This is a genomic window from Ahrensia sp. 13_GOM-1096m, from assembly GCF_000620605.1.
GTDB classification, from domain to species: Bacteria; Pseudomonadota; Alphaproteobacteria; order Rhizobiales; family Rhizobiaceae; genus Ahrensia; species Ahrensia kielensis.
Window position 1 is genome coordinate 1 of the sequence record NZ_JIAX01000006.1, and the last position, 461,373, is coordinate 461,373.

The window sequence follows — 461,373 nt, forward strand, 5'->3', positions numbered from 1 at the left end:
AAGATCGATTTAGTGATACTCGATGAACTGTATTACCTGCCGTTCAGCACATCAGGCGGCGCTCTACTCTTCCACCTTCTCAGCAAACTTTATGAACGAACCAGCGTAATCATCACGACCAATCTTAGCTTTAGTAAATGGGCGACGGTCTTCGGTGACGCCAAGATGACCACTGCCTTGCTCGATCGGCTAACACACAGATGCCACATACTGGAGACTGGCAATGACAGTTACCGCTTCAAAGCCAGCGCTGAAATTGCAAAACAGAAACGAAAGGAAACAACACCATTGACCAAATCATGACGAAGAAAGCATAACGACTTAGCGGGTCAAATCTCGGTGACAATACCAGGTCAGTTCTAAGTGACATTCAACAATTTCGGCAATAAAAGCGGTGACACATATGCCGAATACGGCACCTCAAATCTCCAATGCCCAACGACAGACAACAATTCTGGGATAAGAATTTGTTCAAATCTTCATGTCTGGCTGGGTCCCAGATGGGATGCTTTTGCATCGGGCTGGAGCGCGGTAAGTTGAATTGGGGTGGGGTGATCAACGTCACACGGTATCCCAACGTAGGATGATTTTGCCTTTTGCACGGCCTGTCTCAAGATGTTGATATCCAGCGATGATGTCAGAGATTGGCAATGATTTGTCGATTACAGGTTTGATTTTACCCTGCGCCACTTTGTCCATGACATGTGCGATCCCAACCTCGTTTGGCTGTGCAATGGACCAACCATATTTACGCCCTGCCAATCCGTGCCCGATTTTTTTGCGCATGATCTGGCCAATCACCCGCAATGCACCAAGAATGAGGCCGTGATTGTCTGTGTAGGGCATGAGTTGGTGAACGATGGAAACATAGCCGCCGCCACGTTTGACCAATGCCGCTGTCGCTTTTTCATAGTCACCGCCGAGCGTGTCATACGCAAAATCCACATCGCTGACGATCTTGCGGTAGTCTTCGTCACGGTAGTTCACAACAACATCTGCGCCTAACTCTTTGACCCAATCGATGTTGGAAGGACCGCATGTGGTGGACACTTTCATCCCGAGTGACTTTGCCCACTGAATTGTAAAGCTGCCAACACCGCCAGACCCTGCATGCACAAATAAATGTTTGCCAGCCGCAGCCTCGGGATCAAATTTCAGCTTTCCAACCAAGGCGCTCCACGTTGTCATGGCCACATAAGGGATTGCAGCGACTTCATGTGCGGGAATATTGGTTGGGGCCTTTGTCAGGCCGGTTTCCGTAATTGCAGAATACTGGGCATGGCCCCCAATTTCCTTGATATCATTGATGCCCGCTACGATATCTCCGATCTTGAATTTGGTCGCATTGGGGCCAAGGCCAACAACTTCGCCGACGATATCGCGCCCTGCCACAAATGGGAATTCCTGCTTGGCCACCAGTTTGCGCAGCCGCGATCCATAGCCCTGAACCATGCGAAGATCGATTGGGTTCAGCGATGAGGCGATCATCTTGACCAAGACCTGCTGACCCGTTGGGACCGGTATCGGCAGTTCTTCAAACTTCAGGACATTTTCTGGCGCACCATAAGAACGCGCCACCCATGCATGCATCGTATTCATGACATAAAATCCTTTGAATGAATGGCCATAAGGGCCTTGGTTTTGACGGCATTTGGCACCAGCCCCATGACAAAATCGCGCAGCGCACAAAGCATGGGGTTGCTCAGGCCAAATACTTTGGCACCTTTGTAGGATTCTGCGTGCACGATCTTCAGGCGGGGCAGGCGGCGCGCTTCGAAACGGGCAAAGGCCGCGCTATATGTGGCATCGGTTTTCAAACAATCAGCCAGCACAAGCGCACTTTCTATCGCCATTGCGGCGCCTTGCCCAGTGTACTGAAACGCCGGGTGTGCAGCGTCACCGATTAACACAATGCGCCTTTTGGACCATCCCGTCTGAACGGGGCGGTCTTTGGGGTAATACACCAAAATATCCTTGGCTTTGACCAACTGAGTCAACTGGTCGATGCGTGGGTCAATACCCGCAAATTTCTGTGTGACATATGCCAGCAATGCCTCGGGATCGAGATTGCTTTCGACCTCCGCCTTTTTGACATTGTAGAAAATATTGTAATCTAGATCGCTATTCTGACCAAAACCGATGCTGCCCTTGGGTGTCACCACTTCGGTAAAAACATTATCTGGGGAAAGGTTGCCCACCAGTGCGCTATCACCTGCTGGTATCAGAGCCTGAAGGCTCAATTTGCCGTCGCTGCGGGCCTTTGTTTTACCCATGACCTGATCTCGTTGGGGGGAATAATAGCCATTCGCTCCCACCAGAAAATCTGCCTGCTCTTCACGCCCGTCTGCATAGGTGACAAGCAGATCAGCCTCCCGATCAACCACTGAGGCCACCTCAACCCCGTAGGATAGCCAGTTTGTGGGAACAACAGAGCGCAGCGTGCGCAGCATATGGGTGCGGGTGGTTGTAAGGGGACGATAGCCACTGCGTCTGTTAATCTCGTCCGCGTCGAGATAGGCAAGCTTCTTGCCATTCCGGTTTTGAATTAAGGCAGCTTTCCAAGGCCAGCTATGGCTTTCCAATTGATCTTTTATTCCCAAAAGATCAAAACCGCGCACAGCATTGGCACCCAGATTGATCGGGGCCGCCAGCTCAAGCTCATTCGGAGTGCTGGCCTTGTCCACAACTGTGACATTGGTAAAGCCATTCTTGTGGAGTGCGGCCGCACAGGACAGACCTGCGGCAGCGGCACCCACGATAATGATACGCGATGATGGGTCTATGCGATCAGACATTGAAACTGTTCCTAATGTTTTCTGAGGTGCTCAAGCACAAGCATTTGGGTGGTTTCTGGCGCCTGAAGCAGAGGCATATGGCCAATACTGTCCAGCACCACCAGGTCGGGCGTGCCAGACATCCATTCAATCAGCGTATCTGCGGCACCCACCGGAATAACGCCGTCCTGTGCACCCCAGATCATCTGGATCGGTATTTGGCCTGCATCCAGTTGTTCATATTCAGTCTGCATATTATGGGCGTCAAAATTTCGGATCGTCATGAGTACAGCCCGCCGGTAGCCGCGATATTGCTGAGCACTTTTGAATTGGGCGTTGAGCGAGGCGATTTCCGCGCTGTGTTTTTGCGGTTCGGGAAAGTATTTTCCCAGATTGCCGCTGACAAATCCGTTGCCGATCCACCACCAAGCGTAATCACCAAGCCATGGAATATCGAGAATGGCCGCAAAGGCAGGAAGCTCTGGCACATACCCAGCGCTGGCGTGAATAGAAAGTGAACGAACCGTTTCAGGGTGCGCAACTGCCCACGCCACAGATATTCCACCGCCCAGTGACTGCCCCACAACATGGATAGGTTGATCAATTTCCAGAGCGGCGAGCAGGCCGTCGATCTGGTTCACGAACATCTGACGATCATAAATCGCATCCCACGGACGGGCCGAGCCGCCACGACCGTAGATGTCAAATCGCAGCGTACGATAGCCGGCATTGTTCAGGAACCTTGCCGTCTCGTCAAAAAACTCAAGCGACGTTGTCAGCCCACCAACCAACATAACAATCTCGCCTTGATCGGGACCTTCCAGAACATAACGGATATGTCCGGTTTCAATATCAGCATAAGAGCCGGGAAAGACCGTTGAATCAGGGGCATTCAGAATTTTGGTTTCGGGATCACGTAACCATGGGGCACCAATCAAAAGGATGCCAACGAGGGCCGCGCCGGTGATCCACCTTCTGAAACCTTTAGTCATTCTGACACTCCTGAGATCTGATGAATTCTTTGGCGGCGGCAAGGGTGATCGCGGGGGCCTCAACTGTGGGGATATGGCCCAGACCGTTTAACCTGACCAATTCAACCCGCGGTAAATCCTCGCTAAAGCGTTGAGCACCGCACATATCGCTCCATTGGATTTGTGTCGGTTTGTCGATGTTGGGGATCTGATCCTGCAGAGTTTGATTGTCGGTGCGCAGGAATTTCAGAAATGCCGCACGGTTTCCTACGCGGCACTGACTCACCAGCAGACGTTCCAGAAAGGCATCAGAAATCGGCGCGCCATTCCCCCAAAGTTGTTGAAGGTTCTTGCGCAACATCTTTGTGGAGCCCAGCACCCGTATCAGCCAACCCAACTTCCCGCGGGCAAACTTGAAAATCATTGGCTGCTTTTTTTCAGGATAGCCGGTGGGGTTGATAAGGATGAGGCTTTTGACCAGATCGGGGTGGAGCAACGCCAGTCGCCACGCCAATTGCCCCCCAAGAGAGAGCCCCACCAGATGAACCGGTTTTTTTTGGACAGCGGGAATGAAATCGGCGACGAATGCCGTCAGGTTGGCAATCGCATAATTCCCGTCCTTAGACGGCCCCGTCAGCCCACAGCCGGGAAGATCGGGCACAATGACCGTGTAGGACTTGGAGAGCTCGTCTACCCAACTATCCCATACGCCGCCCCACATGCCAGAATTGTGGAGCAGCACGATCGCAGGACCAGAGCCACTCAAACGGTAATGCACGCGCCCCGAGGGCAGATCAAGCCAACGCGAGTTGATCCCTGCCAGAATGCTCTCGGCGCGTTTCGGCGAAATATCCAGACTTAGCATGGCCGTTCGCCACTATGCCGCTGGATGAATTCGCGCGGCATTTCAACTGCGACGAAAAATGCGTTGTAATATTGGTCTTCCAAAGCGGGTTCCCACATTCTGAAACCCCCACGGGGGCGGTCACATGTGCGATGCCTGATCTAACCAAACTGAGCATTATCGTTTGTTAACACTTTCCAACTTTTTTGCGAATTCGGCTGAGAGAAACAGGCGTAACACCAAGATACGAGGCAATGTAGTGCTGAGGAACAATCTCAAAAAGCTCAGGATCTTGTTCAATCAAATGGCGATACCGATTTTCAGGATTTTCCATTATCCGGTTAAGAAAAAGGTTTTGGTAATCGGCAACGCGTTTGACCATCCCTTTGAACATAAACGACCCAAATTCGGGGGATTGGTCAATTAAGCTATCATATGAGGCCTTATCCATAGCGTTGACGACCGTAAAAGTGACCGCCTCAATACTGAAATTGCTTGGTGTTGCATGAATAAAACTGTCGAGAGATGCAACGATTTCACCAGGCAGAAAAAACTGAACCGTGATGTCGGTGCCATCGTTATTGTGCCAGAGCCTCAGACAACCCTCTTGGACGACATACGCATGTTTGCTGACGTCGCCCTGGTGCAACAGAGTTTCCTTCTTGCGAAACTCAATCCGCTTCAACGACTTTAAAGAGCTAGCTTTCAGACTCTGTAAGAGTTCCATGCCACAACCTTGCTCAGCGACCTATATTGATTGGGTAGCATTAAATCCGATTGTCGAGGGAATTAAATTCGTGGCACTCCCAGCGGGAGCGATCTCTTCCAGATATTGGCCCAGTGCATTGTAAGCGTAACTTCGGGCGCTAAAGTTCGACGGTAGCAGCTGGTCGATGAGCGACGCGAGCATTGCCCAGTTTTGGGCGCCAGCGCCGTGGTCCGCGAAGAGCGCGTCACCCGTTGGGGATTTGCCCCCCGTGCGGGCGTGAGCCAGCCATGTTTTGAAGGCCGCAATCTTGGGTGCAATTTTGGATTGGTGCAGCGCCTGTTGATTTTCAGTAGATTTTGACCCATTTTTTCATTTGAACTTGTCACTCCTAAGCAGGCGCAACTAGTTACGGGTAAAAGGCTTTTCGAATTGAAGGTGGATCATTTCGAAACGACAAAATGGATCAATCTCACGTGACAAGCAACACGCAGACGTCTTCATGGCCGCAAAAACAATCGCTGCAATCGTCATTTGGTGGCTCTAATGAGTCCTGACCCTAGTCTATCCCTAGATACTCAGGATTCTTCTGTACAATCTTCGCTAGGCAAATGGCCAAAACGTTTTTTGTAATCTCGTGAAAATCGTCCGAGATGTGAAAATCCATTAGTATACGCAGCATCAGCAACCGATAATCTGTTACGACGAACTGTCAAAAAATAGCGCGCTGAATCAAGCCGCGCACCTCGCAGTACTTGCATAGGTGTCATTCCAAACGCTCGCTGGAAACCTTTTTGAAGTGTCCGTTCGTTCACCTTTGAATGATGGGCAATATCAATCAATCGTATCGGTTCAGATAGATTGGCATAAATATAGGCTAATGCTCGCTTCGTACCTGATGACATCGCACCATTATCAATCCGAGATAGCATGTGTGAAATGTTACTATTTTGATTGTTCAGTAGGGTCGTAACGAGTTCCGTTTCAACCCAACGATCTTGAGCAGCATTTCCTCCGTTAAACAAGGTGTGGTTTCCAGCCAAACGCGCTGTCTGTACCACCACACCTTTGATAATTTGACCCGCAGCACGGGTCAAATCTACCAACGGATCAAACCGGATCGGCCCAGGGGTCGGAACGCCGATTAGCCCTTCCGCAATTTTTTGCATGAAATCTTTGTTGATTTGAAGCAAGAGTTTACGGCAATCACCTTGCCAATGCATATGCGTTTCACGGTCTGGGTTCAACAAAGTCGCGGTCTTATTACTGGCACAGATATTTGCCTGACGATGCCGAACAAAGGCAGATCCACTCAATGGGATTTGCAGTAGATAAAATTTCTCCAGCATGCCCGGATCAATCTGTACACTCGCTCCATAATGAAGGTAATTTATTGAAACATTAGAACCGGAGACATGATTATGTGTGACCTCTAAATCATCATGCCTTGATGACATTACTAGCTTATGGTCACAAAATTTCTCAGTGACGGTCTGCCGCGCTTCATCGAGGTTACTCGTCCGCAAAAGCGGATAAGCGGATAAAAAATCTGTATACGCCGCAATTACCATTCAAATCCTCCCCATAGAAACTTTGCCCAATTCGCTCTTCAATTCAAGCAATAAGAGGGCACGCTATTGATGCTATAAAAACTTAGTTCGTTTTTTGGATAAAAGCCTAAGCAAGCTTGGCCCTATGTTGATCCATGGAAATGGAGGATTTTCTTATGGACAAAGGCATCATGCCCGCCGCAGGCGGGATTGAGGATATGGCTTGGAACGTGGTCGGACAGACCTATATTCCCAAACTACTAAGCCATAACACTTTTATATGGCACGCAGCGATACCCGCAGAAACTTTTGTGCCACCACACATACATACGACGCAAGATGAGTGGATTTATTTGCTGGAAGGCAATCTCGAAATAGAGTTTCTTGGGGACGTTCACAAAGCAGGCCCAGGTGACACAGTGCGCATGCCAATGGGCGAGGCGCATGGAATATTCAACCGTTCAGGCAAAGATGCAAAGTGCGTTTTTGGCGTTGCTCCTGCTCGCAAATTATTTGATCTGTTTGTTCAATTAGACGGTGTCACAGATCCTGCGGAATTGGTTCGTTTGTCAGCACTGCACGAAGTCGACTTCTTGCCACCACCGGAAGACGCTTAAGCGAGGAGACCAATATGACAAAGCGTAAAAAGGTTGCAGTCATCGGCGGTGGTGTCAGCGGGTTGGCAGCTGCCAAAGCGTTCGATGAAAAAGGCCATAGGGTCTGCGGATTTGAACGTAGTCATGATTTTGGCGGCGTTTGGGAACTATCGCGTTCTTATCCCGGTGTTCAGACACAATCTCCAAAGGATCTCTACTGCTATACCGATCATCCAATGCCGAATGATTACCCTGAGTGGCCAAAGGGGGCACAGGTTCACGCCTATCTTCATTCCTATGCCGAAAAGCATAATTTGGCACGGTTGTTTCAATTAAACACTTCAGTCAAAACAATGAACCGCCGCGCCGATGGTGAAGCCGGTTGGACATTAACATTACAGGCTGGCAGTCACAAATGGACTGAGGATTTCGATTTTGTGTCTGTCTGTACCGGGCAGTTCTCGGAAAAAAATATTATAACTCATCCAGGACAAGACGATTTTATCGCACGTGGTGGCTCAGTTATGCATTCATCCGAATATACAAACCCTGCCATATGTGTAGGCAAAGATGTCGTCATCCTAGGTGGTTCCAAATCGGCAACAGATATCGCAGTAAACGCTGCCCAAAATGGTGCGCGATCAGTGCGCATGGTTTATCTCGAAAATGTATGGCGCGTGCCTTACTTTATTGGAGGTATCAATTTTAAGCGCCTGCTTTACATTCGCGCACAGGAACAACAGTTCAACGGATGGGGTAAGAACGCCATAGTACGCGTGATTACAGCTGCGTTTAAACCATTGGTCTGGGCTAATTTTCGTGGCCTTGAGGCACTGTTAAAGTTCCAATTAAAGCTTAAAAAACATAATATGGTTCCAAAGAAACCGATAGAACAAGAAATATCCTGTTCCGTACCGATTGTAACGCCAAACCTAATCGCCTGTCTTGATAATGGTAGTATCAAACCGGTTTTGGGAACATTTGAGAGCTATACAAACGAAGGTCTAAAACTAAGCAATGGCGAGACTGTACCGTGTGATATTGCAATCCTTGCTGTAGGTTGGAAGCTTGGTGTGCCCTACCTGCCACAAGAATATCAAGAAAAATTGATTGAAGATGACAAGCAATATCGTGTCTACCGGTTGGCTGTTAATCCCGACCTACCGGAAATGGGTTTTGTTGGCTTTAACTCAAGTTTTTGCACGGTTTTATCAGCAGAAATGATCGCAAATTGGCTGGTTCGGTATGCCGATGGTCAACTCAAAAACCAGCCAACAACTGACGATATGAACAAGAACATAGACATGATGTTAAATTGGAAGCGCAACGAGCGGCCTGCGGCCCAAATTTATGGCGGCCTTTGCTCTGCACCATTCCACTTTAGGCATTTTGATGAACTATTAGCGGATATGGGGGCTACAAAAAGCAAGCGTGACAACCCTCTGGCAGAACAGTTTTCCTACCCTAACGCTGCGGCATACGGCACGTATCTTGCCTCAACGCCGCAATACCAAGCGAGCTAAATACTTATGCTAAAACCGAACAGAGACTGGGATGATGAATTCGCCAATATGGCTCATATTGAAGGATCGGAAAAATTGCCCGATCTCTGGGCAGATAACGCAGCTTCCTATCGCGCGAGCAGCGTAAGAATAGATATCGATATTGCATATGGCACCCACCCGCGCGCGAAATTCGACTTGGTCTGGCCTGATGAGACGCCCAAGGGGCTTGCTATTTTCATCCACGGTGGGTTTTGGATGCGTCTTAATAAATCCCATTGGACCCATTATGCTGAAGGCGCACGAGCGAATGGCTGGGCGGTTTGTTTGCCCAGTTATACACTCGCGCCTGAGGCGCGGGTCAACCACATGACTAGGCAAATCGGGGCGGCGATAGAAGCAGCGGCTAGTCGTATCACTGGACCTATTTGCTTGTCAGGACATTCCGCTGGCGGACATCTGGCAACAAGAATGATCTGCGATGATACACCACTGGCTAAGTCAACGTTGGAGCGCGTTGCGAAAACGCTGTCGATAAGCGGGTTACACGATCTGCGGCCTTTACTCCATACGAAGATGAACGATGTATTGCATCTTGATGAGACTGAGGCTTTTCACGAAAGTCCGGCCTTACACAGACCTGCAACTCCTATGCCCCTGACGTGCTGGGTCGGTGGCGGAGAGCGGCCGGAATTTATTCGGCAGTCTGAAATTATAACTCAAATTTGGGGCGGTCTAGGCACTCAAACATCTTGTGTCGTTGATACCCAACACAATCATTTCACTGTAATTGAGGCTTTAAAACAACATGATAGCCCAATAACTGAAACGTTTTTGGTCTAGTGCAAAGACTTTATAAATATGCTCGAAATGTGCATCTCTCTTCATGTCGTGAGCTCACTCACCATTATTTAGAGCATTTGGCGCGTGCAATTCCTGCGAAAGATACGTTGATAGTGATATAAGCCACTGGGTCTAAAAGTAGATCAACGGACGGCGATCGTTCTATTTTTCCACGATCATGATTGGGTGCCGACGATACTCAGCCACGCTCTGTTGTCTAAGGCATTCTACATCACCGCCCAAGGCAGCAAACGTGCTCAAGAAAATTTGATGCACCAGTTGTCATTATTAAAGGTTGCGCCGAAAGATATCTTAAAACTCAAAAGTCCAATAGGCCTTATCCCATCAGCACGAGAAACTCGTATCCTAGTCATTTCAGTACTTGCTGATATTCTAGCTAAATCCAAGAATTTGGTAAGTTAACAACAAGGAGACTGCTATTGGCAGCTGGTAATTCTGAATGTTTCTGACTTGCTCATACACTTATAGGGGGGTAGATTCATAAGTTCAACGGAAATGTCTTGCGAGTAACGAGATAAGTACAGTTTGAATCAGATAGTATTTATCATAGTGGATGTATGAGTGGCGGAATTCCAACATAAGGTTTGTGGCCTAAAAGAGGCTATTCCACCAAGGTTCATGGGCGCTTATTCATAGCGTTGATCATCGATATTCGCTGATCTAGACTTCTTTTGGGGGCGACAGGATATGTCAGAATTAACCGCGTTGACGTTTGGATAGATACCCGCTCCCCAGTTGGAGAAATAAACTCTTGTTTCGTTGTTGTTCGCCAGCGCATTTCGAACATGTCGATCAGCGCTTCGCATGCAAGACAGCCGTTTCCAGCTGCAAGGTATAACTGATTTCGCAATGGCGCGGGGAATGGCTCATATCTGTTTTGTCTTGAGATCATAAAGCTCAGGCCAATTAAGATGCTACTATCCAATGGTGCTAGATTAGGTTGCTGCTGAATTGGTGCAAGCTCATATTTGATTTTATTTAAGCGTCGTGGGTTTTTCCGTGTGGTGTTCCTAGGTTTATAATCGCATGCCTGACCAATTGTCGGTGCGCGCCTTTCTAAGTCATAAGAAATAAAATTATCAGTTGAGTTCAGCAACCTGAAGAGGTTACCAGATAATTCCTGCGGGAGTGCCTCCCCGCCGCGATCAACATATTGCGGAGGCACATCCTTAAAATGCCAGCTAAGGCTGCAAAAATATCGGCCCTTTTGAAAATAAACCTGTTTTTTACGAAATAGTTCGTTTGACATTTTCATGTTTGGCGGGCCGGCCGTGCAAAATAGCTAATTTTTACGTCTCGGCCTCAAGAAGCTGATCAGCTTATTGATTGGGCGCCTAATGCGCCGATAGGCCTTGATGATGTTGGGTGTTTGTCATCAAGGATTTATGGACAGATAGTAGCTTAATTTAAGCGAAGGTTTGGCGCTGATCTCTGTATTTTCTCTGCAAGGTAGGCATTACGTTTATCGGCCATCTCACATTTTCTGACAGCTTGCACTTCGGAATCACGAGCAATCGGAATTGTTAAGGGTTTGACCCTACTAGCGGTGGATCCTCGAACTCCTGCATAATGAATATATGCGGTATTATCTACGGCGTGCCCCATTAAAGCCGCGACTTCGCATGGTGTTAGATAAAGCTTCCAAATAGCTGCTGCGTGATGGCGCGCACTATACAAGCAAATATGCTTTTTTCGGCGCGGCCATATTTGGCGAGAAGCGTTTGCAAGTACTGATTGCACTTTGCCTAAGTAGTTAGAGTAAGCTTCTGGTGATGGAAATTCAATTCGCCGTTTTTTGATCAGAACTAACCATTCGAGAATTGTTGTGATGCTGTCATTCGGAAGATTATTCCAAGCTATATGTCTGAATTCACCATGCTCTCGTAAACTGCTAAATTTAGCATTTTTTACACGAAGTAAAAGACTGTGCTGTTCTCCTCCAAGTTTAGCTCGAATTGAAAATGTTTCAATCGGTCGCGTTCCGACCAACCTGCCTGCTTGCAGGTGAAGGACAACGTCCATTGCATACGGGGACTTAGAATTTGCGAAATGGTCGACCAATTTCACTAGATCGCTATCGCAAAGCCTCTTCATTTTGTGGTGCGATGTACCAGTAGGGCGCGCTGTTCCAGCTTGAGTTTCGTTGCTGAGGCGAACGAAGGCTTGCTCCAATTGTTCAGAATGCATGTCGGGCCAAATGCCGCCAGCGTCTTCCGTTAAGCCGAACAATGTTGCTGACTTATAAAGGTGCCAGGTTTGGGGGCTAATTGTTGGTTTAAGTTTCCAGCAAAGCCATTCCACGAAATGTCCGACGTCCATCATTGAACTGTCGAATAGCTTTTCCACTTTTTGCCATCGTCGGCGCAACCCTAAAGCACGGTTGTGGTATTGTAGTTCAGTTCTAGTTAAGGAGCTGATTTTTTTACTTTTTGTTGCATCTGGGTGCCTCTATTTCCCAGTGCCCAGTTTCATTCGGCGTGGTGCACCAACACACAACCTCGAAAGATACAATTATTGCAGTCGCTTAGTGTCGCTGTTTGTCGCCATGAATGCAATTGTAATTGAAATGTAAGCCTGCTTTTGGGACACGTTCTGCATTACGCGGGGCAACCAAAGTGCCGCTCGAAAAGTTAAAAAAACGAGGAGTACATTTATGTGTTATCCAGCGCAGATGGCCTAACGGCCAGTTTTCAGGTGAAGATACGAAGGTTAGGATTTCCAAAATTCAATAAAAGTTTTCGCGATCTAGAAACTGCAAAAGCAGCCGTGTAACATTCTCCAAGACCACTATCTTGCTAATCGCACAGACTAGGGAATTGCATCAAAGATTACACCACGGGGAATTCTTGAAGCTGCAAAAATGAACCTAGAACTGGGGCGTATTGAGCGCTCAGACCCAAGCTCTGATATTGGACGTCTAAAACGCTTTTTGAATGATGAGGAAATATGCGATTATCAATATAAGCGAAGCAGTGTGGCAGGACTTTATTATAAGCCGTATTTACCACTTTCGCATGGCATTGCCAGAGTTGATGATCGCCGTGTTCTCAGTGGTGTCATCTTTGTCATCTTTTGGAGCCGACTTGGCGTATTCAATAAGATACTAGCCGAGCTTGCCGGCAGGCAAGCAAAGCGCCGCCTCATTCATAAGTCAAGGGGGACGCACGAAAGGCGGCTTGAATTCCATATTGTATGCTGTTTGTGATGGAATGGGGAGGCATTGATGTTGGCCGCCACTCCAGACGCCAAAGCCCTGATTGGGGACAAGGGGTATGATGCAAACTGGCTCCGTCAAGCGCTGCAAGAACTCAGTATAGGACCCTCATTCGCTCTAAGTCCAATCAGAAAACCGAAATTCAATTCGACAAGGTTCTCTATAAAAGTCGCCACAAAATCGAGAATATGTTTGGAAAGCTCAAAGATTGGCGGCGCATCCACACGCGCTATGACCGTTTGCGCGCACGCATTCATGTCAGCTATCGCAATAGCGGCAATTATGATCTTTTGCATCAATCAATGAGTCTTGAGCCTAGGTCGTCGTAACTGTTAATTGAGGGCTTTTCAGAATTACAAAGCGGTCAAGATTGTATTCGGGACTCCTAACCTTATATCAAAGCCATCATCTTTTGTGGCGTTCATATCATGGAAGCAACAGGAGGCTTCCCATGGTTCGGCCGCCATCCAACTCCGCATGCGCTAAGGCGGCCTCCTTTAAGGGATATTAGCCGCCAATTTGTGCTGAGATGCCTACTTTCATGGCGGTAATGACTGCGGCCGCAGCGAATGGGTAGATATTTATGTCCGCTGCATAGGCCATGACGCTGGACCGAGCGCATCCACATCAATGTGCGGGATTGGACCTGCAGTTTGGCCAATACTAGCGACTGTCCCAAATGGGCGAACACAAGCAATCGTTTTCATGAGCATATCGTCGCCAATACCATCAATCGCTAAATCGACACCGACACCACTGGTTAAGGCGGCAACTTCAGAGACGATGTCTGCAGTACGACCGATAATCAGGTGGTCAGCTCCATAGATTTTGGCCTGCGTTGCTTTTTCTGCTGATCCAACCGTGCCGATGACCTTCGCGCCAAGGTGTTTTGCCCACTGCACCAGCAATCCCCCCAATCCTCCTGCGGCTGCATGAATGAGAATAGTATCCTCAGGGCCGACCGCGTAAGTTCGCGTCAGTAACATATGTTCGGTTAGTCCGCGCAACATCGATCCGGCGGCGACTTTGGAAGGTATCTCTGCAGGCAAAAGGATGGCCCTGCTACTGGGCAGCAATCGTGTTGAAGCGTAGGCCCCGACAGGCGCGCCAGCATAAGCGACTCTATCCCCGATTTTTACATTCGTGACGTTACTTCCGGCCGCTTCAACAATTCCTGCGCCTTCAACGCCGAGAACAGCAGGTAAGGCAAGAGGATACAGACCAATACGATGATAGATGTCTACGAAATTGACGCCTATCGCATCGTGACGAATACGAATTTCATTCGAGTTAGGTGTTTGAGGTTCGTGTGGTACGCACTCCAAACCGCCTGTGTCGCCGATGCGAGTAAGCCTGATTACCTGATCCATATATATTTGTCTCAATCTGTGTGTGAAGTGCGCAATGTTACGAATTGCCTGCGATGCAGTTTGATTAGTCCGATAGAATAGGCCGTTCAAAAACAACTTAAACGTTCACCCCTTTCATGCCTTCAGCCGTATAACGTTCGCCATGCGCAGCACCAGACGGCACCAATCTGTCGAGCCGGTCAAGATCGGCAGTGGTTAGCGTGACATCAAGCGCGCGCGCGTTCTCTTCGAGATAGGGAATGCGCTTGGTGCCCGGAATAGGCACGATGTCTTTGCCTTGCGCTAAGACCCAAGCGAGGGCGATCTGTGCAGCCGTGCAATCCTTTTCTTTGGCAAGCTGCTTTACATGGGTAACTATTGCGAGGTTGTTTTGGAAATTCCCTTCCGCGAAGCGTGGATGAGCACGGCGGAAATCGTCATCGTCCAGATCATCCGTAGTCGTCATCTGCCCTGTTAGAAAACCGCGGCCTAAAGGAGAATATGGCACGAAACCTATGCCGAGTTCGCGGCACATCGCCAGCACACCATCCTCGGGATCACGGGTCCATAGGGAATATTCGCTCTGCAATGCAGTGATAGGGTGAACGGCGTGGGCGCGGCGCAGCGTTTCAGTGCCGACTTCGCAGATGCCAATATGCAGTATTTTACCTTCAGCCACGAGCTTCGCTAATTCGCCCATTGGCTCTTCGATCGGGCGATTGGCTGCGACGCGATGAATGTAGAATAGATCGATTCTGTCCGTTCCGAGCCGTTTGAGCGAGGCTTCGCAAGCAGAGCGTACATAGGCGGGATCATTGTTCAGATCACGGGCATATAAACCCTTTTCGCGCTGAATGCCAAACTTGGTCGCAATCGTCATCGCGTCGCGGCCGCGCTCGGTGATTAGGCGGCTAATCAGCTCTTCATTATGTCCAAGGCCGTAAGTGTCAGCTGTGTCCAGAAAACTGATGCCGAGGTCGAGCGCGCGATTAAGTGTCTCCATGGATTGTATGTCATCGCGCGCACCATAGAATTCGCTCATACCCATGCAGCCGAGGCCAAGCGCAGATACCTGCAAACCACCATTAACGGAGCCTAGAGTACGGCTAGGGAAAGATTGGGAAATAGGCATGTTTGGTTCCTCATTATTCATCATGAATGATACTTAGCATTGCGCTGAACGTTGTTGAACGTTCACTGGTGCACTGCTATCCTGCAAATATGCAAAACATGGATTGGAACCTTGTGCGCGATTTTCTTGCTGTTGCGCGAACAGGTAGTTTAAATAGAGCCGCGCAAAAGCTTGGCGTAAACGCGTCAACCGTTGGACGGCGAATTGAGACGCTGGAGGGAACGTTGGGGGTTCATCTTTTCCAGCGCTCGCAGACCGGCTATGTGCTGACAGATGAAGGCGAAGGCCTCATCGCCCGTGCGGAGGCGTTTGAGGAAGCCAGCATAGCGTTTGAACGTCGGGCAGAAGCAAGCGGAAACGTAGAAGGCCGCGTAATATTGGCGACCACTGAAAACCTTGCAAATTTTTTGATCATACCCGCCTTACCTGATTTTCGCGTACAGAACCCTAAACTCAGGCTCGAAATTTTAACCGATATTCGGGCCGTAAACTTGAACCGCCGCGAAGCCGATTTGGCGTTGCGAATGGTTCGGCCAACACAAGGCAACGTATCCATTCGTAGGCTCGGCACGATGCATAATGGCCTCTATGGATCAGTAGATTACGTTGAGCGCAGGCAAGCCGAAAGCAAGGAAAAGGATAAGGGGCGTTTTGATGAAGATGAATTTATCTCATGGCCCGAACATTACGGCGACTTGCCCGCAGCACAGTGGATTAATCGAGTGCTACAAGGGCGAGCGCCTGCACTCGTGACATCAAGTTTGTACGCACAACTTGCTGCCGCACGAGCCGGATTGGGTTTAGCGGTTCTACCGTGTTTTATGGGAGATGCTGAACCTGTTTTGCGCAATGTTCCCAGTGATGCTGATGTAATCGTGCAGGAGTTTTGGCTCGCGATCCACACCGATCTTGTCAATTCAGCGCGCGTGCGCGTTGTCGCAAATTTTCTGACAGAACTTGTCCATCAGAACTCAGCCAGACTTTAAGGATTGCAGGCCCCTAAAGAAACAAATCGTTTGCTTCATTAAGCGACTTCTTCGTCTGTGCGAAAATCAACATGGATGTGATTGCCATCGGGATCATACACATTGATTTGTACAATCTTGAAATCTGGCAACTCGCCACGGCGGTATTCTTCTCCGCGTGACTTGAGCTTTTCTTCAAATGCAGCAAGACCAGTTGCGCTGAGAGCAAAATGTTCGAGCTTAAGCAAGGTTTCCGACCCTGCACCGGCATCATTTTCAACGCCGATCAAATGTACCACAGCGTTTTCGCCTGCGTAAATCCAAGCGCCTGGAAAAGGAAAGTTGGGCCTTGGTCCGCTTTTCATGCCCAAAACATCGCAATACCACTTCACCATTACATCAAGCTGAGTGGTGCGAATATTGACATGATCGAGCTTGGTAATTTGCATTGGTGGTTTCTTTCCGTGAAATCTACTGGTTTATGCGGCGTAGAAAGCGCTGCAAACGCTCATCTTTGGGGTCGCCAAACAATTGTTCAGGCGGCGCAGCTTCAACAATACGCCCTTCATCCATAAAGACCACGCGGTCAGCAATTTCTTTAGCAAATTGCATTTCATGTGTCACGATGAGCATGGTTTGTTTGCGCTCGGCAACACGGCGCATCAAGTCAAGCACTTCGCCAACCCATTCAGGGTCGAGCGCTGATGTTGGTTCATCAAACAACATGAGACTTGATTGCAAAGCCATCGCGCGGCCAATGCCGACACGTTGTTGCTGCCCGCCAGAGAGCGCCGATGGGTAGCTGTCTGCTTTATCTGTAAGCCCTGTTTCGGCAAGCACAGACATTGCGCGTTGTTCAGCCTCCGCTTCGGGCATTTTTTGCACCGTTACGAGTGCTTCCATAATGTTTTCTTTTGCCGTTTTGTTGGCGAAAAGAGCATAGTTTTGAAACACGAAAGCGGTGCTGCGTTGTAAAGCAAGAATATCTGATTTTGTGGCTTTCTTGGCATCGACTTGAAGATTGTCGATTTGAATTTGCCCGCTTTGGGGCCTGTCGAGAAAATTAATGCAGCGCAATAAGGTGGATTTACCCGTACCGGACGGGCCAATAATCACAACGCGTTCGCCATCTGCAATATCCAGATCAATTTCGTTCAGCACAGTTGTTTTATCAAAACGCTTTGTCAGCCCGCGAATGCTAATCATCGTGCATAAGCCTTGTTAAGAGAAATCTCCAACCGCTTTTGTCCTTGGCTTAAAACCTCGACCATAATCCAATAGATAACGGCAACCACGAGGAAGGCTTCGAAATATAAAAAGCTGCTGGCGGCCTCTTTTTGCGCAGCACCCATCATCTCTGTGACGCCCAATGTAAACGCGAGAGATGTGCTCTTAATCATATCAATAAAATAGTTGATCAGTGTCGGTGAGGCGACACGTGCTGCTTGCGGCAGAATAATCCGGCGCATCATCTGGGCTTGAGTCATGCCAACCGAATGAGCAGCTTCCCATTGGCTGCGGTCCACACCGGTAATTGCCGCGCGAATGCTTTCAGCCATATAGGCAGAAAAATGCAGCGTCAGGCCCAAAATTGCGGCTGTAACGCCGTTGATTTGCGTCAAAACTGACAGCACTTGCGGTAAGCCGTAATAGAACAAAAACAATTGTACCAGCAGCGGTGTGCCGCGGAAAAAGCTGATGAAGAAAACGACAAACCAATCAAGAACCGGAACTTTGACCACACGCTCTACCGCCAACAAAATAGCCAAGGCAAGCGCGAGTACCATGCTGGCGGCTGCGATGCCGATAGTGATGGGCACATAGCCCAAAATCACCGGCACCAATTCGAACATGTAGTAAAGATCCAGTCCTTGCATATTTAGTCTACTCTTCTAGGCGGGTAATGTCTGTGCCAAACCATTTCATTGAAATTTCGCTCAACGTACCATTTTCGCTTAAGGTTGTCAGTGCAGCATCGACCTTATCGTGAAGTGCTTTGCCCTGTTCTGTTTTGGCAAAGGGAAGGGCGTTGCGCAATTCAGAAAATGGCTTGCCGGATAGGGCCAAAGGCAAAGGGCTTTCTTTGATAAGCTGTGCGGATGAGACACGGTCCATGACGAAGGCATCAACACGGCCAAGCGCTACGTCTTGAGCAATGTTGGATTCATAGGTGCGAATATTGATTTCGTCTGCATAGGGCAGTTCTTTGAGCAGCTCTTCAAAGTTCGAACCAAGATTTACCGCGACGGATTTACCGCGCAAATCTTCGACACCATTGATCACATCATTGCCGCGCTTGACGACAACTTGTGCGCCATCAATTACATAAGCTTGGCTGAATTCAAACTTGGCTTCGCGCTCTGGCGTAATGGTAATCTGGTTGGCGATTGTATCAATCCGGCCAACATCAAGCGCACCAATAAGACCGGAAAATGACATTGTTTCAAACGCGATTTCTAATCCGGCTTCTTTGCCAACGGCGTTCATCACGTCGACTTCAAAACCTTGAAGCTCACCCTTTTGAACAAAGGTAAAGGGAAAATAGCCGCCGGACATGCCAACGCGTAGTGTTTTAGCGTCATCAGCAAAGGCGGACGTTGCCATTAAAACGGCAATCGCTGCCGCAGCTCCTAATTTCTTCAACATCGAATTATCCTTATGAGTAGAGACCGCCCACAGTAAGGTCTGTTGTGCTGTGAAATGCCAGACTATGCGCAAGCTGTTTGTTTTAGTAGGGTGGCATATAGGTATTCGTTGCGGGCTGTAAAACCAGCATAGAGAAGAAAGTTACATCATGTGTTTCGCGTGGGGATCTCAAGGTGCCCAAACATAGCGAGCTTGAGACTTTCTGCAATGCGTTCTGCACGCTCCATGAAATAGCCGATTGCCTCCTGTGATGGTGCTGTCTCTTCCAAGGTGCTGCGAAAAAGCATGAGCCATCTGTCAAAATGTTCCGGTGATATGCCGCTTAATTTTTGATGCGCCGGAACGGGCCTGCCGGAATAGCTTCCGGAATTTAGTGCAACGGATGACCAGAATTGCTTCATCTTTGTTAGGTGTGGGCCCCAATCACCTGTGATCTCGGCGGCAAATATAGGTCCCAATATTTCGTCTTTGCGAATGCGATTATAAAAGCTCTCCACAAGCAGTGAAATATAATCCTCATCGATGCCCAAAGAGCTAGCGCGGGCCTGAATCTCTGCACGCCGCTCTGCTGCCGTTTTGTGAACATAAGTTTGCATCAGGCAATCTCCTGAAAAAGTAGTTGCTTTAAATCATCATTGCCTTCGACGAGGTCTGCAATGTTGTAGTCATCAAGCACAGCTAGAAAAGCTAGTACCGCATTGTTGAGAACGTTCTTTAATTTGCAGGAGGGCGTAATAACGCATTTGTTGCATTTGCCGCCTTGGTGGCATTCAGCGACGGCGAAATCTGCTTCAATACTGCGCACGACATTACCGATGATAATTTGCTCGGCGGGTAGTTTTAGCTTTAGGCCGCCTGAGCGTCCGCGCACACTATGCACAAAGCCAGCTTTGCCGGTCAGATAGGCAACTTTGATCATGTGATTGTTGGATATTTCAAAATAATCGGCAATCTCGCGGATGGTGCAAAGCCGATCATTATTAACGGCAAGATACATCAGCTGCCGCAAGGCGTAATCGGTTTGAACATTCAGTCGCATAATGACATCCTATAAAGAAGTATATAATATATTGCTTTTAAGCTCGCTGCAAGCTATGACTATGAAAATCTTCATGAAGTTCGTGAAAACCAATAGGTGGAACTGCGATGACACAATTAGGCCAAATGCTACTTAATGCCTTTCTGTACCCAGGCGATCTCGTGCGACGTAAGATTGGTATGACTGTCGAAGAAGACGGCGGTATGTTGAGATCAATTGTTAATATGATCGTGTGGGGCACATTGGTTTTGCTCGTCTGGTTTCAGTTCTTCGCATAATCGCAAACAAAGCGACATCTGCTTAAAAATCACTTGTCGCCAAACGGATATTCTGACAGAACTCTTTATATGGTTCTGCGTACCCTTAAACGGGGAGCAGATTAAAAGGGAACATGGTGAGGTGTAGCCAACAGGCGCTAAATCCATGACTGCCCCCGCAACTGTGAGCGGTGAGTAACCTTGAGTTTGACCACTGAAACAAATGTTTCGGGAAGGTTCGAGGGAGCTGAGACCCGCAAGTCAGGAGACCTGCCATGTCAGATCAATTCAACCTGGGCGGGGTGTCCCAGCAAGGAGCATGGACATGTATAGCCGGTTCACCGGATCATCGTCAGTGATTACTTGCGCGCCTCCTGCTCATTGCGGAGGGCATCATGGCCCATTCAAAAAAATCAAATCATCGCATTACCGTTTGTGTCTCATGTAGACATAAAAATACAGATTGCCGGCCGGGCTACGAGCTAATTGAGCAATTGCGTAAAGCTATTGACGCTGCAGGCGATGCTGTATGTGAGGATTTTTCTGTTTCAGGTGTTGCCTGTATGGCGGGTTGTAGCCGCCCATGCACGGTCGCCTATCACGGTTCGAAAAAAGCGACTTATCTTTTTGGCGATATAGATCCCAATGAAGATATCGACGACCTTATCGCATTCGCAAATCAATACGCACATCTACAAGATGGATGGTGTTCTTCTACCGATAGGCCCGGCAAATTGCGCCATTCTACACTGGCGCGTGTGCCAGCGGCCATGATTGCGAATGAAGAGATGGAACAGGTTTTACAATGAGCGCAGCAAAGCTGAACGTAATGAATGCGTGCTGGAATACACGCAGCGGCGACCCAATTTTAAAGCCGCTCTCTTTAAGCTTGAATGCTGGGCGCGTCATGGGTGTTGTTGGCGCTAATGGCGCAGGTAAGTCCACATTTCTGCGCTTGCTGTATCGCTACCTAAAACCGTCGCAAGGGTCTATCGAGATTGATGGGCGTGACATCTGGTCATTGTCACCAAGGCTGGTTGCTCAAAATGTTGCGGCCGTTTTGCAAGAGCAGCCGACAGACTTTGCGCTGACGGTAAAAGAGATCGTTGAATTGGGGCGCACGCCATATCGCAGCGTATTATCAACGAAGAGCGAAAATGACTCTACCATTATAGATTCAGCACTGCGTAAACTTGAACTTTCGGAGTTCGCAAGTCGTCGCTTTGGCACTTTGTCAGGCGGTGAACGTCAACGCGCAATGGTGGCCAGAGCGCTCGCGCAAGAGCCAAGCCTGCTTATCCTTGATGAGCCTACCAATCACCTCGACATTAGGCATCAGTTAGAAATCATAGAGCTCATTCGCGATCTGGATATGACCATTGTTACCAGCTTACATGATTTGAACATGGCGGCAGGTGTCTGCGACGAGATTTTGCTTCTAAAGCAAGGTTCTGTACTTGCATTCGGGCCGCCTCAAACGGTGCTGACCAATCAATCGGTTTCCTATGCATTTAATGTTTCTGCACAATCCGAAAAGCTCATGCCTACCGATCGTCTTCATTTTACTTACACATTGATGGGAAGAACCTGACATGAATAAAACTGTACTCAGCCTTGCCGTATTGGCATTCACTTCAGCGGCCGCAATCGCCGAAACGACCGTTCAAAGTTGTAACCGCACGGTTACTTTTGATGCGGCACCAAAGCGCGCAGTTTCACATGATGTCAATTTGACCGAAATGATGTTGGTGCTGGGCCTTGCAGATCGTATGGTCGGTTATTCAGGTATTTCCGGCTGGACAAAGTTGGATGAAGAAATGCGGGCTGGCGTTAAAGAATTGCCCGAGCTTGCAAAGAAATATCCAACAAAAGAAGTCCTTATAGGCGCTGAAGCGGACTTCCTTTTCGCTGGTTGGAACTACGGCATGAAGGTTGGCGGTGAAGTGACGCCAGACACGCTGGAGCCATTCGGCATCAAGGTCTACGAGTTGACAGAGAGCTGCATTCATATCGGTGAAAAACCGAAAGTATCTATGGATGACATGTATAATGACTTGCTCAATCTCGGTAAAATTTTCGAGGTAGAAGAGCGCACACAAGAGCTTGTGGACGGCTATAAATCTGAACTTGAGGCAATTACCAAAACCTTGAAACAGGGTGCCACACCACCGCGCGTATTTGTATATGACAGCGGAGAAAGTACGCCGTTTACAGCGGGCCGATACGCCATACCAACGGCAATGATAGAAGCAGCCGGCGGGGTCAATATTCTTGAAGACCTTGAAAAAAGTTGGACAACGATAGGCTGGGAAGCTGTTGTTGAACGAAACCCAGAAATAATAGTGATCGTGAATTATGGCGATGTAACAGCCAAACAAAAGCGCGAATTCATGATGTCAAATCCAGCCTTTGCCAATCTTGATGCTGTGAAAAACGACCGCTTCATTGTTCTGGAATATATTGAGGCAACGCCGGGGCCTCGCAACATTAAAGCAATTAAAAAGCTCGCTTCTGCTTTTGGGAATAATTAGGCCATGAGCCAAGCAAGCAGTATAAAATCTCTACATGCATTGCCTGTGGTCTGGATCGCAGGTTTTATCGTGTTGCTGATTTCGGTAACATTTGCAATCAACGTTGGTGCCGTTTCTATCGCATCATCAACTGTTTGGGGTGTGCTGGCCAACAAACTCTATCCTGGTTTGATAAACGTAACATGGTCAGCAGGCCGTGAAGCGATTGTTTGGGATATTCGTTTTCCGCGAGCATTGTTAGCTGCAATGGTTGGCGCAGGGCTGGCCTTGGTCGGCGCCAGTCTCCAAGCGGTCACACGCAATCCTTTGGCCGATCCTCACTTGCTTGGCATTTCATCGGGCGGTGCTTTCGGCGCTATTTTGGCGCTTCTGCATACGGGGTTGTTTTTGGGTTTGCTCACCGTGCCATTATTGGCGTTTGCCGGTTCTCTTGCTGCAACGGCGATTGTTCTTGGCGTGGCACGTGTAGCAGACGCATCAACGGCAGACCGCTTGGTGTTAACAGGCGTTGCAGTCTCATTCATCGTTATGGCTCTTGCCAATGTTCTTATCTTCCTTGGCGACCCACGCGCGACGCATACTGTAGTTTTCTGGATGTTAGGCGGCCTTGGTCTCGCACAATGGTCTCAGCTGGTTTATCCGGCAGTTGTACTTGCAACGTGCGGCTTCTGGCTATGGGTGCGCGCAGCACAGCTCAATGCGATGACAATTGGCGACGAAACTGCGTCAACGCTTGGTATATCGGTTGCGCGGTTTAGATTGGAAATTTTCGTGATCGGTGCCCTGATCACAGGCGTGATGGTCGCATTTTCTGGCGTGATTGGATTTGTCGGCCTCATGGTGCCGCATGTTGTGCGCATGTTGGTCGGCGGCGATTATTACCGCGTTTTACCCATCAGCGCACTTGTCGGAGCGATCTTTCTTCTTTGGGCAGACATTATCGCGCGCACAATTATGGCACCAGAAGATATGCCCATCGGTATCGTTACCGGCCTGATCGGCGGGATATTCTTTGTCTGGTTGCTAAGACGCAATAGAATGTGAAGCAGCTCATGCTCAGTTAAACAGGTTTCCTTGCGACGATGAATACAGTCGCATCGTCTTTTGGGCGCCATGTGCTTTCAATTGTAAAGCCATGAGCCTTCATGCGTTCTGCCAATTCATCTGCTTTCAGCGGTAACACTTTTGGGAGTAAGCCAAGAGCACCAAAGGGCGCTAATGCAAGGTAAATAAAGGCACTCATATCGCCGAGACATACTGTTGATGAGAAAAAATATGCGCCGGGCTTCATCAATTTATGAACCTGCTCCAGCGCATCATCAAGATCGGGTAGCAAGTGAAGAATCGACATGCCGAGCACGGCATCATAGCGAGACCCGTTCTGTGGTTGGGGCCAATCTTGCAAAGTGGAAATGGAAAATTTCACATTCTGAATTTCCTCGGCGCTTGCCTTTTCGTTTGCAATCGCAATCATTTCAGATGAAAAATCAATCGCGTCAATATGTGATACACGTGGTGCATGGATGAGTGACGTTGTGCCGCTTCCGCAGCCAAACTCAAAAACCGTATCTGTGGGCTGTAAATAGCTCGCTGTAATGTCCAGTTTGTGCTGGTAGGATTTGGTATCTTTTACGCGGCGGCGTGCATAACCACGCGCCATAAAATTCCAAAACCGTGCAGGGTGAATAAGCATGTGAGTATCCTTTTAAACCACGCGTTTTCACCTGATCTATTCAGATCATAGGAAACACAAGGCCGTATGATAGTTGATTGAATCCATTTTGAACGCAGCGCTATCAGACGGCGTCTTCAATGTTGAACACTTCTTCCAGGGGCTTGCCAAAGACGCGTGAAATCAAAATTGCTAACTCAAGCGTAGGGGAATATTTGGCGTTTTCTATAGCAACAATTGTTTGGCGCGTTACGCCCACTTTTTCAGCTAAATCTTTTTGTGTCATTTCATTGGCGTCAAAACGAAGACGCCTAAGATTATTGGTGATGGTTAATTTGGCCATGTTTTAATAACCCCGCCGATAACTAATAAATTTTACAAAATCGGCAGTGAGCGAACCGAGCGCCATAGAAAAATAAATAATGTTGAACCCAACAACGGCAGACCAGCCCAAAGCAAGGGCAAGAATGGATGCGACAAACCCCAGCCCAATCAGCATGACGATGGCCATAGTGCCGCGTTGTTCAAACATCTTGTCACGTTCATCGACCAGAAGACTTGGGTTTTCATTTCCAGTTATAATGCCGTAGCCAATGTTAAATAAAATGGTGCCGATAATCGTAATAATGATCCCAATCGGAATCATCCAGACCACCATTTGCGCCCAAATATTAATGGCATCTGGTCCATCGAATTGACCTGCGGCGTTCATCTCAAAAAGCCGGAAGATGATGTAACCATTTACAGTTAAGCCGACAATGATCGACACGATATTGTTGCGATCTTGATAGTTCATGTGAGCCCTCGTCGAAAAGAAATGTTTTTGATAAGTCAATTATCTTCGACGGTAGGTATGAAATAAATTACACTATGTCAAATATTATTTACACGTCATGTGTTGTGCTGATGATTGTTATCAGGCTTGAAATGAAGTTATGGACGTCGTGTGGTGACGCATTTACCTTGCACTAATATGGAGTGCACGCGGTGCATGGATGAGTTCTGTTGTGCCGTTTCAGCGGATTATAATATTAGCCCTAGCAGATGCACCGCGCCATTAATCTGTAGTCAAAACCTATAATAGATATCCTGATCAGATCACGCCCATGGCACGCATTGCCTCTGCAACCCGCACAAAGCCGGCAATGTTTGCACCAATAACATAATCACCCGGTGCGTCATATTCCTCGGCAGTCTGCGCGCAAGCATCGTGGATATTATGCATTATTTCCGCAAGGCGATCTTCGGTCTTTTCAAATGTCCAACTATCGCGGCTTGCATTTTGCTGCATTTCAAGTGCCGATGTAGCAACTCCTCCCGCATTTGCTGCTTTGCCAGGTGCAAACATAATGTTTGCCTCTTGGAAGAGCCTTACCGCTTCAGGCTTACAAGGCATATTGGCCCCTTCGGCAACGACCATGATGCCGTTCTTTATCAAGGTTTTGGCATCATCCGCGTTCAACTCATTTTGGGTTGCGCAAGGCAAAGCAACCTCACAAGGCACATCCCATATCGACCCGCCTTTGATATAGCGGCAGCCTTCGCCTTTTAACTCGACATATTCAGCAATCCGGCCACGGCGAATTTCTTTGATTTCTTTAATTAGGTTAAGATCAATGCCAGCATCGTCCACCACATAACCATCGGAGTCTGAGCAAGCGACAACTTTGCCGCCAAACTTTTGGATTTTCTCTATTGCATAGATGGCAACATTGCCCGATCCAGAAACAACACATCTCTTGCCATCGAGATCAGACCCTTTCGTTTCCAGCATACGCTGAGTAAAATAAACAGTTCCAAAACCGGTTGCTTCTTTGCGCGCTCTTGATCCGCCAAAAGAAAGCCCTTTGCCAGTCAGAACGCCAGCTTCGTAACGGTTCGTCAGACGCTTATACATTCCAAACATGTAACCGACTTCACGCCCGCCCACGCCGATATCGCCAGCAGGCACATCAATATATTCGCCAATATGGCGATGTAACTCGATCATAAAAGACTGGCAAAAGCGCATAATCTCACGGTCAGAACGCCCTCTCGGGTTGAAATCGGAGCCGCCTTTACCGCCACCGATAGGAAGCCCCGTAAGCGCGTTTTTAAAGGTTTGTTCAAATCCTAAAAACTTGATGATACCGATGTTCACTGATGGGTGAAAACGGATGCCACCTTTATAAGGGCCAAGAGCAGAATTAAACTGAACACGAAAACCGCGGTTAATCCGAACCTGTCCGCTGTCATCGATCCAAGGTACGCGGAAAATAATCTGACGCTCCGGTTCGCAAATGCGTTCAATCAGAGCTTCTTCAGAATATTCTGGATGTTTTGTAATTACGCGACCAAGACTTTCAAGAACTTCACGGGCTGCTTGGTGAAACTCGGGCTCTCCAGCATTGCGGAGCTGTACCGTGTTGAGAATTGGCTGTAATTTACTATCAAGAAGATTCATTTGCTGACATAGCCTTGTTGTTTTGTAATCGTTTTTGATCCACGCAAAGTTCTAAAGAGTGCGGTACGAAAAACGTAGTACTCAACCAAGCCAGATCTATAAAAAATCAACATGCATATCATCGCCCCATATTCGTCAAGGTCAGTTTCAGCTCTTTCAATCGTTGATGAAAAATAATGCCAATTGTTTGAAAGAGCGTCGGAACCTAGCCAAGCAGAACCAAGAAAGCGCTTCATTGCCCGCGTTCTCACTGCATATCTCAGTCAAGGGCATTTGGTTGCGTCTTGTGGCTACGCAATTAAAAATTGCAAAACATATCTGCAGCAATCACATTTACGTGTTTCTCATGCCGATTGGAAAGTTTAATTAAACGATGGTGTCCGACCTACCTGCTTGCCTGCCCGAAAAAATACACCCGCCCAAAAAGGTGCCCTCAAGCGCGTTATAGCCGTGATAACCGCCGCCGCCAAAACCGGCGACCTCGCCTGCTGCAAACAATCCGGCAATCGGTTCACCCGCAGCGTTGAGCATTTGGCTGTTGAGGTCGGTCTTCAAACCACCGAGCGTTTTACGGGTGATGATGTTTAGTTTTATGCCGATCAAAGGCCCGTTCGCAGGATCAAGAATTTTATGCGGTTTGGCCGTTCTTTGATATTTGTCACCGCGATATTTGCGAGCGGCATGGATCGCCATGATTTGCGCGTCCTTGCTAAAAGGGTTGTCCATTTGCGCATCGCGGGCTTTGATTTCGGCTTCTATCTTGTCAAATGGCAACAAGGCATTGCCTTCGAGGGCGTTCATCTTGGCTATAAGTTCTGCCAAGGTTTCAGCCGTAACAAAATCCTCGCCATGCTCCTTGAAAGCTTCAACCGCGGGCGTCGCCTGCTTGTTGAAAATGCGCTGTTTGAAAACCTCTTTCCAGCTTTTTTGTTCAAAGTCAGGGTTTTGCTCTGAGCCGGAAAGTGCAAACTCTTTCTTGATGATTTTTTGCGAGGTGATGAACCATGAATAATCATAGCCCGTGTCAAGAATGGCTTTGAGTGTTCCAAGGCTGTCAAACCCAGGCAAGGCTGGCGGTGCAAATCGGTTCCCCTCAGCATCAAACCACATGGATGATGGGCCGGGCAAAATGCGTATGCCGTGATTGGGCCAGATCGGGTTCCAGTTTTTCACGCCCTCGGTATAATGCCACATACGATCACTATTAATCAGGTGCCCGCCAGCTTGCTGGCTGATTGACACCATGCGGCCATCCACATGGGCGGGAACACCGCAAAGCATGTTCTTGGGTGCAGGGCCAAGTCTGTCGGTCGGCCATGATTTGCGCACCAGATCGGCATTGCCGCCAATACCGCCAGACGTGATAATGACCGAGGCAGCGCGCAGTTCAAAATCGGCAACAATATCGCGGTTCGTCGATTGACCGCGAAGGCTGTTATCAGGGGCAAGTACCTCACCCGCAACGCCCTTTGCAGCACCATTTTCCATGATGATATTTGAACAGCGATGTCTGAATTTGAGTGTGATACGTCCAGCTTTTTCATGTTCGCGCACACGGCGCACAAACGGCTCTTGCGTGCCTAGACCAACGCCCCATGTTAAATGAAAGCGCGGCACCGAATTGCCATGGCCGGAAGCAAAGCCGCCGCCGCGTTCGGCCCAACCAACAATTGGAAACCAACGCATACCCATATTGTAAAGCCACGGGCGCATTTCTCCAGCAGCAAAATCCACATAGGCTTCGGCCCATTTTCGTGGCCAATGATCCTCGGGTCTGTCAAATTGTGCAGAGCCAAACCAGTCTTGCATCGCAAGCGCGCGACTGTCCTTGATACCCATACGTCGTTGTTCGGGTGTGTCGACCAACATCAATCCGCCAAGAGACCAGAATGCTTGTCCGCCTAGAAAAGCCTCTGGCTCCTGATCAATGATTGTTACGGATTTGCCGCGGTCAGCCAACTCAGCTGCCGCGACGAGACCAGCAAGTCCTGCACCGACAATAATGACGTCTGAATGTTCCATCTAAGTTTCCTTATTAACAAGGCTAGCTCATGCGGCGATAGACAAAAACGATTGGTAGAACGACCAGATACATAACAATGCTGTATATGGCCGATGGCAATGCATAGGCACTCATACCGACACCGCCGCCAACAATGATTGCCGCAACAGCAATGCCGAGTGTGCCGTTTTGAACGCCTGTCTCAATAGAAATTGTTTTGGCTTCAATTTGGCTTCGGCCCAGCAGACGCGCCATGAAATAACCAGCTACACTTAGAACGGCCACCAATGTGGCTGTCGCTGGACCTAGTAACCAGAAATTTTCAACAAACAGCGTCCAGTTCGCGGCAACAGCGGCGATGACGATAATCACAAACAAAGCAACAGCGATTTTCGATATTATGGGTTCGCTACGTATCATGGCCGTTGAAAATAATGACTTAAGTGTCATGCCAATAACAATGGGCACAACGGTTAAAGCAAATACGGCCATGCTCGCCGACACAATACTAATCTGCGGCGCGCTTTCGCCCATAAATGTGCTCAGAGAAAAACCTAAGATAATAGGTACGGTTATCATACTAACGATGCTGATCACTGCGGTAAGCGAAACCGACAAAGCGACATCACCCTTAGCCATGCGCGTGATGATATTACTGGTCACGCCGCCCGGGCACGATGCAAGAATCATAAAGCCAACGGCAATTTCAGCCTTGATGCCAAAGCTGACGACAAGAAAATATGTAACGACTGGAAGTAGAATAATTTGGCTAAATGCACCGACTAAAAATGCGAGTGGTTGTTGGCCAACCCTAATAAAGTCCTTGATGGTCAAGCCTAAGCCAAGTGAAAACATAATGAATGCCAACCCTAATGGCAGCACGACCGATACAAGTATTCCCATTTAAGCCCCCCCCCCAGCTGTTCGTCTCGATGTAATTATGAGCAGATTAAACTTTGAAAAGAGAGTTCCTTTAATCTGTTGTTTGAGACTATGCAGCCTGCTTGCAGTATTACAAGCGACATTTGTTAATGCTGCCTAGTAAGGTTTGGTTTGGATGCTTTTACTGCACCCATGAAATCACGTCTTGAGCGGCTCATCTGGTGTGCATAGCAGTAGGCGTTATCTGTTCTGATTGTGTGAGGTTGATACAGCGAGCATTTTCGCAAGCCTGCAAATGAAGCTATGGACGAAATGTGGCGACGCATCTATCTTGCATCATTATGGAAAGAACAGATGAAATATTGACGCTATTGCCTGCGCGCTTGAAAGAGGCGCGCCGTGCAAAGGGGCTGTCATTGGATGCTGTCACCAAGCTATCGGGCGTGTCGCGAAGCATGGTGAGTCAAATCGAGCGCGGTGAATCATCGCCGACTATATCGACACTGTGGAACCTGACGCGCGCGTTGCAGGTTGATTTTGCTGGATTGCTTGCCGATAGCCAAGGTGATCGCATTGAGGTGTTGCGCGGCGATGCTGTGCCAACGATTGAAAATCATGGCAATGGTTGCGCTATCCGTATTTTATCGCCGCCCGAAGAAGCTGGAAAGCATGAAGTTTATGAACTTCGCTTTGAGGCCGGCGGCGTGCTCGCCAGCCAGCCACATACCGCAGGTACGCGTGAGCATTTAACTCTTATTGAAGGTAAGCTGACGGTTGCCAGTGGATTGGCGAGCGATCATCTGATCGCTGGAGATACGGCGCGTTATCCAGCCGACGTTGAGCACAGCATTTCGGCTGATGAACCTTCCAGAGCCTTTTTAGTTGTGCAACATGGGTAGCGGCGTGATAACGGATTAATATCCGATATATTGAAATTTCTGTTTCACACGAATATCCATTGTGGTATTGGTGGGAAAACGGAGGTGAATATGAGCCAAGCATTTCTGAAACATATTAACGACACCCTTGCGCAAATTGATGCGGATGGGATGATGAAGCGCGAACGCATGATAACGTCGCCGCAGGGCGCAGAAATAAGCGTGGGCGGACGGCAGGTTATCAATCTTTGTGCCAATAATTATTTGGGCCTTGCCGATCATCCTGACCTTATCACCGCTGCAAAAGCTGCAATGGATCATCAAGGCTTTGGCATGGCTTCTGTTCGCTTTATTTGCGGCACCCAAGATCTTCATAGGGAACTTGAAACGCAGCTGGCGCAATTTTTAAATCAAGATGACAGCATATTGTTTGCAGCATGTTTCGATGCCAATGGCGGGCTTTTTGAGCCGCTCTTAGGACCAGAAGATGCGATTATATCTGATGCGTTGAACCACGCTTCTATTATTGACGGTATTCGTTTGTGCAAAGCAAAGCGTTATCGCTATGCCAATTCAGATATGAATGATCTTGAAGACCAGCTTAAGGCTGCCAAGGCTGATGGTGCGCGTTTCATCATGATTGCAACCGATGGCGTGTTTTCGATGGATGGTTATCTGGCCAATCTTCCAGACATTAAAAAGCTAGCTGAAAAATACGGCGCTTTAGTTATGGTCGACGATTGCCACGCAACAGGTTTCATGGGGCCAAAAGGCGCTGGTATGCCAGCACATTTTGGTGTTGATGTTGACATTGTAACGGGCACACTCGGCAAGGCGCTTGGCGGCGCTGTTGGTGGCTATATTGCAGGCCCGCAGCCAGTTATTGATTTATTGCGACAGCGCTCGCGTCCTTATTTGTTTTCCAACTCCTTGCCACCTGCCATTGTTGCTGCGGGAATAGAAGCGCTGCGTTTGGTGAGGGAGGGCGATGACCTTCGCGCTAAGCTTTTTGAAAATGCAGCCTATTGGCGGGCGGGTCTGACACGTCTTGGTTTTGATATTTTGCCGGGCGAACATCCGATTATTCCGGTGATGTTGGGCGATGCGCAGCGCACACAAGATATGGCACAGCGATTGTTTGAAGAAGGCGTTTATGTCAGCGGGTTTTTCTTTCCTGTTGTGCCGCGCGAGCAAGCGCGTATCCGCACGCAGATGAATGCAGCACTAACACGCGACGAGCTTGATCGTGCGCTACATGCGTTTGAAGTTGCAGGCAAAGCAATTGGAGCGCTCACATGACCAATGAAATGAAAGCGCTTGTCAAAGCAGAGCCGCGCGAAGGACTATGGCTACAAACAGCACCTGTGCCGGAAATTGGTCCTGACGATGTTCTGATCAAAATAAATAAAACCGGAATTTGCGGTACTGATATTCATATTTGGAACTGGGATGAATGGGCGCAAAAAACCGTGCCTGTGCCGTTGATAACAGGGCATGAATTTGCCGGTGAGATCGTTGAACTCGGCCGTGATGTCAAGGATATTCAGTTAGGGCAGCGCTGTAGCGGTGAAGGGCACTTGATCGGAAAGCACTCGCGGCAAAGCCGCGCTGGGAAATTCCACCTCGATCCTGAAACAAGAGGAATTGGCGTTAACGAGCAGGGCGCATTTGCGCAATATCTTCGCTTGCCTGCCTTTAATGTGGTGCCACTTCCCGATGAAATAAGCGATGATATTGGTGCAATCCTCGACCCGCTTGGCAATGCTGTTCATACGGCGTTGAGCTTTGATTTGGTGGGTGAGGATGTGCTGGTAACTGGTGCTGGCCCGATAGGCATAATGGCAGCAGCCGTTGCTCGCCATGCCGGTGCGCGTAATGTCGTGATTACAGATGTAAATGCGGAGCGTTTGGCATTGGCCGCCAAGGTTGCAGATGTGCACCCCGTCAATGTCGCAAAAGAAGATTTAAACGACATCAAAGCAAAATTAAAAATGAAGCAAGGATTTGATGTTGGGCTTGAAATGTCCGGCAATCAAACGGCGCTTGATCAAATGATTGAGGCGATGGTTATGGGCGGCCGCATTGCGATGCTCGGTATTCCGCCCGGTAAAAGTCCTGTGGATTGGAGCCGTATCGTTTTCAAAGCAATCACGATTAAGGGTGTTTATGGCCGCGAAATTTTTGAAACATGGTACAAAATGATCGCGATGCTGCAAAACGGTTTGGATGTATCAGGTGTGCTTACACATCGTTTCAAAGTGGATGATTTTGAGCAAGGTTTTGCCGCAATGAAATCGGGGCAATCCGGTAAGGTGGTCTTGGATTGGCGGTAGCATTTGATTGAAAGAGTGCTGATTATCTCTGACGAGTAAAATTAGATTTCTGTATGTATTCTGTAGCCTGGTGCAAAGACGAGCCGCACAGATGTAATCGCGCCTTCTTTTTCCCAAGTGCTTCTGTCTATCACGAATAGGCCTTCGCCTGTTTTGCAGGACAGCATTTCCGCTTCAAAAGCGCCCGCGCAAAGAGCAGAAAAAGCAATGTCGCCGGATGTGAAGGGAATGTTTTCGACAAGCCATTCATTGGGGCTTTGCTTGGAAAAATCGACATCGCGAACAGCTGGAACAACATTGGAGTTGATCCAGCGATTTTCAAAGACATAGGGCTCACCATTGGCCATATGCAGGCCAACAATGTGTAAGATTTTTTCATCTGGTTTAAGGCGCATACGGGCGGCCATGTCGCGGGGCGGAACGACAGTTTCGGTGCTGACAAGCGCATAGCGATAAGCATAACCTTTGCCTGTGATTTCCTTACGAATAATCGGAATATCAAGTGTTGCTTTGCGCACTGGATGGGTGGCAACACGCGTTCCAGCTTTGCGCCGCCGCTCCAGCAGGCCTGTGTCTGCAAGGTTTTGTAATGCGCGGTTCACAGTTGCCCGCGCACACCCAAATTCACTGGCAAGCTGGGCTTCATTCGGAATTAAATCGCCAGGCTTCCATAATTTGGAATTGATCCTATTGAGAACCTCTTGCTGAACCGATTGCCAGTTTTTGATTGCAGTTCCAGTCAAATTGCGTCTCCGAGTTGGCGCATAATTTCCTTGAAACGGTTTGTAATTTTCTCACGTTTCATATGTGCCCCATTGGTTACCACATGGCGGCCAGCAGACCAGACTTCTTTTACCATGCGGTCATCGCCAGCAAAAATATAAGTATCAAGAATAGTGTCACCGCTCTTGGCCGCCAGATCAACGCAGTCATAATCCAATGCGATCAAATCAGCCAGATAGTCCTTGGCAATGACGCCGCATTTTCTGCCTGCTGCAATCGCGCCGCCATGATTGGCAGCTTCAAATAATCTACGTCCGGTGGATAAGTTCGGCGTTGCTAATGCTGCACGCGTATTATCACGCAGGCGCTGGGAATAATCCAAAGTGCGCAGTTCTTCGCTAAGCGAAATGCGGATATTTGAATCAGAGCCAATGGCAATTGCGCCATTTTCGTTAAACCACCTAACGCCGTCAAATGTACCATCGCCAAGGCTGGACTCAGTTATAGGGCAAAGTCCGGCAACGGCGCCCGACTGCGCTAGTCCTGCGGTTTCATGTGGTTCCATTTGAGTGCAATGGATCAAGCACCAGTTTGGGCCGGGTTCACAGTTTTCCAAAAACCATTCGACAGGGCGTGCACCATAATGCGATTTTACTTCTTCGACTTCGGGAATTTGCTCTGCAAGATGCATATGGATTGGATGATTGCCAGCAAGTTCCAAAGCTTGTTTTATATCTTCTGGTGCGACAGCGCGAAGGCTGTGCGGCGCAAGACCAAAGGTGCAGTCATTTGGCATCAAGCCAATAATGCCGCGCGCCTGATCGTGAAGTTTTGCGAAACGCTCAAAATCATTGCCAAATCGAATTTGTCCCGCGCCGAGCGGACGCTTGTCGCAGCCGCCATATTGATAATGCACGGGCAGCAGCGTTAGGCCAATACCGGTAAGCGATGCTGCGGCGGCAATACGCTCAGACATTTCGGCAAGGTTGGCATAGGGTGTGCCGCCAGCTTGGTGGTGCAGATAATGAAATTCAACATTGGTTGCATAGCCCGCTTCCAACATTTCCATCTGAACAAAGGCTGCAATGCCTTCCACATGATCGGGCGTTAGTCGGTCCAAAAAGCGGAACATCAATTGACGCCATGTCCAAAATGAATCGGAAGGGTCAGGTCCACGCCGTTCGGTAAGCCCTGCCATAGCCCGTTGAAACGCATGGCTGTGCACGTTTGGTGGTGCGGGCAGAAGAACGCCCACTTTCGTGCCTTCTTCCGGTTGATCCTTTGTCGCCGAGATAATTTTACCACGCGTATCAAATTCAACTCGGACATCATTTGCCCAGCCATCTGCAAGCAAAGCTGTTTTGGCCCAAATCACGGTCATAAAATTCCTCCTTGACAGTTTATTATGTGCAGACATATAAATTATTGGAGCGCACTTAACAACGGTAAAATTTATGCTTCTGACCAACGCTACACTTGCCACGATGCATCAAGGCACCCCTTATGGGTTGCTCAAAAATGGTGCTGTTCTTGTTAAAGGGCGCATGATCGAGTGGGTTGGAGCGGGCGATGATCTTCCAAGTGAAGCAAGCGGTCATGAGAAAATTGATCTTGAAGGGCGGCTGATAACCCCCGGCTTAATCGACTGCCACACGCACATTGTTCATGGCGGCAACCGCGCCAATGAATTCGAAATGCGTTTAAATGGCGCGTCCTATGAAGAGGTCGCAAGAGCTGGCGGCGGCATTGTTTCAACCGTCACAGCAACCCGACAAGCTGATGAAGCGGCCTTGCTTGAGGATGCTTTAAAACGTGTTGATGCTTTGCTGGGTGAAGGTGTCACGACGATTGAAATAAAATCCGGTTATGGTTTGGATTTAGAGACCGAACTTAAAATGTTGCGTGTGGCGCGCAGCATTGAAAAACACCGTGAAATTACCGTCAAAACAAGTTTCCTTGGTGCGCATGCTGTGCCTGCGGAATATAGCGGAAACGCCGATACTTATATTGATGAAGTTTGTATCCCCGCACTTGAAACTGCGCATGCAGAAGGATTGGTGGATGCGGTCGATGGCTTTTGCGAAGGCATTGCTTTTTCGCCAGATCAAATTCGCCGCGTATTTGAAAAAGCGAACGCCTTGGGCATTCGCGTAAAACTTCACGCTGAGCAATTGTCTAACCTTGGCGGCACGCAGCTTGCGGCAGAATTCGGCGCGCTGTCTGCCGATCATTTGGAATATGCCAATGATGACGATGCTGCTGCAATGGCAAAAAGCGGAAGTGTTGCTGTTATTTTGCCCGGCGCATATTACACAATTCGTGAAACTCAAGCGCCGCCAATTGAAGCTTTTCGTAAGCACAAAGTTCCGATGGCGTTAGCGACAGACTGCAACCCTGGATCATCGCCAATAACCTCACTGTTATTGACCATGAATATGGCTTGCACATTGTTTAGAATGACACCGCAAGAAGCCCTTGAAGGCATCACGCACAATGCGGCTCTAGCGCTGGGCATTGATGATGCTGGTGTCATCAAAGCTGGCACCAGAGCTGACCTTGCCACTTGGGATATCGAGCATCCTGCCGAACTATCTTATCGCATTGGATTTAACCCGCTTTACAAACGTATGTTTGGAGGAAAACTATGAGCCTCGTTCTGACACCCGGATCAGCAACACTTTCTCAGTTGCGAGAAATCTGGATGAACAATCTATCGGTTACGCTTGATCCATCAGCGCAGCCCGCGATTAAGAAAGCCGCAGAGCTTGTTGCTAAATGCGCGGCCGGAACTGAGGCGGTTTATGGCGTGAATACCGGTTTTGGTAAACTCGCCAGTATGAAGATTAAACCTGAAGACACAGCCCAGCTTCAGCGTAACCTTGTGCTTTCGCATTGCTGCGGCGTTGGCGAACCGTTGGAAATTTCCACCACGCGTTTGATGATGGTTTTAAAATTACTCTCCTTAGGGCGCGGCGCATCAGGTGTATCATTGGAAACCATTTCGATGATCGAGAACATGCTTGAGAAAAGCGTAACACCTGTTGTTCCAGTTCAAGGTTCTGTCGGCGCGTCTGGCGATCTTGCACCGCTTGCCCATATGGCGGCCGCGATGATCGGCGAGGGCGAAGCATATTTTCAAAATGAAAGAATGACGGCGGCCGAAGCGCTGAAAAAAGCGGGCATGGCACCGCATGTGCTTGGTCCCAAAGAAGGTCTTGGTCTGATCAATGGAACGCAGTTTTCAACAGCATGCGCCTTGGTTGGCTTGTTTGAAGCGCGCAATAATTTGCAGCAATGTCTTGTGTCCGCATCATTGTCGACTGACGCAATCATGGGATCAACAGCGCCCTTGCTAGAAGAAATTCATGCGCTACGCGGTCATCGTGGTCAAATTCTGGTTGCTGCAGCAATGCGCGAATTGATGGCTGGCTCAGAAATTAGAGAAAGCCACCGCGAAGGCGATACACGTGTGCAAGACCCTTATTGTATCCGTTGCCAGCCACAGGTATCGGGCGCAGCGCTTGATCTGTTGGATTTTGCGGGACGCACATTAGAGATTGAGGCAAACGCTGTTTCAGATAATCCGCTGGTTTTGGTTGAAAGCGGTTTGATTGTTTCAGGTGGTAATTTCCATGCCGAGCCGGTGGCATTCGCAGCCGATCAAATTGCAATTGCGATCGCTGAAATTGGTGCCATTGCACAGCGCCGTGTCGCGTTGATGGTTGACCCGACACTCTCGCATGATTTGCCGCCATTTTTGACACCTGAGCCGGGCCTTAACTCAGGCTTTATGATTGCGGAAGTGACAACTGCAGCATTGATGAGTGAGAACAAGCATCTGGCTAATCCATGTTCAACGGATTCAACGCCGACATCAGCCAACCAAGAAGATCATGTTTCTATGGCAGCCCATGGCGCAAGGCGCTTGCTGCGTATGAATGCCAATCTGAATGTGATCATAGGGGTGGAGATGCTGTGTGCAGCTCAAGGAATTGAGTTCCGCGCGCCGCTCAAAACCAGCCCAGAATTGCAAAATGTAATTAAACGCATTCGCGCTGATATTCCTGCGGTCAAAGATGATCGCTTTATGGCGAGTGATTTGAAGTCTGTAACAGAGTTAGTACAGGCTGGTGCGTTGTCTCAAGCTGCAGGGCTAATGGCCTCGATTGATGAGGTGGCTGCATGAAGCCGGTAGACGTCAAACAAGGCGGCGGCCCTATTGTTCTGGGGCTTCCCCACACAGGCACATTTGTTCCAAAGCCCATCTATGATGAGTTGACGGATTTAGGTAAAACGCTTGCTGATACCGACTGGCATATTGATCGCCTTTATGAGGGCCTGTCATCAGATGTAACCTCAGTGCGCGCTTTGTTTCACCGCTATGTTGTTGATGCCAATCGTGACCCATCCGGCGTTAGTCTTTATCCAGGGCAGAACACGACCGGACTGGTTCCTTTGACGGATTTTGATGGTGAGCGCTTATGGCTCAACGATCCAACAAGTGCTGAAATTGAAGAGCGTAGATTAGCATGGCATGCTGTATATCATGCAGCGCTTGAGGCTGAATTGAAGCGTGTCCATGCGATACATGGTTTCGTGATCCTATATGATTGCCATTCTATTCGCTCAAACATCCCATTTCTTTTTGATGGAACACTTCCCGATTTCAATATTGGCACAAATGGTGGCTTAACCTGTGATACAATCATTGAGAAAACAGTCGTAGATATTTGTAAAAACGCAGACGGTTTCACCAGCGTTCTCAATGGCCGCTTCAAAGGTGGTTGGACCACGCGCCACTACGGAAAACCTGCTGAAGGCTTCCACGCTATTCAGATGGAATTGGCACAAGCCAACTATCTAGAAACAGAGCAATTGCCTTTCGATTATGATGCGCACAAGGCCAAGCGCCTGCGTGTCCATCTTGATGATATTTTAAAACAACTCGAAAAATTTTCACCTGCACAGGGAGAAAGAACATGAACACGCCGATCAATCCACGACACAATCAACGCGATATTTATCCGCCGACCGGAACTGAGATCACCTGCAAGAGCTGGTTGACCGAAGCGCCAATGCGCATGTTGATGAATAATCTACATCCCGATGTCGCGGAAAACCCACATGAACTGGTTGTTTATGGCGGCATAGGGCGCGCGGCCCGTACATGGAAGGATTTCGACCTTATCGTTGATAGCCTCAAAAAGCTGAATGAAGATGAGACCTTGCTTGTTCAATCAGGTAAGCCCGTTGCGGTTGTTAAAACCCATGTGGATGCACCGCGCGTCTTGATCGCCAATTCAAACTTGGTGCCGCATTGGGCCAATTGGGATCATTTTAATGAACTCGATAAAAAAGGTCTGGCGATGTATGGCCAGATGACTGCTGGATCATGGATTTACATCGGCAGCCAAGGCATCGTGCAAGGAACATACGAAACTTTCGCCGAAGCAGGGCGTCAGCATTATAATGGTGATTTGACTGGCAAGTGGATATTGACCGGCGGCCTTGGCGGCATGGGCGGCGCGCAACCATTGGCAGCTGTCATGGCCGGCGCTTGCTGTCTGGCGGTTGAGTGTAATCCTGACAGCATCGATTTCCGTCTTCGCACCCGTTACATTGATGAAAAAACAGAAAGCCTTGATGAGGCACTGGAATTGATTGAGCGCTGGACGAAGGCCGGTGAAGCAAAATCTGTTGCGCTATTGGGTAATGCTGCAGATATTTTCCCTGAACTATACAAGCGCGGTATCCGTCCTGATATCGTAACGGACCAGACCAGCGCGCACGATCCAATCAATGGATATTTGCCGCAAGGTTGGACAATGGCTGAGTGGCGTGAAAAGCGCGAAAGCGCTCCCAAAGAAGTTGAAAAAGCTGCTCGCGCCAGCATGAAAATTCATGTCAAAGCAATGGTGGATTTCTGGAATGCTGGTGTCCCGACACTCGATTATGGCAACAATATTCGTCAGGTCGCATTGGATGAAGGCCTAGAAGATGCGTTTGCATTCCCCGGCTTTGTTCCAGCTTACATAAGGCCTCTTTTCTGCCGCGGCATCGGCCCCTTCCGTTGGTGTGCATTGTCTGGTGATCCAGAGGATATTTATAAAACCGATGCCAAGATGAAAGAGCTGTTTCCCGATAATGAGCATTTGCACAATTGGCTGGATATGGCGCGTGATCGCATTGCGTTTCAGGGCCTGCCAGCTCGTATTTGTTGGATCGGCTTGGGCGACAGGCACAAAGCCGGATTAGCGTTCAATGAAATGGTGGCATCTGGTGAATTGAAAGCGCCTGTTGTCATTGGCCGCGATCATCTTGATTCAGGCTCCGTTGCCTCTCCCAACCGTGAAACAGAGGCCATGAAAGATGGCTCTGATGCGGTGTCTGATTGGCCGCTTCTCAATGCATTGGTCAACACAGCTTCGGGTGCAACTTGGGTATCCATTCACCACGGCGGCGGCGTTGGCATGGGGTTCTCACAGCATTCAGGTGTTGTGATTTGTGCCGATGGCACCGAGGCTGCGGCAAAGCGGTTGGAAAGAGTTCTTTGGAATGATCCAGCGTCCGGTGTTTGGCGTCATGCAGACGCAGGATATGAGGAAGCCATTGAGTGCGCGCGTGAACATAACCTTAATCTTCCAGCTATTCTCTAATCGCGCTGGCGATAGACTCTCAGCAAGTTTGAGGGTTAGCTGAGCGCATTAATGAAAAAAGGACATGAGATGATCGAGCGGATTGAAACCAATGCAAGAGCATCAAAAATAGTGAAGTATAATGGCGTGGCTTACCTCACCGGACAGGTGGGGGAAGGTGCAACGATCCAAGACCAGACCAAAGAATGTCTATCACGTGTTGATGCGCTTTTAAGCCAAGCAGGATCGTCACGCGAAAAAATACTTCGTGCTACGATCTGGCTTGCAGATATGAGCGATTTTAACGGATTAAACGAAGTTTGGAATGCATGGGTGCCAGAAGGCTTTGCGCCAGCGCGTGCATGCGGTGAAGCAAAGCTTGCACGGCCAGAACTAAAAGTCGAAATTATAATCGACGCTGCATATGACTGAATAATAACTGAAACTGGAGGAGTAAAGTTATGAAAAGAAGACAATTTATCACAACAGGACTTGCAGGGGCGGCTGCCGCTTCAACAATGGGTCTGGCTGCGCCGGCAATCGCGCAAGATATACGTCAGTGGAAAATGGTAACGGCATGGCCGAAAAATTTACCTGGCCCAGGCGTTGCAGCGCAAATGCTTGCTGACCGTATTACGGCTCTTTCTGGTGGCCGAATTGAAGTGAAGCTATTTGCTGCGGGTGAACTGGTTCCAGGCAACGGCGTGTTTGATGCCGTTAGCGAAGGAACTGCTGAACTCTACCATGCTGTGCCAGCTTATTGGGGTTCAAAGTCAAAAGGTATTTTGATGTTTGGTTCCCAGCCATTTGGTTTGCGCGCTGACGAGCAAGTCGGTTGGCTTGCCCATGGCGGCGGCCAAGAACTCTATGATGAAATGTATGGCCGTTTTGATTTGAAGCCATTTCTGTGTGGCAACTCTGGCCCGCAGTGGCAGGGTTGGTTTAAAAATGAGCTGAACTCGGTCGAAGATTTGAAAGGCTTGAAATTCCGCACCACAGGCCTTGCTTCGGAGATGTGTTCAAAGCTTGGTATGGCTGTTCAGGCTATGGGTGGCCGCGATATGTTTCAGGCGCTTCAATCCGGCGCTCTTGATGCTGGTGAATTTATCGGCCCTTGGTCTGATAGTGCGCTTGGCTTCCATCAAGTTGCCAAGAATTACTATTGGCCAGGTGTTGGCGAGCCTTCTTCTGCAGAAGAATGTGCGGTTAACGCGAAGGTATATAATGAATTGCCAGATGATCTGAAAATGGCCGTTAGCCTTGCGTGTGAAAGCCTCTACAACCCCGTCTGGACTGAATACACAACCAAGCATGCGCTTGCGCTTAAAAAGCTGGTTGATGAAGAAGGTGTTCAGGTCAAAAAGCTGCCTGACGATATTATCGCCGCGATGGGCAAAGCGGGCGAAGAAGTAATTTCTGATTTGCGCGATGATGATGATGAGTTGGTCAAGCGTATTGCTGAAAGCTTCGTTGCTTACCGCGATTCAGTTGGCCGCTACATGGTCTATGCCGATAACGGTCAAATGAACGCACGCGCATCTGTGCTGAATTACTGATTATAAAATCATTGCCGGCGACGTCAAAGTCGCCGGCATTTTGCCTTGGGAGAAGCAATGCAGAAGTTGATTGGAAGATTAGACGCCATCAATCGTAATGTGGGATTGGTTGTGCGTTGGGCTGCGATCCTTATGGTTCTCATTCAGTTCGCCATTGTTCTGTTTCGCTACGTTTTTGGCTTCAGCAGCATTGCTGTCAATGAAAGCGTTTTATACCTTCACTCGACGCTATTTATGTTGGGTGCTGGATATACGCTTCTGGTCGACGACCATGTGCGTGTCGATATTTTCTACGCAAATTCCGATATAAAACGAAAAGCCACCATTGATATATTCGGGCATCTCGTCTTGCTTATTCCTTCAATGGCCATTCTTGCTTATTGGTCGTGGCCTTCGGTCGCCAATTCATGGAAAATTTTGGAAGGCCCGATTTCTGTCGGCGGCATTCCTGCTTCCTTCTTGCTGAAATCGCTTATTCCAGCTTTTTGCGGCTTGCTCATTATACAATCCATATCATGCCTATTGGCAAATATTCTGCGTCGCAGAGGAGAAGCTTTGTGACCTTGCCACTTGATCTTCTTATGTTTGCAGCCCTTATCGGCTGTATCCTTATGGGCTTTCCCGTATCGTTCAGTATTTCAGGCATTGCGATCATTTTTGCCTTTCTTGGGTGGCTGACTGGTACAATGGATATCAGTCTTCTGGGCGCACTTGGGCAACGCGTGTTTGGTGTTCTAACCAATAGCGTTCTTATCGCCATTCCATTATTTGTCTTTATGGGTGTTGTGCTTGAAAAAAGCCGGATCGCCGAAGAGCTACTGGAAACGATGGGGCAATTGTTCGGCGGCCTGCGCGGCGGGCTTGGATTGTCTGTTGTTATTGTGGGCGCAATGCTTGCGGCCTCAACTGGCATTGTGGGTGCAACGGTTATCGCGATGGGATTGATCGCTTTGCCGACCATGTTGCGCAGTGGATATAATCCCAGATTAGCGTCTGGCATTGTGTGTACGTCCGGCACGTTAGGACAAATTATTCCGCCATCAACATTGCTGATCATCCTGTCAGATGTGATGTCTAACTCGTTTCAGCAAGCGCAATATGCGCAAGGCAAATTTAATATTGAGACAATTTCGGTCGGGCAAATTTTTGCTGGTGCATTACTGCCAGGCTTTATGCTGGTTTCGATCTATATAATTTACATACTGCTCCGGGCTTGGTTCATACCTACCGATGCGCCAGCAGCAACCGATCTGATGGAAAAGCCATCGCGTGAAGCAATCTTTACAGCTGTCGTGCCGCCGATCCTGTTGATCATAGCGGTGCTGGGTGCAATTCTTGGCGGCGTGGCAACACCAACCGAGGCTGCATCTGTCGGCGCTATGGGCGCATTGCTTATGGCTGGACACCGAAGCGGTGGCTCCGTGAAATTGATCTTGTTCGGCGCAGCAGCACTGTTTTTTCTAGGTATTGCTGCTGGTATTGCGCCTGTACGTTTCCAGCGTAATGATCTGGAAATTACAGACTTTCTATTGGGCGGCGTTTATATCATTCTTGCGATCATAGGCGTTGCAGCAATCATAGTTTCGCTTAGTCGTGCATGGCGCTCTGGTATCTTGCTACCTGCAATGACACAAACCATGACTGTCACGTCGATGATCTTTGCAACCATTGTGACGGCCAGTATTTTTTCGCTCGTTTTTATCGGCCTTGGCGGTGAAGAGCGGGTCGAAGAGTTTCTAGGACTTATGCCGGGTGGTCCTCAAGGGGCGTTGCTCTTCTGCATGGTGTTGATCTTTGTTCTAGGCTTCTTCCTGGATTTTGTTGAGATCACGGTAATCTTGCTTCCGTTGATTATCCCGCCGCTGATCTTGATGGGTCATGATCCTTATTGGTTGGCAATTTTGGTTGCGATCAATTTGCAGACATCGTTTTTAACGCCGCCTTTTGGGTTTTCTTTATTCTACCTGCGCGGTGCTGCGCCTAAGGAAATTACGACCGGTATGATCTATGCAGGTGTTGCGCCATTTATCGGTCTGCAACTGTTAGGCATGATGATAATTTGGTTCGTCCCTTCAATCGCCAATTGGCTGCCCACTGTTCTTTATTAAGAACGAACAGCATTGCTCGATGCGTATAAGGCGCGTTTTAAAACTGCGTTCTTGGGCCAGCACATGAGCTGCGCACAATGAGATCACCGTGCAAAAGAGCGCTCTCGATAGGAATGCTCCGATCAGGCAAATTATCCAGCAAATGGTTCATGGCCATTTCGCCGATTTGGCTGCGGGGCTGACGAATAGTCGTGAGCGACGGTGTTACATTGCTCGCAAAAGGTATGTCATCAAAGCCTATGACTGAGAAATCTTTTGGCACAGTGAGGCCGCGTGATTGAATAGCGCTAATCGCGCCGATGGCCGTATTGTCATTGTAGCAAAAAAATGCGGTCGGCAGAGTATCCTTGATAAACAGGCGTTCAATCGCAGCGCGCCCGCCTTCGCTTGTACCGTTTCCGCTAACTTTCCAAACCAAACTTTCGTCAAAAGCATTGGCAAGCGCCGCGCAATATCCTTGGTGGCGAAGCTCTGAAATCGTGTCCCCTTGCGGGCCTGAAATATAGGCGATGCGTCGGTGGCCAAGCGAAATTAAATACTCAACGGCGAGCTTCGAGGCGCTAAAATTATCAACGCCAACATAGCTTACATCGGCGTGGTCAATCGGGTGAGAGACAGACACCATAGGGGGCAATCTTTTCGCTGGACCGTGCCGCCAAGAAGACGTTGGCATGCTTCCTGTAAGCAATATCAAGCCATCGGCCATGCCAGATGCCATAAAGCGCGTGTAGTTTTCTTCCAGTTCAACATTGCCTTCGGTCGATCCAATAAGTAACCCGTAGCCGCGCGTATTTGCGACCCGCTCTAGTCCGGTTAAAATACCTGGAAAATTGGAATCAGAAATTGAACGCGCCAGCACCATGACCATCTTGGACCGCTGCATGCGAAGGTTTTGCGCCATTGCGTTTGCGCGGTAGCCTGTGCGTGCAATCGCTGCTGTAACTTTCTTGCGGGTGCTCTCAGATACTTTTTCCGGTAGGTGCAAAGCGCGGCTAACCGTTGCAATCGATACACCTGCAAGTTTTGCTACATCATCGATGGTCGCTTGTTTTGCAGGGATTTTATCCAATGCCGTTCCTTCGCTTTAATGGGTTTGAATTATGCCCAATCAAATCAGTTTAATCTATTGTATGCGTGCCGTGTCGAAAAAAGCATTCTTTTCCACTGCCAATAGAGTCTGAGGTGGTTATGTAAAGGTTTACATCACCAATGAAAAGGTTTACATGAGTTTGGCTAGCGAACGCTGACACCTTTGGGAGGAGGGGCTATGGAATACAGCGCAAATGCGCCTAAGTGTGTTTTGGCGGCCAATAGGATCAGTAAATCCTTCGGCGCAGTTCCCGTACTTTTTAGCGTTAGTTTTGATATATGCGAAGGTGAAGTTCACGCCCTGATCGGTGAGAATGGCGCTGGAAAATCAACGCTTATGAAGATTTTGGCCGGCTTCGAGCCGCCAACCTCTGGCAGTATTTTATTGGATGGTGCGCAGACCGATCTTCCGCCTAATGGCGAAGCAGAAGATTTAGGCATCGTTCTCATTCACCAAGAACTCAACCTTGCAGAACAGATGACTGTAGAGGAAAATATTTTCCTCGGCCGTGAGCTAACATCACGCGGATTTTTAGATCGCTTGACGATGCGCCGTCAGGTTGAAGTGCTGCTAGAGCAAGTTGGATTGGATATCGCGCCGACTGCGCGGATTTCTGATTTGTCTATTGCGCAAAAGCAAATGGTCGAAATCACGAAGGCGATGAACCGTAATGCGCGCATCCTTATTATGGATGAGCCAACCGCTGTTCTAACGCCGTCTGAAACCGAACTCTTTTTCCAGCAGGTTAAGCAGCTGAAAAAGCGCGGCGTTGGTATTGTCTTTGTCTCGCATAAGCTTGCCGAGGTGAAAGAGATTTCTGACCGCGTCACGATTATGCGCGATGGCCAATGGATAGGAACCAAGCCCACATCGACGCTGTCTTTAGACGACATGGCTCAAATGATGGTTGGGCGTGAATTGTCCGATTTGTACCCGCCAATGGATGAGGTGGATGTGGATGCGCCTGTCATTTTGTCAGCAGAAAATCTGAGCGCTGGTAAAGTCAAAAATGTCAGCTTCGATTTACGCAAGGGCGAGATACTTGGGTTCTCCGGCCTTGTTGGTTCGGGTCGTACTGAATTGTTTGAGGCGATTTGCGGCCTTCTTCCTGTTGATTCAGGTGTTGTTCGGTTCAACAACGAAGTCGTCAATTATAAATCCGTTTCACAGGCACGTAATGCTGGCCTTTCCTATTTGACCAAAGACCGAAAAGGTAAAGGGCTTTTGCTGGCGCAGAAAATGGCGCCCAATATGAGCCTGTTTTCGCTTCCTAAGTTCATCAAAAATATGATGATCGATCAGAAGGCAGAAGAAAAAGCACTTGCGCGTGGCATTCGCCGTTTTGATATTCGAACACGTGACGCAGATATAAGTGTGGGCGACTTGTCTGGCGGTAATCAGCAAAAGCTTTTGCTTGCCAAAATGATGGAAACTGACCCGCGCGTTATCATCGTGGATGAGCCGACGCGCGGTATTGATGTTGGCACGAAACAGCAGATTTATCACTTCATTGCAGCGCTTGCCGCAGAAGGTGTGTCGGTCGTCGTGATCTCGTCGGAGATGCCTGAAATCATCGGCATTTGCCATCGCGTATTCGTCATGCGGGAAGGACGAATAATGGGCGTTCTGTCTGGCAATGAAATTAATGAAAATGAAATTATGCGCTATGCAGCCGGCCTTAAGGAGGCAAGTTGATGTCCGATACTGAAGTCATAAATAAGCAAAGCAAAAGGGCATTCCGGCTTGACTTAAAAGCGATGGGTCCAGCGCTGGCACTGTTGATATTGTGCATTGTTGGCTACTCGCTCAATTCAGCCTTTTTGAGCGAAGGCAATATTACAAACTTGCTTACGCGTTCGGCTTTCATTGGCATTATTGCGGTGGGCGCAACATTTGTTATCACGGCAGGCGGCATTGACCTTTCTGTTGGGTCCATGGCAGCCGTTATTTCCGGCGTCATGATCATCATCATGAATAATCTAATCGGCACATTTGGCGCTGGCGTAACGACGATTTTAATCGGTTGCGGATGTAGCCTTATTTTGGGCGTTGGGGCTGGCTGGATTAACGGCGTACTGACGACAAAAGGTAAAATTGAGGCGTTTATCGTGACGCTGGGAACAATGGGTATTTACCGCTCGCTTGTTACTTACTTTGCGGACGGGGGAACCTTGTCGCTAAACTTTGATCTGCGCGGCATATACCGTCCTGTCTATTATGATAGTTTCGCAGGACTGCCGATCCCTGTTTGGGTTTTCATAGGCGTAGCTGTTGCTGGCTGGGTAATTCTAAACCGCACAGCCTTTGGGCGCTATTGTACGGCGATTGGGTCAAATGAGAGCGTTGCGAAATATTCAGCGGTTAATGTCGATCGCATCAAAACAACAACCTATGTCATTCAGGGGTTTTGCGTTGCACTTGCGACAATAATTTATGTGCCACGCCTTGGTTCGGCCTCTGCCTCAACGGGTGTTTTGTGGGAGCTGGAAGCAATCGCGGCGGTGATTATCGGCGGTACAGTCCTTAAAGGCGGCTATGGCCGTATTGGCGGCACCATTTTAGGTGCGCTTATTCTAACGACCATCGGCAACATTTTAAATTTTACAGATGTGATCTCCAACTACCTAAACGGTACGATGCAGGGCCTGATCATCATTACGGCAGTTTGGCTTCAGCGCGCAGACTGGAGCAAAAAGAAGGTTTGAGATTTTAAAAATTGCTTTGAGCGGGGCAATCCCCGTTCATCAATAGAGTGTGTTTCGTATTAATTTTGAACTTATGAGGAGGAAACTATGTTCAAAAAATCAATAATGGCTCTGGCCTTGGGTACCGCTGTGGTGCTTTCAGGATCAGCAATTGCTCAAGATAAAATCACGATAGGTGTATCTTATCCAACGCCAACACATGCATGGGCATCCGGCATGAACTGGCATGCAGAACAGGCTGAAAAGCGCCTAGAAGCGCTTTATCCCGATATCGATCTTGTGCTTGTGAATTCGCCAGATCCAGCAGCACAGGCGAGCGCATTAGAAGATATGGTTTCAGTCAACAAGATAGACGCGCTCGTTGTTTTGCCATTTGAATCCGACCCGCTTACGGATCCGGTTATCAATGTTAAAAATTCAGGCGCATTTATCACCGTTGTTGACCGTGGCCTGAGCAAAGAAGGCATCGAAGATATCTACGTTGCCGGCAACAATCCTGAACTTGGCCGCGTATCTGCGCAGTACATGAAAGGTCGTTTGGAATCAGGCGATAATATCGTGATCCTTCGCGGTATTCCGACAACAATCGACAATGAGCGTTATGATGCGTTCATGGCTGAAATTGAAGGCTCTGGCATTAATGTGCTTGACCAGAAATATGCAAACTGGAACCGTGATGATGGTTTCGAAGTCATGCAGGATTTCCTAAGCCGCTTCCCAGATATTGATGCTGTTTGGGCACAGGATGATGATATCGCTATTGGAGTTGTGGCTGCTCTTAAACAAGCTGGACGTGATGGCGATGGTATGTTCGTTGTCGGCGGTGCCGGCATGAAAGAAACAATCAAAGGCATCATGGATGGCAGCGAATTGCAGCCAATCGACGTGCTTTATCCACCAGCGATGTTGGCAACAGCAATGGATTTAACCGTTGCATCTTTCAAGTCTAATGGACCGGTTGCTGGCCGTTATATTCTTGGTGCCACACTCATCAACAAAGATAACGCTGAGCAGTTTTACTTCCCCGACTCACCGTTCTAAAATTAATGCTGCGGGGGCGCTGATGAACTGCGCCCCCGCATTTCACTCTTGGAGGATTTTATGAAAACGATCAAAGGCCCTGCGCTTTTCCTTGCTCAATTCGCTGGCGATGAAGCCCCGTTTAATTCTTGGGATGCTATAACAAAATGGGCCGCTGATTGCGGCTATAAGGGTGTGCAGGTTCCAAGCTGGGACGCGCGTTTGTTCGATTTGGATAAAGCGTCACAATCACGCGATTATTGCGATGAGTTTAAGGGTAAGGCGAAAGAAAACGGCATTGAAGTGACAGAACTGTCAACGCATCTGCAGGGCCAACTTGTCGCCGTTCATCCCGCCTATGACGCCGCATTTGATGGTTTTGCCGCGCCGCAAGTGCAAGGCAACCCAAAAGCACGTCAAGAATGGGCCGTTGATCAGGTCATGAAAGCCTTGTCTGCATCAAAGAACATGGACATTGCGCAACATGCGACCTTCTCTGGTGCGCTGGCTTGGCCTTATATTTATCCTTGGCCGCAGCGCCCTGCCGGATTGGTGGAAACCGCATTTGACGAACTGGCTAAGCGTTGGCGCCCTATCCTTGATCATGCCGATTCTTGCGGGGTTGATGTTTGCTATGAAATTCATCCGGGCGAAGATTTGCATGACGGTGTGACATTCGAGATGTTTTTAGAACGTGTGGGTAATCATGCACGTTGCAACATGCTCTATGATCCGTCGCACTTTGTTTTGCAGTGTTTGGATTATATCGATCACATCGACATCTACAAAGATCGCATCAAAATGTTCCATGTAAAGGATGCCGAATTTAATCCTACAGGCCGCCAAGGTGTGTATGGCGGATTTCAAAATTGGGTAGATCGCGCTGGTCGCTTTAGAAGTCTTGGCGATGGCCAGGTTGATTTCGGCGCAATTTTCTCAAAAATGGCAGCCAATGATTTTGACGGCTGGGCCGTGGTTGAATGGGAATGCTGTTTGAAACATCCTGAAGACGGGGCGCGTGAAGGTGCGCAATTCGTGAGCGATCATATCATTCGCGTTACCGAACGTGCATTTGACGATTTTGCTGATGGTGGGACGGACGAAGCCGCAAACCGCGCAATGCTCGGACTGGGGAACTAATTATGGCGATCCAAGGTCGAGACGAAAAGCATGAAGGCCCAATTCGTTTGGGAATGGTTGGCGGCGGCAATGATGCATTCATTGGCGGCGTTCACCGTATCGCTTCACGCATTGATGATAAGTATCGGCTTGTTGCTGGCGCTTTGTCATCAACACCTCAAAAAGCTCAAGCATCTGGGGTAGCATTAGGCCTTGCGCCTGACCGTATTTATGATGACTTTAAGCAGATGGCTATTCGCGAAGCGCGTTTAAAAGATGGCATTGAAGCGGTGGCAATCGTTACGCCGAACCATGTGCACTATGCGGCGGCACGCGAGTTTTTAAAGCGCGGTATTCACGTCATTTGCGATAAGCCGCTGACATCCAATGTCGCTGATGCCGTGAAAATGGTAAAAGCGGCAGAAGCTTCAGATGCGTTGTTTATTTTAACGCACAATTATACCGGATATCCGATGACGCGTCAGGCGCGTGAGATGGTTCAAAGCGGCCTGCTTGGCAAAATAAGGGTTGTTCAAGTTGAGTATGCGCAGGATTGGCTGGCAGAGCATCAAGACGTTAAACAGGCAGAATGGCGAACAGATCCAAGCCGTTCCGGTGCTGGTGGCTCAACGGGCGATATAGGAACGCATGCGTTTAATCTTGCCGCCTTTGTTTCAGGGCTTGAACTTGAAAGCCTGTCTGCTGATTTGCAAGCCTTTGTTGATGGTCGTCCGGTTGATGATAACGCACATGTGATGTTGCGCTACAAGGGCGGTGCGCGCGGGATGCTTTGGTGTAGCCAAGTAGCACCAGGAAACGAGAACAATTTACGCCTTCGCATCTATGGTGAAAAAGGCGGCCTAGAATGGGCGCAAGAAGACCCGAACTATCTTTGGTACACGCCATTTGGTGAACCAAAGCGCTTGATTACGCGCAATGGTGCAGGCGCTGGCGAAGCTGCAGGGCGCGTAAGCCGCGTGCCGGCCGGTCATCCAGAAGGTTATCTGGAAGGGTTTGCGAACATCTATAGCGATGCTGCAGAGGCGATTATTGCCAAGCGCAACGGTACTGCGTGCCCTGAAGGCGTGATATATCCAACGGTTGATGATGGGCTTTTGGGTGTTCGTTTTGTGGATGCCTGTGTCAGATCTTCCAGCCGTGATAGTAAATGGGTTGGCCTGACTTAAGTGTAAAAACAATATAAATTATCCGGCTATTTAGCATGCCGCTAGCCGGATAAATTTATTTTAATCTGCAGCATCCAACTGTAGCTATTTAGATATACTTGGCAATATTCGACGTTAATGTGACTAAATTGAATTGACACTCTCGCCTTTAGTAATGAATGCCCTATTCTTATTATTGGTGACGACTTGTCACATTCGATTTTGTTAAACATACACATTAGTTGAGAACCATGCGCTACATTCCGCCAGCAATAAAACAACGTCTCCAATCAATCCGGGGATTGGTCACCGTACCCGGCGGTATCGTATTGGTTTTGTGGATGTTTGCTGCATTATCTGTGCTGATAGACAGCTGGTTACGTACAGACATCTATTTAACAAAAACAAATGTATTCGCCGTTGATTATAACACAGCGCTTTCAGTTCTTGGTACGATTGCCGCTGGTGCAATCACAACCTTAAGCCTTGTTTATTCACTCATGCTTGTGGTTTTCACATTGGCTGCTGGCAACATCGCGCCGCGGCTTTTGCAGCGGTTTACCCGTGATAGCGTAAGTCAAGTAACCGCTGGTCTGCTCGGCGGCACATTCATGTTCTCATTGTCAGTCTTGCATCAAACAAGGCCTGATTTTGTGCCTGGTTTTTCAATTGCCGTTGCATTTGCCTTAAGTGCTATCTCGGTTCTCCAGCTTATTTACTTCGTTCATGAAGTGTCGCGCAGCGTTACGATTGATGAAGAAATAGCGGAAATATCCGTTGGTTTAGAAGAGCGGCTAAGCAAGCTGATTAATTTGGAGGCTGACCAAACCGCATCAGAAGAGGCGGAACTGCCTGCGCTTAATTATGAAATATTTGCACATAAATCCGGTTATCTAACAAATATGAACGAAGATGCGCTGCTATCGATGGCCGTTGAGCGCGACTTGAAATTTAAGATCATTGAAAAGCCAGGGGATTTTGTTCTGAAAGGACAAAAGATAGCGTGCTGTAATTTTGACGGCACCACTTCCGAGTTGGATGAAGATGCGTTTAGCGAGATCTTCTTGAATACGTTGACGATCGCCGAATCCAGAGGGTCGGCACATGATGATGTCGAGTATGCCATCAATATGCTGATAGAAATTGCATTACGCGCACTTTCGCCGGGCGTAAATGATACATTTACAGCGATTGCCTGCGTGGACCAGATGAGTGCAGCCTTTAATGGCATGGTCAGATCGCAACTTCGCAATAATGAACTTATTGATGAAGATGGCACCTTGCGCGTGGTGATTAACGGTTATGAAGCAGAAGATATATTCAACACTGCCTTTAGTTCAATCCGCCGTACTTGTCGGGATAATTTCTTGATGGCCCAAAATTTAGGGGATGCCATTCTTAGATTGCATAATGCAGCAACCAACGAGCACAAAGTGCTGCTTGAAAACCAATTAAAACTCTTACGACAAGAATGCGAATTAGCCTCATGGCTGCAAGAGGACCATGACTTTATTGCTAAGCGATACACTCTTTCTCAATAGTCAATTCCAGACTTGTTCAGACTTCAACACTTCAACACTTCAACACTGCGACACAATCCTGTGATGAAAAAACATATACTCAAGCCGCTTGCTGCATTCGATATTCTGCCAGATTCAGTAAGGCCAATTACGGATGATTGGCCGACTGTCAGTACGAATGTTGGTTATCGTTGGCTTCATTTGAAACGAAGCGAGCCAAGTGCTGAGGCGTGGATAAAAAGCAACCTTCCAACAATTGCTGGTAGAACTTTGCTGCAAGCTGAAACGCGCCCACGTTGTGACCGGCTTGATGATGGATTGTTGCTCAATCTGAGAGCTGTAAATCTGAATCCCAAATCAGCACCAGAAGATATGGTGTCACTGCGAATGTGGGTGACCAAGGATGGAATTATCTCTACGCGCGGCCGCAAAGTTTATGCCGCTGATGCGTTAAAAGAGGCGGCCCTCGCAGGTAATGCGCCGCCAACAGTTGGCGCTTTTATTGCCGACCTGATCCACAACCTGACCGACAGAATTGAAAAGATTTCAATTGAGCTAGAGGATCGAACCGACGATCTTGAAGAGCATATGCTTGAAGGGGCAAAGGTGGATACAGCAGAACTTGCCGATTTAAGGCAAGGGGTCTTGAGAATGCGCCGCTTTATAAACCCGCAGCGAGAAGCGCTAAGCAATCTGGCAACCATTAAAGATTGGATATTCTCCAAGGGAGAAATTGCAAGTTTGCGTGAGAGTAGCAATAGAACGCGCCGAATTATTGAGGAGCTGGATGCAGCCAAAGAGCGGCTTGCTTCTGTGCAAGATAAACTCGATGCGGATCATGCAAATGCCATTGGGCGTAACAGCTATTTGCTTTCTATTATTGCCGCTATTTTTCTCCCCTTAACTTTTTTTACCGGACTATTCGGCGTCAATGTAGGCGGCATGCCGGGGTTAGATTCGCCGTCAGCATTTTGGGTTTTAACGGCCACATCCATCATTGGCGGGATCGTGCTTTATCTGGTTTTCAAACTAGCAAAATGGCTGTGAGGATAAAGTCAGCCGCGAGACGATCATCGTTCTCAAAATACGCTCTTTGATCTCGATTTTAGTGCAGTAAATGCTTGGCTATATGGGTAAAACTGATATGACAAAATGAACGTTATGCAGAAAAAAATAAACGGGAGAGCATTTTGAAAAAAGACCAATTTTATTTGCCGGAAGGGGTCATCTATCTTGATGGAAACTCTTTAGGCCCAATGCCAAAGGCAGCATCATCACGCGTGAACAAAACAGTCGAAGATGAGTGGGGCGAAATGCTCATCAAGGGTTGGAATGACGCAGGCTGGATGAAGCAGCCAAGTATTCTTGGTGATAAAATTGGAAAGCTTTTGGGATGCGCGGCAGGATCAACTGTCCTCGGCGATACCCTGTCTGTCAAAGTATATCAGGCATTGGCCGCAGCACTGGCAATGCGCCCTGATCGCAAAATTGTGCTTTCTGACAGCGGTAATTTCCCAAGCGATCTTTATATCGCCGATGGGTTGTTGCGAACATTGAAAAGCGGACTTGAATTGCGTGTGGTCGCACCCGAAGATGTATATGATAACATCACCGAAGATGTTGCCGTTGTCATGTTGACGCAAGTCGATTACCGCACCGGACGCATGCATGATATGAATGCACTGACGAAAGCAACGCATGATGTTGGTGCCGTCTCGATTTGGGATTTGGCACATTCAGCCGGTGCCGTGCCTGTCGATATGGCCGCAAGCAATGCCGAGTTTGCAGTCGGTTGTACCTATAAATATTTAAATGGCGGCCCCGGTGCTCCGGCCTTTATTTACATCCGCCCCGACATTGCAGACAGTGTCGAGCCATCTTTGGCTGGTTGGCTTGGTCACGCGCAACCCTTCGCATTTGACTTAGATTACCGACCAGCTCCAGGCATCGAACGTATGCGTGTGGGTACGCCGCCGATTTTACAATTGGCTGCATTGGAAACGGCACTCGCTATTTGGGATGGTGTTTCGATGGATGATGTGCGTGCAAAATCAATCGCATTATCTGAATTGTTCATTGAAGGAGTTGAGGCTACTTGTCCGCAGCTCAAGCTTATAAGCCCACGCGATTCTAGTCAGCGCGGCTCTCAAATATCCTTCGCATTTGAGCATGGTTATCCAGCTATGCAGGCTTTGATCGCGGCAGGTGTGATCGGTGATTTTCGCGCGCCAGACACTATGCGTTTCGGGTTCACGCCGCTTTATCTCGATGAGAATGATGTAAAGCGCGCTGTCGAAATTCTAGCGGACATCATGAAAAACGATACATGGAAACAACCTCGTTTTCAAAAGAAGGGTGATGTCACATGAGCGATCAAAAACCATATGACCCATCCGCTGAAGGCGCTCAGATGGATTTCGACGGGCGCATGTCCTATGCCGATTATCTCGGTTTAGATACGCTGTTTGCTGCGCAAAAACCTTTGACGCAAACACATGATGAGTTGCTTTTCATTATTCAGCATCAAACGTCTGAACTTTGGATGCATCTCATCCTTCATGAACTCGTTACGGCACGCCAAGCGATCATTGATGATGAGTTTTCGATGGCGTTTAAAATGCTGTCACGGGTCTCAAAGATATTTGAACAGCTCAACAATGCTTGGGATGTTCTTCGCACAATGACGCCGAGCGAATATACAGCATTTCGTGATGATCTTGGTCAGTCTTCCGGCTTTCAATCTTGGCAATATCGTATGATTGAATATTCGGTTGGTAACCGAAATGCGGCCATGTTGAGCCCCCATAAGCACAAGAGCGAAACGATTGCGAAGCTTAAAGCAGAGCTCAGCGTGCCAAGTCTTTATGATGAAGCAATATCGGCGTTAGCGCGTCATGGTTTTGATATTTCTAAAGCTTGTTTGACACGCGATACATCCCAAACACATGTCTTTGATGAGACGGTTCAGGAAGCGTGGAAGGTTGTTTATCAATCACCCAAAACGCATTGGGAGTTTTATGAACTTGCCGAAAAGCTGGTTGATCTTGAAGATTACTTCCGGCGCTGGCGGTTCAACCATGTAACCACTGTGGAACGTGTGATCGGTTTTAAACGTGGAACCGGCGGTACAGGCGGCGTTAGTTACCTCAAGCGGATGCTTGAAGTGGAGCTCTTTCCAGAGCTATGGCGCGTAAGAACAATTTTGTAATGACGCTATGGGCGCTCAAGTATCATTGCGATACCTTGCCCGACACCAATACACATTGTGCAAAGGGCATAGCGTCCCTTTGTGCGTCGCAATTGATACGCAGCAGCCATAACCAAACGGGCACCCGACATACCAAGCGGGTGTCCAAGTGCAATTGCACCGCCGTTCGGATTTACATGTGGTGCATCATCAGGCAGCCCTAATTCTCTTAAACACGCAAGACCTTGGCTCGCAAATGCTTCATTGATTTCGATGACGTCCATTTGATCAATCGTCAGGCCAGTTAGTTCAAGCACTTTACGCGTTGCAGGCACTGGCCCAATACCCATGATACGGGGCGCTACACCAGCGACGGCTGTTGCCACGATGCGCGCGAGCGGTTCAAAATCCTGCGCAATCAATTCATTGGCAATCAGCAAGGCAGCAGCACCGTCATTGACGCCGGAAGCATTGCCCGCAGTAACTGATTTTTCTGCGCCGTTGATGCCTTTGAGTTTTGCTAATTTTGCCGCGTCTGTATCCGCGCGTGGATGCTCATCCTTGTCGAAGACAATAGGCTCGCCTTTGCGCTGCGCGATGGAAACCGCAATGATCTCATCTGCAAAATTACCAGCTTGCAGGGCAGCTTGATAACGTTGCTGGCTACGCGCTGCAAAAGCATCTTGGTCTTGCCGGTTAATCCCATATTCTTCAGCAACATTGTCTGCGGTTTCAGGCATTGAATCGATGCCATGCTCAGCTTGAATTTTTGGATTTACAAAACGCCAGCCAATGGTCGTATCGTATGTTTCACTCGAACGGGAAAATGCACTGGTTGCTTTTGGCGTGACAAAAGGTGCACGGCTCATGCTTTCCACGCCGCCTGCAATTGCCAATCGATAGTCGCCGGATTTTATCGCGCGCGCAGCCATAGCGACGGCATCAATGCCTGAGCCGCAAAGTCTGTTTATCGTCGTGCCCGGTGCTTCAACGGGAAGACCACCGAGGAGGGCGGCCATACGTGCGACATTACGATTGTCTTCGCCTGCTTGATTGGCATCACCCAAAATAACATCATCAATCTTTGACCAATCCATATTGGGATTGCGATCAATGAGTGCGCGAATTGGCAGGGCAGCCAAATCATCGGTGCGGATGGATGAAAGCATGCCGCCATAACGACCAATTGGTGTGCGTACAGCATCAAGAATATAAGCAGACATTCAGCAATCCTTACGTCGAGTTGTGCAATCTATAACGGACATTAAGCGCTAGACTTGGATTGATACATCGGGCCGCCGCGCCATTTGGGAAATCCGTATCCATTGACCATAACGACATCAATTGCTTCAGGCGACGCAGCAATGTTTTCACTTAAAAGTGCAGCGCCTTCATCGGCCATAACCGCTAGAAGACCATCCATGATTTCAACTTCGGTCATGGATGTGCGTGCAATTTTTTTACGCTTTGATTCAGCGATAACCAGTGCATCAATGTCAGGGTCATGTATCGGTGTTTTGCCGTCTTCATAAATGTAGAAGCCAGCGCCATTCTTGCGGCCTAAACGGTCCATACGGTAAATTTTGTCAGCAATATCGACATAGCGCTCATTCGGATCACGCGTAGCATCTTTGCGGCGGCGCATGGCATAGCCAATATCAAGGCCAGCTAAATCCTGCATTTCAAACAGGCCCATCGCAAATCCATAAGACTTCATCGCGGCATCAATTTGATGAGGCAAAGCGCCGTCCTCAAGCATATATTCAGCAGCACGGCGATAAGCTGACATGATGCGGTTGCCAATAAATCCATCGCAAACACCGGCAGGCACAGCGAGTTTTCGCAGTTTTTTCGCAAGTGCCATGCTGGTTGCGAAAACATCATCGCTCACATGATCTGTATGGATAACTTCAACCAGCTTCATAATATGAGCAGGTGAAAAGAAGTGCAGTCCGATGACACGTTCTGGGTGGGCGGTAGCAGCAGCTAGCGCGTTCATATCCAGATAGGAAGTGTTGCTCGCCAATATGGCCTCAGGCTTTACGACGGCATCTAATTTGGCAAAGACGTCCTTCTTAACATTCATGTCTTCAAAAACGGCTTCGATGACAAAGTCCGCATCCGCAATATCCATGTAATCCGTGCTGCTAGAAAGATTGCCTGTCAGCGCATCATATCGCGCTTGATCGATCAGCCCGCGTTTCATGCTCACGTGCAAAATTGCAACGATGCGCTCGACACCTTTTTCAAGCGATGCTGTGTCGCGCTCGATGAGCGTTACATTTAAATTAGCCAGTAAACATGAAGCTGCAATACCTGCGCCCATTGTGCCGCCGCCAATTATGCCGATGGTGGAAATTGGTTTTGTTATCGCGTTTTTTATCGATGGTATTTTTGAGACAGAACGTTCTGCAAAGAAAATATAGCGAAGGGCATCTGACTGCTCGTCAGCTTTTAATTTAAGAAAATTTTCCCGCTCAAGCGATAGGCCGGATTGCGCGTCTAACGCTTGAATAGCTAGCAAGGTTTCAGCTGCAATTTTCGGTGAAAGCTGCCCGCGTGATTTGGCAGCTAGCGCTTTTGATTTTGCACTGATCTCATCATCCGCCAGTGGTTCTTTGATAGGCTTGGCTGATAGCGCAAGCGGCCTTGGAAGATCAATAATCGTTTTCGCAAAGGCTACGGCATCACGCAGAAGATCTGTGTTAGAAACCGCATCAATCAAGCCCGTTGATTTAGCTGTGGCGGCTGTGACAGGCTTTCCCGATGTGATCATCGCAAATGCATCCGCCATAGGGATGAGCCGTGGCAGGCGCACGGTGCCGCCGGCACCTGGAATAAGTCCCAGATTAACTTCGGGTAGGCCAAGCATCGTGCCCATTTGCGCAATTCTGTAATGGCATCCAAGCGCCACTTCTAGGCCGCCACCAAGGGCGTTGCCGTGAATTGCTGCGACCCAAGGTTTTTGTGCGGCTTCAAGCGCTGTAACGACATCAGGAAGAAGCGGAGGAACCGCAGGCTTGCCAAATTCCTTGATATCCGCACCCGCCATAAAGGTGCTGCCATTACAAATAAGAATAACAGCACGGATATTGGCATCTGCATCAGTTTCCTGAATAGCAGAAACGATACCAGCGCGAACACTCTGTGAAAGAGCGTTAACCGGCGGGTTGTCGATACGAACGATGGCTATCGTGCCATCGATATCTATGTGAACCGGATTACTCAACACAGCGCCTATTGAAACGCTTGAAGGCCGGTCTGCCCACGTCCCAAAATTAGGGCGTGAATATCATGTGTACCCTCATAGGTGTTCACCGCTTCAAGGTTCATCACATGACGCATAACTGGATACTCATCGCTAATACCGTTGCCACCGTGCATATCGCGTGCAGCGCGTGCAATATCGAGCGCTTTTCCGCAATTGTTACGCTTCATCAAACTGATCAGTTCAGCTGACGCAGAGTGGTCATCAAGCATCCTGCCCAAGCGCAAGCTGCCCTGTAGCCCAAGCGAGATTTCAGTTTGCATGTCCGCCAATTTCTTCTGAATGAGCTGGTTTGCCGCAAGCGGTTTGCCAAATTGTTTGCGGTCCATCGTATATTGACGAGCAGCGTGCCAGCATGCTTCTGCAGCCCCCATCGCTCCCCATGAAATGCCGTAGCGTGCACGGTTAAGACAGCCAAATGGCCCCGCGAGACCTGAAACATTTGGCAATAGGTTTTCTTCCGGTACAAACACCTCATCCATCTGGATCATGCCGGTAATTGAAGCGCGTAATGAAAACTTACCTTCGATCTTTGGTGCGACGAGGCCCTTCATTCCTTTTTCAAGAATGAAGCCTTTGATCTTACCGTCATGGGCGTCAGATTTCCCCCATACAACAAAGACATCAGCGATAGGTGAGTTGGTAATCCAGTTCTTTGCACCAGAGAGCAAATAGCCGCCATCAACTTGCTTGGCGCGGGTCAGCATGCCGCCGGGGTCAGAACCGTGGTCAGGCTCGGTCAGGCCAAAGCATCCGACAAATTCACCTGATGCGAGCTTTGGTAGAAACTTATTGCGCTGCTCATCGGTGCCGTAAGCAAAGATCGGGTGCATCACCAAGGATGACTGGACGGACATTGCTGAACGGTAGCCACTATCAACACGTTCAACCTCGCGGGCAACCAAGCCATAGGAGACATAGTTTGCGCCAACGCCGCCAAATTCTTCTGGAATAGTTGCGCCGAGCAAACCAAGCTCGCCCATTTCGCTCATGATCTCGCGGTGGAAGATTTCATTGCGATTGGCCTCAATGACACGTGAAAGCAGTTTGCTCTGGCAATAATTTTCCGCTGTGTCGCGGATCATACGCTCTTCATCGGTCAACTGATTTTCAAGCAAAAATGGATCTTGCCAAGTCAGTGATGCAGGCTTGGCGCGTGCGCTTTCCGGTGTGGCTACTTCGTGTTCTTCCGAGTTGGTTTGCAACATGTTGAGTTCCTCGCACTGTTCTGGTGTGCATCATGGATGCGGATTTATTATATTTCAAGTAAAAATATTTTAAGCTTGAAATATAATAAATCTGTGTCTACGCTTTCAATTATTGGGAGCCTGCTCCCTGAAATGTCAACGTATCGGGAGACATTATGCGTATTGCATGCTTGGGAGGTGGACCGGCTGGTCTTTATTTTGCAATTTCTGCGAAGTTGCGTATGCCTGACGCTGAGGTCGTTGTTTTTGAACGTAATAAAGCAGACGATACTTTTGGCTGGGGCGTTGTCCTGTCCGATGAAACGCTCGGCAATTTGCATGCCAATGACCCTAAAAGCGCAGCGACGATTAAAGAACATTTTGCCTATTGGGATGATGTTGCACTGGTTCATCAGGGGCGTAAAACAGTATCTTCTGGTCACGGCTTCTGCGGCATAGGGCGCAAGCGCCTTCTTCTTATCTTGCATGAACGTGCAGCTGAACTTGGTATTGACCTGCGCTTTGAAACAGAAGTTGAGAGCGCCTCTAAATACGCCGATGAATTCGATGTTGTGGTCGCCTGCGATGGCTTGAACTCTAAAACCCGCAATGAATTTGCAGACGTTTTTGAACCTGATGTCGATACGCTGCAATGTCAGTTCGTTTGGCTAGGCACACACCAAAAATTTGATGATGCTTTCACATTCATTTTCGAGGACACGGATAAGGGCTGGGTTTGGGCGCACGCTTATCAATTTGATGATAAAACAGCGACATTCATCGTTGAGTGCAGTCAAGAAACCTATGATGCTTATGGATTCGCAAAGCTGAGCCAGCAGGAAAGCATCGCCATTTGCGAGAAAATCTTCGCAGACCATCTCGGTGGCCATTCGTTGATGACCAATGCCAACCATATTCGTGGTTCGGCGTGGATACGCTTTCCGCGTGTCATGTGCGAAAAATGGAGCCATAAAAATATGGTTCTATTGGGCGATGCTGCCGCAACAGCTCATTTTTCCATCGGGTCAGGCACCAAGCTTGCGCTAGAAAGTGCGATCAGTTTAGCAAAGCACGTAACGTCAGATGTGCCGCTTGAAACAGCCTTTGAGCGCTACGAAGAAGATCGTCGCTTGGAAGTTCTGCGCTTGCAATCAGCTGCCCGAAATTCCGTCAATTGGTTTGAGGATGTCGAGCGGTATCTGCATCTTGATCCTGTCCAATTGAACTATTCTTTGCTGACACGCTCACAGCGTATCAGTCATGAAAACTTGCGTGCACGCGATCCAAAATGGTTAAGCTCGGCAGAAAAGTGGTTTCAAGAGCAATCGGGCGTAGATGCGAATGCGCCTGTTCGTGCGCCCATGTTTACACCATTCAAGCTTCGCCAAATGCATCTTAAAAACCGCATCGTTGTATCGCCAATGGCGCAGTACAAAGCTGTTGATGGTGCGCCAACAGATTGGCATCTGATCCACTACGGCGAACGAGCCAAGGGCGGTGCAGGGCTGGTTTATACGGAAATGACATGTGTTTCAGCTGAAGGACGCATCACGCCGGGATGCCCTGGTCTTTATGCGCCTGAACATGAGGCCGCATGGAGACGCCTAACGGATTTCATCCACGCAGAAACAGATGCAAAAGCGTGTTGTCAGATCGGACATTCAGGCCGCAAAGGTTCAACCAATCTTGGTTGGGAAGGCATGGATTTGCCTCTTAAACAGGGCAATTGGCCACTACTTTCAGCATCGCCTATTGCTTGGTCTAGTAAAAATGCCACGCCGCAAGAAATGTCGCGTACGCAAATGGACGAAGTACGCGATCAATTTGTTGCAGCCGTTCAAATGGCGGATCGCGCTGGTTTCGATATGATCGAACTCCATGCAGCGCACGGCTATTTAATATCTTCCTTTATCTCGCCGCTCTCCAATATTCGCAGTGACGAATATGGCGGTTCGCTGGAAAACCGGATGCGCTATCCGCTGGAAGTTTTCAATGCAATGCGTGCTGCATGGCCTGAAAATAAACCGATGTCTGTGCGTATATCGGCCACGGATTGGGCGGGCGATGATGGCGTTACGCCAGAAGAGTCCGTAGAAATTGCAAAGCTTTTCCACGCCGCTGGCGCCGATATTATTGATGTATCGGCAGGTCAAACGTCGACTGAAGGCCAGCCTGTTTATGGTCGCATGTTTCAAACGCCGTTCTCTGATCGTATCCGCAATGATGCAGGCATCGCGACAATGGCTGTCGGCAATATTTTTGAGGCCGATCATGTCAATTCGATATTGATGGCTGGACGTGCGGATTTGGTATGTCTTGCGCGGCCGCATTTAAACGATCCATATTGGACGTTGCATGAAGCAACGAAACTTGGCGACCGTCACGAGGCTTGGCCAAAACCTTACGAAGCAGGCCGCGATCAGGCTTGGCGCTTGGCCGATAAACAGGCGCAAATGTCGGAGGATCAATCGTGACCAATCCGTCTAAACATGTTGTTGTGACTGGCGGTGGAACCGGCGTTGGTGCCGCGATTGCAGAGGCGTTTGCAGAGGCAGGTTTTAAGGTCAGCATAATAGGGCGGCGCGAAGAACCTCTTCAGCAAATCAGCGCTAAAACAGGTGCAGCCTATGCGGTTGGCGATGTGACGGATCGCGCTTCTATTGACTATGCTTTGGATAAACTTCGTGCGCAAAATGGCCCGATCACAATTGCGATTGCCAATGCAGGGGCTGCGTTAAGTAAACCTTTCGCAGCGATGTCACAGGCTGACATGTCAAGCATGCTCGATATCAATGTCACGGGTGTTTTTAATGTTTGGCAAGCTTGCTTTGCAGATATGCGTGATGAAAAATGGGGCCGTATGTTGGCCGTTGCGTCAACAGCAAGCTTGAAGGGCTATCCCTACGTTTCAGGTTACTGCGCAGCAAAACATGGCGTTTTAGGTTTAACGCGGGCCGTGTCGCTGGAAATGGCGAAAAACAACATAACGGTCAATGCTGTTTGTCCGGGCTTTGTTGAAACCCCAATGTTGGAGGCTTCAATTGAAAACATCGTTGAAAAAACGGGCATGTCTGCGCAGGCAGCACAAGACAGCCTTAAGGCTGGAAATCCAATGAAACGGTTTATTCAGCCAAGTGAAGTTGCCGATACCTTGTTGTGGCTCGCAAGCACTGGCGCTGCGTCTGTTAATGGGCAGGCGATTTCAATTAATGGCGGTGAGATATGAGCATGTCTTCAGCAGAAACGGCATACGCAATGTCGACAAAAACCAAACTTCGCCTTTGGTTGCGCCTGCTTAAAGTAACCCGAAGCGTCGAAAACGATATACGTGAGAAACTGCGTGTTGAATTTGATTCAACATTGCCGCGCTTTGATGTTTTAGCCGCGCTTTATCAGTTCCCAAAAGGTTTACGTATGAGTGAACTGTCCGGCCTTCTAAAGGTTTCCAATGGTAACGTGACGGGCATTGTCGATAGGCTTGTAAAAGATGGCCTCATCATAAGAACACCAGTCCCTGGCGACCGCCGTGCATTGCGCGTGAGGCTCACAAAGCGCGGCGAAGAAGAATTTGCACTTCAAGCCGCAGCACATGAGCAATGGATAGATGATCTCCTATCCGACGTGTCCATGAAAGAAGCTGAGAATATGATCAGTTCCTTCGACAGAATTTTGGTTGAAATGCACGGTACTAAAAGCGAGGAAGCATGACAGATTGCAAAACAGATGTGGTGCACTTTAATTGCCGTGTTGAAAACCGGATTGCACATATTTCACTCAACCGGCCCGAGCGCAAAAACCCGCTGACATTTGAAAGCTATGCAGAAATGCGGGATTGGTTCCGCGACCTTCATTACGCTGAAAATGTTGATGCTGTTATCATTGCGCCAAATGGCGGCAATTTTTCATCAGGCGGCGATGTCCATGAAATCATTGGGCCGCTGACTAAGATGAGCATGAAAGAGCTTTTGCAGTTCACACGAATGACAGGCGATCTTGTTAAAGCCATCATTAATTGCGGCAAGCCCGTCATATCGGCTGTCGATGGTATTTGCGTGGGCGCAGGTGCAATCATAGCGATGGCGTCGGATCTTCGTATTGCGACACCAGAGGCTAAGACCGCATTCCTGTTTGCCCGTGTGGGGCTTGCTGGATGCGATATGGGCGCATGCGCTATTCTGCCGCGCATTATCGGGCAAGGCCGCGCTGCTGAGCTGTTTTATACAGGTCGCTCAATGAGTGCCGATGAGGGTGAGCGCTGGGGTTTTTATAACAAGCTGACGAGTGCCGATACGCTAGAAGCTGAGGCACTTTCATTAGCGGAACGTATCATAGAAGGCCCAAACTTCGCACACATGATGACTAAAACTATGCTCCAGCAAGAATGGTCAATGTCTATAGACCAAGCCATTGAAGCTGAAGCGCAAGCGCAAGCGCTGTGCATGCAAACTGGGGATTTCAAACGAGCCTTTGAAGCATTTGCGAATAAGCAAAAACCAGTATTTGAGGGTAACTAATGGCAGACCGTAGCTTTCTTGATTGGCCATTTTTTGAAGACAAACACAGAGCTTTGTCGGCTGATTTAGAAGCTTGGGCAAGTAAGCATATTGATGCCATTGACCACACGGATACCGATGCTGCATGCCGCCAATTAGTCGGCGCATTAGGCGAGGCCGGTTGGGCAAATTATAGTGGTGTTGATCCATTAGATGAGAACGCAAAACTGGATGTGCGAAGCCTTTGTTTAATCCGTGAGACTTTGGCGCGGTATGATGGATTGGCCGATTTTGCATTCGCGATGCAGGGCTTGGGAACTGGCGCAATCTCGCTGTTTGGCAACAAGTCACAAAAAGAAAAATGGTTGCCCTTAACGCGGTGCGGTAAAGCAATTGCCGCTTTTGCGCTAACCGAGCCGCAATCAGGTTCCGATGTTGCAAATTCGGCAATGACCGCAACACCTGATGGTGATGATTATGTGTTGAACGGCGAAAAAACATGGATATCAAATGGCGGCATTGCTGACATTTATACTGTGTTTGCACGCACGGGCGATGCGCTCGGCGCAAAGGGGCTCTCGGCATTTATTGTGCCAGCAGAAACATTAGGGCTGAACATTGCAGAGCGGTTGGAAACAATTGCACCGCATCCTTTAGCGACATTGAAATTTGATGATTGCCGTATTCCAAAATCATCATTGCTTGGAAAATCAGGCGACGGTTTTAAGATCGCTATGTCTGTGCTTGATGTTTTCAGACCGACCGTTGCAGCAGCAGCGCTTGGCTTTGCGCGGCGTGCTTTAGATGAAGCTTTGGGCCGTGCGCAGTCGCGTGAAATTCAAGGGCAAAAATTATTCGATATGCAATTGGTGCAAGGCCATTTGGCCGATATGGCGCTCAATGTCGATGCGAGTGCCCTGCTGATCTATCGCGCCGCTTGGGCAAAAGATAGCGGCGCATCGCGCATCACGCGTGAGGCCGCTATGGCAAAATTATTCTCAACAGAACAAGCGCAAAAGATCATCGATCAAGCGGTGCAAATTCATGGCGGTGACGGTGTTAAATCCGGTCAAAAAGTCGAGCAGCTTTATCGAGAAATTCGCGCTTTGAGAATTTATGAAGGGGCGTCAGATGTGCAAAAAATCATCATCGCCCGTCAAACACTGGCACAGTTTCAGGGAGGAAACTAATGCTCGGACCTTCCAATCATATAGACAGTTTTGCGCGTGATAATCTGCCGCCACAAAATCAGTGGCCAGAATTTTTACTGAGCGGTTTTGAGTACCCTGATTATATCAATGTTGGTGTCGAACTAACAGACAAAATGGTTGAGCAGGGTTTTGGGGATAATACCGCTCTGATCGGAAATGGCCGCCGCCGCACCTATAAGGAATTGGCGGACTGGACAAACCGTATCGCGCATGTGCTGGTTGAAGACTTTGGATTGAAGGCGGGTAATCGCGTGATGATCCGCTCGGCCAATAACCCTGCAATGGTTGCGTGTTGGCTTGCTGCGACAAAGGCAGGTGCCGTTGTTATCAACACAATGCCCATGCTGCGTAGCGTCGAGCTTGAACCAATTGTCGATATGGCGCAGATCAGCCACATTTTGTGCGACACGCGGCTTATCGAAGAGGTTGCAGGCTTTGCGGCAGATAACAAACATGTAAAACATGTCATTGGCTTTGATGGCACATCAAACCATGAGGCAGAACTTGACCGACTTGCACTTGAAAAGCCGGTTAAATTTGATGCTGTGAAAACGGGCCGTGATGATGTTGCATTACTCGGCTTTACATCTGGCACGACAGGTAAGCCGAAAGCCACCATGCATTTTCACCGTGATTTGCTGATGATTGCTGATGGATATGCAAAAGAGATTTTAGGTGTTGTGCCAGATGATGTGTTTGTCGGCTCACCGCCATTGGCATTCACATTTGGTCTTGGCGGCCTTGCGATATTTCCGCTGCGTTTTGGCGCAACCGCAACGCTGCTCGAAAATGCCAGCCCGCCCAATATGATTGAGATTATTGAGAAATATAAGGCAACGGTCTGCTTCACCGCTCCAACGGCTTATCGGGCCATGTTGGCGGCGATGGCTGAGGGCGCAGATTTATCCAGTTTGCGCGCGGCTGTTTCTGCAGGCGAAACTTTGCCCGCACCTGTCTACGAGGAATGGATTGCTAAAACGGGCAAACCGATGCTTGACGGTATCGGGGCAACCGAGATGTTGCATATCTTTATATCGAACCGCTTTGACGATCATCGCCCCGCATGCACCGGTAAACCGGTCACAGGCTATGAAGCAAAAGTCGTCGATGATGAGGGTAATGAGGTAGCCGTCGGAACCGTGGGCCGCTTGGCGGTTCGGGGACCAACCGGATGTCGCTATATGGCCGATGATAGGCAGAGCAATTATGTTCAGAACGGCTGGAATATCACCGGCGATAGTTTCATGATGGATGCTGACGGATATTTGCACTTTGCCGCCCGCAATGACGATATGATTATTTCCAGCGGATACAATATTGCTGGTCCAGAAGTTGAGGCAGCATTGCTTGGGCACCCTGCGGTGCGTGAATGTGCTGTTATTGGCGTTCCGGATGAATCAAGAGGTGCGATCGTTCAAGCGCATATTGTTCTGAATGAAGGACAAAACGCAGATGATGCGCAAATCAAACACCTACAAGAGCATGTAAAACAAACAATTGCACCGTATAAGTATCCGCGATCTATTGTGTTTTGCACAGAACTGCCAAAAACTCAGACCGGAAAAATACAGCGATTTTTGCTGAAACAAACTGGTCAATAATTACCGCCTCAAGGAGACTTAAACATGCAGTGCGTATTCGTTCAAATTAGGTGCAAACCGGGGACTGGCTATGAAGTCGCCGATGAAATTGCCAAGCGCGAAATACATTCTGAACTTTATTCGACAAGCGGTGACTACGATTTATTGATGAAAATGTATCTGTCGGAGGACAAGGATATAGGCAAATTCATCAATGATCACGTGCTCGACATTAAGGGAATCGAGCGCACTTATACGACGTTAACGTTCAAAGCTTTTTAAGCGACTGAAACTGGGAGAGAGAAATGAAAATTAAATCGATATTACTGGCAGCAGCATCTGTTGCAGCATTGGCATCAAGCGCAATTGCGGAAGGTCATGGCAAATTAAAGGTTGGCATGATTACGACTTTGTCCGGCGGCGGTGCTGGACTTGGCATTGATGTGCGTGATGGCTTCATGCTTGCGATCAAAGAATCCGGCAATGATAATGTAGAAGTTGTGATCGAAGACGATCAACAAAAACCTGACATCGCCGTTCAGCTGGCCGACAAAATGATTCAGTCTGAAAAGGTTGATGTGATGACCGGTATCATCTGGTCAAACTTGGCAATGGCGGTGGTGCCGTCAGCTGTCGCACAGGGTAAATTCTATCTTTCGCCGAATGCGGGTCCATCTGCGCTTGCAGGTAAAGCCTGTAATCCGAACTACTTTAACATCGCTTGGCAGAACGACAACTTGCATGAAGCCGCAGGTGCCTATGCGACTGAAGCTGGCTTGAAAAATTCGTTTATTATGGCACCGAACTATCCTGCAGGCCAGGATGCGTTGAACGGCTATAAGCGCTTTTATAAAGGCGAGTTGGCAGGCGAAGTTTTCACCAAGCTTGGTCAAACAGACTACGCAGCTGAGATCGCGCAAATTCGTGCATCAGGCGCTGATAGCGTTTACTTCTTCCTGCCAGGCGGCATGGGCATTTCTTTCATGAAACAATATGCGGGCTCTGGCGTAGACATTCCATTGATCGGTCCAGCATTTTCCTTTGACCAAGGTATTTTGCAAGCTGTTGGCGATGCTGCGCTCGGTGTTAAAAACACATCGCAGTGGGGCAAAGACCTCGATAACGAAACCAATGTTGCATTCGTGAAAACCTTCCAAGCTGAGTATGGCCGTCTGCCATCACTTTATGCTTCTCAAGGTTTTGACACAGCAAATCTGCTTTTGAGTGCTATGGGCAAAGCAGACGTTAAGGATGCTGATGCGTTCCGTGCCGCGCTAAAAGAAGCTGATTTTAAATCAACACGTGGCAATTTCAGCTTTGGTAATAATCATCATCCAATTCAGGACATCTATGTTCGCGAAGTGATCAAAGAAGGTGATGTTTTCACCAACAAGATCATTGGCACAGCACTTAAAGATCATGCAGATGCTTTCGCAACTGAATGTGACATGTAATTAGTAAACTGATCAATCGGGCGCTTGCGTCCGGTTGATCCATTAGGCGCACATTATGTCCACCGTTCTCATTATCGAACAAATTTTAAACGGCCTGCAATTCGGCGTCATGCTATTTTTAATGGCGGCCGGCCTGACGTTGATTTTCGGCGTCATGGGTTTAATCAATCTCGCTCACGGCTCGCTTTATATGGTCGGCGCATTTGCTGCTGCTGCCGTTGCTGCATCCACAGGATCGTTTCTGTTAGCGCTTGCGGCCAGTCTTGCGGCAGCTGCTATTGTTGGTGCGGTGGTTGAGCTGGTTGTCATTCGCAGACTGTATGACCGCGATCATCTTGATCAGGTACTTGCGACTTTTGCTTTGATTTTGATCTTTTCTGAAAGCACGCGTTGGCTTTTCGGATCCTTTCCGCTTTTTCTTGATGTGCCTAAAGCTCTATCGGGCACGGTTACGTTGCCCGGCGGCATTGCCTATTCATCCTACCGCCTGATGATTATTTTGGTAGGCGTAGCAGTGGCAATCGGATTGTTCTTACTTATTTCAAAGACCCGCATTGGCATGCGTATTCGTGCGGGCGAAAATGACCGCGAAATGATTGGTGCACTGGGCGTTGATATTTCCAAGCTCTACACACTTGTCTTTGCGCTTGGCGCAGCGCTTGCAGGTTTGTCTGGGGCACTCGTCGGTGCCATTCAATCCGTACAAGTTGGCATGGGCGAGCCGGTGTTAATCCTTGCATTTGTCGTCATCGTTATTGGCGGCATTGGTTCAATCAAGGGCGCGCTTGTTGGCGCATTGCTCGTCGGTTTAACTGACACGCTTGGCCGCGTGATGCTGCCACTTTTCTTCGCAAATTTCATGGAGCAGTCATCGGCAACATCTGTTGGCTCGTCACTTGCTTCAATGTCGATTTACATTTTGATGGCTGCGGTTTTGGTTTTCAAACCAACCGGCCTATTTGGGAGAGCGTAAGTGATTAGCGAACGTTTTCTCAACTATACGGTGGCGCTTTTAATTCTTGGCATGGCTTTAGGCGCATGGGCCATGGATGAGCCATTTCTGATTACGCTGACCACGAAGGCCGTAATTTTGGCCCTTGCTGGCGTGGGCTTAAATTTAGCGCTAGGCCAAGGTGGATTGATCAGTCTTGGCCATGCTGCATTCTTCGGGCTTGGCGGCTATGCAATGGGTGTATTGGCGAGCCATACGCAGAATTTTACGCCCATCATGGAAACACCGTTCCTTATTGAAGGAACAAACTCAATGCCGATCATTTGGTTGGTTGCGATCGTTGTCAGCAGCTTCTTTGCATTCGTGATTGGTTTGTTCAGCTTGAGAACATCGGGCGTCTATTTTATTATGGTCACGCTCGCCTTTGGCCAGATGCTGTATTATTTCTCTATCAGCTGGCCTGCCTATGGCGGCGAAGACGGGTTGTCGATTTATGTGCGCAACAGTTTCCCGGGCTTAAACACGCTCGACCCAATCCAATTTTTTGGCATCTGCTTTGTTGTTTTGATGGTGGTCATCTACGGCGTGAACCGTTTGACCCATTCATCCTTTGGTTTAGCGCTTAATGGTGCACGTCAAAATGCGCAGCGTATTCGCACAGTCGGCCTTAATCCGTTTAAGATTCAACTCGTCGCTTTCACAATATCAGGGGCCATTACAGGCTTGGCTGGCGCGTTGTTTGCAGACCTCAATCGCTTCATCAGTCCGACAATGTTTAGCTGGCAAACAAGCGGCGAGATTATGGTGTTTATCATTCTTGGTGGTGTGGCCAGATTATATGGCCCCGTTGTAGGCGCAGCACTGTTCATCCTTCTGGAGCATTGGCTGGGGGGACTATCAGAATTCTGGCACATTTACCTTGGAATTATTTTGCTGTCTGTCGTTCTTTTCGCACGCGGCGGGTTGATTGGCGCTCTTTCTAAAAAGGAGAACACCAATGCCTGATATAGTGCTGAATATACAAAATATCTCAAAGTCATTCGGCGCACTAAAAGCCAGCGATGGTGTTTCACTTGATTTACGTGAAGGTGAAATCCATGCGCTTATTGGGCCCAATGGTGCAGGAAAATCCACGCTTATTTCTCAGATAGCCGGCAAACTAAAACCAGATACAGGCAAAATCGATTTACTTGGGTCTGACGTTACCAAGCTGTCTATTGCAGAGCGTGCGAAGCTGGGTTTAGGGCGCACTTTCCAAATCTCAGAACTGGCTATGGACTACACAGTTTTAGAAAATGTAATGCTGGGTGCGCTTGGCAAACGCGGCGGCGCTTTCCGCTTTTTTATGCCTGTTATGAAGGATGCAGAACTGCGTGAATGCGCCCAAAGTGCAATCGAGCGCGTAGGCCTAAGCCGTCACATGCATAAAGTTACTTCGGAGCTTTCTCACGGCCAGCGCCGGCAGTTAGAAGTGGCGGTTGCGCTGACGCTTGAACCGAAAGTGTTTTTGATGGACGAACCAATGGCTGGCATGGGCGCTGAAGGCTCAAAAATGCTCACAGGCTTTTTGGATGATTTGCGCCAACAGGCACCAATTCTTCTTGTGGAGCATGACATGGATGCGGTCTTTGCATTGGCTGATCGCATTAGCGTGCTTGTCTATGGCAAGGTGATCGCGACGGGCAATGTTGATTTTATCCGTAATCACGACGAAGTGCGCCGTGCTTATCTAGGCGAGGAGGCAGCGTAATGGCACTTCTCACGATCAGCGATATACAAGCTTCATACGGCGCGTCTCAAGCACTCTTCGGTGTTGATTTAGACATTGGAGACGGCGAAGTTGTGGCCTTGATGGGCCGCAACGGCATGGGAAAATCAACAACGATTAAAGTCATTTGTCGTTTGCTGAAAAATAGTAGCGGTACAATTGATTTTGCTGGAGTAAGCATCGCAAAACTACCCGCTCACCGCGTGGCGCGCATGGGCATCGGTCTGTGCCCAGAAGGTCGGCGCTGTTTTTCAAATCTTACAGTATATGAAAACTTAGTTGCTGCATCACGAAGCGGCGAATGGGATTTCGAGCGTGTAGTCGAATTATTCCCGCGCCTTGGTGAACGGCGTAATCAATATGCAAATTCCTTGTCAGGCGGAGAACAGCAAATGCTTGCAATTAGCCGCGCGCTTATGACCAACCCACGCTTGCTTATATTAGATGAAGCAACGGAGGGGCTTGCACCCGTGGTGCGCCAAGAGATTTGGGCCGCGATATCTAAGCTAAAGGCAGAGACAGGGCTTTCAATTTTGGTGGTTGATAAAACAATTGCGGAACTGGCTAATGTTGCAGACCGTGCGGTCATTTTAGAGCGCGGAAAAAGTGTGTGGTCAGGTGATTTCACCGCATTAACGCCAGAGATATCAGAACAATATTTGGGTGTTTGATGATGGTATTTAATTTTCCTCAAAAAGTTCTTTTCAAACATTGCGACCCTGCGGGGATTGTTTTTTATCCGCGATATTTTGAAATGATCAATGACGTCATTGAGGCGTTTTTTGCCGATGTTGTTAAAGCGCCTTTCGAGGAGATGCATCAGCATGCGGCAGTACCGACAGCAGAAATTCAATGCAAGTTTTTGAAGCCAAGCAGACATGGCGATCAACTAAATCTAAAACTTGAAGCACTCAGAGTTGGGCGTTCAAGTTTTGAATTGACTGTGGATGCTTATTGCGGTGATGAACATCGCTTTTCTTCAAGGTCTACAATTGTCTATGTGAATGAAAATGGACGGCCTACAGCATGGCCGGATGCTATGCGCATCGTATTAGAAAACAATATAAAAGGGGACGGTGCATGACACACCAAGTCATTCAACCTGAAGGTTGGCTAAAAGCGAGAGGCTACTCTAACGGTATCGTCGCATCAGGAAAAACTCTTTATGTGGGCGGCCAGATAGGCTGGAATGCCCAGCAAGAATTTGAAACCAATGATTTTATTGGGCAGATGGAACAAGCATTGCGCAATATCGTAGATGTTGTTGAAGCTGCAGGGGGCAAGGTGACGGACCTTGTGCGTTTAACGTGGTACGTAATCGACAAGAAAGAATATGTTGCACGCCAGCGCGAGGTTGGCGAGGCCTACCGCCGTGTGCTGGGCAAACACTTTCCTTCCATGACAATGGTTGTTGTGTCTGCATTGGTTGAAGACGCAGCGCTTATTGAAATTGAAGCAACGGCTGTACTGGCTGATTAATTTTGAAATCAATAATTACCGGCTCGTTTCACGTCTGAAATGAGCCGGTGTCATTGATGTCATTTTTTTGAACGAACGGCAAAAATAGGATGTGTCACTATATCCGAGTTCATGTGCGATTTCTGAAACAGATAGCCGGGTAAGCTTAAGCATGCGTTTGGCTTCAAGCACTCTTCTCTTTGAGATAAACCGCTGCGGCGACGAGCCTAAAATCGCGCGAGCGCGGCGGTTTAAAGAGGCTGGGGACATATCAACAGCGCTAGCATAACGTTCGGAAGTCCAATTTAAGCGGTAATTGTCTTCGACGAGTTGGCAAAATTGCCTCAATTGATCGTCTTTTTGCGATATTGGAAGTTCACGTGCAGAATATTTACTCGGTAAAGTTTGCCGGATAAGTGACACCAATATGGTCGTTATATCCGCTTTCAATGACTGCTTTCGTAAGGGATCAATATTTGAAAAATCTGTCACCAGATTCTGGTATGCGTTGAACGCAGCAGTAAATGAAGGGTCCGATTGCTTTAGGATACACCAGCTTTTTGTAAGAAAATGACTGTCAGGTAAATCCTCGAGCATGGCGTGCAAAACGGGGAACCGAATGCTGATTGCCCCACCAATGGCATTTTTTGGAAATTGAAATGCGTGCACGCAAAGCGGTGGGATAACGGCGAAGATAGGCTGTGAGGTGCAAATATCTGTTTCACCTAAACGTAATTTTGCACCTGGAGTTTCTACGTAAAATAATTGCCAAAGCGTATCATGTTTGTGCGGTTTTATTGACCAATTGTGCCCTGCGCTTCGGATACGAAGATGCTCAAAATGCAGTATATCATCGTAGCTATCTTCGAGATTTTCACCGTAAAGCGCATATGTTGGAATAGGTTGCATATTGGATGAAGCGTGCTCTTAAGTTGAATTAAGTGATCGAATAGTACTATTCTTTGTCCATTCTGTCACTTGAGAAGGCTTGTCGCTACTGCCTAAGTCTAAGCTAGGCAAATGGAAGATCGTTATGAAAAGTAAGAAGACGCAAGTTTGTATCATAGGTAGCGGACCTGCGGGCCTCTTGCTGTCGCAACTTCTGCACAATGAAGGCATTTCAAGCATAATTATTGACCGCCAGTCACGGGAACGCATTGAAGCGCGCGTGCGGGCAGGCGTGCTGGAATGGGGATCGGTCGAAGCGCTGGATGAAGCTGGTATTGGCGCGCGTATGCACAAAGAAGGCATTCCCCATGCAGGTTTTGACTTAGCATTTAACGGCGACAAGCACCGCATTGATATCAAAGGCCATACAGGCAAGGATGTCATGATCTATGGTCAAACCGAATTGACTATTGATCTCATTGCTAAGCGTTTGGAGCAGGGATGCGAGATTATCTTTTCAGCAGATGACGTGCAGCCTATCGATGTGAAATCAAGTTCACCTAAAGTGCGTTACTCACGCGGTGGAGAGAGTTACGAAATCGAATGCGATCATATTGCTGGATGCGATGGTTTTCACGGCGTTGCGAGAAGTGCGATTCCAGACGCTGTAATGAAAACTTTTGAGCGTGTTTATCCGTTTGGCTGGCTCGGACTGCTGGTTGAGAAACCGCCGGTTTCAGAAGAATTGATTTATGCAAATCACGAACGCGGCTTTGCGCTCAGTTCAATGCGCTCAGAAACCCGAAGCCGCTATTACATTCAATGTTCGCTCAATGACAAAGTTGAAGATTGGTCAGATCAGCGTTTCTGGGATGAATTTTCACTTCGCATGGGGCCGGAAATTGCAAGTAATCTGAAAACCGGTGCTAGCTTTGAAAAGTCGATTGCACCGCTGCGTAGCTTTGTTGCAGAGCCAATGCGTTACGGTAACTTATATCTAGCAGGGGACGCTGCACATATCGTGCCGCCAACAGGTGCAAAGGGTCTAAATCTTGCGATTGCCGATGTGCGTATTCTATCGCGCGCGCTTGTTGAGCACTATAAGAAAAACAACAATGATTATCTGGAACGCTACTCTGAGATTTGTTTGAAACGAGTTTGGAAAGTAGAACGGTTTTCATGGTTCATGTCGATGATGTTGCATCAATTTCCCGATATGAGTGCCTTTGAAAAACGTATGCAGCGCGCAGAGTTTGACCATATAGTGGGCTCCGAAACAGCATCGCGATCAGTCGCGGAAAACTATGTCGGCTTGCCGCTTGAAATGTGAGGATCGTGAAATGTCTGAAGCCAATAGTAAAGGAATGGAAACGCGCCGTGCTGTTTTAGGCGATGCACATGTTGATCGTGCCGAAGCTGCTAAGACAGATTTTGATGCTCCGTTCCAAACAATGATAACGGATGCTGCTTGGGGTAATGTCTGGTCGGGCGACCATTGGACAAAGCGCGAGCGCTCTATGGTGACGCTCGCGCTGCTGGCAGCGCTTGGACACTATGAAGAATTTGAAATGCATGTTCGGGCAACGGCGCGCACTGGCGCAACGATGGAAGATATTCGCGAGGCGTTGATGCATGTTGGTATTTATGCCGGTGTGCCCCATGCCAATCATGCGTTTAAAATAGCAAAAAAAGTGTTGGTCGAGATGAAGGATAGCTGATCATGAGTAGCTCCATTAAAGGCGTTTCACCGCGTCAGTATGATGCCCAGCCGGCGATGGATTACCCGGATTATCGCTCTACTATTTTGAGGCATCCCAAGCATAAGCTTGTCGCGGTTCCTCAAACACTTAGCGATGTAACAGGGCCCGCCTTTGGCGACATGGCTTTAGGTCAATATGATAGCGATCTGATCGTCAATTATGCGGAGGCAGGGCAAAGCGCCATTGGCGAACGCATTGTCGTTCATGGTCAAGTTCTTGATGAGGCCGCACGTCCAGTGCCGCATGCTCTGATTGAAGTGTGGCAGGCAAATGCCGGCGGCCGCTATCGCCATAAGAATGATGCCTATCTTGCGCCATTGGATCCTAACTTTGGTGGCTGTGGGCGCTGTGTAACCGATGCGGAAGGCCGCTATCAATTTCGCACGATCAAACCAGGGCCTTATCCTTGGCCCAATGGCGGCAATGATTGGCGCCCTGCCCATATACATTTTTCAATCTTTGGATCAGGTTTCGCGCAACGTCTTATTACACAAATGTATTTTGAGGGTGATCCGCATATAGCGATTTGCCCGATTGTGCAGTCGATTAACGATGCACGTGCTGTCGATCAGTTGACGGCGCGCTTGGATATGTCAAACAGCATCCCAATGGATTTGCGGGCTTATCGTTTTGATCTTGTCTTGCGCGGGCCAAGATCGACATTGTTTGAAAATAAATTGGAGGGCAATTAATATGGACCCTTTGGAAATCAGACGCACACGACCAGCAGAAACAAACACGCAAAATCCATTGCGGGAAACCGCGTCACAAACCGCTGGTCCTTACGTCCATATAGGTTGCCTTCCAAATTCCGTTGGCATCGATAAAATCTATGACAATGATCTAACGCATTATGGTGGGATCAATCATAAGGACCCCGTAACAATTCGCGGGCAGGTTTTTGACGGCGATGCGCAAATCTGCCGCGATGTTATGCTTGAGTTTTGGCAACCAGAGAATGAAGGCACTTGGCACCGTACAGGCATAGATTTTGAAACTGGATTTTATGAAATCCAAACATCTAAACCGGTTTCAATGCGTGATGAAAATGGTAACAAGATTGCGCCTTTCATTACAGTTTGGGTTACGGCACGCGGCATCAATATCGGCCTTGTGACACGCATCTATTTTTCGCAAGTTGAGGGAGATGCTCAACTTGAATTGGTGGATGAAAGCCGCAGGCACACGCTTATCGCTAAGCCACTAGACGAGGCAGGCGTCTACCAGTTTAACATTCACCTGCAGGGAGACCAAGAAACGGTCTTCTTCGACATATAATCAAAATCAACGGGATAATCGCATGAGCTATACATTTGGACCAAGTGCAATGCTCAATGCGTTTAACGACGATGCTGAGATTGAAGCGCTGTTTACGGCCAAGGCCGATATACGGGCAATGCTGGATTTTGAGTATGCTTTGATCTGTGCGCAGGCACAGATGGGCATCGTCGCTCAGGAACACGCAGAAATAATCAAGGTTGCAATCGAGAAATTTGAAATCGACGAGAATGCACTCGCCGCAGATTTCAAAAATGATGGCGTTGCACCGCCCTCGCTGGTTCGCCAACTGCGCGCAAAACTTGAAGAGAATGTGCGCCCTAGCCTCCATCTTGGCGTGACCAGTCAGGACCTCATTGATAGTAGCGTGATGGTGCGTTTGCGCCAATCGGTTGCAATTGTTGATGAGCGGCTTGCCGTCTTGGATCAGGCATTAGATGCTTTGGTTGCGCGTAGTGCAGACGGTCAGATTTTACAGGCCCGTACGCGCATGCAGAACGCGCTGCCAATTTCTGTGGCTGAGAAAGTTGGCAACTGGAAGTCTCAAATAGCAAATTTGAAACGTACAAAACCGGATTACTTTCCCGTTCAATTGGGAGGGCCGGAAGGCGCTGCGCGCAATTTAGGCAAGCCTTACGATGCGCTTTGCACATCGGTCGCAAATGCTCTGAATTTGGATGCGCCCAGCCACCACTGGCAAACGGATAGGCAGTCATTAGTCGCAATTGTTGTTTGGTTTTCAGCTGCTGCGAGTGCTATGGGCAAAATTGCACAAGACATCTTGATGATGGTGCAAACCGACATTGCGGAAATGACATTAGCCTCAGGTGGCAGCTCTTCTGCAATGGCACATAAGAAAAACCCTGTCCTTGCAGAGATCATCGTTGCGCAAGCCCGTTATTGCCATGCGCAGATGGCCGGACTTCATACGGCTTCTATTCATGAAAATGAGCGCTCTGGTGTCGCATGGACGTTGGAATGGATGCTTCTACCAGCCATTATAATCACGGCGTCTAAGAGCGTGTTGAATTTAAACGAGCTGATAGGCGGCGCGCAATTTCGAACGCCTTAGTGTAAATTAGAATTCCAGATATCTGTTTTGAGAAATATAAGCCGCATTTTAGCGGCCCGTTTCTTGTGTTTTTAACATCCGCACCCTATGAGAATTATAGCAAATAAGGGTGAATATATGTCGAAACCGACCATCCGTCTTCATAAGGGCGATCTATCCGATGAGGCTGTTGCCCTTTATACTGGTGACGTTGCCATAGATACAGAAACGCTGGGTCTAAACCCGCAGCGAGACCGATTATGTGTGGTTCAGCTTTCGCCTGGTGATGGGTCTGCTGACGTTGTGCAGATTGCACGTGGACAGAAAAAAGCACCTAATATTACGGCACTATTGAGGGACCGAAAGAAGACGAAGATTTTCCACTTTGGCCGTTTTGATATTGCGATCATGGAGCATGCCTTTGGTGTTCAGGCTAATCCTGTATTTTGCACAAAGATCGCATCCAAATTGACGCGCACTTATACAGATCGCCACGGGTTAAAAAATCTGACATCGGAAATGATCGGTGTTGATTTGTCCAAACAACAACAATCATCTGATTGGGCTGCTGAAAAGCTAACAGATGCGCAAATTGATTATGCGGCAAGCGATGTCTTGTACCTGCATAAATTGATGGACGCGTTAAAGCTTCGGCTTGAGCGTGATGGGCGCATGAAAGAGGCAGAAGCGTGCTTTAAGTTCTTGCCTACACGCGCAAAGCTCGATTTGATGGGCTGGCCGGAACAAGACATTTTCTCACATACATAAGCGACAATAATGTTCGATAAACCACTGATGATTTTCGACTGCGATGGCGTGCTCATCGATAGCGAAGTAATTTATCTCGAAGAAGAATTCCGGGTGCTAACATCCAAGGGCGTTGACGTGGATAAGGCTTGGTATGTCGGCGAGTTCATGGCACTGGCACAGCCGCTTTGGAAAGATAAGTTTGTAAATCTCATCAAAGAACGCGCAGGTGTTGATCTCACTGTTGATGAATTTGAGGCGATGAAAGCTCTGACAAGAGAACGTATAGCCGCTGAAATTAAAACGGTTAACGGCGTTGAAGATATGCTTTCCGCATTGCGCGTACCGGCCTGTGTTGCTTCAACAACGCAAATGCAGTTTTTGCCTAAGAAGTTAAACAGAACTAATCTTGCGCAATATTTTGGTGAAGGCGTTTATTCCGGTGATATGGTTCAAAACGGTAAGCCTGCACCCGATTTGTTTTTATATGCTGCGGATCAAATGGGCGGCACCGTAAAAAATGCTATCGTGATTGAAGACAGTGTAAATGGCGTGCGCGGCGGTAAAGCTGCAGGCATCTACACGATAGGCTTTACAGGCGGCTCGCACTGTTTTGATGGGCACGATGAGATATTGAAAGCTGCTGGCGCAGATGTGGTTTTACCATCGCATTCTGCATTGCTTGAATGGCTTTCTGTCAACACGAATGCACTCACCTAGTTTGTAATTATTTAGGTCGTTTGATCACGCCGACACGCGCCATAACATCTCTGGGAATGTCATAGGTGATGATCGGTGCGAAGGCCCAAATGGTCGCGCTGGATAAAGAGTGTCCATGCTGCATCAGCAGCTTCTTGAACAAGATCAGCGCGGTTGCGATTGGCACCGGATGTTGCATCATGGCGTCTTAAAGCCTCCAATGCCTTTTCTAACCTTTTGCCAATGCGCCCCAACGCAACGGCCGTTTCCTGTGCAGCCTCATAGGCCAGCGCATCCAGTGAATCGCTTCCCGTCTGTCCTTGAAATGCACGTGGCGGCTTTAGCATTTTTGTCCTCTTCAAAGCTCCAATATAGGCAAAGAAAAACCCGCCGCAACTTTTCAGCTACGGCGGGCTTGATCAACTAAAGATAGGACGACTTATTTGTCGTCGCCACCTTTCAAGGCTGCGCCAAGAATATCACCGAGTGATGCACCTGAATCGGATGAACCGAATTCAGCCACAGCGGCTTTTTCTTCTGCAATTTCAAGCGCCTTGATAGACACTGAAACCTTGTTGTCTTTTTTGATGTACTGCGTCACGCGAGCATCAACACGCTGACCAACAGAGAAACGCTCTGGGCGCTGCTCGTCGCGGTCACGTGAAAGGTCTGCACGGCGGATGAAGCTTGGTACGTCATGATCGACGAGTTTCACTTCAAGGCCACCATCAGTAACAGCTGTTACTTCACATGTGACAACTGCGTTTTTACGCAATGAACCATCTGAAGAAGGTGCGGCTGAACCTGAACCTTCACCGGAAAGCTGCTTGATGCCAAGTGAGATGCGTTCTTTTTCAACATCAACGTCAAGCACGATGGCTTTAACCATGTCGCCTTTGTTGTAGTCTTCGATTGCTTCTTCACCTGAACGGTTCCAGTCAAGATCAGACAAGTGAACCATGCCGTCTACATCGCCTTCAAGGCCAATGAAGAGACCGAATTCAGTCTTGTTCTTAACTTCACCTTCAACATGCTGGCCAACTGGGAATTGAGTAGCAAAGCTTTCCCATGGGTTGTCCAAAGTCTGTTTAAGGCCAAGAGAGATACGGCGCTTGTCCGGATCAACTTCCAATACAACCACTTCAACTTCCTGAGATGTTGAAAGGATTTTACCAGGATGTACGTTCTTCTTTGTCCATGACATTTCAGAAACGTGGATCAAGCCTTCAATGCCTGGCTCAACTTCAACAAATGCACCGTAGTCAGTGATGTTTGTTACGCGGCCAGTAATTTTTGCTTCAACTGGGTATTTAGCGTCGATGCCATCCCATGGATCGCTCTCAAGCTGCTTCATACCAAGTGAGATACGATGTGTATCTTGGTTGATGCGGATGATCTGTACTTTCACAGTCTGACCAATCGACAGGATTTCTGTCGGATGGTTCACACGGCGCCATGCCATGTCTGTGACGTGTAGAAGACCGTCGATACCGCCAAGGTCAACGAATGCACCGTAATCGGTGATGTTTTTAACCACACCTTCAACTGTCTGACCTTCTTCAAGGTTCTGAACAATCTCAGAGCGCTGTTCCGCACGGCTCTCTTCAAGCACTGTACGACGTGAAACAACGATGTTGCCACGGCGTTTGTCCATTTTCAAAATTTCAAATGGCTGCGGTGTGTTCATCAATGGTGTCACATCGCGGATCGGGCGAATATCAACCTGTGAGCGCGGCAAGAATGCAACTGCGCCATCAAGATCGACTGTAAAGCCGCCTTTAACCTGATTGAAAATTTGACCTTCAACGCGTTCACCAGCTTCAAACTTGGCTTCAAGTTTGATCCAGCTTTCTTCGCGGCGGGCTTTGTCACGAGACAGAACAGCTTCGCCAAGTGCGTTTTCAACGCGCTCAACATAAACTTCAACTTGATCGCCAACTTTTAGCGTTCCGTCTTTGGCTTTTGCGCCGAATTCTTTAAGGGCGATACGGCCTTCAACTTTAAGACCGACATCCACAATCGCCATATCTTTTTCAATGGCTGTGATTGTGCCGACAACAACTTGGCCTTCTACGGCGTCGTGTGTCTGGTAAGATTCATTGAGAAGAGCTTCAAACTCTTCCATTGTTGGGTTCATTTCTGACATTTAGGCTCCAAAGTACCGGCATTATATGCGGGCACAGGCGTCGGGGTTAGTGTTTCAAATGCTCCAAACAACAATCCGGCCCATCATATTTGGGGCCTTCCGACGCAGAATTGCGGTTTGAAGGTCGTCAATTTTTGATAGCTACAACATCTATGATGTTTTTGGCAGCTTCAAACGCCGCCTCTATAGTCATTTTTGACGTATCGAGCAAGTGCGCGTCTTTCGCTGGTTTTAATGGGCTGTCGGAACGCCCCATATCGCGTTCATCACGGACTTTTATATCGGCCAATATCTGCGCTTCATCGGCCTCATTCCCGCGGGCTAAGATTTCGTGATAACGGCGTTTTGCACGCACTTCTGGTGAGGCAGAAACATAAAGCTTCACGGGTGCGTCAGGGCATACAACGGTGCCAATATCACGCCCGTCCAGCACCGCGCCACCAGCCAAGCTGGCAAATTCGCGCTGCTTTTCTACCAGTGCTTGGCGCACACGCGGCATAACCGCTATTTTTGACGCAGCTTCTCCAATTGCATGAACGGCCAGTTCTTCACGCTTCATCGCGCCCAGATCAACGGCTTTGGCTACTTGTGCGGCAATGTCTTCATCGTCAAGCGTCAGCCCTTTATCTAAAAGTGCTTTGGCAACCGCGCGATAAGAAAGGCCGGTATCAAGATGCTTAAGGCCGTAATGAGCTGCGATCTTTTGCGATAAAGTGCCTTTGCCCGATGCGGCTGGCCCGTCTATAGCAATTACCAATCGCATTAATTAGCAACCTGAATATCTGCGCCCAAGCCGCGCATTAAATCCATAAACTCAGGAAAGCTCGTGGCAATCATTGTCGCATCATCAATATGAACCGCTTTTTCAGATGCCATACCCATCACGAGGAACGCCATGGCAATCCGGTGATCAAGATGGGTTTCAACAACAGCCTGTGCGGACAGCGCACCAAGCCCTTTACCGCCCGGTGAGCCCTTTACGGTTAGTGACATTTCACCTTCATGACATTCAACGCCATTGGCTTCCAAGCCGCGTGCGACAGCCGCGAGCCTGTCAGATTCTTTGACACGCAATTCGTCTAGCCCGTCCATGAAGGTTTCACCTTCTGCAAAGGCTGCCGCGATAGCAAGAACCGGATATTCGTCAATCATGGATGGCGCACGTTCCGGTGGCACCACGACGCCCTTAAGGTTAGATGCTCTAACATGTAGATCGGCAACATCTTCGCCGCCCGCATCACGCATATTGATGATGTCAATTTGGCCGCCCATTTCCTGCAAAGTCGTAATAAGGCCTGTGCGCGTTGGGTTCATCAAAGCGTTTTCGATGATAATATCAGAGCCAGGCACAATCAGCGCGGCAACAAGCGGGAAGCCTGCAGATGAAGGGTCACCCGGCACTTCAATCGTCTGGCCACGCAATTCACCTTGTCCGTGAATGTGGATATGGCGTGTCCCATCGGCATCTTCTTCAATTTCAATTTTCGCGCCAAAGCCTGCAAGCATTTTTTCCGTGTGGTCACGCGTCATCACCGGCTCAATGACCGTTGTAATGCCGGGCGTATTCAGTCCTGCCAGTAAAACAGCAGACTTAACCTGCGCGGATGCCATTGGCACGCGGTAGCTGATTGGATTAGCGGTGCGCGGGCCATGCAGGGTGATCGGGCAGCGGTCACCATCAGCGGCTTCCACTTGAACGCCCATTTCACGCAATGGGTTGAGCACACGGCCCATAGGACGTTTTGACAAAGATGCATCACCGGTAAAGGTGGTTTTCATATTGTAAGTTCCGACAAGCCCCATGGTTAGCCGCGCGCCAGTGCCGGCATTGCCAAAATCAAATGGTTCTTCCGGTTCAAGCAAGCACCCATTGCCTGTGCCGTTGATAATCCATGTGTCGCCTTCCTTGCGGATTTGCGCGCCCATGGCCTGCATCGCACGGCCTGTTGCCAATACATCGTCACCTTCTAAAAGCCCTGTGACACGGGTTTCACCAGATGCGAGTCCACCAAACATGAATGAACGGTGAGATATCGATTTATCACCTGGTACACGTGCTTTACCTTTAAGCGGCGGAGACTTGTGAGCCGAAGCTGGCTTGGGTGTATGATTGTGCATTTTTGACTCTGAGCTAATAGGCGGTTTTAAAATGGAACTAGGTGCCGATTATCATGGCATTAAGCGAAAATCACGCCTAGATGCCGCCAAACCTTCAAATAGTTTGCATATCACCTATAAAGATGAGCGATGCGAGAAGCATTTGGGCTTTGACTTAAAGCGTCTTTATCGGTATGCACCCCCGATCATCACGAAAATAATTTACGATGGATCCGGCATTTCGCTGTGAATCATGCGATAAAAGCAAGCATAACCGAGGTTTACATTGGCTAAAGCTGAACTTGGAACAAAACGTACTTGTCCTGAAACGGATAAGAAATTTTACGATCTCAACAAAGATCCGGTAGTTTCACCTTACACAGGTAAATCTTATCCGTTGTCATTCTTCGACTTGCCGACAGGCCCAAGCCGCGCAAAACCTGCGCCGCCAATTAAGGCCGTTCAACCTGCATCTGTTGAAGACGATGATGAGGATGATCTAGAGTTGGAAGGCGCTGATGTCGTTTCATTGGAAGATGCCGATGATGACGAAACAAGTGCAGACGACGCAAAGAACATGCCTGATCTCGGTGATAACACTGACGACGACATCGAAGACGTTGACATCGATGACGATGATGACGACGACACATTCCTTGCGGCTGATGACGACGATGACGACGATGACGTTACCGGCATTGTGAATGTTTCTGGCGACGACGACGACGACAGCTAATTATTGAAATATTATTTCGATAAACACTTGATATCGCCCGCATTGGGCGGTATCGGAAATTCCAGAATTTGTTTGTTTGATTATCTTTTAAAATCCTAAGATCAGGCAAACCCGCAATAAGATTTATTGCACTTTGGGGCCTTAGCTCAGCTGGGAGAGCGCTTGCATGGCATGCAAGAGGTCAGCGGTTCGATCCCGCTAGGCTCCACCAATTTTCTATCATGTCGCAACTTTAAGCTGCTGATTTTAAATAGATTTTTATTCTTCTACATTCCGGCTATCTTCAAAAGTTTGCAACCGAGTAACTTACCTTACAACGTAGCGCCGAACTTGTGTTCTCGTTCGCTAATTTTCCTGTTCGAGCAATCAACCGACTGTCATATGCGTATTACAATTAGAGAACAAAAGAGGGGAGTTAAACGATGGAGACGAAAATGATACCCAGCGCATTCACAGCGAGCGGCCAATTTTGGCGGGGCAATTTACATACACATTCGACAAATTCAGATGGTGTATTAACGCCGGAGGAAGTTTGCCGCCGGTATCAAGCCGAGGGCTATGATTTTCTTGCCTTAACGGATCATTTTATAGGCCTTTATAACTACCCAATTACGGACACAGCTGCATTTAGAGGCGATGGCTTCACCACCATTTTGGGCGCGGAGCTACACTCTGGCGCGATGAAGAATGGCGAGTTGTGGCATATACTTGCCGTGGGTCTTCCTTCTGATTTCGCTGCGCCTAATTCTCCAGCCTTTAGTCCTGTGGACGGACAGGAAACAGGCCCAGAAATTGCACAGCGCGCGCGCGATGCTGGTGCCTATGTTGCTATTGCTCATCCACAATGGTCTGGTCTGACGATGGATGATGCGCGTTCGATAGACGCTGCTCATGCTGTTGAAGTATACAATCATGGCTGCGCGATGGGATGTGACCGTCCAGATGGTTTCCACACGCTGGATCTGCTTCTTAGCGAAGGCAAGCAGCTGAATTTATGCGCGACAGATGATGCGCATTTCTACGAGCCTGATCATTTTGGCGGATGGGTCATGGTCAAAGCTGAGAAGAATGAACCTGAGCAACTTTTAGCCGCATTAAAAAATGGCAACTACTATTCATCTCAGGGTCCAAATCTACATCATATTGAAATCAAAGATCGTCAACTTCACGTTGAATGCTCTTCAGTTTCAGCCATTATCATCCAAGGTCAAGGGTCTGCTGCCGTTGCAAAGCACGGCCATTCAATGACAAAAGGTCAAATCGGCCTTGGACGCTTTGACGCTTCACCTTGGATTCGCGTTACAATTATGGATGCGGCAGGCAAGAAGGCTTGGAGTAATCCGATATGGTGTGACGAATTCAAGTAAACGAATGTGAATGAAGGTTGCCCGTTTTCTGAGATGGAACGCGGGCAATTAACATCAACATTCGAAAATGATCGTGTCTGCTTTAAGCTGGTAGCGCGAGAATATCTGAGCTGGCGAAATAAACGGATGTTTTGTCACCAACATCTGGCAGCATCAGGCTAGGATTGTTGAACATATCAAATGATATTTCACGTCCTTCAACGTCCATTACGGCACGGATGACCGAGCCAAGAAAATTTATGCTGGTCACTGTACCATCGAGAGATACATCCTTTGCAGCATCAGGGACGATTGAAAATGCCTCAGGGCGCAGTGCTAAAGAAACCATGCCGTCTGATTTAACATGCTCGATAGGATCGTTCAGCTGTATTTTTTTACTGCCGATTAGGACGGTGCCGTCATCTCGATTGTGAACTTTCGCATCAATGATATTGAGAGTGCCGACAAAACCAGCAACAAAACGTGTCGCGGGCTTATTATAGATTTGATTGGGAGTGCCAATTTGGTCGGCGCGCCCCCCATTCATAACCACGATACGGTCAGAAATCGTCAATGCTTCTTCTTGGTCATGGGTTACAAATACTGTTGTGATGCCAAGCTTTTTTTGAATGTCTCTAATTTCTTCGCGCAGTGAAACACGAATTTTTGCGTCCAATGCAGAAAGCGGTTCATCAAGTAAAAGTACATCCGGCTTGGGCGCTAAAGCGCGTGCTAGAGCGACACGTTGCTGCTGGCCGCCAGACATTTCATAGGGGAAGCGGCTAGCTAGATGGGTAAGGCCAATAAGCTTGAGCATCTCTTCAACACGCGCTGAAACAGCCTGTTTTGTCATGCCTGATATTTTTAGACCGAAGGCAATATTGTCGAAAACACTCATATTTGGAAACAGCGCATAAGCCTGAAAGACCATGCCAATATTGCGCTTATTGGGGGCAACGTTTGTTACATCTTTGCCGCCGATTGTGATGCTGCCGCTTGAAGGTGTTTCAAACCCAACAATCATGCGCAAAACAGTCGTTTTCCCACAGCCTGACGGTCCAAGAAAAGAAACAAACTCACCTTTTTCAACTGCCAGATCAAAGCCTTTGACAACAGTGTTGGTGCCAAAGCTTTTGACGACATTGGAAATATTGACAAAGCTCATGCTTCAACTTTCTTATATAATTTAATGCTGAGCCTTGGAAACCAGCGCGACCCTGGTTTTTTGACCGCAAATAGTTGCATGAGCGCCATACAGGCCCATGTGAAGGCAAAGGCCATAATTGCAAGGGCGGCAGGTTCGTAGGCGCGGTCTTGACCAAGCTGAACAAGGTAAGGGCCAAAGGCGGGGCGGTTGAGCAGGCTTGCAAGGACGAACTCGCCCAATGAAATTGAGAAGGTTAAAAATGCGCCCGACATGATTGCGCCGCGTACATTTGGAAAGATAACAAAAGCAATAGTGCGGATGCGAGAAGCGCCAAGGCTTTCCGCAGCTTCGGTGAGCGTTTTAATGTCAATGACGGACATGCCATTGTCTATAGCTCTAAACATATAGGGCATCGACATAACCACATAGCCAAAAACTAACAATAAGTTGGTGCCCTGGTCGCTGCCTGCTAATGGCAACCAAGAGTTAGAGCCAAAAACACGAATATATCCGAAAACCAAAACTACAGGTGGTACAACTAGCGGCAGCAGGCTGATGAACTCGATGACCGGTCTAATGTGTGGGAGTTTCAATCGAACCCAATAGGCCGTTGGCACGATGATAACAGTGCCAATAACAATTGCGCAAAGCGATGCAATGGTTGAAAATGTAATTGTGTCTATAAATATCGAACTGTTGAGCACTGAGCGATAAGAGGCAAAACTATATTCGCCGCGTGTCATCTTCAATGAAAACAAGAACGTGGCATACAGCGGCACGAGAAAATATAGCGCTGACATAAGCGCAATTAATGTCGGCATAATTGGAAAAGGCTTTTTCATTTTTGCCATCTTTCCGCGCGTGCTCGCAAGATCAAATAAAGCGTATTTGAAACACCCATTATGACCACCATCCCGAGCGCAACTGCATAGCCAAGATTTGGATTATAAAGAACATTTCCGCGAATTTGCTGGAACAGAATAATTGGAACCGCATCAAAGCTGGATCCGGTCAAAGCGTAAATCGTGGCCAAGGTTCCAAAGGCGTTGGCGAAAAGTAATAAAAAGCAGCCAAGAATAGAAGGCATTAACACCGGAAGCGCCACCATTTGCCAATATTGCCGGCGCGTTGCGCCAAGAGTTTCTGCCGCCTCTCTCCATTCTGCCTTTAGACCATCAAGCGCAGGCGTGATCATGAGAAACATCAAGGGCAGTTGAAAATACAGATAGGCGAGAGCAAGGCCAAAGAAGGAAAAAAGCGTGAAGCCAAGATCATTATAAATATTGATGCCAAATAAATCACGCATCAGAATTGTGACTAAACCCAAACGGCCCAAAGTTGCAATGAAAGCAAAAGCAAGCGGAACGCCAGCAAAGTTTGATGCAACGCCGGAAAAAGTCATAAAGGCATGGCGCACCCATTTTGGCAGGCCGCCTAAGATAACAGCACAGCCTAATAAAAGGCCGGAAAGAGCACCAATAAAGGCTGACACAAAGCTAAGTTTTATTGAAAGCAAAAAGCTGGCAACTATATTATCGCTGCCCAGAGCGATGATATTTGCGAAGGTAAAATCACCGTCGGTATTTTGAAAAGCGCCAGTTACCAAATAAAGCACAGGGCCGATAAGAAACATCGCAGCAAAGAGGAAAAAAGGCACAACGCCAAGCCAATTCAAGTCCGGTTTGACAAGGTTCTTTTTCGGGGGCGGGGTATGGCCAGTTTGCACGGCCTCATAGGGCATTGTCGCGTTAAATGACATTTGGAACTCGCTTGCGTTATGCAGTCGTGCAAATGGACGCCGACGAGAAGTCGGCATCCAAGATTAACAAGGACGATTATTGAGCGCCCATTTCCGTTGCCCAAGTGTCAGCAACAACCGCTTTAGCGGCAGATTGCTCTTCGAGGCTTGGAAAAATCGCGTTTGCATAAGATGCAGCGTCGGGGAGTTTTTCCATGATGTCAGCTGGAATAACATTGCGAGCATTCATATCGTTGAAACGGATTGGGTGACAGTAACCTTTTAGATATTCAATCTGACCTTCGTCAGAGTAAAGGAACTCCATCCAAAGTTTGGCTGCATTTGGGTGTGGTGCATAGGCTGAAATTGCCTGAACATAAACACCTGCAATGACAGCGTCAGTTGGGATCGTTACTTCAACGGGTGGGTTGCCAGCTAATTTGTCACGCATTGCAAGAATGTTGTAGTCCCAGTCTGCAATGACGGGGGTTGCGCCTTGTGTTAAGTTTTGTGCGTTGCCGTTTGCTGCAACAAGATTACCGCTTTCTTTTAGATCTTTAAAGTAAGCGATGCCAGCAGTAGCTGCGTCACCGCCAGCAGTTGCACCTGTTGATATGCCAGCGGCATAAACAGTCATCATTGTACTATTGCCAGTACGTGGATCACCTTGAATAGATATTGAATTTTTGAATTTAGGGTCTTTCAAATCTGCAAAGCTTGTTGGTGCTTCAGACACAAAGTCTTTGTTTGAACCAAGCGCAAGAACGCCGTAATAATCGCCATACCAAAAACCATCAGCATCTTTGACTGAATCTGGAATAGAGTCCCAAGTTGAGACTTTGTAAGCTTGGATCAAGCCGTCTTTTTTCGCGGCAGGGCCAAATGATAGACCAACATCGATAACATCTGGAGCCTGAGGCCCAGTATTGTCTTTATTTGCTTTGATTGCTTCGATTTCGTCACCCGAACTTGCGTTGGGGTTTAGCTCGTTTACTTCTAAACCATATTTGGCTTTGAATGCAGCGATAACGCCGGCATAGTTACACCAAGAGTGCGGTAGAGCGATTGTTGTTAATGTGCCTTCAGCTTTTGCTGCAGCAATAAGATCTTCCATGGTGTCAGCATGTGCAACGCCTGATGCTAAGATTGCCAGCGAGGTAGTTAGAGATAAAAGTTTTGAAAACTTAAGAACCATTTTCTGCTCCAATGGATGTCAGCGATGTTAATCCTCACAGGTATGCCTGCTACATGACATCTATATGAACGCGTGGATTCAAACAGCCTTGTTGCAAGCTGGACGTGTCACGGCATGAGCAATGCAAGCTTCTATAATTGACGTGCGAAATATGGCGGGATGGATGCACCCTTGATTTCACGCATGAAAGCGATGGATGACGAGAATAAGCGGCTCAAGAAGATGTGCGTTAAATCTCTGGCGGCTAAATGACAAAGAAAAAGCCCGCCACGGTTTGAACTGTGTGCGGGCTTGAATAATTTTACCGATTTGAAGTGAACCTTGCAGGCTCGATTTGAAATCGTTTCGCTCGGTCAGATTAGAATTTATATCCAAGGCGGAACGTATATGTGTTCATTGATGCATTGATGTCGACGGGCAAAGGTAGATCCGCAAAGTCATCGAATTCATGACGTTGATACTGTACGCCAGCATAGAGGTTTTCCGTCAAACCAACATCCAAGCCTGCGCCATAGACAAGCCCAATGTCACGGCCCTCTAATATCGTATTTGGAGATGTTGTATTGCCCATTGCGCCGCCAATAAATGCATAGCCGTGAAACCTGTCGATTGCATAACCTAAACGTGCTGTAACCGACCACATATCTTCAATTGTAACTCGATCATTGTCTCTAAACATCGTGTCGTATTTTTGGTACGAACCTTCAATGCCGGCAACAAAGTTTCCCATTTGGTGGCTATAACCGATAAAGGCGCCATATACGTCGCCTTCACCTTCTGCAGCCGCATAAACCGTGCCGCCTGGCAAAACCTGTTCGTCAGATTGTGTGCCATAGCCCGCAATGACACCGACATTAAAGCCGGACCAAGACCAGCGCTGGTCAAAATTAGCATCTGCTAGAGCAGATTGGCTATCTGCGGCAGATGCTGAACCTGTAGATAAAGCGGCGATGAGAAGGCCATATTTTAAAATATGCATAATCTTGTTCCAAATAAAATTTCTTGGACACAAAATGAATGAATATGGTTTCCAAACTATTAATTACGACACCTAAGAATTAGATAACGCATTTAATATTACGCAGCGGTAGTGCCTTTTATAGTTGCTGGAGGGCGTGTTGAAATTGCTTCGGAGAACGTGCGCAACAAAAATGCGGGAACTTCATCAACTGGAATAGGCTTGGAATAGTAATAACCTTGCGCCTGATCGCAGTGGATCGTTTTCAAAAACTCAACATGTTCTCGTGTTTCGACACCTTCAACAGTGATGTCGATGTGAAGATTTTCGCCGAGCGCAGAAATGGCATAAACAATTGCTTTTCGATTTTCGTTCTCTTCCATTCCCATAAGAAATGATTTGTCGATCTTCAATCTGTCAAATTTGAAGCGAGTCAAATATCCTAAGCTTGAATAGCCAGTTCCAAAATCATCCATTGCGATACTGACGCCCAGCGCCCGTAATCCGCTAAGTTTGGTGACCGTTTCACCGTTATTATCAATCAGAATGCTTTCGGTTATTTCAACCTCAAGCCTTGATGGCGTGATGCCTGATTCTTCAAGGGCGTGTCTTACATCGCCAACAATATCCGAGCGCATGAAGTGCATGCCTGAGATGTTGACCGCGACTTTCACATCTTCTGGCCAAGTAAGTGCAGTGTTACAAGCTGATTTTATTGACCAGCGTCCAACATCGACGATCAAGTTTGATTGTTCGGCAATAGAAATAAATTCATCTGGTGGCAGCGGCCCGCGAATTGAGTGGTTCCAGCGGATCAAGGCTTCCATACAGGTAACGCGCCCGCTTTGCGTGCTGATCATCGGCTGGAACTTCATCTCAAATTCATTGTCAGTTAAAGCCTGACGCATTTCTTGTTCGAGCATTCTGCGTTCGCGCTGTTCGAAATCCATCTGGGCTTCAAAATAGCGGAAGACACCGCGTCCATCATCTTTAGCGCGATACAATGCCAAGTCGGCATTGCGCAATAATTGTTCACGTTGCGTGCCATGTATCGGCGCCATCGCAATGCCAATACTCAGGCCAATATAAAGGGTCTCGTTTTCAACTTCATAAGGTTCAGAAACAATTTGAATGATGCGCGCCGCCAATTTGGCAACGAAAACGGGGTCATTGGTTTCCTGCACGAGTATTGCAAATTCATCGCCGCCTAGACGGCCAACAACATCTTTGTCCCGCAATACAGAGCGAATACGACTTGAAGCTTCTTTCAACAACGCATCGCCGACATGATGGCCATAGGAATCGTTGACGAGTTTAAATTTATCAAGATCAAGAAACAACAAAGTAAATGGTGTCGCGTATCGCTCAAGGCGGCGCACCATCGCGTCGATATCTTTATAAAAGCTTGTCCGATTGTGCAGTCCAGTCAAACCGTCAATAATCGCCATCTCGACAATTTTTTCTTCAGCCAATCTTGCCTTTGTGACATCTGCGCAAACACCTGCAAAGCCGCCAAATGAGCCATCATCTCGTGTGATCGTTCGCCCAGAAAATGAAACCCAATGTTTGCCATCTTCAAGGTCTATTCTTAATCCTAAGTCTTCAAAATCTTGGCGAGCGGTCAGTGCTGAAGATAAGCTGCCGCTATTGTCTGGATCAAAATCGGCAAGCTGTATGCTTGTGCTTGTGTCAGAGAATGCGCTATTTACGGTGCTAAGGAAACCGCGCAAATTATCAGAAGCACGTTCCAAATATCCATTTTCATCTGTTGCCCAGAACCAATCATGTCCGGTTTCTTCAAAGCGGTTTAAAAGCGCGTTGGATATTTCAGCTTCTTCATTGCTGTTAAGCTCATTTATGCAGCGTGTAAAAAACTCTTTCGATTGCTGCAAAACCATTGCTGGAACAAGCGTGTAATAGGCAAGGATAAGGCCGACGATATGAGCAATGCCAATGACTTCAGGGCGGCTAAAAAGGCCTAAAGCTAAGAAAACTCCGCTAACGGCAATGAAGGTTAAACTCGCCTGAGGAACGGATCGATAGCAAAATGACGTGATAAGCAGTGTGCCACCTAAAATCATGCCGCTAACAAAAAGATCCGCATTGTCGGCACTAGAAATTACGAGGTAGCACAAGCCGCCCCAGAGGACACCGTGCACGCCAGCACGCAACACGAGACGCTTAATGATTTTTACGCTGGCTTCTCTACGCGCTTCTTGTTGTCGCGCGACAAGGTAAGCGCGCAGCGCCATAAACTGATAAACAAAAATGAATGCAGATACGATTAAAGCAACTTTTACGACCGATGTTCCTTGCATCATATTCGTCAGCAAAAACACTGATAAAACTGCGCCTGCCGTTCCAATTGGCACCATTTCCAATAGGCCGTTTAACTGGCTAGCCATGAGTTGGCGCCGACGCTTACGGTCAATGCAATAGGGTGCAATCATACTATGCAGCCTTGACTTATAGTCATTGTATTTATTCATCGTGTCACCATCATATTCAGAGCGACAATATATTCGTGTCGTTAACCCAGCGTTTCTTTTGGGCTGACGTTAAGTCATAATTTTATACATTTCTGGATTATGATTAACGAATGGTTGCAAGTAACTGCTCGTTTTTATCTAACGGAGTGAATTTCAGTTTACCTCAATTTTTATCATTGTTTTCAGACGTTTACCCTATGTTTTAGCAATATAATAAAAGTGGGCAAATAAAGTTGGGCAAAATGATGGAAAATAATTCTAAAAAAATAACAAGTGAAGCGCTGCAGGGAAGCTTACGTGATTATCGCGCTTTCACAGGCACTGACATAATTCACCGTACGGATGGATTTTTTGATTGGCAGGAAATTCGCCGCGCTTCGGACCTTTGGCCTTATGCTAAATCGACAGCGACAGCACCAAAAACACATTGTGAAGCAAAAAATGACGATGGCTCATTGGTCAAAGGCGTCAATTTCGCTTCTCAAGATTATTTGAGCTTAGCGTCGCATCCTGATGTAAAAGAAGCTGCAATCGAAGCGATTAAAGAGTACGGCGTACATAGCGCTGGTTCAGCGGCTCTTCTTGGAAATACACGTCATTCATTGGCTCTTGAAAAACGTATTTCTGAATTTCTTTATGACCGCGAAACTGTTCTTTACCCAACAGGCTGGTCAGCGGGCTATGCTGCCATTCAGGGTTTTGTTCGCCCTGATGATCATGTTGTTCTTGATATTCTCGCGCATTCTTGCCTCCAGGAAGGTGCGCGTGCATCAACACGGAACATCCATTTCCATGGTCATTTGAACTTGCGCGCTTTGGAACGCCGTCTTCAAAAAATCCGTGCAGTCGATAAAGACAATGGCATTTTGATTGTCACTGAAAGCTTGTTCTCAATGCATTCAGATACACCGGATATCGGTTCAATCCGTGCATTGTGCGACGAATATGAAGCAACTCTTTTGGTTGATTGTGCACATGACTTCGGTTCAATGGGCGATGATGGCCGCGGCCATATGGGTCTTCAGAATGTATTGCAAGAAGTCGATATCATTATCGGAAGCTTCTCGAAAACATTTGCATCTAATGGCGGGTTTATTTCTGTCAAAGATCGCGCCACCGCTGAGTACTTAAAATATTATTCAGCAACACAGACATTCTCAAACGCCTTGTCTCCAGTGCAGGCCGCAACAGTGATGACTGCACTGAATATTGTTGATAGCGCCGAGGGGACAGCCCGTCGCCGCAAACTGATGGACAACATTCTCTATATGCGTGCTGAAATGGGCAAGGTAGGTTTGGAAACACTTGGTGATCCATCTGCTATCGTGCCAGTACTCGTTGGTGCTGAAGGCCTTGCTCGTATTGCATCACGCGATTTGAGCAATCTTGGTGCCATTGCAAACTTGGTGGAGTACCCAGCTGTACCGCAGGGCGGCGCACGCTTCCGTGTGCAGGTAATGTCTGACCACTCATTCTCTGATGTTGATGAGTTGGTACAACTTATGCTCAAAGCAATGCGTAGCGGCGAAAAAGAATACTTGATGCTTTGTGATCAACATCCATCACTTATCAAATCACGCTTTAGCATTACGAAAGATGCTGACGCTAGCGTACGGAACGCAGCATGATTGGGATTCGCCAACCAAGACTTCTAGCAATTGACGATGATGTGTCATCGGCTGAATTGATCGTTCGCGTTGCCGAACGCTGTCGATACGAAGCCTTTGCCACATCTGACTCTCGCGGGGTTTTGAATTTGGCGAGTGCATTAGCACCGGATGTTCTTTCAATTGACATTCGCATGCCAAATCTTGATGCAAATGACTTATTAATTCTATTGGCAAATGCAAAATACGCTGGGAAAATACTCATCATCTCGGGGCAAGACCCCGAGATACTTGAGGAAACGCGGGTTAAAGCAATTTCACTGGGATTAAATGCTCCTTTTGCATTGCAGAAGCCGATTGAGATTGCACAATTGCGCATGACTTTATTGTCGGATGAGGTGAATGCCGCAGCTTAGTTACGGTGTGATTGATCCATCAGGCAGACAGCCAATATTACAACAATGAAAAAGGCATGATAAAATTTATCAGGCCTTTTGTTTGATGCTTATTAGAAAAGATAAGTTGGCTTTTATTGAACCAAAAGTGCGCGGTTCATTTTAATGAGCAATCTTGGCAGATCGACCGGCTTTGTATCAAAGTCAATACAGCCAGCTTCTAATGCGCGCGTCCGGTCTGTTTCAAACGCACTCGCGGTCAAAGCGATGATCGGAATGTTTGTCGTAGTTGGGTTGGCTTTAATCCTACGTGTGGCCTCACAGCCATCCATTTCGCCAAGCCCTATGTCCATCAGTATGATGTCAGGGTTAAACTCTACAGCACCTTCCACGCCGGACGGACCGTCGACTGCGTAACGAATTGTGTAGCCCCGTTTTGAAAGGCGCCGTCCGATAATATCTCGGTTAACCGGATGGTCCTCTACAATTAGTACTGTTGTGCTCATAAAATTACCCTGTCTGGATGTTGCTTATGCAGCATCTCTCTTAAGCAAACTGTTAATACTTTTGATCAATTGCTTGCTGTCTATTGGTTTAGGAATAAATGCGTCTACGAGATTGCTGCTGCCAGTTTGCGGGCCATCGATCACACTTACCATCAAAAGTGGAATTGATGCTGTGTCAGGCGATGATTTCAATATTTCGACAACTGCCCAACCATCGATTTCAGGCATGAGGACATCAAGCATAATAAGTTGAGGCTTGACGGCTCTTGCAAGCTGCATAGCACTGGCTGGTTGATCGCTCAGAACAGGGCTGTACCCTTCTTTGCGCAATATACGATCAACGAGGTTCAAATATCCCTTATCGTCATCAATGACCAAAACTCTTGGCGCACTGTGTGGCGTTGCACTTGCCGATAAGCCCGCATCGCCTTCTTGGAATGCACGCAAATCAGAGGCAGCATTCGTCAAGGCCGCATCAGTCTGGCTGTGGTCTTCGTTTTCTTCTTCTTCGCTTCCTGCGTTATCAGCGACTTCAAGTGGAACGGTGATTGTAAAGACCGATCCTTCACCGATTGTACTGGTTGCGGTGATATCGCCGCCCATGAGGCGGCATAGATTTCGGCTTAGCGATAGGCCAAGGCCAGTGCCACCAAATTTGGCATTAACAGCTGCGTTGGCTTGGCTGAAATTCTGAAACAAGGTTGCCAGTGACTCTTCTGTGATGCCAACACCGGTATCTGATACCGCAATTTTCAACATCGGAACGTCGCCAGTAAAATCCTTCGTTGCGGTCAATATAATTTTACCATTCTGACAGAACTTAGAAGCATTAGACAAAAGGTTGAAAATGGCTTGGCGCGTTTTGGTCAAGTCAATTTTGGCAGCGCCTAATTGTTCGCTTTTCTCAATGACAAAAGTGTTGGTGTTTTTAGCTGCAAGCGGTCGAGCAGTCATCTCGATTTCGCTTATCATCTGATCGATGTCGACCTCTTCGATATACAGGTCGGTTTTGCCCGCTTCAATTTTTGAAATATCCAAGATGTCATTGACCATCGCAAGCAAATGCTTGCCAGCTGCACTAATCTTCTGCAAATCAGCAATTTGCTCACCATTGCCATCCAACTCGGCATCTTCCAGCAATATCTCAGAATAGCCCAATACTGCGTTGAGCGGCGTGCGTAGCTCATGGCTCATTTTAGCTAGGAAATCAGACTTTGCACTGTTGGCGCGTTCGGCTTCTTCTTTTGCAAACTTTAGATCATCGAGCGTTGCTTGGTGACGGGCGATTTCGCGTAGCAATCCTGATTGTGAGTCGACAACAGATGCATAATAGCTCGACATAAAGAAGATATACATCGAAGCACAAATCAACGATAGCATGGTCACGCCAACCATATCTTCAAGAGGAATGTGCTGCGGAAAAGAACCATCAAGCAAGTAGACCGTGTAGAAAACGCCGACGCCGCCAAAGATCTGTAAAAGCGTTGCCACGCTGGTTTTTATGCCGGAGCCTAAGTAGAAAAAGGCGAGCAGTGGTGTCAGCAAGAACCACATCAAGAACGGTGAGCTCGCACCGCCATATTGATATGCTGTAAACAGAATGATGAAGTTTAAGTTCACGGTCGAGGCGAGCGCAAGCGTGCTGTACCAATTAGGAAACAGTTTTAGTGCGATTATAAAAGCCCAGAACATAGCAAGTGCTGCTGTTGGGATGTGAACATGCGGCCATGGGGCCGGGTCATTTACAAATAAGAACAGGAAAATAGGGAAGCCTAAAAATGGGCCGAGCAAATGCGAGATAATAAACATTCGAACGCGTTTGAGCTCATTGATGTCGCCTCGCATCTCATCGGGAACAAGACGGTCTGCAAGATTAGCGAAGTGGTTCATCAAATTTGTCATTAGATAGGCCCTTGTTTTGCCGCAGCTGCGACTTCCTACTTCGCTTAATTTTTCATAAAATTGTAAATAACAGCTTAGCATTTGGTTGTTGCGAAGCTTTGCACCATTGTCGGCCAACGTCTCACAGGCCGTAGCATGCCGAAACATGTAGGGTGCGGGTCCAATGTGCACGTCCAATGTGCACGTCCAATGCGCGCGTCTATGCAGCGCTTCAAGACGGGATGCTTGGAAACGATTTCTGATTAGTTTCAGACGTTATGCGTATAGTTTGGTCGCATGATTGAAAAACGTTGACAATGGAGCAGGTTTACCAAGCAAGTAGCCTTGTGCATGTGTGCAGCCCGAAGCACGCAAAATATCATATTGCTCTTGCGTCTCGACACCTTCAGCCGTTGTTTCCATGCCAATATTGCGTGCTAATGCTGCAACGGCGCTAATGATGGCGCCTGATTGCTGATCCCGAAGCAGTTTCAGAACAAAAGAGCGATCAATTTTCAAGCGATCAAACGGGAACATATTAAGATAATCAAGCGTTGCAAAACCGGTGCCGAAATCGTCAATAGCGATGGTAATGCCAAGCTTCTTGAGCTCGATAAGCTCTTCCATCGCGCCGTTGACATCTAGCAAGACTGAGCTTTCCGTTAGCTCTAATTCTAATTGTGCCGGATTAACACCTGTGCGTTTTATTGCAGCTTTAACATGCGCCAAAAGTTCACCTTTACCCAATTGGAGCGGTGATACGTTGACGGAAATTTTTTCGGTTAACCCATAAGCCTTAATGTTGCTCAAGGCGCAGCTAATTGCATATTTGCCCAATAGATCAATGAGGCGGTGTTCCTCTGCAACGCTGATAATGCGGTCTGCAGGGAACCAAAGGCCGCTTTTCTCAGGCCAGCGCACAAGCATTTCAAACCCAATTCGGGCGCCTGTTTGAAAAGAACAGATAGGCTGAAAATGAAATTCTAATTGGTTATTGCGGCAGGCTTCAATAATCGCATGGTTTTCTTCATCTCTAAGCTTAAGTTCTGCGGCCATACGTTCATCAAAGATTTCAAACGAATTACCACCGCGCGCTTTGGCACGATACATAGCCATATCCGCCTGATGAAAAAGCTCTTCGCGTGTAATCTTGCCGCCTTGCCCAAATGCGCAGCCAATACTGGCCGCAGGCTTGATTGTTTGCCCGCGAATGAGCGCTTCACGCATGAGGCTGGCTTTTAGCTTTGTCAGATCAGCTTTTATTTTCTCAACATCTATGTGTTTCGTGACATAGGCTACGGCAAATTCATCACCGCCAAGCCGCGCAACAATAGCCAATTCACCGTAATGTTCACTCATTCTAAAGGCGAAGAGTTTGAGCAATTGGTCACCAGATGCGTGTCCATATTGATCGTTAACGGGCTTAAAATCATCAAGGTCAATGATCACCATGACAACATTAAGATGAGATTCTATCAGCTCTTTAAATTCGTTTTCGAACGCATGTCTGTTGAGCAATGATGTCAAAGAATCATGATGCGCAGCATAAGCTAGCTTTGTTTCTGCCTGCTTTGCTTCTGAAATGTCATGGTGTGTGCAAACCCAACCACCTTCCGGAAGTGGGCGGTTGATTGTTTGAATTGTGCGAAAGCCATTGATCGTCCCAGTTTGTACTGTGCCGTGATTGGCCGCCATGTCTTCAAGCAAGGCTTCACTAAATATTTTTGGATCGCCAACGAAATCGCCACGTTCAAACTCGCAACTAAGAATCTCTAGAAGGGTCATGCCCTCATAGATTTCGCCTTCGGGCTTGTTGAAAAGATCAAGATATTGCTGATTCCAGAACCGCAACCGGCCTTGGGCGTCAAACACGTTAAGTCCATGATCAACATTATCAAAGATTGATTGAAGCTTATTCAGCTCTTGTTCTGTGTCTTCAATGCTCTGAACTGTGCCGAAGATACGTAGATTATTCTGTGTATCAGTCTTAACTTCGCCAAGAGTACGGATGCGAATTTGTTCGCCGTCTGCTCTGATTATTCGCAGCTTTAAATCCCACGAAGATTGCTCCTCAATCGCGGTGGCGACAGCTTTTGCTATGATCACGCGATCATCGGGATGATAGAACTCGATTGCTGCTTCTATATTTGGTTCATAATCCAACGGCACGCCGTGTATTCTTTTGGTTTGGCTAGTCCACTCAAGTTTATTGTTCTTAAGATCCAATTGCCAGCCACCAACGCCGGACACTTCCATGATACGTTCGATTGTGAATTCTTCGATCAAGTCGTTTCACCAATAAAAAGCCGCACCAGAACAGTGACGGCAAAGTCCGAATTACATTTTGCCTTCTAGCGATCTTCTGTTCATGAAGAATCGCAGGCTTATTAAGCTGGACGCCAACCAGTTAGATAAGCGTTACCGCAACGGAATATTCCCGATGGGTGGCAAATAGAATTGTCATTTAAACCTTAAGATTAGGTCAACTGTAACGCAGAGTTCGGCTATAAAGTGCACATATCAACTGATATGGCACGCGACATGGTCTTGTACTGGTCATGCAGAACCATGCCGCGTTGTGCGTTTTGATATTTTACCGACCTGTAATTCCAGGGAATATGATCAGCATTGCCAGTGCCAAGATTTGCAATGCAATGAACGGCAGAAGCGATTTGAAAATTGTCGCCAGTGAAATGTCTGGCGGTGCAACGCTTTTCAAATAAAACGCAGCAGGTCCAAATGGCGGTGACAAGAATGATACCTGCATGTTCATACAGAACACCACACCAAACCAAACAGGATCGTACCCTAACTCTGAAATGATGGGCACGAATATTGGCATTGTCAAAAGCGCGATGCCGACCCAATCAAGGAACATGCCCAAGACGAACAAGATAAGCATCATGAAGAGCAAGATGATAACGCGGTTATCAGATATGCCTGTGATTAAATCAGACACGAAATTGATGCCGCCCATCAGGTTAAAGACGCCAACAAGGGCACTTGCACCGATACCGATCCAAACGATCATGCCGACCGTCTGAAGCGTTTGCAGCGCAGCACCCTTCAAAAGGTCTAGCGTGAATTCACCGCGAATGATGGTTGAAAGTAATACGCCAGCAACACCGACCGCCGATGCCTCTGTAACACTGGCAATGCCGCCATAGATCGAGCCTAAGACGCAGGCCACAACGAGAAGCGGTAGAATAAGCCCTTTTAAAAGACGAAGCTTCTCGCTCATAGGCGTTTCATCGTCTTGCTCAGGAATGGGGGCCATAGCCGGGTTTAAATGAGCCCGCACAAGGATATAAATTACATAGAAGCCCGCAAGCATAAGCGCTGGCAAAAATGATGCGGTGAATAGATCGCCGATGGAAACATTGGCTGTTAAGCCGTAGATGATCAGAACAATAGAGGGGGGTAGCATCGTGCCAAGTGCACCGCCTGCGCAAACCACGCCAATTGCCAGATGTTTGTCATAGCCAAGGCGCAGCATTTGGGGCAGGGCCACAAGCCCAAGCAGAACAACTTCGCCGCCAATAATGCCGCTCATGGCGGCCAAAATAACAGCAACGAAAATGGTTTGAATAGCAATGCCGCCGCGAAGACGGCCGCCAACAAGACGCATAGCATCAAACAGATCACGTGCGATGCCAGAGCGATCAAGTATTGCTGCCATAAGCACGAACATTGGCACTGAAACAAACACAAATGATGAAACAAACGAGTAAACGCGGCTTGTTATCAGGGGCACAGCCATAGGGCCAAACCAGCCGAGTGCGAAGATAAGTGCAACGAGGAGAGTAACATAGGCCAATGGAATGCCGGTTACGAGTAAACCCAGCAGCATGGCGAACATTAAAAATGTGCCGCCTCCAATACCGAGTTCTTGAAATGAGCCAAAGAATTCCACTAGTTGCGACCCCGCGCGTAATTATAGGCAAGAATAATAAATTGAACGGCCATCACAGCCATAATAACGAGTAGAAAAATCTTTACGGTTCCCGGAAAGATAGGGTCCCAAGCGCTTCCAGAGCGCTCTAGTCTTATGCTGCCGTCTGGTCGAAAAGCTGCACGCAAAACCATTGTATAGGCTGCCCAAGCAAACATGGCGCTAGCGGCGGCGCAAACAATAGAAATGATGATGTCAAAGATGCGCCGAATGCGCGGCGGTATGACATCGTAAATTAAAACGACACGGATGTGGCTGTTACGCGCGGTGCAATATAGCCCGCCATAGATGAAGGCCATCCCGCAAAGAAAAATCGTGGTCTCATGCGCCCAAATGGTCGGTGCATTGAATACATAGCGCAAGATAACTTCGTTCATCAGGATCAGTACGGATAGAACGATGCCAGTAGCAAAGATAATACCAATACGATCAATCCAGCGACCCAGCCAACCTGCTTGCTGAATGGCGCCCGGATCAACATTGTCATGAACCGTTTTTTCTGTTTTGGGCATTTTAGCCTCCCCGCATAAGAGAATCGGGCAAAATGCCCGATTCCTTGTTAGCCAACGCTTATTGCATTAGGCCGTTTTCTTTCAGGTATTTAGTCAAAACGTCATAGACTTTTTGGGAGTTTTCAGAGCGCTCTGCAACTTTCGCCCATTCGCCTGTGGCGATAGTACGGAATTTCGCACGTTCTTCCGCTGACCAGTTTGAAATGGTAACTTTGCCACCGGCTTTGGCAGCCTCAACAGCTTCCATGTCTTTAGCAGCAAGTGCCGCAACTTGGTTTTGCGCAAATTCGCGTACGCTTTCTTCAAGCATGGCTTTCGTTTCATCCGGCAAGGCGTCCCATTTTGCCTTGTTCATTGAAATTTCAACCAGTGGCATGGAGTGGAAGCCCGGATATACAGGGTTTGTTGCAACGTCATGCATGCCCTGCGCTTGGTTTGTTGAAAATACAGAATAATCTGCCGCGTCGATCACGCCCTTATCAAGCGAAGTAAACACTTCAGAGCCAGGTAAGTTCACCGGTGAAGCACCTGCGGCTGCAAATACTTGTTGAACAAGTCCTTCTGGTGCGCGGAGTTTTAAGCCTTTAAGGTCATCAACGCCGTTAAGTGGCACCTTGGAAACAAATGCTTCCAGACCTGGAGTTGTTGCGCCAATGAAATGAAGGCCATATGGCTCCAACAATTCATTCATTAGCTCCTTGCCGCCGCCTTCGTTCATGAATGTGAACATTTCTTCAGGCGCTGACCATGCGCCAACTGGGTTTGCAACTAGGCCAAAAGCTGGGTCTTTACCTGCGAAGTAAGATGTATCGGTAATATGGCCATCCAAAATACCTGCGGCTATGGCGTCTTGAGTTTCATTATGCGCGACGATCGATTCAACGGGCAATAATTCAATAGCAATCTTGCCGCCTGACTTTTCAGCAACAATCTCAGCCCACCCTTGTTGAAGGATGAAGTTCGGGTTGCCAGCAGGGTCTGAAGATTGGAACTTCAATGTCATTTCCTGCGCATAGGCAGAAACTGACATTGCTGCGCTTACTAAGCCGACAAGTGCGAGTTTTGAAATTTTGTTTATCATGCGGTTTTCCTCCGTTGCATGTGTTTTCGTTCTCAGCCAGTAAATTGTTGGCTGACATTGACCCTCAAGCCGTTTTTATGGGCATTATCGAGGTATGTGACGATCTGTTCTATGATCGTCGTCAAAGGCTGGTTGCAGTCGAGCGTTATGCCATTTTCCTCTTTTGCCAATGGTTCAAGAGAGGCCAGCTGGCTTTCAAGTAACGCCACGCCGACGAAATGAGATTTTCGCGCCTGTAGTCGCTCGGCTAAAATGTTACGGTCAGCGCTCAAATGTATGAATAGCGCGCCAGAAAGCTGAGTGCTGAGTAGCTCTCGGTATGAGCGCTTGAGAGCTGAGCATGCAATCACAGGATTGATGCCGTCATTCGCTGCAAGTGCAGTTTTAGCAACGGCTTCAAGCCACGGGGTGCGGTCTGCATCTGTGAGTGCGATACCGTTCGTCATTTTTGTGCGGTTTGAGGTTGAATGAAAGTCGTCCGCTTCAACAAATGGGCGATTTATATGTTTCGCCAAAGCTGCGCCGATAGCAGATTTACCTGCGCCGCAGACACCCATAATGATGATTGATGGCGATGTCGCGCTCGCATTCATTGTAAAATTTCCTCCATAGGCAATAAAATGGTAGCGCTAACATTTGTCAAGTGATAAATTACATACTAGATGTTGCCAACTGCGAGTTTCGAGCGCCGATTGGATTAGAAGTATAATGAAATCAACGGGGGTAACTATTGCAGATGTTGCGCGTGAGGCTGGTGTTAGCCCCATGACCGTATCAAGGTCGCTGCGTGAGCCAGAACGCGTATCAGCTAAATCACGTGAACAGATTGCCGCCGTTATAGAGCGTTTGGGTTATGTGCCCGATCCAGCAGCGCGGGCTCTTGCTGCTGGCCGCACAAACGTCATTGGTGTCATCATTCCGTCTGTGACCAATAATGTTTTTGCAGATGTGATGCGCGGTATTTACGGCGTGATTGAAGATAGCCAATGGCAGGTGCAATTGGGTAATTCACGCTATGTGGCAGAAACGGAAGAGGCGTTGACACGCACTTTTTTAAGCCAGCGACCTGCCGGATTAATTGTTTCAGGAATCGATCAAACCAACAAAACACGCGAACTCTTAAAAAATGCACCGTGCCGCATCGTTCAAATTATGGAAATTGGTGCATCGCCTATCGATATGATGGTGGGGTTTTCCCATAGCGACGGTGCACGCGCAGCAACACGGCATTTGATTGATCGCGGATATAAGCGTCCTGGGTTTTTGGCAGCACGAATTGATCCACGGACGCAGCGGCGCATGGAAGGGTTTGAAGATGTCACGCGGGCTGCTGGCATTTTTGACCCGAACCGCATTTTGACGACGCCTGCGCCATCTTCGGCTGCGCTTGGCCGAGATTTAATGGCTCGGTTGCTGGAGCATACGCCTGATACAGATGCCGTGCTGTGTAACAATGATGACTTGGCGCTCGGAGCAGTATTTGAATGTCTGCACAGAGGCATAGATGTTCCAAACAATATGGGAATTTGTGGTTTTAACGACCTAGAGATGATGGCCGCCGCTTACCCAGCGATTACCAGCGTCAAAACCTACCGCGAAGAAATGGGCCGCATGGCTGCAACAATGTTGCTGCAAACTCTGCAAGGTGATGAACCTGAAATGCCCGTTGTTGATTTAGGATATTCTGTGATGGTGCGTGAGAGCACAGCTCGAAAACCAAAGAGCTAACACGCGCCTAAATGAGGTCAGGGCTATGAGCGGTTATGCCATATAGCGAGATGTCCCAGATATTTGAATTGAGCTGCCTTTTTCGCCCGACAGAACCGCTTTAATGTGCGAGCGAGCGCCCATGTCCTCACCTTGGATGATGTTGATTTCCCTGCCCGACAATTTTCCGCTATCTCGCAAATATCCTGCAAAAGCAGCAGCTGCGGCTCCTGTTGCAGGATCTTCTAATACACCGCCAGAAGCGAAAGCGTTTCGAACATGAAAGAGCCTTTCACTTTCTTGCCAAACAAGCATGATGGTGGTGAGGCCCATCGCATTCATTAAAGTGCGTCCAGCATCAAGATCATACTGCATAGCGGCAAGCTTTTCGCGGCTATTTAAGCTAAGGACAATATGGTTGGCGCCAGCACTGATTGACATTGGGGGTATGTCCTTATCGAGGTCGTCAGCACCATATCCCAAAAGTTCTAGGATCGCGCCCAATGTCTCCGCCGCAATCTTGCTGTGTGATGTTGGCGGTGACTTTAGGGATGCGCTGTAGACCTTTCCGTTTTGGCTGCCTTCAATCGTGATTTCAGTATGACGTAAAGATAATGTCCAAACGTTAGGGCCAAATTGATCAGCCAAGGCGGCTCCCAAAGCGATTGTCGCATGCCCACAAAAAGGCACTTCGCTTTCAGGCGAAAAGTACCGCGTCATCCATTTCCCATCAGTTAGACGAGCTGCAAAAACTGTTTCTGAATACCCAACTTCAGCAGCAATCTTCTGCATCTGTGCTTCGCTTGGTAATGCGTCGGTTATCATAACGCCCGCTGGGTTGCCGCCAGTTTCCCCATCGCTGAATGCTGCCACTCTTAAAATCGTCATGTCATTGTTCCTGATTGATGAAGTCTGGCGTTAAGATAACAAATTGATGGAGCTTGTGGCCTGCATATTTCAAGGTATAATTCCAAAACTCTGTTTAAAATGTAGGTAGATTAAAGAAATGCCCTCTCAACATAAGGTTGTTGATAGCGTCGACTTAAAAATTCTTGATGAATTGGATAAGGCTGGGCGCATTTCTTATTCTGAGCTTGCCTCAAAGGTGGGCATGTCTAGCCCAAGCGTTGCCGAGCGCGTTAAGCGAATGGAAAGTGCTGGAATAATCAGGAATTTCACCGTTGATATCGATTATGGAGCGCTTGGTCAGGCGCTCGAAGCGATCGTTAGAATTAAGCCAAGGCCGGGCAATTTGCACATTATCAAGAACATGATCATCGAGGAGGCACGCTTCACAGCCTGTGATGCGGTGACAGGGGATGATTGCTTTGTATGTCGTTTGGTTTTCGGTGAGATGAAAGACCTAGACGCTATTCTTGAGCCATTTCACGAAAAAGCAGAAACAAATACCGCAATAATAAAGTCGTCGCCGGTGCGCCGTCGCCTACCGAAAATTAAAGCTTCATAGCTGCGCTAGGTATTTTAGTAAGCAATTTGTCGATGGTGTAAAAAGCACATTTATCGAACAGTGATTTGGTGCCCAGAAGAGGACTCGAACCTCCACACCCTTGCGAGTACCAGCACCTGAAGCTGGCGCGTCTACCAATTCCGCCATCTGGGCACGTTATTGGTGGGCCGATTTACGGTTTGGGATTTTGCAAGTCAATAAGCCAATTGCATCAAGCTCGCAAAAATCCTCTTGCTTGATGTGATTGATGCCTGACAATGAAAATGCATTCTGATAGCACGAGTGAGCATCATTTTAGATGGTTCTAAGAAGCTTCGTGAATGCTAAGTATGAAGGCAGAGGGATATTTATGATAATCGTTGTTGGCTCAATTAATCTTGATTTAATCGCCCGTGTTAAAAAAATACCTTTGCCAGGTGAAACAGTCTCAGGGTCAAGTTTTGCAAGTGCCCCCGGCGGGAAAGGTGCCAATCAGGCATTGGCCGTAAGGCGTGCAGGTGCAGATGTCGCAATGATCGGTGCCGTTGGCGAAGACGCAAATGCAGAACCTGCCTTGGCATTGCTTGAAAGCGCAGGCGTGGATTTGGGCGGTGTCGCGGCGATCACAGAGGGCGATATTTCTACTGGCGTTGCGATGATTTTGGTTGATGAAACCTCTGGGGAAAATCAGATTGCAGTCATCGCTGGAGCTAATGCTTGTGTCGGTGGTGACAGCTTAAAGGGCGCTTCGATTAAAGCGGATGATATTGTCGTGTTGCAGATGGAGGTGCCTGATGCGGCAAATCTTGCAGCCATCAAGGCTGCACAGGAAGCTGGCGCACGCTCCATTCTTAATATTGCACCTTACGGTGAAGGTGCCGTTGAACTTGCCAAGCACGCCGATATCACCATTGCCAATGAAACAGAATTTGACGATCTGAGCCAAGCTTTGAGCTTGAGCGGAAATGACCGCCGTGAAAAAGCGCACGCCTTTTGCCAAACCTTTGGTAAGGGCCTCATCATAACGTTGGGCGCAGATGGTGCCTTGGCGATCATTGATGGCAAAGAATATTCTGCAAAATCGCCAAAGATTGAAGCTGTTGATACAGTTGGTGCAGGAGATACTTTTTGTGGTGCGCTTGCTGTTGCATTGAGCGAGGGACAACCGGTTGAAGCCGCACTTAAATTTGCATGTGCTGCGGGAGCTTTGGCTTGTTTGCAGGCCGGAGCGCAGCCAGCGATACCGCTGCGCACCGACATTGATAAAATGATTGCTTAAAGTGTAGCAACGCGTTCGGTAATCAAATCAAAGAAGCCTTGTGCGTCAATTTGATTGAGAACCATCGCGTTCTTTTTGCGATCCGTCACACCCCACCAGTCAATCACAGTCATGCCCATTGTGAGTTCGGACTGAGTTTCGATCTCCACATTACACATCCGGCCAGAGAAAAGTTCAGGCTTGATAAGGTAAGCTGTCACACAAGGGTCGTGAAGTGGGCCGCCGTCGGTTCCGTATTTTTCTTCATCAAAACGTTCGAAGAAATCAACGAGATCAGCCGTGGCGTCGCATACTTTTGTGCCTTTAGCGCGAAGGGCATCAATACGCTCTTTTGTTGTCAAAGCTTTGTGCGTGCAATCAAGCGGCGCCATGACAATGGGTATGCCCGATTTGAAAACAATGTCGGCAGCTTGTGGGTCGACATATATATTAAACTCAGCCGCAGGGGTTATGTTGCCACCTTCAAAAAAACCGCCCCCCATCAAAACGATCTCACGTATTTTAGGGGCGATATCGGGCGCTTTTTGCAACGCGGTTGCGATATTTGTAAGCGGTCCAAGCGGACAGAGCGTTATGTGGCCTGCGTCATGTGCGCGAACCTGTTCGATAATGAAGTCAACGCCGTGTTTATCTTGAGGCTGCATTGTTGGTTCAGGTAAATCAGGGCCATTTAAGCCTGTATCACCATGAACATGCTCAGCCGTTAGCAGCGGTCTGCCAAGCGGACCTGCAGCACCGGGAAAGACTTTGGTATCTGTTTTGCCAGCCAACTCACAAACTTTGAGGGCGTTTTTAACGGTCAAATCAAGCGGAACATTGCCCGCGACGATTGTAAGCCCAAGCACATCAAGCTCAGGGCTCGCAAGAGCGAGTAAAATTGCAATTGCATCATCTTGGCCAGGATCTGTATCAATAATGATGGCGCGCGGATCATTGTTTGCCATTTGTCGTCCGTATCTTTCTTGAAAATGTGATTCTAAGTGACCATACTTAAGGTTGAAGCAAATGCCAGTAGGGTTTGTTTCTTATGTCGCTTAAAATGAGGGCATGGCCAGCGAAATCTGGTCTGATAGATTATGACACGTATGACCACTTTTTCCAGTCCGCTTCTTGTCGGGTTTGAAGCTATAGAAAAATCACTTGAGCGGGTTGCGAAATCTGCGGACGGCTATCCACCTTATAATATTGAGCGCATGCGCCATGAGGAAATGGATATCTTGCGGATCACGCTTGCCGTAGCGGGCTTTGCCATCGATGATCTTGATATCACGACCGAAGACAGCCAGTTGGTTGTGCGCGGCAAACAACGCGATGATAGCGATCGCGATTTCCTTCACCGCGGCATTGCTGCGCGCCAGTTTCAAAAAGCATTTGTATTGGCCGATGGTATGCGGGTTTTGGCAGCTGAGTTAAAAAATGGCTTGCTCATGATCGATCTTGATCGTCCACGGCCTGAAAAGCTTGTAAAAAAGATTGCGATTTCTCAGACAGATTAACCACAGCTGTTTGTATATCACTACTTTGTGAGTTGAGCGCTCTATTGGTGAATTGACCTTCGAGCGTTCTACATGTTCAAGATGTCTCATAATTAATTGGGGCATCGAAATGATCAAGAAAATTAGTCTATGGACCGCACTGGGCGCAGCGTCACTTTCTTTGACGAATTATGCCTTTGCAGGCACTGATTCCAAAATCTGGGATATGGTGGTTAAAGAAGCCGAAGGCCAGACGGTCTATTGGAATGCTTGGGGCGGATCGACCCAAATCAATGACTATATCGATTGGGTCGGGCAGAACCTTAAAGACACCTATGGCATTGAAGTTGTTCACGTTAAATTAGACGACACTGCAAATGCAGTTTCCGCAGTCGTTGCTGAAAAAGCTGCTGGCAAAGATGAAGATGGTTCTATTGATCTGATTTGGATTAACGGAGAGAACTTCGCATCCATGAAGAACCAAGACCTGCTCTATGGTCCCGATTGGGCGCAAAACCTTCCAAATTGGCAATATGTAGACGTTGAAAATAAACCAACGATTACAACTGATTTCACCATTCCAACAGATGGCATGGAATCGCCCTGGGGAATGGCAAAACTTGTCTTTTTCCACGATAGCGCCCGTACCAAGGCGGATGAAATGCCAGACAACTCTGATGATTTGCTTAAATGGGCAGAAAAGAATCCCGGACGTTTTTCCTATCCGCAGCCACCGGATTTTATTGGCTCAAGCTTCCTCAAGCAGATTTTAATTGAGCAGGTTGAGGACGTATCCTTGCTTCAGCAACCGGCCGAGGATGTGGACTTTGAAGCCGTCTCCAAACCGCTGTTTGATTATCTTGATAAGCTGCACCCAAATCTTTGGCGTGGAGCAAAGGCTTTTCCGCGTGACTATCCGTCAATGAGCCAATTATTGGCTGATGGCGAATTGGAAATAACATTTGCCTTCAATCCAGCAACCGCTTCAAGTGCGATTGCGAACGACGAGTTGCCCGATACCGTGCGGTCCTTCACATTTTCAGGCGGCACATTAGGTAATACTCATTTTGTTGCCATTCCGTATAATGCCAATGCAAAGGCAGGCGCTCTGATCTTAGCGAACTTTCTGATTTCACCAGAGGCACAATTGCGTAAGCAAGACCCTGCATTTTGGGGTGATCCAACCGTTTTGGCGATGAGTAAGTTGCCAGAAGATAAAGCCGCAGAATTCAGCGCACTTGATCTTGGCGTGGCAACACTTCGTCCTGATGAGCTTGGGCCAGCATTTGACGAGCCGCACCCAAGCTGGATGGCTATAATCGAAGAAAAATGGGCATCTCGATACGGTGTTGCCAATTAATTTCTTTTTGGTTGAGCAAGGGCGGGTAGGTTAATGCTGCGATATTCACCGCTCATTGCATTGCTGGTTCTGGCTGTGCCCGTTTTATGCGGGTTAGCTGGAACCGTGCTACCAGCATTTGGCTATTTGCCAGCTTTAGGGGGCGAAGATTTTTCGCTGCTTCCTTTTGAAGAGTTGTTTTCGCAAACGGGTATTTGGCGCTCTATTTCTCAATCGTTTTTTATTGGCGTAATCTCAACCGCTCTATCTGTTATGCTTGTCGCAGGCTTTGTGTCCGCATGGTATGGCACGCGCCTTTTTAAAAAAGTTCAATATCTTGTCTCGCCACTATTATCCGTGCCCCATGCTGCTGCGGCATTTGGCTTTGCATTTATGATTGCGCCTTCGGGGTTTTTCGCACGCCTGTTTTCACCATGGCTAACAGGGTGGGAGCGACCGCTAGATTTATTGATCGTCAATGATCAGCTTGGCCTTGCGCTGATTGCCGGATTGGTCGTGAAGGAAGTGCCATTTTTATTGTTGGTAACGCTTGCTGCCTTGCCGCAAATTGCAGCAATTAAATCGTCTCACCTTACGCAGTCTTTAGGGTATGGCCGCATGGCAGGTTTCCTGCTTTCGACATGGCCGTCGGTTTACAGGCAGATAAGACTGCCGATATTTGCTGTTATTGCCTATGCAAGCGCCAATGTGGATATGGCAATCATTCTAGGACCAGCAACGCCATATACTTTGCCGGTGCGGCTTGTCGGCTGGATGAATGATCCTGATTTAAAGATGCGCTTTATGGCTTGTGCCGGTGCGTGTGTGCAAATTGCAGTCACAGCTTTTGCATTATTGGTTTGGATACTCATCGAACGCTTTACCGGCGCTGCATCTCGAAGCTTGGCCGCAAAAGGAAACCGCTACACGCATGATTGGGGCTTTCGCGTTACGGCATCCGTTTTGATGACAGCATCAGCATTGATCGTTTTTGGCGGTTTGCTCGTTCTTGCCCTTTGGTCTGTATCGGGTCTGTGGCAGTTTCCAAACACATTGCCCAATACACTTTCGTTTAAAAACTGGATGCGAGCGCTTCCAGGCCTTTCGCAGCCATTGATAACAACGGTCATTATCGGTGCAGCGTCGGTCGCAATTTCCATAATAATCAGTTTGGCCTGTTTGGCACGCGAACAACAAACGGGGCGTAATGGTGGCAATCGTGCTTTGTTATTGCTTTATCTACCTTTGCTGGTTCCTCAAATTGGCTTTCTTTTCGGCCTTCAACTTTTGCTCCTCAGTGTGAATGCGATAGCCAGTTGGACAGCGTTGATACTGGTCCATGTGGTGTTTGTTTTGCCCTATGTGTTTTTATCGCTTTCTGCGCCTTGGCGCGCATTTGACAAGCGCTATGATTCAATCGGTGCAGCGCTTGGTTCCTCAAATTGGCGAATTTTCTGGCGCATTCGCACGCCCATGTTGCTACGCGCGATATTGGCTGCATGTGCCGTTGGTTTTGCAGTTTCAATCGGGCAATATTTACCCACTTTGTTGATTGGCGCAGGGCGCTTTCCGACAATTACAACCGAAGCTGTTGCACTTGGATCGGGCGGCAATCGGCGTATTATTGGTATTTATGCTTTCATGCAGATGATGCTGCCATTTATCGGGTTCTTACTTGCATCAACACTGCCTGCTTTGATTTTCCGAAACCGCCGCGGCATTACGGGTCTATAGAAAGAACATTGGTTTTCTTATGAGTTACGCTTCAACAGGTCTTAAAATCGATGGTGTGCGTATTAGCCTTAATGGGCGCGAGCTTTTGGCTGTTGATCATCTTATCAACCCAAAGGAAGTGTTGACGATCATGGGGCCATCCGGCTCCGGTAAATCCACATTGCTTGCTTATATTGGTGGTTTCCTCGATCCCGCATTCGAAGCGGAGGGCGATGTATATTGCAGCGACATGAATATTACATTGGTCAAGCCGCAGCAGCGTCGCGCAGGTTTGCTGTTTCAAGATCCGCTATTGTTTCCGCATATGTCGGTGGGGGGCAATCTGGTTTTTGCAATGCCAGCAGATATTCAGCCAAAGGCAGAGCGGCGAAGCCAAGCTGAACAAGCCTTAACCGATGTTGGATTGGACGGCTTTTTTGAGCGTGATCCCGATACATTATCAGGTGGCCAGAAGGCACGTGTCGCACTGGCCCGCGTGCTTATCTCACGCCCAGCCTTTTTATTATTGGATGAACCATTTTCAAAGTTAGACGCTGATCGCCGCGCACAAATGCGAGAATTAGTATTCGAAAATGCTAAGCGCCGCTCACTCCCTGTATTGCTGGTGACACATGACCGCGAAGATGCACTTGCAGCAAATGGAACCATCATAGAAGTCGGTTCCCAAACCGCAGGTCAGTAGGCTAAAAGCCCCTATGATGAAGTTTGATGACCTTCCGGTTTTGGATGTATTGCCCGAGATAAAAAATGCTTTGGGCAATCAGCGCAGTGCAATCTTAATTGCACCGCCAGGTGCAGGTAAAACAACAGCCGTGCCGCTTCAGCTTTTGGGTGAAGAATGGCTGGCGAATAACAAGATTATCATGTTGGAGCCACGGCGTTTGGCCGCGCGTACTGCTGCGCGCCGTATGGCGGCCAGCTTGGACGAACCGGTTGGCAAGACGGTCGGCTATCGCATGCGTTTTGATACAAAGGTCAGCGCCAAGACAAAAATCGAGATTGTCACCGAAGGCGTGTTTCAGCGCATGATTGTGGATGATCCTGAACTGGACGGCATTGGCTGCGTTATATTTGATGAATTCCATGAGCGCAGCCTTGATGCCGATTTCGGTCTGGCTCTGACGCTCGATGTGATGGAAGCGCTGCGCGACGACCTGCGCTTACTGATCATGTCTGCCACACTTGATGGCGCCCGTGTTTCTACCTTTCTCAAAGGTGCGTCTGTCATTGAGAGCAAAGGTCGTATGCATCCGGTGGATATACAATATCTGCCGCGCCGTGCCGATCAACGCATTGAAGATGCTATGGCGGCTGCGATACGCAAAATGCTGATGGAGGAAGAGGGAAGTATTCTAGCCTTTTTGCCAGGGCAGGCGGAGATAAGAAGAACGGCCGAGCGCCTAGAAGGAAAGCTGCTTGCAAACGCGTTCGTAGCGCCGCTTTATGGCGCGATGGACATACGAGATCAGGACTTGGCCGTTGAACCACCGCCCGCTGGAAAACGTAAGGTCGTGCTGGCAACATCATTGGCTGAATCGTCCATCACTATTGATGGCGTTCGTATCGTCGTTGACAGCGGCCTTGCGCGGCTACCATCCTTTGAAGCCAATCTTGGCATTTCACGCCTAGAGACAAAGCGTGCATCAAAGGCCAGCGTGACACAGCGTGCAGGTAGGGCGGGCCGTACAGCGCCGGGTGTATCTGTTCGGTTATGGCAAGAAGAACAAACCGCAGCTTTGCCGGATTTTGAATCGCCAGAAATTATGCAGGCAGACCTGTCTTCTCTGTTGCTTGATTGCGCAAGCTGGGGGGCAAGTGGGCCTAGTGCGTTACAATTTCTTGATCAGCCACCTCAAGCGCACATAAACGAAGCGCGAAAATTATTGTTTGAACTTGGCGCGCTTGATTCTAGCGGTGGGATTACACCAAAGGGCAAAATAATTGGCGCATTGGGCCTTCAGCCCCGTTTGGCCGCCATGATTGCCGCAGGAACATCGCAGAAAGATTGCGAACGCCGTGCAATGCTGGGCCTTCTGATCAGCGAACGTGGTCTTGGCGGGAACCATGTTGATCTTGCCAACCGTTTTGAGCGTATATGGCATGATGGATCGCCGCGTGCGCGTAGTGCAAAGCACATGGCCATGAATATGGCTAAGCAGGTCAAAGTGATTGCGAAGGGCGATGAGGTGTCTGTTGGCCTTATGCTTTGCGATGCTTTTCCAGACCGCTTGGCACGGCAACGTGATAATCAGGCTGGCAGCTATATTCTTGCCAATGGTCGCGGCGTCATGATTGAGGAAACAGAAGCCTTAGCAAGCCATAGATTCTTAGTGGTATCCGACATGATCGGATCGGCGACCAATGCACGTATTGTTTCGGGCGCTGCGATTGAAGAAAGCGATGTGCTTGAGCGTTTCGCAGATCAAATCATTGAGCGCGATAGTTTCACATTCGACAAGTCATCTTTGCGCTTAAAAGGACAGCGCACGCGCCAATTAGGAGCCATTACGCTGAGCGCAGCACAAGTTGCTGTTCAGCCAAGCGATGCGGCAACCGATGCTCTTATCGCTGCTATACGGCGCTATGGTTTGAATATCCTTCCTTGGAACAAGGCTTCCACCATGTTGCGCGCGCGGCTTGCCTGGCTTCATGTTCATCAAAATGATTGGCCGAATGTATCAGACGATGCATTATGCGATGCGCTGGAAGAGTGGCTTGCACCATTTCTAGTGGGCAAAACAAAACTAACGGAACTGTCCGATAATGATATTGTAAATGGACTGATGAGCCTTGTGCCATATCAATTGCATGCGCAGTTAGATCAACTTGCACCAACGCATTATGTGGTGCCGACGGGGTCGAAAATACCGCTGACATATAATGCCGATGGTGCTGCGCCGATTTTGTCCGTGCGGATGCAGGAGCTGTTTGGTTTGGCATCCCACCCTTCAATTTGTGATCGTAAAGTGCCGCTGACAATCGAAATGTTATCGCCAGCGCACAGGCCAATTCAATTAACACAAGACTTGCCCGGTTTCTGGTCGGGCAGTTGGCGTGATATGCGTGCTGATATGCGTGGTCGATACCCGCGCCATGAATGGCCAGAAGACCCTGCACAGGCTGCGCCAACACGCCGCGCCAAGCCTCGTAAATAATACGCTATGAGATGGCTGTTTATTTGGATGATTTAGCGCGACAATACGTGGATGGTAATGGATATTGATCTTGATGAAATAGACGGCTTTACAATCCGCCGTTTGCGACTTGCAACACTCACCGCCACGCGTTGGCTGGCTGTGCTTGGGCAAAGCTTGGTCTTGGCAATTGTTGCGGGCTATCTTGAGTTCCCGCTTCCGATAATGCCTTCCATTGCACTTATTGCGGCCTCGGCAATCTTAAATATCTTTGTTACTTGGATGTATCCAGCAAACCAGCGCTTGGAACCATATCAAGCGATGGCAATCTTGCTGTTTGACATTGTTCAACTTGCCGCACTGCTATATTTGACGGGCGGGCTAACAAACCCATTTTCGATTTTGCTCATTGTTCCGGCCATTATTTCGGCGGCAACATTGCCTGTTAGGTACACGTTCCTGCTGACTTTGATCGTCGCGGTTGCCGCTTCAATTTTAGGATTGTTTCATTTGCCGCTCCCGTGGGAGGCAGGTAGCTCTCTCATTATTCCGTTTGTATTTGTTGTTGGGCTTTGGGGCGCTTTAATCTCCTGTCTGTTGTTTGCAGTGCTTTATGTTTACCGCGTTGCAGCTGAAGCACGACGGCTATCAGATGCACTTGCAGCAACAGAGCTGGTCATTCAGCGAGAACAACATTTGTCAGCCCTTGATGGCATGGCCGCCGCCGCCGCCCATGAACTCGGAACGCCCCTTGCGACGATCAGCCTTGTTTCAAAGGAAATGGACCGCGCAACATTTGAAGACGATCCACTTAAAGAAGATATTACATTGCTGCGCACGCAGGCCGACCGTTGCCGTGAGATTTTAAGCCGCTTATCAACGCTTGGAACTGACGACGAAGACCCGATCACCCGTATGCCGATCATGGTGATGATTGAGGAAATCGTTGCCCCACACCGTGAATTCGGTGTTGAGATTTCAACGATTGTCACAACCAAAGATACACCAGAGCCAACAGTGCTGCGCAATACAGGGCTGATTTATGGTCTTGGGAATATCGTTGAGAACGCAGTCGATTTTGCTAAATCAAAAGTATTGGTTTTTGTAAGTTGGGAAAATCAGCGCATCACGGTTCATGTGCAAGACGATGGTCCGGGCTATGCGAGCGAGCAATTGACCAATTTGGGTGAGCCAGACATAAGAAATTTGCGCGGAGCAGAGCGCAGCCGTGAAGGTAGCGAAGGATTGGGGCTCGGCATATTTATTGCTAAAACGCTTATTGAGCGTGCCGGTGCCGATATAGTATTTGCCAATGGGTCTATCCCCGGCGTTGGCGCAGATGTAAAAGTGTCGTGGCCTCTTACATCCAAAAGCCGATTGAGCGCGTAGTATTTATGAAAGAAGATGCATGATGACAGATAATGAAAATACTGCGAATACAGATATTGGTCCTGATCCGACATTATTGCTTGTCGATGATGATGCGCCATTTTTGCGCCGTCTGGCACGCGCAATGGAAACGCGTGGCTTTATAGTCGATATGTCTGAAAGTGTTGCAGATGGTTTGGCGAAAGTGAAAAACCAGCCTCCTGCATATGCCGTTGTCGATCTGCGCTTAGAAGATGGTAATGGCTTGGATGTTGTGAGCGCACTGCACGAAAAACGCCCCGATGCGAAAGTCGTCGTTTTGACAGGCTATGGCAATATCGCCACGGCTGTAACGGCCGTAAAGCTGGGTGCGATTGATTATTTGTCAAAGCCTGCAGATGCAGATGATGTTTTCAATGCACTGTTAAACACTTCAAACGGCAAAGCACCGCCGCCAGAAAACCCAATGTCGGCAGACCGCGTGCGCTGGGAGCATATTCAGCGTGTTTATGAAGCCTGTGATCGCAATGTTTCTGAAACCGCACGCCGATTGAACATGCACCGCCGAACATTGCAGCGCATATTGGCAAAGCGCGCGCCGCGCTAATTTTGCTCTGGCAAAACATTGTAGCCAGCAAGTTCAGCCAAATGCAGCCGCTTAGCAGCAAATTGTGCAAAGCGAAGGGTAATCGCTTTGCGGCGCGCTGCATTAAGTTTTTGAATTGGGCAATCTTCAATAATGGCGGCACCGCGTGCGTCTGCAAGCATGAAACCTGCATCATCTGGAAACAGTGATTGGGGAACATCATCGAGCGTTGCAAAGAAGAGTTGATCACAATAGTCAAAATAATCGGGCCATTTATGGTCTGATTTGATGTCTTCTACGGATGATTTAATCTCGATAATCCATATCGTTCCATCTCTAAAGATCGCGGCTAAATCAGCGCGGCGTCCATTCGCGAGCGTTAACTCAGGCACATGTGCTGCTCCCATTTGAGATAGCAGTTTTTGCACGCCGCGCCTTACTGCAAGCGCACGGTCTGATTGCCGCCCGTCAATGAGAGGGTTCGTTTTATGAGGAGAAATTATCGGCATCTAAGCTCTTGTTTTCTAACTATGGGTTTACAAATCGCGCTGCTTGCCGCCAACTTAACATGATTGTGGCTATTGCAAGGCAAGCGTTAAATGACGTAACACTACGTAAGCTTATAGTCGGGCATTCGTCAGATAGGAAATCCACGGGGAAAAATATGCGGTCTAACAAGAAACTTCTTCTTGCGGCGATGATTGGTGCTTTAGCACTTTCAGGTTGCTCTACTATTTCAAATTCTACTTTATTTGCAAATGCTTACGCGTCAAAATCTGATGGTGCATACCGTTTGCCTGCTATCCCTGTATCGAAAGTTTCTCGTGAATTTCGCCGTCAGGAAGTTAATTATACTGGTGGTGAAAAGGTTGGTACGATCATTGTCGATACCGGTTCACGTCACCTGTTTTTGGTTCAACCCAATGGCAAAGCGATTCGTTATGGCATTGGTGTAGGCCGTGAAGGCTTTGAATGGTCAGGCACAGCCAAAGTAGGCTGGAAGCGCGAATGGCCAGTTTGGACCCCGCCTGCAGCAATGATTAAGCGCCAGCCTGAACTTGCCAAACACCGCGGTGGTATGAAGCCGGGTCTTTCAAATCCACTTGGTGCACGCGCACTTTATTTAACAAAGGGCGGCGGCGATACGGGATATCGTCTTCATGGCACACCTGAATGGTGGTCAATTGGTAAGGCGATGTCATCTGGCTGTATTCGCCTAATGAACCAAGATATTGTTGATCTTTACGAGCGGGCGAAACCCGGCGCGAAGGTTATCGTGCGTTAAACCTAGAATATTTCAGATATAAAAAGGCCGGTCGCAGCGATGCAGACCGGCCTTTTTAATAATAATTAGATGTTTTTAAACAGGCTCAACTTGCTGAACTTCAGGAATGAAGTGGTGCAGCAGGTTTTGAATGCCATGTTTTAAGGTTGCCGTTGACGAAGGACATCCAGCGCAAGCACCCTTCATGTGAAGGTAAACGGTACCTTCTTTATAACCACGGAATGTAATGTCGCCGCCATCTTGAGCAACAGCAGGGCGCACGCGCGTTTCAAGTAATTCCTTGATTGTTTCCACGATGCTTTCATCGCCTTCATCAAAGAATTCTTCTTTCGGCAGATCATCAACATCGCCCGAATTTCCTTCAGCCATAACAGGCTGACCAGCCATGAAATGTTCCATGATTGCAGCCAAAATAGCTGGCTTAAGATGTGCCCACTCAAGCGCATCTTCTTTCGTCACAGTCACAAAATCATAACCAAAGAATACACCGGTTACGCCATTTACATTGAAAAGCTTGGCAGCCAATGGCGACTTTCCTGTTGCTGTATCAGCATCACGAAAATCTGCGGTACCTGCATCCATAACCACTTGGCCAGGCAAAAACTTCAAGGTTGCCGGATTCGGCGTGGCTTCTGTTTGAATAAACATGATCGGCTCCAGTCAGCGCCATAGCGCTATGTCGATTGTCGACTTTAGAATACTTCCAAACTAAGCATTTGGTATGGCGCATTCAAGTCAAATCTGTTGCGAGCCGTTCAATTATATGAACAGCTCGCTTGATTATTTTATAAGGCCAACAATCTGGCGCACATCTGCCAGCGTTTCTGCGGCCATTGCGCTCGCACGTTCACCGCCATTTGCCAGCACCTGATCGATATAAGAAGGATCAGCCATTAAGCGTCTCATTTCGCTTGTGATTGGGCTAACAATCTCAATCGCAACTTCGGCCAAATGTGGTTTGAACTCAGAAAAAGCCTTGCCGCCATGATCGTTCAACACTTGCTCGGGTGTTGTGTCGGTAAGTGCTGCTAATATGCCGACAAGATTCGCAGCTTCCGCACGACCAGCAAGGCCTTCTACGTCAGAAGGTAGCGGCTCAGTATCCGTTTTTGCTTTGCGTATCTTTTTGGCAATATCATCTTCCGTGTCCGTTAAATTAATGCGGGACATGTCAGACGGATCTGATTTTGACATTTTCTTCGTACCGTCACGCAAGCTCATGATGCGTGTTGCTGCGCCGCCAATGAGAGGCTCTGTTAACGGAAAATAGCCGTTCACAACCTCGCGGCCCATTTCCATTTCGACGCCGAGACCAAGTTCTTTAATGCGGCTGGAATAATCATTATTAAATTTTTGGGCGATATCGCGTGTGAGCTCCAAATGTTGCTTTTGGTCATCACCCACAGGCACATGTGTTGCGCGGTAGACAAGAATATCAGCAGCCATTAACGATGGATAAGCAAACAGGCCAACAGAAGCATTCTCGCGGTCCTTGCCCGCTTTTTCTTTAAACTGGGTCATGCGGCTCAACCACCCCATACGGGCGATACAGTTAAACACCCATGCAAGCTCGGCGTGTTCATGCACGCGGCTCTGATTGAACACGATATGTTTTTTAACATCGATACCAGCAGCAATATAGGCCGCAGCAACAGCGCGTGTTGCGTTCATAAGATCTTTTGGGTCCGGAGCAATCGTCAATGCATGCAAATCAACAACGCAATAGATACAATCATGCGTATCTTGCAGCGCTACAAACTTACGGATTGCCCCCAGATAATTGCCGAGTGTCAAATTACCGGTTGGTTGAACGCCGGAAAAAACCCGCTCTGGAATCGTATTGGTCATAATGATGATACCTGGCCATAAATGCTATTTCTGTGCGCTTATGGCAGGGCCACTCATTCCATTCAAGACCTTCTACGGACAAGACTGCGCTTCAAAGCCTCACGGTCCAGCGCATCGGTAAAAATTGCCATTGGGAAATAAACAAAAATCGCGATCAGGATGAGCGAAAGTAGCAATAGAACGCGCAGCAAAATACCGGATTCTGCAAACAATACCCATCCATAATCTGCTGCAAAATATATGCAGATGCCCATCACGGCGCTGGATAATGCCATCATTAAACAACGCTTGAGTGTTTTCGGGGATGGCCTGAAATCATTGCGCCACCATAATGTGCCGCCAAGCAGAAGCGCTGTTGTCCATGCCGATACACTGGTTGCAACGGCAATGCCCACATGGCCGTAAGTTGGAAACAATAGGAGGCTAAGGCCAGCATTGATGATCAGTGAAACGAGCGAAAACCAAAGCGGTGTACGCATATCTTCGCGTGCAAAATATGCCGGTTGAAATACTTTGATGAGGACAAAAGAAGGGAGCCCGATTGAAAACGCAGCGAGTGCGGCTGCTGTTGCCTCGGTTGTTTCAGGCGTGAATTTACCGCGCTCGAAAAGAACCGCAACAATTGGTTCTGGTACAATCGCTAAAGCGACAGATGCAGGTAGGATGAGGGCAAGGGCAAATTCCATGCTGCTGTTTTGCAGCTTTAATGCTTCTGGCTGGTCGCCAGCCCTTAAAGCTCGCGAAAGCTCCGGCAGCAGGACCACACCGATTGCTATGCCGATGATACCAAGTGGCAGCTGATAAATCCGGTCGGCGTAAGATAAAAGCGCAATCGCACCGTCCTGTTGCGAGGCGATAATTTGACCAACCACAAGATTGATCTGAATTAAACCGCCGGTAAGCGCTGCTGGCGCTGCAAGCGCTAAAAGCCGTTTTATGGCCGGAGACATACGCGGTTTGCGCGGCTTGAAGCTAAAGCCAACTTTCTTCATGCCCAGAACCAAGATGCCAAGCTGCAACACGCCTGAAAGCAGAACGCCGATAGCAAGAGCGATGCCAACAGATGCTGCATCAAACTCTAAATAAAGGCTTGAGACCAAAACACAAATCAAGGTGATGTTCAGCAGGACGGGTGCAATCGCGGCTATAAAATAATCACGCAGTGAGTTCAAAATACCCGACAGCATAGCCATAAGTGACATGGCGATGAGGTAAGGAAACATGATGCGTGCAAGCTGTGTCGTTAGCTCAAACTTGGATGGTGTATCGGCAAATGCAGGGGCAATCACTGTCGAAACCAGAAAAGGCATGAATGCAATTGCAAGTACCGTGAGTACAAGCAAAATAATAAAGAGAACGGAGAATACCTCACCAGCAAATTTGGCAGCGCTTTCCTCGCCGTTTCCTTCCAACTCTTTAGCAAACAATGGAACAAACGCTGAGTTAAATGCCCCTTCTGCAAAAAGCCTGCGAAATAGATTTGGAAATCTAAACGCAGCGTAAAAGGCATCCGCAACGGGGCCAGCACCCAAAACAGATGCAATCAATGCTTCACGCACAAAGCCAAGCACGCGGCTGGCAGATGTTGCTCCACCAACGCTGGCAAACTTGCGAATCAAACTCATGCGCTAGGCATCCTTCGTTTCTTTTTTATTTGTTATGGCGGACGCATGCTGCGGCATCAATTTTTGGCGAAGGCTCTTTTTAATGCGTGTTTGGCGTGCTGTGTCGACAACCTTATGGCCGATTAAATCGGTTACATAAAAACTATCAATCACTTTTTCGCCAAAGGTCGTAATGTGTGCTGAGCGAATGTCGAGCTTTAAGTCAGACAATGTTTCGCAAAGTTCAGATAGCAGGGCAGGACGATCAAGACCTTCCACCTGAACAACGGAGAACCTGTTCGAAAGTGTGTTGTCGATTGTCACAACAGGTTCAATGACAAATGCCTTTGGCGTGCGGCCCAAGCGCGGCCGTGTTGCTTGCACCTCAGGTAAATAGCTCTTACCGGACAGAACATCTTCGATAAGTTTGCCGATACGCTTTGCGCGGCGAAGCTCGTCTTCATCCGCATCAAATTCACGCTCTAATAAAATTGTATCAAGCGCACGGCCATCGCCGGTCGTAAAAATATGCGCGCCATCAATTGATGCGCCTGCACTTGAACAAGCTGCCGCAATTACCGCCAACAGGCGTGGATGATCCTGCGCAAGAATTGTAATTTCTGTAATGGCTTGAAACGCGTCCGTTTTAACCATCGTATCGAGGTGGCGATCCGCAAGGTCAGCATCACGCACAAAATGAGCATGGCGAATTTGGTCGTTTAGAGAAACAGTGAGAATATAATTATCATAGTGCAGGTTCGTGTATTTTGCGCGGTCGGCATCATTCCATTCGCTGAGTGCATCATACAGCCGTTCGCGCTCACCTTCGGCGCGGCTTTGGCGATTGGTTTCTGAAAACCCGCCTGTAATCCAAAGTTCAGATTCTTGATAAAGTGTGCGCAGTAACTGGCCTTTCCAGCCGTTCCAAACACCGGGTCCAACCGCTCGGATATCACAGATGGTAAGCACCAAAAGCAGTTTCAGGCGGCGCATTGTCTGAACGGTTGCGGAAAAATCTTCGATGGTTTTGCGGTCTGATAAATCTCGTGACTGCGCCACCATGCTCATCGTCAAATGCTCTTGAATAAGCCAAGCAATGAGCGCTGTATCTTCTTTTGAAAAACCAAGCCGCGGACACAATTTGCGGGCAACTTCTGCACCTGCAATGGAATGATCTTGCGGCCGCCCCTTGGCAACATCATGCAACAGCAAGGTGATATAAAGGATTTTGCGCTCATGCTTCATTGAAGGCAGAAGCTTGGATGTAAGCGGATGCTCTTTAGCTATTTCGCCACTTTCAATGCGCTGCAATACGCCGACAGTGCGGATCAAATGTTCGTCCACCGTATAGTGGTGATACATATTGAACTGCATCATCGCGACGACCTTGCCAAAATCACGCAAGAAACGACCAAGAACCCCAGCCTCATTCATGCGGCGTAGATTAAGTTCAGGATTGTTGCCCGACGTCAAAATGTTCATGAACAATTTGTTGGCGTTCACATCTTGGCGTAATTTGCGATCAATCAGCTTTAGTGACTTGCGGATCAATTGCATGGCTTGGGGGTGATATTCGAGGCTGTAACGGTCAGCCAGATGGAATATCCTTATCAGATTGACCGGATCTTTTTTAAATACATCCGCATCGGCAACATTGATGCGCTGATTATCGATGACAAAATCTGTGATCCCCGCAATCTTTCGAACACTGCGCGTAAATGGCAAGGTTTGGAAAAACTTAGTAAGAGACGGGGCTTGCTTTAAATCCTGTTCTTCAAGCGCTGCGCAGAAGATGCGCGTTAGGTCGCCGACATCTTTCGCAATCAGGAAATAGTGCTTCATAAAGCGCTCAACATCCTGCAAGCCTGGATGCGACTGATAGCTCATGCGGGCCGCTAACTCGCGCTGAACATCAAATGAAAGGCGCTCTTCTGCCTTGCCCGTTAGAAAATGCAGATGGCAGCGCACAGCCCACAGGAAGTCTTCACATTTAACGAAAAGATTAAATTCCGAGCGCGTGAAAACGCCCTTTTTAATCAATTCTTTTCGGCGCAAAACTTGATATTGAAATTTACCGATCCAAAACAATGTTTGAAGATCGCGCAGACCACCTTTGCCGTCCTTGACGTTAGGTTCTACCACATAGCGTGTTTCGCCCATTCTTTTGTGTCGGTCGTCGCGCTCTTGCAATTTGTCTTGGATAAACTGTGAGCCAATTTTTTGAACAACGTCGCTTTGATAAGCTTTAACGAGCTCATCAAAAAGGTCTTTGTTACCGGTCAAGTATCGCACTTCGAGAATGGAGGTGCAGATTGTGTTATCGGTTTTTGAAAGCTTGATACATTCGTCTACGGTGCGTGTCGCATGGCCAACTTTTAGGCCTAAATCCCACAGCATATAGAGAATGTATTCGGCGATTTGTTCGCCCAAGGGTGTTTGCTTGTAAGGCAGAATAAAAAGAAGATCGACGTCCGATCCAGGTGCAAGCGTACCACGCCCATAACCACCAACCGCCGTCAGGGCCAATTTTTCTGCATTGGAAAGATTGCTCACTTTGAAAACATGGGTGAGTGCAAAATCATAGGTCGCACAAATGATTTGGTCTTGAAGGTGTGAAAGCCGCGCCGCGCAACCGCGCCCAAGACCATCTTCATAGAGCATCTTTTCTGCGCGATCACGGCCGTCTTGCAGAACTTTCTTTAAGTGCGTCACGACTTTTGCGCGCACATCATTGCCGTCAGCAGAACTGCCACTTGCAAGTGCAAAACCGTTAAGCGCTTCGTCTAAAGCCGTCCGGTCAACAATCTCATCGAGTTTAAGGTCTTGTTTCGCCAACAGGCTTTATTCCTTCTTAGCTGCAATCGATTTTAGCTTATATAGTGCTTCCATGGCCTGCATAGGAGTCATTTCATCAGGTGTCATATCGTCAAGCGCGGTATTGAGCGCATTGTTTGTCAGAACAGGCTTTGATGATTTGCTTTCAACAGCACGTGCGATCTCAGTTGAAAAGAGCGGCAAATCATCAATGAGCGTTGCTGTTTTGCTCTCGCGCCCTTGTGTTTCCAACTCTTCCAAGACGTGCTTTGCACGCGCAACAACCGCATCAGGCAGGCCTGCAAGCCGTGCGACCTGTACACCGTAAGAACGGTCTGCCGCTCCATGAATAACTTCGTGCAAAAAGATCACATCGCCATTCCATTCTTTGACCTTGATCGTAACATTCGCAAGGCGATTGTGGCGTTCACTCAAAGCGGTCAATTCATGGAAATGCGTTGCAAAAAGCGTGCGGCATTTGTTTTGCTCATGCAGATATTCGATGGTCGCCCAAGCAATTGAAAGTCCATCAAAGGTTGCTGTGCCGCGGCCAATTTCATCCAAAATAACCAGCGAGTTGGGGCCTGCCTGATTGAGAATAGCGGCAGTTTCCACCATCTCCACCATAAATGTCGAGCGGCCGCGCGCCAAATCATCAGACGCACCAACACGGCTAAACAGGCGGTCAATTGCGCCGATATGAGCTGCACCAGCAGGAACAAAAGAGCCGATTTGAGCCATGATTGCGATAAGGGCGTTTTGGCGCAGGAATGTTGATTTACCGCCCATGTTGGGGCCGGTCAGAACCCATATTGCGCCATGCTCATTATCGCCATCAGTGCGCGGTGATAAATCACAATCATTGGCAACGAAAGGCGCGCCCGCCTGTTTGCGAAGCGCCTGCTCAACAACGGGGTGCCTGCCGGCGGTAATGTTAAATACACGGCTATCGTCAACGATTGGTCGGCAATAACCTTGTCCACCTGCAAGCTCTGCAAGCGCAATGGTAACATCTAAGACAGAAGCTGCCTGTGCGCAGGCGCGCAAACCATCAGCTTCTGCAACAGTTGCATCGCGCAATTGATCAAACACACCAAGTTCGATGGCGAGGGCTCTACCTGCAGCACTTGCAATCTTGCTTTCAAGATCAGCAAGCTCTGTTGTTGTAAAGCGCATCGCATTTGCCAAGCTTTGGCGATGGATATATTTGCCTTTGGCTTCATCTGTTTGGGTCAGCGGACCTGCATTTAAAGCGGTAACTTCGATGAAATAACCAAGCACATTATTGTGCTTGATCTTGAGCGATTTAACGCCCGTGTCATCTGCATATTTTGCTTGTAACTCAGCGATAATGCGGCGGGACTGGTCGCGAAGGCCGCGCATTTCGTCCAACTCGTCATTATAGCCATTGGCCACGAAACCACCGTCACGTTTAAGCAATGGCAATTCATCGCCAAGAGCCCGTTCCAGCAATTGATGAATGTCGGCGGGAGCCATCGCTAAATTATCGGATGCCGATTGAATTTCCTGCGGCAGCATTTCGCACGCAGATAGAACGTCAAAAATTGAACGTGTAACCTTTAATCCGTTTGAAATTGCAGCCAGATCGCGAGGCCCACCGCGATTAAGCGACAAGCGCGAAATCGCGCGCGGCATATCCGGCATGGACTTTAGAAGCGTGCGTAACTTTTGGCCAAGGTCGTCTTCACTTAGAAAAAAGCTAACAGCATCAAGACGCTGATTGATGTCGCCGCAATCTGTGAGCGGTGCGCGCAAACGCTCAGCCAAAAGCCTAGCGCCGCCGCCGGTGACGGTGCGGTCTATCGATTTGAGTAATGATCCGTCACGTGAGCCGTTTAATGTTTTTTCAAGTTCGAGGTTGAGCCGTGTCGCAGGGTCGATGAATAAAAGTGAGCTTTCGCTTTCACGCTCAGGTCTTTGCAGTGAGGGGCGCTCAGCGATCTGCGTTTTCTCAATATAGGCAAGCGCACCTGCTGCAGCTGAAAGTTCAGCACGTGAAAAATCACCAAAGCTTTCTGTAGTTTGAACGCCGTAGAATTTAGCAAGCTTTTGCGCAGCCGTTGCGCTGTCAAATAGAACGGCAGGCTGCAATGAAACAGCGCGGCCAAAATGTTCAAAAGACGGTTTTAAAATTTCATCATGATAGACGGGCTCTGCCACAACAATTTCTTTAGGGCCAATGCGCATTAAATCTGGAAGCAGGCGCCGCGCATCTGTTTCCATCAACCTGAATTGTCCGGTTGTGATATCAATCCACGCAAGCGCCAGCACATCACCATTTGCTTTTACGCGGCCAACAGCAACGAGATAGGATGTGTCGCTCGGATCGAGTAGTTTTTCCTCGGTGATTGTCGCAGGCGTAACAAGGCGTGTTACATCGCGCCGAACCACGGATTTTGATCCGCGTTTTTTGGCTTCAGCAGGATCTTCCAATTGTTCGCAGACCGCGACACGGTAACCTTTTGAAATGAGCTTTTGTAAGTAGTCATCCGCGGCATGAACAGGGACACCGCACATTGGTATATCTTGATCAAGATGCTTGCCGCGCTTGGTCAATGCAATGCCAAGTGCTTTGGATGCTATCTCGGCATCTGAAAAGAAAAGCTCATAGAAATCTCCCATACGATAAAAGAGCAGCGAATCTGAATTCGCGGCTTTAATTTCGAGAAATTGAGCGATCATAGGCGTTGGCGCGCTGACGGGCTTTGCCGCATCTGGCGTTGATGTCTGTGGTGTTGACGTTTCTGCACTCATGATGACTTGCTGAACTGTTCGATTTAAATTCGCGCCTAAGCGCCGGATTAATCCGTTTATGCGTCTTTAAACGTCATCGAAACAGGGCAATTTAATGAAATCCCCTGCAAAGGTTGCAGAGGGTTCAGTGTAACGGGCTATATTAGAGCCTAAGCGGCAAACCGTTCGGCATTTTCGCCATAATAAGCTTTGTATCTGCCGGAGATATTTTCAACCGGCAAAACGACCATCACATCGATCGTGTTGAACTCATGGTCAATCACAGCGCCTTCGCCAAATTTAGCACCAAGACGAAGATAGCCCTTAATCAGCGGCGGCAGCGTGTTCAAAGCCGTTTTCATATTGATGGCTTCTTCAGGCATTAAATCCATCGAAACATGTCTGCCCGGTACTGGCGCAATATGCCATGAAACATCGGTGCGGGCGTGGTGATGCAAGAAGCTCAATGCTTCGGCATGTCTGGCAGGAACGGTTCCAAAAAAGGATGCGCAGCCAAGCATGACGTCAATTTTGTACTGTTGAGAATAAGCCCAAATACCCTGCCAAAGTAACTCAATAGTGCGTTTGGAGCGGTATTTTGGCAGAACGCATGAGCGGCCTAGCTCTAAAAAATTACGATCCTTGTGGCGCGTCATCAGGCTCGCAATGGCAAATTCACCTGCCGAATAATAGCCACCAGCAGATTGTGCATGTTCTTTTCGCATCAATCTGTAAGTGCCGACAATTTGCTCTTCACTTGAGCCGACAATTTCAGTGTCGAGCACAATGAGGTGATCGCAATGATCATCAAATAAATCTTGATCAAGGCCAGATGCGCTGCAAGACGGCGAAGCATGCGCACCAAATTCGCGGTAAAAAACATCGTATCGAATAGACTGAGCTTTCTTAATCTCAGCCTTTGATTCGGCTAGCCTAACGTGAAGCATGCCAATTTGACCGAGTAGTTTCCCGGTCTTATGTTCTTCAAATATTTGTGTTTTTTGCTTTGGCAAATTGCGTATGATCTGGTTCATATCACGCTTTCAAGTTTACTCTTGAACGTGAAATATCAATCTTTCACAACAAAATGGTGACAGCTGCGACTAAAGTCAAACCAAGTTTATCCCATCGATGCTGTTTTCGCCTCCAAAGCTATTTTTAAGGCATCAATATTAAATGGCTTTTCAAGAATGCCGGACGCGCCCGCTGCCATAATAGCATTATTGGTTGAAATTTGATTGTCGGCAGTAACGGCCAAAATGGTGGCCGATTTCTCACCGCGCTCTTCTTCATTTTGGCGGATCGCTTTGATTGCCGTTAGCCCATCCATAACAGGCATGTGAAGATCCATGAGGACAATGTCATAGTCATGTTGAGCGTTAAGCTTCTCAACAGCTTGTGCGCCATCGGTAACATGTGTGACGTGGCATGACGCCCGTTCAAGGAGCTTGCAGGCAAGCAATGCGTTAATTGGATTGTCTTCTGCAAGTAGCACTTTGTAGTTTTTCGGTTCGCTATTTTCAGTAACCGTTAGCGCAGCATTGTTTGTGTATTTGGCCATTGGAATTTCATTGGCAAACACTTGTAATGCAGTTGAAGGGCGCACAGGACGTGTCAGAAAACCATGTTCTGCTGCTTTAAAAGCTGCTCCAATTGTGCCGCGCTGTTCAGGTGTTATCAGTGCGATAATTTGGCAGTTGGGCAAAGCAAATTCGATTTGTTCTAAAGGCGCCATATCCGTCAGGCGTTGATCAATGATGATTTTAGATGGGTAGGGCCATTGATTTGCAATCTCACGCATCTCTGAAATGCTCGTCGTATGTAAGACATGCATGCCTGAACGTGCTGCGAGCTCACAAATGAGATCTGCTTCAAAGCCTTTGCGTGCACAAATCAGCACTGTTTCGTTCAGAAATTCTTTCTTTTTTGCTTCTATCAGCGGCGTTGCACGCACGCCCAATGTAAAGACAGAACCTTCGCCGACTTTACTTTCGAGAAAAATGTCACCGCCCATCGCATTTGCCATTTTTTTAGCGATGGAAAGCCCAAGACCAGCACCATCATGTGTGCGGCTAAAGGTGTTTTCAACCTGCTCAAATGGCTCAAAAACACTGGCCTGATGTTCCAATGCAATGCCTGGGCCTGTGTCCTCTACCCGAATCCTCAAGTGTTCATCACAAAAAGAAACATCAATGCGAACACCGCCTTTGCTGGTGAATTTGAGGGCATTGCCGATAATATTAAATAAAATCTGGCGCAGGCGACCTGCATCGATATTGAGCTTTTCCGGAAGGTCTGCGCTCAAGCCATAACCAAGATCAATGTCTTTTTTATGTGCTTTGTCCGCAAGTAGCTCTACAACACCTGCAATAAGCGGGGCAATAAAGGTAGGTTCGGGGTTGATGCGATTTGCCGCTATGTCCTCACGCCCGAATTGCAAAAGATCATTCACGAGAAGAAGAAGCGCTTCGCTGGAGCTAATCATCGATTCGGTATAGTTGCGTTGTTCGGCAGTCAGATTAGTATCGGCCAGCAAACGTCCCATGCCCATAATACCGTTCAATGGGGTGCGAATTTCGTGGCTGACCATCGCCAGAAAGCGCGACTTGGCTGCGTTGGCTTCTTCTGCTTGATGACGCGCTTCAATTAATGCCGCTTCGGTGTGCTTTTGCTGGGTAATATCGCGGCCAATGACCCTAATAAATATATCGCCATTTTTCGGCTCGCGCATGGAAAGTTGCAAACGGTCAAACCAAATTTCAGTGCCGCTTTGGGATGTTATTTTCTTTTCGCAGCGCGGGATTTCATTGTTGCGCAGAAAATCGAACTGTTCACATGGCTGACCAATTATTTGTTCAAGCGGCAGGCCAACGAGATCACCGAAAATTATATTGGCGCGTAGGATTTTTCCATCATATGTGCAGTCAACAACGACATCGCTCAACGCTTCAAATGCGGTATCACCAAGCGCGCTAACCTCAACGCTTTCCCATAGCTGGTCAGCATAAGCTTCCAACTCTTTATTGCTCTTCGGTTTTGCGCGCGCATTATCCATGCTCACGGCATAATCCTTTTGGGTTATTATGCCGTAAAACTAGAAGAAACAATTTTAGCGTTTGTACGCCTTATAAGGTCATATCAACGACAACGCGTCCCCGCACTTTGCCATCCAATATTCCTGTCGCCGTTTCAATGATTTCATTGAAGCTAATTGTCGTTGCGATGCTGGCAAGCTTTTCTGCATCCAAATCAGTGGAAAGACGAGCCCACGCTTCTTCACGCAGTGCTATTGGTGCCATGACACTGTCGATGCCGAGCAGTGAAACGCCGCGCAGAATAAACGGTGCAACGCTTGTGGGCAGATCCATGCCTTGCGCCAATCCGCAAGCGGTTACAGCGCCGCCATATTGGGTTTGAGAAAGAACATTGGCCAGTGTTGTTGAGCCAACAGAATCAATGGCGCCTGCCCAACGTTCTTTTCCCAGCGGGCGGCCAGGTTCAGACAATTCAGCACGGTCGATAATTTCAGATGCGCCTAGGTTCTTTAAAAACGCTTCTTCAGATGTGCGCCCTGTTGAGGCGATGACACGATAGCCAAGCTTAGCAAGTAGGGAAACGCTTACAGAACCAACACCGCCATTGGCCCCTGTTACGAGAATCGGACCGCTACCGGGTGTAATGCCAGCTTTTTCGAGTGCCAAAATGCAAAGCATCGCGGTGTAGCCGGCTGTTCCAATTGCCATTGCATCGGTGGGTTTCATGCTTTTAGGCAAAGCAATGAGCCAGTCGCCGTTAACGCGCGCTTGCTGTGCATAGGCACCGTAATGCGTTTCGCCAACACCCCAGCCATTTAAAATAATTTTGTCGCCAGCTTTCCATTTCGCATGGCTTGAAGAAACAACAGTGCCAGAAAAATCAACGCCGGGAATCATCGGCCAGCGGCGCACAACCGGTGACTTGCCTGTAATAGCCAAGCCATCTTTGTAATTGACGGTCGTTGCTTCAACGCGCACGACAACATCGCCGTCCATCAAGTCATCAAGCGTAATGTCTTCGATAGTGACGCTTTGTTTTTTATCTTCGTCGCGCGACACCATAATCGCTTTAAAAGTATCAGCCATTTTTATCTCCCATTTAGATAAGAACGTGGTGTTACTCTGGATTCCTGTCAATCATTTTAGTTTTGCGCCATGTTATCAATTCGTCCAAAATGACGAGGCCAGCGCCAACGCTTATGGCAACATCGGCAATGTTGAAAACGGCAAATGACCAGTTTTCCAAGTAGAACAAAAACATATCGACGACATAGCCATACATGACACGGTCAATAATATTGCCGATCGCGCCGCCTATGATGAGGCCAAATGCAAGGTGTGATAACCAGCGATATGAAGGGTTGGAACGCCAAAGCCACGCCACGAAACAGACGACCGCAACTGCGATCAAAACCAAAGGCCAAGGGCCAAGGCCCCGCAACATTGAAAATGCGATACCTTCATTATGGGTGCGAAACAGCGAAAAGAATGGAAGTAGTTCGATTTGCTGTTGGTATGCCATTTGGGCTTCCACCCAATATTTTGTTATTTGATCGATCACCACAACCAAAGTCACGATGAGAAAGCCACTCGCATATTTGTTCATATACGGCTTTCCCGCTCTTCAAGTGCAAGGGCATGGCGGCGCACTTCATAAAGACAAACACCAGTTGCAATCGCAAGGTTCAAGCTATCAGCTCGGCCAACTTGTGGAATGCGGATGAGCTGTTCGCACACGTCAACAAGCGGCGGCGGCATACCAGATTGCTCATTGCCCATAATCAATAATGTCGGACGGCCTGAATATTGTGGCGCGCGATAATCCACTGAGCCCGCAAGATGTGTGCCGACAACAAAACCGTTCCAGTTCTTGGCAAAATCAATGAATTCTGCTTCGCCTAAGCGGGCAACTGGTATCGCAAAGATGGAGCCCATCGTCGCGCGCACGGTTTCTGTGGCAAAGGGGTCTGTGGTTTCCCCAACCAAAATAATGCCTTTTGCGCCCACAGCGTCAGCCGTGCGCATAATCGTGCCAAGATTGCCCGGGTCGCGAATGCGGTCGAGAGCAATCCAAACATCTTCGGCTTCTGGTTTTATATCAGAGGCATCAAGCAATTGGCGCTCAAAAATGCCGACGACCATTTGCGGGTTGTCTCGGCGTGTGATGGTGCCAAGTACTTTTTCCGGCACAATCAAAACATCCGCGCCACCTGTCACAGCGCGTGTGGCAAGGTTTTTAACATTGTCATTTTCGCGGTGAGATGCTGCAAAAAGAAGTGTTTTCAACGTCCAGCCGCTATCAATGGCATCAATGATTAATTTCATGCCTTCTGCAATGAAGGAATTGGTTTCTTCGCGGTGACGCTTTTTTTCCAGCAGACGAATGTCTTTTATGATCGGGTTAGAGACGCTGGTGATCTCTTTTATGCGCCCGCCATTTGTGTGTTCGTCACTCATTAGAAGTCTCCGGCAACCAACGTGAGAACATGGAGGTGGAAAGCGCCCGCCCACGTAATTTTTCACGAATGATTAGTTCTCCTGATTCAACGCAGCCCTGTGTTTTGTAACCAGTAAAGCTGTCCATCATTGCTTCATGCATCGCAAAAAATGACGCACGTATGGCATAGGCCGTTAAAATCAGCATTTCAGGTTCATCGCTTAAAAGATCGCGGCAACCATCCAGCATGTCGGGGAGGTGATCAAATAACTGCCAGACTTCACCATTGGGTCCGCGCCCATAGGCGGGCGGATCAAGCAGGATGATGTCATATGTGTTGCCGCGGCGCACTTCGCGTTGCACAAACTTCATTGCGTCTTCGCAAATCCAGCGAACCGGCATCTCATCAAGACCGGCAAAGCTTTGGTTTTCGCGTGCCCATCCTATCGCTTTTTTAGAGGCGTCAACATGTGTGACATGGGCGCCAGCATCGGCAGCGACCAGTGATGCTACGCCAGTATAACCAAACAGGTTGAGAACCCGCAATTGCTTATCAGAGCGTTTAATTGTTTCGCGCATGGCGCGCCAATGGGCGGCTTGTTCTGGAAAGACACCAACGTGACGAAATGACGTAAAACGTCCCAAATAGCCAACACCGTCGAAAGCCATTGGCCATGTTTCGCCAAGTTGCGTGCCCGGAAAACGCCAGCGGCCCATGCCTTCTTCGTCGGTATCTCCTGTAAAGATCGCGTTTGCGCTATCCCAAAGCGCATCATCTTGGCTTCTGCCCCAAATAGCTTGCTGCTCAGGGCGTATAATTTTTATATCGCCATATTGCTCAAGCTTTAGCCCATCACCCGTATCAAGCAATGCGTGATTCTTGTCAGGCGCGGTTTCTAAAATGACAGGCAGTTTTTCCGACGGACGCTTGGCGGTCTTGCGTGGGCGAACAACCGGAGCACGGTTTTCTACATGATTGCCCGTTTTTGAGGGCGTTGCAGGTTTTGCTGCATGTTTAGGTTTTGGGCGAAATCCAGCTTCCGGTGCGGTGTTTTCAACCCTTGGGCCGCGCTGCGATTTGTTCTTATTGTTTTTGGATCGCGGTGGGCGCACATCTAATTCCAATTTGATAGACTGAATGGGTCAAAGGCTGCATAAGCAGCCTCTTCCTTTATTCATATGGAGGATTGAACGCGAAAAGCCAAGAACCACGGGCTTCACGGAATCTCTATGTTAGTTATTGCTCAATGCCAGAGCGGATGAAGCTGTTTTCTTTTCGCCTACACCGGCTTCTTTCATTTCATAACGCAAATGCTGAACTTCTTTTTTATAAGCGCGTTCTTTTTTGCGGTGTTTGCTTTGTGCAAGCCAGCTACCAATGCCGCCAACAATAACGCCAACAGCGCTGGCCGCGTACAACCATACGAAGAAGGGAGCATCAAAACTTAAAGCGCCATTGGATGGATTGAACACATCAAGATTAAGCGCAACCGTTTGCCGATTTGCAACCGTGAGTGCAATCAAGGCGATTGCAAGCGGAATGAGGATAAGCACAAAAACAATTTTGCGGATCATGGTTCTTTCCTAGAAAGTCTAAAGACTTTTTTATTTGTTTAGACGTTCGCGAAGTTCTTTGCCGGTCTTGAAAAATGGCACCCATTTTTCTTCAACCTGTACTGTTTCGCCTGTACGTGGGTTGCGGCCTTCGCGCGGTGGCCTGTTCTTGACCGAGAAAGCGCCAAAACCACGAAGCTCAACGCGATTTCCTGAGGCGAGCGTTTCTGTAATTTCATCGAGGATCGCATTTACAATATTCTCGACGTCTCTTTGATATAAATGCGGATTTCGATCTGCAATTACCTGCACAAGCTCAGACTTTATCATAACGTCCCCATGTACTATTCATCTAGTATTCTACTAATTCTTCTCAGCGCTTTGAACGTGCCAAATCGAGAGCATACCGTCAAGCGCAAGCCGTTTACCAAATTGCTCTGCAATTGGAAGAGATAGACTTTCGAGCCCAACTTGTTTCATGAACCATGCCATTGCAGCATTCGGCAATAAGAAATTGTTACGCTCTGGCTTCTTTTTCCAAAGTTTTGTGTCCAAATCTTGGTCAACGTCTTGTTCTATAAGCCAATCGCGAGCGACATCTTCGCCGCCCAATTGATCGATCAGGCCGTTTTCTAAAGCTTGACGTCCTGTAAACACGGAACCATCAGCAAGCTGGGCTGTTTTTTCCGGCTCAAAACCGCGGCGCTCTGTAACGATGCCTTTAAACCAATCATAACTATCCACAATCATGCGCTCAATCATTGCTTCTGCTTCTGGCGGCGTGTCGCCGTAGAAATTGGGCTCGGCTTTCATAGGCGATGATTTTATGGAACGCATATCAACGCCGAGATTATCTAAAAGACCTTCAAAATTCGGATATTGAAAAATAACACCAATAGAGCCGACTATCGACGATTTGCGTGCGACAATTTGGTCCGTGGCAGAGGCAATCATATATCCAGCAGAAGCGGCCAGAGTGCCAACTTGTGCAACAACAGGCTTTTTCTCGGCAATTTTGCGCACAGCTTCAAAAATAGCTTCGCCGCCGACTGTCGTGCCGCCAGGAGAATCAATGGAAAGAATAACGCCTTTAACAAAGTCGTCGTCTTCGATTTTTTCTAAGCGCTCAAGCAATTCTTCATCTTCGAATATGGTGCCATCAATTTTCACTTTTGCGATGTGATCATAGGCAAAGCCACTAGTCTCATCATCATTTGCATAGTAACTGGCAGCCCATATAACGCCGATCGCGGCAATGAGAATAGCTGCAATGCGCCAGAAAGTTACCTTTCGGCGAAGGCGTTGACGGTCAATAATGTCGTCTGCTTGCAATGCTCAATCCTCTTAAGTGGCGTATAAATGCGTTTTGATTGTAAAGTTTAAGTCAACGCGCATAGTTTTCAAGCAACAGCTAATATAGACCTGAAAGTGCTTTTCCAGTAAAATCGGAAGCATCCCATTAAAACCACATTAACCGCTTACCTGACCATTACTTCATTAAGCACAATCGGTAATTAAGAATATCATGTCCAAGGTCGTAGCCAAAGCCGCTTCAAATGACGCTTTTGAGCGGGCGCGCAGGCACTCTACAAAAGTGAGAGTCTTCAAGCGGCTTCTGCCGATCATTGCGCTTGTTGGTGTTGTGTTCGTGGGCGGCGTATTATTCATTTCTCGTATTGTACCAGATGGGTCCGTTGATCTTGCATCCAGCACGATCAGTGACGGAAAGCTCGTCATGGCCAGCCCAAAACTTAATGGTATGACAAAAGACAAGCGCCCATATCGCGTTACAGCGTCCCGGGCCATTCAGGACCTTTCTGGCGAAACAGCGATGCAGCTTGAAAAACTTGTTGCGAAAGTTGAATTGGAAAATGGCGCAGAAGCAGAGCTTAGTGCGCCCACCGGCAGTTTTGATGACCAAAAAAGCACTTTGTTGCTTGATCAGCAGGCTGTTTTGACCACAAGTGATGGTATGCGGGCCGTTTTAGGACGCGCTGATATTGATCTAGCGTCTGGAAATGTGTCCGCCAAAGACAAAGTTACAATCACACAAGAACTGACAACGATATATTCTGATAAGATGGACGTTTATGACGGTGGCAAGCGGATTGTCTTTTCAGACAATATCACGCTTGTTATGCAGCCAAGTGTGGTGTCTAAGGACAGTCAGAATATGGCAACCGCCCAAGAAGATGTATCCGCTATTGATACGAACTGAAGTTATGCTCTGGAAATATAAATGACCAAAATTCTGAAAGCTGTGTTCATTGCCTCTCTTTTGAGCTTGCCGATTACTGCCGCAGCTCAAGACAACTCAAGTTTGGCTCTTTCGTCAGACAAGCCGGTTCAAATTGATGGCGATAAGCTGGAAATTTTTGAAAATGACGGCAAGGCAATTTTCAGCGGTTCAGTCAGCGTTGTGCAGGATGACACGATTTTGCGCACATCCATTTTGACGATTTACTATGCGAAGGGCGGCGAAGGCTCTATTGCGACAGGCGCAGCTGATATTGATCGCCTATTGGCAACAGGCGGCGTTAACATTCAAAGCGGCAAGCAAGTGGCAACCGGTGAAACCGGCACTTATGATATGAAAACGGAAACCTTTGTGCTTTCTGGCAAGCGGGTCACATTATCAGAAGATGGCAATGTTGCGACCGGTTGTAAATTAACCATTACGCAGTCGACCGGACGGGCTAAACTGGAAGGCTGCGGTGGCACATCGCGTCCTACAGTGCTTATCCAGCCCAAAAACAAGAACTAAGAGAGCTCCCTTTGTTTTTCAGCAAAAAGAAACCTGAGCCCGACATTCACGTCGCTGATTTGGGCCTTTCTAATCCTGAAAGCCTTGATGGCACGCTTATCGCACGTGGTTTGAGCAAATCTTATCGTGGGCGACGGGTTGTGAACAATGCTGCTATGGCGGTTCGGCGCGGAGAAGCCGTCGGCCTGCTTGGTCCCAATGGTGCAGGAAAAACGACTTGTTTCTATATGGTAACAGGCTTGGTGCCTGTCGATACGGGCCAAATTTTAATCGATGGCAATGATGTGACCATGATGCCGATGTACCAGCGTGCGCGTTTGGGCATTGGGTATCTGCCGCAAGAAGCGTCTATTTTTCGCGGGCTAAGCGTTGAAAAAAATATTATGGCAGTGCTTGAGGTTGTCGAAAAGAGCAGTAAAGAGCGAAACCGAAAGCTCGATCAGCTATTGGAAGAGTTTTCGATTAGCCATTTGAGAAAAGCGCCTTCTATTGCGCTTTCTGGCGGTGAACGCAGGCGCTGTGAAATTGCGCGAGCACTGGCTTCCGACCCTCAATTTATGTTGCTTGATGAACCATTTGCTGGTGTTGATCCCATCGCGGTTTCAGATATTCAGCAGCTCGTTCGGCACCTGACAAAGCGCGGCTTAGGCGTCTTGATTACCGATCACAATGTACGCGAAACTCTAGGGCTCATTGATCGCGCATACATTATTCATGCGGGCAGTGTTTTAACCCATGGAACGCCTGCCGAGATCATAGCCAATAAGGATGTTCGCCGGTTCTATCTTGGTGATGAGTTCCGACTGTAATTTCCAAATTTTTAAGCGTTTTTACAACTTGCCGCGTCAGGATGGACTCGCTTAACTATTCTCCCCTAAAGTGGACCAAGCAAATTTCAGGCCAGTTTAGGGAATGGTGATTGTTGCATGGCTTTGAATGCTAGACTTAATTTGCGTCAAACGCAGTCATTGAAAATGACACCGCAACTGCTTCAGTCCATCAAACTGTTGCAGTTTACGCAGCTTGAGCTTGAGCAATTCATTGAAAGCCAAGTCGAAAGTAACCCGCTTTTAAGGCAGACTAGTACCAGTGATGATAGCTACACTGATCGTGATAATGGTGCCGCAGACAGTCAAAGCAATGCATCAGCCGAACGGAATACGGATTGGGACAATGCTGATCTGGAAGTGAGCGCAGCGGCAATTTCCGATAAGCTGGATAGCTCGCTTGAAAATATATTCCCAGATGATCCGGGTAACGGGGATGGCGCGCTGCCAGTTCAAATGCAGCATGATAATAATATTACGAGTTCGCTTCCTGGGCTGCCCTCATCATCAGCGCCCGATGATGATTTTCTGCTCGAAAATGTGGCTCAATCTCAGTTGACTTTGCGCGATGTCATTGAACAGCAGACGCCGTTTATTTTCAGAACAATTCCCGACCACGCTATTGCAAACGAGCTGATTGACGCGCTTGATGAGCGCGGTTACGCGGATTTTGATTTAGCCGGTATTTGCGAACGATTATCATGCGATCCAGAAGATGTTTTGGCTGTGCTAGAAAGTCTTCAAACCTGTGATCCAGCGGGCGTTTTTGCGCGTGATCTATCTGAGTGTCTACGTTTGCAATGCGCACGCAATGAGCGCCTTGATCCCGCAATGAGTACGCTGCTTGATAATTTGGATTTGTTAGCAAAACGCGATTTTAAGACACTGAGCCAAATCTGCGGCGTTGATGATAGCGATTTGCTGGATATGCTTGCTGAAATCAAACGACTCGATCCGCGCCCCGGTTTGCAATTTGAGTTAAGCGGAACACAGGCGATTGTTCATGATGTCGAGGTTACGCAAACTCCCGATGGCAATTGGCGCATAGAATTGAATTCTGATGCGCTGCCCAAGGTGATTGTTGATCGGCAATATTATAATGAAATCTCAGGGGCAAAGCTCAAAAAAGATGAGAAATCATTTATTGCTGATTGCTTAGCAAGCGCGACATGGCTAGAGCGCAGCTTAGATCAACGTGCGATCACTATTTTGAAAGTGACGACCGAGATCGTAAAGCAACAAGATGGTTTTTTCCTGAACGGGGTTTCCAGTTTGAAACCCATGACCATGAAAATGGTCGCAGATGCAATAGAAATGCACGAATCAACCGTCAGTCGTGTGGCTTCCAATAAATATATGATGACGCCGCGTGGTTTATTTGAACTGCGATATTTCTTTACTGTCGCCATTTCAGGTGTCGCTGGTGGAAGCGATGACCACTCCTCTGAATCGGTTAAGCAGCGGATTCGTGATCTAATTAAAGACGAATCTGTACAAAAAGTGCTTTCCGACGACGCATTAGTGGATGCTTTGCGTGAAGAAGGCATAGAAATCGCTAGGCGCACCGTCGCCAAATATCGCGAGGCAATGAATATCGCGTCCTCCGTGCAGCGCCGCCGTGAGAAAAAAGCCCAGCACACGTCAGATAAAAAACAACATTAAGCGCTTATTATTCGTGAAATAAATTTTGTCGTTTTGCTCTTCACAGCGGCGCGAAACTGGCACAAGCTGTTGTTACTGGGTCGCTGTTAGGTGATTCAGAATAATAATGAAAGAATGAGGTAAATCATGAGCTTACGTATTTCTGGGAAACATATGGAAATCGGCGATGCATTCAAAACTCGCATTGAGGATCGCATTGAAGACGCGCTTACGAAATACTTTGATAAAGGAGCGCAAGGTCATGTTACCGTCGAAAAATATGGCAATCGTTTTACCGCAGATTGCGTAATACATCTTGATACTGGAACCATGTTGCAGGCGAGCGGCGATGGTCAGGACCCCGACGCCAGCTTTGATTCTGCAGCTGAACGCCTAGAAAAGCGTTTGCGTCGTTACAAGCGTCGTTTGAAAAATCATCATACTCAAGAAGCTGCTGCGCGTACGGAAAATTACGCATACAAGGTATTAGAAGCGCTGCCGGAAGATGATGAAGAAGATCTGCCTGTCGATTACGCACCGGTTATTGTTGCTGAAACACAAATGAAGTTAACGACTTTGCCTGTGGCTTCTGCTGTTTTGCAACTGGACCTTCAGGACAACCCAGTCTATGTGTTCCGAAACGCGGGCAGCGGTGACGTGAATCTTGTCTATCGCCGTCCGGATGGAAACATCGGTTGGATCGACCCAGGCGCATTGAAGTGACGCCAAAGCCAACCGTCAAGCGTGCCTCTGGGTGGGCCGCCAAAAAACAATAGGGTAAGTGACATGGATCTTGGCGAATTTCTCGGCAAGGACGCAGTTGTTATCGACTTGAAAGCAAGCTCGAAGAAGCAGTTGCTTCAAGCAATGTCAGAGCGGGCCGCAGAGCTGACAAATCTGTCGGCCCGTGAAATCTTTGACACGATTTTACAACGCGAAAAGTTAGGCTCAACCGGGGTTGGCAACGGCATTGCGATTCCGCACGGCAAGTTTAACAATTTCGACAAGATATTTGGCATTTTTGCCAGACTTGAAACGCCGATTGCTTTTGATTCTTTGGATGAAAAAGATGTCGATATTGCATTTTTGCTGCTCGCGCCTGAAAGCGCTGGCGCAGATCACCTCAAAGCACTTTCACGTATTGCACGGGTGCTGCGCGACACGGACCGCCTCGCTGCGCTTCGATCTGCTTCAAGTGAAGATGCAATTTATGAACTCTTGACCAAGCCTGCTCATTCAAACGCAGCTTGAGTGATCTTCAAATTTAAAAAGCGGCCTTGATAATTTCAGGGCCGCTTTTGTTTGTATGATTTAGCGAATACGTTCCTGTGTATCCGCATCAAACAAGAATGCGCGCGCAGGATCGAATGACGCGCTCGTTGGTTTTCCTTGTTTGACGGAATGCCCTTCGGGTAGCTGTATTGTGAGAGGGGCAGCGCTGTCCGCGCCTGAATACGCAAAAGATGCGCCGCCTAAATCTTCAATCACATCAATCTGAAGGTCCAGTTTTGCCTTGCCTGCTGCGGTAAAGTGCTCTGGCCGAATGCCAAGTGTTACTTTTCGGTCCTTCTCAAGTTTCGTCGATATTGGCACGGCCGCTTTTGCGCCGTTGTAACCGTCGATCTCAACCGTTGCTTTACCTTTAGCATAAGCTGTGACTGTACCGCTCAAATGGTTCATTTTAGGTGAGCCAATAAACCCGCTAACAAACTGATTGTCTGGATCATTATAAAGGTGGAGAGGGGAGCCATATTGTTCAACACGGCCCGCCCGAAGTACAACGATCTTGTCAGCCAAGGTCATCGCCTCAATTTGATCATGCGTTACGTAAATCATGGTCGCGCCAAGATCGTTATGAAGCTTTGCGATCTCAAGCCGCATTTGTACGCGCAGTTCTGCATCTAGGTTTGAGAGCGGCTCATCAAACAAAAACACTTTAGGCTCGCGCACGATGGATCGCCCAATCGCAACACGCTGGCGCTGGCCGCCAGAAAGCTGTTTTGGTTTGCGATCCAGCAAAGCGTCGAGTTTCAAAATTTCAGCTGCTTTATTGACGCGCTCATCAATAAACGCGGTGTCATGGCCTGTCATTTTAAGGCCAAAACCCATATTTTCGCGAACCGTCATATGCGGGTAAAGCGCGTAGGATTGAAACACCATAGCAACGCCGCGTTCAGCTGGCTCGACATAAGTAACGTCTTGTTCGCCGATGGAAATTTTTCCAGAGCTCGCTTCTTCAAGACCTGCAATTAGGCGCAAGAGAGTGGACTTTCCGCAACCTGATGGACCAACAAAAACGACAAATTCACCAGATTTTATATCGAGATCAACGCCGTGAATCACATCAATCGGGCCGAACGATTTTTTAAGTTTATTGAGTACGACGTCTGTCATTAAAGTCTCCCTTGATCGCGAGGTTTTGCTAAGCTCGCGGCCCCAGTTTTATTGGTAATTCTTCCATGATGGCTTTAGCGACACTGCGAACATCCTCAGCCCATGATTCTAATTTTTCGATTGGCACGCGGTAGCAAGGTGCCGTCACCGACAGGCCGCCAATCACGCTGAAATTATTTGTAAAGATCGGCGCTGCGACACAGTGGATGCCCGGCTCATGTTCTTCGCGGTCATATGCGTTGCCAGAGGCACGAATCTGGTCAAGCTCGCTCATGAGTGCTTGCTCGCTCATCAATGTGGTTTCGGTGAACTGCTTGAATGATATGTTCGCTATGCGCGTTTCAATTTCTGCGTTTGGCAGAACAGAGAGTCCGGCTTTGCCAACGCCAGTGCAGTAGCACGGTGACGAATTGCCCACTTGGCTATGCATTCGCACGGCCTGTCGGGATTCAACCTTGTCGAGATAGATAACCTCGATGCCTTTGAGAATGCCAAGGTGGACAGTTTCGCCAGTTCGCTCGTGCAGTGCTTTGAGGTGGGGTTCTGCAATTTCACGAAAACCGCTGCCACTCCATGCGCGCGCAGCAAATTTCAAAAGACGGAAGCCTAAAGAATAAGACTGGTCAGCATTTACCTCTAATAAGCCTTCTTCAATAAGGTTGGAAACTTGGCGGTGCAGGGTCCCACGGGGCTGATCAATATGTGCTGCAAGATCGCGAAACCGCATAGGTGTATTGGATGCAGCGACAGCATCAAGAACGGCAACTGCTTTTCCAAGCGTGCCGGTATCATGATCAGGTTTCTCGCTAGCCATGTGCCCTCCAAATTCAGTCAGTGCTGTTCTGCGCAACACTGAAGTCTTGACATTATGGCAGGTTTACTACATCAATTCAACATAGTCAAATAGAGTTCCATTATGTGGAATGAGTGACTAATGCGAAATATCTTGCTTGTGATTTTTGAGCGAGATGAAACTGGGGCCTGATGGCCGAAACGACATGCGTGATGGTCGCGCTCATTATTCTTTTGGGAGGAAGTGTGAAATGAAATCTCTTTTTAAGTCCACAATCATAGGAGCAGCTGCAGCCGTTCTTATGGCGGGAACAGCATCCGCTGGCGATCTCGTGATCAACTTTGATGATCCGAATCCAGCGCCGAAAGCTGGCTTTGAAGCCGCTGTAGAAGCGTTCAAAAAAGCTAATCCAGATATCAATGTGACGGTCAATATCAATGACCGCGAAGCGCACAAAACGGCGATTCGGAACTTCTTATCTGCTGACGCTCCAGACGTAACATCATGGTATCCTGGTAACAGAATGGGCCCGTTTGTTGATGCTGGTCAGTTCGAAGATATTTCGGAGCTTTGGGCATCTGACGCAAATCTTTCAACTTCATTTGAGGCGATCAAGCCAACAATGACACGTGATGGCAAGCAGTGGGGCGTTCCTTACTCTTATTATCAATGGGGTATTTATTACCGCAAAGATATTTTTGAAACGAATAACGTTTCCGAGCCAAAAACATGGGACGAACTCCTAACCGCCTGTGATACGCTTAAAGAAGCTGGTGTTACTCCATTCACAATCGGCACAAAGTTCCTTTGGACAGCTGCTGGCGTGTTTGACTATTTGAACCTTCGCACGAACGGATATGACGTTCACAACGACCTGACTGCCGGTAAAGTGAAGTATACAGATCCGCGCATCAAAGAAACATTTGCAAACTGGCAGACAATGCTAGAGCGCTGTTCATTCGTTGATAATCACGCGACGATGTCATGGCAGGATGCTGTTGCACCATTCGCTAAGGGTGAAGCTGCAATGTATGTGGTGGGCAACTTTGCGGTTGCAGCGTTTAAAGATGCGGGCCTCACAGATGATCAGATCGACTATTTCCAGTTTCCGGAAATCACTCCCGGTCTTGCTCGTGCCGAAGAAGCGCCAGCGGATGCTTTCTTTATTCCTGCAAATGCGAAGAACAAAGAAGATGCAAAGAAATTCCTATCCTTCATAGCACAGCCTGAGATTCAAGCCGAGTGGAACAAGACAATCGGTCAATTGCCACCGAACTCTAAATCAGCGATTGCTGATGATAAGTTCATCCAAAAAGGCTTTGAAACAGTGTCAACAGCCTCTGGTCTTGCGCAGTTCTTTGACCGTGATGCGCCAGCTGAAATGGCGAAAGTCGGCATGGAAGGCTTCCAGGAATTCATGGTTAAGCCAGACCGTTTGGACGCAATTCTCGAGCGTCTCGATAAAACTCAAGAGCGCGTTTATAAATAACCGTAATTCAAACTTTAAGGCGGGTCCCATTTGGAGCCCGCCTTTATTGCCAAAAGACTAAACGATACAGCGCAGTCATAATGCGCGCAAAATATTTGGCCGAAGAACGGATCATGTGGGAGGGTTCATGTCTACTGTTGAAAGCTTAGACGATGCGAGCGTAGTTACCGCAGTCGATAATCGCAGTTGGTATAAAAAGAACCGTTTGGCGATTGCGCCTTGGTTGTTTCTGACCCCTGCAATTTTGTTTTTTCTTGTTTATGTGATCCTGCCAATTTTCCAATCTATTTGGATTTCATTTCATGACTGGGATGGTCTTGGCGAGGCGACTTGGGTTGGCCTTGCTAACTATGTCGAGCTGCTCGATGATGACCGTTTTTATACGTCGTTGTGGAACAACCTTTTATGGCTTTTCCTCTTTTTGTTAGCCGTACCTGCCGGTCTGTTCATCGCTTTATTCTTAAACCAAACTGTGTTTGGTATGCGGCTCTATAAGTCGTTATTCTTTTTCCCATTCGTAATATCGCAAGTTGTTGTAGGCCTCATTTTCACATGGTTCTACAATCCTAACTTCGGCATCATTGCTGAAATTTGGAATTGGTTTGGCGCATCACCGCCCTCTATATTGGGTGATGAGCGATATGTGACTTATGGCATTATTGTTGCAGGCCTCTGGCCGCAAATCGCCTATTGTATGATCTTGTATTTAACCGGTCTCAATAATGTTTCGCCAGATCAGGTCGAAGCTGGAAGGCTTGATGGTGCCAAAGGTTTGAAGATGCTTTGGTATGTGATTCTACCGCAGCTTTGGCCCGCGACCTTTCTTGCAATTGTCGTGACGGTTATCGGTGCGCTTCGCTCCTTCGACATGATTGCAATCATGACGCAGGGCGGTCCCTACGGCTCATCCAATGTTTTGTCTTACTTTATGTATGAGCAGGCATTATCAGAATATGGCTTCCGCATGGGCTATGGCTCAGCGATCGCCGTCGTGTTGTTCCTCATCATGCTTGTGTTCATTAGTTACTTCCTCTGGTCGATGTACCAAGAAGAAAAGGGAGGTCACTAAGATGTTCCCACGCCCTATAGAAAAATCATCTGTCGGTGTTCGAACTGCCTATAAAATATTTCTGCCAATTGCTCTATTCATATGGTTGTTGCCGCTTTTGGCAATTTTCATGACATCGGTGCGCTCGGCTGCGGATATCAATTCAGGCAACGTGTTTGGTTGGCCGTCTAGTTTCCAGATTATAGATAATTATACTGCGGTCTTCACGCAGTCCGATGCATTCACCTATTTTCTAAACTCGATCAAAATTACATTGCCGACTGTTGCGATTTCCGTCGCGCTGGCATGTTTGGCTGGCTATGCTTTGGCAATATATCGCTTCAAAGCTGCTCTGCCGTTGTTCTTCATATTTATTGCAGGCAACTTTGTGCCGTTTCAAATTTTGATGGTGCCGGTGCGCCAGCTTTCTGTTGAAACAGGGCTTTACAATACGGTCACTGGGCTCGTGCTTTTCCATGCAGCGTTTCAAACGGGTTTTTGTACGCTCTTTATGCGTAACTTTATCAGAGCGCTGCCAATGGAGCTAATTGAGTCCGCGCGTATTGATGGTGTTGGTGAATTTAGAATTTTCTGGCACCTCGTCTTACCACTTGTTCGTCCAGCGATTGCAGCATTATCTGTTCTCGTTTTCACGTTTATCTGGAACGATTTTTTCTGGGCAACAGTGCTGACAAACGGCGAGGCATCAAAGCCTATTACCGCTGGTGTGAGGGCGTTGAACGGCCAATTTGTGAGCCAATGGCACTTGGTATCTGCGGCATCATTGCTTGCAGCCGTGCCGCCAGTTCTCATGTTTTTCTTGATGCAGAAACACTTTATCGCCGGCCTTACGCTCGGCGCGACAAAAGGCTAAATAAAATTGTCTAACTACGAGAATACACTGCGACTTGATGGCTGGTCTACGACGCTTGTTTTTGCATGGAATGATGGCATTCCTGTCGTTATTTACCACGGTGAAAAGCTGCAATCCGGCATCGATCTTGGTGTTTTGGCGGACATTCATGCGCGTCCTTTCACGCAAGCATCGCTCGATGATAATTCTCCAATCAGCCTTCATCCAGAATTAGGCCGCGGCTTTCTTGGCCATCCGGGGTTAATCGGGCACCGGGTCAAAAGTGATAAGCCAGGCTGGGCAGGACAGTTTGTTTTTGCGCGCCGTATTGACCGTGAACATGGCGTTACCTTTGGCATGATTGATGCCGTGCGCGGCATGGAAATGGAGATCGTTTGCGATCTTGATCCGGAAACCGATGTCGCTGTTTTTGCCACAGAACTATTCAATGTTGGCGATTCTCCCGTGTCTGTTGATTGGTTATCCGCTCCGGTTGTTGTGCCAGCGCAGCAATATTCGCAGCACCTATCCTTTCATGGGCGCTGGTGTGCTGAATTTCAGATTGAGCGCCAGCCGATTCCAATGGGATTAACAAAGCGCGAAAACAGGCGCGGGCGCACATCGCACGAAGCATTTCCAGGCTTAATACTTCTCAATGCAAAAACGGATGATGAGTCTGGCCCATGTTTGGGCATGCATCTTGGTTGGAGTGGTAACCACCGCATTGTGCTTGAGCGCTTATCGACAGGCGATGTTCAGGTTCAAATGGGTGCATTATTGTTTTCTGGCGAAGGCATGATTAAACCCAAGCAATCAATGAAAACGCCGAGCATTTATGTTGCGCATTCTTCAAACGGACTAAATGCTCTCAGTCAGAAATTCCACCATCATGTACGCAAGAACATTTTAAAATTTCCAGTGCCGGACAAGCCAAGACCGGTCACTGTGAACACGTGGGAAGCCCTTTACTTTGACCATGATCACAGCCGACTATGTGCATTGGTTGATGCTGCCGCCGATATTGGCGCAGAGCGTTTTGTCTTGGATGATGGCTGGTTCCGTGGCCGTAATGATGACACTTCAAGCCTTGGAGATTGGTATCCGGATGAAACCAAATATCCAAATGGTCTTGGTCCTTTAGCCGAATATGTCCAATCTAAAGGCTTGGATTTCGGCCTTTGGATTGAGCCGGAGATGATCAACGAAAAGTCTGAACTGTTTCAAAAACACCCAGATTGGGTGCTGGGCTTAAACTCATATCCAAACATGACAGGCCGCAACCAGCTGGTGTTGGATATCGCTAACCCGCTGGTGAGCGATTATATCTTTGAAACCATCGCGCCATTGATCGAAAATCATCAAATTAAATATCTCAAATGGGATATGAACCGCGATCTAGTTTTACCGGGCGATCAATCAGGGCGCGCCAATGTCTATAATCAGACAGGGGCATTATATGCTCTTATGGATCGTTTCTTAAAGGCTTTCCCAACGCTGGAAATCGAAAGCTGTGCTTCGGGGGGCGGCCGTGTTGATTACGGTGTTTTGGCGCATACGCATAGATTTTGGACATCGGACTCTAATGATTCTGTCGAACGCGCACGCATTCAGACAGGCTTTTCTCATTTCTTCCCGCCAGAGCTAATGGGCGCCCATATTGGTCCTGCGTGGAGCCATACATCAGGGCGCGGGCTGCATGCTGGTTTTCGCGCACTTGTTGCAAGCTATGGTCACATGGGGATTGAGGCCGACCTTACCAAAATGTCGGACGAAGATCGCGAAATTATGCGTGATGCCGTGACGCGGCACAAACAAGATCGTGCGATTTGGCACACAGGAAAATTCTACCGTGTTCGCACCGTTGATTACGGGCTCATTGGCGCGCTGTCCGTGTCGGTTGCGCTCGATCAGGCACGAATGGTTTTGATGCAATTGGAGCGTCCACGTTCAACAATTCCGCCAAGAATACGTGTTCCAGGCCTCAATAAAAGCGCGGTATATAAAGTCCGTATTCAAACAATGACCGAGCAAGTGAAAAAAGCCAACCGGTCATTTCCAAATCCGATTTTCAATGGTGGTTTTGAGTTAACAGGCGCTGCACTTGAAACTGTAGGCTTGGGTTTGCCGTCGCTTTATGCTCAGACAGGCCTAGCAATATCAATTGAGCAAGTCGGAGAGCAATAATGTCCAATTTCCCTATATTCCCAGACTTGAAAGACGCTTCCGTTCTGATCACAGGCGGTGGTTCCGGTATTGGTGCGGCTTTAACAGAAGGCTTTGTTGCGCAAGGCGCTAAAGTAGCTTTCGTCGATATAGCGGATACCGCAAGCCAAGCTCTATGTGCCAAACTTGAAGCGGCCTACGGTGCTAAACCGTTATACATTAAAGCTGATCTTTCTGATGAACTTGCAATCACGGATGCTGTGAACAAAGCGGTGAGCGAAAACGGTCCAATTACAGTGTTGGTCAATAACGCTGCTTGGGATGATCGCCATAAAATCGCAGATGTGGACGCGGCGTATTGGGATAAAAATATTGCTATTAATTTGCGCCACCAGTTCTTCGTTATTCAGGCGGTCGTTGAAGGAATGAAATTTGCTGGCGGCGGTGCAATCGTCAATTTCACATCCACATCCTATATGCTCAACATTGGCGATATGCCTGTTTATACCGCTGCAAAAGGCGGCGTTGTGGGGCTGACCAAAGGTCTTGCTGGCAAGCTTGGTCCTGACAATATACGCGTCAACGCTATAGCACCTGGCTGGGTGATGACTGAACGCCAAAAAGAGCTATGGGCAACACCCGAAAGTGTCGCTGAGAATACGGCTCAACAAAGCCTAAAGCACGAATTGCAACCCCTTGAGATGGCTGGTCCTTGCTTGTTCTTGGCTTCAAAATCAGCAAGCGCGATTACCGCACAGGTACTTATTGCTGATGGCGGTATTTTGTGATGCAAAACCAAGCAGCCGTCATCGCTGTAGATTGGGGAACGTCGCATTTGCGAATGTGGCCGCTTGACCCATCTGGTAAAGCGCTTGATTGCCGTAAATCTGCTGATGGTATGCGCACGGTTGCAAAGAGCGACTTTGCTTCCGTGATGAATGGACATCTCAAAGAAATGGGATTGCCCGATGATGTGCCTGCGATCATGTGCGGGATGGTTGGCTCACGACAAGGCTGGCAGGAAGCGCCTTATGTAACCGTTCCCTGCCACATTGGTGATCCAGCATTAGGTGCTGTGAAGATCAACAATACATCGCGCGACATGCGTATTTTGCCCGGCATCGCAAATCGCAGCTTGGACAAGGCTGACGTGATGCGGTCTGAAGAAACGCAGCTGCTTGGCCTTAAAGAAAAAATGGGCAAGGCGCTGACCGGTCTGGTTTGTATGCCGGGAACACATGCCAAATGGGTGCACGTTGAAGACGAACGCGTGTTGGACTTTTTCACATCATTAAGCGGCGAGTTATTTGCGGCGCTAGGCGCTGCCTCTGTTCTCAAACACGCACTCGACGGTGCAAGTGGTCCTGTGGATGTGAATGGAGCAGCATTTATTGACGGTGTTCGGCAAAGTCTTGATGAGCCTGCAACGATACTCAATCGTTTGTTCTCGGTGCGCCCAAAAAGTCTATTACATGACTTAAATAATAATGAGGCTGCAGCGTTCATATCAGGAACAATTATTGGTCAAGATATTGCTGGCGCAAAAGCGCGATTTGGTGACGCCAGTTCGGTGATACTTGTTGGGAGCGGCCATCTAGGAACGCTTTACGCATCTGCACTCAACATTGCTGGATTGCCTTCACAGATGGTCGATGGGGATGAGCTCGCCGTTGCAGGGCTAGCGCATGCTGCTCGGCTGATTTGGCCAGATCGCTTTAACTTGAAATAACGGAGTGAATTGAAATGAGCGCGAACGTAACTGCCCAATGGCCGGACATGAAGCGTGGTTTGGTTGCCATTTTGCGCGGTGTCAAACCCGATGAAATAGAGCCGATTGCTGATGCACTCATTGATGCTGGTTTTGCTTGTTTGGAAATCCCGCTGAACTCTCCTGATCCATTCAAATCCATTGAGAAGGTTGTCGCTAAACATGGCGATAAATGCCTCATTGGCGCAGGTACTGTGTTAACCGCTGAAAATGTGGACCAATTAGCAGGTGCTGGCGGAAAGCTGATGGTGTCTCCTAATATTGATGAAGCTGTCATGGAACGGTGTGCACATCATAAGATGGTAACAATGCCCGGCGTTTTTACGCCAACAGAAGCATTCAAAGCGATTAAACTTGGCGCTTCAGGACTTAAGTTTTTCCCAGCCAGCGTCATCGGTGCAAGCGGGATAAAAGCCATGATGGCCGTGCTTCCTAAAGATTTGGCCATTGGCGCCGTTGGCGGCGTATCTGAGGTTGATTTTGCAGATTATGGCAATAATGGCATTTCAGTATTTGGCCTTGGTTCTTCAATATATAAGCCGGGTCTATCTGCAGATGAAATTAGCGCGCGCGCGATCAAAACCGTTGCAGCTTATGATGCGGTGTTTGGTTGATCATGGCTAATATCTCAATCCTATCTGAATATCGCTGTGACTTAGGTGAAGGTCCATTTTATTGCACGCGTCGCAACACGCTTTTCTGGTTCGATATTCTTGGCAAAACGCGTCATCAACATGACTTTTCAACAGGTGAAAACAGTGCGGTTGCCTTGCCTGAAATGACAAGCGCAATGGCTGTGCTTGATGATGAAAACGATCTGATTTTTACAGAAACTGGCCTTTGGAAGCGCAATAATGAAAGTGGTTCGTTAACGTCTATAGCGCCGATTGAAGCCGATAACAGTCAGACACGTTCTAACGATGCACGTGTGCATCCATCCGGTGCATTTTGGCTGGGCACAATGGGCAAACAAGCGCAAAATAAAGCTGGTGCAATTTACCACTATAGAAATGGCGTGCTGACAAAGCTTTATGCCGATATCACTATTCCTAATGCGATTTGTTTTTCGCCAGATGGTAGCAAAGCCTATTATACCGATACAATTTTAGCCAAACTGATGAGCGTTAGTGTCGATCCAGAAACAGGATTGCCAAATGCCGAGCCCTCAATTTTCCTCGATCATGGTGATAATGAGGGCGGGCTTGATGGTGCAATTGTTGATGCCGACGGCAATATTTGGATCGCGCTTTGGGGCGCAAGCGTCATCAATTGCTATTCTTCTGATGGTGTTTTGAAAGCTTCGCAAACTGTAAATGCAACACAGCCAAGCTGTCCTGCATTTATTAGCGGCGGAAAAATTGCTGTAACAACTGCAATGGAAGGCATGGATGAAGCCGCAAAACAAAGCGATCCAAATGCGGGCAAAACATTCGTGCTAGATGTTGCCGCCGTGCCTAAATTCGAACCCCTTGTTACCATTTAGATTTCAGGAAACTGATCATGATGAACCCAGCCAAACAAACCATTGGCGTTTGCTATTATCCCGAACATTGGCCTGAAAGCCGATGGGAGGAGGATGCGCGCCTTATGGTTGCCGCGGGGATCACACATGTGCGGATAGGTGAATTTGCGTGGAGTAAGTTAGAGCCAAATCCCTGCGCTTATAATTTTGATTGGCTGGATAAGAGCTTTGACGTTTTGCACCGTCACGGTCTCAAGGTTGTTCTCGGTACACCAACGGCAACACCGCCTAAATGGCTGGTTGACCGTATGCCTGATATGTTGGCGGTAGATGCTGATGGACAGATACGTGGGTTTGGTTCTCGCCGTCACTATTGTTTTTCGCATGAAGAATACCGCAAAGAATGCGCGCGCATAACAACCGAATTTGCAAAGCGTTATGGAAAACATCCAGCCCTGATCGCGTGGCAAACCGATAATGAATATGGCTGTCACGATACGGTCCTCAGTTATTCTGATGCCGCGCTTAATGGTTTTCGCAACTGGCTGGCACAGAAATACCAATCGCCTGATGCGATGAACCGCGCTTGGGGCAATATTTTCTGGTCCATGGAATATCGTAGCTTCGACGAGGTTGAGCTGCCAAATCTCACGGTTACCGAACCGAACCCTGCTCATGTGATGGATTTTAGGCGTTATTCGTCAGACCAAGTAAAATCATTCAACAGACTGCAAACGGATATCATCCGCAAACATTCTAATGCGCCTATCGGCCACAACTTCATGGGCTCCTACACTGATTTTGACCACTATGCCGTAAGTGAAGATTTGGATATCGCCACATGGGATAGCTACCCAATTGGATTTCTGGACCGTGATAGTTCTGATGATGAGAACAAAGCGCGCTACTTAGGCGTTGGTGATCCTGATTTGCAGGCGTTTCACCATGATCTTTATCGTGCTTGCGGTGAAGTTCGTAATGGCGCTGTTGATGGCCGTTGGTGGGTGATGGAGCAGCAGCCCGGTCCGGTAAATTGGGCACCCTATAATCCAGCGCCTTTTCCGGGCGCTGTAGAGCTTTGGGCATGGGAAGCATTTGCAGCTGGAGCCGAGCTTGTAAGTCATTTCCGCTGGCGTCAGCCATCCTTTGCGCAAGAGCAAATGCATGAAGCGCTTTTGTTGCCCAATGGCGAGTTCAATGAAGGCTACCATGTTTGCGAAAAAGTATCCAAACTGCTCAAGCAAATGGATTCCAAAGCGCAGGTAGTCCGTGCCGACGTCGCACTGGTGTTTGATTATGAAAGCCAGTGGGCTTGGGAAATTCAGCCGCAGGGCAAAGACTTTTCTTATATTGAATTGGTCATGCGCTATTATCGTGCTTTGCGCAGGCAGGGTATCAATGTCGATGTTATTCCGCCGACGAAAGAAGCGGTCACGGGCCGCAAACTCATCGCCATGCCCGGCATGTTCAATGTTTCAGAGGATTTCGCAGCAGCGCTCGAAAGCAGCAAGGCCGTAATTTTGGCGGGGCCGCGTTCAGGCTCTAAGGACGAGAACTTTCAAATCGTTCAAGATTTGCCACCGGGCGCTCTACGCAAATTGATCAACATCAAAATTACCCGCGTCGAAAGCCGCCCGCCTCATTCTCCAGTATTATTGCAAGATGATCTGGCCTTTGAAGGATGGCGCGAATTTGTCGTGCCCGAGGCAGGCGTTTCTGCTTCTATGAAGTCCGAAGATGGTCATGATGCCATCTTTGAAAATGATCGAATGATATATCTGGCAGGCCGCCCGAACGCTCCATTAGCCGATTATATTGTTACTGCCGCGTTGGATAAGGCAGGTGTTGCGGCAACGCGTCTTCATAGAGATATAAGGATGCGTGATAATAATAATGTTCGTTATATTTTTAACTATGGGCCTGAAACAGTAAATTGCAGTGAGCTTATCGGCGATGCGCAGCTTGTTTTTGGCGCAGCATCTTTGGCACCGCGCAGTGTGACGGCTTATAAATTATAATTCCTATTTAGAGCCTCACAACTATTGTTGAGTTGGCAAAAGCGCTTTAATTAGGGCTATGACCATTCTTGCCATTGATACTTCTGCTCATATTTGTGCTGCTTGTCTGTATGACCCGCAGAGTCAAAAGATACTTGCGCAAAAAAGCGAAGATCTGGGGCGTGGTCATGCCGAACGCCTGCTTAGTCTTATCGATGAGTGCTTTACACAAGCAGGGCTCACCCCAAGCGATTTGACGAAGATTGCAGTCAGTGTCGGGCCGGGGTCGTTCACCGGTATCAGGGTTGGTGTTGCCGCTGCGCGCGGATTGGCACTTGCTATTGATGTGCCAGTGGTCGGTGTTTCGACGTTCAAATCCATTGCATATGACTATGTTGAGGGCGGCGCTTCGGGTGATTTTGCTGTTCTTATCAAAGGGGGCAGGAGCCAGATATTTGCGCAGAAATTTGTAGCATCCGGCGCTGAAGATGAAGCGCCTTTCATTATTGCAGATGCTAGTGATCTTGAAGAATGCGCACCGCTAGAGCATTTGCAAAACCTTATTGGAAATGCCGCGGCAGAGTTTGATGCGGGCCGTGCTGTGGCTGGTTTTGATGCCGCAACAGGCTCTATTCAGGCCTATGCCCGATTGGGTGCTAAAAGCAATTTGCCACCTAAACCAATTTATTTGCGTTCTGCAGATGCCAAAATAAATGCAAATTTTGCACTGCCCCATGCTGCGGTATCTTGATTATGGCTTGGCCATTTACGAATCGTGATGTCGGGCGGCTTGGTGAAGAATCACTGAACTATGAACATGCACAAGCGCTGGCAGAAATTCATGCCTTAACCTTTCCCCACGCTTGGACAGATGGTGATTTCCTCGCATTGCTAAATAACAGGAATGTAAGCGGTCTATTGTTGCGCGAACCTTTATCTGATGGTGGACGCAATGTTGGGTTCGTTTTGGTGCGTACAGCGGCAGATGAAGCTGAAATTTTGACGGTGGCCGTGACGCCAAAATGGCAAAATTTTGGGGTAGGGCGCAGATTGCTCAACCGCATTATCGAGCGTTTGAATGCCGATAAGATTGCTTCTTTATTCTTAGAGGTGGACGAAAATAATAAAAGCGCCATCGCGCTTTATAAACGTTTGCGTTTTGAGCAGGTGGCAATTCGCGAAAATTATTATACTAAGGCTGGGGGACGCAAAGCCAATGCACTGGTGATGCGCCGCGAGAATGTTTGACTTATAATCCAATTCTATAGGTGCGAGTTGTCGGGAAAGCCGGAAACATCATTGGAAACTATGTTCGCTGATCGCGGCATGCGCATGACCGGACAACGGCGTGTTATTGCGCAAGTTATCGAAAATGCGAGCGATCACCCCGATGTGGAAGAGCTGTATAAGCGTGCATCGGCGATTGATCCTAATATTTCAATTTCGACGGTTTACCGCACGGTTCGTTTGTTCGAAGAGCTGCAGATCGTTGAAAAACACGAGTTTCGTGATGGGCGCGCGCGCTATGAGGCAATCCCCGAGGAGCATCATGACCATCTGATTGATGTGCGCTCCGGCAAGGTGATCGAGTTCAAAAATGATCGTATTGAGCGTCTGCAAGAAGAGATCGCGCGCGAATTGGGGTATGAGCTTGTTGAACACCGGTTAGAACTTTATGCTGTGCCCATCAATAAAGATGAAGAGTGCGATAAAAGTTGATGCTCTTTTTTCGTTTTGCGTGGGTCGCAACAGCGGCACTGATCGTGACGGCTGTTTTACTGCCCGCTCATATGATCGCCCGATGGTTGCGGCATCCGATACGCAAAAATATTGAACGGCGCTGGCACCGCGCAATTTGCAAAATTCTTGGTATTAAAGTTGAAGTGCGCGGCTCTATGGTTCAGCCTTCAGGCCACGGCGTTCTCATCGCTGCTAATCATATATCTTGGCTTGATATTATTGTCCTTGGCTCGGTTGCTCCTATTTCTTTTGTCGCAAAAGACGAAGTCAAAGATTGGGCTATATTTGGAACACTTGCTGTATGGCAAGAAAGCGTTTTTATTGATCGCACAACAAGACTTGGAGCCAAAGCTCAGGCGGAAATTATCAATAAGCGTCTACTTGATGGCGATAATATCGTTTTATTTCCTGAAGGGACGACATCAGACGGTAATTTTATCTATCCTTTTAAATCGTCGCTTTTTGGGGCGCTCGGTGTTGGCGCAGCAGCGATTAGCTCGCCAATTCAACCTGTTTCGGTTGCTTACAATAAATTGTGCGGACTGCCGATGGGGCGTTTTAAACGTCCTTTAGCCGCATGGCCAGGTGACATCGAAATTGTGCCACATTTGATAGGTGTTATCAGTGAACCGCATCTAGGCGTGGTTGTCTCTTTTGGAGAACCCGTGGAGCAATGTGAAGGCATGAACCGAAAAGAAATTACGCAAATCGTACAGGAACGTGTTGCAGAAATGACATCACTTGCCTTGCGTGGCAGATAGCCCACTTCTCAAGAGCTAGAAAAGCGACTAAAAGCCGAATTATGAGCGCACCAATTATTGAAAAACTACCATCTGCTGACACCAACACGGACACGAAGAAAGTCTTCGTGAAAACCTATGGCTGTCAAATGAATGTTTATGACAGCCAGCGTATGGCCGACGCCTTGGCAAAAGACGGCTATGTCGAGACATCCAGTATGGATGATGCCGATATGGTGCTGTTGAACACGTGCCACATCCGCGAAAAGGCTGCAGAGAAAGTCTATTCCGAGATTGGTCGTATCCGCATGGTGCGCGAAGAAAAACGCGCCAATGGCGGCGATTTAATGATCGGCGTTGCAGGCTGCGTGGCGCAGGCCGAGGGAAAAGAAATTATCAAACGTGCGCCAGCCGTTGATTTTGTGATTGGACCAACAACCTATCACCGCCTCGGCGAAGTGGTAGCAAAAGCGAAAACCGGCAAAAAAGTCGTTGAGACAGAATATGCCGTTGAAGATAAATTCGAGCATTTGCCCGCACCAGCTAAGAAAGTCATGACGAGCCGCGGTGTGACGTCTTTTCTGACGGTGCAGGAAGGCTGCGATAAGTTCTGCACCTTCTGTGTTGTGCCTTACACGCGTGGCTCTGAGGTTTCTCGCCCTGTATCTCAAATTATGGATGAGGCAAAACGCCTTGTCGACGCAGGTGTGCGCGAGATCACTTTATTGGGCCAAAACGTTAATGCTTGGCATGGCGCAGGCGGTGATGACCGTGAATGGGGCTTGGGCGAACTACTCTATAAACTCGCAGAAATTGATGGGCTAAAGCGCCTTCGTTATGTCACCAGCCATCCACGTGATATGGATGATGCGCTGATTGAAGCGCACCGTGATCTATCAATGTTGATGCCTTATCTGCATTTGCCGGTTCAATCGGGTTCGGATAAAATTTTAAAGGCGATGAACCGTAAACATACGGGCGATGATTATCGCAAACTCATCGACCGAATTCGCAGCGCACGACCTGATATCGCGCTTTCAGGCGACTTTATCGTCGGGTTTCCGGGTGAAACAGACCAAGATTTTGAAGATACGATGCAGATTGTGCGCGATGTCACACATGCTGCGGCCTATTCTTTCAAATATTCGACACGCCCTGGAACGCCGGGCGCAGACATGCCAAATCAAGTGCCTGAGGATGTTAAATCTGAGCGCTTGCAGCGCCTTCAGGCCTTGTTGACCCAGCAGCAGAAAGACTTCATGCAAAGTCTGGTTGGCAAGAATATGGATGTGTTGATTGAGAAGCCAGGCCGTGAAGCTGGCCAGATCGTTGGCCGCTCTCCGTGGCTTCAACCGGTCATCTGTCATGAAAGTGTCGGTGAAGTCGGCGATATTGTGAATGTAAAAATCAGCCAAGTGATGGTGAACTCCTTGGTTTCTGACACCATTGCCACTAAGTTAGGGCAGTAACAGAAAATAGGAAACGCGTTTGACCGCTAAATCAAATGTAAAGTCTGCAGCTGATGCTGCGCCACAACAGGCAAGCATCGTCCTTACCTTCGACAATAATAGCCATGCGCGTGCTCTTTTTGGTCAGTTTGAGCAAAATCTCACATTGATAGAAAATCGGCTTGGGCTTGATGTGCGTTCGCGTGGCAATCAGGTCTCAATCAAGGGCGATCCTACGGCTGCTGAACAGGCGCGCCGTGCGCTTGATTCGCTTTATGATCAATTGCAAAAAACAGGCAAAGATCCCGAAGCTGCAGATGTTCAGGGCGCATTGCGAATGGCAATCGCAGCCGATGATCAATTGCAGCTGCCCACAATGAACGGCAAGGAAAATATTGCGGCGGCACAAATTGCAACGCGTAAAAAAACCATTTTTGCACGCACGCCCAACCAAGATAAATATATGCGCGCGCTGGATCGCTGCGAACTTGTGTTCGGCGTAGGGCCTGCTGGTACAGGTAAAACATATCTTGCTGTCGCACATGCCGCGATGCTGCTCGAACGCGGCCATGTTGAACGTATTATTTTGTCGCGCCCTGCTGTTGAAGCCGGTGAACGATTAGGTTTTTTGCCTGGCGACATGAAAGAGAAAGTCGACCCATATCTGCGTCCACTTTACGATGCGCTCTATGATATGATGCCGGGCGAGCAAGTGGAACGTGCCTTAACAGCGGGCCTCATCGAAATTGCGCCATTGGCATTCATGCGCGGCCGCACTTTGGCAAATGCGGCGGTCATCTTGGATGAAGCGCAAAATACGACCTCCATGCAAATGAAGATGTTTTTGACACGGCTTGGCGAAAATGGTCGCATGATGGTGACGGGCGACCCAAGTCAGGTGGATTTACCACGCGGCGAGAAGTCAGGTTTGATCGAAGCATTGCAGGTTTTAGACGGTGTCGACGGTATTACCGAAGTGCGCTTTAAAGACGTTGATGTTGTCAGGCACCCACTCGTTGCTAAAATTGTAAGTGCCTACGATTCAGCTCATGGTGCTTATGAAGCTGCAGGGCGCGGCACCTATCCGCGCCGCCGAGATAAAGAAAGCGGCGATGCTAGTTGAAATTGATATAGCTGAAAATGCCGGTGATTGGCCTAATGTTAAAGACCTTGTTCAGCGCGCCATCACCCATGTTTTTGATATGCTTGAAATGGCAGATGTGGAGAGCGAGTTAAGTCTTGTGCTTACCGATGATACTGAGGTGCAAGGGTTAAATGCTGCTTGGCGCAAAAAAGACAAACCAACAAATGTATTGTCTTTTCCTGCATTTGAGATTGAAGCAGGCCAAAAACCTGGTCCAATGCTTGGTGATATCGTGCTTGCCTATGAGACGGTGAAGCGTGAAGCTGAGCAGGAATCAAAGAGTTTTGAAGATCATACAAGCCACTTGATCGTACATGGACTATTGCATCTTTTAGGCTATGACCATGAAAATGACACCGAAGCAGAACATATGGAAGGTTTAGAAACAACGATTCTTGGTAAAATGGGTATTGATGACCCTTATGCGCCAGATGATGTTGCTCGTTGAAAGTTGATGGAACAATCTGAAAGCGGCCATAGTCGCACACCTGACAAAGAACAAAGCACAGCACTCGTTGTTGTTGATCAGCCGATAGATAAATCTGAAACGCGTGGGCAACCCGGTTTCTTGCAGCGCCTTGTCTATCTGTTCCGGCCGCAATCGGGTTCGGTACGTGAAAGCCTGCACGATGCGCTGAATGCGCAAAGCGATAATGATGAAACAATCTCGCTCGATGAACGCGCAATGCTCAGCAATATTTTGCGTTTGCAAGGAATGCGGGTTGACGATGTTATGGTGCCACGTGCCGACATTGAATCATGTGAGATTAAAACGACACTGGGCGAACTTTTAAAGGTGTTTAAGACATCTGGTCACAGCCGTATGCCTGTATTCGCAGAGATTTTGGATGATCCGCGCGGGATGGTTCATATTCGTGATGTTGTAACGCATTTGATTACAACTGCAGAGAAAAAGCCACGCCGTCGCCGCAATAAGGCCGGGAGCGCAGATACTGCCAAAAACACAAAAAACGATACCTCGTTAGCCGCGCTAGCTGACATTGATTTGGGGCGCGTTGATCTTAGCAAGACCATAGAAGAACTAAAATTAATGCGCGACGTTCTTTTTGTTCCAGGCTCTATGCATGCATCGGATCTTATGGGCCGCATGCAGACGCAGCGTATTCAGATGGCGCTTGTCATCGATGAATATGGCGGAACAGACGGACTTGTATCGCTAGAAGATATTGTTGAGATCGTGGTCGGCAATATTGAAGACGAACATGATGATGTCGATGTTTTGATCGAAACTGTTTCAGACGGTGTTTATATTGTTGATGCGCGTCTTGAGTTGGAAGAAGCGTCAGCACTTTTGGGCCGAGAGTTTTTAACCAAAGCACAAGAAGAAGATGAGGATGTCGATACGATTGGCGGACTGATCTTCTCAATTCTAGGCCATGTTCCTGTGCGCGGAGAAGTTATTCCTTCATTTTGTGGGTATGAACTCGAAGTGCTCGATGCTGATCCACGCCGTATTCGCCGTGTTAAAATATCGATTTCGCGCCAATTGGCACGCAAGCGTCAGACGCGCCGCGAGGTCAATGCTGTCCACGAAGATACAGCGGCATCGGCAGAATAAATTACAATGTTCGCGCAAGTGTGCGAACACTGTTAATTCTATTGATGACGTGATTCGAATGAGGTGGACGTGCAGCGTCTTTCGCAAAAAATATTACTGCTTTCAGGCTGGAAGCGTGCGCTAATCGCGTTCATGATTGGCGCATTGACGGCGCTTGCGCTTGCGCCATTCCATTTTTTCTTCATCGGGTTTCTCACATTCCCTATATTGGTCTGGTTACTCGATGGCGCGGTAGGCCGTATTGAAGCTGGTCGCATTGCCCGCCATTTTCCGGCGTTTTGGACCGGTTGGTTCTTCGGTTTCGGCTACTTTGTTGCGGGCCTTTGGTGGATTTCAAATGCGCTTTTAGTCGAAGCCCCTGAGTTTGCTTGGGCTATTCCTCTTGCCGTTCTTGGGCTGCCTGCTTTGCTTGCAATTTTTTACGGCGCCGCAACGGTTTTAGCCCGAAGTTTTTGGTCCTCCAGTGTCGCGCGGATATTTGTGCTCGCAGCTTCATTTGGTGTCGCAGAATGGTTGCGCACCTTTGTTTTGACCGGTTTTCCTTGGAATGCATTGTCCAATACTATTCAGCCATCACCGCTCATGATGCAAAGCTCGGCCTTTGTTGGTGCCGACGCGATGAATGTTTTAGCGGTTGCCTGTTTTGCGCTTCCGGCAGCTTTTTTCACAAAGGGCCGTGAGCGTATTCTGGCACTTTTATGCTTTATGATCCTTCTTGGTGGGCATTTAGGCATTGGTGTATGGCGGTTGAACTACAGCCCAGAACCTGATGCAGAAGGCAGTATTGTGCGTATTGTTCAGCCAGCGGTTGATCAATCCACGAAGCTTGAACCCGGCGATGGCAAAGAGGTCTTTGATGCCCTTCTTGAGCTTTCTTCGCAGCCAATTGTCGATGAGACCTTGGCACGGCCGCGTTATATTATTTGGCCAGAAACATCAGTGCCATTCATTTTAACGCGTGAGCCTCAGGCTGTGGCGGCAATTGCCGACATGCTAAAGGTTGGACAAAGCTTGGTCGCTGGTGTGGTGCGCGAAGAAGTTGATGAAGACAGTGATGGCAGTCAGCGCCGTTATTATAATTCAATGCTGCTCATCAATGATGAAGGCATCATTACAAGCGCCGCAGATAAAACGCATTTGGTGCCATTTGGTGAATATTTGCCCTTTTCGGAACAACTGAAACAATGGGGCTTTAAAGCCGTAGCGGCGGCGGATCGTGGTTATTTTGCTGGCGCGCAAAGACGAAGCTTGCCTATCTCTACAGGGCTTACAGCAATTCCGTTGATCTGTTACGAGGTGATTTTTGGCGGCGAAATCAATCGTTTAGAAAAAACCGACGGGCTTATGATTAATGTAACCAATGATGCTTGGTATGGACATACACCGGGGCCATATCAGCATTTTCATCAAAGCCAAATACGTGCTGTCGAAATGGGTATGCCAATGGTTCGTGCCGCCAATAATGGTATTTCTGGCTTTATTGACGCGAAGGGGCGCATTAAAGCGAAGTTAGATTATGGGCAGGCAGGTGCAATCGATGCAGAATTGCCTGGTAGCCTTGCCGTTCCTTTTGGCAAGCAGTTCCAATCACAAATATTTTGGTTGCTGGTCGTTTTGTTTACAACTATTGGCATTATTTCACGAACAAGAGGCTGAGTTTGCATTTCTATACCAATACAGTCGTTTGACTCATCTGGTTAAAAATGGAAATTACTTGCCTTAGCGTTTTGCTAACATGCAAAGCCAACGAAATAATACCGCCTGAGCGGAGCAAATAATGCCGCCTGAGCGGAGTGAGGACGATGATGGCCGATACAAAGAAGGTCCCCAACCCTATTGATATTCATGTCGGGAGCAGAATTCGTCTGCGCCGTACAATGATCGGTATGAGCCAAGAAAAACTAGGCGATTCACTGGGTATTACATTCCAACAAATCCAGAAATACGAAAAAGGTTCCAATCGTGTGGGCGCGAGCCGACTTCAGAATCTTGCAGGTATTTTAAATGTACCGGTCTCGTTCTTTTTTGAAGATGCCCCCGGCAGTGATGCTGTTGTGCCCGGCGGACTTGAGGAGACATCGACAAGTTATGTCGTGAACTTTCTCTCCAGTTCTGAAGGTCTTCAGCTCAACCGTGCGTTCGTTAAGATTTCTGATCCAAAGATACGTCGCCGCCTTATTGATCTTGTAAAGACGCTGGCGGATGCCGCTGATGGGGATGAAGGTACAGTTTAACGTATAGATAAAACATATGCACTTATGTTTATATCTTTCTATTATGCTGTCTTGCCCTTGACCTTTATGCCTCAAACCAATATCCAAACGGCCAATATTCGGTGGCAATTGCCGCTATTACCCTATTTGCAGGATTACCGATATGAGCCGCCAAAATTACCTCTTCACCAGTGAATCTGTCTCCGAAGGTCACCCAGATAAGGTATGTGATAGGATCTCTGACGAAATCGTAGACATGATCTACAAAGAGGCCCGCAAAAACGGTGATGATGCATTGTGGAATGTGCGCGTGGCCTGCGAAACTCTAACGACGACCAATCGCGTGGTTATTGCTGGCGAAGTGCGTGTACCGGAAATTTTCTTCAAGAAAGACAAGTCTGGTAACGTGCTCAAAGACGCAGCGGGAAATCCAGTAATTGCACCGGGACGTTTTCGCTCTGCGGCGCGCCGTGCCATTAAAGATATTGGTTATGAGCAGGACGGCTTCCATTGGAAGACTGCGAAAATCGATGTTTTGCTTCATGCTCAATCAGCGGACATTGCGCAGGGCGTTGATAATTCTGCCGACCGTCAAGGTGAAGAAGGCGCAGGCGATCAGGGCATCATGTTTGGCTATGCGTGTGAGGAAACGCCAGAGCTTATGCCCGCTCCAATTTACTATGCGCATAAAATTCTTGAACTGCTGGCGACCGCACGAAAAACAGGTGAAGGCGATGTTTCCAAGCTTGGTCCAGACGCAAAGTCTCAGGTTACCGTGCGCTATGAAGATGGCTTGCCAAAAGAAGTAACATCGATCGTGCTTTCAACACAGCACCTTGATGCGTCATGGGATTCCAAAAAAGTACGCGCCGTATGCGAGCCATATATTCGTGAAGCGTTGACAGATTTGCCAATTGCTGATGACTGCATCTGGTACATTAATCCGACGGGTAAATTTGTGATCGGCGGCCCTGATGGTGATGCTGGCCTAACTGGCCGCAAGATTATTGTTGATACTTACGGCGGTGCAGCCCCCCACGGCGGCGGTGCATTCTCTGGTAAAGACACAACCAAAGTTGACCGCTCGGCTGCTTATGCATCGCGTTATTTGGCGAAAAATATTGTTGCTGCCAAACTTGCAAGTCGCTGCACAATTCAGCTTTCTTATGCAATTGGCGTGGCTCAACCTTTGTCAATTTACGTTGATACGCATGGCACAGGAAAAGTGCACGAAAACAAAATTGAAGCTGCAATCCGCGAAACTATGGATTTGTCGCCGGGCGGTATTCGTCGTCACTTGAACTTGAACAAGCCAATCTATGCGAAAACGGCAGCTTATGGTCATTTTGGCCGCAAGGCTGGGCGCGACGGTTCGTTCTCATGGGAAAAAACGGACATCGTTAAAGCGCTTAAAGCCGCTGTTGCTGCTGCCTGATCGGCGCATAGGTGATGAGCGAAGATAGACGAAGCCGTTCTACAGAGGCATTTTTTGGCAGAAGGCGCGGTAAGGCAATGAAGCCGCGCCAATCAGGCCAATATGAGTCGCAATTACCCAAATTGCGCATTGCTATCGATACAGACACAGCTCCCGCATCGATGTCGGCATTATTTGAACATGCACCAGCGAAGGTGCGCCTTGAAATAGGCTTCGGCGGCGGCGAGCATCTCGTTCATGAAGCGACACGCTTCCCTGATATTGGTTTTATTGGTGTAGAGCCGTTCGTGAATTCAATGGCGAAATTTCTTGCCAATGCTAGCGAAGCAGGTTTGGAAAATCTTCGCGTCTATGATGATGATGCCACCCAGCTTCTTGATTGGATGCCAGCAAATTCGATTGATGGCATTGATCTTCTTTATCCAGACCCTTGGCCAAAAAAGAAGCATTGGAAGCGCCGTTTTGTGAACCCGCAAAACTTGTCTCGTTTTGCTCGCGTTTTGAAATCGGGAAGCTTGTTCCGCTTCGCTTCAGATATCGACACATATGTTAATTGGACACTCAACCATTGTGATGAGCATCCAGATTTTGAGTGGCTGGCGCAAACCGCTGATGATTGGCATACGCCCTATGAGGCATGGCCTGGCACGCGCTATGAGGCAAAAGCCTTTAGGGAAGGCCGCACGCCTGCCTATCTAACATTCCTGCGAAAGTAGATTTGGCTGAATGTGTTTGAAGCACCCGCAATTGCAGGCGCTTCTCGTTGGTTGTTATTGTTTAATTATCAAGTAAGGCAACGGCCCCACCGGCACCGCGAGAAGGCTGTAAGTTGACGACTTTATAGCCATCTGCTTTCAATCGGCGAAGTAATGTCGGTAACATCGTGGCTGTGCGATTGTGAAGATCATGCAACAATATGATGCCGCTACCTTTGGCGTGTAAACGCTTCATCGTTTGCTCCACGACATGCGCAGGACTGACTTTAAAATAGTCTTTGCTATCAATATCAACGTCGAGAACGACTGTTCCGCGTGATGCGAGGTGGTCACGTAGTTTTGACGTGTTGCTTAAATATGGAAAGCGGAAGAAAGCAACTTCGCTCCCCGTGGCGGCTCTTACAGCGCGCTCGCCTCGGCGAATATTATCAATCGCGGAAGAGAAGCTTTGTTTGGCAAGGTTGTCGTGATTGTAGGTATGGCTACCTATAGCATGTCCTTGTTGTGCAACGCGCTTTGCTAGGGCTGGATTTGCCTTTGCCATCTGGCCTACCATAAGAAATGTTGCTTTGATGCCGTGCTGATCAAGCGCATTTAAAACACGTTCAGTTTTCCCGGGCGCAGGGCCATCATCAAACGTCAGGATAACCTCTTTATTCTGCAGTTTTATATCGCGTATTGATGAAGCGTAGATCGTCCGTCCGGCAAGGCCGTGGTTTGAGCTATAGTTGTTTTCATAGTCTGCTTTGGGTTCTTTTGGGCGGAAGATGAGAGGTTCATCTGCTTGGTATGACGATGCAGTGATTGGCCGATCTGTACTAAGGCTCGTAACTGGTTTGGGTTTGGATGCACAGCCCGCAACGATAAGCCCGGCAAGAACGCTGACAAAAACACTCGAAAAACGCATAATCAATTTACCTGTACAAAATAAATGAGCCGTAAGCGAAGCCCTTAATAAACATGGTAAATGCTCTTGGTTAATCAGCTGCGAACAAACGTGGTTAGCAAAAAGTAAACCGCAGACTTTGGCTGAATACCGAGAATTTCAACAGCGTCCTTGCAAATCCGTCAGTGTGGGCGTATATCAAATGAAAATCTTGATCGAACGAGCAAGAGTGGGCCCAACGGACCCGCTCTTTTTTATTACTTAAAGGGCCTATGACCGAACAAAACGCTTTACCTCCGGTGGAAAACTATGAGCCGCGCCTCATCACAGAGACGGGTGTTGATGCTCGTATTGCTTCCATTGTTGAGCCAGTCATTAATAGTGCGGGTTATGTTTTATGCCGCGTCCGACTAAGTGGTTTGAATGGCCTTACCTTGCAAATTATGGTAGAGCGGCCAGACGGCACAATGACGGTTTCTGACTGCGAAGAAGTCAGCCGCATAGTGTCACCGCTACTTGATGTCGAAGACCCTGTTGAACGCCAGTATTACTTGGAAATTTCGACGCCAGGTATTGATAGGCCGCTTGTGCGCAAATCAGATTTTGCAAAATGGGACGGGCATATCGTTAAGTTGGAAACATCGCGCTTGGTGGATAACCGCAAGCGGTTCCGTGGTACTATTACAGCGGTTACCGAGAGCGAATTCACACTGGTGCCGGACAAGGCAACTTACGGTGAAAACAGTTCAGTGGTGATCCCTCTCGATGCCATAAACGATGCTCGATTGATTTTGACAGATGAATTGATCCGCGATTCTTTGAAGGCGGAAAAAGCTGCGCGCATAGCGCGTGGTGAAACGATAGACGACGACACAGATAATAACGACAACTCTTAAAGTGAAATGCTGATGGCTTGGCGCCATCAAGGAGAACTTTCATGGCCGTAAGTGCAAACAAACTAGAGCTTCTTCAAATAGCGGATGCTGTTGCGCGTGAAAAACTGATCGACAAGGAAATTGTCATCGGTGCGATGGCGGATGCCATCCAGAAGGCAGCGAAGTCCCGCTATGGTCAAGAAACCAATGTGCATGCGGACATTAATGCCAAAACTGGTGAAATCCGGCTTGAGCGCTTGATGGAAGTTGTCGACGAAGTCGAAAACTATGACAACCAAATCCATATTGATTTGGCGCGGGCTGATAATCCTGAAATCGAAGTTGGCCAGTTCACGCGCGAAACATTGCCGCCGCTCGATTTTGGCCGCATTGCAGCGCAATCTGCAAAGCAGGTTATCGTGCAAAAAGTGCGCGAAGCTGAGCGTGATAAGCAATATGATGAATACAAAGACCGTGTTGGTGAAATCATCAACGGCACTGTTAAGCGTGTTGAATATGGCAATGTGATTGTTGATCTGGGCCGCGGCGAAGGTATTATTCGCCGTGACGAACTGATCCCGCGTGAGACTTACCGTTATGGTGAGCGCGTGCGTGCCATTGTTTATGATGTGCGCCGTGAACAGCGCGGCCCGCAAATATTCTTGAGCCGTACGCATCCGCAATTCATGGCGAAACTCTTCCAGATGGAAGTGCCGGAAATCTATGACGGTATCATCGAGATCAAATCCGTTGCTCGTGACCCTGGTTCACGTGCAAAAATCGCCGTTATTTCTTCAGATTCTTCAATCGATCCTGTTGGCGCATGTGTTGGTATGCGCGGTTCACGTGTGCAGGCCGTTGTCGCCGAACTTCAGGGCGAAAAAATCGATATCATTCCTTGGCAGCCAGATGCGGCTTCCTTTATCGTGAACGCATTGCAGCCTGCTGAGGTTGCTAAAGTGGTTCTTGATGAAGATGCTGAGCGTATTGAAGTTGTTGTACCAGACGAGCAATTGTCATTGGCAATTGGTCGCCGCGGACAGAACGTGCGTTTGGCATCGCAGCTAACAGGCTGGGATATTGACATTCTGACAGAGGAAGAAGAATCTTCTCGTCGTCAGAAAGAGTTTGCCGAACGCTCTGAATTGTTTATGCATGCGCTAGACGTTGATGAAATGGTTGGTCAGCTACTGGCATCTGAAGGTTTCTCTTCAATTGAAGAAGTCGCCTATGTTGATGCTGATGAAGTTGCGGCAATCGACGGTTTTGACGCAGATACTGCTGGTGAGATACAAACACGAGCAAATGAGTATCTAGAACGTATCGAAACAGAAAATGACGAAAAACGTAAAGCACTTGGCGTTGAAGACCTTCTGATCGAAATTCCTGGTATGACAACAGCAATGTTGGTCACGCTTGGTGAAGATGGTATCAAAACCATGGATGACTTTGCTGGCTGTGCCGTTGACGATCTGTGCGGATGGCGTGAACGTAAAGATGGTGAGACAAAAACATTTGATGGTCTCTTTACACTTTACGGAACAACACGTGCCGAAGCAGAAGAGATGATTGTTACTGCGCGCCTTGCAGAAGGCTGGATTAAGCAGGAAGATTTGGATGCAGACGTTGAGGCTGAAGCAACTGAAACTGATGAAGCAGAGGTATCGAACGCGATTTAACGATTTGCGTGACAATTATGACCAAGGGCAATGCATCTGATATGAATGACCGCAAATGTATTGTCACAGGTGAAAGTGGTGACGCGGACGTTTTGATGCGTTTTGTCATTGGGCCAGGTGATCAGGTTGTGCCTGATTTAAAGCGAAATTTACCTGGTCGTGGTTGTTGGGTGCGCGCTGAGCGCACATATATAGAGAAGGCCGTTGCAAAAGGGCTGTTTGCGCGTGGGTTTAAACAAAATGTTGCCGCGCACGCCGATCTGCCCGATCTGGTTGATCAGCTGCTTCAGCGCGCTGCCCTTGGTAGCTTGGGTTTGGCACGAAAAGCTGGAGCTGCAATTTTCGGTTCGGCGCAGGTCGATAAAGCGGTTCGCGCAGGCAAAGCATTGGCAGTTTTGCACTCTACGGCGGCAGCGCCTGACGGCGTAAGAAAGATAACGCAAGCCAGACGCGCAACAGTGCATCTGGGTGGTCCAAGAATAGAGTCGTTTACTTTATTTGGACGTGACGAAATGGATTTGGCTTTTGGCGGCGGAAATGTGATACATGCCGCAATAATGAATGCTGGACCGGGTGCAGCAGCGCTGAAAAGACTTAATGCGCTGAAAATGTATCGGCAGATAGCAGATGAACATGACATGCCAGAAGGACAAAGCTTCTGGGATGAGGAAGAAACGGACGAAGAATGAGCGATATGAATTCTGACGACAATAAAAAAGGCGGCTCTGGGCGCACTCTCTCTTTAAAGGGTAGTGGTTCAGGTACTGTGCGTCAAAATTTGAGCCATGGCCGCTCTAAGCAGGTTGTGGTTGAAACGCGCAAACGCAAGTTTCTAACGCCTAAAGAAAAAGCGGCTCAGGCTAAAGCCGAAGCCGATGCGATGGCAGCAGCAGCAGCGGCTGTTGCAGCCCGCATTAAAGAAACGGAAACGCGTGTGGAAACACCGCCGCCACCAGGTAAAGTGGTGCGCGAGACACCTGCTGTTGTTGAAGAAGTAGCACCAGTTGCGGAAGAAGTTGTTGCGCCGCAGGAACCTGAGGTTGCACCAGTTAAAGAGGTTGCTCCTGTTAAAGAGGTGCCAGAAGAAAAACCGGCGCCTGTTGAAGCTAAAGAGCCTGTAAAACCAACGCCGCCGCCAGTACAGATACCTGCTAGGGCGCCAGCGCCAAAGGCTGCGAAACCTGTTATCAATAAAACACGTGGACGCAACCTATCGAAGAATGAGATGGACGCTCGTATGCGTGCGCTCGAAAGTGCAAAAGAACGTGCTGCTGAAGATGAAGCACGCGCGGCTGAAATGACACGCCGACGTGCGGCAGAAGAAGATTTCCGCCGTAAGCAGGACGAAGAAGCTGCAAAACGCGCAGCTGATGAACAGCGCCGCGCTGAAGAAAAAGTACGCGCTGAAGAAAAAGCAGCAAAAGCGGCACAAATGTCTCCAGCTGATGCGGAAGCAGCTGCTGCACGTAGCGAAAGCAAACGTGGTAGCGCTATGCCAACGCCAGTGCGCCGTCCTGAAAAGGAAGATGCTAAACCAGCGCGTAATACACGCGGCACAGATCAGCGTCGTCGTGGTAAGCTAACGCTCGCCAATGCGACAGGTGATGGCGAAGGCCGATCACGTTCAATGGCAGCGATGCGTCGTCGCCAAGAGAAAATCAAGCGCGCGCAAAGCGGTCAATCTGGCCCGCGCGAGAAAGTAGCGCGTGAAGTGCAGCTACCTGAAACAATCACTATTCAGGAACTAGCTCAGCGTATGGCAGAGCGTTCGGTGGATGTCGTCAAGTACCTCATGAAAGAGGGACAGATGATGAAACCAGGCGATTTGATTGATGCCGATTTGGCGCAATTGATTGCTGAAGAATTTGGCCACACTGTTAAGCGTGTTACCGAAGCGGATGTTGAAGAAGGTATCTTTGACGTTCAGGACAAGGTCGAAGATCTTGAAACCCGTGCACCGGTTGTCACTATTATGGGCCATGTTGACCACGGTAAAACATCATTGCTCGATGCTATTCGTAATGCGCGTGTAACTGCAGGCGAAGCCGGCGGTATCACACAGCACATTGGTGCCTATCAGGTTGAGCAAAACGGTCAAAAGATCACATTCCTTGATACACCTGGCCACGCTGCGTTTACTGCAATGCGTGCCCGTGGTGCGCAGGCTACAGATATTGCGATCCTCGTGGTTGCAGCTGATGATTCGGTTATGCCGCAAACGATTGAGTCTATTGCTCATATCAAAGCGTCAGGCGTTCCGATGATCGTCGCAATCAACAAAATCGACAAACCATCTGCTGATCCGCAAAAAGTTCGCACAGAGCTCTTGCAGCATGAAGTGTTTGTAGAATCGATGGGTGGTGACACGCAGGAAGTTGAAGTTTCGGCTCTTAAGGGCACAAACTTGGACGGCCTTTTGGAAGCGATTTTGTTGCAGTCCGAAGTTCTTGAGTTGAAAGCCAACCCGAACCGTTCTGCAGAAGGTACAGTTGTTGAAGCCAAATTGGATAAGGGACGCGGTGCTGTTGCAACCGTACTCATCCAAACCGGTACATTGAAAACGGGCGACATCATTGTTGCTGGTTCGCAATGGGGCAAGGTTCGCGCATTGATCAACGATCAAGGCGAACAGATTGCAGCAGGTCTGCCATCAATGCCGGTCGAAATTCTTGGCCTCAGCGGCACGCCGCAAGCTGGTGACCGTATGGCGGTTGTTGATAGCGAAGCGCGGGCACGTGAAATCACAGATTACCGTCAACGTTTAGACCGTGAGAAAGCTGTTGCGCGTCAAACAGGTGCGCGTGGCTCACTTGAACAGATGATGGCTTTGGCTGCCGATAAGGATCGTGCCGAATTCCCACTTCTTATTAAAGGCGATGTACAGGGTTCTGTAGAAGCCATTAATGGTGCGCTTGATAAAATGAGCACGGAAGAAGTGATCGCACGTGTCATCCATTCGGGTGCCGGCGGTATTACAGAAACCGATGTTTCGCTTGCAGAATCAACGGGTGCTGCAATCATGGGCTTCAACGTTCGTGCCAATAAACAGGCACGTGAGGCTGCGGAAGCAGCTGGCGTAGAAATCCGCTACTACAACATCATCTATAACCTACTTGATGACGTAAGAGCTGCGATGGAAGGTCTTCTATCTCCAGAACGCCGTGAAACATTCCTTGGTAACGCGGAAATGCTCGAAATCTTCAACATCACGAAAGTCGGCAAAATTGCTGGTTGCCGTGTCACTGAGGGTAAAGTTGAGCGCGGTGCTGGTGTTCGCCTTATCCGTGACAACGTTGTTATCCATGAAGGTAAACTGAAAACACTCAAACGCTTCAAAGACGAAGTTGCTGAAGTGCCTTCTGGTCAAGAATGCGGTATGGCATTTGAAAACTACGAAGACATTCGCGAAGGCGATGTTGTTGAATGTTTCCGTGTCGAAGAGATCGCACGTAAGCTTGAAGCTTAATTAAAACTCACACCGGACGGTCCAATCCCGTCCGGTAGGGGAGCAATATGACGCTTGAATTCAAGCATAATTCCACGGCACATAAAGCGCCCAGCAAGACAAAGCTTGGCTATGCTTCACGTTTTTTAACGGGCGTAGCAAACGCTGCCGAAATACGAATTTCAAAACTCAACCTCAAGCTATGTTCTCATTATCAATGGAAGAGCGCAAATAACCTATGAGTAAAACAAACGAACCAAATCAGCGCCAGCTACGTGTTGGGGAAAATGTACGCCATGCATTAACGCAGCTTATTCAGCGCGGCGATCTGCAAGATCCAGCCCTTGATGGCGTGGTTCTATCCATTACCGAAGTGCGCATGTCGTCGGACTTAAAAATTGCAACAGCTTTTATCACGGCATTTGGCCAGCAGGATATGCAGCCCATTGTTAAGGCGCTCGCAGCAAATGCAAAATTTATACGCGGCCGTGTTAGCCCGCAATTGCGTGAAATGAAATATATGCCGTCATTTCGTTTTAGGCCCGATACGAGTTTTGACAATTTCTCGAAAATTGATGCTTTGCTGAAAAGCCCAGAAGTTGCACGCGATCTTAATGACGATGAGGGCGAAGACTAATGGCACGTCAACGCAAGAAAAAAGGCCGTCCTGTTTCCGGCTGGATTATTTTAGATAAGCCACTGGAAATGGGTTCAACCGAAGCTGTTGGCAAAATCAAATGGTTGTTTGGCGCGCAAAAGGCAGGCCATGGCGGCACATTAGATCCGCTCGCGACAGGTGTCTTGCCAATTGCATTGGGTGAAGCAACCAAAACGATGCCATATGTAACTGACGGAACCAAAGCATATCGGTTCAAAGTTGCATGGGGCGCGCAAACATCGACGGACGACCTTGAAGGCGAACAAATCAAAACTTCGGACAAGCGGCCAGAACGTGCTGAAGTAGAAGCCATTCTTGCCAATTACACAGGTGTGATTAGCCAGATACCACCGCAGTTTTCGGCCATCAAAATTGATGGTGCACGCGCTTATGATCTTGCTCGCGGTGGTGAGCAGGTGGACATTAAAGCCCGTGAAGTTGAAATTGATGAGATCAAGATCACTGAGCACGCAGCAGATGAAACCACTTTCGAAGTTGAATGCGGCAAGGGCACTTATGTGCGCTCCTTGGCGCGCGATTTGGGTATTGAGCTTGGCTGTTATGGCCATGTAACCGAGCTGCGCCGCACACTTGTTGAGCCATTTGACGAGGCTGATCTTGTGTCGCTGTCTGATTTGGAAGCTGCAAAGCCAGAAATAGTTGATGATGAAGCGGTCGATTATGGCGCGCTCGATGCGTTGCTACTCGATACAGGTGAAGCGATGGGTGGTTTGCCGCGTGTTGAACTTTCCGATGAACAGGCCCAGCGTATTCGTATGGGTAATCCTGCTTTGTTGATTGGCCGAGATGCGCCAATTGCAGAAGATGAGGCATGTGCTTTCATCAAAGGAAAACTGCTGGCTATTGGTGAAATCGGCAAAGGGACATTTCAGCCCAAGCGCGTATTTAATCTTTGATCATAGGGCTTTTTGTTTAGCGGCATTTAACCTACATTAGGGCTTCAAGACATGGAGCCCAAAATGATCGATAAGCGCAATTTTTATATCAATGGCAGCTGGGTAAAACCGCTCGTTGAAAATGATTTGGAAGTGATTGATCCTGCGACGGAAGAAGCGTGCGCGATCATCTCTTTGGGAGCTAAAGCTGATCTCGATCTAGCGGTAAAAGCTGCAAAAGACAGTTTCGATAGCTGGGCAGCAACGCCCGTTGATGAGCGCCGCGCACTTATCGTCAAGCTTGGCGAAATCATGAAAGAGCGCTTGAGCGAATTGGGCGAAGCCATCAGCCTAGAAATGGGTGCGCCGATTGACCTTGCCGCAAATGATCAGGCAGGTGTCGGGCCTTGGCATCTAAAAGGTTTCCTCAAAGCGCTTGATGATTTCGAGTGGGAAAAACCATTCCAAGACGGGCAGACAATTATACGCGAGCCTATCGGTGTCTGTGGTCTCATCACTCCTTGGAACTGGCCAATCAATCAAATCACCTTAAAGGTTATTCCGGCGCTTGCGACCGGTTGCACATGCGTTCTCAAGCCTTCGGAAATAGCACCCCTATCTGCCATGCTCTTTGCTGAGTTTGTTGATCAGGCAGGTTTTCCAAAAGGTGTCTTTAACCTTGTAAATGGCGATGGTGCAGGCGTTGGCGAAGCCATGTCAACGCATCCAGATATTGATATGATGAGCTTTACCGGTTCAACCCGCGCCGGAGCGCTGGTCACGAAAGGGGCGGCTGACACGGTTAAGCGTGTAACGCTTGAACTTGGCGGTAAATCACCGAATATCATTTTTGCCGATTGTGATCTGGAGAAAATGGTAACCGGCGGCGTTGAGCATTGCATGGAAAATACTGGCCAATCATGTAACTCGCCAACACGTATGCTGGTTGAAGAAAGCGTTTATGAGCAGGCGGTATCTATTGCGAAAGTTGCTGCTGAAAACGTGAAAGTAGGCTCTCCAAGAGAAAAGGGCAGCCACATCGGCCCGCTCGTCAGTCAGATGCAATATGACAAGGTTCAGGCGCTGATTGAAATCGGCATCAAAGAAGGTGCGCGGCTCGTGACAGGCGGCTTGGGTCGTCCTGAAGGCTTTAATCGCGGATATTTTGTCCGTCCGACCGTATTTGCGGACGTAACGCCGGATATGACGATCTACAAAGAAGAAATTTTCGGTCCGGTTCTATCCATGATCGCGTTTGACGGTTCAGAAGATGAGGCTGTGCGCCTCGGTAATGATACCCCATACGGTTTGGCTGCGTACTTAAGCACGGATGATAAAGAAAAAGGTGATCGTGTTGGGCGCCGCCTGCGTGCAGGTATGGTGCGCGTGAACCGTAAAGGACTAGGCATGGGCCATCCTTTTGGTGGCTATAAACAGTCTGGTAATGGCCGCGAGGGCGGCGCTTGGGGATTGGAAGACTTCACGGAAGTGAAAATTCTTTCGCAATAAAATGACCACACTAACGATCAAAGAAGATGATCTTATGGGATCAGAGATTGCCGCTCTCCTGCAGCGGCATCTCGACCATATGTTTGCGATTACACCGGCTGAAAGCGTTTTTGCGCTGGATATAGCTGCGCTTCGTGTACCTGAAATAAGCTTTTGGTCTGCATATTTAGATGGTGAACTGGTTGGGTGTGTTGCGCTCAAGGATCACGGCAATGGCTTGGGTGAGATTAAATCCATGCACACACTGGAAAAACATCGCGGAAAGCGCATCGCTTATCATCTGGTTAAACATCTCATTGATGAAGCGCAGAACCGTGGCTTGAAACGGTTGAGCTTGGAAACGGGTAAGACTGAGCACTTTATGCCCGCACAAAAGCTCTATGAACGCTTTGGGTTTACCGCCTCTGGCCCATTTGCGGATTATGGTCCGGATCCGCACAGCTATTTTATGACATTGGCGCTTGCTTAGTTTAAACAAAGCTCCCTCTTTCATTTCATGCCAAAATAGACTATGTGCAGCGCAATACAGCAAATATTTGCAGTATATGGCCCTTGCTGGACGACATCCCGGTCTGGGCGACCGATTAACCCTTCATATTAAGAAAGGACATCCGATGTCGATTACACCTGAGCGTAAAGCTGAGTTAATCCAGAAATTTGCCACAAAAGCTGGCGATACTGGTTCACCGGAAGTGCAAGTAGCGATCCTTACAGACCGCATCAACACACTCACAGGTCACTTCAAAGACCACAAAAAGGATAACCATTCCCGCCGTGGACTTTTGAAAATGGTTTCTTCGCGCCGTAGTCTTCTGGACTATTTGAAGCGCAAGGACGAAGCACGCTATTCAAAGCTCATTTCTGAGCTTGGTCTACGTCGCTAACTGAATTGAGAGCGGGCTTTGGCCCGCTCTTTTTCCAGTGGATTTAATTTCATTGGAAAGAAGAACGGGTTTGAATATGTTCGAGAAAGAAAGAACATATTCTATGGGGCAGGATTGCCGGTTACTTGTATTCAAGTGCCCAGTCGTCTTGCCCAAGCTCATAATGAAGAAAAAGCGCACGCGAAATGTAGCAGTGCGCATGCATGAACTTGAAAGGACAAGACATGTTCGATCACCATAAGGTGGAAGTTGAGTGGGGCGGTCGCACGCTAACACTCGAAACAGGTAAAATCGCCCGTCAGGCTGACGGTGCAGTATTGGCAACATACGGCGAAACAGTCGTTCTTGCGACAGTTGTATCTGCAAAAACAGCTAAGCCAGGCCAAGACTTTTTCCCGCTAACAGTAAACTATCAGGAAAAGACATTTGCTGCGGGTAAGATTCCAGGTGGTTTCTTTAAGCGCGAAGGCCGTCCTTCTGAAAAAGAAACACTAACATCGCGTCTAATCGACCGTCCAATCCGTCCGCTTTTCGCGGAAGGCTATAAGAATGAAACACAAGTTGTTTTGACCGTTCTTCAGCACGATCTGGAAAACGATCCAGATATGGTTGCAATGGTTGCTGGTTCTGCCGCGCTAACAATTTCTGGCGTGCCATTCATGGGCCCACTTGGTGCTGCACGTGTTGGCTACATCAATGGCGAATATGTTTTGAACCCACATATCGACGAGATGGAAGAGAGCAATCTTGACCTTGTTGTTGCTGGTACACAAGACGCTGTTTTGATGGTTGAATCAGAAGCTAAAGAGCTAGACGAAGAAACAATGCTCGGCGCTGTCATGTTCGGTCACAGAGGCTTCCAGCCTGTTATTAAAGCCATCATTTCACTTGCTGAAGTTGCTGCGAAAGACCCACGCGATTATACGCCTGAAGATTTGTCTGCACTTGAAGCTGAAATGGCTAAGATTGCAGCTTCTGATCTGTCTGCAGCATATAAAATCACAGACAAACAAGAGCGTTACAAAGCTATTGATGCGGCGAAAGCTAAAGTCAAAGAAGCAATGTTGCCGGAAGATGGTGAAGGCGAACATACGCCTGAACAAATCGGCGCTGTATTCAAATCATTGCAGGCGAACGTTGTTCGCGGTGACATTTTGAAAACAAAGAAACGTATTGATGGCCGTGATCTGGAAACAGTTCGCCCAATCATTTCTGAAGTTGGTGTATTCCCGCGTACACACGGTTCTGCAATCTTTACCCGTGGTGAAACACAGGCAATGGTTGTTGCAACTTTGGGTACTGGTGATGATGAGCAGTTCATCGACTCGCTCACAGGCACTTACAAAGAAAGCTTTATGCTGCACTACAACTTCCCACCATATTCTGTTGGTGAAGCTGGCCGCATGGGCTCACCGGGCCGCCGCGAAATTGGTCACGGCAAATTGGCTTGGCGCGCGGTTCATCCGATGCTCCCAGCACCGGAAGACTTCCCATACACTATCCGCGTTGTTTCAGAGATTACTGAATCAAACGGTTCATCTTCTATGGCTTCTGTTTGTGGTGCGTCATTGGCAATGATGGACGCTGGCGTTCCGATCAAAGCACCTGTTGCTGGTATCGCGATGGGCCTTATCAAAGAAGGCGATGATTTCGCTGTTCTTTCCGATATCCTTGGCGATGAAGATCACCTCGGCGATATGGACTTTAAAGTTGCTGGTTCTGAAAATGGTATCACTGCATTGCAGATGGACATCAAAATTCAGGGTATCACTGAAGACATCATGAAGATCGCATTGGAGCAGGCTAAAGGCGGCCGTATCCATATTCTCGGTGAAATGGCAAATGCATTGTCAGAGAGCCGCGGCGAGCTTGGTGAGTTTGCACCGCGTATCGAAGTGATGCAGGTTCCAGTTGATAAAATCCGGGATGTTATCGGCGCAGGCGGTAAAGTTATCCGCGAAATCGTTGAAAAAACAGGCGCGAAAATCAACATCGAAGACGATGGTACTGTGAAGATCGCATCTTCATCTGGCAAAGAAATCGAAGCTGCGAAAAAGTGGATTCACTCAATCACAGCTGAGCCGGAAGTTGGCGAAATCTATGAAGGTACAGTCGTTAAGGTTGCTGACTTTGGCGCATTCGTGAACTTCTTTGGACCTAAAGACGGTCTCGTTCATATTTCTCAGCTTGCCAGTGAGCGTGTTGCGAAAACAGCGGACGTTGTAAAAGAAGGCCAGAAGGTTTGGGTTAAACTGATGGGCTTTGATGACCGTGGTAAAGTTCGCCTTTCCATGAAAGTTGTCGATCAAGAAACTGGAAAAGAATTTCCAAAAGAAGAAAGCGAAGACTGATCTAACAGTCTCACTTGAAACTTGATACATAAGCGCGGCCCTGATTCAGTCAGGGCCGCGTTTTTTAATTATAGGAATAGATATGGCCGGCAGCGCTGATACACTCTTTATGCCCATTGAAAATGGTGAAGTGCCACTTGGTGATGGTAAATGGCTCTATCTTGGAGCCAAGTCCATTGAGGGTGGGTTTTCAGACGATTTACGCGCGGCACTCGTGTGCGAGCAATCAATGCGCGGCCCTTATATGGATTTGCAAATGCGCGGCATGGATGTCCATCCGAGCGTTGAAAGCAGTACTCTTTTCTCTGGTGCACTCATCCTTATCGGTAAGCACCGTGCAGAAAATGAAGCGATGATCGCGCGCGCATCGACAATGGTTGCAAGTGGCGCGCCGATATTGATTGCTGGTGATAAAACCAGCGGCGGTGTGCCTTTGCGCAAGCGCATGTCAAATTTTGTGGGCGTAGATGGCTCTCTTGCCAAGTACCACGCGACGGTGTTTTGGCTGCGCAATAGCGCTGAAATCGCGACCAATTTGAACTCAAATAAAGCCTCACCTGAGGGTTTTAAAACATCGGGCGGTATGTTCAGCGCTGGAAAAATTGACAAAGGTTCAGCGCTCCTTGCTGAGCATCTTGATGATAGCATACGCGGCGATATCGCAGATTTTGGTGCAGGCTGGGGCTATCTTAGTGCGGAGCTTCTTAGCCGTTTTAATCCTCGGACCGTGCATCTTTATGAAGCACACTGGGCATCATTAGAAGCTGCAAAAGAAAATCTAAGCAGTTATGATCAGGGGCAAATTAGTTATTATTGGCATGATCTTGCCAGAGAGCCTGTTGGCAAAAAGTTTGATTGGATCATCATGAATCCGCCCTTTCACACGGCTCGTAAAACAGAGCCGCAGCTGGGGATACAATTCATTGAGACAGCCGCTAAATCTTTAAAGCCAAAAGGCGCATTGCTTATGGTCGCCAATGTGGCGCTGCCTTATGAGAAAGCTCTGCAGCAACACTTTACCAAAGTAACGCAGTTGGACCGTAGAGATGGTTTTAAACTGCTCAAAGCAATGAGATAATTACGCTGCCTGCTGAGTATCAAAGGTACGCTCTTCAAGAGCAAGCACTTCCTCAAATGGGAGTGGTTTGCCGAAGTGATATCCTTGAACAAGGTTACACCCAGCAGCTTTCAAGAGGATTGCCTGTGCTTCATTCTCGATGCCTTCTGCGATAACGCGCGCACCAAGCGAGTGGCCGAGATTGACAATCGTTGCAATCATCAGATTTCGCTCCTTGCTTTGATCAAGGCGGTCAATGAATGACTTGTCGATTTTAATTTTATCAAAGCAGAGTTCAGACAAATTGGTAAGGTTGGAATAGCCCGTACCAAAATCATCAATCGCGATTGCGACTTCCATTTGGTTGAGCTTTTTGAACAGACGACGCATGCGCATATGGTCTTTGATCAAAATATTTTCGGTTATTTCCAGCTCAAGGCGCGATGCAGGTAGACCAGTTTCAGCTAAAATCGCGTTCAAAGTTTCAATGAATTTCGGGTGTTCCAACTGAACCGTAGAAACGTTGACGGCCATTCTCAAGTCTGGTTGAAGCTGAACAGCATCAAGGCAAGCGCGGCGAAGCACCCATGTGCCTATTTCTTGGATTAAACCGCAATTCTCAGCAACAGAGATAAAGTCCGCAGGGGAAATCGCGCCCTTTTCGTGATGCGTCCAGCGTAATAGCGCTTCATACCCCTTCAAAGCACCGCTGTTGAGATCGTATTGTGGTTGATAGACAAGACGGAATTCTTCGCGTTGCAAAGCGTATGAAAGTTCACTTTCAAGCCATTGATTGTACGAGGCCTGATGGCTCATCTCTGGATGATAAATTGTGTATGATCCGCGCCCAGATTGTTTGGCATTTGTACGCGCAAGATTGGCATGGCGCAGAACTTTTTCAAATGACGTTCCACTACCTGTGTTGAGCTCAGCAATGCCGCCATTGGCATAAACAGGGTACGAGATAGTGCCAATGCGTACCGGCTTTGATAGAGCGCTCAATAGCGCTTCAACAGCCGCTTGAAGTTCAAGCTTATCATGGCCGACTTTTAACGCCACAACATACTCACTGCCATTTGTGCGCGCCAAAGGCCCTGCGTCCCCTACAAGTGAAGAAAGTCGGTTTGCAAGTATTTTTAAAACAGCATTGCCAGTCTCGGTTCCATAGACATTGTTGATGAGCTTTAGCTCATCAAAATCCATGCTGATGACATAATAATGATCCAGAGACTTGGATTTGTCGGATTTATCGACGAGTTCTTTTAGCGCTAATTCTAAACCAGTGCGTGAAAGCAGGCCTGTTACGACATCTGTACGCAGAGCTTTTTCAAAGTGGAGCGTTTTTTCATCGCCGCCTGCAAAATAGGCGTGCGCACAGCCAGCGCCAGCAAGTGCGGCTAGGCCAGCGATAATGGAGCCGGTGCTCGCAAAAGCTATCTGTGGGTCAATGCCTGAAAATGACATGCGTGTAGACCACAGCGCTAACGATGCAGCGCCAAAGCCACTCGAAAATACCGTGCATGCGCGAAAGAATAGATTTTTGCTCATATGACCTTACCTAGATGAATAAGGGTACTTATGAGCTCCTAACAAGGTATTTATATTCCGCGTTGGATTCAATCGATCGCAGGAATTCCAGCGTTATGGTTTATTTATCGTCAACGCTTTTTAATTGCTCTGGGCGCGGCATGGATGTGATGTTGTAGCCAGAATCAACGAAATGTATTTCGCCAGTAACACCGCCAGAAAGATCGGAAAGCAAATAAAGGCCAGATCCACCGACCTCTTCTTGCGTAACGGTTCGCTGGAGGGGAGCATTACGCTGTTGATGCGCAAACATAGCGCGTGCATCACCAATGCCTGCGCCTGCTAATGTGCGCATTGGGCCAGCGGAAATCGCATTAACGCGAATGCCGTCAGGACCAAGATCATTGGCCAAATAACGCACGCTGGCTTCAAGCGCCGCTTTTGCAACGCCCATAACATTGTAATTTGGCATCACACGTGTTGAGCCACCATAGGTAAGTGTCAGCAAAGAACCGCCATTCGTCATCAAAGGCGCAGCAAACTGGGCAACTTCTGTGAATGAATAGGCAGAAATTACCATTGTTTGGACGAAGTTTTCGCGCGTGGTTGCATCCACATAGCGGCCTTTTAATTCGTTCTTGTCCGAAAAGCCGATAGCATGAACAACAAAATCAAGCGTTCCCCACTCGTCTTTCAATGTGTCGAATGCAGATTTCACTGTTGCAACGTCAGAAACATCACATGGTAAAATGAGCGAAGCACCAACGCTTTCAGCGAGTGGTTTTACACGTTTTCCGAGCGCATCACCTTGATAGGTAAAGGCAAGTTCTGCGCCATGGTCATGTAAGGTTTTTGCAATACCCCATGCGATAGAGTTGCTATTGGCGACACCCATAATGAGGCCGCGTTTTCCGCTCATAATACCTTGCATGTTTTTTGAACTCATTCCTATCAACCGTTATAAAGCTGGAAAGCCAGCGTTGCATTCGTACCGCCAAAGCCGAACGAGTTCGTAATTGCCGCTTCAAGTTCGATATTATCAATGCGCTTTAATGCTATTGGCATGTCAGCAAACAGTGGATCGAGCTCTGTGATATGGGCACTTTCACACACAAAACGGTTCTTCATCATCAAGAGAGTGTAAATGCTTTCTTGAACGCCCGTCGCGCCTAATGAGTGACCTGTCAGCGATTTTGTTGAAGAAATATGCGGAATGTCATTGCCGAAAACAGCTCTGATGGCTTCCATTTCGCGCTCATCGCCAACCGGCGTTGATGTGCCATGGGTGTTAATATAGCCGATTTTTCCGTTTACGGTTGATATCGCCATATTCATGCAACGTGTAGCGCCTTCACCTGAAGGGGCCACCATGTCGTAGCCGTCAGATGTTGCGCCATAGCCAACGATTTCGCCATAAATTTTTGCGCCGCGCGCTTTTGCATGTTCTAATTCTTCAAGAACCAGCACACCAGCACCGCCAGCAATAACAAAACCGTCGCGGGTTTTATCATAAGCGCGTGAAGCTGTTGAAGGCGTATCATTATGTTTGGAAGACATAGCGCCCATTGCGTCGAACATGTTGGACATTGTCCAATCCAGATCTTCGCTGCCGCCAGCAAACACAATATCCTGCTTGCCCATTTGAATCACTTCATAGGCATTACCAATGCAGTGGTTTGATGTCGCGCATGCCGACGATATCGAATAATTGATACCTTTAATTTCAAACGGCGTTGCCAGCGTAGCAGAAGCTGTTGATGACATTGTTTTTGGCACAGCAAACGGGCCAATACGCTTTGGCGAATTGTTTTTCTCAGTCAACAAAGCTGCCTGATAGACAGTCTGAGTAGACGGACCACCGGACCCCATCACAATGCCTGTGCGGATGTTGGAAACATCTGATTTTTCTAAACCAGAATCATCAATCGCCTGCTGCATTGCCAAATAGTTCCAAGCAGAACCTTTTGCCAAAAAGCGTGTTTGACGGCGATCAAGAACTTCAAACGGATCGACTTTTGGTGCGCCATAAACATGGCTACGGAAGCCATGCTCGACCATGTCGGGTGAAGTTGTGATGCCTGATTTTGCATTGAGCAATGAATCAAGTACTTCCTCGGTGTTATCACCGATTGAAGAGACGATACCCATTCCTGTAACGACAACGCGTTTCATAAAATCTTCCCGTTTTTATCTGGTTGTGTAACCAATATAGTAAAGTTCGTGGCTAATTACGAAGCCTGATCTTGGAAAAGCGCAACACGCAAATCTTTTGCAGTGAATACGGTTTCTCCGTCAGCTTTGACAATACCATCAGCAATTCCAAGAACAAGACGTCCACGCATAACACGTTTAAAGTCAATTTCGAACTCAACCAACTTCGTTTCAGGTGTTACCATGCCGGTAAACTTCACTTCGCCAGTGGAAATTGCACGGCCTTTGCCAAGCTCACCAAGCCAACCAAGATAGAACCCTGTTAGCTGCCATAGCGCATCAAGGCCAAGACAACCGGGCATAACTGGATCGCCAATAAAATGGCAAGGAAAGAACCAAAGATCAGGATTGATGTCGAAAGCGGCGCGAATACACCCTTTACCGTGCTCACCACCTGTTTCGGAAATTTCAGTGATCCGATTAACCATCAACATCGGCGGTGCAGGTAACTGGGCATTGCCCGGACCAAACATTTCACCGCTTGAACAGGTTAGAATTTCTTCATAAGTGTAGCTGGATTTTTGTTCAGCCATCAATTTGCCCTCTTTTTCGTCTGCATAGCGTGCATAAAGTATCAATGCCATTACTATTGTTGTTACCGCAATGCCATCCCATCTATTGATTGGCGTTGATTATGCGAATATACCGGAAAATGTAAGGGCAATACGAATTTTTCCCTACTTCAACAGGTTTGAGTGATGATTAAGACGAACAAAGACGTCAAAATCAATGAGCGAAACGTCCGCGGGATGCTAAATGCCGCAGGATTGCGTCCAACGCGCCAGCGTTTGGCTTTGGCTGAAATGTTGTTTTTGGAAGATGATCGTCACGTCGCAGCAGAAGATTTGCATAAGCAGGCGGTTGAAAATGGCGTTCCGGTTTCATTAGCAACCGTTTACAACACGCTGCATCAGTTCACAGAGGCAGGTTTGCTTCGTATTCTGGCGATAGAAGGTCAGCGCACCTATTTTGATACCAATACAAGCGATCACCATCATTATTTTGTGCAAGATTCAAATGATGTGATGGACGTGCCTGATGGCGTGATCACTGTTGACAATCTTCCAATTCCTCCAGAGGGCATGGAAATTGCGAATGTCGATATCGTCATCCGCTTGAGGAAAAAAACAAGCTAATACAGGCTTTTGATAGCCTTAATCCTTAGTTTTCGAATTTTTCATCTGGGTACGCACCCCAAAGATCAGCTTGATCCGTAAAGCCGTGGATTTTTTTGCCATCGTTTAAGATTTCTAATTCGCACCAAGCACCGTCGCATTTTTGAACATTAGCCAGAACACCTGGCTCAACAAAAGCGACTTCTTTTGCACCAGATTTAGGGCTTTCATACACATTGATCGTCTCGTCTGATGCGCCTGCGCGCCACGGCGTCGTGATGACTGTTCTGTTGCCAGAAAGTAAAGAGCCGTGAATCCAGCCCATCGTTCCTTCTGAATCGCGCACACGGCGCCAATTGTCATATTCTTGAATGATTTCGAATGGTAAGCCCGATTTGAGATACATCCATGAAACAGCATAGTCTTTGCCTGGGCCGACCCGCATGTTCACGCGCTCTGATTTTAAGCTAACAAAACGCGGCAGCGGAAGCCCACTTGGCCCTCGATTAATAGAGGATGTTTGTTGTGCATGGGCATTAGGCACCGTTAACAAAGAACCGGATGCCAATAACGAAATTGCTGACAACACATTTAGTAACTTTATAAACTTGAACTCAACCATTTTTACCCCAACACTGTTTCAACACCGACTAAAAATGTGGCGTATCTAATTCATTGCCAATTGTGACTGTTTTTGGTTAATGGGTACTCAACAAATGATTACCAAACTGATATTGTTTGCATCTGTTGAGCGATCTACGCGAAAATAATTAACTGAATAATGGAAGCGCTCTTGAATAAAACACCTATTGTAATCGTGACACGCAAACTGCCGGAGACGGTAGAAACGCGTATGGGTGAGTTATTTAACGTCAAACTTAATGACGCAGATCAGCCCATGGATAGAGAAGCCTTAGCGCAAGCCATGCAAGAGGCTGATGTTTTGGTGCCCACTGTAACAGACAGAATAAATGCTGATCTCATTGATCGCGCGGGCCCTAAACTGAAACTGATCGCTAACTTTGGTAATGGCGTTGATAATATTGACGTAACCGCAGCCCATGCAAAAGGCATTGTCGTTACAAATACACCGAACGTTCTCAACGAAGACACGGCCGATATGACGATGGCGCTTATATTGGCAACGCCGCGCCGTCTTGTCGAAGGTGCATCGCATTTGCTTGGTGAGAACGAATGGTCGGGCTGGTCACCAACATGGATGCTTGGCCGCCGTATCTGGGGCAAGCGCCTTGGCATTATCGGCATGGGGCGTATTGGCGTTGCAGTTGCCCGCCGCGCCAAAGCTTTCGGCCTCTCAATTCACTATCATAACCGTGAACCGATTGATGATAGTACGCATAAAGAGCTTGATGCGACCCATTGGGATAGTTTGGACCAAATGCTGGCACACATGGATATTGTATCGGTAAATTGCCCTTATACGCCTGCCACATACCACTTGCTGTCTGAGCGCCGCCTTGAATTGCTTCAGCCCCATGCGTTTGTTGTGAACACGGCGCGCGGCGAAATCATTGATGAAAATGCTCTGATCCGTCTGCTTGAAGAAAACAAGATCGCCGGTGCAGGGCTTGATGTTTTTGAAGGTGAGCCAAAAGTTAATCCGCGCCTGAGTAAACTTGCCAAAGACGGGCGGGTGGTTCTGCTGCCACATATGAGTTCAGCAACCATCGAAGGCCGCATCGAAATGGGCGAAAAGATCATTATCAATATCCGGATGATGGCAAGTGGCGACCGCCCACCTGACCGGGTTCTTCCATCCATGATTTAGACAATAAAAAAGGCACCATAAGGTGCCTTTTTTGTTCTGAACTTATGCGCTTTAGCGCGGTTTTTTACCGAACACTTTGATGTATTCAGCTTCGCCGCCCTTAGCCAAGGCTTTTGCCTGTTTAATCCAATCGTCACGCTCAATACGGCCCTTGAAGGAAAGCTCATCATCAACGATAGCGATGTCGGCTTTTTTCCATTTAGCGATTTGACTGAAATGCCAGAAGCCAAGACCATTGAGCGTTTGCTCTAGTTTTGGGCCAACACCAGCAATCAACTTCAAGTCGTCAGCTTGGCCGTTAGGCTTGCTTAAGCGTTCTGGTCCTGCTGATGTTGATTTAGCCGCCGCAGGTTTAGATGCTGCAGCCTTTTTAGGTGCTGCTTTTTTGGCTGCTGTGCTTGATTTGGTCGTTGCTGACTTCGTCGTCGCAGATTTTGCAGCAGCAGGCTTAGTAGCCTTGCTTGTTGTTGCCGCTGCTGTCGCAGCAGCTTTGCTAGCAGCAGGCTTCTTTGTGGTTGCGGCTTTTTTAGGTGCAGCAGATGCAGTCGCCGTTTTAGGAGAAGCTGCCTTCGTTGCGGCAGCTTTGCCAGTTGTTTTTGGCGCTGCAGTCGATTTCGCTTTAGGCGTTGTCGTTTTTGCAGTGGTGGTTTTTGCGGCTGCCTTAGGCTTTGTTGTTTTGGCTGAAGACGCTGTCTTCGCAGCTGTCGTCTTTTTAGCTGTCGCCGGCTTCTTCGCAGGCGCTTTGCTCTTAGCCGTGTTTGATGTGCCCGCCATCAAACCAACAGCTTCCGCTGGTGGTAATTTAACGTCTGGTTCTGATGTTGCTTGTTCTTTTTCTACTGGTTTAGAAGTGATCGCGCCGGTCGTAGATTGAGCCGCAGGTTTCGCTGCTGCTGCGGATGATTGTGATCCGCCAGTCGAGTTTCCAGATGAATCTTTACCAAAATAGAAGTAGAGAAGAATTAGAATGAGAATAATCAGAATGATAAGACTGATTGCCATTAAGCTCATTACGATGCCCTTTAATATATACAAATGGCGCCGCCCCTCGACACCTTGGCCGTAACATGTAGCGAAACATTGCTGTGCGTCAAGTTTTACGCTTAAAACGCATTTTTTCGAACCGGCATTCTAGGGCGTCGTAAAGTAAAAGCTGCCCAATAAGTGGTGTCCCGATATGTGTAATGAGCTTGATTACTTCGGTTGCTTGCAAGGTTCCAATAACACCAGCTACTACACCAAGAATACCCGCCTCGGCACATGTTGGCACAACACCATCAGGCGGTGCTTTAGGGAATATGTCCCGATAACGCGGGTTATTTCCTTCAAAAGGCGTTAAAACGGTCAGTGAAGCATCAAATCGTCCAAGCGCCGCTGCAACCAATGGCAGGCCTAAAGCTTCGGCTTGATCGGCAACGAGGTAGCGCGTTTCAAAATTGTCTGAACCATCGACGATGATGTCATAGTCTTTGAAAATGCGCTGAGCATTGTCTGCATCTAAGCGCTCATTATGAGCGATAACTTTAACGTGCGGGTTGATGTTCGCGATTGTTTTTGTTGCGCTGTGCGTCTTTTTCTCTGAAATCTGATCTGTTGCGTGAATGATTTGGCGTTGGAGATTGGAAAGCGAAACCACATCATCATCGATGATGCCGAGCGTGCCAACACCTGCCGCAGCCAAATACATCGCAACTGGACTGCCAAGACCGCCTGCGCCGATAATGCAAACACGCGCGGCTTTCAGCTTTTGTTGGCCCGCTCCGCCAATTTCAGGCAATATAATATGGCGTGCATAACGCTCAATTTCTTCACCCGTCAATTTAGCATCTTTAGCCATCTTGTTCTCTGTTCAGGGTTCCGTTGTCGACGGTGAAATATTGCGCGCGATTACCAAGAGCGTCAAAGAGATTGCGGTCCGTTCCGGTCATAAATGCTTGTCCGCCGATAGCATGAATACGGTCAAATAGAGCTGCGCGCCTATCAATATCTAAATGAGCAGCAACCTCATCAAGCAGCATGATGGGGGCAAGTTTTGAAACTGTTTTTGTGAGCATCCCATGAGCAAGAACAAGGCCGATAAGTAGCGCCTTTTGTTCGCCGGTTGAGCAAAGGCCTGCTTCCATATCTTTTTCGCCGTGCCGCACAATTAAATCGGCGCGGTGTGGACCGGTGAGGGTTCGCTTTGCTGCACGGTCGCGGTAGCGCAAATCACGAAGCTTCTTTTTAAAGGTTTCTTCCAGATCAAAACCGTTTAAGCCTTCAGCTGCCATTGCCTCCAATGGGCCTTCGAGCGCTAAATGAGCCGTCGGGAAAACGCTTTGTTGGTTCGTGCTCAATTGCTGTATTAAGCCCGTCAATAAAGAGACAAGTTCATAGCGCGCAGAAATCATGGCAACGCCAAGCGAAGCAAGTTGATCTTCTGCCGCATCAAGCCATTGATCCGTTTGCTGGTTCGGCACTTCATCAAGCAGTCGGTTGCGATTACGCATCGCTTTTTCATAGTTGCTGGCACGGCGCCCATGGGCAGGATCAATCGCCAGCACCATGCGATCCAAGAATCGGCGCCGATCTGATGCTGCTCCCGTAAACAGCCCATCCATAGACGGCGTGACCCATATCACACGGCATAGATCAAGCAGCTCATCGGCGTTCTTCATCGGCGTGCCGTTGATGCGCACGCGGCGAACTGGCGTTGCGTATGGATCTAGCCCAGCCGTGCCCGTGCCAATCGCATAATCTTCATCGTCTTTGTTTAAAGTTGCAAAGACTGAAAAGCCGTCAGGTGCCGTTTTATGCCGCATCGAGGAAAGTGGCGCGCGGCGCAAGCCACGTCCAGGCGACATCAGAGAAACAGCTTCCATGAGATTTGTCTTTCCAGCACCGTTCGCGCCGGTTAGAACAACATGATGATCTGACAGATCAACACTGAGCTTTTCGTAATTGCGAAATGTTGTCAGCTTGATCTGGGATAGCCAAATTTGAGGGCGGTCGCCGACCATTTAGGATTTACCTTTATAATTCCAGCGACCAGCGCAGCGTTCTAAACGCGCATAGGCATTAAGACATAAAGTGCCAGCGCGTCGTTCGTATCCTCAATCAGCGTCGGTGAGCCTGCATCAGCGAGCAAAAACTTCACATCACTGCCAGATAGCTGATTGGCAATATCCAAGAGGTAGCGAGCATTAAAGCCAATTTCCATTGGCTCAGCATCATAGCTAACGGCCAATTCTTCTGTCGCTGATCCAGAATCAGGGTTGTTCACGGAAAGTGTTAGCAATCCTTCAGACAAAGCTAGCTTAACGGCGCGGCCCCGTTCACTGGATACGGTAGAAACACGGTCAACAGCATCTGTGAAGCTTTTGCGCTCAACCTGCATGGCCTTGTCGTTGCCTTGAGGAATAACCCGCTGGTAATCAGGAAATGTTCCGTCAATTAACTTGGATGTTAAAACCACAGCGCCAATTGTCATGCGGATTTTGCTGTCAGATAATTCGACAATCACTGCCACGTCAGGGTTGTCGACGAGCTTTTGTAATTCGCCAACTGTTTTGCGCGGAATAATAATGCCGGGCATGTTTTCAGCGCCGTCAGGTGCTTCTGTTTCACAGCGCGCCAATCGATGCCCGTCTGTCGCCACTGCGCGCAGTACGATCTTGCCGTCACTTTCAGCGCTGTGAATGAATATACCGTTCAAATAATAGCGGGTTTCTTCTGTTGAGATCGCAAATTGTGTGCGCTCAATCAGGCGGCGCATCGTTGCGCTATCAAGACGGAATGTGTGGCTAAACTCACCCGCAGCCAGCTGCGGAAAATCTGATTGCGGCAAACACTGCAATTTGAAGTGAGAACGACCAGACGCAACCGTCATCGTTGAGCCTTCAGGGTCAACCGATAGCATGACTTCCGAACCATCAGGCAGCTTGCGCACGATGTCATAAAGAAGATGCGCAGGAACTGTTGTGGCACCCGCTTGCTCAATCTGCGCTGGCGTTGCCTCTGTGATCTCGAGATCAAGGTCGGTGGCCTTAAGTTCAAGGCTGGCACCTTCAGCGTTCAAAAGCACGTTAGATAGAATCGGTATCGTGTTCCGGCGCTCTACAACACGGTGAACATGATTAAGTGATTTGAGAAGATTAGCTCGCTCGAGTGTCACACGCATGGCGTTCGTCCATTGGTCTATTCTGAATAATTATCGCCCACAGCTATGAAATCGCGCAGGCGTTTGGACGCCGAATGTGGCGCTTTAATAGGCTAATTGCAAGCTCAAGCGGGGCTGCAGGCGCACGATTAAAGCAAAGCTTGGGGAAAAACTGGGCGAAACCCCAAAATAGCAAAAGCCGCCCATGACAGGCGGCTTTCAAAAAGCAAAAAAGCTTATTCTTCAATTAGGCGGCGCAACAATTCCAACTCTTTGGAAAGATTGGTGTCAGCTGTTTTCATCTGCTCAACTTTGCGCACAGCGTGAAGCACTGTGGTGTGATCGCGGCCGCCAAATCGGCGTCCAATTTCAGGCAAAGAGCGCGGTGTCATGATCTTCGACAGATACATTGCAATCTGGCGAGGACGCACAACGGTACGCGTGCGGCGATTAGAGAGCATCTCATTGCGCGGCACATTAAAGTGTTGAGCAACGACCCGCTGAATATCTTCAATACGGATTTTCTTGCGCTCTTCGGCGCGGGTTAGGTGCCCAAGAATATCATCAACACGATCAAGTGAAATGTTCTGTTCAAATGATTGGCGGAAAATCAGCTGATTGAATGCACCTTCCAGCTCGCGGAAACTTGATGAAACTGTTTTTGCAACATGCTGCAAAACATCTTCTGCAATGTGCAGCGTAGCATCATCTTTGCGTGCATCATCCAAACGTTTTTGAAGCATCGCATGGCGCATCTCATAGTCTGGCGCTTCGATTTCTAGTGCGACGCCACCTTTAAGGCGCGAGCGCACGCGTGGATCAAGTGATTCAAGTTCAGAAGGTGGACGGTCAGCAGCTACAACGACTTGTTTTGCACTATCGAGCAATGTGTTGATGAGGTGACAGAACTCAGATTGAATTTTCTCGCCTTGAAGAAATTGCATGTCATCAATGATCAGAAGGTCAATTTCATTCAGTGCATCTTTGAAAACCAACGCTTTGCTGTCGCGTATCGCACTGGCAAAACGCCACATGAAATATTCAGCCGTTAGATAAACAACGCGCTGGTTCGGGTTTTTAGCTTTGGCAGCATTTGCGATTGCTTGAAGAAGGTGTGTTTTGCCAAGGCCAACAGAAGAATAGAAGAAAAGCGGGTTAAAGCGGGCAGCATTGGCACCTTTATCAACGGCTGTACGCGCAGCTGCAAGGCAGACATTGTTCGACGGGCCTTCAATGAAATTGTCAAATGAGTAGCGGCTATCAATTGGTGAACCTAGAACCGTGCCACGTGCGGCTTGTTCCTGAGCTGAGCCAATAATGGCTGTCTTGCTAACCGTCGAGCCTGGCATTGCCGGATGTCTGCTGGTTGTTGATGCAGCTTTAGCGGCCTGTTCTTTTTGGGCGAGAGCCTTGCTGGCATCTGCGCGCGCAGCGCTGCGCACAACGATATCAAGTTTTAAAACACTTGGTTCTTCTTTCTGCCAAAGAGCGAGCATGTCATCAAGGTAATGGCTGTTGATCCAAGTGCGCAGGAACGGTGTTGGAACAGATAGTGTAACGACACTGCTGCTGGATTGTTCAAGTTGCGCGCGGCCAAACCAGCTTTGGTAAACCTCTGCGCCAATCTTGGCTTTAAGTAGCTGACATACGCGATCAAAAATCCGCGTCTGCTCTTTTTTAGAAGTTTCGGTTGTCGCTGCCCCTGCAACTGATGCATCTGTCATTAAGCCAGTTTCCTCTATCGCATCGCATTCTTTCGGTTGCGCAATGCGGACATGCTTGGAGACGAGTGCTCCAATATTCATAGTGTCCACTTTATCTGATTTTTTTGCGCCGTTTAAATGCATTGTGCGAAGTTCCTTTGTTAATTTTATGTGCCGCTATTAGGCGTTTCTTATTATTCTTGCCGAACCCCGTCGGCATTCTTTCTCCAAATTTTGGGCGCAGAAACCCTACCGTGAAATTGTGGATTTCACGTTTTGTATCGTCTTAATTTAATGGCAATGATCGAAGAAAATCGATCCAGACTGAGAAGTGCTTATTGTTTGTACCAGCCTTGTTTTGCTGGCCTCATCCAAGATCCCCATCTTGAATGCCCCGTTAAGTTTTCTCGTTCTGTGGATAAGGATATACCGCCAAGAACGCGCTGTGATCAAGTCGCGTTTACTCAAATTTAACGAATCAAAACGCTTGATAATTGAGTTGAAATAGGACTCACCAAGCCCAAATGCGGCTAAACGTTTGGGATTCCACAGTTTCTTTTTTTGAGGTTGATTTTGAGCGAAGTAGAAAAAAATTTATAAAAATTTGCTTGACTCAGCCAGAGGCGGAGAGACTCACTTCGTGTTTAATGAGTGTTAAAATGTGAATGGCTAAGTTGTTGAAATATAACGATAAAATATTTCCGGCAAGATTCAGCGTGACATTTCAATGACATAGAAAAAAACGGCTGCTGACGTCAGAAAAACAAGCGATGAGCGTGACCGCAGTGCCGCAAAATTAATGCGTTGCAACAAAAAAGCCCGACCAAATGGCCGGGCTTTTTTAAAAATATATATAGTCAGTATTAAGCAGAGATTGCTTTTACACGTGATGCGAGACGGGACACTTTACGTGATGCTGTGTTCTTGTGGTAAATACCTTTACCAGCAGCGCGCATCAATTCAGGCTGAGCCGCTTTGAGTGCTTCTGCAGCAGCGCTTTGGTCGCCTGAAGAAATTGCTTCTTCAACTTTACGTAGGAATGAACGAACGCGTGAGCGGCGAGCTGAATTAACTTCAGTGCGGCGAGCGATTTTGCGTGTCGCTTTTTTAGCGGATGGTGTGTTTGCCATAGTTGCCTCAAATTGTCGTTCTTATGAACGAATAAACCTTAGCCAGCTTGCGTAACTTTAATGAAACGATTGTGGCACAAAAAAACATTATGGCGACCAAAGGCCGCCAAGTTGGTGTTGCTATAATACCAATGTTCTTGCACGTCAACGGTTTTTGCACATTGAGGTCGTACAGGATAGAAATTGTTAGTCTAGCGGTTTTTAAATGAAGGGGAGCGTTTCTCTATAAACGCTGTCATACCTTCTTTTTGGTCTTCTAACGCAAATGTTGAATGAAATGCTCGCCGCTCAAACCGAAGCCCTTCTTCAAGGCTCGTTTCATAAGCGCGATTAACGGCCTCTTTGGCAAGCATAACAGAAGGAAGCGAGTAATCGGCAATCTTTTGTGCCGCACGAATGGCTTCTTCCAATAATTCTCCATCAGCAACAATACGAGAGACCAGCCCGCAACTTTCAGCTTCCTCTGCGCTCATCATGCGTCCGGTGAGAATCATATCCATTGCTTTTGCTTTGCCGACAAAGCGTGCGAGGCGCTGCGTACCGCCAATACCCGGTAAAATTCCAAGTGTTATTTCTGGTTGGCCAAATTTAGCGCTCTGGCTGGCAATAATGAAGTCGCACATCATGGCAAGTTCACACCCGCCGCCAAGGGCATAGCCAGATACTGCTGCAATGATTGGTTTGCGAATGGCTGGAATATCGAGCCAGCCCGCCATGCTATCTGACATAAAGGCACCGGCGAAATCTAAATCCTGCATCTCTTTGATGTCAGCACCTGCCGCAAATGCTTTCTCAGATCCTGTAATGACGATTGCGCCAACTTTGGCATCGCTATCAAAGTCTTTCAGTGCCAAGCTTAGTTCTTCAAGCAGGGCAGCGTTGAGTGCATTCAGTGCCTTTGGGCGATCAAGCGTGATGAGACCGGCACGGCCACGTTTTTCAACTATTAAATTCTGATACGCCATAGGGTTCCTTTTTGGTGGGCTTTATTAGAGTAAAGGGCCAAGTCGTCTTATCTTTGACATGTAGGACAATAAAAAGTCGAGCGGCCACTTTGGACAATACGATTTATGGTGCCCCCACAATCCTGTTTTCTGCAAGGCATTCCTTCTTGGTCATAAACGGCAAAACTGTGTTGGAAATAACCGAGCGTACCGTCGGTCTGCGTATGATCGCGCAAGGATGATCCACCGGCTTGAATGGCATCGGCAATGACAGTGCGGATATGGCCCGCCAGCTCATTGCATCGCGCCGTAGGTTTGCCGTCCTTACGCACCAATGTGCCTGCTTTCCGTTTGGGGGATAGGCCAGAACGCCAAAGCGCTTCACACACATATATATTGCCCAGCCCTGCAATAAGCTTTTGGTCAAGTAGCGCAGCTTTCAAAGGGGCTGCTTTTCCCGCAAACATTGGGGCAAGGGCCTCTCCGCTCAATTGGTTGCCTGTTGGCTCTAAGCCAAGACCGCTCAAATGCGGGTTCTCATGAATAAGGTGCGCCTTATCCATGAACATAAAGCCAAATCGGCGCGGGTCATTATAGATAACCTGCGCTTGCTCGTCATTGCTTTGCTTTAGATGGAAAATGACATGGTCATGCGCTTCAATCTTTGCATGCTCATGATGACGTTCCCCAATATCGCTGTTTTGTGTTCGAAATGACCCTGACATGCCCAAATGACAGACGAGAACGAAGCCGTTGTCGAAATGGATCATAAGATATTTGGCGCGGCGCGACAGGCTGGTTATTTTTACGCCTTGAAGGCGAACTGCCATATTATCGGGAAACGGAAACCGTAGATTGGGACGGCGCAATTCCAAACGCTCGAGCATCGCGCCTTGCATCACCGGCTCAAGCCCGCGCCTTACCGTTTCAACTTCAGGAAGTTCAGGCATCGGTTTTTATCTTATCTATAAAGGACGTTCCATATTTGCCGGCCGGTACACCGAGATGAGCAGCAATCGTCTCGCCAATATCAGCAAAGCTTTTGCGAATGCCAAGTTGCGCGCCCTTGGCGTTAGAGCCTTTTAATAGGCCAACAATAGGAATGCGCTCACGTGTGTGATCAGAGCCAGTCCATGTTGGGTCACAGCCGTGGTCCGCTGTAATAATCATTAAGTCATCATGTTTAAGGGCGGCAATGAATTCAGGTAATCGTTTGTCAAAATGTTCAAGTGCAGATGCATAACCAGCAACGTCACGGCGATGGCCATATAGCTGATCGAAGTCAATAAAATTTGTGAATACCAGATCACCGTCATCCGCATGCGCCATAGCTTCTAATGTCGCATCGGCAAGGGCATCATTGCCGTTGGCTTTTGTAACTTCGCTAATGCCTTGGTGGGCAAAGATATCGCCAATTTTACCAACAGCAATCACGCGTTTTCCCGTTGATGTTAGTCTGTCCAGTAATGTTGGTTCTGGCGGCAGAACAGAATAATCACGGCGATTACCCGTTCGTACAAAATTGTCCGGCGCCTCTCCAAGAAAAGGCCGCGCGATCACACGTCCAATATTGTAAGGGTCAACAAGTTTGCGCACGGTTTCGCATAAAGCATAAAGTCTTTCTAAGCCGAAATGCGTTTCATGCGCAGCAATCTGAAAAACAGAATCAGATGACGTATAAAAAATCGGCTGCCCAGATTGAATGTGTTCATCGCCGAAATTGGTCAGAGCTTCTGTGCCTGAAGAATGGCAATTGGCCAGCGAGCCTTCAATGCGTGCTTCTTTATAAATGCTATCGAGAAGGACTTGCGGAAAAGTTTGTGCTTTGTGGGGAAAATATCCCCAGTCGAACGTAACCGGCAGCCCTGCAATTTCCCAATGCCCCGATGGCGTGTCCTTGCCGTTTGAAACCTCATCGCTAACGCCCCAGAAGCCGTATGGAGAAAGGGCCTGTTTTGTCTTGGCCAAAGGGTGATTGCTGGCAAGTTCAAGGGCGTGGAAAAAACCAAGGTCAGCAAGATTAGGACATTGAAGCGGCCCTTCACGGAGACCTGTTTTGTCAGCCTTACCGTCTTCTGTGTGTTCAAGAATGTGACCGACGGTATTTGAGCCTTCATCATTAAACTGCGCAGCATCATTTGCGCCGCCTAAACCGACGGAATCCATGACAAAAAGAAAGGCTCGGGCCATTTTAAATCCTAGTTATTATTATGTAGGGCTTTAAGTGTTTGTTGATTGCCCATAGTAAACAATTGATTATACAGGTTTGAAATGGGTCCGGTCCACAAATGTTTAAAGCCCCAATATCATGGTCACTGAGAAAATTCTCAAAAGCGGTTTCTTTAGGTTTGGTTATAGCGGCGTTGTCGTCCTCCCCCGTCTTAGCTGATTGGCGCAGTGACATGGGTGTTTTCCGTGTTGGTATTTCGTCAATTGAAGGTGAAGCATTGCGTGCCGGCACGTTTGATGAATTCAGAAAGCTGCTTGCAGACACATTAAATATGCCTGTTGAGATATTTCAGGCCAACGATGCGTCGACATTAATCGATGCGATGGCGTCTTCACGCATAGAATATGCGATATTGCCTGCTGCAGGCTATGCTACGCTTGATATTTTTTGCTCATGCGTTTTGCCTATTGCTGCTCCTATTGCAGAAAATGGCAGCGATGCGGTCCGTTCCGTTTTTATCACAGACCAGAACCGCATTGCTACTTTAGCAGATGTCAGCGGGCGTAGAATTGCTGTTGGGCCACCTGCGTCCTTGTCTGGTTTTATGCTGCCTTACGCTTTTTTCCAAGCATCAGGTAAATCGCTCGAAAATAGCGGCGCTATAATTGTTGAAACGACGAGCCAAACAGAAGCGGTAAAGCTTTTTCATGACGGAGAGGTCGATGGTTTTTTCGCGTGGGAAAGTACAACGCTTGGATCTGAAAAATCATATAAGAATGAATTTTTAAACACTGCAGATGAAAACAGTGAGCTGCGGCCAGTAATTTTATGGCGCTCTGAACCTGTACGTTACGGACCGCATGTTGTGCGCAATAATCTACCCAAAGAGGCCGTTGATGCATTATCAAGCGCACTTTTGTCGATGAATGAAAAAGCACCACTTGCTTATGATGCCGTTTCGCCTGAACTCGCAGGCGGTATGCAAACCGTGTCGAGAGATGACTATAATGTGGTTAGCACTATGGTGCGTGCGTTAGCAGAAAAGTAGTCAGCTGGGCTGGGTAAATAGAACTTAGCAATCCGTGCATTTGACGATATCGGCGATACGTGGACGCAACCAATATTCTTCGGACATATCCAGCGCCGTGTAAGTGTTACCGCTCGCATCTGTTTTTGACCCAAGTACCCATGTGACAATCGGGCGATACTCAATTTCAGTAATGACTTTGACAAGAAAAGTGCCGTCTATGCGCAGCCGTTCAGGCACAGCGATCTTTATGCCTTTACCTGAGCCAAAACCGCCGTCAAATTTACCTTTATCATAACGCCGTGACCAGATGATCTCGCCGCCATCGGGGTGCTTATCACGAACATCAACGCCAACAATCGTAATTCTCGGTTTGTCTGCCGTATATGGATACATAATCGCCGCACCGATTTCTAACATTGAATCGAGCGTCTTTTTGTCAACTTCTTGTTGCTGCGTAACCAAGTCAGCAACAGTACTGGCCACGCGCGCAGCCCGCTTGTTGACCGTTATGCCCGTCGAGATTTCAACTGTGCCAAGATACAACGCTAAAAGAAGCGGGACGATGAGTGCGAATTCAACCGCAGCAATACCGCCTTTATCCTTGCGAAATCTGCTTAAAACGCCGCTGAATCTATTTTGCTTGAATGCTTTTGTCATGCTCAATGTACTCAAATCGCGGAATTAAAAGGGTTCGTTCTGCCAAGTGGATGACGAATATAGGAGCGTTTTTCCGTTCTCCAACCCAGAAAGGTGTGACTTCATAATGTCCGTGATGACAGGCCAGCGGTAAAACACACGCAGATGGTTGATTGTGCCTGCACCGCCTGGTTCATAGCTGAAGCCGGACGTGTCTAGTTTTTTCGGATTCTCCATCGGAATTGTCGTCGGTACATCCGAAAATTTCTTGTACGATTTCAAATCGAATTCAAGCTCAGGGCAACCGCTTGAAACTAGGAGCTCTAAATCATGGCATATCATTGCCCGGAATTGATCTTTATTTGTGGTTTTCGGGTCAATTTGACCTGTGCGTACTTTGCGCGCTGCTTGGTCAACAGAATTGGCCATAACTTGCTGTGCTGTAAATGACAGTGATGTTTCGAGAACGGCAAAAACAATTAAAATAAAGGGAATAGCGAGAATACCGAACTCGATCGCCGTTGCGCCATCTTTATTATGCTTAAATCGGCTTAAAGCTCTACGGAGCTTGCCGATTTTTCCAAACCTATGCACTTTGTTTTTCTCCCGATACGCAGATCAAAAAGAGCGTAGTAGAAAAACCTTTAAAACTTCTTGCGCAAACCGCTAGAATGTTAGGCACGCATCAAATTGATACGTGCCTGTAATTTAGTAATTTAAAGCAATGTTTATTTGTCGTCATCATCAGTTTTGTTTGCTTCAGCCGTGGCAGCAATTGCTTGAAGTTCGGCTTCAGTAAGATACGCGCCTTCGCATTCAGGTTCACAGGACAGATTTTCAATTTCAGCGCGGCGGTACACCCGTACGATTGATGCGGTGTTCCGGCTAACAGCAATGCTTTCATCCAAGATAGGCGTGCCCGCTTCATCGAGAATAACAAGATTTGTTCGGCCAAAGCCGCGGCCCGTCAGAACAAGTGTTTGTGAATCCTGTATTGTTACGTCTGCAATTTCGGGGTTGCCGACAATAACGGTCGTTGCAGCGCGCGATAATTTTATAATTTTTGCATTGTTCAACTCAACTTTGATTCCAGCAGCGTTGGAATGTTTTTCGACCTGAGCTTCAGGGGCAGAATCTGCTGCATGAACAGTCGTAATGCCGTTCGTGCCAGCAATAAATGTTGCTAAACAAAGTAGTTTAATACGCGAGACCATGACCTAACTCCAAACATATCTGATGTCTAAAATTGCGCAGAAAGCTGAAGGAAGCATTAACCATAGAAATTTTGACTGATTTTTTGCAAACTGTTTACCACATTTGCGCGGAACGGGCATTAAGGTTTGAGCAACCTTGTTCGTTAAGTCGGTGGCAAGAGGCAATGGATAGGTTGGCTGCAATCGATCAGAAAATAATATCTGACGGTGTGCTGTTTAATTTAACGAATAAGAATCGCAGAGTATTCACACGTCCCATTAAAGACGAAACTGATGCAACTGCTATCTAATACGACCCGCTCTTCATTCGAGAGCGGGTCGTTTGTGTTTAGTTTACGCTTAGGTCGTATTGTCGGATTTAATTACAGTTTTGGCATCTAACAATTCGAGCATTCTATGAACGAGCTTTCCATCACACCTGTTATATTATGTGGCGGTGCCGGTTCACGTCTTTGGCCAATGTCGCGGGACGAAAAGCCCAAGCAGTTTCACGCATTGTTTAATGAGCGCTCTCTACTGACCAATACTGCCTCTCGCATTCCTGTCGGCATTTATAAGGGCCTTGCGATTGCGCCGCCCATCGTGCTTGGCAGCGCACAGCTTGAGCAAATGTTTCATGCGGCAATCAAAGAATTTGAAACGCAGCCAAGCGAGGTTTTGCTTGAGCCTTCTGTGCGTGATACCGCAGCTGCCATCGCAGCCGTCACAGCTTTTGTTTCAGCCCGAGATCCAGAACAATTAGTTGTCGTGTTACCATCGGATGCACGAATCGATAATCACGAAGTTTTCCTCGATACAATCGCAAAAGCCGCCCGTACCGCAGCAATAACAGATGCGATCATGACGTTGGGCATTTCGCCATCACGGCCAGAAACACAATATGGGTATATTCAGCAAGGCGAGCCATTTGAAGAAGGCTTTCGTGTGGAGAAATTCCGCGAAAAACCTGACTATGAAACAGCCCAAAAATACTTGGCTGATGGTAATTTTTTATGGAATGCGGGCATGTTTTTGTTCCGAGCCGGACGCATGGTTGAAGAGTTTGAGAAACTCCAACCTGAAATTTGGGACAAAGCAAAAAGAGCTGTGGAGTTAGCGCAAACGGATGGCTCGTTTATTTTCCTAGATAATGACAGCTTCAATGCGGCGCCCAAGCTTTCTATGGATTACGCTATCATGGAAAAAGCCGATAATATCGGCGTGGTTCCTGCAAGTTTTGACTGGGATGATCTTGGCTCATGGACCCAGCTTTATGATGCTGCGCATAAAGATGAAGCGGGTAATGCTCTTTATGGAGACGTTATCAACATTGATGCAAAGAATAATTATGTCCGAGCTGATGACGCACTTGTCGCTATAGCCGGTGTTGAGGGGCTGACTGTCATTGCAGAGGATAACAAAGTCCTCGTTGCGCGCACGGACATGGCACATCTCGTCAAGGACGTGACGACCGTTTTCAAGGCTGATTATGCCTATACGCGCAAACGCCATTGGCCGAAAAAAGAAATACAGCAATGGTTGTTTGAAAAAGCGCTGCCTCTATGGGCTGAAAAAGGAATTGATTATGAGCACGGCGGTGTTCATGAAGCGCTGACATTTGATGGCGAACCAGCGCCGCACCCACATAAGCGTTTGCGCGTAATCGCAAGGCAAATTTATTGTTTTTCTCATGCCTCATTGATCGGCTGGAAGGGCGATTCAGATAAAATTTTACGCCATTGCCTCGACACTTTGATCGAGACGGGATGGCATCCAGAAGGCGGCTTTATCCATCTATATAATCCTGACGGATCTGTTCTGGATGATTCCCGAGATACATATGATCAGTGCTTCGTCTTGCTTGGTCTTTCATGGCTTTATCGCGCCAAGGCTTGGCCAGAAGCGCGTGAATGGGCAGACAAAACGCTGGCCTATATGGATGAGCATCTCGCGGACACTGTAAATGGTGGTTATCTCGAAGATTCAAAAGGCTCTACACCGCGGCGTGCCAACCCGCATATGCATTTCTTAGAAGCAATGCTTGGCTGGTATGAAGCAACGCAAGACAAGCGATTTTTGGATCGCGCGCAAACGATGGTTCAACTCTTTGAGAAACATTTCTTTGATCGCATAACTGGATCAGTCATAGAGCGGTTTAATAATGATTGGTCGCTAATGGCGAGGGGAAAAGCTGATAATTCTGTCGAGCCTGGGCACAGCTATGAATGGGCATGGCTTTTGATGCGCTACAATACGCATCGATCAACGCCGCGACTTGAGGCTAAAGCCCGAGCAATTTACGCATCAAGCCGTGCATTTGCTTATCATGAAAAAACGGGCGCTGTCGCAGATTATATGCAGCCGGATGGAACCAATTTAAGTGACAATGCGCGGTGCTGGCCGCAAACAGAAGCGCTCAAAGCGGCCATTGTTTTTGAGAAAAATGGACTGTCAGTAGCCGCAAATCATCGCAAGAAAATGCTCGATGTTCTGTTTACGCGCTATCTCAATGGGCCGATTGACGGTGGGTGGTATGATGCAATCAACACCGAGGGAAAAGTGACGGCACCAGATATGCCGTCAAGTACCTTTTATCATGTCTTCTGTGCGCTCGCTGAGCATATAGAAGGCTAGCGCGACGCTGAAACTCTTAATCAGGCCGCTTGAATAATCAAGCGGTCTGTTTGTTTTCATCACTCAGCAGAGGATCGATCGCTGACGGGTGGAAAAGCACCGTTTCCGGATTTGTCCGAGCGATCTGGCGTTGAAGATTGGCTTCGGCGTCTGTGCCGAATGTCTGCTCCCATTGGCGCAGCGTATGCTGATATGTTTCCAATACATGCATAATGGCTGTTTTCTGTTCACGGCTCGCATGCGCAACCATATCAACTGCGATACAGAGAACATGATCAATTTCTGCGCTGTGCAGCCCAGTAACAGGGACGGCAACAACAGCCTCTTTATTGATGTAGCCACATGTTAATTTACGTGTATCAAGCGCCGCGCCTACAACACCTATTGGTGCTTTTCCGTCCTGATAAGCAGCTATGGCTTGTGGCAACTCGGCGCCCTTTGGTGCCTTTACGATCATGCCGTCATTTTTTTGCGTAAGGTCCATCAAGGCAACCCATCTAACGCTATCAATAACCCGTGAAACAGACGCGAGCGTCTTACGGTTGTCAAAAGACAAGCGGCTGTCTGCCAGTGCCAGCGAGCCAAGCGCATCACGTACCGCTGGAGACAGCGCGTCTTCAGGACGGCTTGTGCCAACGGTCACGGTTTTTGCTTGGTGGCGAATTGTGTCGATTGGCCGTGATGTTTCTTCAAATGCCTTGCGAATAGGTTCGCTTGCAGCTTCTGCAATGGCTTTCAAAGCGGCTTCATCACCTTTGTTTGCCATCAACTTACGTGCAATATTTGCAATTGTCGCCGTGTGGCTCGCACCAAGGCCGGAGTTGAATGCGCCTTTGATTGCCTCTTCTGTAAATGCATCAATCATATCAATGATTTTATCGACATTAGCATTGGCATCGCCCATGGCGAGAAACTCAAGCTCAACCATGATAAGTTTTAGTTTCTGGGCGCCAACATCAATCGCGCGGGCCGCATGAAATCCGAATAGGTGCCCCGCAACTGTCGCCAAAACAAAAGCAAGATCAGCACCAATTTTAGGCAGCGCAATGACGCGTTCGGCATAGTCGCCAAAAGCTTCAGCGTCAGCACCTTCGGTCGCAAAAACAATAGGGCGGCCATTATGTGCTTTGAAAATCGCAGCTTCTTTCACAACGTCGCCAACAAGATCGCCCGGTAGGTCATTGGCAATAACCAATGTTAACGGCTCTGTTGAAAGGTCGATGTGTTTTTTATCTTCTGTGTAGTCGACAGGAATGGATTTGTAGCAAAGCTCAGATAATTTAATGCGAATTTCGAGCGCGGCAACGTGGTTTACACCAGAGCCGGTAACCGCCCAATAGCGCGCATAAGGTGCAAGGCTTTGGGCGCATTCAGCAATATGTGCCTCATTGGCCAGAACAGAAGCAACATGGGCGGGCAGTTTTTCTAACTCGCCAATTTCATAGGCAAGTTCTACATCCGTCATTGTTTGCAATTGATCGGCCAAGAACATGGCTGTCAATTTACCGGCAGTGATCTGACTGTAAAACGCCTTTGTGGAGGCAACAGACATTTCCACATCGCGGCCATCAGACGTAAACAAAGCAGAATCTGCTTTGCGCACCAGATCGGAATTGCGACGGTTTACAATCGCATGAACAAATGCGCCTCGTTCTCTGGCAAGATCGACTGCACGGTTTGTATCGGTCGTGGTGCCCGATTGAGAAACGGCAATCACCAAGGCGCGGTCAAAATTATAAGCTTCAATATCAGCCGATAGTTCAGATGAGCGGATTGCCATAACCGGAACCTTGCGACGCGCATCGCGTCCAAGAGCCTTTTCGATCAAATGGCCAATGCCCACAGCTGCAACACCAGCAGTACCCTGACCAATAACATAAACGCGAGAAAGGCCGCCTTTTAGGTTCTCGCGAAGTGCTTGCCAGATATCTGTCGGTAAATCATTGAAGGCTACAAAAGAGCCTTCGCGGCGGTAACGGCCACGCAAAGTTTTTGCGACACTTGAAGGACCGTCATTGATTTCTTTTTCAAGGAAGTGGTCATATGCGCCGCGATAAATGTCGCGTGCGAAAATCTGGTTGCTTTCAGACTTTACTTCGACCGACTTGCCATCGGAAACCGTGCGCATATCGATAGTGTCGCTGCCGCCGACGAGCTTAATAACCGAGCCACCAGCAACAGATCGTGCAAGATTGTAACTTGTCAGCGCTGCGTTGCACAGGCCGTAAACCTCCGATGCAAATATCCAGCCATCATTCAGTCGGGCAGCGTGCAATCCTTGGCCAGAACCCTTTTGTGCCAGAAACACAGTGCTTGGGTGGAAGGGATCGATACAGCCTATCGCGACAGACCCATCAAGCCTGCGCGTGGCCGCACGGAATTGTTCCAAACGGTCATTGCCCATATTGGCGGATACGCGGTCAGTGATCGGAATGATTTTTGCATCCGTCGTAATCGCTGTATCAACGGCCAGATCGCGTTTCGTAACAAACTCTTCCAGCAGCTCCATGTGATTGTCGACATCACCATTAAGTGCGTACATCGCACCAAGTTGGGTGTCGGTGCTATCTTGCAAATCGCTCGTCAAAGAAGGGTTATGCGGGTGGCAATTGGCGACAGAAATAACACCATGCGAAGCCCATCGTGTGTGTGACAATATGCTGGCGCTCTTGGCATTGGCGGCGATTGACCAGAAAACGGCATCACCGGCAATGGATGCACGAAGGGCGGCGCCATTATCACCAAGACGTCCGACAAGATTTGCTGTCTTGTAAACAAAAGTCAGGCTGATGCCGCCATCATTGCGAACTTCCTGATAAATAGACATGTCTCCGGCATGCGTGTCTTTGCGCCGCTTATCAAAGTTCGTTTTCAAATCAGCGCTCATTGATGAGACACTATTTTCATCAACGTCAATTTGGATCGCAATGCCTGCTGAATCGCGTCCGCGCACTTCAAGCCGGTCTATAGAGCGCAACACATATTCGGCGGCAATGGCAACGTGTAGAGCCGTGCTGGATTGCAGTTCTGCTTTTGACACTAATTTTTCAGCCGCTTTTGCATGATCTGCCAATTCTGCATGAAGCTGCCAACCATAATCGCGAAGGCTCTCAATGAGTGGATCAAGGTCGGTGCGGCCAGCTTGTGATAATGCCGTCAGCGCTTTCTCATGGGTGGACAATATTTCGGATAATGTACGAACACTATCTTCAATATCCGCGTTAAGTGCGACTGCGCGCAGCGTTGCAATCGACATTAGATCGCTAAAGCGTTGTTCCAAAATTGTAACGATGGCAGACAGGCCGCCTGCGGCATCAACACCATCTGGCAAAGCTTTGCCGTTTTGAGTAAGGTCGAGTAACCACTTGAGATCAGCAGTTTCTGTAGAAAATTCATTGCTAATAAAGCCGGCAATTCCGCACATTTAAGTAGCGCCTTATGACTAAGAGTTGATGAGTGTAAATGATAACTCGTTACAGTGGTGCTTATAGCTATAAATATGTAGCTGACAAACCTCTCAATTGAAATCTGAGTGAAGCTCATCACTTGATATTACAATAATGTATTTTTGATGCAGGAAAAAAGTAAAGAAGATAGAGCGGTCAATAGCTGGAATTATGCTTAAACGCCCTTATTCTGCCATTTTTAGGCGCTTTTCTATCAATATAGCGGCCCTAAAGGTCGAATCTGGATCGATATCTCCCCAATATCGAACGCAGATTGGATGACGCCCACCCCATTTCTGTCATTCCAAAACATTAATAATACTGCCATCGTGCATATCTTTGCATGGTGGCTTTTCTTTATTGAGCCGTAGCTTTCTGACTTTGACAAATCTCAATGTCCGGCCCATGTATGCTGAAGATAATAGTCAGCTAAATGGAGCCCCTCATGTCCGCACCAAATTCAGTTCTAGAACATCTCGATGCTCAACTAGATGCCAGCGTCACGCATCTGTTTGAACTGTTGCGGATTAAATCCATTTCAACGGACCCTGCTTTTGCTCAAGACTGCCGTAAGGCGGCCGAATGGTTGGTCGAAGACCTCAAATCCATTGGTTTTGATGCAAGTGTACGTGACACTCCAGGCCATCCAATGGTGGTTGCTCATCATGATGGGCCTTCGCCGGATGCTCCGCATGTGTTGTTTTACGGACATTATGACGTTCAACCGGTTGACCCATTAAATCTATGGACCGATGCGCCGTTTGAGCCGAAAATCAAAGAACTTGATGGACAAAAAGTTATCACGGGGCGTGGGTCGTCCGATGATAAAGGCCAGCTAATGACCTTTGTGGAAGCATGCCGCGCGTTCAAAGCCGTTGAAGGTTCTTTGCCTTGCCGCGTCACAATCTTATTTGAGGGCGAAGAAGAAAGCGGCTCGCCTTCACTTGTGCCGTTTTTGAAGGAGAACGCCGAGGAGCTGAAGTCTGATTATGCTTTGGTTTGCGACACGAATATGTGGGATGTTGATACACCTGCGATTTCTGCTGGCTTGCGCGGACTGCTTGGAGAAGAAATCACGATCAAGGCTGCGGACCGCGACCTTCATTCGGGTTATTTTGGCGGTGCCGCTGCAAACCCTATTCATATTCTAACAAGGATTTTGGCTGACCTGCATGATGATAAAGGTCGTGTCACAGTCGATGGTTTTTATGATGGTGTTGAAGAAACACCAACGCAAATTCTGGAAAGCTGGAAAACGCTTGGTCGCACAGATGAGAGCTTTTTAGGGGCAATTGGCCTATCTAAGCCATCTGGCGAAGAAGGCCGCTCCGTATTGGAGCTAACTTGGGCGCGTCCGACAGCAGAGGTAAACGGTATAACAGGTGGTTACACAGGCGAAGGCTTTAAAACAGTTATCGCCGCCGAAGCATCTGCAAAAGTCTCTTTCCGTCTCGTTGGAGATCAAGACCCGCATGCCATTCGCAAAAGCTTCCGCAAATTTGTTCAAGACCGTGTGCCAGAAGATTGCTCGGTGGAATTTGAAGAACACGGTGCATCGCCAGGTATTCAGTTGCCGTATGATTCTGAATTGCTGAACAAAGCCAAAGAGGTTTTGTCTGATGAATGGCCAAATCCAGCGGTGATGATTGGCATGGGCGGCTCAATACCGGTTGTTGGCGATTTCCAATCTTTGCTGGGTATGGATTCGCTTCTTGTAGGTTTTGCACAATCCGATGACCGTATTCACTCGCCCAATGAGAAATACAACTTGAAGTCGTTCCATAAAGGTCAGCGTTCATGGGCACGTATCTTGGCGGCACTTGCCTAAAATAGCTCGCTTATAGATCGTTAAAATACGGCAGGTTGCATCAACTTGCCGTTAACGACCCCTTAAACGCCATATTCTATAGTCACACAAATACCGATTATGTGTTGAGTACGGTGAATCTGGCCTGATGATATTTCGAAAAAAACCGAAGCAACGTGTCGAGCCACGTTTTGCCGACCGCCCTTCAAAAAAAGCGGCGGCAGATTTCGCTGTGACGGAAGATGATCGCGCGGCACCGCCACCTAAAAAGCGTGCAAAGAAAACGACGGCACGCAAAGCACCGGCAAAATCTGGCCCTCAGCGCAGAAGCAACAAGAGGACTTCCAAAAGCAAAAAACAAAACCGTGGGCGGGGGCTCATTGGCGGGCTGTTTTATTGGTCATTCATTTTGTGCATTTGGGGCGGAATCGGCGTTGCCGGTATTTTTGCGTATTATGGCGCGCAGATGCCATCTGCTTCGACATGGGAAATCCCAGATCGCCCACCAAATGTTAAAATCGTTTCTGTAAACGGAAAACTGGTTGCCAATCGCGGCACAACTGGCGGTGCAGCCGTTGGGCTGCACGATATGTCGCCTTATATTCCTCAGGCCATTATCGCGATCGAAGACCGCCGTTATTACTCACACTTTGGATTTGACCATATTGGCTTTGGCCGCGCGATGATGCGCAATGTCATGTCCGGCCGTTTGGTGCAGGGCGGCTCTACGATAACCCAGCAGCTTGCTAAAAACCTTTTCCTATCACCTGAACGTACAATGGGCAGAAAAGTCCAAGAGCTAGTGCTGGCGCTATGGTTGGAGCAAAAATACTCCAAAAGCCAGATTTTGGAAATGTATCTCAACCGTGTTTATTTTGGCTCTGGTTCCTACGGTGTGGAAGCTGCAAGTCGTCGTTATTTTAGCAAAACAGCGCGCGATGTATCTCTTCCAGAGGCAGCCCTTCTTGCTGGTCTTGTGAAAGCACCTTCTCGATTGTCTCCTGCTAAAAACCCGCAAGCTGCCGAAGAACGAGCGCAAGTAGTGCTCAGCGCGATGCGCGCGCAAGGCATGGTTTCTGACTCTGAAATGACCGCTGCGCTTTCTGGTCCAACCACCAAGGCTGCGGCCTATTGGACGGGGTCTGAAAACTATGTTGCTGACCATGTCATGGATCAGGTGCAGGCTCTTGTTGGCGAAATCAAGCAAGACGTCATTGTTGATACAACGGTGGATCTGTCGCTGCAAAAATTTGGCGAAGAGGCCATCCGTGAGTTGATTGCGCAAAATGGTGAGGAATCAAAAGTCAGCCAAGGCGCGCTTGTTTCGATTGATGGAACAGGTGCCGTGCGCGCGATGATTGGCGGCTATGATTATGCCAACTCACAGTTTGACCGTGCATCGGAAGCGAAAAGGCAGCCAGGGTCCAGCTTTAAGCCATTTGTATTTTTGGCTGCGCTTGAAAATGGCATGACACCCAATTCGATCCGTAATGATGCGCCGATTAAGATCGGCAAGTGGACGCCAGAAAATTATAATGGAAAATATTATGGCGAGGTCACGCTAACGACGGCCCTGTCTAAGTCGTTAAATTCGGTTGCGGCTCAGTTAATCATGGAAAATGGTGCTGGTAATGTTGCCAAAACGGCGCACCGTATGGGCATTACATCGAAGTTAGAGGCCAACGCTTCGCTGTCTTTGGGAACTTCTGAGGTCACGCTGCTTGAACTAACAAGCGCATATACGCCATTTGCAACAGGCGGTTACCGCGCAAAGCCGCACATGGTTCAGCGTATCACGACGATGGATAGCAAAGTTTTATATGAACATATTCCCCAGTCAGCGCGTGTAATTTCCGCTGATGTTGCAGGCATGATGAATGCCATGATGTCACAAACCGTTGAAAAGGGCACAGCGCGCGGTGCGAAATTCGATCATCCAGCTGCGGGCAAAACTGGCACAAGCCAAAGCAATCGCGATGCATGGTTTATTGGTTACACACGCAATCTGACAACTGGCGTGTGGTTCGGCAATGATGATGGCGCACCAATGAAGGGCATTACAGGTGGTGGGCTACCAGTAAAAGCATGGCATTCATTCATGGTCAAAGCGCATGAAGGTGTACCAGTTTCAGATTTGCCAGGCTATCAACCGATATCAATTGTACCGCAGCAACGTCCTAATGATTTGCTGGTTCAGCGCCCAACGGCACCTGTTGGTAACAGCAGTGCCGCGAGTTTAGAGCAAGAGGTTCTGGACAACAGCGTAACAGCTTCCAATCCGCGACCAAAAGTCGGCGTGGGCGAAAATGGCACAAGCAACGGTAAATCGCGCTCTCTCGTTGATATTATATTGGGGCGCTGAGCGCCTCTTTAAGCGGCTCCAGCTTGGCTTCATAATTCAGCCACGCCTTTGAACTGGCTTGGTACATGCGTTTTCGCACTTGATGGGTACTTGCTGTGCGGACTGATCGATCATTCTCATGAAAATTGAGACAATTGTCTTGCCATTCTAGGTCGCAAGCTTGGATGAGTTTGAGGGTTTCTGCTTCCTGATCTTCCGTTAGTTTTTCATAGTCTACAGTGTAGATCTGATCTGGGAATTTCTTTTCCCAAAAATCCATCAAGTCAACATAATGATTATAATAATGCCCAAGTGCGTCCAATGACCATTGGTAATCAATGCCCTTTGATGGAAAGAGGTGGCGATAGATAGACCAGCACACGGCCATAGCATCACGTTTCGTATGGATGATTTTGGCTTCAGGTATCGCGCTCAAAATAAAGCCGATGAAACGAAAATTCATAGGCATTTTGTCTGTGAAAACAGGCTGTTCCAACTCCTTATCTAGTCGCTGGAAAAAAGAGTTACGTACTTGCTGCCAAGTTTCAGTTTCTGGGTACTCGCCATTTGTCAAAGAGGTGAAAACTGGTGCGGTTGCATGGGCAAGGTGAGGGAGTTCACCGCCACCATATACATTCGAATGGCTCGATATAATCTGTTCGACAAGCGATGTGCCAGAACGCGGCATGCCTAAAATAAAGATTGGACGAGATGGTAAAGTCTCGGTCTCAGCGTCGCTTAAAACCGTAACTTTATCGAAGCTTTGCTTAATATCTGCAAATGCTTTGTCGTGGCGTTCTTTTGAATAAAGAGACTGCTCTAAACCAATGTCGTTTGCTGCTTTGAATTCTTCGAACGCAGCATCATAATCGTTGATATCATCTTTTGCTTTGGCGAGAGCAAAGCGAATATGCATTTGTTCATGAGCATTATCAGCGTGGTGTTCGAGCGCAGCTTCCAAGTCCGCAAAAAGCGGATCTTCATGCTTTGACGGGTTGAGCATTGCCAAACTGCGTAAAATTTCACCAGAATGAGGCGCGACTTTGAGTGCAGCTTTATAATATTGTTTCGCCGCAGGCTTGTCCCCAATCTCACGCAATACATTCGCGATATTGGAAAGGGGCTGCGGAGCTTTTGGGGTTAATTCTGCCGTTTTCTTAAAACACTCAATTGCACGCTCAGTTTCTCCCATTTCACGCAGCACATTGCCAAGGTTATTGTGTGCTTGAGCAGAGTTGGGATCATAAGTGAGTGCGCGTTCAAGTATTTCCTTTGCAAGATCATACTGCCCTGCCACGCGAAGGCATTGACCATAATTGCCCAATATCTCGGGATCGTCAGGACGTAATTTTATAGCGATTTCATAATGCGCTGCGGCACGTTTTTGATCTCCTGTACGATCAAAAATTACGCCCAGAATATTGTAGATGAATACACTCGGACCGGCACTCTGAATGCACTTTTGAACGAGTGCGTGTGCATCGTTAAACCGGCGTTCATTGATGGCTTTAAATATAGTGTTTTTTTCATCGGCAGTAAGGCCGCGCTTTTGGCCGATAAACGGACCTTCTACCGAGCGGAAACCTTCGCGTGCACGCTGATTATTAGGGTACTTCTGCATAACAGCAGCATATACTGCACGTGCTTCGGCAAACTTGCCTGCTTTGGTCAAAGCCTTGGCTTTTTTAAAAGAACTTTCCACAAAGGTCACTGCTGCACTCCGGTCATTTATAACCGTTCTAAAAAAATAACCTTGTCCGTAGGTGTTTAATCCTCATCACTTCGTGTAAACGGAGGTGCTAAAGTCGGAAAAGACATGTTTTTTATGTCAAAACTGCAAAAAATCACGGATGATCAGCCTTGCGCCGCAAAAAAGGCTTTCTTATATACGCCGCAACGGTGTTCAGGGGGTCTGAGCATCAATAATATTTAAGCCAACTAGGGATTGTGCCAAGGGACGCCGTAACGGGTCCGCGCAGTCTGCTGAAAAAGAGGTCTAATAATGGCAAAAGTAATCGGTATCGATTTGGGTACAACAAACTCTTGTGTTGCCGTCATGGATGGCAAGGACGCAAAAGTTATCGAAAACGCAGAAGGTGCGCGTACAACGCCTTCAATGGTCGCATTTACTGACGATGGCGAACGCCTTGTTGGTCAGCCAGCAAAACGTCAGGCTGTTACCAACCCGGAAAACACTCTATTCGCGGTCAAGCGCCTAATCGGTCGCCGGTTTAATGACCCGACTGTGAAAAAAGACCAGAAAATGGTGCCGTTCAACATTGTTGAAGGTACAAATGGCGATGCTTGGGTTGAAGCTGGCGGTGAGAAACATTCACCAGCACAGATTTCTGCGATGATTCTGAACAAGATGAAAGAAACTGCAGAAGCTTACCTTGGTGAAAAAGTTGAGCAGGCCGTTATTACTGTTCCTGCGTACTTTAATGACGCACAGCGCCAGGCGACAAAAGACGCTGGTAAAATTTCCGGTCTTGAAGTGCTTCGTATTATCAACGAGCCAACAGCTGCTGCGCTTGCTTACGGCCTTGATAAAACAAATGGCGGTACAATCGCGGTTTATGACCTTGGTGGCGGTACATTCGACGTATCAATCCTTGAGATTGGTGATGGCGTATTTGAAGTTAAATCAACCAATGGTGATACATTCCTTGGTGGTGAAGACTTCGATATGCGTCTTGTTGAGTACTTCGCAGAAGAATTCAAAAAAGATCAGGGTATTGACCTGAAAGGCGACAAGCTAGCGCTTCAACGTTTGAAAGAAGCAGCTGAAAAAGCAAAAATCGAGCTTTCATCATCATCACAAACAGAAGTGAACCTTCCGTTCATTACAGCTGACGCATCTGGTCCAAAACACTTGACCATGAAGCTGTCACGTTCGAAGTTTGAAAACCTCGTTGATGATTTGGTGAAACGTACTGTTGATCCAATGAAAGCCGCACTTAAAGACGCTGGTCTTAAAGCTGGTGACATTGACGAAGTCGTTCTTGTTGGCGGTATGACCCGTATGCCTAAAGTTCAGGAAACGGTTAAAGGCTTCTTCGGCAAAGAGCCGCACAAGGGTGTGAACCCAGATGAAGTTGTTGCTATGGGTGCAGCAATTCAGGGCGGCGTTCTTCAGGGCGACGTTAAAGACGTTCTTCTTCTTGACGTGACACCATTGTCACTTGGTATTGAGACGCTTGGCGGTGTGTTCACACGCTTGATCGATCGTAACACAACAATCCCAACTAAGAAGTCACAAACATTCTCGACAGCTGAAGATAATCAGTCTGCTGTGACTATTCGCGTTTCTCAAGGTGAGCGTGAAATGGCGGCTGACAACAAAATGCTTGGTCAGTTTGATTTGATTGGTATTCCGCCAGCACCGCGCGGTATTCCGCAGATCGAAGTAACATTCGACATTGATGCCAACGGTATCGTGAATGTTAAAGCTGCCGATAAAGGTACTGGTAAAGAGCACGAAATTCGCATTCAGGCATCGGGCGGTCTTTCTGATGAAGAGATCGAACAGATGGTTAAGGATGCCGAAGCAAATGCTGAAAGCGATAAGAAACGTCGCGAAGGTGTGGAAGCTAAAAACCAGGCAGAATCGCTTGTTGATTCAACAGAGAAATCTATGAAAGAGCATGGCGATAAAATCGGTGATGAAGATAGAACTGATATCGAAGATGCTATTAAGGATCTAAAAGAAGAAATCGCCAAAGACGAGCTTGATGGCGACGCTTTGACTGCAAAAACGCAGACATTGGCTGAAGCATCAATGAAACTTGGTCAGGCAATTTATGAAGCTACGCAGGCTGAAGAATCTGCTGCTGCTGAAGCTGATGCCGCTGCCGATGCAGCTGGTGATGATGTAATGGATGCAGATTTCGAAGACATCAGCGATGATGATGACGATAGCAAAAAATCTGCCTAATCATCTCAGATAGAAGATTTAAAACCCCGGTGCTCGCGCCGGGGTTTTTGTTTGCGTACGCATTATGGTATTTACTATACCCGCAAAACCAAGCTAAGCGTAACTTATTTGTGATGGCTTGAGTGTAATGACGATGCCTTTAAGGGTGCGGTATTATGTTTAGGGGCGGGGGCGAATGGAAGAAAGCAGTTTAAGAAAAACGGCTTTGCCGGTTTTTCACAGCTTTGCGATGTGGCGTTTTATAGCTGCACTGTTGATTATGACTTACCATTTTATGCATTATTCTGAAAATAGTGAGGTATGGGTACGCTGGTTTGAGAACATGTTACCGTTGCTGGATATGTTTTTCATGATGTCAGGTTATTTGATCTATGATCGTTACCGAGAAAAGCTCACCGACACAGGTGAATTCGGTTCGTTTTTATTTAAACGTTTAGCAAAGCTATACCCGTTGCATATGATTACAACGGGCTTTTTTGTGTTTGTGGGGCTGGCTTGGCAATTGGGGTTTATAACCTCAAATGCAGGCGTGTTACGTTATGATTGGACATCTCTACCGAGCAATATACTGTTGCTACAAGCGTGGGGCACTCTTGATACTCTCACCTTCAATTATGTGTCTTGGTCGCTTTCAGCTGAATGGTTCTGTTATTTAATGATGCCGTTGATTTTGTTTGTTGCACTTCGCAGCGGCATTGTCGGTCTCTTGGTTGTTGCAGCTATATTTTATATGGGAACGGAATACGCAATCAGCCAAGATTGGCCCCTTGGAAAAACGATTGCTGACACAAAGACGTGGGGCGCATATCGTGCTTTTGCCTCCTTTGCGATTGGTGCTGCAGTGGTGCAATTGGTTGATATGCGTATCGTCCTCGTTCGCTCTCACTGTTGGGGCTGGGCTGTGATGGGTATAACGATTATTGCGATGTTTTTATCGGTCAATTTTTATCTGATTATTGCAATGATGGCCTTGGCACTTGTCTTGTCGGCGATTGCAGAACATGAAAATCCCCAAGGCCTTGCATGGATGAGACCTATATTGCCTGTGCTGGCAGTATCCTTTGGTATCTATCTTTGGCACCCAGTGGTTGAGACGGTGATGTTGTCTTTTATTTGGCGTCATTACCTTGGCGATATCGCGCCATTTGCAATAGAATGGTTCATGCTTTTGGCGGGCGTTATGAGTATTGCCGTTGCGCTCGCTTCGCATCATTTTTATGAAAAGCCGCTTGGGAATTGGTTGGTGGGGCATTTTGAGCGAAAAACAGCTTTAAAAATGCAAAATAAATCAGCTTAAGCGGTGTAATTGCAGCATTTTTTTTCATTGCTTATGGAAACCGAGCTTGACGACGTCTATATCGTGCAGGACATGTGCGGATGTCTGTTATGACATGATTGCGAATTATCGCGCGCCGCCTTAAATGCGAATTGCTCTGCGCAGCATGCTGACGCAGAATTAAACGGAAAGCTGGACGTATTATTTATGGCTAAGGCTGATTTCTACGAAACACTGGGCGTTGTTAAGAGCGCTGACGATAAAGAATTAAAAAGCGCTTATCGTAAAATGGCAATGAAGTATCATCCGGATAAAAATCCGGGTGATGCTTCTGCTGAAGCAAAATTCAAAGAATGTAACGAAGCATACGAAACGCTTAAAGATCCACAAAAACGCGCTGCTTATGACCGCTTCGGTCATGCAGCTTTCGAACAAGGCGGCATGGGCGGCGGTGGCGGCCCATTTGGCGGTGCCGCAGCGGGTGGTTTCTCCGACATATTCGAAGACATCTTTGGCGAAATGATGGGCGGCGGACGCCGTCAATCTTCAGGTGGCCGCGCACGCGGTGCCGATCTTCGCTATAATCTTGAGATTTCACTCGAAGAAGCATTTGCAGGAAAAACGGCTTCTATTCGGGTTCCGACCAATAAATCATGCGATACATGCTCTGGCACAGGTGCAAAACCGGGCTCTAGCCCGACGACGTGTACCACGTGTTCCGGCACTGGCCGTGTGCGCGCAAGCCAAGGGTTTTTCTCCGTAGAGAGAACATGTCCGACGTGTAACGGACGCGGCGAAGTTATTTCAGACCCTTGTACAGACTGTTCGGGCCAAGGCCGGGTTAATGAAGAGCGCACGCTGTCTGTCAATATTCCAGCGGGTATTGAAGACGGAACACGTATTCGTTTGTCCGGTGAAGGTGAGGCCGGCTTCCGCGGCGGCCCAACGGGTGATCTATACATATTCATTTCAGTGCGCCCACATGAGTTTTTCCAACGCGATGGCGCGGACCTTTATTGTAAGGTTCCGATCTCCATGACGACAGCATCGCTTGGCGGGCAGTTTGATGTCGGCACGCTTGATGTCTCCAATACGCGGGTTAAAGTGCCTGAAGGTACGCAGCCAGGCCGTCAGTTCCGCTTGAAGGGTAAAGGCATGCCTGTCATGCGCCATTCTGCGATGGGCGATCTATACATTCAAATTGCAGTGGAAACTCCGCAAAATCTTTCCAAGCGTCAACGAGAGTTGCTACAGGAGTTCGAAGAAATATCCGCTAAAGAGACCAGCCCTCAATCTTCTGGTTTCTTTTCGCGCATGAAGGATTTCTTCGATCTTGGTGAATAAGCGAAACACCGCGCCCTGTAAAAAAAGCCAATCGTCACGGTTGATGGAGCAGGTGCGTTTTTTCGGTGCTTGGGCAAGATCGCCAAAAACTGTAGGCGCAGTTGCGCCAACATCGTCGGAAACCGCCGACCTTATGGCGTCTTATATTACTTCGCCAAATGACTTACCTGTACTGGAACTTGGTCCTGGTACGGGCGCAATTACCAAAGCTATTTTTAGAAGCGGTATTGCTGAGCGCGATCTATATGCGGTGGAATATGACGTAAAATTTTGCCGCGATTTGAACCAGCGTTTTCCGCAAGCTTCGATCATTCAAGGCGATGCGTTTAATCTGGACGAAACGCTTGCTCATTTGGAAGGTCAGAAATTCGATTGCGTTATATCTGGGCTGCCACTTTTGAACTTTACGCCAGCAATGCGCTTAAAGTTTCTGCAAGGTGCGCTTGGTAACATTCCGCATGGTCGTCCGCTCGTGCAGTTTTCATATGGCATACGTAATCCAATAGAAGTTGATGACGCATCGATCTCTATTAATCGGAGCCGGTGGGTTTTTAACAATCTGCCGCCTGCGCGCGTGTGGACTTACAGCTATAAAATATAGAGTGGGTTTGAGCTTTAAGAGAGGAATTTCTTTTGATGTTGAAAAATCAGTTTAGAGCGCAAGTGCTAAAGCGCCACAGCGCGGGAATGTAATAAGCGGATGCAAAATTCTTCTTCGGGTATTTTGAAACAACTGCATTTCATTGGCGGCGTCATTCGTTCTCCTCAACGTTTAAGTGCGATTGCGCCGACTTCAAGTGTTGTCTCAGATGTTATTGCTTCTCATATTTCCAGCAATAGTGATTTGCCTGTTCTGGAGCTTGGACCCGGTACGGGGCCAATAACCGACGCGATATTAAGGCGCGGCGTTGCTGAACGAGACATTGTTGCCATCGAATATGATGAGACGTTTTGCAATGAGTGGCATATGCGTTATCCGGATGCGACGATCGTGCAAGGGGATGCGCTTAATCTTGATGAGGCATTGGCACATTTGGGGGAGCAGCAGTTTGACTGCATTATTTCAGCTATCCCGATGCTGAACTTTTCACAGGCAGATCAAGAAGTTTTTCTTAAAACGGCTTTCAAGCGCATTGCGCGGGGGCGTCCTATCGTTCAGATAACTTATGGGCGCCGCTCTCCGATCATTGTCAATGATAGCGATGTAGAGATCTCATCTAGTCGCCGCATATTGCGCAATTTGCCGCCTGCAAAAATCTGGACCTACCGTAAATACTGAAACTATCATCGAATGTTTGAAATTTAAGGCTCTCTTGGGGCTTAATGAACGGCAAGTGGAGCCATAATATGAACGCAAAAATTCTCGTCTTTTCAGGTTCGCTTCGAACCGGATCATATAATACTCAACTGGCAAAAGCCGCGATTAAGATTTTGAGCGCTGAAGGCGCAGAAGTTACCGAGATCACGCTTGCTGATTATCCACTGCCAATACTTGATGCAGATCTATTGGAAAGCGATGGAGCGCCCGAAAACGCGGTCAAGCTTGCTCAATTGTTTCAGGTTCATGATGGCCTCTTTATCGCGTGCCCTGAATATAATTCCTCCATTCCGCCTCTTTTGAAGAATGTGCTGGATTGGGTATCTGTAACCAAATCCGATGGAACGCATGATTTAAAACCCTATGCCGGATTGACGGTTGCTCTTGGTTCAGCATCGCCTGGCGCGTTGGGCGGTATTCGCGGTCTTTACCATGTACGTTCGGTATTAATGAATGTGGGCACGCAAATTATCACAGAGCAGTGTTCTGTGGCGAATGCAGGCAAGAGTTTTGCAGAAGATGGTATGCCGAGCGATGAGCGAACTTTATCATTATTGAAAAAGACATGCCGCTCGTTGCTTGAGCGCGTAACCGTGGGACGCGGCAGGGTTTAATTTCTGCCTTTGATTTTGAGACATGATTGCTGCTATGCGATTGAACGGTAGCAGAATTCAAAAAGGATTTTCCCATGCCAAACAATGCAAAAGACAGACTGATTGTTGCGCTGGATGTGCCAACAATGCTTGAAGCCGCTGGGATTGTTGAAAGCCTTGGCGATGACGTCTCATTTTATAAAATAGGGCACCAATTAGCATTTGTCGGCGGGTTGGATTTAGCACGTGAGCTTAAAGCCGCAGGCAAGTCTGTTTTCCTTGATATGAAATTGCTCGATATCGATAATACTGTCGCTAAGGGCGTTGAGAGCATCGCGCGGCTGGGTGTCGATATGTTGACGCTTCACGCTTATCCCAAAGCGATGGCTGCAGCTGTTGAGGCTGCAAAAGGTACGAACCTTACTTTGCTCGGCGTTACAGTTTTAACCTCAATGGATGACAGGGATTTGTCCGAAGCTGGTTATCATGATGATGCCGTTACATTGGTACTCAAACGTGCGCGGCAAGCGGCTCGAATTGGTATGGGCGGTATTGTTTGTTCAGCAGAAGAGGCTGAATCCGTGCGCGAGATTGTCGGCAATGATATGGCAGTTGTGACGCCAGGCATTCGTTTGGCTGATGGTGAAGCAGGCGATCAAAAACGTGTTGTAACACCCGATGTCGCTATTCGCTCTGGTGCAAGCCATCTTGTCGTTGGCCGGCCTATTATTGCCGCACCAGACCGCCGTGAAGCGGCACGACAGTTCCTTGAACAAATTGAAACAGCGCAAAGCGCATAATCAAAGGAAATACAATCATGGCAAAAGGCTATTGGATTGGACGTATGACTGTTCACGATGCAGAACGCTATAAAGACTATGTAGCAACAGCGACACCTGCTTACGAAGAATTTGGTGCAAAGTTTCTTGTTCGCGGCGGGGACATTCACGCCGAAGAAGGTGAGAGCAGATCACGCAATGTTGTCGTAGAATTTGACAGCGTAGAGACTGCCCTTGCTTGCTATAATTCTGAAACTTACAGCCGCGCCCGCGCTATTCGCCAAGAGGTTGCTGACGGCGAGATTATTGTCGTTGAGGGATTTGCTGGCTGATATCAGTTGGAGTAATTAAGTGATTTAAAAGCCCGTTTTGTAATGAAACGGGCTTTTTTTGTGTTTTTAACAGGCGTTGAGCTTGCTCGGTAAGGTTTAGACAAGGCGCTTTCAAATGAAATCATTAGGGTAAGTTCAATAGCTCTGGGTGATGGCAGTATGTCGCCGAATTATTTTAGAACGCCTCTAATGGCATGTTTTCAAATATTTTTTCGGATTGAGAGAAACGCCGTAATCTAGGCGATTTAAATGTAATAGCTGTGAATCTGCCCCAAACGCGGGGATGTTTTGAGTAAATGCACGACAAAGTTGAGACTAATAGACTTGAAATAATGCGTTTCGTTGCTTGATTTTGCAGTGCAACAAAGCAATTGTGCAGACCCACTCGCTGTATAATCGATTTAGTCGTCTGCTTGAGTGTTTTAAGGAGCGTAAGAAATGTTCTATAAGTTTTACGAAATGAATCATGCGCTAATGCAGCCTTGGCGTACGATGGCCGAAGCTACGGGCATGTTCTACCGCAATCCTGCCAATCCATTTTCGCAAACGAAGTACGGCCGCACAATGGCTGCTTGGGCGGAAGTGTTTGAACGCACAACCCGTCGTTACGGCAAGCCTGCATTTGGTCTCAACGAGACTATTATCGATGACAAGGAAGTTGCTGTTGTTGAAAAAAATGTATGGGAAAAGCCATTCTGTAAGCTCTTGCACTTTTCCCGTGCGCTGAAAAAGCCACGCGGAAACGATCCTAAAATTTTGCTTGTTGCGCCCATGTCCGGCCACTACGCAACTTTGTTGCGCGGTACGGTGGAGCGCCTGCTTCCTGAAGCTGAAGTGTATATAACGGACTGGGTTGATGCACGTGATGTGCCGCTATCCAAAGGCTCTTTTGATCTTTCAGATTATATTGATTACCTGATCGAAATGGTTGATCACTTAGGCCCAGACACGCACATTATTGGTGTGTGTCAGCCTTCAGTGCCTGTGCTTGCAGCGGTTGCTATGATGGAGAAGCGAAAAGACGCCGTGTCTCCCTTGTCTATGACCTTGATGGGCGGGCCAATTGATACGCGCCGCAATCCAACCGCGGTCAATGATCTGGCAGAAGAAAAAGATATCGAGTGGTTCCGCGATAACGTCATCATGGATGTGCCATTCCCAAATCCGGGATTAGGCCGCCAAGTCTATCCAGGGTTTTTGCAGCTTACTGGCTTCATGTCGATGAACCTTGATCGCCATATGATCGCGCAAAAAGATTTCTTCATGCATCTTGTGCGTGATGATGGCGATAGCGCAGAAAAGCACCGCGATTTTTATGATGAATATTTGGCTGTTATGGATTTGACCGCTGAATTCTATCTGCAAACAATCGAAGTTGTCTTTATTGAGCACTCTTTGGCCAAAGGCACGATGATGCATCGCGGCGAGAAAGTTGATCTTTCAGCGATTAAGAATGTTGCCCTCTTTACGATTGAGGGAGAAAACGACGATATTACGGGCCGCGGGCAAACCGAAGCTGCGCATGATTTATGTCCAAATATACCCGATGCTTTTAAACAACATTATGAACAACCCTCTGTTGGGCATTATGGCGTCTTTAACGGCTCACGCTTCCGCAATGAAGTTGCGCCGCGTATCCTCGACTTCATGTCAGAAACAAAAACGCGCAAAAGCCGCCAAAAGCCTGCCTTGCGTGCTGTGTCGTGATTTTCAGGTGATTGAGCCTAACTTTATCCACATGGTTTAAAATTATTGTGAATTGACTTTTAAAGCACCGCCGAAAGGCGGTGTTTTCACATGTGCCGAACTGCCACGCTTTAACCATATTTTAACCTTGCTCTTCGTGTCCATTGCGTTCGATGAATAGTCTGGTTAATCATTTGTTAATAAATAAAAGAGCCCGGCGGTCACACCATGAGACTAACGAAGATAAAAGTTGGACTATGCGCGACCGCGATTAGCATGGTGGCCTTATCCGCTGTCGTGGCCAATGCGTCTTCTATGATCACTGGAAAACTGACCTCGCAGCCAATCGGTCATTATGAATTTTGTTTGGCTTATTCAGAAGAGTGTCAGCAAGACCGCAAAGCGTCGTTGAAGCCTGTGCATTTAACACGCGAACTTTGGAAGAATATCGTCAATATTAATTCCGCCATCAATATGGTGATTGAGCCGCGTAGCGACCTAGAAATCTATGGCCGCGAAGAAGTTTGGGCTTATCCGGATATTGCAGGCGATTGTGAAGATTATGTTTTGTTAAAGCGCAAAATGTTGATCAAACAAGGCATTTCCCCGTCTGCACTATTGATAACAGTTGTGCGCAAGCCAGACGGCGAGGGCCATGCCGTTTTAACTGTTCGCACCGACCGTGGTGATTTTGTGCTGGATAATTTGAACAGCCAAGTCCGCGTGTGGGACCAGACACCCTATGAATATCTAAAGCGTCAGTCTGAGCGCCATGCAGGTCATTGGGTGACGATTGAAAGCCCAGACATGACAGTCGTTGGGTCGGTTAAGAAAAGCGACTAATTCGACGGTTTGAGCTGCCTAAGAAACCTTAAGCATTACCAATCAGCATGCCCGCTGCAAATACCAATGCGCCGCCCAGAACCACTTGGAATATTGCGCGGCCCCATGGGGTTTCCATATATTTGTTTTGTATCCACGTGATCGCAAAAAGCTCAATAATGACGACAGCGAAGGCGATAGCTGTTGCGGTCCAAAAATGTGGAATCAAATAGGGTAGGGCATGACCAAGTCCGCCGACCGTTGTCATGATACCTGTCGCTAAGCCGCGTTTGATCGGAGATCCACGGCCTGAAATGACGCCGTCGTCAGATGCGACCTCAGTAAAGCCCATCGATATGCCAGCACCAACGGATGCGGCAAGGCCGACAAGAAATGTGGTCCATGTATCATGTGTTGCAAAGGCGACAGCAAAAATGGGGGCCAGCGTTGATACTGAACCATCCATTAATCCAGCAAGGCCAGGCTGCACATAGGTTAAGATGAATTGCTTATGTTCTGCTTGGCTCTCAATTTCGCGAACATAGTCTGGGGTGTGTTCGGTTTCGAGTTGAATCGCCGTCGTGTGATGGCTGTTTTCAGCAATCGCCAACTCGCCAAGCAATAGGCGTGTATCGGCGTCTTTGGTTTGTTGCGCAGCACGTAAATAGAACCGATGTGCTTGTTCTTCCATTTGAGAGGCCATTGCGCGCACTTTTTCAATGCCGAGCGGTCGCACAAGCCAATCCGGTTTGCGCTCATAATAACCTTTTACATGCTCGCGGCGGATCAAAGGAATAGTGTCGCCAAACCGCTTCTTATGCATTTTGATAAGCATTTCGCGGTGCGTTTCTTCTTCCAAAGCCATTTCTTCGAAGATTTTTGCCGATGCAGGATATTCTTCTCTGAGGCCGTCCGCATAGGCTAGGTAAATGCGCGCATCGTCTTCCTCTGATGAAATGGCGAGTGCAAGAATTTCTTGCTCGCTAAGGGAGGAGAAATCACGACGAGAGGTCGGCCAGAAGCGGTTTAGCATACTATTATCTCTTTAGAATAATTCTAAACTAGAGATATGCGCTCTGCTTGTGAAGGTCAACCTTTTTGGCGTGAGATGAATTGAATTTGATTGTAGTTTATTTGTCGTGCATTGACCCCATATAGCAGTCGTGACTAATCATTAGACCGCAAGGAGTGACGCGGTGACACAAATAAAAGAGTCAATATTGGCACGTATAGGCACATGGATCGCGCAGCGGCTTGAGCGCGAAACATCCGGATACCAACCTTACACGCCATCTGATCCTGAAACCCTGTACCGTACGCTTCAGCCCGGTGACATATTGCTTATCGAAGGCAATCGCAAAATTTCAGCTGCGATTAAGTATTTAACACAAAGTACGTGGAGCCACGCTGCTCTTTATATTGGCGACGTTTTGGATGAAAAGAATGAAGAGGGGCATGCGAAGCGCTTGATTGAAGTTAATCTTGGGCGTGGTTGCACCGCAGAGCCGCTAGAAAATTACCAAACATTCAATACACGCATTTGCCGTGCGTCGGGCTTAACGCCAAAAGACCGCCAGAAGGTGGTGAATTTTATGATCTCTAAAATAGGCCTGCAGTACGACACAAAAAACATTCTTGATATGGCGCGATACTTGCTGCCTACACCGCCTGTTCCCGTGCGGTGGCGCAGGCGTATGATTGAGTTTGGTTCAGGTGATCCAACGCGTGCAATTTGCTCAACTTTGATTGCTCAGGCATTTCAGGAAATTAATTATCCTATTTTGCCCGAAATAACTGCGGCACCGGGGCGTGCCCGCGCAACGTCAGATTATTCCCGCCGTGAAATCTTGCATATTCGCCATTATTCCCTGTTCACGCCGCGTGATTTTGACTTGTCTCCTTACTTTCAGATAATCAAACCGACACTGGAATTCGGTTTCGACTATAAGAAAGTGATATGGGGCCCATCTATTAATGACAAAGAGGCAGAAAAGACTGAGCGCCTAATAGATACCCGCTAAGTCAGGCCGCTATTTCACGGTCTTTGGCTCAAATGCTGGCCGCCGTTGGAAACTCACAAACCAGTAAAATCTCCACTTCCATGCGGCGCAATTGCGCTCTATATGAAGCCTATGACAAACACGCCATTATCCAATATTCGCAACTTTTCTATCGTCGCTCATATCGACCACGGGAAATCCACGCTTGCCGACCGCCTGATCCAGCAAACTGATACGCTGCAGGCACGAGACATGAAGGATCAGATCCTTGACTCGATGGATATCGAGCGTGAACGCGGAATTACAATTAAAGCCAACACTGTGCGCTTGGAATATAAAGCGCAAGACGGCCAAGATTACGTTCTCAATCTCATTGATACGCCGGGCCATGTTGACTTCGCCTATGAAGTGTCGCGTTCGCTTGCAGCTTGTGAAGGCTCACTTCTCGTTGTCGATGCTTCGCAGGGCGTTGAAGCGCAAACGCTCGCGAATGTTTATCAGGCAATTGATAATGACCATGAGATTGTAACTATACTCAACAAAATCGATCTGCCCGCAGCCGATCCTGAGCGCATTAAAGAGCAGATAGAAGAAGTCATCGGGCTTGATACAACTGATGCAGTGGAAATTTCTGCCAAAACAGGCCTAGGCATTCCCAATGTTTTGGAAGCAATCGTCAAGCAGCTTCCGGCACCGAAAAGTGGCGACCGCTCTGCACCGCTAAAAGCTTTGCTCGTGGATAGCTGGTACGACACCTATCTTGGTGTTGTTGTGCTTGTGCGTATTATTGATGGCGAGATGAAACGCGGCCAAAATATTCGTATGATGGGCACCGACGCGAAATATTTAGTAGACCGTGTTGGCGTTATGACGCCGAAATTGGTGCCTGTCGAAAATTTGGGACCAGGCGAAATCGGCGTCTTTACCGGCTCGATTAAAGAGGTTGCTGATACGCGTGTGGGCGATACGATCACAGAAGATAAGCGCCCTTGCACCGATATGTTGCCAGGCTTTAAGCCGGCGCAGCCTGTTGTGTTCTGTGGCCTCTTCCCAATTGATGCAGATGATTTTGAGGACTTGCGTTCAGCTATCGGCAAGTTGCGCCTGAATGATGCAAGTTTCTCGTTTGAAATGGAAACATCCGCAGCGCTCGGATTTGGTTTCCGTTGCGGTTTCCTCGGGCTCTTGCACTTGGAAATTATCCAAGAGCGCCTAAGCCGTGAGTTTAATTTAGAGCTGATCGCTACAGCACCATCCGTTGTTTATAAAATGAACATGACGGACGGCAGCGAAACAGAAATGCATAATCCGGCGGACATGCCAGACGTCGTGCGTATTCGTTCGATTGAAGAGCCTTGGATCAAAGCAACAATTTTGACGCCCGACGAGTATCTAGGTTCAATCCTGCAATTGTGTCAGGAGCGCCGGGGTATTCAAACAGACCTTTCTTATGTCGGTACACGCGCTTTGGTGGTCTATGATTTGCCACTTAACGAGGTTGTGTTTGATTTTTACGATCGTTTGAAGTCGATTTCAAAAGGCTATGCATCATTTGATTACCAGCTCGCTGAGTACCGCGAAGGTGATCTTGTGCGCATGAGCGTACTTGTCAACGAAGAGCCGGTGGATGCGCTTTCCATGTTGGTTCACCGTTCGGCTGCTGAAAAGCGTGGCCGTGTTATGTGCGAAAAGCTTAAAGAGCTTATTCCGCGTCACATGTTCAAGATTCCGATTCAGGCAGCTATTGGCGGCAAAGTTATTGCGCGTGAAACCATTTCAGCAATGCGCAAGGATGTGACGGCCAAGTGTTATGGCGGTGACGTTTCGCGTAAGCGCAAGCTGCTCGACAAGCAGAAAGAGGGTAAAAAGAAGATGCGTCAGTTCGGACGCGTCGAAATTCCTCAAGAAGCGTTTATTCAAGTCTTGAAGGTGGATAGCTAATTTATGCGGTGGGTTGTGTGGTTCATCTTTGCGACAATGTCATTGATGAACGCGCAGGCCGCTGAGTGGAAAGCGACTGAGAATTTCACATATTATAATGTGTCGGGCACGACCGGCCCTGAACTTTATCGATCAATTGGTGCGGGCGGCCCCATTATCTCAGGCAATCGGCGCACGATAGCCGTGACCAATTGGGATCTAAAATGGCGCCGCAATTATCAGCCCGATGGAAATGCATGCGAACTTGTCTCCGCACTGCCTTTTGTAACCATTACATATAGTCTTCCCAAACCAAGCCAGAAATTACCGCCCGCAATTGCTGCTAAATGGAAGCGGTTTGCCGATAGTATATTGGCGCATGAGAAGGTTCACGGCGATTTTGTAAAACGCCTAGCGCAGCAAATCATTGATGCAACCGTTGGCTTGCGTATTGAAAATGATAAGGCCTGCAAAAAAATACGCGGCGAAGTTCTAAAACGAGTGGCCAGAGAGTTCGAACGTTATAAAGCAGATAATCGTTCATTCGAGCAATCTGAAATGCGTAAAGGCGGTAATATTGAACAACGCGTGCTTGATCTTGTGAATTAGCACGCTGTTTCCTCCGCTTGCAGTCTTTATCAAGTGTTTATTTACCATGCTCTACATAAGCGCGCATTAATATTTGAGAAACCTTGTTTATTAAGCGGGTGGCAAGAGCCTTGGGGTAATTTGTGTTCAAGCCGATCAGAGCAAAACAAAACTGACGGTGTGCTGTTTAATTAACACGAGTAAGGAACTCAATATGTTTACACGCTTTATCAAAGACGAATCTGGTGCAACTGCTATCGAATACGGCCTTATCGCTGCTCTTATCGCTGTTGCGATTATCACAGGCGCGACTGCAATTGGTACTGAATTGGATAAAACATTCACAACAGTAGGTACTAAGCTAACTACAGCTAACAAACCTTAAGTAATTTAAATTTTAAAAGCGGCCTGCTCCCTTTCGGGAGCGGGCCGTTTTTTTATGCCTTATGGACATCAGAAATATTATTTCGTTTATGAGAATTTAATTCTCACGCATTACAAACAAGATGTTGAGAAACGAAGGTTGTGCCAATGATTGCTACTATAATTTTTGTCGTTTTCCCTTTTGCTATGATTTATGCTGCTTTGTCAGACATATTCTCAATGACAATCGCCAATAAAGTGTCCGCACTTCTCATCGTTACATTTTTGGTCATTGCGCCATTCATAGGCTTAAGCTGGCACGATTTTGGATCGCATTTAATGGCATTTGCAGTGGTTCTTTCTGTTACTTTTGCGATGTTCGCATTGGGCGCTATGGGCGGCGGCGATGCTAAATTACTAGCGTCATCTGCTCTTTGGATGGGTTTTTCCGTTCATTTATGGAATTACATTTTAATGTCAGCAATCGCTGGTGGCGTTCTGGCGATTTTGATTATTCTCTTACGCAAAACATCAATGGCCGTTTATGCTGGCGAGTTACCCATGCTTCGCCAAGTGATCGATGCAAAGGGAATCCCATATGGCGTAGCTTTAGCTGTTGGAGGGCTTTTCGCTTTTCCAGATAGCCCCGCGATGGTCTTTGCGCTTAATTACTTTGCGAATTAAAGCTGTCTGCGGATAGATCAGATTGCTTATTTGCGCTGTTTAACTTGCGTTAAGTATAAATCTAACGACGTCATTAACCATAATTACACCATTAGATGTGAATGTTGATCCTGTAGCGGATTCGTCCGCCCAATAATTTGCAGGTGTTAGCATGTCTATGCGTTTCGTTATTCTTGGAGTTGCAGTTCTTGCCGCGGGGGGCGCTGGTTATTTGGCAATGAATTTGTCTGCACCAGCACCTGCTCCGATTGCAGACTTATTACCGTCAGCCCCTTCCATTGAACTCGATCAAGTGTTGGTTGCAAAAGAAACCATACTAACGGGTGGTAAGATCAGCGGTGGACTGGGTTGGCAGCAATGGCCAGTTGAAGCAATTGCGCCAGATTTCATAACTGAATCCAGTAGACCTGAGGCAATTGCTGAGCTTGAAGGATCAATTGTTCGCTCAACGATCATTCAAGGCGAGCCAGTTCGCCCTATAAAAATTCTTGGCGCAGATCAGAGTTTCATGTCTTCTATATTGCCTGCCGGTAAACGGGCAGTTGCAACGACCATTGCTGCAGACACATCAGCTGGCGGTTTTATCCTGCCAGATGATTACGTCGATGTAATTATGACAACGCGTGACCAGAATACCAATGCTTATATAACCGAAACAATTCTTGCAAATATCCGTGTCCTAGCGATCGACCAAACCATTCGTGAAGATGAAAATGGACAGTTGGTGCAAGTCGGGCAAACTGCAACACTTGAGTTAACGCCCAATCAAACAAAAATCATTTCAGTTGCACAGCAAATGGCTGATCGTCTGACGCTCGCTTTGCGTTCAATAAAAGACATTGAATCAGGTCGCTCAGAGCCGAGTGCTGATCACCTGATCTCAGGTGGTACGCGCGAGGACGGCTCCATTAGTTTGATTAAAAATGGTGAGAAAACAATGGTGCAAAGCCAATGACAAAGATGAGCGAACCGAAACAAGAATCCACAAATATAAAGAGCAGTCATATGTCCAAAGTTGCAAAAAGCTTTAAGATCTTACTCTTGGCAGGCACAGTTGTTGCATTGACGTCCGCAGTCCCAACAAAGTTTGCGCCGCTAGGTGTGACACCGGCGGCAGCACAGAATATTATCAAAGTGCAAAAACGCTCTTCTGGATCAGAAGAAGTTGTGCTTGGTTTGGACAAGTCCTTGGTGCTCGAGCTTCCAGAAGATGCGCATGATATTCTTGTTGCTAACCCAGAAGTTGCTGATGCCGTAACACGCACGGCACGCCGCATTTATCTATTTGGTAAAGAAGTCGGTCAGACGAATATTTTCGTTTTTGATAAAAACGGCAATCAGATGGTTAGTTTGCAGTTGCAGGTTGAACGCGATGTGGCTGGGCTCGATCGTTATCTTGAGCGCTTTATAGCAGGATCAAATATTAAAACGGAGATTATCAACGACAATATCGTGCTAACCGGATCGGTGCAGACACCGCAGGATTCAGCTAAAGCTGCAAAACTGGCCGAAATTTTCGTTAAGGGCGGCGATGCGACTAACAATGGCGCTGAGAGCTTCTTGGCTTTATTTTCACGCGGCGATAGTCAAATCGTCAATCTATTGGAAATCGCAGGCGGCGACCAGGTCACACTAAAAGTGACCGTTGCAGAAATTCAGCGATCTGTGATGAAGCAACTTGGTATGAACTTGATTGGTAATGGTTCATCTTCCGGACTTTCCTATAGTGGTATTTCCGAAACCATTGCTGGCGCACTTGGTAAACCGCTTGCCAATACAGGTGTTAGCCTTGGCGGCTCAATCGGCGGTTTGAATATCAACGCCTATTTCAAAGCAATGGAAGAGGCTGGGGTGATGAAAACCCTGTCCGCGCCAACTTTGACCGCAATATCAGGCGAACCTGCAAAGTTTTTCGCAGGCGGAACCTATAATGTTATTTCAGGGGCTAGCTTTGATGATGAAACCGGCCAAACCACATATGGAATCGATAAGATTGACTATGGTGTTAGACTTGAGTTCACACCTGTCGTTCTTTCACCTGGCCGGATTAGTCTGCGCATAAAAACTGAAGTGTCCGAGCCGACAACAGAGGGAAGCGTTCCTCTAGCTGCTGGTGCCAGCAGGGCCTCCGCAACAAATGTATTGTCTATTCGTCGCCGTGAAGCTGAAACAACCGTTGAGTTGCCATCTGGTGGCTCGATGATGATTGCCGGTCTCATCCGCGATGATGTCAGACAGGTTGTCAGTGGTTTTCCAGGATTGTCAAAGCTTCCAATTCTTGGGACGCTGTTTAGAAGCCGTGACTTTATTCGCAGCGAATCCGAGTTGGTTATCATGGTTACGCCGTATCTGGTGCGCGCTGTCGCAGCCTCACAAATCGCGTTGCCGACAGATAATTTTGCACCATCATCAGATTCAGTTGGCAACCTACTTGGCCGCCTCAACCGTATCTATGGAAGCACAGACCAACAAATGCCGACTGGCCGTTATCACGGTGCCGTTGGTTTCATTTACAAGTAATTGGAGTACGCAAACATGTTTGCCGGTAAATTAAAAACTTCAGCAGCGGCTGTGCTGTGCGTTTCTCTTCTTTCAGGATGCGCGGGGCTACAACAGCGCGATAATATGACTGTAAGCAGTGTCGCAAATGACTACACCAAGCGTCATCCAATCGTGCTTTCAGAGCAAGAGCAGGTTTTAGATATTCCTGTCGCATCCGGAGCTCAAAGACTGAACTACGCCGCGCTGAGTAATGTAGAGGCTTTTGCGCAGAGGTTTCAAACATCTGGCACGGGCACAATTGTTATGTTGATGCCTTCTGGATCTGCAAACAGTTCTGCGGCGAGTTTTGTTCAGGGACAGATTGTTAAAGCTATTGAAAAAAGTGGGCAACATCGCAACAACATTGCGATCCAATCCTATGACGCGTCACAGCATGGTTCATCTGCACCAATACGTTTGTCATTTCGCTCGGTAACTGCCTCCACGGGGCAATGTGGCCAATGGCCTGAAGACCTTGCGGAAACGCCTGAGAACGAAAACTATGCTGATTTTGGCTGTTCAACACAGAATAATCTTGCGGCACAAATTGCCAACCCAGGCGATTTGCTTGGGCCACGCAAAGAAACACCAATTGACGCAGAAAACCGAGGCAACGTGATCGCCAAGTATAAAACTGGCAGTTAAAAGCCTTCGCGCTTGTAAAATTAATGAACTAGACCCCTAGGGTGAAAAACAATGTCAGACGCTGCATTTAAAGACGAAAACGAAATGGCTGCCATGCCAAGCGCTAGCTTCGAGCCGGATGAATTGCAAAATGTGCGCCCTGTACCGCGCATAACAATTCAGGCATTTTGTGAAACGCAAGGGGTCTCTGGGCCTATCGAGCGTATGGCAGAAGACCGCCGCATGGCAAAAGCTCAAATGCGAACCTATATGGGCGGTATTGGTGCTGCTGTGGAATTTTATCAAACAGCACCAACTCCGAACTTGATCATTCTTGAGACTTCCGCTCGTCCAGATGAGCTCATGAACGGGCTTAATGAGCTTGCAGAAGTTTGTGATCCATCGACGCGTGTGGTCATCATTGGTCACCACAATGATGTTTCGCTATACCGCGACTTAGTTCGCAATGGTATTTCTGAATACATCGTAGCGCCGGTATCAATTGCCGATCTTATGGCGGTTATTACAATGCTGTTCATTGATCCTGATGCGGAGCCATTAGGTAAAACAATGGCTTTTATCGGCGCTAAGGGCGGGGTTGGTTCATCCACGATTGCTCATAATGTTGCTTGGTCTATTTCGACGCTTTTCCAAAACGAAGTCGTCGTCGCAGATATGGATTTGCCTTTTGGCACCGCCAATATCAACTTTGACCAAGACCCTGCGCAAGGTATTGCAGAAGCTGTTTTCTCACCGGATCGCATTGATGAGGTTTATCTTGATCGGTTGCTCGCAACATGTGCTGAACATCTTTCACTGCTTGCTGCGCCATCAATGCTCGACAAGGTTTACGACTTTGGAGCGGAAGATTTCGCACAATTAATCGACGTTGCTCAGCGCACGGCTCCTTCCGTTGTGCTTGATATTCCACATGTATGGAATGGTTGGACACGCACAACGCTTTCGCGTGCCGATGAAGTTATCATTGTTGCAACGCCGGAATTGGCAAATTTGCGTAACACCAAAAACATGGTCGATACGCTGAAGAAACTACGCCCAAATGATTTCGCGCCGAAACTGGTCCTCAACCAAGTGGGCGTGCCTAAAAGACCTGAGATTAGCGTCAATGATTTCTTGGATTCACTGGATATGGAAGCATCTGCGATCATTCCATTTGATCCGCATTTATTTGGCACAGCATCTAATAATGGCCGAATGCTGGCGGAGTCTGACAGTGCTAGCCCAATCGTTACAACGATCTCTGATCTTGCACATATTATAACGGGTCGCGGCGCAGTTTCAGCAAAACCAAAGGGCGGCCTAAAAGGCATTTTGGCAAAACTGAAGAAGAAGTAATTTCAAGTTCGAGTTACGAGGTAATTCAATGTTTGGTAAAAAAGGATCCGGGGGTTCATCCTTTGCGAGCGCTAAAACGCAAGCAAAACCCGTTATAAACGAACCGGCATCTAAACCGATGGAAAATGCTGTTGAAAAACAGCATGTGTCGGAAGCTTTGGCACCGACAGTTGATGCTCCCAAGGCACCTGCTAAAGAGACGCCACGTGCGAAAGTTGAAGCGCCTCCTATGTCTATGGAGCAGCCAACCCAAAAACGCCCTAATCGCGATGATGCCTATTATGACACCAAATCACAGGTGTTCTCTGCGCTGATTGAGACAATCGACCTGTCGCAGCTTGCAAAGCTAGACGCTGAAAGCGCACGCGAAGAAATTCGTGATATCGTCAATGATATCATCGCTATCAAAAACTATGCGATGACCATCTCCGAGCAGGAAGAATTGCTTGAAGATATCTGTAACGATGTGTTGGGTTATGGACCGTTAGAGCCCTTGCTTGCACGTGATGATATTGCCGATATCATGATCAACGGCCCAGATGCTGCTTATATCGAGGTAAACGGTAAGGTTATTGATGCGGGTATTCGCTTTCGTGATGGCCAGCAATTGCTTTCAATTTGTCAACGAATTGTGAGCCAGGTGGGCCGCCGCGTTGATGAATCTAGCCCAATCTGTGATGCGCGTCTTGCGGATGGTTCACGTGTTAACGTTATTGCACCGCCATTGGCGATTGATGGCGCTGCACTAACGATTCGTAAGTTTAAGAAAGACAAGCTCACACTTGATCAGCTGACAAAATTTGGTTCAATTTCGCCGGAGGGTGCAACGATCCTACAAATTATTGGACGTGTGCGATGTAATGTCGTCATTTCTGGCGGTACGGGTTCGGGTAAAACAACTTTGCTCAACTGTTTGACCAACTATGTTGATAAAGATGAGCGTGTCATCACATGCGAAGACTCTGCCGAACTTCAGCTTCAGCAGCCGCATGTTGTGCGCCTTGAAACAAGGCCGCCGAACTTAGAGGGCGAAGGTCAGATCACAATGACTGACCTTGTCAAAAACTGCCTTCGTATGCGCCCAGAACGCATCATTGTTGGTGAGGTTCGTGGACCAGAGGTGTTTGACCTTTTGCAGGCGATGAATACTGGTCACGATGGTTCAATGGGTACAATCCACGCTAACACCCCGCGCGAGTGTCTAAGTCGTATGGAATCAATGATTGCGATGGGTGGCTATACGTTGCCGCAAAAAACCGTGCGTGAAATTATTTGTGGGTCTGTTGATATTATCATTCAGGCTGCGCGTTTGCGTGATGGTTCTCGCCGAATTACCCATATTACTGAAGTCATTGGCATGGAAGGTGATGTCATCATCACGCAGGATCTCATGCTGTATGATATTACTGGCGAAGATGCTGATGGCAAATTTATCGGTAAACATCGCTCTACAGGCGTTGGCCGCCCTCAAATGTGGGAGCGCGCACGTTATTTCAACGAAGAAGTGCGTCTTTCTGAGGCACTAGATGCAATGGAGGTGATCGAATGATCTTCGGCCTATCATCCATTGAGCTAGCCGTTATGGCGCTTGCCGGGCTTAGTATCGGCGGCGTCATGTATGCATTGATGTTACCATCGTTGCAGGCGGAAAAAGTCCGTAAGCGCAGAATGTCAAAGGTCAAGTCTGTCAAGACGGACACAGTGTCGAAACGTGTTGAGGTTGACCGCGCTCAAGAAGGTCAAAAACGACGCAAACAGATCACAGAGTCGCTTAATGATCTTGAAGAGCGTAACAAAGCGCGCGAGAAAAATGCAACCAAACCAAACCTGAAGACGCAAATTCTGCAGGCGGGTTTGAAGCTCGATATTCGGATGTTTTATATTTACTCTGCTGCTATAGGCGGCGGTTCGGCATTTGCAGCATTGATCTTTGGCTTTCCTGCAATTTATTGCATTGGAATAGCATTCGCTGCAGGACTTGGTTTGCCGCGTTGGATTATTTCATTTCTCCGCAAGCGCCGGATCAAGAGCTTTTTAGCAGAATTTCCAAACTCGATTGACATTATCGTTCGCGCAATCAAGTCAGGTTTGCCATTGAATGATGGTTTGCGTCTTATTGCAACAGAGGCACGTGAGCCGGTGCAAACGGAATTTCGCCGGATAATTGAGTCGCAGCAACTTGGTATGTCAGTGCCTGAGGCTTGCTTGCGTATGTATCAAACTATGCCGTGTTCAGAGGCAAACTTTTTTGCAATCGTTATTCAAATCCAATCGCAGGCCGGTGGTAACTTATCTGAAGCTTTGGGCAACCTTTCAGGTGTGTTGCGTTCGCGCGCACAAATGAAAGCAAAAGTTGCCGCAATGTCGATGGAAGCAAAAGCTTCGGCAGCAATTATTGCCGCATTGCCGCCAATTGTTGCTATTCTGGTTCACTTTAGTAGTCCGGAATATATCGGGCTCCTTTTCACAACAGATCAAGGATTTCTCATTTTGGGTGTCTCTGCTGTTTGGATGTCCATCGGCGTATTCGTCATGCGCCAAATGATTAACTTTGAGGTATAGGGGAGCAGGTTCATGTCTTCAGATATTGTAGCACTACTCACCTCAGGGCAGTTCTTAATCGCTGTTCTGGTTTCTATTAGTGTTTTTGCCACTATTTTCACACTGCTTGCACCGGCACTGGGCGGCAACGAGCTTAAAAACCGGATGAAATCGGTCGCGACTGAGCGCGATGAAATTCGGGCGCGTGAGCGGGCTCGACTGGTATCTGAAAAACAGAACGGGCGAGCATCTTTGCGTGTTGATAGCAAGGATAAAGGCAGTGTTAAGTCCATCGTTGAACGTTTGGATTTGAAAAAAGCCCTTGCCGATGATAAAACAATTTCAAAACTGCGTGCTGCAGGCTTTCGCGGTCAAGGGCCGCTCAATTTGTTTCTTTTCATGCGCCTTGTTTTACCATTCCTGACTTTTGGAGCCGGGGTAGTTTACATGTTCGTATTTGATGGCTTTCCCGATAAGCCAACAAACATGAAGATTATATACTGCCTTGGATGTGCGGCCATAGGCTTTTATGCACCTAATTTTTATGTAAGTAACAAAGCATCACAGCGCAAAACCTCGATAACCAAAGCATGGCCAGATGCGCTTGATCTATTATTGATCTGCGTTGAATCGGGTATGTCTATCGAGGCTGGTTTCCGCAGAGTGGCAGCTGAGATAGGCATGCAATCGACAGCGCTTGCCGAAGAAATGGTGTTGGTTGGCGCAGAACTTTCGTTCTTATCTGAGCGCAGAAAAGCGTATGAGAACTTATATATGCGTACTGGCTTGGACGCTGTAAAAGGCGTTACACAAGCGCTCATTCAGGCCGAGCGATATGGTACGCCTGTGGGTCAAGCATTGCGTGTTCTTGCAGGCGAAAGCCGCCAGATACGTCTGAATGAAGCTGAGAAAAAAGCAGCGGCTCTACCGCCAAAGCTTACTGTTCCGATGATCCTTTTCTTCCTGCCTGTGCTCTTTGGTGTAATCCTTGGGCCTGCAGCTATTCAGGTTACGCAGCGTGGTGGTATCTTCTAAAGATAAGAAATAGTCCGCAAATTATGAAAATAAAAAACCCGCCTCTGAAGCTTCAGAAGCGGGTTTTTATTGTTAAGGTTTTTAAAAAGAAAGGAAGGCTTTTACTGAGCGCTCTTCTTGTCTTCTTCTTTTATCATGTTCCATGCATTTTGCTGCGATAGAATTTTGCGTAGATACTCAACATTGGCCTGTGCCTGCTGAGGTGAAAGTTCGCGCTGTGCAATGGCCATTGCCTCATCAAAGCGACCTTGAAGACCAACCACCATCGCAAGGTTTTGGCGCACACGGCTATCGGCTGTTGGTTGTTTTACAGCTTCACGCAAATAGCGTTCGGCGGTCGGAAGATCATTTACCAACAAGTGGCTGATCGCTATGTTTGATAGAATTGACGGCTCATTTGGGCGCATTTGCAGCGCTTTTTGATAAAGATCACGGGCTTCTTCTGGACGACCTGTTTGATCGTAGATTGCGCCTTCTGCCGATACGAGACGCCAATCTGGCCGCGTTGGGTCTTGCGCGCGCTGAATTGCATCGAGTGCCGCAGTAAATTGACCTGCGCCGGCAAGTGCTTTGCCATATGCTGCAAGAACATCGCGGTCATCGGGATGAAGAATGGCTGTTTTGCGCATGACAGCCACAGCTTGCTCATTGAGATTGTTAGACCGAAGAATTGATGCATATTGCATTGCAATAGCTTTGTTCTTTGGATCACGCTCATAGGCGGCACCATAGGAATCAACGGATTGTGCCAGTTCAGCGGAATTCATCCGTTCCACTGACTTGCCGTTTTTAATAGATCCTGTTGTGCGGCTGTCTGTTGCGCAGCCAGCGACTGTGGCACTCAGCAGCACAGCGCTTAGAACGGAAAGATATGCCCGTTTGCGTGCCTTAGGAAATGCCGATGTGCGTTCTTCAAGCCTCATGATGATCTCCTTGCTGCGAATCTTGCGAAACACAAAAATGTGGACGCAATGCCCCTTCAATTTAATCAATATTCTGTTAACCCTAATGGAAAGTTAACAGCCGTGCTCAGTACGGTGCGTAAAAAAGCAGGAGCCTTCAAGTTGAACAATATTTTTGTAAGCGCAGCGCAAAAAAACGAGAAAATATTGCCGGTGCATTGCGTGGCACAGTCGGACTTAGATGCCGTGCCAAGCGAAGCAAAAACATGGGCGTACCTAAATGGCTTTGATGGCGCCGTAGGCAATGTTCTGCTGGTTCCTGCTGAAAATGGGCAAAGTATTAATATGGTGCTGCTGGGCGTGGGAGATGCGACTGACCCATTCGTAACAGGGGCGTTGGCTAAGAAGCTGCCCAATACGCCGTTTACGTTTGCGTCATTAGCAGGGCTAGATCTTCGATTGGCGGCAATTGGTTTTGGACTTGGTAGCTATCGCTTTGATGTTTACAAAAAGTCGTCACAAAGAGTTCCGCAATTGGTTTTAGGCGACACGCTCGACCGCGATGAAATTCTGCGCCACGTCGAATCGAGCTGGCTGGCCCGTGATCTTATCAATACACCTGCCGAAGATATGGGCCCGGATGAGATTGAGGCCGCTAGCCGCAAGCTCGCAAAGTCCTATAAAGCGAGCATAAAAATCATCAAAGGCGATGCATTGCTTTCTAGTAATTTCCCGATGATTCATGCTGTTGGACGTGCTGCAACAAAAGCACCGCGCCTGATTGATTTCACTTGGGGTGATAAAAAGGCACCAAAGCTCACTCTTGTGGGTAAAGGCGTTGCCTTTGATACTGGCGGCCTGGACATCAAACCTGCAAGCTCAATGCGTAACATGAAAAAAGATATGGGCGGCGCTGCGAACATATTGGCGTTGGCACGCATTATTATGGACGCAAAATTGAATGTGCGGCTGCGGGTGCTCATTCCTGCCGTTGAAAATGCAATCGCCGGTAACGCGTTTAGACCAGGCGATATTTTAAGAAGCCGCAAGGGGCTAACGGTTGAAATAGGCCATACGGATGCCGAAGGGCGGCTTGTATTAGGCGATGCTCTAGCGCTGGCCTCTGAAGAGAAACCTGATCTTATTATCGACATGGCGACTTTGACGGGAGCAGCGCGTGTTGCACTTGGGCCAGAATTGCCACCTTATTATACAAATGATGAAGCATTGGCTGCGGCCGTTGATGAAGCTGCTGTTAGCGAGCGCGATCCGTTATGGCGTATGCCGCTTTGGCAGAATTACAATCAGGCTCTCGCGTCAACGGTTGCTGATCTGAATAATGTGACAACCGATGGATTTGCCGGGTCCATAACTGCTGGATTGTTCTTGCAGCGCTTTGTTGATCCAGCTGTGAGCTGGGCTCATTTCGACATTTTCGGATGGAACCCGAGTGCTAAACCACATTCACCTGTGGGCGGCGAAGCGCAGGGTATCCGTGCAATCTTCGCTTCATTGCAAAAACGCTATGCATAAAACGGTGCATGAGCGTGCTTGCGCTTGCGTAACAGGCTATATATCGCGCATATTAGTTCGGCCCCGTAATGGTACATAGCTGAGCTTCTATGCCGATAAATCTAAAACCGAGCCAAGCGCTCATGCTTTGGCATTCTGTCAACCTTGCCGAAGTGCGTGATAGCGCACCGGATTTGACGATGCGGCAAGCCGCAATCTTATTGACGATTTACCTTGATCCGCCGCCACATACTGTTCGCGGTTTGGCTGCGCATTTGGGCGTTTCCAAGCCGGTTATCACCCGTGCGTTGGATACAATGGGGGCGATGAAACTGGTGCGCCGTCAACGTGATCCGCGTGATCGTAGAAATGTTATCATTTCACGAACGGTTGAGGGTGCAAACTATCTGGAGCGTTTTGCTGATAATATCATTGCGAAAGGTAAGGAGCTGCCGCATTGAGCGAGAAACTGGATAGACGAATTCATGCATTTCGTGATGATCTTGCATCCGAAGCGCTCAAAGGAAAAATCACTGCAGGCAAATTTGTGCGTGGTGAACGTCGCCGCGTTTCATCTTCTGTTGTCGATATGCGCCCTAAACCAGATATCAATCTCGGCATCGATACTCAGATGATCTATGGCGACATGGTTCGTGTCTTTGATGTTGCGGACGGCTGGGCTTGGTGCCAATCATTGCGAGACAACTATGTTGGCTATGTTGCTGATGACCAACTTGCAGCGCGCGATATTACCGCGCCGCCTTCAACACATTTGATTTCAGCACCGCGCACATTTGCTTATCCTGAAGCCGATATGAAATCGCCGCACAGCAATATCTTGTCAGTGGGATCATCCTTGGCCATTGTCGGTGAAGCAGAAACGCGCGGCACTCGTTATTTGAAGTGTTCCAAAGGGCAATTCTATATTGAACGCCATCTCGTCCCAATCGATCAACCCGTCGATGATTATGTCTCGATTGCGGAAAAATTGATCCACACACCTTATTTGTGGGGCGGTTCTTCCGCTTTTGGTATTGATTGCTCCGGTCTTGTTCAATTGTCGCTGCTTTTGGCGGGCAAGAAAGTGCAACGCGATTCAGATATGCAAGCTGCAAGCATCGGTACAGAGCTCGGTTTTTCAGCGATGAATGGTGGGTTGCAACGCGGTGATCTGGTGTTTTGGAAAGGCCATGTCGGTATTATGCGTGATGAACAAGAACTCATTCACGCAAATGGGCACACAATGGATGTAGCCGTTGAATTGTTAGAAGATGCAATTGAGCGTATTGGCTACCTTTACGGATTTCCTACAACGCTGCGCAGACCTTAATATCCAGCTTTACGGTCAACGAGATTCTCTAGCGTTTCGCCGCGCTCATAAGCTGCTATCTGTTTGAGAATATGCGGTATCAACGCCAAAGGATTGGACGCCGCCGCCGCATGCGGTGTCACCGTCACACGCGGGTGCGACCAAAGCGGACTATCACCAGCCAGCGGTTCTTGTTCAAAGACATCCAGAGATGCTGCTGAAAGCGAACCATCATTCAGCGCAGCTAGAATGTCGGCCTCACTTTGAAGCCCGCCGCGACCAGCATTGATTAAAACGGGGCCACCCAGAGGCCCGTTGCGCTTTAATTTTGAAAGTAATTGCGCGTCAATAATGCCGCGTGTTTCATCTGTAAGAGGCAAGAGACAGACAAGGATGTCGGTTTGAGAAAGCATATCGTGCAAACCATCAGTGCCTGAAAACGTCTCGATTTCGCTATTGGTTTTTGGATTACGGCTCCAGCCAATAACATGAAAGCCGATCATTTTCAGCTTAATGGCCGCATCCATTCCCAAAGCACCGATGCCCATGATACCAACCGTTACGGCATCCGCAGCAGGTTGGGCTTTATCTTCCAGCCAGACATGATCCGCCTGTTGCTTCCGGTAGCGCGCGCCTTGACGCAAATGATCGAGCGCTTGCCATATGATGTATTCGCTCATTCGGTTTGTTAAATCGTCAGCAACAACACGCACGATGGGAGCGTCCGGCAATGTATGATCTTTAAAAATGTGATCCACACCAGCGCCAGCAGAAAATATGACTTTCAGATTTGGCAGCGCGCTTAATATATTGGGTCTCTGCTTCCAGACGATCGCATATTCTACATCTGCAGCATCATCTGTAATGTTGGTGACAACTTCAAGATCAGGCGCCATGCGCTCGATCTCTGCTTGCCAAAGCGCTTCGTCAAAACCGGTCACTGCAAGTAGAATTTTCTTGGTCATTAGTCTGCAACGATACCTTCTGGTGCCGCTTCAATATCAAATGCTGCCGCCATTAGCGCCTTAGTGTAATCTGTTTTAGGCGCGTCAAAAATCTGCTCCGCAGAACCGTATTCTACCACTTTTCCGTTGCGCATAACAACGACCTCATTGGCGAGCGCACGCACGACTTTCAAATCATGGCTGATGAAAAGGTAAGCCAGATTATGTTTCTTTTGCAGGTCGCGCAGCAGGTCAACGACCTGTGCTTGTACGCTCATATCAAGCGCGGAAGTAGGTTCGTCCAGCATGATGAATTTTGGTGTCAGCACCATGGCACGGGCAATCGCAATGCGCTGCCTTTGCCCACCTGAAAATTCATGCGGATAACGAAAGCGCGTTTCAGGGTCTAGGCCGACTTCCTGAAGTGCGGTCACAACGGCTTGATCGCGTTCGGCGCGTGAAAGGTGAGGGCTATGTATTTCCAAGCCCTCTGCAATAATTTCAGCGATTGACATACGCGGGCTGAGCGAACCGAATGGGTCTTGGAAAACCACTTGCAAATCTTTGCGCACGGGGCGCATGTCGCGGAATGATCGAGCGCCAATATCAGCACCATTGAAGGTGATTTTGCCTTCTGATGAAATGAGCCGCGAAAGGGCAAGACCAAGCGTCGTCTTGCCGGAACCGGATTCCCCGACAATGCCGAGTGTTTGCCCAGCGCGAACTGTTACATCAATGCCATCAACGGCTTTCACGTGGTCAACCGTCTTTCGCATGAAGCCTTGTTTAATGGGAAACCATACTTTTATGTCATCGCCTTGCATGACGACGGGCGATGATTTGTCGAGCTTGGGCGGACTGCCCTTTGGTTCGGCAGCAAGCAAGTGCTTGGTGTATTCATGTTGAGGATTGTTGAAAATGTCTTCTGTCGGGCCTGTTTCGACAATCTTGCCATTGGTCATAACGCAGACACGGTCCGCAATCTTGCGAACGATAGCCAGATCATGCGTGATAAACAGCATCGACATATCGAACTTGCTCTTTAGACCATCAAGCAATTTTAGAATTTGCGCTTGAACGGTGACATCAAGCGCTGTGGTTGGTTCATCGGCGATGAGCAGTTTAGGTGTATTGGCAAGCGCCATAGCGATCATCACACGCTGTCTTTGTCCGCCAGACATTTGGTGAGGATAGGCGGGCAGGCGCTTTTCAGCATCGCGGATACCGACCTGTTCAAGCAGGCTGATGATATGGCTGCGAACTTTTGCGTCTGGCACGGTCTGGTGCAGCCGCAAGATTTCGCCGATCTGCTTTTCAATCGAATGGAGCGGATTGAGCGATGTCATTGGCTCTTGAAAGATCATCGTGACATCATTGCCGCGAACACGGCGCAGCGCTGCGTCTGGCGCTTTCATCAAGTCTTGTCCGTCAAACCAAATCTCACCATGCGGATGGCTCGCCGCAGGATATTGTAAAAGCTTCAAAATAGAGTTCGCTGTGACGGATTTTCCTGAACCAGATTCGCCCACCAGCGCCACGGTTTCACGGGCACCGAGGTCAAAGGAAACACCATCGACGGCGCGTGTGGTTGCGCCGCCTTGCGTGAAATCAACCGCCAAATTGCGAACGGAAAGAAGCGGCGCTGCCGAAGTATTATTATTCTGCGCGCCGCTCATGCAAATGTCTTTCTTGGGTCAAACGCATCACGTGTTGCTTCACCGATGAAAATCAGGAGCGAAAGCATAATGGAAATCACAATGAACCCAGAGAAACCGAGCCAAGGTGCCTGCAAATTGTTTTTGCCTTGCAAGATCAATTCGCCAAGTGATGCCGAGCCTGGCGGTAAACCAAAGCCAAGAAAATCCAGCGATGTGAGCGTGGTAATCGAACCGTTCAAAATGAACGGCAGGAATGTCAATGTCGCGACCATCGCATTAGGCAACAGATGGCGGAACATGATCGTGCGGTTTGATACCCCCAGGGCGCGTGCCGCATTCACATATTCAAAATTGCGCGCACGCAAAAATTCTGCGCGTACAATGCCGACAAAACCAACCCAAGAGAACAAAAGCATAATGCCAAGCAATATCCAGAAGCCGGGTGGCAATACGGCAGCCATAATGAGCAAGATATAAAGCACAGGGATAGAGGACCAGATCTCAATGATGCGCTGCATAATCAAATCGGTCCAGCCGCCGAAATAGCCCTGCACAGCTCCCGCTGCCACACCAACAACAGCTGACAATGCGGTTAGAATTAAACCGAACAGAACCGATATGCGAAAGCCGTAAAGTGTGCGAGCAAAAACGTCCCGTGCCTGATCATCTGTGCCAAGCCAGTTGAAGTTTCCATATGTGCAGTTCGGATCGTTCACACCTTCTGCATAGCGTGCACAAAGCTCTTCGCGTGTATCAAACAGGAAAGCTGGCTTTGATGGTGCCGTTGTCGGTACTTCCTTGTTCACGGTTCTGTATGAAAAACGAACAGGCGGCCAGATCATCCAACCATTGGTTTCGATTTCTTCTTGTATGAAGGGGTCGGTATAATCTGTACGCGCAAGGAATCCGCCGAATTTTTCTTCCGGATAATTGACGAAAACAGGCGTCAGTATTTCACCCTTATACGATACGAGAATTGGCTTGTCGTTGGCTATGAATTCTGCACCGAGCGAAAGGATGAACAGTATGAGGAAAATCCACAGCGACCAGTAACCACGACGATTGGCTTTAAAGTTCTGCCAACGCCGCTGATTGATAGGCGATAGAAACGGACGCTTTGCCGGCGCTTGTGATGTCATGGTGGTATCAGCCATCAAACATCCCTCGATTCAAAATCAATACGTGGGTCCACCCAAGTGTACATCAAGTCAGAAAGCAGGCTGACGAGCAGTCCCATCAATGAGAAAATATAAAGCGTTCCAAAGACAACCGGATAATCACGATCAACGACCGATTTGAAACCAAGCAATCCAAGCCCATCGAGTGAGAAGATTGTTTCAATCAATAATGAACCTGTGAAAAATGCAGAGATGAAGGCTGCAGGAAATCCGGCAATGATAATCAGCATCGCATTTCTAAATACGTGGCCATAAAGAACCTTGTTTTCGCCAAGCCCTTTGGCGCGTGCTGTTGTAACATATTGCTTGCGGATTTCATCGAGAAACGAGTTCTTGGTGAGCAAGGTTGTGGTCGCAAATGCCGATAAAACAAGTGCTGTTAAAGGCAGCGCAAGGTGCCAGAAATAGTCGATGATTTTTTCATACCATGCAAGCTGCGCAAAATTATCAGACACAAGACCGCGCAGTGGAAACAGATCATAAAATGAACCGCCTGCAAAAAGAACGATCAAAAGGATAGCAAACAGAAATCCCGGTATCGCATAGGCAAGAATGATGATGCCGCTGGTCCATGTGTCAAACGATGAGCCGTCCGATATGGCTTTTTTAATGCCAAGTGGAATAGAGATCGCGTAAGAAAGTAACGTTATCCAGAGGCCAAGCGATATGGAAACCGGCATTTTTTCAATTATTAGATCAATAACCGATATGTCGCGAAAGTAGCTGTCGCCAAAATCAAAACGTGCATAGTTCCAAACCATCAGCGCGAAGCGCTCTAAAGGTGGTTTGTCAAAACCGAATTGCCGCTCGAGGTCAGCGATAAACTCCGGATCAAGCCCTTGCGCACCGCGATATTTAGAGTTGTTAGAGCCACCGCCCTCAATGCTTGAACCAATGTCGTTGCCGCCGCCAAGATCACTGCCGCCGCCAGTTATGCGGTCTGTCGCATCTCCGCCTTGGCCTGTGAGTTGAGCAATAACCTGTTCAACCGGACCGCCCGGCGCAAATTGCACAACGGTGAAAGATATCGCCATGATGCCCAAAATAGTCGGTATCATTAAAAGAAGACGTCGGAGGATATAAGCACCCATGCTTCAGCGCTCCCCACTGCTGGAAAGTGAACTCATGTCTGTGCTTTTAACCCTTGCCAAGCTTGTCAGCCTTTTCCTTGTCAATCCACCAGAGCGCTTCCACCTGCCAAAAATAATCAGGTTTTGGTTCTTTAAAGCCAAATATATCCCAATAGGCAACGCGGTGATTCGCTGATCTCCAATTTGGAATCCATTCGCGCGTCAGCCGCAAGACCCTATCGAGCACTCTCATGCTTGTTTCGTGTCTTTCTCGCGTTTCTGCGGCCCCAATTTCGTAAATAATAGCATCCACCAGCGGATTTGTGAGAGCAGGCCAGTTTCGGGTGCCTTCTATTTCTGCCGATTTTGACCCTAAAATCGTATCAAGGTCGCTTGCCGTCGGTGTTGGCGACCAGCCAAGAGCTAATCCTGCCATGTCAAAATCAAAACTGCTTGTCCGTGCTTGGTATTGGGCAGGGTCCACAAGCCGCAGTGACGCGTTGATGCCAACAGCGCGCATGGTTTCAACAAAAGGCCCATAGATGCGTTCAAAAACCGAGGCGGAAATGAGGAACTCTAAATCCAGTGTCTCGCCTTTGGCATTGCGCAAATAGCCTTTGTCGCCTGGTTTCCACCCAGCATCCGCCAGTAATTTGGATGCGCCGCGCAGTTTGTTTCTGTCGCGGCCAGAACCATCTGATGCTGGTTGCCGGTAGGCGTCATCATAAATGCCTTCAGGCAATTCATGATCAACGCTTAGTTTTTTAAGTAAATCTGTTTCCGCTGCATCCGGTGTGCCTGCCGCTTCATATTGAGAGCCAGCAAAAATCGAGTGCGAGCGTTCATTTAAACCATAGAATAGATTTCTATTGGTCCATTCAAAGTCAAAACATTGCGCAATCGCATCGCGCACCCTTTTATCTTTAAAGCGTTCGCGTCTCATATTGAGACACCAAGCCTGCATGCGAGGTCGTTTTTCAGCGTCAAAATGCGCTTTGATTACGCGGCCATCTTGTATGGCTGGAAAATCATATTCTGTCGCCCAACTCTTCGAAGTGAACTCTTGTCTAAACGTGGTGGCGCCTTTTTTGAAAGCTTCAAATCCAGCCTGTCGCTCTTTGAAAAAATCTATGCGGATCGTTTGGAAATGATTGAAGCCCTTAGCTGTGCCAAGCTCTTTGGCCCAATAATCATCGACACGCTCATATTCGATATAGACGCCCGGATTCATTCGCCCGACTTTGTAGGGCCCTGATGCCAATGGCGGCGTTAGCGTTGATGCATCAAAAACATTGTCTGTGTACCAAGCTTTAGAGATGATTGGTAAGCCTGCGATAGACAAAATATCTTGTGCAGCTAGGCTGCCGTCAAAGACCAGCGTAATGGTCATTGGATCATCAATGCGGGCTTCTTTTAAAGGAGCCAGCGGCAACGAAAGCTCTGGATGGCCTTGTTCTTTGATGGTTTTAAAGGAGAACGCCACGTCCTCGGCCGTAATAGGCGAACCATCGTGCCAATGTGCAATATCACGTATCTTGAAAGTGAAGCTGTTTCGATCATCTGAAATCACAACGCTTTCGGCCAAATGGCAATAAACAGCATCAGGTTCGTCATGTGATGAAACGACTAGCGCATCAAAGCACATTTCCATGCGCGGCGGCGCGTCACCTTTTCGCACAAAACTATTGAGCGTGTTGAAGGTCTGCACGTTCTGGTTAAAGTACCAATAAGCAGGTTGAAAAGCGAATGTGCCGCCGGTTGGCGCGTCTGGTGACGCATAGTCAAAATGCGAAAACCCTTGGAGGTATTTTAAATCTCCAAAAGCCGACAGACCATGTAGTGGCTTACCGGATGGGTTCTGCGCATATGAAAGTTTTGGCAATCCAGCAGCGCCAGCTATTACTGCACTGGTCATGGCTAAAAAGCGGCGGCGATCGATAATCATTTGCGGCTTTCTGGCTTTATCCACCATGAAGAAGTGTCGACACCAGAATAGGTCGGCTGCTTGTCGACAAAATCAAACTTGTCCCACCATGCAAGCCATTCTTCTGGCGAATGCCATTGCGGAATATAATAATAATTCCATAGCAAAACACGATCAAGCGCATGTGTTAATGCGATAAGTTCATCGCGGTTTTCAGCAAAAATGATCTTGTCCACCAAGGCGTCGACAACCGGATTTTTAATGCCTGACATATTGCGTGAATCAGGTTTATCTGCGGCTGTTGATGACCAAAAATCGCGCTGCTCATTTCCTGGAGATAATGATTGGGCAAGTTGCACCGTCGTTATATCGAAGTTGAAATCTTCAAGGCGCGAAACATACTGGCTGGCATCGACAATGCGGATGCTGGCATCGATACCAAATTTACGCATATCTTGTGTAAATTGCCCGGCGATAATGTTTGTAACGGGTGAGCCGCCTAAAATTTCTATGCTGAAAGGCTCGCCAGTTTCAATATTCGTCCAAGTGCCATTGCGTGGCTCCCAACCCGCTTCGCGCATAAGCTGGGCTGCAAGGCGTTGATTGTCACGGTTTTTAGCTCTGTCGCCGCCAACTGGGTTTTCAAAAGGGGCTGTAAATAAAGCTTCAGGCAGTTGATCGCTAAACTCCTGCAATATACTCAATTCACGGCCTTCGGGTATGCCGCTGGATTGCAGCTCGCCACCTTCAAAATAGCTGTCAGTGCGTGTTCTAAGGCCAGAGAGTTGCAGTCTGTTTATGGATTCAAAATCAAACAGATAAGAAAGCGCTTTTCGCACGCGCACATCTTTAAATTTGTCGCGGCGCATATTCATCGCAAACCCCTGCATGGGTTTTGAGCCCGTGGTTGGGAATGTGCGCTTTTTTACTTTTCCCTCTTTAAACGCAGGAAAAGTATATTCATTTGCCCAGCGCTGCGAACTCGTTTCAGTGTGAATATCCTGAATGCCACCTTTTTTAAACGCTTCCCAAATGGGGGTCGAATCAAGAAAATAGGTGTAGTTAAAACGATCAAAATTATTGCGGCCCTTATTAACGGGCAGGTCTGCGGCCCAGTAATCTTTGACCCGTTCCCACTGAATAAAGACCCCAGGGTCAAAGGACGCGATTTTATAAGGGCCAGATCCCAAAGGTGGCTCTAGGGTGGACTTTGAAATGTCACGCTTGTTGCCGTTAGCGTCTGTCCCTTCCCACCAATGCTGCGGTAAAACGGGCATGTCACCCAAAATATTAGGCAGTTCGCGATTATTCTTCTCATCAAAGCTGAATTTTATATCAGTCTCATTGACGATTTCTGCTGAGACGACGTTCTTGTAATATTCGCGATATAGCTGATTGTATTTCTTGAGAACTTCGAATGTCCACACAACATCCTGAGATGTGATTGGTTCTCCATCATGCCATTTAGCCGCTTTGTTCAAACGGTAAATCGCAAACGAGTCGTCTTCTGGGTAGGTAAATGATTCTGAAATCAGCGGATGGCTCGTTGATGGTTCATCAACCGATTGAGCGCGGAGCGTGTCATAAAGCAAACCACCGCCAAACCCGCCTGATGCAAAGCCGGCTGCAGGATTTCCCTTTAATATATAGGGATTGAAGCTGTCATAGGTGCCAAGCGCTGGCAGATTAACTGTTCCACCTTTCGGCGCGTCAGGATTGGCATGATCATAATGGGGAAAATTATCAGCATACTTGCTGGTCGCAATGAGAGAATCGGTTGTTACCCATCCACTTGCTTCTTGCGCAAAAGAAGCTGGCAGCGGCGCGATAAGCGCAATCACTGCAATAGGCACAACAAAACACTTCATCGTTAATTCTCCCATTGGAACGTATTAGAGGAAAATAGACGTAAATGCGTCAATTCAAAGTGCAAAAACTAAAAAAGCCCGGCAGAACCGGGCTTTTAAGATCACAATTGTGACAGATTATTCAGTTTTTTCAGCTTCGCTCTCAGCTGGTGCAGCTTCCTCAGAAGTCTCCTCAGCAGCAGCTTCAGGGGCTGCTTCTTCCTCGGCCGCAGCCTCAGGAGATGGCAGATCAAGAGGGCTTGCATTCTGCTGGTTCATGTAAGCGAGAAGATTTGCACGGTCTTGATCTTTCTTCATGCCTGCAAAGCCCATTGCTGTGCCTTTGATCCAGTCTTTTGGCTTGTAGATAAAGCCGTTCATCTCTTCAAATGTCCACTGCTTGCCTTCGCCATATGTTGTCATTGCAGACGAATATTTAAAGCCTGATGCGCTGGCGATGTCTCGGCCTAGAACACCAAAGAGGTGAGGGCCGATTTTATCCGCGCCGCCTTCTTCGATTGTGTGGCAAGCCGCACATTTTTTAAATGCAGTTTCGCCTGCAGCAAGATCAGCACTTGCAAGTAGGGCAGAAATGTCAGGAACGTCTGCGTCTTCTTCTGCGCCTGCAGCAGGGGCAGAACCTTCGGCAGCTTCAATGGCATAGCCGAATTGTTCGGGTGTTTCTGAGTGGAAGAGCGCATCACTAAGGATGCTAAGCGTCATAATCAAAACCGCGGCGGCCAAAAATGCGCCTGCATACATCGTTGTTTTCATGGATTCCATGGATTTCGTCACCGTATATTTGAATTTGCCGCAATGCGGTTCTTTAATTTGGCCGGAAACTATGTCTTTTACGTCCGCCATGCAACACCTATAAGACGTCTTACGATGAGACTTTTTGCCACTTCTAAAGATGGACGCTTATGAAACCGATTATAATTATACCTGCACGAATGGCCTCAACCCGTTTGCCAGGCAAACCAATGGCCGATATTGCAGGCAAACCAATGATCATTCAGGTTGCAGATCGCGCCCAAGAGGCTGATTGCGGGGACGTTCTGATCGCAACAGATACTGCAGAGGTTTTAGAGGCTGCGCGCGATCATGGTTATAATGCCGTAATGACAAGCGCAGATCATCAATCCGGTTCGGACCGCATATTTGAAGCCTTTACAAATGTTGGTGGTGATTTTGATACGATCATCAATGTTCAAGGCGATTTGCCGACAATCGCACCTGCCGATATTCGCGCTGTTTTAGCGCCGCTTGACAATAATAAGTGTGATATTTCGACTTTGGGTGTGGAAATTACCGATTCGGATGAAAAGACGAACCCCAATGTGGTCAAGATAATAGGCTCGCCAATTGGTGAAAATCTATTGCGGGCATTATATTTCAGCCGCGCAACCGCTCCTTATGGGGAGGGACCGCTATATCATCATATTGGTCTTTATGCTTATCGGCGCGCAGCATTGGAACGGTTTGTATCGTTAAAGCCTTCAACGCTTGAAAAGCGTGAAAGCTTAGAGCAATTACGCGCACTTGAAGATGGCATGACGATCCATGCCGCAATCATTGACACTGTGCCGCTGGGCGTTGATACACCGCCTGATCTCGAAAAAGCGCGCGGTATCCTTTCGCATAATACTGGAAACTAAAATGAACGACCAAAACAAGCTCATCTCGTTCCAAGGCGAAGCGGGTGCAAATTCGGATACGGCGTCACGCAATATGTTTCCGGACATGACGCCCTTGCCATGTGCAACATTCGAAGATGCGTTTAATGCTGTTGATAGCGGCCAGGCAGCGCTTGCCATGATCCCGATTGAAAATACGTTGGCCGGTCGTGTGGCTGATATTCATCATTTGTTGCCCCAGTCAGGCCTGCATATTATTGGCGAATATTTTCTACCCATTCATTTCCATTTAATGGTGCTGCCAGGCACAGACATTAGCCAAATAAAATCCGTGCATACCCATATTCATGGCATTGGACAGTGCCGAAATATTGTGCGCGAACATGGATGGAAAGCGGTTGTGGCGGGAGATACAGCTGGCGCTGCCAAAATGGTTGCAGAAACAGGCAATCCTTCAATGGCGGCTTTGTCGCCATATCTTGCCGCCGAGCTCTATGGGCTTGAGATTTTGAAAAAGAATGTTGAAGACACGGACAATAATGTCACCCGTTTTGTGGTGCTTTCAAAAACGCCTCAAAACTATGAACGCAAATCAGCAGGCGAGCTTGTTATGACGACATTTGTGTTTCGTGTTCGAAATATTCCTGCAGCTTTGTATAAAGCGATGGGCGGCTTTGCGACAAATGGTATCAACATGACAAAGCTTGAAAGTTACCAGATCGGTGGCCAATTTACGGCAACGCAGTTCTACGCCGATATTGAAGGTCACCCTGAAGACCCCAATGTAAAGCTAGCTTTTGAAGAGCTCGGATTTTTTACAGATATGTTTAACGTTTTGGGAGTATATCCTGCAGCACAGTTTCGTATCGATCAAAACAATACATAAAGTCACGCATTCGTGAATGTCGTTGGTTTGATTTCAAGGTCAAATACCTTCATATCGCATAACTTAATTTAGCTCATTTTATAGGGCGTATCAAAAAGCATTTTGCGCTTTTATAGGGATTGAAATGAAAAATAACACAATTACGCGCCGTAGTTTTGTGACCGGTTCAGTTGGCCTTATGGGTATTGCTGCAACAGGCTGTACATCGCTTAACGATTCGGCATTTTCGTCATTGCCAACGAAACCGGCTGAGCCAGCAATTCCTCAAGATTATGCATTGGCTTATGGTCCTAAACCAAATGAGCAGTTTCCAATTCCTGCGGTTGACTTGAAGAAAGTACCGCAGCGTTATTGGCGCCGTGAGATTGATTATGTGTCACCGCATCCTGTTGGAACCATTATTGTTGATACGACAGGTTTCTACTTATATTTGGTCATGCCGAATGACCGTGCGATGCGCTACGGCGTTGGTTTGGGTCGCCAAGGTTTCACTTGGTCTGGCCGCGGTAAAATTCAATGGAAACAAGCTTGGCCTAAATGGACGCCGCCAACAGAGATGATTGGCCGCCAACCAGAGTTGGAAAAATATAGCGCCGCTAATGGTGGTATGCAGCCTGGTATTGATAATCCACTAGGTGCGCGCGCCCTTTATATTTTCCAAGGCGGAAAAGACACGCTTTACCGGATCCATGGGTCTCCAGAATATTGGACAATTGGCAAAGCTGTTTCCAGCGGCTGTGTACGCTTAATGAATCAGGATATTGTCGATCTTTATGATCGCGTCAAAAGTGGTTCAACGCTCATCGTTGCCTGATACAATTGGATTACTTGATGCGCTTTTTTAAGCGCATCAAGCCGAATTAAGCCAGTGTAGGACAAGATTGCTGGCAATTGCGCCCTTTGGCGGCATAATAAAACCATCAGGATGTGTGCCGTTCGCAATTTGGCGAACCTCATCGCGTGAAAACCAGCGTGCATCTTCCAGCTCATCGTCCACAATAATGCTTTCTGAAGCTGCCACACCATAACAGCCGATCATCATTGTATAGGGAAACGGCCAAGGCTGACTTGCGTGATATGAAACACGCTCCACGTCGATATTGGTCTCTTCTTTGGTTTCGCGTCGCATGGCCATTTCGATTGTTTCACCCGGTTCAACAAAACCTGCCAGACATGAATAAACGCCTTGCGCAAAATGCGGGCTGCGGCCGAGCAGACACTTTTTGTTGTTCTGCGAAACCGTCAACATGATCACAACGGGATCAGTGCGGGGAAAATGCTCTGCACCGCAATTAGGGCAGACACGTTTATACCCGCCATCGCGCATGTCGCTTGCTGTCCCGCAGCGTGAACAAAACGCATGGCTTTTGTGCCAACTTAAAAGCGCACCGCCTTGTGCCAACATTCCAAGTTGTGCCTCTTCAAGCAGTCCTTGAATATAAACAGAGCGAAAATCGATTGCTTCAAAGTCATCAGATAGATTTTCTTCAGTGAAATCTGACGGCGCAATGAGCCAAGGCAGACCTTTTTCATCCCACCCCAATAAGACAATATTGCTTTCATCAACCTGAGCGGCTTTCAGTTCTTGTGGTGTGAAGATTGCATTGAGATTGTTCTCTTCTTTTTTTAAGAGAACCTTACCGTAGGCGACAACCAGTAATTTTGCGCCGCGCGCAGCAAGCGCTTCAGCGACGCAGTTTTGTGTTCGGCGTTCGGAAAAACGGTTTAACGGGTTGCCCGTAAATGCACAGCCTGCGGAATATTCAGGATAGGGGGCGTCAAATAGTGAGAAGGTCATATGTGTCCGGCTTGATTAGCTTACTTGCTGTAACGCAGACGAGAAGCGTTCGATGAAAGATTTCAATGGTTCTTTATCATAAGGAACTGCTTTTCCGGAACCCCAAACAGGGCCTGGCCAGGCTGCATCACCTTCATTACGGCCTATAATGTGGATATGAAGCTGCGGCACCATATTGCCAAGCGCACCGATATTGATTTTCTTGCATCCGGTGATGTCTTTTAGCAATTCGGATATTTGAGCGATTTCAAATGTTAACATCGTTTGATCAAGCGGCGTTAGTTCATGCATTTCGGTTATATCATGACGGCGTGGCACCATAATAAGCCAAGGAAAGCGCGAATCATTCATCAGTAATAACCGACATAAGCCGCTCTCGCCGATTTCCATCGTGTCGGCGCTCAATCTTGAATCCAGTTTAAAATCTGCCATTTGATTATCCTTTGAGCGCGTAAAGTTGTTGCGACTAAGATAAATACGCATTTGTTAAAATTAAATGTAGCACAAATTGCCTGCACAACGGATACGGAAAGCAGGCGCCACTGCATTTATGGCTGCTGAAAACGATCAAAAACTCTATTGATGCTTGCATTTTATGTCTGAAAGTCCGATATGGGCCTTGGAAGGTTGGCTGTGGACGTGTCACTCGCCAACCGGGTCAGGTCCGGAAGGAAGCAGCCCTAACGAATTCGACGCGGGTCACCGGTCCAGCCTTCCACCTTCCAAATTTCTTGCAGATTAATAAATTCAAGACTCGTCACTTGATCGCATTTCGCGTTACAAAGCTGCCATGAATAATGCACCTGAAAAAGCGACGCCGTATCGCGTTCTTGCCCGTAAATATCGCCCAAGTGATTTTACCTCACTCATTGGCCAAGAGCCGATGGTGCGTACACTCACCAATGCGTTTCAAACAGGACGAATTGCTCAAGCGTGGATGCTGACTGGCGTTCGCGGTGTGGGCAAGACGACGACTGCGCGAATTTTGGCGCGAGCGCTTAATTATAAAACCGATCTTATCGATCAACCAAGTGTTGATCTTTCGACGCCCGGCGTCGATTGCCAAGCGATCATGGAAGGGCGGCATGTCGATATTATCGAGATGGACGCTGCCTCGCACACAGGCATTGAAGACATTAAGCAGATCATTGATGGCGTGCGCTATGCGCCCGTTTCTGCACGTTATAAAGTCTATATCATTGACGAGATTCACATGCTGTCGGACAAAGCGTTCAATGCGCTTTTAAAGACACTGGAAGAGCCGCCGCCCCATGCAAAGTTCATCTTTGCAACGACGGAAATCCGAAAAGTACCTATTACCGTTCTGTCTCGCTGTCAGCGTTTTGATCTGCGCCGTGTTGAAACAGCCGAAATGGTTGCGCATCTGGCGTCGATTATTCAGCAAGAAGGGGTTGAGGCTGACGAAGCATCGCTGGCGATGGTTGCGCGTGCGTCAGAAGGCTCCGTGCGTGATGCGCTTTCTATTCTTGATCAGGCCATTGCCCATAGCTCAGGCAAGGTCGATGCAAGTACTGTGCGCTCAATGCTCGGCTTAGCTGACCGTACCCGTATTGTTGATTTGTTTGAGCATCTTATGGCTGGCCGTATCACGGAAGCATTGGCCGAGTTTCGATCTCAATATGATGTCGGTGCTGATCCGGCCGTTATTTTGACGGATTTGGCCGAGTTTACGCATCTGGTGACGCGCTTGCGTTTTGTACCAGGCGCTGCTGCCAATGATCCATCCTTGTCGCCGGATGAAAAAGAACGCGGCTTGGCATTTTCCGAAAAGATTGCAGTCAGTGTTTTGGCACGTACGTGGCAGATGCTCTTAAAAGGCATACCGGAGACACAAAGCGCACCGCGCCCTGTGGCCGCAGCAGAAATGGTTCTTATTCGGCTGGCCCATGCTTCCACCATGCCAACACTGGATGATGCGCTAAAAAAGCTTGATGGCGCGCCTAGCCAGAGCGCGCCGCAACCAAATGCAATGGCAGGTTCGAACACATCAGGTGGTCATTCCATGGCGCATGCCGTGGGACAAAGCAGCATGCCGTCCAATGGTGATGCGTCATCTGTAACAGCAAATATGGGGCAAGCTTCGCCTGTTCGTATGGTGGCAAGTAACCCGCAGCCGGAACAAAAGCCGCAAGCAGAACCAGCACCTCCCGCCGTGCCCGTGAATTCATTGGATGATATTGATGCGTTAGCGGAAAAAAATCGCGATCCTTTGATGAAGGTGAATATTCGCAAATGCGTGCGCCTTGTATCCGTTGCGCCGGGCAATTTATCGATCACCCTCACGGAGGATGCACCCAAATCACTTGCCGGTGATCTTGGCCGTAAACTGACCGAATGGACCGGTACGCGCTGGATTGTTTCCGTTAGCCGCGACGAAGAAGGCGGCGCGACACTGGAAGAGGTTTCAGACGACAAGCGCAATGCGATGTTAGCTGATGCGTCGCGTGATCCACAGATCGCAGGTATTCTTGCAGCATTCCCCGGGGCAAAAATTGTTGATGTACGCCTTGGCGCTGACGCATTGGATGACGATATAATACTTGATGACGGTGGATCATATGACGATGACGTACCGATTGATCCCGACGATTTGGCAGATTTTTAAATAAAGGAATTTTCACATGAAAGATTTGATGGGCCTGATGAGCAAGGCCAAAGAAATGCAGCAAAAAATGGCTGACATGCAAACGGAAATGGAAACATTGACCGCAGAAGGCAGCGCAGGCGGCGGTGTCGTTACTGTGACGATGTCAGGCAAAGGACAGTTGAATGCAATCAAAATTGATCCATCTGTATTTGCAGACCATGACGCTGAAGTCTTGGAAGATCTCATTATTGCTGCCCACGCTGATGCCAAGGGCAAAGTAGAAGCAATCATGGCTGAAAAGACAAAGGAAATGACGGCTGGATTGCCAATTCCACCAGGTATGAAATTACCGTTCTGATTTGATTATCACGCGTCTGTGCGCATTAAGCGCATTTGCTTTTTTGTTGGCTGCAATGCCGTTCGGTCTGGCGCAAGAATTGCCCATTCCGAACGAGCGGCCAATAAAACAAGACGACAAGCTGAATGGCTCTGGTGCGGTTTCAAAACCAAAAGAATTTGAAGCCGCTATCAAACCATTACGCGATTACGCTTGCGAAAAACGATTATCTGATCTTGGTATCAAATTCCGTGTTTTGCCGACTGAAAATGGTGAGGGCGCCTGCGGTGTTGCCTATCCGATTGCAATTGATACATTGGCTAATAATATTACGGTAAAGCCTGATACCGCATTGAATTGCAATGCGGTTGAAGCGCTAGCTGGCTGGGTAGAAAAATCAGTCATTCCTGCTGTCAGTGCATATGACAGCGATAAAAAGCTCACCTCCATTTCACAGGCTTCTACTTATGTTTGCCGTGGGCGCAATAATCAAAAAACCGCCAAATTATCAGAGCACGCTACAGGCAATGCGATTGATATTGTAGCTTTTGATTTCAGTGATGGCAGCAGCATTAAGATTGAGCCGCGTGACCGTAAAGGCTCAGATGAGGAGGCATTTCAAAAGGCTGTTCGATTTGGTGCCTGTTTGCATTTCACAACAGTTCTAGGGCCGGGCAGTGATGCTTTTCATGACGATCATTTGCATTTGGACGTGGCAGAACGGCGCGGTGGATATCGTTTGTGCCGATTCCCGCAATAGCTAAGCGGTAGCGCGGCGTTTAAGGACGCGTCCATCAACGAGAATAAGTCCCACAATGATAAGCCCTAGACCTGCTAAATGTCTTGGCAGAAGTATCTCACCTAAAAACACAATACCGAGGAATATCGCACTAACTGGCACGAGAAATGTCACCAGTGAAAGATTAGTCGCGCCGGCTCCATCAAGAATACTAAAAAACAGAATATAGGCAAAAGCAGACGATATGAGACCAAGTGCCAATAGCGCAAATATGCTTTGCGTGGATGGCATTGAAAGCGTCCACGGTTGATCAAAGAGCATCATAATGGGAAACATCATGATGGTGGATGCTGTGACCTGACCGGTTGCTACGGCATAAGGGCTGATCGCCATGCGTTTAAAGCGTTTTCCAAATACGCTTGCAAAGCCGTAGGAAATCGCAGCGCCGATACATGCAAATTGTGCAAGTGCGGTTGCGGCTCCGTCCGCAATAGCGCCGCCGCCGATCATGATGGCAACACCGATAAACCCTGCGATGATGCCGCTTACCCGCGTTACGGTTAGTTTTTCATCGGTTGTCAGCGCGTGAGCAATCATCACCGTAAATAGCGGGGTTGTGGCATTAAGGATTGATGCAACACCCGATGCAATTTGCGTTTGGCCCCAGACAATGAGCGAAAACGGAATAACATTATTCAGCAGCCCCATTGCAAAGAAAGCGAACCAAGCAGTACCCGTCCAAGGCATTTTGCGGCCCGTGACGCGCATGAAAAGATGTAAGGCGAGGGCTGCAATCAATACACGAAAAAAGACGATGGTTTTGGGTGGCATATCTTGCACAATCACCCCGACAAAAAAGAACGAGCCGCCAAAAACAACCGACAGGGTGATAAGCATAACCCATTCAATTGTGGTCATGGATGAGTTGATGGTTGGCTTGGACATGCGGCTCTCGCTTTGTTTCAAAAGCAATAGGTGTGATTATGAGAACTTGCCACCCGAAATATGCGCACAACCCGTCATGTCTCTTTCAAAGTTGGGTTTCCCGCACTAAATCTAGCACATGTCAACAAAACGAATCGCCGGTGCGGAAATTGAAAAACTGATCCAGTTACTGGCAAAAGTGCCAGGGCTTGGACCTCGCTCGGCACGTCGTGCAGCACTGCATCTGATCAAAAAGAAAGATCAGCTTTTAACACCTCTGGCCAGTGCAATGGCTGATGCGGCTGAAAAAGTTCAAATCTGCTCGGTCTGCGCCAATGTGGATACGCAAAATCCTTGTTCCATTTGCACCGACCCGCGCCGCGACAGTACTACAATCATTGTCGTAGAAGATGTTGCTGATCTATGGGCTTTAGAGCGGGCAGCAGAAATGAGTGTGCGTTATCATATTCTAGGCGGAACACTTTCCCCGCTCGATGGTGTTGGCCCTGATGATCTGAACATTAAGACATTGGTGGACCGTATTGTCGGCGGCGAAGTCAAAGAGTTGATTTTGGCTGTCAATGCGACTGTCGAAGGGCAAACAACGGCGCATTATATTACGTCGCAGCTTGAAGATCTTGATGTAAAGATTACGCGTCTGGCGCATGGTGTTCCTGTGGGCGGCGAGCTTGATTACCTCGATGAGGGTACATTATCGGCAGCACTTAGAAGCCGCACAATTTTTTAAAATCCGCTTTGCCTTGATCGCACCTGAATCCATTGCGTAAGCTATGATTATGATTCTTGAAATAGGGGCTTTTAATGCTGCGTTTGATCACCGTTTTATTCACATTGTTGATACCGGCATTTTCCTATGCGCAAAGCGGTAGTTTGGACACGCAATACAGCGCCTTTTTAGAAAACGAAATGTGGCCCAAAGCCAAAGCTGCTGGCGTTTCGCGCGGCACTTTTGATCGAGCGCTGGCGGGCAAAAAACTCAATCAGAAAATACCAGGGCTTGTCACGCCCGGTTCAAGCGGTACGCCTCAGAAAATCAGGCAAGCCGAATTCTCCCAGCCATCGAACTATTTCAATGAGCGAAATTTGGGCTCCATCGTTGCCACGGGGCGTGGTCTTTTGAACCAAAACGCGACAACGATTAAGGCGATTGAGCGCAAATATGGTGTGCCGGGCCGTATTTTAATCGCGATTTGGGGCAGAGAATCTGGCTTTGGCCGTGTAACCATTCCCCATGATGCGTTCGAAGTGCTGGGCACTAAGGCTTTTATGTCAACGCGGCCTGAACTGTTTCAAGGTGAATTGATTGCTGGATTGCAGATGGTTGAGCGCGGCTTGGCGACACCTTCGCAAATGAAATCATCTTGGGCAGGAGCGTTGGGGCAGCCGCAATTTCTGCCGTCGTCCTATTTGAAATATGCCGTTGATATAGATGGAAGCGGTAAAGCAGATATCTGGAATTCAACGCCTGATACGCTTGGTTCAATTGGTGCTTATTTAAATAAATTCGGATGGCAGGCAGGCCGCGATTGGGGTTTTGAGGTCACGCTTCCCAGTGCCATTTCCTGTGCGCAGGAAGGGCCAGATAACCGTAAAACCTTTGCAGAGTGGACACGCTTAGGCGTCAAACGCGTCAACGGAAAACCGTTTCCGAGCGCTGAGATGAATAAGCTTGGGTCAATTCTCATGCCTGCGGGACGTTTTGGACCAGCCTTTATCGTCACGCCAAACTTCTATGTCATCAAAGAATATAATGAGAGTGATCTTTACGCGCTTTTTGTTGGGCATGCGGGCGACCGTATTCAATATGGCAGCGCGGCTTTTAATGCAGGGTGGCGCAAAACGGATTCGATGTTGCGCTCTGATATCGCGTCGATGCAGCGTAATCTTGAACGTATGGGCATGGATGTTGGCGGTGCGGACGGTTTGCCGGGGTTTAAAACACGGCGCTCAATCGGCGATTGGGAGTCGGCACACCAGCGCCAACCGACCTGTTTTCCAAGCAATGATTTGATCCGCTCGATTAAATAGAGGTTATCCGGCACCCTTGAGGTTATGCAATCGTAACGCCAAATAGCCATCCAACACCTGCTGTAATCGCCATTGCAATGCTACCCCAAATTAAAACGCGCACTGCAGCAGGTATAATCGGTGCGCCGCCAAATTTTGCGCCCAATGCACCAAGCGTTATCAAGGCGATGAAGGTGGTAATAAGAACGGCAGTTATAATGGCGCTTGTGGGCGCCAGAAAAGCAGCAAGCAGAGGGAGTGCACCCGCCATACTGAAGGTGAAGGCAGAGGCAAATGCTGCCTGCAATGGGTTTGCCGAATGGTGCTCTGAAAGTCCAAGTTCATCACGAATATGAGCGCGCAAGGCATCATCTTCCGTGAGTTCATGGGCGACAAGTTCAGCCGTTTCACTTTTTAAGCCGCGCAGCTCATAAATCGCGACAAGCTCGTCAAACTCTTCCTTGTGGTTTTCTTTAAGCGCTTCGGCTTCCCGCTGAATATCGGCTTTTTCAATATCAGCTTGCGAAGAAACAGAAACATATTCACCCGATGCCATCGACATGGCACCCGCAACCAGCCCAGCTAATCCTGCAATAAGAATCGAGGTCCGATCAGCATTTGCTGCAGCAACGCCGACGATCAAGGATGATATGGAAACAATACCGTCATTTGCGCCAAGAACAGCAGCGCGCAACCATCCGCTACGGGAAATAAAATGAGGGTCTTCAGGATGAGCGGATGGAAAATCTGGGGACATGAGCGGTGCTTAGTTCAAATGAAACAAGGAGTAAATTAGTCATCGCCGTCTACAACACGCAAACGCAAATGGCCAGTTTTGCTAGAAGCAGTTTTCTCTTCGCTCTTATCTTCAACCGGCGTTGATTTGAACTCTAAACCTTCGATCCGTTGCCCGCGTTTTGTAAGCTTGCCCGTGGATACGAGAATATCGTCGATATCCTTGTTTGCCTGACCAAAGTGATTTTGCAATTTGTGAACGCGGTCATCGAGACGGCCAAGATCTTCCATGAGACGCATAACTTCGGTCTGAATTAAATGCGCCTGCTCGCGCATGCGGGCATCTTTTAAAAGTGCTTGAATGACCTGAATGGAAAGCATGAGCAGTGATGGCGAAACGATAACGATACGTGCCTTATGCGCCTTATGAACGATTGTTTCGTGGTGTTCATGAATATCGGCAAATATGCTTTCCGACGGCACAAACAAAAATGCTGTATCCTGTGTTTCGCCAGCAATTAAATATTTGCTGGATATGGCTTTGATGTGCGCATCCATATCATTACGGAATTGGCGCGCATGGTGATCTACTGTCGCACTGTCTTCGGCTTTGCGTATGGCGTTCCAGCTTTCCAATGGAAATTTAGCATCAATAACCAAATCGGGCGCATCGTTCGGCATTTTGATCGTACAATCAGGGCGGTTGCCATTTGATAACGTCGTTTGAAATTCAAATGCGCCCATCGGCAAGCCGTCAGCAATAATCGTTTCCATACGGCTTTGACCAAAGGCACCGCGTGTTTGCTTGTTGGAAAGAATGGACTGAAGCTCGACAACATTGCCAGCCAGTTGGCTAATGTTATCTTGCGCTTTGTCGATAACAGCGAGCCGCTCTTGTAATTTGCTCAAATTTTCATGCGTCGATTTTTGCTGTTCGCTCATCGAAGCACCAAGGCGCGTTGTCATAGATTCAAGCCGCGTATTGATGGACTCATTAAGTTCGCTTTGGCGCGAGCCAAAAACTTCGGCAATCGTAGAAAGGCGCCCCTGCATCTCTGCCTGACTTTTTAAAATATCTGCGACACGCGCTTCAGCTTCTATGGCACGAAGCCGGGATGCTTCGATCTCCGCTAGACGTATTTTTGAAGCGCGACGAGTTGCGATGATCAAAAACAGTAACAGCATGCCTAAAAGGCAAGCGCTTGTTATTGCTAACTGCCCGAAAGTGATCGCCATATTGCCGATCATGAAAGCTGTTTGTTCAAATATGCGTGTAATATCCATGTTTTCAGCTTACGTGATTCGCGTCTCGCGGTAATGCCTATAGACGAACAGGTACTTCTCCCGATATTGACGTTTCAAACGCGAAACTTTACGTGAAGCCCATGTCCATATTACCGCTCGTTATAATACCTGATCCTATCCTGCGCCAGAAATCAAAACTGGTCGAACGCGTCGATGATGATTTGCGCAAATTTGCCGACAATATGTTGGAGACAATGTATGACGCGCCGGGCGTTGGCCTTGCTGCGATTCAAGTTGGTGAAGCGCGTCGAATGTTGGTGATTGATGTGGCAGGTAAAGATGATGAACCCAATCCGCAGGTGTTTATCAATCCATCTATCGTCAAATCATCCGATACGCCCAATGTTTATGAAGAGGGCTGTCTTTCAATTCCTGATATCTATGCAGAAGTTGAGCGGCCAGCAGAAGTGACCGTTGAGTATATTGATCTGACTGGTAAGCAGCAGCTGATTGAAGCTGACGGCATGTTGGCAACCGTTCTGCAGCACGAAATAGATCACCTTGATGGAACATTGTTCATTGATCATCTGTCAAAATTAAAGCGTGAAATGGTGATCCGGAAATTTAAGAAGTTGTCGAAACAACGCGAACCGAAAATCTAAGCCAAAGCAGAAGAGCGCACCATGCGAATTATCTTTATGGGTACGCCAGATTTTTCCGTGCCAACATTGTTGGCATTGGTTGAGCATGGCCATGAAATTGTTGCCTGTTATTCGCAGCCACCGCGTCCGGCTGGTCGCCGTGGACTTGAGCTTAAAAAATCGCCAGTTCATGAAGCTGCTGAAAAGCTTGGAATTGAAGTGCGCACGCCAACATCGCTTAAGAATGATGAGCAAGCGCAAGCATTTGCTGATCTCAACGCCGATGTTGCCGTTGTCGTTGCTTATGGTCTTTTGTTACCGGAAGCCATTTTGTCAGGCACCGAATATGGTTGTTATAATGGCCATGCCTCTTTGTTACCGCGCTGGCGCGGTGCTGCGCCAATCCAACGTGCGATCATGGCCGGTGACAGCCATACGGGCATGATGGTCATGAAAATGGATAAGGGGCTTGATACTGGCGATATCGCAATGGGCGAACGCGTTGCTATCGGCGAGAATATAACCGCGGGCGAACTTCACGACACACTCTCTATCTTGGGTGCCGATCTGATGACACGCGCAATGTCAGCGCTTGAGCGCGGCAGTTTGCACCTAAAAGAACAGCCGACAGAAGGTGTGGAATATGCAGCCAAGATTGATAAGGCAGAGGCCCATATTGATTTTTCACTGGATGCGCAAACAACCCATAATCTCATTCGCGGGTTAGCGCCGTTTCCAGGCGCTTGGTGCGAAATGCATATTGCAGGCAAGTGGGAGCGCGTAAAACTACTGCGATCTATTGTTGATCCAGAGCTTGAAATTGCACAAGCAAAAACGACAAGTGACGAGCGCGGCCTTGTGATTGGATGTGCATCAGGCGCGGTGATTATTACAACTTTGCAAAAAGCTGGATCGAAAGCGATGGCTGCGGCAGAATTTTTGCGCGGCGCACCAGTAGAAGGCGTGCGCTAAATGCCACGCTACAAACTCACTGTTGAGTATGACGGCACACCCTATGTCGGCTGGCAACGCCAGAAAAACGGACGTGGTGTGCAAGCGGTAATAGAAGAAGCAATTGCGCGTTTCTGCAAAGAAGATATTACGATGCAGGTCGCCGGACGCACGGACGCAGGTGTTCACGGTCTTGGTCAAATTTGCCACGCTGATTTGACGAAAGATTGGCCGGAAAAAACGGTTCGTGACGCCATCAATTCTTATTTATTACAAAACGGTGAGCCGGTCTCGATTCTGTCTGCTGAAAAAATGACGGAAAAATTTCATGCGCGGTTCTCCGCCAAGGCACGGCATTACCGCTACCGCATCATCAATCAAGAAGCGCCAATTGCACTTGCCCGCAATCGTGGCTGGTGGGTGCGTCGCCACCTTGATGAAAACGCGATGCATGAGGCTGCACAAAACTTGCTCGGCACGCATGATTTCACAACGTTTCGCGCAGTTCACTGTCAGGCGCAATCACCGATAAAAACTCTGGATCGGCTGAATGTGACACGGCAGGGCAATGACATTTTCTTTGAAGTTTTTGCACGTAGCTTCCTGCATAATCAGGTGCGTTCTATGGTCGGCGCGCTTAAACTTGTTGGTGATGGAAAATGGACTTCCACCGATTTGGTCGCAGCGCTCGAAGCCAAAGATCATCAGCGTTGCGGAGCGCTCGCCCCATCATGCGGTCTTTATTTAATGCAAGTCGATTACGACTAAAGCAGCGCTGGCACGTGCAGTCCAAGCAAGCCCTCAACATTATAGACCAGCGTGTAAAGCACGATAATCTCGATAATGACAAATGCCGCTGCAAGTCCAGCTGAAGCATTCAAACTGATTTTGATAACGTGCGTCACAACGACGATAGAAGCGATCAATGTCGCGATCATCAAAAAACCTAAAGTTACGGTAATTGCTTCTGTTTTTGGAAGAAAAAACGAAATCAGAATAATAGCTGCGAAAACGTAATAAAGCACCAGATTCGACCAATTAATGGCGATGACAAGATGCGAGTAACGATGCGGACGGTTTAAAAATTTCAAGACAACTGGGTAGAATGCAAACGGCAAAACCCAAGAAATAATGTCTATTGGAATTCTCCGTATGAAGATTTGTCCCATCTGCAAATCAGAACCTTGAGAAATCAACTCCTGACTGCTTTCGACCCACATAAAAAATAGCGCAGGCAATGCAAATATAATCGTGCCGAATGAGCGCCAAAAACCATCTGTCGATATGTCCATTTCATCAAGCGCGTTTGCATCACCGCGCATCATTCGAAGCACGCGTTCGATATGATAAAATGCATAATCGAGACTGATCATCATGTAGCCTTTGAAGTGGCGGCCAAAAACCAGTCGCCGATAAATTGCTCATAAATTCGCGTCAATGTTTCCAGATCGTCAACCGCAACACATTCATCGACCTTGTGCATGGTTTGGCCAACAAGGCCGAACTCAATCACGGGGCAATAATCTTTGATGAACCGTGCATCAGAGGTGCCGCCGGTGGTCGACTGTTCTGGGAAGCGTCCGGTAATCTTCTCCACGCTTTTTCCCAATGTATCAATAAGCGCATCGTCACGCGTTAAAAATACATGGCTTGGCTGCTCACGCCATTCGATGTCGAAAACAGTGTCGTTGTTTTTTGTTGGGCGTAGTTTTCTGTCTTTGGCAGCTGCGTTCAAACGGCGTTCAATCTCCGCTTTGAGTGTATCAACATTCCATGTGTCATTAAAGCGTATGTTGAACACCGCGCTTGCTTTGGCCGGGATGACATTGATTGCGCCGCCGACAACATCCAGCATATTGACCTCGATATTGCTGGGTTGGAAGTTCTCTGTTCCTTCATCAAACGCTGGATAAAGCAGCGCATCAAGCAATGATACAAGACTACGTGTCGGGTTATCAGCCAGATGGGGATAAGCCGTATGGCCTTGTGTTCCGTTAATGCGCAATGTGCCTGACAGAGAACCTCGACGCCCGATTTTCATCATGTCGCCCATTGTGTCAGGGTTGGTTGGCTCACCTAAGATACAGCCATCCCATGTCTCGCCTTTTGCTGCAGCCCATTCGAGCAATTTCTTAGACCCGTTAATGGCTGGACCTTCTTCATCGCCCGTTATCAAAAAGGAAATCGAGCCAGAAGGATTGCCGTGTTTTTCCACATAGCGCGCAAGAGCAGCGACAAAACAGGCAATGCCGCCCTTCATGTCGACTGCGCCGCGGCCATACATCATGCCATCTTTTATTGCTGCGCTGAACGGTGGATTAGTCCATGCCGCTTCATCGCCAACAGGTACAACATCCGTGTGCCCAGCAAACATGAGGTGAGGGCCATTGCCAGAAAGCAGCGCATAAAGATTTTCAATGTCGGGTGTGTCTTCGTCGCTAAATACGGGACGCTCAATCGAAAACCCCATAGGCGAAAGCATGTCTGTTAATGCAGACAGCGCACCGCCTTCATCAGGCGTGACGGATGGACATTGAATAAGTGTTCTAAGAACAGCAATAGGATCGGTCGTGTTTTGGGTCATGCGATGGATGTAAAGCCGCACGCAATGTGCGTCAATCGCCTGATTTCATTTGCGCGGAAATGGCACTGGTCCATGCTCATTGGTTTCCTGCTTGGATGGGGCGATTGCAAGAAACAACCATGCAAAAAATGCAATGCCCGGAATGAGCAGCGTCACACCTAAAATGGCTGGTAAGCTCAAATCATGGAGCCGTTTGACTGTTAGTGCCAAAAGCGAGAAAGCCATGACCACCCAAGAAATAAGAAAAACCGCGCCGAATAGAGCAGCGCCCGCCTGTGCGCTATCGTCTTCAACACCATTGCCGTACAAAGACACTGCAAAGCTAAGCAAGGCCAACTGAATTAACATCAAAAACAAAGCGGCAAGCAGAAACGATTTGCGACCTATGCGCCCACGAAAACTAAACAGGAGCCATTTAACAGATAGTGGATGATTGAGAGAGGTCATTTGCATACCTGAATTTACGGTTTTGAAGTTTCGGCGTCGAAAACATTCGGACCTTTTGTTCCGCGCCCCAAAAACAAACTGACTTGACCAATTAGTATGAATAAGGCTGCCACACCAATCGAAATCCAGCGGATTAAATCTTGCTTGGGCCATTGCGTCTGGCTCATTAGCGCCTTTGCATCGGCGATAAATGTTTCGGGATTAATCAGTGGCGTGTCGCCTAATGCCTGCTGCGCGCCAAATAAAATTGCGGCGGGCAGCACAAAGTAAAAGAAAAACCCAAGCAGCGGGTGACGGCCACGGTCTTTGAAGCGGCGCGTTGTGCCTGCAAGATAGATAATCACAGGCACAACAGAGAGTGTTGTGATGAAAATTCCAGCGAACTTCCAATCTCCTAACTTTTGTTGAACGGCAAAAACGCCAGCCAGTGCCACAGCAACGCAGATGATGCTGATGACGTATTGGATACGCCGCATGCGTCCGACAAAAGAAAAGAGAAGGTCGCCCATCTTAATCAGTCCCGTAAAAGTTCGTTGATGCCCGTTTTTGAGCGGGTTTTCTCGTCGACAGTTTTAACAATAACGGCACAATATAAGCTTGGGCCAGGCTCGCCGTTTGGCAAGTTTTTGCCCGGCATTGTTCCTGCAACAACAACTGAGTACGGCGGTACTTCGCCATAGGAAATTTCGCCAGTCGCTCGGTTTACGATTTTTGTTGATTGGCCGATGTAAACGCCCATGCCAAGTACAGAGCCTTCGCGGATGATACAGCCTTCAACAACTTCAGAACGTGCGCCAATAAAGCAATTATCTTCAATAATGGTTGGTCCAGCTTGAAGCGGCTCCAAAACACCGCCGATACCAACGCCGCCAGAGAGGTGAACGTTTTTGCCGATTTGGGCGCAAGAACCAACTGTTGCCCAGCCATCAACCATGGAGCCTTCATCAACATAAGCGCCAAGATTAACGAAAGAAGGCATCAGCACAACGTTCTTGCCGACATATGAGCCACGGCGAACGATAGAACCGGGAACAGCGCGAAACCCTGCTGCACGGAACTGGTTGGCATCCCATCCTTCAAACTTAGATGGCACTTTGTCCCACCATGTGGACTGGCCATTGCCGCCCATGATGACTTCCATGTCATTCAAACGGAAAGAAAGAAGGACAGCTTTTTTCAGCCATTGATGCACAACCCAATTGCCCTCATCGCCGCGCGATGCAACGCGGGCTTTGCCGCTATCCAGCAAATTCATCGCTGAATTGACCGCATCACGAACCTCGCCCTGCGTGTTCACATTGATTTCGTCTCGCGCATCAAACGCGGATTCAATAGTTTTTTCCAAGGCGATTAGTTCTGAGTTGGACATTGTAACTTCCATTTTACTTTTCACGTGCATGTGAACTGTTAAGGTTTAAAAGGGCAAGCTGAGCAAGCCTTAAAAATTCAAGATGGGCGATTGGTATTCAATGCGTCGTTGAAAATCAACGAAAACGAGCAATGGATATTCTAAACAAGGGGAATAGTGGTGATTAAGCGTAAAGATAATGTCTGGGATCCGATTACAGGCTCACATGTTGACCGTGTTCGAGCTAAAGAGGTGCCAGATACGCCGCAGACACGTTCGCCTGCTTATCGTCTTGCATTTGATGATGCAGAATTTCTGTGCCGTGAAGAGTTACGTCCAATCCGCCTTCAATTGGAACTGCTAAAGCCAGAAATGCTTTTAGAAGAGGCAGGCATCAAGTCCACTGTGGTGATGTTTGGCGGCGCACGCATTCCAGAACCGGGCGGGGCTGCATGGGCAGCAAAAAACGAGGTTCAGAAAAAGAATTTAGAAGCGAATGCTCAATATTACGAAGAGGCGCGCAAATTTGCACGCATCTGCTCTGAACATTCAGCAACAACAGATTATAGCGACATGGTTGTTGTAACGGGCGGCGGTCCGGGCGTCATGGAAGCGGGCAATCGCGGCGCTCATGATGTTGGTGCACCCTCTATTGGCTTGAATATTGTGCTGCCACATGAACAAGCCCCGAATGAGTATGTAACGCCAGAGCTCAGCCTAAACTTTCATTATTTTGCAATCCGCAAAATGCATTTTCTATTACGTGCTAAAGCGATCACGGTGTTTCCGGGCGGCTTCGGCACAATGGATGAGATGTTTGAGGCGCTCACATTGATACAGACAGGACGAATGGAAAAAGTGCCATTTATTCTGTTTGGCAAAACCTTCTGGGACAACGCTATCAATCTTCAATTCCTAGCCGAGCAAGGAACAATTTCGCCGGACGATCCGGATCTTTTCCATGTTGTCGATACTGCGCAGGAAGCGTGGAAGATCATTGCTGATTATTACGAGCTTACTTCTTAAGCGGAACTTTTGCGTTAGCTGCTCGTTTTATTTCAAAGGAGCAAAAAATGTCATCCGATAAGATTATTCAGCAGCAATCAGAATTGTCAGACGCAAATGATGAACTAATACCTGCGCAGCAAAGACGTGATGCGCAGTCAGGTAAGCAAAGTACTGACCGCAAAATTATCTTAAAAAGACCTGCGCAGACAAAAGCCAAAGACGGCGAAAATGGATTGGTCGACATGAGCGAACGTTCAAAACGCGCGCGCAGCAGTGGATAAAGAGCTTGACCAAGTCTAAAGCAAATTATTTGCTGCCTATGCTGCCTATGCTGCCTATGCTGCCTATGCTGCCTATGCTGCCTTTATTTGACGATGGCTTTTAGGAACTGCGTCAAATCATCCGTCGTATAATCAACATAATCTGTTGAGCCATCATGTTCCCAGTGCTCTGTGAATGTTGGCTCGAAGTTGTTTGGAACGATGAGAACCGTCTTCATGCCCATTTCTTTGGGCACCTCAAGGTTTCGCGCAAGATCCTCAAACATCGCCGCTTTTTGTGTATCGACGCGGTGAAGCGCCTTGAACTTATCGTAGGTTTCACGCGCAGGCTTAGGGACGAGGTTGGCTGCAACGACATCGAAAATTTCATCGAAATGATCAAGAATACCCAGCTGCCTTGCCGTGTTTTCGGCATGCTTGGTATCACCATTTGTGAAAATCAACTTGCGACCCGGCAAAGCTTTTATCGCCTCGCCAAGTTCAGGGTTGGGGGCGAGCCATGAATAATCAATGTCATGGACATAGTTTAGAAATTCATCAGCGGAAACTTTATGGTTTGCCATAAGACCGCGCAGGGTCGTCCCATATTCAAGGTAGTATTTTTTTTGTAATGTGCGCGCTTCGTCTCTAGGGAGCTGCAATATGCGCGATACATAGTCCGTCATTTTCACATCAATCTGAGAAAACAGATTGGTGTGGTGAGGGTAAAGCGTGTTGTCGAGATCAAAAACCCACTCGGTAACATGGGAGAAATCTTCTGGCTTTGCTGCGTGTGTCGGTTTTATCATTCCTCATATATGGCATGAGAAAAGCAATTTGCCACGCCTCTATTGCCAAATTTTCTTGTGCGGCAGATAAGTGATCATGGAAATTTGGATTCTCATTACGATCGCAGCGGCCTTTGTCCAAAATATCCGCTCTAGCCTGCAAAAACATCTTCGCGGGCAAATGGGAACGGCAGGTGTAACTTTTGTACGTTTCGGTTTTGGCGTCCCTTTTGCTTTTATATTTTTAGCAATTGCGATTACCGCAACAGGCACCGAAGTCCCCGTTTTGCACGGCGTATTTTTTGGTTGGATCATTGTTGCCGCATTGGCTCAAATTTTTGGCCAAGTGCTGCTCATCATGCTTTTCGCAATGCGGAATTTTGCAGTTGGTTCTGCCTATATTCGCGTTGAACCTGTCCTTGCCGCTGCGTTCGGTTTTGCATTGCTTTTGGAAACACCAACATTGCCGCTTATCATTGCTGTGGCCGTATCAGTTCTTGGTGTGTTGCTGATTACTATGGCACATGTAAAGGCTGGTATTTGGTCGCTTGCTACAGCTGTCACAAAGCGCGAGGCTCAAATCGGTTTAGCTTCAGCTGCAATGTTTGGCCTTGCCGCTGTGTCTTTTCGCGGCGCCTCTCTTTCGCTTGGTGGTCCAAATTTTCTTGTCCAAGGCGGTGTTACGCTTTGTGTCGCTATAACGTTGCAAGCATTGATCATGGCGCTATGGATTGCCATTAAAGATCCAGCTGATTTCAAACGAATTGCGGTTAAATGGAAAACCAGCGCGATGGTTGGGTTCGTAGGCGCGCTTGCTTCTTTTGGTTGGTATACAGCCATGACGCTTGAGCAAGCAGCAGCTGTTAAAGCGGTTGCTCAAATCGAAATGTTGTTTGCATTTGCAACATCATATTTTGTGTTCAAAGAGCAGATGAACCGCCGTGAAATCACGGGATGCTTATTAATTGTATGCGGTGTTCTTGTTCTCGCATTAACACGCTAAATGTAAGGAAAATCGTTAAGATTTTTGATTTAGCTTACCTTTAGAGAGGGTAGGTTATGTCTATAATTCTAAAGGCTTTTTTGATAGGTACGGCAGCATTGCTTGTCACAGTCTTTATGATTGTGGGAACTGTGACCTTAACAGGTGATACCTATCAGCCGACAATGTTCATCAATAGTGTGATCGGTTGCTATGCGATTGGTTCAACTGTTTCATATTATTTTATGAAGCAGTCGGAAAAGTACCGGCAAGCTCTCGAAGAAAAAGAAGTGCTACATGTTCAATTAATAGATGCCCATGAAAAGCTAAGGCGGCATTCTCAATTGGATATTATGACAGGCTTGCTCAACCGCGAGGCTTTTTTTACCAAAGTGAATGGCCTGCAAGAGGCGTTCTCTGATCAGTCATCCAGTATGCTCATTTTGGATATTGATCACTTCAAACTCATCAATGATACATTTGGACATCTTGAAGGCGATAAAGCCATTATCATGGTGTCGAAGGTTTTGCGCACGATTGTAGATAAAGATGTTATCGTTGGCCGAATTGGCGGCGAAGAGTTCGCTGTGTTCATCAGAGATATTAAGGCTGAAAGCGTGCAAGTCGTTGCAGAAAGTTTGCGTGCTGCAATAGAGGAAATTGAATTTTATCCAGTGCCTGAAATACGTCAAAAGTTGACCGTGAGCATTGGTGCAGCGCAAGCCGAAAACACAGGTGTAACCACAGATTTGGTAAGACGTGCCGACCGCACATTGTACAAAGCAAAAAACGAAGGCCGCAATTGTGTATGCATGGATATGGCCGCTTGAGCCTTAAAGAAAATTGATCATACTTGAAAATATAATAACGGATCGCGGCTCTAAATACGCCGTTTCTGGCGGGGTGTGTCATACACCGGAAGAAGCAAAAACATTCATTGCTGAATTAAAGCGCAACAAGAAATTTGCGAAAGCAACGCATAATACTTGGGGCCTAATTTGCGATTCTGGTCCTGTGAAAAACGATGATGGTGAGAGCGGCGCGGGCATGGTTATCCTGCGCATGTTAGAACGCGAAGATTTGCACAATCATATCATTGTCGTGACACGCTGGTTTGGCGGCAAACAACTTGGCGGTGATCGCTTTCGCCATGTTCAAGAAGCTGTTCGCCAATATATGGCAACCTTATCGACTTAAGTTTGCCTAAGGTACGATCAGTGTTCCTGCACCATGCTCCGTGAAAAGTTCAAGAAGAACGGCGTGAGGGACTTTACCATTTAAAATCACGACGCCTTCGACACCTTCCTTGATCGCATGAATGCAATTTTCGATCTTTGGAATCATGCCGCCCGTTGCCGTGCCATCTTTAATCAAGGCTTCCGCTTGGCTGACCGTTAGTTCTTTGATGAGGTTGCCTTGCTTGTCCAAAACACCTGGAACATCCGTTAAAAACAAAAGTCGTTTGGCATGCGCTGAACCGGCAATGGCACCAGCGAAAGTATCTGCATTGATGTTGTAAGTGTTGCCGTCACGGCCCGGTGCAACAGGCGCGATGACGGGGATCATTTCTGATTTAGCAAGCAGATTGAGCAAGGTGTGGTCAATCTCTACTGGTTCACCAACAAAGCCAAGATCAAGCACACGTTCAATGTTGCTGTCAGGATCAATGATTGTTTTCTTGGCCTTCTCAGCAAAAACCATATTGCCGTCTTTGCCGCAAAGCCCAATGGCCCATTCGCCAGCTTCATTGATAAGCTGCACGATCTCTTTATTGATCGAGCCGGCAAGGACCATCTCTACGATCTCGACAGTTGCCTGATCTGTAACGCGCAAACCGCCTTCAAATTTTGACTCAATGCCCATTTTTTCGAGCATCTTGCCAATTTGCGGACCGCCGCCATGAACCACAACAGGGTTGACGCCTGATTGTTTCAGCAGCGCGATGTCTTGTGCAAAGGCTTTGCCAAGGGTGCTGTCGCCCATGGCGTGGCCGCCATATTTTACAACGATCGTTTTGTTCTCATAGCGCTGCATGAAAGGCAGGGCTTTCGCCAATACGGCTGCTTCAAATTCTGGTGCGCTGAGATCAGTCATGGGGATATCCGATAAACGTTTCGGGAAATTTCATAGCGATGTTCGGTGTGTGCGTCTAGCACTATGGATTGATTGCTTTGGCTATCGCTTCACGCAAATCATCCATACCGCGAGATTTTTCCGAAGAGGTTGCAATGACTTCAGGAAATGCCGCAGGGCTTTTTTTGATCTTTTCAAGCGTCTCGGCAATCATGCGCGGAATAGCTGGTTCTTTGACCTTATCGGTCTTGGTGAGGACCACTTGATAGGACATGGCCGCTTTGTCCATGAGCTTCATGGCATCAAGATCGTTTTGCTTTACGCCGTGGCGCGCATCAATGAGCAAAAAGATACGCTTGAGCGTAACGCGCCCGCGCATATATTCGAACACCAATTCAGTCCAACGCTCCACCATTTCTATCGGTGCTTTGGCATAGCCATAGCCGGGCATATCGACAACTGCCAAAGGCGGAAGATTATCCATCGCGCCAGAAAAACCTTCTGGCACGAAAAAGTTGAGCTCTTGGGTGCGGCCCGGCGTGTTCGATGTACGCGCCAGCCCGTTCTTGCCTGTTAAAGCATTTATGAGCGAGGACTTGCCCACATTGGAACGGCCCGCAAATGCGATTTCCGGTGGTCCCAATGGCGGTAAGAATTCCATAGATGGAACGCCTTTAACAAAAGCCCAGTTGCCGTGCGCCTTAAGGGCTGCAGTAACGGCTTCGCGTGATAGTTCTGTATCGTTGGTCATGCTTCTCTTTTCGCCGCTTTGAGTAAAAGATCAAGGTCGCCGCCACGTATTGCGTCGAGATTCTGAGAAATCTTATGTGCAGGCCAGTCCCACCAAGCGATATTCGTCAGTTTTTCAACGGTCTCGTTGTCAAATCTTTGTTTGATTGTTTCTGCAGGATTGCCGCCCACAATCATATAGGGCGCTATATCACGTGTTACGACAGAATTGGATGCAATGATTGCTCCATCGCCAATCGTAATGCCGGGCATAATCATACAGTCCATCCCGATCCATACATCATTACCGATCACCGTGTCACCGCGGCTGGCATCGGTCCAGACTTTCGGATCAAAACCAACTTCCCAGCCATTGGCAAAGATGTTGAACGGATAGGTCGAGAAACCGCTCATAGCGTGGTTTGCACCATTCATGATGAAGCGTGTTCCAGAAGCTATTGCGCAGAATTTCCCGATGATGAGTTTGTCGCCCAAAAAATCATAATGGTGCAGCACATTTTTCTCTTCAAAACGCTCGCCGCCATCAGGGTCGTCATAATAGCTATAGTCGCCAACGTCGATGTTGGGCTTGGTAATAAAGTTTTTGAGAAACAAAGTGCGGGAATAACCCGCAAGTGGGTACAAAGTATCAGGGCTAGGGCCGTGCATGAGAAAGCTCCATTTGAGATATGATTTCAAAATTCCCGCAAATATTGCGGATATGAGCTTATTTGTTCACTGCACTTACTCCTGTTGTGCTCAGCATATAAAATGAAATGATGTTAAAAACAAGAAAGGCCGCCAAAATGGCAGCCTTTCAATGTCGTTTGATGTAGCAGGCAATTAACTTGGCTTACTGCTGCCTTTGCCGAACATAGCTTTAACATTGTCCATCAAAGCGATTTCAGCGCCATTTTTCTTCATAATGTAGCCCTGCTGAATAATAGACAATGTGTTGTTCCAAGCCCAATAGATTACAAGACCGGCAGGGAATGTTGAAAGCATGAATGTAAACACAATCGGCATCCAACGGAAAATCATCTGCTGAGTTGGGTCCGGTGGGGCAGGGTTCATCTGCATTTGAACGAACATTGTAATACCCATAAGGATCGGCCAAACACCCAAAAGAACAAATGGTGGCAGAACATCTGCTGCACCCCATGGGATGAGGCCAAATAGCTCCCAGATGCTTGATGGGTCTGGTGCGGATAGATCCTGTATCCAGCCGAAGAATGGCGCATGGCGCATTTCGATTGTAATGTAGATCACTTTATAGAGCGCAAAGAAAACAGGAATCTGGACCAGCATTGGCCAACAGCCTGCGACCGGATTGATCTTTTCTTTCTTGTACAGTTCCATCATCGCTTTTTGCATTTTTTCGCGATCGTCGCCGTACTTCTCTTTAATTTCAGCCATTTTCGGCTGCATGACTTTCATGCGTGCCATAGACTTGTAAGACTTGCTGGCGAGCGGAAAAAATACTGCCTTCACGATGACCGTTGTAAGAAGAATGGCGATACCAAAGTTGCCGATCAACTCATACAAAGGGTTCATGATATATGTGAAAAGCGGCTTCGTGATGAAGTGGAACCAGCCCCAGTCAATCATCAGCTCAAACTGACGGATACCTTGGCTGTCTTCATAGGCATCAATGATGCTTGTTTTTTTCGCGCCTGCAAAAAGCTGGGCCTTAACCGTTGTTGTGGCGCCTGCCTCAACAGAAATGGCATCGGTCAAATAGTCAGACTGATAGCGCGGTGTGCCTTGTGTGAAATACGAATAGCGCGGCTGAAATGGTGTCTGCGCACCGCCGCCACCGGGAATAAGGGCTGTTGCCCAGTATTTATCGGTAATGCCGAGCCAGCCATCTGTCGATTTGTCCGGCGTGATGGAGCCGTCATCTTCCATTTCTGAAAATGTTGTTTCCAACAAGCCTTTTTCGCCCGTTACACCGACCATACCTTCGTGAAGAATGAAAATAGGAGCCGTGTCAGGTTTGAAATAACGTGTTGTGCGACCGTAGTTTTGAATTGAAACAGCTTCCGCGCCAGTGTTTTCCACAGCATCCGTAATTGTGAACAGGTACTGATCATCAATTTCGATTGTGCGGTTAAATGTCAGCCCGTTCGGTGCTTCATACGTCAGTGTAACGGGAGACGATGGTGTCAATGTCGCGCCTGATGGAGCTGTCCAAGTCGTGCTCGGGCCAGGTGCGCCATCAAAACCAGCATAGCCGAATTCAGCAATATAGGCGCGGTCGGCGCCTGCGGGCGTAAGCACGTCTACAATTGGAGAGCTCTTATCAACGGTTACATGGTAATTTTTAAGCGAGAGGTCGTCAAAGCGTGCGCCCTTAAGATTGATCGAACCTTTTAGAAGGTCTGTATCAATTGCGACGCGTTCGCTGCTTGCCAATACGCTCGCACGGTCTGCAATGCCATTTGCTGCAGAATCGGATGCAGCTTGCGGGATATCGCCGTTTGATGCGGCGTTACTTGTTGCGCTGCCGGCAGGAATGTCACCTGCTGCTGTACTCGAAGGTGTTGTCTGTGGGTTAGCAGCCTGCTGCGCGATCTCGGCTTGTCGCTGATCTTCGATGCGCGGATTGACATAAAAAATCTGCCAAAGCGACAAAATGCCGACCGACAGAGCGATAGTCAAAAAGAGGTTGCGGTTATTATCCATGGTTTACACGTCCGGTTTCGCATTTTGGGCAGCTGGGGTAGTGTCGAGCCGCTTGTGGGATTTTCGTATGAGGTCTGCAATGTCTGACTGCAATGTGACAAATGGCACAGTCAAAGCGTTAGGCTTTGCAATAAGCACATAATCATTGCCGTTGCGCATTTTAAGGTTCTTGATGCTTTGAATAGCACCGCGCATACGCCGTTTGATACGGTTGCGCTTAACGGCATTGCCATTTTTCTTTGTCACTGTGAAGCCGATACGCGGATGGTCGCGGCTTTCGTCAGTGATATGCGTTTCGCAGCGCAAAGCGCATGCTGTGGCGCGTGCGCCATTTCGCGCGCTGAGAAATTCAGCGCGCTTTCGCATCATGTGAGGAAAGTTGTGTTTCGCTTTTCCGGATTGTGCCATGCCCTAAAGCTGCTCAAAGCCGGTAAAACAAATTACGCAGAAAGCTTTTTACGGCCTTTAGCGCGACGACGCGCCAAAACATTGCGGCCAGCTGCTGTTGCCATGCGCGAACGGAAACCGTGACGGCGTGCGCGAACAAGGCGTGAAGGCTGAAAAGTACGTTTCGTTGACATGTCTATCTCACCGCACTTGAGCGATGACCTCTAATCTTGTTACTTGGAAGGACTAGATCGACCGGTGTAGGCGCAATATTTGCTGCCGCCGGACCCTTAAGCCCAATCGTTGGTGGCTTATGATCGACCAAAACCCGATTGTCAATGCAATCTGATCGATTTGCGGTCAATTCCTTGATGATAAAAAGCAAGATATCACCCTCGATTATTACGAGAAGATAGAGAATCCCGCTCGATAACGCGCGCTTCACGTGTTTGTTGGTTGTTGTTGATCACAAAAAACCGCATTTCCAATTGGCAATAAAGCACAGCAGGAACGCAAGTACGTTGCGGGAACGATGAAATGACTGATACATCAATGGTTATGACCCAAAAAGCAGAAGACGTTCGCGGCGACGGGATTGCCAAGCCCAAAACGGCAGCTTGGAAGCGCTATTTGCCTGTCGCTGTTATTGTTGGCGGGTTGGGTCTTGGATACGCTTTTGGGCTGAATGAATATTTCAGTTTAAGTTTTCTAGCAGAACAACGTGAAGCGCTAAGCGCCTATGTCGAAGCCAATTATGTGAGAGCTTTGCTGTCATTTGGTGCTTTATATGCGGTTGCAACGGCCTTTTCATTTCCTGCAGCTTCTATTTTAACGATTTTTGGTGGCTTTTTGTTTGGCTGGCTTGTGGGCGGCATCGTCGTGGCTATTTCAGCAACACTGGGTGCAACCGTTCTGTTTATTGCGGCTAAAACGGCTTTTGGTGATTTCTTGAAAGAAAAAGTTGGAGGTAGAGTTAAAAACCTCGCCGATGGTTTTGAGAAGAATGCTTTCAGCTATCTTATCGTTTTGAGGATTGCGCCCATATTACCGTTCTTTATTATGAATATCGCACCTGCTTTGTTCAATGTTCCACTGCGTAGTTATGTGGCCGGAACTTTTATCGGTATTTTACCCGGTGTTTTTGCCTATGCTTATTTGGGCCAAGGGGTCGAAAGCGTACTGATAGCCGCACAAGAATCTGGGCAGGAAGCAAGCGTTGCCGATTTGGTGACGACAGAAATTACACTAGCATTTGCAGCACTCGCAATTGTTGCCGTCATACCAACAATCGTCAAAAAATTACGCCGCCGGAATTGAGTATTCAATAAACATGTAGCGGCAAGCTCTATATTAAGGGGACGAAAATGACTGAAGTAATCAAACCAGATATTTGTGTTATCGGCGGCGGATCAGGTGGTTTGTCTGTTGCAGCAGCTGCAGCGGCCTTTGGCGTCTCAGTCGTATTGATCGAAAGCGGCAAAATGGGCGGCGATTGCCTGAATTATGGCTGCGTACCCTCCAAGGCCATCATTGCAGCTGGTAAAGCCGCAAGCACAATGCGTCATGCCGACAAATTCGGCATTAAATCAGTCGAGCCGGAAGTTAACTTTAAAAAAGTGCATGATCATATTCACAGCGTGATCGGCGCCATTGCACCCAATGATTCTGTCGAGCGTTTTACCGCGCTAGGTGTCAAAGTTATCGAAGCGCATGGCAAATTTGTCGACAAAGAAACTGTAATCGCCGGAGACTATGAGATTAAAGCGCGACGCTTTGTTGTTGCAACCGGATCATCAGCCTTTGTGCCGCCAATTCCAGGTCTGGATACAGTTGAATATTTGACCAATGAGACGCTGTTTGACCAAACGCGCCGACCTGCCCATTTGATCGTCATTGGCGGCGGACCAATCGGCATAGAGATGGCGCAAGCGCATCGCCGCTTAGGCAGCGAAGTGACCGTCATTGAAGGGTTCAAAGCGCTTGGTAAAGACGATCCTGAATTGGCCGAAGTGGTGTTGCGCAATGTCCGTGCTGATGGCGTTCAAATCATGGAGGGCACAAAAGTTGTTGAAGTCGCCCAAAAGACCAAAACAACAATCAAAGTTACTGTTGAGACAGAAGATGGAACCAAAGACGTTGTTGGTTCACATATTTTGGTCGCAACAGGGCGCGCTGCAAACATAAACGGTCTCGATCTTGAAAAGGCTGGGATTAAGTTTGAGCGCAGTGGCATCAAAGTGTCAAACGCGCTTCGAACATCCAACAAGCGCGTCTATGCGATTGGCGATGTTGCCGGTGGTTTCCAGTTTACGCATGTTGCTGGTTATCACGCAGGGCTTGTTGTTCAGTCTATTTTGTTCCGCTTACCTGGCAAAGAGAACCGCGATATTATTCCGTGGGCAACCTATACTGATCCTGAGTTGGCTCATGTTGGTCTCAATGAAGAAGCAGCACGAAAACGAAACGGCGATGTGACCATTCTGCGTTGGCCTTATGCTGAAAATGATAGAGCGCAAGCAGAACGCAAGACCGAAGGTCTGGTCAAAATCATTACGAATAAAAAAGGCCGGATATTGGGCGCATCGATTGCCGGACATGGCGCCGGTGAGATGATCAATGTCTTTTCCTTGGCCGTGTCGCAAAAGATGAAAGTTCAGGACTTGCGTGGCTATATTGCGCCATATCCAACAATGACGGAAATTTCAAAACGGGCAGCGACATCATTTTCTGCTCCAATGACACGCAAACCATTCGTGCGCCGTATCATTGGCTTCTTGCGCATGTTTGGTTAAGTTTAAATTGAATAACGGCACATAAAGAAGGTTCCTCAATGTCTGCTGATGTAGCCGATACAAACAAAATTAAAGTAAGCGCCACGCGTAGCCTTTCATCCAAATTGTTGGGGCTCACGATTTTATTCGTGCTGTTTGCAGAAATATTGATGTTTGTGCCTTCGGTCGCCAATTTTCGAATTGAATGGCTGAAGGAGCGCCTGAACACCGCTGGCGCTGCGAGTGTTTTGATTTCAACCGAAACAAGCGCAGATTTATCACGAGCAGCGCAAGATGAAGTGTTGATGGCCACTGGTGCAAAAGCAATCGCTTTGCGCACGGGTGGAGTTGCACGGCTGGTTGTTGTTGCTCAAATGCCGCCGCAAGTCGATGACATGGTCAACGTGAATAGTTTTTCGCCTATTGATGCAATTGTTGATGCGTTCGATACGATGGTTTTTGGCGGCGATAAAGCGCTGCGGGTTGTGGGGAAAATTGGCGATTCAGAACAAATAATCGAAATGGTTCTCAAAGATGACAAGCTGCGCGAGGCGATGCTGATTTATGCGCGCAATGTGGCTCTCATTTCCCTGCTGATATCTGTGCTCACGGCGCTGCTCGTTTTCCTTGCAATCAATCGCATCATGATCAAGCCGGCCCGTGCGATAACGCGTTCAATGTTAAAATTTGCCGCAAACCCATCTGCGCCTGATGCCATTACTCAGTTTAAAGATAGCAATGATGAAATGGGGATTGCCGCGCGCGAACTTACTTCAATGCAGCGGCAAATGCAGAATACGTTACGCAGCCAAAAGCGCTTGGCCGATCTTGGGTTGGCGGTTTCCAAAATAAATCATGATATGCGCAACATATTGGCCTCGGCCCAGCTCATGTCTGATATGCTGGCTGATAGCGATGATCCGGCAGTGAAACGCTTTGGTCCAAAACTCGTTCGCACACTCGACCGCGCCGTTAATTACACCAATGATGTTCTTTCCTACGGCAAGGCGCAGGAGCAGACCCCAGAGCGCCGCCGCATTGCGTTATCATCGGTCATTGAAGATGTCCGTGATCATTTAGGTGTTGCTGCGGATGAAGGCTTAGAGTTTGCATCGGCTGTGGATAATGCCTTTGAGGTGGATGCTGATCCTGAACAGTTGTTTCGTGTGCTTCACAATCTGTGCCGTAACGCCGTTCAAGCGATGCGTGATGATCAAATGCCGTCATCCATTAAGCGCCTTGATATATCTGCAACGAAAGACGGCGCAAATATCATCATTCACGTTGAAGACACAGGTCCCGGCCTTCCTCAAAAAGCGTTGGACAATCTGTTCTCTGCATTCAAGGGTTCTGCACGCCACAACGGTACGGGCCTTGGCCTTGCCATTGCGCATGAGTTAATCACCGCACATGGTGGTTCAATCAAACTTCGCGAAGGGCGCACGGTTGGTACTCATTTCGAGATTCATCTTCCGCAAATCTTGGGGGATAAGTTAGCGGCGAAGGAAACAATGACAGGGTTAAACCCGTCGGAAAACTGATTGGCGCGATAAAATTCAGTTTAGAGTGAAAAACCTGCAATTCTACACTTGCATTTTTGTTTTCGAAGGACTACCAACCGCCAAGTCGCAATGCAGTGCATTAGCGTCACGCACCCGTAGCTCAGCTGGATAGAGCACTTGACTACGAATCAAGGGGTCGGGAGTTCGAATCTTCCCGGGTGCACCATTTCCAAATAATTTAAGTAATTGCTTTGTCCGAGTAGCGGCGATGTAATGCTTGCTGTTTCAGCGTCGACGCTGATCAATAGGCGTTTATTGTGAATGGACAGGCAAGTCTGGTCCAGATGCCATGTAGAGGCTCCTCGACCGATTGACTGCCATATCCATTTTAGATGATGAAGTTAAAACTATGCTGCTTGTGGCGCACGTTGCCAATTTGGCAATGGGTCAGAAAGCTTGGTCCATAGTTCGGGTTCAAACTTGGTTTCGCTGCCTATCAATGCATTGTCGAGCGCAGCTGTAATGGCTTCCTTATCCATATCAGAGCCGATAAACACGATTTCCTGCCGCCTGTCGCCGAAAGCGTCGCTCCAATGTTTTTCAATATACTTGGAAACGGATGCCTGTTCCGGCCAGCTCTCTCTAGGAACGCTCGCCCACCATGTGCCCAGCGGCTTAATGCTGCTTAATGCGCCAGCAAGCGAAAACTCTGCAACCCATTCAGGCCTCGTGGCGATCCAGAAATGCCCTTTGGCGCGAATAACGCCAGGCAATGGGCCGTTGAGTATGTCGTGTATCTGTTGGGGAGCGAAAGGTCGCCGAGCGCGATAAACAAAAGACGAAACACCATATTCTTCGGTTTCTGGAATATGATCGGCAAAGCCATAAAGTTCCTTTGCCCAAAGTGGGTGCTCATGAGCGGTATCAAAGTCAAACAGCCCCGTATTGAAAATATCGTTTTGTTTAACCACGCCATAATCAGTTTCGATAATGCGCGCATCAGGGTTCAATGCCGTGATGATCTTGCGGGCAGCGTCTAGCTTTTGCGGTTCGGCCGCGCCCGACTTGTTCAGGATGACAACATCGGCAAATTCGATTTGGTCCACAAGTAAGTCGACAAGCGTTCTGTCGTCTTCTTCGCCAAGGCTTTCGCCGCGATCTTTAATGAAGTCATGGCTTGAATAATCATTGAGCAGGTTAACGCTATCAACAACTGTGACCATCGTATCAAGTCTAGCGACATCGGAAAGGCTAGCGCCTTGATCATCGCGAAACTCAAATGTTGCGGCAACGGGTAATGGTTCCGATACGCCTGTAGATTCGATGAGGAGATAATCAAACCGGTCTTCGTCAGCCAAGCGTCTTACTTCTGCCAACAGGTCATCGCGCAATGTGCAGCAGATGCAACCATTGGTCATCTCGACCAATTTTTCATCGGTTTGCGAGAGGTTAGACCCGCCTTCGCGTATCAGGTCCGCATCAATATTTACTTCGCTCATATCGTTCACGATAACAGCAACGCGGCGTCCTTCGCGGTTGTTGAGAACATGGTTGAGCAGTGTTGTTTTGCCTGCACCTAAGAAGCCAGAAAGTACAGTAACGGGTAAGCGTGCGTCATTGGATTGGGAAATCATGATTAGTCTCACATTGAGTTGACTATGTTTAATGTCACCGGAGGCAGAACTTTCTACCTCCGGTTAAGTGTTAGTGTTGGAGACCAGATCCACCGATGGCGGTTATGTTGAAGGGAAGGCCTTCAACTGTGATCGTTTTTTCTTCCTTAAAGCTCTTGCTATCAAGAAGACGGACAAGCCCTTTGCTCGGATCGGTAACGGCAATAATATCGCCCATCACAGCAATTCTTGGACGTGGATCGCGCCAATGACCATCCTTGCTATAAGGTTCAGTAATTTGAGCGGAATGTTCAAGCTTTCCGCTTAATATATTGAGTGCACTCAGCTTGCCGTCCTCGGTGAAAACATAGGCGATTTTCACATTTGCAGGATCAAGGGCGAAGCTGACATAACGTACTGGAAGGTTCACCACCTGATAGGGATTGACGGTAGAAGGATCGATAATGACGAGCTTGTCCGCGCCATAATTGCCCAAGAAGAATTGCATAGCTTTGCCGCCCGCAAGTGTTCCCACCTGTCCTTCAGGCATATCAACGCTATATTCTAACATTTTAAATTCTGGCACATTGCTGCCATCAACGCTGGCAATAATAACGCCTTCTTCACAACCAAAAGCAACGAGCCCAGCTGAATGGGCCTCACCATGCAGGCCGGTGCAGGTGGCAACATCGCGAGCCGTTTCACCATTTTTGTCTATGGCTTTTACGCCAAGACGTGGCGGCAGTTCATCGGCTTTGGTTTCAACCATAAGATTGGGTTCAGAAGCCAGAAAGTAGTCTCCCATCGGAACGACCACGCCGTGATGTGGCGCTGCCGTTTTGACGGTTTTATAATCTGCGTTACCCTCTAGAAGTTCATGTTCTGAATAGACTCTAGCTTCACCTTCACGGTCAAAGAACTGAACCATTTTATCACCGTGAGGGATCACATGCACAGGCCGCGCGCCTTCTAGTTTCATAGGTAATATTTTCGATTTTTCGATCTCAATATCGCTGTGATCACCGTGCCCTGAAAGGGAAATGCCGCTTGCAATGACATTGACAGCATCATGGTCCATTTGCACTGCAAACAGTGTTTCACCACTTTGGCTGGGCACAAGATGGGTCACATAGCCATCTGTCGTAAATTGCTGGAGGATTTTGCCTTCAGTAGGGTCGATAACCGTTACTTTGGACTCTGCTTGATCTGATACAAATAAACGCCAAACTTCTTTTGTTTCATCATCAGCCAACACTGTCGTGACTGATGCCGCTAACGATAGCGAAATTGCTCCTGAAAGAAGGGCGAGTTGATGACGGAATTTTAACATGAAAATCTTTCTGTAATGTTATACAGTAACATTTAATATTCATGTTTATCCCATTTGTCTACTCTGCAGCAGGCAATTGAACTTACATTTCAGATATAGAAAAGAGACTAGCTGTGTATACTTAAGCAGCGGGCAGGTGAAAACTGCTGCATGGTGATTAAATACAAGTCTTATTATTACAAAGTGTATGGAGCAGGCTTCGGCGTGGCAAAGATATCTGCTCCATAGCTATGATTTTTGAACTGTTGAACGTGTGAAACTAAATTTGCACGACGACCCTTTGATCATCTTCCGGCGCATCGAGCGGAAGGTGGGTCTCTTCAAGAACTAAAATGTTCTCTGCAGCAATAACATCGCTCTTGGTCTTGTAGCCGATAACGTCTTCAACCGGCATATCAAGATGGCGTGCCATCAGCATTGTTTCTTCTGAGGAGAAGTTTGTTAGGCCGCGCGCGACTTCCGTGCCGTCTTCATCATAGACATGTAGTACATCGCCTTTTGTGAATTCGCCTTGAATTGAAATTATATTGCTTCGGTTGATGCCACATTTTCCTGTTATCACGGCGGCTGCCACATCTTTAGGAACGACGAGTGTACCAGACACCTGCAATCGGTTGCTAAGCCAAATTTTGAGCGGCGTTGCCGTTTCACCAGTGACAAGGCAGCGCGTATAGCGCCGTTCATTGTTTAGGACCGATGAGATTGGACGTTCGATGATGCCATCTGCAATAATCGTTTCGACGCCCGCATGCTGCGCCATGCTCGCGGCCTGCATTTTGGTCAACATGCCGCCACTACCCAAAGCGCTGATGCTGGTGGTTGATTCTAGATGTTGGCTCACATCTTCCACTTCAGAAATAAATTTAGCATCGGGATCAGATGGGTCACGGTCATAAAGACCTTCTACACTGGTCAGAATGACCAATAGGTCTGCCTCAATCATCTGAGCGACTTTAGCCGATAGACGGTCATTATCTCCCACGCGCAAGTCATGCGTAGCAATGGAATCATTTTCGTTCACGATAGGCATGATGTCGCTTTCAAGTAGCCGCATCATGGTGTTTTTAATGTTCAAAAACCGCCTACGCTCCTCCATGTCGCCAGCTGTTACCAGCATTTGAGCAACACCCATTCCATGCTCTGAGGCAACTTGCCGGTAAGCGTTCATCAAGAGGGGCTGCCCGCAGGCCGCCGCCGCTTGCTTGTCCATGATGCCTGCATCTTCAGGACGCTTGCCAATCATGTTGAGGCCCAGCGCGACAGAACCCGATGACGTCAGAATGATGTCGTGGCCTTCTTTTTGCAATTGTGCGAGATCGCTCATCAAGCCGTTCATAAAGGCATATCTAAGCGTCAATCGATCGCTATTTGCTAATAGGCTGGATCCGATTTTGACAACGATTTTCTTTTTCTTTGGCACAGTGACCTCCGATAATATTCTGATTAACGGGCAACATATGTGCGTGATTTGCACCATGCGAAGCAAACTTACGGCAGTGCCCTTCAATTGATTCGCTGCTGTATAACATGCAGTCGGCACTAGAATGCAAATGGGTGAGCGGCTTGGTGAACAGAAACCGAGTTTGATGAGCAAGATTGCGCTCATCAAATACAGTTCAGATATCTTATGGGGAGGCCTTAAGTCTTTATATGTGAAGCCAAATTATGGCTCCACAATTGTATGTGCGGCGGGGCCGATCAGCCTAAAATTTCAATGATGGAAGCTTTTGTTGCCTCAACAATTTTATCCGCCTCTTCACGTGATAACGAGAATGGAGGCGCAAAGCCAATAATGTCGCCTTGTGGCATAGCGCGTGCGATGACACCGTGTTCCAGCATCTTACCAACAATGCGCGGTGCCAGTTTTTCCGATGCATCAAAGAATGTGCGGTTATCGCGGTTCTTGACCAGCTCGACAGCGCATAACATGCCTTCTCCGCGAATCTCGCCAACATGAGCGTGTTCGCCCAAAGCCTCAGCCATAGCTTGGTTGAGATATTGGCCAATGTTGCGTGCGTTAGAAACAAGATCAAGCTTGTCCAAAAGTTTCAAGTTTGCGACACCAGCGGCCGCGCCAATTGGGTGCGCAGAATATGTCCACCCATGTCCAATGGCACCATTCTCATCTGTACCACGTTCCAGCACGGCCCACATTTTGTCAGAAATGATTGAGCCTGATAATGGCGCATAGGCAGAAGTAAGCCCCTTCGCGATCGTGATGATATCCGGCTTCATGCCGTAATGATCAGAGCCCATCATTGTGCCGAGACGGCCAAAGCCAGTGACAACCTCATCGGCGATTAAAAGAATATCGTGTTTGTTCAAAATCTTTTGGATCGCATCCCAATAACCTTTAGGCGGCGGCACAATGCCGCCCGTGCCAAGAACAGGCTCGCCGATAAATGCAGCGATTGTATCTGCGCCTTCGCGTTCGATCATAGCTTCAAGCTCTGCTGCACAATGGGCAGAGAACTGCTCTTCGCTCATCGATAGATCATTGCGGCGGTAATAATAAGGTGCTTCGGTGTGAAGGATTTGGCTAAGCGGCAGATCAAACTTTTTATGGAAAAGCTCAAGCCCTGTCAGCGATCCAGTTACGAGACCCGAACCATGATAACCGCGCCAACGCGAGATGATCTTCTTCTTTTCAGGACGGCCAAGAACATTGTTATAATACCAAACCAGCTTGATGTTTGTCTCATTGGCATCAGAACCACCAAGTCCGTAATAGACATGATTCATGCCATCCGGCGCGCGTTCTGCAATCATCTTTGAAAGCGTGATAGATGCCTCGGTGCCATGGCCAACATAGGAATGATAATAGGCAAGCTCATGGGCTTGCTCGGCAATAGCATCGGCAATTTCCGTGCGGCCATAACCAACATTGACGCAATAGAGGCCAGCAAACGCATCAAGCGAACTGCGCCCTTCGCGGTCTGTGATATAAACGCCGTTTGCGCCTGTGATAATGCGGTTGCTCATTTCGCGGCGTGCAAACTGACCAAGATGGGTGGACGGATGGAAAAAGTGATCGTGGTCCCACTGCGTTAATTGATCATTGGTAAGCTGCTTATTCATCTCTTTTTCCTTTGTTTTAGCCCAGTCGCGGCAAACATATTTATTTCAGTAAAGACTTCCAAGTCGATGCGCGGCCCTTCGCAGCATATTGCGGTCGTTTAGTTTGGCGAATGCCGGATGTTAACGAGCTTGGACACATCAGCCTCAATTAGAAAGAAGATTGGTGGTCACAAACTATCATAACTGGCAGCGAAAATTATTCGCAGATTAGTCGTGTTTTCCGAAAATACATCGGAAGAAAAGCCTATTTCTGAGAGAGTATTTCAAAAGGCGGCGGCGCATCCTTGACCGGTTTTGTAACGATATAGCTATAATAGCGCTTTACGCCGGCCCGTTGCTCCAGAACATTATCAATCAGCAATTGATAACTGTCGATGTCGCGGGTGACGACTTGCATTAGATAATCATAACCGCCGCCAAGTGCCCAACAGCCGGTAATTTCATCGTGCTTTGCCATTTCGCGTTCGAATTGATCAAAGTCTTGTGCGCGGTGCTCACCAAGTTCAATCATAACGAAAACAGTGACCGTAGGGCCCAGTGCGCGAAGGGAAAACTCAGCGCGGTATCCCGTAATCACACCAGCTTCTTCAAGCCGCTGTATTCTTTCCCAGCATGATGTTGTGCCAAGTCCAACGCGGCGTGCAAGTTCGCTTTTGCTCAAGCGACCATTTCTGGCAAGGGCGGCCAAAAGGCTGAGATCAATCTTGTCGAGGCGTTGGGTTTTCATCGTCATATCGTTTCGGATAAGCCAACCTGCTTGTCAATTGCGGATGCTGGGTGCTTTGAAAGATACTCAAAATCGATAGGCAAAAACTGACCTTGACGTGGAGAAAATTTACACAGACCGTAAGCGAGCGGAGATGGGGAGGTACTTATCGCAAGTGCCAAATCGCTCCAACTCAAAACACACAATCACTGATCTGACCGGAGCCGGTGTTCAGGATATTGCGTTTGAAACTTGCCCCTGTGGCAATTAGAAAGGCACGGTTCGTCAGATGGCAACTTACGAGAAAAACTTCACGAATGCCGAATATCAGCGCCGTATTGCCAAAACGCGGCTAGCGATGTCTGCTGCTGGACTTGAGGCGATTGTCGTGTGCGACCCTTCGAATATGTCTTGGTTGACCGGTTATGACGGGTGGTCGTTCTATGTCTATCAAGGGGTAATTCTGACACATGAGGGCGACCCTATCTGGTGGGGCCGCGCAATGGATGTGCTGGGCGCACGCCGTACCGTGTTTATGGATAATGAAGATAATATTCGCGGATATGACGATACGTTTGTGCAAAATCCTGACAAGCATCCGATGCAAGAGCTCGCTATTTTACTGTCCGAGCTTGGTCTTGAGACAGCAAATATTGGCGTTGAGATGGATAATTATTATTACTCCGCCACCGCGCATATGAAGCTACTTGAGGGACTGCCTACAGCCAACTTCAAGGATTGTTCTGGCCTTGTGAACTGGCAACGCGCGGTCAAATCAGAGCGGGAAATTGAATATATGCAGCGCGCAGCGCGTATCGTCGAAGCGATGCATGCACGTATTTTGGAATGCGCTGAACCGGGTATGCGCAAGAACGATTTAATCGCGGAAATTTACGTGACTGGTATTCGTGGCGCAGATGGTTTTTGGGGGGATTATCCAGCCATCGTGCCAATGGCGCCGTCCGGTATGGATGCGACCGCGCCGCATCTGACATGGGATGATCGCCCCATGGAAAATAATGAAGCAACTTTTTTCGAAATAGCGGGCGCGCACCGTCGGTATCAATGTCCGCAATCGCGAACCTTGTTTTTAGGCGATGTGCCGCAGAAATACAGAGATGCTGAAAGCGCGGTACTTGATGCAATTGATGCGGGCTTAGCGCAAGCAAAACCGGGCAATCAAGCGCAAGATATTGCCAACGCATTCAACGCAACGCTTAATAAAGCAGGTTTTGAAAAAGACAGCCGCTGCGGATATGCAATCGGCTTGAGCTACCCGCCAGATTGGGGTGAGCGCACGATATCTTTTCGCCGCGGCGACACTACTATTTTAGAGCCCGGTATGACATTTCACTTCATGCCTGCGCTGTGGCTAGACGATGGTGGGCTGGAAATTACCGAGCCGATTTTGATCACCGAAAGTGGTCATGAATGCCTATGCACAACACCTCGGGAACTATGGGTAAAATGATGAGTAAAAATCCGATTAGCGCGACGATACCCTTTGATGAAGATGGTGCACATCATGGCTTTTTGAAGCTTCCCTATAGCCGCGATGATAGTGCGTGGGGTTCGGTGATGATACCGATCACTGTTGTTGCAAACGGGCATGGCCCGACCGCACTCTTAACAGGGGGCAACCATGGCGATGAATATGAGGGCCCTATCGCTTTGCAGGACCTTGCTGCATCCCTGCGACCTGACGATATAAAAGGCCGCGTGATAATTCTGCCAATGATGAATTTACCTGCTTTTTCTAAAGGGCTTCGCTGTTCACCGATAGATGGCAACAATATGAACCGCAGCTTTCCAGGGCGTCCTGATGGTACGGTCACACAAAAAATATGTCATTATATAGCCACTGAACTTGTGCCGATGGCAGACATCGTTCTGGACTTTCATTCAGGCGGGCGAACGTTAGATTTCCTTCCTTTTGCAGCAGCACATGTCTTGGACAATAAGGCGCAAGAACGAGATTGTATGGCAGCGATGCAAGCGTTCAATGCGCCATATTCTGTGCGCATGCTTGAGATCGATAATGTCGGCATGTTTGACACAGAGGTAGAGACGCAAGGCAAAGTCTTTGTCACCACCGAGCTTGGCGGTGCCGGAACATCAACTGCGCGCAGTGTGGCGATTGCTAAAAAGGGCATTCGTAATTTGCTTATTCATGCCGGAATATTGTCTGGCACAATTGAGCTTAGTGAAACGGTGCAACTTGATATGCCCGATGAGAGTTGTTTCGTTTTTGCTGAAACGGCGGGACTGATTGAATACCTTGTTGATCTTGGCGATGTTGTAAGTGAAGGCCAGCCAATCGCTCGCGTGTGGCCAAGTGATCGCACGGGCCAGCAGCCAGAAACTTTGAAGGCTAAGCGTGAGGGTATTCTCACCGCACGCCACGTTCCGGGTCTCATTAAAATGGGTGATTTTGTTGGGTTGGTTGCGGTTCAATTATAGTCGCAAAATCTAGCTGCCGTTTTAAAACTGGGTGACGGCAGCTAGATATAATTTGATTAGTCGACTGATGAAATTTTGGTCACGCCGCCATGGGCACCAGACCAAGTCAGTGGATCATCCAAAAAGCTTTCGACTTGCGCCAATGTTTCTTTGTCGAAGTAATTGTTCTTTTGGCATACAGCCAAAACATCGCGCCATGTGGCAAGGTAATGCAAGTTGAGGCCGATTGATTGAAGGTTCTCGACGGCTTCTGGGAAGATGTCATAATAGAACACAACAATTGTATCTGAGATTTCACCACCAGCTTGGCGTATCGCTTCACAGAATTTGATCTTGCTGCCGCCATCGGTTGTTAAGTCTTCAACCAGCAAAACGCGCTTGCCATCAACGGAATTGCCTTCGATTTGCGCATCGCGGCCAAAGCCTTTTGGCTTTTTACGTACATAATGCATCGGCAGTGCAAGGCGTTCAGAAATCCATGCCGCAAAAGGTATGCCTGCTGTTTCACCGCCAGCAACACTTTCGATTTGTTCAAAACCGATATCACGCAAAATCACGCCAGCGGCAAAATCCATCAATGTGCTGCGGATACGCGGATAAGAAATCAGCTTGCGGCAGTCGATATAGACAGGGCTCGCGAGGCCCGATGTGAGCATATAAGGCTCTTCGGGGCGAAAATGAACAGCGCCGATCTCCAGCAGCATTTTCGCCGTCATTTCGGCCATTAATTCGCGGTCAGGAAAGTTACTTGTGTTCATCATTGTGCCTTCTATAGGTCGCAGCGCTCAAATGGTGTCGGTGCTAATCTCTTCATGTTTCCAAAATAATGGAAAGCCGGGGTCAAATACAGTTACTTTGTCGTTTTGAACGTTTATTTTGTCTGGGTATGCAATAGGTGTTTCAGATTTGGTGAAACGAACGCGCTGATCGTTGGGCTTTAATCCATAAAATGCCGGGCCATTCAAACTTGCAAATGCTTCCAGATTTTCCAACTTTCCGTCCTGTTCAAACACATGGGCAAGACAGCTCAATGTGTTGAGGGATGTGTAAATGCCAGCGCAGCCGCATGCTGCTTCTTTTGCACCATCAGGATGTGGGGCAGAATCTGTTCCAAGGAAAAACTTCGCATTGCCAGAGGTTGCAGCTTTTCTAAGGGCAAGGCGGTGTTCTTCGCGCTTGGCAACAGGCAGGCAATAATAATGCGGCTTGATACCGCCCGCCAGATAGGCATTGCGGTTGATGATTAAATGATGCGTGGTGATCGTCGCGCCAATATTGTCGCCGCCAGACATTACATAATCAACACCGTCACTTGTCGTTACGTGTTCCATGACGACTTTGAGTTCAGGGACTTTGGTGCGAACTGGATCAAGCACACGTTCGATAAAAACAGCCTCGCGGTCGAATATATCAACCTGAGGATCTGTAACCTCACCATGCACCAAAAGAGGCAGACCTATTTCAGCCATCTTTTCCAAAATCGGAACGATCGTTTCGAAGTTACGAACGCCGCTTTCAGAATTGGTTGTTGCGCCTGCTGGGTATAGTTTTACAGCCTTGATAAGGCCGCTCTCAGCACCGGCAACGAGATCGCTCAAATCTGTTGTTTCGGTGAGATATAAAGTCATCAGCGGTTCGAATTTATGCCCCACTGGAACAGCAGCTTTAATTCTCTTCGCATATTCACTGGCTTGCGCAGTCGTAATAACTGGCGGTACGAGATTGGGCATAATGATGGCGCGCGCAAAATGCTCACTTGTATGGCCAACCACCGCTTTGAGCATATCGCCGTCGCGCAAGTGAAGATGCCAGTCGTCAGGCTTTCTGATGATGAATTCAGATTGGCTCATTGCTGGGTCTCCGTACCGATGGTCCAGATTATACTGTTCCGCAGGTAAGCGGAAATAAAATGGGTGTTTCTAAACTTGGTATGCGTGGAAATACCTGCATTGGGAAAAAGCGCAAGACCAAGCGCTTGTTCTATGTGTCAAATCCAAGGGTTTTACACCTTGCGCGAAGACATTTTGCTCCATAATCAGTCATTGCATCTCGGGGTGAATGATACAGTATGAATGTTGCCTAAATTATTTATAGGAGGGCGCTTTGACACGAATAGCTTTAGTTACAGGCGGTGGGTCCGGTATTGGTTTGGCATGTGCAAAAACACTCGCTCATAATGATTATACTGTCATTATCACAGGCCGAAATCAGGAAAAGCTGAACAAAGCCGCTGTAGAAATTGGCAATGATTGTGAAGCGATTGCCAGCGATATTACGCAGCCTGAGCAAGTTGACGCGCTTTTCGATAGCATCGAAAATAAATATGGCAGGCTCGATATATTGTTTAACAATGCGGGTAATAACGTACCTGCCGCACCGATTGGCGATGTGTCAGCCGAAGACTGGCTCAAAGTCATTAATGTAAATTTGAACGGTGCATTTTTATGCGCGCGCGGCGCATTTAACCTTATGCGTAAGCAAAAACCACAAGGTGGCCGTATTATCAATAATGGGTCTGTCTCTGCTTCAGCGCCGCGTCCAGGTTCTGCACCTTACACATCATCCAAACATGCGATTACCGGTTTAACGCGGTCAATCTCACTTGATGGACGCCCCTATAATATAGCCTGTGGCCAAATCGATATTGGAAATGCAGCATCTGATATGACCAAGGAAATGGTGGAAGGTGTTCCGCAAGCGGATTTATCCATAAAATCAGAACCTGTGATGGATGTTGCTCATGTTGCAAGTTCAGTTCTACACATGGCGAATTTACCACTTGGCGCTAATGTTCAGTTTATGACTGTTATGGCAACGAACATGCCTTTTATCGGTCGCGGATGAATGTTTCAATCAGCCCGCTGGGCAGCCTATTGGTCGTTTCTGTTGCCTGTTCTCTTTCACTAGCTTAAAGCCATGTTCAGGTTCGCTAAGGTATACGGTAATTTCCACAGGCAATCTCATTGCAGCTAAAGCTTTTAAGTGAAATCTGCGCTAAAAAATTGCTACTGCTCGCCGCGTGATGTTGAAGCGAGAAATTCGGAGTACAAGTTTGACCACCCCCGCGAAAAATCCTGAAAACCGTTATGTAAACGATCTGCGACGTCTCGAATATGGACAGTCTCAGTTTTTTGGTATGCGAGGAATTGTTGTCCCGCTTGGTTTGTCTGTGCTGTTTTTAGCAATTGTAGGCTTTCTGGTCGGCCATTTATATTCAGATTTAGGCAATGAAACGCTTATCGTTGTCATCGCTGCCATTGTCGGCGGATACATGGCGCTCAATATTGGTGCCAATGATGTTGCAAACAATATGGGGCCGGCCGTTGGCGGTAAGGTTCTAACCGTTCTTGGTGCCGTTCTTATTGCTGCTGTTTGCGAAACAGCCGGAGCTTTGCTTGCGGGCGGCGATGTTGTGTCGACTGTTTCCAAGGGTATTATCTCGCCAGAAAGCGGTGAGATTTCCACCCAGAATTTTCGCTTCCTTATGCTTGCTGCGTTGTTTGCAGCAGGTTTGTGGATCAATTTGGCCACGTGGCTAAGTGCTCCAGTATCAACCACACACTCAATCGTTGGCGGTGTGCTTGGGGCAGGGGTTGCTGCATCCGGCTTTGGCCTTGTTGATTGGGATACAATGAGCCTCATCGCTGCAAGCTGGGTGATTTCACCTGTGTTTGGCGGTGCAGTTGCCGCAGGCCTGCTTTACCTAATTAAAATCAAAATCCTGAACGTCGAAGACAGAATTACGGCTGCAAAAAAATGGGTTCCGATCCTGATCGCAGTCATGGCGGCTGCCTTTACGGCTTATATGGCGACAAAGGGACTGAATAAGGTTTGGAAGCCGTCATCGCTAGAAATCATAATCGCTTCCGCGTTCGCATTTGTAATCGCCCATTGGTTTGCAAAACCTCATATTGCTCGCAAAATTATCGGACGGAAAAATACCAAAAAAGACATGTACGGGCTTTTTGATGTGCCCCTTATTATTGGTGTTGCTCTGCTTTCATTTGCCCATGGTGCCAATGATGTGGCCAATGCTGTTGGGCCGCTAGCGGCGATCGTTTCCACGCTTTCAGGCACTGATGGGGTGGCAGGAGAGGTCGGTATCCCGATCTGGGTTATGGTTGTGGGGGCCTTTGGAATAGCAATTGGCTTGGCTTTGTTTGGTCCAAAACTAATCGCTGTTGTTGGTGAGAAAATCACACGCCTTAATTCACCGCGCGCATGTTGTGTTGCTCTTTCATCGGCTGTGACTGTGCTAATAGCGAGTAATTTGGGCCTGCCTGTAAGCTCAACACATATTGCGATTGGCGCCGTGTTCGGTGTCGGCTTTTTAAGAGAATATGTTGAAAATCCCAATAAGCGTAAATTGCGCCCTGGCCATAAACTCAACGCAACGGCTGACGACGCATTCGACGCAATTGCAGCACACAGAAAACGTCGTTTGGTACGCCGTAACTTTGCGCTGTCTATTGCTGCCGCATGGGTGGTGACAGTTCCAGCATCCGCGCTATTATCGGCTATTATTTATTGGCTTTTGCAGCTTCTTTGATTTTCGGTGCGAGACGTTTGAATTGTTTTATCACTTCAAGATAGTCATCGTGATAAGCAACGCGTGGCGCATCATCAAGTAATGCCCAGTGCCGCTCGCGGCTTTCCTTTTCCGGAAATTCATCAACTTGCTTGCGCACATACATTGGGTAATAAGTTACCGGAACGCGCTCGGTTGTGCCGTCGCCAATTGACTTGTCGATCATCACCGTCATGGGAAAGTCGGTTAGTACTTTGCCCTTAATGCCTGCTTCTTCGAAAGCTTCACGCAGTGAGGCTTCGTTATCAGTTTCGCCCTTTTTTGAACGACCTTTCGGCAAAATCCACCGCCCGCGGGTGTGCGACGTCACAAAAAGCACGGCGATTAAATCGCCGCGCACGGAGAAGGGAATAATCCCAACACGGTGGTCCTTTTTTTTATCACTCATGGATTTTCTTTTAAGTGCTTCCTATAGGTTTTCAACGCTCTTTAAATTTAAGGAGCGATAATTAATGGCTGTCGCGCGGAAGCCCAATCTTTTGGGCAATTGCTTGATATTTTGTCGCGTTCTTGAGCACCATACCCTCATCAAATTGATCAACAATACCGCGCTGAATTTCCTGCCAAGGCGTTTGCGAAGCGGGGTAAGGATAGCCTCCCTCAGCCGCCAACGCTTCTTTGCGTTGCTGTAGCTCAGCTTCATCCATCAAAATATTGACTTCTGCTTTGTTCAGATCGACACGAAGGCGGTCGCCCGTTCTCAAAAGTGCGATTGCACCCATAGCCGCTGCCTCAGGTGCACCATTGAGAATAGACGGCGATCCTGATGTGCCTGACTGACGCCCATCACCGATGCAAGGCAATGATGTAATGCCCTTTTTAATGAGGTAAGCAGGTGGCTGCATGTTAACAACTTCCGCTCCACCCGGATAGCCGATAGGGCCAGTGCCGCGCATGACAAGAATTGTGTTTTCGTCAATGCCTTCTGCTGGGTCATCAATTCGGTGATGATAATCTTCCGGCCCATCAAATACGATAACTTTGCCTTCAAAGGCATCGGGTTCATCAGGGTTTGATAAATAACGGTTGCGAAATTCTTCTGAGATAACGCTGGTTTTCATAATAGCAGAGTTAAACAAGTTACCTGTCAGATTTATGAACCCTGCATTTTCCATCATTGGGTTTGCGACGGTTTTGATGACATCTTCATTGGCGTTTTTAGCCTGCCCACAATTGTCACCCATTGTTTTGCCATTGGCAGTCAACGCTGATGGGTGCGGTAATAGGTTCGCTTTCATGAGCTCCATAACAACGGCAGGAACGCCGCCTGCGCGCGAATAATCTTCGCCCAGATACTCACCAGCCGGCATTAGATTTACCAGAAGTGGAATTTTGTGGCCGAGCTGTTGCCAATCATCATTTGTCAGCGGTACGCCAAGGTGCCGTGCAATTGCATTCAAATGGATAGGCGCGTTGGTGGAGCCGCCAATCGCCGAGTTGATGACGATTGCATTTTCAAATGCTTCACGCGTCATAATATCTGAAGGCTTGAGGTCTTCATGCACCATTTCGACAATGCGTTTGCCTGTCTCATAGGACATCTGGCCACGCTCGCGGTAAGGCGCAGGTATTGCCGCTGATCCCGGTAACTGCATGCCAAGCGCTTCGGCAAGCGAGTTCATTGTCGTGGCTGTGCCCATAGTGTTGCAGTAGCCAACGGAAGGCGCTGAAGCCGCCGCTGCATCCATGAACTCATCATAATCGATTTCGCCAGCAGAAAGCTTCTCGCGCATTTTCCAGATTACGGTGCCAGAACCTGCACGTTCGCCTTTCCACCAACCGTTCAGCATTGGCCCAACAGACAATGCGATGGCGGGAATATTGACAGTGGCTGCAGCCATGAGCATTGCAGGTGTGGTTTTGTCACATCCGATTGTCAGCACAACGCCATCAATTGGATAGCCGTAAAGTACTTCAACGCATGATAAATAAGACAAGTTGCGGTCGAGTGCTGCCGTAGGGCGCTTACCTGTTTCCTGAATAGGGTGCACAGGAAATTCAATTGGAATACCGCCCATGGCAATAATGCCGTCGCGCACACGTTTCGCAAGCTCAATATGATGACGGTTGCAAGGAGAAAGATCAGATCCGGTTTGCGCAATGCCGATGATTGGCTTTCCTGATTGGAGCTCTTCTCGCGTCAGGCCAAAGTTTAAATAGCGCTCAAGGTACAAGGCAGTCATGCCAGGGTTGTCAGGATTATTAAACCAATCTTGGCTACGTAAACGTTTGGGCGCTTTGCTCATCATTTCCTCTAAATTTTATATATAGTGTGATTATGCCATACGCTATTTTGCATCAAGCGGTTACTTTTCTTCTGTTGTAAATTCTAAGAGATCACCAGGTTGGCAATCCAGCGCTTCGCAGATTTTTTCCAATGTTTCAAAGCGCACACCACGTACTTTGCCAGATTTTAACAGCGAAACATTTTGCTCTGTAATCCCAATTATTTCTGCGAGCTCTTTTGAACGCATTTTCCGTTTAGCAAGCATGACATCAAGTTGAACAATAATGGGCATTACACAAACCCTTTATTTTCTTCTTCTATCGATGCGGCGATCGACAATACATGCCCCAGAACGAATAAGGTTCCAGCCATCAGTAATGCGAAAAGTTCGTTTGTTCCAAAGCCGATGACAAGCTCTCGCTCGCCGAATGGATTGTCATTGGTGAGGATAAGGATTGAGACTGTTCGGGCTGCAATGCCATAAATAGCGACGAATAAGAGGCAGAAACCTGCAAGGCGTAATTGGCCCGTAGAATGTGTCGTCAGCACTTCTCTTTGTTGAAGTGCCGCAAACAGGCTGGCAAGTGCAGCAAGACCTCTGCAAATGAATATAACAGTTACACTATTAATGAGGATGATCGTTGCGCGTGCAAAAATTGAAACATTTTCGGCAGAAAAGGAAGTGTTTGTATAATGGTCCGCCAAGGCTGTGCGTTCAAAGAACCATGTTGCGCCCGTAGCGATGCTTGCCAGTGCAACGAGGCATATGGAGAGCCAGCAAAGCCAGCGCATTGCACAGCTCAATTGGATCATTCGTGTAATTTGTTTGTCGATCATTATATTTCTCATCAAGTAAACGTTGCAATAATTATTGTTTTACAATAATAAATATCCGCATTGCAAGATTTTATTTGTGTAGAGGCGTTTAAGTGACTTTAAATACAGCAAAATTTCAACGGCAGGCGAGCATGCTCGCGACCTTCATATGCCTTGCACCGTTAAGCGGATGCATGACAACTCCAGTTTCCTCTATGGTGAAGCTCTCTCAATTATCGCCGTTGGATGCCAAGCCAAGCGATATGCGCTTCGCCGTGCGTAGTCCGCACTATCTGCGGGTTCGCAATGGAGATATCAGTGTTACGATGTCATTTGATGCAGGTGATGAGGTGACGCGTTTTGTTGAGGTTTATAAACCTGTGATCGATGAAAATGCTATTCCGGGGCAAGGCATCTCAATTGGTACGCAGGATGGCTCTCGGCTTGCCATAGCAAGGCTATCCGAAGAGGATGCGGTCTCCATGAAAGCCTTACAAACTCGCATCAAAGCTCTTAACGCTGCTGGCGTGGAAGGCGAAGGCCGTTTTTCAGTGAGTGCAACTGGCTGTGCAGAAAGCCAGATTCCTGATAAACCAATTTTGCTCACAACATGGATACGAAGGGCGCCATCGGAGGATTATTTTATCCTCACTCGTAATGTAGATATTCGTAAGTTGGTGTCGCAAACAGGGAGCAGTCCTGTAAATATTCCTTCGTGTAACTAGCGATTATCTAACGCATATTTGACGAGAGCTGCCGTGGAGCTATCCAGCTTGGCAGCGCCTTTACCTGTTTGCACAACGGGTAAGAGCGCTGTTGCAAGCTCTTTGCCAAGTTCAACACCCCATTGGTCAAAGGCATTGATTCCATAAAGCTGCGCCTCAACAAAAACGCGGTGCTCATAAAGCGCGATCAGGCGGCCAAGCGCAAAGGGAGTGAGCTTCTTGTAAACAAGTGTTGTGGATGGACGGTTGCCAGAAAACACCTTGTGCGGCGCTAGGCGGTCCGCTTCAGCTTTCGCCATGCCTTTGTCGGTAAGTTGTTGATGAGCTTCTTCAAGGGTGCGCCCTTTCATTAAAGCTTCTGATTGCGCAAAACAATTTGCAAGCAATAGCTGGTGATGCACGTCCATGCCGGTTTCATGGGCCGTGGCTGCAACAATAAACTCAACCGGTATTATGTCTGTGCCCTGATGGAGTAGCTGAAAGAAAGCGTGTTGGCCGTTTGTACCAGGCTCACCCCAAACGATAGGGCCCGATGGGCCGCTGACGCTTTGCGAATCCAAAGTGACACTTTTGCCGTTCGATTCCATATCGAGCTGTTGCAGGTAGGCGGCCAATCGTGAAAGGCGCTGATCATAAGGGATAACAGCGCGTGTTGAGTAATCACAAATAGCGCGATGATAATATCCGATAAGCCCCAGCATCATGGGAAGGTTTTTTCGGGTAGGTGCATCTTTGAAATGCTTATCCATCGCATGTGCGCCATCGAGGAACTCACCAAAACGCACTGCGCCGATTGCCATCATGACAGGAAGGCCGATAGCGCCCCAAAGTGAATAGCGGCCACCAACCCAATCCCAAAAACCAAAAATGCGGTCTTCATTAATGCCAAAGTCAGCAACCTTATCCAGCGCGGTAGAAACAGCACAGAAATGATGTGCAACAGCATCTTCGCTCAGCGCCTCAACAATTGCACGGCGCGCAGTTTGCGCGTTGGTCATTGTCTCGATTGTTGTAAATGTTTTTGAGGCGATAATGAAAAGTGTTGTCTCAAGCTGAACATTCTTCAATGTATCGGCGATGTGAGCGCCATCAATATTGGAGACAAAATGACAGCGCGGACCATCATGATAAGGGGCCAGTGCAAGAACGGCCATCGCAGGGCCTAAGTCTGATCCGCCAATGCCAATATTGACGATGTCTGTGAATTTTTTGCCATTTGAAGCTGTTATCTCGCCGGAGCGCACGCCTTCGCTAAATACGCCCATTTGATCGAGTACGGCGTTGACGTCATGCATCACATCCTTGCCGTCTTCGATAATAGGAAGGTTCGAGCGATTACGAAGCGCTGTATGTAAAACCGCGCGGTCTTCCGTAATGTTAATGTGCTCGCCATTAAACATCGCATCACGTTTGGAGGCGACGTTCTTTTCGAGCGCTAAATCTTCAAGCAAAGTCAGTGTCTGATCGTTGACGGCACATTTTGACCAATCAAGAAGCAAATCATCAAATGTGGCCGAGTTCTTTTCAAAGCGCTTGGGGTCGTTTGAAAAGGCAGCACGCATATCTTTGGGCGCATCGTTTTCAAAGTGGGATTTCAAGGCTTCGATTGCTTTGGATTTGCTGGTCATCATCGGCTCCATGTGTTGCCGTTGGCTTTAGCAAATTATTGTGACAGCGTGAAGCTAAATCGATTAAAATTTACGTTCAGTAGTGTTTTTGCTACGATTCTAATGGTTCAGGATGTTTCTTGGGGTGCTAAGGATAGTACGCAGATATGCATCAATAAGCATATCTGCGTTAATAGACATCGTTTTAGCGCTAAGCCTTCGTTTTGCTTAGCGCAGTTCTCGACGTAAAATTTTGCCCACATTGGTCTTCGGCAGGTCGTCGCGAAATTCTACAAGTTTCGGACGTTTGTAGTTCGTCAGGTTTGCAGCGCAGTGTTTTTTCACATCGTCTTCGGTAAGATTAGGGTCTTTCTTGACGACGAAAAGCTTGACGACTTCACCAGAGTGTTCATCGGCAACACCAACGGCAGCTGCCTCCAGAATGCCTTCATGCATCACAGCGACTTCTTCGACTTCATTTGGATAAACATTGAAGCCAGAAACCAAGATCATATCTTTTTTGCGGTCAACAATATGCGTTTCACCAGCTTCGTCCATATAGCCCATATCGCCGGATAGGAAGAAGTTGTCTTTCGTCATGACTTTCGCAGTTTCATCAGGGCGGTTCCAGTAACCAGCCATAACTTGCGGTCCGCGAATACAGATTTCGCCAACTTCGCCAAGCGGCATGTCATTGCCAGCCTCATCGCGAATAGCGATATCCGTTGAAGGCATTGGTAGTCCTATTGTGCCTTTAAATTCGGTCGCATCCATACGCATGCCTGTTGCAATAGGGGATGTTTCGGACAAGCCATATCCTTGTGTGATGAGGCAGCCTGTTAGTTCTTTCCAGCGTTTAGCAACGGGCACTTGAACGGCCATACCGCCACCAAATGTCATGCGAAGTTTAGAAAAATCTAGCTTTCTAAAATCCTCATTATTCATCAACGCTGTAAAGAGTGTGTTGAGGGCCGGGAAGCAGTGGAAATCGATTTTCTCGAGTTCTTTCACAAACGCAGGAATATCCCTTGGGTTGGTGATCAGCACATTGTGCCCGCCTTCTTTGATGCCCACAAAGGCATTCACAGTAAGTGCGAAGATATGATAAAGCGGTAGGGCGCAAATAAAGTTGATGGTATCTGGCTTGCCCATACTGCGATAACCGACATCGAACCACATTTTGGCCTGCACGATATTCGATAGAATATTGTTATGTGTTAGCGTTGCGCCTTTAGACACACCAGTTGTGCCGCCCGTATATTGTAGGAAAGCGACATCGGATAATTCCTGCGGCACAGGTTTTGCTGTCTTGCCTTTGCCGTCCGCTATCGCGTCCTTGTAGCTAATATGTGCGGGTAGGGACCAAGCTGGGACCATTTTCTTTACGTGGCGAACAACCATATTGACGATGTGGCCTTTAAAGCCAAGCGTATCGCCTATCGTGCCAACGATAACATGCCGAACATCCGTTTTCCCTATGACTTTTTGTAGGGTTCCGGCAAAGTTCTCAAGAAGGATAATCGCCTTTGCGCCAGAATCCTTGAGCTGATGTTCAAGTTCGCGCGGTGTATAAAGTGGGTTTACATTCACCACAACTAAGCCTGCGCGTAGTATGCCAATCATAACCACAGGGTATTGAAGTACATTCGGCATCATGATTGCGATGCGGTCGCCTTTAACGAACCCTTTCGACTGAAGATGAGCCGTAAATGCTTTTGCCTCAGCATCAAGCTGTGCATAGGTCATCATTTTACCCATGCATGTGAAGGCAGGTTTTTCGGCGAATTTTTTCAAATAAATATCAAAAAACTCGCTCAATGAGTTTTCAGACAATGGATTGATTTCAGCTGGCACACCTTTCGGATATGAATTAAGCCAAATGCGTTCCAATTTTTTCTTGGTCATGTTGCCTCCCTTGCGATTTTGCTCGCGCAGTCTCCCAACCGCACGGCAGCCTTAAGCTGCTCCGCATCCATGTGTCATTAAGAAGCATCCTAAAGAGCATTTTTTCAAACGCAAGAGATTTTGACGTTAACGTCAAACTTATACTCTAAAAAAGCCTGACATAAAAGGGCGGCATTAAATAAATGCGCTATTCATGTCAGGCTGAAAGCTATGTCTATTAATTAAACAGGGCGGCAGAGAGGATTATTCCTCTCTCGTTAAAGTACAACGACGCGAGCGCCAACAGGAACGCGGTCATATAGATCTTCAACATGGGTGTTGATCATACGGATGCATCCGTTGGATACGGAGCGGCCGATAGATGATGGCTGTGTCGTTCCGTGGATACGGTAATAGGTATCGCGCTTGCCTTTGTATAAATAAAGCGCGCGAGATCCGAGCGGATTGCTTGGGCCGCCTGGAACGCCGCCAGCGTATTTCTTATATTTGCCAGGTTCGCGGCGGATCATATTTGCCGTTGGGGTCCACGTTGGCCATTTGGCTTTACGGCGAATGGTTGCTGTGCCTTTAAAGGCAAGTCCCGCTTTACCAACGCCAACACCATAACGACGTGCACGGCCGGAGTTTTCAATTAAATAAAGAAAATGATTGCGTGGATCGACAACGATTGTACCGCGTTTGTAGTTAGATTTGTAACGTACCGATTGAGGTAAAAATTTGCGCGCAACAGTAAAGCCTTGCGCTTTGCTTTTTGCCATCGCTCCGCTTGTCATTGAAATTAGGGCGGAGGCTGCAGCGCCAAGTAGAAGGCTACGTCTTGTAATCATGTGAACAAATCCAGTTTTTAAACAGCGTAAGAAGCAGGTTCTCTTTGCCCGTCATTAAAAACGGGCAAAGCTACATATGAGAAGAGTGCTGGAAAGTGTTTAATAAATCCAGAACCTGCTCATCAAAGTTATGTGAACCCAATTGAACGCGTTCAAAAGGAAATGTTAATTATTGGCGAGTTTGGCTTTGGCCGCAGTATACTCTGTAGCAAGACGATCAACGAGATCCGCCACTGGTCCGACAGATTTGACTGCGCCAATACCTTGGCCGCAACCCCAGATGTCTTTCCACGCTTTGGAGCCTTCTTTAGAGGCTTCATCAAAATCCATCTTGGTCGGGTCAGCTTCGGGTAGATTTGCTGGGTCCATGCCTGCCTCTTCAATAGAAGGCGCGAGATAGTTGCCATGGATTCCCGTAAAGTAATTGGAATAAACAATATCTTTCGCTGCGCTATCAACGATCATTTGTTTGTAACCATCAGCCGCACGGGCTTCATCTGTGGCAATGAAAGGCGAGCCGATATAGGCCATGTCAGCGCCCATCGCTTGCGCTGCAAGCACGGCGCCGCCAGTTGCTATTGAACCTGATAGGAGGAGCGGACCGTCAAACCATTCGCGAATTTCTTGAATGAGCGCAAATGGTGACAAAGGTCCAGCGTGGCCGCCAGCACCGGCAGCAACGGCAATAAGGCCGTCTGCGCCTTTGCGAATGGCGGAATTGGCATGGCGATTATTAATCACATCATGCAGCACGATGCCGCCGTAAGAGTGGATTGCTGCATTGACTTCTGGCACTGCACCAAGCGACGAGATGACGATTGGCACTTTGTACTTCACGCACATGCGTAAATCATGCTCCAGCCTTTTATTTGATGGATGCACGATTTGGTTCACAGCAAAAGGCGCTGCAGGTTTATCTGGGTTAGCCGCGTTATGGTCTGCCAAACCTTCTGTAATCTCCGCCAACCATTCATCAACCTGTGCTTCTGGGCGTGCATTTAATGCTGGGAAGGAACCAACCACACCCGCTTTACACTGCGCCATAACAAGGGGCGGGTGAGAAATGATAAAAAGAGGTGCTGCCACAACAGGCAAACGCAAATTGTCTTTTAAAATCGCAGGCAGTGTCATAATGGCTCCTCATTGACGTTTACGTAAATGACAATTAAATCAACTCGCACTTTTAGGCAAGATAGTTTCTGCAATTAGCAGATTAGCTCAACCGTTAATAAATTGAGCGGAACCGATGATATTTCTGCATTGGCTTAGGAATGACGTTCATGGGGATTAAGTGTTGATCCACAGCGGTAAAAGTTCCTTATACTTTTCAATTATGTATAATTGTGCCATGTCCCAAAGACGTTATGGGCGCAGCGCAAATCGTTTGAGCCGAAAAAAGTAGGAATTGCTCTCGTGAGTAACTTGGAAACCGCATTGCGGGCCGCATTGAAAAAGGGCGATATTGATAGCCCTATTTTTAGACGTAAGGTTTATGAATCTGCGGCGAGTGCGATGCAACGCTCACTTGAAGCGCGGGGCAGCGTTACGAAAGAAGCTCTTGACGCACAGAACAAACGGTTAGCCGATGTTATTCGCACGATTGAAGCTGACTTAAAGGCTGCACCAAAACCTGCGGCTAAAGCACCGCCTGCGCCTCAACAAGCGCCCGTTGCACAACGCACAGAACCAACATTGGACGGACCGGTTACAGCGCCGCCGCCGATGAGAGATACTCGGGATGAGCCTTCACTTTATGTTGAGCCACGCCCTGAAATGGCAAGCGCAAAACCTTCGCCCAACTCAAGTGAAAAAAAAGGACGTAAAAAAGGGACAAGGGCACCGTTTGCAAAAATGCTCACGGCTGCAGTGTTGGTTTCCTTTCTAGGTGTTGGCTTCTTCTGGATATTCACGACCGATGGATTTAAGAGCGAGGAGGCACGCGATACATCCGTGCCAAATCCCAAGAAAGTTCTGGAAAGCGAAAGCTTTGAGGGCCGAGATCCGGGCACATCTAATGCGCCGGCAACGCTTGATAGCGCGGCCAATGATGATGAATGGGTGAAGCTCTTCTCTCCCAATGATCCGACAACACTTGGCCTTGTCGCTGGTGCGACAGCGGAGATGATGACTGATCCGTTTGGTGATTTCGTTTATCTTGTTACGCCCAATGATGAAGCTGAAGTTCAAATTGATGTGCCGCTCAGCTTGATGCAGCAAGCACCGGGGCGCACAATGCAAATCAGCTTTATTGCGCATGCTGATGATGATGCACCAACACAAATGTCGGTGACATGTGATCTTGGTGCGCTGGGTGATTGTGGGCGGCTTCGTTTTAATCTGGGGCAAGCGCCTCAAGAATATTTAATGCAGGTTCAGGTTCCCTCTGATGCTCGTGCTTCTAAGCAGGGTATTTTGAAAATTGTGACAGACATAGAAAATGAAGCGCGCGCTATTAAGCTCTTAGTGGCACGCGCGCGCCTGCTCAATAATTAGCTGCGGTTGGTCTCTTCAATGAAGTCATAACCTTGTCCAATGATTTTATCATTGGCTTTCCCGATGACTTTTTCAGATTTTCCTTCGTATTCCATGTTTGAAAGCACATGTCTTAAAACCTCCAAACGGCCGCGTCTTTTGTCATTATAGCGCACAATGTTCCAAGGAGCATTGTCGGTATGTGTCGCTTTAATCATCTGATCTCGCGCATTGGAATAATCATCCCATTTTGACATGCCAACAATATCGATGCCTGAAAGCTTCCAATGTTTTAGTTTGCTGTGACGACGGTCGTGAAAACGTTCCAGCTGTGTGGCGCGCCCAATATTGAGCCAGAATTTGAAGAAATGAATACCTTCATCGGAAATTACTTTTTCGAAGCCCGGTACTTCAAACAAAAACTTTTCATGTTGTTCTGGTGTGCAGAAACCCATCACAGGCTCCACGCCGCCGCGATTATACCATGAGCGGTCATAGATGGTGATTTCGCCAGAGGTCGGGAAATGCTTCACATAGCGCTGAAAATACCACTGCCCCTGCTCGGTCTCTGTTGGTTTTGACAGGGCGATAACATTTGTTTCGCGCGGGTTGAGATAGTCGGTCAGCACATTGATGGTTCCGCCTTTTCCAGCTGCATCGCGTCCTTCAAAAACGATGATCATGCGCTCGCCGGTTTTAACCATATGGCTTTTTAATTTGACGAGTTCTTCTTGTAGCGCTTCGAGTTCGTCCTCATAATCGCTCCGCTTGAGTTTTTTATCATAGGGATAACCACCAGCTATCATCGCATTGTCTTCGACCCAGTCAGGCATTTTAGGGTCGTCAATATCAAAAACATGATCCTTGCCGTCAAAAGAGATCGTGATCGCGCGGCTATCGTTCTTGGTGTTCATGATTGATCCGTCATTTATGTTTCACATAGGTTTGCGAAAGCTAGGGCTTCCGTTTTGGTTCGTCCAGCCCTAAGTATATAAAAGGAAACGCGATTATGAGCGCGCCGCAATTTCTTTTCGATCATGAAGAAGCAGGTGATTTGGACAGAGTAACGACCTATTACAGCCGCTTAAAGGCGCATCGCTGGCTTATGGTTGGCGCGTTGTTTATTTTCGCCTGCTTACTGCTCGGTGGATGGCTAAAGCCTATGCAGGCTTTCATAAGCTCATTTGCGATTATTATTCTGGCTATGCTTGCGCCTGTGCAATCACGCAAGGCACGGATTAATGCGGAAGCAAATGCTCTTAGTCAAACGGCGAACGACCGTCACATTCATGCGATCTCCAATGCGATCAATGATCCCATTATGCTTATTAGTTCAACAGGCACGCTTCTTTACGCCAATGAAGAGGCCGAGCGTGCGTTTGGCCGCATTGAAATTGGAACGCCCATTGTCCTGCGCTTAAGAAGCGACGAAGTTCGAACCTTAATTCGTTCAACGCTTGATGGTGTAAAAACAGGGACTATTGAGTTCGTTGAGAAATCGCCTTTGGAGCGATGGTTTTCTGTGTCGCTAAAACCTGTCTCAAGCGACGCAACGAAGCCGCAATATTTGATGCATTTTCATGATCTGTCGGAAACGAAGAAAACCGACAAAGTAAGATCAGACTTTATCGCAAATGCGAGCCATGAACTGCGCACACCTCTTGCTTCACTTATGGGCTTCATCGAAACCTTGGCTGGTCCAGCGCGGAACGACGAGGTCGCACGCGATAGATTTTTGAAAATTATGCAAGATCAGGCTGGGCGCATGTCTCGCTTGATTGATGATCTTCTCACATTAAGCAGGTTCGAAACCGCTTGGGGGCAGTCAAGTTTTGAAGAGGTCGAACTCAAAGCCGTGCTTACCCATGTAACAAATGCTCTGAGCCCTATGGTGAGCCAAACGGGTGCAACCATTAAGCTCTCCTTTGCGGGTGGGCTGGATGAAGCGCTCAAGCTGCGCGGTAACCGCGATGAAATTATTCAGCTCTTTGAGAACCTCATAGAGAATGCCATTAAATATGGAAAAGATAATGGGCAGGTAAATGTCGATGTGAGTGAGGATGCTGCGGGCCAGAATTTCATCGTCGAGGTGCGTGATGATGGTCCCGGTATTTCCGAAGAACATTTGCCGCGTCTCGTCGAGCGCTTCTACCGTGTCGATGTGGATACGAGCCGGGGCAAGCAGGGCACTGGCCTTGGCCTTGCCATTGTGAAGCACATTATACAGCGTCACAAAGGGCGTTTGAACGTGAAATCAAAGCTTGGACAGGGAACAAGCTTTTTTGTAGCGCTGCCAAAAATTCAAGCAAAATAGATGAGTTTGATATAGCTGTTTAAAAACAGGAACTTAAACTGTCATAAAAGGGCAATGCAAGTGCCCTAAAAACCCCGCAGCGACGGAACTGAAGTCGCTTTCACGTCGCGCCAAGCGACACACGGTATAAGCCCCACGGGAGCACATTATGAAATCTCTTAAACTCGCTCTTGCTGTCGCTATCAGCGCAACGGCAATGACTTCATTCGCACACGCACGTGACCAAATCCAGATTGCTGGTTCTTCAACTGTTTTGCCATATGCAAAAATCGTTGCTGAAAACTTCGGCGAAACTTTCCCGAACTTCAAAACGCCTGTTGTTGAATCAGGCGGTTCATCTGCTGGCCTTAAAGAATTCTGCCGCGGTGTTGGCGCTGAATTCATCGATATCGCAAACGCTTCTCGCGCAATCCGCGAAAAAGAAATTGCTGCATGTGCTGAAAACGGTGTTTCAGACATTCAGGAAATTCGCATTGGTTATGACGGCATTGTTTTCGCATCAGACATCAATGGCCCAGACTTCGCACTTGAGCCTGTTGATCTTTACAAAGGTCTTGCAGCTAAAGTTGTTGTTGATGGCGCTCTCGTTGAGAACCCATACAAAACTTGGAACGAAGTAAACCCTGACTTCCCTGAGTGGGAAATCGCGGCTTACATTCCAGGTGAAAAACACGGCACACGTGAAGTTTTCGAAGAAAAAGTTCTTCTTGTTGGCTGTGAAGAAGCTGGCGGCCTGAAAGCACGTATGGATGCTGGCATGGACGAAGACACTTCTGAATCAGATTGTTACGCAGTTCGTAAAGACGGCGCAGCTGTTGATATCGATGGCGACTACACAGAAACATTGTCACGCATTGATGCAAACAAAACAGGCATGGGTGTATTTGGTCTCGCATTCTACGAGAACAATACAGACAAGCTTAAAGTTGCAACAATGTCTGAAGTTGTACCAACAACTGAATCAATCGCTAAAGGCGAATATCCAGTTTCACGTCCGCTTTTCTTCTATGTTAAAAAAGCACACATCGGCGTAATTCCTGGTCTTAAAGAATATGTTGAGTACTTCGTTTCAGACGACATGACTGGCCCAGAAAGCCCATTGGCTGAATATGGTCTTGTTGCTGCACCTGAAGCAGAGCGCGAAATGGTACGTGAAGGCTTCACGTCCGGTAAAACTATGTAATTAGACATTCAATGTGGGCAGGTAGTAATTGTGCTACCTGCTTGCATTGGTCTCAAGTTTAGACTTTTTATATGCAAGCCGAATTGGGCTTTTATTTAAATGGTCTGAAATAAGGATTTGAAATGAGTCTCTCGGCGATCATTTTGGTGGTAGTTGTTCTGGGTGTTACCGGTTGGTTTATTGGCGTTAGCCGTTCAAAATCACTGGTCGCAGGTAATGTCAGTCAGCTTCATTCAAGACCCACTTATTACGGGTCGTATATTTTTGTTTGGGCCGTTTTGCCCGCTGCTCTTGTTGCTGCAATTTGGTCGATTGCCAGCCCTATCTATATTGATAATCAAGTGCGCGGCCATCTTCCTGCAGAAGTTATGGCGCAAGGGCAGACGCAACAAAATCTATCAATGAATATTGTTCAAAGCATTGCGCGTGGGCTCAATACACTCAGCAGCGAAAATCGTCCTGCTGATGATGTGACCATTGAAGATTTAAAGCCAATTCTAGCAGAGCAAGGTGTGGCTATTGCCGGTAGCGGCGAGACTTACATGATTGCCTCTGCGCGGCAGGTGAACTCAATGACGCGTAGCAGCGAAACCATGCGCGCGGTTGTCGCTATTGGGTTGTCGCTCATCGGCTTTGTGCTTGCTTATATGCAGATCACGGCAAAGATGCGTGCGCGTAATAAGGTTGAAGGCGTTGTAACCGGAGCGTTAATTGTCGCTTCGTCTATAGCGATTTTGACGACCGTCGGCATTGTGTTCTCAATGCTATCAGAAACAACGCGCTTCTTTAGCAGCGTGCCAATGGCGGACTTTTTCTTTGGTGTCGTTTGGGACCCTCGCTTTGCCAATGCCAGTGATCCAAATGCAGCAGGCCAGTTTGGTTTAATACCGTTGCTTGCCGGAACATTATATATCGCTTTTGTTGCAATGCTTGTGGCGGTGCCAGTTGGTCTTTTCTCCGCTATCTATATGGCTGAATATGCAGGTCCGAAGCTTCGTTCGGTTGCAAAGCCTTTGCTGGAGGTGCTGGCGGGTATTCCAACCATCGTTTATGGTTTCTTCGCTCTTGTAACAGTTGGCCCGTTCTTGCGAGACCTTTCAGCGCAAATCTCTGGCATTGTATCCGATGGCGGCAGTAGTTTCATTCAAGCGCAATCGGTTTTGACGGCCGGTTTTGTGATGGGCATTATGCTGATCCCGTTTGTTTCTTCATTGTCAGATGACATCATTACGCAGGTTCCAGGCTCTATGCGAGACGGCTCATTGGGGCTGGGTGCAACGCGATCTGAAACAGTGCGAAAAGTGATTTTGCCCGCAGCCCTTCCAGGTGTTGTTGGCGCGCTACTTTTAACAGCATCCCGTGCGATTGGTGAAACCATGATTGTGGTTTTGGCCGCAGGTGTTGCTGCGCGTTTGACGATTAATCCATTCGAACCGATGACAACAGTTACCGTTAAAATCGTTAGTCAGTTGACGGGCGATCTTGAGTTTAACTCACCGCAAACGCTTGTTGCCTTTGCGCTTGGTCTGACACTTTTCTTTATCACCTTGGCGCTGAACGTTTATGCGCTTTACATCGTCCGTAAGTACCGCGAGCAGTATGAATAATGGCTGATACATTCCCTACTGATAACAATACTGTAGCTCCAAGGCGCCGCGATATTGGTTTGAAACAACGTTATGCTGCTGAGCGTCGCTTCCAGCTTTATGGAAAATTAGCGATTGCATTTGGCTTGTTTTTTCTAGCCTTGCTTTTGTGGACGGTCGTTTCAAAAGGCTATACGGCGTTTCTGCAAACATCGATCAATCTCGACATAACGTTTGACGAGACTGTTATTGATCCAAAAAATGAACGCAATGAAAATCCGATGAAGTTGTTGACGGCCAATTATCCTAAATTGGCTGAGGCTGCTCTTTATCAAAAGCTTGGCATTGACCCGAAAGATAAAGCGCAGACCAAAGCTGCTGACGCGCTTATTTCAAAAGGTGCACGCACTCAGCTTCGCGACATGTTGGTGTCAGACCCAGACTTGATGAACAAAACTCAAAATGTTTGGGTGCTTGCTTCTGGCGAGGTCGACTCTGCGATCAAAGGTCAGTTTGACCTTTCGGTTGATGAGAGTCGCCGTAAGATCAAAGACAATCAACTTGAGATGATGGATCGCTTAAAAGCCGATGGTTCATTGGAAGGCCGCTTTAATACAGGCCTGTTCACAAATGGCGGCTCCAGCCGGCCAGAAACAGCAGGCGTTGGTGTCGCGATTATTGGCTCTGCTTATATGATGCTGATCGTGCTTTTGACATCACTTCCTATTGGTGTGGCCGCATCTATTTATCTTGAAGAGTTTGCACCAAAAAATAAACTGACAGACATAATCGAAGTGAACATCAACAATTTGGCGGCTGTACCGTCTATTGTTTATGGTTTGCTTGGACTGGCTGTTTTCATCAACTTTGCGGGATTGCCGCGCTCGGCATCGCTGGTTGGTGGCCTCGTTCTATCTTTAATGACCCTCCCAACGATCATTATCGCCACGCGCGCTGCACTAAAAGCAGTGCCACCATCAATTCGTGCGGCTGCGCTCGGTATTGGTGCTTCTAAAAATCAGATGGTCTTTCACCATGTTTTACCGCTTGCTGCGCCCGGCGTTTTGACGGGCACCATTATTGGTCTAGCGCAGGCTTTGGGTGAAACAGCACCGTTGCTTTTGATCGGTATGGTCGCCTTTGTGGTGGATGCACCGGCAACACCGCTCGATCCTGCAACGGCACTACCTGTTCAAATCTTTATGTGGGCGAACGAAGCAGAACGCGCTTTTGTGGAGCGTACATCAGGCGCAATTATCATACTGCTGGCATTTCTTGCGGTTATGAATATCACGGCAATCTTCTTACGCAGACGCTTTGAGCGTCGCTGGTAATGGGCGAAAAACAATGAAACACGATGTAATAAAAGAGTCGGAGATCATAAATATGAACGACGAGAGCAAAACGCCCAAAGTTAAAATGGCAGGTAAAGGCGTTGAAGTTTTCTACGGCGCAAAACAGGCAATCAACGGCATTGACTTGGAAGTTTATGAGCGACAAGTGACTGCGCTTATTGGCCCTTCAGGTTGTGGTAAATCAACTTACTTGCGTTGCCTTAACCGCATGAATGATACGATTGATATTTGTAAGGTCAAAGGTCTTTTAACGCTTGATGGCGAAGATATTTATGACCCTAATATTGATGTTGTGGAATTGCGCGCACGCGTAGGTATGGTGTTCCAAAAACCAAACCCATTTCCAAAGTCAATTTACGAAAACATCACTTATGGTCCGCGTATTCACGGCCTTGCAAAATCAAAAGCTGATTTGGATGTTATCGTCGAAAAAAGCTTGCGCGGTGCAGGTCTATGGGAAGAGGTGAAAGATCGTCTTTTGGAGCCTGGTACAGGCCTTTCCGGCGGTCAGCAGCAGCGTCTTTGCATTGCACGCGCAATAGCGGTTCAGCCTGAAGTCATTTTGATGGACGAGCCATGTTCGGCGCTTGACCCGATTGCAACTGCAATTGTTGAAGAATTGATCGGCGAATTGCGCGAGCAATATACAATCGTCATCGTGACGCACTCCATGCAGCAGGCTGCGCGTGTTTCACAGCGCACAGCCATGTTCCACTTAGGCGATTTGGTTGAAGTTGATGACACAGAGACCATTTTCACCAACCCTTCTGAAAAACGCACACAGGATTATATAACTGGCCGCTTTGGCTAAGTTTAATCTGTTCTGATTAGGAAATTGAAATGATAAAGCAACATACGGTTTCAGCGTTCGAAGATGAAATGCAGTTTCTCACGCATAAGATTGCGGAGATGGGCGGCCATGCTGAAAAAATGATTGGTCAGTCAGTTAAAGCACTAACGACAGGCGATGTAGACCTTGCACGTGCCGTTATCAAAGATGACATGCGCCTTGATGAAGGCCAGCGTGAAATTGATGATAAAGCCGTGCTATTAATTGCACAGCGCCAGCCAATGGCGAACGATTTGCGTGAAGTTTTTGCCAATATCCGTATTTCGTCTGATTTGGAACGCATTGGCGATATGGCAAAAGGTATCGCAAAACGTGTCAGCTCTGTTTCGGAATATTCACACGGTGTGAAATTTGCGCGCGGTATTGAGCATTTGAGCGAACTTGCCTCAGCGCAGCTCAAAGAGGTTTTGGATTGCTACGGCACGCGTTCGGTTGACGAAGTCAATAATATCATTGAGCGCGACGAAGAAATTGACGCAATGTACACGTCTCTATTCCGTGAATTGCTCACTTACATGATGGAAGATCCGCGTAACATTACAACATGTACGCATCTCCTGTTCTGCGCTAAAAATATCGAGCGTATCGGCGACCATGCAACAAATATTGCCGAGGCAACATATTACATGGTCAAGGGTCAAAAACTTGATGCAGCACGTCCAAATGAAGACAAAACACATAAAGTCAGCCTAGATTAAGCTGGTGGATACGAGGTGATGTGATGAGCGCAAAACCACGCATAATGGTTGTTGAAGACGAAGAAGCATTGAGCATTCTTCTGAAATATAACCTTGAGGCAGAAGGGTTTGAGGTTGAAGCTGTTAGTCGCGGCGACGAAGCAGAAGATATGCTGCGTGAAAGTCAACCTGACCTTTTGCTGCTTGATTGGATGTTGCCGGGTGTAAGCGGTATCGAGCTTTGCCGACGGTTGCGTGCACGCCGCGAAACCCAAGATATGCCAATCATCATGTTGACCGCACGCGGCGAGGAAAGTGAGCGTATTCGCGGTCTTTCAACGGGTGCGGATGATTATGTCGTCAAACCATTTTCAACACCTGAATTGTTAGCGCGTGTGCGTGCAATGTTACGCCGCGCGAAGCCGGAGGTTCTAGCTGATCGTTTAACAGCTGGTGACATTCAGCTCGATCGTGAGGCTCACCGTGTTTATCGCAATGAGCGCGAGCTAAAGCTTGGTCCAACTGAATACCGTCTGCTTGAGTTTTTTATGTTGGCTCCAGGGCGCGTATTTTCGCGGGTACAGCTTCTTGACGGTGTTTGGGGTGATAATATTTATGTTGATGATCGTACCGTTGATGTTCACATCGGGCGTCTTCGCAAGGCGATAAATATTGGCCGCGTTAAAGACCCAATTCGCACTGTTCGCGGGGCAGGTTATGCTTTGGAAACCGTGAAATAATACACTTGAATGAGTACAATTAAAAAAGGCGGCTTTTAAGCCGCCTTTTTGTTTTATCTATCTTTTAGCGCGGACGGCGCCGATCTTGTGGCTGCTGGAAAGCAAGCTTGCTGTGATATTTACAGTAAGGAGAACTTTCTTCATTGCCATGTCCACAGAAATAGAACTCACCTTGTAGTGGATCGCCAAACGGCCACTTACAGGTGTTTTCGTTGATATCAACGAGTTTCAACTTAAGCGGCATAGGCGCGACGACATCATCAGTGTCACGGTGTGGCGCTTTGTAGGCGACAACTTCGTGATCCTGTTTTAGCGCGGTTGCACCAATCGTGTGCGTGACAGATGGCGGTGTGCGTTGCGGCAATGTGAATGTGCCAACGCTCGAGCCGCCGCCCGAAGAGGAGCCACTGCTGCTTGCTGATGAGGACGCTGGACGCGAAGTGCCACCACTATTGGGTGTGCGGCGCACGCGCGGTGCAGCAGGCTTTGTCGATTTAGCTCGCCCTGAAAGTTTAAGGCGGTGGACTTTACCAATCACCGCATTGCGGCTTACGCCTCCAAGTTTAGCAGCGATCTGGCTTGCGCTCAGACCTTCTGCCCATAATTTTTTCAGCATTTCTACGCGTTCGTCGGTCCAACTCACGGTCGTCTCCATCCTGTTTATAGATAGAATCCCTCTCCGTTGCTCGGTCATAGATATTAGACCTGCGACGTACTCGATACATGAGGAACAGTTTACTATCTGGCTTTCTTGCCGTTTTTTTTAAACTACAATAGTGCTGGACTCTCGATCAAGAGTCCTGAGGCACTAACGAATCCGAATTCTCGGTTTTCCCCAACTTCAATGAAAAGTGAGTCAAAAATGCATCACAATCTTGATTTTCTTGAAGGTTAACCACAGGCTGCAGCGATTGACATCTGTGTTTAGCTCGCATTATCTGTCATTGCCGCTCATGAGGGCGGCATTTTTCATTTTCATTTATACCTTCTAGGCCAGAAACATGAATGCGCCGTCATCACTCTTTAATACTTATAACAGAGCACCCATCGTGGTCGAGCGCGGTGAAGGCGTTTGGCTGTATGATCAAACCGGCCGAAAATATTTAGATTTTGGCGGCGGTGTTGCGGTTAATGTACTTGGCCATGCCCATCCGCATTTAGTGGAGGCGGTAAAGGCGCAGGCTGAAAAGCTCTGGCATACATCGAACCTATATGAAATTCCGGGCCAAGCGCGCGCAGCTGAAAGGCTTTGCAACGCAAGCTTTGCTGACCGCGTATTCTTTACGAATTCAGGTGCAGAAGCGCTGGAGTGTTCCATTAAAACTGCGCGCCGTTACCATTATTCAAAAGGAAACCCTGAGCGGTTTCGTATTTTGACTTTTGAAGGCGCATTTCATGGCCGCACGCTCGCAACGATTGCGGCCGGTGGGCAGGAAAAATATTTGGAAGGTTTTGGCCCGAAAGTTGAGGGTTTCGATCAATTGCCATTTGGTGATCTGGATGCGCTCAAAGCTGCCATGACCCATGACGTTGCTGCAATATTAATTGAGCCAATTCAAGGTGAGGGCGGTATCCGCTCGGTGCCCACCCAGTTTCTTCAAGACATTCGCCAATTGTGCGATGAAAATGATGTCTTGTTGATTTTGGATGAGGTTCAAACCGGAATGGGACGTACTGGTCACCTTTTTGCCTATGAACTTGCCGGTATTGAGCCCGATATTTTAGCTTCTGCTAAAGCACTTGGCGGCGGCTTTCCTGTTGGTGCATGTCTTGCGACAGAAGAAGCAGCAAGCGGCATGGTCCCAGGTGTGCACGGCACGACATATGGCGGCAATCCATTAGCTATGGCTGCATGTAATGCCGTTCTTGATATTGTGCTTGAAGATGGTTTTCTTGATGACGTGAAGCAGAAATCTTTGCGGTTTAAGCAAGGTCTTGCTTCGCTGACAGATCAGTTTCCTGATGTGGTCGAGGAAGTGCGCGGAGAAGGTTTGATCTTGGGCTTGAAATGCAAGGTCAATAATCTCGACTTTGTCAAAGCATTAATGGAACAAGACATGTTGGCCATACCAGCTGGTGCAAATGTGGTCCGGCTTTTGCCGCCGCTTAATATCACCGATAACGAAATTTCAGAGGGTTTGGCGCGGCTAGAAAAAGCGGCCCAAAGTCTATCGCTGAAAACGCCTTAACGCGTATCAGCTAAACTCACAAAAGTTTGGAACAAAATCATGGCTCCTCGTCATTTTCTAGATATTGCTGCTATTGATTCAGGTGAACTTCGCCGGATCATGGAAGCTGCTGGCACACGCAAAAAAGCGCAAAAAGCTGGAACGGCCAACAAGCCTTTAGATGGTTTGGCACTGGCGATGATTTTTGAAAAGCCGTCGACCAGAACGCGTGTGTCATTTGATGTTGGAATGCGCCAGCTTGGCGGTGAAACAATCATGTTGACGGGCAATGAAATGCAGCTTGGCCGTGATGAAACTATTGCCGATACGGCAAAAGTGCTGTCACGATTTGTTGATATTATCATGATCCGCACAAAAGAGCATGACCGCCTTATAGAATTGGCTGATGCCGCAACCGTGCCTGTGATTAACGGCCTGACGGATGATACGCACCCTTGTCAGATCATGGCTGATCTGATGACTTTTGAGGAGCATCGTGGTCCTGTTGCCGGCAAAAAAATTGCTTGGACAGGTGACGGCAATAATGTTCTCCACTCTATGATAGAAGCCTCAGCACGGTTTGATTTCGATATGTCGATTGCCGTGCCTAAGGGCAGCGAACCTAATCAAAAATACATTGATTGGGCTGTGAAAAATGGCGCTAATGTTACCCTTACTCATGATGCAGCGGAAGCTGTGTCTGGTGCACATGCGGTTGTGACCGATACTTGGGTTTCTATGGGCTTTGAAGATAAGGCCAAAGGCCACAACGTGTTTCAGCCATATCAAGTCAATCAGGAATTGATGAGCAAAGCGGACAAAGATGCTTTGTTCCTGCACTGCTTGCCAGCCCACCGCGGCGAAGAAGTCACGGATGAAGTAATCGACGGACCACAATCTGTTGTTTTTGATGAAGCAGAAAATCGTCTGCATATGCAGAAGGCGATCATTGAATGGTGTGTGACAGGTCTTAAATAAGGCCATATTGTCAAATGAGCGCTTACTAAAACAAAGTGTGCGCCAGAAATGGAACTACCATGACCGAACTAAATGTAGCTGAAGGCGAGTTAACGCCTGTGCAGCTGGACGAAGTTGTGCCTTTTAACATCGATGTCTTAGACGCGAGGGGCCGTGCTGTGCTGCTCGGGCCATCATTGACCGCAATACTGGACCGTCACGATTATCCTGAACCTGTAGCACGGCTCTTGGGTGAGATGACTGTCTTGACAGTTCTGCTTGGCACATCGCTGAAATTTTCAGGTAAATTGATTGTGCAAACTCAAACAGATGGCCCTGTGTCGCTGCTTGTTGTTGACTTTGTAACGCCGGATTCCATCCGCGCTTATGCACGTTATGATGCTGACGCTGTTAATGCTGCGGTGGCAACGGGTAATACTTCGCCAACTGAAATGCTTGGAAAAGGCATGCTCGCGCTTACTGTCGATCCAGGCAAATATATGAGCCGCTATCAGGGTATGGTAAAACTTGACGGTTCGTCGCTGGAAGAGATTGCACACAATTATTTCAAACAGTCAGAGCAGATCCCAACGAAAATACGCTTGGCCGTTGGCAAACTGATTACGCGTGACAATGATGGTAACCAGCAAACAACGTGGCGTGCAGGTGGATTGCTTGCACAATTTTTGCCAGAGTCAGAAGATCGTGCTCGCCAAAAGGATTTGCATCCGGGCGAGGCACCCGCAGAAACTGATTTGTCTGTATATGAAGGCAATGACGATGAAGCTTGGGCAGAGGTCAAAGCGCTGGTCGGAACCGTTGCTGATAGCGAGTTGATTGATGAAGATTTGGGCGTTCATAAACTCCTATTCCGGCTATTTCATGAGCGCGGAGTGCGGGTTTTTGAAGGGCAGTCTGTTGTCGATCAATGTTCATGTTCGCGTGATAAGGTAGAAAGTCTTCTGCGGTCATTTTCGCCTGAACAGCGTGAAGAGTCGGTTGAGAACGGAAAAATATCGATCACTTGCGAGTTTTGTTCAACCAGCTACGAGTTTGAGCCAGCTGAATTAGAATAATTCTACGCGTTTTGTGAGTGATATTTAACTTGTCAGAACCACCACGCGTCTTAATGTTGATGTTATGGAGGCTTTGACAATGTTGCAATCGATCACCAAGGCAAGGCCGTCTGATGAGGATATTGCCCATGATGATGGGAAGCGGCACAAGCAACGCAGATTTCTTGTGCCGTTTGTTCGAGCGCTAATACAATTTGCGCTTATGGCAGCCGTTATCATTGCTGCTTATGTCATCATGGACCGCCTTATTGCCGCCAAGCCAGAGCGCACAGCGCGGCCAAAAGTCGATGTTCAAATACCTGTTCAAGCGGTAACAATAACGCTCGATGAACAACGTCCAACAATTAATCTGTTCGGGGAAGTTGCAGCTTCCCGGTCCTTGGAAATTCGCCCTTCAGTGTCTGGTGAAATCGTGTCAGTTAATCCTGACCTTGGCGCAGGGCAGCGCATTGAACAGGGCGTTGAACTGTTCTCCGTTGACCGGATTGATTTTGAAGCCGCTGTTGCAGAGGCCAAGGCGAACTTAGCGCAAACAGATGCAACGATTATTGAAAATCAAACCAATCTGAGTGCCGAACAAGGCCAGCTAGAATTTGCAGAAAGCCAATTGCTGTTGGCGCGCGCGGACTTAAAACGCGCCGAGCAACTACGCAAAAATGGAACTTTAACGCAAAAAGAAGTTGATGATCGTTCGCTTATCGCAAGCCAGCGCGAGCAGGCAGTGAGCCAGCGGCGCAATAATATTGCCGTTGCTCAAGCGCGTCTTTCTCAGCAGCAGGCCGTGCGTGAACGTTTAGAACTTGGCGTAGAGCGTGCGATCCGAGATTTAAACAACACAGTCGTGCGTGCGCCCTTTTCCGGTGTTGTGCGTTCCTCGAGTGTAGAAATTGGGCGCATTGTTTCGGCAAATGATGTTGCTGTGTCGATCTATGATGATGCGGCATTGGATGTGCGCTTCACATTAACAGATGCACAATATGGCCGTATCGCAGCGGACGGCGATCCCCTCATTGGACGAAATGTTGCCTTAAAATGGGCCGTTGGTGGCACGGACTATTCCTACACAGGAACAGTAACACGAATTGGCGCGGATATCGCTTCAGAGCGCGGCGGCGTAGATGTTTTTGCCCGCATTGATGAAAATGAGGAGCTGCCCGTTCAATTGCGTCCTGGCGCATTTGTGTCCATTGAAGTGCCCGACCGTCTTTATGAAAATGCGGCGCGTGTGCCCGAAACGGCTATCTTCGATTCCATTACGGCTTATATGATCATTGATGGAAAGCTGCAAGCGCGTGAATTGCACGTTGCAGCGTATGATGGTTCTGATGCGATTGTCACAGCTGGTCTGAGCCAAGGGGACCGGATTTTATCAACACGAATTTCAGAGATTGAAGAGGGACTGGCAGTACGCATCGTTGATGCAAATGGTGTTGCGGAAGAAGCCGATGAAATAGCAAAGCCTGAGCAAGGCAATCGCCCATCCGCAGAAGTCCTTGCTGCTGCGAAGAAAATCAGCGGTCTTTCAGATGCTGATTGGGAGGCTTTGCCGCGCCAGAAACGCAGGCTATTCATACAAGAAGCCCGTGAAGCGGCAGGCAAATAATGAATATGCCACACACCAATCCGCGCTCATTGATCTCAACATTTATTCGCCATCCCAATGCGGCGAATTTGCTGATGGTATTAATGATCTTGTTTGGTGTGTTTGCACTTGCGCGTATTAACACGCAGTTTTTTCCAACCATTGAAACTTCAAATATCAATGTATCAGTTTCTTGGTCTGGTGCCAGCGCGGAGGATGTAGAGCGAAACATTCTGGCGGTTGCTGAACCATCTGTGCGCTATATTGAAGGCGTCAAAGAAATGACCTCTTATGCAAATGAGGGGTCAGCGACGATTAGATTGGAGTTCCACGACGGCTATAATATGCAGACCGCAATGCGCGATGTGGAAACTGCCGTTAAAGCTCTTTCGACACTACCTGAAGATGCCGGTGATCCGAAAGTCAGCACCTCTGCTTGGTTTGACAGAGTGGCTTCCATTTCGATTGCAGGCGATATTCCCGAAGCAGAGTTACGAAAATGGGCAAAGCGTATACGCGATGATCTAATTGAGCGGGGAATTGAAAAAGTCAATTTCACAGGCCTTCGCGATCTTGAACTAAAAGTTATCTTACCCGAAAGCGAACTACGGCGTAGAAATCTGTCGATCAGCGATGTGTCACAAGCGATTAGCGCCAATAGCCGAGATCTTCCATCTGGCAATTTGGATGGCGGAATTGAACGGCAATTACGTACAGTGTCAAATGTCGATACAGCGCGTCAGCTTGCCGATATTGAAGTCAAAGCTTTTTCATCGGGCGAGAAAATTCGCATCGGTGATATCGCCGAGGTAACAGATGGCTTTGAAGAAGCTGGTGTTCGCGGGTTCTCCAATCAAAAGCTAGCGATTGAACTTGATATTCAAAGTGGCGCTACTGCTGATACGCTGCAAACCAATCAAATTTTGACAGACTATTTGAGTGAAATCAAAAGCGAAATACCGTCAACGATAGAATTGCAAACCTATGAAGTGCGCGCTGATGCCGTTTCAGATCGTATTTGGTTATTGGTTCGAAATGGCTTGTCTGGCTTGTTACTGGTCGTAATCATCCTTTTCATTTTTCTTGATGCACGCATAGCGCTTTGGGTGGCCGCAGGTATTCCTGTCGCGTTACTGGCAACAATCGGATTGATTTACGTGTTTGGCGAAACCATCAATATGTTTTCGCTGTTTGGTTTAATCATGATGCTTGGCGTTATCGTGGATGATGCCATTGTGGTTGGCGAACATACGGACACGATGCTTGGGCTGGGCGACGATCCCGTCACGGCAGCAGAAAATGGTGTCGGCCAAATGCTGACACCTGTGACAGCGGCAATCATCACCACCATTGCGGCCTTCGCGCCAATCTTGTTGATCACGGGCGGTATCGGCCAAATCATGGGTGTGCTGCCTATCGTGGTGATCGCTGTTGCTTTGTCGAGCATGATTGAGTGCTTTTTCATTTTGCCGGGCCATTTATCGCATGCGCTACGGGCTCAAAAAGCACCACGTTTTTCATTCTGGCGCATGTTCATCATTGCGTTGATCCTTGCACTTTTTGTCGGCGCTTTTCTGTCGCGTAACGCAGGCACAGGTATGACAGTTGCTGCATCGCCGATCATGCAGCAGATTGAAATCTGGCAGGATGAAACGGACCCATTGCTGTTTGCTACAGCTGTCGCATTGAGCGCGATGGTTCTAGCTGGCTTGGTCGAAGCCTGTGTTTTGTTTGTGCGAAACGGCTTTGGATTGCGCTCCAAATTACGCAGCGGCGAGCAAAATTGGTTTCGCCGCAATTTCGATCAAGGGTTTGAGTGGTTCAAGTCCAAGCCGTTTAACTGGATTGTGACACTGTCGTTCAAATGGCGCTATGTCACAGTAGCCATTGCCGTTGCCATGATATTGATTTTTGCACGTGGTTTAACGGCTGGCGGACATGTTGGTTTTGTATTTTTCCCATCGCCTGAATCAGAAAACATCTCCGGAAATATCACCTTTCACCCCGGCACACCTGAAAGCGAAACAATACGCGCCATTGCTAAATACGAGCAGGCGCTGCGTGATGCTGAAGCCAGTGTTGGCGGCGAGGAAAAATTAATCCGCGCAACATTTGTCACGCTTGGCTCATCGGGCCGTAGCCAAGGGGACAATCTTGCGCGCATCAAAGTGCAGCTTTCAAGCTCTGAAACACGAACGGTCAGAACGCCCGACTTTGTGCGTGAATGGCAGAAATTTGCACCGGACTTACCTTCGGTCCGGCGGTTCTCCGTGCGCCAAGGACGCGGCGGGCCACAAGGCGCAGATATCGATGTACAACTCAAAGGGACATCAATTGGTGTTTTGAAAGAGGCAGCTACTGAGGTCAGCGCAATTATCGCGGCTATTCCAGGTGTGTCTGGCGTTGAAGATGATCTGCCCTACGGCAAGCCGGAACTGCTCATGACGATGAAGCCGCGTGGCAGCGCGCTCGGCTTTACATTGGATGATGTTGGACGTCAGGTACGCAATGCGATCGAAGGTTCAATCCCGCGCAGATTTGCACGCGGCGACGATGAGGTCACTGTTCGGGTGATGCAGACAATGGGTGAAAATGGCACAGCGGCTCTGCGCTCAATGCAATTGACAAGTCCTGCTGGTAACAATGTCCCATTGCTGGAACTGGTCGATTTGCACGAGCAGCAAGGCTTCTCCACAATCCAGCGCAGAGATGGAAAAACGACAATTTCTGTCAGCGGCGATATTGATGCTGCGGTTAACACAACCGATGGTGTGGTTGAGCGCTTGACGGCTTCAGGTGCACTGGAAACAGTCGCGCGCAAATATGGCATCAGCTATGAATTTGGTGGCCGTTCACGCGAACAACGCGATGCGTTCCGTGACTTGCAGTTAGGTACGATCATTGCGCTCTCGGTCATCTATATCGTGTTGGCATGGGTGTTCGGATCATATTTTAAACCCTTTGCCGTGATGCTCATTATTCCATTTGGCGTTGTGGGTGCTGTCATTGGACATTATCTGCTGGGCTTTCAGCTCACTATCTTGTCGATGATTGGTTTGCTTGGCCTCTCTGGGATTTTGGTGAATGACAGTATTATTCTTGTCTCGCGATTGGATGAGCGGCAAAAAATGGGTGACAGCATTGCTGAAGCTGCAATCGGCGCGAGCCGAGATCGGTTGCGCGCAGTTCTGCTGACTTCGCTGACGACGATTGGTGGCTTGGTGCCATTATTGTTTGAAAAAAGCATTCAAGCGCAGCTATTAATGCCGATGGCGATCACTATGGTGTTTGGCCTAGCAACGGCAACGCTTTTGGTCTTGTTCTTGGTGCCTGCAATTGTTGGAATAGGCTACGACTTTACGAATAGTCTGGTCGCTATTTACGGCTCGCCCAAACAGCCTCGGAAAACGGATGGTCCGATAGCCGATGAGTAGGGCTAATTAAGAACCCGTTTCGCGCCGGGCAGATCAAGTGAGAAGGGCGGTATTTTAGCAACCAAGCTGTTGCCATCGTTCAAGCGCATAATGAAGTGGCCGAACATTGTGCCAGACGCCGTATTGAGCGGACAGCCAGATGTATATTGAAAACTATCACCCGGCCCTAAAACAGGTTGCTCACCAATTACCCCGAGGCCTGAAACCTCTTCCACTTCACCCGCAGCATTGGTTATCCGCCAGTAGCGCGATTCTAACTGAACTGTTCGCTCTGAGTGATTGGCGATGATGACGGTGTAGGCCCAAAACCAGCGCAATTGTTCACGCGCAGATTCCTCTTCGAGAAATTCTGGGCGCACTGTGATTTCAATTCCGTGAGTCGTTTGTCGGTACATAAGCTAAAAATAGATAAAGATTGAGACATTCGAAAGGCGCTTTGAGACAGATAACAATATTGTCAGAAGGGCATTTCCTGAGTGACACTGCGCTAATGCTGGCTTAAGCGCAAGGTAGATGGGAGACGAAAATGCTTGACGGAACTCTACGTCCCAAAATTGATCCAGTCTTAAACGCCATAGCGCGTAGTCTTGCAGCCAACGGCATTACGGCAAACACGCTAACGACAGTCGGTCTTTTGATAGGTGTGCTGGCCGGTGTTGCGATATTTTTTGAATATTATCTCGTCGGATTGGTTTTGCTTTTAACCAGCCGCCTATGCGATGGGTTAGATGGTGCTTTAGCGCGCATATCCGGTTCATCTGATTTTGGCGGCTATATCGATATTGTTTTTGATTTTGCGTTTTATGGCTTGATACCGCTGGCATTTATTTTGGCCAACCCATCGGCCAATGCTGTTGCTGGCGGCGTTCTGATTTTTTCGTTTTATGTGAACGGCGCAAGTTTTCTGGCTTTTGCGATCATGGCCGAGAAGCAGCAATTGAAGACAGAAAAGCGCGGCAAGAAATCATTTTTCTTCACCACAGGCTTGGCAGAGGCAACTGAAACATTTGCCGTTTTTTCAGCTTTTTGCCTGCTGCCTACCTATTTTTCGCAGATCGCTTATGTGTTTGCAGCCGTGGTTTTATACACGGCCGCAGTGCGTATTGGGCAGGCAAAAAATCTATTGAACTAAACAGCCTTCGATAGAGCCTGTTCAAGATCCCCGATCAAATCGGCTGTATCTTCAAGGCCAATTGAAAAGCGTACTGTGCCATCAGTGATGCCAAGTTCTGCGCGATCTTCTTCAGACAGATTTTTATGCGTTGTCGTTGCTGGATGTGTAATCAAGCTTTTTGAATCACCCAGATTGTTCGAAAGCTTAATGATCTCAAGAGCGTTTTCCATCGCAAATGCAGACTTCTTGCCGCCTTCCATCTCAAAGCAAATGAGCGTTGAGCCGCCAGTCATTTGCTTTGGAATAATGTTAGCTTGCGGGTGGTCGGCGCGGCCAGGATAAACGACTTTTTTAATGCCTTTATGCTCAGCTAGAAAATCCGCAATAACGCCTGCGCTACGTGTTTGTTCACGAACGCGAAGCGGCAGGGTTTCCAAACCTTTCAGCATGACCCACGCGTTAAATGGGCTCATTGAAGGGCCCGTGTGTCGATAAAAGTCAAAAAGTTTCTCATCGACCCATTCTTGATCCGCTAAAATGACACCGCCAAGACAGCGCCCTTGGCCGTCAATGTGCTTGGTTGTCGAGTACACAACGATATCGACACCAAGTTCCATTGGTTTTTGAAAGATCGGTGTTGCGAAAACATTGTCCAGCACAACCTTGGCGCCGCATGAGTGCGCGACCGAAACCACATGCGCGATATCAATCACTTCCAATGTCGGGTTTGTCGGGCTTTCAAAGAAGAATACCTTCGTATTGGGCCGAACAGCTTGTTCCCATGCTGCTGGATCTGTGCCGTCAATTAATGTTGTTTCAACGCCATAAGTCGGTAGTAGTTTTTCAATAATCCAGCGACATGAACCAAAGAGTGCCCGCGCAGCAACCACATGATCGCCTGCCTGTACTTGGCACAATATTGCAGCCGAAACAGCCGCCATACCTGATGCGGTGGCTTTTGCAGCTTCAGCACCTTCAAGGGCACACATGCGCTCTTCAAACATCGTAACGGTAGGATTGGCGTAGCGCGAATAGACGTAGCCATCATCTTCGCCTTTAAAGCGGGCTTCTGCAGCCTCAGCGCTGTCATAGACAAAACCTTGCGTTAGAAACATCGCTTCAGATGTTTCTCCGTATTGGGAACGGAGAATGCCGCTATGGACCATCTGTGTTGCAGGGCCCCATTTTTTCTGATTATTTGTCATCATGTACTCCAGACTATCCGGCAATAAAAAACCGGACCATGTCGCCATGAACCGGTTGCCTAAACAGCTCGGCCCTTTAGCAAGTTATTTTACGTGGCTGCAAGCCGACCGGCCAAATCACCACAATGAATAACTTGTCCATAAGCCCTCAACGATCTTGCGTCAACACATCGGGAAATTCTATCAAAAATGAACAAGAGGTAGTTTTATGAATATACGGCAGAGCGGCATTTTACCCGATCAGGATATTAAAGCCTTATTTGACAGTGGCGCGCTGAAAAGTGCACGCCCGTTGGATGCGGACCAAATTCAGCCGGCCAGTCTGGATTTGCGGCTGGGTGAGAAAGCCTTTCGAGTACGCGCGAGTTTCATGCCAGGTGCCAATCACCCAGTGCGTGATAAGCTTGAAACTTATAAGTTGCACGAGATTGATCTGCGCGAAGGTGCGGTGCTGGAAACTGGCTGTGTCTATATTGTCCCGCTTTTAGAAACATTGGCGCTCTCAAGTGATGTTGCCGCATCTGCTAATCCCAAAAGTTCGACAGGACGGCTCGATATTTTCACCCGTGTCATGACGGACAACGGCGTTGAATTCGACAAGATTATCCACGGCTATCATGGCGAACTATTTCTAGAGGTCTCGCCGCGCACATTTCCGATTGTTGTGCGCACGGGCTCGCGGCTCTCGCAAATCCGTTTCCGCACAGGCCATGCATTGCTCGATGGTGCCGCGTTAAACATTTTGCATCAGAACGATGTTCTCGTGGCTGACGATACGCCGAATATTACCGACAATGGTATCGCATTGTCGGTGGACCTTGAGGGTAATGAGGACGGGCTTGTTGGCTATCGCGGGAAGCGCCATACGGCGGTTATCGATGTCGATAAGCGTGATGCACATGACGTTCTGGATTTTTGGGAACCCGTATATGTTCGTGAACGCACAGAGCTAATCCTTGATCCTGACGAATTTTATATTCTCGTATCGCGTGAAGCTGTCCATGTGCCGCCGAATTACGCAGCGGAGATGACACCTTTCGATCCCTTGGTCGGTGAGTTTCGTGTTCACTATGCTGGTTTCTTTGACCCGGGGTTCGGGCACTCTGCCGCTGGCGGTACGGGCAGCCGCGCCGTTTTAGAAGTGCGCAGCCACGAAGTTCCATTTGTGCTTGAGCACGGCCAGATCATCGGGCGGTTGGTTTATGAGCATATGCTGAAAACACCGTCGGCACTTTATGGCACTGATCTTAAATCAAACTATCAGGCGCAAGGTTTGAAACTATCCAAGCATTTTAGAAGTAGCTAATCGGGTTGCTTTTTCAATTCTCTGATTTCTGCGCGTAAAGCCCTTAGCTCATTTATGATGACGACGTTTTCATCATGCAGTTCCTGACGCGATCCTGCAGCATCTTCATCATGCTCTTTTTGCATTGCTGAAACGACAACACCAATAAACAGGTTCAGAACGGTAAAGGTCGTACAGGCGATGAAAGGAATGAAAAATGTCCACGCCCAAGGAAAAGCTTCCATAACAGGGCGCACGATGCCCATAGACCAGCTTTCCAGCGTCATGATTTGGAATAATGTGTAGGCCGATGCGCCAAGTGAACCAAACCATTCCGGAAATGCATTTCCAAATAGTTTTGTCGCCATCACTGAAAACACATAAAACACCAGCGCTAGTAGCAATATGATTGAGCCCATGCCCGGTAGGGCATTGAGGAGCCCGCCTATTACGCGGCGAAGCGAAGGAACGACGGACACAAGACGAAGGACGCGCAATATGCGCAGTGCACGGAGAACCGAAAAAGCTCCCGCTGAAGGCACAAGCGCAATGCCCACAATGATGAAGTCGAATATTCGCCAAGGGCTTTTGAAAAAATCCTGTCGGTAAACAATGAACTTCGCAATCAGTTCGACGACGAACACGCCGAGTATGATTTTGTCGAGCCATATTAAAAGCGGTCCAAAGGCATTCATCGCAGCTTGCGATGTTTCCAAGCCGAGCGTGATCGCATTCACGATAATGAGCGCTACAATCGCGCGTTCAAATGTCGTCGATTGGATGAAGTGTTTAAGTGAGGTCATTTTTGCCAAGGGTGCTGAAAATACTTCGGCAGATATAGGGGCCTGCACTTCATATATAAAGCACTGAATTATTATTTTTTGTGAGGCGTATGGGCCGTCTTTTCCCATTTAAAAGGTGCGGTTTGTAATTGTAACATTGCACGCCAAGCAGCAAATGAAATGCCCAGCCAATATAGTGGCGTAAAGATAAAATGGTGACTGATTTTACGGCGCAATGGTTTTTCAGTTGAAACCCAGCACATCGCAATAAAGCCGATATAGCTTAGAACCACAGTGGCCCAGTCAATAAAAGTGATCGCAGTGATCCAGATCGTGTCGTAGTCACCGCCGCCTATAACGGAAAGGTAGATTGCTTTTGCCAAGACAAATGGGTGAAGAAGAGCAGATGCAAGCGTTCCGGTAAGCAAGATATTGAGAATAAATACGGAAGAAAATGATGCGTTCTGAGTGAGCTTTATAGGCTGCTTCATATGAACAAGCCAAGTTTGTATCCACCCCTTAAACCAGCGCGTTCGTTGAGGAATCCAAGTAGAAACGTTTAATGGGGCATCTTCGAGTGTGGGGCGGGTTATTGTATCGATATTATATCCGTGCCGCCAAAGCCTTATGCCAATATCGGCGTCTTCTGTGACATTGAACGGGTCCCATCCTCCAACTGCGATTAAGGCGTCACGGCGAAAATGATTGGATGTACCGCCAAGCATTATTGGCGCCTTGCGCCGCGCAAGCCAATGAATAAGCCCGTAAAAAAGCCCCGCATATTCAAAATGAAACATGCTGCTTATCGCATTATCTTCGGCATTGGCGATTTTTAGAGGCGCTTGCAAGCAGCCTAGTCTATCGTCTGCGTTCTCAAAACGTTGATAAGCTTCTAACAACTGTTCTGGGTGTGGTCGATCTTCGGCATCGTAAAGCGTAATAAATTTACCGCTTGTGAAACCAAGCGCATAACACAGCGCTTTGGGTTTGGTGCGCGGCATACTTGGGGGTACCTGAATAATCTCAAAGCGAGGATCAAGATCTTCGGCTTTTATCTTATCGATTGTTTTATAATCATCGGCTTCACAAACCAGTTTGATTTCAAGCTTTGAGCGAGGCCACTTCAGCATTTTGAGTGATGCTATTAGGTCGCTCACGACTTCAGCTTCATCATGAAGAGCGACCATGACGCTATATATCGGTTTGTCTTTGTGTGGTGATGGTGTGATTTTTGCTAAGCTTATGGGAGTGAAATTCGACAATGCAATTAAGCGAAGACCTGTACAACATGCAAAAAACATCGAAAGAATGAGATGAAATACAACGCCTGCTGCGCCATTGGATAAGCTAAGTGCCAGCGCTATTGCAATGACAATAATGCTAATGATGGCGCCTTGCCAAGCACTTGCACCAATGCGGGCAGACGCACTGGGCTTGGCAATATAAAGTTGATTTATTGCTGCGTAACTGAGCTGATCTTTTTGTTGTTCTATTGCCACAGAACGCAAAATGCAGGGCGCCGTAAGTGCAATTTTGACTTGCCGTTTATCGGCAGCGAGCATTTTTTCCAATCGTGTAATTTGCCGTGGATCAGGCGCTAGAATTGGTCTTAGAATACCTTGCCCCAGATCGCCCCATACAACTTGCTTTTGAGCAAAAGCAGCCATTGACGTTTCGCTCAAATCAACAAGTTTGACTATTTGAGCCTCTTCAATGAATTCTACACCCAGATGTTTGGCCAGTAATTGGTAATATTGAATTTCTTGAATGCCGTTAAAGGCGATGAGCTCTTTCGCACCGTAAGTGCCATTTTCTTCAGCAAGAGCCATTGCACGGCGCAACATTTTTTGAGGTAGTCCAAAGCGCAATAGAAATGCTATGGAGGGGTCGGTTATCTCTGAGCGAGATTTATCGAAGTTTTTTTCTTTGGAAATAGGGGGATGGGATGGAGCGTTCGAACGTATTAAGCTCGGTGCCTCAAGTATCAAGCGGCGAAGATCAGCGTCGAACTCATAACGCATGCGTTATTCCTTACTCTTACTCATACACTGCGGCACACAAACAACTTCGACTTTAGTAAACCTTCAATTTTAGTTAACGTAAAGTAAATTTTTAAGTAATGTGCAATATACGAGTAAAAGGGCCGGTTTATTGAAGAGTGGAATAAAATTTATCGCTGCGTTTATTTCCTTTTTGGGGGCGACATTTTCCCCAGTTCAGGCGCAAACACCGACATATTATGATCCCGAATGGCGCATCACGGCACCTTCATTAGCGGGGTTGCCACGGCTTCGGTTTTTAACAAGCCTTGATTTCCCACCGTTCAATTTTGCTGACGCCAATAAAAAACCAACGGGCTTTAATGTGGATTTAGCACGCGCTATTTGCACTGAACTCAAGATATCAGCGAAATGTGAAATTCAAGCATTGCCTTGGGCAGACCTTGAGCCCGCGCTTGAAGCGCGACGCGGTGAGGCGATTATTGCGGGCACAGCAATTACAGCTGAAAAGCGTGCTACTTACAATTTGAGCCATAGCTATTTTAAGTTTCCGGCACGCTTTATTGCCAATAAAAGCGCCGAAGAATTAGCGGGCAAAAGTTTTGTAAGCTCGCTCAAAGGAAAGAAAATTGCTGCCGTTGCAAATTCAGCCCATGCAGCAATGCTAAAAGCCAATTTTAAAGACATTGAAATTGTGCCTATGGGCGGCATTCAAGATGTTTATAGCGCGGTAAAAAGCAGTGAGGTCGATCTGGCTTTTGTTGATGGTGTCGCGGCTTCATTTTGGTTGTCATCTGCAAAAGCAGAAAATTGCTGCACCTATTTGAGCGGCCCTTATTACTCAGAGCATTATTTTGGTATCGGTATGGCCGTCGTCACCCGCAAGCAGGATGTGGATTTAAGCGTTGCGATTGATGCTGCGATGAAAAATCTGGAGCAAACTGGAAAATACAAAGAAATCTATCAGCGTTATTTTCCAATCAGCCCGCATGGTCAAAATTTCTAACCTTTGCGAAACGGCAATAATAAAGCCCATTTCAAGTTGGACGTTTTTGCGCCTTGGAAATCATTAAGGCCAATTTTCATGTCCTTATGACCAAGGCTAGGCTGCGCGATATAGGTTGAAAATATGCGGTCCCAGAAGGAAAAATTGAAGCCGTAGTTCGAATCCGTTTCCTTGTTAATTGTTGAATGATGCACGCGGTGCATATCCGGTGTTACCACCAGTTTGCGCAGCAGAGCATCGAGCCGCTTTGGCAAACGTGCATTGGCATGATTAAACATGGCCATGCCGTTCAACACAATTTCGAAAACGAGAACCGCAAAAACCGGCGCTCCAAGAAGAATGATGATAGCTGCCTTCCACACCATTGAGAGTACGATCTCCAAGGGGTGAAAGCGTAAAGCGGTCGTAAGGTCAAACCCTTGATCACTGTGATGCATGCGGTGAATACGCCATAGCAGCGGTATTTTATGACTGGCGAAATGTTCAAGCCAGACAGAAAAATCAAGCACGACAAAGCACAGTAAGCCAATGAGAATCTTAGGCGCATCAATATTGTTAAATAACCCATATCCATTGGATTGTGCCCAAATGGCTGTGCCGACGGCAGCTGCAGGAAAAAGAATGCGCAGAAATATGGATGAAATAATCACCATGGAGAGATTGATAAGCCAGCGCCGTGATTTAAGCGCGCCCGTCATTTCTGCGCGCTCCAGCTTTGGCGACCATAATTCATAAATCGCCATTGCGATGAAGATACTCAAAAAAGCTGCAAGTCGAATAGTCGCTTCTGACACGGCTTTATTCCTTATTTTTCAAACCCTTTTCCGATATTTCACCTACTGATTGCAAATCACAAGGTGTTGAATATATGGCGCCGTGTTTGTGCTAGGCATGTGTTTGGCGGCAGTCTCAATGCTTTTAAGGCGTTCGCACGCGCCATAGTTACGCAGTTCTTATATTGGCCCTTCTCATTGCGGCGGCGATGGGGTAGGAAATCGCGCAGTTTCAAACCTAGGAATTTTAACATGAGTGCCAATCCGGCTTTGCCTATTCTTGATGTAACACCAGCAGCTATTGAAGCCGCCAAGGTGAGCAAGGCTTGGCCGTTTGAAGAGGCGCGAAAGATAACAAAGCGTTTTGAGAAAACAGGTTTTCCTGAAACCGTTCTTTTCGAAACAGGCTATGGCCCATCTGGCTTGCCGCACATTGGAACATTCGGAGAAGTCGCGCGCACCACAATGGTACGCACAGCGTTCCGTCTTTTGACTGAAGATAAAGTCGCGACAAAACTCATCTGCTTTTCTGATGATATGGACGGCATGCGCAAAATTCCTGAAAATGTGCCCGATACAAAAGCGTTGGAGCCGTATCTGCACATGCCTTTAACCGCGGTGCCTAACCCGTTTGGCGGTGACTATGAGAGCTTCGGGCATCATAACAATGCGATGCTGCGCCGTTTCTTGGATCAGTTTGGCTTTGATTATGAGTTCGCCAGCTCAACGGAATATTACAAGTCGGGCAAGTTCGATGATGCGCTTATGAATGCGCTTAAGAACTATGATAAGATTATGTCGATCATGTTGCCGACCCTTGGCGAAGAGCGTCAGGCGACCTATTCACCATTCCTTCCGATTTCACCAAAATCTGGCCGCGTTCTTTATGTGCCAATGAAATCAATTGATGCCGAGGCTGGCACAATTACATTTGATGATGAAGAGGGCGAAGAGACAACATTGTCTGTTAAAGGCGGCAATGTGAAGCTTCAATGGAAGCCTGATTTTGGCATGCGTTGGGCGGCCCTTGATGTGCATTTTGAAATGTACGGAAAAGACCATGCGGCCAACTCAGTTATCTATGACCGTATTTGTAATGCGCTTGGCGGCAAAGCGCCGGAGCATTTCATTTACGAGTTGTTCTTGGATGATCAAGGTCAGAAAATTTCTAAATCTAAAGGCAATGGCCTGACAATCGATGAATGGCTGACTTATGCGCCAACGGAAAGTCTGGCGCTGTATATGTTCCAGAAGCCACGCACGGCCAAACGTCTGTTTTTCGATGTTATTCCTAAAGCCGTTGACGAGTATTTTTCTTTTGCGTCCGCATTTGAACGCCAAGATGATGCTGGAAAACTAAACAACCCAGTCTGGCACATTCATTCCGGCAATCTTCCACAGATCGACATGCCCGTGCCATTCTCGATGTTATTGAATTTGGTGAGTGCATCTAACGCAAGTAACCGCGATGTCTTGTGGGGGTTCATCTCCCGCTATGCGCCCGGTGTTACAGCAGAAACGCATCCGAAGCTGGATGAGCTTGCAGATTTTGCGATCCGTTATTTCAATGATTTTGTTAAACCGACCAAGCAGTTCTCAAAGCCAGATGATGAAGAGCGCGCAGCTTTAACCGATCTACACAAGGTTTTTGAAACACTCGCAGAAGATGCGGACGGCGCAACAATTCAGGATGCTGTTTTGAGTGTTGGCCGTAAATATGCACGCTATCATGACCCTAAGAAAACGGCACCAGATGGTTCGCCAGCCGTTACGGGTGAGTGGTTCAACGCACTTTACCGTATTTTGCTTGGTCAGGAGCGCGGCCCTCGTTTTGGGTCATTTGCCGCACTATATGGCGTCAAAGAAACGGCAAACCTTATTGCCAGCGCTTTAGATGGCTCGCTCTACGCTGAGCACAACTAAAGCGTTCATCTGAACTGCACTAGAGTTTTAGCACCTTATTTCTTTTCCAGAAGTAAGGTGCTTTCTTTTTGAAGCTTAGCTTTTATCGTTTCGGCCATGCCTGCAAGGAGCAGTGGTAGCATGACGGTAATGATGACATTTGTTTCATGCACATCCAAGCTGCCCTCAATAGTTTGGCCCATAGCGCGGGCATCAAAATGCATGGTGTCACTTTCCCAGCGCTGATTAATTGAGAGACCAAAACCAAGCCGGTCACCAACTTTTTGAAATCCGCCATCAATGCGTGATTTCGCAGCGTCTTTGCCAAGTTCATGAGAGATTGTAATCGTTACGGGTTTTGCCATGATTGCTCCAATGTCTTTAGTATTGAGATGGGGAGACAAATCGGCTTTTCAATGTTTGTGTAATTATTGGCTGGCCCATAATATGCGTGCCATCCACTCAATATCAGTGATCGCAAATGATCGATCTTCATAATCGCTGTTTATTGAGGACAGCTCGATAGAGGTGGCTGTTTTCCGCTTTAAGATTTTGGCCATCACTTCGCCGTCAATTGTTTTGGCAACAACGCGGTCGTCTTTGCGAACCGACGCTGTTGGTGAGACGATCACCACATCACCCTCGCGGTAAAGCGGCAACATGCTGTCGCCAGTAATTTCAAGCGCATAGGTGTTGTTGTCGGCATCCGCGCCAGGAAGTTGTACTTGGTCCCACCCTTGCCCAGCCGGAAAGCCTGCATCATCAAAAAAACCACCGCCGCCAGCTTGCGCCATGCCAACTACAGGCACATCGCGTAAGGCCATGTGATATGGACGGCTGGGTTCGGCTAGGCCAGCATCTGCACTGGTAATTGACTGAGTATAGTTCCCACCAGCCCCATCAACAAGATTTGTAAACTCGCGTAGGCTTGCACCGGTTGCTTCGATGATTTTGGATAAGGATTCAGTGGAAGGCCAGCGCGCGCGCCCATCAGAGGCAAATCGTTTGGATTTATTAAACGTCGTTGAATCCAACCCTGCGCGCTTGGCAAGGCCGGATGGGGTTAGATCATGTGCCTCTGCTAGACGATCAATCGCCCGCCAGATGCGTTCGTGAGATAGCATGGGTTAATCCTGAAGCTTCGGGATAAAGGAATAAATACCTTTAAATGAACCGTCACACAAGTGTTATTTATGCCGCCTAGGGCGCAAAAGGGGAGCGGCCGCTTGCGAGCATGTGGTCAAGCATTTCAATCCGGTCTTGCCCCCAGAAGACTTCGCCTTTGACAACGTATGCTGGAACACCAATGGCATCTGCCGCAATAGCATCCTTGGAATTTTGCTCGCGGATAGCAGCCACAGTTTCACTTTTCGCAGCGGTTAAGATCTCATCTGAGTCAAATCCGTTTTTCTTCAAAAGCGCAGTAAGTGTCGCTTCATCAGAAATATCTTGCTCATTGGCCCATGTTGCGGCGAACAAATCACGCATATAAGCGAGTGGGTTAGCGCCACCTGCAACGATTGCTGCAATTGAACAGTCTGCCACTGTGGCATCGACGGGAAAATGTGCTGGCTGTTTATTGATCGGCAAACCTTTGAAATCTGCGACCCGTTGTAATTCGATCAGACGGTAACGTTGACGAACGGCAGGTCTTTGAGCCGGTGGTACAGCGCCTGATATAGCCCACAGTGCCATCAAATTGACCGGCTTCACATTGAGCGTGGCTCCATGTTTTTCTGCAACATCAACAATCGCTTGATGGCCAAGATAGGTGAATGGTGAAGCAGAATAAAAGTAATAGTCAATCGTTGTCATAATACGCCTCGGTTCAGTTTTTCAAAACGTAGAGCACATGCGCCAATGTCGCCAGTGACAAAGACGTGAAAAACAACCAAGCTCAATTAGCTGAGTTTGATGAAAATGGCTTATTAAGCTGTGCTTAAATTGCCTGCTGCGGTTTTTCCGGAGCGTTCATCTTGAACCAACTCAAATTTGACTTTTTGCCCTTCGGTGAGGGACTGCATGCCGGCTTGTTGGACAGCGCTAATATGTACAAACACATCATTGCTGCCATCTTCAGGTTCGATGAAGCCGTAACCCTTTGTGGTGTTGAACCATTTTACTGTGCCGCTTGCCATCAGAAATCCTCTTCAACTTTTCGCAAACAGGTTTGCGGCAAATATGCCGCCTTAATCGATGTATAGGAAGGGAGTTATACGTGTTTCACACTCGTGAAATACTTGAGATATACCTATTCCGTTACACGATATAGACCCAAGATTAGCCATATAATGTTAGCGGTTTCAAGTGGTTTGCAACTGACCCATGAAATTGTGATCTAGCTGCCATGCAATCATCCAGCTTGACATTCTGCAGCTGGCAACCGATATAGCGATTATTGGTAGTTGCCGCGTGAGCAACGCTTTTCAAACAAAAGCTAATCGAAACAACTTATTTATTGTTCGAGCCAATTTAACACCGGATCTAATTAGACCGGCATATTAAAAACCAAGTTCCCATTTCACGCGGGGTTCTGTCGGGTAAACGGCAAATGGACATCCGGTCCGTTTGTGAGCTTCATCCCGCAACCGCAAGAGACTGTATGAGCACTCATTGGTGTTGATGCTTTCTAATTGTATTCGGCCGCATTTGCGCGCCGATTTGAAAGGTATGTCATTTTGACAAACGAACACGCAACGACTTTTGCAGACTTAGGTCTTTCAGAGTCGATTACAAAAACACTAAGCCAGCTTGGTTATGAAACACCAACGCCAATTCAGGAGCAGTGTATTCCGCTCATCCTGAAGGGCCATGACATCATGGGCTTGGCACAAACAGGTACTGGCAAGACAGCAGCTTTTGGCCTGCCTCTTATTGAAAACTTGATCTCGGTCGGCAAAAAGCCTGAGCCAAAAACATGCCGTGCGCTCATTCTTGCGCCTACACGCGAACTCGCAAACCAAATCAACGCCAATTTGCGTTCATATGTGCGTCACTCGCATCTACGTGTGCAAGTTGTTGTTGGCGGTGCGTCAATCAACATTCAGGCGCGTAACCTTACACCTGGCTGCGATATTCTTGTTGCAACACCGGGTCGCTTGCTGGATTTGATCGAGCGTAAAGCGGTTAGTCTGAACCAAGTTAAATATCTCGTCCTCGATGAAGCCGATCAAATGCTTGATCTGGGCTTTATTGTGCCGCTCAAAAGAATTGCAAAAATGCTTGCTGTGCCACGCACAACGCTTTTGTTCTCTGCAACGATGCCTAAACAGATCAATGATCTGGCTGGCGCATATTTGAATGAGCCGGTTCGAGTACAGGTTTCACCTCCAGGTAAAGCTGCTGATAAGATCACGCAATCTGTGCATCATATTTCAGGACGCTCTAAGGCTGACTTGCTAAAAGATTTGCTAACAGCGAAAGGCGAGGGCTTGTCGCTTGTCTTCTCACGCACAAAACACGGCGCTGAAAAGCTAAAGCGTCATTTGGTTGAACGTGGTTTTGCTGCTGAATCAATTCACGGCAACAAAAGCCAAAATCAGCGCGAACGAGCAATCAAAGATTTCAAATCTGGCAAAGCCCAAGTTTTGGTTGCGACGGATGTTGCAGCACGCGGTATCGATATTTCTGGTGTTTCCCACGTCTTTAACTATGACTTACCGGAAGTTGCAGAAGCTTATGTGCACCGGATCGGCCGTACAGCACGTGCTGGCGCGGAAGGTCAGGCTGTTGCATTGTGTGCACCTGATGAGATTCATCTGCTTCAAGCCATTGAAAAGCTGATGGGCATGAAAATTACGATTGCAAGCGGTGAGGCTCCACCTGCTGGCTTTAAGCCTGAGAAAAAAGGACGTGGCGGAGCGCCAAGCGGTCAGGGTCGCAAACGCTCTGGTGGCGCTCAAGGTCATCGCGGCCGTCGCAGCGTTGCTGACATTGGTGCGCCAGGTAAAAGCGGTGAGCAGGGTGGCGGTGACGCTCAACCTAAAGCAAAAAGCAAAAAGCGCGTAAGCCAAGGTAAACGCTTCAAGGCTGCTGATCCAAATGGCGGTCCTTCACGTTGGGCACGCGGCGAGAAACGCAAAAGCAAAGTTGCTTAATTCTTAAGAATTGAAGACAAATAAAAACCCCGGAAGCCTAAATGGTTTCCGGGGTTTTGTTTTAAGAAAAGTGCAGTTTAAGCCGCTTGGCCTAAACGCTTTGTCAGGAATGGCGTTGCGTCTTTTCCTTTGAGCGATTTTGCTGCAGCCAATACGGCCAGATCAACGAACGGTTCAATAACAACAACCAGCATGTACGCTGCGCCGAATGAAGCAACCGAAGAAATAACGCCGAAGCCTTGGCCGTAAATTGCCCAGAACGCGACCCAGGCTACGATACCCGCCTGATAGGCAGTAGAAAGCGCAAAAGCCTGTTTATAGGTAATGTCCACATAGGCTGTTTTTGGCGCAATGATTTTCTTCGCAAGAGCGCTAATCGCAAACAATGGTACGAGTAATGTTGTCAGGTTGACGGCATACATTGGCAAATCGCTTGGCGCGAACAACATCCCTTGAACCAAAAGACCAAGGGCAAGACCGATGGCAGCAGGGCCAGCACCAAGCATGAGCAATATTGTTGAGCCAAGAATGAAGTGTACTTCTGAAACGCCAACCGCAAAATGTGGAAGCACTTCAAAGAAGATAAACACTGCAAGCGTTGCAACAACAGAGCGAAAAACGAGGCCGGTTACACCACCATCATTTTTGATCGCATCCCATGCGAATTTAAGGCCAACACCAGCAGCAGTCGCAGCTGTCGCGTAAGCAAGAGTCATTTTTGCCGCGTCAACGACACCAGGTTCAATATGCATTTTATATCCTTCTGCACCCATCGTGCGAGTTAGTTTCACTATATCGGGCAGGTCTCCTGACTCACGCTTCACTGCTTGTTGCCGCCTTCCCAAGCTTTCGCTTAGTGGCATAGTGGCAGCAAGCTCAGCGCTTACAGTTGCGAGGGCAGTTACGGATCAGGCCCGCATTGGGTTGTCCCTACCGTATTCCCTTTTAATCCCCTTAGGCTTTGCCGTTCGAGAACCCGATATCAGGACATTATTCGCATATTATACTTTTGACAATTGTCCGTCTGAGACATTCCTTCGCTAAATATGTCAGGCACAAAAAAGCCCCGAAAGCGAAGAGCTTACGGGGCTTTGATTGAAAGTATTACTAATCAAGCAGCTTGATCAGTTTTTTTCGCATAGGGGTCAAACCGCGAATAGAATGTCTCGCCAGCTTTTGCCATATCGGTCAGCAATTTGGGTGCTTTGAACTGCGGTCCATATTTCTTTTGCAGCTTTTTAGACAATGCAACAAATTCCTCAACGCCCATGCCGTCAATGTAAGACAGTGTGCCGCCGGTATATGGTGCAAAACCAAAGGCTAGGATCGAGCCAACATCGGCTTCACGCGGGTCGGTGACAATGCCTTCACCCATGACGCGTGCTGCTTCCAATGCGATAACAACGAGGAAGCGCTGTTTTAGCTCTTCAAAGTCAATGTCATCGGCATTTTGCTGCGGATAAAGCGTTTTGAGTTCAGGCCACAGATGCTTTTTAGCTGGCTTGTCAGGGTAGTCGTAGAACCCTTTGCCGTTTTTGCGCCCATGACGACCATGTGTATCAACCATCGTGTTCACAAGCTCGATATGGCGCGGATCAACCACGCTTTCACCGAGATCTTTAACGGTTTGGTTAAGGATCTTTTGGCTAAGATCAATCGCTGTTTCATCGTTTAGCGCCAGCGGGCCAATTGGCATGCCAGCCAATTTAGCAGCATTTTCAATCATTGCTGGTGGAACGCCTTCGGCAAGCATATTGTAAGCTTCAGACATGTATTTCAGCACACAGCGATTGACGTAGAAACCGCGTGTATCGTTGACAACGATTGGCGTTTTCTTGATTGCGCGAACGAAATCCATCGCAACAGCCAGCGCTTTATCACCTGTTTTCTTACCCATAATGATTTCAACAAGCATCATCTTGTCGACAGGTGAGAAAAAGTGAATGCCGATAAAATTCTTGGCGCGTTTTGAATTTTTCGCCAGATCAGTAATCGGAATAGTCGATGTGTTTGACGCAAAGATTGCTGTCGCTTTCATGGTGTCTTCGGCAGCTTCTGTCGCAGCTTTTTTCACGGCAGAATCTTCAAACACCGCTTCGACGACAAGGTCACAACCATCAAAGTCCGCATAATCTGCCGTTGGCGTGATAAGCGAGAGGAGCTGATCTTTTTGCTCCTGTGTCGCACGGCCTTTTTGCATGGCTTTGGTGATCAAGTCTTCAGAATGCGCTTTGCCTTTTTCTGCAGCTTCCATGTTGCGGTCAAGAAGCACAACAGGAATGCCTGCTTTCGCCGTTACATATGCAATGCCAGCACCCATAAAGCCTGCACCAAGAATACCAATTTTCTTGAACTTCGTATCCGGTACACCTTCAGGGCGGCGGGCGCCTTTGTTAAGCTCTTGCATAGAAACAAACAGCGAGCGGATCATCATGCCAGCTTCTGTCGTTTGCAAGACTTGTGTGAAGTAACGCTGCTCAATTTTAAGCGCTAGATCGAACGGCACAAGCAGGCCTTCATAAACACATTTCAGGATCGCTTGAGCGCCCGGATAGTTCATGTGAGTTTCGCGGCGAAGGATAGCCGATGCGGCAGGCCAAAGTTGAGCGCCAGCAGGTGAGTAGATTTGACCGCCTGGCAATCTAAAGCCTTTTTCATCCCATGGCTGAACCGGTTTCAAACCATCAATAATCATCTGTTTTGCAGCAGAGATCAGGTCGCTTGCAGGAACAACTTGGTGCACAAGGCCCATTGCTTTGGCACGTGATGGTTTCAGGTTTTGGCCTGTTGTCATCATTTGAAGCGCGTCTTGAGCGTTGACCAAGCGAGGAACGCGCTGTGTGCCGCCAGCACCTGGGAAAATGCCAATTTTAACTTCCGGCAATGCCAGTTTCACTTTTGGTGAGTCGGATGCAACACGGCCGTGACACGCAAGAGAAAGCTCTAACGCGCCGCCCATGCAAACGCCGTTTATGGCTGAAACCCAAGGTTTGCCGCTTGTCTCCAACTTACGGAAGATACGGCTCATCTCGCCTGCACGGTCAAACAGCTTTTGCGTGCCAGCTTCATTGTCGCCGCTCGCTTTAGCTTCTTGTATCGTGTCAAACATCTGTTTGAGCAGCGTGATATCCGCACCACCAGAAAAAGAACCATCTTTACCGGATGTGAAAACTGCGCCGCGGATACCATCATCTGCGGTTACCTGATCAATAATTTTGTCAAGTTCGACCATCGCCTCTTCGGTGAAGACGTTCAAAGACTTGTCAGGCATGTCCCAAGTTACGAGCGCAATGCTGTCTGCATCCGTTTCGACTGTGAAATTTTTATATGTCATAGTGTCTCTCCCAGCCCTTAAACACGTTCAATAATAGTTGCAGTGCCCATGCCTGCGCCAATGCACAGAGTAATAAGCGCTGTGCTTTTGTCGCGCCGTTCCAGCTCATCCAGAACAGTGCCGAGGATCATCGCGCCAGTTGCACCCAGTGGATGCCCCATCGCAATCGCGCCACCAGCAACGTTCATTTTGCTATGGTCGATTTTAAATGCCTGCATGTAGCGAAGAACAACGGCAGCAAAAGCCTCGTTAAGCTCAAACAAATCAATATCATCGATTGTCATCTTAGCTTTTTTCAAAAGCTTCTCAGTCACATCAACAGGACCTGTCAGCATCAATGTCGGATCAGAACCGATATTGGCAAAGGCTTTGATCTTCGCGCGTGGCGCTTTGCCGATCATTTTAGCTGCTTTTTTCGAGCCAAGCAGAACGCCAGCAGCACCATCAACAATACCTGATGAGTTGCCTGCATGGTGAACATAGTTGATACGTTCAATTTCTGGGTGTCCAGCAATACCAACAGCATCAAAACCGCCCATTTCGCCTTGCATAACAAAGCTTGGGTTTAACTGGCCAAGAGACTGCATGTCTGTGCTTGGACGCATATGTTCGTCTGTCGCCAAAATTGTCAGGCCGTTCTGGTCTTTGACCGGAATGACAGAGTTTTTAAAGTGACCTTTTTCCCAGCTTTCCGCAGAACGCCTTTGGCTTTCTACTGCATAGGCATCCACATCATCGCGGCTAAAGCCGTATTTGGTGGCGATCAAGTCAGCAGAAACACCTTGCGGCATAAAGAATGCAGGGATGTTAACCGAAGGGTCCATATACCAAGCGCCGCCAGATGCGCCCATGCCAACGCGTGACATGCTTTCAACGCCGCCAGCGATAACAATATCATCGGCACCTTGCGCAATTTTAGCAGCGCCAAAATTCACAGCATCGAGGCCGGATGCACAAAAACGGTTGATCTGCATGCCGGGCGCTTCTGTCGCATAACCAGCTTCAAAAACAGCTGCGCGAGCAATGTCGCCGCCAGCCTCATAAACAGGGTCAACACAGCCAAAAATAACGTCATCTACTTTGGATGTGTCGAGTTCATTGCGGTCTCTAAGTGCTTCAAGAACCTTTGCGCCAAGGCGCGGTGTTGGTACTTCATGCAATGAGCCGTCTTTTTTGCCGCGTCCGCGCGGTGTTCGCACTGCGTCATAAATAAAGGCATCAGCCATTTTATTTCTCCCGTTTGCCTGCGATTTTCAGGACTTGTGATCGAAAATTGAATTTGGCGGGGACGTGCCCCGCCTTTCTATTGGCGCTTAAAACGCATCTTCCGGTATAGCCATCATGCTATCGGCACCGGTTGATATGCGCGCAAGATGCGCTGATGTTTCCGGCATAACCCGATCAAAGAAAAAGCGTGACGTTGCAATCTTGTTGTCGAAATATTGCTTGTCGCCAGCACCTTCCGCAAGCTTTTCCTGCGCTGCTTTTGTTTGCAATGCCCACATGTAACCAAGTGCGACCAAGCCAAACATATGCATGTAATCGTGTGAACCAGCACCCGCATTGTCAGGCTTTGCCATTGCATTTTGTACAAACCACATCGTGGCTGACTGCAAATCGTTAAGGCCTTTTTTCAAATGCTTTGTAAAGAATGCAAGATTTTCGTCTTCACGATTGTCTTGGCAAAAATCACCAACTTCTTTGAAGAATGCCTGAACGCCGCGTCCACCATTCATGCCAAGCTTACGGCCCACAAGATCAAGCGCCTGAATGCCGTTTGCGCCTTCGTAAATCATGGCAATACGCGCATCACGTACATATTGGCTCATGCCCCATTCTTCAATGTAGCCGTGGCCGCCATACATTTGTTGAGCCATGACCGCATGCTCAAAACCTTTGTCCGTCAAAACACCTTTGATAACCGGCGTAAGCAAGCCCATCATTTCTTCGCTTAGTGCAGCTTCTTCTTTATCTTCAGAGCGGTGTGCCACATCAGATTTAAGCGCTGCCCATAGGATGAAAGCACGACCAGCTTCGTTAAAGGAGCGGATTGTCATCAAATTACGGCGTACATCTGGATGCACGATAATCGGATCAGCTTTTTTGTCTGCATGCTTTACGCCAGACAATGAACGGCCCTGAATACGGTCTTTTGCGTAGATAACAGCGTTCTGATAGGCGACTTCCGAAATCGCAAGGCCTTGAAGTCCAACACCCAAACGCGCTTCGTTCATCATGATGAACATAGCTTTTAGGCCCTTATGTTCTTCACCAACAAGTGTGCCAACAGCATCGTCATAGTTCATCACACAGGTAGAATTGCCGTGGATGCCCATTTTTTCTTCGATAGAACCACATGAGACACCATTGGTATCGCCAACAGAACCATCTTCATTGATTGCAAATTTAGGAACGATGAAGAGCGAAATACCTTTGACACCTTCTGGCGCGCCTTCGATGCGGGCAAGAACCAAGTGAATAATATTGTCGCTCATGTCATGTTCACCGGCAGAGATGAAAATCTTCTGGCCTGTGATTTTGAACGTGCCATCGCCTTGCGGAACAGCTTTTGTGCGTAGCAAACCCAGATCCGTGCCGCAGTGCGGCTCGGTTAGGTTCATTGTGCCGGTCCAGATACCTTCAACCATTTTAGGAAGGTATGTCTGTTTTTGTTCGTCAGTTCCGTGAACGTGAATAGCTGCCATCGCGCCTTGTGTAAGGCCAGGATACATGGCGAATGCCATGTTTGCGGATGATAGATATTCACTGACAGCGGTATGAAGAACATAAGGAAGGCCTTGGCCGCCATATTCAGGGTCAAAGCCCAAGCCCATCCAGCCGCCTTCTTTGTACTGAGAAAAAGCCTCTTTGAAGCCTTTAGGCGTTGTTACGCTGCCATCATCATGGCGGATACAGCCTTCTTGATCGCCTACTTGGTTGAGCGGAAAGAATACTTCTTCAGCGACACGGCCAGCCTCACGTAGAACCGCCTCAACAATATCAGGTGATGCATCGGCAAAGCCAGGCAAATTGTTAAAACGTTCGTATTTTAAAACATCGTTCAATATAAATAGGGTGTCATCAATGGGTGCGCTGTAGCTCGGCATGTTTCCTCCAACCGTGGGCTAGTGCCTTAAATTCGGCATCTGAATTTTAGTTCAAGGTTATATATCAAATTTTGACGTTTGCGTAAACGTCAAAATTTGCGTGTGGGAAACATTGTACACTAATCTGACTGCGGGGCAGATTAAAATATCGGGTTAAGTGGTTTAGGTTCTCGGACATACGAAAAAAACGCAGCACATTTCTGCGCTGCGTTTCGTAGTGGTAAATTGGTTTTGTTGCTAAGTGTGTGTATTAAATCGTCAAATATGCGAATGACGCTTATTTTTTCTCGGCTTCCGCCAGCATGTTACGAAACGACACAATCGTTTTTTCTAGTTCGCTAATTGATGCATCAATTTGATCGCGCTCTAGCTGCAGTTTTGTAAGCTGCTCTTCGCCTTTTTCCAAGGAGACTTTCAACTGGCGTACATTGCCGGATTCAGGATCATAAAGAGCCAGAATTTCAGCAACATCAGCCAATGAAAATCCGAGACGTTTACCCAAAAGAATTATTCTCAAGCGAGCGCGGTCGCTACGAGAGTAAATTCGGGTGTTGCCGATGCGGCGTGGTGCCAATAGTTTCTTGTCTTCATAGAAACGTAGTGTTCGCAAAGTAACATCAAACTCTTCTGCGAGTTGACCAATACGGAATGTTTCTTCCGGATTGTTTTTGTCGAACCGTTCAAGCCCGTTCATAAATGCTCCATTTCGCACTGACGTGCATATTATTATTAAGGCCAAATAAGCTCTATTTGCCTTCAAATGTGGTTGGGATGGTCTTCTAGGTTTTTGCAGCGCCTAGAACAAGTAAGCTACTCCCTCTAAAGGTTGTTGGGTAAATTGAAAGTTACGTAATATTACGCGCTGTTACATTTTGGGTGGAAAATGCAACTTAGATGCCTAAACATGGTAAAAATGTTGAAAATATTCCAACAGTTAACGCGTTGTTTACCACGTTCGTTAAAAAGTTAACGCGCGGCACTGTGAGTCGATAAACGTTCGAGCCTTTTGTGGACATATATCGAATCGCACGGAATTTGCTCCGAGTTTGCCAAGAAGTTAACAAGAAGGCGCCAAAGGGCTGCCTTCGAGGGAAGCGGAAACATTATGGTCAACCGGCAAGATGATACGAACACTACGCTCAATCGCTTGAACGAAGCTCTCAGCAGTCTTGAGGGACGTTTACATGCTGCCAAGCAGCACTCAGGGCATGGGCAGAGCGCTAGATCTGAATCAAGTGAAATGAGCGATCTTGCTAAAATCAGGGCGCGGCAAGCTGCTCTGTCTTCATCTGGCCGTCACGCTCCTGCACATAGCGTCCCCACGCAGGCATTACCGCGTGATGCAGCGATAACCGCTGATCAATTACGCGCTGAACTTGATACAATTCGCAAAGAAATGGAACGCGAGATGAGCGGCAATTTTTCCGCAGGCTTCCAAACATTGCGTGACGATTTGCATGGTTTGAAAAGTTCCGTATCGACAGCAGGGCGTGATACTGCCGGTTCGGCTGCAGCTGGCCAATTGCGCTCAGATATCGCCTCATTGAAGGAAGATGTTGCACGCCTTGCACGTCAGGACACATTAGAAGAATTGCTGGACCGTTGGAGTGTTGTTGAGCGAGAAATCGCAAATCTGCCGCAGACACTGGGTTCGCGCGATGATCTTATGCATATGGCTGAACGCCTGGATCATGTGCAAAACGCATTAAACACGCTTCCACAGAGCAATGATTTGATCGCGATGGAAGAGCAAGTGCGCATGCTTGCCGTTGCAACCGAACGTATGGCGGAAAACGCTGGTGGTTCGCATTTGCCAATCGAGGGACTTGATTCCAGATTGGATGAGATTAGCCGCGCTGTTTCCGCGATACCGACCTCTCAGCCAAGCATGCCAGCGATGGATGCGGGTGCATTAGAACGTATCGAAGCGCGTATTGCACGCGTTGCTAAGATGATTGAAGAAGCGGAAGTCGCCGTCAATCCAAACGCTTTTGACGCGCAATTCTCTGAATTAGCCAATAGATTAGATGTTTTGCAGCAAGAAACATCGAACCTAAGGCAGGAAACGCGCTCTTCTTTCTCGCATGGTGCCATTGAGGCATTAGAAGTACAGATTTCTGGATTGTCAGCACAGATTGGTGCGGGCGGTAATGCGCGCAGTGAAGAAGTCAATGCAATCAAAGAGCTTGATGATCGCCTTTCTTATATCATTGAACAGGTCACACAAACTGCAAACCAGCAAGAAGAAACGTCACGTACTCTTGTGTCATCATTTGATGGCCGTATGGCAGAATTGTCCAGCCGCATTGAAGCCAATGAGCAGGGCGCAACGTCAGTGCCATCACTTGATCACATGGCCAGTCGCTTGGATGAAATTGCAGAAATGCTTGCATCAGGTGGCGGCGCGCAACCAGCACTTAACATAACCAATCTGGAAGCCCAGATTGCCGAACTCACAAAGAGCTTGAACACTGGTGCAACAGCGTTTGATGAACAAAGCTTGCTTTCAACGGCGCGTCTTGCTGCAGAAGAAGCCATTGCACGCGTCGGGGAATCGGGTGCAGCTAATGAAACATTGCATCATCTAACCGATGACTTGAAGATGCTTGAATCATTGGCGCGCGATAGTGATGATCGCAATAGCCGCACATTTGAAGCTATCCATGACACTCTTTTGAAGGTCGTAGACCATCTGTCTGGTTTGGAAGAGAAAGTGAGTTTTGCTCCTTCTGAAACGGCAAGATCGCAGCGCGTTGAATTGCATGATGCACCGCCGCTACAACCAGATGATGCTGATGGCCAAGATATTTCTTTTGGGAATCGAAACCGTGAATATGCCGATGAAGGTGTGTTACACGTAGCTGAGCAAACCCGCCGTCAAGCAAAGCCAGCCGCAGTCGCTGCAGCTGAAGCAGCGATGGCTGCGGTAAATGAAGGCAAAGCGCCGAGCGTTTCTCTCGCCGGCGAGCCGCAACAAGCCGAACAGCTAGAAAAAAGTAAGTCACTGCTGAAAGGCATGGCTCAAAAGCTGCGCCGCGGTGCGAAAACAGCAACACCTGTTGTTGACCATCATGATTTTCCAGAAGAGCCCACTATGGTTGAGGAGCCATCTGGCGAAATTGGTGTGCCTGTTTCTGATGAGCCGATTGAACCTGGTTCAGGAAACGCTGATTTAAGTGCAATCATGCGCCGTGTGCGTGAAGAACGTGCTGGCACAGTGAGCAATGGCTCACCTGCACCTATGCCAGCCGATGATGCCGACAATGGAAAGTCCGACTTTATTGCCGCTGCGCGACGTGCAGCGCGTGCTGCTGCTGCTGATGCAACAGTCGGCAGTCGCTCCGAGATGGGTAAAGGCGGGGATACTAAATCGTCGCTCGGTGCCATGCTTGCATCACGTCGCAAACCAATTTTGATGGGGGCAGGTGCAATCTTGCTCGCATTGCTGGCGTTTCCTTTGATTAAAGGATTTGTCGCACCAAGCGATCCAGTTGAAGTTCAAAGTGTGCAAGTTCAGCCAGAGCAAACGCTAGAGGAAGACGTTGCTAATACAGATGGTGAAGAAGAAATTCTTGCTAATCTTGAAGCGCCGAAAGTTCGTGATGTGTCTGAACAAGCAAGTGTTGAGGCAGATATTATGGGCGTTGGTGAACAGGACGAACCAATAGATATCGCTGAAGACGAAACAACTGATCTTGATGCTGAAAGTCAGGAAATTGTTGAAAACGACCTGACGCTTGAAGATATTCCAGAAGCTATTGGCCCTGTGGCCCTGCGTGAAGCAGCTGTAAATGGCGATGCAAAAGCTCTTTATTTGGTTGGTGATTATTATTTTGGCGGCGTTGCAGGTCAATCGGGTAACGATTTAAGCAAAGCGCTAGAGTGGTATGAAAAATCTGCCGATCTGGGCTACGCACCGGCACAATACCGTATTGGTAACTTTTATGAAAAGGGCTTTGGCGGTACACGCGATCTGACCAAAGCAAAAACTTGGTATCAGATGGCAGCTTCACAAGGCAATGCAGCAGCAATGCATAATCTTGCAGTATTGCTGGCAAACGGACCTGATGGCACGCCGGACTTTGCGTCAGCAACACGCTGGTTCCAAAAAGCTGCCGAGCTGGGTGTAAAAGACAGCCAGTTTAACCTCGGTATCCTTTCTGCGCAGGGTAATGGCATCGAGCAAAATCTAGCTGAATCGTATAAGTGGTTCTCTATCGCTGCAAAAACTGGCGACAAAGATGCAGCCACAAAACGAGACGAGGTGGCAGAAGCGCTGCGTCCTGAACAGTTAGAAATGGCGCGCGGTGCAGCGGAACTCTGGAAGAAAAAAGAGATGGTCGAAGAGGCTAACTTTGTAGATATTCCGGATGCTTGGAGCACTGATGCGGCTCAAACTGCTGCAACTGGCCCTGAACTATCACCAGCGGAAATGAAAAAAGCCGTTAGTAATATTCAAGCGATCCTAAACAAAAGTGGCTATGATGCAGGACCTGTCGACGGCGTCATGGGCGGCAAAACGATTGAGGCGATCCGCGCCTTCCAAAGCGCCAATGGCTTGAAACCAACAGGCGAAGTTACGCAGGAACTGGTCGCTAAATTGCTTGAAGTCGCTGAAAAGAAATAAAGCTTCAAAACAATCTTGAAAAGGCAGTGCTTAACGGCGCTGCCTTTTTGTTGGACCTTTGAAAAGCTTGAAGTTGCGACTGAATGGTTCAGCGCCGCAAGCCAATAATATTCTCAGATGAAATCGGAAAAATTTTATCTTTTCCTTGCATATAAGCGCGCAAGCTGGCGCTATGAAACAGACCGCCAAATGCACGGTTCGCAAGGTTGAGACCGCCAGTTAAAACTCCAAAAGAAGGCATGATCATTCGTGCGCCATCGCAGGCAAAGCAAGCACGGCGGACTCTTTTGCCGCGCACTTGAATTTGAGCGCAGGGGTGCAAATGTCCCGATATTTCATAGCCTTTGTATGAAATATCAGGAATATGGCGCAGCACGATTTTGCCAATTGCCAATTCCTCAAAGCATTGTCCAGGAAGGTGGCTTGGCGGGGAGGGGTCATGGTTGCCCGTAATCCACACCATTTGGCGCTCATGTGTCATGGCCTGAAGCGTTTCTAAAGTACTATCGCTCAAGCGATGACTTGCTTCATCATCGTGAAAGCTATCACCAAGACTGATGATAATCGAAGGATTATACTTGTCGACCAGTGCGGTTAACCGTGCAAGCGTGGCCGCTGTATCATAAGGCGGTAAAAACTGACCGCGCCGCGCAAATGAAGAACCTTTCTCAAGGTGAAGGTCAGCAACAACAAGCGCATTGATGCTCTTGATAATCAGAATGCCAGCTGGATCTAACAGCAGTGCGTCGCCGCCAAATGTGATTTCAAGCGGCCGTCCAGCCTGTGTGTCCTTTATTGTTTTAAGTCCGCTACGCACAAAAATTCCTAAAAATCGACGCCCATTGCTTCGCGTACAATATCATCACCATTCATCGACACTTCTTCCATTAACGCATCGCTGGTTTCATCGGATGCTATAGATTCCTTGCCGATTTCCAGCATCACTGGAACTGCCAAGGGAGAAATTCGTTCCAGATTCTTATGCACGATTCGCCCCTTGATACGCGATAGCAAAGAGCCAACCCGCGCAACATCCAGAAAACCTGCCCGCGCATCATGGCGTGTTGCCTGCATTAAAATATGATTAGGGTCGTGACTGCGCAAAACATCGTAGATGAGATCAGCTGAAACTGTAACTTGCCTGCCGGACTTTTCTTTGCCGGGGTGGCGCTTATCAATAAGGCCGGCAATCACGGCGCAGTGGCGGAAAGTGCGTTTAAAAATGAAGCTTTCATCCAGCCATTCTTCCAGATCATCGCCAAGCATGTCTTCATTAAAAAGTTCGTTGTGCGACATCTTTCCTGATGCAATCATGGCACCGAAATCTTTCATTCCCCAAATGGCAATCGCATAATCGGAAGCAACAAAACCGATCGGATGCGCGCCAGCACGTTCCATACGGCGCGTCAGAAGTATGCATAGGGTTTGATGAGCGAGCCGCCCCTCAAATGGGTAAGCAACCATATAAAACCGTTCGCCGCGCGGAAAGGTTTCAACGAGCATTTCGCCCGGTTTAGGCAGAACTGAAAACTGTTTTTGGTAGCCAAGCCACTGCGACACTTGTTCGGGTAGCTTGTCCCAGCTTTCAGGATTGTCGATCATCTTTCTGACCTGTTCAGACAGATAGGTCGTGGTCGGAAATTTGCCGCCTGCATAGGCTGGAATTTTAGCATCACTAGATTGAGCGTTTGATACGAAACATTCGTTTTCGCGGATGCCTTCAAAGCGAAGAACCTTTCCAGCAAACAAAAACGTATCGCCTTGCGTCAACATTTCTAAAAACAGCTCTTCGATCTTGCCAAGCATTGGGCCGCCGCGCATTGCTTGATTACCAGCTAAGCCTGATTTTCCGCGGTTGCGTGTCATACGAATATTGAGCATGGGCGCTTCGATAATCGTACCGGCATTTAAACGGTATTGCTGCGCAACAGACGGATGTGTAATGCGCCACGAACCGTCAGCAGTTTCGCGAATACGCGCATATCGATCATAGCTACGAAGAGCATAACCGCCATTGGCAACGAACTGCAGGCATTGGTCAAACTGCTCGCGCAAAAGCCGTGCATAGGGTTCTGCCGAAATCACTTCTTGATAGAGCGCGTCAGGGAAAAATGGTCCCGAACACGCAACGCCCAAAATGTGCTGACATAAAACATCAAGCGTGCCGTCACCAACAGGCGGCGTGTCCTGCGCGCCGAGATAATTAGCATCAAGCGCTGCCTGACATTCCATGACTTCAAAGCGGTTGGCAGGAACAAGTATTGCGCGTGATGCTTCATCCATACGGTGGTTTGCACGGCCAATGCGCTGGGCAAGGCGGCTTGCACCTTTGGGCGATCCGACATGGATAACAAGGTCCACATCGCCCCAGTCGATACCAAGGTCAAGCGTGGAGGTCGCAACAACGGCGCGCAAACTATTGGCCGCCATTGCTTGTTCAACTTTGCGCCTTTGGCTGACATCAAGAGAGCCGTGATGCAGCGCTATCGGTAGGCTATCTTCATTGATCGTCCACAATTCGCGAAAGATAAGCTCGGCTTGGCTGCGGGTATTAACAAAAATCAGCGTGGTTTGATGTGCCTTAATCGCATCCAAAACACCTTGCATGGCATAGCGCGCTGAATGGCCAGACCAAGGAATGCGTTGTTCGGTCTTCAAAATTGTAATGTCTGGCTTTGCGCCGCCATCAACTGTGACAAGTTCGCTGAGTGGTTTGGTTCTGCTGTTTTGCGGTACAAGCCACCGACGCAAATCGTCAGGATCAGCCACGGTTGCAGACAGGCCAATCGTTTGCACGTTGGGCACAAGCTGCCAAAGCCGTGACAAGGCCAACGATAAGAGGTGGCCGCGTTTGGATGTAACCAGCGAGTGCAATTCATCGAAAATAACATAGCGCAAATCACCAAAGAAACGGTTGGCATCTGGATGACTTATGAGAAGCGAAAGTTGTTCTGGGGTCGTTAGCAAAATATCAGGCGGATTGAGTTTTTGTCTTTGTCGTTTTGATGTTGGGGTATCTCCGGTGCGGGTTTCAACGCGCACAGGAAGATCCATTTCGCTCACCGGAGCACTCAAATTGCGTTCAATATCGACCGCGAGCGCTTTGAGCGGCGAGATATAGAGCGTGTGGATTCCGGGCTTGATTTGCCCCGTTTTGGGCTTTGGGCGCCGCGTTATATCAACCAACGCAGGCAAAAAACCAGCCAGTGTTTTACCCGCCCCTGTTGGCGCTATGAGAAGTGTTGATTGACCATTTTCGGCATTGCTGAGAAGTTCGAGCTGGTGCGCGCGCGGTTGCCAGCCCTTTTTTGAAAACCAATTGATAAATTGCGGCGGCAAATTGAAGGCTGCGCTGTCATTCTTTTTGCTGTGTTCAAAAAGGTTCATAAAACAGAGATAAGGCGAGAATGATCAAACGCCAAGACTAAAGAACTTTGTTTGGTAGGGTGGAATTCAACGGTCATAGTATCAAGCTTGCATTGCAGCTTGTTGGTCCTTATTTATCAGGGATAGAAAAGGCTGGATAATGCAAACAAATAGATTTTTAGGCGATACTGTCGGGCGCACTGTCATCAAACTGTTGGTGATCTCTGTGCTGCTTGGCATGGTCATGAGCGTGTTTAATATTGCGCCATTTGATGTGCTGTACGGTATTCGCGATTTCTTCGTGCGTCTTTGGGAAAGCGGTTTTGCTGCACTGGGACGTTTCGGCGATTGGTTGATTTTGGGCGCGAGCATCGTCATTCCGGTGTTCATTCTTATACGCGTACTGAACTACCGCAGGAGTTGAGCTTGATTTCCCGCCGTGCATTTGTGTTGAGTCTGCCGCTTGTTAGCATAATGCCTACAGCGGCATTGTCCGATGCCAGACGCTCAAGTGTCATTATTACTGGCCAAGCGATGGTCTTGGTCAATCGTTATCGCGCTTTGAACAACAAAGAGCCGTTGATTGTTGACGCGCGTGCCGAACGTGCAGCTTTACGCCATGCTGAAGACATGGCGCAGGCAGGTGCTTTAAGCCATGCTAATTTTAATGAGCGGCTATCTGAAGCGGAAATCACTTCACCCTCTGCTGAGAATGTCGCCGTTGGTCATGCTACGGTCGCGCAAGTGATCGACGCATGGCAAAAATCAAGCCAGCATAGTCGCAATTTACTAGGCAACTATAATCGTTTTGGAATGGCCGTTGCGCGCAATGCAAGTTCTGGAAATCGTGCCTATTGGGCGATGATCTTATCTGAATAGTTCACCTAAAAGACAAACTCTGTCGCAACGCGGTGTAAAATAGCATGGCGTTGTGCCAGTGCTTCAATGTCTTTTGAGTAGCCGCCGCCAATAACACCGCATACCGGAATGCCGCGCGATCTAAAATGGGAAATAACCAGCCGTTCGCGCTGTTCAATGCCAAAATCTGTCAGCGCTAACCTTCCCAGTTGATCATCTTTATGAACATCAACGCCCGCATTGAAAAAGACAATATCGGGATGGATTTGATTGCGTAATTTTTCCAGCGTCAGTGTCACTGTTTTCAAGTAAGCATGATCCTCCATGCCGTCAGGTAGAGGCACATCAAGATCAGATATTTGTTTGGGATGCGGGTAATTGTTTTCTGCGTGTAGTGAAACGGTAAAAACACGGGGCTCGTCTTTGAAAATCTCTGCCGTGCCATCGCCTTGATGCACATCTGTGTCGAACACCAATGCGCTCGATATCTCACTTGATTCTAAAAGCAGCCGTGCGGCAACACCCACATCATTAAATGTGCAGAAACCAGCACCCTGCTGTGAGTTTGCATGGTGGCTGCCACCAGCTGTATTGCAAGCAATACCAGCTTCTAATGCGAGACGCGCAGCCATGACGGTTCCCGTTGTTGCGCATTGTGCACGCACAATAGCTCTTTCAGTCATTTCAAAGCCAACAAGCTTTTGAATGTGAAGCGGAACATCAAAACCATAGACTTGGTCAACATATTCAGCGTCATGGGCCAGTTTTACCCAATTTATGGGCGCAGGGGCAGGAACGTGGAAACTATCTTTTGTTGCCAAACCATCGCGCAGAAGGACATCGGCCAAGAGCTTATATTTGCTCATAGGGAAGCGATGCCCTATGGGAAATCGCGCGTCATAGGCGGGAGAATGAACAATAGGTAATGTCATGCCAAGCACATAGCTTTCGCGTGTAAAATTGCAATGAGCGCTGGTCATTATCTGTCATTGGTTTAACTTTTACGCTCAATACAAAGATGAGTCGGCAGTATAATGACCACAACAACGCCCAAGCTTAATATCACAAACCGTATGGTGCTTGGCATCGCTGTGCCAATGACGATTGCATTTTTAACAGTGCCGCTTTTGGGGCTTGTTGATACTGCGATTGTAGGCCAGTTCGGTGATGCTGCGCTGATAGGCGGTTTGGCTGTCGGTGTGATCATCTTTGACATCGTTTTTACAACATTCAATTTTTTGCGTACCGGAACAACTGGGTTTATCGCACAGGCCTTGGGGCGGGGCGATGAGCGTGAGCAACAAGCGTGGTTTTGGCGCGCTATAATTACCGCTGCAATGATTGGTGTGCCGGTTCTGCCGCTTTCGCCTTTCATTCGCGAATTGGGACTGTATTGGATTAGTCCTGAAAGCGGTGTGCGAGATGCTGCAACGACTTATATGGCAATTCGTTTTTTAGGCGCGCCCTTTAGCCTGATAAATTATGCAATACTTGGAACGCTGCTTGGCCAAAACAGAGCTATGGCAAGCCTGGGTGTCCAGTCTGTCGTTAATGGCTTAAACATCGCTTTATCAGTCTTGCTTGGCCTTGTGCTTGAGTGGAACATTGTGGGTGTTGCTTGGGGCACAGTGATCGCAGAAGCGACAGTGGCGCTCGGCTCTTTTATCTGGCTGTGGCGTGGGTTTGATCAAAGCCAAAAACCAACATGGAAGGAAGTTCTGGACCGGTCGTCTTTGCTCAAAATGCTCAATGTCAATCGCGACATCATGATCCGTTCTTTCGCTCTCTTGATCGCATTCTCTTTGTTTGCGCGGCTTGGTGCCAATATGGGAACGGTAACGCTGGCAGCGAATGCAATATTGCTTAATTTCTTTTTCGTTTCATCGTACTTTTTAGACGGTTTAGCTGCTGCATCTGAACAATTAGCAGGTAGAGCAATTGGCGTGGGTTCGCGTTCTGCGCTGTGGCAAGCGATAAAGAAATCATGCGGCTTTGGTTTTGCATTATCCTTTTTCGCAGCGGTGCTTTTGTTGATTTTTGGAGATCAATTAATCGACCTGATGACGACAGCTGAAGATGTGCGCATCATTGCAAAAACATATTTGCCTTGGGCCGCATTAACCCCGCTAGCAGGCGTATTGGCTTTTCAAATGGACGGTGTTTTTATCGGCGCAACTTGGTCGGCTGATATGCGAAACATGATGTTGCTGTCACTCGCAGTCTTTGCTTTTCTTTGTTATACGATGCCCGCAATTTGGGGCAATCACGGCTTATGGCTAGCGCTTAATGCGTGGTTGTTCTTGCGTGGTGTAAGCCTGCTATTCGTGCTGCCTAAACGGGTCGCAGAGATTTGACCGAAATTTAGACAGTACGCGCTGCCCACTCTTCAAGCTTGCGATCACGCAATTGGCTAATATGGGCAAGGCCCAAATGATCGAGCTTTTGGCTCAAGCCACGGTTGATTGCATTGGCGATTGTTGGTCCTTCATAGACCATGCCCGTATAAAGTTGGATGAGGTCCGCGCCGGCTTCAAACTTATCCGCAGCGCTGTCAGCATTATGAACACCGCCAACACCAATGATGGTAAGGTCTTTGCCTGCCCTTTGCCGCGTTTTTGCAAGCATAATCGTTGAGCGTTCGTGCAGAGGTTTGCCTGATAGGCCACCAACTTCAGTATTGGGCTTTTGCAGTACCGAACGGTCAAGTGTCGTGTTGGACACAATGATGCCGTCGAGCTTTTTATCCAGCACTTCGGAAACGATATCATCGAGATCTGCTTCAGTAACATCAGGTGCGATTTTCAAAAACACAGGCACAGTGCGGCCAAATTCCTGCGCCTTTTCTGCACGGATTGCCATGATGCGGCTTAACAGTTCGGCGAGCTGGTCTTTCGCCTGCAAATCACGAAGGCCTGGCGTATTGGGCGATGAAATATTGGCCGTAAAATAGCTTGCCACTCCATAGAACTTTTCAATGCCCAGCACATAGTCGTTAAAACGGTCGTCGCTGTCTTTGTTCGCGCCAACATTGACGCCGACAAGACCTGTTTGAGCGCGCGCTTCAAGCCTCTTGAGTGCTTCCTCATGGCCTTGATTATTAAAGCCGAGGCGATTGATAACCGCTTGGTCTTCCACGATGCGAAAAATACGCGGCTTAGGATTTCCAGCTTGCGCAAGCGGCGTAATCGTTCCGACTTCGGTAAAGCCAAATCCAAGTTTAAGCAGCGCGTCGGGCACTTCAGCGTTCTTGTCTAAGCCTGCGGCAACACCAACCGGATTAGAAAATGTAAGGCCAGCGATAGATTGAGAAAGACGCGGATCACTGTGGATTTTGCCGCCGGAAATAGCGCCAGTTTTCAAACTCTTTATGGAAAGGCCATGAGCGGCTTCTGCATCCAATAAAAACGTGGCGGGCCGTCCAATTGCTTTCCAAAACTGCTTTAACATAAACTGTTTTAACCTTCGAAATTCTCTGGAAAAATATGTAACTGATTATCATCAAGCGGTAATTCAGCAGCCCAGATGACAGCGTTTAAATCGAGCTTGTCATAAAGGTGAGGGAACAGAGCATTGCCGCGCGAGACTTCATATTTAAGTTTGTCACCCAAAGCAGCTTCATCAACCGCAATGAGCAAAAGCGAATCTTGACCTGCAAAATGCTTGGCAGCCGTTTCGCGGACAGTCACAGCCGTCGAAAAATGAATGTACCCATCGGCAAGATCAATCGGAGCACCTTCAAAAAAGCCGCTTTTTTCAGCTTTTTCCCATTGGTCCCGTGTCGCGATTTTATAAATCAATTTCTGTGTCATGGGCACCTTTTATGGTCATTTCCCTGCTGTTGAAAGAGGACTGCGACGAGATACACGGATTATTGTCTAAATTCTGTCGCCTTGTAAGGATATGTGTCAGATAAGATAGTTCAGTTTCAAAAAGGGGCCATTATGATTTACCTGAAACAAATGATGACAGTCACAGGCATATTGACTGCCTTAATGTGCACGAGTGCATCGGCGGAAGGTCGCTATGTCATGGTGAAAGTCGATAACGGCTATGTGCGCATGGACACTCAGTCCGGTGCCATGTCGATGTGTCAGACACAAAATGACCAGATCATTTGCAAAATGGCTGCCGACGAACGTGCCGCTTTTAATGAAGATATTTCAGCCCTTGAAGATCGGGTAGCCGCTCTTGAAAAGAGGCTCTCAGTCGGCACCCCTTTGGCTAACAAAGAAGGTTTGCCAAGCGAAGAAGAGTTTGAGCGCGGACTTGGCTATATGGAAAAATTCATGCGCCGGTTCATGGGAATTGCCAAAGAGTTTGATGAGCCGAAAGCCGCGAACTAATTACGCAGATGCAGGCTTTGCTAAAACCTGCTCGATGATGTGTAAAACCTCGGCGCTTTCATCAAGCGGCATCACCGGATGTTCGGGTGATTTTTGCCCGAGCGCAGCCTGAAATGCGGCGGCTTGAAAATTAAGCCCGTGACTTTGCCGCGTAAATGTTTTGCGTGTTCCGCCCTGCAAAGAAAATTTGTTTCGAAGACGATTTACGAAGCTGCCGCTTGCTGGCGGTAAATGGCTTTGAGCGCCATGCCAGATGGTTGTTGAATCCGTGCGCAAGAAATGCCGATCAATCCGCAGCGCTCCTTTTTCGCCATATATGTCAAATGTGTTGCCCTGTTCTGGCCCAAAGCCCACATTGATCGTAATGGGCACAGCGCCGGATTTTAAATGGAGTGTCGCTGACTTGTTGACGCCATTGGGGGCAGCTTTCCACTCACTTGAAATCAATTCCAGCTCACCAAGCAAATATCTTGCCAGTGAAATCGGATAGACACCCAGATCATGCAGAACGCCGCCGCCCAAGGCTGGATCGTACAACCGATCAGATGGATCATAGTCGCGTTCGAAATAAAGACTTACCTCAGCGCGTTTTATTGCGCCAATATCGCCTTTTTGCAAAATAGCCTTGGTAAATTGCACGGCAGGTAGAAAACGTGACCATAGTGCTTCCATAACCAAAACATTGTGCTCGCTGGCGGCGGTTTTGATTTCTCTAACTTCGCTCGAAGTCATGGCGATGGGTTTTTCAATCAGTACTGCTTTGCCAGCTTTGATTGCAGCCAATGCCTGCTCGCGGTGCGCAATATGCGGGGTTGCAATATAAACGATGTCCAAATCTGGCTGCGCGAGAAATTCCTGCAAGTTGTCATAACTATGCGCGAAAGCGAGTTTTGATGCGAAATCATTGGCGTTTTCTAGCGTGCGGGAGAATATAGCTGCCTTTTTTGCGCCTGCTACATGACTAAGATCACTCGCAAATTTCTGGGCGATGGCCCCTGTGCCAATGATTCCCCAGTTCCACATTTGTTTATTAGCTTCAGTCATGGCTTTTCCCGCAAATATTTTGGCTATGTTAGGCTGCCAAGGTCAACAAATTGCAAAACTTTCTGCATTCGTGCTGAAAGACTGTATTTTCTTAAATGTTGCGGCTGGACAGAGTAAAATTTAGTGCTATAACCCGCCCACCTCACCAGCCAATCGGCTGAGTAGCCCGAGTAGCTCAGGGGTAGAGCAGCGGATTGAAAATCCGCGTGTCGGTGGTTCAAATCCGCCCTCGGGCACCACAACAAACCCAATAAAAACAACGACTTACAGGTTCCGGATTTTTAATAGTCCGTTTTCCTATGTTGCGCTTTGTTGCATCTGGTTCCCCTTGATTTCCAAGGGTTTTCAAATGGACACCGCAAATCCATGCAACATATATGCGACATGAATCAGTCGTACCGATATCGGTACAACTAAAATTCAACTGTGTTGATATCAACACGGTTGGTGGGCTTGCCATTGCTTGCGCTGTAATTGTCCATCAGATATTGCTTGTTCATTCGCTATTTGAAAGAGAACTAATGACTGACAATGACAGACCAGCTAACGGCGAAGAGCTAGACGCTATATTAAAGCAACTTGCAGAGATTTCGGCTATTGCCTTCTCACTCAAGCACGATTTGTCGCCACTGACGCCTGAGGACATACAAATGGGAGCTGCACCATTGGACCAAGGGCAAATTCAAGGGGCATTAGACGACATTCAAACAAGAATTGCATTTCTCGTAATGAACGACCTAAGAGCGACCAGCGAAGAGTGGTATGCAGCGAATGATAATGTTCAATAGTAAGAATAATATCGTTCCTAACTGAAACGATATCCATCACCCAAACACCGCATCAAATGCGCCTGTGTTGATCTGCTGTGAAGGTGCTTGCTGATCTGAGCGTGAATGCTTGATCCATGTCTCATCAAGTGCGCGGATAATGTCGATATGATGTGCTTCAAGAGGCCATCGGTATAAACGCATCCACGCTTCTATTTCAGACCATTGAAGCGGGTTTGGTCCATTCGCGTGATAGGTCCGCGATTTGCTGATCTGGCAAAAGAAAAACCATAACCATTCACCTGCCTCAGGTATTTTAGATTTAGCGCCTGATTGTAAATGTTGCTCCAATGCTTTTACAAGCTGAGCTTTCAATCTGCGTTGTGACTTTATCGATAAGGGTGCCATTAGTAAGAAACCCCTCGCGTGTTGCGCCTTTGGTTAATCGCGTTGACGTTCTTTGGAAGGTCGCGGTTCATCTTGGCAACAACACCTTCTAGGCGTGCAACGGCCTCGTTAGATGCCCCTCGATTGTCGATGTTATAGACAGGGGAAAATGTATTCTTGACGGTAGATTGCTGTGCACTGCTGTTTGCAGGTGCATGGCCTTTATTCATTGCTTCAAGCTGTGGCCTAAACTTAGCAGTAGCAGCAGCGTTAGCAACAAATTCTTGACCATGAACAATGCCAGTTGCTGTGTCCCGTGAAGCATTGCCAGTATAACCGCCACTTGAGAACAAGCCCAGTCCTGAGCCTATAACTGATACGGCTGAGAAGCCACCGCCGCCAAACAATCCGGCTAGTGGGCCTTTATTGAATAGTGCTGCTTGTGCTGCTGCTTTAGCTATATCCAATGCCAGCCGCTTAAATGCTTCGCCTGCATCATCTGCGCCAGTCACAACGCTTTCCAATGCGCTCAACCCGCCTTCAAAAAGGTACTGCATAGATTCACGGCGTGCCTCTATAGCCTCATTGTTGGCTTCAATAGCTGCACGCTCTTGCTCAATCTTTGTGACCAGATTTGCGATTTGTGCTGATTGTTCTTGTGTTGCTGCTGATCCAGCGCGACGTTGTGCATCTGCCACCTTGCGCTGTGTATCTGTCATGCCAATAGCATCATATTCAGCTTGTAGCTCGGCTATTAGCGTCTTGACCGCATCGGCTTCACGTATTGCTGCCTGAGCGCTCGCATTGCGTGTTGAACCACCACGGCCGTCAGATGATCCACCGCCTATCGTGCCAATATCGGTTGGCGAATTTTGTGCTTTAAGCTGTTCAAGCTGCGGACGCATTCCTTCCAAGGTTCTGCGCTTTAACTCTTTCATGATCTGATCGGCTTCGCCTTGCATATCATCAACGGAACGAGCGCCCGGCATTGTAAAGGTTAAGCCTTGCGGATTGTTCCTTGCATCGATGTTCTTATTCAGCCCATCCAATTGCCTTTTGAGGGATTGCGTTGATTTCTCAGATAGTCCGCGCATAGCATCTGTGATCGACCGGATACCGCTTGCAACGCTGCCAGCAATTCGGGCTATATCCACAAGCACGGGTGCAAGATCAATGAGTGCTGATTTAAATTCAACATCCATCACTTTGGAAGCGATCGACAATTCGTCTGTGAGTTCTTCTGATCGGGCAAGCAGGTCACGGTCAATGACAATGCCAAGGTTTTTTGCCTCTCGCTCCATTTCCATAAGTCCGGTTGCGCCACCTTGTAGGACAGGAATAAGCGCCTGACCGTTTCGCCCAAATGCTGCTGTTGCTATTGCAACGCGGTCTGTCTCTGACTTAGCCTGTTGAAGTGCATTTGAGACAAGCTTTAACTTTTCCTCTTGCGTGCCGGATGCCTGAATCTGTTTTAGTAGCTCAGGATTGACCTTTTGAAGCACAGTGAAGAGCGTGCCTTGATCGGTTGCAGCAAGCGCTGAATTACGCCTGAAAGATTGCATAGCCTTATCGACATCACCAACGGCAACGCCTGCTAGATCAGCACCAAACACAAGCGATTGATAAAGATCAGTTCCAAGGCCAGAAAGCTTTGCGGATTTGGCAACCTTATCAAAATCTTCTAGTGCACTCTTTGCACCTGAAATAGCAGCGCCAACGGAAAGCAAGCCGCCAAGCGCTGCGCCTATGGCTGACTTTGTGAACGCGCCTAGAAACGATCCAGCGCCCTTTGTGCCTGCTGCCAGTGAGCGATTGATCGAAAGCATCGATCTATTCATATCACCTTCCATTTGACGGGTAGCGCGGCGTGATCCGCTTTGCAGCTTATTATAGGTCTGCGTGCCTTTGCGCTCAGCTTTCGTCATTTGCTTCTCGAAGTCGTTTATACGTGCTTCAAGCTGAACGAATAGACGCTCTGTATCTTGTGCCATTAAAAGGCTCCCATTTCTTCGGGGTTGAACCATTCTGCGTCATATGAATTGGCTTGTTCGCCTGCTGCACATCGTGCAACGGCCATAGCGCAAGCCTGAGCGCCATCGATCTTGTTGCCAGACTTGCCCTTGTGAAAAGAGCGGTTGCCAGCCTTATCGGTTTCGACTTCCACGTTCTCAAAGTTCCATCTGAGAACCGGATGAGCGCCATGCTTGAACCGTCTTGCAATGATTGCACGTTCAAGCTCTTTGACAGCAGGTGCCATTGTCACCCATCCCTGCCTCATTTCAACTACCGGAAAGCCATCATCCATCAAACTAGCCATCATCACGCGGCCCATATGCGGATCAAAAGCAATCTCTTGAACGTTAAAACGTGCACATAACTCGCGTAAATGGTCCTCGATATGACGAAAATCCACCACATTTCCCTGTGTTGGCACAATAAAATCTTGTTCGGCCCATTCGGTATAAGGCGCATCGTGCTTATCACCGCGCTCTCTGAGGTTGTCTGAGGGGCAGAAAAACCAAGGGTGCACTTGATAGCCTTCGCCATCAGGCCAAGCAGCAACGATTGCTGTTAAATCTTCATTCTTGGATAAGTCCACGCCTATGAAGCATGGTGTTTGATCAGCTTCCAAATCATCAAGATCAACATGCGCTTTGCCTTGATCGTAAACTGTCATATCCACGAACGGGCTTGTCGATTGATCCAGCCACCTGTTCAAGTTGAATTGCAGAAAGCTATCTCTATCAGATGGCGAATGTTTTGCTTTGAGCGCCTTGTCTCTGAACGCTGCAAGATCAGGATAGCCGTGCTTTAGTCCAGGATTTACTTTGTGCCAAAGTTCCTCATCTTGCCAATCATCATCTGCATCTGAGGCAAAGATAACAGGCAGTGTTGCCGGATCATCGATCTCACCTTTCTGCACTTTCATCGCATAAGAAACGGTTTTCCAAGCAAGGTTTTCTTGTCCGCGTCCTGCTGTGGTAGCAACCACCATAAGCGTGTTAGGAACTTTAACGAGCGCACTGTCCAGCGCTTCCCATTGACGCAATCCAGCCGCTCCATTCCAAACGTGTAGCTCATCAGCAATCACTACATTTGGCGTTTTGCCATGCTGTGTCTTTCCATCGGATGCAACGGCAATATATCGGCTGCGATCCTTAGCAAAGGCGATCTGTGAAATGTAATCCCTGACTGACAGGTGCTTAGATAAACGCTGATCACTTTCGACAATCAATGCCGTTTCGCCATAAAGCTCTTTGGCTTGTTCATGGGCTGAGGCTGCTGACACAATAAGGTTGCCTGCTTGTCGCTCTGGTCCTATTAAATGCAGCAATGTGATGCCAGCACAAAGAGAAGTCTTGCGGTTGCCACGCGGCAAGAGAAGCACAATGCGCCTGACAATGCGTGTTCCATCCTCATTGCGCGGCCCATAGGCTTTGCGAATGATACGCTCTTGAAAATCATCAAGCTGGAAAGGATGCCCTTTAGCGGGGTTTTTAGGATGCTTTAAGCGGCGAAGCCATTGCACGGCTCTTTCACCATAGCCAAACGGATCTTCAATTTCTGAACCATCATCAATCCAAGAGGGAATCATCATCTTCTTGATCCCTTATGCTTGGCCGTGATCGGCTGACAGGTGTTAAGCCTAGTTCAGCAGCAAGCAGGCGTGCACGCGTCATAGCGTCCGATTGAATGCCTGTGGACGGGTTGCGCTTCATGTTGCCATCAACATCAATGACATGGCCGTGATCTTGCAGGTGCTTCTCACAATCGCGCACTTGACCGATTGCAATGCAATAGTTTTCCAGTGATGCCAGATCAGCGCGGGTTAGAATGCGTCTTTCAACCAAAAGATCGATTACGCGCTTCCACTCTTTCTTTGCTTCTGAGGATAGCCATGAAGGGGCAGACAGTGATTTATCAACTGCGCCATTATCCACGACCAAATGAGGCTTTGTTCCACGCATTAGCTTGCCGCTCCTGTTACTGTGACAGTGCGGATTTCCAAACCACGCTTACGGCCTATTTCTGTAAGCTCTCGGATATTGTGCGCCTTGCCACCATAGAGAACGCGATCAGAATTAAGCACATCATCAATAAAGCGGGTGCGAAAGATCACCAATGTTTCTTCAGCAGCGCCTTGGTTCTCAATAAATTCTTCTGTCGATTGCTGCACTATCTGAGCACGTGGTTCTGAATAGGTAGTCCATGCGCTGATAGGTGTGCCTGCATCGTCCACTGTGTCAGTAGATCGTTGCAACGCAATTTCCTTATCAAGCTTGCCAGCACGCATTATGAAGCCCTCCGCATAAGCGCTTCGACTGTCACCACGCCGTGACTTGTTTCGCCATCAGGATCACGCATCAAGCGGGTGTTAGACACCATCTGATCAACGCAATGCCATCCATCACGCTCAGGAAAGCGGCCATTTAAAACAGCATCAACGATCAACCCGCAAAGCTCATTCGTGCCAGCAAGTGAACGCTCTTTCATCCAAATATGAAGCGTTGAATATACGCGGAAAGATCGGCGCTTTAGATCATCACCCTCATCAAGCGTTTGAGCTTCACCCATAATGATAGACGGATCGGGCGCGGGTGTTTGATGCCTATCCAGTATCGAAGCGGCTGGAACAATGTCAGTGATTGCAGTCTTTGCCACAAGCCGTGCACGAATAGATTTCTGCAATGATAGGGCTGCACTCATCGGCTTCCCCATTCATCTTTGACAGCCTTGGAAATTGACCGCTTGATACGTCCTGTTATACGCTTCTTTGTGGTGCGAACAGCAGGCCAAAAGAACGGCTGAGCGGGTGCGTTCTTGCTGCCATACTCAACAAGGTGCGGATAGCGAACGTCTGAATTGCCAACCGTAACAGCGACTGCATGTTCAGGAACAATTGTTGAACCGCCGGGCTGCGAGTAAGGTGGTGTTTTCTGACCGCCTTCTGTCATCAGGATGCTATCAATCAGATCACCTGAATCGCGTGAAGCCTCAGCAAGAGTTCGCATAGTCGCCACCAGTTCTTGACCGGACTTGTTCAAAGCAGGTTTAACATTCTCTCTGACAGCCTTAGGAACGGCTTTCATTCGCTTCTGAAAACGGCTTAAACCACCATCACTTGTCATGAAAAACTCCACGCGCGGTTTTCTGCAACGATCTGCCAAACTGAAAATGGAAGTTCCTGAGCGCTGACACCGACAAGTGTTGCCTCTCGGTTTTCGTACCAGTGACCAACAAGCTGTAAGACCGCCTCTTTCAAATCCTCAGGCGTGTTCTCATCACCATCAAAATGCTCTGCAAAGGTATAGCCTAGAAGCTTCTCAATATGCGCTTGAGCGGCCACAATCTTGCGTTCAACGACGTTGGTTTCGCCACTGTCTAAGTTGAGGTGATCAAGCGCCTCTTGTATGCTTACGGCTGCCATAGGTAAAAAATCCTATTTCTTGCAAATGTTGTAAAAGGGTTCCCCCGCCGGTCCCTTTAGGTGGCAGGAAGTCTAAGACCACCCCCCTAGTCACCTGTGGCAGCGTTAACGCGGACTAGGTTGCTATTGATTGCAAGGCTGCTGTTGAGCTTCATGACGTTGTTAGCGCTGTCTAGTTCCTCAGTGGCACTCATCACCTTGGCAATGAAGTAACGCTCTGAGGGTGTTGGGTCTGATCCAGTTGCGGGTGCATCATCGAATACAACTTTGAATGCATAGTCATGTGGTTGTGCTTCTGCTGCTACCAGTGCGATCTGACCAGCGTCCGTCATGTCTAAGCCTGCCACGACTTCCATTGTAGGTGCGCGGCGTGTGCCTTTGAGTGTTTGGGTACGGTTGCGCCCAATAGCATCGAATGTGATCTCTTGAGCGCTGTCACCCATAGAGCCAATGCTTTCGAGTGGATCAACTTCCACCCATACCTGACTGTTAAAATCAGCGAGTACAAAGTCTGCTGCTTTGTCGCTTAGAGCGCCGCCGATGTATAGTTTAGAACCTGCTGTTGCGAATATTGGCATGATTTACCTCGTTACCAGTTTGCGCTCAGCCTTTTGCTTGGCGCTTGAATGACAGTTGGTGCATAGCGGTTGCCAGTTAGAGCGGTCCTTAAACAGCTTCTGGTTCCCTTTATGCGGAATGATGTGATCGACTACTGTTGCAGGGCTTCCACAACGCCTGCATGTAGGATGTGCTTTTAGGTATGCAGCACGGTCTTTTTGCCATGTGCTGTCATAGCCTCGTTTGCTGGATGATGGCCGCTTGCTATCTGAACGTGCTTTACGCTCTTTGCTTTTCTTAGCCTCGCAGGGACACTCAGTGTTTGCTGCAATGGCATAGCCGCATCCGCATATGCGTGGTGGTTTCATAGGCATGATTTCACCCCATGAAGGGTTGGCAGGGGTAGCCGTAACATCCCTGCCTTGCTTGCTTTCACGTAAGGAGTACCGCTATCAAGCACGACCTTTGCCACCTTGAACGCACAAAATCCCGTTGGAGCCGCGCAGGTGACTTTCGGATCTTCGATAGGCCGCGATACCGTCATATCTAGGCTCCGCTACTCGACCGGACGCACATCAGCATCGCCCTTGATAAGGGCAGCAGATGCAGCGATAGACGTGCCGGAATTTTTAGTGATGATTGCGCGTAGGTAGCGCTTGTGACCAATGTAGCCTTGCTTGACTACGCTATCAGCTTCAAGCGTTGCAGGCAGTTCACCAATGAGGTGTTCTGCTACCACATCGGCAAAGTCACCGCTTGTGGTTGTGTCTGACTCTTGTAGCTTAGCTGTGTAATCACCATCACCTGCAATCGCGCCTGTGTTGATGATTAGAGCCGCGCTTTGAAAGCCTTTAAGGTCCAGTGCTGCGCCTGTGGTAGTAGCTGTAATGACAGCAGGTGCAATAGCTGGAACAAGGCCAATGTTGTTTGCAATATCTCGCATAGTGATATCCTCTTATGTTGCCATCTTGAATTTGCGGAAACGTGCAGGCTGTAGAACCTTGCCGCCGACGCGCCGTGTAGCGTGAATGCGGGTGATGCCTTTGGTTGCCAGAATGTAAGGGTTAACCAGCACGCTCATCGCTAGGCGATCCACGATCCGATAAGCTGAGAAGTCACCAAACATGATCGGCGTTGATTGCGCTTCGATATCAGGCATATCCACGGCTTCGATAACAGGGCGACCAAGGATCGTGGCAGGCTGTCCAGCTTGGAAGCTTGGTTGCCATAGAAAACGACCATCACCATCTTTGAGCGTGCGAACGATACCCAAAGTTGTGCCGTTCATCATCCATGTTGCGTTGTTGCGATACATGGCAGGCATGTCATACATAGCCTTGATCATTGCATCGGCTTTGAGGTCCGTTGCATGGCCGTTCTTGTATTCTTCAATGCTCTCATTAGTCATCAAGCCCTCAGGCTGTTTGACACCTGAACCGTTGACGAATGAAAGGCTTTCTTTCTGTCCAAAGTCCTCAGACAGTGCCAAGCGAACTTCTGCCTCAGCAGTGCCGCCGCTATCTGCTAAAAGCTCGTTAGAAATATCAACGTAAGTCATAAGCTTATGTGCAGGCACTTCGACCTGACCGAATGTTACGCCGCTTTCTTCTGATTCCTCAGTCTCACCTTCCCATGACGCATTGGTGATGCCAGTACGCTTTGGATATTTGACAGATGGCGAAGCAATGTTGCGAACGCTTGCCACTGAACGGATAGGCGAAAACTCGACTAGATCACGGATAAACTCAGTTGAAGTCTCAGCAGGTGCCAAATAGCCGCCTTGCTCATCATCTGCGACTACAAGAGCTTTAAGCTCTGCAACGGGTGCCTGAGCGCCATGACGTAGGTATGTGCCAAATGCTTTGAGTTCGGCTGATACTTCGCCGTTCTCTTTGTCACTGCCTTCTGGACGGTTTGACTTTGCTTCGATCTTATCCAAGCGCTCTTTAAGGGCTTTGGTCTCAACATCATCTGTTGATTTAGCTTCGACTGTTTTCAAACGCTCATCGACGGTCTTTGATAGATCATCAAGCGCTTTGGTTACGATATCGACCGGATTAGGCTCTGCATCTTTTAGTTCAAGTTTATTGAAGTGCCGCATTGGATTACCTCTTTGCGAATTGCGCTGCTGCGCGGTTAATGGCTTCGGCAAGCTGCAATGCTTCGATGCCCGATTTAGCTGATCTGATTTGTGCACCTTGGTGCATGGGAACTGAGACAAGGGATGCCTCGAAAAGTTCCAAGTCTGTGATTGTTCTGCCACCGCCTGCACGGGGTGAAGCTTTCTTTGTGATGAAACCGATTGATAAGCCTCGAATAGCTCCGGCCTTGATTAAGGCGCTGACTTCACGGGCGCGGTTCACTTCACCTACAAGCAATTTGCCAGTGAGTTCTAAGCCCTCATCGGTTTCTTTGGCTCCGGTCCATGCACCAAGCGGCTCTTGCTGATCATGTGCAAACAGCATTGGAAGGGGCAAATTCGCTTTGGAAAATGCGCCTTTCTCTATCCAGTCACCAACACGATCCGGTGTAGCAAAAGGCCATGCCATGCCTGTGATAGTTCCATCATCATTGGCAAGCATCTTGGTTTCAAAGAAAGCGTGTTCTATTGTCATGCTGCATCACCTCGAAAAAGTGAGCGATCACCTGCTGCGCTGTCCACTTGGCTCTGCAACCATGTGCCAGCTTTAAGAACGCGCACGACATTGGAATGATTGAACGGGATAGGTTCGCCAGCCTCTTTGATCTCAAAACCAAGCACGCAACGCGCTAAGCTGTTAATACGGGCCTTTTCACGGCCCTCAGCACTAACTATGCCGTTTTCATCGGCAAGCTCTGCAAGCTCATCAGCAAGCGCTAGACGTGCCTTGCGCTGTGTTTCACTGTCCGGTCCAGCAACACGAAAGCGAATGCCTGTAGGTGTACCTGCGACCGGATCAACGATATCAAACCAAACGCCGCGATCCTGATCTATGTTACCTGCTAGAATATCATTCAGTTCCATCAGATGGCTCCGGTTTGTTTGTGTCGATGTTTGGATTTACGAATGCATTGCCCTCGGCATAAGCAGGCAAGCCTTCCCATTGACGCGCTTCATTTGGATTAAGAACGCGGGATGCAATGAGGCTGGAATAAGCTGTTGCACGGCTTCCAAGATCGGCGCGGGTTAGATCATCACGCTCAAAGCGAATGCTCCAAGATTTGCGCTCATCTTCTGTGAACAAAGCACGGGACAAAGCGCCTTCCAGTGCTCTCAGCCAAGGCTCTAATGTATAAACAAGAAACTCACGGCCTTGCTGTTCGCTGTTCGACCATGTTGCGCGATCAAGCTCATAGAGCATGGCAGGCGGGACACGGAACGCACGGGCAATTTGAATTATTTGAAACTTTTGATTTTCTATGAACTGAGCATCTGTGCTGTTCATCGTTAAAGGCTGGAATACTGCACCATTCCAAAGGAAAGCCGTCTTGCCAGCGTTGTCAGGCCCTTCATGAGCTGCACGCCAAGCTGCCTTCATTGCTTTGAAAGCTGTCTCACCAAGATTACCTACGCTTTGAATGACACCACTCGGACGCGCTCCATTCTTGAACAATCCGGTAGCGTGCTTTTCCATCAGCTTAGCGGTAGCAATTGCATCCTTGGCAAGTGATAGAGGCGATCTTGAAAACGGTGATTTTAAGTGAATGATATCGCGTGCAGGTACTGCGCGGTTTGCCAGCTTATAGCTTGGTTCGCGTGTTCCGCTCGTTGCATATTCGCAAGTGATATTGCCGGACGTATAATGGATGATTTCAGCAGGCTTACCATCAACACGGTTTACCCATGCAAGGCCACCTGCATCATTTTGCAGCGCCTGTGAGATAAGATCACGAATGAACGAAAAGCTGTCTGTCCAATCATTGGCGCTGCCAGATAGCAATTGGTTGAGCGGGTGCGTCTTATCGACTGCTTCCATGCCCTTGTCGTCTGTGGCAACGATTTCTATCTTTAGACTTGCCGCCGCTTCGCTGATCAATCTGATAGCGCTTGATACGGCTGGAACGGTCAATGCATCAGCATCAGATATACCGTTGCCAGAAATAGAAATGCCGAATGCCTCTTTCAGCCAATCATCGGGCTGTGTGAGGTCTGTCGATTTAGCTTCGACTATCGGCTGTTTACGGTTCCAAAATGCCATAAACAGAATATAGCACTTAGGATATAATTCCTAAACGTGCAATAACGTGCTGTAGTGGGTTTAAGCGGGTTTGTCCGGCTGCCTTAGAAAATCAACCAATTCGTGTTCAACCGCATAGACCTTTCCCCCCAATTTCTTGAGGGGTGAATTTGGATGCTGCGCGATCTGCTTGCGAACAAAGTCCTCACTTGTGCCGATCCGGTTTGATATGGCCTTATGTCCCCATATGATTTCTGATCGGGTGATTTCTTTGAGGTCTTTTAGAAGCTCATCGAAACGCCAACGGTCTAAAGGTGGTTTGTTTTCGTTCAATTGTTTTCCTTTGCACGTTGGGCCAAAATCATTTGGATGGCTGAGGGTTGGCCTTTTGGTCTGCGAACAGGTTCTAAGTTCATATCTAGAAACTTCTGTGCGCGCGACTTAGGTTCATGAATATCAACCTCCATGACACGCTCATTCAGTGAACCGTTATTCATGTGCCTTTCGTAAACTCGTTTGGCTGCTGCCATTCGTGGATTTGTGATTTGCTGTGAGCCGTGGGGTGCCAACATCGGCTCATCATCCCATCGCTCATCATTGAGCCAAGATGCAGGATGCGGCTGAAACTCTGGTCTTCTGGCTTTTAATTCAGGCAATAGGCGTTTGAGACCTGCTATAATCGTTTCAGGCTTATGGCCTGCTTTGATCTGCTTGGCCCACATGCGCTTTGCTTTGGCCTTTGCAACCTTGCGTGGATAGATAGGCCAAAACTCATCATTGAACGGATCAGTGCTCATTTCTGCGCTCCCTGCCGATGGCACAAGATATCAACCTCTTTCTGCACAAGAGCGGCAAAGGCTTCTAGTTCCTGTTTGATAGCCTCATCTGACATGCCAATTTTGAGCAATTTATGAGAAAAACCCTTTTCAGTTTGTTCCCAATAAGATTGTTGTGCTCTTTGAGTGTCTTTCCTCATGAATACCTCAGCAACATGACGGGCTTTTCCAATCTGTTTGCTTGCAGGAAAGGGAATGATTTTTACTGGTGGTTGCCAGTTGAATAATGGAAGGTGATTATCTTTGCTCATTTACCATTACCCCCTGTGGTATATCTATATAAGTGTCCTGCTCACGGTACTGTGAAAAGTCATAATTCGTGCCTACGGTCCCTCTCACGGGACTGTTAGCGGGTTTTACAGTGTCACTCTTGCAACACTTGTCCCGCTCACGGGACTGTTGGTCCTCTATACGGGACTGTTGTTTTTCTTCGCATCGCCATTTCATGAACGCTTTAGTGGCAGGATTACCGCTCACATCACATGCATATTCAGTCAAACGATAGAGTGTGGCAGTCCTATTTTTAACGTGGAATGAACTTCTCTTTGTGACTTCCAAAAAGCCTTTTTCGATCAATCCATTTATTGCTTTGTTGGCGACGTTTTTGCCTACATTAATTGCATCTGCCATCTGACGAATTGTGATATCCAAATCGCCGTTATTAGTTCCGATATAGATATCTTTAAATATTAGATATGCGGCCTTCTCACTAGGCAAAGCTGCTGCCCATGCCTCGCTCTGATAAAACCATTTTTCAAGCATGATAAACTTCGATCTACCTTTGCGCTTATATTTACTCATCTTGATTTATCACCCCCCGCTTTTGGAAGGGGGCCGCATCTAGGGCAGGACAATCGCAATTGCTCACGCACGTTAGTTTTCTTGACGCGGTTGCTGTTGCATTTTGGACAATTAGCCATCAGCGCACCTCGCGTCTGATCTGAACTGCTTGTGCTACGGCCTCACATGCTTGCGGTATGGTAAGATTAAACCGTGTGCACATTTGCCTTAGCGCTGCTTGTGCTTGGCTCTCTGAGGGGCTGAGTGAAGCAAGCCAACGGCCTGCCTCATCAATCTCTGCTGTGTGTTGGTGATCTATGCCTGTCATGCTGACACCTCGCTTAAAGGTGTGCATGTGTTCCACTTAGAATAGTCATAAGCCCAATCTTGAACATCGCCAAAACCGTGGGTTTCTTTCCAAGTGATATCACCATCATCAGATGCACAATGTTCACGTTCATCATGGCCAAAAGAACTATCAAGTTCATCACCATTCGGCTCTATATCAGGATCACCAAGCAAGTGATTGGCAAGATCGACAACAAGAGCCATAAGGCCAACATCACAATTGAACGGATCAATATGACTTGCGCTGGCATCTAAGCGTTGCAAAATTTCACAATCGATAACAATCATGCTGGCACCTCGATCTTATGAAGGCCATCAAGGATTGAACCGATCAACCGCATATCAGTTGTGTCGCTACCCATGCAGTCGATGTAATTGCCCCCGCCACGAAGCCATTGAAGTGCCTGCGCTTTAACCTTCAAGCCTTCAAGCGTTGTGGCAGGCGTGCTGTCAATTTTGCAAACAATCGCCCATGATTTCTCATAAGCTGGATTATACTGATCGTCCGTTGCCTCAGCCAATAACACCTGTTGTTCATATGCTTTGGATAGCTGCTCACCAAGATCAATGAGGTAAGCGTCCTTGCTTTTGGTTGCCAGTTGGTCTGCTAAGCTTTGTATAAAATGCTCAGCATTGCGCGGGATCGGGCGTGATAGAATACGCTGTAGCGTATCCATGCTGTTTTGAACTTCTGCTGATGTTAATATGTTTAGCTTTGCATTGCTGTTGAATGAATCGCTCATGCTGACACCCCATCAGCTACCGTTTGCTTTTTGCCAAACTTGAGCGCGTGGAGCGTACTAAAGCATTCCCCTCGTTGTTCCTCGATCTGTCTGCAAAGTTCTTCTGCTGTAAGAGCGATAGTTGTAAGAGGGCTAGTCACATCATCATTTTGGCTTTGTGTGATCCAGTACATCGACATAATAAAATCTGATACTCGCCCCAACGGGCGTTCCATATCCGTGATTTTATCCCAAAGTTTATCGATCTGCTCTTCTAGATTTTTAACATCAGTGGTTGCGGCATTGGTGATTTCATTGATATTGACTGTCTTGTTCATTTGTTTCTCCGTGGTGGTTAAATATTTTGAACAGGCTCGATCCAGTTGGCGCTAGATCGGGCCATTTTTATGCGCTTCATTTTGCATCCTCTAAGAAGAAGCTGATTAGCTTGCCGCGTTCAGCTACCCATCGACTACCAACTCGCTTTGCTGGCAACTCTCCTTTTTCAAGCATGTGGAATGTTGAGCGGCGAGAACGGCCTATTAGTTTTGCTATCTCTTCAGCTCCCCAAATGAGGTCTACACTGTCAATTTTAACCGTCATGCAAAATCCTTTCATGTATTGCAATTGCATTACATCAACATGATTCATCATTACGTACAAGTCAAGCCACTATTGCACTATAATTGCATTACATGTAATGCTGTTGTGGATTGAGGGGAAAAATGGCAAAAGCTGCTGGAAAAACGACTAAATCGGAATCAATGACCATACGGCTTGATCCTAAAACGCGCTTTATTCTTGAATATATTTCACGCTTAAAAGGCCAAACAATTACTACGGTTGTGGAAAGGGCGATTGTAGATGCCGCGTCCAAGCAAACAATTATGGGTGAGGATTTTGATCCTGACAAAAATTGGTCGGATTTTTGGGATGTTTGTGAAGGAATAAGGTCGCTGCGTATGTATGAGATACCAGCCTTTTTCCCCACTTATGAGGAAGAACAACGACTTGCTTTTTGCAAAGAGCATTGGCCGTTTTTCTATATGTCAAAGAAAATGCAAGGTTATCGACGTTCTTTGCTCGATGTTCTTTGGCCTAGAATAGATGAGTTCATTGCAATTCATGAAGAGCGAAAATCTGGTGGAAATTATTGGGCAGCAGGCGAGGCTATGACGAAAGTTCTTAACGATGCCGATTTACGTGCTCCGTCGTGGCCAATAAAAGAAGAGCCCAAATCTCCAGCTTCAGAAGGTTATGATCCGGACTCAGAGATTCCCTTCTAATGTCAGTCCGCAAGCGCACATGGTTGAACGCTAAGGCTGAGGAAAAGACTGCATGGGTTGTTGATTACAATGATGCCAGTGGAAAGCGCCGCCTTAAATCATTCAAGCTGAAGAAAGACGCTGACAAGTTCGCTGCCACCGCATCCATAGAAGTGCGAGAAGGTCGCCATGTAGCTGAAAGAGATAGTGCCACTGTAAGCCAAGCCGCTCAGTTGTGGCTTGCGGCTGGTGATGCTGCTGGTTTGGAACGATCCACGGCAAAGCAATATCAGCAGCATGTGAGGTTGCACATAGAGCCTCTAATCGGCGCTCTGAACCTATCTAAGCTATCAATCCCTATCGTGCGTCAATTTGAAGATGATCTGGCAACACAAGGCCGCTCACAAGCTATGGTGCGTAAAGTCATGGTTTCGTTTGGCTCTATCCTTGCCGATGCTCAGGAACGCGGTTTGGTTGCTAGGAACGTTGTGAGGGACATGCGAAGCACTAGGCGTAGAAAGTCCAGCCATGATACTGCAAGCCGCCACAAGAGCCGCTTACGGGCAGGCATAGACATTCCTCATCCACATGAAATAAAAGCGCTGGTTGGCGCTCTATCGGGCGTATGGAAGCCTATCCTTATCACTGCGATCTTTACGGGTATGCGATCCAGTGAATTGCGCGGCCTTACATGGTCCGATGTTGATTTGAGCAAGGCTAAGATTACAGTCTCAAAGCGTGCTGATAGGTATAATCAGATCGGTTCGCCTAAGTCGCTTGCAGGTCAACGAACTATCCCATTGCCGCCGATGGTTGTGGAAGTTCTCACTGAGTGGAAGGAACGCTGTCCGGCGGGGCCTTTGACCTTAGTGTTTCCTACGGGCGCTGGAAATATCGAAAGCCTGACAAACATTCGCCGCCGTGGTTTAATCCCTGCATGGGAAAAGGCTGGCATTGTCGATGAGAAAGGCGAAGCCAAATATACGGGCCTTCATGCGCTTAGGCATTTCTATGCTTCATGGTGCATAAATCGGCCTGAGGATGGTGGTTTAGGATTGCCTGCTAAGGTGGTTCAGGAAAGGCTAGGGCACTCGACTATTGCCATGACACTTGACGTTTATGGTCACTTGTTCCCATCTAATGACAATGGTGGTGAATTGGCTAAAGCTCAAGCTGCTCTGCTAGGTTGATGCAACATGAGCGCAACATGGCTTGAATAACCATTTAAAATCAACGTATGGCATAATCTTGAAAATCCGCGTGTCGGTGGTTCAAATCCGCCCTCGGGCACCACTTTTTTCGATTTAGCATGGCAAGTCGGTTACTATGTGTCTTAGGCTAAGCTTGCTTTTTGCTGCGATGTTTTGCGCGTGATGTGTAGCCTATGCACAAAAGCCACTATGAATATGGCTGTCAGAACAAGCACAATCGTTGCTGCCGGTGCGCTGTCTAAGAAGAAGCTCAGATACGTGCCTAGCAACATGGATAGCAAGCAAACGGCCACCGACATGATCAACATTGGCCCGAAGCTACGCACGGTTAAAAAAGCAATTGCGCCCGGCGTCACCAAAAGAGCAACGGCAAGAATGAGGCCAGTCGCAGTCAATGTTGCAACAATACAAAGCGACAATACGGACAGCAATCCATAGTGCAGAAATGAGACTTTCAAACCGCTGGCTTGCGCTTGCGCAGGATCAAATGCGTGAAGCAGCAGGTCTTTCCATTTCAGTATCAAGAACGCGCATGAGCCAAGCGAGATGAGGCCTGCAGTCCATAAATCCTGAGCGCCTATGCCCAGCATATTGCCGAACAGAACATGATCCAGATGTTCGTTGGTGGTAATAGATGTGTACATGATGATGCCAACGGCAAACATGCCGGAGAAGACCACGCCCATGACCGTGTCTTGTTTGATGCGGCTATTATATGAAAGATAGCCGGTGAGCAGTGTACAGGCCATACCTGCGCCAAATGCGCCGACGATGAGCGGAATACCTGTTATCCAAGCTAAAACAACGCCCGGTAAAACCGCATGACTGACAGCATCACCCATCAAGGCCCAGCCTTTAAGAACGAGAAAGCAAGATAGAAGTGCCGTTGGTGGTGCGACAAGCAGGGTAATCAAAAACGCATTCTGCATGAATGGGTATTGGAAGGGCTGTAATAAAATATCGATCATTATTGCACCTTAGTCGTCGGTGATGCAGGTACAGGCATTGCAAGGGCTTGACGCGCTTTTCGCCGTGCAGCCAAAATGCCGTGCTTTGGCGCGAAAACAAATGCAACCAGAAAGATGAATGTCTGCAGAGCGACGATGATGCCGCCGGTTGCACCGTCAACAAAATAGCTAATATATGCGCCAACAAAACTGGTCGCGGTGCCTATGAAAACGGAAATAGCGATCACGCGCGGGAAGCGATCACTCAAAAGATAGGCTGTCGCGCCCGGTGTTACGACCATCGCGATGACAAGAAATGCGCCTACTGTGATCATCGCGGCAACGATGGCGGCTGATAGCAGCATGAAGAAAATAGCGCGTAGAAGCTCTGGCTTTAAACCGATCGTGCGGGCGTGGTTTTCATCAAAAAACACCACCATCAAATCTTTCCATTTGGCCAGCAAAACAATCATGCAGACAAAGCCGATAATCGCGAGCTGTAACGTATCATTTGGCGTTATCGCTAGAATATTGCCCATAATGATCGTTTGAATGCTGACCGATGTTGGGAAGATAGAAATCATAAAAAGGCCTAGGCCGAAAAAGGATGTGAAAATGATCCCGATGATCACATCAATTTTGAGGCCGGAGCGCTCGGATAAAAACAGCATTGCACCAGCGGCCAAACCGCCAGAGATAAAAGCACCCAATGCAAAGGGCAGGCCAAGAATATAGGCAGCCGCAACGCCAGGCACGACAGAATGGGAAAGTGCATCCCCAATCAGCGACCAGCCTTTGAGCATAAGATAGCAAGACAAAAATGCACAAACGCCGCCAACAAGCGCGGAAACCCACATGGCATTGAACATGTAACTATAGGTGAACGGTTCAATAAGTGTGCCGATCATTTTTCGTCACTTTCGCTGCGTTCCCCGTAGTGAACGAAAGGTCTCTCATCATCTGTGATAATGCGAATTTCGCGCGGGTCGTCATCGTCGTGTAAGTCGGTGCCGCCAATCGTAAAGTGGCGCAGCACGCCGCCAAATGCTTTCTCAAGATTGTCGTGTGTAAAGGTTTCTTGCGTGGTGCCGTAAGCAAGGACGGTGCCTTTAACCAAAATCGTACGATCACAAAATTCTGGCACGGAACCAAGATTGTGCGTTGATACAAGCATAACGCGGCCTTCGTCGCGCAACTCGCGTAGCAATGATATGATCTGATCTTCAGTTTTTACATCAACCCCAGTAAAAGGTTCATCAAGCAAAATGACCTGTCCGTCTTGCGCCAGCGAACGCGCAAGAAAAACCCGCTTGCGTTGTCCGCCGGATAATTCGCCAATTTGCCTATGTTTAAAGTCAAGCATATTGACACGGCGCAGAGCTTCATTGACGGCATCGCGGTCTTTCTGCTGCGGACGTCTTAAAAAACCCATATGTCCGTAGCGGCCCATCATCACAACATCTTCGACGAGCACTGGAAAAGCCCAATCGACTTCTTCAGACTGAGGCACATAGGCAACAAGGTTTTCTTTAAGCGCTTCTTTTACCGTTTTCCCAAGAAGCCGAATTTCACCCGCAGCGGTGGGAATAAAACCCATAATGGCTTTAAATAGGGTCGATTTTCCTGCGCCATTAACTCCGACGAGTGCGGTAATCGTGCCGCGCGGAATTTCAAAATTTGTATTGTGCAGCGCTGTGTGCCCGTTGCGGTAGGTGACTGTGACATTGCGCGCATAAATACCGCCGGCGGCTCCTGATGCGCTCATGTCTTCATTGTCAGTCATTTCAGCGTCGAGAGGTGCTGTTTTCAGCATTATGGATCCTTGGTATCTCCGCCAGAAATGGCGGAGATGTATATGTCAGTGAATGGTTATTTTAGGTTGTTTGCAAGCCCATCGACAATAGTTTGTGATGTCACGCGCAACAGATCAAGATATGTTGGCACAGGACCGTCCGGCTCGCTTAAGCTGTCGACATAAAGAACCCCGCCATAAGCGGCGCCTGTTTCGCGCGCAACTTGTTCGGCTGGCGAAGTGTTGACGGTACTTTCGCAAAACACGACGGGAATATTGTTTTCCCGAACGCCGTCGATGACAGTACGAACCTGTTGCGGCGTGCCGATTTGATCGGCATTAATTGGCCATAGGTAAAGCTCTTTCAATCCAAAATCATGCGCAAGATAACTGAATGCACCCTCGCAAGTCACAAGCCAACGTTTGTCTTCAGGAATAGCCGCAATCTGTTCGCGCAAGGGATCGAGCGTTGCGCGTATCTCATTCATATAGGTTTCGGCATTTGCAATATATGTATCGGCATTATCTGGATCATGCTCAACAAAGGCAGCTGTAATATTGTCGACATAGACGAGGGCGTTATCAACGCCCATCCAAGCGTGTGGATTGGCTTTGCCCTCATAGGAACCCGAACCAATCGCAATGGGCTTGATGCCGTCGGTCAGTGTTACGGATGGTATGTCGCCTAGATTGCTTAAAAACTGCTCAAACCAGACCTCCAGATTAAGGCCATTCCACAAGATGAGATCAGCGCCGCTTGCGCGCACAATATCGCGCGGCGTTGGCTCATAACCATGAATTTCCGCGCCAGGTTTAGTAATCGAAACGACTTCTGCCGCATCGCCAGCAACATTTTTCGCCATGTCTGCAATGACTGTGAAAGTCGTAACTGCTTTGAATTTTTTGTCTTGAGCATATGCTTCAAGCGCCATTGTTGAGGTCGTCGCGAGCATTGCTGCGGCAAATGTAAGGCGAGAAAGATACGGTTTCATTCACAGCTCCAGATGAGAAAAATCTTATGTACTATTCTCTTCTTAATAGTAATGCGAATGAATTGCAATAAGGATTTAAGCCGAGTTCATATGAATGAAAAAGGCCTTGCGGCTAATGATTGCACAGCATGTCGTGTGTTTTGGTGTTAACTTGCGGGCATGACTACGTATGAATTTCAGTGAAATATAATTGAAGCTCTGGATTTTTTAAATCGATTAGATTATAGGGTTTATAACACTTGGAGGCAAAGTAATGTCGAGTCAGATTATTCCCGTTGACCCATTCGACTGTATCGTTTTTGGCGGTACAGGTGATCTCGCCGAACGTAAATTGTTGCCAGCGCTCTATCATCGCCAAAAAGATGGTCAGATGACTGAACCAACAAGAATTATCGGTGCGTCTCGTTCAGAGATGACAAAGGCTGAGTATCAAGACTTTGCTCTGGCGGCTCTTAAAGAGCACGTTAAAGAGGAATTGGATGATGAGCAGGTAAAACTGTTCATGAGTAAGCTGGACTATGTTTCGGTTGATGCGAAGTCTGATCGCGGCTGGGATGTGCTGCGTGATACGATCGGTGATGCAGACACTAAAAAGCGGGCTTATTATCTGGCTGTTGGTCCGGGATTGTTTGGGGATATTGCTTCGCGTTTGCGTGATAATCAGCTGATAACGGATGAAACGCGTATCATTGTCGAAAAGCCAATTGGCCGTGACTTAAAATCAGCCGAAGAATTGAACGATACGCTCGGGCAGGTATTCAAAGAATATCAGATTTTCCGAATTGACCATTATTTGGGTAAAGAAACAGTTCAAAACCTTATGGCGCTGCGTTTTGCAAATGCGCTTTATGAGCCGCTTTGGAACTCTGCCCATATTGATCATGTGCAAATTACGGTTGCTGAATCAGTGGGTCTTGAAGGCCGTGTTGATTACTATGACCGCGCGGGTGCCTTGCGCGATATGGTGCAAAACCATTTGCTTCAACTCTTGTGTCTTGTGGCAATGGAGCCACCAGCTTCCATGGATGCAAATGCGGTACGCGATGAAAAGCTCAAAGTTTTGCGCAGCCTTACGCCGATTGAGGAAAGCAATGCAGCTAAACTCACCGTGCGCGGTCAATATGGCGCGGGTGCTTCCAGCGGCGGTCCTGTGGACGGTTATGTTGAAGAGCTAGGCTCTGCAAGCAATACCGAAACCTTTGTGGCGATTAAGGCCGAGATCGGCAATTGGCGCTGGGCTGGGGTGCCGTTCTATTTGCGCACGGGCAAACGTTTGTCGACGCGGGTTTCTGAAATTGTAATCGCTTTTAAAGAAGTGCCGCACTCCATTTTTGGTGAAGCTGGCTCTCGTATGCAGTCAAACAACCTCGTTATTCGTCTCCAACCAGATGAAGGCGTTAAGCAATGGATCATGATCAAGGATCCAGGGCCGGGCGGCATGCGCTTGCGCCACGTCCCACTTGATATGAGCTTTGCTGAAAGCTTTGATGTGCGGAACCCTGATGCTTATGAGCGTTTGATTATGGATGTTATCCGCGGCAACCAGACATTGTTCATGCGCCGCGACGAAGTTGAGGCAGCGTGGAAGTGGGTCGATCCAATCTTGAAGTCTTGGGAAGACACCGAGCAACCTGCACAAAAATACACATCTGGCACATGGGGCCCTTCGGCATCTATAGCCTTAATCGAGCGTGATGGGCGCACTTGGCATGAAAGCTGACGCACTAAAACCAACTGATCCGCATATTGATCTTCAATCATATGAGACACGCGGTGCACTGGCTGAAGCTTTGGCCTTGTCTGTTGCTGGTATTCTCGCTGGCGGCATAGCAGAGCGCGGAACGGCTACGCTTGTTGTGTCGGGCGGATCAACGCCAAAATTATTTTTCAAAACGCTTTCGGCATGCGATATTGATTGGGCGAATGTGACGGTCATGCTGGTTGATGAGCGTATTGTACCGCCAGAAAATGATCGCGCCAACGCTAAGTTGATCGCTGATTATTTGCTGCAAGATAAAGCAGCAGCAGCGCATTTTCTGCCCTATGTTACAGATGGGCGCGATGCTGCTGAGTGCGCTGAAAAAAGCGAAAAACAACTTGCGCCCTCGTTAAAACATATTGATGTGACGATCCTCGGCATGGGCACAGATGGCCATACAGCGTCCTTTTTTCCAAATGGAGATCATTTGGAGGAAGCGCTCGACATGCAAAGCGATAGGCAAATTATATCAATGCTTGCCGAAGGTGCAGGCGAGCCGCGCCTAACGCTGACGATGCCTGTTATACACGCATCACGCTTTGTAGCGCTGCACATTGAAGGTCAAGAAAAGGCTGATGTGCTGAAAACAGCTCTGGGTCTTGATGATGATCTAACAATGCCAATCGCATGCGTCGTTAAAAATGCACCTGAGCCTGTGAAAGTGTTCTGGGCACCATAATTGCAACCTCGAAATGGGGCAAAACATGACAAAATTTGATGTGAATGAAACTGTTGCGGCAGTGACTAACCGGATTATTGAACGCTCAAAACCAGTGCGTGAAACCTATCTGGGCCGTGTGCGTGAACGGGCATCTCAAGGGCCTAAACGTTCAACGCTTTCATGCGGAAATTTAGCGCATGGCTTTGCTGCTTGCGGTGTCGGCGACAAAGAAAATCTCAAAGGTGATGTGGTTGCTAATATTGGCATCATTACCGCTTATAATGACATGCTTTCAGCGCACCAACCATTTGAGACTTATCCCGCGCTTATAAAACAGGCTGCGCGTGAGGCCGGCGGTGTTGCGCAGGTTGCAGGCGGTGTGCCGGCTATGTGTGATGGTGTGACACAAGGCCAAGCGGGGATGGAGCTGTCGCTGTTTTCACGCGATGTGATTGCAATGGCGACGGCCGTTGGTCTGTCACATGATATGTTTGATGCGGCCGTTTATCTGGGTGTGTGCGATAAAATCGTTCCCGGATTGACGATTGCTGCGCTGACTTTTGGCCATCTTCCTGCGATTTTCATTCCTGCTGGCCCGATGACGACAGGCCAGTCAAATGATGAAAAAGCAGAGATCCGCCAACTCTATGCCGAAGGTAAAATCGGACGCAAAGAACTGCTGGAATCCGAAAGCAAATCATATCACGGACCGGGCACATGTACGTTCTATGGTACGGCCAATTCAAACCAAATGCTTATGGAGATTATGGGCCTGCATATGCCGGGCGCAAGCTTTATCAATCCGGGCACAGAGTTGCGTGATGCGCTAACAAAAGAAGCGGCAAAACGTGCATTGGCAATCACAGCGCTTGGCAATGAATTTACACCAGCAGGCGAGATGATTGATGAACGCTCTATCGTGAACGGCATTATCGGCCTTCATGCAACGGGCGGTTCAACCAACCACACAATGCACTTGGTTGCGATGGCAGCTGCCGCTGGTATCAAAATCACGTGGGCTGACATTTCTGATCTTTCCGATGTTACGCCGCTGCTTGCGCGCGTCTATCCAAATGGATTGGCCGATGTGAACCATTTTGAAGCTGCGGGCGGTCTCGGATTCCTTATTCGCGAACTAGCCGATAATGGCATGCTGCACCGCGATGTTCGCACGGTCTATGGCCACGGCATGGATGATTATATGGTTGAAGCCAAGCTTGATGGAAAAGGCGGGGTCGAACGTCATAAATCACCGAAAATATCCGGCAACGAAAAAGTCTTAGCGCCATTTGATAAAGCGTTCCAGAAAACAGGTGGCTTGAAAATGCTGTCTGGCAATCTTGGACGCGCCGTTATTAAGACCTCAGCCGTTAAAGAAGAACACCGCATTGTTGAAGCGCCTGCACGCATTTTTCACGATCAAAACGAAATGCAGGCAGCCTTTCAAGCTGGTCAACTGACCGAAGACTTTATCGCCGTGATCCGGTTTAATGGTCCAAAAGCCAACGGCATGCCAGAATTGCACAAATTGACACCGACACTGGGCATTCTTCAACAGCGCGGCTTAAAAGTTGCACTTGTTACCGATGGGCGCATGTCTGGTGCATCCGGTAAAATTCCGGCAGCTATTCATGTAACGCCAGAGGCGCTTGACGGCGGTGTAATCGGCAAAGTGCAGGAAGGCGATATCGTGCGCCTTGATGCCAATGCGGGAACGTTAGAAGTTCTCGTCGATGATGCGACCTTGGCCGCACGCCCGCAAGCAACCGCAGACTTATCAGGCAATACGCATGGTATGGGGCGGGAACTGTTTGAAACATTCCGCCGCGTCGCGGGTCACGCAGATGAAGGCGCAAGCGTCTTTGGTTGATTAGAACGCGTCTTTGAATAAAGAAAAGCCGCATCAAAATTGATGCGGCTTTAAAAACCAGTTTATGTAAGAAGCGTTAGAAACTTGGCGCTTCTTCGCCTGCGCTGCGATAGGCTGAGGTCACAGCATTTGCCATCAGCATCGCAATCGTCATCGGCCCAACGCCGCCTGGTACAGGGGTGATTGCTCTGGCAACTGCTTGGCAGCTGTCAAAGTCTGCATCTCCGACGAGCCGTGTTTTACCTTCGCCTTTTTCAGGCGCATCAATCCGGTTGATACCAACATCGATGAGCACTGCTCCCGGTTTCACCCAGTCGCCTTTAATCATCTGAGGGCGACCAACAGCCGCGATTAAAATATCGGCAGTTTTGCAAAGAGCCTCTAAATTAAGGGTTCTGGAATGGGCTATGGTAACGGTGGCATTGGCGGCAAGTAATAAGTTGAACATCGGTTTGCCAACAATATTAGACCGGCCAACAACGACAGCTGTTTTACCAGACAAATCCTTGCCCAGCACCCGTTCGATTAGCAACATGGAGCCTGCTGGTGTGCATGGCACAAACGCAGTATCTATCTCGCCAGTGCCTAGCTTCCCGACATTGATAAAATGAAATCCGTCTACGTCTTTTTCAGGCTCAATGGTTTGGATAATACGGCCAGCATCAATGTGCTTTGGCAAAGGCAATTGGACAAGGATACCGTGGATCGCGGGATCATTGTTCAGGTTTTCTACAATATCGACAAGCGCCTGTTCAGAAGTATCTTCCGGTAATTTGTGTTCGACAGAATGAAAACCACAGGCCTTGGCAGTGCGGCCTTTATTGGCAACGTAAACTTGTGATGCAGGATCTTCGCCGACAATCACAACGGCAAGACCAGTTTGGATGCCTGTTTTTTCTAAAAGTGTATCTGCAACGATCTTTACTTTCGCCGTTACGTCCGCAGCAATTGCTTTACCATCAATAATATCAGCCATGATTGTGCATCCCATAAATAGATTTGGCGCGACCTTGACGTAAACAAAAATGCTTAGACATCATGGTCACGCCTTCTTATGGCGCTTTTTGCACAAGTAGAACGAGAGTGCTAGCCGAAACGGCGTTTGGTGCCCCGTCTTTGTGCCAGCTGGTCAACAACATCGCGGATGTCTTGAACAGATTGGCGCAGTTCTTCCATTTCAGCATCTTCTTGCATCTGATGTGTTGGATAAGCCTGCTGCGGGGGGGCCGGTTGTTGCCACTGTTGCATTGGTGGATATTGCGGCGCTGCTTGCATCATTGGTTGCTGCTGCGGATATCCACCCATATGCGGGTGCGGTTGATATTGCGGCATTTGCTGCTGTGGAGGATAATGGTTCGCATAGCCTGCAGGCATAGGCGGCATTGGGTGAACCTGTACCTGAGGCGGCTGACCATATGCAGGATAACCATGCGGCTGCATCGGAACATAGTTTGGCATTGGCTGCTGCGGGTGCATAGAAGGGGCTTCTGGCTGTTGCGCAGCTGCATAAGGATAATAAGGCGCTCCGGGATACATTTTTTGCTCGCTTTCCGCTGAAGCTGTCGGTGATGGATTGTGTGCCAAAGGGGCAGATGCGGTGCCCATTTGATTATGGTTTTGTCTTTTTTCAGGACGTCTTGATCGACCGCCATTGGGCGACGGCGATGATTTGTTAGGGGCATTTTTGGGCATTAAGCAGTCACGAAGCCCAGCGATAAAGGCAAGCCCCAAGCCGAGCATCAATCCGCCCATCAGACCGCCCATCATGACCACTTTGCGTGATGTCGAAGATGGTGAAGACGGAATATCTGCTTCTGCCAAGATATCGACATTCACACTGCTTAATTCACTGAGCTGATTTGTTTCACGAGCACGCAATAACGCATTTTGATAAACTGTACGTGCTGCTGCAATTTCTGTTTCTAAATCACGCAACTTAATCAATGCATCGCCATCTTGGCCTGCCTCTGATTTGGCACGCGCCAATGATGCGGCAATTTCTTGCTCGTTTTGAACTGCGCGACGTAAATTCGCCTGTGTTCCTGAAACGATGCGCTTTAGTTCCGCAGATATTTCATTCCGTGCAGCATCACGCGTTACGATAGCCTGTTCCAACCGTGGGTGGCGTGGACCAAGAGCTGCTTCCAGAGATGCAGCATTTTGCGCCAACGAAGCATATTGCGAGCGGAAAGTCGTAAGCGCTGTCGTTGCAAGTTCTGCCGGTAGCCCGCCATTAATAGCGTCGCTTAAGGTGACTTCTCGCGCGGCATCTGCAAGTGATTGCGCACGAATGGTTGCGGCGCGTGCTTCAGTCAGCTGGTTGGAAGTCGCAACAAGATTGGTGTCGCTTAGCGTAAGCCCTTCGACGCGGCGTAGATTATTACTTTGGGCAAAATCTTCAGCGCGCCGTTCCGCACTCTCAACAGCTGCCTGCAACTCTTCCAATTGGCCGTCTAGGGCGCTACTTGCATGTTTTGCAGCTTCAGATTTTTTGTCGTTTTGGCTTTCAATGAAGGCCTCTGAGAGTGCATTGGCAATCTCTGCCGCTTTATTGGGAGATTCGGAGCGGGCACCGATTGAAAAAACAAAAGTCTTTGGTGTTCTGTTCGCGAAAACCGATTTACGTAAAGCGTTAAGTGTTTCCCGCTCATAGCCCTCTATTGCAGTTTCACCACTAAATAGGGAGCGCACAAAAGAAATTCCGTCAAACAAAGCTAAACCAGTGTCGCTTGCGCCAGAAAACTCAGGGTCTTGATCAAGGTTGAGTTTTGCAATCACTCGCTTGAGAACGGGCGTAGAAGTGACAGATTCAAGCTGGCTATCGACGATAGAAAGAGCAGCCTCGGTGCCTAGAAACTCAGGCGTTAAATCACGCTCAACCAATTTTACTTGGCGTGGATCAACAATCAGTTGGGTCGAAGCGCTATATATTTTTGGCGTGCTAAGTGCATAAGCTGCGCCAGCGGCGCCGCCAAGCAAGGTTAAACCGATGATTGGCCAGCGCCAGCGCCAAATCGCGCTGATCATAATTGCAGGATCAATCAAAGGCTTAAATGCATCATCGCGCGGTGCGTCATAAGACATATCATATTCTTGCGGTGGCGCTGCAGGGTAGGATGCTTGCTCATAATGTTTCTCGGAGCGCGCATCGTTAAATTCCGGCCGCGCTGTAAGGTGAGGAGCAGGTGCACTCACCTCTTCTTGGGTGCTTTCATTTTTCTGCATACCCAATGCAGCTAAAAATCCGTTTGGTTTAGCTGTGCGGCGTACAGAACGTGCACGTCGATGCTTGCTAACAGAATCTGCTTCGTCATGGAGTTCATGAACATTGGACCGGTTCTCACTCTGGCGCGCAGCTTCGCTCTCGCGGTTAGCGAGCATAAGTAGTGAGGTTTTTTTGTCGTTTCCGTTGCCGAACATCATTCATGCCCATGTGCCATCATCAAAATGAAGATGGTCATTTCTAAATACACGCTAAATTTTTATGACAAACAAAAGGTTAATATTCGCATTAACAGCACTGAAATTCGAAATTAAATTCATATGTTGTCAGGAATTTTGAAACGGCATTTTAATCGTTTCGTCTTAGAACTAGGCTATGGTGGAAACGTCGATCAAAGCCCAAAACTACAAAGTCCAGCCCGTTGGCGGTGAGGGCAGGCGCACCCTTATGGTCAAATTTCTAAAAGCTTTCTCCGGTGATGGCATTCGCTTATTTATTCAGCTTTTCTATTTCTACCTTGTCGCCAATACGTTGACGATTGGGGAATTTGGCCTTTTTGCTACCGCATCTTCCATCGGTATTGTTCTGTCACGTTTAGCTGGGTTCGGGTTTCTTTCACCTCTTTACCGCATTGCGACAGTCAAACCGCGATTAATCGGCGTTTATACCGCAGGTTATTTAGCGGCTCTTGCGCTTTCTTTGCCACTTGTCGCCATCATCGGCTGGGCGGTGCACACCGTCTTCTTTGCTAGCCTGATGCCTCTGGTTGTGTTTGCGATGATCGCCGGCACAGAAGTTTTGTTCTGGCGCACACTCGAGGCTGTCATCAACGTCAATAAGGGGTTAGAGAAGTTTGGTCTCGCCTCAATTGTGATCGTGTTCGGCTTCTCTGTCAAAGCGCTTGCAGCGCTGTATTTTGCGCTCAGCAGCGAGCCGGATCTGGCCTCTTGGGCTTTGATTTATATAATCTCGCAAGCCCTGATGGCCGTGATTGCGATAATAGTCTTTTATCCGCGCAGAAAATTACGTTTCGTTCCCAAACTTTATATACGCCGTATCCCTGATGCTTTGTCTGTTTCAGGAGCAGAGGTTCTTTTCTACATACAAAGCGAGCTTGATAAGCTGGTGGTGCTGGCCATAGGCGGCAGTGTCGCTGCGGGCCTATATTCAATCATCATGCGGTTGGTGGATTTGACGGCTATGCCGGTTCGAACCTTTTCGACTTTGCTGACGCAGCGTTTAATGCGCAAACCTGAATTAATGAATTCAATGAAGATGCGGATTGGATTTGAAGTAGGGGTCTTTTTTGTCTCTGTCGCTGCGATTGCATGTATCGCTTTAGCGCTTTTCATCAAGCCGAATTTGCTTGGTGATAATGTCGCTCAAATAGCACCCTATATGGCAATTGTGTTGCTGGTGCCTGCGTTCCGCAACCTTATAGAATACCAAGCTGAATTGCTCTATGGGCGCGGTCAAAGCTTTCAGCGCCTGCTGAATTATCTCGTGCTGGGTATATTAAAAGCAGTGCTGCTCGTCTGGTTGCTTAGCACATATGATGCGCCCTCGCAGTGGATGGTCTGGATAAATGCTGTATTTGCAGCGCTCTACGCTGTCTCGTTCGTGCTCACCTATACATCGCTTAAAAAACCAGCAATTCGCGTCTGATTGTTATTAATTTGGCTTATAGCCAGAGGTCAGTTTACGAAACTTTTCCGGGTCCATAGGAATGAAGGATTGCACACCAAATGCAACTTGCTCCTGCGTTAAGTCATTCATGAACTTGATCAGTTCTTCATCGCTTGGTGCCGGGTCAAACCAACACATCGGACATAGCATGACGTCCGTTCCCCAATGGCCTTCGCCCTTTAAAATGCTATCAACATAGGCACCATAAAGCATGCATTCGGAGAATTTCCGGCTAGCACCAATCACAGAAATCCAAGGTCTGCCATGCTTGGTTGCCATATGATTGCACATGTCGATGACGGTCTGGCGGTTCCAACTTAAAAATGTGCAAACATAATTATGCTCAGACTGTTCCGCCTCTGGAATACTTAATGCGCGCCCTGCATGTGCCTTCCACTGAAGATGATCGCTTTCAGCAAAAAGAGCACCTTTTTCTTCACGCCATAAACGCAAGGCATCGCCATGCCAAATGTCTTCAACATTAAAAGGCTTCACAAATACAGTATCTGAATCACAATATAGAAGAGCGTCTTCGGTCAGCAAAAATGCGACTGCAATCCGCTTGATTTGTTGAACGTGCCAGCCATGTAAGGGCACGGTGAGTGGGCTTACCCAAACGCGGCGACCATTAGGCGATAATAGTTTTGGAACGCGGTATAACCACCAAGGCAGCAATTGCTTATCGGTGATAATTTTACGCTTCGGCCCTTCCAATTGTTTGAAAAGCGCTAGGTCAGGCACATCCACGAGAATGTAATGACATTCATAACCGGTTGCGTATCGGTCCATGCTTTCACACAGGATTTTGCAGCGTTCAAAATCAGGTGCGTAGCTGGCAGTAATGATGGCGTTGGTTTTTGTCATATTTTATTGTTTCTGCGATGTTGAGCAAAAAAATTGTATTGTAATACGTGAAGAATAAAAAGCGGATTGCCAAGAATATAGCGCCGCCACATGCGGCTGGGTTCTTGAAGCAATCGGTAAACCCATTCAATTCTTAGATCGCGTGCCCATTTTGGCGCACGCTTTACATTGTCGGCTAGAAAATCAAAAAGTGCCCCAACACCAAACACAACAGTACAATGTTCTGGTTTAATGTGTTCGGAAATCCAAAATTCTTGGCGTGGTACACCTAGCGCTACAAGCAAAATATCAGGTTGATAATCTGCAAGGGCAGCAAGCATATCTTCTTGTTCGTCTTGATTGATAAATCCGTGACCAACAACTTGAATATCGTGTCTTTCATCGAGTGCCGACAGTTTTTGTGCAGCTTTTTGGGCAATGGTTGGCGCTGCGCCATAAAGAGCAACTTTTAAAGGTGCGGGCGCTGAAGTTAGCACCAAGGGCGTAAAATCTGTGCCATTCAAATTCGATTTGAATTTCTGCCCATGCAGTATTTTTGCGGCAATATCGACGCCGACACCATCGGGCAAAACGGTGCATTGTTTAAGCACCTGCCGATATGCGTTATTGGCCCATGCAACATTGGCGCAATGCGCATTTAAATAATTTACAGATGTGAATAGTTTTGAAGCGATCCGACCATGGATAAAAGCGAGTGCTTCGGATTGGCTGAGATTAGCAACCTGTGTTCCGGTTATATCAAGCGTCGCCAGATCGTCTTGCATAACATTATTTCCCAGACATCTTGTTCAGCGCCGTCTGCATGATCTCGTCCATGCGTTCGATCTGTGAGCTGCGAAACGTTGATCCATCTATATCGCCAATGACGTTTGTTCTAACATCGAGCACATGGTCGGCGAGTGTTTTTGCAAACTCCTTGCCTGTCTCGGCCATACGGACATTGCTTGGCAGATTTGCAATTGCACGAATGGATGATTGTGTCGCTACCGCCGGCAGGCCCATTTCGAAAGTTTCAATCGTCTTTAACTGAACGCCGGTTCCCTCGCGCGATGTTAATGCGATAACGCGGCATTGCCTTAAGAAGTCTTTTGCATTGATAACACGGCCAAGAAACTGAACGCGCTTATCACGTTGCGGAAAGCCCTTTGGTAATTTTCCAGCAATGGCAAGTGTTATGCCGTCCGGTAAGTGCGGCATAACTTCCTGAAGCATCCACTCAAGGCCAATGCGATTAGGTGCCCATGTCCATGTACCGATCATGCCAATATCGAATGCCTTAATGCGCCCGTCCTTGTAGTTTTCAGCTTTTGGCGTAACCAGCGGCAGGCAGAGCGAGCGCTCATCACCATCAACGCCAAGGGGTTCTCGGTCTTCATCTGCAAATGTCAGCACGAATTGCGCTTTTTTAGCGAGCCGTTTTTCAAGCTTTTCAAGATGTTTTGCCTCGCGCTGAAACATCAATTTTTCAATGATGCTGCTGGCTGCCTTTGCATTTGCTTGCGCGGAAATATGCTCAACATTATGTGCGATGAATATGAAAGGTTTTGCCGTAAGAATCTTCTCAAATGCGCCAGCGAGCGGAACACCGTTTAAAACGACGCCGTCCACATTCTCAATCTTTTCAAATGCTGCACGTAAAGCCTGATCATCCATCACCTTTAATTTTGCAGACGAAAAGGTGGTGCCATTTGCAATCGCTTTTGCCAGCCAAAGCAGTTTTTGCTTGGTTGAAGCGGTATCCGTCTTAGGGTCAATCTCGCCAAGGCAAACAGTGTTATCCGGATCGGCCAGTTCAACGCCGGGCCATTTGAAGCCAAAATGGGTCACTTTAACGCCGGCACGGCGCAGCGCACCGACAACAGCATGATTTGCGATATCAAAACCGCTTTCTGGTGCCCCGCAAGGCACAAGTGATGATGCAAAAACCAGATGCATATTTCTTCCCAAGTTAATCATGGTGCGTTTAGCACTCTTTTCTGAACTCAGCCTTAATCTAATTGGAAAAACATGAACTTTGTTGTTTTTAACGCTTCTGTAGCACTTGTTAACGATAAGTAGTGGCGTGGAAACAGGCATCATCATGAAACAGCGATTGGCAGATAACATATCATTGGTAGCCCAGACACCGGATCTGGATTGCGCTGCAGTTGATATCGTGGTGACGATTCCAACGTTTAAACGTCCAGAACATGTGCTTGAAACATTGCGCAGTGTGAGCAATCAGAAAACGCAACACAATGTTGCTATTATCGTGATGGAAAATGAAGCTGAAGCGCGTGAAGGCGCTAATGCTTGTTCACCTCTTTTCGAAGATGGCACGCATAACGGCCTTGTTATCATTGCCCATGATCGTGGCAATTGCTGCGCGTATAATGCTGGATGGTTTACAGCTTTGACCCAGTTTCCAAACCTCAAATATATTGCAGTTATTGACGACGATGAAATTGCTGCTCCACAATGGTTGGAAAATCTTTGTGCAACTGCTGAAAAGCATGACGCTTCTTTTGTCGGAGGCCCGCAGCTTCCTGTCTTTGAAGGCGCCGTTAATGAAAAATGGAAGTCCCATCAGGTCTTTAAGCCGCATTACGAGACAACGGGCATGGTGGATATTCTTTATTCATCCGGCAATCTTTTGGTGCGCAGAGATGCATTAATGGCAATGCCTCAACCATTTTTTGATCTTGCTTTTAATTTTACTGGCGGCGGCGACGCTGATCTGATGCAGCGTGCTAAAGACAAAGGGTTTGATTTTGCTTGGTGCGCAGAAGCAGAAATTCACGAAACTGTACCAGAACGTCGTGTGACATGGGATTGGATACAAAAGCGCGCGCTACGCAACGGCCAGCTTTCGGCGCTTATTGCCCATCGGCGTGCAAAAAGCACATGGGGCCATCTTAAAGTCATTCTTCATTCATTAGCTTTGCTGGCTGTATCGCCAGTACGGTCATTGTTTCAACTTGTAAGATCCGGTTCGGTATTGAGTTCTCTATATCCGGTTCATATTGCACTTGGGCGCATCGCATCCGAGTTTGGGTATGCCAATGAACAATATCGCAATCCAGAACAGAACTGATAAGCAGGGCATATCGCCCGCCATTATCTTTTCAGAGCTACGGCCTGTTTTGGCTGTCGCTGTTCTTGCGTTGATTTGGGTTTCTTTTCGACCTTTTTCAGGCGGCTCGGCGGAGGAAATCCAAAGTTCAGTTCTCAACCAAATCGGTTATACCGGTTTGCTGGCTGTAACGCTGTTTACATTAGTGACTACCGTTGATCGGCGAGCGATTTTTATATATCTCAGCGCGCCTTGGATGCTCATCATAGCGCTATTCATTTTCTCTACCGCATCTTCGCCAATTCCAGCGGATGCCTACCGTGCTGTTGCATTTACTTTGATTGCATTTTTGCTGGCAGCAAGCTTTATCGTGCTGCCGCGTAATGCCGATGAGTTAAGCAATGTGTTGGCGATTGCGTGCTTTTTCGTCCTTGGTTTGTCATATGCAGGTGTCGTGTTATGGCCAAACGCGGCTGTTCACCAATTCTTTGAAGCGGAATCGCAACATGGCGGCTTATGGCGCGGCATATTCAGTCATAAAAACATAACTGGGCCTATAATGGCGGTTATTGTGTTTGCCGGTGTATATTTGATACGGCGAGGCCGCTGGATAAGTGGCGCGGCGATTGGGTTGCTTGCCCTTTTCTTCATTGCGCAGACGGGGTCGAAGACATCGCTGATTGTTGCGCCTGCTGTTGCCGCAATTATATTGTTGCCAACTATGGCTGGTATGCGCGGGTTAGCTGCTTTTCTTGTTTTGGCTGCTGTTTTAACGACACATGCAATGACAATTGGCACGGTCTATTCCAGCACATTAGATGCGATTTTACGGTCCATTGATCCGGTGACAACATTTACCGGACGAATTGGAATTTGGGAATTCTCTAAACCGTTTGTGATGTCCAATTTATGGAGCGGATACGGATATGGTGGTTTTTGGCTATCTGACCTGGTTTTGACAGCTGAAAAAGCGTTCGACAGTGATTGGGACCCGCGCGGTATTATTCATGGTCATAATGGTTATCTTGATATCGTGCTGGTTATGGGGTTGCCAGCGATGTTATTACTTGTCTGGCTTTCATTGATCGCGCCTATAATTGACTATCTTCGTGTTCCAAAATTGAAAGAGAATATCTTTTTGTCAGATTTTCTTTTTATGATTGTTGCATTCACAGCTATGAACTCGGCGCTTGAAAGTTTCTATTTCCGGCGCATTGATCCTGTTTGGCTAACATTGGTCATTGCACTCTTTGGTCTTCGCTTGGTTGCAAGATTGCCTGTGAAGGCGCGCTAGAGCGCTTGCTCATATCCCGCTGTAACGTTATGCAAACATCTTTCAAATGAAAGGCAGAGCATGACCGATACTCAAAAATCAATCATTCTTGTAGGTTGCGGCAACATGGGGCGGGCCATGCTTGAAAGTTGGGCTGCATGCGAATGTGTGAAGCCTGAAAATATTCACGTTGTTGAACCTGCTGAAGCATTGCGTAATAAACTGACAACGTTTGGCGTAAGCATCTACAGCTCGGCAGATGCCCTGCCTGAGGGGTTGAAACCTGTCCTCTTCATCATGGCTGTCAAACCACAGGTCATGTTTGATGTGGCGCCAGATTATCAAAAATATGTTGATGGTGGAGCTGCCGTTTTAAGCATTGCAGCAGGCATTGGTACGAAGAGATTTGAAAAAGCTTATGGCGCTTCAACGGCTGTCGTGCGCGTGATGCCCAACACACCTGCTGCTGTCGCAAAAGGTATGATGGTTATCTATACCAACGAATTTGTAACAGAGCAGCAATCGGCACTCGTCGAGGAGTTGATGCAGGCCAATGGCGCCTTCGCGACGATTGATGATGAAGCCTTGATGGACGCTGTTACAGCTGTTTCAGGGTCAGGGCCTGCATATGTTTTTCATGTGATCGAAGCAATGATAGAGGCTGGAATTGCAGCAGGGCTGCCGGATGAAACCGCCAAACTATTGGCTGAGCAAACAGTTTACGGCGCTGCATGCTACGCAAAAGAGAGCGGCGTTGATGCAAAAACTCTGCGAGAGCAAGTAACCAGCCCGAATGGCACGACCGCTGCGGCGCTTGCCGTTTTGATGAAGGACAACGCGCTTAAAAATCTAATGCGTGATGCAGTGGCAGCTTCTAAGAAAAGATCAGAAGAACTGGGTTAATCGTCAAACTCAAAGTCTGGCAATGAATTGAAAGCGTTTTTCAGAGCTTCACCCCATCCGTTGGATATGCTCGCAAAATACGCATCGTCAGCTTCGATACGTTGAGACGTGCCTATTTTAAAACTGTCAGTGTCATAAACTTGCACATCAAGTGGAAGGCCAACCGAAAGGTTGGCTTTCACCGTTGAGTCAAACGAGACCATTAAGAGTTTTATGGCGTCTTCAAATGCCATGTCCGGATCATAAGCACGAACGAGGATAGGCTTACCATATTTGGTTTCGCCTATCTGGAAGAACGGAGTATCCGTCCCAGCTTCGATGAAGTTACCTTCCGGATAAATCAGAAAGAGACGCGGGGCGGAACCTTTAATTTGGCCGCCCAATATCATCGTTGCATTAAAGGTTGAGGAAGCTTCCTCGCCGCTGCGTGAATTGGTTTGAATGACCTCACGCAAAACACGTCCAGCAATGCGCGCGATTTGGAACATGGAAGGTGCTTCCATGATCGACGGTTCGCGGTCTTCAGGTGCTTTCGTGCGCTCTTCAAGAATGCTGACGGTCGCTTGGGTTGTTGCCAGATTACCCGCAGTCATGAGCGTGATGACACGTTCGCCAGGCGTTTCCCACGTAACCATTTTCTTAAAAACGGAAATATTGTCGATGCCTGCATTGGTGCGGGTATCGGACATAAAAACAAGTCCCTTGTTCAGAGACATGCCAACACAATAAGTCATATTTCAAGAATCGCTTTATTTGTACAGGCTCTGTTTCTACTGCTGCACTTGCAGAGACACAAGCATCTTCTCAGCATTGGCTCTGCCAAACCGAAGGCCGTAAATTGGCATAGCTTCGCTATAATCCAAACCTGTTGCCACACGAACATAGCGCTCATCTGGACAAATGCGGTTGGAAACATCAAAGCCAACCCAGCCAATGCCTTCAACATGCGCCTCTGCCCATGCGTGCGTCGCTTCTTGCTCAATACGGTCGTTCATCATGAGATAACCGCTCACATAACGCGCAGGATAGCCAAGCTGGCGTGCTGCGGCGATGAAAATATGAGCGTGATCCTGACAAACGCCAGTTTTGGTTTCGAGCGCCTCTTCAGCCGTTGTTTTTGAATTTGTTGTTCCGCTCTCATAGTCCACATTGTTCCGTATCAATGCTGACAGTGCATGAAGACGGGTGATGTCTGCTTCATCCTTATCAATATTGCGAACAAGATGCCGAATGCCTGAGCCTACCTTGGTGAGCGGTGTAGATCGTTTAAAATACCAAAGCGGTGTAAACCCGCCATGGACGCCAACAACGCCATTATTATCGGTTGTTTCAACTTCACCTTCGCTGCGCACGATAATCTTGGAGCGCCCTGGTTCAAACAAAACCAAGTTAACGTGATTATTGTGCTGATCATCATAGGAAGCTTGCTTGGTGCCGCCTTCAATTGTGGTCTGCCAATTGATGATACTTTGTCCGGCTCGATCTTTGGGCGTTAGCCTGATTTGTTGAAGCGCATAAGAAACAGGCGTTTCATACGTATATGTCGTCTCATGTTTGATCTTTAAGCGCATATCTATTCCGTAAACCGGTAATCTTTTTGAAGCTGCACGCTTAGCGCGTTGCTGTTGTTGAGGAACCGACGAAGAAATTCGTGGAGCCCCTCATCAAAAATACTATCGATATCCCGGTTGTTAACCGATTGGTTGAGTTTGTCACCCATTTCAAAACTGGGTAAATCAGAACTATATTCTTCACGCAGATAATTAAGATTATCCAATATCTGTATACAACAGAAAGCCAATGAACGTGGCATACGTTTGTCGAGGACTAAAAAATCAGCAATGCTTTTCGGGCTCATCTTGCCTGTATGGGTCCAGTTATAAGAGCGGAATGCAGATACCGACCTTAAAATTGTTTCCCATTGCACATTGTCGAGCGAAGAGCCGACAAGTGATACTGATGGCAACAATACGTAATATTTGACGTCCAGAATACGAGCGGTGCTGTCCGCACGTTCCAAAAAAGTTCCAAGGCGAATGAAGTTGAAGATGTCATTGCGCATCATCGTGCCGTGCGTAGCGCCGCGCACCAAAGCACTTTGCTGACGAATAGTGGTGAGCACCTCGGGCAATTCTTGCTCGGTAACGCGTTTTGATAAAAGCTTAGAAAGCGTCATCCAACATTCATTGGTTGCTTCCCAAGTTTCGCGCGTAAGTGCGGTGCGCACAAGCTTGGCATTATTTCGAGCAGCTTCGATAACTGATATTACGCTGGATGGATTGTGCTTATCACGCAGCAAAAAATCGATAACATTCGGGCCGGTATAGCTGTCATGTGTTGCGTCAAATGCAGCCGAAGCACCAGCGGTTTTAATGATCGATTGCCACTCTTTTTCGGCAGATTTTGATCGTGTTAAGGCAATTCGAAACCCTGCTTCAACAAGACGTGCAGTGTTCTCTGCACGCTCAAGATAGCGAAACATCCAGAAAAGACCGCCTGCGGTTTTACCGAGCATCATTCCTCCAAAACCCATGTGTCTTTAGTGCCGCCACCTTGGCTTGAATTGACAACTAAAGAGCCTTTTTTAAGTGCAACGCGGGTCAGGCCGCCAGGCACAATATCAACGCCTTTCGGCGAGACTAGAACATAAGGTCGCAAATCAACATGACGCGGCGAAAGGCCTTTTTTGGTCAGTATAGGCACCGTTGATAGCGAAAGCGTTGGCTGCGCAATATAGTTGGACGGTCTGGCTTTTAGTTTCGCACGAAACTCCGAAATCTCTTTTTTCGATGATGTCGGGCCAACCAACATTCCATATCCGCCAGAGCCGTGGACTTCTTTAACGACAAGATCAGCAAGATTATCCAATACATATTTCAACGAATCTTCTTCAGAACACCGCCATGTCGGTACATTCTCAAGAATTGCTTTTTCGCCCGTATAGAACTCAACGATGTCCGGCATATAAGAATAGATCGCCTTATCATCGGCAATGCCGGTGCCCGGTGCATTGGCAATCGTGATGCCGCCAGCTTTATAAATATCCATAATGCCGGGGACACCAAGCAATGAGTCCGGACGGAAGTTCATCGGGTCAAGATAATCATCATCGATGCGGCGGTAGAGCACGTCAATCGGCGTGTAGCCACGGGTCGTTCGCATCGCAATGCGCCCATCAATGACCTGTAAGTCATGCCCTTCGACCAGCTCCGCGCCCATTTGATCGGCAAGGAAAGAGTGCTCGAAATAGGCTGAATTGTGAATGCCGGGTGTCAATACTGCGACTACAGGTTCATTTTTTGTCGCAGCGGGCGCACATTCTGCCAAAGAGCGCCGCAAATTAGCTGGGTAGTCACTGACAGGCCGTATCGGAAGTTTTGTAAAAATCTCCGGAAACATTTGCAGCATCGTTTCACGGTTTTCCAGCATGTAAGAAACGCCGGAGGGTGTGCGTGCATTGTCTTCCAATACATAAAACTGGTCGTCATCAGTTCTCACCAAATCAGTGCCAACAATATGGGTATAGATACCGCCCGGCGGTGTAACGCCAATCATCTGGGGCAGAAATGCTTCATTTTGCGCGATCAAGTGATGCGGAATGCGTCCTGCGCGTAAAATCTCTTGGCGGTGATAAATATCATAAAGGAAGGCATTGATTGCCTTCACCCGCTGTTCGATGCCGCGTGAAAGCTTGTTCCATTCTTTCGCAGCAATGATGCGCGGTACAATATCGAACGGGATTAAGCGCTCATCGGCTTCGTCTTGACCATAAACATTGAATGTAATGCCGGTGCGCCGAAAAAAGCCCTCGCATTCCATCGCCTTCTTTTTGAGGCGGGCAGGGTCTTGCGACTGAAACCACTCAGAATAATCAGAATAGGGGGCACGCGCTTGAGCTTCGTCGTCACTTGTGTGCCCAAACATCTCGTCAAAATACATAGGCTTATCTCCCATGCTAATGAACGTATGGCATAAGAGAAATTGTGCAAGTGTGATTTGTGATTAAATTATAAGCAATACTGCACTATATTCGTCTGACGATAATTGATCCGGCTGAATAGCCAGCGCCAAAAGAACAAATAACGCCAAGGTCGCCGGAATTTAAATCATCACTATGTTGAGAAAATGCAATAATTGAACCGGCCGACGATGTATTTGCATAGTCTTGGAGGATATTGGGTTGCTCATGCGTTTCTGGTGTTCGGCCAAGAACTTTATTGCCGATAAAATCGTTCATCGTTTTATTTGCTTGATGAAGCCATAGACGTGACACCTCATCTGCCGACAAACCATTAGCAGTCAAATGATCTGTAATAAGAGCGCTTACCATTGGCACGACTTCGCGAAAGACTTTACGTCCTTCTTGGCGAAACAGCATGTCGCGACGATCGTCCATATGGTTTTCGCGGGTCCGTCTCAAAAAGCCGGAATCATTGCGGATATTATTAGAAAACTGGGTAATGCATTTCGTGTCGAGAATCTCATATTGAGCTTCTGACGTCGCCAAATCAGCACGTTCCAAAATCATTGCCGTGCAAACATCGCCAAAGATAAAATGGCAGTCACGGTCACGCCATTCCAGATGCGCAGAACAAATTTCAGGATTGACGATCAGTATCGAGCGGGCGGAGCCACCACGGATCATATCGCGCGCTGCTTGAATGCCGAATGTGGCAGAGGAGCAGGCGACATTCATGTCAAAAGCAAAGCCGCTGATCTCAAGTGCCTCTTGCACCTCAATGGCAATGGCTGGGTATGCGCGTTCGTGGTTAGATGCCGCGCAAATAACGGCGTCAATATCAGAGGCCGTTTTGCCAGCTTTCTGAAGTGCTGCTTTTGCCGCCGCAACGGCCATCTCGGCCATTTGCGATAGTTCTGTCTCATCACGCGCGCGCAAAACAGGATGCATGATATCAGGATCAAGAATGCCTGATTTATTCAGAACATATCTTTGTTCAATGCCCGATGCTTTCTTGATAAATTCTGGTGAAGAGTAGGGCACCGCAGCCATTTCACCGGCCTCAATTGCCGCGGCATTCTTCTCGTTGAACTTATCCGCATAGGCGTTAAAAGCGTCAACAAGTTCTTCATTGGTAATGACGTTTTCAGGTGTGAATACACCGGTGCCTGTAATTACAACTTGTGTCATCCCGTAACCCTTTATTTTTATTCTCTATTCCAACGAAGCCAATAAGGTAGGTTTACGCTCATAAAGGCCAAAAAAACATTAATGCCGGTACAGAGACAATAATGACGATAATTTCTAACAAAAGACCCATGCGCCAATAATCACCAAACTGATAATTGCCGGGGCCCATAATGATCGTATTATTTTTGTGCCCGATTGGTGTAAGGAATGCGCAAGAGGCAGCAACCGCAACGCCCATCAAAAATGGGTCAGGGCTAGCACCGATTGAGTTGGCAACTGAAACGCCAATAGGCGCAGCAATAAGAGCGGTAGCCACATTATTCAAAAAGTCAGAGAGCGTCATTGTGACGATCATCAGAACCGTAAGAATTGCCCATGCGGGAAGCCCCTCGGTTTGTGTAACGATTGCGTCTGCAATGAGGGATGTGCCGCCGGTACTTTCTAATGCGCTACTTAATGGAATGAGGCAGGCCAAAAGAACGATGACCTTCCATTCAATCAGTTCGTAAAAGTCAGATCCACCGATCAGGCCAGCAGCAACATAGGAGATCACACATAGACCCAGCGCTATGGAAAGATCCATTAACCCAAGCACTGAAAGCATGATGGCAGCGGCAAACGCACCGATGGCAAATATTGCTTTTGTGCGTTGAATAACTTCCGTTCTGCGGTCCGCAAGTGGCAACACGCCAAGCCAATTCGTTACTTCGTCCATGCGTTCTTCTGGCCCAAGAAGCAGCAACATATCGCCTGGCTTAATCGGCAACCGTCGAACACGGTCACGAAAACGAACACCGTTGCGCGATACACCAAGCAGCGTGACACCGCGTCTGTAAAGCAGGCGCAAATCTATCGCAGTGCGTCCAGCAATGCGCGCATTGTCAGGAACGATAACTTCAAGAATAGCCAAGGAGGAGCCACGAAGGCCGCCATGTTTTTCTGCACCAACAAAATCAAGATCGGCGGCACCCATGAATTTTTCAATTGATTTAGGGTCGCCCTCAAGGACGAGAAAGTCTCCAGCGCGTGTTTCCACCATGCGCGAAAAGCCTGGCAGGCGTTTACCGTTACGCACAAGCCCAAGCACAGTAATATCGTGCTCATTCGCTGCTGGGTAAAGCTCGCGCAATTGTTTGCCGATTGATTTGGACTCGTCCTTTACACGTGCTTCGCAAACATAAAGACCCGCATCGCCTTCGAGCGAGCCGCTATTGGCGCGCTCTGGAATAAACCGCCAACCGATAATGGCGACATATAAAATTCCGACCAGTGATACCGTGAGGCCGACAGGCGCAAAATCAAACATTTGATAAGGTTCGCCCAATGCCGTGCCACGGTATTGAGCGATAACGATGTTCGGCGGTGTGCCGATCAGCGTGATCATGCCGCCCAATATAGTCGCAAAAGATAACGGCATAAGCGAAAGAGAAATCGCGCGCTTGGCTTTATTAGCCGCGCCGATATCAAGTGACATCAACAGCGCAAGTGCCGCGACATTGTTGATGACTGCAGATAAAGCAGCGCCTGCAATCGACATAATGGAAATGTGGACAGGTAAGGGCCTGTCCGGTTTGACAACAAAACGCGCGATCAATTCGACCGCGCCAGAGTTCATCAGACCTTTGCTGACAATCAGCACCAGTGCGATAATCACCACAGCGGGATGACCAAACCCCATGAAGGCTTCATTATAGGGCAAATAGCCCAGAATTACCGCGATCATCAGAGCCGCAAAGGCTACGAGATCGTAGCGGATGCGGCCCCAGATAAGAAAGCCAAACAAGACACCAAAGAGCACAAATAGAATGATCTGATCTGTCGTCATAGTGTGTGCTCCATTGGTTTAGTTGTCTTGATTAACCAATGCAGCGTCAACAGGAAACCTAAAATTTAGGTTTAGTGCGACCAGCGTTTGATTTTGGTTTTTTGACTTTTGCGCCTTTTGGCTTTTTCTTTGCCCAACCTTCTTTGGTTGACGCATCAGCAGCTGGTTTTGGCCCTCTTTTCGAAGGAGCGCCATCATTGCTGCCGGCTTTATCAAAACTCTGTGGCTGGCGATCGCCGCGCGGCTTGCGTGAGCCAAACCCTTTTTTATTCGCAGGCTTTGGTGCGCGTTCACGTTCTTCCGGTTTCAAGAATGATTCTTGCTTGAAAGTCGGTGTTCCGTCGAGCGCTTTGACGGTGATGTTTTTCTCTAATGTATTGTTCGGACCAAGCGTCATGAAGAATTTTTCAGCATGATCACCATCAAGCTGAACGAAAGTCTCTTCATTTTGCATTTTGATTTGGCCGATTTGGCGCTTGGTGATGCCGCCAGCATTACAAATCAATGGAATGAGCCAACGCGGTTCAGCGTTTTGGCGGCGACCAACTGAAAGTGAAACCCATTGCACATTTTCAAATTCATCACGTGAAGGGCGTGGCTCGCGTTCACCGCGATCATTGTTGCCGCGCTCGCGCGGCGTATCAAACGCAACTTGTTCAATATCTTCTGGCGCTGATTTGCCTGCTTTGATTGTACGCACAAACGCAGCAGCCAATTGTTCAGGTGAGAACTGCCTCATAAGACGATCAATGAATTCGCGCTCTTCATCAGCAATAGGATCGTTTAGAATTGGATCAGCAATCAAACGCTCCTCATCGCGTGCAATCACTTCATCAGCGCTTGGTGGGCTTGCCCAGATTGCTTCCACTTTTGCAAAACGCAAAATACGCTCGGCTTTCTTGCGTCCGCGCGGGTCAATCATCAGTGCGCTAACACCTTTGTTGCCTGCACGGCCTGTACGGCCTGAACGGTGAAGCAGCGTTTCTGGATTGCTTGGCAATTCAGCGTGAACAACAAGATCAAGACCCGGTAAATCAATACCGCGCGCAGCGACATCGGTCGCGATACAAACACGTGCACGTCCATCGCGCATTGCTTGTAGCGCATGTGTGCGCTCGTTTTGAGAAAGCTCGCCAGAAAGCGCTACGACAGAAAAACCACGATTGTTAAAGCGTGCAACCAAATGGTTCACGCTGGCGCGGGTGTTACAGAACACGAGGGCGTTTTTAGCCTCATAATAACGCAAAACGTTGATAATCGCGTTTTCTTTTTCGCGGCCAGAAACACTCAAAGCGCGGTATTCAATATCGCCGTGCTGTTTTTCTTCGCCTTTGGCTTCCACACGAACGGCATCACGCTGATAGCTTTTTGCAAGCTTTGCAATCATCGCTGGCACAGTCGCCGAGAACATCAATGTGCGACGTTCTGTTGGCATTTCATCAAGAATAAACTCAAGGTCTTCTTTAAAGCCAAGATCAAGCATTTCGTCAGCTTCATCCAGAACGACAGCACGCATTTTGGAAAGATCGAGCGATTTGCGCATAATATGATCGCGCAGACGGCCCGGTGTGCCAACAACGATATTTGCACCGCGTGATAAAGCACGGCGCTCGTCGCGCATATCCATGCCGCCAACACAAGAGCAGATAACCGCATTTGCATCCTTGTAGAGCCAGTCTAGTTCACGCTTAACCTGCAATGCGAGTTCGCGCGTTGGCGCAACAACAAGAGCAAACGGTTCAGCTGCAAATAAAAATTTATCTTCGCCGTCGAGTAGTGTCGGCGCGATTGCTATGCCGAAAGCAACGGTTTTACCTGATCCGGTTTGGGCCGAAACGAGCAAATCTTTGTCGCTATAATCAGGGTTCAAAATATCAGTTTGAACCTGTGTGAGTGTTTCATAACCGCGATTTGATAACGCGGTAACAAGCGCCGGAGAGACGCCTTCAAAATTGGACATTTGTGTCTTTCGAATAAAGGTGGCGCAATATATTATGCAAAGCCATATGTGTGGGCGCATTTGTGCGCATTTTCAGTTGAGGCTCTGTAAGGCGAAAGTTGTGAAATGTCGAGTGCTTAGTCCACAGCTTTGCAGTGATCGCGCACAAATATGATGATTTGTGGCTTAATAAGCCCATTTGCCTAGCAATATAGGGCCTTACCGCGAAATTGCCGGAATTGAGACATGCTTTGTCCAAGTTTTACAGCTATCGCGATTTTAAACAGGAACGATACGATGAAATCTGCCATTATTATCCTAAGCCTCATGGGCTGTAATGACGCTGCGAAGAACTGCGAAGCCATCGAGGTAAACAATGCGCAGTTTGTTTCAGAAGCTGCTTGCCTTCGTGCTTCGGAGAGCCTTTTCGAAGAGCATGCGAGCGCAGAATACCCAATGATCATGGCAAAGTGTGATCTAAAAACACCTGCAGAACTCGCTGGCCGCCCTGCAATCCAAGATATTGATGCAAGTGATGCAGCGCATGAGGTTGTAACAGTTGACCTGTCCGAGCCGGAAGAAGACGGCTGGTTCCGCGTTGGCGTGAAGGAATCTGTGGCTAAAGTTACAAAGCCCGTTGCGGATGCTGCCAACGGAATAGCAACGAAAAGCCAAGATACGGCCAGTTGGTTGGTTGACCGCGTTTGGGCTGCTGTCGATTATGTGAACCCGTTTTAGAGCTTATCCAGCATTGCAAACCAAGTAAGAGCAGCGGTTAGGAGCGGTTTTCTAAATTGCCGGCCACCTGGAAACGCTTGCACTTTGAGATCGCGGAAATATTGAAGCCGATCACGGTTGCCGGTAACTGCCTCTGCATAAAGCTTGCCAGTAAAGTTCGAAAGCATAACGCCGTGGCCGCAATAGCCGCCAATGGCTGTAACGCCAGGCATGACATCACGCACAAAAGGCTCGCGCGGTACTGTGATACCAACTGAACCGCCCCATGATTGGGTAATTTCCACATCTTTGAGCGCAGGATAGATTTCTTCGATTTGCTTGCGGATATGCTTGGAAATATCATTCGGATTGTCTGCCGTGTAAGCCTCGCGACCTCCGAATATGAGGCGGCCATCTTGGCTCTTGCGAAAATAACGCACAACAAAACGGCTATCATCGACACTTTCGCCGCCGCGCAAAACGTCTACATCGCCAAGCGGCACAGTAGCGCCAATGAATGAGCGTATGGGCATGACATGACTTGCCGATTGCGGCTCCAGCTTTTCAGAACCGTAAGCATTGACAGCAAGTAAAACGCGGTCTGCGGTCACTTGGCCCATAGCCGTCTTGATAATCGTCTTGCCAGCCTCATGGCGCATTTCAGTAACGTTAGAGTTTTCATAAAGTTCAGCGCCATTTGCAGCTGCAACACGTGCCGTGCCAACCACAAGCTTAAGCGGGTGAATATGGCCGGTTTCACTGTCATAACTGCCGCCAAAATAGCGCGATGATCCGAGCCGTTCGGCGGTTTCTGCCGCGTCCATGAAGTGCAAGTGTTTGTAGCCAAAGCGTTCAGCCATGGTGGCTGGATACGCTTCATAATCTTTTACAAGGCGTTTCTTATGCGCCACTGACATGTGGCCTTTCTGGTATTCAATATCGATATTGTTATCTTTTGCGAAAGACAAAAGATGATGCTTTGCTTCTTCTGCAATATCAAAAAGCGCTTTGGCGCGTTCAAAGCCTAATGTTTTTTCGTGGTCTTCTGCGTGGGTGCGTTGTCCGGTGTTTAGCTGGCCGCCATTGCGCCCTGATGCGCCATCGCCAAAGCGGTGCGCTTCAAGCAAAATAACCCGCAGGCCAGCTTGCGCCAGATGAACAGCTGCCCCAAGGCCAGTAAAGCCGCCGCCGATGATCGCGACATCGCAGCTTCGATCACCTTTGAATACAGGATATTCAGGCCGCTCGCCAACCGTTGCTTCATACCAAGAGTAACCTGGAGAAATAGGGCTTTGATAAGTCATCTCATTAAACATTCATCAAGAGGAATTCACGTTCCCAAGGACTAATAACCTGCATGAAAGTTTCAAACTCGCCGCGCTTTACGCCTGCATAGTTTGCAATGAACTCACGGCCCAAAATTGATCCGAAAGCTTCTTCCTCTTCCATCAGTGATACCGCTTCGAGAAGACCGCGTGGCAAACTAATCTCGCCTTCATTGGCTGTGGTCGATGTCGGGTCGGTTGGCACAAGTCCATTGACCATTCCCAGATAGCCACATGCCAATGATGCAGCCAGCGCAAGATAAGGGTTTGCATCAGAGCCGGGCAGGCGGTTTTCAACACGGCGTGCACGGGCATCCGATGTCGGAATTCTAAATGCCGTGGTTCTGTTGTCATATCCCCAAGCAGTGTTGACGGGCGCTGCCATCTCGGGTGCCAAACGGCGATATGAATTCACATAAGGGGCAAGCATAACCAATGCGCGGGGTATGTAATGTTGCATGCCGCCGATGAATGAGCGGAATAGTTCGCTTTCGCTTCCATCAGGGTTGGAGAAAATATTTTCTCCGGTTTTGCTGTCGATCACTGATTGGTGGATGTGCATTGCGCTGCCTGCAGCGCTTTGAATGGGCTTAGCCATAAATGTTGCATACATATCATGCTTGAGGGCAGCTTCACGCAGCGTGCGCTTGAACATGAACACTTGGTCAGCAAGCGCGAGCGGATCACCGTGGCGCAAATTGATTTCTAGCTGCGATGGGCCTTCCTCGTGGATCAACGTATCGATCTCAAGTCCCTGCGCTTCTGAAAAATGATAAATATCATCGATCAATTCATCGAACTCATTGATGCCGGCAATGGAATAAGCCTGACCACCGGCAATGGGTCTGCCTGACCGGCCTGTTGGTGGCTGCAAGGGATAATCAGGGTCGGTATTACGCGCGACAAGATAAAATTCGATTTCTGGGGCGACAACAGCTGTCCAACCTTTTGCCGCATAGGCTGCAATAACATGTTTGAGCACCGCGCGCGGTGTGTAGCCTACGGCCTCACCATTTGGATCAACAAGATCGCAAATGACCGCAGCCGTCGGGTCGCTTTCCCAAGGAACCGCACAAAGTGTGGAAAGATCCGGCATCAATTTCAGATCGCCATCATTGGGATCATACCGAAAATCACCGCTCTCTTCGGGATAATCGCCCGAAATTGTTTTGCGAAACAGTGCGGAGGGAAGCGCTAGCGCTGTATTTGATGTAAATTTATTCGTCGGCATCATTTTGCCGCGTGGAACGCCAGCTAGATCGGGGGTGATACACTCGATATCTTCAATGTTCCGGTAAGCCAGCCATTCAGCGGCTTCATCCCAACTTTTAACGCCGAGCGGCGTTTTTATATAATCAGGTATTTGTTTGCGTTTTTGTTTCGTGCCAATAGCTTTTTCTGCTGCACTTTTAACTGCTTTAACGGGCTTGGCCATCAATCACCATTGTTTTGATTTCAGTTGTTTATAACGTGTGCCAAGCCAAGCGCAAATACAAACAAGCATAGTATAGTAAATATCATTCAAAAAACCTCCCCAAAATTTGGAGAGGTTTTTGCAGTTTTAATAAGGCTGGAGATCTAACCTTGTTTCAACTGACAGTTATTTGCTTTGCGTTACGATGACCGGAATAAGCAGGTCGCCCCAGTTTCCGTCGCCGCCATGGTGGCGTGCAGAGCGTACAAGCTCAACAGAAACGCCAGCCTCTACGGCTTTCATAACGGACTGGTTCAAACGGTGCAGGTCGTTGGCGACCATGCGGATCATAGCCTGTTGATCTGCATCCATTGATGACGATTGCTCTTCTGCGCGTTCTTTAACGCCGGTCTTCGGCCGTTCATGGGCATTCATAACGCTTGTCCTTTCAAAAACTGCGTAATTTCCAGTTCGATAACGGTTTGATAGGCTTATCAAATAGTTCGAAGCTGTATTGTAAACACTTGTCATTGTGACGGTGCGTGCTTTTGAATGTGGCGGGACTTGCGGGGAAAAGCACGTAAAATCGTATAATTACTGGAATTATCGCGTTGCAATGTATGCTTTGTGACAAAAAACATCTGTCAATTTGTAAAAAGTGTAAATATGATGGAGGTGCTAATTAGAGGCGATTAAAGATGGCAGAACAAAAGATTTTCGCTGGCCCGCGTATTCGGCGTATTCGTAACCAGTTGGAGTTGACCCAAACGGCTATGGCGCAGGATTTGGATATTTCGCCGTCCTATTTAAACCTGATTGAGCGAAATCAACGCCCGCTCACCGTGCAGCTATTGCTCAAGCTTGCCTCTGTTTACAAAATAGATATGGAGGCGCTTCAAGGCTCGAATGATACCAGCCTGTCGCAGCTTAAAGAAATCTTCTCTGATCCATTACTGGCCGCTGAACTGCCTGGCGATCAGGAGCTTATCGAAATTGCTGAAGTCGCGCCGAACGTATCGGTTGCCGTTCAAAAACTTTATCGCGCCTATAGCGAAAGTCAGGCACGTTTGAGTGATCTGTCGGACCTTTTGGCGCGTGAAGGGCATGAAACAAGTTTAGCTGCAGCGCGTCTGCCCACCGATGAGGTGCGCGACACATTGGAAAAAAGGCCGAACCATTTTCCTGCACTTGAAGAAGAGGCGGAATCTTTCAACAAGCTTTTGAAAGCCGATGATGACTTGCTCGGCGCTTTAAAGAAATGGCTGACAGCCGAGCACGGCATCGTCGTGAAGGTGCTACCAGTTAAAGCGATGCCTAATTGGCGTCGCCGCTATGATCGTCACACCAATCGATTGTTTATATCTGAACGCCTATCGCCTTTTGACCAATTGCGTGAAGTGGCGATGGAAGCATCGCTTGTGCGTATGCAAGTCGCGATTGCCGGAGAAATACAGAAATTTAAACTGTCATCTGATGAAGCCAAGCGGCTTATGCGGTTTGAAATGGCACGCTATGCTGCTCACGCATTAATGATGCCCTATGACGCTTTTCTACAGGCATGTAAAAAGTCAAAATACGATATTGATGTTTTGCGCGCGCGGTTCAGCGTTTCGTTTGAACAGGCCGCGAACCGTATAACGATGCTTGGTCGAAAAGATGCCGCTGGTGTTCCTTTCTTCATGAGCGAGGTTGATCAAGCGGGCAATAAATTTAGACGCGCTGGCGCAGAAGGCTATCCGCAGTCGCGGTTTGGTGGGTATTGCCCGAAACTACCTGTGCATGCATCTTTCTCTCAGCCGGCACAGATTTTAACCGAAGCGGTTGAGATGCCAGACGGCACGCAGTTCATGGTGATCGCCCGTACATTAGAGGGGCCACAAGGGGCGTTCAATGAACGCACACGCCGCACGGCGATTTTGCTTGGCTGCGATGTTAAATACAAAAATGATGTGATCTATGGCACAGCATTGCCCGGTGGTTTGACGGAAGACGGCGATATGCTGACCATTTCTATTGGTCCAGCTTGTAGGGTCTGCGAGCGCGCTGGATGTTTGGCGCGCGCGGAAGCGCCTGTCACGAAACCGCTTGGACTTGATGAAATGGCGGCTGGCTTATCGGCGTTTGATTTTGTGTAACTTGCGATCCTAAGCGTTTACTTGATGCGCAACACGCTTCTGCTGAAGCTTCCAAATCCGATAGATTTCCAGTGCTGCGAGCGGAATGAAGTGAACAAGCGCACCGCCAATCTCATTGGCAACGAAAAGCCAGTGGACCAAAGTTAAAATTGCTGCTGGATAAACAAAGCGCTGCAATGTTTTCCAGCGTCGTTTCAGGAATTTGATTGAAGCATCGTTTGAGGTGATCGCCAACGGTACAAAAATTGCCATTGCAAGCCAGCCTGTCCATATGCCCGTTTCTGTGATTTCAGCTAAAATGCGCTGCAGGCTGCCCAAATCTAAAACATAAAATAAAGTATGCAGCGCAGCATACCCAGCCGCGGCTACACCAAAATATCGACGGTTTTTAGCAAACCATAGCGGAACGCTGGACGTTGGGAATAGCATACGCAGAGGCGTCGCAATCATCGCAACAATCATAAAGCGCGCAGCAAACTCACCCGTTGGATGCAGTAGAGGTTCCAAATTATCACCCGATAAAGCACCTGTAATCATCGGAATCGCTGGAATGCTCAGCAAAATCCATAAAAAATAAGGTGATTTTATGAGTTGTTTTAACGTGTTCATTTTGGTTTCCAGCATCTGAGTATTTATCGATCAAATAACGAGTTTTGCGTGTGAATTGGAGTTACGCTTTGTTTAATCTCGTTACATTTTTGTAATGAACCATTGACAAAGTTGGTGCGGGTACGTCTCTATCAGTTATCTAAAACAGCAAAATGTGAACCTAATTGAGTAATCTATCGCCGCGCGAAGAAGCCAGTTTTGACGCCAAAACGGATATTGAAGAATACAATAATTTTATAAAAGAAAACCCTGATCTACAGGCCGTTGAGTTTTTAATGGTCGATCCCAATGGGATCATGCGTGGAAAATGGGCGCCCGCAGATGCTTTGAAAAAAGCGTTCGAAGAGGGTGTAAATTTCCCGATGTCCATTCATGGTCTTGATATATGGGGCCGCGAAGTTGAAGAGACAGGCATTCATATTGAGACCGGAGATATGGATGGTTTTTGCCGTGCTGTTCCGGGCACTTTGAGCCTTGTGCCTTGGGCAAGTCGCTCAACTGCGCAGGTTCTACTAACCACCTTCACGCCCGAGGATGAGCCACTTCGCTATGATTGCCGCAATGCGCTTGCCCGTATTACGAAAGCGCTGGCGCAGCGCGATCTTTATCCCGTGGTTGCTTTTGAGGTCGAATTTTATTTTCTTGAACCCAATACAAGCGGTGATGGACTGATGCCAACGCCGGTTGGTGCGTCTGCAGGTCCTGATCGTCAGCGTATGTATGGCTTGGATGATCTGGAAGATTATGCCGAATTATTTGATGATATTCGCGCAGCTGCCGACGCTCAAAAGGTCCCGATCGATACAATAATCAAAGAGGCAGCACCAGGCCAGTTTGAAGTTAACCTCAAGCACCGCTGCGACCCTTTAAAAGCTGCCGACGATGTTATCATGCTGCGCCGTATTGTCTTTGGCTCTGCGCGTAAACACGGTTTGCAAGCAACTTTTATGGCCAAACCATTTATTGATTACGCAGGTAACGGCATGCACATTCATGCGTCTGTTCTTGATGGTGAAGGCAACAACATCTTCGATGAAGAAAAGTTTGATGATGCAAAAGAGAAGCTCGGCGGTGCGATTGCCGAGCTTATTCGCACGATGCCTCAAGGCCTGTTGATGTTTATCAATTCTTGGAACGGTTTTCGCCGAATTCAGCCGGGCTCTTACGCGCCAACACGCGCTGTATGGGCTGAAAATAATAGGTCTGTTGCGTTGCGTATTCCTGCATCGACATCAAAAAATAGACGGCTTGAGCATCGCATAGCTGGTGCCGATGCTAACCCGTATATTGTGCTGTGTGCTTTGTTGCAGGCGATGCTTGATGGTCTTGAGAAACTGGAAACACCGCCGCCGCAAATTACTGGCAATGCTTATGATGATAACAATGCAGAGCTACTTCCTGATGATATGGATGAAGCATTGATTCTCATGCAGCGTGGTGAATTTGCTGACCGCGCATTAGGGCCTGAATTATCGCGTATTTACAAGCATTTGAAGCGCGCTGAAATTCTGGCGTTTTGGGCTGAAATCACACCATTGGAGCAATCAACCTACCTCTAAAATTTAAGCTAGTTGCACAAATCATTTGCATAAAAATCTCTTGTGCATGTGTAATTTCCAAAATAGTCTTTTTTATAAGGTGAGGGCTTAAAGCCCATTATTTAAATCGGGAGAATAAAATGGTTCGCGTAAAAACGCTTTTGACGTCCGTCGCACTTATTTCGATTGCAGCAGCCAACACAGCCATTGCGCAGGACCGCTCCGTGAATGTGTATAACTGGTCAGATTATATTGATGAAGAAATCCTGACTGAGTTCACTAAAGAAACCGGCATCAAAATCACTTATGACGTGTTTGATTCCAACGAAATTTTGGAAACAAAGCTGCTTGCAGGCAAAACGGGTTATGATGTGGTGGTTCCGACCGGCACATTTCTTGCGCGTCAGATTCAGGCGGGTGTTTTCCAAAAACTCGACAAATCAAAACTCGATAATTTGAAGAATATGGATCCGGCGATTTCTGAACGCATGGAAAAATATGATCCAGGTAATGATTATGCGATCAACTATATGTGGGGAACCACAGGCCTTGGCTATAATGTTGATAAGGTAAAAGAAATCCTTGGCGAAGATTACACCGTTGATAGCTGGGATATGGTTTTCAATCCTGAAATTTCTGGAAAGCTTAAAGATTGCGGCATTTATATGCTCGATGCGCCGACAGAGATTATTCCTGCTGCTCTTAACTACCTCGGTAAAGACCCAGATTCTAAAGAGACAGCTGATATCGACGCAGCACAAGAACTGGTTTCGAGTATTCGCCCGAATATCCGTAAGTTCCATTCATCAGAATATATCAATGCGCTTGCCAATGGTGACATCTGCCTTGCTGTTGGCTGGTCTGGTGATGTGCTTCAGGCACGTGACCGCGCAGCAGAAGCCGATGCTGGGGTAACGGTCGAATACGCCATTCCAAAGCAAGGCGCTTTGATGTGGTTCGATAATATGGCAATTCCTGCGGATGCTGAGAATGTTGAAGAAGCACATGAATTCTTGAATTACATCATGCGCCCAGATGTTATGGCGAAGGCTTCTAACTACGTTTATTACGCAAATGGTAATGCTGCCTCTAAGCCACTCTTGGCTGAGGACGTGATTGGCGACCCTGCGATTTATCCAAGTGAAGAAACGGTTCAGCGCCTTTACACGGTTTCGCCAAACGATCAGCGTACAGACCGGGTTTTCACACGGGCATGGACTAAAGTCGTTACCGGTCAATAAAACTTGAAAGCCTCGAACGACAGTTCGAGGCTTTTTATTTCGTGCGCCCTTTTTCAAACCCGATGTGCCATTCATGAAATCACTTGGTTCCACCAGACGCAGTTTTACTCCTTGGCTTGATGCGAATGCCAAGCCGTATATTTCATTTCAAAATGTAACCAAAAAATTCGGTGATTTTGTTGCCGTCGATAATCTGACGCTCAATATTTACGAGCGTGAGTTTTACTCTTTGCTCGGTCCATCTGGCTGCGGAAAGACAACATTGTTGCGCATGTTGGCAGGCTTTGAAGAGCCAAGCTCTGGCGAGATATTTCTTGATGGCGTTTCGCTCAAAGGTGTGCCGCCACATAAGCGCCCAGTAAATATGATGTTCCAGTCATACGCTCTTTTTCCGCATATGAGTGTGCGTGATAATATTGCTTTCGGCTTAAAGCAGGCAGGCATTGCAAAAGCACAAATTACTGAGCGCGTTGATGCGATATTAAAATTAGTCAAACTGGAAGAATTTGCGAAGCGTAAACCAGATCAGCTTTCGGGCGGCCAGCGGCAACGCGTAGCTTTGGCACGCTCTGTCGTATTACGGCCAAAACTTTTATTGCTGGATGAGCCGCTCGGCGCACTGGACAAAAAACTACGTGAAGAAACGCAGTTTGAACTGATGGATTTACAGCAGGACCTTGGCCTAACTTTCATGATCGTCACACATGATCAGGAAGAAGCAATGACGATGTCAGATCGCATTGCGGTCATGGATAAGGGAACCGTTATTCAAACGGGCACGCCTGCTGAAATTTACGAGGCACCAAACTCGCGTTACGTTGCCGATTTTATCGGGACTGTGAATACGCTTGAAGGCAAAATTGTCGAAAAAACAGATACGATGACCACGCTGCTTGGTGATGACGGATTTACGATTGAAGCGGCGACAACAGATAGGCCGGCACTGACCAAAGATAAGACGGCATGGTTTTCTATCCGTCCTGAAAAAATCAAAGTATCGCGTAAGAAACCTGAGAAACAAACCAATGCTGTCGAAGGCGAAATTTGGGACATTGGCTACCTTGGCGATATGACGCTCTTCAATGTCAAACTCGATAGCGGCACGATCATGCGGGCTTCCGTTCTCAATGCCAAGCGTACAGTTGATGATCCGTTCAGTAATTGTGATCGTGTTTGGCTTTCATTTGACCCTGATGCAGGCATCGTGCTGGAGCGTTAATTGATGGGAAGCTTTTTCAAAAGAATAACAATCGGACTGCCATACTTTTGGCTGTGTATCCTTTTTCTTTTGCCGTTCCTTATCGTTTTACGGGTAGCTTTTTCAGAGCCTGTTCTTGCTATGCCGCCCTTCGCGCCGCAGTTTGACCTGTCCGAAGGTTGGCAGGGTTTTGTGCAATCTGTATCTCAATTTACGACCTATAATTTCCAGTTCGTGTTTGAGGATAGCCTTTACACAAATGCTTATCTGTCGAGTTTGCGCATCGCTTTGATATCAACATTGCTCACGCTCGCGATTGGCTTTCCGCTGGCCTACGGTATGGCCCGCTCACCCATGACGATCCGTCCTATTTTGTTGATGCTTGTTATCTTGCCATTCTGGACGAGCTTTCTTATCCGCGTTTACGCTTGGATTGGTATCTTGAAGCCAGAAGGTCTCATGAACCAATTTTTGATGAGCGTAGGCATAATCAGCACACCGCTGCGCATTTATAATACGGAAATCGCCGTCTATATCGGCATCGTCTATTCTTATCTGCCGTTCATGGTTCTTCCAATTTATGCGACGCTAGAAAAGATGGATTATTCATTTGTCGAGGCTGCGCGCGATCTTGGATGCTCGTCAATCGCTGCTTTTTGGAAAATTACGGCAAGACTAGCGCTGCCAGGCGTTTTGGCTGGCTGTTTTCTTGTGTTCATTCCGGCAATCGGCGAATTTGTTATTCCTGAATTGCTCGGTGGTTCACAGACCTTGATGATCGGTAAAACGCTTTGGAGCGAGTTCTTCAATAACCGCGACTGGCCAGTTGCATCAACAGTTGCGATAATTCTTTTGGCCATATTGGTTGTGCCAATTGTACTGTTCCAAAATGCGCAAGCGCGTGCAACGGAGGCAAATCGATGAATAAGAACTGGTCTGCTTTCAATATTGTGTCTGTCGTATTCGGCTTCACATTTCTTTATCTGCCAATCGTTTTATTGATCGTTTATTCGTTTAATGCTTCAAAACTCGTGACCGTTTGGGGTGGGTTTTCAACCCATTGGTATAGCGAAATGCTTTCCAATCAGGGGCTGATGGATGCTGCATGGGTGACGGCGCGCGTTGGCCTATTGTCGGCGACTGTTGCAACAGTACTGGGAACATTGGCGGCTTTGACACTCGTGCGCCATACGCGCTTTCGCGGCCGCACATTGTTTACTGGAATGGTCTATGCTCCGCTTGTAATGCCAGAGGTTATTACAGGGCTTTCGCTGCTGTTACTCTTTGTTTCCATTGGGTTTGAACGTGGCTTCTGGACTGTTTCTCTTGCCCACATCACCTTTTCAATGTGCTTTGTCGCTGTCGTCGTCCAATCGCGCTTGGTCAGCTATGATATGTCGTTGGAAGAGGCCGCGCAGGATTTGGGCTGCACACCGTTTGAAGCATTTTATAAAATAACACTGCCCGTCATCTTACCGGCCGTCATTGCAGGCTGGATGCTCGCATTCACTCTGTCATTGGATGACCTTGTTATCGCGAGTTTCACATCGGGCCCTGGCGCAACCACACTGCCAATGAAAATATTCAGTCAAGTGCGTTTGGGTGTTACGCCAGAGATTAATGCTGTGTGTACGGTTCTCATTGGCTTCGTGGCGACCGGTGTCATTATCGCAAGCCTAATCAATAAACGCAGAATGGTGCATAATGCACGCACCGATGCGGATATGTAACGCGGTAGACGAAGCATAAAAGTTACCAGCATGATGTCGGCAATGTCAGCTAAGCGCTTCGCCATGTCAAAAGTTCATTCAGGTAAATCAAATGAGTTCGTGGATAGGAGCGGCGTCGCAAAAGCGCGATCCCATGACCCACCGATGAAAAACCGCTTTGTATCAGTCGCATCGGACTGTGTCGGTGTCGCTATGGCGGTGAGAGCTATACCGCTGCTGCGATAGGGAGCGACCCCTTCGAAGTGAACCGTGCCGGTAGAATAGGTGGCTATTGTGTCACGAATGGTGACAACTCCATCTGATAATTGTCCATAAAACGCAAGCTTTTCGAAAGCTTCTTGGCGGTTTTCATCACTGGATAATGTGAAAAACTGCCCTGTATTCTCACTTTTCAAAAGAGTGCTGGCAGCAAAGCTCCGCGCGATGCCATTCGCCATTTTGAAGGCGATTTTACCCTCGGCAGTTTGCGCCATTTGGCGCCAAGACGCGATGTTCGATTGACTGGAAAATGTAAAGTCTGCTTTTCCCAGCGGAATAATCGAAGGCACATCTATGATTTCGGCGGCCTTTGATGTGTCAATTTGAGTGCCATTCATATTGATCTGCACAGTACCGCCGCTTGGTTTTTTGCGAGAGATTTGAAGTTGAGATTGAAGATTGCCGCCAAAAAGTTGCACATCACCAATGTCAAATATCGCTGTCTCGTCACTAACTTGTGCTGTTGCAGCAAGCTTCGTCAGTGAGATGCTACCAAAATTTGCAGCAGCGGCAGAAATGCGAATATCAGTGCGAATTTGATCGAGCAGTTTGAACTCTGACTCTTGCAACGACGACAAACCAGCATCAGGAACTTCAATGAACACATCGATCAAATCAGTTAGATTAAGTGCTGAAAAGTCAAATGTACCTGAGATTAGTGGCTTTTCATTTTTAGGAAAACTTATCTCTAATAAGCCTTTTCCGAGATTCTTATCGAGCTGAATATCAAGTGCATCAAAGCGCGCCTTGCGATTGGTGACATGCATGCCGCCTACAAATGATAGCTCTGCGATATTTCCGCTTGGATTAAACCCTCCGTTCAACCATTCCATTAATGGGGAAAGCGCAGGCGCAGAAACTTGGATCTTGCCATCGGCAAAAAAGGTTTTCAAAAAGCCTATCGTGCCTTCAAAGTTAAACTTTCCTAAGTCACTGGCACCAAGAATCCGGATAGTGCTCTTATCACCAGCTAATAAAGCCAAAGGCTTTTGAACTTGCCCCTCAAGATTAACTGGTTGTCCGTTATAGACGCCGCTGATCTTGGTGCTTGCTGCACCATCAAGATCACTCCAGTTAATCGAACCGTTTAATGCTGTGAGCTTAATCGGCTCTATGGTCATCTCATCTTCGATGACAATGGTGCCGGATGAAAACGAGACCGTACCCATACGCGTTGGAAAATACTCAGGAAGCAGGTCAACATCTTGTGACTCTGTATTTTCAGCAAGATCAGTTTGGGTTTCCCTGCTTGCTGAAAGCGCAGCTTTGGCTTGCTGCGTCGCTGCACAGATCTTTCCTAAAACATCAGGCCAATTGAACGTACCATTTGCGCGGCGCTGAAGCGTCAGCTGGGGCCCATCTAACTTATAGGCCGTAAAGTGTGGGTTTCGCGATAAAATGGTGAGTAAAGAGATGTCTGCTTCAATGCGATTGATTGTAAGCGTACTGGCTCCCTCCTTGCCTCTGGCTGGAACGCGCACATTTGTAATTCTGGCTTTTGGCGAGGGGAAGAGGTCGAGCTCTAAGCTTCCATCCAGTATAACGGGTCTGCCAACAAAGCTGCTTAAGTCCCTTTGCACGGCGCCGCGCATCAGGTCGGATGACACAAGCCAAGGCAATGCCGCAAATAGGCAAGCTACCGCAACAAGTAGAATTACAAGCGTTCCGATGAGTGGAAGTTTCAGTTTTTGTGCCATGATTGCCTTGGTATCAAAATTCCGTTGCGCGCCATAGCATTTCGATAATGGGAAGTGAAATGTGCACCGTTTATTACGTGAAATACGACAATTGTGGAGAGGCAAAGCGCATAGTTAATGCGTAAAACAGAATTTTGTTTGTGAAATTAACCAGTGTACGGAAGTTTTAATTCCTAAAGTCAAGGTTAACCTTGTTTCGTAAGTTTCCGTTAACGGATGAAGCTCAATGCTGTTTTTACAGAATTTAGACGTGCATCACACTTTTATCAAAGCCACTCGTTTTTACAGCAAACTAATTTTTTAAGCGCCGCCAGCCGGCGCTTTTTTTTGATCTTTAGTCAGCAAGCACACGCTCTGGCGGAAATGTTATCTCAATAGATGTACCGCGGCCAGGTTCAGAAGCGATCTCAAATTCTGCGCGATTGGCATGAACAAGGGCGCGTGTCAGCGGTAGGCCAAGGCCCGTTCCATCACCATGCTCTCTGTCTCTGGTCGCAATTTGCTGGAATGGCTTGAGCGCTGTCTCTATTTCGCGCGAAGACATGCCTATACCAGTGTCACGGATACGTAATATGACGGAGCCACTCGCTGTGTAATTGGTGCTCACCACAACCTGTCCACCGGACTGTGTGAAGCGGATTGCATTGGACAGCAAATTGAGCACGATTTGTTTAACCGACCGCGTATCAGCGACAACCGATGGTAGTCTGTTTTCTAGCGATGAGCGAACAATAATACGGTTACGGTTTGCTTGAGGTTGGATCATTGAAATCGCGTCGGCAACGGTTTCGTTGAGTATGACGCTTTCAAATTCGAGGTCCTGCTCACCAGCCTCGATTTTAGAAATATCCAAAAGGTCATTGACCATATCCAGAACATGACGACCGGATTTATTGATATCAACCAAATATTCTTTGTAGCGCTCATTGCCTATCGGCCCAAAGCGCTCTTCGCTCATGAGTTCGGAAAATCCGATAATCGCATTAAGAGGCGTGCGGATTTCATGGCTAACTTTTGCAAGAAACTCAGACTTAATATTCGAAGCATTTTCGGCTTCTTGTTTGGCTGCTTCCAGCGCTTGCTCGGTTTGCTTCCACGATGTGATGTCACGCATAACAGCGCAAAATCCGTTAGATGTTGGCAACTTTCCAATCGTCATGAACACAGGCAAAAATCCGCCATTGCGTTCGCGGGCGAGCACTTCACGGCCTTCATTTAGAAGACTAGCGACGCTGTAATCAGAAAATCCATTTAGATAATCCATTGCCGCGCGCTGGCTCTCATTGGCAAAGAGTATGGAAAATGATTTACCGGCGACATCTTCGTTTGAATAGCCGAATAAGGCTGATGCAGCGCTGTTGATTGAGCGAACCGTGCCGTCTTGCGCAATCACCACGACACCATCCGTAGCGGTGTCTAATATTGCGCGCATCTCAGCGACTTCATCAAATGCAGTGCTGCGAAGTGTATCTGAAACACTTTCGACCGAGCTAGCGTCTTGCGGCGTATCTATAACATGTTCATCAAGAGGCTCGAAGGCGAACATCAAAGCGTTGTGCCCAAGCCAAGGAACGATTTGCAGGTGTGCACGTGTTGTGATTTCACGGCCATCCTCAGCAACCAAAGTGATGGAGCTTTTTGCAACGGCGCTTTCGTCGCCGGCGCTCTCATAGCCGTCGGCAAACAGGGCGCTGAGGCCTATATCGTTGAGCTTATCGACACTGTTAAATCCAGTAATGCGCGAAAATGCTTCATTGCCGTAAAGCGCTGTTTCGCCGCGCACAATCAAAAGCGGCAGCGGCAAAGCGTTCAGCTCATCAGGTCCGATACCAGCAAGTTTTTGCTCTGCTTCATCATCTTGATAAGCGTCTGGCTCATCGAAATCTTCTAATTCAGCACTTTGATCAACATCAACAGATGCTGCGGCCTCATCACCAAATTCAATAAACTCAACTTGCTGATCAATGTTCTTCGTATTGTTTGAAATAAACGGCTGCACCTGCTGTAGAGGCAAATCCTCTTCACGGCTCGGCGTATTTGAAGAATCGTCGTCACCTACAAGGTGATCTTGAATTTCAACACTTGGCATATCTGTTTTTTTGCCGAGCGTTTCGCCTATTTTCTTAAAAGCCTCAGCTTCGCCCGCATCAAGCCCTTCGATTTTCTTGCGCTCTTTACGGTGCTTATCTAACGGCACGACCTTGTCGTTGTCACGGCGCATTGGGCTAATGGAGGCTGATTGGAAAACAGGCGGCTCACCGCCAAACAGATCCTCTGCAGCCTCGTCTGCTGCGTTGCTATCGTCTTCTTCGATAGGCTGAGGGCTGGCCTTAACGTCATCTTGAATAGGTTCGGGCGCATGTACTTGGCTAAGGGACAACCCAAGCTGTTCTGGATCGTCGACAAAATCTCTTAAGCGCACAATACCGAAACCGCGATAGCCTTCAAATTCCCGGTTTCTATTATAATATGGCAGTGCAGCCAGATCGACAGGTACGCGCAAAGTTGTGGACTGAACTGGCCACAGGACTGTTTTGCCTGACCAAGTGTCACGGCGTTCCATCGATGCTTCAATCTCGCCAGCTGTGTCGAGTTCAAACACTTTGGCAACATCTTTCATGGTGCGCCCAACAAGATCGGCAGCATTGTTGCCAACGGCACCGCCAAAGTCTTCCGATACTTCTGTAAAGCGACCATCAACATCTGTTTTCCAGACGAAACGCACAGGGCGTCTTTCGAAATCGGCTTTGAAACCTTCTTGCTTCTTATGTGTTGGCGCAATGGCGGGTTCGAAACTAACGATACTCTCATCATCGTCTTCATCGTTCGAAGTCGAGGCATCTTCAAACACAAAGTCTTCATCATCATTGTCGTGATCGATAAGCGGAGGTGCAGACTCAATCACTTGCATTTTAGGGGGCTGAATTTCTTCGATAACGCGCGGCGGCTCTGCCTTGCGTGGCTGCGCGGTGTGCAAAATATCTGTTTCCATCGCGACCAAAAGATTGCGAACAGGTTCTTCGCTCAGCCTGCCAATTCCCACAGCAATTTTAGTTCTGCCTTCGCCGCGCAACACAAGACGCTTAACGAGGCGATCTTCCTCAGAAAGAACCTCATCGCTCAATGCAAAAAGTTCGAGTGTTGGAATATCCAGCGTTTTAAAAAACGGGCCGCAGACAAGAATGTTTCCATCTTCGCCCAATATTGCAGCGCCAGCGCCATCTTCTTCAAGTCCTGCTATCGCATCGAGCAGTAGCGCATCTTGGTCGCCGCTATTTTGACGATCAAATGTGAGAAGAGCGACATCTTCATTGGCGCCGTCAATCGAGATAAAATGCAACTGCGCATGATGAGCGTCGCTGCGCATACCAGCGGTGATTCTTAGCAGAATGGATTGCGGTGTGCGTGGTTTGCGCGCTGCAGCTGATTTTAACTGGCGCAGGGTCGTATTAAACGGGAAAATCCCCGCAACTAAAAACTCACCAATAGCCTCATAGCCAAACATTTTTGCTGCTGTGCCATTGGCCCAAATGATCGTATCGACGGATTGGTCAAAGATAATCGCAGCCTTGCCGTCAAGCATAGCGCCGCGCACCGCGTCTTGTACGGCGATGTCAATGAATGGAATCTGTGACATGTCTTTACTCATTCGCGGTAATCTTGGCCTGCAATGTGAAGCTTAACAAATATTTAATAGCCAAATTATGCCCGTATCGTCCAGTTTTATCGCTATAACCGCACTTTTGATTGCGGGTTTAGTTAATGTTTGCGCGGTGCAATGGATTTTGCACCGCAATATTAATGTGCTAGCATCCTGAAAGATCATTTGATTAGGAGCAATAGACATGGCCGCAAAGAAAGACACATTTGAATTTCCAGAAGGCGTAGATCCGGCGCAATATCTTGAAAAGCTCAAATCAATGGCAAATGACGGGTTGTCCAAAGCCAAAGAGACTTATGAGCAGGCACAGATTGCTTTTGAAGAAGCGAGAAAAGAAGCTGAAGCAAATTTAAGCACTGCGCAGGGACATTCATCCAAGATTTCATTGGCAACAATGGACGCTGTGCGCACAAACACTGAAGCAACGTTGTCTCACATGGAAAAACTCTCAGGCGTAAAGTCTATGTCAGAATTCATGGAGCTTCAAACAAGCTTTTTGAGCTCTCAGACGCAGATGGCAATGGAAAATGCCAAGTCGATGCAGGCACTTTACCAAGATGCCGCTAGCGATGCGAGCGCACCTGCAAAGAAAGCTGCTGAAAAAGCAATGGGTGCCTTTAAGCCGAAATAAGCGTAAATACAGGCCTAAACGACGATTGGCCGGACACAATCCGGCCGATCTTTAAATTTTTTTCACAAGAACGGTAATTGGTGCACAGCAAACTCTTGCATTGTCGCGCACATCAGACTAATTGACCCTCGTTGGCTTGCGGACGTAGCTCAGTTGGTTAGAGCGCTGGATTGTGGCTTCAGAGGTCGGTGGTTCAAATCCACCCGTTCGTACCACCAACATATTTCCCAAATTATTTATCACAAAAATGGCGCTTACCGCGCTTAACTTCTGTGCTGATTACTCATCAAACAAAGATGTTTGTGCGGCTGGGGCCGATTTAGCCTGCTTTTCTTTTGGCGGCTTAGCCGTGGGCTGTTTGCTCGATGACGGAACCGCGTCGCCATTTGCAATCGCTGCTAAACGATCATCCCCTGCAAACTGAATCGTGAGCCCTGCACCTTTTGCAATGCCCTTTGAGCTTCGCAGCGGTTTTGCATTTTCATCCATAACAAGTGCGAAACCACGATCTAAAACGCGTTGATAGGAATAGCTATCAAGGAGCTTTGAAACTTGGCGCGTTTTGTCGTTGCGATTTTCAATCAAACGTTCAACGGCAAGATCATTGCGCCGTTCCAACGCTTCTAGCTGTTCGCGGCCCGCTTTCACATTGCGGTTGATCGTTTGCGGTGACAGGCGCTGGGCGCAAAATTCTAGCTCGCGGCGATGGGTTTGAATATTGCGGCTAAGTGCAGAGGGAAGGCCCCGCGATAGGCGGTCCAGATTGCTACGCACATTTTCAAAGCGTTGAATAAGACGCGCAGGGCTAAGCTTTGCTTCTGCTGTTATAAGCCGAGAACGTTTTTGCGTTGTAAAACGATCAAGCGCTGCACCCAGTCGGATTTGCTGCCCGTCTAGGCGTTGGCGGGGCAGGGCCAGAAGACCATCAGGATGCGGCAAAGCACGGGCAAGACCAGCAAGGCGCTCTTTCTTACGGTCCGTTGAGCGGCTAAGGCCAGCGCGTAGGCGTGCAGCAAGCTGCGCCATTTGCGCCACCAGCTCAGCCTGAACTGGCACAGCAATTTCTGCGGCACCGGTTGGTGTGGGCGCACGCACATCGGCAGCAAAATCAACCAGCGTTGTATCTGTTTCATGGCCTACGGCCGAAATAATAGGAATATCCGAATCAGCGACAGCGCGTACCACCACTTCTTCGTTAAAACCCCATAAGTCTTCGAGCGATCCGCCGCCACGTGCAACAATGAGCAAATCAGGCCTTGGAATGCCCAACGTCCCATCAATAGCGTTAAAGCCGCGTACAGCATCGGCAACTTCTTTTGCCGATGATTCACCTTGAACGCGCACAGGCCAAACAAGGACATGGCTTGGAAAACGGTCTGAAAGCCGATGTAGAATATCGCGGATGACCGCGCCGGTTGGCGATGTAACAACGCCAATAACCCGCGGCATATAGGGAAGCAGCTGTTTGCGTGCAGGGTCAAAAAGCCCTTCGCTTTCCAACTGGCGTTTGCGCGCAGCGAGCAGCGCCATCAGCGCGCCTTCGCCTGCAGGCTCCATATTATCAATAATTAGCTGATATTTGGATTGCCCCGGAAAAGTGGTGATCTTGCCGGTCGCAATGACTTCCAAGCCCTCTTCAGGGCGCACAGCCATTTTGGCGGCCGCACCTTTCCAAATAACTGCGGCTATGACAGATCTGTCGTCTTTTAGATCAAGATAGATATGGCCGGATGCAGGACGCGATACACGGCCTAATTCACCGCGCACGCGCACGCGCCCATAGGTATCTTCCATTGTGCGTTTTATCGCGCCAGAAAGTTCTGAAACCGAAAACTCGGCTACATTGGAGTGTGGAGTAGGGCTGTCGTTCATAAATTATTTGTGCCGGTTCATGCCATTAATATATTGATCGAATATTGATTCAACGGATTTTTGATATTGGTCTTGTTGCTTGCGGCCTGTTTCGAACATGTCGCCAAACAAATCTTCATATTTATTTTTCGTCGGTGCGGGTTCTGGCGCTGGTTTGGGGCCGCCCATCATGTCCTCAAAAATCTTGCCAAAAGGGTTATTAGTAGGGTCCATGGGGTTTGGTGCTGATTGTTGCTGTGTTTGATTGCCGCCAAACATATCCTGAAGCGCTTTGCCAAAGGGATTATCCATCGGATTTGAATTACGCGGCGCAGCTTGAGGGGAGGCTTGCCCTGAGTGCTGCATCATTTGCTCAATGATTTGGCCAAGAATATTACCATTTCCAGCATTTTGAACGCCAAAAGCTTGCGGCTGCGTTGTTTGCTTATACATCGCCCCCATCAATGTTGAGGCGATTACCGGTAGCATTTGTTTGAGAATATCTGGCCCAATGCCAGTTGCCTTTGCTGCTTGCTCTGCCACCGCGCGGCTAACGTCTTTTGAGCCAAACAAATGCCCCAAAATGCCGTTGCCTTCATTTAGTCCCTGCGGTTGAAAGGCGCTTTGCATATCTTCAAAATATTTTGCGTGATTGCCACTTGCAAGTGCTTGCATAAAGCCTGCAACACCCATTGGTTCGGCTGCATTGCGCTTTAATCCGGTGGAGAACGCAGGCGTTAAAGCTTCAAGCGCATCTTGCGTTTGCTTTGCAGAAAGCCCGAACTGTTCTGCCATCATATCAATAGCATTTCCGTTTTGTGCTTTTGTCAGCATATCAAAGATTGGCAGCATAAGATTCTCCTTGCTTTTGATCTACCGTACCACAGGCAAAGCCGCAGACAATGTACGAAGACAGGGTTCACAACTAATCTCATGAATTGGTGCGCTAAGGCTACGATTCATGAGGCGTTTGCGATAGATCATAATGATATCAAACTTGGATAATTAACATGCAAGCACTTCCTGACTTCAAGCTAGAGACCCATTTTTCAAAATGGGAATTCAAAGCGCGTTATCACATGACAGCATCAGATGCTGAAAGCATGACGATGCGCGAACTGCTTGATATGGCAAGTGATGAAGATCGAGCAGAATTTGAAAATCTTTGGCTCGGCTATACACAAACATTTGGAGCGCCGGATTTGCGCGAAGCGATTGCTGCGACTTACGAAAAGCAGACCGCGTCTGACATTTTGTGCTTTGCTGGAGCTAGTGAAGGCATATTTGCAGCAAATACGATTATCCTTGATAAGGACAGTCATGCGATCTGCGTGACGCCCAACTATCAATCGCACGAAGCACTGCCAAACGCGATTGGTGAGGTAAGCGCTGTGCCGCTTGCCCCTAATGATAACTGGTCGCTGGATATTGACCGTATGGCAGCGGCGATTAAGCCAAACACAAAGCTGATCACAATCAACTTTCCGCACAATCCTACAGGTGCAATATTGCCGTTAGATCGCTATCAAGCGTTGATAGAGCTGTGCCGTAAGCATGGCCTTTATCTTCTTCACGATGAAATCTTCAACGGCCTTGGTCCAGCTGGCACAAAACATTTGCCCTATGTTGCCGATGTCTATGAGCGCGGGCTTTCGCTCGGTGTTATGTCGAAATCTTATGGGTTGCCGGGTTTGCGTATTGGATGGATTGCGTGCCAAGATGCTGAAATTCTTTCCAAAATGGAACGTATGAAGCATTATTTGTCCATTGCAAATTCTGGCCCGAGCGAAAGGCTTGCCAAGATTGCTTTAAAGAATCGGGATAAAATTCTAGCGCGTAATTGCGCGATCATTGATGAGAATTTGCCAAAGTGGGACGCGTTCTTTGCGCGTTATCCTGATCTTTTTGAGTGGCGCAGGCCAGATGGTTCCTGCATGGCTTTTGTCCGTTACAAAGGAGCAGAAGGCGTGGAAGCCTTCGCGCAAAACCTCGTTGAAGAGGCCGGCGTTCTTTTTCTGCCTGCCTCAATCTACGCGTCCTCATTTGGCAACACACCTGCCGATCATTTTCGACTAGGCTTCGGTCGGTCAGGTCTGGATGAAGGGCTGTCAGCATTTGATGCCCATCTTAAAAGGAACAGCAAATGAGCGATGATAAATATCTCATAAAACGCAACGAGATTGAGCAGATGGAAGGTTTAGATAAGACGCACTTTCTGAACACCAACGCTAAGCGCAACAATAAATCGTTAGGCGATATTGCCGGTTTGACAGGGTTTGGCTTTCACATCATTGAAGTGCAGCCGGGGCATGAGACGACCGAACACCATGTGCATTATCATGAAGACGAATGTGTCTATGTGCTGAGCGGTACTGCAACAGCCTATATTGGTTATGATAGCGTCGAAATAAGCGAAGGTGATTTTATTGGCTATCGAAAAGGCGGTTTTTCCCATTCAATAAAGAATACAGGTACGGAAGTCTTGCGCTGTATCGTTGTTGGAGAGCGCAATGCTCATGATGTTGCTGATTATCCACGATTGAACAAGCGCATATTCCGCAATCAAAATATGCGCTGGAACCTCGTTGATATTGAAGCGATTGAAACACCTGATGCTGGTGCAAAATAACGCTTACGCCATTTTTTTATAGCTGTTCCCGCTCTGCAGTAAGTTGTGACGGCCAACATTTTTGATGTCTGTCTCACCGGCAAAACCCATTGTGCGATCAAGCTCGTCTTTGATTATTTCCAAAGCTTTGGTGACACCTTGTTCGCCCATCGCGCCGAGGCCATAAATAAAGGCACGTCCAATCATTGTGGATTTTGCACCAAGGGCAATGGCTTTGAAAACGTCTTGGCCAGAGCGAATGCCGGAATCCATATGGATTTCGATTTTATCGCCCACCGCGTCAACAATATCGGCAAGAACATCAATTGACGCTGCTGCACCATCAAGCTGGCGGCCGCCATGGTTTGACACTGTGATGGCATCCGCGCCTGATTTAGCCGCGATTTGGGCATCTTCAATATCGTTGATCCCTTTAAGGATGAGCTTGCCATCCCATTTGGATTTGATCCATTCAATTGATTCCCAGCTCAAAGAAGGGTCGAACTGCTTGGCTGTCCATTCAGACAAAGAGGTCATATTATCAACGCCAGGTGCGTGACCAACAATATTACCGAAAGTTCGGTTCTTCGTGCCGAGCATTTCCATGCTCCATTGTGGCTTGGTCATCAGATTTAGGATTGATTTGATCGTTGGCTTTGGCGGAGCCGAAAGGCCGTTGCGAATGTCTTTGTGACGTTGACCCAAGACTTGAAGGTCAAGTGTCAGCACAAGTGCATCGCATCCTGCAGCTTTTGCCCTTGCAATCATATCTTCGGTAAAACCGCGATCACGCATAACGTAAAGCTGAAACCAAAATGGATTTGTTGTCGCCTTGGCAACCTCTTCAATGGAGCAAATTGACATTGTGGAAAGCGTAAACGGCACGCCAAACTTTTCAGCAGCTTTAGCTGCTTTGATTTCTCCATCCGCATGCTGCATGCCGCATAGCCCGATAGGGGCCAGCGCAACAGGCATCGTGACATCGCGCCCAATCATCGTCGATTTCAATGAGCGGTTGTCGATATCTACAGCCACCCTTTGGCGCACTTTTATGCGTGAAAAGGCTTCTGTGTTATCACGGTATGTGCCCTCTGTATAAGAACCGGAATCCGCATAATCATAAAACATGCGGGGTACACGAAACTCAGCGCGTTTGCGCAAATCTTCAATACAAGTAACCGGACCAAACATAGCAATCTCACTCCCAATCAATGTTTTTGATTAAAGGCATAGTGCATCGTAAGGCAAGGTCAGAAATTTGAAACTTTAGGAGGGAGCGCCCTTATAAGGCAAAATATTGCTTAGTTTTGGGTAATTGAGGAAACGCCATAGCCATCATGGGAAACCTTGCCAGCCATAGCGTCTGCTGAATAAACAGATAGGCCCCAAAGTGCGGTTGCTGCAATCATAGCAATAGATAAAGTGATAGCACGCACGGCCATTTAACGCTCCTGAAATTAATAATTATTGGTTCTTTGTCAGCTTTCCGAGGCGACTTGAGCGGCGTATAAAGTGTCCAAGCTCAAAAGCTATCAAAAGGTTGCTGGAAGGTTAATTTGATGACGCTTCAGAACAGAGTGACACCTTTTGGCAACATAATTGCCGATAAAGCGCGTGGGTTATTCACAGGCAACCGTGGAATTATCCACAACCCTGATACACGCAGCCTGCTGCCATCACGGCGATGGACGTCCAAAGCGTGGATTATCTGCCTTTGCAGTTTCAAAGGACGGCGCCGCGACGTTTTTGGCCGCAATGGAAAAAATGGCGGCACTGGTTGGTCAGAATTGTTTTTCTTGGATGAAGCAACAGCACTGGCAGCAGGCCATAGGCCTTGTTTTCATTGCCAGCGCGCGCGCGCCACCATGTTTCAAACGGCTTTCTCCACTGGGCAAAGTGAAAGCAAGATGAGTGCTCCGCAAATTGACAAATTGCTACACAATGAACGCTTAAACACTGGCAAGAAAAGATTACACACGATCACAAATGATTGGCGCTCTCTGCCGGATGGTACGTTCGTTGGGAATCAAGATCGGGCATACCTCATATCAAATCAGACTTTGTTTCTGTGGAAGCCAGAAGGGTATCAGCGCGACGATGATGCTCCACAATATCTCATTACGCCGCCATCAATAGTCGCAGCCTTAAGATCAGGCTATCAACCGGTCTTGCATGATAGTGCTTTGTCGCGCTAACGGTTTTGAATGCGTGCAAATTATAAAATCCAACGGTTATTTCTTGATGTTCCTTTAGGCCGAGCAGCGTCTTTTGCGCTCGACAAGCCTCAAGCCAATTATCTTGCCAATGTTTTGCGCATGAAAACGGGTGACAAGGTTCTTGTGTTTAATGGAAAAGACGGAGAATGGCTTTGCGAAGTTGAGGTCGAGAGCAAGCGAAATGTTTCGCTAATGTGCATCAACCAAGAGCGTGAGCAGCCGCAAAATTCTGATTTTACGTACTGTTTCGCACCGCTAAAAGTTGGCCGCTTGGATTATATGGCGCAAAAGGCTGTCGAAATGGGCGCGAGCTTGTTGCAGCCTGTTTTGACGCAGCACACGCAAAACCACCGCCTCAATATTGATAAAATGAATGCAAACGCATTAGAGGCAGCCGAGCAATGCGGTATCCTCAATATCCCGCAATGTGCCGAGCCGATTAAGTTTGAAAAGTTTCTGGATGATTGGGACGAAAGCCGCACACTGATTTTTTGTGATGAAGATGCGCAAACGAATAATCCAGTCGAAAAACTGCAAAGCCTTAAGGGCAATAAATTGGGCGTTCTGATCGGACCTGAGGGCGGTTTTTCAGATGATGAACGTGCAGCTTTGCGGGCAAAACCTTTTGTTGTTGCGATTCCTCTTGGGTCCCGCATATTGCGTGCTGATACCGCAGCAGTCGCCGCAATGGCCGTAATTCAAGCGGTTGCGGGCGATTGGTAAGAATAAAATTGACTAGCGATCAACTTCTATTGAATGATCATTCATAAAAATTGGCTTGCCGCGTAAAGCACAATCGGGCAACGAGCATCAATCTTAATCAAACGGACAAGTGATATGGCCCGCGATACAACTGATGAAGCACCAATTAGCGGCGTAGAGGAAATGGCAGGCTATCTTGCCTCCGGCTGCAAGCCGAAGGAAGAATGGCGCATTGGCACCGAGCATGAGAAGTTTCCATTCTGCATGCAAGATCACACGCCAATTCCCTACGCAGGCGAGCGATCTATCGAAGCGCTTCTTAAAGGCATGCAAGCTGAGCTGAACTGGGAGCCAATCATCGATGAGGGCAATCTTATCGGCTTGTTTGAACCAAATGGCATGGGTGCAATTTCTTTGGAGCCGGGCGGTCAGTTTGAGCTGTCGGGTGCGCCATTAGAAACCATCCATGAGACCTGCCGCGAGAGCAATCGCCATTTGGCGCAATTGCGCCAGATCGCTGATCCGCTCGGCATTAAGTTTTTAGGCTTGGGCGCAAGTCCAAAATGGACTCTGGATGAAACGCCGCGTATGCCAAAATCACGCTATGATATTATGCGCAATTATATGCCAAAGGTCGGCACGCAAGGCCTTGATATGATGCACCGCACATCGACAATTCAAGTTAATTTGGATTTCGATAGCGAAGCGGATATGCGCAAGAAAATGCAAATGTCTTATCGTTTGCAGCCACTTGCAACCGTATTGTTTGCAAACTCGCCGTTCACAGAAGGCAAACCTAACGGATTACTGTCTTGGCGCGCCGATATTTGGCGTGACACCGATAATAATCGTTCCGGTGTTTTGCCTATGGTTTTCAACGACAATTTTGGCTTCATGGATTATGTCGAATGGGCATTGGATGTACCAATGTATTTCGTTCTTCGTAATGGCAAATATATTGATTGTACTCATGTGACGTTCCGTCAATTCATGAATGGAGCGCTTGAGGGTGAAATCCCTGATGCAAAGCCAAATAAAGGCGATTGGACAAACCACCTTTCAACCGTGTTCCCTGAAGTGCGTCTTAAAAAGTTTATTGAGATGCGCGGCGCAGATGGTGGCCCTTGGCGGCGTATTTGTGCGCTACCTGCCTTCTGGGTTGGTTTGTGCTATGATGAAGCTGCGCTGGAAGCTGCTTGGCAACTCACAAAAGACTGGACGTTTGATGAGGTTGTGGAGCTTCGAAATGCAGTGCCAAAAGATGGGTTTAAAGCTAAAATCAAAGGCCAGTCTATGCATGAGCTTGCCAAAGAAGTTCTCGGCATTGCACGGCAAGGCCTGATCTCCCGCGCCAAACTCAATGATGACGGGTTTGATGAGGCTCACTTCCTTGCACCGCTAGAAGAAGTTGCTGCACGCGGCACAACATCTGCCGAACAGATGTTGCTGCAATACCAGTCGAACTGGGCAGGTAGCATAGAGCCAGCATTTCTCGAATATGCTTATTAAGAGGTGATTTTCAGCGTAACGCCTTAGCTTACTTGGTGTTACGCATTTGCCTTCTTAATTTAGAGACTGTTTGCCAAGCGCCGACTTTTTCAGCCTCGCGTTTGCTCTCTTCAACAAATTCCATGTGCGCCGCCGCAGCAGCTGCTGCCGCATCCGGATTTGCGTCCATTATTGCTTCGTAAATTGCGCGATGCTGTTTGAGCAGAAGCGATCTTGCGCCCGGTGCGCGATAAACCAAAGAACGTGAAAAGAATGTGCCGTTTGTCAAAAGCCGGTAACAGGAGCGCAGCGTATGCAATAAGATCAAATTATGGGCTGCTTCACAGATCGCTTGGTGAAATTCGACGTCAATCGCAGCCTCTTCTTGAAAGTCTTCTTTCTTATGCGCTTCTTCCATGCGCAAGATGATGTCAGTCAAAAGTGCGCGGTCATCATCCGTTGCGCGGCGAGCAGCATAAGAAGCAGCAATCGCTTCAACTTCGCGTCGATATTCCAAATAATCCGATGTTGCCTTTGGGTGATCTGCAATGAGATCCAGCATTGTTTTGGAAAAAACATCACCGATGACATCGGCAACAAAAGTGCCGCCACCATGACGTGTCACCAATAATTCGCGCGCTTCCAATTCTTTGAGCGCCTCGCGCAAAATAGGCCGTGAAATGCCGAGCTGTTCAGACAGATCGCGTTCGCCCGGTAGCTTATCACCAACGCGAAGGACGCCTTCTAAAATTAGGGTCTCTATCTGTGCGCACACTTCATCTGCTGTGCGCGCATGATTGATCTGTGAAAAAATAGTTGTGCCCATTCAATCCTCCAATCTTGATCATATGAGGCATGTGCCGACTGGTCAATAATTATAGCCAATTTGAACAGGAGTTACGTGCGCTTATGTAGCAGCCTTGCTTATTTCCAAAAAGCAGACACCATATTAAAATCGCTTAAGATGGTGGCTTATCAGGTGGGCCATAATAGCGCTTGGGGGCAACGTGAATAAAAAAGATATCGGTGCTGTTGATCAAGCCGAAGCTGCGCCGCGAGGCGTCTTCGGATTTCCGCTTCATGCAGAAAGAGCCGTTGCGCTTGGCGAAGTTCACGCTCGACCAGCGCCGATTATTTCCTCACCGCGAACACTGATCAAATTGTGCTTCGTCACAGATGGCGGCTCTACGGTCGATCAGGCTGTTCTTGCGGGGCTTTCACGTCAAAATGGAATTTCTCCACCTGTTGAAGGTGCACGCCATCACCGAATTGAAATGGGAAAGAGCAGCATTTGGTGGGAACGCCATACAGAAGCTTCCACCTATCTTTGGGAAGGTCCAGCTGCCAGTAATTTCGATACACTGCCGCAAGGCCATCCTTTTGGCGATGCTTTTCCTGCGCCCGGTTCACTGATCTCTGCTGTGCGCGTTGATATTATAAATTGGAGCGAAGAGGCCGAAGAAAAAGCGCTGAATAATTTTGATCGGCGAACTCTATGTGCATCGGTTACACGTAACGGCCTTGGTATTATCGCAACCGATTTTCGGCAGGATCAGGCAGGGCTAACGCGCTTTGTTGTCTTGGATAAAGGCATGGCGCCCCAGCGGCTCGGCGCGCTTTCGCAGCGGTTATTTGATATCGAAATATACCGCACATTGGCCATGCTTGGGTTGCCGCTTGCACAGCGTCTTTCTCCAAGAATGCGCAAAGCCGAAGACCGTCTGGCGGAATTAACGCACCGGATGCGAAATCTGGAGCCGTCGAACTCTGAAGAATTGCTCAACGAAATGACGAACCTTGCAGCTGAGCTTGAGGCGGATGCTGCATCCAGTCTTTATCGGTTTGGCGCCAGCCGTGCCTATGACAATATTGTCCAAGACAGGCTAGAGGAGCTTGAACGTGAACCTCTTTTGGGGTGTGACACGCTAAAGTTTTTCCTAGAACGCCGTCTTGCACCTGCTATGCGCACATGCCGTGCCATTGAAGAGCGCCAAGCCAACCTATCGCGCAAACTGGCACGTACAGCAACATTGTTGCGCACGCGCATAGATGTTGAAGTTGAAAAGCAAAACCGTGATCTGCTGCAATCTATGGCCAATCGCGCCAAGCTACAATTGCGCCTGCAGCAAACGGTTGAAGGTCTTTCTGTCGCGGCGGTTTCTTATTATGTCGTTGGGCTTTTTGCCTATCTGGCAAAGGGTTTGGGCATGTCGCTTCCCGGTATTTCAGATGCAACATTGGTGGCGCTTTTTGTGCCGATTGCCGTGCTAGGCATGTGGCTTGTCGTGCGCCGAATACGCGCGAAACATTCTGATGCTGATATGTAAGGTGGCAACGCTTAGCGCTTGCGCTCTAGTTTTCTTTTTTTAGTTTCGGTGTTTCTGGCGTGTTTAAACCTGCTTCCCAATAAGGAACGCCACCAAATATTTGCGCGAGATAATCAATGAAAACGCGCACTTTCGCTGGCAAAAACTGACGTGATGGATAGATCGCGTAAATGCCGACATTCGATGTGCTTTCATACTCTGGCAAAATCTGCACAAGCTTTCCGTCGGCAAGTTCTTGTCCGACATCCCATGTTGAACGAAGTCCAATTCCAAGGCCTGCCAGAACAGCTTCGCGCACCACTTCAGAAGAATTGGTGCTTATATTGCCGGTCGGACGAACGCTGACATCACCTTCAGGGCCTGCCATACGCCAAGTGTCTGAAACCTGATGTGTAAGGCAGTTGTGATGCGCTAGCTCTTCGAGCGTTTTGGGAGTGCTATTTTCAGCTAAATATTCTGGTGTCGCGCAGAGTATTCTGCGAACGGATGCAAGCTTACGCGCAACAAGGCTGGAATCTTCAAGCTCCGCAATACGGATCGCGACATCAAATCCCTCGCCAACAATATCAACAAGGTCATCGGATAAAAGCAGGTTGAGATTTAAGTCATCATTGTTTTTCATGAAGTCGCCGAGATTCGGCGCGATATGCATTCGTCCAAATGACGTCGGTGCAGAAACTTTTAAAGTGCCGCGCGCGATGGCTGAGCGGCGTGCGACAAACGCTTCTGCTTCTTCAATACCCGCTAGGATAGCGACAACGCGTTCGTAAAAACCTTGTCCTGCTTCTGTGAGCGCAATTTGCCTTGTTGTACGTTGTAGCAGCCTTGTACCAAGTCGGTCTTCTAAGCGGCGAAGGCGCTTTGAAACGACCGCAGGTGACAAGCCTAGTTCACGTCCTGCCGCAGACATGCTGCCTGCGCCGACCACGCGTGCAAAAATTTCTAGATCTCCGAAATTACTCATTATATTGGCTAACCATTGTTCTTAAACTATTTGTTTTGCCGCTCGTTCATTCATTCATACCGTATAGTATCAACCAAAATGGGGCAGGTTACACAAAAGTCCATAGCCATTAATAACAGTGTTATACCATTTCGTTGAAACTGTTTCGCCTGCAGTGCGCTTGACTCTAATTGGTAATTATAATTTACCAATTGAAGGCTGCTAGTGTTTCATTTGAATTGGAGGGATGAAATGACGACGATTGAGTTTCTGAAACCCGATGCAAATATCACCGGCCGTCGCAATGCCATCGTGGAAGGATTGTATAATCTTCTACCTGATGAGTGTGTTATCTCAGATGAGCGTGAGTTAGTGCCATTTGAAACCGATGCTTTTACAGCATATCGGCGCCTGCCTTTGGCTGTTGTTTTGCCATACACAACGCAGCAAGTGGCGGATGTTCTCAAATATTGTTCAACCAATAAAATTCCGGTTGTACCTCGCGGGGCAGGCACGTCATTGGCTGGCGGTGCGATACCGCAGGAAGATGCTATCGTCATAGGTGTTTCACGTATGACCCGAATGATCGATGTTGATTACAATAACCGAACTGCCGTTGTCGAAGCAGGCGTAACAAATCTGTCCATCTCTGAAGCTGTCTCAAAAGATGGTTTTTTCTATGCGCCTGATCCTTCATCGCAGCTTGCGTGCACGATTGGCGGCAATATCGGTATGAATTCCGGTGGTGCGCATTGCCTTAAATACGGTGTCACAACCAACAATCTGCTCGGTGTAAAACTTGTCATGTTCGACGGCACAATCGTTGATATTGGCGGGCAAGCGCTTGATGCACCAGGTTATGACTTACTTGGCTTGCTGTGCGGTTCTGAAGGACAGCTTGGCATTGTTACCGAAGCAACGGTGCGGTTGATCGCGAAGCCAGAAGGCGCGCGTCCTGTGCTGTTTGGATTTGATGATGCAGAGGTTGCAGGCGCCTGTGTCACAGACATTATTGGCAGCGGCATAATACCTGTCGCAATCGAGTTCATGGACAAGCCGGCAATCGATATTTGTGAATCCTTTGCGGGTGCAGGCTATCCGATGGATGTCGAAGCGCTGCTTATCATCGAAGTCGAAGGCTCCGACGAAGAGATGGACGCAATGCTGAAAAAGATCATCAAAATTGCGCAAAAACATAACGTAAAGAATATCAAAGAAAGCCAATCTGCAACAGAAGCAGCGCAAATCTGGAAAGGTCGAAAATCGGCCTTCGGCGCGACCGGACGCATCGCAGATTATATCTGTATGGATGGCACCGTACCACTTGGAAAACTGTCTTATGTCTTGCGGGAAACCTACAAGATAATTGAGCATTATGGCTTGCGCGTCGCCAATGTTTTTCATGCTGGTGACGGCAATATGCATCCGCTGATTTTGCACAATGCCAATGATCCCAAGGAAGCGCAGGCAGCCGAAGACGCTGGTATGGATATTTTGCGTCTATGCGTCGATGTGGGTGGTTGCCTGACAGGTGAGCATGGCGTCGGCATCGAAAAACGAGACTTGATGCTGCACCAGTTCGCAGAAATAGATCTAAACCAACAGATGCGGGTACGCGCAGCATTTGATCCTGATTGGATTTTGAACCCATCTAAGGTGTTCCCGCTCACCCTCTCACAACGCAAGGTTATATGAGATGGCGTTGAAAATTTTAAAACCAGCAGATGAACTCGAAGCTGCCCAGCTAATCGCGAAAGCACGCAGTGAAGGCACGCGTCTGGAGATCAGAGGCAACGGCACGAAGCGTGATATCGGCAATGCTGTGAGCGCTGAAAAAATCATTTCCGCATCGGCAATGAGCGGAATAACGCAATATGATCCCGCCGAACTGGTGATGGTTGCCAAGGCAGGAACTTTGTTGTCTGAAATCGACAAAGCGCTTGCAAAAAACAAACAGATGCATGTTTTTGAACCGGCAAATTACGGCAAACTGCTCGGCACCAATGGCAAGCAAACAATCGGCGGTATTGCTGCAAGCAACATGTCAGGTCCGCGCCGCTATGTGGCTGGCGCTGCACGCGACAGTCTGCTCGGCGTACGGTTTGTCAATGGCTCTGGCGAAATCATCAAAAATGGCGGTCAGGTGATGAAGAACGTCACGGGCCTCGATCTTGTCAAACTGATGGGCGGTTCATGGGGAACGCTTGGCTTTATAACTGAGGTTTCTTTCAAAGTATTGCCGCGTCCTGAAACACAAATCACATTGGCAATTCACAATGTATCTGATGCGGATGGTGCGCAGCTTATGGCTACGGCAATGGCAACAAGTGCAGATGTTACAGGCGCTTCGCATGCGCCAGCAGACATTGCATCACAGCTCATGAATGCGCCCGTAAAAGGCGGGATTACTTTTATGCGGCTTGAGGGGTTGAAAGAAACCATTGGCGTTCGCCGTGATCGCGTTATCGCAAGTCTGCCCAAAGGGTTAAATATTCAAGAAATTGATGCTCGCGCATCGTTGGCCTTATGGAAAATGATCCGCGATGTTTTGCCTTTTGCAGATCAAGACCAGCGACCTGTTTGGCGTATTTCCGTTGCACCGATGAGCGGTTATAAAGTCGCCGCAGCTATTTTGGACAAGCTTGAGGGGCAAGTGTTCTACGACTGGCAAGGCGGGCTCGTCTGGCTAAGATTAGACGATGTGTCGAACGCCAATGCACCCGTCGTCAGGAACATAGTTAAAGATCATGGTGGCTACGCAACTTTGATCCGTGCATCTGAGCCGGTCCGTGCTTCAACGGCCGTATTCCAGCCTGAGATTGCACCTTTGGCGGCACTCTCTGAACGCATTAAGATGGCAATGGACCCGAGCGGTCTTTTCAATGTCGGGCGCATGTCACCAGATGTATAAAATAACATTGCTTGAGCGTAGATTAAAACTGCGGTTTACTTCGGCCACATCCATCAATGTGAGAAGGAAAAAATCATGAATGATGAGCAAAACCGCCAACCAATAGCGACTGACGATTGGCTTGGTGCTGGGCCTAAAAACGCGCAACTAATCTATATTCTATTTCTAGCATCTTTTCTGCTTAGCGGCATTCCTGCCATCATCGGCTTGGTGATGGCTTATATGAACCGAGGCAAAGCCGGCGGCTTCACCGAGACGCATTACACATGGCTCATCCGCACATTTTGGATTGGTCTTCTCTATAGCTTGATCGCCGCAATTTTGATGTTTGTTATGATTGGAATGTTTGTTGCAATCGCCGTTGCTATTTGGGCCGTTATTCGCGTTGTCAAAGGCCTTATGGCACTTGGCAGAAATGAACCGATCCCAGACCCGCAAAGCTGGTTGATATAATAATATTGGATATGTGGCATGCAAACTAATTTCACATCTGAGCAGCTTGAAGATCCGGGCGTTGCACTATCGGAAAAAATCTTACGCTCTTGTGTGCATTGCGGTTTTTGCACGGCCACATGTCCAACCTATGTGACGCTTGGCAATGAGCTAGATAGTCCGCGTGGTCGTATTTATCTCATCAAGGATATGTTGGAAAATAACCGTGCTGCAGATGAAAAAACGGTGACGCATATTGATCGCTGCTTGTCATGCCTTGCTTGCATGACCACATGCCCGTCGGGTGTGAACTATATGCATCTGGTTGATAATGCGCGGGTTCATATTGAAAAAACCTACAAGCGTCCATTTTTCAACAGGCTGACAAGGAACGTGCTAGCAGCCGTGTTGCCATATCCAAATCGCTTTAAAACGTCGCTTTATTTGGCACGATTGGGGCGGTCATTTGCGCCGCTTTTAAAAGCCATTCCGCCGCTTAAAAGCTTTGGTGCGATGCTAGAACTTGCGCCGAATAAAATTGCTGCACCTTCTGCCTTTGCATTGCCTGCGACACACGCGCCTGAAGAAGAAAAGCGCGGCCGTGTTGCTATTCTTAGCGGCTGCGCCCAGCCCATCCTCAAACCTGGAATCAATGAGGCAACAATCAAACTGCTTAACCGCATTGGCGTTGAGGTTATTGTGCCAGAAGGTGAGGGCTGCTGCGGCGCGCTGGTCCATCACATGGGGCGTGAAGAGCAAGCATTGGATGATGCGCGGCGCAATGTCGATGTTTGGACCCGTGAGGTTGAGCATGGCGGATTAGACGCCATAATTATCACAGCCTCTGGGTGCGGAACCACGATCAAAGATTACGATCATATGCTTCGGCTCGATCCTGATTATGCTGACAAAGCCAAGCGCGTATCTGCGTTAGCAATGGACATTACCGAATATTTGGCATCCATCGAAATGCCGGAGCCAACCATCAAGCCTAATCTTGTTGTTGCGTATCATTCGGCTTGCTCCATGCAACATGGACAAAAAATCACCGAAGCACCTAAAACCTTGCTTAAGGCTGCTGGATTTGAAGTGTGCAATCCTGCCGAGGGGCATTTGTGCTGCGGCTCGGCAGGTACATATAACATCATGCAGCCTGAAATTTCTGCGCAGTTAAAAGCGCGCAAAGTGAAAAATATTGAGGCAACGAACGCAGATATCATTGCGACCGGCAATATTGGCTGTATCACGCAAATTTCTACGGCCACGAATATACCGCTTCTTCATACAATCGAGCTTTTAAATTGGGCATATGGCGGGGATAAACCCTCTGAAGCGCCTGACCCTAAACCTGTTCAAAACATGCCTGAGCAGCGCACAAGCCTAACCGATTTGGTCGCGCAAGCTTCAATGTAGCATTAGAATTTAATCTCAAAATGAAGCCGCCGCCTGACCTCTTTTGAGATCAAGCGGCGGCTTCTGCCTTCGCCCCCGAAGAACAAATGGCGCTTAGCTACTGAACAATAACTTTAGCGCCGACACTGGCACGATTATAAAGATCGGTAACGTCTTCATTGCGCATGCGAATACAGCCCGATGATACAGCACCGCCAATTGTCCAAGGCGCATTGGTGCCATGAATTCGGTAAAGTGTTGATCCAAGATAAAGCGCACGCGCACCGAGTGGATTAGACGGACCGCCCTCCATAAAGGCCGGTAGGAATTTACCTTTTTTCTTTTCACGCGCGATCATTTCCGCAGGTGGTGTCCAAGATGGCCATTCACGTTTACGCGTAATGCGCTCTGTGCCTGTCCATGAAAAACCTTGTTTGCCAACACCAACCCCATAGCGCATGGCTTTGCCGCCTGCCTCTACTAAGTAGAGAAAACGGTCGCGTGTAGAAATAATGATCGTACCTGGCTTTTCGCCGCCATTATAATTGACCTGCTGCGGCAGATACATCGGATCAATGCCTTTAACAGGCGGCTTGGGCGGATTAAGCGCGGCAACACGCTGCTGTACCTTTGGCTGATAGCGTTGTTTAACCTGCTTTTTGCGCGTCACGATAACGCGCTTAGTGCGCTGTGGTGCAGTCGCGCGAATAACTGTATTTGGTTTAAGTTGCAAAACCCATGGGCTCGCCAAATCAGGACTTAGCGTTAGCGGCGGCGGTGTAGCATAGCGCTCACCAGCGTGGGCAGGCATCGTCGCAAATGCAACGGCAACTGCCGATAGTTGTAAAAATCTCTTCATCAAGCATACTCTCAACATTTTGCCCGATATCCGCTGACATAAGACGTCAGCAGACTTCTGGCGTGAACATGACTCAAAGCAAAGACTCAATTATGAATCAAAATAAATAAAATGCGATTCTTGGCTGAAAGCTTTCAGCAAGGTTACTAGCGTGTTGCCGTAAATGGTGAATCAAAACTGAATCGGACCTATATATGAATGATGGATTGGTTGAACGGCCAGATTGCAAGCAGAGCTGTTGGTGGCATGGCGATTTGGATGAATATCGCAATTATCATGACACTGAATGGGGCCGGCCGGTAATTGATGATACGCGCTTGTTTGAAAAGGTGTGCTTAGAAGGGTTCCAGTCGGGGCTATCTTGGCTGACTGTTTTGCGCAAACGCGAAGGGTTTCGCGCAGCGTTTGCAAGTTTTGACATCGACAAGGTTGCAGCTTTTACCGACGCGGACATAGAGCGCTGCGTTACTGATGCGAGCATTGTGCGCCACCGCGGCAAAATTAAATCAACCATCAATAATGCTAAGCGGGCACAAGAATTGCAAAAAGAGTTTGGCTCTTTGGCTGCTTATTTTTGGGCGTTTGAACCGTCCAGCCAAGAGCGCCCAGCTAGAGTAACGAAGGATGCTATTCCAGGCTTTACTGAAACTTCGACCAAGATTTCCAAAGATTTAAAAAAGCGTGGTTGGTCGTTTGTGGGGCCAACAACAATCTATGCTTTCATGCAGGCAATGGGGCTTGTGAATGACCATTTAGAGGGATGTTGCTGCCGTCAAGAAATCGAGGAAATCCGCAATGACTTCATACGGCCTATATGAAGAATTACACGCACTGATTTTTGAGGTTGCAGCTCAAAACGACAAAATAGGACCGCTCGAAGAAAGTTTAAAATGGGGCCAGCCGAGCTTCACGCCAAAGCGCAAAAATACGGGTAGTTCGGTTCGTTTGTCGAAGCAGGATGATGGAACCGTTGGCATGTTCTTCATATGCACCACCAAGCTGGTCGATCGCTTCAAAGAGCTTTATCCGAGCGCCTTTGATTATCGTGGTAGCCGCGCTTTAATGTTTGTCGCAGGGCAGGATTATGACCGCGAAGCGCTTAAGCACTGCATCGGCATGGCGCTGACTTATAAGCTTAAACAGTAACCATCATACGCGTTTGGTTTTGCTGATGATCGCAAGTGCAACGCCGCCCAATATAAAGACGGAACCGAGAACGAAGCGTAACGTAAATGGCTCGCCGCTCCAGATAAGACCGCCAAGACCAGCGATGACGGGCACGGTGAGTTGCACGATACTGCCTTGCATGGCTGATAATTGCGGCAATACGCGATACCAAATCGCATAGCCAATACCTGATGTGATGGCGCCAGAAGCAATACCGAGCAATATGCCATATGTGCTGGCATTGATTTGAGAAAAACAGATTGCGGAAACGGCAATTGCCATGGGCATGGCCAAAATGAAGTTTCCAGCCGTCGCTTTGAGCGGGTCTGTTGCGCCGCGCCCACGCAGTGAATAAGCGCCCCAAGCGATGCCGGAAAGTGCCATTAAAAATGCGCTGAACGGGTCCGGTGCTTCAAGTCCAGGTGAAACCAGCCAGACAAAGGCGCTAAAAGCAATAATCAATCCAGCCCATTCAGGCACGATTGGTCTGTCGCCCTTAAAAACACTCCAGCCGATCATCGTTGCTTGAACAAGCGCAAATAAAATCAGTGCGCCCACACCTGTATCCAGCCCGATATAGGCAAATGAAAGCGTTACCGCATAAGCAAAAAGCCAAAAGGAAGAGTGCCAATTTCCGCCGCCGATGAGATCGCGCATTGATGTTTGTTTTCGCGCAATCAGTAGCAAGGCAAGCATCGCCGCACCGCTTATCAGGCGAACAGTGGTAAAGCTGGCAGGGTCAATGGCTGGTCCGAGCAGGGCTGCACGCGCCAAAACTGAGTTTGCAGCAAAAGCGGTCATAACAAGGGCGGTGAGCAGAAAAAGAGGCACGGCGATAGTCCAGTTAAAACGCACTGCTAACATGTGTGTCATGAAACCAAAGTGACAATTTGGTGATAAGTCCCGTCAATAAATTTGCCAGATGCGAAAAATGCGATAGATTGAAATTAAGGGACGCTTAACCTTAACAGGGAGCATGATAATGAATATCAGTAAATTCTTGGCTGCGGCTGCAATTTCAATTGCTGCAAGCTGCGGCGTTTCAACATCAGCGAGTGCTGCACCAATCGCAATTGCACCGATTGCATCACCAGCAGATAGCTTGGTTCAAAAGGTAGGTTCAGAACGCCACCGCGGGTTTTACCGCCATAGAGGCCATGCCTTTTACAATGGTCATCGCGGTTACCGCCATCACAGGCGTGGCTATCGCCGTCACAGCGGATATTATTTTCCACGTGATGCATTTTCAATAACGATCCACATTGCACCGCGCCGTTATGTTGAACCAAGACGCGTTATTCGCCGTGCACCAGCGCGCCCGCGCATTATAAATGTTGGCACATTGCATGTGAATTGGTGCCATTCGAAATACCGCTCTTACCGCGCATCGGATAATTCGTTCCAGCCATATCATGGTGGACGCAAACGCTGCCGTTCGCCTTACGCAAGATAAGATTGCGGACCGGCTGCTATTAAGTTTTAGTGGGCCGGTTCCATTCTTCTTCGAAGATCAAATCTTTGAGTTCTAAGCGTTGCCGCCATCCTTTGGCGGCAAGCTCCGGTTCTGTGTATAATTCGTCCACATAGCCAATGCACAGATAAGCGATAATTTCGATCTCATCGGGGATTTGAAAAAGCTCCCGCATGTCGCTCTCATTAAATATGCTGACCCACCCGACACCAACGCCTTCTGCACGTGCTGCAAGCCACAGATTTTGAACAGCGCAAACCGTGCTGTATAAATCCATCTGCTGATTATGCGTGCGCCCAAGCACAACTTTGCCGCCGCGATTGCGATCACATGTCACGATAAGATTGATCGGCGCTTTGCGAATGCCTTCCAGTTTTAGCGATTGATAGGTTGCCTTGCGCTCACCTGAAAACATGTCGGCGGCTTCATCATTGGCCTTGCTGAAAACGCTCCATGCTTGTTCGCGCTTTTTAGCATCGCGCACGACAATAAAATTCCACGGCTGCATGAACCCAACCGAAGGCGCGTTATGGGCAGCCTGCAAAAGCCGTAGCAAAACATCATCGGGAATGGGGGCCGGCAAAAATTGATCGCGCACATCGCGCCGTTCATTGATTGCACGATACACCGCATCTCGTTCTTGATTGGAAAACGGACGGGCAGGGGCCAGCGCAGGGCGTGGAAGTTTGTTCAGCATTATTTGCTCCCAACAATGCATAAAGGTTGGGGCGCTTGCGCTGTCCGCACGCAAGAACCGTTTTGTTCGGCCGGTCTTCTGACTTAGGATCAACTGGTCTGCGCGCCTTCCCGGTTTCCCAGTGGCATATGCGAAAGCCATCTCCATCACAGCGTTGGGCACGTCTCCGAATTGCACGGACTTCCCGTTCACCGAACTTGCATAGCATTCCACCGCTCACACCACTTGGCAAGAGGGCACCTGTCGCTTATGAGAAAGCCAACAAATGTTCTCATAAAATGAAGTGCTGAAATGGCTGATAAAAAGAAGAAAAAACCGCAGAAACTTAAAGCGCGTAGCCCGCGCGGTTTTGTGGACCGCTCAGCGGCAGACATTCGCGCAACCGATGAGATGATCGGTAAAATCCGCGAAGTCTATGAGCGCTATGGTTTTGACCCCGTGGAAACACCTGCATTTGAATATACCGATTGTTTGGGCAAGTTTTTGCCAGACACAGATCGGCCAAATGCTGGCGTGTTTTCTGTGCAGGATGACGACGAACAATGGATGAGCTTGCGCTATGATCTGACAGCGCCGCTGGCGCGTCATGTGGCTGAAAATATCAACGAAATCACGCTGCCATATCGCACCTATCGCAATGGTTGGGTGTTCCGCAACGAGAAGCCGGGGCCGGGCCGTTTCCGCCAGTTCATGCAGTTTGATGCCGACACGGTTGGCGCACCGGGCGTTCAGGCCGATGCTGAAATGTGCATGATGATGGCCGACACGATGGAAGCGCTGGGCATTGCGCGTGGCGATTATGTGATCCGCGTTAACAACCGCAAAGTGCTGGACGGCGTGATGGAGGCCATCGGCCTTGGCGGCGATGAAAATGCGGAGCGGAGACTGACGGTGCTGCGTTCAATCGATAAGTTGGACAAGTTTGGCATCGAGGGTGTTCGCCAACTCTTGGGTAAGGGTCGCAAAGATGACAGCGGTGATTTTACTGAGGGAGCTGGGTTAGATGAAGAGCAGATCAAAAAACTATCTCTGGTTATAGATTTGAACGCATTTTACTCGCCTGAGGGATATAAATCCCACGCCGATCACCATGATTATTTTACCGATGTACCTACTACAATCGATAAACACGGAGATGATGCTAGAGATTATCATTTTTTCAATGCTCTAAGAAATTGGGCGGTTCACATTGGAGTTGGTAAAAATGGTTTATCTGGTATCGACGAATTATTTCAAATAGCTCTCATTTCAGAAATAAATGGCTATGACGAAGATAGAATTCGTATTGACCCTACCTGCGTCCGTGGTCTCGAATATTACACTGGCCCTGTTTATGAGGCCGAACTTCTGTTCGATGTGACAAACGAAAAGGGCGAAAAGGTTCAATTCGGTTCTGTCGGCGGTGGCGGGCGTTATGACGGTTTGGTCAAGCGCTTTACAGGCCAAGACGTGCCAGCAACTGGATTTTCCATCGGCGTATCACGCCTCATGACGGCGCTCAAAAATCTTGGCAAACTAGGACAAGACGACGTGCTCGCGCCTGTGCTTGTCACCGTGATGGACAAGGATACGGAAAGCCTCGGCGCTTATCAAAAAATGGTGCAGGACTTACGCGGCGCGGGTATTCGCGCTGAGATGTATCAGGGCAATCCAAAAGATTTCAGCAAGCAAATGCGCTATGCGGATAAACGCGGCTGCCCGATTGTTATCATTCAAGGCAATGACGAACGGCAATCCGGCAAAGTTCAACTCAAAGATATGATCGAAGGCAAGCGCCAAGCCGCCGCGATTGAATCCAATGAGGAATACCGCGCTGCCCGCCCTGGCCAATTTGAAATTGAGGCCGGCGCTCTTGTTGATGAAGTGAAAAAACTTTTGGCTGCGCAAAAATAATGCCCTCATCCGACCTCGCTTTGCTCGGCCACCTTCTCCCGTAAACGGGCGAAGGGAAAACATTTATTTCGTCGCTGACAGTTTTCACTTATCCTTCTCCTGCTAGCGGGAGAAGGTGGCCGAGCGCAGCGAGGTCGGATGAGGGTGAAATGCGGGATGACGAGACGCCAAGGCTTAGACGTTATGCGCGCAATATGCGCCATGAATCCACCGATGCGGAAGCTGTGTTGTGGTCAGAACTCCGTAATCGTGGTTTGAACAAGCTCAAGTTTCGCAGGCAAGTGCCCATCGCCAGCTATATCGTTGATTTTGTCTGCATCGAAAAGAAGCTTATTGTAGAAGTTGATGGAAGCCAGCACGCAGTCAATATTTATGACAAGCAACGTGATGAGAGATTGAAAGAGCAAGGCTATATTGTGCTGCGTTTTTGGAATGACGATATTATCCGCGATCTAAAAAATGTGTGTCAGCATATTATTGCCGTATCGGAATTAGGCAGCAAAAACACCTAAGCATTTGGCAAATGATGCAAAACGCGATAAGGCCCTCACACAATTAGGTTATCGGATTTTTCGCATCAATACGGGTGAGCTATCCGATAATCTAAATGGATGTGTTGAAACGCTTTTGCATGAACTTGGCCAAATAAAGTGACCACCCTTAGATCATTCTCCGCACGCGCCGACATTGAGGCGATACTTGCCGACCGCAATGCTGTGCGCATTGATGTGCCGGTGCTGCAACCCGCAGAGCCGTTTCTTGATACGGCTGGCGAGGAATTGCGCAGACGGATATTTTTGACGCAAAACCAAAATGGTCGCGCAATGTGTTTGCGCCCAGAATTTACCATTCCCGTTTGCCTGCAGCATATTGAGGGCGGTGCACCATCTGGCCGTTATGGCTATGTCGGTACAGCGTTCAGGCAGCGTGATGCGGGCGCATCTGAATTTTTGCAGGCAGGCATTGAAGATATAGGCGAGGCCGATACCAATGCAGCCGATGCGCGCTCCGTTGCCGATGCGCTGGCATGTGTAAGCGATTTGGGTGTTCGTGCCGATAGATGCGAAATCATAATTGGCGATCAAGCGGTCTTTGATCAGGTATTGGCTGCGCTCGGCTTACCTTCCGGTTGGCGTTTGCGTCTTGCGCACGCCTTTGGCCATGATGCCACACTTGAGGCAACGCTCGACCGACTTGCGCATCCGATCACAATGCCAGATTTGCCAGAGCCAATTTTGCAAGCTGCTCAAAGCGGCGACAGCGCCAAGCTAGAAGAACTGATTTCAGCGGCAATGGATGCAGCAAGCTTGAGCAATGCTGGCGGGCGCACACCGGCAGAAGTCGCAAAACGTTTGCAGGCAAAGTTCGCACAAAGCCAATTGGTGCCGGAAGAAGCAAAGCTGGATATATTGCGCAAATTCCTGTCAATTTCTGTGCCGCTTGATCAATCTGTTGCTGTGCTGCGCGGCTTTGAAAAAGACAACGGGATTGATCTGGCCCCAGCGATTGCGGTTTTCGAAGAGCGTAATAAGTCGCTTATCGCCGCTGGCCTTGATCTTAGCGCTATCATTTACAACGCCTCTTTTGGGCGCAGGCTCGATTATTATACGGGGCTTGTTTATGAGCTTCGCTCGCGCAGCGGCGATGTGTTGGTGGGCGGTGGCCGCTATGACCGTTTGCTTCCATTGCTGGGCGCAGAAAAAGCAACACCGGGTGTTGGATTTTCCATTTGGCTGGACCGAATTGCGGAGGCAAGCGCATGATCACACTCGCATTGCCATCGAAGGGACGTTTGAAAGAAAACGCCATCGAATGTTTAAGCTCAATCGGCTTAAATGTGCTGCCGCCAGCAGACCCGCGCTCATACCGCGCAACAATTGAAGGCCGCGATGATATTGAAATCGCCTATTTGTCTGCCTCTGAAATCGCACGTGAAGTAGCAGCCGGCAATGTTGAGGCAGGCGTAACAGGCGAAGACCTTGTGCGCGAAAATATTCCCGATAGCTATAATTCTATGAAGCTTTTAGCAAAGCTTGGCTTTGGCGCAGCAGATGTGATTGTTGCCGTGCCAGATAGCTGGTTTGACGTTCACACAATGGGTGACTTGGGCGAGGTGGCGGCTGGTTTCAGGGCGCTGCACGGTCGCCGTTTGCGCATCGCGACAAAATATTGGCAGCTCACGCAGCAATTTTTCTCCAATCAGCACGGCATTCAGCTTTACCGTATTATTGAGAGCCTTGGCGCTACAGAAGGCGCTCCAGCTGCGGGACAAGCGGATATCATCGTTGATATAACCTCGACAGGATCGACATTGCGTGCAAACGCGCTGCGGGTGCTGGACGATGGTGTGATCTTGGCGTCTGAAGCATGCTTGTTTGCGGGCAAAAAGAGCGCAGAAAATCCGCTTGTTCTTGAGCTGGCACAAAAGCTATCAGCACGTAAATAGGCTCTGTAGCAGTTTGCTGGGCAGGCCGCATAGTCCTGTCCGCAACCTAGCCTTTTCAAGCTCTTACAAAAATTTGCGACACAACCCGCAAGATCAAGTATGTGATAGGACCATCAACGGCAGCTCTAAGGTTGAGCACGCCGCCAAACAGAGTCCGAGCGCCCATCATGCCAATAGACCAAATCATCCCGTTACATCACCAACGCTTGGGTGATGGCGGTCGGCATATTATATTTCTCAATGGCTTTAGAATGCCATTTGAAACGTGGGACAAGGTGTATCCCACATTTTGTTCGACCAACAGTGTGGTGCTGTTTAACAGGAGAGGTATTGGCAGGTCGCCAAAAGCCACGACAGCACAAGATGGACTGACAGTCATTTCGGAGATGCGGTCCCTATGCTCCCTCTTAGAGGTAGATCCGCCTTATGTTCTTGTTGCGCATTCCTTAGGTGGGATATTCGCCAATCTGTATGCCCGTATGTACCCGCAAGACGTGGCCGGCATCATCTTCGTTGATGCGACACATCCCCAGGAGGTGGAGGAGCAAAAGGCAGGTAAATCTCCCTTTGGATTAGGAACTATCAACAGCTGGCTGAAAGTCATCGAGAAGCTGTCTGATGAATTCAAATATTCCGAAGATGAGTGCATTATGCAGACCATCGAACAGATCAGGCATGCGGGGGCATTTCCCAACGTTCCTGTTGCGGTCGTGTCCGGTAAAAAGAAAATGCAATTTGCCCCAGACAAACTGTTCAAATCCCATCAAAAGTACCAGCAGTCCTTGCTGCAATTATCGCCGAATTCAAAGCACTATCCCTGCAGCGAAAGTGGTCACTTCCCCCAGATCACTCAGCCGCAAAGAGTAATCAGTGCCATATCAGACATTTTGAACGAAACGCCCACGCCGCGCTAACTTTTGAAGGTGGCCATGTGCCCACAGAGTACATCTTCATGCAGGACGCGCAAACAGCCTTGGATCAATAATAATATCACCTGACCGTCTGGATGCTCAAAAGTTTTGCGGCAGAGCTCTCCTGCTTTTCAAATTTCATTTGACCATGGATTGTCCATCGCTTAATTAATAAAGAGGCGATGGCGTCGCCTGACAATCTTCAAAAATTATCCTGTACGCCCGGATGCTTTGTTTTTTACAACGCACCGGAAGAATTCAAATCCGGTGCATCATCTAGGATTTGAGCATGAGCGACATTACAAAACGCCCCGATTTCTTTTCACGTCACGATGGCGGTAAAGCTGCACTTCCTTTCTCGAAGGCTGAATATCAACGCCGATTGAAAGGCTTGCGTGCGATTATGGCAAAGCAAGACCTACCAGTCGTTCTTCTAACTTCCATGCACAATATCGCCTATTACTCTGGCTTTCTTTATTGTTCATTCGGCCGCTCTTATGGTTGCGTGGTTACCGCCGATAGCTGCACAACGGTTTCAGCAAACATTGATGCCAGCCAGCCGTGGCGTCGCTCTATCGAAAACAATGTTATCTATACAGATTGGAAACGTGACAATTACTGGCGTGCGGTCAAAGAACTGATCGGCAATACAGGTAAAATTGGCATTGAAGCAGATCATCTGACGCTTGCTAGCCATGAGAAATTGCGCGACATGCTGGATGTATCTGAGACAGTTGACATAGCTGGAGCGACAATGCGCCAGCGCATGGTAAAGTCTGCCGAGGAAATTGCCCTGATTAAAGAGGGGGCTCGCGTTGCTGATGTTGGTGGTTTTGCCATTCATGATGCAATTGGGGCGGGGGTGCGCGAAATCGACATTGCAATGGCCGGCCGCAACGCAATGGAACTGGAAATCGCCAAAAGTTTTCCAAATGCTGAATATCGCGACACTTGGGTGTGGTTCCAATCAGGTATCAATACGGACGGCGCACATAATCCGGTGACCGCACGTACATTGGAACAAGGCGATATCTTGTCGCTGAACACGTTCCCAATGATATCAGGCTATTACACGGCACTTGAGCGCACATTGTGGGTGGGTGAACCGGATGCGGCTTCACGCAGAATTTGGGAGGCCAATGTTGCAGCCCATGAGCTCGGTATTTCGCTGATTAAGCCCGGCGCAACTTGTTCGGGTATTTGCGCTGAGATCAATGAGCATTTTAAAGCTGCAAATCTGCTGCAGCACCGCTCATTTGGTTATGGGCATTCATTCGGCGTTCTTTCACACTATTATGGCCGTGAGGCTGGACTTGAGCTGCGCGAAGATATTGATACCGTGCTTGAGCCGGGAATGGTGATTTCCATGGAACCAATGGTCTGGATACCGGAAGGTGAGCCAGGTGCAGGTGGATACCGCGAGCATGATATTCTCATCATTGGTGATAATGGTGATGTTGAGAACATTACCAAGTTCCCTTATGGGCCTGCTCATAATATAATCGGCTAATAAAAAGCCCCCGTTAGTGCGGGGGCTTTCTAGCTTTAGTCAAAAGGGGGCGGTGCTAATGCCCGCCGCCAAATGTACCGGTGCGAACGCCATAATCCACGGCGATCTCATATTCAGGATCGTCGTCTGCATCGACAATCAATTGGCCAGCGCGATTAAGCAACTGATGACAGTCACGCGATAGGTGGCGCAATTGCAATGTCTTGCCTTCAGCCTCATAGCGTTTTGCTAAATCCTCAAGTGCTTGAAGCGCTGATTGGTCAACGACGCGCGAATTCATGAAATCCACAATCACAACATCAGGGTCATTCTGCGGGTCAAAAATTTCAGCAAACCCGTCAGTGGAACCGAAGAACAACGGCCCTTCAATGCCGTAAATCTTAGCGCCTTCCGGTGACATGCTTGATTTTGCCCAGATGCGGGTCGCATTTTGCCAAGAGTAAGCAAGCGCAGAGACAATCACACCCACAACCACTGCGATTGCAAGGTCGGTCATGACTGTGACAACGGTAACAAGCACGATAACAAACGCATCCATGAGCGGAATTTTGCCCATGATACGCAGTGAGTTCCATGCAAATGTGCCGATGACAACCATGAACATAACGCCGACAAGTGCTGCGAGCGGAATCTGTTCGATCAATGACGATCCAACAAGAATAAATGCCAAGAGGAACAAGGCAGCAGATGCGCCAGAGAGCCGTGTTCTACCACCCGATTTAACATTGATCATCGATTGGCCGATCATCGCACAGCCGCCCATACCGCCGAAGAAACCGGTCACGGTATTTGCAACACCTTGAGCAACACATTCTTTTGAAGCGCCACCGCGTTGTCCGGTGATTTCACCAACAAGGTTGAGTGTCAAAAGGCTTTCGATAAGGCCAATGGCGGCAAGAATGACGGCATAGGGCAAAATAATATAGAGCGTTTCGAGTGTAAGCGGCGCTAATACACTATCGTAAAGGCCTGTTGCGCCAGTTCCGGCTAGATCAAAGGGAATGTGGAACGGCGGTAAGCCACCTTCAATCGATGCCAGATCGCCAACGCGTGGCACGTCCATTCCGAAAATGATTACAATCGCAGCAACGATACCGATACCTGCAAGCGGAGCAGGGAAAGCATTGGTGATGCGCGGCATAATCCAAATGATAGCCATTGTCAGGCCAATAAGGGCGAGCATGAGGAAAAGCGGAAGGCCGCTGAGCCATTGACCGCTAAAAAGACCTTCGCTTGCTTCTGCCGTGCCGGGCACTTTGAACTGTGATAATTGAGCAAGGAAAATAACAATCGCCAGCCCGTTCACAAATCCAAGCATGACCGGATGCGGGACAAGCCGGATAAATTTACCCAAGTGAAAAACACCAGCTAGAATTTGTAAAACGCCCATCAATATGACGGTTGCAAAAAGATATTCGACGCCGTGCTGTGCAACGAGCGCAACCATAACAACTGCCAGCGCGCCTGTTGCGCCGGAAATCATGCCGGGTCTGCCGCCCATAATGGCGGTGATTAGACCAACGATAAAGGCAGCATACAAGCCAACCAGCGGGTGAACGCCAGCAACAAATGCAAAGGCAACGGCCTCTGGCACAAGCGCAAGTGCAACCGTTAGGCCTGAAAGCAATTCGGTTCTGATGACAGATGGTGTGAAATCGACAAGTCTGGTCTGCGTCGCTTTGTTTGATTTAAACCTTGAAGCGAAGGCAGCCAAAGTGGGCTTTAGCATGAGTTTTCCGTATTTAGATGGATGTGTTTTCCTTCTCTTATAGCAATTGAAATTCAATGCAATGACAGCAAGTTGCGCACATGTCTTGGCGCTACCTTACTAAAATGTAATTTCAGCACCGTTGCGCATCATGCTTTGGCTTCCCATTTATAAAGAACGAAAGGAATAATAATGGACACTTTAAAATCATTTTTGAGGTTTGGACTTGCAATCGCACTCGCTGTTATTGCTGTGCCGATTTTAGTCTGGATCGGGTTGGCCGCGATTGGAGCAGCCGTATTAGCTGCGATTACGGGGTCAATTTTCGGCGCATGGGCAATTCACAAAGCGCAGAAAGAACGCTCTGGGGTCATTATCGATCACAAGTGAGAAATGCTATTATTGCGCTTTGGGAAGCTGAACATTCTCAATCCAGTATTTGCTCAAAATTCGCACGACATGAACCAAGCCATCAAATGTGACCGGCTTTGTGATGAATGAGTTCACCCCAAGATTATAAGCCTGCAAAATGTCTTCTTCTGATTTAGATGTGGTGAGTGCGACAATTGGAATGGCCTGAAACTCAGGAATTTTGCGAATTTCTGCAAGCGCAGCGCGTCCATCCATGCGCGGCATGTTCAGGTCAAGCAGAATAATGCCAGGTAAATCTTGGTCTTTGAGTTCTTCATATTTGCCTTGGCGATTCAAGTAATCAAGCAAGTCTAGCCCATCGACAACAAAATCGATCGGATTGGAAAGATTTGCTTCTTCAAAGGCATCTGCAATGAGCATGCGGTCGTCGGCATCATCGTCGGCGATTAGAATTTTGATTGGATTGCCGTCCTTCATTGGCTATCTTCCCCAGCGTATTTTACAGGAATATCAATACTGAAAGTAGAACCAACGCCTTCTTCGCCGTCGGCTTCAATTGTTCCAAAATGTTGGTCAACAATCTTTCGGCACGTTGAAAGTCCTATGCCTGTTCCTTCATATTCCATTCGTCCATGCAATCGCTTGAAGATTGCAAAAATCTGATCTTTGAAGCGCCTATCGAAACCGATACCGTTATCTGAAATTTTAATGCGATGAATAGCGATGGGCTGCCCGAACGAGTCTTCTATGGTGAGGGTCTCACCATTCACATGAATAATGGGCGCTTCATCAGGCTTGTGAAATTTCAATGCATTGCTAATCAGGTTTTGAAACAATTGGCGTAGCTGCACTGCATCGCCATCAATTATTCCCAAACCTTTCGTTTCCACCTTGCCGCCGGTTTCTTCCAGCCGCACATGAAGGTCTGACAAAGCGCCTTTGACGATGTCATTTAGATCAACTGGATTGAATGGCCGTGTTTTGTTTGTCACGCGGGAGTAAGCTAATAGGTCGTTGATGAGCTGCCGCATACGCGATGACGCATTTTGCATACGATTCAAATACATCGAACCATCTTCAGGTAATATATCACCATATTTTTTGGCTAAACGATCACCGAAGGCCTCAATCTTTCGTAAAGGCTCCTGAAGATCGTGTGATGCAACATAGGCAAAATCTTGTAGCTCTGCATTTGAGCGTTCAAGGTTTCGGGTATATTTGGCAAGTCGTGCCGTATCATGCTCGCGCTGTGTGACATCTGACATGGTAACAATAGTGTAGTTGTTGGAGACAGGCCGGTTGTGCACTTCGATAATACGGCCATCTGTGAGATGATGCAGATGTACACTTTCTTTATTGGTAAAGCCGTCTTCACTGTACCTTTTAAGGGTTTCGGCTGCTTTTTCGTTTGAATAATGACCGCGTTCAATTGAATTACGCAGAATGTCGATGCGCGGTGTGCCTTTTTTCATGATCGCAGGGTCAACGCCTGTCATTTTTATGTATCGATCGTTCCAGACTAAAACTTCTTGCCGTTCGTTATACATGGCAAGACCTTGAGACATATTAGCAAGCGCATAGTGAAGTTGCACTTCTTGCGTTGCTGCTTGCTGGCTTAGATCACGGGTGTGTAGTTCATGGTGTTTAAGCTGCGTAATGTCGGCGACATTGAAGATTGTGCAGCCATTATCGAGGCGGTGCGCACTAAAGCGAACCCATTTTCCATCTGCATTTCTGTGAGCTGTTGCACCTGATGGTTCGAGCCGTTCTTTTTCCGCATATGCGAAATAGTCTTCACGCGTCTGGCCATTCATCTCGATTTTGCCGCTATCATAGACAGCAGCGATGATGTCAGCATGGCGAGCCCCAATTCTAATCGCGTGCGCAATATCAGGGTTTAAGGTCACATAGTTTTTATTATAAGCTAAGAGTTGTCCATCTGGACTGTAAAGCCCAAACCCATCAGGCGTACGGTTTAGTGCAGCCGTAAGCTCCTCCATTGTCAGGCTTGGTGCGTGCTTGAGGTTTGGATCTTGATTGAAATTATTTAAGGTTGTGTCCGAAGCCAGATGTTCGACGGTTTCAACGACCATTTTATTGGGTTTGAAATGCCGTGAAATACGTAACTTACGCTCATTTTTATCGAGCAGCTCGATTCTAAACGCTTCACCATTTTCAAACGTGTCTTTAACCATTTTATGAACTTCGGAAGCGGCAAAATTTCCAAATTTTTTGGATTGCACCGTATGCTCAATGACTTCAAACATAGTCATTCCGATAGTGACATCGTTCGTACTAATGCAATGCAGATCATAAAAACTTTGATTGGCGCACAACAGGTGGCCGTTCGAGCCATATATGGCGATTCCGACATTTAAATCGTCAATGAGACTTCGATAGTTCTGCGCTAATTCTAATTCAGCTGTTGCAGATAGATCGTGCATTGCTGTTTTATTTTGCATTGTGCCGCCTTGAAAATTCAATTGAGTACATATGCTTTCATAAAATGCTTAAGATTCCGATTGTCTTTCGCAATGGTTGCTGCCCGCATTAAGGTTAGTGGTTTTGATTGCTAATAGTGTGTTTTCATTGAATTAATCGTGCAAGCCAAATGAATTCAAATGCTTACTAGATGTATTCGCCTCCGCAGTATTTTATTGTGATAAGGCGCATATTTACATTTTTACCAATGGTTAAGCATAAAATGCCGATTGTGTAACACAACGGAACGAATTTGACTTTTTGCAGTTAACTATTGGAATGATAACACCACGAAGAAAAAAGGATGGTCCGGAAATGCCTAAAAAATCACACTTTTTGATCGTGGAAGACGATATATTTCTAGCGATGGATTTAGAAGAGTCGCTTATAGAAGAAGGCTACCATGTTATTGGCGTTGCGCGCTCTGTAGAAGAAGCTGAACAAATTCTACAGAACCAGACGCCAGATTATGCTTTGCTCGATTACAATCTTGGAGACAAAACGAGCGTCCCTATAGCCCGTAAACTGGCGAATTTAGGCGTGAAATTTGCTTATGTTACAGGCCAGCTCGCACGTTTCTTGGAAGATGACAAAGTGCCGACGGCACCAATCTTTTCCAAACCCATAGATTTGCCGCACGTCCTGAGAAGCTTTGCCTGATCTAATGTTATACATACACGGACGTTTGTATCGTTTTCCCGAAATATAAAAAGCCCGCTGAAATCAATCAGCGGGCTTTCTTGTTTCCAAGGTGGAAGCGTTATGAGTTAATTGCCAAAGGCAATTACATCATGCCGCCCATACCACCCATTCCGCCCATGCCGCCCATGTCAGGCATGCCGCCTGATGAACCTTCCTTTGATGGTGCATCTGCAACCATCGCTTCCGTGGTAATCAAGAGGCCTGCAATTGAAGCTGCATCCTGAAGAGCAGTGCGAACAACTTTAACTGGGTCAACAATACCCATTTTGATCATGTCGCCATATTCGGCTGTCTGAGCGTTAAAGCCGAAGCTTGCTTCGTTTTTCTCAAGGATTTTACCAACGATGATTGAAGCTTCTTCACCAGCGTTTGTTGCGATCTGGCGGGCAGGAGCCTGCAGAGCACGACGAATAATATTGATGCCGGCTTCTTGGTCTGGGTTTGCACCTTTTGATTTGATGCCAACTGAAGACAAGAGAAGAGCTGTGCCGCCACCAGGGACGATACCTTCTTCAACCGCAGCGCGTGTCGCGTTCAAAGCGTCATCAACGCGGTCTTTTTTCTCTTTAACTTCAACTTCTGTTGAGCCGCCAACACGGATAACAGCAACACCGCCAGCCAATTTAGCAAGACGCTCTTGAAGTTTTTCACGGTCGTAATCAGAAGATGTTTCTTCGATTTGGCCTTTGATCTGAGCCACACGGCCTTCGATGTCTTCTTTTTTGCCAGCGCCGTCTACGATGATTGTGTTCTCTTTAGAGATGTTCACTTTCTTCGCTGTGCCAAGCATGTCGAGTGTTACTGTTTCAAGCTTGATGCCAAGCTCTTCAGAAATCACCTGACCACCAGTCAAGATTGCAATGTCTTCTAGCATTGCTTTACGGCGATCGCCGAAGCCTGGTGCTTTAACTGCTGCAATTTTAAGGCCGCCGCGAAGCTTGTTAACAACAAGAGTTGCAAGCGCTTCGCCTTCAACGTCTTCTGCAACGATGAGAAGTGGGCGTGAAGATTGAACAACAGCCTCAAGAATTGGAAGCATTGCTTGAAGGTTAGTAAGTTTTTTCTCGTGGATCAGGATGTATGGATCATCAAGATCGGCAACCATTTTCTCAGGGTTTGTCACGAAGTAAGGTGACAAGTAACCGCGGTCAAACTGCATGCCTTCAACAACTTCAAGCTCTGTTTCAGCAGTTTTTGCTTCTTCAACAGTGATAACGCCTTCGTTGCCAACTTTCTGCATAGCTTCAGCGATCATGTCGCCGATTTCTTTTTCGCCGTTTGCAGAAATTGTACCAACCTGAGCAACTTCATCAGAAGTTTTGATTTTTGTCGCTTTTTTGATGAGGTCAGCAACAACTTCGCTAACAGCCATGTCGATGCCGCGCTTCAGATCCATCGGGTTCATGCCAGCAGCAACTGCTTTGTGACCTTCTTGTACGATTGACTGTGCAAGCACTGTCGCAGTTGTTGTACCGTCACCAGCAATGTCGTTGGTTTTTGAAGCAACTTCACGGAGCATCTGTGCGCCCATGTTTTCGAACTTGTCTTCAAGTTCGATTTCTTTTGCAACAGAAACACCGTCTTTAGTGATGCGTGGTGCGCCGAAAGATTTGTCGAGCACAACGTTACGGCCTTTAGGGCCAAGCGTAACTTTAACAGCATCAGCAAGAATGTTTACGCCAGCCAGCATGCGTTCGCGTGCTGAGCGGCCGAATTTTACTTCTTTAGCAGCCATTTTAAATTCTCCTCGGGACGAGCCCGTCAATTGAAAGTTCTAAAGTGAAAAACGAAAGTGATTGGGGTTAGCCAATAACGCCCATGATGTCGCTTTCCTTCATAATAAGAAGGTCTTCGCCGCCTACTTTAACTTCTGTGCCAGACCATTTGCCGAACAGGACGCGATCACCGACTTTAACGTCAAGTGCAACGACTTTGCCGCTTTCGTCGCGCGCACCGTTGCCAACAGCAACGATTTCACCTTCGGATGGTTTTTCTTTAGCAGTATCAGGAATGATGATGCCACCTGCTGTCTTCTCTTCTGAGTCGACGCGGCGAACGACTACGCGGTCGTGCAGCGGACGAAAATTCATCTCAGCCATGATTTTACCCTTAAAATAAGTTGATTGAAAACGCATAAAACGTATTAGCACTCACCTTTGATGAGTGCTAGCTGCACATAGTAATTGATGCACACAGAGTCAATATGCTGCGATGTTGAATGCTATAATTTTAGAATAAAATAAAAAAATCCCGGCTGAAATTTCAGCCAGGATATTGGTTTAGGGAGCTATAGTTTACTTGCTATCATACTGTGTAAGACGAAGTTTCCCGATATCGCTGCCGATTTTCTTGAACGCGTTTTCCAAATCAACATCATTTTTAGCCCAAATGGCGCTTTGGGGTGATGAAGCGCAATGGTCCATTAGCTTTCCAGCACGCGTACTGTATTTGGTTGATCCAAAATAGATGAAATAAATACGCACGCCCATCTCTTTAATGTTTGTACACATGGATTTTGCAACGTCATCAATCATACTATTAGCTGTTTCTGAATTTGGAGGACCATAAAGCCCCCACCCTTTTTCATATGGATCATCAACTGCGTATCCATGTGGAGAATGTCCATATCCGTAGGAGTTGGGGAAGTTGATAGTATTATCACCATCAGTCATCAGAACGAGTACTTTTTCAGTATCATCGAATCCCCCTGCGCCTCCCATAGGTTCCCACGGTGTCAAAGTGTTCATTGCCCATGCAAGACCGATAGAAACGTCAGTTGCACCGTTGGATTTCATACTATCAATGGTTTTAGCCAGAGCACCATCTTTTTTGTTGTTATTGATGCCGTCAACATCATCGTTCAACCCAATCATAGGCGGAACAATGCAATCCATATCTGGCCCTACACGTTCTTTACCGTAGCTGCCCGATAAAGTGATATTATTTGTATTCGTTTGGCTACCAACATATTTGGGAGTGTTGAATGTACGCGCACGATAAATATCATCTGCAGTGAATTTAGAGTGTCTATATTTTACAGATAGATAGTCATTATCATCGACGTCATCCCCATACAAAGTTGTATAGGAAAAGCCATATCTGTACTCTTTAAAATCACTTTCTGAATTTACATCATCAACGTAATTTACGCGCCAATTTCTCCAGTAGTCACTGGAGTCATAATCATATTCGTCCGGTGCGAAGTGTGGTAGATAGAGCGAGTTACCAATTCGTTCATTAGGGGCATCAAATGTTTCTCTGAAGCTACCTGCTCGGTGATCAAAGCAACCTTTCCAAGAGGCGTTCTTGAAGCGGTTAAACACGTCTTTACGTGTTACGATGCCGATTCCTGGCTCCTTGTGTAGCGCCTCGAGATCAACGCCATCACGATTTAATGTAAGCGGTAAAACGTCTTTCAACTTATTGGGATCATAATTAACCCATTCATGAGTTCTGTTTGCAGGCCAATTAGATTTTCGGTTTGGCATTGCATAGTACATATCGCCTTTGTCGCCATCACCGGAGTTAGTTGTTTTGTAGGGGGCAAGATAACGGAAATGGTCAACAGACCTGCCTGCCCAATCAATCCACCATGCGTCTTGGCTGTCTCCAGAACCTAAATATTCGTTTGGTACGCGAACATGATGATTCCAAGGAACCACTGAAAACTTGATTTCTGCACTTTCCAGATCCGCGACAGAGTCAGTAGCTACTTTGATGAGTGTTTTGGCACCAGATTTAGCTGAATCCATGCGGGATTTGAATCGCTGTCCGCTAGCCGCTGCGTTGGTATCCATAGAGCCTGAGTTATCAATGGCGATCGCAACTTCAATATTTTTACGGCCGAAGCGGGATTCCGTTTGTACGCGAGCATCTAGATGTTCATACCCGAACAAGTGCATAAAATACGTCTTAACTTGAGATTTAGCAATAATTTGCACTCTTCCAGAATCAACATCGACTGCAAACTTATCATATGTAACGGGTTCGCTGACCAACGCTTCAAGGAGCTTTTTGCCCTCCTCTTCGTACGCAGCTGGACTTCCGCTTGGATTGAGCGCGACGCGTTTGGCAAGATGCAGCGCAACAGTTTGCGTTGCGGTTTCAAGGTCGGTGTATACTCGATCTTGGTTGGTATAATCGATAGCAAGCGCAATCATGCCGAATATCGGCATCATTGATAAAGCAGCGAGCACATAAGCAGAGCCACGTTTATCGTCGCGAAACCTGCGCAGGATGTTTGTTTTAGCCATGTTTTAACCCACCAATACTAATTATTGTAGGCAGACATTAGAACAAAGCTGTTAACATGCCGTTCTTACGATTGGTAAATTACAAATTACCGCGCTTACGAATTAGAAATCTTTTTAGATTACGATTGCCGAAAAGAAGGTGGTAAATCGGTGATGGCAAGAATTCTAAGTAAATTTGCTCGGGATAAGGATGGGGTGGCAGCGATTGAGTTTGCTATTCTGGCGCCAGCCTTTTTTGCTCTTATGGCCGCTATATTTGAAATTACGTATTTCATCTTTGTTAACACCACCGCACAGCGCGCGGTCGAAAATGTGATTTATGAAATACGCACAGGCTATATATATGAGCAGTTTGCAGCTTCAGGAAATCCGCCGCCTGAGCAATATATAAAAAAAGAAATTTGTAAAAACGCAAGCATTCCAAACTGTTTGGATACAATAAAATTGTCGATGGAAAAATACGACGGAAATTATAATAGCTACGATCGCACCGATGAAACAAAGGTTTTTGACGGGGGTGTCCCTGGAATATTAATGCGCTTGGAAGCTCAAATTCAGGTCCCGAGTGTTGTTTTTGGGAATGCTATATTTGGAAAAGAAAATATGGAAGTCACGGCTGGTTTAACTTTCATGACGGAGCCATATTGATATGAGCAGACATAAAGGGATTTTCCAACGTTTACGCGGTATCTTAAAGCATAAATTGATCAGTTTTGGCCGCCAAGAACGCGGCGCAATTGCTGTGGAGATGGCGTTCATTCTTCCGATTTTTGCGTCGATGGCTTTTCTGACTTACGATGCTGGCACTGTTTATACTCAATATAAACGTGGCATACGGAACTATTATGCTTTGGGAGATATTCTTGCGTATCAAACAGAAGATGTAACCTGCTCGCAGCTCGATAAAATCTCAGAGATGGTTTATAAATCATATGTATCTGGAAACTGGGCTCGCAGAGAACAGGCAGGCAGAGATGATTTCACAAAAGATGGCGCGGTAGACTTTCGTTTCGCACTTCGTCTCGTGAAAATCGACGAAGATCCAGTCGACAAGAAGCTTAAGGGGCGCATTGAATGGTCCTATTGGCGTCATGAGAGCGACATGACTAATCCCAATGAGCCAAAGCCTGGTGATTATATTGAAGTACCTGAAGGTTTGCAGATAAAAGGCTTGGAAGCTGTTTTCGTCGATGGTTCTTTATATATTGCACCAGCATTAAATTACCTTGGCATTTTTGACTTTAATCCAAGCGCAAACGAAACGCACAAAATTATCGATGTTGATCGATATTTCCCTTTGCGGTTTGTGTCTACGCTAGGGCTAAAATATAGTCTCAAGGACCCAATGAGCAAAAAATGCTGGAGCCGCGTCCTAAAGTATTAGTGCATTCGTTTCAGGCCGTACAAATAATGTCATTCTGATAAAACGTCATAATAACTTTATCGCCAAGTAGGATGACATTCTCAATATCTTCGTCTATTGCGTGAGCTATAGCGCGCAAATAACGCATATAAGATTTTGAGGTCTGCAATTGCCCACACAGCGAATTAAACGGCTTGATGAGCTCTTGCCGAATTATGATGTCATTTTATGCGATGTTTGGGGCGTGCTCCATAATGGCGTAGATGCATGGACGCAGGCCTATAAGGCGCTGATGCGTGCACGCGATGCTGGCGCAAAAGTGGTGCTTATAACCAATGCTCCCCGACCTTCGCCCAATGTAATCGAACAATTGGGCGCACTTGGTGTTCCTACAGCTACATTTGATGCTGTTGTGACTTCTGGCGACGTTACCCGTGCGCTCATCGTAAATGGTTCGAAGAAAATATTTCACTTGGGGCCACAAAGAGATACGGCAATTTATGATGGTCTCGGTGCCGAGCTGGTAGACTTAAAGGAAGCGGACGTTGTTGTTTGCACCGGTCTTTTTGATGATGAAAGCGAAACACCGGCAGATTACGCAGATCAATTACAAGAAATGAAAAGCCGTGATCTTCCATTCGTATGCGCCAATCCTGATATTGTTGTGGAGAAGGGGGACCGCCTAATCTTTTGCGCCGGCGCTTTAGCGCGTGATTATGCAGAACTTGGCGGTAAAACTTATATTGCTGGAAAACCTCACAAACCGATTTACGATGAGGCCATTCGTAAAGCTGAAGCCCTTATAGGCGGGAAAGTTGATCGGAGCCGCATTTTAGCAATCGGTGATGGCATGCCAACCGACGTTAAGGGCGCGATGGATAACAATCTCGATTTGCTGTTTATTTCCGACGGTATTCATAGCCGTGAATATGGTCAGCCGGGCAAGCCGGATGATAGCAAGCTTGACGCTTATCTTGATGCGCATAAGGCAACGCCTGTTGCTACAATGATAAAATTGGCATGAGCTGACATGGCGGATTTTGCACGCATTCAGGACCTTATGGATTTTCCAAAAGGCTTGCGCGGTGGTGTTATTGCTATCGGTAATTTCGATGGCTTGCATCGGGGCCATCAAGCCGTTCTAAAAACAGCACTTAATCTGGCGCAGCAAATGAATGTGCCAGCACTGGTTTTGACTTTTGAACCGCATCCACGTTCTTTTTTTCAGTCAAAGATAAAATTGTCCCGCATCACGCCGCCGCGCATGAAAGCGCGCATTGTTGAGAAAATAGGGTTCGGTGCAATCGTCGAATTGCCGTTCACGAAAGAATTTTCTGAGCAGACGGCAGATGTTTTTATCAATGATATTCTCGTTGATCGTATGGATGCCAAAGCAGTCGTGACGGGATTTGATTTCCATTTCGGCAAAGATCGACAAGGTGACCCTGCTTATTTAACGCAAGCAGGTGAAGAAAATGGGTTTCAAGTTAAACTTGTCGACGCGCAGCGCGATCAGGCATCTGATATCATTTCTTCCAGCCGAATTCGCCACGAACTTGCAGAAGGCAATGTCGCTGCGGCCAACAATCTTCTTGGTTACCGCTACCGTGTAACGTCTCCAATCATTGCAGGCGAACAATTGGGGCGTACACTCGGTTATCCGACCGCGAATATGGCGCTTCCTGCAGAAACACCATTGGCGCATGGTATTTATGCTGTCCGGTTTCACCGCCAAGACGGTACAATATTTAATGGTGTAGCAAGCTTTGGGCGACGCCCAACTGTAACCGAAAAAGGCGCGCCGCTTTTAGAAACATATGTTTTCGATTTTAAAGGCGATCTTTATGATGAAAACTGTACGGTGAGCATTACCGAATTTTTGCGTGGTGAAGAGAAATTTCACGGCCTCGATCCATTGATTGAACAGATGAAAATTGATGAGAAAAATGCCCGTGAAATCTTGTCGGGTCTTGAGCCAATTTCTGAGCTCGATGCGCAATTAACATTTGGTAGAGATGGCGGCTGATGCGCCGCAAGATACTCATCACTGGCGGCTCATCTGGGATTGGCCTTGCACTGGCGAACAGATTGAGCGCACGGCACGACGTGATCGTAACGGGTAGCCGTGATCGCAGTGAAATTACAGAGGTCTTCTCACCCAATCTTATTTACGTACAGGCTTCGCAAAGCGATCCGGAAGCAGCGATAAAAACCATCGCTGAGGCCTTGCTTAAGGCAGGGTGGGTGAAGCTGGACAATGTTGTCTTAAATGCAGGCACGGGATTTGCCGTCAAGAACGCAATTGATGATGTCGAACGTATTCGGCAGACAATAGATATCAATTTGACGACCACAATATTATTGTCGCGCACACTTTACCCTTGGCTCGCCAAAGCCGAAGGCACTTTGACTATTGTTGGCTCTGTCGCCCATAAGGGCCAAGCTCTGTTTCCAGCCTATGCTGCATCCAAAGGTGCGCTGCACGGTTTTGTGCGTGCTTTGCGATCAGAATGGCAGGGCAGGGTAGCGGTGCAAATTTTGCATCCCGGCCCCACAAGAACTGACATGCATGCAAAAGCTGGACATGATGCTGGTCGCCTGCGTTCGATATTTATCAATCCGTCATCAATGGCCGCAATGATGGAATATGCAATGTCTTCAAAACGTTCACCGCTTAGCCTGTCTTTTCTGAAGTATTATATGGGCGGCAGCATAATGGGCAAACGTCTATGAGAGCGCTCGTAACAGGTGGAAGTGCGGGGCTAGGCCAAGCGCTTTGCGACAGGCTCTTAGCCGATGGCTTTCATGTCACAAATCTTGACCGTGATCTGCCAGATCAAGCCAGCACAGCCGAATATGTGCAGTGTGATTTATCAAGCCGTGATGCGGTTGATAAGGCACTGAAAACTTTAACATCGTCGGATGGCTATGATTTGGTCATTTTTAATGCGGGTATTTCAGCAACTGGCAAGTTTGAGGAAATCGCTACATCAAGTCATGCTCGTATCATCGCGGTTAATGCAGAAGCGCCAATAAGCCTATGTGCAGGTTTGATGAAGGCTGGAAAAATCAACAAAGCGGGCCGTGTTGGTTTTGTCTCTTCATTATCCCATTTTACAGGATATCCCGGAGCGGCAAGCTATGCAGCTTCCAAGGATGCTTTGGCTGTGTATGCAAAGGCTGTCCGCAAGGTTTGGCAAAAACAATTCGATATCAAAGTGACGGTGGTTTTTCCAGGGCCGCTTAAAACCGATCATGCCGCACGCCATGCACCAGATGGTGCTGATGCAGAAAAACGAATGGCTCCGAATGACGCTGCAAAATTGATTTTGCGGGATATAAAACGTGGCAAGGCACATTCGATGCCCGGCGTAGCCGCAAGACTTTTTGCTTTTTTAGGGCAGATTGCGCCTAAAGTGATGACCTTTGCGATGAAAAAACTCATCTATTCAAAGCTAGATAAAACGGTTGCCGATTAAAGCTTTTATTTTTAATCAAGCATTGCTATGGGAAACGCATGTTTATGGAAGCTATCATAATCCGAATTATAGGCCCGGCCTACCGCTAGCAGCGATGTAAGGCCGGGATATTGCGCATTGTCTT

At 48.0% G+C, this 461,373-nt stretch carries 439 protein-coding genes, 5 tRNA genes, 1 other RNA gene, 3 pseudogenes and 4 riboswitches; of the genes and pseudogenes, 237 read left to right on the plus strand and 211 right to left on the minus strand.

The window, feature by feature from the left end:
- Positions 1–303: ATP-binding protein (locus N530_RS0100330; protein ID WP_026479054.1), on the plus strand; the 303-nt coding region annotated here is incomplete at its 5' end.
- A gap of 258 nt (positions 304–561) precedes the next feature.
- On the opposite strand, the gene N530_RS0100335 is transcribed toward N530_RS0100330, so the two are convergent.
- The 6 genes from N530_RS0100335 to N530_RS0100365 form a co-directional block, all read right to left on the minus strand.
- Positions 562–1,599 (minus strand): zinc-binding dehydrogenase, encoded by a 1,038-nt coding sequence (locus tag N530_RS0100335; protein ID WP_026479055.1) that lies wholly within the window; start codon positions 1,597–1,599, stop codon positions 562–564.
- Entirely contained in the window at positions 1,596–2,795 is a 1,200-nt protein-coding gene (locus N530_RS0100340) for an NAD(P)/FAD-dependent oxidoreductase (protein ID WP_026479056.1), read from the minus strand. The genes N530_RS0100335 and N530_RS0100340 overlap by 4 nt, the downstream gene beginning before the upstream one ends.
- An 11-nt stretch (positions 2,796–2,806) precedes the next feature.
- Positions 2,807–3,766 carry an alpha/beta fold hydrolase gene (locus N530_RS0100345; RefSeq protein ID WP_026479057.1) on the minus strand — a complete coding sequence of 320 codons (960 nt, stop codon included), beginning with the start codon at positions 3,764–3,766 and terminating at the stop codon, positions 2,807–2,809.
- The gene (locus N530_RS17145) at positions 3,759–4,610 is read right to left on the minus strand and encodes an alpha/beta fold hydrolase (protein ID WP_051540672.1); all 852 of its coding nucleotides are present in this window, start codon (positions 4,608–4,610) and stop codon (positions 3,759–3,761) included. Before N530_RS17145 ends, N530_RS0100345 begins: the two co-directional genes overlap by 8 nt.
- Positions 4,611–4,776: 166 nt before the next feature.
- Positions 4,777–5,316: a Crp/Fnr family transcriptional regulator gene (locus N530_RS0100355; protein ID WP_026479058.1), complete on the minus strand. Its 540-nt coding sequence runs from the start codon at positions 5,314–5,316 to the stop codon at positions 4,777–4,779.
- A gap of 557 nt (positions 5,317–5,873) precedes the next feature.
- Positions 5,874–6,866 carry an AraC family transcriptional regulator gene (locus tag N530_RS0100365; RefSeq protein ID WP_026479059.1) on the minus strand — a complete coding sequence of 331 codons (993 nt, stop codon included), beginning with the start codon at positions 6,864–6,866 and terminating at the stop codon, positions 5,874–5,876.
- 155 nt (positions 6,867–7,021) lie between these two features.
- Here N530_RS0100365 and N530_RS0100370 point away from each other — a divergent pair, with 155 nt between their 5' ends.
- The 4 genes from N530_RS0100370 to N530_RS19435 all read left to right on the plus strand — a co-directional run bounded on the left by N530_RS0100370 (position 7,022) and on the right by N530_RS19435 (position 10,209).
- Positions 7,022–7,462 carry a cupin domain-containing protein gene (locus N530_RS0100370; RefSeq protein WP_026479060.1) on the plus strand — a complete coding sequence of 147 codons (441 nt, stop codon included), beginning with the start codon at positions 7,022–7,024 and terminating at the stop codon, positions 7,460–7,462.
- A 14-nt stretch (positions 7,463–7,476) separates the two neighbouring features.
- Positions 7,477–8,964, plus strand: a complete 1,488-nt coding sequence (locus N530_RS0100375) for an NAD(P)/FAD-dependent oxidoreductase (RefSeq protein ID WP_026479061.1) — start codon at positions 7,477–7,479, stop codon at positions 8,962–8,964.
- A 48-nt stretch (positions 8,965–9,012) separates the two neighbouring features.
- Positions 9,013–9,786, plus strand: a complete 774-nt coding sequence (locus tag N530_RS0100380) for an alpha/beta hydrolase (protein ID WP_247869148.1) — start codon at positions 9,013–9,015, stop codon at positions 9,784–9,786.
- A 186-nt stretch (positions 9,787–9,972) separates the two neighbouring features.
- Positions 9,973–10,209, plus strand: a complete 237-nt coding sequence (locus N530_RS19435; RefSeq protein ID WP_162150921.1) for an XdhC family protein — start codon at positions 9,973–9,975, stop codon at positions 10,207–10,209.
- Positions 10,210–10,423: 214 nt separating this feature from the next.
- On the opposite strand, the gene N530_RS0100385 is transcribed toward N530_RS19435, so the two are convergent.
- Together N530_RS0100385 and N530_RS0100390 are read right to left on the minus strand one after the other, a co-directional pair.
- The gene (locus tag N530_RS0100385; RefSeq protein WP_026479063.1) at positions 10,424–11,062 is read right to left on the minus strand and encodes a hypothetical protein; all 639 of its coding nucleotides are present in this window, start codon (positions 11,060–11,062) and stop codon (positions 10,424–10,426) included.
- Positions 11,063–11,208: 146 nt separating this feature from the next.
- Positions 11,209–12,129 (minus strand): hypothetical protein, encoded by a 921-nt coding sequence (locus N530_RS0100390; RefSeq protein ID WP_026479064.1) that lies wholly within the window; start codon positions 12,127–12,129, stop codon positions 11,209–11,211.
- Between the two features lie 652 nt (positions 12,130–12,781).
- Here N530_RS0100390 and N530_RS18965 point away from each other — a divergent pair.
- Positions 12,782–13,327 (plus strand): annotated as a pseudogene (locus N530_RS18965) (transposase).
- 120 nt (positions 13,328–13,447) lie between these two features.
- Here N530_RS18965 and N530_RS17160 read toward each other — a convergent pair.
- Positions 13,448–14,391, minus strand: a pseudogene (locus tag N530_RS17160) (quinone oxidoreductase).
- 97 nt (positions 14,392–14,488) lie between these two features.
- Complete coding sequence (locus tag N530_RS0100410; RefSeq protein WP_026479065.1) at positions 14,489–15,502, minus strand: aldo/keto reductase; 1,014 nt, start codon at positions 15,500–15,502, stop codon at positions 14,489–14,491.
- Positions 15,503–15,528: 26 nt separating this feature from the next.
- On the opposite strand from N530_RS0100410, the gene N530_RS0100415 reads away from it, so the two are divergent.
- On the plus strand, positions 15,529–16,488 hold the full coding sequence (locus N530_RS0100415) for a LysR family transcriptional regulator (protein ID WP_247869149.1): 960 nt from the start codon (positions 15,529–15,531) through the stop codon (positions 16,486–16,488).
- A gap of 38 nt (positions 16,489–16,526) precedes the next feature.
- Here the strand turns inward: N530_RS0100415 and N530_RS0100420 are convergent, their stop codons facing one another.
- The 6 genes from N530_RS0100420 to N530_RS0100445 form a co-directional block, all read right to left on the minus strand.
- Positions 16,527–16,916 (minus strand): VOC family protein, encoded by a 390-nt coding sequence (locus N530_RS0100420; protein WP_026479067.1) that lies wholly within the window; start codon positions 16,914–16,916, stop codon positions 16,527–16,529.
- 22 nt (positions 16,917–16,938) lie between these two features.
- The gene (locus N530_RS0100425) at positions 16,939–17,673 is read right to left on the minus strand and encodes an amino acid ABC transporter ATP-binding protein (protein WP_026479068.1); all 735 of its coding nucleotides are present in this window, start codon (positions 17,671–17,673) and stop codon (positions 16,939–16,941) included.
- Positions 17,670–18,344, minus strand: a complete 675-nt coding sequence (locus N530_RS0100430) for an amino acid ABC transporter permease (protein ID WP_018689049.1) — start codon at positions 18,342–18,344, stop codon at positions 17,670–17,672. The genes N530_RS0100425 and N530_RS0100430 overlap by 4 nt, the downstream gene beginning before the upstream one ends.
- 7 nt (positions 18,345–18,351) lie before the next feature.
- Positions 18,352–19,113, minus strand: coding sequence for an amino acid ABC transporter substrate-binding protein (locus N530_RS0100435; protein ID WP_026479069.1), 762 nt, complete (start codon positions 19,111–19,113; stop codon positions 18,352–18,354).
- A gap of 146 nt (positions 19,114–19,259) precedes the next feature.
- Entirely contained in the window at positions 19,260–19,709 is a 450-nt protein-coding gene (locus N530_RS0100440) for a group III truncated hemoglobin (RefSeq protein ID WP_026479070.1), read from the minus strand.
- Positions 19,709–20,152 (minus strand): Rrf2 family transcriptional regulator, encoded by a 444-nt coding sequence (locus tag N530_RS0100445; RefSeq protein WP_026479071.1) that lies wholly within the window; start codon positions 20,150–20,152, stop codon positions 19,709–19,711. The genes N530_RS0100440 and N530_RS0100445 overlap by 1 nt, the downstream gene beginning before the upstream one ends.
- A gap of 107 nt (positions 20,153–20,259) precedes the next feature.
- On the opposite strand from N530_RS0100445, the gene N530_RS19155 reads away from it, so the two are divergent.
- The 5 genes from N530_RS19155 (at position 20,260) to N530_RS0100470 (ending at position 23,984) form a co-directional block, all read left to right on the plus strand.
- Entirely contained in the window at positions 20,260–20,430 is a 171-nt protein-coding gene (locus N530_RS19155) for a hypothetical protein (RefSeq protein WP_202898993.1), read from the plus strand.
- A 53-nt stretch (positions 20,431–20,483) separates the two neighbouring features.
- Positions 20,484–20,702: riboswitch (cobalamin riboswitch) on the plus strand.
- A 102-nt stretch (positions 20,703–20,804) separates the two neighbouring features.
- Complete coding sequence (locus tag N530_RS0100455; protein ID WP_035266022.1) at positions 20,805–21,218, plus strand: DUF1636 domain-containing protein; 414 nt, start codon at positions 20,805–20,807, stop codon at positions 21,216–21,218.
- A complete protein-coding gene (locus tag N530_RS0100460; RefSeq protein ID WP_026479073.1) occupies positions 21,215–22,000 on the plus strand; it encodes an ABC transporter ATP-binding protein in 786 nt (261 codons plus the stop codon). The genes N530_RS0100455 and N530_RS0100460 overlap by 4 nt, the downstream gene beginning before the upstream one ends.
- Before the next feature lies 1 nt (position 22,001).
- Positions 22,002–22,940: an ABC transporter substrate-binding protein gene (locus tag N530_RS0100465; protein WP_026479074.1), complete on the plus strand. Its 939-nt coding sequence runs from the start codon at positions 22,002–22,004 to the stop codon at positions 22,938–22,940.
- Between the two features lie 3 nt (positions 22,941–22,943).
- Positions 22,944–23,984: an iron ABC transporter permease gene (locus N530_RS0100470; protein ID WP_026479075.1), complete on the plus strand. Its 1,041-nt coding sequence runs from the start codon at positions 22,944–22,946 to the stop codon at positions 23,982–23,984.
- 16 nt (positions 23,985–24,000) lie between these two features.
- Here the strand turns inward: N530_RS0100470 and N530_RS0100475 are convergent, their stop codons facing one another.
- From N530_RS0100475 to N530_RS0100505, 7 genes are all read right to left on the minus strand, one after another.
- Positions 24,001–24,633: a bifunctional 2-polyprenyl-6-hydroxyphenol methylase/3-demethylubiquinol 3-O-methyltransferase UbiG gene (locus tag N530_RS0100475; RefSeq protein WP_026479076.1), complete on the minus strand. Its 633-nt coding sequence runs from the start codon at positions 24,631–24,633 to the stop codon at positions 24,001–24,003.
- A 103-nt stretch (positions 24,634–24,736) separates the two neighbouring features.
- Positions 24,737–24,955, minus strand: a complete 219-nt coding sequence (locus N530_RS0100480) for a helix-turn-helix transcriptional regulator (RefSeq protein WP_026479077.1) — start codon at positions 24,953–24,955, stop codon at positions 24,737–24,739.
- Positions 24,956–24,958: 3 nt separating this feature from the next.
- Positions 24,959–25,408, minus strand: a complete 450-nt coding sequence (locus N530_RS0100485) for a hypothetical protein (RefSeq protein ID WP_026479078.1) — start codon at positions 25,406–25,408, stop codon at positions 24,959–24,961.
- A gap of 297 nt (positions 25,409–25,705) precedes the next feature.
- Positions 25,706–27,055, minus strand: a complete 1,350-nt coding sequence (gdhA, locus tag N530_RS0100490) for an NADP-specific glutamate dehydrogenase (protein WP_026479079.1) — start codon at positions 27,053–27,055, stop codon at positions 25,706–25,708.
- Entirely contained in the window at positions 27,052–27,291 is a 240-nt protein-coding gene (locus N530_RS0100495; RefSeq protein WP_026479080.1) for a hypothetical protein, read from the minus strand. The genes gdhA and N530_RS0100495 overlap by 4 nt, the downstream gene beginning before the upstream one ends.
- Before the next feature lie 130 nt (positions 27,292–27,421).
- The gene (locus tag N530_RS0100500) at positions 27,422–29,077 is read right to left on the minus strand and encodes an FAD-binding dehydrogenase (RefSeq protein WP_026479081.1); all 1,656 of its coding nucleotides are present in this window, start codon (positions 29,075–29,077) and stop codon (positions 27,422–27,424) included.
- Between the two features lie 22 nt (positions 29,078–29,099).
- Positions 29,100–29,960: a bile acid:sodium symporter family protein gene (locus N530_RS0100505; protein ID WP_026479082.1), complete on the minus strand. Its 861-nt coding sequence runs from the start codon at positions 29,958–29,960 to the stop codon at positions 29,100–29,102.
- A 320-nt stretch (positions 29,961–30,280) separates the two neighbouring features.
- Here N530_RS0100505 and N530_RS0100510 point away from each other — a divergent pair, with 320 nt between their 5' ends.
- The 3 genes from N530_RS0100510 to tdh all read left to right on the plus strand — a co-directional run bounded on the left by N530_RS0100510 (position 30,281) and on the right by tdh (position 33,150).
- Positions 30,281–30,838: a helix-turn-helix domain-containing protein gene (locus N530_RS0100510; protein ID WP_211097808.1), complete on the plus strand. Its 558-nt coding sequence runs from the start codon at positions 30,281–30,283 to the stop codon at positions 30,836–30,838.
- Positions 30,839–30,928: 90 nt separating this feature from the next.
- The gene (locus N530_RS0100515; protein WP_026479084.1) at positions 30,929–32,116 is read left to right on the plus strand and encodes a glycine C-acetyltransferase; all 1,188 of its coding nucleotides are present in this window, start codon (positions 30,929–30,931) and stop codon (positions 32,114–32,116) included.
- Positions 32,113–33,150: an L-threonine 3-dehydrogenase gene (tdh, locus tag N530_RS0100520; RefSeq protein ID WP_026479085.1), complete on the plus strand. Its 1,038-nt coding sequence runs from the start codon at positions 32,113–32,115 to the stop codon at positions 33,148–33,150. The genes N530_RS0100515 and tdh overlap by 4 nt, the downstream gene beginning before the upstream one ends.
- Before the next feature lie 41 nt (positions 33,151–33,191).
- Here tdh and N530_RS0100525 read toward each other — a convergent pair whose 3' ends face one another.
- Entirely contained in the window at positions 33,192–33,893 is a 702-nt protein-coding gene (locus N530_RS0100525) for a GntR family transcriptional regulator (RefSeq protein ID WP_026479086.1), read from the minus strand.
- Positions 33,890–35,254: a formimidoylglutamate deiminase gene (locus N530_RS0100530; RefSeq protein WP_026479087.1), complete on the minus strand. Its 1,365-nt coding sequence runs from the start codon at positions 35,252–35,254 to the stop codon at positions 33,890–33,892. Before N530_RS0100530 ends, N530_RS0100525 begins: the two co-directional genes overlap by 4 nt.
- Positions 35,255–35,327: 73 nt before the next feature.
- On the opposite strand from N530_RS0100530, the gene hutI reads away from it, so the two are divergent.
- From hutI to N530_RS0100570, 8 genes are all read left to right on the plus strand, one after another.
- Positions 35,328–36,521, plus strand: a complete 1,194-nt coding sequence (hutI, locus tag N530_RS0100535) for an imidazolonepropionase (RefSeq protein WP_026479088.1) — start codon at positions 35,328–35,330, stop codon at positions 36,519–36,521.
- Positions 36,518–38,059 (plus strand): histidine ammonia-lyase, encoded by a 1,542-nt coding sequence (gene hutH / locus N530_RS0100540; protein WP_026479089.1) that lies wholly within the window; start codon positions 36,518–36,520, stop codon positions 38,057–38,059. The genes hutI and hutH overlap by 4 nt, the downstream gene beginning before the upstream one ends.
- A complete protein-coding gene (hutG, locus tag N530_RS0100545) occupies positions 38,056–38,856 on the plus strand; it encodes an N-formylglutamate deformylase (RefSeq protein WP_026479090.1) in 801 nt (266 codons plus the stop codon). Before hutH ends, hutG begins: the two co-directional genes overlap by 4 nt.
- Positions 38,853–40,529 (plus strand): urocanate hydratase, encoded by a 1,677-nt coding sequence (gene hutU / locus N530_RS0100550; RefSeq protein WP_018689029.1) that lies wholly within the window; start codon positions 38,853–38,855, stop codon positions 40,527–40,529. Before hutG ends, hutU begins: the two co-directional genes overlap by 4 nt.
- A gap of 69 nt (positions 40,530–40,598) precedes the next feature.
- Positions 40,599–40,940, plus strand: a complete 342-nt coding sequence (locus tag N530_RS0100555; protein WP_026479091.1) for a RidA family protein — start codon at positions 40,599–40,601, stop codon at positions 40,938–40,940.
- Between the two features lie 29 nt (positions 40,941–40,969).
- The gene (locus tag N530_RS0100560; protein ID WP_018689027.1) at positions 40,970–42,064 is read left to right on the plus strand and encodes a TRAP transporter substrate-binding protein; all 1,095 of its coding nucleotides are present in this window, start codon (positions 40,970–40,972) and stop codon (positions 42,062–42,064) included.
- A 57-nt stretch (positions 42,065–42,121) separates the two neighbouring features.
- Complete coding sequence (locus N530_RS0100565) at positions 42,122–42,625, plus strand: TRAP transporter small permease subunit (protein ID WP_026479092.1); 504 nt, start codon at positions 42,122–42,124, stop codon at positions 42,623–42,625.
- Positions 42,622–44,172, plus strand: coding sequence for a TRAP transporter large permease subunit (locus N530_RS0100570; RefSeq protein ID WP_026479093.1), 1,551 nt, complete (start codon positions 42,622–42,624; stop codon positions 44,170–44,172). The genes N530_RS0100565 and N530_RS0100570 overlap by 4 nt, the downstream gene beginning before the upstream one ends.
- Positions 44,173–44,209: 37 nt before the next feature.
- On the opposite strand, the gene N530_RS0100575 is transcribed toward N530_RS0100570, so the two are convergent.
- A complete protein-coding gene (locus N530_RS0100575) occupies positions 44,210–45,241 on the minus strand; it encodes a LacI family DNA-binding transcriptional regulator (protein ID WP_026479094.1) in 1,032 nt (343 codons plus the stop codon).
- Between the two features lie 198 nt (positions 45,242–45,439).
- On the opposite strand from N530_RS0100575, the gene N530_RS0100580 reads away from it, so the two are divergent.
- The 9 genes from N530_RS0100580 (at position 45,440) to kynA (ending at position 56,000) form a co-directional block, all read left to right on the plus strand.
- A complete protein-coding gene (locus N530_RS0100580; RefSeq protein ID WP_026479095.1) occupies positions 45,440–46,957 on the plus strand; it encodes a sugar ABC transporter ATP-binding protein in 1,518 nt (505 codons plus the stop codon).
- Positions 46,957–47,967, plus strand: a complete 1,011-nt coding sequence (locus N530_RS0100585; protein ID WP_026479096.1) for an ABC transporter permease — start codon at positions 46,957–46,959, stop codon at positions 47,965–47,967. The genes N530_RS0100580 and N530_RS0100585 overlap by 1 nt, the downstream gene beginning before the upstream one ends.
- Before the next feature lie 87 nt (positions 47,968–48,054).
- Positions 48,055–49,008, plus strand: a complete 954-nt coding sequence (locus N530_RS0100590) for a substrate-binding domain-containing protein (protein ID WP_026479097.1) — start codon at positions 48,055–48,057, stop codon at positions 49,006–49,008.
- A 60-nt stretch (positions 49,009–49,068) separates the two neighbouring features.
- Positions 49,069–50,127, plus strand: a complete 1,059-nt coding sequence (locus tag N530_RS0100595) for a sugar phosphate isomerase/epimerase (RefSeq protein ID WP_026479098.1) — start codon at positions 49,069–49,071, stop codon at positions 50,125–50,127.
- 2 nt (positions 50,128–50,129) lie between these two features.
- Positions 50,130–51,293, plus strand: a complete 1,164-nt coding sequence (locus tag N530_RS0100600; protein ID WP_026479099.1) for a Gfo/Idh/MocA family protein — start codon at positions 50,130–50,132, stop codon at positions 51,291–51,293.
- A gap of 230 nt (positions 51,294–51,523) precedes the next feature.
- Entirely contained in the window at positions 51,524–52,813 is a 1,290-nt protein-coding gene (locus N530_RS0100605) for a DUF2254 domain-containing protein (RefSeq protein WP_026479100.1), read from the plus strand.
- Between the two features lie 63 nt (positions 52,814–52,876).
- Entirely contained in the window at positions 52,877–53,839 is a 963-nt protein-coding gene (locus N530_RS0100610) for a zinc transporter ZntB (RefSeq protein WP_026479101.1), read from the plus strand.
- Between the two features lie 143 nt (positions 53,840–53,982).
- Complete coding sequence (kynU, locus tag N530_RS0100615; RefSeq protein ID WP_026479102.1) at positions 53,983–55,161, plus strand: kynureninase; 1,179 nt, start codon at positions 53,983–53,985, stop codon at positions 55,159–55,161.
- Positions 55,158–56,000 (plus strand): tryptophan 2,3-dioxygenase, encoded by an 843-nt coding sequence (kynA, locus tag N530_RS0100620; protein WP_018689015.1) that lies wholly within the window; start codon positions 55,158–55,160, stop codon positions 55,998–56,000. The genes kynU and kynA overlap by 4 nt, the downstream gene beginning before the upstream one ends.
- Before the next feature lie 5 nt (positions 56,001–56,005).
- Here the strand turns inward: kynA and pcaF are convergent, their stop codons facing one another.
- The 3 genes from pcaF to N530_RS0100635 are packed head-to-tail and all read right to left on the minus strand — an operon-like array spanning position 56,006 to position 60,455.
- Positions 56,006–57,202 carry a 3-oxoadipyl-CoA thiolase gene (pcaF, locus tag N530_RS0100625; RefSeq protein WP_026479103.1) on the minus strand — a complete coding sequence of 399 codons (1,197 nt, stop codon included), beginning with the start codon at positions 57,200–57,202 and terminating at the stop codon, positions 56,006–56,008.
- A gap of 41 nt (positions 57,203–57,243) precedes the next feature.
- On the minus strand, positions 57,244–59,208 hold the full coding sequence (locus N530_RS0100630) for a 3-hydroxyacyl-CoA dehydrogenase NAD-binding domain-containing protein (protein ID WP_026479104.1): 1,965 nt from the start codon (positions 59,206–59,208) through the stop codon (positions 57,244–57,246).
- A gap of 8 nt (positions 59,209–59,216) precedes the next feature.
- Positions 59,217–60,455, minus strand: coding sequence for an acyl-CoA dehydrogenase (locus N530_RS0100635; RefSeq protein WP_051540674.1), 1,239 nt, complete (start codon positions 60,453–60,455; stop codon positions 59,217–59,219).
- 155 nt (positions 60,456–60,610) lie between these two features.
- Between N530_RS0100635 and N530_RS0100640 the strand changes: the two genes are divergently transcribed.
- From N530_RS0100640 to N530_RS0100705, 14 genes are read left to right on the plus strand one after another with little or no spacing between them, the layout of a single operon-like run.
- Complete coding sequence (locus tag N530_RS0100640) at positions 60,611–62,908, plus strand: bifunctional salicylyl-CoA 5-hydroxylase/oxidoreductase (protein WP_026479106.1); 2,298 nt, start codon at positions 60,611–60,613, stop codon at positions 62,906–62,908.
- The gene (locus N530_RS0100645; protein ID WP_026479107.1) at positions 62,905–63,660 is read left to right on the plus strand and encodes an SDR family NAD(P)-dependent oxidoreductase; all 756 of its coding nucleotides are present in this window, start codon (positions 62,905–62,907) and stop codon (positions 63,658–63,660) included. Before N530_RS0100640 ends, N530_RS0100645 begins: the two co-directional genes overlap by 4 nt.
- Positions 63,657–64,142: a MarR family winged helix-turn-helix transcriptional regulator gene (locus N530_RS0100650; RefSeq protein WP_155851886.1), complete on the plus strand. Its 486-nt coding sequence runs from the start codon at positions 63,657–63,659 to the stop codon at positions 64,140–64,142. The genes N530_RS0100645 and N530_RS0100650 overlap by 4 nt, the downstream gene beginning before the upstream one ends.
- A complete protein-coding gene (locus N530_RS0100655) occupies positions 64,139–64,948 on the plus strand; it encodes an enoyl-CoA hydratase family protein (RefSeq protein ID WP_026479109.1) in 810 nt (269 codons plus the stop codon). Before N530_RS0100650 ends, N530_RS0100655 begins: the two co-directional genes overlap by 4 nt.
- Entirely contained in the window at positions 64,948–66,117 is a 1,170-nt protein-coding gene (locus N530_RS0100660) for an acyl-CoA dehydrogenase family protein (RefSeq protein ID WP_026479110.1), read from the plus strand. The genes N530_RS0100655 and N530_RS0100660 overlap by 1 nt, the downstream gene beginning before the upstream one ends.
- Positions 66,117–67,739 carry an AMP-binding protein gene (locus tag N530_RS0100665; protein WP_026479111.1) on the plus strand — a complete coding sequence of 541 codons (1,623 nt, stop codon included), beginning with the start codon at positions 66,117–66,119 and terminating at the stop codon, positions 67,737–67,739. Before N530_RS0100660 ends, N530_RS0100665 begins: the two co-directional genes overlap by 1 nt.
- A 24-nt stretch (positions 67,740–67,763) precedes the next feature.
- A complete protein-coding gene (locus N530_RS0100670) occupies positions 67,764–68,000 on the plus strand; it encodes an Lrp/AsnC ligand binding domain-containing protein (RefSeq protein ID WP_018689005.1) in 237 nt (78 codons plus the stop codon).
- Between the two features lie 23 nt (positions 68,001–68,023).
- Positions 68,024–69,172, plus strand: a complete 1,149-nt coding sequence (locus N530_RS0100675) for an ABC transporter substrate-binding protein (RefSeq protein ID WP_026479112.1) — start codon at positions 68,024–68,026, stop codon at positions 69,170–69,172.
- Between the two features lie 55 nt (positions 69,173–69,227).
- Positions 69,228–70,145 (plus strand): branched-chain amino acid ABC transporter permease, encoded by a 918-nt coding sequence (locus N530_RS0100680; RefSeq protein ID WP_026479113.1) that lies wholly within the window; start codon positions 69,228–69,230, stop codon positions 70,143–70,145.
- Complete coding sequence (locus N530_RS0100685; RefSeq protein ID WP_026479114.1) at positions 70,146–71,129, plus strand: branched-chain amino acid ABC transporter permease; 984 nt, start codon at positions 70,146–70,148, stop codon at positions 71,127–71,129.
- The gene (locus tag N530_RS0100690) at positions 71,122–71,874 is read left to right on the plus strand and encodes an ABC transporter ATP-binding protein (RefSeq protein WP_026479115.1); all 753 of its coding nucleotides are present in this window, start codon (positions 71,122–71,124) and stop codon (positions 71,872–71,874) included. Before N530_RS0100685 ends, N530_RS0100690 begins: the two co-directional genes overlap by 8 nt.
- Positions 71,874–72,563 (plus strand): ABC transporter ATP-binding protein, encoded by a 690-nt coding sequence (locus tag N530_RS0100695; RefSeq protein ID WP_026479116.1) that lies wholly within the window; start codon positions 71,874–71,876, stop codon positions 72,561–72,563. Before N530_RS0100690 ends, N530_RS0100695 begins: the two co-directional genes overlap by 1 nt.
- Positions 72,563–72,976: a thioesterase family protein gene (locus N530_RS0100700; protein WP_081773855.1), complete on the plus strand. Its 414-nt coding sequence runs from the start codon at positions 72,563–72,565 to the stop codon at positions 72,974–72,976. Before N530_RS0100695 ends, N530_RS0100700 begins: the two co-directional genes overlap by 1 nt.
- Positions 72,973–73,371 (plus strand): RidA family protein, encoded by a 399-nt coding sequence (locus N530_RS0100705; RefSeq protein WP_018688998.1) that lies wholly within the window; start codon positions 72,973–72,975, stop codon positions 73,369–73,371. The genes N530_RS0100700 and N530_RS0100705 overlap by 4 nt, the downstream gene beginning before the upstream one ends.
- A 15-nt stretch (positions 73,372–73,386) precedes the next feature.
- Here N530_RS0100705 and N530_RS0100710 read toward each other — a convergent pair whose 3' ends face one another.
- Complete coding sequence (locus N530_RS0100710) at positions 73,387–74,259, minus strand: helix-turn-helix domain-containing protein (protein ID WP_026479118.1); 873 nt, start codon at positions 74,257–74,259, stop codon at positions 73,387–73,389.
- A 124-nt stretch (positions 74,260–74,383) separates the two neighbouring features.
- Here N530_RS0100710 and pobA point away from each other — a divergent pair, with 124 nt between their 5' ends.
- The 7 genes from pobA to N530_RS0100745 all read left to right on the plus strand — a co-directional run bounded on the left by pobA (position 74,384) and on the right by N530_RS0100745 (position 79,794).
- Positions 74,384–75,568, plus strand: coding sequence for a 4-hydroxybenzoate 3-monooxygenase (pobA, locus tag N530_RS0100715; RefSeq protein ID WP_026479119.1), 1,185 nt, complete (start codon positions 74,384–74,386; stop codon positions 75,566–75,568).
- Positions 75,569–75,578: 10 nt separating this feature from the next.
- On the plus strand, positions 75,579–75,956 hold the full coding sequence (gene pcaC, locus N530_RS0100720; protein ID WP_026479120.1) for a 4-carboxymuconolactone decarboxylase: 378 nt from the start codon (positions 75,579–75,581) through the stop codon (positions 75,954–75,956).
- A 2-nt stretch (positions 75,957–75,958) separates the two neighbouring features.
- Positions 75,959–76,690: a protocatechuate 3,4-dioxygenase subunit beta gene (pcaH, locus tag N530_RS0100725; RefSeq protein ID WP_026479121.1), complete on the plus strand. Its 732-nt coding sequence runs from the start codon at positions 75,959–75,961 to the stop codon at positions 76,688–76,690.
- Position 76,691: 1 nt separating this feature from the next.
- Positions 76,692–77,276 carry a hypothetical protein gene (locus N530_RS0100730; protein WP_051540675.1) on the plus strand — a complete coding sequence of 195 codons (585 nt, stop codon included), beginning with the start codon at positions 76,692–76,694 and terminating at the stop codon, positions 77,274–77,276.
- A gap of 22 nt (positions 77,277–77,298) precedes the next feature.
- Complete coding sequence (locus N530_RS0100735) at positions 77,299–78,348, plus strand: lyase family protein (RefSeq protein WP_026479123.1); 1,050 nt, start codon at positions 77,299–77,301, stop codon at positions 78,346–78,348.
- A gap of 117 nt (positions 78,349–78,465) precedes the next feature.
- On the plus strand, positions 78,466–79,095 hold the full coding sequence (locus N530_RS0100740; RefSeq protein ID WP_026479124.1) for a ribonuclease D: 630 nt from the start codon (positions 78,466–78,468) through the stop codon (positions 79,093–79,095).
- Between the two features lie 9 nt (positions 79,096–79,104).
- Positions 79,105–79,794 carry an HAD family phosphatase gene (locus tag N530_RS0100745; RefSeq protein WP_035266033.1) on the plus strand — a complete coding sequence of 230 codons (690 nt, stop codon included), beginning with the start codon at positions 79,105–79,107 and terminating at the stop codon, positions 79,792–79,794.
- Positions 79,795–79,853: 59 nt separating this feature from the next.
- Here the strand turns inward: N530_RS0100745 and N530_RS17165 are convergent, their stop codons facing one another.
- From N530_RS17165 to aroA, 4 genes are all read right to left on the minus strand, one after another.
- Entirely contained in the window at positions 79,854–80,120 is a 267-nt protein-coding gene (locus N530_RS17165; RefSeq protein ID WP_202898994.1) for a hypothetical protein, read from the minus strand.
- 92 nt (positions 80,121–80,212) lie between these two features.
- Positions 80,213–81,919: a 30S ribosomal protein S1 gene (gene rpsA / locus N530_RS0100755; protein ID WP_018688988.1), complete on the minus strand. Its 1,707-nt coding sequence runs from the start codon at positions 81,917–81,919 to the stop codon at positions 80,213–80,215.
- 127 nt (positions 81,920–82,046) lie between these two features.
- Positions 82,047–82,682 (minus strand): (d)CMP kinase, encoded by a 636-nt coding sequence (gene cmk / locus N530_RS0100760; RefSeq protein WP_026479126.1) that lies wholly within the window; start codon positions 82,680–82,682, stop codon positions 82,047–82,049.
- A complete protein-coding gene (gene aroA, locus N530_RS0100765; protein WP_026479127.1) occupies positions 82,682–84,037 on the minus strand; it encodes a 3-phosphoshikimate 1-carboxyvinyltransferase in 1,356 nt (451 codons plus the stop codon). Before aroA ends, cmk begins: the two co-directional genes overlap by 1 nt.
- A 31-nt stretch (positions 84,038–84,068) precedes the next feature.
- Here aroA and N530_RS0100770 point away from each other — a divergent pair, with 31 nt between their 5' ends.
- The 4 genes from N530_RS0100770 to N530_RS0100785 all read left to right on the plus strand — a co-directional run bounded on the left by N530_RS0100770 (position 84,069) and on the right by N530_RS0100785 (position 86,119).
- A complete protein-coding gene (locus tag N530_RS0100770) occupies positions 84,069–84,266 on the plus strand; it encodes a hypothetical protein (protein WP_026479128.1) in 198 nt (65 codons plus the stop codon).
- A gap of 36 nt (positions 84,267–84,302) precedes the next feature.
- The gene (locus N530_RS0100775) at positions 84,303–84,752 is read left to right on the plus strand and encodes a TIGR02300 family protein (protein ID WP_026479129.1); all 450 of its coding nucleotides are present in this window, start codon (positions 84,303–84,305) and stop codon (positions 84,750–84,752) included.
- Positions 84,753–84,887: 135 nt separating this feature from the next.
- Positions 84,888–84,963: transfer RNA gene (locus tag N530_RS0100780), tRNA-Ala, on the plus strand.
- A 223-nt stretch (positions 84,964–85,186) separates the two neighbouring features.
- Entirely contained in the window at positions 85,187–86,119 is a 933-nt protein-coding gene (locus N530_RS0100785) for a PHP domain-containing protein (protein ID WP_026479130.1), read from the plus strand.
- An 82-nt stretch (positions 86,120–86,201) separates the two neighbouring features.
- Here N530_RS0100785 and N530_RS0100790 read toward each other — a convergent pair whose 3' ends face one another.
- The 4 genes from N530_RS0100790 to N530_RS0100805 form a co-directional block, all read right to left on the minus strand.
- Positions 86,202–87,263, minus strand: a complete 1,062-nt coding sequence (locus tag N530_RS0100790) for an ABC transporter ATP-binding protein (RefSeq protein ID WP_026479131.1) — start codon at positions 87,261–87,263, stop codon at positions 86,202–86,204.
- The gene (locus tag N530_RS0100795) at positions 87,260–88,096 is read right to left on the minus strand and encodes an ABC transporter permease subunit (RefSeq protein WP_026479132.1); all 837 of its coding nucleotides are present in this window, start codon (positions 88,094–88,096) and stop codon (positions 87,260–87,262) included. The genes N530_RS0100790 and N530_RS0100795 overlap by 4 nt, the downstream gene beginning before the upstream one ends.
- On the minus strand, positions 88,084–88,878 hold the full coding sequence (locus N530_RS0100800) for an ABC transporter permease subunit (RefSeq protein ID WP_247869160.1): 795 nt from the start codon (positions 88,876–88,878) through the stop codon (positions 88,084–88,086). Before N530_RS0100800 ends, N530_RS0100795 begins: the two co-directional genes overlap by 13 nt.
- A 202-nt stretch (positions 88,879–89,080) precedes the next feature.
- Positions 89,081–90,178 (minus strand): ABC transporter substrate-binding protein, encoded by a 1,098-nt coding sequence (locus N530_RS0100805; RefSeq protein ID WP_026479134.1) that lies wholly within the window; start codon positions 90,176–90,178, stop codon positions 89,081–89,083.
- A gap of 108 nt (positions 90,179–90,286) precedes the next feature.
- Here N530_RS0100805 and N530_RS18795 point away from each other — a divergent pair.
- Positions 90,287–90,403 (plus strand): annotated as a pseudogene (locus N530_RS18795) (transposase); the annotation flags it as partial.
- Positions 90,404–90,536: 133 nt separating this feature from the next.
- On the opposite strand, the gene N530_RS0100815 reads toward N530_RS18795, so the two are convergent.
- Positions 90,537–91,157, minus strand: coding sequence for an outer membrane protein (locus N530_RS0100815; protein WP_026479136.1), 621 nt, complete (start codon positions 91,155–91,157; stop codon positions 90,537–90,539).
- 98 nt (positions 91,158–91,255) lie between these two features.
- Positions 91,256–93,541, minus strand: coding sequence for a bifunctional diguanylate cyclase/phosphodiesterase (locus N530_RS18510; RefSeq protein ID WP_051540677.1), 2,286 nt, complete (start codon positions 93,539–93,541; stop codon positions 91,256–91,258).
- Between the two features lie 326 nt (positions 93,542–93,867).
- On the opposite strand from N530_RS18510, the gene N530_RS0100825 reads away from it, so the two are divergent.
- Positions 93,868–95,253, plus strand: a complete 1,386-nt coding sequence (locus tag N530_RS0100825) for a pyridoxal phosphate-dependent aminotransferase family protein (RefSeq protein ID WP_247869151.1) — start codon at positions 93,868–93,870, stop codon at positions 95,251–95,253.
- Positions 95,250–95,648, plus strand: a complete 399-nt coding sequence (locus tag N530_RS0100830) for a response regulator (protein WP_026479138.1) — start codon at positions 95,250–95,252, stop codon at positions 95,646–95,648. Before N530_RS0100825 ends, N530_RS0100830 begins: the two co-directional genes overlap by 4 nt.
- A gap of 113 nt (positions 95,649–95,761) precedes the next feature.
- Here the strand turns inward: N530_RS0100830 and N530_RS0100835 are convergent, their stop codons facing one another.
- The 7 genes from N530_RS0100835 to N530_RS17180 all read right to left on the minus strand — a co-directional run bounded on the left by N530_RS0100835 (position 95,762) and on the right by N530_RS17180 (position 104,152).
- Positions 95,762–96,133 carry a response regulator gene (locus tag N530_RS0100835; RefSeq protein WP_026479139.1) on the minus strand — a complete coding sequence of 124 codons (372 nt, stop codon included), beginning with the start codon at positions 96,131–96,133 and terminating at the stop codon, positions 95,762–95,764.
- A 24-nt stretch (positions 96,134–96,157) separates the two neighbouring features.
- A complete protein-coding gene (locus tag N530_RS18515; RefSeq protein WP_162150922.1) occupies positions 96,158–98,035 on the minus strand; it encodes an ATP-binding protein in 1,878 nt (625 codons plus the stop codon).
- Between the two features lie 255 nt (positions 98,036–98,290).
- Positions 98,291–100,300 (minus strand): bifunctional diguanylate cyclase/phosphodiesterase, encoded by a 2,010-nt coding sequence (locus tag N530_RS0100845; protein ID WP_026479141.1) that lies wholly within the window; start codon positions 100,298–100,300, stop codon positions 98,291–98,293.
- A gap of 307 nt (positions 100,301–100,607) precedes the next feature.
- Positions 100,608–101,873, minus strand: a complete 1,266-nt coding sequence (locus tag N530_RS0100850) for a TRAP transporter large permease subunit (protein ID WP_211097825.1) — start codon at positions 101,871–101,873, stop codon at positions 100,608–100,610.
- A 53-nt stretch (positions 101,874–101,926) separates the two neighbouring features.
- Positions 101,927–102,478 (minus strand): TRAP transporter small permease subunit, encoded by a 552-nt coding sequence (locus N530_RS0100855; protein ID WP_026479143.1) that lies wholly within the window; start codon positions 102,476–102,478, stop codon positions 101,927–101,929.
- Positions 102,479–102,536: 58 nt separating this feature from the next.
- Entirely contained in the window at positions 102,537–103,559 is a 1,023-nt protein-coding gene (locus tag N530_RS0100860; protein WP_026479144.1) for a TRAP transporter substrate-binding protein, read from the minus strand.
- Between the two features lie 32 nt (positions 103,560–103,591).
- On the minus strand, positions 103,592–104,152 hold the full coding sequence (locus N530_RS17180) for a gluconokinase (RefSeq protein WP_051540678.1): 561 nt from the start codon (positions 104,150–104,152) through the stop codon (positions 103,592–103,594).
- Between the two features lie 115 nt (positions 104,153–104,267).
- Between N530_RS17180 and N530_RS0100870 the strand changes: the two genes are divergently transcribed.
- A complete protein-coding gene (locus tag N530_RS0100870; protein WP_026479145.1) occupies positions 104,268–105,287 on the plus strand; it encodes a LacI family DNA-binding transcriptional regulator in 1,020 nt (339 codons plus the stop codon).
- A gap of 33 nt (positions 105,288–105,320) precedes the next feature.
- Here N530_RS0100870 and N530_RS0100875 read toward each other — a convergent pair whose 3' ends face one another.
- The gene (locus N530_RS0100875) at positions 105,321–106,154 is read right to left on the minus strand and encodes a PhzF family phenazine biosynthesis protein (protein WP_026479146.1); all 834 of its coding nucleotides are present in this window, start codon (positions 106,152–106,154) and stop codon (positions 105,321–105,323) included.
- Positions 106,155–106,272: 118 nt separating this feature from the next.
- Here N530_RS0100875 and N530_RS0100880 point away from each other — a divergent pair, with 118 nt between their 5' ends.
- Complete coding sequence (locus N530_RS0100880) at positions 106,273–106,734, plus strand: Lrp/AsnC family transcriptional regulator (RefSeq protein WP_026479147.1); 462 nt, start codon at positions 106,273–106,275, stop codon at positions 106,732–106,734.
- Positions 106,735–106,800: 66 nt separating this feature from the next.
- Here the strand turns inward: N530_RS0100880 and N530_RS0100885 are convergent.
- Positions 106,801–106,887: transfer RNA gene (locus N530_RS0100885), tRNA-Leu, on the minus strand.
- A 196-nt stretch (positions 106,888–107,083) separates the two neighbouring features.
- On the opposite strand from N530_RS0100885, the gene N530_RS0100890 reads away from it, so the two are divergent.
- Positions 107,084–107,992 carry a ribokinase gene (locus tag N530_RS0100890; protein ID WP_026479148.1) on the plus strand — a complete coding sequence of 303 codons (909 nt, stop codon included), beginning with the start codon at positions 107,084–107,086 and terminating at the stop codon, positions 107,990–107,992.
- On the opposite strand, the gene N530_RS0100895 is transcribed toward N530_RS0100890, so the two are convergent.
- On the minus strand, positions 107,989–108,936 hold the full coding sequence (locus N530_RS0100895) for a nucleoside hydrolase (RefSeq protein WP_026479149.1): 948 nt from the start codon (positions 108,934–108,936) through the stop codon (positions 107,989–107,991). The two genes, N530_RS0100890 and N530_RS0100895, sit on opposite strands and share 4 nt — an antisense overlap.
- Positions 108,937–109,068: 132 nt before the next feature.
- Here N530_RS0100895 and N530_RS0100900 point away from each other — a divergent pair, with 132 nt between their 5' ends.
- From N530_RS0100900 to N530_RS0100930, 7 genes are all read left to right on the plus strand, one after another.
- Complete coding sequence (locus N530_RS0100900) at positions 109,069–109,488, plus strand: Hsp20 family protein (RefSeq protein ID WP_018688948.1); 420 nt, start codon at positions 109,069–109,071, stop codon at positions 109,486–109,488.
- Positions 109,489–109,597: 109 nt separating this feature from the next.
- Positions 109,598–110,827 carry an ABC transporter substrate-binding protein gene (locus N530_RS0100905; protein ID WP_026479150.1) on the plus strand — a complete coding sequence of 410 codons (1,230 nt, stop codon included), beginning with the start codon at positions 109,598–109,600 and terminating at the stop codon, positions 110,825–110,827.
- A 33-nt stretch (positions 110,828–110,860) separates the two neighbouring features.
- Positions 110,861–112,540 carry an ABC transporter permease gene (locus N530_RS0100910; RefSeq protein ID WP_026479151.1) on the plus strand — a complete coding sequence of 560 codons (1,680 nt, stop codon included), beginning with the start codon at positions 110,861–110,863 and terminating at the stop codon, positions 112,538–112,540.
- A 19-nt stretch (positions 112,541–112,559) separates the two neighbouring features.
- Entirely contained in the window at positions 112,560–113,222 is a 663-nt protein-coding gene (locus N530_RS0100915; RefSeq protein WP_018688945.1) for an ATP-binding cassette domain-containing protein, read from the plus strand.
- Between the two features lie 13 nt (positions 113,223–113,235).
- Complete coding sequence (gene hrpB / locus N530_RS0100920; RefSeq protein ID WP_026479152.1) at positions 113,236–115,695, plus strand: ATP-dependent helicase HrpB; 2,460 nt, start codon at positions 113,236–113,238, stop codon at positions 115,693–115,695.
- A gap of 51 nt (positions 115,696–115,746) precedes the next feature.
- Positions 115,747–117,063, plus strand: coding sequence for an ActS/PrrB/RegB family redox-sensitive histidine kinase (locus tag N530_RS0100925; RefSeq protein WP_018688943.1), 1,317 nt, complete (start codon positions 115,747–115,749; stop codon positions 117,061–117,063).
- Positions 117,064–117,085: 22 nt separating this feature from the next.
- Complete coding sequence (locus N530_RS0100930) at positions 117,086–117,649, plus strand: ActR/PrrA/RegA family redox response regulator transcription factor (RefSeq protein WP_026479153.1); 564 nt, start codon at positions 117,086–117,088, stop codon at positions 117,647–117,649.
- On the opposite strand, the gene N530_RS0100935 is transcribed toward N530_RS0100930, so the two are convergent.
- Positions 117,646–118,137, minus strand: a complete 492-nt coding sequence (locus tag N530_RS0100935; RefSeq protein WP_026479154.1) for an MmcB family DNA repair protein — start codon at positions 118,135–118,137, stop codon at positions 117,646–117,648. The two genes, N530_RS0100930 and N530_RS0100935, sit on opposite strands and share 4 nt — an antisense overlap.
- A gap of 155 nt (positions 118,138–118,292) precedes the next feature.
- On the opposite strand from N530_RS0100935, the gene N530_RS0100940 reads away from it, so the two are divergent.
- On the plus strand, positions 118,293–118,913 hold the full coding sequence (locus N530_RS0100940; protein WP_018688940.1) for a L,D-transpeptidase: 621 nt from the start codon (positions 118,293–118,295) through the stop codon (positions 118,911–118,913).
- A gap of 75 nt (positions 118,914–118,988) precedes the next feature.
- Here N530_RS0100940 and N530_RS0100945 read toward each other — a convergent pair whose 3' ends face one another.
- The 14 genes from N530_RS0100945 to sppA all read right to left on the minus strand — a co-directional run bounded on the left by N530_RS0100945 (position 118,989) and on the right by sppA (position 136,291).
- Complete coding sequence (locus tag N530_RS0100945) at positions 118,989–119,561, minus strand: NifU family protein (RefSeq protein WP_026479155.1); 573 nt, start codon at positions 119,559–119,561, stop codon at positions 118,989–118,991.
- A 132-nt stretch (positions 119,562–119,693) separates the two neighbouring features.
- The gene (gene trpS, locus N530_RS0100950; RefSeq protein ID WP_026479156.1) at positions 119,694–120,761 is read right to left on the minus strand and encodes a tryptophan--tRNA ligase; all 1,068 of its coding nucleotides are present in this window, start codon (positions 120,759–120,761) and stop codon (positions 119,694–119,696) included.
- A gap of 62 nt (positions 120,762–120,823) precedes the next feature.
- On the minus strand, positions 120,824–122,386 hold the full coding sequence (gene murJ / locus N530_RS0100955; RefSeq protein WP_026479157.1) for a murein biosynthesis integral membrane protein MurJ: 1,563 nt from the start codon (positions 122,384–122,386) through the stop codon (positions 120,824–120,826).
- 3 nt (positions 122,387–122,389) lie between these two features.
- Positions 122,390–125,200, minus strand: coding sequence for a [protein-PII] uridylyltransferase (locus tag N530_RS0100960; RefSeq protein ID WP_026479158.1), 2,811 nt, complete (start codon positions 125,198–125,200; stop codon positions 122,390–122,392).
- A gap of 6 nt (positions 125,201–125,206) precedes the next feature.
- Complete coding sequence (gene mutS / locus N530_RS0100965; protein ID WP_026479159.1) at positions 125,207–127,954, minus strand: DNA mismatch repair protein MutS; 2,748 nt, start codon at positions 127,952–127,954, stop codon at positions 125,207–125,209.
- Positions 127,955–128,103: 149 nt separating this feature from the next.
- On the minus strand, positions 128,104–128,967 hold the full coding sequence (locus N530_RS0100970; RefSeq protein WP_026479160.1) for a GNAT family N-acetyltransferase: 864 nt from the start codon (positions 128,965–128,967) through the stop codon (positions 128,104–128,106).
- 86 nt (positions 128,968–129,053) lie between these two features.
- Positions 129,054–130,988, minus strand: a complete 1,935-nt coding sequence (locus tag N530_RS0100975) for a response regulator (protein ID WP_026479161.1) — start codon at positions 130,986–130,988, stop codon at positions 129,054–129,056.
- A gap of 70 nt (positions 130,989–131,058) precedes the next feature.
- Entirely contained in the window at positions 131,059–132,054 is a 996-nt protein-coding gene (locus tag N530_RS0100980) for an MDR family oxidoreductase (RefSeq protein ID WP_026479162.1), read from the minus strand.
- A 31-nt stretch (positions 132,055–132,085) separates the two neighbouring features.
- On the minus strand, positions 132,086–132,574 hold the full coding sequence (lspA, locus tag N530_RS0100985) for a signal peptidase II (protein ID WP_018688931.1): 489 nt from the start codon (positions 132,572–132,574) through the stop codon (positions 132,086–132,088).
- Positions 132,571–133,425, minus strand: a complete 855-nt coding sequence (locus N530_RS0100990) for an RNA methyltransferase (RefSeq protein ID WP_026479163.1) — start codon at positions 133,423–133,425, stop codon at positions 132,571–132,573. The genes lspA and N530_RS0100990 overlap by 4 nt, the downstream gene beginning before the upstream one ends.
- Positions 133,418–134,530: a class I SAM-dependent rRNA methyltransferase gene (locus N530_RS0100995; protein ID WP_026479164.1), complete on the minus strand. Its 1,113-nt coding sequence runs from the start codon at positions 134,528–134,530 to the stop codon at positions 133,418–133,420. Before N530_RS0100995 ends, N530_RS0100990 begins: the two co-directional genes overlap by 8 nt.
- A 108-nt stretch (positions 134,531–134,638) precedes the next feature.
- The gene (locus tag N530_RS0101000; RefSeq protein WP_026479165.1) at positions 134,639–134,980 is read right to left on the minus strand and encodes a LapA family protein; all 342 of its coding nucleotides are present in this window, start codon (positions 134,978–134,980) and stop codon (positions 134,639–134,641) included.
- Between the two features lie 30 nt (positions 134,981–135,010).
- Complete coding sequence (locus tag N530_RS0101005) at positions 135,011–135,289, minus strand: integration host factor subunit beta (RefSeq protein WP_018688927.1); 279 nt, start codon at positions 135,287–135,289, stop codon at positions 135,011–135,013.
- Positions 135,290–135,322: 33 nt separating this feature from the next.
- Positions 135,323–136,291, minus strand: coding sequence for a signal peptide peptidase SppA (gene sppA / locus N530_RS0101010; RefSeq protein WP_026479166.1), 969 nt, complete (start codon positions 136,289–136,291; stop codon positions 135,323–135,325).
- Positions 136,292–136,484: 193 nt separating this feature from the next.
- On the opposite strand from sppA, the gene lptC reads away from it, so the two are divergent.
- From lptC to ptsN, 6 genes are all read left to right on the plus strand, one after another.
- Entirely contained in the window at positions 136,485–137,177 is a 693-nt protein-coding gene (gene lptC / locus N530_RS17185; RefSeq protein WP_051540679.1) for an LPS export ABC transporter periplasmic protein LptC, read from the plus strand.
- Between the two features lie 21 nt (positions 137,178–137,198).
- Entirely contained in the window at positions 137,199–137,723 is a 525-nt protein-coding gene (locus N530_RS0101020) for an LptA/OstA family protein (protein ID WP_026479167.1), read from the plus strand.
- 44 nt (positions 137,724–137,767) lie between these two features.
- Complete coding sequence (gene lptB / locus N530_RS0101025; protein WP_081773884.1) at positions 137,768–138,532, plus strand: LPS export ABC transporter ATP-binding protein; 765 nt, start codon at positions 137,768–137,770, stop codon at positions 138,530–138,532.
- 117 nt (positions 138,533–138,649) lie between these two features.
- Positions 138,650–140,212, plus strand: coding sequence for an RNA polymerase factor sigma-54 (rpoN, locus tag N530_RS0101030; protein WP_026479169.1), 1,563 nt, complete (start codon positions 138,650–138,652; stop codon positions 140,210–140,212).
- A gap of 126 nt (positions 140,213–140,338) precedes the next feature.
- Positions 140,339–140,914: a ribosome hibernation-promoting factor, HPF/YfiA family gene (gene hpf, locus N530_RS0101035; RefSeq protein ID WP_026479170.1), complete on the plus strand. Its 576-nt coding sequence runs from the start codon at positions 140,339–140,341 to the stop codon at positions 140,912–140,914.
- Positions 140,915–140,977: 63 nt separating this feature from the next.
- Positions 140,978–141,442 carry a PTS IIA-like nitrogen regulatory protein PtsN gene (gene ptsN / locus N530_RS0101040; protein ID WP_026479171.1) on the plus strand — a complete coding sequence of 155 codons (465 nt, stop codon included), beginning with the start codon at positions 140,978–140,980 and terminating at the stop codon, positions 141,440–141,442.
- 60 nt (positions 141,443–141,502) lie between these two features.
- Here ptsN and N530_RS0101045 read toward each other — a convergent pair whose 3' ends face one another.
- Together N530_RS0101045 and N530_RS0101050 are read right to left on the minus strand one after the other, a co-directional pair.
- Positions 141,503–142,585: an ABC transporter ATP-binding protein gene (locus N530_RS0101045; RefSeq protein ID WP_026479172.1), complete on the minus strand. Its 1,083-nt coding sequence runs from the start codon at positions 142,583–142,585 to the stop codon at positions 141,503–141,505.
- A gap of 28 nt (positions 142,586–142,613) precedes the next feature.
- A complete protein-coding gene (locus tag N530_RS0101050; RefSeq protein WP_026479173.1) occupies positions 142,614–143,399 on the minus strand; it encodes an IclR family transcriptional regulator in 786 nt (261 codons plus the stop codon).
- A 229-nt stretch (positions 143,400–143,628) separates the two neighbouring features.
- Here N530_RS0101050 and N530_RS0101055 point away from each other — a divergent pair, with 229 nt between their 5' ends.
- From N530_RS0101055 to trmB, 21 genes are all read left to right on the plus strand, one after another.
- Complete coding sequence (locus tag N530_RS0101055) at positions 143,629–144,867, plus strand: ABC transporter substrate-binding protein (protein WP_026479174.1); 1,239 nt, start codon at positions 143,629–143,631, stop codon at positions 144,865–144,867.
- Between the two features lie 127 nt (positions 144,868–144,994).
- Complete coding sequence (locus N530_RS0101060; protein ID WP_026479175.1) at positions 144,995–145,936, plus strand: carbohydrate ABC transporter permease; 942 nt, start codon at positions 144,995–144,997, stop codon at positions 145,934–145,936.
- A gap of 1 nt (position 145,937) precedes the next feature.
- A complete protein-coding gene (locus N530_RS0101065) occupies positions 145,938–146,789 on the plus strand; it encodes a carbohydrate ABC transporter permease (protein ID WP_018688915.1) in 852 nt (283 codons plus the stop codon).
- A 6-nt stretch (positions 146,790–146,795) separates the two neighbouring features.
- Positions 146,796–148,952 (plus strand): alpha-galactosidase, encoded by a 2,157-nt coding sequence (locus tag N530_RS0101070; RefSeq protein ID WP_051540680.1) that lies wholly within the window; start codon positions 146,796–146,798, stop codon positions 148,950–148,952.
- Entirely contained in the window at positions 148,952–149,719 is a 768-nt protein-coding gene (locus N530_RS0101075; RefSeq protein WP_026479177.1) for an SDR family NAD(P)-dependent oxidoreductase, read from the plus strand. Before N530_RS0101070 ends, N530_RS0101075 begins: the two co-directional genes overlap by 1 nt.
- Positions 149,719–150,660 carry a 2-dehydro-3-deoxygalactonokinase gene (locus N530_RS0101080; protein ID WP_026479178.1) on the plus strand — a complete coding sequence of 314 codons (942 nt, stop codon included), beginning with the start codon at positions 149,719–149,721 and terminating at the stop codon, positions 150,658–150,660. The genes N530_RS0101075 and N530_RS0101080 overlap by 1 nt, the downstream gene beginning before the upstream one ends.
- A 14-nt stretch (positions 150,661–150,674) precedes the next feature.
- Positions 150,675–151,313, plus strand: coding sequence for a 2-dehydro-3-deoxy-6-phosphogalactonate aldolase (locus N530_RS0101085; RefSeq protein ID WP_026479179.1), 639 nt, complete (start codon positions 150,675–150,677; stop codon positions 151,311–151,313).
- Positions 151,314–151,315: 2 nt separating this feature from the next.
- On the plus strand, positions 151,316–152,182 hold the full coding sequence (locus tag N530_RS0101090; protein ID WP_051540681.1) for an SMP-30/gluconolactonase/LRE family protein: 867 nt from the start codon (positions 151,316–151,318) through the stop codon (positions 152,180–152,182).
- Between the two features lie 17 nt (positions 152,183–152,199).
- Positions 152,200–154,179: a beta-galactosidase gene (locus N530_RS0101095; RefSeq protein WP_026479181.1), complete on the plus strand. Its 1,980-nt coding sequence runs from the start codon at positions 152,200–152,202 to the stop codon at positions 154,177–154,179.
- Positions 154,180–154,237: 58 nt separating this feature from the next.
- The gene (gene tsaB, locus N530_RS0101100) at positions 154,238–154,909 is read left to right on the plus strand and encodes a tRNA (adenosine(37)-N6)-threonylcarbamoyltransferase complex dimerization subunit type 1 TsaB (protein WP_026479182.1); all 672 of its coding nucleotides are present in this window, start codon (positions 154,238–154,240) and stop codon (positions 154,907–154,909) included.
- A gap of 2 nt (positions 154,910–154,911) precedes the next feature.
- Positions 154,912–155,406, plus strand: coding sequence for a ribosomal protein S18-alanine N-acetyltransferase (rimI, locus tag N530_RS17190; protein ID WP_051540682.1), 495 nt, complete (start codon positions 154,912–154,914; stop codon positions 155,404–155,406).
- Between the two features lie 60 nt (positions 155,407–155,466).
- A complete protein-coding gene (locus tag N530_RS0101110; RefSeq protein WP_018688906.1) occupies positions 155,467–155,877 on the plus strand; it encodes a Fur family transcriptional regulator in 411 nt (136 codons plus the stop codon).
- On the plus strand, positions 155,877–156,659 hold the full coding sequence (locus N530_RS0101115; RefSeq protein WP_051540683.1) for a 1-acyl-sn-glycerol-3-phosphate acyltransferase: 783 nt from the start codon (positions 155,877–155,879) through the stop codon (positions 156,657–156,659). The genes N530_RS0101110 and N530_RS0101115 overlap by 1 nt, the downstream gene beginning before the upstream one ends.
- Before the next feature lie 41 nt (positions 156,660–156,700).
- Positions 156,701–158,107, plus strand: a complete 1,407-nt coding sequence (gene miaB / locus N530_RS0101120) for a tRNA (N6-isopentenyl adenosine(37)-C2)-methylthiotransferase MiaB (protein ID WP_026479185.1) — start codon at positions 156,701–156,703, stop codon at positions 158,105–158,107.
- Between the two features lie 19 nt (positions 158,108–158,126).
- Positions 158,127–159,209: a PhoH family protein gene (locus N530_RS17195; RefSeq protein ID WP_035266040.1), complete on the plus strand. Its 1,083-nt coding sequence runs from the start codon at positions 158,127–158,129 to the stop codon at positions 159,207–159,209.
- Positions 159,199–159,678, plus strand: coding sequence for an rRNA maturation RNase YbeY (ybeY, locus tag N530_RS0101130; RefSeq protein WP_035266041.1), 480 nt, complete (start codon positions 159,199–159,201; stop codon positions 159,676–159,678). The genes N530_RS17195 and ybeY overlap by 11 nt, the downstream gene beginning before the upstream one ends.
- A 6-nt stretch (positions 159,679–159,684) precedes the next feature.
- Positions 159,685–160,809, plus strand: coding sequence for a hemolysin family protein (locus tag N530_RS0101135; RefSeq protein WP_081773858.1), 1,125 nt, complete (start codon positions 159,685–159,687; stop codon positions 160,807–160,809).
- A 69-nt stretch (positions 160,810–160,878) separates the two neighbouring features.
- Complete coding sequence (gene lnt, locus N530_RS0101140) at positions 160,879–162,465, plus strand: apolipoprotein N-acyltransferase (protein WP_026479188.1); 1,587 nt, start codon at positions 160,879–160,881, stop codon at positions 162,463–162,465.
- 149 nt (positions 162,466–162,614) lie between these two features.
- A complete protein-coding gene (locus tag N530_RS0101145; protein WP_026479189.1) occupies positions 162,615–163,043 on the plus strand; it encodes a helix-turn-helix domain-containing protein in 429 nt (142 codons plus the stop codon).
- A gap of 142 nt (positions 163,044–163,185) precedes the next feature.
- Complete coding sequence (metK, locus tag N530_RS0101150) at positions 163,186–164,457, plus strand: methionine adenosyltransferase (RefSeq protein WP_026479190.1); 1,272 nt, start codon at positions 163,186–163,188, stop codon at positions 164,455–164,457.
- Between the two features lie 14 nt (positions 164,458–164,471).
- Positions 164,472–165,173, plus strand: coding sequence for a tRNA (guanosine(46)-N7)-methyltransferase TrmB (trmB, locus tag N530_RS0101155; RefSeq protein WP_026479191.1), 702 nt, complete (start codon positions 164,472–164,474; stop codon positions 165,171–165,173).
- Positions 165,174–165,234: 61 nt separating this feature from the next.
- On the opposite strand, the gene N530_RS0101160 is transcribed toward trmB, so the two are convergent.
- A complete protein-coding gene (locus tag N530_RS0101160; RefSeq protein ID WP_026479192.1) occupies positions 165,235–166,080 on the minus strand; it encodes a polysaccharide deacetylase family protein in 846 nt (281 codons plus the stop codon).
- Positions 166,081–166,331: 251 nt separating this feature from the next.
- Between N530_RS0101160 and rimP the strand changes: the two genes are divergently transcribed.
- The 11 genes from rimP to N530_RS0101220 all read left to right on the plus strand — a co-directional run bounded on the left by rimP (position 166,332) and on the right by N530_RS0101220 (position 179,434).
- A complete protein-coding gene (gene rimP, locus N530_RS0101165) occupies positions 166,332–166,955 on the plus strand; it encodes a ribosome maturation factor RimP (RefSeq protein WP_051540684.1) in 624 nt (207 codons plus the stop codon).
- 41 nt (positions 166,956–166,996) lie between these two features.
- Positions 166,997–168,613: a transcription termination factor NusA gene (nusA, locus tag N530_RS0101170; RefSeq protein WP_026479194.1), complete on the plus strand. Its 1,617-nt coding sequence runs from the start codon at positions 166,997–166,999 to the stop codon at positions 168,611–168,613.
- Between the two features lie 17 nt (positions 168,614–168,630).
- Entirely contained in the window at positions 168,631–169,302 is a 672-nt protein-coding gene (locus N530_RS0101175; protein WP_018688893.1) for an RNA-binding protein, read from the plus strand.
- On the plus strand, positions 169,299–172,079 hold the full coding sequence (gene infB / locus N530_RS0101180) for a translation initiation factor IF-2 (RefSeq protein ID WP_026479195.1): 2,781 nt from the start codon (positions 169,299–169,301) through the stop codon (positions 172,077–172,079). Before N530_RS0101175 ends, infB begins: the two co-directional genes overlap by 4 nt.
- A 217-nt stretch (positions 172,080–172,296) precedes the next feature.
- Positions 172,297–172,695 (plus strand): 30S ribosome-binding factor RbfA, encoded by a 399-nt coding sequence (rbfA, locus tag N530_RS0101190; RefSeq protein WP_026479196.1) that lies wholly within the window; start codon positions 172,297–172,299, stop codon positions 172,693–172,695.
- Positions 172,695–173,633: a tRNA pseudouridine(55) synthase TruB gene (gene truB / locus N530_RS0101195; protein WP_026479197.1), complete on the plus strand. Its 939-nt coding sequence runs from the start codon at positions 172,695–172,697 to the stop codon at positions 173,631–173,633. Before rbfA ends, truB begins: the two co-directional genes overlap by 1 nt.
- Positions 173,634–173,696: 63 nt before the next feature.
- A complete protein-coding gene (locus tag N530_RS0101200; RefSeq protein ID WP_026479198.1) occupies positions 173,697–175,121 on the plus strand; it encodes an aldehyde dehydrogenase family protein in 1,425 nt (474 codons plus the stop codon).
- A gap of 1 nt (position 175,122) precedes the next feature.
- Positions 175,123–175,590, plus strand: coding sequence for a GNAT family N-acetyltransferase (locus N530_RS0101205; RefSeq protein WP_026479199.1), 468 nt, complete (start codon positions 175,123–175,125; stop codon positions 175,588–175,590).
- A gap of 145 nt (positions 175,591–175,735) precedes the next feature.
- Complete coding sequence (gene rpsO / locus N530_RS0101210) at positions 175,736–176,005, plus strand: 30S ribosomal protein S15 (protein ID WP_018688886.1); 270 nt, start codon at positions 175,736–175,738, stop codon at positions 176,003–176,005.
- 224 nt (positions 176,006–176,229) lie between these two features.
- Positions 176,230–178,356 (plus strand): polyribonucleotide nucleotidyltransferase, encoded by a 2,127-nt coding sequence (pnp, locus tag N530_RS0101215; protein WP_026479200.1) that lies wholly within the window; start codon positions 176,230–176,232, stop codon positions 178,354–178,356.
- A gap of 82 nt (positions 178,357–178,438) precedes the next feature.
- Positions 178,439–179,434, plus strand: a complete 996-nt coding sequence (locus tag N530_RS0101220) for a class I SAM-dependent methyltransferase (protein WP_026479201.1) — start codon at positions 178,439–178,441, stop codon at positions 179,432–179,434.
- Here N530_RS0101220 and N530_RS17200 read toward each other — a convergent pair whose 3' ends face one another.
- From N530_RS17200 to fabA, 4 genes are all read right to left on the minus strand, one after another.
- A complete protein-coding gene (locus N530_RS17200) occupies positions 179,435–180,961 on the minus strand; it encodes a bifunctional diguanylate cyclase/phosphodiesterase (RefSeq protein ID WP_051540685.1) in 1,527 nt (508 codons plus the stop codon).
- A gap of 100 nt (positions 180,962–181,061) precedes the next feature.
- Positions 181,062–181,871 carry an enoyl-ACP reductase FabI gene (fabI, locus tag N530_RS0101230; protein WP_026479202.1) on the minus strand — a complete coding sequence of 270 codons (810 nt, stop codon included), beginning with the start codon at positions 181,869–181,871 and terminating at the stop codon, positions 181,062–181,064.
- Between the two features lie 20 nt (positions 181,872–181,891).
- The gene (gene fabB, locus N530_RS0101235) at positions 181,892–183,112 is read right to left on the minus strand and encodes a beta-ketoacyl-ACP synthase I (RefSeq protein ID WP_026479203.1); all 1,221 of its coding nucleotides are present in this window, start codon (positions 183,110–183,112) and stop codon (positions 181,892–181,894) included.
- Between the two features lie 56 nt (positions 183,113–183,168).
- Entirely contained in the window at positions 183,169–183,684 is a 516-nt protein-coding gene (fabA, locus tag N530_RS0101240) for a 3-hydroxyacyl-[acyl-carrier-protein] dehydratase FabA (RefSeq protein ID WP_026317327.1), read from the minus strand.
- Positions 183,685–183,849: 165 nt separating this feature from the next.
- Here fabA and irrA point away from each other — a divergent pair, with 165 nt between their 5' ends.
- On the plus strand, positions 183,850–184,287 hold the full coding sequence (gene irrA / locus N530_RS0101245) for an iron response transcriptional regulator IrrA (protein WP_018688879.1): 438 nt from the start codon (positions 183,850–183,852) through the stop codon (positions 184,285–184,287).
- A gap of 25 nt (positions 184,288–184,312) precedes the next feature.
- Here the strand turns inward: irrA and N530_RS0101250 are convergent, their stop codons facing one another.
- Positions 184,313–184,888, minus strand: coding sequence for an SH3 domain-containing protein (locus N530_RS0101250; protein ID WP_026479204.1), 576 nt, complete (start codon positions 184,886–184,888; stop codon positions 184,313–184,315).
- Positions 184,889–185,047: 159 nt separating this feature from the next.
- Between N530_RS0101250 and N530_RS0101255 the strand changes: the two genes are divergently transcribed.
- Positions 185,048–186,055 carry a D-glycerate dehydrogenase gene (locus N530_RS0101255; protein WP_026479205.1) on the plus strand — a complete coding sequence of 336 codons (1,008 nt, stop codon included), beginning with the start codon at positions 185,048–185,050 and terminating at the stop codon, positions 186,053–186,055.
- A 51-nt stretch (positions 186,056–186,106) separates the two neighbouring features.
- On the opposite strand, the gene N530_RS19290 is transcribed toward N530_RS0101255, so the two are convergent.
- From N530_RS19290 to N530_RS0101300, 9 genes are all read right to left on the minus strand, one after another.
- Positions 186,107–187,066, minus strand: a complete 960-nt coding sequence (locus tag N530_RS19290; RefSeq protein ID WP_202898996.1) for a hypothetical protein — start codon at positions 187,064–187,066, stop codon at positions 186,107–186,109.
- A 79-nt stretch (positions 187,067–187,145) separates the two neighbouring features.
- Entirely contained in the window at positions 187,146–187,892 is a 747-nt protein-coding gene (moeB, locus tag N530_RS0101265) for a molybdopterin-synthase adenylyltransferase MoeB (protein WP_026479206.1), read from the minus strand.
- The gene (gene recF, locus N530_RS0101270) at positions 187,885–189,054 is read right to left on the minus strand and encodes a DNA replication/repair protein RecF (protein ID WP_026479207.1); all 1,170 of its coding nucleotides are present in this window, start codon (positions 189,052–189,054) and stop codon (positions 187,885–187,887) included. The genes moeB and recF overlap by 8 nt, the downstream gene beginning before the upstream one ends.
- A gap of 41 nt (positions 189,055–189,095) precedes the next feature.
- Entirely contained in the window at positions 189,096–190,214 is a 1,119-nt protein-coding gene (gene dnaN / locus N530_RS0101275; RefSeq protein ID WP_026479208.1) for a DNA polymerase III subunit beta, read from the minus strand.
- 215 nt (positions 190,215–190,429) lie between these two features.
- Complete coding sequence (gene dnaA, locus N530_RS0101280) at positions 190,430–192,040, minus strand: chromosomal replication initiator protein DnaA (RefSeq protein ID WP_081773859.1); 1,611 nt, start codon at positions 192,038–192,040, stop codon at positions 190,430–190,432.
- Between the two features lie 719 nt (positions 192,041–192,759).
- The gene (rpsT, locus tag N530_RS0101285) at positions 192,760–193,026 is read right to left on the minus strand and encodes a 30S ribosomal protein S20 (protein ID WP_018688871.1); all 267 of its coding nucleotides are present in this window, start codon (positions 193,024–193,026) and stop codon (positions 192,760–192,762) included.
- Between the two features lie 191 nt (positions 193,027–193,217).
- Entirely contained in the window at positions 193,218–193,991 is a 774-nt protein-coding gene (locus N530_RS0101290; protein ID WP_026479209.1) for an enoyl-CoA hydratase, read from the minus strand.
- Between the two features lie 47 nt (positions 193,992–194,038).
- Positions 194,039–194,920, minus strand: a complete 882-nt coding sequence (gene mutM, locus N530_RS0101295) for a bifunctional DNA-formamidopyrimidine glycosylase/DNA-(apurinic or apyrimidinic site) lyase (RefSeq protein ID WP_026479210.1) — start codon at positions 194,918–194,920, stop codon at positions 194,039–194,041.
- Positions 194,913–196,160, minus strand: a complete 1,248-nt coding sequence (locus N530_RS0101300; RefSeq protein ID WP_026479211.1) for a phosphopentomutase — start codon at positions 196,158–196,160, stop codon at positions 194,913–194,915. The genes mutM and N530_RS0101300 overlap by 8 nt, the downstream gene beginning before the upstream one ends.
- Before the next feature lie 98 nt (positions 196,161–196,258).
- Between N530_RS0101300 and N530_RS0101310 the strand changes: the two genes are divergently transcribed.
- Positions 196,259–197,188, plus strand: a complete 930-nt coding sequence (locus N530_RS0101310; RefSeq protein ID WP_081773860.1) for a phosphate/phosphite/phosphonate ABC transporter substrate-binding protein — start codon at positions 196,259–196,261, stop codon at positions 197,186–197,188.
- A 24-nt stretch (positions 197,189–197,212) separates the two neighbouring features.
- On the opposite strand, the gene N530_RS17210 is transcribed toward N530_RS0101310, so the two are convergent.
- From N530_RS17210 to N530_RS17215, 3 genes are all read right to left on the minus strand, one after another.
- Positions 197,213–197,827: a TadE/TadG family type IV pilus assembly protein gene (locus N530_RS17210; RefSeq protein WP_051540687.1), complete on the minus strand. Its 615-nt coding sequence runs from the start codon at positions 197,825–197,827 to the stop codon at positions 197,213–197,215.
- Positions 197,828–197,851: 24 nt separating this feature from the next.
- Complete coding sequence (locus tag N530_RS0101320) at positions 197,852–198,400, minus strand: TadE/TadG family type IV pilus assembly protein (protein ID WP_026479214.1); 549 nt, start codon at positions 198,398–198,400, stop codon at positions 197,852–197,854.
- 134 nt (positions 198,401–198,534) lie between these two features.
- Positions 198,535–199,020: a pilus assembly protein N-terminal domain-containing protein gene (locus N530_RS17215; protein WP_081773861.1), complete on the minus strand. Its 486-nt coding sequence runs from the start codon at positions 199,018–199,020 to the stop codon at positions 198,535–198,537.
- A 396-nt stretch (positions 199,021–199,416) separates the two neighbouring features.
- On the opposite strand from N530_RS17215, the gene N530_RS0101335 reads away from it, so the two are divergent.
- Positions 199,417–201,633, plus strand: coding sequence for an AGE family epimerase/isomerase (locus N530_RS0101335; protein ID WP_026479215.1), 2,217 nt, complete (start codon positions 199,417–199,419; stop codon positions 201,631–201,633).
- 37 nt (positions 201,634–201,670) lie between these two features.
- Here N530_RS0101335 and N530_RS17220 read toward each other — a convergent pair whose 3' ends face one another.
- Complete coding sequence (locus tag N530_RS17220) at positions 201,671–205,057, minus strand: SIS domain-containing protein (RefSeq protein ID WP_051540688.1); 3,387 nt, start codon at positions 205,055–205,057, stop codon at positions 201,671–201,673.
- Between the two features lie 467 nt (positions 205,058–205,524).
- Here N530_RS17220 and N530_RS0101345 point away from each other — a divergent pair, with 467 nt between their 5' ends.
- Entirely contained in the window at positions 205,525–206,907 is a 1,383-nt protein-coding gene (locus tag N530_RS0101345; RefSeq protein WP_026479216.1) for a M20/M25/M40 family metallo-hydrolase, read from the plus strand.
- 127 nt (positions 206,908–207,034) lie between these two features.
- Positions 207,035–209,248 carry a transglycosylase domain-containing protein gene (locus tag N530_RS0101350; protein ID WP_026479217.1) on the plus strand — a complete coding sequence of 738 codons (2,214 nt, stop codon included), beginning with the start codon at positions 207,035–207,037 and terminating at the stop codon, positions 209,246–209,248.
- Here the strand turns inward: N530_RS0101350 and N530_RS0101355 are convergent.
- The gene (locus tag N530_RS0101355) at positions 209,232–210,938 is read right to left on the minus strand and encodes a sulfotransferase family protein (RefSeq protein WP_026479218.1); all 1,707 of its coding nucleotides are present in this window, start codon (positions 210,936–210,938) and stop codon (positions 209,232–209,234) included. The two genes, N530_RS0101350 and N530_RS0101355, sit on opposite strands and share 17 nt — an antisense overlap.
- A 291-nt stretch (positions 210,939–211,229) precedes the next feature.
- Between N530_RS0101355 and dnaK the strand changes: the two genes are divergently transcribed.
- From dnaK to N530_RS0101410, 10 genes are all read left to right on the plus strand, one after another.
- Positions 211,230–213,161: a molecular chaperone DnaK gene (dnaK, locus tag N530_RS0101365; protein ID WP_026479219.1), complete on the plus strand. Its 1,932-nt coding sequence runs from the start codon at positions 211,230–211,232 to the stop codon at positions 213,159–213,161.
- A gap of 175 nt (positions 213,162–213,336) precedes the next feature.
- Positions 213,337–214,458: an acyltransferase gene (locus N530_RS17225; RefSeq protein ID WP_051540689.1), complete on the plus strand. Its 1,122-nt coding sequence runs from the start codon at positions 213,337–213,339 to the stop codon at positions 214,456–214,458.
- Between the two features lie 186 nt (positions 214,459–214,644).
- Positions 214,645–215,781 (plus strand): molecular chaperone DnaJ, encoded by a 1,137-nt coding sequence (dnaJ, locus tag N530_RS0101375; RefSeq protein WP_026479220.1) that lies wholly within the window; start codon positions 214,645–214,647, stop codon positions 215,779–215,781.
- A complete protein-coding gene (locus N530_RS0101380) occupies positions 215,774–216,382 on the plus strand; it encodes a class I SAM-dependent methyltransferase (RefSeq protein ID WP_035266049.1) in 609 nt (202 codons plus the stop codon). The genes dnaJ and N530_RS0101380 overlap by 8 nt, the downstream gene beginning before the upstream one ends.
- Before the next feature lie 99 nt (positions 216,383–216,481).
- Complete coding sequence (locus tag N530_RS0101385; RefSeq protein WP_026479222.1) at positions 216,482–217,060, plus strand: class I SAM-dependent methyltransferase; 579 nt, start codon at positions 216,482–216,484, stop codon at positions 217,058–217,060.
- 68 nt (positions 217,061–217,128) lie between these two features.
- Positions 217,129–217,713, plus strand: a complete 585-nt coding sequence (locus N530_RS0101390) for an NADPH-dependent FMN reductase (protein WP_026479223.1) — start codon at positions 217,129–217,131, stop codon at positions 217,711–217,713.
- Positions 217,714–217,787: 74 nt separating this feature from the next.
- The gene (gene pyrF / locus N530_RS0101395; RefSeq protein WP_026479224.1) at positions 217,788–218,492 is read left to right on the plus strand and encodes an orotidine-5'-phosphate decarboxylase; all 705 of its coding nucleotides are present in this window, start codon (positions 217,788–217,790) and stop codon (positions 218,490–218,492) included.
- A gap of 17 nt (positions 218,493–218,509) precedes the next feature.
- A complete protein-coding gene (locus N530_RS0101400; protein WP_026479225.1) occupies positions 218,510–218,803 on the plus strand; it encodes a DUF1330 domain-containing protein in 294 nt (97 codons plus the stop codon).
- 438 nt (positions 218,804–219,241) lie between these two features.
- Entirely contained in the window at positions 219,242–220,510 is a 1,269-nt protein-coding gene (locus tag N530_RS0101405; protein WP_026479226.1) for a polyhydroxyalkanoate depolymerase, read from the plus strand.
- Between the two features lie 207 nt (positions 220,511–220,717).
- Entirely contained in the window at positions 220,718–221,332 is a 615-nt protein-coding gene (locus tag N530_RS0101410) for a transglutaminase-like cysteine peptidase (RefSeq protein WP_026479227.1), read from the plus strand.
- Positions 221,333–221,360: 28 nt separating this feature from the next.
- On the opposite strand, the gene mbfA is transcribed toward N530_RS0101410, so the two are convergent.
- The gene (mbfA, locus tag N530_RS0101415; RefSeq protein WP_026479228.1) at positions 221,361–222,344 is read right to left on the minus strand and encodes an iron exporter MbfA; all 984 of its coding nucleotides are present in this window, start codon (positions 222,342–222,344) and stop codon (positions 221,361–221,363) included.
- Between the two features lie 163 nt (positions 222,345–222,507).
- Between mbfA and N530_RS0101420 the strand changes: the two genes are divergently transcribed.
- From N530_RS0101420 to N530_RS0101475, 12 genes are all read left to right on the plus strand, one after another.
- A complete protein-coding gene (locus tag N530_RS0101420; RefSeq protein WP_026479229.1) occupies positions 222,508–223,332 on the plus strand; it encodes a YiiX/YebB-like N1pC/P60 family cysteine hydrolase in 825 nt (274 codons plus the stop codon).
- A gap of 111 nt (positions 223,333–223,443) precedes the next feature.
- A complete protein-coding gene (gene lepA, locus N530_RS0101425; RefSeq protein WP_026317323.1) occupies positions 223,444–225,252 on the plus strand; it encodes a translation elongation factor 4 in 1,809 nt (602 codons plus the stop codon).
- A gap of 3 nt (positions 225,253–225,255) precedes the next feature.
- Complete coding sequence (locus N530_RS0101430; RefSeq protein ID WP_035266052.1) at positions 225,256–225,840, plus strand: DUF922 domain-containing protein; 585 nt, start codon at positions 225,256–225,258, stop codon at positions 225,838–225,840.
- 193 nt (positions 225,841–226,033) lie between these two features.
- Complete coding sequence (locus N530_RS0101435) at positions 226,034–226,204, plus strand: Flp family type IVb pilin (protein ID WP_026479231.1); 171 nt, start codon at positions 226,034–226,036, stop codon at positions 226,202–226,204.
- A gap of 146 nt (positions 226,205–226,350) precedes the next feature.
- Entirely contained in the window at positions 226,351–226,866 is a 516-nt protein-coding gene (locus N530_RS0101440; RefSeq protein ID WP_026479232.1) for a prepilin peptidase, read from the plus strand.
- Between the two features lie 151 nt (positions 226,867–227,017).
- Entirely contained in the window at positions 227,018–227,821 is an 804-nt protein-coding gene (cpaB, locus tag N530_RS0101445) for a Flp pilus assembly protein CpaB (RefSeq protein WP_026479233.1), read from the plus strand.
- Between the two features lie 50 nt (positions 227,822–227,871).
- On the plus strand, positions 227,872–229,386 hold the full coding sequence (locus tag N530_RS0101450; RefSeq protein WP_035266192.1) for a type II and III secretion system protein family protein: 1,515 nt from the start codon (positions 227,872–227,874) through the stop codon (positions 229,384–229,386).
- A gap of 15 nt (positions 229,387–229,401) precedes the next feature.
- Positions 229,402–230,052, plus strand: a complete 651-nt coding sequence (locus tag N530_RS0101455) for a CpaD family pilus assembly lipoprotein (protein ID WP_026479235.1) — start codon at positions 229,402–229,404, stop codon at positions 230,050–230,052.
- Between the two features lie 51 nt (positions 230,053–230,103).
- On the plus strand, positions 230,104–231,387 hold the full coding sequence (locus N530_RS0101460; protein WP_026479236.1) for a CpaE family protein: 1,284 nt from the start codon (positions 230,104–230,106) through the stop codon (positions 231,385–231,387).
- Between the two features lie 28 nt (positions 231,388–231,415).
- The gene (locus tag N530_RS0101465; RefSeq protein ID WP_026479237.1) at positions 231,416–232,936 is read left to right on the plus strand and encodes a CpaF family protein; all 1,521 of its coding nucleotides are present in this window, start codon (positions 231,416–231,418) and stop codon (positions 232,934–232,936) included.
- Positions 232,936–233,949 (plus strand): type II secretion system F family protein, encoded by a 1,014-nt coding sequence (locus N530_RS0101470; RefSeq protein ID WP_026479238.1) that lies wholly within the window; start codon positions 232,936–232,938, stop codon positions 233,947–233,949. Before N530_RS0101465 ends, N530_RS0101470 begins: the two co-directional genes overlap by 1 nt.
- A 12-nt stretch (positions 233,950–233,961) precedes the next feature.
- Positions 233,962–234,963: a type II secretion system F family protein gene (locus tag N530_RS0101475; RefSeq protein WP_026479239.1), complete on the plus strand. Its 1,002-nt coding sequence runs from the start codon at positions 233,962–233,964 to the stop codon at positions 234,961–234,963.
- Between the two features lie 101 nt (positions 234,964–235,064).
- Here N530_RS0101475 and N530_RS0101480 read toward each other — a convergent pair whose 3' ends face one another.
- Entirely contained in the window at positions 235,065–235,886 is an 822-nt protein-coding gene (locus N530_RS0101480) for a tetratricopeptide repeat protein (protein WP_026479240.1), read from the minus strand.
- Positions 235,887–235,934: 48 nt separating this feature from the next.
- Here N530_RS0101480 and N530_RS0101485 point away from each other — a divergent pair, with 48 nt between their 5' ends.
- The 3 genes from N530_RS0101485 to N530_RS0101495 all read left to right on the plus strand — a co-directional run bounded on the left by N530_RS0101485 (position 235,935) and on the right by N530_RS0101495 (position 238,707).
- On the plus strand, positions 235,935–237,398 hold the full coding sequence (locus N530_RS0101485) for a M17 family metallopeptidase (protein ID WP_026479241.1): 1,464 nt from the start codon (positions 235,935–235,937) through the stop codon (positions 237,396–237,398).
- A gap of 89 nt (positions 237,399–237,487) precedes the next feature.
- Positions 237,488–237,838: a helix-turn-helix domain-containing protein gene (locus tag N530_RS0101490; protein ID WP_018688830.1), complete on the plus strand. Its 351-nt coding sequence runs from the start codon at positions 237,488–237,490 to the stop codon at positions 237,836–237,838.
- Positions 237,835–238,707: an NlpC/P60 family protein gene (locus tag N530_RS0101495; protein ID WP_026479242.1), complete on the plus strand. Its 873-nt coding sequence runs from the start codon at positions 237,835–237,837 to the stop codon at positions 238,705–238,707. Before N530_RS0101490 ends, N530_RS0101495 begins: the two co-directional genes overlap by 4 nt.
- On the opposite strand, the gene N530_RS0101500 is transcribed toward N530_RS0101495, so the two are convergent.
- The 7 genes from N530_RS0101500 to N530_RS0101530 form a co-directional block, all read right to left on the minus strand.
- Positions 238,704–239,651: a glyoxylate/hydroxypyruvate reductase A gene (locus tag N530_RS0101500; RefSeq protein WP_026479243.1), complete on the minus strand. Its 948-nt coding sequence runs from the start codon at positions 239,649–239,651 to the stop codon at positions 238,704–238,706. The two genes, N530_RS0101495 and N530_RS0101500, sit on opposite strands and share 4 nt — an antisense overlap.
- Positions 239,651–241,306 carry an ABC transporter ATP-binding protein gene (locus N530_RS0101505; protein WP_051540691.1) on the minus strand — a complete coding sequence of 552 codons (1,656 nt, stop codon included), beginning with the start codon at positions 241,304–241,306 and terminating at the stop codon, positions 239,651–239,653. The genes N530_RS0101500 and N530_RS0101505 overlap by 1 nt, the downstream gene beginning before the upstream one ends.
- Positions 241,303–242,442, minus strand: a complete 1,140-nt coding sequence (locus N530_RS0101510) for an ABC transporter permease (protein WP_018688826.1) — start codon at positions 242,440–242,442, stop codon at positions 241,303–241,305. Before N530_RS0101510 ends, N530_RS0101505 begins: the two co-directional genes overlap by 4 nt.
- A complete protein-coding gene (locus tag N530_RS0101515; protein WP_026479245.1) occupies positions 242,442–243,557 on the minus strand; it encodes a microcin C ABC transporter permease YejB in 1,116 nt (371 codons plus the stop codon). The genes N530_RS0101510 and N530_RS0101515 overlap by 1 nt, the downstream gene beginning before the upstream one ends.
- A 46-nt stretch (positions 243,558–243,603) precedes the next feature.
- On the minus strand, positions 243,604–245,481 hold the full coding sequence (locus N530_RS0101520; RefSeq protein ID WP_026479246.1) for an extracellular solute-binding protein: 1,878 nt from the start codon (positions 245,479–245,481) through the stop codon (positions 243,604–243,606).
- Positions 245,478–247,328, minus strand: a complete 1,851-nt coding sequence (locus N530_RS0101525; protein ID WP_026479247.1) for an extracellular solute-binding protein — start codon at positions 247,326–247,328, stop codon at positions 245,478–245,480. Before N530_RS0101525 ends, N530_RS0101520 begins: the two co-directional genes overlap by 4 nt.
- A 117-nt stretch (positions 247,329–247,445) precedes the next feature.
- A complete protein-coding gene (locus tag N530_RS0101530) occupies positions 247,446–248,171 on the minus strand; it encodes a cytochrome c family protein (RefSeq protein ID WP_026479248.1) in 726 nt (241 codons plus the stop codon).
- A gap of 59 nt (positions 248,172–248,230) precedes the next feature.
- Between N530_RS0101530 and N530_RS0101535 the strand changes: the two genes are divergently transcribed.
- The 3 genes from N530_RS0101535 to N530_RS0101545 all read left to right on the plus strand — a co-directional run bounded on the left by N530_RS0101535 (position 248,231) and on the right by N530_RS0101545 (position 250,644).
- The gene (locus tag N530_RS0101535; protein WP_026479249.1) at positions 248,231–248,965 is read left to right on the plus strand and encodes a 3-deoxy-manno-octulosonate cytidylyltransferase; all 735 of its coding nucleotides are present in this window, start codon (positions 248,231–248,233) and stop codon (positions 248,963–248,965) included.
- 1 nt (position 248,966) lies between these two features.
- On the plus strand, positions 248,967–249,830 hold the full coding sequence (locus N530_RS0101540; protein ID WP_026479250.1) for a prephenate dehydratase: 864 nt from the start codon (positions 248,967–248,969) through the stop codon (positions 249,828–249,830).
- A gap of 124 nt (positions 249,831–249,954) precedes the next feature.
- Positions 249,955–250,644: a L,D-transpeptidase gene (locus tag N530_RS0101545; RefSeq protein ID WP_026479251.1), complete on the plus strand. Its 690-nt coding sequence runs from the start codon at positions 249,955–249,957 to the stop codon at positions 250,642–250,644.
- Between the two features lie 36 nt (positions 250,645–250,680).
- On the opposite strand, the gene nudC is transcribed toward N530_RS0101545, so the two are convergent.
- The gene (gene nudC / locus N530_RS0101550) at positions 250,681–251,628 is read right to left on the minus strand and encodes an NAD(+) diphosphatase (RefSeq protein WP_026479252.1); all 948 of its coding nucleotides are present in this window, start codon (positions 251,626–251,628) and stop codon (positions 250,681–250,683) included.
- A gap of 15 nt (positions 251,629–251,643) precedes the next feature.
- Entirely contained in the window at positions 251,644–252,060 is a 417-nt protein-coding gene (locus N530_RS0101555) for an HIT domain-containing protein (RefSeq protein ID WP_026479253.1), read from the minus strand.
- 190 nt (positions 252,061–252,250) lie between these two features.
- Between N530_RS0101555 and ffs the strand changes: the two genes are divergently transcribed.
- The 4 genes from ffs to N530_RS17230 all read left to right on the plus strand — a co-directional run bounded on the left by ffs (position 252,251) and on the right by N530_RS17230 (position 255,333).
- Positions 252,251–252,347, plus strand: an RNA gene (gene ffs / locus N530_RS18800) — signal recognition particle sRNA small type.
- A gap of 71 nt (positions 252,348–252,418) precedes the next feature.
- The gene (locus N530_RS0101560; protein ID WP_026479254.1) at positions 252,419–254,254 is read left to right on the plus strand and encodes a DNA polymerase III subunit gamma/tau; all 1,836 of its coding nucleotides are present in this window, start codon (positions 252,419–252,421) and stop codon (positions 254,252–254,254) included.
- 16 nt (positions 254,255–254,270) lie between these two features.
- Complete coding sequence (locus N530_RS0101565; protein WP_026479255.1) at positions 254,271–254,594, plus strand: YbaB/EbfC family nucleoid-associated protein; 324 nt, start codon at positions 254,271–254,273, stop codon at positions 254,592–254,594.
- Between the two features lie 55 nt (positions 254,595–254,649).
- A complete protein-coding gene (locus N530_RS17230) occupies positions 254,650–255,333 on the plus strand; it encodes an extensin family protein (RefSeq protein ID WP_155851890.1) in 684 nt (227 codons plus the stop codon).
- Here the strand turns inward: N530_RS17230 and N530_RS0101575 are convergent, their stop codons facing one another.
- Positions 255,334–256,257 (minus strand): DMT family transporter, encoded by a 924-nt coding sequence (locus tag N530_RS0101575; protein ID WP_026479256.1) that lies wholly within the window; start codon positions 256,255–256,257, stop codon positions 255,334–255,336.
- 118 nt (positions 256,258–256,375) lie between these two features.
- On the opposite strand from N530_RS0101575, the gene recR reads away from it, so the two are divergent.
- Together recR and N530_RS0101585 are read left to right on the plus strand one after the other, a co-directional pair.
- Entirely contained in the window at positions 256,376–256,984 is a 609-nt protein-coding gene (gene recR, locus N530_RS0101580; protein ID WP_018688812.1) for a recombination mediator RecR, read from the plus strand.
- Between the two features lie 74 nt (positions 256,985–257,058).
- Positions 257,059–258,285, plus strand: coding sequence for a lytic transglycosylase domain-containing protein (locus tag N530_RS0101585; protein WP_026479257.1), 1,227 nt, complete (start codon positions 257,059–257,061; stop codon positions 258,283–258,285).
- Positions 258,286–258,307: 22 nt separating this feature from the next.
- Here the strand turns inward: N530_RS0101585 and N530_RS0101590 are convergent, their stop codons facing one another.
- Positions 258,308–259,021, minus strand: a complete 714-nt coding sequence (locus tag N530_RS0101590) for a VIT family protein (RefSeq protein WP_026479258.1) — start codon at positions 259,019–259,021, stop codon at positions 258,308–258,310.
- A gap of 35 nt (positions 259,022–259,056) precedes the next feature.
- On the minus strand, positions 259,057–260,283 hold the full coding sequence (locus N530_RS0101595) for a DNA recombination protein RmuC (protein WP_026479259.1): 1,227 nt from the start codon (positions 260,281–260,283) through the stop codon (positions 259,057–259,059).
- A gap of 101 nt (positions 260,284–260,384) precedes the next feature.
- Here N530_RS0101595 and def point away from each other — a divergent pair, with 101 nt between their 5' ends.
- The 3 genes from def to truA are packed head-to-tail and all read left to right on the plus strand — an operon-like array spanning position 260,385 to position 262,604.
- The gene (gene def / locus N530_RS0101600) at positions 260,385–260,906 is read left to right on the plus strand and encodes a peptide deformylase (protein WP_018688807.1); all 522 of its coding nucleotides are present in this window, start codon (positions 260,385–260,387) and stop codon (positions 260,904–260,906) included.
- Positions 260,907–260,927: 21 nt separating this feature from the next.
- Complete coding sequence (gene fmt / locus N530_RS0101605; protein ID WP_026479260.1) at positions 260,928–261,857, plus strand: methionyl-tRNA formyltransferase; 930 nt, start codon at positions 260,928–260,930, stop codon at positions 261,855–261,857.
- Positions 261,858–262,604: a tRNA pseudouridine(38-40) synthase TruA gene (gene truA, locus N530_RS0101610; RefSeq protein WP_026479261.1), complete on the plus strand. Its 747-nt coding sequence runs from the start codon at positions 261,858–261,860 to the stop codon at positions 262,602–262,604.
- Here the strand turns inward: truA and N530_RS18525 are convergent.
- The 5 genes from N530_RS18525 to dapD are packed head-to-tail and all read right to left on the minus strand — an operon-like array spanning position 262,601 to position 266,236.
- On the minus strand, positions 262,601–263,212 hold the full coding sequence (locus N530_RS18525) for a hypothetical protein (RefSeq protein WP_026479262.1): 612 nt from the start codon (positions 263,210–263,212) through the stop codon (positions 262,601–262,603). The genes truA and N530_RS18525 overlap by 4 nt on opposite strands.
- A complete protein-coding gene (gene dapE / locus N530_RS0101620; protein WP_026479263.1) occupies positions 263,209–264,420 on the minus strand; it encodes a succinyl-diaminopimelate desuccinylase in 1,212 nt (403 codons plus the stop codon). The genes N530_RS18525 and dapE overlap by 4 nt, the downstream gene beginning before the upstream one ends.
- Positions 264,421–264,465: 45 nt before the next feature.
- Positions 264,466–264,867 (minus strand): DUF805 domain-containing protein, encoded by a 402-nt coding sequence (locus tag N530_RS0101625; protein WP_162150923.1) that lies wholly within the window; start codon positions 264,865–264,867, stop codon positions 264,466–264,468.
- Positions 264,868–264,881: 14 nt separating this feature from the next.
- Positions 264,882–265,376, minus strand: coding sequence for a DUF805 domain-containing protein (locus N530_RS0101630; protein WP_026479265.1), 495 nt, complete (start codon positions 265,374–265,376; stop codon positions 264,882–264,884).
- 5 nt (positions 265,377–265,381) lie between these two features.
- The gene (gene dapD / locus N530_RS0101635; RefSeq protein ID WP_026479266.1) at positions 265,382–266,236 is read right to left on the minus strand and encodes a 2,3,4,5-tetrahydropyridine-2,6-dicarboxylate N-succinyltransferase; all 855 of its coding nucleotides are present in this window, start codon (positions 266,234–266,236) and stop codon (positions 265,382–265,384) included.
- A gap of 162 nt (positions 266,237–266,398) precedes the next feature.
- Between dapD and N530_RS0101640 the strand changes: the two genes are divergently transcribed.
- Both N530_RS0101640 and N530_RS0101645 read left to right on the plus strand, forming a co-directional pair.
- Positions 266,399–267,241, plus strand: coding sequence for a TIGR00730 family Rossman fold protein (locus N530_RS0101640; RefSeq protein WP_371179688.1), 843 nt, complete (start codon positions 266,399–266,401; stop codon positions 267,239–267,241).
- Between the two features lie 47 nt (positions 267,242–267,288).
- Positions 267,289–267,504: a hypothetical protein gene (locus N530_RS0101645; protein WP_026479268.1), complete on the plus strand. Its 216-nt coding sequence runs from the start codon at positions 267,289–267,291 to the stop codon at positions 267,502–267,504.
- Positions 267,505–267,587: 83 nt separating this feature from the next.
- Here the strand turns inward: N530_RS0101645 and N530_RS0101650 are convergent, their stop codons facing one another.
- Positions 267,588–268,292 (minus strand): pyrimidine 5'-nucleotidase, encoded by a 705-nt coding sequence (locus N530_RS0101650; protein WP_051540693.1) that lies wholly within the window; start codon positions 268,290–268,292, stop codon positions 267,588–267,590.
- A gap of 76 nt (positions 268,293–268,368) precedes the next feature.
- Here N530_RS0101650 and N530_RS0101655 point away from each other — a divergent pair, with 76 nt between their 5' ends.
- From N530_RS0101655 to N530_RS0101665, 3 genes are read left to right on the plus strand one after another with little or no spacing between them, the layout of a single operon-like run.
- A complete protein-coding gene (locus tag N530_RS0101655; protein WP_026479270.1) occupies positions 268,369–269,274 on the plus strand; it encodes an EamA family transporter in 906 nt (301 codons plus the stop codon).
- A 56-nt stretch (positions 269,275–269,330) separates the two neighbouring features.
- Positions 269,331–270,083: a GGDEF domain-containing protein gene (locus tag N530_RS17240; RefSeq protein WP_051540694.1), complete on the plus strand. Its 753-nt coding sequence runs from the start codon at positions 269,331–269,333 to the stop codon at positions 270,081–270,083.
- A gap of 13 nt (positions 270,084–270,096) precedes the next feature.
- Complete coding sequence (locus tag N530_RS0101665; RefSeq protein WP_026479271.1) at positions 270,097–270,450, plus strand: YigZ family protein; 354 nt, start codon at positions 270,097–270,099, stop codon at positions 270,448–270,450.
- 6 nt (positions 270,451–270,456) lie between these two features.
- On the opposite strand, the gene argB is transcribed toward N530_RS0101665, so the two are convergent.
- The 6 genes from argB to rpmH form a co-directional block, all read right to left on the minus strand.
- Positions 270,457–271,347: an acetylglutamate kinase gene (gene argB / locus N530_RS0101670; RefSeq protein ID WP_026479272.1), complete on the minus strand. Its 891-nt coding sequence runs from the start codon at positions 271,345–271,347 to the stop codon at positions 270,457–270,459.
- A gap of 61 nt (positions 271,348–271,408) precedes the next feature.
- Positions 271,409–272,077, minus strand: a complete 669-nt coding sequence (yihA, locus tag N530_RS0101675) for a ribosome biogenesis GTP-binding protein YihA/YsxC (RefSeq protein WP_018688792.1) — start codon at positions 272,075–272,077, stop codon at positions 271,409–271,411.
- Positions 272,074–272,724, minus strand: coding sequence for a CatB-related O-acetyltransferase (locus tag N530_RS0101680; RefSeq protein WP_026479273.1), 651 nt, complete (start codon positions 272,722–272,724; stop codon positions 272,074–272,076). Before N530_RS0101680 ends, yihA begins: the two co-directional genes overlap by 4 nt.
- 174 nt (positions 272,725–272,898) lie before the next feature.
- Positions 272,899–274,740 carry a membrane protein insertase YidC gene (gene yidC, locus N530_RS0101685; protein WP_026479274.1) on the minus strand — a complete coding sequence of 614 codons (1,842 nt, stop codon included), beginning with the start codon at positions 274,738–274,740 and terminating at the stop codon, positions 272,899–272,901.
- A gap of 3 nt (positions 274,741–274,743) precedes the next feature.
- Positions 274,744–275,148, minus strand: a complete 405-nt coding sequence (gene rnpA / locus N530_RS17245; RefSeq protein ID WP_051540695.1) for a ribonuclease P protein component — start codon at positions 275,146–275,148, stop codon at positions 274,744–274,746.
- 32 nt (positions 275,149–275,180) lie between these two features.
- Positions 275,181–275,321: a 50S ribosomal protein L34 gene (gene rpmH / locus N530_RS0101695; RefSeq protein WP_018688788.1), complete on the minus strand. Its 141-nt coding sequence runs from the start codon at positions 275,319–275,321 to the stop codon at positions 275,181–275,183.
- 343 nt (positions 275,322–275,664) lie between these two features.
- Between rpmH and N530_RS0101700 the strand changes: the two genes are divergently transcribed.
- The 4 genes from N530_RS0101700 to N530_RS0101715 all read left to right on the plus strand — a co-directional run bounded on the left by N530_RS0101700 (position 275,665) and on the right by N530_RS0101715 (position 279,626).
- Positions 275,665–276,444 (plus strand): TVP38/TMEM64 family protein, encoded by a 780-nt coding sequence (locus N530_RS0101700; RefSeq protein WP_026479275.1) that lies wholly within the window; start codon positions 275,665–275,667, stop codon positions 276,442–276,444.
- Between the two features lie 47 nt (positions 276,445–276,491).
- Positions 276,492–277,919 (plus strand): NAD(P)/FAD-dependent oxidoreductase, encoded by a 1,428-nt coding sequence (locus N530_RS0101705; protein ID WP_026479276.1) that lies wholly within the window; start codon positions 276,492–276,494, stop codon positions 277,917–277,919.
- A 38-nt stretch (positions 277,920–277,957) separates the two neighbouring features.
- Entirely contained in the window at positions 277,958–279,439 is a 1,482-nt protein-coding gene (locus N530_RS17250) for a HAMP domain-containing sensor histidine kinase (protein WP_035266058.1), read from the plus strand.
- 110 nt (positions 279,440–279,549) lie between these two features.
- Positions 279,550–279,626, plus strand: a tRNA-Arg gene (locus N530_RS0101715).
- Positions 279,627–279,807: 181 nt separating this feature from the next.
- Here N530_RS0101715 and zigA read toward each other — a convergent pair.
- The 5 genes from zigA to N530_RS0101745 all read right to left on the minus strand — a co-directional run bounded on the left by zigA (position 279,808) and on the right by N530_RS0101745 (position 286,148).
- Positions 279,808–281,034, minus strand: a complete 1,227-nt coding sequence (zigA, locus tag N530_RS0101720) for a zinc metallochaperone GTPase ZigA (RefSeq protein ID WP_026479277.1) — start codon at positions 281,032–281,034, stop codon at positions 279,808–279,810.
- Between the two features lie 70 nt (positions 281,035–281,104).
- Entirely contained in the window at positions 281,105–282,343 is a 1,239-nt protein-coding gene (locus N530_RS0101725; RefSeq protein WP_026479278.1) for a metallochaperone AztD, read from the minus strand.
- Positions 282,344–282,602: 259 nt separating this feature from the next.
- A complete protein-coding gene (proB, locus tag N530_RS0101730) occupies positions 282,603–283,820 on the minus strand; it encodes a glutamate 5-kinase (RefSeq protein WP_247869163.1) in 1,218 nt (405 codons plus the stop codon).
- A gap of 221 nt (positions 283,821–284,041) precedes the next feature.
- Positions 284,042–285,421: an aspartate aminotransferase family protein gene (locus N530_RS0101740; protein ID WP_026479280.1), complete on the minus strand. Its 1,380-nt coding sequence runs from the start codon at positions 285,419–285,421 to the stop codon at positions 284,042–284,044.
- Positions 285,422–285,665: 244 nt separating this feature from the next.
- Entirely contained in the window at positions 285,666–286,148 is a 483-nt protein-coding gene (locus N530_RS0101745) for an Lrp/AsnC family transcriptional regulator (RefSeq protein ID WP_035266208.1), read from the minus strand.
- A gap of 268 nt (positions 286,149–286,416) precedes the next feature.
- On the opposite strand from N530_RS0101745, the gene N530_RS0101750 reads away from it, so the two are divergent.
- Both N530_RS0101750 and doeB read left to right on the plus strand, forming a co-directional pair.
- Complete coding sequence (locus N530_RS0101750; RefSeq protein ID WP_026479282.1) at positions 286,417–287,598, plus strand: M24 family metallopeptidase; 1,182 nt, start codon at positions 286,417–286,419, stop codon at positions 287,596–287,598.
- A complete protein-coding gene (gene doeB / locus N530_RS0101755) occupies positions 287,598–288,587 on the plus strand; it encodes a N(2)-acetyl-L-2,4-diaminobutanoate deacetylase DoeB (RefSeq protein WP_026479283.1) in 990 nt (329 codons plus the stop codon). The genes N530_RS0101750 and doeB overlap by 1 nt, the downstream gene beginning before the upstream one ends.
- Positions 288,588–288,643: 56 nt before the next feature.
- Here the strand turns inward: doeB and N530_RS0101760 are convergent, their stop codons facing one another.
- Positions 288,644–289,345: an orotate phosphoribosyltransferase gene (locus N530_RS0101760; RefSeq protein WP_026479284.1), complete on the minus strand. Its 702-nt coding sequence runs from the start codon at positions 289,343–289,345 to the stop codon at positions 288,644–288,646.
- 27 nt (positions 289,346–289,372) lie between these two features.
- The gene (gene pyrC / locus N530_RS0101765; RefSeq protein ID WP_026479285.1) at positions 289,373–290,437 is read right to left on the minus strand and encodes a dihydroorotase; all 1,065 of its coding nucleotides are present in this window, start codon (positions 290,435–290,437) and stop codon (positions 289,373–289,375) included.
- A gap of 253 nt (positions 290,438–290,690) precedes the next feature.
- On the opposite strand from pyrC, the gene N530_RS0101770 reads away from it, so the two are divergent.
- A complete protein-coding gene (locus N530_RS0101770) occupies positions 290,691–291,431 on the plus strand; it encodes an SDR family oxidoreductase (RefSeq protein ID WP_026479286.1) in 741 nt (246 codons plus the stop codon).
- 208 nt (positions 291,432–291,639) lie between these two features.
- Positions 291,640–293,136 (plus strand): inorganic phosphate transporter, encoded by a 1,497-nt coding sequence (locus N530_RS0101775; protein ID WP_026479287.1) that lies wholly within the window; start codon positions 291,640–291,642, stop codon positions 293,134–293,136.
- On the opposite strand, the gene N530_RS0101780 is transcribed toward N530_RS0101775, so the two are convergent.
- The 4 genes from N530_RS0101780 to N530_RS0101795 form a co-directional block, all read right to left on the minus strand.
- Entirely contained in the window at positions 293,108–293,563 is a 456-nt protein-coding gene (locus N530_RS0101780; protein ID WP_026479288.1) for an NUDIX hydrolase, read from the minus strand. The genes N530_RS0101775 and N530_RS0101780 overlap by 29 nt on opposite strands.
- Before the next feature lie 61 nt (positions 293,564–293,624).
- On the minus strand, positions 293,625–295,421 hold the full coding sequence (locus tag N530_RS0101785; RefSeq protein WP_026479289.1) for an IlvD/Edd family dehydratase: 1,797 nt from the start codon (positions 295,419–295,421) through the stop codon (positions 293,625–293,627).
- 60 nt (positions 295,422–295,481) lie between these two features.
- On the minus strand, positions 295,482–295,694 hold the full coding sequence (locus tag N530_RS0101790; RefSeq protein WP_018688771.1) for a helix-turn-helix transcriptional regulator: 213 nt from the start codon (positions 295,692–295,694) through the stop codon (positions 295,482–295,484).
- Positions 295,694–296,239 carry a DUF2975 domain-containing protein gene (locus N530_RS0101795; protein WP_026479290.1) on the minus strand — a complete coding sequence of 182 codons (546 nt, stop codon included), beginning with the start codon at positions 296,237–296,239 and terminating at the stop codon, positions 295,694–295,696. Before N530_RS0101795 ends, N530_RS0101790 begins: the two co-directional genes overlap by 1 nt.
- A gap of 173 nt (positions 296,240–296,412) precedes the next feature.
- On the opposite strand from N530_RS0101795, the gene N530_RS0101800 reads away from it, so the two are divergent.
- Entirely contained in the window at positions 296,413–296,943 is a 531-nt protein-coding gene (locus tag N530_RS0101800) for a hypothetical protein (RefSeq protein WP_155851893.1), read from the plus strand.
- Here the strand turns inward: N530_RS0101800 and pgi are convergent.
- The 4 genes from pgi to N530_RS0101820 all read right to left on the minus strand — a co-directional run bounded on the left by pgi (position 296,940) and on the right by N530_RS0101820 (position 302,413).
- Positions 296,940–298,571 carry a glucose-6-phosphate isomerase gene (gene pgi, locus N530_RS0101805; RefSeq protein ID WP_026479292.1) on the minus strand — a complete coding sequence of 544 codons (1,632 nt, stop codon included), beginning with the start codon at positions 298,569–298,571 and terminating at the stop codon, positions 296,940–296,942. The two genes, N530_RS0101800 and pgi, sit on opposite strands and share 4 nt — an antisense overlap.
- 207 nt (positions 298,572–298,778) lie before the next feature.
- Positions 298,779–300,455, minus strand: coding sequence for a long-chain-fatty-acid--CoA ligase (locus tag N530_RS0101810; RefSeq protein ID WP_035266063.1), 1,677 nt, complete (start codon positions 300,453–300,455; stop codon positions 298,779–298,781).
- Positions 300,456–300,712: 257 nt separating this feature from the next.
- Entirely contained in the window at positions 300,713–301,228 is a 516-nt protein-coding gene (locus tag N530_RS0101815) for a L,D-transpeptidase (protein ID WP_026479294.1), read from the minus strand.
- A 219-nt stretch (positions 301,229–301,447) separates the two neighbouring features.
- Positions 301,448–302,413: a nitronate monooxygenase family protein gene (locus tag N530_RS0101820; RefSeq protein WP_026479295.1), complete on the minus strand. Its 966-nt coding sequence runs from the start codon at positions 302,411–302,413 to the stop codon at positions 301,448–301,450.
- 282 nt (positions 302,414–302,695) lie between these two features.
- Here N530_RS0101820 and N530_RS0101825 point away from each other — a divergent pair, with 282 nt between their 5' ends.
- A complete protein-coding gene (locus N530_RS0101825; protein WP_155851894.1) occupies positions 302,696–303,775 on the plus strand; it encodes a hypothetical protein in 1,080 nt (359 codons plus the stop codon).
- On the opposite strand, the gene ppk2 is transcribed toward N530_RS0101825, so the two are convergent.
- Entirely contained in the window at positions 303,772–304,668 is an 897-nt protein-coding gene (gene ppk2 / locus N530_RS0101830) for a polyphosphate kinase 2 (RefSeq protein ID WP_026479297.1), read from the minus strand. The two genes, N530_RS0101825 and ppk2, sit on opposite strands and share 4 nt — an antisense overlap.
- Positions 304,669–304,763: 95 nt before the next feature.
- On the opposite strand from ppk2, the gene N530_RS0101835 reads away from it, so the two are divergent.
- The 7 genes from N530_RS0101835 (at position 304,764) to phoB (ending at position 312,459) form a co-directional block, all read left to right on the plus strand.
- Entirely contained in the window at positions 304,764–306,068 is a 1,305-nt protein-coding gene (locus tag N530_RS0101835) for an ATP-binding protein (RefSeq protein ID WP_051540697.1), read from the plus strand.
- Positions 306,069–306,216: 148 nt separating this feature from the next.
- Positions 306,217–307,251, plus strand: coding sequence for a substrate-binding domain-containing protein (locus tag N530_RS0101840; RefSeq protein WP_026479299.1), 1,035 nt, complete (start codon positions 306,217–306,219; stop codon positions 307,249–307,251).
- A 122-nt stretch (positions 307,252–307,373) separates the two neighbouring features.
- Entirely contained in the window at positions 307,374–308,858 is a 1,485-nt protein-coding gene (gene pstC / locus N530_RS0101845) for a phosphate ABC transporter permease subunit PstC (RefSeq protein ID WP_026479300.1), read from the plus strand.
- On the plus strand, positions 308,858–310,171 hold the full coding sequence (gene pstA / locus N530_RS0101850) for a phosphate ABC transporter permease PstA (RefSeq protein WP_026479301.1): 1,314 nt from the start codon (positions 308,858–308,860) through the stop codon (positions 310,169–310,171). Before pstC ends, pstA begins: the two co-directional genes overlap by 1 nt.
- 52 nt (positions 310,172–310,223) lie before the next feature.
- Positions 310,224–311,003, plus strand: a complete 780-nt coding sequence (gene pstB, locus N530_RS0101855; RefSeq protein WP_041951608.1) for a phosphate ABC transporter ATP-binding protein PstB — start codon at positions 310,224–310,226, stop codon at positions 311,001–311,003.
- A gap of 29 nt (positions 311,004–311,032) precedes the next feature.
- On the plus strand, positions 311,033–311,740 hold the full coding sequence (phoU, locus tag N530_RS0101860) for a phosphate signaling complex protein PhoU (RefSeq protein ID WP_018688757.1): 708 nt from the start codon (positions 311,033–311,035) through the stop codon (positions 311,738–311,740).
- A gap of 23 nt (positions 311,741–311,763) precedes the next feature.
- Entirely contained in the window at positions 311,764–312,459 is a 696-nt protein-coding gene (gene phoB / locus N530_RS0101865) for a phosphate regulon transcriptional regulator PhoB (RefSeq protein ID WP_018688756.1), read from the plus strand.
- 64 nt (positions 312,460–312,523) lie between these two features.
- Here phoB and N530_RS0101870 read toward each other — a convergent pair whose 3' ends face one another.
- A complete protein-coding gene (locus N530_RS0101870) occupies positions 312,524–313,102 on the minus strand; it encodes a GcrA family cell cycle regulator (protein WP_026479302.1) in 579 nt (192 codons plus the stop codon).
- 358 nt (positions 313,103–313,460) lie between these two features.
- Here N530_RS0101870 and N530_RS0101875 point away from each other — a divergent pair, with 358 nt between their 5' ends.
- The 5 genes from N530_RS0101875 to N530_RS0101895 all read left to right on the plus strand — a co-directional run bounded on the left by N530_RS0101875 (position 313,461) and on the right by N530_RS0101895 (position 321,676).
- A complete protein-coding gene (locus N530_RS0101875; protein WP_026479303.1) occupies positions 313,461–314,648 on the plus strand; it encodes an aspartate aminotransferase family protein in 1,188 nt (395 codons plus the stop codon).
- Positions 314,649–314,687: 39 nt separating this feature from the next.
- Entirely contained in the window at positions 314,688–315,605 is a 918-nt protein-coding gene (gene argF / locus N530_RS0101880; RefSeq protein WP_026479304.1) for an ornithine carbamoyltransferase, read from the plus strand.
- Between the two features lie 59 nt (positions 315,606–315,664).
- Positions 315,665–316,660, plus strand: coding sequence for an Hsp33 family molecular chaperone (locus N530_RS0101885; RefSeq protein WP_026479305.1), 996 nt, complete (start codon positions 315,665–315,667; stop codon positions 316,658–316,660).
- A gap of 79 nt (positions 316,661–316,739) precedes the next feature.
- Positions 316,740–318,263 (plus strand): efflux RND transporter periplasmic adaptor subunit, encoded by a 1,524-nt coding sequence (locus tag N530_RS17255; RefSeq protein WP_051540698.1) that lies wholly within the window; start codon positions 316,740–316,742, stop codon positions 318,261–318,263.
- Positions 318,263–321,676: an efflux RND transporter permease subunit gene (locus N530_RS0101895; RefSeq protein ID WP_026479306.1), complete on the plus strand. Its 3,414-nt coding sequence runs from the start codon at positions 318,263–318,265 to the stop codon at positions 321,674–321,676. Before N530_RS17255 ends, N530_RS0101895 begins: the two co-directional genes overlap by 1 nt.
- Positions 321,677–321,678: 2 nt before the next feature.
- On the opposite strand, the gene apaG is transcribed toward N530_RS0101895, so the two are convergent.
- The gene (gene apaG, locus N530_RS0101900; RefSeq protein ID WP_026317308.1) at positions 321,679–322,071 is read right to left on the minus strand and encodes a Co2+/Mg2+ efflux protein ApaG; all 393 of its coding nucleotides are present in this window, start codon (positions 322,069–322,071) and stop codon (positions 321,679–321,681) included.
- A gap of 131 nt (positions 322,072–322,202) precedes the next feature.
- Here apaG and N530_RS0101905 point away from each other — a divergent pair, with 131 nt between their 5' ends.
- Positions 322,203–322,808, plus strand: coding sequence for a CDP-alcohol phosphatidyltransferase family protein (locus N530_RS0101905; protein WP_026479307.1), 606 nt, complete (start codon positions 322,203–322,205; stop codon positions 322,806–322,808).
- Here the strand turns inward: N530_RS0101905 and N530_RS0101910 are convergent.
- The gene (locus N530_RS0101910) at positions 322,805–323,995 is read right to left on the minus strand and encodes an O-succinylhomoserine sulfhydrylase (RefSeq protein ID WP_026479308.1); all 1,191 of its coding nucleotides are present in this window, start codon (positions 323,993–323,995) and stop codon (positions 322,805–322,807) included. The genes N530_RS0101905 and N530_RS0101910 overlap by 4 nt on opposite strands.
- Positions 323,996–324,051: 56 nt before the next feature.
- Positions 324,052–324,129, minus strand: a riboswitch (SAM riboswitch).
- A gap of 80 nt (positions 324,130–324,209) precedes the next feature.
- Here N530_RS0101910 and N530_RS0101915 point away from each other — a divergent pair.
- Entirely contained in the window at positions 324,210–325,301 is a 1,092-nt protein-coding gene (locus N530_RS0101915) for a 2'-deoxycytidine 5'-triphosphate deaminase (protein WP_051540741.1), read from the plus strand.
- On the opposite strand, the gene N530_RS0101920 is transcribed toward N530_RS0101915, so the two are convergent.
- Both N530_RS0101920 and N530_RS17260 read right to left on the minus strand, forming a co-directional pair.
- Positions 325,298–326,083 carry an ion transporter gene (locus N530_RS0101920; protein ID WP_026479310.1) on the minus strand — a complete coding sequence of 262 codons (786 nt, stop codon included), beginning with the start codon at positions 326,081–326,083 and terminating at the stop codon, positions 325,298–325,300. The genes N530_RS0101915 and N530_RS0101920 overlap by 4 nt on opposite strands.
- Before the next feature lie 71 nt (positions 326,084–326,154).
- The gene (locus tag N530_RS17260) at positions 326,155–328,083 is read right to left on the minus strand and encodes a glycosyltransferase family 2 protein (RefSeq protein ID WP_051540699.1); all 1,929 of its coding nucleotides are present in this window, start codon (positions 328,081–328,083) and stop codon (positions 326,155–326,157) included.
- A gap of 130 nt (positions 328,084–328,213) precedes the next feature.
- Here N530_RS17260 and N530_RS0101930 point away from each other — a divergent pair, with 130 nt between their 5' ends.
- A complete protein-coding gene (locus tag N530_RS0101930) occupies positions 328,214–329,068 on the plus strand; it encodes a transporter substrate-binding domain-containing protein (protein WP_026479311.1) in 855 nt (284 codons plus the stop codon).
- Here the strand turns inward: N530_RS0101930 and N530_RS0101935 are convergent.
- Positions 329,065–329,811, minus strand: coding sequence for a sterol desaturase family protein (locus N530_RS0101935; RefSeq protein ID WP_211097829.1), 747 nt, complete (start codon positions 329,809–329,811; stop codon positions 329,065–329,067). The two genes, N530_RS0101930 and N530_RS0101935, sit on opposite strands and share 4 nt — an antisense overlap.
- A 282-nt stretch (positions 329,812–330,093) precedes the next feature.
- Between N530_RS0101935 and N530_RS0101940 the strand changes: the two genes are divergently transcribed.
- On the plus strand, positions 330,094–331,764 hold the full coding sequence (locus N530_RS0101940) for a lysine--tRNA ligase (protein WP_026479313.1): 1,671 nt from the start codon (positions 330,094–330,096) through the stop codon (positions 331,762–331,764).
- Between the two features lie 35 nt (positions 331,765–331,799).
- Here the strand turns inward: N530_RS0101940 and N530_RS0101945 are convergent, their stop codons facing one another.
- From N530_RS0101945 to N530_RS0101960, 4 genes are all read right to left on the minus strand, one after another.
- Positions 331,800–332,108: a polyhydroxyalkanoic acid system family protein gene (locus N530_RS0101945; RefSeq protein ID WP_026479314.1), complete on the minus strand. Its 309-nt coding sequence runs from the start codon at positions 332,106–332,108 to the stop codon at positions 331,800–331,802.
- 63 nt (positions 332,109–332,171) lie between these two features.
- Positions 332,172–332,867 (minus strand): helix-turn-helix transcriptional regulator, encoded by a 696-nt coding sequence (locus N530_RS0101950; RefSeq protein WP_026479315.1) that lies wholly within the window; start codon positions 332,865–332,867, stop codon positions 332,172–332,174.
- Positions 332,868–332,943: 76 nt separating this feature from the next.
- Positions 332,944–333,558 carry a 2-hydroxychromene-2-carboxylate isomerase gene (locus N530_RS0101955; RefSeq protein WP_026479316.1) on the minus strand — a complete coding sequence of 205 codons (615 nt, stop codon included), beginning with the start codon at positions 333,556–333,558 and terminating at the stop codon, positions 332,944–332,946.
- A 113-nt stretch (positions 333,559–333,671) separates the two neighbouring features.
- On the minus strand, positions 333,672–333,881 hold the full coding sequence (locus N530_RS0101960; RefSeq protein ID WP_026479317.1) for a cold-shock protein: 210 nt from the start codon (positions 333,879–333,881) through the stop codon (positions 333,672–333,674).
- Positions 333,882–334,421: 540 nt separating this feature from the next.
- Between N530_RS0101960 and N530_RS0101965 the strand changes: the two genes are divergently transcribed.
- On the plus strand, positions 334,422–335,840 hold the full coding sequence (locus tag N530_RS0101965) for a DEAD/DEAH box helicase (protein WP_035266217.1): 1,419 nt from the start codon (positions 334,422–334,424) through the stop codon (positions 335,838–335,840).
- A 77-nt stretch (positions 335,841–335,917) separates the two neighbouring features.
- On the opposite strand, the gene N530_RS0101970 is transcribed toward N530_RS0101965, so the two are convergent.
- From N530_RS0101970 to N530_RS0101990, 5 genes are all read right to left on the minus strand, one after another.
- Entirely contained in the window at positions 335,918–336,592 is a 675-nt protein-coding gene (locus N530_RS0101970) for an energy-coupling factor ABC transporter permease (protein WP_026479319.1), read from the minus strand.
- Between the two features lie 28 nt (positions 336,593–336,620).
- A riboswitch (cobalamin riboswitch) is annotated at positions 336,621–336,835 on the minus strand.
- Between the two features lie 116 nt (positions 336,836–336,951).
- Positions 336,952–339,174, minus strand: a complete 2,223-nt coding sequence (locus N530_RS0101975; RefSeq protein ID WP_026479320.1) for a 3-hydroxyacyl-CoA dehydrogenase NAD-binding domain-containing protein — start codon at positions 339,172–339,174, stop codon at positions 336,952–336,954.
- A 17-nt stretch (positions 339,175–339,191) separates the two neighbouring features.
- The gene (locus N530_RS0101980; protein WP_026479321.1) at positions 339,192–340,400 is read right to left on the minus strand and encodes an acetyl-CoA C-acetyltransferase; all 1,209 of its coding nucleotides are present in this window, start codon (positions 340,398–340,400) and stop codon (positions 339,192–339,194) included.
- Between the two features lie 87 nt (positions 340,401–340,487).
- Complete coding sequence (locus N530_RS0101985) at positions 340,488–342,281, minus strand: acyl-CoA dehydrogenase C-terminal domain-containing protein (RefSeq protein WP_026479322.1); 1,794 nt, start codon at positions 342,279–342,281, stop codon at positions 340,488–340,490.
- Between the two features lie 277 nt (positions 342,282–342,558).
- Positions 342,559–342,975 (minus strand): MerR family DNA-binding transcriptional regulator, encoded by a 417-nt coding sequence (locus N530_RS0101990; protein WP_018688731.1) that lies wholly within the window; start codon positions 342,973–342,975, stop codon positions 342,559–342,561.
- A gap of 411 nt (positions 342,976–343,386) precedes the next feature.
- Here N530_RS0101990 and N530_RS0101995 point away from each other — a divergent pair, with 411 nt between their 5' ends.
- Positions 343,387–346,908 carry a peptidoglycan-binding protein gene (locus N530_RS0101995; RefSeq protein ID WP_026479323.1) on the plus strand — a complete coding sequence of 1,174 codons (3,522 nt, stop codon included), beginning with the start codon at positions 343,387–343,389 and terminating at the stop codon, positions 346,906–346,908.
- 88 nt (positions 346,909–346,996) lie between these two features.
- Here N530_RS0101995 and pdeM read toward each other — a convergent pair whose 3' ends face one another.
- Both pdeM and N530_RS0102005 read right to left on the minus strand, forming a co-directional pair.
- The gene (gene pdeM / locus N530_RS0102000) at positions 346,997–347,725 is read right to left on the minus strand and encodes a ligase-associated DNA damage response endonuclease PdeM (protein WP_026479324.1); all 729 of its coding nucleotides are present in this window, start codon (positions 347,723–347,725) and stop codon (positions 346,997–346,999) included.
- Positions 347,726–347,733: 8 nt separating this feature from the next.
- Positions 347,734–350,295, minus strand: coding sequence for a ligase-associated DNA damage response DEXH box helicase (locus N530_RS0102005; RefSeq protein ID WP_026479325.1), 2,562 nt, complete (start codon positions 350,293–350,295; stop codon positions 347,734–347,736).
- A 139-nt stretch (positions 350,296–350,434) separates the two neighbouring features.
- Here N530_RS0102005 and N530_RS0102010 point away from each other — a divergent pair, with 139 nt between their 5' ends.
- Together N530_RS0102010 and N530_RS17265 are read left to right on the plus strand one after the other, a co-directional pair.
- Complete coding sequence (locus N530_RS0102010; RefSeq protein ID WP_026479326.1) at positions 350,435–350,698, plus strand: DUF6460 domain-containing protein; 264 nt, start codon at positions 350,435–350,437, stop codon at positions 350,696–350,698.
- Between the two features lie 2 nt (positions 350,699–350,700).
- Complete coding sequence (locus N530_RS17265) at positions 350,701–351,153, plus strand: CAP domain-containing protein (RefSeq protein ID WP_051540702.1); 453 nt, start codon at positions 350,701–350,703, stop codon at positions 351,151–351,153.
- 5 nt (positions 351,154–351,158) lie between these two features.
- Here the strand turns inward: N530_RS17265 and N530_RS0102020 are convergent, their stop codons facing one another.
- On the minus strand, positions 351,159–352,064 hold the full coding sequence (locus N530_RS0102020) for a histone deacetylase (RefSeq protein WP_026479327.1): 906 nt from the start codon (positions 352,062–352,064) through the stop codon (positions 351,159–351,161).
- Between the two features lie 102 nt (positions 352,065–352,166).
- Between N530_RS0102020 and N530_RS0102025 the strand changes: the two genes are divergently transcribed.
- The gene (locus N530_RS0102025) at positions 352,167–353,486 is read left to right on the plus strand and encodes an MATE family efflux transporter (protein WP_026479328.1); all 1,320 of its coding nucleotides are present in this window, start codon (positions 352,167–352,169) and stop codon (positions 353,484–353,486) included.
- A gap of 7 nt (positions 353,487–353,493) precedes the next feature.
- Here the strand turns inward: N530_RS0102025 and N530_RS0102030 are convergent, their stop codons facing one another.
- Positions 353,494–354,579, minus strand: a complete 1,086-nt coding sequence (locus N530_RS0102030) for a quinone-dependent dihydroorotate dehydrogenase (protein ID WP_026479329.1) — start codon at positions 354,577–354,579, stop codon at positions 353,494–353,496.
- 8 nt (positions 354,580–354,587) lie between these two features.
- Positions 354,588–354,941 carry a DUF952 domain-containing protein gene (locus N530_RS0102035; RefSeq protein ID WP_026479330.1) on the minus strand — a complete coding sequence of 118 codons (354 nt, stop codon included), beginning with the start codon at positions 354,939–354,941 and terminating at the stop codon, positions 354,588–354,590.
- A 132-nt stretch (positions 354,942–355,073) separates the two neighbouring features.
- On the opposite strand from N530_RS0102035, the gene N530_RS0102040 reads away from it, so the two are divergent.
- Positions 355,074–355,475, plus strand: a complete 402-nt coding sequence (locus N530_RS0102040; protein WP_051540703.1) for a hypothetical protein — start codon at positions 355,074–355,076, stop codon at positions 355,473–355,475.
- Here N530_RS0102040 and N530_RS0102045 read toward each other — a convergent pair whose 3' ends face one another.
- Positions 355,476–356,519, minus strand: a complete 1,044-nt coding sequence (locus N530_RS0102045; RefSeq protein WP_026479332.1) for a Gfo/Idh/MocA family protein — start codon at positions 356,517–356,519, stop codon at positions 355,476–355,478.
- A gap of 164 nt (positions 356,520–356,683) precedes the next feature.
- Here N530_RS0102045 and N530_RS0102055 point away from each other — a divergent pair.
- Positions 356,684–356,758, plus strand: a tRNA-Phe gene (locus tag N530_RS0102055).
- Between the two features lie 282 nt (positions 356,759–357,040).
- Positions 357,041–357,307, plus strand: coding sequence for a hypothetical protein (locus N530_RS18975; RefSeq protein ID WP_155851896.1), 267 nt, complete (start codon positions 357,041–357,043; stop codon positions 357,305–357,307).
- A gap of 36 nt (positions 357,308–357,343) precedes the next feature.
- Here the strand turns inward: N530_RS18975 and N530_RS17270 are convergent, their stop codons facing one another.
- The 24 genes from N530_RS17270 to N530_RS0102180 form a co-directional block, all read right to left on the minus strand.
- A complete protein-coding gene (locus N530_RS17270; protein WP_051540704.1) occupies positions 357,344–357,694 on the minus strand; it encodes a hypothetical protein in 351 nt (116 codons plus the stop codon).
- Complete coding sequence (locus tag N530_RS0102070; protein ID WP_026479334.1) at positions 357,694–359,664, minus strand: hypothetical protein; 1,971 nt, start codon at positions 359,662–359,664, stop codon at positions 357,694–357,696. Before N530_RS0102070 ends, N530_RS17270 begins: the two co-directional genes overlap by 1 nt.
- A complete protein-coding gene (locus N530_RS0102075) occupies positions 359,664–361,271 on the minus strand; it encodes a terminase large subunit (RefSeq protein ID WP_026479335.1) in 1,608 nt (535 codons plus the stop codon). Before N530_RS0102075 ends, N530_RS0102070 begins: the two co-directional genes overlap by 1 nt.
- Positions 361,249–361,641: a phage terminase small subunit P27 family gene (locus N530_RS0102080; RefSeq protein WP_026479336.1), complete on the minus strand. Its 393-nt coding sequence runs from the start codon at positions 361,639–361,641 to the stop codon at positions 361,249–361,251. The genes N530_RS0102075 and N530_RS0102080 overlap by 23 nt, the downstream gene beginning before the upstream one ends.
- The gene (locus tag N530_RS0102085; RefSeq protein WP_035266072.1) at positions 361,641–361,967 is read right to left on the minus strand and encodes a phage head closure protein; all 327 of its coding nucleotides are present in this window, start codon (positions 361,965–361,967) and stop codon (positions 361,641–361,643) included. Before N530_RS0102085 ends, N530_RS0102080 begins: the two co-directional genes overlap by 1 nt.
- A complete protein-coding gene (locus N530_RS0102090; RefSeq protein ID WP_026479338.1) occupies positions 361,967–362,380 on the minus strand; it encodes a DUF3168 domain-containing protein in 414 nt (137 codons plus the stop codon). The genes N530_RS0102085 and N530_RS0102090 overlap by 1 nt, the downstream gene beginning before the upstream one ends.
- Positions 362,377–362,802 carry an HK97-gp10 family putative phage morphogenesis protein gene (locus N530_RS0102095; RefSeq protein WP_026479339.1) on the minus strand — a complete coding sequence of 142 codons (426 nt, stop codon included), beginning with the start codon at positions 362,800–362,802 and terminating at the stop codon, positions 362,377–362,379. Before N530_RS0102095 ends, N530_RS0102090 begins: the two co-directional genes overlap by 4 nt.
- Positions 362,799–363,101 carry a head-tail connector protein gene (locus tag N530_RS0102100; protein WP_026479340.1) on the minus strand — a complete coding sequence of 101 codons (303 nt, stop codon included), beginning with the start codon at positions 363,099–363,101 and terminating at the stop codon, positions 362,799–362,801. Before N530_RS0102100 ends, N530_RS0102095 begins: the two co-directional genes overlap by 4 nt.
- A gap of 86 nt (positions 363,102–363,187) precedes the next feature.
- Positions 363,188–363,679, minus strand: a complete 492-nt coding sequence (locus tag N530_RS0102105) for a hypothetical protein (protein ID WP_026479341.1) — start codon at positions 363,677–363,679, stop codon at positions 363,188–363,190.
- A gap of 3 nt (positions 363,680–363,682) precedes the next feature.
- Positions 363,683–364,033, minus strand: coding sequence for an HNH endonuclease signature motif containing protein (locus tag N530_RS18805; protein ID WP_026479342.1), 351 nt, complete (start codon positions 364,031–364,033; stop codon positions 363,683–363,685).
- A gap of 182 nt (positions 364,034–364,215) precedes the next feature.
- Positions 364,216–364,602, minus strand: coding sequence for a hypothetical protein (locus N530_RS0102115; RefSeq protein WP_026479343.1), 387 nt, complete (start codon positions 364,600–364,602; stop codon positions 364,216–364,218).
- A 12-nt stretch (positions 364,603–364,614) separates the two neighbouring features.
- Complete coding sequence (locus N530_RS0102120; protein ID WP_026479344.1) at positions 364,615–365,760, minus strand: phage major capsid protein; 1,146 nt, start codon at positions 365,758–365,760, stop codon at positions 364,615–364,617.
- 4 nt (positions 365,761–365,764) lie between these two features.
- Positions 365,765–366,274 carry an HK97 family phage prohead protease gene (locus tag N530_RS0102125; protein ID WP_202899000.1) on the minus strand — a complete coding sequence of 170 codons (510 nt, stop codon included), beginning with the start codon at positions 366,272–366,274 and terminating at the stop codon, positions 365,765–365,767.
- Entirely contained in the window at positions 366,271–366,663 is a 393-nt protein-coding gene (locus N530_RS0102130) for a hypothetical protein (protein WP_026479346.1), read from the minus strand. The genes N530_RS0102125 and N530_RS0102130 overlap by 4 nt, the downstream gene beginning before the upstream one ends.
- Positions 366,650–367,837 carry a phage portal protein gene (locus N530_RS0102135; protein ID WP_026479347.1) on the minus strand — a complete coding sequence of 396 codons (1,188 nt, stop codon included), beginning with the start codon at positions 367,835–367,837 and terminating at the stop codon, positions 366,650–366,652. The genes N530_RS0102130 and N530_RS0102135 overlap by 14 nt, the downstream gene beginning before the upstream one ends.
- A gap of 60 nt (positions 367,838–367,897) precedes the next feature.
- Positions 367,898–368,149, minus strand: a complete 252-nt coding sequence (locus tag N530_RS17275) for a hypothetical protein (RefSeq protein WP_051540705.1) — start codon at positions 368,147–368,149, stop codon at positions 367,898–367,900.
- Positions 368,146–368,613: a hypothetical protein gene (locus tag N530_RS0102145; protein ID WP_026479348.1), complete on the minus strand. Its 468-nt coding sequence runs from the start codon at positions 368,611–368,613 to the stop codon at positions 368,146–368,148. The genes N530_RS17275 and N530_RS0102145 overlap by 4 nt, the downstream gene beginning before the upstream one ends.
- On the minus strand, positions 368,610–368,903 hold the full coding sequence (locus N530_RS0102150) for a DUF6074 family protein (RefSeq protein WP_026479349.1): 294 nt from the start codon (positions 368,901–368,903) through the stop codon (positions 368,610–368,612). The genes N530_RS0102145 and N530_RS0102150 overlap by 4 nt, the downstream gene beginning before the upstream one ends.
- Entirely contained in the window at positions 368,890–369,453 is a 564-nt protein-coding gene (locus N530_RS17280; protein WP_051540706.1) for a hypothetical protein, read from the minus strand. Before N530_RS17280 ends, N530_RS0102150 begins: the two co-directional genes overlap by 14 nt.
- Before the next feature lie 118 nt (positions 369,454–369,571).
- On the minus strand, positions 369,572–369,760 hold the full coding sequence (locus N530_RS0102160) for a hypothetical protein (protein ID WP_026479350.1): 189 nt from the start codon (positions 369,758–369,760) through the stop codon (positions 369,572–369,574).
- Positions 369,757–370,068, minus strand: a complete 312-nt coding sequence (locus N530_RS0102165) for a hypothetical protein (RefSeq protein ID WP_026479351.1) — start codon at positions 370,066–370,068, stop codon at positions 369,757–369,759. The genes N530_RS0102160 and N530_RS0102165 overlap by 4 nt, the downstream gene beginning before the upstream one ends.
- Positions 370,065–370,523, minus strand: coding sequence for a hypothetical protein (locus tag N530_RS0102170; RefSeq protein WP_026479352.1), 459 nt, complete (start codon positions 370,521–370,523; stop codon positions 370,065–370,067). Before N530_RS0102170 ends, N530_RS0102165 begins: the two co-directional genes overlap by 4 nt.
- On the minus strand, positions 370,520–370,840 hold the full coding sequence (locus N530_RS0102175; RefSeq protein ID WP_026479353.1) for a hypothetical protein: 321 nt from the start codon (positions 370,838–370,840) through the stop codon (positions 370,520–370,522). Before N530_RS0102175 ends, N530_RS0102170 begins: the two co-directional genes overlap by 4 nt.
- A gap of 76 nt (positions 370,841–370,916) precedes the next feature.
- Complete coding sequence (locus N530_RS0102180; RefSeq protein ID WP_371179686.1) at positions 370,917–371,156, minus strand: DNA-binding protein; 240 nt, start codon at positions 371,154–371,156, stop codon at positions 370,917–370,919.
- 71 nt (positions 371,157–371,227) lie between these two features.
- Here N530_RS0102180 and N530_RS0102185 point away from each other — a divergent pair, with 71 nt between their 5' ends.
- Positions 371,228–371,788, plus strand: a complete 561-nt coding sequence (locus tag N530_RS0102185; protein ID WP_026479355.1) for a hypothetical protein — start codon at positions 371,228–371,230, stop codon at positions 371,786–371,788.
- A complete protein-coding gene (locus N530_RS0102190; protein ID WP_026479356.1) occupies positions 371,788–372,957 on the plus strand; it encodes a site-specific integrase in 1,170 nt (389 codons plus the stop codon). Before N530_RS0102185 ends, N530_RS0102190 begins: the two co-directional genes overlap by 1 nt.
- Positions 372,958–373,100: 143 nt before the next feature.
- On the opposite strand, the gene N530_RS0102195 is transcribed toward N530_RS0102190, so the two are convergent.
- From N530_RS0102195 to N530_RS0102210, 4 genes are all read right to left on the minus strand, one after another.
- Positions 373,101–373,946, minus strand: coding sequence for a metal ABC transporter permease (locus tag N530_RS0102195; RefSeq protein ID WP_026479357.1), 846 nt, complete (start codon positions 373,944–373,946; stop codon positions 373,101–373,103).
- Positions 373,946–374,833 carry a metal ABC transporter permease gene (locus tag N530_RS0102200; RefSeq protein WP_026479358.1) on the minus strand — a complete coding sequence of 296 codons (888 nt, stop codon included), beginning with the start codon at positions 374,831–374,833 and terminating at the stop codon, positions 373,946–373,948. The genes N530_RS0102195 and N530_RS0102200 overlap by 1 nt, the downstream gene beginning before the upstream one ends.
- Positions 374,830–375,690, minus strand: coding sequence for a manganese/iron ABC transporter ATP-binding protein (locus N530_RS0102205; protein WP_155851908.1), 861 nt, complete (start codon positions 375,688–375,690; stop codon positions 374,830–374,832). Before N530_RS0102205 ends, N530_RS0102200 begins: the two co-directional genes overlap by 4 nt.
- A 104-nt stretch (positions 375,691–375,794) precedes the next feature.
- Entirely contained in the window at positions 375,795–376,709 is a 915-nt protein-coding gene (locus N530_RS0102210; RefSeq protein WP_026479359.1) for a metal ABC transporter substrate-binding protein, read from the minus strand.
- Positions 376,710–376,962: 253 nt separating this feature from the next.
- Between N530_RS0102210 and zwf the strand changes: the two genes are divergently transcribed.
- From zwf to edd, 3 genes are read left to right on the plus strand one after another with little or no spacing between them, the layout of a single operon-like run.
- Positions 376,963–378,429 (plus strand): glucose-6-phosphate dehydrogenase, encoded by a 1,467-nt coding sequence (zwf, locus tag N530_RS0102215; RefSeq protein ID WP_026479360.1) that lies wholly within the window; start codon positions 376,963–376,965, stop codon positions 378,427–378,429.
- Positions 378,419–379,147, plus strand: coding sequence for a 6-phosphogluconolactonase (pgl, locus tag N530_RS0102220; RefSeq protein WP_051540707.1), 729 nt, complete (start codon positions 378,419–378,421; stop codon positions 379,145–379,147). Before zwf ends, pgl begins: the two co-directional genes overlap by 11 nt.
- A 25-nt stretch (positions 379,148–379,172) precedes the next feature.
- Positions 379,173–380,999: a phosphogluconate dehydratase gene (edd, locus tag N530_RS0102225; RefSeq protein WP_026479362.1), complete on the plus strand. Its 1,827-nt coding sequence runs from the start codon at positions 379,173–379,175 to the stop codon at positions 380,997–380,999.
- Between the two features lie 76 nt (positions 381,000–381,075).
- Here the strand turns inward: edd and folD are convergent, their stop codons facing one another.
- Entirely contained in the window at positions 381,076–381,975 is a 900-nt protein-coding gene (gene folD, locus N530_RS0102230) for a bifunctional methylenetetrahydrofolate dehydrogenase/methenyltetrahydrofolate cyclohydrolase FolD (protein ID WP_026479363.1), read from the minus strand.
- 110 nt (positions 381,976–382,085) lie between these two features.
- Positions 382,086–384,422 carry a GumC family protein gene (locus N530_RS0102235; RefSeq protein ID WP_026479364.1) on the minus strand — a complete coding sequence of 779 codons (2,337 nt, stop codon included), beginning with the start codon at positions 384,420–384,422 and terminating at the stop codon, positions 382,086–382,088.
- A 175-nt stretch (positions 384,423–384,597) separates the two neighbouring features.
- Here N530_RS0102235 and N530_RS0102240 point away from each other — a divergent pair, with 175 nt between their 5' ends.
- Entirely contained in the window at positions 384,598–385,887 is a 1,290-nt protein-coding gene (locus N530_RS0102240; protein ID WP_081773866.1) for a lipopolysaccharide biosynthesis protein, read from the plus strand.
- Positions 385,888–385,893: 6 nt separating this feature from the next.
- Here the strand turns inward: N530_RS0102240 and N530_RS17285 are convergent, their stop codons facing one another.
- The 3 genes from N530_RS17285 to N530_RS0102255 are packed head-to-tail and all read right to left on the minus strand — an operon-like array spanning position 385,894 to position 388,707.
- The gene (locus N530_RS17285; protein ID WP_035266074.1) at positions 385,894–386,772 is read right to left on the minus strand and encodes a DUF6492 family protein; all 879 of its coding nucleotides are present in this window, start codon (positions 386,770–386,772) and stop codon (positions 385,894–385,896) included.
- The gene (locus N530_RS17290) at positions 386,769–387,536 is read right to left on the minus strand and encodes a WecB/TagA/CpsF family glycosyltransferase (protein ID WP_035266076.1); all 768 of its coding nucleotides are present in this window, start codon (positions 387,534–387,536) and stop codon (positions 386,769–386,771) included. The genes N530_RS17285 and N530_RS17290 overlap by 4 nt, the downstream gene beginning before the upstream one ends.
- Before the next feature lie 4 nt (positions 387,537–387,540).
- Entirely contained in the window at positions 387,541–388,707 is a 1,167-nt protein-coding gene (locus N530_RS0102255) for a glycosyltransferase family 4 protein (protein WP_026479366.1), read from the minus strand.
- 145 nt (positions 388,708–388,852) lie between these two features.
- On the opposite strand from N530_RS0102255, the gene N530_RS0102260 reads away from it, so the two are divergent.
- Genes N530_RS0102260 through proC form a run of 3 tightly spaced genes read left to right on the plus strand, consistent with a single transcriptional unit; the run spans position 388,853 to position 392,000 of the window.
- Entirely contained in the window at positions 388,853–389,845 is a 993-nt protein-coding gene (locus N530_RS0102260) for a glycosyltransferase family 2 protein (protein WP_026479367.1), read from the plus strand.
- Positions 389,814–391,118, plus strand: a complete 1,305-nt coding sequence (locus N530_RS0102265) for an O-antigen ligase (protein ID WP_026479368.1) — start codon at positions 389,814–389,816, stop codon at positions 391,116–391,118. The genes N530_RS0102260 and N530_RS0102265 overlap by 32 nt, the downstream gene beginning before the upstream one ends.
- Positions 391,119–391,178: 60 nt before the next feature.
- Positions 391,179–392,000 carry a pyrroline-5-carboxylate reductase gene (proC, locus tag N530_RS0102270; RefSeq protein WP_026479369.1) on the plus strand — a complete coding sequence of 274 codons (822 nt, stop codon included), beginning with the start codon at positions 391,179–391,181 and terminating at the stop codon, positions 391,998–392,000.
- Here the strand turns inward: proC and N530_RS0102275 are convergent.
- The 7 genes from N530_RS0102275 to N530_RS0102305 all read right to left on the minus strand — a co-directional run bounded on the left by N530_RS0102275 (position 391,997) and on the right by N530_RS0102305 (position 400,934).
- Positions 391,997–392,734 (minus strand): proteasome-type protease, encoded by a 738-nt coding sequence (locus N530_RS0102275; RefSeq protein ID WP_026479370.1) that lies wholly within the window; start codon positions 392,732–392,734, stop codon positions 391,997–391,999. The genes proC and N530_RS0102275 overlap by 4 nt on opposite strands.
- A 36-nt stretch (positions 392,735–392,770) precedes the next feature.
- On the minus strand, positions 392,771–393,571 hold the full coding sequence (locus tag N530_RS0102280) for a transglutaminase family protein (RefSeq protein ID WP_026479371.1): 801 nt from the start codon (positions 393,569–393,571) through the stop codon (positions 392,771–392,773).
- A gap of 2 nt (positions 393,572–393,573) precedes the next feature.
- A complete protein-coding gene (locus tag N530_RS0102285) occupies positions 393,574–394,515 on the minus strand; it encodes an alpha-E domain-containing protein (protein WP_026479372.1) in 942 nt (313 codons plus the stop codon).
- Positions 394,515–395,939, minus strand: coding sequence for a circularly permuted type 2 ATP-grasp protein (locus tag N530_RS0102290; protein ID WP_247869154.1), 1,425 nt, complete (start codon positions 395,937–395,939; stop codon positions 394,515–394,517). Before N530_RS0102290 ends, N530_RS0102285 begins: the two co-directional genes overlap by 1 nt.
- A gap of 85 nt (positions 395,940–396,024) precedes the next feature.
- Positions 396,025–397,149: a beta-ketoacyl-ACP synthase III gene (locus tag N530_RS0102295; RefSeq protein WP_026479374.1), complete on the minus strand. Its 1,125-nt coding sequence runs from the start codon at positions 397,147–397,149 to the stop codon at positions 396,025–396,027.
- A 58-nt stretch (positions 397,150–397,207) separates the two neighbouring features.
- Positions 397,208–398,974 (minus strand): SLC13 family permease, encoded by a 1,767-nt coding sequence (locus tag N530_RS0102300; RefSeq protein ID WP_026479375.1) that lies wholly within the window; start codon positions 398,972–398,974, stop codon positions 397,208–397,210.
- Between the two features lie 58 nt (positions 398,975–399,032).
- Complete coding sequence (locus tag N530_RS0102305) at positions 399,033–400,934, minus strand: DEAD/DEAH box helicase (RefSeq protein WP_026479376.1); 1,902 nt, start codon at positions 400,932–400,934, stop codon at positions 399,033–399,035.
- A 276-nt stretch (positions 400,935–401,210) separates the two neighbouring features.
- Between N530_RS0102305 and N530_RS0102315 the strand changes: the two genes are divergently transcribed.
- A complete protein-coding gene (locus N530_RS0102315; protein WP_026479378.1) occupies positions 401,211–401,651 on the plus strand; it encodes a hypothetical protein in 441 nt (146 codons plus the stop codon).
- Here the strand turns inward: N530_RS0102315 and N530_RS0102320 are convergent.
- From N530_RS0102320 to N530_RS0102330, 3 genes are all read right to left on the minus strand, one after another.
- Complete coding sequence (locus N530_RS0102320; protein WP_026479379.1) at positions 401,648–402,934, minus strand: FAD-binding oxidoreductase; 1,287 nt, start codon at positions 402,932–402,934, stop codon at positions 401,648–401,650. The genes N530_RS0102315 and N530_RS0102320 overlap by 4 nt on opposite strands.
- A 4-nt stretch (positions 402,935–402,938) precedes the next feature.
- The gene (locus N530_RS0102325) at positions 402,939–404,390 is read right to left on the minus strand and encodes a glutamine synthetase family protein (RefSeq protein WP_035266080.1); all 1,452 of its coding nucleotides are present in this window, start codon (positions 404,388–404,390) and stop codon (positions 402,939–402,941) included.
- 165 nt (positions 404,391–404,555) lie between these two features.
- Positions 404,556–404,804 (minus strand): hypothetical protein, encoded by a 249-nt coding sequence (locus tag N530_RS0102330; RefSeq protein WP_018688668.1) that lies wholly within the window; start codon positions 404,802–404,804, stop codon positions 404,556–404,558.
- 263 nt (positions 404,805–405,067) lie between these two features.
- On the opposite strand from N530_RS0102330, the gene N530_RS0102335 reads away from it, so the two are divergent.
- The gene (locus N530_RS0102335) at positions 405,068–406,504 is read left to right on the plus strand and encodes a short-chain fatty acyl-CoA regulator family protein (protein WP_026479381.1); all 1,437 of its coding nucleotides are present in this window, start codon (positions 405,068–405,070) and stop codon (positions 406,502–406,504) included.
- Positions 406,505–406,513: 9 nt separating this feature from the next.
- Here N530_RS0102335 and N530_RS0102340 read toward each other — a convergent pair whose 3' ends face one another.
- Positions 406,514–407,113 (minus strand): sulfite oxidase heme-binding subunit YedZ, encoded by a 600-nt coding sequence (locus N530_RS0102340; RefSeq protein WP_026479382.1) that lies wholly within the window; start codon positions 407,111–407,113, stop codon positions 406,514–406,516.
- Positions 407,114–407,277: 164 nt separating this feature from the next.
- On the opposite strand from N530_RS0102340, the gene N530_RS0102345 reads away from it, so the two are divergent.
- From N530_RS0102345 to N530_RS0102365, 5 genes are all read left to right on the plus strand, one after another.
- Positions 407,278–408,672 carry a glutamine synthetase family protein gene (locus N530_RS0102345; RefSeq protein WP_026479383.1) on the plus strand — a complete coding sequence of 465 codons (1,395 nt, stop codon included), beginning with the start codon at positions 407,278–407,280 and terminating at the stop codon, positions 408,670–408,672.
- Between the two features lie 119 nt (positions 408,673–408,791).
- Positions 408,792–409,892, plus strand: a complete 1,101-nt coding sequence (locus tag N530_RS0102350; protein ID WP_026479384.1) for a polyamine ABC transporter substrate-binding protein — start codon at positions 408,792–408,794, stop codon at positions 409,890–409,892.
- 73 nt (positions 409,893–409,965) lie between these two features.
- Positions 409,966–411,111, plus strand: coding sequence for an ABC transporter ATP-binding protein (locus tag N530_RS0102355; RefSeq protein ID WP_026479385.1), 1,146 nt, complete (start codon positions 409,966–409,968; stop codon positions 411,109–411,111).
- A gap of 3 nt (positions 411,112–411,114) precedes the next feature.
- On the plus strand, positions 411,115–412,014 hold the full coding sequence (locus tag N530_RS0102360) for an ABC transporter permease subunit (RefSeq protein ID WP_026479386.1): 900 nt from the start codon (positions 411,115–411,117) through the stop codon (positions 412,012–412,014).
- Positions 412,011–412,820, plus strand: a complete 810-nt coding sequence (locus tag N530_RS0102365) for an ABC transporter permease (protein WP_026479387.1) — start codon at positions 412,011–412,013, stop codon at positions 412,818–412,820. Before N530_RS0102360 ends, N530_RS0102365 begins: the two co-directional genes overlap by 4 nt.
- A 74-nt stretch (positions 412,821–412,894) precedes the next feature.
- On the opposite strand, the gene N530_RS0102370 is transcribed toward N530_RS0102365, so the two are convergent.
- Both N530_RS0102370 and N530_RS0102375 read right to left on the minus strand, forming a co-directional pair.
- Positions 412,895–414,775, minus strand: a complete 1,881-nt coding sequence (locus tag N530_RS0102370; protein WP_026479388.1) for an AsmA family protein — start codon at positions 414,773–414,775, stop codon at positions 412,895–412,897.
- A gap of 334 nt (positions 414,776–415,109) precedes the next feature.
- Positions 415,110–418,412 carry a PAS domain S-box protein gene (locus N530_RS0102375; protein ID WP_026479389.1) on the minus strand — a complete coding sequence of 1,101 codons (3,303 nt, stop codon included), beginning with the start codon at positions 418,410–418,412 and terminating at the stop codon, positions 415,110–415,112.
- Positions 418,413–418,620: 208 nt separating this feature from the next.
- On the opposite strand from N530_RS0102375, the gene N530_RS0102385 reads away from it, so the two are divergent.
- Both N530_RS0102385 and N530_RS0102390 read left to right on the plus strand, forming a co-directional pair.
- Positions 418,621–419,067, plus strand: coding sequence for a phasin family protein (locus N530_RS0102385; RefSeq protein ID WP_026479390.1), 447 nt, complete (start codon positions 418,621–418,623; stop codon positions 419,065–419,067).
- Between the two features lie 138 nt (positions 419,068–419,205).
- Positions 419,206–419,282, plus strand: a tRNA-His gene (locus N530_RS0102390).
- A gap of 64 nt (positions 419,283–419,346) precedes the next feature.
- Here the strand turns inward: N530_RS0102390 and xseA are convergent.
- Positions 419,347–420,939 (minus strand): exodeoxyribonuclease VII large subunit, encoded by a 1,593-nt coding sequence (xseA, locus tag N530_RS0102395; protein WP_026479391.1) that lies wholly within the window; start codon positions 420,937–420,939, stop codon positions 419,347–419,349.
- A gap of 3 nt (positions 420,940–420,942) precedes the next feature.
- Positions 420,943–421,770, minus strand: a complete 828-nt coding sequence (locus N530_RS0102400; protein WP_026479392.1) for a DUF937 domain-containing protein — start codon at positions 421,768–421,770, stop codon at positions 420,943–420,945.
- Between the two features lie 158 nt (positions 421,771–421,928).
- On the opposite strand from N530_RS0102400, the gene N530_RS0102405 reads away from it, so the two are divergent.
- Positions 421,929–423,065, plus strand: coding sequence for an aminotransferase class I/II-fold pyridoxal phosphate-dependent enzyme (locus N530_RS0102405; RefSeq protein ID WP_026479393.1), 1,137 nt, complete (start codon positions 421,929–421,931; stop codon positions 423,063–423,065).
- A complete protein-coding gene (locus tag N530_RS0102410; protein WP_026479394.1) occupies positions 423,062–423,547 on the plus strand; it encodes a cupin domain-containing protein in 486 nt (161 codons plus the stop codon). Before N530_RS0102405 ends, N530_RS0102410 begins: the two co-directional genes overlap by 4 nt.
- A 3-nt stretch (positions 423,548–423,550) precedes the next feature.
- Here the strand turns inward: N530_RS0102410 and N530_RS0102415 are convergent, their stop codons facing one another.
- Both N530_RS0102415 and N530_RS18980 read right to left on the minus strand, forming a co-directional pair.
- Positions 423,551–424,717, minus strand: a complete 1,167-nt coding sequence (locus tag N530_RS0102415) for an alpha-hydroxy acid oxidase (RefSeq protein WP_026479395.1) — start codon at positions 424,715–424,717, stop codon at positions 423,551–423,553.
- Between the two features lie 110 nt (positions 424,718–424,827).
- Entirely contained in the window at positions 424,828–424,968 is a 141-nt protein-coding gene (locus tag N530_RS18980) for a hypothetical protein (RefSeq protein WP_018688651.1), read from the minus strand.
- 117 nt (positions 424,969–425,085) lie between these two features.
- On the opposite strand from N530_RS18980, the gene N530_RS0102425 reads away from it, so the two are divergent.
- The 3 genes from N530_RS0102425 to N530_RS0102435 all read left to right on the plus strand — a co-directional run bounded on the left by N530_RS0102425 (position 425,086) and on the right by N530_RS0102435 (position 427,953).
- Complete coding sequence (locus N530_RS0102425; protein WP_026479396.1) at positions 425,086–425,721, plus strand: hypothetical protein; 636 nt, start codon at positions 425,086–425,088, stop codon at positions 425,719–425,721.
- 9 nt (positions 425,722–425,730) lie between these two features.
- Positions 425,731–426,465: a 16S rRNA (uracil(1498)-N(3))-methyltransferase gene (locus tag N530_RS0102430; RefSeq protein ID WP_026479397.1), complete on the plus strand. Its 735-nt coding sequence runs from the start codon at positions 425,731–425,733 to the stop codon at positions 426,463–426,465.
- A 114-nt stretch (positions 426,466–426,579) separates the two neighbouring features.
- Positions 426,580–427,953 (plus strand): glutamate--cysteine ligase, encoded by a 1,374-nt coding sequence (locus N530_RS0102435; RefSeq protein WP_018688648.1) that lies wholly within the window; start codon positions 426,580–426,582, stop codon positions 427,951–427,953.
- 28 nt (positions 427,954–427,981) lie between these two features.
- Here N530_RS0102435 and N530_RS0102440 read toward each other — a convergent pair whose 3' ends face one another.
- Positions 427,982–428,758, minus strand: a complete 777-nt coding sequence (locus N530_RS0102440; protein ID WP_026479398.1) for a FadR/GntR family transcriptional regulator — start codon at positions 428,756–428,758, stop codon at positions 427,982–427,984.
- A gap of 181 nt (positions 428,759–428,939) precedes the next feature.
- On the opposite strand from N530_RS0102440, the gene N530_RS0102445 reads away from it, so the two are divergent.
- Positions 428,940–430,259, plus strand: coding sequence for a DUF3422 family protein (locus N530_RS0102445; RefSeq protein ID WP_026479399.1), 1,320 nt, complete (start codon positions 428,940–428,942; stop codon positions 430,257–430,259).
- A 25-nt stretch (positions 430,260–430,284) separates the two neighbouring features.
- Here N530_RS0102445 and N530_RS17295 read toward each other — a convergent pair whose 3' ends face one another.
- Positions 430,285–431,223: a LysR family transcriptional regulator gene (locus N530_RS17295; RefSeq protein WP_035266086.1), complete on the minus strand. Its 939-nt coding sequence runs from the start codon at positions 431,221–431,223 to the stop codon at positions 430,285–430,287.
- A gap of 231 nt (positions 431,224–431,454) precedes the next feature.
- Here N530_RS17295 and N530_RS0102455 point away from each other — a divergent pair, with 231 nt between their 5' ends.
- From N530_RS0102455 to glcF, 4 genes are all read left to right on the plus strand, one after another.
- The gene (locus N530_RS0102455; protein ID WP_026479400.1) at positions 431,455–432,897 is read left to right on the plus strand and encodes an FAD-binding oxidoreductase; all 1,443 of its coding nucleotides are present in this window, start codon (positions 431,455–431,457) and stop codon (positions 432,895–432,897) included.
- A gap of 7 nt (positions 432,898–432,904) precedes the next feature.
- Complete coding sequence (gene glcE / locus N530_RS0102460) at positions 432,905–434,113, plus strand: glycolate oxidase subunit GlcE (RefSeq protein WP_202899003.1); 1,209 nt, start codon at positions 432,905–432,907, stop codon at positions 434,111–434,113.
- A gap of 75 nt (positions 434,114–434,188) precedes the next feature.
- Positions 434,189–434,566, plus strand: a complete 378-nt coding sequence (locus N530_RS0102465) for a membrane protein (protein WP_026479402.1) — start codon at positions 434,189–434,191, stop codon at positions 434,564–434,566.
- Positions 434,567–434,584: 18 nt separating this feature from the next.
- Entirely contained in the window at positions 434,585–435,958 is a 1,374-nt protein-coding gene (gene glcF / locus N530_RS0102470; protein WP_026479403.1) for a glycolate oxidase subunit GlcF, read from the plus strand.
- Between the two features lie 97 nt (positions 435,959–436,055).
- On the opposite strand, the gene N530_RS0102475 is transcribed toward glcF, so the two are convergent.
- Positions 436,056–436,796 carry a L,D-transpeptidase gene (locus N530_RS0102475; protein WP_026479404.1) on the minus strand — a complete coding sequence of 247 codons (741 nt, stop codon included), beginning with the start codon at positions 436,794–436,796 and terminating at the stop codon, positions 436,056–436,058.
- 194 nt (positions 436,797–436,990) lie between these two features.
- Between N530_RS0102475 and N530_RS0102480 the strand changes: the two genes are divergently transcribed.
- The gene (locus N530_RS0102480) at positions 436,991–437,614 is read left to right on the plus strand and encodes a DNA-3-methyladenine glycosylase I (protein WP_026479405.1); all 624 of its coding nucleotides are present in this window, start codon (positions 436,991–436,993) and stop codon (positions 437,612–437,614) included.
- Complete coding sequence (locus N530_RS0102485) at positions 437,592–437,942, plus strand: DUF1801 domain-containing protein (RefSeq protein ID WP_026479406.1); 351 nt, start codon at positions 437,592–437,594, stop codon at positions 437,940–437,942. The genes N530_RS0102480 and N530_RS0102485 overlap by 23 nt, the downstream gene beginning before the upstream one ends.
- 3 nt (positions 437,943–437,945) lie before the next feature.
- Here the strand turns inward: N530_RS0102485 and N530_RS0102490 are convergent, their stop codons facing one another.
- Complete coding sequence (locus tag N530_RS0102490) at positions 437,946–438,836, minus strand: DMT family transporter (RefSeq protein ID WP_026479407.1); 891 nt, start codon at positions 438,834–438,836, stop codon at positions 437,946–437,948.
- Positions 438,837–438,945: 109 nt separating this feature from the next.
- Between N530_RS0102490 and N530_RS0102495 the strand changes: the two genes are divergently transcribed.
- Positions 438,946–439,416, plus strand: a complete 471-nt coding sequence (locus tag N530_RS0102495) for a BA14K family protein (protein ID WP_026479408.1) — start codon at positions 438,946–438,948, stop codon at positions 439,414–439,416.
- Positions 439,417–439,435: 19 nt separating this feature from the next.
- On the opposite strand, the gene bluB is transcribed toward N530_RS0102495, so the two are convergent.
- Entirely contained in the window at positions 439,436–440,131 is a 696-nt protein-coding gene (gene bluB, locus N530_RS0102500) for a 5,6-dimethylbenzimidazole synthase (RefSeq protein ID WP_035266088.1), read from the minus strand.
- Between the two features lie 50 nt (positions 440,132–440,181).
- Positions 440,182–440,363: riboswitch (cobalamin riboswitch) on the minus strand.
- Positions 440,364–440,422: 59 nt separating this feature from the next.
- Between bluB and hisS the strand changes: the two genes are divergently transcribed.
- The 7 genes from hisS to N530_RS0102535 all read left to right on the plus strand — a co-directional run bounded on the left by hisS (position 440,423) and on the right by N530_RS0102535 (position 446,891).
- Positions 440,423–442,024 carry a histidine--tRNA ligase gene (gene hisS, locus N530_RS0102505; RefSeq protein WP_026479410.1) on the plus strand — a complete coding sequence of 534 codons (1,602 nt, stop codon included), beginning with the start codon at positions 440,423–440,425 and terminating at the stop codon, positions 442,022–442,024.
- Positions 442,025–442,173: 149 nt separating this feature from the next.
- Complete coding sequence (locus N530_RS0102510) at positions 442,174–442,536, plus strand: endonuclease domain-containing protein (RefSeq protein ID WP_026479411.1); 363 nt, start codon at positions 442,174–442,176, stop codon at positions 442,534–442,536.
- Between the two features lie 4 nt (positions 442,537–442,540).
- Positions 442,541–442,678 carry a DUF559 domain-containing protein gene (locus N530_RS19440; RefSeq protein ID WP_155851899.1) on the plus strand — a complete coding sequence of 46 codons (138 nt, stop codon included), beginning with the start codon at positions 442,541–442,543 and terminating at the stop codon, positions 442,676–442,678.
- Positions 442,675–443,787, plus strand: coding sequence for an ATP phosphoribosyltransferase regulatory subunit (locus tag N530_RS0102520; RefSeq protein WP_026479412.1), 1,113 nt, complete (start codon positions 442,675–442,677; stop codon positions 443,785–443,787). Before N530_RS19440 ends, N530_RS0102520 begins: the two co-directional genes overlap by 4 nt.
- A complete protein-coding gene (gene hisG, locus N530_RS0102525) occupies positions 443,784–444,470 on the plus strand; it encodes an ATP phosphoribosyltransferase (RefSeq protein ID WP_018688629.1) in 687 nt (228 codons plus the stop codon). Before N530_RS0102520 ends, hisG begins: the two co-directional genes overlap by 4 nt.
- 167 nt (positions 444,471–444,637) lie before the next feature.
- Positions 444,638–445,384: an alpha/beta fold hydrolase gene (locus N530_RS0102530; RefSeq protein WP_051540708.1), complete on the plus strand. Its 747-nt coding sequence runs from the start codon at positions 444,638–444,640 to the stop codon at positions 445,382–445,384.
- 286 nt (positions 445,385–445,670) lie between these two features.
- Complete coding sequence (locus N530_RS0102535) at positions 445,671–446,891, plus strand: aminopeptidase P family protein (protein ID WP_026479414.1); 1,221 nt, start codon at positions 445,671–445,673, stop codon at positions 446,889–446,891.
- A 55-nt stretch (positions 446,892–446,946) separates the two neighbouring features.
- Here the strand turns inward: N530_RS0102535 and N530_RS0102540 are convergent, their stop codons facing one another.
- Positions 446,947–448,620: a SulP family inorganic anion transporter gene (locus N530_RS0102540; RefSeq protein WP_026479415.1), complete on the minus strand. Its 1,674-nt coding sequence runs from the start codon at positions 448,618–448,620 to the stop codon at positions 446,947–446,949.
- 171 nt (positions 448,621–448,791) lie between these two features.
- On the opposite strand from N530_RS0102540, the gene N530_RS0102545 reads away from it, so the two are divergent.
- Positions 448,792–448,989: a hypothetical protein gene (locus tag N530_RS0102545; protein ID WP_026479416.1), complete on the plus strand. Its 198-nt coding sequence runs from the start codon at positions 448,792–448,794 to the stop codon at positions 448,987–448,989.
- 9 nt (positions 448,990–448,998) lie between these two features.
- Here the strand turns inward: N530_RS0102545 and N530_RS0102550 are convergent, their stop codons facing one another.
- On the minus strand, positions 448,999–449,448 hold the full coding sequence (locus tag N530_RS0102550; protein ID WP_026479417.1) for a response regulator: 450 nt from the start codon (positions 449,446–449,448) through the stop codon (positions 448,999–449,001).
- Positions 449,445–451,433 (minus strand): PAS-domain containing protein, encoded by a 1,989-nt coding sequence (locus tag N530_RS18530; RefSeq protein ID WP_155851900.1) that lies wholly within the window; start codon positions 451,431–451,433, stop codon positions 449,445–449,447. Before N530_RS18530 ends, N530_RS0102550 begins: the two co-directional genes overlap by 4 nt.
- Positions 451,434–451,767: 334 nt before the next feature.
- Here N530_RS18530 and N530_RS18535 point away from each other — a divergent pair, with 334 nt between their 5' ends.
- Entirely contained in the window at positions 451,768–452,112 is a 345-nt protein-coding gene (locus N530_RS18535) for a response regulator (RefSeq protein ID WP_162150924.1), read from the plus strand.
- A gap of 124 nt (positions 452,113–452,236) precedes the next feature.
- Here the strand turns inward: N530_RS18535 and groL are convergent, their stop codons facing one another.
- The 3 genes from groL to N530_RS0102575 form a co-directional block, all read right to left on the minus strand.
- A complete protein-coding gene (gene groL / locus N530_RS0102565) occupies positions 452,237–453,889 on the minus strand; it encodes a chaperonin GroEL (protein ID WP_026479418.1) in 1,653 nt (550 codons plus the stop codon).
- 67 nt (positions 453,890–453,956) lie between these two features.
- Positions 453,957–454,253 (minus strand): co-chaperone GroES, encoded by a 297-nt coding sequence (gene groES, locus N530_RS0102570; protein WP_026317292.1) that lies wholly within the window; start codon positions 454,251–454,253, stop codon positions 453,957–453,959.
- 195 nt (positions 454,254–454,448) lie between these two features.
- Complete coding sequence (locus tag N530_RS0102575; protein WP_026479419.1) at positions 454,449–456,407, minus strand: TadE/TadG family type IV pilus assembly protein; 1,959 nt, start codon at positions 456,405–456,407, stop codon at positions 454,449–454,451.
- A gap of 153 nt (positions 456,408–456,560) precedes the next feature.
- On the opposite strand from N530_RS0102575, the gene N530_RS0102580 reads away from it, so the two are divergent.
- The 6 genes from N530_RS0102580 (at position 456,561) to N530_RS0102610 (ending at position 461,249) form a co-directional block, all read left to right on the plus strand.
- A complete protein-coding gene (locus tag N530_RS0102580) occupies positions 456,561–457,055 on the plus strand; it encodes a TadE/TadG family type IV pilus assembly protein (protein WP_081773868.1) in 495 nt (164 codons plus the stop codon).
- Between the two features lies 1 nt (position 457,056).
- Complete coding sequence (locus N530_RS0102585) at positions 457,057–457,791, plus strand: TadE/TadG family type IV pilus assembly protein (RefSeq protein WP_026479421.1); 735 nt, start codon at positions 457,057–457,059, stop codon at positions 457,789–457,791.
- Between the two features lie 148 nt (positions 457,792–457,939).
- Complete coding sequence (locus N530_RS0102595) at positions 457,940–458,794, plus strand: TIGR01459 family HAD-type hydrolase (protein ID WP_026479422.1); 855 nt, start codon at positions 457,940–457,942, stop codon at positions 458,792–458,794.
- Positions 458,795–458,800: 6 nt separating this feature from the next.
- Positions 458,801–459,796: a bifunctional riboflavin kinase/FAD synthetase gene (locus N530_RS0102600; protein WP_026479423.1), complete on the plus strand. Its 996-nt coding sequence runs from the start codon at positions 458,801–458,803 to the stop codon at positions 459,794–459,796.
- Positions 459,796–460,503 carry an SDR family oxidoreductase gene (locus N530_RS0102605; protein WP_026479424.1) on the plus strand — a complete coding sequence of 236 codons (708 nt, stop codon included), beginning with the start codon at positions 459,796–459,798 and terminating at the stop codon, positions 460,501–460,503. The genes N530_RS0102600 and N530_RS0102605 overlap by 1 nt, the downstream gene beginning before the upstream one ends.
- A complete protein-coding gene (locus N530_RS0102610; RefSeq protein WP_026479425.1) occupies positions 460,500–461,249 on the plus strand; it encodes an SDR family oxidoreductase in 750 nt (249 codons plus the stop codon). The genes N530_RS0102605 and N530_RS0102610 overlap by 4 nt, the downstream gene beginning before the upstream one ends.
- Positions 461,250–461,373 lie beyond the last annotated feature (124 nt).

Coding starts and splice junctions, on each gene's coding strand:
- N530_RS0100335 (WP_026479055.1), bottom strand. CDS start 1,599: ATGAATACGATGCATGCATGGGTGGCGCGTTCTTATGGTGCGCCAGAA.
- N530_RS0100340 (WP_026479056.1), bottom strand. CDS start 2,795: ATGTCTGATCGCATAGACCCATCATCGCGTATCATTATCGTGGGTGCC.
- N530_RS0100345 (WP_026479057.1), bottom strand. CDS start 3,766: ATGACTAAAGGTTTCAGAAGGTGGATCACCGGCGCGGCCCTCGTTGGC.
- N530_RS17145 (WP_051540672.1), bottom strand. CDS start 4,610: ATGCTAAGTCTGGATATTTCGCCGAAACGCGCCGAGAGCATTCTGGCA.
- N530_RS0100355 (WP_026479058.1), bottom strand. CDS start 5,316: ATGGAACTCTTACAGAGTCTGAAAGCTAGCTCTTTAAAGTCGTTGAAG.
- N530_RS0100365 (WP_026479059.1), bottom strand. CDS start 6,866: ATGGTAATTGCGGCGTATACAGATTTTTTATCCGCTTATCCGCTTTTG.
- N530_RS0100370 (WP_026479060.1), top strand. CDS start 7,022: ATGGACAAAGGCATCATGCCCGCCGCAGGCGGGATTGAGGATATGGCT.
- N530_RS0100375 (WP_026479061.1), top strand. CDS start 7,477: ATGACAAAGCGTAAAAAGGTTGCAGTCATCGGCGGTGGTGTCAGCGGG.
- N530_RS0100380 (WP_247869148.1), top strand. CDS start 9,013: ATGGCTCATATTGAAGGATCGGAAAAATTGCCCGATCTCTGGGCAGAT.
- N530_RS0100385 (WP_026479063.1), bottom strand. CDS start 11,062: ATGAAAATGTCAAACGAACTATTTCGTAAAAAACAGGTTTATTTTCAA.
- N530_RS0100390 (WP_026479064.1), bottom strand. CDS start 12,129: ATGATGGACGTCGGACATTTCGTGGAATGGCTTTGCTGGAAACTTAAA.
- N530_RS0100410 (WP_026479065.1), bottom strand. CDS start 15,502: ATGCCTATTTCCCAATCTTTCCCTAGCCGTACTCTAGGCTCCGTTAAT.
- N530_RS0100415 (WP_247869149.1), top strand. CDS start 15,529: ATGATACTTAGCATTGCGCTGAACGTTGTTGAACGTTCACTGGTGCAC.
- N530_RS0100420 (WP_026479067.1), bottom strand. CDS start 16,916: ATGCAAATTACCAAGCTCGATCATGTCAATATTCGCACCACTCAGCTT.
- N530_RS0100425 (WP_026479068.1), bottom strand. CDS start 17,673: ATGATTAGCATTCGCGGGCTGACAAAGCGTTTTGATAAAACAACTGTG.
- N530_RS0100430 (WP_018689049.1), bottom strand. CDS start 18,344: ATGCAAGGACTGGATCTTTACTACATGTTCGAATTGGTGCCGGTGATT.
- N530_RS0100435 (WP_026479069.1), bottom strand. CDS start 19,113: ATGTTGAAGAAATTAGGAGCTGCGGCAGCGATTGCCGTTTTAATGGCA.
- N530_RS0100440 (WP_026479070.1), bottom strand. CDS start 19,709: ATGCAAACTTATGTTCACAAAACGGCAGCAGAGCGGCGTGCAGAGATT.
- N530_RS0100445 (WP_026479071.1), bottom strand. CDS start 20,152: ATGCGACTGAATGTTCAAACCGATTACGCCTTGCGGCAGCTGATGTAT.
- N530_RS19155 (WP_202898993.1), top strand. CDS start 20,260: ATGACACAATTAGGCCAAATGCTACTTAATGCCTTTCTGTACCCAGGC.
- N530_RS0100455 (WP_035266022.1), top strand. CDS start 20,805: ATGGCCCATTCAAAAAAATCAAATCATCGCATTACCGTTTGTGTCTCA.
- N530_RS0100460 (WP_026479073.1), top strand. CDS start 21,215: ATGAGCGCAGCAAAGCTGAACGTAATGAATGCGTGCTGGAATACACGC.
- N530_RS0100465 (WP_026479074.1), top strand. CDS start 22,002: ATGAATAAAACTGTACTCAGCCTTGCCGTATTGGCATTCACTTCAGCG.
- N530_RS0100470 (WP_026479075.1), top strand. CDS start 22,944: ATGAGCCAAGCAAGCAGTATAAAATCTCTACATGCATTGCCTGTGGTC.
- N530_RS0100475 (WP_026479076.1), bottom strand. CDS start 24,633: ATGCTTATTCACCCTGCACGGTTTTGGAATTTTATGGCGCGTGGTTAT.
- N530_RS0100480 (WP_026479077.1), bottom strand. CDS start 24,955: ATGGCCAAATTAACCATCACCAATAATCTTAGGCGTCTTCGTTTTGAC.
- N530_RS0100485 (WP_026479078.1), bottom strand. CDS start 25,408: ATGAACTATCAAGATCGCAACAATATCGTGTCGATCATTGTCGGCTTA.
- gdhA (WP_026479079.1), bottom strand. CDS start 27,055: ATGAATCTTCTTGATAGTAAATTACAGCCAATTCTCAACACGGTACAG.
- N530_RS0100495 (WP_026479080.1), bottom strand. CDS start 27,291: ATGAAGCGCTTTCTTGGTTCTGCTTGGCTAGGTTCCGACGCTCTTTCA.
- N530_RS0100500 (WP_026479081.1), bottom strand. CDS start 29,077: ATGGAACATTCAGACGTCATTATTGTCGGTGCAGGACTTGCTGGTCTC.
- N530_RS0100505 (WP_026479082.1), bottom strand. CDS start 29,960: ATGGGAATACTTGTATCGGTCGTGCTGCCATTAGGGTTGGCATTCATT.
- N530_RS0100510 (WP_211097808.1), top strand. CDS start 30,281: ATGGAAAGAACAGATGAAATATTGACGCTATTGCCTGCGCGCTTGAAA.
- N530_RS0100515 (WP_026479084.1), top strand. CDS start 30,929: ATGAGCCAAGCATTTCTGAAACATATTAACGACACCCTTGCGCAAATT.
- tdh (WP_026479085.1), top strand. CDS start 32,113: ATGACCAATGAAATGAAAGCGCTTGTCAAAGCAGAGCCGCGCGAAGGA.
- N530_RS0100530 (WP_026479087.1), bottom strand. CDS start 35,254: ATGACCGTGATTTGGGCCAAAACAGCTTTGCTTGCAGATGGCTGGGCA.
- hutI (WP_026479088.1), top strand. CDS start 35,328: ATGCTTCTGACCAACGCTACACTTGCCACGATGCATCAAGGCACCCCT.
- hutH (WP_026479089.1), top strand. CDS start 36,518: ATGAGCCTCGTTCTGACACCCGGATCAGCAACACTTTCTCAGTTGCGA.
- hutG (WP_026479090.1), top strand. CDS start 38,056: ATGAAGCCGGTAGACGTCAAACAAGGCGGCGGCCCTATTGTTCTGGGG.
- hutU (WP_018689029.1), top strand. CDS start 38,853: ATGAACACGCCGATCAATCCACGACACAATCAACGCGATATTTATCCG.
- N530_RS0100555 (WP_026479091.1), top strand. CDS start 40,599: ATGATCGAGCGGATTGAAACCAATGCAAGAGCATCAAAAATAGTGAAG.
- N530_RS0100560 (WP_018689027.1), top strand. CDS start 40,970: ATGAAAAGAAGACAATTTATCACAACAGGACTTGCAGGGGCGGCTGCC.
- N530_RS0100565 (WP_026479092.1), top strand. CDS start 42,122: ATGCAGAAGTTGATTGGAAGATTAGACGCCATCAATCGTAATGTGGGA.
- N530_RS0100580 (WP_026479095.1), top strand. CDS start 45,440: ATGGAATACAGCGCAAATGCGCCTAAGTGTGTTTTGGCGGCCAATAGG.
- N530_RS0100585 (WP_026479096.1), top strand. CDS start 46,957: ATGTCCGATACTGAAGTCATAAATAAGCAAAGCAAAAGGGCATTCCGG.
- N530_RS0100590 (WP_026479097.1), top strand. CDS start 48,055: ATGTTCAAAAAATCAATAATGGCTCTGGCCTTGGGTACCGCTGTGGTG.
- N530_RS0100595 (WP_026479098.1), top strand. CDS start 49,069: ATGAAAACGATCAAAGGCCCTGCGCTTTTCCTTGCTCAATTCGCTGGC.
- N530_RS0100600 (WP_026479099.1), top strand. CDS start 50,130: ATGGCGATCCAAGGTCGAGACGAAAAGCATGAAGGCCCAATTCGTTTG.
- N530_RS0100605 (WP_026479100.1), top strand. CDS start 51,524: ATGCGCTACATTCCGCCAGCAATAAAACAACGTCTCCAATCAATCCGG.
- N530_RS0100610 (WP_026479101.1), top strand. CDS start 52,877: ATGAAAAAACATATACTCAAGCCGCTTGCTGCATTCGATATTCTGCCA.
- kynA (WP_018689015.1), top strand. CDS start 55,158: ATGAGCGATCAAAAACCATATGACCCATCCGCTGAAGGCGCTCAGATG.
- pcaF (WP_026479103.1), bottom strand. CDS start 57,202: ATGTCTGCTTATATTCTTGATGCTGTACGCACACCAATTGGTCGTTAT.
- N530_RS0100635 (WP_051540674.1), bottom strand. CDS start 60,455: ATGTTGCAAACCAACTCGGAAGAACACGAAGTAGCCACACCGGAAAGC.
- N530_RS0100640 (WP_026479106.1), top strand. CDS start 60,611: ATGCGTATTGCATGCTTGGGAGGTGGACCGGCTGGTCTTTATTTTGCA.
- N530_RS0100650 (WP_155851886.1), top strand. CDS start 63,657: ATGAGCATGTCTTCAGCAGAAACGGCATACGCAATGTCGACAAAAACC.
- N530_RS0100655 (WP_026479109.1), top strand. CDS start 64,139: ATGACAGATTGCAAAACAGATGTGGTGCACTTTAATTGCCGTGTTGAA.
- N530_RS0100660 (WP_026479110.1), top strand. CDS start 64,948: ATGGCAGACCGTAGCTTTCTTGATTGGCCATTTTTTGAAGACAAACAC.
- N530_RS0100665 (WP_026479111.1), top strand. CDS start 66,117: ATGCTCGGACCTTCCAATCATATAGACAGTTTTGCGCGTGATAATCTG.
- N530_RS0100670 (WP_018689005.1), top strand. CDS start 67,764: ATGCAGTGCGTATTCGTTCAAATTAGGTGCAAACCGGGGACTGGCTAT.
- N530_RS0100675 (WP_026479112.1), top strand. CDS start 68,024: ATGAAAATTAAATCGATATTACTGGCAGCAGCATCTGTTGCAGCATTG.
- N530_RS0100680 (WP_026479113.1), top strand. CDS start 69,228: ATGTCCACCGTTCTCATTATCGAACAAATTTTAAACGGCCTGCAATTC.
- N530_RS0100690 (WP_026479115.1), top strand. CDS start 71,122: ATGCCTGATATAGTGCTGAATATACAAAATATCTCAAAGTCATTCGGC.
- N530_RS0100695 (WP_026479116.1), top strand. CDS start 71,874: ATGGCACTTCTCACGATCAGCGATATACAAGCTTCATACGGCGCGTCT.
- N530_RS0100700 (WP_081773855.1), top strand. CDS start 72,563: ATGATGGTATTTAATTTTCCTCAAAAAGTTCTTTTCAAACATTGCGAC.
- N530_RS0100705 (WP_018688998.1), top strand. CDS start 72,973: ATGACACACCAAGTCATTCAACCTGAAGGTTGGCTAAAAGCGAGAGGC.
- N530_RS0100710 (WP_026479118.1), bottom strand. CDS start 74,259: ATGCAACCTATTCCAACATATGCGCTTTACGGTGAAAATCTCGAAGAT.
- pobA (WP_026479119.1), top strand. CDS start 74,384: ATGAAAAGTAAGAAGACGCAAGTTTGTATCATAGGTAGCGGACCTGCG.
- pcaC (WP_026479120.1), top strand. CDS start 75,579: ATGTCTGAAGCCAATAGTAAAGGAATGGAAACGCGCCGTGCTGTTTTA.
- pcaH (WP_026479121.1), top strand. CDS start 75,959: ATGAGTAGCTCCATTAAAGGCGTTTCACCGCGTCAGTATGATGCCCAG.
- N530_RS0100730 (WP_051540675.1), top strand. CDS start 76,692: ATGGACCCTTTGGAAATCAGACGCACACGACCAGCAGAAACAAACACG.
- N530_RS0100735 (WP_026479123.1), top strand. CDS start 77,299: ATGAGCTATACATTTGGACCAAGTGCAATGCTCAATGCGTTTAACGAC.
- N530_RS0100740 (WP_026479124.1), top strand. CDS start 78,466: ATGTCGAAACCGACCATCCGTCTTCATAAGGGCGATCTATCCGATGAG.
- N530_RS0100745 (WP_035266033.1), top strand. CDS start 79,105: ATGTTCGATAAACCACTGATGATTTTCGACTGCGATGGCGTGCTCATC.
- N530_RS17165 (WP_202898994.1), bottom strand. CDS start 80,120: ATGCTAAAGCCGCCACGTGCATTTCAAGGACAGACGGGAAGCGATTCA.
- rpsA (WP_018688988.1), bottom strand. CDS start 81,919: ATGTCAGAAATGAACCCAACAATGGAAGAGTTTGAAGCTCTTCTCAAT.
- cmk (WP_026479126.1), bottom strand. CDS start 82,682: ATGCGATTGGTAATTGCTATAGACGGGCCAGCCGCATCGGGCAAAGGC.
- aroA (WP_026479127.1), bottom strand. CDS start 84,037: ATGCACAATCATACACCCAAGCCAGCTTCGGCTCACAAGTCTCCGCCG.
- N530_RS0100770 (WP_026479128.1), top strand. CDS start 84,069: ATGGAACTAGGTGCCGATTATCATGGCATTAAGCGAAAATCACGCCTA.
- N530_RS0100785 (WP_026479130.1), top strand. CDS start 85,187: ATGATACCCAGCGCATTCACAGCGAGCGGCCAATTTTGGCGGGGCAAT.
- N530_RS0100790 (WP_026479131.1), bottom strand. CDS start 87,263: ATGAGCTTTGTCAATATTTCCAATGTCGTCAAAAGCTTTGGCACCAAC.
- N530_RS0100795 (WP_026479132.1), bottom strand. CDS start 88,096: ATGGCAAAAATGAAAAAGCCTTTTCCAATTATGCCGACATTAATTGCG.
- N530_RS0100800 (WP_247869160.1), bottom strand. CDS start 88,878: ATGTTTCTTATCGGCCCTGTGCTTTATTTGGTAACTGGCGCTTTTCAA.
- N530_RS0100805 (WP_026479134.1), bottom strand. CDS start 90,178: ATGGTTCTTAAGTTTTCAAAACTTTTATCTCTAACTACCTCGCTGGCA.
- N530_RS0100815 (WP_026479136.1), bottom strand. CDS start 91,157: ATGCATATTTTAAAATATGGCCTTCTCATCGCCGCTTTATCTACAGGT.
- N530_RS18510 (WP_051540677.1), bottom strand. CDS start 93,541: ATGGCTAGCCAGTTAAACGGCCTATTGGAAATGGTGCCAATTGGAACG.
- N530_RS0100825 (WP_247869151.1), top strand. CDS start 93,868: ATGATGGAAAATAATTCTAAAAAAATAACAAGTGAAGCGCTGCAGGGA.
- N530_RS0100830 (WP_026479138.1), top strand. CDS start 95,250: ATGATTGGGATTCGCCAACCAAGACTTCTAGCAATTGACGATGATGTG.
- N530_RS0100835 (WP_026479139.1), bottom strand. CDS start 96,133: ATGAGCACAACAGTACTAATTGTAGAGGACCATCCGGTTAACCGAGAT.
- N530_RS18515 (WP_162150922.1), bottom strand. CDS start 98,035: ATGACAAATTTGATGAACCACTTCGCTAATCTTGCAGACCGTCTTGTT.
- N530_RS0100850 (WP_211097825.1), bottom strand. CDS start 101,873: ATGTTCGCCATGCTGCTGGGTTTACTCGTAACCGGCATTCCATTGGCC.
- N530_RS0100855 (WP_026479143.1), bottom strand. CDS start 102,478: ATGCCCAAAACAGAAAAAACGGTTCATGACAATGTTGATCCGGGCGCC.
- N530_RS0100860 (WP_026479144.1), bottom strand. CDS start 103,559: ATGATAAACAAAATTTCAAAACTCGCACTTGTCGGCTTAGTAAGCGCA.
- N530_RS17180 (WP_051540678.1), bottom strand. CDS start 104,152: ATGAATGCGAGCGCGACATCGCCATCAATCATCATTATGGGTGTCTGC.
- N530_RS0100870 (WP_026479145.1), top strand. CDS start 104,268: ATGAAATCAACGGGGGTAACTATTGCAGATGTTGCGCGTGAGGCTGGT.
- N530_RS0100875 (WP_026479146.1), bottom strand. CDS start 106,154: ATGACGATTTTAAGAGTGGCAGCATTCAGCGATGGGGAAACTGGCGGC.
- N530_RS0100880 (WP_026479147.1), top strand. CDS start 106,273: ATGCCCTCTCAACATAAGGTTGTTGATAGCGTCGACTTAAAAATTCTT.
- N530_RS0100890 (WP_026479148.1), top strand. CDS start 107,084: ATGATAATCGTTGTTGGCTCAATTAATCTTGATTTAATCGCCCGTGTT.
- N530_RS0100895 (WP_026479149.1), bottom strand. CDS start 108,936: ATGGCAAACAATGATCCGCGCGCCATCATTATTGATACAGATCCTGGC.
- N530_RS0100900 (WP_018688948.1), top strand. CDS start 109,069: ATGACACGTATGACCACTTTTTCCAGTCCGCTTCTTGTCGGGTTTGAA.
- N530_RS0100905 (WP_026479150.1), top strand. CDS start 109,598: ATGATCAAGAAAATTAGTCTATGGACCGCACTGGGCGCAGCGTCACTT.
- N530_RS0100910 (WP_026479151.1), top strand. CDS start 110,861: ATGCTGCGATATTCACCGCTCATTGCATTGCTGGTTCTGGCTGTGCCC.
- N530_RS0100915 (WP_018688945.1), top strand. CDS start 112,560: ATGAGTTACGCTTCAACAGGTCTTAAAATCGATGGTGTGCGTATTAGC.
- hrpB (WP_026479152.1), top strand. CDS start 113,236: ATGATGAAGTTTGATGACCTTCCGGTTTTGGATGTATTGCCCGAGATA.
- N530_RS0100925 (WP_018688943.1), top strand. CDS start 115,747: ATGGTAATGGATATTGATCTTGATGAAATAGACGGCTTTACAATCCGC.
- N530_RS0100930 (WP_026479153.1), top strand. CDS start 117,086: ATGACAGATAATGAAAATACTGCGAATACAGATATTGGTCCTGATCCG.
- N530_RS0100935 (WP_026479154.1), bottom strand. CDS start 118,137: ATGCCGATAATTTCTCCTCATAAAACGAACCCTCTCATTGACGGGCGG.
- N530_RS0100940 (WP_018688940.1), top strand. CDS start 118,293: ATGCGGTCTAACAAGAAACTTCTTCTTGCGGCGATGATTGGTGCTTTA.
- N530_RS0100945 (WP_026479155.1), bottom strand. CDS start 119,561: ATGTTTATTCAAACAGAAGCCACGCCGAATCCGGCAACCTTGAAGTTT.
- trpS (WP_026479156.1), bottom strand. CDS start 120,761: ATGACCAATACGATTCCAGAGCGGGTTTTTTCCGGCGTTCAACCAACC.
- murJ (WP_026479157.1), bottom strand. CDS start 122,386: ATGAGTTTGATTCGCAAGTTTGCCAGCGTTGGTGGAGCAACATCTGCC.
- mutS (WP_026479159.1), bottom strand. CDS start 127,954: ATGAGTGCAGAAACGTCAACACCACAGACATCAACGCCAGATGCGGCA.
- N530_RS0100970 (WP_026479160.1), bottom strand. CDS start 128,967: ATGAACCAGATCATACGCAATTTGCCAAAGCAAAAAACACAAATATTT.
- N530_RS0100975 (WP_026479161.1), bottom strand. CDS start 130,988: ATGGATAATGCGCGCGCAAAACCGAAGAGCAATAAAGAGTTGGAAGCT.
- N530_RS0100980 (WP_026479162.1), bottom strand. CDS start 132,054: ATGGCTGATACTTTTAAAGCGATTATGGTGTCGCGCGACGAAGATAAA.
- lspA (WP_018688931.1), bottom strand. CDS start 132,574: ATGAACAAATATGCGAGTGGCTTTCTCATCGTGACTTTGGTTGTGGTG.
- N530_RS0100990 (WP_026479163.1), bottom strand. CDS start 133,425: ATGAGTGACGAACACACAAATGGCGGGCGCATAAAAGAGATCACCAGC.
- N530_RS0101000 (WP_026479165.1), bottom strand. CDS start 134,980: ATGATCCGCAAAATTGTTTTTGTGCTTATCCTCATTCCGCTTGCAATC.
- N530_RS0101005 (WP_018688927.1), bottom strand. CDS start 135,289: ATGATAAAGTCTGAGCTTGTGCAGGTAATTGCAGATCGAAATCCGCAT.
- lptC (WP_051540679.1), top strand. CDS start 136,485: ATGTCCAAGGTCGTAGCCAAAGCCGCTTCAAATGACGCTTTTGAGCGG.
- N530_RS0101020 (WP_026479167.1), top strand. CDS start 137,199: ATGACCAAAATTCTGAAAGCTGTGTTCATTGCCTCTCTTTTGAGCTTG.
- rpoN (WP_026479169.1), top strand. CDS start 138,650: ATGGCTTTGAATGCTAGACTTAATTTGCGTCAAACGCAGTCATTGAAA.
- hpf (WP_026479170.1), top strand. CDS start 140,339: ATGAGCTTACGTATTTCTGGGAAACATATGGAAATCGGCGATGCATTC.
- ptsN (WP_026479171.1), top strand. CDS start 140,978: ATGGATCTTGGCGAATTTCTCGGCAAGGACGCAGTTGTTATCGACTTG.
- N530_RS0101045 (WP_026479172.1), bottom strand. CDS start 142,585: ATGACAGACGTCGTACTCAATAAACTTAAAAAATCGTTCGGCCCGATT.
- N530_RS0101050 (WP_026479173.1), bottom strand. CDS start 143,399: ATGGCTAGCGAGAAACCTGATCATGATACCGGCACGCTTGGAAAAGCA.
- N530_RS0101055 (WP_026479174.1), top strand. CDS start 143,629: ATGAAATCTCTTTTTAAGTCCACAATCATAGGAGCAGCTGCAGCCGTT.
- N530_RS0101060 (WP_026479175.1), top strand. CDS start 144,995: ATGTCTACTGTTGAAAGCTTAGACGATGCGAGCGTAGTTACCGCAGTC.
- N530_RS0101065 (WP_018688915.1), top strand. CDS start 145,938: ATGTTCCCACGCCCTATAGAAAAATCATCTGTCGGTGTTCGAACTGCC.
- N530_RS0101075 (WP_026479177.1), top strand. CDS start 148,952: ATGTCCAATTTCCCTATATTCCCAGACTTGAAAGACGCTTCCGTTCTG.
- N530_RS0101080 (WP_026479178.1), top strand. CDS start 149,719: ATGCAAAACCAAGCAGCCGTCATCGCTGTAGATTGGGGAACGTCGCAT.
- N530_RS0101085 (WP_026479179.1), top strand. CDS start 150,675: ATGAGCGCGAACGTAACTGCCCAATGGCCGGACATGAAGCGTGGTTTG.
- N530_RS0101090 (WP_051540681.1), top strand. CDS start 151,316: ATGGCTAATATCTCAATCCTATCTGAATATCGCTGTGACTTAGGTGAA.
- N530_RS0101095 (WP_026479181.1), top strand. CDS start 152,200: ATGATGAACCCAGCCAAACAAACCATTGGCGTTTGCTATTATCCCGAA.
- tsaB (WP_026479182.1), top strand. CDS start 154,238: ATGACCATTCTTGCCATTGATACTTCTGCTCATATTTGTGCTGCTTGT.
- rimI (WP_051540682.1), top strand. CDS start 154,912: ATGGCTTGGCCATTTACGAATCGTGATGTCGGGCGGCTTGGTGAAGAA.
- N530_RS0101110 (WP_018688906.1), top strand. CDS start 155,467: ATGTTCGCTGATCGCGGCATGCGCATGACCGGACAACGGCGTGTTATT.
- N530_RS0101115 (WP_051540683.1), top strand. CDS start 155,877: ATGCTCTTTTTTCGTTTTGCGTGGGTCGCAACAGCGGCACTGATCGTG.
- miaB (WP_026479185.1), top strand. CDS start 156,701: ATGAGCGCACCAATTATTGAAAAACTACCATCTGCTGACACCAACACG.
- ybeY (WP_035266041.1), top strand. CDS start 159,199: ATGCTAGTTGAAATTGATATAGCTGAAAATGCCGGTGATTGGCCTAAT.
- N530_RS0101135 (WP_081773858.1), top strand. CDS start 159,685: ATGGAACAATCTGAAAGCGGCCATAGTCGCACACCTGACAAAGAACAA.
- N530_RS0101145 (WP_026479189.1), top strand. CDS start 162,615: ATGGCCGATACAAAGAAGGTCCCCAACCCTATTGATATTCATGTCGGG.
- metK (WP_026479190.1), top strand. CDS start 163,186: ATGAGCCGCCAAAATTACCTCTTCACCAGTGAATCTGTCTCCGAAGGT.
- trmB (WP_026479191.1), top strand. CDS start 164,472: ATGAGCGAAGATAGACGAAGCCGTTCTACAGAGGCATTTTTTGGCAGA.
- N530_RS0101160 (WP_026479192.1), bottom strand. CDS start 166,080: ATGCGTTTTTCGAGTGTTTTTGTCAGCGTTCTTGCCGGGCTTATCGTT.
- rimP (WP_051540684.1), top strand. CDS start 166,332: ATGACCGAACAAAACGCTTTACCTCCGGTGGAAAACTATGAGCCGCGC.
- nusA (WP_026479194.1), top strand. CDS start 166,997: ATGGCCGTAAGTGCAAACAAACTAGAGCTTCTTCAAATAGCGGATGCT.
- N530_RS0101175 (WP_018688893.1), top strand. CDS start 168,631: ATGACCAAGGGCAATGCATCTGATATGAATGACCGCAAATGTATTGTC.
- infB (WP_026479195.1), top strand. CDS start 169,299: ATGAGCGATATGAATTCTGACGACAATAAAAAAGGCGGCTCTGGGCGC.
- rbfA (WP_026479196.1), top strand. CDS start 172,297: ATGAGTAAAACAAACGAACCAAATCAGCGCCAGCTACGTGTTGGGGAA.
- truB (WP_026479197.1), top strand. CDS start 172,695: ATGGCACGTCAACGCAAGAAAAAAGGCCGTCCTGTTTCCGGCTGGATT.
- N530_RS0101200 (WP_026479198.1), top strand. CDS start 173,697: ATGATCGATAAGCGCAATTTTTATATCAATGGCAGCTGGGTAAAACCG.
- N530_RS0101205 (WP_026479199.1), top strand. CDS start 175,123: ATGACCACACTAACGATCAAAGAAGATGATCTTATGGGATCAGAGATT.
- rpsO (WP_018688886.1), top strand. CDS start 175,736: ATGTCGATTACACCTGAGCGTAAAGCTGAGTTAATCCAGAAATTTGCC.
- pnp (WP_026479200.1), top strand. CDS start 176,230: ATGTTCGATCACCATAAGGTGGAAGTTGAGTGGGGCGGTCGCACGCTA.
- N530_RS0101220 (WP_026479201.1), top strand. CDS start 178,439: ATGGCCGGCAGCGCTGATACACTCTTTATGCCCATTGAAAATGGTGAA.
- N530_RS17200 (WP_051540685.1), bottom strand. CDS start 180,961: ATGAGCAAAAATCTATTCTTTCGCGCATGCACGGTATTTTCGAGTGGC.
- fabI (WP_026479202.1), bottom strand. CDS start 181,871: ATGCAAGGTATTATGAGCGGAAAACGCGGCCTCATTATGGGTGTCGCC.
- fabB (WP_026479203.1), bottom strand. CDS start 183,112: ATGAAACGCGTTGTCGTTACAGGAATGGGTATCGTCTCTTCAATCGGT.
- fabA (WP_026317327.1), bottom strand. CDS start 183,684: ATGGCTGAACAAAAATCCAGCTACACTTATGAAGAAATTCTAACCTGT.
- irrA (WP_018688879.1), top strand. CDS start 183,850: ATGATTAAGACGAACAAAGACGTCAAAATCAATGAGCGAAACGTCCGC.
- N530_RS0101250 (WP_026479204.1), bottom strand. CDS start 184,888: ATGGTTGAGTTCAAGTTTATAAAGTTACTAAATGTGTTGTCAGCAATT.
- N530_RS0101255 (WP_026479205.1), top strand. CDS start 185,048: ATGGAAGCGCTCTTGAATAAAACACCTATTGTAATCGTGACACGCAAA.
- N530_RS19290 (WP_202898996.1), bottom strand. CDS start 187,066: ATGAGCTTAATGGCAATCAGTCTTATCATTCTGATTATTCTCATTCTA.
- moeB (WP_026479206.1), bottom strand. CDS start 187,892: ATGGCTAAAGATGCTAAATTGACGGGTGAAGAAATTGAGCGTTATGCA.
- recF (WP_026479207.1), bottom strand. CDS start 189,054: ATGGTCGGCGACCGCCCTCAAATTTGGCTATCCCAGATCAAGCTGACA.
- dnaN (WP_026479208.1), bottom strand. CDS start 190,214: ATGCGTGTGACACTCGAGCGAGCTAATCTTCTCAAATCACTTAATCAT.
- dnaA (WP_081773859.1), bottom strand. CDS start 192,040: ATGCATTTAAACGGCGCAAAAAAATCAGATAAAGTGGACACTATGAAT.
- rpsT (WP_018688871.1), bottom strand. CDS start 193,026: ATGGCAAACACACCATCCGCTAAAAAAGCGACACGCAAAATCGCTCGC.
- N530_RS0101290 (WP_026479209.1), bottom strand. CDS start 193,991: ATGGCGTATCAGAATTTAATAGTTGAAAAACGTGGCCGTGCCGGTCTC.
- mutM (WP_026479210.1), bottom strand. CDS start 194,920: ATGCCTGAACTTCCTGAAGTTGAAACGGTAAGGCGCGGGCTTGAGCCG.
- N530_RS0101300 (WP_026479211.1), bottom strand. CDS start 196,160: ATGGCCCGAGCCTTTCTTTTTGTCATGGATTCCGTCGGTTTAGGCGGC.
- N530_RS0101310 (WP_081773860.1), top strand. CDS start 196,259: ATGTTTAAAGCCCCAATATCATGGTCACTGAGAAAATTCTCAAAAGCG.
- N530_RS17210 (WP_051540687.1), bottom strand. CDS start 197,827: ATGACAAAAGCATTCAAGCAAAATAGATTCAGCGGCGTTTTAAGCAGA.
- N530_RS17215 (WP_081773861.1), bottom strand. CDS start 199,020: ATGGTCTCGCGTATTAAACTACTTTGTTTAGCAACATTTATTGCTGGC.
- N530_RS0101335 (WP_026479215.1), top strand. CDS start 199,417: ATGAACGAGCTTTCCATCACACCTGTTATATTATGTGGCGGTGCCGGT.
- N530_RS17220 (WP_051540688.1), bottom strand. CDS start 205,057: ATGTGCGGAATTGCCGGCTTTATTAGCAATGAATTTTCTACAGAAACT.
- N530_RS0101345 (WP_026479216.1), top strand. CDS start 205,525: ATGTCCGCACCAAATTCAGTTCTAGAACATCTCGATGCTCAACTAGAT.
- N530_RS0101350 (WP_026479217.1), top strand. CDS start 207,035: ATGATATTTCGAAAAAAACCGAAGCAACGTGTCGAGCCACGTTTTGCC.
- dnaK (WP_026479219.1), top strand. CDS start 211,230: ATGGCAAAAGTAATCGGTATCGATTTGGGTACAACAAACTCTTGTGTT.
- N530_RS17225 (WP_051540689.1), top strand. CDS start 213,337: ATGGAAGAAAGCAGTTTAAGAAAAACGGCTTTGCCGGTTTTTCACAGC.
- dnaJ (WP_026479220.1), top strand. CDS start 214,645: ATGGCTAAGGCTGATTTCTACGAAACACTGGGCGTTGTTAAGAGCGCT.
- N530_RS0101385 (WP_026479222.1), top strand. CDS start 216,482: ATGCAAAATTCTTCTTCGGGTATTTTGAAACAACTGCATTTCATTGGC.
- N530_RS0101390 (WP_026479223.1), top strand. CDS start 217,129: ATGAACGCAAAAATTCTCGTCTTTTCAGGTTCGCTTCGAACCGGATCA.
- pyrF (WP_026479224.1), top strand. CDS start 217,788: ATGCCAAACAATGCAAAAGACAGACTGATTGTTGCGCTGGATGTGCCA.
- N530_RS0101400 (WP_026479225.1), top strand. CDS start 218,510: ATGGCAAAAGGCTATTGGATTGGACGTATGACTGTTCACGATGCAGAA.
- N530_RS0101405 (WP_026479226.1), top strand. CDS start 219,242: ATGTTCTATAAGTTTTACGAAATGAATCATGCGCTAATGCAGCCTTGG.
- N530_RS0101410 (WP_026479227.1), top strand. CDS start 220,718: ATGAGACTAACGAAGATAAAAGTTGGACTATGCGCGACCGCGATTAGC.
- mbfA (WP_026479228.1), bottom strand. CDS start 222,344: ATGCTAAACCGCTTCTGGCCGACCTCTCGTCGTGATTTCTCCTCCCTT.
- lepA (WP_026317323.1), top strand. CDS start 223,444: ATGACAAACACGCCATTATCCAATATTCGCAACTTTTCTATCGTCGCT.
- N530_RS0101430 (WP_035266052.1), top strand. CDS start 225,256: ATGCGGTGGGTTGTGTGGTTCATCTTTGCGACAATGTCATTGATGAAC.
- N530_RS0101435 (WP_026479231.1), top strand. CDS start 226,034: ATGTTTACACGCTTTATCAAAGACGAATCTGGTGCAACTGCTATCGAA.
- N530_RS0101440 (WP_026479232.1), top strand. CDS start 226,351: ATGATTGCTACTATAATTTTTGTCGTTTTCCCTTTTGCTATGATTTAT.
- cpaB (WP_026479233.1), top strand. CDS start 227,018: ATGTCTATGCGTTTCGTTATTCTTGGAGTTGCAGTTCTTGCCGCGGGG.
- N530_RS0101450 (WP_035266192.1), top strand. CDS start 227,872: ATGTCCAAAGTTGCAAAAAGCTTTAAGATCTTACTCTTGGCAGGCACA.
- N530_RS0101455 (WP_026479235.1), top strand. CDS start 229,402: ATGTTTGCCGGTAAATTAAAAACTTCAGCAGCGGCTGTGCTGTGCGTT.
- N530_RS0101460 (WP_026479236.1), top strand. CDS start 230,104: ATGTCAGACGCTGCATTTAAAGACGAAAACGAAATGGCTGCCATGCCA.
- N530_RS0101465 (WP_026479237.1), top strand. CDS start 231,416: ATGTTTGGTAAAAAAGGATCCGGGGGTTCATCCTTTGCGAGCGCTAAA.
- N530_RS0101475 (WP_026479239.1), top strand. CDS start 233,962: ATGTCTTCAGATATTGTAGCACTACTCACCTCAGGGCAGTTCTTAATC.
- N530_RS0101480 (WP_026479240.1), bottom strand. CDS start 235,886: ATGAGGCTTGAAGAACGCACATCGGCATTTCCTAAGGCACGCAAACGG.
- N530_RS0101485 (WP_026479241.1), top strand. CDS start 235,935: ATGCCCCTTCAATTTAATCAATATTCTGTTAACCCTAATGGAAAGTTA.
- N530_RS0101490 (WP_018688830.1), top strand. CDS start 237,488: ATGCCGATAAATCTAAAACCGAGCCAAGCGCTCATGCTTTGGCATTCT.
- N530_RS0101500 (WP_026479243.1), bottom strand. CDS start 239,651: ATGACCAAGAAAATTCTACTTGCAGTGACCGGTTTTGACGAAGCGCTT.
- N530_RS0101505 (WP_051540691.1), bottom strand. CDS start 241,306: ATGAGCGGCGCGCAGAATAATAATACTTCGGCAGCGCCGCTTCTTTCC.
- N530_RS0101510 (WP_018688826.1), bottom strand. CDS start 242,442: ATGGCTGATACCACCATGACATCACAAGCGCCGGCAAAGCGTCCGTTT.
- N530_RS0101515 (WP_026479245.1), bottom strand. CDS start 243,557: ATGGGTGCTTATATCCTCCGACGTCTTCTTTTAATGATACCGACTATT.
- N530_RS0101520 (WP_026479246.1), bottom strand. CDS start 245,481: ATGATTATCGATCGCCGCCGCTTTTTAGCCATGACCAGTGCAGTAATA.
- N530_RS0101525 (WP_026479247.1), bottom strand. CDS start 247,328: ATGAAGTGTTTTGTTGTGCCTATTGCAGTGATTGCGCTTATCGCGCCG.
- N530_RS0101530 (WP_026479248.1), bottom strand. CDS start 248,171: ATGGCGGACGTAAAAGACATAGTTTCCGGCCAAATTAAAGAACCGCAT.
- N530_RS0101535 (WP_026479249.1), top strand. CDS start 248,231: ATGAAACCGATTATAATTATACCTGCACGAATGGCCTCAACCCGTTTG.
- N530_RS0101540 (WP_026479250.1), top strand. CDS start 248,967: ATGAACGACCAAAACAAGCTCATCTCGTTCCAAGGCGAAGCGGGTGCA.
- N530_RS0101545 (WP_026479251.1), top strand. CDS start 249,955: ATGAAAAATAACACAATTACGCGCCGTAGTTTTGTGACCGGTTCAGTT.
- nudC (WP_026479252.1), bottom strand. CDS start 251,628: ATGACCTTCTCACTATTTGACGCCCCCTATCCTGAATATTCCGCAGGC.
- N530_RS0101555 (WP_026479253.1), bottom strand. CDS start 252,060: ATGGCAGATTTTAAACTGGATTCAAGATTGAGCGCCGACACGATGGAA.
- N530_RS0101560 (WP_026479254.1), top strand. CDS start 252,419: ATGAATAATGCACCTGAAAAAGCGACGCCGTATCGCGTTCTTGCCCGT.
- N530_RS0101565 (WP_026479255.1), top strand. CDS start 254,271: ATGAAAGATTTGATGGGCCTGATGAGCAAGGCCAAAGAAATGCAGCAA.
- N530_RS17230 (WP_155851890.1), top strand. CDS start 254,650: ATGCCGTTCGGTCTGGCGCAAGAATTGCCCATTCCGAACGAGCGGCCA.
- N530_RS0101575 (WP_026479256.1), bottom strand. CDS start 256,257: ATGTCCAAGCCAACCATCAACTCATCCATGACCACAATTGAATGGGTT.
- recR (WP_018688812.1), top strand. CDS start 256,376: ATGTCAACAAAACGAATCGCCGGTGCGGAAATTGAAAAACTGATCCAG.
- N530_RS0101585 (WP_026479257.1), top strand. CDS start 257,059: ATGCTGCGTTTGATCACCGTTTTATTCACATTGTTGATACCGGCATTT.
- N530_RS0101590 (WP_026479258.1), bottom strand. CDS start 259,021: ATGTCCCCAGATTTTCCATCCGCTCATCCTGAAGACCCTCATTTTATT.
- N530_RS0101595 (WP_026479259.1), bottom strand. CDS start 260,283: ATGGATATTACACGCATATTTGAACAAACAGCTTTCATGATCGGCAAT.
- def (WP_018688807.1), top strand. CDS start 260,385: ATGTCCATATTACCGCTCGTTATAATACCTGATCCTATCCTGCGCCAG.
- fmt (WP_026479260.1), top strand. CDS start 260,928: ATGCGAATTATCTTTATGGGTACGCCAGATTTTTCCGTGCCAACATTG.
- truA (WP_026479261.1), top strand. CDS start 261,858: ATGCCACGCTACAAACTCACTGTTGAGTATGACGGCACACCCTATGTC.
- N530_RS18525 (WP_026479262.1), bottom strand. CDS start 263,212: ATGATGATCAGTCTCGATTATGCATTTTATCATATCGAACGCGTGCTT.
- dapE (WP_026479263.1), bottom strand. CDS start 264,420: ATGACCCAAAACACGACCGATCCTATTGCTGTTCTTAGAACACTTATT.
- N530_RS0101625 (WP_162150923.1), bottom strand. CDS start 264,867: ATGACCTCTCTCAATCATCCACTATCTGTTAAATGGCTCCTGTTTAGT.
- N530_RS0101630 (WP_026479265.1), bottom strand. CDS start 265,376: ATGGGCGACCTTCTCTTTTCTTTTGTCGGACGCATGCGGCGTATCCAA.
- dapD (WP_026479266.1), bottom strand. CDS start 266,236: ATGTCCAACTCAGAACTAATCGCCTTGGAAAAAACTATTGAATCCGCG.
- N530_RS0101645 (WP_026479268.1), top strand. CDS start 267,289: ATGTCATCCGATAAGATTATTCAGCAGCAATCAGAATTGTCAGACGCA.
- N530_RS0101650 (WP_051540693.1), bottom strand. CDS start 268,292: ATGATAAAACCGACACACGCAGCAAAGCCAGAAGATTTCTCCCATGTT.
- N530_RS0101655 (WP_026479270.1), top strand. CDS start 268,369: ATGGAAATTTGGATTCTCATTACGATCGCAGCGGCCTTTGTCCAAAAT.
- N530_RS17240 (WP_051540694.1), top strand. CDS start 269,331: ATGTCTATAATTCTAAAGGCTTTTTTGATAGGTACGGCAGCATTGCTT.
- argB (WP_026479272.1), bottom strand. CDS start 271,347: ATGACTGATCTCAGCGCACCAGAATTTGAAGCAGCCGTATTGGCGAAA.
- yihA (WP_018688792.1), bottom strand. CDS start 272,077: ATGACCAACGATACAGAACTATCACGCGAAGCCGTTACTGCAGCCCTT.
- N530_RS0101680 (WP_026479273.1), bottom strand. CDS start 272,724: ATGCACGGCCCTAGCCCTGATACTTTGTACCCACTTGCGGGTTATTCC.
- yidC (WP_026479274.1), bottom strand. CDS start 274,740: ATGGATAATAACCGCAACCTCTTTTTGACTATCGCTCTGTCGGTCGGC.
- rnpA (WP_051540695.1), bottom strand. CDS start 275,148: ATGGCACAATCCGGAAAAGCGAAACACAACTTTCCTCACATGATGCGA.
- rpmH (WP_018688788.1), bottom strand. CDS start 275,321: ATGTCAACGAAACGTACTTTTCAGCCTTCACGCCTTGTTCGCGCACGC.
- N530_RS0101700 (WP_026479275.1), top strand. CDS start 275,665: ATGACTGATACATCAATGGTTATGACCCAAAAAGCAGAAGACGTTCGC.
- N530_RS0101705 (WP_026479276.1), top strand. CDS start 276,492: ATGACTGAAGTAATCAAACCAGATATTTGTGTTATCGGCGGCGGATCA.
- N530_RS17250 (WP_035266058.1), top strand. CDS start 277,958: ATGTCTGCTGATGTAGCCGATACAAACAAAATTAAAGTAAGCGCCACG.
- zigA (WP_026479277.1), bottom strand. CDS start 281,034: ATGATTTCCCAATCCAATGACGCACGCTTACCCGTTACTGTACTTTCT.
- N530_RS0101725 (WP_026479278.1), bottom strand. CDS start 282,343: ATGTTAAAATTCCGTCATCAACTCGCCCTTCTTTCAGGAGCAATTTCG.
- proB (WP_247869163.1), bottom strand. CDS start 283,820: ATGGTGCAAATCACGCACATATGTTGCCCGTTAATCAGAATATTATCG.
- N530_RS0101740 (WP_026479280.1), bottom strand. CDS start 285,421: ATGAATAAGCAGCTTACCAATGATCAATTAACGCAGTGGGACCACGAT.
- N530_RS0101745 (WP_035266208.1), bottom strand. CDS start 286,148: ATGAAAACCCAACGCCTCGACAAGATTGATCTCAGCCTTTTGGCCGCC.
- N530_RS0101750 (WP_026479282.1), top strand. CDS start 286,417: ATGGCAACTTACGAGAAAAACTTCACGAATGCCGAATATCAGCGCCGT.
- doeB (WP_026479283.1), top strand. CDS start 287,598: ATGAGTAAAAATCCGATTAGCGCGACGATACCCTTTGATGAAGATGGT.
- N530_RS0101760 (WP_026479284.1), bottom strand. CDS start 289,345: ATGAACACAAGTAACTTTCCTGACCGCGAATTAATGGCCGAAATGACG.
- pyrC (WP_026479285.1), bottom strand. CDS start 290,437: ATGAGCCAATCTGAATTCATCATCAGAAAGCCTGACGACTGGCATCTT.
- N530_RS0101780 (WP_026479288.1), bottom strand. CDS start 293,563: ATGAGTGATAAAAAAAAGGACCACCGTGTTGGGATTATTCCCTTCTCC.
- N530_RS0101785 (WP_026479289.1), bottom strand. CDS start 295,421: ATGAGCAAAGCGCCCAAACGTTTACGTAGCCAAGATTGGTTTAATAAT.
- N530_RS0101790 (WP_018688771.1), bottom strand. CDS start 295,694: ATGCCCATTATTGTTCAACTTGATGTCATGCTTGCTAAACGGAAAATG.
- N530_RS0101795 (WP_026479290.1), bottom strand. CDS start 296,239: ATGATCGACAAACAAATTACACGAATGATCCAATTGAGCTGTGCAATG.
- N530_RS0101800 (WP_155851893.1), top strand. CDS start 296,413: ATGACAACTCCAGTTTCCTCTATGGTGAAGCTCTCTCAATTATCGCCG.
- pgi (WP_026479292.1), bottom strand. CDS start 298,571: ATGACCAGCAAATCCAAAGCAATCGAAGCCTTGAAATCCCACTTTGAA.
- N530_RS0101810 (WP_035266063.1), bottom strand. CDS start 300,455: ATGACCAAGAAAAAATTGGAACGCATTTGGCTTAATTCATATCCGAAA.
- N530_RS0101815 (WP_026479294.1), bottom strand. CDS start 301,228: ATGACAAGCGGAGCGATGGCAAAAAGCAAAGCGCAAGGCTTTACTGTT.
- N530_RS0101820 (WP_026479295.1), bottom strand. CDS start 302,413: ATGACACTGCCTGCGATTTTAAAAGACAATTTGCGTTTGCCTGTTGTG.
- ppk2 (WP_026479297.1), bottom strand. CDS start 304,668: ATGAACACCAAGAACGATAGCCGCGCGATCACGATCTCTTTTGACGGC.
- N530_RS0101835 (WP_051540697.1), top strand. CDS start 304,764: ATGAGCGCGCCGCAATTTCTTTTCGATCATGAAGAAGCAGGTGATTTG.
- N530_RS0101840 (WP_026479299.1), top strand. CDS start 306,217: ATGAAATCTCTTAAACTCGCTCTTGCTGTCGCTATCAGCGCAACGGCA.
- pstC (WP_026479300.1), top strand. CDS start 307,374: ATGAGTCTCTCGGCGATCATTTTGGTGGTAGTTGTTCTGGGTGTTACC.
- pstA (WP_026479301.1), top strand. CDS start 308,858: ATGGCTGATACATTCCCTACTGATAACAATACTGTAGCTCCAAGGCGC.
- pstB (WP_041951608.1), top strand. CDS start 310,224: ATGAACGACGAGAGCAAAACGCCCAAAGTTAAAATGGCAGGTAAAGGC.
- phoU (WP_018688757.1), top strand. CDS start 311,033: ATGATAAAGCAACATACGGTTTCAGCGTTCGAAGATGAAATGCAGTTT.
- phoB (WP_018688756.1), top strand. CDS start 311,764: ATGAGCGCAAAACCACGCATAATGGTTGTTGAAGACGAAGAAGCATTG.
- N530_RS0101875 (WP_026479303.1), top strand. CDS start 313,461: ATGAATGCGCCGTCATCACTCTTTAATACTTATAACAGAGCACCCATC.
- argF (WP_026479304.1), top strand. CDS start 314,688: ATGGCTCCTCGTCATTTTCTAGATATTGCTGCTATTGATTCAGGTGAA.
- N530_RS0101885 (WP_026479305.1), top strand. CDS start 315,665: ATGACCGAACTAAATGTAGCTGAAGGCGAGTTAACGCCTGTGCAGCTG.
- N530_RS17255 (WP_051540698.1), top strand. CDS start 316,740: ATGTTGCAATCGATCACCAAGGCAAGGCCGTCTGATGAGGATATTGCC.
- N530_RS0101895 (WP_026479306.1), top strand. CDS start 318,263: ATGAATATGCCACACACCAATCCGCGCTCATTGATCTCAACATTTATT.
- apaG (WP_026317308.1), bottom strand. CDS start 322,071: ATGTACCGACAAACGACTCACGGAATTGAAATCACAGTGCGCCCAGAA.
- N530_RS0101905 (WP_026479307.1), top strand. CDS start 322,203: ATGCTTGACGGAACTCTACGTCCCAAAATTGATCCAGTCTTAAACGCC.
- N530_RS0101910 (WP_026479308.1), bottom strand. CDS start 323,995: ATGACAAATAATCAGAAAAAATGGGGCCCTGCAACACAGATGGTCCAT.
- N530_RS0101920 (WP_026479310.1), bottom strand. CDS start 326,083: ATGACCTCACTTAAACACTTCATCCAATCGACGACATTTGAACGCGCG.
- N530_RS17260 (WP_051540699.1), bottom strand. CDS start 328,083: ATGCGTTATGAGTTCGACGCTGATCTTCGCCGCTTGATACTTGAGGCA.
- N530_RS0101935 (WP_211097829.1), bottom strand. CDS start 329,811: ATGGCGATTTATGAATTATGGTCGCCAAAGCTGGAGCGCGCAGAAATG.
- N530_RS0101940 (WP_026479313.1), top strand. CDS start 330,094: ATGAGTGCCAATCCGGCTTTGCCTATTCTTGATGTAACACCAGCAGCT.
- N530_RS0101945 (WP_026479314.1), bottom strand. CDS start 332,108: ATGGCAAAACCCGTAACGATTACAATCTCTCATGAACTTGGCAAAGAC.
- N530_RS0101950 (WP_026479315.1), bottom strand. CDS start 332,867: ATGCTATCTCACGAACGCATCTGGCGGGCGATTGATCGTCTAGCAGAG.
- N530_RS0101955 (WP_026479316.1), bottom strand. CDS start 333,558: ATGACAACGATTGACTATTACTTTTATTCTGCTTCACCATTCACCTAT.
- N530_RS0101960 (WP_026479317.1), bottom strand. CDS start 333,881: ATGGCAAGCGGCACAGTAAAATGGTTCAACACCACAAAGGGTTACGGC.
- N530_RS0101970 (WP_026479319.1), bottom strand. CDS start 336,592: ATGCATATTGAACCTGGTGTCGTTGACGCGGCAAAAATGACTCTTGCT.
- N530_RS0101975 (WP_026479320.1), bottom strand. CDS start 339,174: ATGACATATAAAAATTTCACAGTCGAAACGGATGCAGACAGCATTGCG.
- N530_RS0101980 (WP_026479321.1), bottom strand. CDS start 340,400: ATGGCTGATGCCTTTATTTATGACGCAGTGCGAACACCGCGCGGACGC.
- N530_RS0101985 (WP_026479322.1), bottom strand. CDS start 342,281: ATGCCGAGCTACAGCGCACCCATTGATGACACCCTATTTATATTGAAC.
- N530_RS0101990 (WP_018688731.1), bottom strand. CDS start 342,975: ATGAACGGGCTTGAACGGTTCGACAAAAACAATCCGGAAGAAACATTC.
- N530_RS0101995 (WP_026479323.1), top strand. CDS start 343,387: ATGGTCAACCGGCAAGATGATACGAACACTACGCTCAATCGCTTGAAC.
- N530_RS0102005 (WP_026479325.1), bottom strand. CDS start 350,295: ATGAACCTTTTTGAACACAGCAAAAAGAATGACAGCGCAGCCTTCAAT.
- N530_RS0102010 (WP_026479326.1), top strand. CDS start 350,435: ATGCAAACAAATAGATTTTTAGGCGATACTGTCGGGCGCACTGTCATC.
- N530_RS0102020 (WP_026479327.1), bottom strand. CDS start 352,064: ATGACATTACCTATTGTTCATTCTCCCGCCTATGACGCGCGATTTCCC.
- N530_RS0102025 (WP_026479328.1), top strand. CDS start 352,167: ATGACCACAACAACGCCCAAGCTTAATATCACAAACCGTATGGTGCTT.
- N530_RS0102030 (WP_026479329.1), bottom strand. CDS start 354,579: ATGTTAAAGCAGTTTTGGAAAGCAATTGGACGGCCCGCCACGTTTTTA.
- N530_RS0102035 (WP_026479330.1), bottom strand. CDS start 354,941: ATGACACAGAAATTGATTTATAAAATCGCGACACGGGACCAATGGGAA.
- N530_RS0102040 (WP_051540703.1), top strand. CDS start 355,074: ATGATTTACCTGAAACAAATGATGACAGTCACAGGCATATTGACTGCC.
- N530_RS0102045 (WP_026479332.1), bottom strand. CDS start 356,519: ATGACTGAAGCTAATAAACAAATGTGGAACTGGGGAATCATTGGCACA.
- N530_RS18975 (WP_155851896.1), top strand. CDS start 357,041: ATGACTGACAATGACAGACCAGCTAACGGCGAAGAGCTAGACGCTATA.
- N530_RS17270 (WP_051540704.1), bottom strand. CDS start 357,694: ATGGCACCCTTATCGATAAAGTCACAACGCAGATTGAAAGCTCAGCTT.
- N530_RS0102070 (WP_026479334.1), bottom strand. CDS start 359,664: ATGGCACAAGATACAGAGCGTCTATTCGTTCAGCTTGAAGCACGTATA.
- N530_RS0102075 (WP_026479335.1), bottom strand. CDS start 361,271: ATGATGATTCCCTCTTGGATTGATGATGGTTCAGAAATTGAAGATCCG.
- N530_RS0102080 (WP_026479336.1), bottom strand. CDS start 361,641: ATGCGTGGAACAAAGCCTCATTTGGTCGTGGATAATGGCGCAGTTGAT.
- N530_RS0102085 (WP_035266072.1), bottom strand. CDS start 361,967: ATGCGTGCTGGCAAGCTTGATAAGGAAATTGCGTTGCAACGATCTACT.
- N530_RS0102090 (WP_026479338.1), bottom strand. CDS start 362,380: ATGAGTGCAGCCCTATCATTGCAGAAATCTATTCGTGCACGGCTTGTG.
- N530_RS0102095 (WP_026479339.1), bottom strand. CDS start 362,802: ATGACAAGTGATGGTGGTTTAAGCCGTTTTCAGAAGCGAATGAAAGCC.
- N530_RS0102100 (WP_026479340.1), bottom strand. CDS start 363,101: ATGGCAGCCGTAAGCATACAAGAGGCGCTTGATCACCTCAACTTAGAC.
- N530_RS0102105 (WP_026479341.1), bottom strand. CDS start 363,679: ATGCCAATATTCGCAACAGCAGGTTCTAAACTATACATCGGCGGCGCT.
- N530_RS18805 (WP_026479342.1), bottom strand. CDS start 364,033: ATGCCTATGAAACCACCACGCATATGCGGATGCGGCTATGCCATTGCA.
- N530_RS0102115 (WP_026479343.1), bottom strand. CDS start 364,602: ATGCGAGATATTGCAAACAACATTGGCCTTGTTCCAGCTATTGCACCT.
- N530_RS0102120 (WP_026479344.1), bottom strand. CDS start 365,760: ATGCGGCACTTCAATAAACTTGAACTAAAAGATGCAGAGCCTAATCCG.
- N530_RS0102125 (WP_202899000.1), bottom strand. CDS start 366,274: ATGACAATAGAACACGCTTTCTTTGAAACCAAGATGCTTGCCAATGAT.
- N530_RS0102130 (WP_026479346.1), bottom strand. CDS start 366,663: ATGGAACTGAATGATATTCTAGCAGGTAACATAGATCAGGATCGCGGC.
- N530_RS0102135 (WP_026479347.1), bottom strand. CDS start 367,837: ATGGCATTTTGGAACCGTAAACAGCCGATAGTCGAAGCTAAATCGACA.
- N530_RS0102145 (WP_026479348.1), bottom strand. CDS start 368,613: ATGAGCACTGATCCGTTCAATGATGAGTTTTGGCCTATCTATCCACGC.
- N530_RS0102150 (WP_026479349.1), bottom strand. CDS start 368,903: ATGAGCAAAGATAATCACCTTCCATTATTCAACTGGCAACCACCAGTA.
- N530_RS17280 (WP_051540706.1), bottom strand. CDS start 369,453: ATGAGTAAATATAAGCGCAAAGGTAGATCGAAGTTTATCATGCTTGAA.
- N530_RS0102160 (WP_026479350.1), bottom strand. CDS start 369,760: ATGACAGGCATAGATCACCAACACACAGCAGAGATTGATGAGGCAGGC.
- N530_RS0102165 (WP_026479351.1), bottom strand. CDS start 370,068: ATGATTGTTATCGATTGTGAAATTTTGCAACGCTTAGATGCCAGCGCA.
- N530_RS0102170 (WP_026479352.1), bottom strand. CDS start 370,523: ATGAGCGATTCATTCAACAGCAATGCAAAGCTAAACATATTAACATCA.
- N530_RS0102175 (WP_026479353.1), bottom strand. CDS start 370,840: ATGAACAAGACAGTCAATATCAATGAAATCACCAATGCCGCAACCACT.
- N530_RS0102180 (WP_371179686.1), bottom strand. CDS start 371,156: ATGATGAATCATGTTGATGTAATGCAATTGCAATACATGAAAGGATTT.
- N530_RS0102185 (WP_026479355.1), top strand. CDS start 371,228: ATGGCAAAAGCTGCTGGAAAAACGACTAAATCGGAATCAATGACCATA.
- N530_RS0102190 (WP_026479356.1), top strand. CDS start 371,788: ATGTCAGTCCGCAAGCGCACATGGTTGAACGCTAAGGCTGAGGAAAAG.
- N530_RS0102195 (WP_026479357.1), bottom strand. CDS start 373,946: ATGATCGATATTTTATTACAGCCCTTCCAATACCCATTCATGCAGAAT.
- N530_RS0102200 (WP_026479358.1), bottom strand. CDS start 374,833: ATGATCGGCACACTTATTGAACCGTTCACCTATAGTTACATGTTCAAT.
- N530_RS0102205 (WP_155851908.1), bottom strand. CDS start 375,690: ATGAGCGCATCAGGAGCCGCCGGCGGTATTTATGCGCGCAATGTCACA.
- N530_RS0102210 (WP_026479359.1), bottom strand. CDS start 376,709: ATGAAACCGTATCTTTCTCGCCTTACATTTGCCGCAGCAATGCTCGCG.
- zwf (WP_026479360.1), top strand. CDS start 376,963: ATGTCGAGTCAGATTATTCCCGTTGACCCATTCGACTGTATCGTTTTT.
- pgl (WP_051540707.1), top strand. CDS start 378,419: ATGAAAGCTGACGCACTAAAACCAACTGATCCGCATATTGATCTTCAA.
- edd (WP_026479362.1), top strand. CDS start 379,173: ATGACAAAATTTGATGTGAATGAAACTGTTGCGGCAGTGACTAACCGG.
- folD (WP_026479363.1), bottom strand. CDS start 381,975: ATGGCTGATATTATTGATGGTAAAGCAATTGCTGCGGACGTAACGGCG.
- N530_RS0102235 (WP_026479364.1), bottom strand. CDS start 384,422: ATGATGTTCGGCAACGGAAACGACAAAAAAACCTCACTACTTATGCTC.
- N530_RS0102240 (WP_081773866.1), top strand. CDS start 384,598: ATGGTGGAAACGTCGATCAAAGCCCAAAACTACAAAGTCCAGCCCGTT.
- N530_RS17285 (WP_035266074.1), bottom strand. CDS start 386,772: ATGACAAAAACCAACGCCATCATTACTGCCAGCTACGCACCTGATTTT.
- N530_RS17290 (WP_035266076.1), bottom strand. CDS start 387,536: ATGCAAGACGATCTGGCGACGCTTGATATAACCGGAACACAGGTTGCT.
- N530_RS0102255 (WP_026479366.1), bottom strand. CDS start 388,707: ATGCATCTGGTTTTTGCATCATCACTTGTGCCTTGCGGGGCACCAGAA.
- N530_RS0102260 (WP_026479367.1), top strand. CDS start 388,853: ATGAAACAGCGATTGGCAGATAACATATCATTGGTAGCCCAGACACCG.
- N530_RS0102265 (WP_026479368.1), top strand. CDS start 389,814: ATGAACAATATCGCAATCCAGAACAGAACTGATAAGCAGGGCATATCG.
- proC (WP_026479369.1), top strand. CDS start 391,179: ATGACCGATACTCAAAAATCAATCATTCTTGTAGGTTGCGGCAACATG.
- N530_RS0102275 (WP_026479370.1), bottom strand. CDS start 392,734: ATGACTTATTGTGTTGGCATGTCTCTGAACAAGGGACTTGTTTTTATG.
- N530_RS0102280 (WP_026479371.1), bottom strand. CDS start 393,571: ATGCGCTTAAAGATCAAACATGAGACGACATATACGTATGAAACGCCT.
- N530_RS0102285 (WP_026479372.1), bottom strand. CDS start 394,515: ATGCTCGGTAAAACCGCAGGCGGTCTTTTCTGGATGTTTCGCTATCTT.
- N530_RS0102290 (WP_247869154.1), bottom strand. CDS start 395,939: ATGTATTTTGACGAGATGTTTGGGCACACAAGTGACGACGAAGCTCAA.
- N530_RS0102295 (WP_026479374.1), bottom strand. CDS start 397,149: ATGACACAAGTTGTAATTACAGGCACCGGTGTATTCACACCTGAAAAC.
- N530_RS0102300 (WP_026479375.1), bottom strand. CDS start 398,974: ATGACGACAGATCAGATCATTCTATTTGTGCTCTTTGGTGTCTTGTTT.
- N530_RS0102305 (WP_026479376.1), bottom strand. CDS start 400,934: ATGTCCAATTTTGAAGGCGTCTCTCCGGCGCTTGTTACCGCGTTATCA.
- N530_RS0102315 (WP_026479378.1), top strand. CDS start 401,211: ATGAAATCTGCCATTATTATCCTAAGCCTCATGGGCTGTAATGACGCT.
- N530_RS0102320 (WP_026479379.1), bottom strand. CDS start 402,934: ATGACTTATCAAAGCCCTATTTCTCCAGGTTACTCTTGGTATGAAGCA.
- N530_RS0102325 (WP_035266080.1), bottom strand. CDS start 404,390: ATGGCCAAGCCCGTTAAAGCAGTTAAAAGTGCAGCAGAAAAAGCTATT.
- N530_RS0102330 (WP_018688668.1), bottom strand. CDS start 404,804: ATGAATGCCCATGAACGGCCGAAGACCGGCGTTAAAGAACGCGCAGAA.
- N530_RS0102335 (WP_026479381.1), top strand. CDS start 405,068: ATGGCAGAACAAAAGATTTTCGCTGGCCCGCGTATTCGGCGTATTCGT.
- N530_RS0102340 (WP_026479382.1), bottom strand. CDS start 407,113: ATGAACACGTTAAAACAACTCATAAAATCACCTTATTTTTTATGGATT.
- N530_RS0102350 (WP_026479384.1), top strand. CDS start 408,792: ATGGTTCGCGTAAAAACGCTTTTGACGTCCGTCGCACTTATTTCGATT.
- N530_RS0102355 (WP_026479385.1), top strand. CDS start 409,966: ATGAAATCACTTGGTTCCACCAGACGCAGTTTTACTCCTTGGCTTGAT.
- N530_RS0102360 (WP_026479386.1), top strand. CDS start 411,115: ATGGGAAGCTTTTTCAAAAGAATAACAATCGGACTGCCATACTTTTGG.
- N530_RS0102365 (WP_026479387.1), top strand. CDS start 412,011: ATGAATAAGAACTGGTCTGCTTTCAATATTGTGTCTGTCGTATTCGGC.
- N530_RS0102370 (WP_026479388.1), bottom strand. CDS start 414,775: ATGGCACAAAAACTGAAACTTCCACTCATCGGAACGCTTGTAATTCTA.
- N530_RS0102375 (WP_026479389.1), bottom strand. CDS start 418,412: ATGTCACAGATTCCATTCATTGACATCGCCGTACAAGACGCGGTGCGC.
- N530_RS0102385 (WP_026479390.1), top strand. CDS start 418,621: ATGGCCGCAAAGAAAGACACATTTGAATTTCCAGAAGGCGTAGATCCG.
- xseA (WP_026479391.1), bottom strand. CDS start 420,939: ATGAACGACAGCCCTACTCCACACTCCAATGTAGCCGAGTTTTCGGTT.
- N530_RS0102400 (WP_026479392.1), bottom strand. CDS start 421,770: ATGCTGCCAATCTTTGATATGCTGACAAAAGCACAAAACGGAAATGCT.
- N530_RS0102405 (WP_026479393.1), top strand. CDS start 421,929: ATGCAAGCACTTCCTGACTTCAAGCTAGAGACCCATTTTTCAAAATGG.
- N530_RS0102410 (WP_026479394.1), top strand. CDS start 423,062: ATGAGCGATGATAAATATCTCATAAAACGCAACGAGATTGAGCAGATG.
- N530_RS0102415 (WP_026479395.1), bottom strand. CDS start 424,717: ATGTTTGGTCCGGTTACTTGTATTGAAGATTTGCGCAAACGCGCTGAG.
- N530_RS18980 (WP_018688651.1), bottom strand. CDS start 424,968: ATGGCCGTGCGTGCTATCACTTTATCTATTGCTATGATTGCAGCAACC.
- N530_RS0102425 (WP_026479396.1), top strand. CDS start 425,086: ATGACGCTTCAGAACAGAGTGACACCTTTTGGCAACATAATTGCCGAT.
- N530_RS0102430 (WP_026479397.1), top strand. CDS start 425,731: ATGCGTGCAAATTATAAAATCCAACGGTTATTTCTTGATGTTCCTTTA.
- N530_RS0102435 (WP_018688648.1), top strand. CDS start 426,580: ATGGCCCGCGATACAACTGATGAAGCACCAATTAGCGGCGTAGAGGAA.
- N530_RS0102440 (WP_026479398.1), bottom strand. CDS start 428,758: ATGGGCACAACTATTTTTTCACAGATCAATCATGCGCGCACAGCAGAT.
- N530_RS17295 (WP_035266086.1), bottom strand. CDS start 431,223: ATGAGTAATTTCGGAGATCTAGAAATTTTTGCACGCGTGGTCGGCGCA.
- N530_RS0102455 (WP_026479400.1), top strand. CDS start 431,455: ATGACGACGATTGAGTTTCTGAAACCCGATGCAAATATCACCGGCCGT.
- N530_RS0102465 (WP_026479402.1), top strand. CDS start 434,189: ATGAATGATGAGCAAAACCGCCAACCAATAGCGACTGACGATTGGCTT.
- glcF (WP_026479403.1), top strand. CDS start 434,585: ATGCAAACTAATTTCACATCTGAGCAGCTTGAAGATCCGGGCGTTGCA.
- N530_RS0102475 (WP_026479404.1), bottom strand. CDS start 436,796: ATGAAGAGATTTTTACAACTATCGGCAGTTGCCGTTGCATTTGCGACG.
- N530_RS0102480 (WP_026479405.1), top strand. CDS start 436,991: ATGAATGATGGATTGGTTGAACGGCCAGATTGCAAGCAGAGCTGTTGG.
- N530_RS0102485 (WP_026479406.1), top strand. CDS start 437,592: ATGACTTCATACGGCCTATATGAAGAATTACACGCACTGATTTTTGAG.
- N530_RS0102490 (WP_026479407.1), bottom strand. CDS start 438,836: ATGACACACATGTTAGCAGTGCGTTTTAACTGGACTATCGCCGTGCCT.
- N530_RS0102495 (WP_026479408.1), top strand. CDS start 438,946: ATGAATATCAGTAAATTCTTGGCTGCGGCTGCAATTTCAATTGCTGCA.
- bluB (WP_035266088.1), bottom strand. CDS start 440,131: ATGCTGAACAAACTTCCACGCCCTGCGCTGGCCCCTGCCCGTCCGTTT.
- hisS (WP_026479410.1), top strand. CDS start 440,423: ATGGCTGATAAAAAGAAGAAAAAACCGCAGAAACTTAAAGCGCGTAGC.
- N530_RS0102510 (WP_026479411.1), top strand. CDS start 442,174: ATGCGGGATGACGAGACGCCAAGGCTTAGACGTTATGCGCGCAATATG.
- hisG (WP_018688629.1), top strand. CDS start 443,784: ATGATCACACTCGCATTGCCATCGAAGGGACGTTTGAAAGAAAACGCC.
- N530_RS0102530 (WP_051540708.1), top strand. CDS start 444,638: ATGCCAATAGACCAAATCATCCCGTTACATCACCAACGCTTGGGTGAT.
- N530_RS0102535 (WP_026479414.1), top strand. CDS start 445,671: ATGAGCGACATTACAAAACGCCCCGATTTCTTTTCACGTCACGATGGC.
- N530_RS0102540 (WP_026479415.1), bottom strand. CDS start 448,620: ATGCTAAAGCCCACTTTGGCTGCCTTCGCTTCAAGGTTTAAATCAAAC.
- N530_RS0102545 (WP_026479416.1), top strand. CDS start 448,792: ATGGACACTTTAAAATCATTTTTGAGGTTTGGACTTGCAATCGCACTC.
- N530_RS0102550 (WP_026479417.1), bottom strand. CDS start 449,448: ATGAAGGACGGCAATCCAATCAAAATTCTAATCGCCGACGATGATGCC.
- N530_RS18530 (WP_155851900.1), bottom strand. CDS start 451,433: ATGCAAAATAAAACAGCAATGCACGATCTATCTGCAACAGCTGAATTA.
- N530_RS18535 (WP_162150924.1), top strand. CDS start 451,768: ATGCCTAAAAAATCACACTTTTTGATCGTGGAAGACGATATATTTCTA.
- groL (WP_026479418.1), bottom strand. CDS start 453,889: ATGGCTGCTAAAGAAGTAAAATTCGGCCGCTCAGCACGCGAACGCATG.
- groES (WP_026317292.1), bottom strand. CDS start 454,253: ATGGCTGAGATGAATTTTCGTCCGCTGCACGACCGCGTAGTCGTTCGC.
- N530_RS0102575 (WP_026479419.1), bottom strand. CDS start 456,407: ATGGCTAAAACAAACATCCTGCGCAGGTTTCGCGACGATAAACGTGGC.
- N530_RS0102580 (WP_081773868.1), top strand. CDS start 456,561: ATGGCAAGAATTCTAAGTAAATTTGCTCGGGATAAGGATGGGGTGGCA.
- N530_RS0102585 (WP_026479421.1), top strand. CDS start 457,057: ATGAGCAGACATAAAGGGATTTTCCAACGTTTACGCGGTATCTTAAAG.
- N530_RS0102600 (WP_026479423.1), top strand. CDS start 458,801: ATGGCGGATTTTGCACGCATTCAGGACCTTATGGATTTTCCAAAAGGC.
- N530_RS0102605 (WP_026479424.1), top strand. CDS start 459,796: ATGCGCCGCAAGATACTCATCACTGGCGGCTCATCTGGGATTGGCCTT.
- N530_RS0102610 (WP_026479425.1), top strand. CDS start 460,500: ATGAGAGCGCTCGTAACAGGTGGAAGTGCGGGGCTAGGCCAAGCGCTT.